Here is a 461,373-nt window from a genome sequence, read left to right as displayed (position 1 = left end):
TGAAAGCCATGAGGAGATTGAAAAGGTAGAGCTGACCAATTGTGAAACAGGAGAAGTTTCTTATCTGGATGTGGACGAAGTCATCATCAACCATGGCTATGAGCAGGATGCTTCATTATTGAAGAATAGCGGATTGAAGATTGATATTGCCCAGGATTTCTATATTTCCGGGAACAGTTGCAGTGAGTCATCCATTGAGGGTCTCTATGCAGCAGGGGATATCCTTCAGCATGAAGGCAAGCTCAACCTGATTGCAGGCGCGTTCCAGGATGCTGCCAATGCGGTGAACAAAGCAAAGCAATACATCCAGCCGGACGCCGGCAGGGCCGCGATGGTCTCGTCCCATAATGATGTATTTAAGCAGCGCAACCGCAAGATTGTCCAGCAGATGATTAAATAATAGACGTAAAGGCAGGTACCCTGATTTGGGCGCCTGCCTTTTTTTAGTATTCTTGATACTTGATTTCCGTTCCTCTTCCCACATACCATTCATAGAAGTCTGCCGCCATTTCTTTCGGCACATCATCAAGGCTGGAATGGAGGACCGGCTTGGCTCTGTTGACGGTTTCAATTGAAGCAAGTCCGAGCCACTTTTGAAAAAGATTGCTTGTTACGCTGACCTCGATCACCTTTTCCCGTTTAGAAATGAACAGTGAAGTGGATAGGCTTCCGGATTTCATCTGGATGAACTGGCTGTTCAGAGTGTATCTTGTATTCCAGTAATCCAGGATTCTTAACAGGGCTATGATGATTAGGAGGCCAGCAGAAACGAACAGCCAGGCTCTCTCTGTATCAAGGATTTCAGGCTTGAACCATGCCAGCCCTGCAGTGGCCAGAATCCACACCCAGCTTGGCTTTAACAGGCGGATCCAGAAAGACTTCCCTGGCAGCCGCTTCATTTCCCTGGTGACCTCGTATTGCGGCAGGATCTCAGAAATCATTTCATAGGCTCTTTTAACAGGGAGGAACGGATACAATGTGCTGATTTCAGGCGAATCCTCACCGAGGCTTACACCGCCGGCGCTTGTCAGCTTTACTTCTGCAAGTCCCAGCAGCCTTTTGATGGGCGGCTGTTTCACCTCAATAGCCTGCACCCTCTCTTTTAAAATGGAGAATCTGGATTCATCGAGCACTCCCTGGACGATATAGATCCGTTCCTGATCTGAGGAAATTTCATATTTCCCGTATTTAAGATAAGTCCTTGCCACTCCGATCCCGGTCGAAACGAGCAGCAGAAGGATTAGGATGCCAGCAAGAAGAAGACTTGAACCCATCAATGCGGCAAAAAGACCCTGGGCCTGCTCATCCAGGTCAAATACTTCATCGATTTTAAAATAAATGGACACAATGGCGGAAAAAAGGACAAGAAAGCTGAAGGAAGTGAATGATGCTTTAAGGATGTCCTTTTTTCCAGGGGTAAAATGGACGATCCTCCCGGCAGGAAGCACAGGCTGTGCAGTTTTCTCGTTTCCGGCTTCCTGGCCAGCCGGAGGAGCGCCCGCCGGATCCACAAGTGAAATGCCTTCCTCCTGCGGACGGGAAACATGTTCTTCCAGCTTTTCAGCTTCTTCCTTTCGGATGACCTTGAATTCAATCGCTGAATCTGCGCCTGTCATTCCTGTTTCAAACCGGATTGAAGTCAACCCGAATATCCGGTGAAAAAGGGAGGTGCGGTAATTCACATTCTGTACCTTTGAAAAAGGGATGGTCTGATTCGATTTGGTAAAAATCCCTTCTTTTAAATGAAAGGAACTGCCGTCAAGCTTATAGGTGCTTGTCAGCCATTTCAGGACAATTGAAACAGCGGAAACAGCCATGAAAAGGAAGAATACCAGCCTTCCGTATTTAACATACGCAGCATCAGAGCCAAATTTGATGACAAACAGAAAGAAAACGATGAATATGGAACCCTTCACCAGCTGGTAAAGATTCATCAGCATGATAAGCGGGTGATGGCGTTTTTCCTCGATCATTGTTCCACTTCCTTTATTTTGGCGAAACGGGCAATCGTATCCCGCAGCTGCATAGCCACTTCGTCAGGCAATGCAGGAATAGTGTGGGAAGAGCCCATCGTTTCAATCGAGATGGAATAGAGGCCATATCTCCTCATCAATGGTCCCTGGCTGGCAGATACAGATTGGATTTTTGTCATAGGGACCAGCTGGTGCTTCTCGGTAATCGCCCCGAACTTCAGCTTCAGGAATTCCTCGTCCACTCCATACCGCCAATTTTTATAAAGCAGCATCGGCCTGATGATCGACCAGGGAATAGAGAGAACTGTAATCACCACTAACCCGATCAGAATCCAGCCGATCCACTCTTTCCATGCAAAATAATGATCCAGATACAATAGTATGCCGAGAACGGCGAAGGCAATAATGTCGCCGATCATATCGGCCGTAATCCAAACTTTTACCGCGTTTTTTGATAATCTGTTTTGAGGCGGTGCGATCCGCGATTCCAAAAATACCACTCCTGAAAACAATTTAATAGAAAGATTAAGTCCTTATGTTACTTACGTCGAAGGTTCTCATAAAGATTCATTTAATTTTGCGGATAAGAGGGGGATTTTTAGTTTACAGCCTGTTTCACACGAAAAATGGAATGTATCTGTTTTCAAAAGATATTTCACTTGTAAAATACGAACATTATTATAAGTTGACTTTTTATCGTTCGTGTATTAAACTCTTTAATGGGTTGGGGCAATAAATGCCCGCCGAATAATAATAATAGTGACTCTGGATGCTTCCGAGGAAGCAGGACCTTGATTTTATACACATATAAGGAGTGTTTACTCATGGATAATGTATTTGATTACGAGGATATTCAATTAATTCCGGCAAAATCAATTGTGAACAGCAGGACTGAGTGTGATACAACGGTTGAGTTTGGAGGACGCACCTTTAAGCTGCCGGTTGTGCCTGCCAATATGCAGACCATTATTGATGAGCGCATTTCCATTCAATTAGCAGAAAAGAATTATTTTTATATCATGCACCGCTTCCAGCCTGAGAAGCGCCTTGCATTTGTAAGGGATATGAAATCACGCGGATTATATGCGTCAATCAGCGTCGGTGTTAAAGAGGAAGAATACACTTTCGTTCAGCAGCTGGCTGAGGAAAATCTGGTTCCTGAATATATTACAATCGACATCGCCCATGGCCATTCCAATGCAGTGATCAAAATGATTCAGCATATCAAGCAGCTCCTTCCGGGAAGCTTTGTCATCGCAGGGAATGTCGGCACGCCTGAAGCAGTCCGTGAGCTGGAGAATGCGGGTGCTGATGCAACGAAAGTTGGAATCGGGCCAGGGAAGGTCTGCATTACGAAAATCAAAACCGGCTTTGGAACCGGCGGCTGGCAGTTGGCTGCATTAAGATGGTGCGCCAAGGCAGCAAGCAAGCCGATCATTGCGGATGGGGGCATCCGCACACATGGCGATATCGCCAAATCAGTCCGTTTCGGCGCTTCCATGGTCATGATCGGTTCCCTTTTTGCGGGACATGAAGAATCCCCTGGAGAAACAGTCGAAGTTAACGGGAAGCTGTACAAAGAATACTTCGGATCTGCTTCCGAGTTCCAAAAAGGCGAAAAGAAGAATGTTGAAGGCAAGAAAATGCACGTAGAATACAAAGGTGCTTTAGAAGATACGCTGATCGAAATGGAGCAGGATCTTCAGTCCTCCATCTCCTATGCGGGAGGAAACAAGCTGTCCGCCATCAAGAACGTGGACTATGTGATTGTCAAGAACTCCATCTTTAATGGAGATAAAGTATACTAATCAGCAAGCCGCCTGTCCTGGATAGGCGGTTTTTTGCTGCATTCAGAGGATAAAAATAAAATAAGAGGGACTTTTTTGAAACCAAAAACGGTTTGGAATTGTCTAACTGCCAGGAAGAAGGGGGGAAGGAATTGGAGAAAAAAGAAAGAGACCAATTGCTGACAGAAGCCATGGATGAATATGGGCATTACCTGACCCGGCTCGCTTATGCTTTTGTAAAAGACGAAGCGAAAGCGGAGGATATCATCCAGGAGGTCTATATCCGCTATTATCTGAAACTGGAACAATTCGAAGGCCGGTCCAGTGTTAAAACCTATTTATACAGAATGACCGTGAATGAATGCAAAAACTACCTGAAAAGCTGGGGTTTCCGAAAAATAGATTTTTTTAATAGAAAAAGTGTGATGCCTTCATCCGATTTTACGCCTGAAGAGGAAGTGCTGAGGCGGGAAGAGGAAAGCAGGACTTTCCGGCTGATTGACAGGCTGCCGGTCAAATATAAGGAAGTTCTTTGGCTTCATTATTATGCAGAGCTTTCTGTAAAGGAGATCGGGGATATTTTGAAGTGCCCGGCCAATACGGTGAAAACCAGGCTGGCCAGGGGAAGGAAGATAGCTCGTCTGACAATGGGAGAGGAGGAGATTGATGATGCCAAAGAATATTAAACAGGAACTTGAGGACAGCATCCCGGATCATATCACCATGTCAGGCAGGCAGAAGCAGAAAATTTTAACAGAGGCAGCCAAACGCCTCGAACGCAGGCCCCGCCGCACCAGCAGACTCATTCTGCCCCTTGTCAGTGCTGGCGCTATCCTCGGGCTGTCGGGCATACTTGCCGCTCCCTATGTTCAGGAAGAGCTGAAAGAGAGTGAAGTGCGCCAGCAGCTTGACGACTCTTTAGAAAAAGTGACGGTTCCAGACGCAAGCTATCCTTCTTTAATCAACTCTCAATATATTGGGGACACCAAAGAGCTTGTCTACACAGACGGAAAAGGGTTCTATTCCTTTAATAAGGAAACAAAAACAACAGAGACGCTGGTCAAGCCGGAAGAGAAGGCGGGTTTGTATGAATTTGCGGTGAATGAAGATTGGCTTGTATGGGGCAGCAGGAGCAAGCTGTACGCCCTTGACCGTCATACTAAAGAAATTGAAGAGATTCCTGGTAGTGCTGCTGCAGGCGATTTTCAGATTGAAGAGGATAGACTAAGCTACCTTTCGGCTGATGGCCAATCATGGGGATATAAACTGCTGGATTTGTTTACATTTTCTGAATCTAATTTGCATGAGCTCACAGGAGAAGGCACAAACAGCCAGACATCCCGGGATGAAGGACATATTGTCATACCAGAAACCATTATGGAAAATGGTGAAAAGAATATTCATTTTACCCTCTATGACTTAAAAGGCAGGGAAGAGGAAGAGGAATTCACAGTTCCTTATGATCAGGCTGTCAATGTTACACTGACCGATGACAAAATCTATGCGGAGCTTTCAAATGAGGGGAGGTCTCCGGTTTTAGCATACATCAGCCTGGAAGACGGGAAGCTTTACAAAGTAAAGACTCCTCCCTTCGATGCCTATGCCGTATACGAAGATTACCTGGCTTTGAGTATACCTGAAAAAGAAGATTCGAATACGGTCAAGCTGTACAGGATCGTCGATGACGGTGCAAAGCCCCTGCCTGCCTTTGAGCATGTAGAAGAACGGCTGGTCAAACCGAGGTTTACAGCTGACGGGGTGCTTGTGGTGAACGGAGAAGGCGAGGACTTTTCTATGTATCTTCTGGATACAGGAAAAATTAATAATTGAAGGAGAGATTTACTTCAGCTTGGTGCTGAGCAGAGAAAATCTCTCCACCCATTTGTTGCTGGCGCTATAATAATTGTAAATGGGAGATAAAAGAGGAGAGGGGCGGTTTCAATCGATTTGTTTGAATTGTACTATAAAAAATACAATGAAACGGTGCAGGCGGAGGATTATATTGAGTGGGCCGGCGGCTGCCTGGAGCTTGATACACGCGAAATCCTGAAGCTCGCCGGGATGAGGGCACCCTTAAATTTATTTGAAGTGGAAAGCATGTTTGCGGATGCAATGAAAAGTGCTGGATATGAAGCTCCTCCTGAAGAAGAGTGCCTTGAATACCATCTAAAGCAGCTGCATGCAAAGTTATTGATGCCTGCAGAGAATGCCATTGAAAGGGTTAAAGAGATTTATGTCTGTACGGCGCGAAATGGCTTATCAGAAGAACAGATGGATTGGCAGGAGGTCAGCGATGCCATTGATGACTTTGAGTTCGGTGATAATATCCCTGGCTATAACATGGATAAGATCCATGAACTGATCATGACAAACGCCAGGAGGCTCTGGCATACTAAATTCAGCAAAATATCTTTCGGGGATTTCATTGGGCAAAAAATTACTAAAGTCGAGACAGAAGGTCAATTTATAATTGAATTTGAGAAGGGATATCTCAGTATCGAGTGCCCCTGGAGGATACGAAAGGCAGATGGAATTCTGCTGGGAGAAACTGATATACGCTCAAATTCAAGAGAATGGAAGTCTGTCATAGAGCTTTTGGCCGGCAAAAGAATTGAGGATGTCAGGCTGCTGGAGCAGTGTCCGTTTCTTATAGTACAGTGCGGTGACCTGTTCCTGGATTTATTCCATGCAAGTTCTTTTTTCGACGGATGGACCTTGGCTGACGAGGAAGATTTCTATCTGTTTTCCATGCATGGCGGGAGTATAGCTTAACTATAAGAAGGAACAAGAAAAACGGCACCCATCCAGGTGCCGTCTTCTATTATCCGGCTTTCTCAGCCAGCTCCATCCCGTTTTTCAGGCTCTTGAACCTCAGGTAAAAGGCGCATGTCATGACCAGGGACAAGGCCCCGAAGATGACGCTCATATACTGCAGGCCGACCGCATCAAGCAGGAACCCTGTCATAAGGAGGACGATCTGGAAGACCAGGCGGTCGAGCATGTTCCGGAAAGAGAAAAAGCGGCCATGGAAATCCTTTGGCACCCGTGTCTGGAAGATGGTGGCTGCAGTCGGGAAGAAGCAGCCGACCGCAAAACCGAAGATCAGGAATGCCAGGACAGACAGAACAGGTATATCAGCAAAATAAAGGATCAGCTGCGATATGCCGATGATAAAGGAAAAGAAAAACAGGATGCTGTATGGCGAGCTTTTGCCGCTGATTTTTTTTACCGCAAAGGCGCCGAGCATGAAGGCGACTCCCTCAGCAGTATAAATCCACCCTTTAATGGCCGAGCTGTCCTGAAGCTCGCTGATATTGATGACCATCAGGTTAAATCCGCCAAGAAATAACAGCGGGACAAGCGTCAGCACGAGTGTCATGAATACAATCGGAAGCCCCTTGATGACAGGGAAGACCTCTGAAAATCCTGCAGGCTTCTGTTTGGCATCTTCCTGCTTCTCCGGCTCCTTTTTCTCCTCAAAGCTCAGGAAGCATGTGAGAAGGAATAAGCCCAGATAGGCAGCGAGGGACAAGAGATACAGCATGGATAAAGACATGATGACCAGGAATACCCCGGCAACGGCAGTTCCAAGCACACGTGAAAGAGTGGATACATTCATGTACACGCCGTTCAGCTGCAAGAGATCTTTCTCGCCGACTACCATCGGGATGGCTGCCTGGAGGGCAGGGAAATAGAAGGCAGCCGAAATCTGCAGGCAGACGAGGAATACGACCATCCACCAGACTGAGCCGGTGTGGATGGCGATCAGCATAAATACAACGCTCACAGAGCGGGCGAAGCCGGAAACAAGCATGACGGTTTTCTTGCTTGCCTGATCTGTAATCCTGCCGGCTGCAGGACCGACTGCAAGGCCGGCAAGCAGACCTGCTGCAAGTATTAAAGATTTCAAGAAATCTGACGGCACTTTTTCCTGCATAAATTCAAGGTTTCCGATAATTCCGAGCCACAGGCCGAGCCCTGCAATGAACTCCCCTGTCAGTAAAATCCACACATTCTTATTTCTCCACATATCTGCAGCCTCACGTTTCTGAATTATTTCGTTTCTCTAAAGATACTACAGAATTGAAATTTAATGAATGGGTTTACAAAAACTTCTTGCTTTATACAAAAATAAAGAAAAAATTAGAAATGGAAGTCTTTTTGCGCTTGTGCCCTGTCTAACAGATAGAAATAAAAAAAGGGGGTATCTCCTTGGATACAGCAAAGTTCATTAAGAAAGCCAGGAAAGGGGATGATGAAGCTTTTTATGAGCTGATGCAAGCGCACAAAGTGCAGCTGCTCAAAATTGCCTATTCTTATTTAAGAAACGAGGAGGAGGCGCTTGAAGCCCTGCAGGAGGTCACATTCAGGGCATACCGGTCCATCCGCAGCCTGAAACAGGCAGATTATTTCTCCACCTGGCTGATCCGGATCATGCTTAACTACTGCCATGATCAAAGCAGAAAGAAAAAAAGAGCAGCACCTTTGGATCTTACAGAGTCATTGGCGGAAACATACAATTACAGCCAAGCGCTTGAAATTGAGGAAGCATTGGAAAAAATAGATTCAAAGTGCCGGGAAGTTATTATCCTGAAGTATTATCATGATATGAAAATAAAAGAAATCGCGAACCTGCTGGAAAGTCCGGAAAGTACCATTAAAACATGGCTGTATAAAGGGCTCAAGGCTCTTCGTGAGCAGCTGGGTGAAAGAGGTGAAGCCAATGTTCAGTAATGAAGAGAGAGAGCTGGACCGTTCAAGGAAAGAACTCGACCGTTTGATGGTTTCAAATGAGCTGGCAGACCAGGCTATCATGGCTGGAATCAGGCAGGCTAAAGCGGCAGGCAGGAAAAGGAAAAAGTATGCCTCTCTTTTTACTGCCGCGGCCGCGGCTCTCATTTTGCTGTTTTCTGTTAAAGGAGGCAGCACGATGGCTGAGTATTTCTCTAGTTTGCCAGGCCTTGAGAAAGTTATGGAGCTTGTCAGCGGCGACAGAGGTCTGATGGCAGCAGCTGAAAATGAATATATACAAAAAATCGGAGCGTCTGCTGAACATAATGGCATAAAGGCAACCCTGGACTCCGCGATTTACGATGAACAGGCATTGATTCTTTTTTACAGCTATGAGGCCGAAAATAAAACTGCAGATGTTTACACGACAGATATAACCCTGCTTGACCGGGAAGGAAATAAGCTGCCATACCAAGCGAATCATGGGACTTTTTGGACTGCGGACAGAGAAGATTTGCATGAAATCCGTTTTCAGCTGGATGATGCGGCAGATCTTCCTGATGAATTGAGCCTTTCAATGGGGTTCACAGTGAATGACAGCCGCCAGTCTGAATCGGTCGTTCTGCCGTTTGCACTGGATAAAGAGAAGCTGGCTGAGAAAAAGGTGTACAGCCTGAATAAAACAGTAACGGTTGAAGGGCAGAAGATGACTGTAAAGGATGTCAGCATCTATCCATCACAAACAGCGGTGAGAATTGCTTTTGATCCGGATAATACGAAAAAAATCTTTGGGTTTAACGATCTCCATATCGCTGATGAAAATGGGGGCAAGTGGAAGGCCAATCATGTAAAAGATGAAAAAGTGAATGACAACGAAACAGTCATATATTTAGAAAGCAGCTATTTTGCAGATCCGAAAGAATTGTATCTGCGCTTCAACAGCATCCGTGCCCTGGATAAGGATGAACTCATTGTCCGGGTGAACCCCTCAGATAATAAAATCATAAAGGCGCCGAAGGATGGAAAGCTGAAATCAGCAAGTGTTTTTAAAGACGAGCTCCAGCTTAAACTGGAAGCACCTTTCAGCTTTTTGGATACAATGATTTTCATGCATGCAGCGGATCTGGAAGGCCGGACTATTGGAGAGGGGCTGTCTTTTGGGGCAGGCGGTTCGCCAGTCGATAAGGAGATCACCTATTATGTTCCGTATCCAAAGGAAGAAGCCGGTGATCAAGATATCCTTCTCGAGCTTCTTGACTACCCTGCATCCATCAATGGGAATGCAGAAATAAAATTGAAATAAGAAAAGGGGTATCCTCACATCTGAAGGATACCCCTTTTCTAATTACACTGCATCAGCAGCTGACCGTAAAGCATGATCTTTCCTGCCATGCAGGAAATAATACAGCACAGCAGACAACAGGATCAGTGCAGCCATCATGATATACAGGCTGCTGTAGCCTGTTATGGGAATGACGAGTCCAAGCAGGTAAGGGCCGAATCCAAGGCCGGCATCAAGGAAAATAAAGAAAGTTGATGTGGCCAGCCCCAGCCTGTGCGGAGCCGTCAGCTTGACGGCGATCGCCTGTGTGCTTGACTGCATATTCCCGAATCCAAGGCCGATCAGGACACCTGATAGGAGCAGGACAAAGCTTGACCCTGCTGTGCTTAACAGAATCATACCGGCTGCGAACAGGATGAATGCCGGATACATGATATAGTTGGCGCCCTTCAGGTCCATCATGCGCCCTGTAAACGGACGGGACAGCAGGACGGCAACTGCATAGACAATAAAGAAAAAGCTTGCCGCGTCCACAAGATCAAGCTCCATCGCATAGAAATTGATGAAAGAAAGGACGCTGGAATAACAAAATGCGATTGCCAGGGTGATGACCGCAATCGGCAGCGCTTTTGGTTCCACAAAGTCCGAAACCCTGAAGCCTTTTGCTTCTGCGCTCTTCGGAGAGCCTGTGACAGGCGGGACAGTGACAAGAAAGGCAGTCACAAGACTGATAATTCCCAATGCCAGACAAAAGCTGAATATCATTTCAAAGCTTGTATGCTGGCTCATATAAATCCCGATAAATGGTCCGACGGCTGTCGCCAGTGTCGCGCTCATGCTATAGTAGCCGATCCCTTCGCCTTTCCGGGCTGCCGGAATGATCTGCGCAACGATTGTGCCTGTAGCGGTACTGGCCATGCCAAGCGTAATTCCGTGAACGAAACGGTTGGCAAGAAGAAAGGCAACCCCGGCGTGGACAAAATATAAAAGAGTAGTCAGCGTAAAGAAAATCAGTCCGATGAACAGCATTCTTTTGCGGCCGACCAGATCGATATAGCGCCCGATGAACAGCCTCCCGATGAGCGTCCCGATAATAAAGATCCCTGTTACAAGTCCGGCCTGGCTTGTCGATGCATCATATTCATTGACGGCATAGACAGAGATGGTGACCATCAGCAAGTAAAAGACAAGTGTTAAAAAAAAGTTGATGGAGGATACAACGATGAAGTCCTTCGTCCAAAGTTTTGCTTCTGAGCTGTTCAATGTGCTTCCCCCTGTTCCATTAAGTTGCTGCGGATGCCTTCCATGATGCGAATGGCTTCGAGCTGTTCTTCTTCTGTAAAACCTTTAAGGATTCTCTGCTCAAATTCATCAATGGTCAGCCGCACTTCACTGTAGACTTTATGGCCGAGCCCTGTGAGCTGCATCCTTTTTTCACGTCGGTCTTTGCTTGGCACCTGCTCTACAAAGCCGAGCTCCTCCAGTCTGGTGATCGTCCGTGTGACGGTCGGTTTTTCGACACCCTGATAGTGGGAGAGCTCCACAAGAGTGGCTGAACCGAAATTAGCGATATAATATAAAATCGTCCATTGCGCCCTCTGAAGCTGATGCTGTGCAAGAAGCTGGTTAAGCTTATTTTCAAACGGGCGGTAGAGCATCAATAGCTGATGAAAAAATTTCTGAAACGTTTTGATAGCAAACACCTCTATATAGTTATCAATAATAATAGTTACCGTGAGTAACTATAATAATATAACAGAAAATGTCTGCCTCTGTCCAGAGAACAGGCTTTTTTTTACAATTCTAAGGCGGGGCGGCAGGAAAGAGACATGGGGTTTTCCCTTTCTCTATGATAAAATTTTATTATCAAAAACGGACGAGGGGATATAGTTGAACATTCAATTGGACAGCAAAAAAATAAAAGAGGCGTGCGGGCTGGTTTCTTTTAGGAAAGGGGATTCTTTCTACCGTTCCAAAAAGGTAGTGTTCAGCCTGTATGAGCCGGAATATTGCGAGGCAGATGTGATGGCTGCCGAGGATTTCCATGTCATCATCCAGGGGGATGGGAAAGGCGGCTATCATGCGGACTGCAGCTGTCCGAGACTTGCTTCGGTTAAAACAGACTGCCAGCATATTGCCGCCGTCCTGCTGGCCATTCTTGACCATCAGAAAAAGGGCACAGTCCCGTTGGCGGATGTGGAGAGAGCGGGGCATGAGTCGCTGGCGGAAAGTCTGCTGACGATTTTTGAAAAAGAGCATTCCCGCTCAAGCGGGGAACAGCTTCACTTCGAAGACAGACAGCCGGCAGAAGCCTCCTTTTCCTGCATGCCGGTATCTCTTGCGGATGGAAGCACCATGCTGGGAATAGAAGCCAGCATAGACCTGCATCCGGTCAGGGACATCAGAAAATTCCTTATGGATGTAAAAGAAAGAAGCTCGAGTGCAGTTTCCCCCTTCTTTACATACGAACCTGCCGGGCATTATTTTCGGAAAGAGGATGATGCTGTGCTCCAGGAGCTGATGCGGATCATTGAGGATGAGCAGGCCCATAAAGAAGGACAGACTTTAGAAGCTGAATCGTCTATCCTGCTGATCCCGCCTACCTCCTGGAGGCGGCTCCTTTCCCTTCTCACAGCTGCCCCGATGGTTCAGCTCAAAAATAAAGGGCAGGTATACGAAGGCATCAGCTTGCCGGTGGAGCCGCTGCCACTGTCGTTCCGTTTTGAATTGAACGAAGATAAAGGCGGCCGGCTTGTGATGAAAGGCATGGACAAAATCTTAATTCTGCAGGCATATCAGTCTGTTTTGTACCGGGGGATGATCTATCAGCTGGAAAATGAGGACTGCAAGCGCCTGGCGGACCTGAAGGGAATGCTCTCGGCTTCAGGGACAGACCGGATTCCCATACAAAAAGAACAGGTCGGCTTTCTGCTGGAAAAGGTCGTACCAGGATTGAAAAAGCTGGGAGAAGTGCATCTTCCAGGCGGGATCAATACCCAGCTCATCCAGTCGCCGCTGACAGCCAAACTCTACTTGGACCGCCTGAAAAACAGGCTCCTTGCAAGCCTTGAATTTCAGTATGATAATGTCGTCTTTAATCCGCTTGAGGAGAAGGAATTCCATACAGATTTCCTTCTGATCAGAGATGAAGAGAAGGAAAGAAGCATCCTGGAAGTGATGGAGGAAAGCAGCTTTGCCAGAACCGACAGCGGCTACTATCTCCAGAATGAAGAGCTGGAATATGAATTCCTGTACCGGCAGCTTCCAAAGCTTCAGACGATGGTCAAGGTCTATGCGACAACTGCGATCAGGAACCGCATCTTCAGGGAAAGCATTCATCCGCGCATTTCCGTTAAAGTGAAAAAAGAACGGACCAATTGGCTGGAATTCAAATTTGCTATGGACGGGATCCCTGAGCATGAAGTTCGCGGCCTTTTGGCTTCGCTTGAGGAAAAAAGGAAATATTACCGGCTGCGGGACGGGGCGCTGCTCTCCCTTGAATCCAGAGAGTTTGATGAAATCAGACGGTTTTTGAATGAGGTTCCTGCCCAGGATGAGGATCTGGAAGAGGGGCTGAACGTCCCCATGGTCCCAGGGCTCCGCCTTATGGGATCACTGGAGGAAGGGGAGGTATTCAGCTTTGAAGATTCTTTCCGGAACTTTATTAAGGAGGTCCGGACCCCTGGCAGCCGCCAATTTGCCGTACCTGAAAGCCTTGAGCCTGTACTGCGCGACTATCAAAAACAAGGCTATCAATGGCTGAAAACATTGGCGGGCTATGGTTTCGGCGGCATCCTTGCAGATGATATGGGACTGGGAAAGACGCTCCAGGCTATCGCCTATATCCTGTCCGAGCTTCCGGCAATCCGGAGGCTGCAGCAGCCTGCCCTCATCGTATGCCCATCCTCCCTGACCTATAACTGGCAGAGTGAATTTGAGAGATTTGCACCGGAGATCAAGAGCATAGTGATGGACGGCAGCAAATCTGAAAGGGAGAAGATGCTCGCAGAAGCAGGAGACCTGGATGTCCTGATTGTGTCATACCCGCTGCTCCGCAAGGACATCAGCAGCTATGAGAAACAGCATTTCAGCACAGTCTTTTTTGACGAGGCACAGGCGTTTAAAAATCCTGTCACCCAAACGGCGAGGACGGTTAAGCGGCTCCAGGCTGGAAACCGGTTCGCGCTTACAGGGACACCGATTGAAAATTCACTGGAGGAACTATGGTCGATTTTCCATGTAATCTTCCCGGAGCTCTTCCAGGGGCTCCGCGAGTTCAGCTTTCTTGACAGGAAAACAATCAGCAGGAGGACCAGCCTGTTCCTGCTTAGAAGATTAAAATCGGATGTGCTTTCGGAGCTTCCGGAAAAAACGGAATATCTAGAGTCGGCCGAGCTGCTGCCAGATCAGAAAAAGCTGTATGCCGCCTATTTGGCCAAGCTCCGTCATGACACACTTAAGCATCTGGACAAAGATACGCTCCGAAAAAACAAGATCAGGATCCTTGCCGGACTCACCAGGCTGAGGCAGATCTGCTGCCATCCGGCCCTTTTCGTGGACGGGTACAAAGGAAGCTCGGCGAAATATGAGCAGCTGCTGCAGATCATTAAAGAATCACGTCTGTCAGGCAGGCGGGTGCTGATTTTTTCCCAATTCACAAAGATGCTCGATATGATTGGAAGAGAATTGGCCAGGCAGGGCATCGGCTTTTTCTACCTGGATGGACAGACTCCCTCTGAGGAGCGGGTCAATCTGTGCGGGCGCTTCAACAGCGGTGAGCATGACTTTTTCCTGATTTCTCTGAAGGCGGGGGGGACCGGCCTGAATCTGACCGGCGCCGATACGGTCATCCTTTATGATCTCTGGTGGAATCCTGCAGTCGAGAATCAGGCTGCCGACCGGGCCTATCGAATGGGCCAGAGGCATAATGTGCAGGTGATCAAGCTGCTGGCCCGCGGCACCATTGAGGAGAAAATGAACGAACTGCAGGATAAGAAACGGAATCTCATTGAAGAGGTCATCGAGCCTGGCGGAAAAAGCGCGGGTATGCTCACAGAGGATGATATCCGGGAGATATTGAACGTCTGACAATTTTAAAAATAAGGACACAGGAGAAAAGCTTATGGCTAAAACAATCGCTGAAAAATTGAATCTATTAAAGTACAAAAAGGCAGCCGTTCTCCATATGCCTGAAGGAAAGAACTATTTACCTGAACTGGAGGGTTATAGTACCAGGCTTGCAGAAGGTACTTCCTACGACCTGGTTTTTGCATTTGTACTCGATATGCCTTCCCTGCAGGAAACTGTTTCTGAAATCATAAATGACCGTTATCTGGAGCCTGGCGGCTATCTGTACTTAGCTTATCCGAAAAAGGGCAATAAGGTGTACGGCAGTTTCATCCATCGTGATGAACTGCTCTCGGGCCTGGGAGCTGATGAGGATGGCTATGTTAACGGTAGCAGCATCAAATTCTCCCGGATGGTAGGGCTTGATGAGGTGTTTACGGTAGTGGGGCTTAAAGAAGATCCGGACGGAAAAAATAAAGCCTCTGCCAAGGCAAGCCAATGTGTGGATGATTATATCGATCAGATTCCTGAGGTAGAGGAAGATCTAGAAGACCGGCCTGATCTGCTCTCATTCTACCAGTCCCTTACCCCGGGATACCGGAAGGACTGGGCCAGGTATGTCTACAGCGCCAAGCAGGAAGCAACAAGGGATAAAAGGCGGGAAGAGATGAAAATGATCATGGCGGAAGGATATAAAAGCAGGGATTTGTACAGGAGAGACCGTTCGTAAGAATCTCACGCTGTCTGTACTGCCTAAAAGCAGAAGGCGGACAATAATTGTGTTTTCCTGTAAGCCTCCGTACACGGCTGATGATTTGCAGAGCATGGACCATAACAGCAAGATTGAAGACGAAACCGGCAGCTTTATCCTGTAAAATGGCCATACAAAGCAGATGGACAGGAGGGAGTAGGTTGGAGAAGGTTTCTTTGTCTTTTGAAGAGATGTGGGAAAAAATCCTGGCATGTGACCGGACATATGACGGCCTCTTTTTTACAGCAGTGAAAACAACCAAAATCTATTGCAGGCCATCCTGCCGGTCAAGGAAGCCGAAAAAGATCAATGTTGAATTCTATTTTAGTAAAGCGGAGGCGGAGCGGAAAGGCTATCGGGCCTGTAAAAGGTGCCAGCCGGAAGTGGAGCATTCCCCTCAAGTCGGGCTGGTCCGGAAGGTCGTTGCTTTTCTGATCAATCATTATGGGGAAAAAGTGACGCTGCAGGATATTGCGGAGGATGCAGGGATGAGTGCATTCTATCTGGAACGGTTATTCAAAGAGGAAACATCGGAAACACCGCGCGAATACCTGGAAAAGGTCCGGGTGGATAAAGCTGCCCACCTGCTGGCTCACTCCGGGCTGACGAATTTGGAGATATGCTTTGAAGCAGGATTTCACAGCCCTTCAAGTTTTTATAAAAGCTTCCGGAAGTTGAATGGCTGCACGCCAAGTGAATACCGGAAACGAAAGCAGGTGCCTCAGGAATGAGGTGGAAAGACGATCAGTCTTCAATGGAGCTGGAGCTGCCTGCTCATTTTTCTTTCAGTGAAGCCCTCATCTTCCTGGGCAGGTCAAGCCAGGAGATCCTCCATTATGTTGAAGGTTCTGCAGTTTTTAAGGGGATTATCTTTGATGGGGAAGTGATCCTTCTGAAGCTAAGCTCTACAGAAACCCATCTTCAAGCGAGCTTTCTGCTTGGGCCTCCATCCCATAATGGAAGAAAGAAGGCAGCAGCCTTTATTGAAGAGTGGCTTGATTTAAAGCGTGATGCAAGTGGTTTTGTAAGGATGGCCGCCCGTGACCCGCTTCTGAAGAGTCTGGCCGAACGGTATGCCGGACTGAGGATCATAGGAATACCGGATTTATTTGAAGCGCTTGTCTGGGCGGTCATCGGCCAGCAGATCAATCTCACCTTCGCCTATAAGCTGAAAAAGGCATTCACCGAAAAGTATGGGTCATGCTTTCCTTATGAGGGCAGGTGCTTTTGGTTATTTCCTGAACCAGGGATGATTGCTGCCCTTGAACCGGAAGAGCTGAAGCAGCTGCAGTTTACAGGCCGGAAAGCAGAATACATTATTGGGATTGCAAAGCTGATGGCAGAAAAAAAGCTGAAAAAGGATGATCTGTTAGGCCAGCCGGGGGCAAGGGATGTGCTGATGTCTCTTAAAGGAGTCGGGGCATGGACCGCAGATTATGTAAGGATGAAATGCCTGCTTGACCCTGCCGCTTTTCCAATTGGGGACGCAGGGCTTCAGAACGCCTTAAAGCTGCAGATGGGCTTAGACAGAAAGCCGTCTATTGAAGGAATTGAAAAAGCCGCAAGCCGGTGGGCAGGCTGGCAGGCTTATGCAGTCTTTTATTTTTGGAGGTCTTTATATGAGTGAAGTATATCGGGCTGATTACGAATCGCCGATCGGCACCATTGAAATTGCCGGCAATGAGCAGGCTGTTGTCTCAATATTATTTACAGATCGTGAAAAAGCGGAATACCCTCTGGAAAAATGGTTTCCTGAAGCCATTAAAGAATGCTGGCAGCAGCTGGACGAATATTTCAAAGGGGAGCGCAGAGAATTTACTTTTCCATATATGCTGCAGGGGACTGATTTTCAGCAGCGTGTCTGGAATGCTTTAACTTCCATTCCTTATGCCAGCACAGGCACATACAAGGATATTGCCTCCCTGATTGAAAACGAAAAGGCGGTAAGGGCAGTAGGGACAGCAAACGGAAGAAATAAGCTGAGCATTGTGCTCCCCTGCCACCGGATCATTGGCACAAATGGGACGATGACCGGCTATGCCGGTGGGATATGGAGGAAAGAGTGGCTTTTGGAGCATGAGCGGAAGCATTTCAGCAAAAAGAGCTGAGAAAAAGCTGTCCGGAAGTCTTGCGCATTATGTTAATATTTTGAAAATAATGTTAATATAATAGGTAAACGCTATGATGGGAGGCCTTCCATGGACAGGAAATACAACGATTTAATTGGCGATATTCTTGAAAATGCAGGTGAAAAAGATAACTTCAGCGGTAAAGGAAAGCCGCTGCCTAAAGAGTATTTGGAGCAGGATACCTACCAGCGCTTCCAGAAAATTGCCAAGGATGCCGGCTATCTGCCCCCATGGCTCAAGCTCCAGAAAGAAATCTCCGAAATGGTCCATGCATGCCAATCAGAGCAGGACGCTGCTGCTATTAACGAAATGATCAGGAAATACAATATGGCATGCCCCCCGCCGATGCAGAAAAACATTATCCGTTTCCATGACCTGGAACAGGCAAAGAGGATCTGGCAGGTATAGGGGACTTTAACAGCTGCTTGCGGGCGGCTTTTTATTTTGTAAAAAGAGAAAAATTTGTGCACAGGCCATCACTCCTTCGACTTTGTTTTCCAGTAAATAACACGCATCCTTGCAGTGAAAAAGGGAAAACCCCAATGGGAGGGTGATTGCATTGCAGATTGAAAAAAAGGTGTATGATAATGATGAGGATGTGTATATTCAGGTAGGGAAGTATAAAATGATTGTGGAAAAAAGGTATAATCTGCTTTCCTGGCTGAATGATTTCTTTCTTGGTGTCTTATATTTTATCGGAAGCATCCTGTATTTAACTGATGTAGATCAAAGAATAGCTATATCATTTTTCCTCGCTGGCAGTGTCCTGATGATTGCCAGGGCGGTTTTAAATATATTGAAGGACTTGCATATCAGGAGTATTAAGCCGGGCAGCGGTAAAGGAAGATTGAAGGAACGGGAAAATGAATAACAGCTGTGGTCGGGAGAAGCTAACGCTGTCTCTCGATTTTTATTTACACATTGGCATATGATTTTCAATTTCCTTATACCAGGTTGTCGCTCACTGCAGAAGAATATACAATAAAAGAAGAGGAAGAAATTTGAAGGATTTTTAATCTCCTTGACTGCAGTAGTGTATTATAAGTAAAATATAAGTAAAATATTTTACTTAAGATGCTTGAACTGCTGTATGCGGAGATTTGGAATAGGAAAAGAAGCTGCAGTTTGCGTTTGAAGAGGAGGCGGAGGGTTAATGGCGACAATTAAAGGGATTGCAGAGGAAGCGGGGTTTTCGATTTCGACCGTCTCCCGCGTTTTGAATAATGATCAAAGCCTTTCAGTGCCGGATGAGACCCGGGAAAAAATTTATGAGGCGGCAGAAAAGCTTAATTATCGCAAGAAAACAATTAGGCCGCTCGTAAAGAATATTGCTTTTTTGTATTGGCTTACAGACATTGAAGAACTGGAAGATGTATACTTTAAGTCGATGAGGCTGGAAGTGGAAAAACTTGCGAAGCAGATGAATGTTGAATTGGAAACTTATAAAATATCAGAAGGTATCAATCGCATTCCCGAAGATATAGAAGGCTTTATCGCAGTAGGGACTTTTTCCGATAAAGAGCTTGAACATCTAAAGGGACTAACTAAGAATGGAGTATTTATAGACTCGACCCCTGAGCCGAATATTTATGATTCGGTCAGGCCGGATCTCGCTCAGATAACGAAAAGGACAGTTGATTTCTTTATGGATAAAGGGCACAGCGATATAGGCTTTGTTGGCGGCACTTTTCATAATCCTAACACCGGCGGAGAAGAAATGGATCTTCGTGAGAGAACCTTCAGGACTTATATGGAAGAGAAAGGATTGCTGAAGGAAGAATATATTTTCTGCCATAGAGGATTTTCCGTGGAGAATGGATACAAATTAATGAGTGAAGCCATCAGCAAGCTGGGGGGCAATCTTCCTTCTGCCTTCTTTATTGCAGCAGACCCCATTGCGGTCGGCTGCCTGCAGGCATTAAATGAGCATGGCTATGCCATTCCCAATAACGTAAGCGTTATCAGTGTGAATAATATCAGTGTGGCTAAATATGTATCTCCGCCGCTCACCACTTTCCATATTGATACAAAGGAGCTTTGCAAAAATGCTTTGGAAATGCTGCTGGAGCAGCTGGTGGAAAAGCGGAAATATGTAAAAACCTTATATTTAGGTTCGGAATTGATTGTCAGAAAAAGTGCGGATTAAGCTTTATGTAAGTAGGCGTCTCCATTAGGAGACGTTTTTTCTTTTTTTTGTAAACTTTTTTACTTATTTTTAGTAAATTAATATAGACATATTTTCCTTGTGATGCTATATTAATTTTAGTAAAACGCTTTCATAAGGATTTCAGAATAGTCAATTATAAAGAAGGGGTGTCAATGATGAAAAATGTTAAAAAGTATTTCGGCATCATGAGCGGTATTGCTTTAAGTTTATCGTTAGTGGCTTGCGGCCCTCAGGAAAGCAGCAGTGATTCGTCAGGAAAGAAAGAAACAGCGGGTAAGAACGGCTATGATTTACTGGTTTGGGAAGATATAGAGAAGTCTGACGGCATTAAAGATGCCATTGCTAAATTTGAAGAAGATAATGATGTAACAATTAAAGTGGTGGAGAAACCATACGCACAGCAAATTGAAAATCTGCGTTTAGACGGTCCTGCTGGCACAGGCCCGGATGTACTGACTATGCCTGGAGATCAAATCGGGACAGCAGTAACAGAAGGGTTGATCAAGGAACTTTCTGTGGGGGACGAAGTGAAATCTATCTATACGGATGCAGCGATGCAATCCCAAATTGTCAATGAAAAGGCATATGGCCTCCCTAAAGCAGTGGAGACAACAATGCTCTATTACAATAAAGACCTGGTTTCAGATGAGGAACTTCCTCAGACGCTGGAAGAATGGTATGACTTTTCAAAAGAAACTTCAGATGGCAAAACGTTTGGATTCCTTGCTCTGTTTGACCAGATTTATTATGCCCAAAGCGTCATGAGCGGTTACGGCGGATATATCTTTGGCCGTGATGACAGCGGTAATTATGATCCAGCTGACATTGGCCTTAATAATGAAGGAGCAGTCGAAGGCGCCAAAGTTATCCAGAAATTTTATAAAGAAGGTCTTTTCCCGGCTGGGATCATAGGGGAGCAGGGAATCAATGTTCTGGAATCCCTTTTCACGGAAGGCAAGGCGGCTGCCATCATTTCCGGTCCATGGAATATTGAGCCATTCGCCAAAGCAGGCGTCAACTATGGCGTAGCCAAACTTCCGGCACTTGAGAATGGTGAGAATATGAGCTCGTTTATAGGTGTAAAGAGTTATAATGTCAGCTCTTATTCCAAGAATGCCGAGCTTGCTGAGGATTTAGTCGAATTCCTGGCAAATGAGGAAAACTCAAAAGCGAGATATGAAATCACTAAAGAAGTGCCGGCTGTCCAGGCGTTGGCTGATGATCCGGTAGTAACAGAAAGCGAAGCTGCCCAGGCAGTTGCGGAACAGGCCCAGTATTCTGAACTGACGCCTAATATTCCGGAAATGAACGAAGTGTGGACTCCTGCCGATGCGGCACTGCAAACGATTGCTACAGGCAAAGCGGAGCCAAATGAGGCGTTAGATCAGGCTGCCGGCACAATCAAAGGCCAAATCGAAGCGAAGCACGGCAAAAAATAATTAAAAGAATAATGGTGCCAAACGGTTACATGGTTTGGCACCATTTATGTTAGTGACAAGAAAACCATCCATTTGGATATTGGTTAAAGAGGTGAAAAACAGTGTCACATAGTCGAAAAGCATTGCTGTTATCCATAATCCCCGGAGCGGGCCAGTTTTACAATAAGCAATGGGTGAAAGGCCTTCTGCTGCTTCTTCTGGGGGCATCCTTCTTCCTTGTTTTCGGTGACCTGCTGAATATGGGTTTCTGGGGAATCTTCACTCTGGGAACAGAAGTCCCCCGTGACAATTCGATCTTTTTGCTGGCTGAAGGAATCATAGCCATCATAGTTACTTGCTTTGGGCTCGGATTATATTATTTCAATTTGCGTGATGCTTTTGTGAATGGAAGATTGAGAGATGAAAACAGGAAGCTCAATTCTCTTAAAGATCAGTACCAAAACCTGATTTCACAGGGCTATCCATATGTAATCAGCGGTCCTTCTTTGTTCATCCTGATTTTTGCGGTCATCTTCCCAATCCTATTCAGTTTTGCGCTGGCATTTACCAACTATGATCTCTATCACTCACCTCCTGCCAATCTGGCAGACTGGGTGGGCCTTGAAACGTTTGCCCAGATCTTTACGGTTGATATCTGGCGCGCAACCTTCTTCGACGTACTTGCCTGGACGGTTGTCTGGACTCTGGCAGCTTCTTCGCTGCAGGTTTGCCTGGGCATCTTAATGGCGGTCATCGTGAACAACAAGGACATTAAGTTCAAGAAATTTTTCCGGACAGTCTTGGTGCTGCCGTGGGCAGTTCCTGGATTTGTTACGATCCTGATCTTTGCCGGGCTTTTCAATGACAGCTTTGGAGCGATCAATAACGATATCCTGGCGGCACTTGGAATAGACCCTGTGCCTTGGATGACGGATGCGAACTGGTCGAGGCTTGCTTTGATCCTTATGCAGGGCTGGCTCGGATTTCCGTATATTTTCCTTGTGACAACGGGAGTTCTGCAATCCATTCCGGATGATTTGTATGAGGCGGCAACCATTGACGGGGCCTCCGTTTTCGCGAAGTTCAGGTTTATTACGATGCCGATGATCCTGATTGCAATGGCACCGATCATCATCACGCAATTCACGTTCAATTTTAATAACTTCAATATTATCTATCTATTTAATGGCGGCGGCCCGGCAAGCGCCGGTTCAACAGCGGGCGGTACTGATATTCTGGTGTCATGGATCTATAAGCTGACGATGCAGTCCAGCCAATATTCGCTTGCTGCAGCCTTGACGATTCTGCTGTCTGTTTTTGTTATAGCGATTGCCCTATGGCAATTCAGGCGGACGAACTCATTTAAAGAGGGGGCTTGAAGATGGCGAATGTGAAAAAGAGAAAGTTCGTGCACCTCTTTATTTTATATTTCATTTTGATAGCCATGTCGGTGATCATTATTTATCCCCTCCTTTGGACAGTAGGGGCAAGCTTCAACCCGGGCAATAGTTTGATCAGTACATCCATCATTCCGGAGAATCCGACGCTGGATCATTACAGGGAACTGTTTGCCGGCAAAGACAGCCTCCAGTATGGCCAATGGTATCTTAACTCTTTGAAAATCAGTATTTTTACTATGATCGGGACCATTTTGAGCGTTTCCTTTACAGCGTATGCTTTTTCCAGATTCCGTTTTAAGGGTAGGAAGAATGCACTGACCTTATTCCTTCTCCTGCAGATGATCCCGCAATTTTCAGCATTGATTGCCTTGTTTGTTCTGGCTCAATTGCTGGGAATGATGAACAGCCACTGGCTGCTGATCCTGCTTTATATCGGGGGGCAGATCCCGATGAATACGTATCTGATGAAGGGATATATGGATTCCATCCCGCTTGATCTTGATGAAAGTGCCAAGATTGACGGCGCCAGCAATACAAGGATTTTCTTTCAGATTCTTATGCCGTTATCGAAACCGATGATAGCTGTCGTGGCGATGAACGGGTTCACGGGCCCGCTCGGGGATTTTGTATTGTCTTCTACCATCCTTAGAACACCTGAGTCCTATACACTTCCCATTGGATTGTACAATCTGGTGAATGAGGTAATGGGTGCGAGTTATACAACTTTTGCAGCGGGTGCCATCTTGATCAGTATTCCAATCGCCATCATTTTCATCGTGCTTCAGAAGCACTTTGTGTCTGGATTGACGGCTGGAGGAACGAAAGGCTGATAAGCTGCACCGGGAGGAGAGTTTAAATGTCAACACTAAAGAAAACACAAGTGACAAAAGCGGATTTTATGCTTCATGGAGGCGATTATAATCCTGATCAGTGGCTGGACCGCCCTGATATACTGGCCGATGACATCAAATTGATGAAGCTTGCGCATACAAATACCTTTTCAGTGGGGATCTTCGCCTGGAGCGCCCTTGAACCTGAGGAAGGGCATTTTACCTTCGAATGGCTTGATGAGATCATCAATAATATCGACGGAATCGGCGGCAAGGTAATCCTTGCTACTCCAAGCGGCGCCCGCCCTGCATGGATGTCGCAGAAGTATCCTGAGGTCCTCAGGGTAAACGGAGAGAGGGTCAAACAGCTTCATGGCGGCAGGCACAACCATTGCTTTACGTCTGAGGTCTACCGCGAGAAAACTCGGAAGATCAACAGGCTCCTTGCTGAAAGATATGCAGGCCACCCTGCGCTCCTGATGTGGCACATTTCCAATGAGTATGGCGGGGAATGCCACTGCAGCAGCTGCCAGGCAGCCTTCCGGAACTGGCTGAAAGACAAATACAATCATAGTCTCAAAGCATTGAATGACGCCTGGTGGGGTCCTTTCTGGAGCCATACTTTCAGCGATTGGGAACAGATTGAGTCCCCTTCGCCGATCGGGGAAAATGCCGTTCACGGCCTTAACCTGGATTGGCGCCGCTTTATAACAGACCAGACGATCTCTTTTTATAAAAACGAAATCGTACCTTTAAGGGAGATTACACCCGGTATTCCAATCACAACCAATTTTATGGCAGATACAATGGATCTTATCCCGTTCCAGGCCCTTGATTATTCCAAGTTTGCCAAGCATCTGGATGTCATCAGCTGGGATGCCTATCCTGCCTGGCATAATGACTGGGAGTCCACAGCGAATCTTGCCATGAAGACAGCTTTTATCGATGATTTATACCGCAGTCTGAAACAGCAGCCGTTTCTGCTGATGGAGTCTACGCCAAGCGCTGTAAACTGGCACCCTGTCAACAAAGCGAAGCGTCCCGGCATGCACCTTTTATCTTCCATGCAGATGATCGCCCACGGATCTGACAGCGTTATGTATTTTCAATGGCGCAAGTCAAGGGGGTCATCTGAGAAGTTCCATGGAGCGGTTGTAGACCATGATAATAGTGCCGATAACCGGGTCTTCAAGGAAGTCGCGGCAGTGGGTGAAACTCTTGAAAAGCTTTCTGCTGTCGTAGGAACCAGCCGCCCTGCTGAAGCTGCCATCCTGTATGACTGGGAAAGCAATTGGGCCCTGAACGATGCCCAGGGGTTCGGTCTGGAAACGAAACAATATCCGCAAACACTACAGGAACATTACCGCACCTTCTGGGAGAAAGATATTCCAGTCGATATCATCACGAAAGAGCAGGATTTCACGGCATACAAGCTGATTATCGCCCCGATGCTGTATCTGGCAAGCAAAGAAACGATTGCTAGGCTGAAATCCTTTGTGGCCGGCGGCGGTACGCTGGTCATGTCCTATATCAGCGGTGTAGTGGACGAAAATGACCTGGTTTATTTCGGCGGATGGCCGGTGGACCTCCAGGAAACCTTCGGGCTAAAGCCTGTCGAGACTGATACTTTATATCCTGGGGACAGCAACACGGTAACATATAAAAACAAACAATATGTGCTGAAAGATTATGCGACTGTGATAGAACTGGCCGGTGCCAAAGCCGACGGGATATACGAACAGGATTTTTATGCCGGTCTCCCGGCTGTCGCAAGCCACCAGTTTAAAGAAGGAAATGCGTATTATATCGGGGGTCGCCTGGATGCTCAGTTCCACCGTGATTTTTACAGCGGATTAATGGCTGAATTGGACTTAAAGGCCGCTTTCCCTGTTAAGCATGAGAGCGGGGTTTCTGTGCAGGTAAGGCAGGATGAGGAGAAGGATTATATATTTGTCATGAACTTTACTGAAGAGAAGCAAGCTGTGGTTTTTGAGCAGCAGGCAAAAGAGATTCAGACAAATGAAGAACTGTCCGGCGAAATCACTTTGAAACCGTACGAAGTTAGAATAGCAGAAAGAACCAGATAAAAAGAAAGGGGTGATCCTGATGCGGTCACTCCTTTCTTTAATAGATGAGGAATTGTTAAATTAAAACCTTGTAAACTTTTTAGTAAAAACATTGATTTATTTACTAAAAGTAATAAAATAAAAGTAAGCGATTTATTCATTTGTACGGAAGGAGGCTGAGTATGGCGACAATCAAGAAAATAGCAGAAAAAGCAGGGGTATCGATTGCCACTGTTTCCAGGGTGCTCAATTATGATGCTTCCCTGTCAGTGACAGATGATACCCGCAAAAAGATTTTTGAAGCCGCGGAAGAGCTTGATTATAAGAAAAAACCTGTCAAAAAGGATGCCGCATTAAAAATTGCAGTCGTTCACTGGTATACAGAGAAAGAAGAGCTGGAAGATCTGTATTATATGTCGATCCGCTATGGCATTGAGCAGCGCTGCCAGCAGCTCGGCATCCAGTATGCCAACTATTTTTATGATGACCTGGAAAAAGCCAGAAGTGAAAGCCTTCAGGGCATTATAGCTGTCGGAAAGTTCAGCAAGGCGCAGGCTGATGCTTTGGGGGAAATTACGGACGCTGTTATTTTTGCAGACTACAGTCCGGATGAAGACCGGTATGACTCTGTTGTCGTAGATTTTGAAAAAGCGGCAGTGAAAATACTGAATTATTTAACAGGTAAAGGCCATCAAACCATTGGCTATATCGGCGGACAAGAGGTTTTTAAAGACGAATCGGGCGGAATTGAAGATGCACGTGAAAGAGCCTACAGAAATTATATGGCAAGCCGCGGGCTTCTGGATGAAGGTAATATCTATATCGGAAGCTTTACGGTGGACAGCGGCTATACGCTGATGAACAAGATGATAGAGGATAAAGGGGAGAGTCTCCCGACCGCGGTATTTGCAGGCAATGATCTGATTGCCATCGGCTGCCTGAGGGCCCTCCACGAAGCCGGCATCCAGGTTCCGGAGCGTGTCAATGTGATCGGGATCAATGATATCAGTGTATCCAAATATATATTCCCGGCGCTGACCACCTTGAAGGTGCATACAGAGCCGATGGGCGAGGTGGCCGTCGACTTATTCTTGGAAAGAAATCAGGGCAGGAAGATCGCAAAGAAGGTGTTTCTTGCGACTGAACTGATTGCCCGGAGCAGCAGTTTCTAACTTTGTGAAGCAGGAGATGACGATATGGAACTTCAAACAATGATTAATGACTTTCAAACCATATATACTGACTCTATGGTAGGGGATGCCAGGCTTTTCTTTTCTCCAGGGAGGATCAATCTGATCGGGGAGCACACTGACTATAATGGCGGCCATGTATTCCCCTGTGCCATTACGCTTGGGACATATGGAGCGGTTAAGAAGCGGAACGACAGGATTGTCCGGGTATATTCAAAGAATTTCCCTGATGCAGGCATCGTCGAATTTTCGTTGGGTGAACTGGAGTATAAAAAAGAACATGGCTGGGCGAATTTTCCGAAAGGTATGATTGCTTATATAGAAGAAGCCGGCTGGAAGCTGCCAGTCGGGATCGATTTATACGTGTACGGGAATATCCCGAACGGCGCCGGGCTTTCTTCATCTGCTTCACTTGAAATGCTGATCGGAGTAACTGTTAATGAGCTATTTGGTTTTAATATCGGAAGGATTGAACTTGTAAAGCTTGGGAAAAAAGTCGAGAACGAATTCATTGGCGTCAACAGCGGCATCATGGATCAGTTTGCCATTGGCATGGGCCAGGCTGGAAGCGCCATCCTGCTTGACTGTAATACTTTGAAGTATGAATATGCCCCTATCAATCTGGAAGATTATCAGATCATGGTCATGAATACGAATAAGCGCAGGGAGCTGGCAGATTCAAAGTATAATGAACGGCGGAGCGAGTGTGAAGCAGCGCTTGCTAAGCTTCAGTCTAAGCTTTCCATTTCATCACTTGGTGAATTATCAGAGGATGAATTTGAACAGCATAAGCAGCTGATCGGGGATAAAGTCCTGGAAAAAAGGGCGAAGCATGCCGTCTGTGAAAACCAGCGGACGCTAAAAGCTTTCAAGGCTTTGCAGGAAGGGCGCCTTGAAGACTTCGGAAAGCTGATGAATGAGTCGCATCAGTCGCTGAAAAATGATTATGAAGTAACCGGAAAAGAGCTCGATGCTCTGGTGGAAGCCGCCTGGCAGCAGGAAGGCACGCTTGGGGCCCGTATGACCGGTGCGGGGTTTGGCGGATGTGCGATTGCCATTGTTGAGAAAGACAAAGCTGCTTCTTTCATTGAAGAGGTTGGCAATAAATATATGGAAAGAATCGGCTATGCTGCAGATTTCTATGCAGCGAGTGTCGGGGATGGAACCAAGGAAATCATTTTGGAGGTGCAGGGATGAGTATTTTAGTTCTTGGCGGTGCAGGATATATTGGTTCACATGCTGTTTATCAGCTGATCGACCAGAATTATGAAGCGGTAGTTGTCGACAGCCTGGAGACAGGCCACAGGGAAGCGGTTCACCCGGATGCGAAGTTTTATCAGGGGGACATACGCGACAGGGAGTTTCTGCGCAGTGTGTTTGAAAAGGAAAGCATTGACGGCGTCCTCCATTTTGCTGCCAACTCGCTTGTAGGCGAATCTATGGAGAATCCGCTGAAATACTTCAACAATAATGTCTACGGTACTCAGGTGCTGCTCGAAGTGATGAACGAGTTCGATGTGAAGAATATTGTGTTCTCTTCGACCGCTGCCACCTATGGAGAGCAGAAAACAATGCCGATTACGGAAGAGATGCCTGCCAATCCTACGAACGCCTATGGCGAAACCAAGCTGACGATGGAAAAAATCATGAAATGGTGTGAAGCGGCCCATGATTTGAAATACGTATCACTACGCTATTTCAATGTGGCGGGGGCAAGGCCGACAGGAGAGATCGGGGAAGACCATCAGCCTGAGACCCATCTGATCCCGATCATTCTCCAGGTCGCCCTTGGACAGAGGGAGCACATTTCAATATTTGGCGATGATTATGACACAGCGGATGGAACCTGCATCCGTGATTACATCCATGTCGAAGATCTAATCGATGCCCATCTGCTTGCCCTCCAGTATCTGCAGAAAGGCGGAAAAAGCGAGATCATCAACCTTGGAAGCGGGCAGGGCTTTTCTGTTAAGGAAATGATCGAGGCAGTCCGTGAGGTGACCGGACATGAGATTCCGGGTAAAGTCGTTCCCAGAAGAAGCGGGGACCCAAGCACCCTTATCGCTTCCTCACAGAAAGCAAAAACAGTTCTCGGATGGAACCCGCAAAGAACAAGCATCAAGCAGATCATTGAAGACGCGTGGAGCTGGCATCAGGCACATCCGCACGGCTATAACGAATAAGGAGGGCTTGGAATGGACGTTTATACGAGCATAGAGACGCTGGTGAACCGGGCAGCAGCCCTCGGAATGATTGAGCAGCGTGACATAATTTATGCGCGAAATCAAATCATGTCTTTGATTGGGCTTGTTGACTATCCGGAGCATGCCGAAGCAGGGGAAAAGAGTATTCCCGATCTTTTGGAAGACCTGGTTGAGCATGCGGTGGCTGAAGGCATTATAACCAGCCTTGAAAGCGATAAAGATATTATCTCAAGCAAAATTATGGATGTGGTTGTTCCAAAGCCTTCTTCTGTGAATAAAGAGTTCTATGAAAAATATGAGAAAAGCCCTGCAGAGGCTACCAGGTATTTTTACGACCTCAGCCGGAACAGCAACTATATTCAGACCAAAAGCATTGCAAAGAATATAAATTATAAAATCGCCACCGAATATGGCGAGCTGGACATCACGATCAATCTGTCCAAGCCTGAGAAGGATCCGGAGCAGATAGCACGCGAACGGGAGATGAAGATTGTTTCCTCCAATTATCCGAAATGCCTGCTATGTGCAGAAAATGAAGGATATGCAGGGCGTCCGGGGCATCCGGCGCGCTCTAACCACCGGATCATCGACCTGGAGCTGTCTGATGAACCGTGGTTTCTGCAATATTCGCCGTATGTATATTATAACGAGCACTGTATCGTCCTTTGCGGGGAGCACCGCAATATGAAAATCGACCGCAGCACTTTTGCGAGACTGCTGGAGTTTACAGGGAAATTTCCGCATTATTTCGTTGGCTCCAATGCGGATCTGCCGATTGTCGGCGGATCCATACTCAGCCATGATCACTATCAGGGAGGCAGCTATGAGTTTGCTATGGCTGGTGCAGATGAAATCGGCTCGTTCCAGCTAACCCGTTTCCCCGATATAAGCGCCAGCATGCTAAGATGGCCGTTATCTGTTATACGCCTGAGAGGCCAAAAACAGGAAGAGCTCGCTGATGCTGCTGAAATGATTCTTGAAGCATGGGTTCAATACAGTGATACAGAAGCTGAAATAGAGGCATTTACTGAAGAGACGAGGCATAACACCATTACACCAATTGCGAGAAAGCGGGATGGCCTCTATGAATTGGATCTTGTCCTCAGGAACAACCGCACGAGCACTGAGCATCCGCTCGGCATTTTTCATCCCCATGCCGATGTCCATCATATTAAAAAAGAGAACATCGGCCTGATTGAAGTGATGGGACTGGCCGTTCTGCCTGCGCGTCTGGAAAAGGAAATCAGTGAGATAGAGAAGTTTCTGCTGGACCAGCCTGCAGAGGTAAAGGACTATCATCTGCCATGGGCTGCTGAAATGAAAGTGAAGTATGCAGATGAGTTAACCGGCAAAACAGCGGGATCTATTATACGGAAAGAAATCGGGTATAAGTTTGTAAGGGTTCTTGAGGATGCAGGCGTGTTCAAGCAGACTGAATCCGGCCTGGCGGCATTCCGCAGGTTTGCTGATCTCCTGGCGGGACTTGATTGATTGGAGCAATGAATTACATTTTTTAAAAGAATGGGAGTCTTGCAAATGAAGGCAGTTAGAGAGAAGTTTGCAGAGCTGGATGGACGGACAGTTTCCATCTTTACACTGGTGAATAGGCAGGGAATGGAGGTTTCCTGCCTCGATTATGGGTGTATCATCACGAAAATCCTTGTGCCGGACCGGGATGGGCGGATGGAAAATGTGGTCCTGGGCTTTGATACTCTGGAAGAATACCAGCAGCATTCCCCTTACTTTGGAGCCGTTTGCGGGCGCCATGCCGGGAGGATTGCCGGAGGGGAATTCGAGCTGAACGGGAAAACCTATAAGCTTGCCAAAAATAATGGCGGAAATAATCTTCACGGCGGAGTGGAAGGTTTTGATAAAAAGCTGTGGGATGCAGAAGTCACAGAAGGCCCGGATTCAGCAAGCGTCATTTTCCGGTACGTCAGCAAGGATGGCGAAGAAGGCTATCCAGGAAACCTTGAGATGAAGGTTACTTACACATTGAATGACCGGAACGAACTGGAGATCAGCTATGAAGGAACCAGTGATGAAGATACGATCGTCAATGTAACGAATCATTCGTATTTTAATCTGAGCGGAGATCTGAAAAGAGATATCCTCGATCATGAACTGACGCTTAAAAGTGACCGGTTTGCGGAACTGAACGAATCACTCATTCCAACAGGGGAGCTCTTGCCTGTCGATGGAACCGTATTTGATTTCACAAAAGGCCGGAAACTTAAGGATGGAAATACCTCGGATAACCCGCAGAATATACGGGTCGGCAACGGGTATGACCATCCATTCCTGCTCGATGAAAACGAGAATGAAGAGATCAGCTTATATGATGCAGAAAGCGGCCGGCGCCTTGTTGTAGAAACAGACCAGCCTGCCGTTGTCCTTTATACAAGCAATACACTGGAGGGGTCATTCTCCATACGCGGTGTAACAGCCGCCAATCATTTGGGCGTTTGCCTGGAGACCCAGGGGCTGCCGGATGCGGTGCATCACCCGGAATTTCCATCATGTATTTTGAAAGCAGGGGAAAGCTGCCGGTCGGTTACTGCTTTTAAGTTTTCACAAGAATAGTAAGGAGCGCCATAGGCTAAGCCTGTACAGTATATCTGTGCAGGCTTTTTCTTTTAGTGCGGGGAATCCCAAGGTTTGATGAACCGGTGTACCTGAGTTTTCTTATGGAAGCTAAAGCAAAGCATTCTTATAGAAATCTGTTCTGCATTGAGGGGTAACGGGATAACTGGTTACCGAAAGAGTTTTCTGAAAATTTTGCTGGTTAGAACGCAACTTAATTGAATTTCATTCGTAATATAGAGACAGATATTCCGCTGGAAGGATTTTCTATAAAACATAGAAACTCCAAAGGCTCTTAAAGATTCTCTCTGATGCAATCCTTTTTTAAACCAATGTTTCCTATCTTGGAAGGGGGTTATGACCAATGAAAAAGATAAAGCTGTTTGCGGGTCTATTCTTAAGAGAACCGCTGTGGTTCAAGATTTTGATCACAGGATCTCTGTTTTTATCGATTCTATTCAGCAGTTCTGTTTTTGCAGAAGGTGGCGCATTTTTTCAAGGAACTTCGAAAATTGCGGCTGCGGTATTCTTCGGTGCTTGGGGGATAAAGCTTAAGGCAAGCCGGGGGGCTTCAGCTGCTTTATTCATAGCAGCAGCAGTTTGCCTTGGACTCGGTGCAGCGGCCTTTTATTATTAGATAGGGGTAATCAAAAAGATGAAAAACATAAAGATTAGAAGACCCGTTTATGAAGATACAGCTGAACTAAATGATTTTTTTAATATGGTCATAACCGATACGTTTATCAAGGAAGGCATCGGCGGACTTTTAGAGGATATGGAGAAAGAGATTGAAGTGAAAAAAGAGTACCTGCTGCAGGATCTATCAAGCCGGGGAGAGGCCCGGTATTTTTTGCTTGCGCAGGCAGGCGGGAAGATAATCGGGACTGTTGAATTTGGGCCGGCCAGCAGGCTGATTCTTGAGAACACCAATCAGGAGTACAGCCATTTATTTGAAGTTGGCACCGTCTTTGTTCATCCTGATGTTCAGGGAGAGGGTATCGGCAGCAAGTTGCTGAGCAGCCTTTACCCTGTTTTTTGCGAAAGGGGAATTGAAGAATTCTGTATGGACAGCGGGTACAAAAGGGCCCAGGAAATTTGGAAGATGAAGTTTTGACAGCCTGCGGTTGTAATAGAGAATTATTGGGGAAAGGGTTCCCATCATATGATTTGGCGGCCGCGGACGGATGAACTGCTGGGAAGCTTCAGTTAAGATAGCAATCAAGATTAGCGGAATGTTTTCGTATTTAATACAAAGGAGTGCTAAAAAGGGGAGGAATTCCGATGAAAAAAATAGCGGGGGAATGCCCAAAATGCGAAGGGAAGGAATTGGGCAAAGGCAGTCAGCACGGATATGGGACAATCATACCCGACAATAGGATGAGCTTTGGATCACCCGTTGAGCATATCATCTGCACGGGCTGCGGTTACATAATTGAGAGCTATGTTACAAAGCCGGAAAAATTTAAGGGGACCATTTTCTAGAAGAATGCTGCCAGTGCCAGGCACCGTCTGTGGACAAATAGCGGGTAGTTGTCTTTTTGCGGTGCCAGGCACGCTGAATGAGGAAAAGGCATGATCTCAGCCGATCATGCCTTTTCCTGCTGCTTCCACTTATAGTAGTTATAGCAGAACTGGCCAATGAACACGAAGAACAGCAGGGCGGAAAGTGACAGCATATAGATAGTTTCAAGATCCGTGAGATAAAACATCAGGATCAGGAAGAGAATGAGGAAAGGGAGCTCCCATAAGGAGCGAATCATTTTTCTTCTATGGCTCAATTGATAGTAAGACAAAACAAATCCCTTGTCCTTCTTTTCTCCATTCTTCTTAATATAGGACATAATAGCAGACAGAACTAAAACAATGCAAAGGTTAACAACAAGAAAGGTTGGCATAGGCGTTCACCTCTTTCATGATTACCAGCAGGGATGTAAGAGTTGTGATTACATAATCTTCCTTGTCATTATATACGAACGAGCAGCCATTTTGTTTCACCGTGTCTGGCACCCTTCGTGGACAAAAGGCCGGATACTGTCTTTTTGCGGTGCCTGGCACGGCGGGAGGAACGCTAGGTATTTCGTCGGGATATGCGGAAGCTGGCCCTTCAAGATTGAATCACCATTCATCAATATGGTAAAGTGCAATTATCATTTAAGAGGAGGATAACCATGCTACCGAATACTCAGCAGCAAATTCAGCTTGCTTCACGTCCGAAAGGGACACCTGTGAAGGATGATTTCCGTTTTGCCGATGTTAAGGTCGAGGAACCGAAGGAAGGAGAGGTTCTTCTTCAGACGGTCTACCTGTCTGTGGATCCTTATATGCGCGGGCGGATGTCTGACGCAAAATCGTATGTAGAGCCATTTAAGCTCGATGAGGCGCTTCACGGCGGAGGGGTGGCCAAGGTTGTAAAGTCCCAATCGGCTGCATTTAATGAAGGTGATTATATTGTCGGAATGCTGCCTTGGCAGGAATATTCCGTTGCCTCAGAAAAGGCTGTCCGCAAAATTGATCCTCAGGTTGCACCGGTCTCAACTCACCTTGGGATCCTGGGAATGCCAGGTTTGACTGCCTATTTTGGGCTTCTTGATATCGGGCAGCCGAAGGAAAATGAAACCGTCGTTGTTTCAGGTGCGGCAGGTGCAGTAGGATCCGCAGTCGGCCAGATTGCTAAGATCAAGGGTGCCCGGGTAGTCGGGATTGCAGGGTCCGATGAGAAGATTTCTTATCTGAAGGATGAGCTTGGATTCGATGAAGCCATCAATTACAAAACAGCAGGCGATATCCGCGAGGCATTGGAAAAGGCCTGTCCGGACGGCATTGATGTTTATTTTGAAAATGTCGGCGGAGAAATTGGCGATGCAGCCATCAGCCTTTTGAACAAATTTGGCAGGGTGCCGGTATGCGGAGCTATCTCAGCTTATAACAAGCAGGGTGAAGATACAGGTCCGCGCGTCCAGGGCCAGCTGATCAAAACGAGCGCGCTCATGAAAGGCTTCACAGTCGGGGATTACGCCAGCCGCTACAAAGAAGCAGCTGCCGACCTCGGCAAATGGGTCAGCGAAGGAAAGCTCAAATACGAAGAAACAGTAACGGAAGGATTTGATAATATCCTTGATGCCTTCCTTGGACTATTTGAAGGAAAGAATATGGGCAAGCAGCTGGTGAAGGTTGCAGAAGATAAATAAAATTGAATGAAGGGAAGCGCTGGTCCAGAGGGGCTGGCGTTTTCTTGTTTTTACCATAAAATGTATTATTTATTGAATCAAGTGATTTTTATGTAGAAAAAAGCAAAATTTATTAGAATCATTCAGTTTTTATGTAGAAATATTAAAAAATTTGGTAGAATCATATTCATTTAGATAATCTATCGCTATCTTACATCGGAATTTTCCTGTATTTAATTATGAAAACGTTTACGGCAGTGATTTATAATAAAGAAAAACACAAATTCCTGCATGGAGGGGTCAATTATGCCAAAGGAAGAGCTGTGCAGAGTGCTGATTGTAGATGATGAGGTTTTAATCAGGCAGGGAATTAAGCATTATATGGATTATGAGCAGGCTGGATTCAGGATTGCGGGTGAGGCATCGAATGGGCAGGAGGCACTGGACATGATTGAGGCGTTGAGGCCGCATATCATTCTGACAGACATTGTCATGCCAATCATGGATGGAGAAGAACTCACAAGGATTGTGACTGAACGTTATCCTGATATAAAGATTGTTGTATTGAGCAGCTATGGGGAGTTCGACTATGTCAGAGCAGCTTTCCAGAACGGGGCGGTTGACTATATATTAAAACCGAAGCTTGATGCGGAAGGGCTGCTGAAAGTACTCCAGGCAGCTGCCAGCAAGATTCCCTCCCTCCTGCAAACCGGGGGAAACAGCAGCCATTCAATAGAATCAGTGATAGAAAAGCTGGCTGCAGGCTATGAAGCGGTTATGGACCAGTCAGCTATAGAAGAAAGTTTTCCCTTTGGAACTTTTTATCTTCTTGGCATTGAGGCAAAACGTGCAGCAAGTACTGCCGCAGAGCTTGTCCATCAAGTTAAAGCAGGGATCAGTCAAAAGGCGCCTAAAGCCGCTGCAATTCCCTTTTTTACAGACGAAAGCATTGCAGGGATATTGATCAATATAGAAAAAGAAGAGGAAGCCCGGCTTTTCCTTGTGATTGAGGAAGCTGCTGCACGTGCAGATACGGCTGCAGTGGCGCTCAGCCGTAAATTTGAAGGCTTATCCGATCTCGGTGCTGTGTGGAAGGACAGCATACTGAATCTGCTTCCCTATTCCTTTTATTTTCCTGAAAAAGGGGTCTTAAAGGAAGAAGATCTGCCTGCAGCTTCTTCAGAGAGGAATGAGTTCAGCCTGGAACGGTTTACAGAGGAATTCAAGAACGGAAATGTTCATTCTGCACTGGCCTATCTGAGTGAGCATACCTCTTCCCTGGCGAAGGACAGTTCTATTGCGCCTTTTGAATTTAAAGCATTTTTAGGGAATGCGATTTTTAATATTACGGTCATTCTGGGAAATATGACTGTTGAAGCGGATGCGATCCAAAAGAAAAAATATGAATACTTTAAGGCTGTTGAAGATGCAGGGACTGCCTCAGAGGCACTTGATGTTCTGGCACGTTTTATAAAAGAGGTGGATGAATTACTGATTCCTGCTGACAACCAAAACGGGATTACCATAAAAAAAATTATTGAATACATGAAAGAACACTATGCCGAGCCTATTACCCTGACAGAAGCAGCCAGGCACTTTCATTTTAATCCGTCCTATTTATCCAGCTACTTTTCGGCCCATAACGAGGGAAGCTTTATTGAGCAGCTGAACAAAATCAGGATTGAGGAGGCCTCTAAGCTATTGCTGAAGGGGGAGGCCACGATATCGGAAATCAGCGGGCTGGTCGGATTTTCAGATCACAGCTATTTCTGCAGGGTGTTCAAGAAAAGGACGGGGCTGTCGCCAAGCCAGTATAAACGAAAATATTTTACAAGATAAGAGATGAGCGACTATGAGACTTAACGGATTATTTATGAAGCAGTTCCTTTTCACAGTGTTTATTATTATATCGGTTGCCGCTGTGCTGACTGTCACAATCGTCAGGATGTCAGAGCAGTTTTTTATCGACAGGTTCAGCATAACCAACTCAAAGGTAATGAATCAGGTGAAGGACAGCTTTGAATCCTTCCATTACTCTATCGTGACAGCTTCCAATAATGTTCTGCAAAATGGGACTGTCAAACGGATACTGACAGATGAAGAAACAGAATATGAGCAGATGGTTTCATATTTTAATATGTACCAGCAGATGAACAGGATCAAATCCTATCTTGACGCCTATGAAATTGGCATTGTCGTGACAGGCAAGAATGGAATAGACTATGCGACCGACCGTCCTTATTGGCCCATAACCGATGAGGAGCTTAGAAGGAGTGCCATCCGGAAAAACACCATCCGGAATCCCAAGAGGCTTTTGTATCAGTATGACTATAGGCCGGGGAAGGATATTGAGTCGGATGACAGGAATTTCATCGTCGCCACGAGAGCCATCAGGGAGCCGATTTCGGGGAGGGATTATGGTGAGATGTATTTTGCCATCCAGGAAAAAGAATTCAAAAAGTTTTATGCCAGTTATACCAGTCCTGGAAATCATGTCTTCATTACCAATAATTCGGGTGTGATACTTTCCAGCAGCCGGCCGGACCTGATTGGCCGGACGTCAACTGATCTGCGCCGCTATACGGAGGAATTGAAAGGACCTGAGCCTTATAAAGTGGGGAATTTCATGGGAAAGGATCACATCATCCTCATGGAATATCTGCCTTCCTTTGATTTGTATCTATTCAATGTCATAGATAAGGAAGTAGCGTTCGGAGATTTGATTGATAAAAGCGATATCGCGCAAATTGTCATTTTAATTGTAATTGCCGTCCTGTTTATCGTGTTTTTTGCTTCACGCCGGCTTACAAATTCTCTTTCCACTTTAGCACGGCAAATCTCAGGGGCTGCGAAGCATGACTTTGTCCAGTATGTGACTGTGGGAGGGACCTATGAAACAAAGAAAATCGCCTATGCATTCAACAGTATGCTGGACGAGCTGCATGATTATGTCGAGGAACTGATGCAGACACAGAAGGAAAAGCGCAATGCCGAGCTGGCAGCCCTTCAGCAGCAGATCAATCCGCACTTCTTATATAATACGCTCACATCAATCCGTTTTATGGTTCAGCAGGGCGGCAGGCAGGAGGCGGAAAACACCATCATGGCGCTGATATCACTGCTTCAAAACACAATCGGCTCTCCGAGTGAAACCGTGACGGTTAAGCAGGAGCTCGATAATCTTAAAAATTATGCTTTTATTAATCAAAAGCGTTATGGAGACCGGATTAAGACCAATTATTTTGTTTCACCGGACTGCCTGAATGAGCCTATTCCAAATCTGATCCTTCAGCCTTTTATGGAAAATGCCTTTTTCCATGCGTTCAATCGGAAGGATGGAGGCTATATCAATGTACTGATCTGGAAGGAGAACAGCAGGCTGATTTGCGAGGTAGTGGATAATGGTGACGGAATGGAGATTGAGGAAGATAAGCAAATGCCTGCTAAAAGCAAGCAGCAGCTTTTCACCGGCATTGGCGTGAGAAATGTGCATGATAGACTGCAGCTCATTTATGGAGACGATGCGGGTGTATCCATCTCCAGTAAGGCGGGAGACGGGACAACCATCCGGCTCACCATACCGCTCCCACAAGCTTAAAATCGTCCAAGTTTCTAAAGAAAGTCCAAAGAACAACCGGTGAAAACGCATTCATGAGACAAAGATATTACAAATGTAAAAAAAAATCCTCCTAATACTCCCTCCTTTTAAGATGCTACGATAAAGACAGAAAGATAACGCTTACAAAAATAGATGGAGGGGAATCAATGAAAAAGCTGCTGGCCTTTTTATTAATTGCGGTATTGATGCTGTCTGCCTGTTCTTCAGGGTCAGATACTGAAGATGCTTCAGGAGAATCAAAAGATACAAATGAAATAACAGTTTGGGCATGGGATCCAAACTTCAACATCAAAGCTCTCGAACTGGCAAAAGAAGCCTATCAGAAAGAGGATTCTGAGCTTGACGTAAAGATTGTTGAGAATGCACAGGCGGATATCATCCAAAAGCTAAACACAAGCCTGAGCTCAGGGACGGCAAAGGGTCTCCCGAACATCGTCCTGATCGAGGACTATCGGGCGCAAAGCTTCCTGCAGGCATATCCTGATATGTTCTACGAACTGACAGATTCATTCAATGCAGATGATTTCGCACAATACAAGATCGCGCCGACGAGCCTGGATGGCAAGAATTACGGGCTCCCGTTTGATACAGGTGTCACAGGGCTGTATTTCAGAACTGATTACCTTGAGCAGGCAGGCTATACGCCTGAAGATATCCAAAACATTGACTGGGACAAATATATAGAAATCGGTAAAAAGGTTAAAGAAGCTACAGGCAAACATATGCTGACTCAAGACCCGAAAGATCTTGGGCTGATCCGCACCATGATTCAGTCCAGCGGCTCCTGGTATCTGAAGGAAGATGGAAAAACACCTGATTTGGCAGACAATGAAGCATTGAAGGAAGCTTTCAAGACGTACAAGGCAATCCTGGATGCAGACCTTGTTAAACCGGTTTCAGACTGGAGCCAGTTCGTGGCAGGCTTCAACAGCGGAGATGTGGCAACTGTTCCTTCGGGCAACTGGATTACTGCATCCATCAAAGCAGAAGCTGACCAGTCCGGCAAATGGACAGTAGCAGCACAGCCGAAGCAGTCCGGCGTTTCCGGATCAGTAAATGCTTCCAATCTCGGCGGCAGCTCATGGTACGTGCTGAACATTCCTGGAAAAGAGAAAGCTGCAGAATTCCTGGCAAAAACCTTTGGTTCTGATTCAGAGTTTTATCAGACTCTGAATACCGAGATCGGGGCAATCGGCACTTATAAACCAGCTGCTGAAGGAGAGGCATATACATCAGGCGATGACTTCTTCGGCGGCCAAAAGGTTATCTCTGACTTCGCCCAATGGACAGAGCAGATCCCTCAAGTAAACTACGGATTGCACACCTATGCCATTGAAGATATCCTTGCAGTTGAAATGCAGAACTATCTGAAGGGCAAAGATTTGGATAAGGCACTTGAAGACGCACAGGCACAGGCAGAAGCGCAAATTCAATAAAATTAAATAAGAATTAAGCCTCGGGAATTCGCCGGCTACTCCTTTCGGTTTAATGGAGCTAACTGATTATCAGGCGGATGAACGGGGCTTTTTCCTACTAGAACAAGGTTGGGAGCTGATGAATATGATGCCGGCAAAAGCCAGCCAGACAGTGACAGCAGAAAAGCCAGGGCAGGGCCCAGGCACAGCAAGGCCAAATAGAAAATTAAAGATAAAGAATGGTGCAGTGGGATGGTCATTTATCGTCATTGCAGCAGGATTGATTTGCTTGTTTTATTTTTATCCGATGGTACAGGCATTACTTCTTTCGTTTCAGTCAGGGACAGGAGCAAATCTTCAATTCACCGGGATTGATAATTATACCCGGCTTTTGAAGGATCCTACTTTTCTGACGACTCTTAAGAATACTGTGATCTTCTTGATTGTCCAGGTGCCAGTGATGATTATTCTGGCTTTATTCCTTTCTGTATTGCTTAACAACAAAACACTTAAGTGGAAGGGATTATTCCGGACAGCCATCTTTTTACCGTGTGTGACCTCACTGGTAGCCTACTCGGTCATCTTTAAGTACCTTTTCAGCCAGGATGGAATCATTAATATTATGCTGATGAAGCTGGCGCTTATTTCTGAGCCGATTTCCTGGCTCACTGATCCGTTCTGGGCAAAAGTAACGATCATTGTGGCCATCACTTGGCGATGGACGGGTTATAATATGATTTTTTATTTATCGGCTCTTCAAAATGTGGATCAGTCAATCTATGAAGCAGCCAAAATGGACGGGGCCTCTTCTTTTCAGCAGTTCTTCAGAATAACGGTGCCCATGCTGAAGCCGATCATTCTATTTACATCTATTACATCAACAATCGGTACACTGCAGCTGTTTGACGAAGTCATGAATATCACAGCGGGCGGACCGGCAAATGCAACCATGACAATCTCTCAATATATTTATAATCTTTCCTTTAAGTACACACCTGATTTTGGCTATGCTGCAACGGTTTCATATGCCATTGTCATCTTGATTGTCATTTTCTCCATCATTCAGTTTAAAGTGGCAGGTGACAGAAATGAGTAAATCGAATCGTATAATAGGCTACACCGTTCTGATAGTGGCTTCTATCATTTCCATATTCCCATTTCTATGGATGATCGTCAGCTCGACAAACAGGTCAGCAGATGTAACAAAAGGCAGACTTCTTCCGGGCAGCCATTTTATGGATAATGTGACGAATCTCCTGAATACGGTTGATCTCGTTCCAGCCCTGATGAACTCAGCAAAAATCTCGATTTCTACGACTCTGCTGGCGCTTCTGATTGCTTCCCTTGCAGGCTATGGCTTTGAAATCTACCGAAGCCGGGCGAAGGATATTGTGTTCAATATCCTGCTCTTATCAATGATGATTCCGTTTGCTGCTTTAATGGTGCCTTTATTCCGCATGTTCGGAACCATATCGCAGACCATGCCGATGATCGGGATCGACACTCTCACGGCAGCCGTCCTGCCGACGATTACTACCGCTTTCCTGATTTTCTTCTTCAGGCAGAGCACAAAAATGTTTCCGCGCGACATACTCGAAGCCGGGCGGATCGATGGTCTTTCTGAGCTGGGCATCTTTTTCCGCATTTATGTGCCAACCATGAAAACGACTTATGCTGCAGCTGCAATCATCACCTTCATGGCAAGCTGGAACAGCTATCTATGGCCCCTGGTTGTCCTGCAGTCACCGGAAAACCAGACAATTCCGCTTTTGATATCCAACTTAGGTTCAAGCTATTCACCTGACTATGGTGTGATCATGACAGCTATTGTCATTGCGACCCTCCCGTCTGCACTGATTTTCTTCATTATGCAGAAGCACTTCGTGGCAGGGATGATGGGATCGGTTAAATAAACTTTTTATAAAAAGGAAGTGCAGGAAAAATGTCTTCAACTCCATCTTTAAATTGGCTATCGGATGTCAGTGTGTTTGCAGTGAACCGCCTCCCCGCACACTCAGACCATAAATACTATAAAACACTGGAAGAAGCCAGGGCGGGTGCTTCCATGAGCATGCGACACAGCCTGAATGGCAGCTGGAAATTTAATTATTCGGTGAACCCCGATATGAGGCCTGCCGAATTTTACAAGGAAAAATTTTCGTGTGATGGCTGGGATTTCATCAATGTCCCCGGACACATCCAGCTGCAGGGCTACGGCAAACCCCAATATGCGAATACGATGTATCCATGGGACGGCCTTGCTGATATCCGCCCGCCTGAGATTCCGCAGGACGTTAATCCTGTCGGAAGCTATGTAAAAGAATTTACGGTGCCTGAATCTATGGAAGGCAAGCCTCTTTATATTTCATTCCAGGGAGTGGAGTCCGCTTTTTATGTGTGGCTGAACGGAGAATTCGTCGGCTACAGCGAGGACAGCTTTACTCCTGCTGAGTTTGAGCTGACACCATACCTTAAGGATGGTGATAACAAGTTGGCTGTAGAAGTATACCAGCGCAGTACAGGAAGCTGGCTGGAGGATCAGGATTTCTGGCGCTTCTCCGGGATATTCCGGGATGTGTATCTGTATACGGTGCCCGGCACTCACATCAATGACCTTGATGTCAGGACAGAGCTTGATGATCATTTCACCAGCGGTACGCTGAAGGGAAGATTGGAACTGCTGAAGGGCAGTGATGTTCCGTCACGGATTGCAGCAGATTTATATGACGACCTTGGGAACCGGGTTTCCTCAGGAGAGGCAGTTGAAAGCGGCGGGAGCTGGGAATTCACTCTCGGGCTCGACTCTCCTGCATTATGGAGTGCGGAGCAGCCTAACCTGTATAAGCTTTATCTTACGGTATATGGAGAAAACGGAAGCATAGAAGAAGTTATACCGGAAAGGGTTGGGTTCAGAAGGTTTGTAATGAAAGATAAAATCATGACCCTGAACGGACAGCGGATTGTCTTTAAAGGAGTCAACCGGCATGAATTCAATTGCCGGACAGGAAGGGCCATCACCAGGGAGGATATGCTCTGGGATATTAAGATGCTTAAGCAGCATAACATCAATGCTGTGCGCACCTCGCATTATCCGAACCAGAGCCTGTGGTATGAGCTTTGTGATGAATACGGGATTTACGTGATTGATGAAATGAATCTTGAAACACATGGATCATGGCAGAAGATGGGCAAAGTCGAGCCTTCCTGGAATATACCGGGGAATCTGCCGGAATGGCAGGATATCGTCATGGACCGGGCAATTTCCATGTATGAGCGGGATAAGAACCATCCATCCATCCTGATCTGGTCCTGCGGCAATGAATCATATGCAGGCCACGTGATCCTGAACGTCTCAAAATACTTCAAGGAAAAAGACCCCGGCAGGCTCGTTCATTATGAAGGGGTATTCTATGACCGGAATTACAGCGAAACGAGTGACATGGAAAGCCGGATGTATGCCAAGCCGGCCGATATTGAAAAATACTTAACCGAAGATCCCGAAAAGCCATACATCAGCTGTGAATATATGCATGCGATGGGCAACTCGCTTGGAGGCATGTACAAATATACTGATCTGGAAAACAAATACCCGATGTACCAGGGCGGCTTTATTTGGGATTATATTGATCAGTCACTGGTGAAAAAAGACCGTTTCGGCAAAGAATTTCTTGCCTATGGCGGGGACTTTGATGACCGGCCGACCGATTATGGCTTCTGTACGAACGGCATCGTTTATGCCAACCGGGAGCTGTCCCCGAAAATGCAGGAAGTGAAATTCCTTTATCAGGACTTTAAGCTGGAAGTAGAATGGGCCGGTGCCAGGATTAAGAATGAAAGCTTGTTTACTAATCTGGAACAGTATGATCTGCAGTATACACTGCAGCATGAGGGAAATGAGATTTTTAAAGGATTTTCGTCCTTGTCTGTAAATCCAGGTGAAGAAGGATATGCAGCCTTCGAATGGCCTGAAGCTATCAGAGAGAAGGCTGGTGAGTACTGCATTACAGCTTCGCTTATCCTTAGAGAGCCGGAGCAATGGGCTGAGCAGGGGCATGAAGCTGCATTCGGCCAATATATTTTCGAGGTGGAAGGTGAGCAAAAAGCTGAAGCAGTGTCTGGGAAACTAAGGATTGTAGAAGGAGACGTAAATATCGGTGTCCATGGAAGCGATTTTTCCATCATATTCTCTAAGCAGGCTGGAACACTTGTCTCGCTCAAATATGCCGGAAAAGAAATGATTTCGTATCCAGTCTTCCCGCTGTTCTGGAGAGCAACTACAGACAATGACAGGGGATTCGCACAGGGATTCACATCAGGGGCATGGTATGCGGCGAGCCTGGCAAGGCAGTGTACAGCGGTGGAAGTAAAGGAAGAAGAAGCGGGCTCTGCCGAAATTGCGTTCAGCTATCAATTTTCCATCAGCGAAAAAATGAGCGTAAAGGTTCATTACACAGTACGAGAAAATGGTTCCCTGCATGTAAGATCCGTATACAATGGTGCAGATAACCTACCGCAAATGCCGATATTCGCCCTTTCCTTCAAAATGCCGGCTGAATATGAAAAGCTTGACTGGTATGCCCTTGGGCCGGAGGAGAATTATGATGACCGCAGCCGTGGGGCCAGGCTTGGAAGATTCCAGAACACAGTGAAAGATAATGTCTCCGGCTATGTGATGCCGCAGGAGTCCGGAAACCGTACCGGCGTCCGCTCAGTGGACATAACCAATCAGAATGGTTCAGGCATCAGGATCTCAGCAGAAGGGGAGCCGGTGGAGTGTACAGTCTCTCCATACACGGCATTCGAATTGGAGCATGCAAACCATCACTATGAACTGCCTGATATCCATTACACAGTGGTGACGGTTGCCGGCCGCCAGATGGGTGTGGGCGGCGATGACAGCTGGGGGGCTCCTGTCCACAGCGAACATACAATCCAGCCGGAGAAAGACATGGTATTCGAGTTTGTCATTGAACGGGTGTAAGAATTTTTTGAAGCAGGTGATCCTATGCTAATACATGCAAACAGTGAGACAAGACAGTTCCATCTGACAAATGGGCAGGTCAGCTATATTTTTCACGTCATGAAAAATGGCCAGCTTGGCCATCTTTATTACGGAAAGGCACTCCGCCACCGGGAGGATTTTTCCCATTTACAGATTTATGATGTACCGACCGCAGCAAGCTGCCACCCTTATGCAGATGATCCTGCCTTTTCCCTTGAGACATTGCGCCAGGAATATCCTGTCTATGGCAGCTCAGATTTCAGGGAACCTGCCATTTTGGTAAAACGAAATGGATTGAATCATATTCCTGACTTTCAGTTTGAACGTTTTAAGATAATGGAAGGGAAGCCCCTGCTAAAGGGGCTTCCGGCCACCTATACGGAAGAGAATGGGGAAGCGGCTACGCTCCAGATCTTTTTAAGGGATGAAAAACTTCAGGCAGAGCTTTTGCTGAATTACACCATTTTCAAGAATCATCCTGCGATCACAAGAAGCGTCCTCCTTAAAAATGAAGGAGAAGAGTCTCTTGAAATAGACCGTTTAATGAGTGCGTCCATTGATTTACCTGATAGTAACTTTCGCTTTCTTCATCTGGCAGGTACCTGGTCAAGGGAGCGGCATGTGAAGGAAAGAAAGCTCCAGGCAGGAATTCAATCCATTTCAAGCATAAGAGGTGCAAGCTCTCACCATCATAATCCGTTTGCCGCATTGGCGAGGCCTGATGCAACAGAGCATAACGGTGAGGTCTATGGCTTAAACTTTGTTTACAGCAGCAATTTCATCATTCAGGCTGAGGTGGACCATTATGAAGCGGTAAGGCTTACAGCTGGCATCCATCCTTTCGGGTTTCATTGGTCTCTGGGAAAAAAGGAGTCATTCCAGAGCCCGGAAGCAGTGATGATATACTCTGACAGCGGGCTGAACGGGATGAGCCAGGCTTTCCATAATCTTTACCGGAAACATTTGATTCCTGCGCAATGGCGCACAAAAGAACGGCCGATTCTGATTAATAACTGGGAAGCCACCTACTTTGATTTTAACGAAGAAAAACTGGTGAATATCGCAAAATCGGCTGCAGAGCTGGGAATCGAGCTGTTTGTCCTGGATGATGGCTGGTTTGGCAAGCGCAATGATGATACAACCTCGCTCGGCGACTGGGAAACTGACGAAAACAAGCTCCCGAATGGATTGGAGAAGCTCGCAGAAAAAGTAAAGGAAACCGGAATGAAATTCGGCCTTTGGTTCGAGCCGGAGATGATCAGTCCGAAAAGCAGGCTGTATGAAAAACATCCTGACTGGGCGGTCGGCCAAACCCTGGGGAGGAATCAGCTGGTGCTGGATTTCTCACGGGAAGAGATCGTCGAGTATTTATATGAGAAAATGTCAGGCATCATTAAAATGACAGGATTGTCCTACATTAAATGGGACATGAACCGGAATATCACGGAAGCCTTTTCAGCGAATCTTCCGGCTGGGCAGCAGGGTGAGTTCTTCCATCGTTATATTCTTGGAGTGTACCGCTTGTATGAAAAGCTGACAGCAGAATTTCCGGAGGTATTATTTGAATCGTGTGCAGGCGGGGGAGGCAGGTTCGATCCCGGTATGCTGTATTACGCTCCGCAGGCGTGGGCCAGCGATGATACAGATGCAGTCGAAAGATTGAAGATCCAATATGGGACCTCCTTTGCCTATCCTCTGTACAGCATCGGGTCACATGTGTCTGCCGTGCCGAACCACCAGACTTTAAGAGAGACTCCGCTGTCTACCCGGGCCAATACAGCCTATTTTGGAACATTCGGTTATGAATTGAATCCTCTTAGTCTATCAGATGAAGAGCGCAGCAGGATTTCAGAGCAGGTTTCTTTTTATAAACAGCACCGAAGCCTGATAAGGGACGGGCATTTCTGCAGATTATTGAGTCCTTTTGAAGGAAACGAAACAGCCTGGCTGACAGTGAATGAGGACAAAACCGAGGCGCTGGTTGGCTGGTATAAGGTACTGGCAATGGCGAATCCGCCGAAACAGCAAACGCTGAAGCTTTCAGGACTGGATCCTTCTATTATGTACCAGGTATCAGGAAGCAGCAGAAGCTATTACGGAGATGAGCTGATGCAGACCGGGCTGCAGCTTCCCGTTGAATTCAACGGTGTAAATGGAAAGACGGCCGAGCGCGGCGGGGATTTTCAGTCTTATGTGTTCCATTTGAGAGCAGTGGATTAAAAGGAAGGGCGGGAGAACCGCCCTTTTTCCTTTGAAGACTATTAAACTGCTGATCCTTCAATCTCCCTGCCTTTAACAACCTCTCGAATAGAAAGCGGACAAGACGCCCCATAAAGAGAAGCTGCAGGGGGAGCGCAAAGATAAAGTTCTTAAAAGCAATTGATCCGTAGCTTTGCACCCATGAGTCCAAGCTTCAGAACCAAAATGCATATGCCCCAAGTGCTGAAGCCTCTTTAATCAAACGTTTGATTAAGAAGAAATCTCCTTACTTTTCCTGTGATGACACCTCTTTTTGAAAAAGAAAAGGAACCACCACAGCATCAAATATAAATAACCTGCCAGCGAAAATAAGGTCCAGCCGATGCCCTGCTGCAGCTGGCCGATAAAGTATTCCATTTCATTTATTCCGGGTCCTCTTTCAGTGCTGGCAGCCATGCTGGCAATAGGTACACTCAGTACAAAGAAAATCAAAATGACAGATGGAATCTTCAGCTGTTCTTTCATAATACAATAGACAGCGGCAACCATCGAGCTAAACAGAATAGAATAATAAATGGCCCAAAACCAGCCGGGCATAGTCTCCCAATACATAATGATCCTCCTGATTTCAGCCTTATAAAAAGCTCACTGTACCTGCTGCCTATCTATCATTCCTAAAGAAAGCTCTCTCCTGATTAGGGAGATATGCTTTTCCATGGAGAGCCTTGCTTCTTGGACCTGGCCTGAAGCGATGGCCAGAAAGATTTCTTTATGCTCTTCAATGGTATCCTGCCTTCTCGATGGATCGAGGAGCCTTTCCTTCCTAGTAGCACGGATGGTGTCATTCATATGTCCGCTTACCGTTTCAAACAGTTTGGCAAAGATGGAATTGCGGGCGGCATTGACAATGGCGAAATGAAAGTCGACATCCGCCTTAATCCCCAGCTCTGCATCATCCGTGCTCTCCATCAGGAGAAGGGCCTGTCTGATCGGCTCCAAATCCAGAGAGCCTGCCCTCTGTGCTGCAAGCCCGGCACATTCTACTTCCAAGGCGCGCCTGAGCTCGAGCATCTCATAGACAAGCTTGGTTTTTTCATTTTCGATGGTAAAAGAGACGCTCTCCGGCCGGGAATTCGGACGGGCTTTCAGATAGCTCCCGCTGCCCTGCCTGATTTCGAGCACCCCCTGTGCTTCGAGCTGTCTTAAGGCTTCTCTGACAGATGTGCGGCTCGCCTTAAAGCGGGATGCCAGTTCCCTTTCAGTCGGAAGCCTGTCCCCGGGCTGGAAGGCACCGGAAAAAAGTATATTCTGGAGGTGATCTATTATAGTTTCATAGGCCTTTTTTTTCATATTTTTCACTCCCTAAAAATGACAGGTAAAGCGATTTCATCATACAGAAAATCCAGGGAAAGCTCAATACTTTGAAAGAAGTTATTGATTTTTTCAGACAATTTAGTAAAATGGACGAAAAGGTTGGACCAATCTGAATATATAACTAATTGGTATGAACCATTATTCAGCAGGGAGAGAGATGCATGAATACAGTCAGCGCGGAAGCGATAGGAGAACTGCAGAGTATGTTAAAAGAAGGGCAGGTTTCTGTCAATCAAACAGAAAGGGAGCAGCGAAGCCGGGATGAATCCTATCATAAAGAAAGCCTGCCGGATGTCGTCGTCTTTCCGGAATCGACGGAGGATGTCCAAAAAATCATCATGACTGCCAGGCGGCATAAAATGCCTGTTATCCCATTTGGGCGCGGAACCAGCCTGGAAGGACATGTGATCCCCTATAACGGCGGGATAACTGTCGATTTTTCAAAAATGGATAAAGTGCTGGAGGTCAGGGAAAAGGATTTTCTTGTGCGGGTGCAGCCGGGCGTTACCCGGTCCCAGCTTAACAAAGTCCTGAAGAAATATGGTTTGTTTTTCCCGGTTGATCCTGGGGCAGATGCCACTTTAGGCGGGATGGCTGCGACCAATGCAAGCGGGACAACCTCGGTCAGGTATGGAGTGATGCGGGATCAGGTTCGCGATCTTGAAGTGGTGACAGCTGACGGGACCATTATACATACAGGCAATCTGGCGGCCAAATCATCCTCCGGCTATCATTTGAATGGACTGTTTGTCGGATCTGAAGGGACGCTGGGATGCTTTACTGAATTGACCTTGAAGGTGTACGGCATACCGGAAGCCAATCTGGCGGCAAGGGCTTCATTTCCCACCATCACCTCTGCGGTCGAAGCAATCGTCGGCATCCTCCAGGCAGGAATTCCGATAGCCAGGGGAGAGCTAGTTGATGAGGCTTCAATGAAGCAGGTTAATTTATTCAGCGGTACCGGGTATGCTGAAAAGCCGACGCTGTTTCTGGAGTTTCATGGAAACGGGGCCGGGCTGAAGCAGGATGTTGAATTCATGAAGGCGATCGCTGAGGATTGCCAGGCAGAACAAATTGACTTTGAAACTGACAACGCTTCCAGGACGCAGCTCTGGGAGGCGCGCCATAATCTCGCTTATGCTTATATTCACGGGTATCCTGGAAAGAAGATGATGGTAACAGATGTATGCCTGCCTATATCAGAACTGGCCGGAGCTGTGGAACACAGCAAGGTCCACCTCGATGCACTGGGATTGGCCGGGGGCATAGTCGGGCATGTCGGGGACGGGAATTTTCATGTGCTGCTGATGATCAATATGGATGATCCGCTGGAGGTGCAGCAGGCAGAGGAGTTCAATGAACGGATTGTCATGTATGCTCTGGAGCGCGGCGGGACCTGTACAGGAGAGCATGGGGTCGGAATCGGCAAGCAGAAGTATCAGGAGAAGGAGCATGGCGCGGCCTATGAGGTGATGAAGAAAATCAAGCGGGCCATTGATCCAGAAGGCCTCCTGAATCCCAATAAACTTGTTTAAAAAGAAAGCGGGGGAAAATTGATGAAGGTTCTTGAAACAATCAGTACAATTGCCGGCAAATATTTTGCCATATGGGTCATCTGCATGGCGGTGATTGCTTACCTGCTGCCTGACCCATTCCTTGTGTTCGGCAGCTATATCACCATCCTGCTTGGCGTTGTTATGTTTGGAATGGGGCTGACCTTGAAAGGGACCGACTTTAATCTTATTTTTAAAAATCCGGTGCCTGTTATCATCGGTGTCTGTGCCCAGTTCATCATCATGCCGCTCGGAGCATTTGCAATTGCTTACCTTCTGGATCTGCCTGCAGAGCTTGCAGCCGGCCTGGTCCTGCTTGGGTCTGTACCAGGGGGAACGGCTTCCAATGTGATGGTTTACTTGGCAAAAGGGAATCTGCCTCTTTCCATCGCTATGACTTCGTTTTCAACGCTGCTTGCCCCGCTGGCAACCCCCTTTATCCTGCTGCTGCTGGCAGGCCAGTGGATGCCGGTGGATGCGAAAGCCATGATCCTATCGATTGTTCAGGTCATCATTGTACCGATCGTTCTAGGCCTGCTTATCCGCCGTTTTATGCCCCAGGCTGTAGAAAAAGGCATCACGATCATTCCGCTTATTTCCGTACTTGCCATCATTATTATTGTCGCAGCTGTGGTAGCAGGAAATGTAGCCAATATTGCATCGGCAGGGCTGCTGACCTTTGCAGCTGTAGCGCTTCACAATGGATTGGGGCTTTTATTGGGCTATTTGGCCGCATCAGCCTTAAGGCTGGATGAAAGCACAAGGAGAGCCATCAGCATTGAGGTCGGCATGCAGAACTCAGGTCTTGGTGTGGCGCTTGCCACGGCCCATTTTGGCCCTCTCGCAGCACTGCCGAGTGTAGCTGGTGCTGTATGGCATAATATATCCGGCCCGATTTTGGCTACCTATTGGTCGAAGAAGCCTGTTTCCGAAAGAGCGGAAGAAGATTACCCCATTAGTGAAGGAAATGCGAAAACAAATGTATAGCAGAATTTGAGATTTAGGAGAAGCACTGCAGCAGCAGTGCTTTTCGTTTTCAGGAAAGAAAGCAGAAGCAAAAAAATGCCGGCCCGCTAAATCCGCCGGGGGAAGGCGGCCTTTAACGGGCCAGCATTTGTGTTATTAGCTGTTCAAACGTCTGATTCTCTCATCCAGATCAGGGTGGGTTGAGAATAGGGAACGCTTGCCTTTGTTATTAATTTTCAAGGTTGATATCGCTGTCTGCTCTTCGCCTTTCATACGGGCAGAGTAGGCTTTCAGCATTTGGAGGGCATGGGTCATTTTATCCCTGCCGGCAAGATCTGCGCCTCCCCGGTCTGCGTGGTATTCGCGATGCCTTGAGTAGGCGAACACGACCAGGCTTCCAAGGATCGAGAATGCGATCTGGAAGATAATCACTGCGATGAAGTGGACAATCGGAGCCATCTCTTCCCTTACAAAACGTGATGCCACCCAGGCAGCAATACGGGCCAGGAAGACGACGAATGTGTTCACTACACCCTGCAGGAGAGTCATGGTCACCATATCGCCATTGGCAATATGGGCAACTTCATGGGCAATAACGCCTTCAATGGCATCATCATCCATTTCCTGAAGCAGGCCAGTCGATACTGCAACCAATGAACGCTTTTTGGAAGGTCCGGTCGCAAATGCGTTAACCTCAGGGGAATGATAGATTCCGACCTCCGGCATATGTGTGAGTCCTGCTGCCCTTGAGAGGCGGTGGACTTTTTCAACAATCTGCCTTTCAGAAGGAGATAAAGACCCTTCAGGCTTCAGCACCTGGACATTCATCATCCGCTTTGCCATCCAGCGCGACATTGCCAGGGAGATGAATGATCCGGAGAAACCAATGACAGCACTGAATATCAGCAGGGAAGCAAAATCAATCCCGCCCTGTGCATTCATGTAATTTCCGCCGCCGATCAGTGAAAAAATAATCGAGATGGTCAACAGAACCAGCACATTGGTCAATAAAAAGTAAAATATCCTTTTACCCAATTCTTCTCATCCTTTTTATATAAAATTTTAAGGTCATTTGAACTTGTAACTTGACCTTATTTTATATGATTATGCACAAATAAGCAAGTATAAAACATTCTCCTCAAACACTCCGTGCCTGACACCGGAAAAAGACAAATACGCCATTTTTGTCCACGGATGGTGCCAGGCACGCGGAAGCACCGTTGACGGTGTCAGGGGAAAGATTTAGGATAGGGTTACAAAGTATCGGTCGGGAGATGAATGAGTATGGAGTTGTTTCAGTTGTCGAGGGCCAGGATGGCGGAGCTTTTATTTGCCCTCAGGGGGGAAGGGGAGAAGAACCCGAAGGCTGTGCTGCAAGAAGCATGGAAATCGGGCCATCTGACCAATATATATGGAAAGAAGCTTGAGATATTTATAGAGACGGATATGCCTGCTGTATTTGAAAAAATTATGAGGCAGACTCCCCCGGTTCCGGGCTTCAGCGTCAATGAAATTGTCTCGCTCGGAAATCAGATCGAGTATACGAATCTTTCCTCCACAGCAGTCCAGAACTGGGTGAAAAGAGAAATGCGCGAGCTGGTTGGGACGCCGCAGGCCGGGAAGAAGTATACCATTGACCAGGCGGCCATTCTTTTTATTGTGGAGGATCTGAAGTCGGCTTTGGATTTTGGCTCTATCCGTAAGATACTGACACTTCTTTTTAATAATCCGGAAGATAGGACAGACGATGTGATTGATCCGATCATCTTCTACGCTGGATATGCCGGCATTTTTGAAAAGGTGCATCCGCAGAAGCTGGCTGAAGGCACCGCGCAATTTCAGGTAGAACAGGAGATCCGGAGAGAATCGGCTTCAATAGTGGAAGGATACACGAATTTGACCAGACCTCAAAAAGAGATTGTATCCAATGTGCTGACAACCGCCGCCCTCACTGTGCTGTCAGCCTACTATAAGACACTGACAAGGAAATATGTGAGTGCAACCCTGTTTCTTAACGGAGAATAGGGTACCGCAGTGTACTTCTGTAAGAGTTTGTCGAACGGGCGGCATTGATGTTTGGAAGGATAAAAATTAAAATTGAATAGATATCTTATCTATCCTATTTCAGTTTTAATGGAGGTTTAACGTGGCAGAACAAAAGAATGTAAATCTTGTAGTGGCAGGGCTTCTGCTGGGCATCCTGATGGCAGCGATGGACAACACGATTGTTGCCACAGCGATGGGGACCATTGTGGCAGACCTGGGCGGATTCGAACAGTTTGTCTGGGTTACTTCAGCCTATATGGTCACCGTCATGGCGGGCATGCCGATTTTTGGGAAGCTTTCCGATATGTACGGCCGCAAGCGCTTTTTTATTTTTGGACTGGCTGTATTCCTGATCGGCTCTGCCCTTTGCGGACTTGCCCAGTCGATGGTCCAGCTCAGCGTTTACCGGGCTATCCAGGGGGTTGGCGGAGGAGCCCTCATGCCGATAGCCTTTACGATTGTATTTGATATTTTTCCGCCTGAAAAACGGGGGAAAATGACCGGCCTTCTCGGGGCTGTGTTCGGGACAGCCAGTGTCCTGGGCCCGCTGCTCGGAGCATTCATTACCGACTGGATCAGCTGGCATTGGGTTTTCTACATAAATGTACCGATCGGGATCGTTTCCGTCTTCCTGATCATCAAGTATTATCATGAATCCAATGACTATCAGAGGCAGAAAATTGATTGGGCCGGTGCTTTCACACTGGTGGCTGCAGTTGTCAGCCTTATGTTCGGCCTTGAGCTCGGCGGAAAGGAATTCGCCTGGGACTCTTTCCAGATTATCGGACTGTTCGCGGGCTTTGTCTTCTTTTTCATTGCGTTCCTGTGGGTGGAAACGCGGGCGGATGAACCGATCATTTCTTTCTGGATGTTCAAGCGCCGCCTTTTTGCTACTTCCCAGATCCTTGCTTTCCTTTACGGCGGCACCTTTGTCGTCCTGGCTGTATACATCCCGATTTTTGTCCAGGCCGTCTACGGAGGATCAGCCAAAAATGCCGGTCTGATCCTGACGCCGATGATGCTTGGTTCTGTAGCAGGAAGCGCCATCGGGGGGATCTTCCAGACAAAAACCAGCTATCGGAATCTGATGGTCATCTCGGTCATTTCCTTTTTTGCCGGCATGCTTCTGCTGGGCAATATGACACCGGATACAGCCAGATGGGCTTTGACTCTGTTTATGATCCTTACCGGATTTGGAGTAGGGTTTTCATTTTCGCTGCTTCCGACAGCATCCATCCACAATCTGGATCCGAGATACCGCGGTTCAGCCAACTCAACGAACTCATTCTTGCGTTCGCTTGGCATGACGCTTGGCATTACCATCTTCGGAATCGTCCAGCAGAATGTGTTTGCTGACAAACTGCAAAATGCTTTTAAAGGCATGCAGGGCGGCGGGGCCATGCCGATGGGCGACCCGCAGCAGCTGTTCGAACCGGCAGAGCGGGCGAAAATTCCGGCTCCGGTTCTTGATAAAATCATTGCAGGAATGTCAGACAGTATCACCATCATATTTATGCTGGCCCTCATCCCGATCGGCATAGCGGCAGTGACCATTCTCTTTATGGGGAAAGAACGCGTAGAAATCAACAAAAAAATAGAGAAGCCGCAGGAGTAGCGGCAGGTGGCCGGCAGGGGGGAATCCTGCCGGTTGTTTTTTTGCAAAAAAAGAAATAAAGTTCAAAACTTATTGCCGCCTTGTTACGAATACATAGATATAAGCTTATGAATCAACAGAATTCTGAAAGGAATAGAGTGGTGGGAAATGCATCGGGACTTGAAGCTCATACAAAAGATAATTAAGAAGGGAAGCGAAGAGGCTGCAAATGAGCTTGTTTCCCGTTACTACCGCGAGATCTATCATTATGTCTACAAACAGACTCTTGATCAGGAGCAATCGAAGGATTTGACCCAGGAAATTTTCATTAATATGCTGCATGGACTTCATCAGTTTGAAGGAAAGAGGGCCCTTTTCCGCACGTGGCTGTATAAAATAGCAACCTATAAAATTGTCGATTATTACAGGTCAAAGCATTACAAAGCAAGCAGGAGGATGGCGGATATTGAAGATCTTGAAATTGGCAGCCATGAAGATTCTTCCGAGTCTATCCTGCAAAAAGAAGAGATAGAAGCAGTTTTGGCCGTGCTGGGTCGAATGGAAGCTTCGTATCAGCAGATATTCCGGATGAAGCTGTTTGGCGAGCAAACCTTTCAGGAAATTGCCTCTTCACTTCAGGTTCCAGAATCAACTGTAAAAACAAAGTATTATCGCAGCCTCAAATTTATCAGAGAGGAAGCTAAAAAGGAGGGATTTACGCATGCAGAAAGATAAAAAATGGCAAATTCACGAGCTAAAGATTTCAGAAGAGGAAATAACGTCGATTGTCCAAAAGGGCAATGTCAGGAAAGAGTCATTCATTACTTTGATAAAGGGAATGTACAGGAGAATCGGCTTCAGGTTTCTTATGAAGGATTGGCTTGAAATGCTCCTGGCCGCCGGCATGCTGGCAATGCTAATGATTGGAATCACAGCCACAGCCAGTGAAGGAGAGGCGGCTGGCGGGGGAACAAGCTTGTACAGCTTGATCATGATTGTTTCCCCGCTTCTCTATGCCTTCCTCGCCTTCCTGCCGTACTTAAAAAGCAGGGCCAGCGGGACGTACGAGCTGGAAATGGTCTGCAAATATAATCTTCACCAGCTGGCAGCTTTCCGGATGCTGATATTCAGCGTCTTCTGTTTTCTTCTTAATAGCATTTGGGTGCTGGCTCTTGCTGCACGGTTTGCTGCTGTGGAATTTGTACAGGGCTTATTGATATCAACGGCTTCCCTGCTGATTTTTTCTGTGCTGTTCTTATATGTATTAAGCTTCTTTAAAACGAATATGGCGCGGGCGGCAGCTCTGGTTATTTGGATAGCCGGCAATATTATTCTTGTCATACTGAATAATTCCATATATATGGGCTTGCTCATATCTGTTCCCAGGTACTTATATGGGGCAGTCATCGCTCTGTTTTTCTATTTATATATGAAAAAATTGAAGGAACTGCTTATTCGTAACAAAAGAAGAGGGGGTTACACACTATGCTGACAGTGAATAGCGTAAGCAAACATTTTGGCAGCCATGCAGTATTGGAAGATGTGCAGCTGGAATTCTCAAACGGGGTATATGGTTTGCTTGCCCCGAATGGTGCAGGGAAAACGACCCTTATCAAGATGCTGACTACTCTGCTGCATCCAGGAAAAGGTGAAATCCTGTACAGCGGGCAGAATATCTTGAGCATGGGCGAGACATACCGTGAGTTAATTGGCTATCTGCCCCAGGATTTTGGCTATTACAAAAATTATACTCCCTATCAGTATCTCCAATATCTTGCTGCTTTGAAGGGCATATCAAAGAAGGAGGCGGATGAAAAAATTCCGCATCTCATGAAGCTTGTCGCGCTTGAGGGTGCGGTTAAAAAGAAAATGGGGAAGTTTTCAGGAGGGATGATTCAGCGGGTGGGGATTGCCCAGGCGATGTTGAATGATCCGAAGATCCTGATTCTCGATGAACCGACAGCAGGCCTTGACCCAAAAGAACGGGTCAGATTCAGGAACCTCCTGTCTGATTTGGCAAGAGACCGGATTGTCATCCTATCCACTCATATCGTTTCAGATGTTGAGTCGATCGCCAATGAAATTATTATGATAAAGGATGCGAAGGTCCTTTATAAGGATTCAATCGCTAATATCTGCCGATGGCTGGACGGGAAAGTATTTGAAACAGAAATCGAATTCAGTGAAGCAGCCGATTTTAGAAGAAACTTTTTGTCTCTGTCTGAACGGCAGGAACAGGGCCGGATGAATATCCGTTTTATGGCAGAGGAAAGACAGTCAGCTCACTGGAAACAGGTTCAGCCTGTTCTGGAGGATATTTTTCTCTATGAGTATAGAGATGAAGCAGGCATTACGGCTCAATGAGAGTTCTGCGCTGGGAAATCCGCAAAGCCTTTTTATCGCCTTCGGTCCTTGGTCTTGTTTTTCTGTTCATGGCCTTTAATTTGTATCTTGTGCTCAACAATTCGGTCATAAAAGAAGATTTGAAAAAAACATCAGCATTCGCGGCGGCCTACGGGACAGATATTACTGGCGAGAGCCTGGATGCAATGAAGGATGATTATGACTCCCTGATGAAGCAAGTGAATCTTGCGATAGAAGAGAAAGAATCAAAGACCTACAAGGATATGAATTCTTTTTTCACGGATCATGCCTTCGATCCATTAGAAAACTATACAAAAGAAGAAAGGGAGCTATTTAATGACGCAGGGCTGCTGGAATACTATTATTCAAGCAGTTTATATGCTGATGAAGAATACCGGAAGATAGATCCGGTGGGCATTGCTGAGTACAATATTCAGAAGTATGGATTGACAGGTTCGGCAGCAGAGCTGGTAAGGAGCCAGTATGGAAAGTTTGAGGAGCGGTTCAAGGAAGTCCTGGAAAATGGAGAGCATATGCATCTGTTCCATTCACAGGAGGCCTTCGGTACACACTTGCTTCTGTTTAAAACCATGTTTAAAGCTTTCCTGCTCGAAGGAGTGATTCTTGCGGCCCTGATTACAGGCCATGTCATTAATTTTGAATTTGATCGCGGAACCCACCTGCTGGCATACAGCTCCAGAAGGGGAAGGAGGCTTTGGCAGGATAAATTTTGGGCAGCCCTGACGGCAAATCTAGTACTGTTCACAGTCATGCTGGCAGCCGGGCTCGCTGTCTATTTTGCAGTTTTTTCCTACAGCCAGTTTTGGCAAGTTCCAATGTCGGGCTATTTTAATAAAGGGGAGCATTGGTTCATGACGGTGAGGGAGATGACGTTTTCACAGTATCTTGCTGCAGTTATCGGCCTTTCCTATGTCATGATGATCATCTTCACCCTTATGGCTGCCGTAATTTCTAGATGGATACGAAACAGCTATCTTGTTTTTTTTGCCTTTCTCTTGTTATTCGGCATGCTTTTTGCTGTTCAGAAACTCTTTCCAACCAGTCATGCCAGTTACTTTATCGGCCTTTTCACACCGGTGAATCTGGTGCTGAATTCTTTTGTTTGGTTTATGCACCGCGCCATGCACGTCATTTCAGGATTTGAGCTGGCGGTTTCAGGTGTCTGGCTGATTTTCCTGGCAGCAGCTGTGATGCTGTCCTGCAAGAGCTTTAATAGATGCGACTTAACATGAAGGGGATGAACCGGGATTTGAGAATTATCTGGCAGGAAATGAAAAAGATCTTCCGACCAATCATGCTAATCATGCTTGTCTTAATTAATTTGCTGATGTACTACATTTTTATAGACTTCGATATTTCTTATTTTGCAAATGGCCGTCCAGCCAAAGATTATTATGAAATCAGCAGTGAGATGATAGAAGATTACGGAAGAAAGCTGGATGAAAAAGAGTATGATGATTTCAAGCAGGCATACCAGGAGGCATTGGACCGTGCAGACGCCTATATACAGAAGCTTGACGAAGCGCAGCAAACTGATGTTGTTTCGTACGCAGAATTAGTAGAATTAAATAATAAGAATGATTTAAGCAGCCCTGAAAGACAATTGTACGACAAGCTTTTCTCTGAGAAGGAGATAGGCTGGGAAATTCAGACGCGGGAAGGCATCATGGAAGATATGGATTCTGCCGGCACAGACTTTGGTTACGGCTATATTTCAGGTAAGCCGTCTGAAAGGCAGGAAGCAAGGATCAATGATCTGCTAGAGGATGAATCCTTCCGTTCCATTTTCCCGGCATATCCTGTAGGTGATAATTTTCACAGCATCAGCCAAAATATCTGCCTAACAATCCTGGTGAGCATTCTTTTTATGATTCTCCCTATTACGATCAGAGATTATAAGAACCGTATGATTGATCTGCAGTATACCTCCAGGGCTGGGAGAAAATTGTTTATAAAGAAGGCAGCGGCAGGCGTCCTGTCAGCATTCATCATTGCAACAGTCCTTCTTTGTGTCTATTACGGGTTATATTTTACCAATAATATTACAATCTTTTTGAACAGTGATATCAACAGCTTTCTTGGGTATCCATACTGGTACAACCTTACTTTCTGGCAGCTTATGCTGATTGTCATCGGGCTAACCTATATCCTGGCTTTGTCCACCGCTCTTTGTGCCATATTCATTTCAAGCATCAGCAAAAATTATATCAGTGTCATCGGCCTCCAGTTCCCGATTTTTGCATGTGTCTGCTTGCTGCTTACGCAAAGGATGCTCCTCGGAAACGCATTGGCAATTGATCATCCGCAGCCTCAATTCTTCTTTACTTATGGAGTGATCATCATATTGCCCGCAGTAGCTATTCTCTGGAAAAAGCAGCGGGAGCAGCAGCGAGATATCTTATAGTGGCCTGATATAGAAGATTTGAAGTAAATCTAAAGTCGGTTAAGCCCGGGCTGCCAGGCACATCTGTCTGTGCATCTGACCGTCAATCAGGATATGCTTAAAGAATTTTAGTTGAAGTCCATGATAATAGCCAGGCACCTTTCATCGGTGCCTGGCTATTATTTCACTCCACCTTAACACTCACCATATCAATCGCATGATACCCATACCCCTTCCTATTCCAAAATGGGGAAGCCGGCTGTACACGGCCATGTGTATCATACGCTCTGGACATAAGAGTGTATTCTCCTTTGGCAGCCTTCCAATCGTACACCCAAGGCTGCCACTCATACCCGCTGGCTGCCTGGCTTTCAAGCCTTGCCTCCTTCCAGTTTTCACCTCCGTCAGTGCTTATCTCCACTTTTTCGATTTTCCCTTTACCGGTCCATGCGATGCCTTTGACTGGATGGCTCCCGGTTTGAAGAATCTGTCCGTCCAATGGATGGCGGATGGAACTGTTGACATGGAGCCTCGTTACTGGTGCTGCTCCTTCATCCTTTTCTTTATGAGGATAATAGACATAATCGATAGTCTGGAAAGGTCCTGTAAACGGAGCATCTGCAACGGTTATGCTTTTGAGCCACTTAACGGAAGCCATCGCATACCACTGGGGAACGATAAGCCTTAATGGAAAGCCATGCTTGAAAGGGATCGGCTTTCCGTTGTATTCGTAGGCAACCAGTGTATCCGGATGCAGGGCTTTTTCCAGCGGAAGGCTTCTTGTAAACGAATATACCTCGTCAGAATCGGTTCTTTCTCCAAAGTCATAGCCCTCAAAGATGACTTCTGCCGCTCCATTTTGGATGCCTGCACCCTCGAGGAGGGAGGCAAGCGGAACGCCCTTCCAGCTTCCCTGGCTCACCGCGCCTTTTTCCCATTGCTCACCGAAGGTTTTGGGTTCAAAAAGGCTCCTCTTGTTCCCGGCGCATTCCAAAATGGCGGTCACGGTCCTCGATGGGAGATTCATCAATTCGGTCAGGGAATAGAGCCGGGGTGAAGAAACTGACCCATTGACAGGCAGCCAATAGGCAGATGCTGAAAGCGAAGGATAGGCAAAATGATTTCTCCGGTAAAAAAGCGAATTGCCGACTCTCCTGCCTGAAATGAACTCAATGGGCGATTCCTGATTCTCAGGCTGCAGGCTATGGGTGGTCAAATAGGGCCTTACAAAAGGTTTTTGCATAATACGGCCTCCTGAATCGGTAAATATCCATTTATATGATAGAAACAGGATGATCATGCCTTTCCTATATGTAAAAAATTCCGGCCCTTAATGGAGATAATTCCTGTCCTGTGCGGGTATATGACTAAAAGATATGATTCTTGCGAAAGAAAATGGCAGCAGGGAGGATAAACCATGAAATGGAAGGGAAGAAGAGCGAGCTCCAATGTTGAGGATAGAAGGGGAATGGGCGGCAAAACGCTCGTCGGGGGAGGCCTCGGAGGTATTGTCATTGTCCTGATTATTACACTATTGGGAGGCAATCCCGGCGAACTTCTTGGCGGTCTGGGGATGACCGGAGGGGAGCAGTCGCCTGCACCTTATGAAGAAACGGCCGAGGAAAGGGAACTGGCCGATTTTGTATCAGTAGTGCTGGCGGATACAGAGGAAGTCTGGAGTGAGATTTTCCAGGAGCGGGGGATGGAGTACAAGGAGCCTACCCTTGTTCTGTATACCGGCAGCGTCCAGTCTGCCTGCGGAGCAGCAGGAGCATCGGTCGGGCCATTTTATTGCCCTGGGGACCAAAAGCTTTATATTGATTTAAGCTTCTATAGGGAGCTTCGGGAAAAATTCCAGGCGCCTGGCGATTTTGCCATGGCCTATGTTGTTGCCCATGAAGTCGGCCATCATGTCCAGACGCTCCTTGGCACTACGGATGAAATTATGCCTCTCCGCCAAAAGCTCAGCCAGGAAGAATTCAATAAATATCAGGTCAGGTTTGAGCTTCAGGCTGATTATTATGCCGGCGTTTGGGCGCATCATGCACAGGGAATGGGTTATCTAGAGCAAGGTGATCTGGAGGAAGCGATCCAGGCAGCCCATGCAGTCGGGGATGATACAATCCAGAAAAAGGCACAGGGCTATGCAGTCCCGGAAAGCTTTACTCACGGCACCTCTGAACAGAGGAAGCGCTGGTTCAATAGAGGCTTCCAGAGTGGAACGATAGAGGGCGGCGATACGTTCAGCGCCCGCAATCTATAACTTACAAAGGAGTGGATGCACATGGCAACGCAGGTCAGATCATTTTTTCTGCAGGACAATGGTGATATCCCGAACAATCAGGAATTGCCTGTCATCATCTATGAAGGGATCTTCAGTGACAATGCCAATACGATAGAGGGAACATTTACCCGCCATAACTGGCTCGGCACATGGACAGGCGGTGTGTTCGACTACCATCACTATCACAGCAACTCTCACGAAGTCCTCGGTGTCCGTTCAGGCCGCGCTACTATTCTGTTAGGCGGGGACGGTGGAGAAAGAGTTGAAGTGAAAGCGGGGGATGTCATTGTGCTGCCTGCAGGGACAGGACATAAAAACGTCGACAGCTCAGAAGACTTTGAGGTTGTTGGGGCCTACCCGGATGGAATGAGTCATGATTTGAAAAAGAAAGATCCGGGAGGGCGCGCGCAGGCACTCTCAGATATCCGCAGTGTACCGGTGCCTGCAACAGACCCTGTCTATGGAGATACAGGCCCGCTGCTTGAAAAATGGGTGAAATAAACAAAAAAGCCTGGCACAAGATGAGTGCCAGGCTTTTGATTGCTTTAAAGAATTCCCCAAACGAACATATAATAAAATCCGAACACGGCGAAGATGAGCAGCAAAAGAGCTGAGAGGAGAACAATCATCCTTCTGGAAAACCTGAATGATTGGCTGTTGATTTCATGCCCTTTCCTGAAGTAGCCGATTGTCGTCATGATGATCGCCAATATACCCACAATAATGGAGGCAAGCCCGATGATCTGCGCCAGGGCGTCTCCTATCATCGAAGCAGCCGGCAGAGTGGAAAAGTGAAGATTTGTGATAAGGAAGCCGACTCCTATAATTGTGATGCTTGTCCTGACCCAGGCCAGATAGGTCCGCTCATTGGCCAAATGCTGCTGGATATACTTAGAATCCTTTGTAGGCTGCCCATTGTCCATCCTCAATCACCACACTATCAGTTTGTTGGATAAATGGTAGCATACACTGGGAAAATTGGCTAATCTGCAACCTGATGCAACTGGCTCCTTGCCCAAAGAGCAAGTAGAATAAGGGTAAACTCTCAATCTGGAAGGGGTACCACTAATATGCTGTCTGAAAAAGAAAAGATGCTTGCAGGTGAGCTATATGATGCGGCAGATCCAATCCTTGTAAAAGAAAGGGCCAATGCACGCAGACTGACACGGCTGTTCAATCTGACAGAAGAAACTGAAGAGAAGAAACGGGCAGCGCTTTTAAAAGAGCTGTTGGGATCGACTGGGAAGAAGCTTTATATTGAACCAAGCTTCCGCTGTGACTATGGCTATAACATCAAGGTTGGCGAAAACTTTTATGCGAATTTTGACTGTGTCATCCTGGACGTGTGTGAAGTGAATATCGGCGATCACTGCTTTATGGCTCCAGGTGTACATATCTATACAGCAGGGCATCCGCTGCATCCGGAAGAGCGGAATGCCGGTCCGGAATTCGGGAAGCCCGTCACCATCGGAAATAATGTCTGGGTCGGGGGCAGGGCGGTTATTAATCCGGGCGTTAAAATCGGGAATAATGCAGTCATCGCCTCAGGTGCAGTTGTAACAAAGGATGTGCCTGATAATGCTGTAGTAGGCGGAAACCCGGCGAGAGTGATTAAGTTTATAGACGTCTAATCTTCTTCATGATCAACTCTCAAAGATTCACTATAAAAAAAGCAGACTGGCCTATTGCCGGCTGGTCTGCTTCACATAACGCTCCCAATGATCCTCAATTTCCTTCTTATGCTTGTGGTCATGCTCAATCAATCCGGCAAAGTATTGGCCGATTGTCATGTCCCTCCCTGGGTACAGCTCCTGAAATCTTTCCGGCTCCAGTTTTTCCAAAAGTAAGAGAAGCTCTTTTCTTGCCTCAGCAAACTCACTGATCAGCATTTTTTTGCTGATGCCTGACCTCGCGTATTGTCCCGCTTCCATATTCATTGCATCTGCATCAATTTTTTCAGAAGGAATTTCCTCTTTGCTCAGCAGGGCAGGCATACGCCGGCTGATGACAAATCGATCCCAGGTAATAAAGTGGGAAACCACATCGGCTGTTCCCCAGGAGCCTTCCCGGAAAGGGAGGAACCATAGTTCTTCATCCATTTGTGCCAGTGAGTTCACCCAGTTAATGAAACTTGATTTTTCTTCAATAATTTCTTCTTTTCTCATAAGCTGCCCCCTTAATTAGTTATCACTCTCTCTTCTTTCTGAGCAGAGTGAATTCCTGCTTTTAAAAAGAAGAGGGACCTCCGTATGAAGGTCCCTGCACTATTAAAATTTGTGTCCGCCCATCAGGGGCTTCTCTACACCAAGCTCTTCCAGTTCTTCTTTGGCAGAATCCATAATGCTCTCGGCTTTAGCTTTCGTCTCTTCATCGAGATCCGCGAACGGATCTCCTTTGCCATGCCTCCCAGGAAGAGTGATGCCTAGTGCTTTTATTTGCTCATCAGCTTCTTCTTGAGTAAGTGAGCCATCTTTGACCTTATCTTGAATGGCCTGTACTTTAGCTTTCGTTTCTTCATCCAGATCCGCGAAAGGACCTCCTTTGCCATGATGGTCAGGAAGAGTGATGCCAAGAGCCTTCAATTGCTCATTAGCTTCATCACGAGTAAGGGAGCCATCTTTGACCTTATCTTGAATGGCCTGTACTTTAGCTTTCGTTTCTTCATCCAGATCCGCGAAAGGACCTCCTTTGCCATGATGGTCAGGAAGAGTGGTGCCGAGAGCCTTCAATTGCTCATTAGCTTCATCACGAGTAAGGGAGCCATCTTTGACCTGGTCTTGAATGGCCTGTACTTTAGCTTTCGTTTCTTCATCCAGATCCGCGAAAGGACCTCCTTTGCCATGATGGTCAGGAAGAGTGATGCCGAGAGCCTTTAACTGCTCATTAGCTTCTTCGCGGGCGAGGGAGCCAGCCATAACCTGATCCTGAATAGCCTGAGCTTTTGCTTTTGTCTCTTCATCAAGGTTAGCAAAAAGGTCCTCTTTTTCTCTTTTTGCAGGAAGTTCAACACCGATCGCAGCCAGTTCTTCTTTCATTTTGTCCATGATCGCCTGAACCTTTGCCTTGGTGCTGTCATCCAATACTTGTCCAGCCTTTTCTAAAAGAGAAGCAGGTACATTACCTGTCCCGCTTTCCTCTGCGGCCATTGCCTTGAATGCCGTTCCGCCAATGAGGCTTAGCGACAATGCTCCTGTAAGTGCATATCCAGCCCATTTTTTCTTCATCAATAAATACCTCCATTTTTTATTAGAATTTTGGATCGTCTTGCTGTGTACATGCTTTACTATAGGGAACCTTGGTGAAAAACAGGTGAAAATAAAATAGAATTAAAAATATGAAAGGATTTTTTTTTTTTATTTTTTTAAAAAATTTTTGGTAATATAAGGATATGGTTGTGTGTAACCCCATAACGGCAAGCTTGCAATATTCTTAATTGGGAGGTTTATATGCAAAAAGTGAATGTCTGGTCTTTCATTTTCTCTATATTTGTTTCCTGCTGTTTATGGAGGCTGCTTTTTCAGGACCGATCGATGATTCCCTCTTCGGCCTTGACCCGCTCGAAATATTGCTTTACCTTACTCTGGCGGCCTTTGTTGTAGCTGTTATGGGATTTGGCGGCATCCAGAACAGGATGGGACTGGTGAGGAGTGTTGCTTCACTTGCAATAACACTGGGACTTTCAGGATTCTTAGCTTATATCGTTTTTTTCGGAAAACTGTTAAGCTAGCAGCTCAAAACATAATAGTTGAAAGCAGAAAGACTCATAAGCAGAGTCTTTTTTCTTTTGGACAATGAGGCAGATGGAGAAGGCTGATTTTTTCACTCGTTTTTCACCTACGTATGGTATCTTAATCATAAAGAATTGCGGGAAGGTGGACATATTGAAAATACTGCTTGCAGAAGATGATGAATATCTTGGTGAATTGATCGTCCATTTGCTGAAGAAGAAAGGGTTTGGAAAAGCAGATTGGGTGATGGAAGGCGAGGATGCTTATGAATATGCAAAGGCTTCCTATTATGATGTGCTCATCCTGGATTGGATGATGCCGAACGGAGATGGCATTTCCGTCTGCCGCCGGCTGCGCCGGGAAGGATACAGCGGTGCCATTTTAATGCTGACTGCGAGGGATGCGGTCTCTGACAGGGTCGAAGGGCTTGAAGCAGGCGCTGACGACTATTTGATTAAGCCGTTTGAAATTGATGAGCTGGCAGCCCGGCTGAAGGCTTTATCGCGGAGGATGCTTGCTCCGCTTCAGGAGGATGTTATCCAATGGAAAAGTCTTGAGCTGAACCGGACGAGCCATACGCTGTTCCTGAACGGAGAAGAAATCTTCCTGACCCCGAGGGAGTACCAGCTTCTTGAAATGCTCCTGCGCAATAAAGGGCAGGTCCTGACAAGAGAGATGATTTTGGACCGGATATGGGGCATTGAATCAGATGTTTCAATGAAAACGATTGATGCGACCATCAAGCTGCTGCGAAAGAAAATAGATAAGCAAGGTACAAACAGCCTCATTGAAACCATCCGCGGAGTGGGGTATAAAATTGAAGCCTAGACCTTTCCTGGATAGATGGAAAAAGAAGCTGCCTCAGGAGGTGTTCGGCCAGACCAGCCTTCGCCTGACACTGTTCTACAGCGGCATCATCACTCTTTTTCTGATTATATTTGTTATCATTGTCCTCTTTATTTTATACGGTGTCATCTATGCCGACCAGGAACGGAAAATTACGGAGCTGGCTAACCGGGAAACAAATGAGTTTCAGGAGGATGGCTTCCGCCGGCACAGGCCTCAGCAAAGGGAAGGAGACAAGCAGGTGTTTCTCAGCGAGAATCAGCTGTTTTATTATGTTGCTGCCGGGGATGGCAGCCTGGTCAGTGCCAATGAAAGTTTTGGCCCGCTGCGGCCATTGTTTCTGGACCTTGTAAAAAACTGGACCCCCGGCCAGAGTGAAATCAGGCAGAAGACACTCCAGATTCCCGAAGATGATGCCGACTACAGCCAGTTCAGGGACTTTGACATCAGGGTCCTTATGCTTGCAAGGCCGGTCATTATAAATGGACAGGCAGCCGGGATGATGTATATCGGATTGGATATATCTAATTTAAATACCATTTTTAAATGGGTGGTCATCGTTTTAAGCAGCCTGGCCGCTGTTTTTATCGGCATTGGTGTCTGGCTCAGCCGGATGATGTCAAGGAGGGCGCTTATCCCGATTGAGAAGTCGTATAATCAGCAGCGTGAATTTGTGGCGAATGCCTCCCATGAACTCCGGACCCCGCTGAGTGTTATCTTTTCTTCGGTTGAAGCGATTGAAATGGAGCTGGAGGATCCGGATCCTTTTACAAGGAAAATGATGAATGGACTGAAGCATGAAGTAAAAAGGATGACTAAGCTGATCAATGACCTCCTGACCCTGGCCCGATCTGACTCTGCTGATGGTGCAGTGCTGGAACGGAAATGGGAGGATATGCGCCCATTGGGCGTGCAGGTCCTTGATTCTTTTGAAAGTTTTGCGGCTGAAAAACAGATCAGGCTCTCACTCCACGCTCCTGAACAGGTAATGGTCCATGCCGACAGCGGGATGCTTGTCCAGCTCTTATATATTCTGGTGGATAACGCTATCAAGTACAGCCCCTCTGGGGGAGAAGTCAGCGTGAATCTCGGTGTGAAGTGGGAGAAGCAGTCCGGCATTTTTGTTCTCTCGGTAAAAGATACGGGGATGGGCATGAGCAGGGAGGAGCAGGCCCAGGTGTTTGACCGCTTCTTCCGGGCAGATAAAGCCAGGAGCCGAAAGGAAGGCGGACACGGGCTCGGGCTTTCAATCGCCAAGTGGATTGCAGATGTTCATAGAGGGAGGATCACTGTGGAAAGCGAACCTGGTGAAGGAACAGAATTCCGTGTCGTGATACCATTTGAAAAAAACAATTAAGTATGATTGAAATGGTTCTTTAACTGCCATACTAAAAAGCGGGTACATGAGTACCTGCTTTTTTTAGTATTTCGATATAACTAGGGATCGGTGTTTTGTACTTTAAAATATAGATGTGACAAAAGGTAATAGTCTGAACGGGATACTTTGAGGTGGAGATATATACCATTTATTTAGGAGATGAATGTCTTATGAAGATTAAAGCAGCTGTCACCCATGGCCAGGGAGAAGACTTCAAGATTGAAGAAGTTGAACTGGCTGAACCAAAGGCAAATGAAGTCCTGATTAAAATCGTTGCTTCCGGCGTCTGCCATACAGATGCAGTGGCTCGTGATCTGGGCCTGACTCCTTATCCGGTTGTACTGGGCCATGAAGGCTCCGGGATTGTAGAAAAAGTAGGCGCCGGCGTAAAAACAATTGAGCCGGGAGACCATGTTGTGCTTTCTTTTGCCTCATGCGGCCATTGTGAAAACTGCCTGACAGGCCACCCGACAGTCTGCACCGAATTCAATGATCTTAACTTCGGCGGCAAAATGGAAGACGAAACCCATCGCCTGCATCAGCATGACCGCAACCTTTCTACGTTCTTTGGGCAATCTTCTTTTGGTACATATGCAGTTGCCAATGAACGAAATGTGGTTAAAGTCGACAAAGATGTTGATCTGGCACTGCTTGGACCTTTAGGATGCGGCATCCAAACCGGGAGCGGAACGGTATTGAACCGCCTGAAGCCAGAATTTGGAACATCTATTGCTGTGTATGGAACAGGGGCAGTGGGATTGAGCGGCATCATGGCTGCCAAAATAACCGGATGCAGACATATCATCGCTATTGATATACATGAAAGCCGCCTGGAAAAAGCAAAAGAGCTTGGTGCTACACACGTCATCAACAGCAAAAACGAAGATGTTGTTGAACGCATCAAAGAAATTACAAATGGTGGAGTGCATTACGGACTTGAAACCACCGGAGTTCCGGTTGTGGTGCGCCAGGGGCTTCGGGCTCTCCGTCCGCTTGGGACGCTGGCAATCGTCGGTGTGACACCGGAAATGGAAATCAATGTTCATGAAGAAATCATGGCAGAAGGGAAAACCATGGTCGGCGTCATCGAAGGAGATGCTGTGCCGCAATTATTCATCCCTCAATTGGTCGATTATTATAAAAATGGCCTGTTCCCATTTGATAAACTAGTGGAATTCTATGACTTCAGCGACATCAACCAGGCCTTTGAAGATTCTAAAAAAGGCCTTGCGATCAAGCCGATTGTCAAAATTGGATAACAGAGAATAAACCCTCGCCGCCTGCGGCGGGGGTTTATTTGTATACAGTGCAGCGGGGAGAGCTGGCGGGAATAATTTCATTGCTGACAACCAAACTAATAGCAGGATGGAATCACAATGAAAGGACATCACAGATGAAAAAACAACTAGCTGTTTTACTTAGCGTTCTTCTATCAGCCTCGGCATTGGCTGCCCCCGCCAGTGCAGCGAATAATCCCCGAAACATGTACGATGTAAAGCGGGGGGATACCTTGTGGAGAATATCGGAAATTTATAAGACAACAACCGAAGAATTAAAGAAAATCAACGGGCTGCAGACGTCCCTTCTTTTGCCGGGCCAGAAACTGCGGGTGCCCATCGTGTATGAGGTGAAATCCGGAGATACATTATGGAAGCTGTCACAAAGCTTCAGCTCTGATGCCGCGGCCATAAAGAAAGTGAACCGGCTTGCAACTGAACGGATTTATACGGGGCAGAAACTGAGAATACCGCCGAAGAAACTTCAAATGGAAGGGCAGTTTGTCCTGATGACAAGAGAAGAATTCCAGGACTGGATCTTCAATCAGAAATTCACAAGGAAGGTCGGCAAGGTCCAGCAGCATCATACATTTCAGCCTTCCTACGAGCAATTCAACGGGAGCAACCATTTTTCCATGCTGAAAGGCATGAAAGAGTATCATGTGACAGGAATGGGCTGGAGTGATATCAGCCAGCATCTGACCACTTTCCCGGATGGAAAAGTAGCTGTCGGGCGGTCCTTCAATACTGCACCTGAAGGGTCATTCGGACTGCAGAATAAAGCCGCCATGCACAGGATTGAAGCAGATAGCATAGCAATCGAAAATGTCGGCAATTTTGACAAAAACAAAATGACAAAAGAGCAAAAGGAGACCATCACTGCAGTTACAGCCCTGCTTATGCTCAAATACGGCCTTTCCCCATCAGTGGACACCATCACCTATCATCATTGGTGGGATATTAACACCGGTGAGAAAGTGCTGGACAAAAGCAGCGGACATGCAGTCAAGACATGTCCCGGAACAGAATTCTTCGGCGGGAATTCCACTGAGGACGCCAAGAAAGGCTTTTATCCGCTGGTGGTGAGGAAAATGAAAGAAATATCGGCTTCCATTCAGTAGCAGGAAAGGCCTGGACTTCTAAGAGTAATCATGCACTGGGGGAATGGGACATAGATATAACGACCTTTCCCCGTGCATGCCCTTCAGCAAAGTACCGGAATGCCTCCGGAACGTCTTCAAGACTATAGATGCGGTCAATGATTGGCCGCACCTTGCCTTCTTCAATAAGATCGGCCAAAAATATCAGGTCCTTCTGATTGTGCCTTTGAAGAAAACTGCCCACCTTTTGTCTTCCTGTTAAGGAAACCCACGGACCCATCATCAAAGCTTGAAACATCTGCTTGCCTGATCCGCCGACATGGACAAACTGCCCGTCTGGCCGCAATGAACGCCTGTACGTCCTTATTGAATTAGACCCGTTCACGCCAAGAATCAGGTCGTACTGATCATTGAGTACAGTAAAGTCTGTCTTCTTATAATCGATGCATCGGTCAGCGCCAAGCGACTGTAAAATATCTATATTCCCTGTACTGCACACCCCGGTTACCTCAGCTTCGAAGGATTTGGCAATCTGTACGGCAAATGTTCCGACACCTCCGGATGCTCCGTATATCATCACCTTTTGCCCCTTTTTAATCTTTCCCTTATCACGCAGGCTTTGCAGGGCAGTGGCAGCTGCCATCGGTACAGCGGCTGCTTCCGTGAAGGATATTCCTGCAGGCATCAGCGCTAATGAACCTTCCGGAACAGCAGCATATTCCGCAAAGCTGCCCCAGCCGCTCCCCGAAAGATCGCCGAACACTTTATCGCCAGGCCTGAACTGTTTAACCTTTTTACCTGCTGCTTCTACTACCCCGGCCATATCACCGCCGGGTATGAGGTAATTCGGCTTGAAAAGCCCAAAGGCAAAACGCGCAAGAAACGGCTCCCCTTTCAATAAAACCAAATTGCCAACGTTGATGGAAGCAGCATGTATCTTAACCAGGACCTGATCATCTCCAGGAACGGGCTTATCAATCTCTGCTAATTTTAGTACTTCGGGCGAGCCATATTTTTCGCTTATGATGGCTTTCATTTTGTGCCTCCTTCTCTTTCTTTTGGGAAAAAGATATTCCTGAAACTAATGAATAAGACTATTGCTTTAGGAAAAATATATCTTGTATTTATGCGTTTACGAGAAGAACAAGGACCAGATTGGTCTTTTTTATATCTCCTGAAAAAATCTGTTTTTTTCACCAGATTTTCTCCTAAGCACTTTAATATTCTCTTTGCAGCCATCAACTAACAAGGAGGTGAAGAAAATGAAAATGAAGATGCTTATCGGAGGCGCTATCGGTGCTGCCGGAGTATACGCCATTTATAAATCAGCAGAGGGTTGGTTCTATGGACAAGCTTCAAGGCCGATGGCAGCAGAGGGTCAGATCCACTTTGCTCCTCATCACCGGGGCCGCGGATTCCACCAGCATGTGATCGAGTTTACATCAGCCGCGCAGCCTCACTCCTGGATGCAGGCAGGAAGCTTTATGGCGGTTATCCTGCAGCTGCTTTTGATTGCAGCAGGCTTTCTTTTATGGAAAACGGCCCGGAATGGGGGGCTGAAGAAATGGGCTGGCATACTTCTCGCGGGTCTGGGATTATTCCTGCTCCTTCCTGAGATTGTGTTCATTCCAGTGGCACTCATTGGACTGTACACGATCTATAAAATCCGCAGAAATGAGGAGACAGCCGCTTTTTCATATGAATGGACAAGCACCGTCTTTCAGGGAAACAGAGACTTCCTGGATGAGTGGGAAAAGAAAACGAAAATGGAGGAATAGGAGAAATGGGCGTATTAAAAAGAATGAAACGCATCGTTACTGCTGACTTGCATGATGCAGTTGATAAAATGGAGAATCCAATAAGCCTTTTGAAGCAGTATATAAGGGAAGTGGAGGAACAGCTGGAAAAAGGAAAGCAGGCAATGGCCCAGCAGTATGCTGTTGAACAGAAATACTCGTTACTGATTGCATCGGAACAGGAAACAGCAGAGAAGCGCAACAGACAGGCGGAACTGGCCGTATCAAAGGGTGAGGAAGATATTGCAAAGCTTGCCTTGCAGGAGAAGATCGTCAGCGAGCGGAAACTTTCGGTCTACGTCCAGCAATATGAAATGATTCAGGAAAAAACAAATGAACTGGCAGGGCAGCTTGAATGGCTCCACCAGCAATATGAAGAGCTGAAGCTGAAGAAAAATGAGCTGGCAGCCCGCTATCAGGCTGCAGCAGCCATCAGGAACATACAGGAAAGCACAGTTTCCTTTAAGGCGGAACAGGCTCTTAGCGGGTTTGCCAGAATGGAAGAAAAGGTACTTGAACAGGAATCTTATATAAAGGCAGGGCGGCTGCTCTCTGCTAATGCTTTTAAACCGTCTGTCAGCCCGTATCTGGCAGATGAAGTGGAGCTTGAGCTGGAAAAGCTGAAAACAAAGGGATAAAGGTAAGGGACTCCGGTTCCTTGCTTTTTCAAATTTTGGGAATATATCCTTGGAGATTTCATCATACTAAGGCTTATCTATGATTATGGGAGGCTATGCTTTGATGAACAGGGAGCCAGTAAAGATTGATGCAATCATAAATGGAGAGAAAACACCGACTGGGAAAAACTTTCCCCGTGAAAATCCTGCCCATCCGGAGGAAATCGCAGGATATGCACCTGTCAACACAAAAGAGGAGGCCATCAGAGCGATAGATGCAGCTTATGATGCATTCAGCGGGTGGAAAGTCAGCAAGGTAGAAGACCGGGTCGAACGTATGGAGCGCGCTATCCGGAAAATCAAAGATGCCACCCCGGAAATTGCGGAGCTGTTGTCGCGGGAGCATGGCAAGGCACTGTGGGATTCGAAAGGGGAGATTGCCGTTTCCCTGATGTGGATGGAATTTGCCTGCCAGAATGTAAAAGAGGTAACAGAACCGCAGGTGAAGGAGCATGACAACGGAAGAACCCTTATTACCTATGATCCCATCGGCGTGGTGTCAGCCATCACGCCGTGGAATTATCCGATATCGCTATCAACGATTAAAATAGCCCCTGCACTGCTGACAGGAAATACGATGGTGCTGAAGCCAAGCCCATTTGCGCCCCTTGCTGTCAGCCGGGTGGTGGAGATCATTGCTTCCGAATTCCCGCCGGGGGTCCTTAATCTTGTTCATGGGGAGGCAGATGTCGGGGTTGAGCTTACATCCAATCCAAAGGTAGCAAAAATTGCGTTTACTGGCGGAACTAAAACAGCTAAGAGCATTATGAAGGCTGCCTCTGAGACGATCAAGAAAATGACACTTGAGCTGGGCGGGAATGATGCTGCCATCGTGCTGCCAAGCTTTGATGTTAATGATGGGAAGGCGATGCGCCGTATGGTCATCTCCAACTTCCTGACGTCAGGCCAGATCTGCATGATTGCCAAAAGAGTGTATGTGCATCAATCCATTTATAAAAGTTTCGTGGAGAAATACAGGGAAGCCGCAGATAAATGGATCCGGGTTGGTGATCCATTTAACCCGAAAGTAACCGTCGGGCCGGTCAATAACCCTGGACAGGTGAAGTATGTGAAAAGTCTGGTTGAGGATGCAAGGAGCAAGGGTGCAGAAGTTATCCAGCTCGGCAAAATCCTTGACCCGGATCTGATGGACAACGGCTACTTCCTTCAGCCCACACTGGTCCTCGGTGCAGATCCGCATGACCCGATCGTAGTGGAAGAGCAATTCGGGCCGACTGTCCCGATCATTCCCTATGATGACGAAGAGCAGGTGATCCAGCTTCATAATGAAAGCATTTATGGACTGACCAGCTCTGTCTGGGGAGATGAAGAAGAAGCGATCAAGGTTGCACGCAGGATTGAGGCCGGCACCACAATGATCAATACCGCTGCCGTACAGGGACTTGATGTCCGCTTTCCTTTCGGAGGCGTAAAGCAGTCCGGTGTGGGCCGCGAATACGGCAAAGAAGGGCTGAAATCCTATCTCGAAGTGCATGTCATCAATATCCCGAAGACATTGGAGCTGCCATATATCCCAGAATAATGAACGAAAAAAACGAAGGCTGCTAAAGAAGCAGTCTTCTTTTTTTTTGAGTTTACAGAGTTGGAACGCGAATGTATAATTATGGAAACTTGTATAAAGGAGTTGTGCTATGAAGAGGCTGATATGGCCATGGTTCCTTGCTGCGGCCGGCTTTATTTTTACAGCTATGGGAATAATCTTCGGAATCATTGGAGCAGACGTTCTAAACATACCATTTACAAGGATGGATTTAGTTCCAATCGCAGTCAGTTTCCTTGGGATCATGCTTTTGTTTGCAGGCATTATGTTCATTATGGATAAAAGATTTGAAACTTTGAAAGAAAAGGACAAAGGAAGTGAAAAAATCGTCCAAAAGGCAAAATCCAAAGCATTCAATTTAATGATTGGGCTATATTCCATTGGTACCATTACACTGGCACTGCTTGGTTACTTGAATGAAGTTTCTTTTTTCAGCCTGATTGGCCTGTACATCATTGGCCTGCTTTTCTATAGTTATCAGCTTGTGATGAATAGGCGTGCTGCTTGAATAAGGTGATAGGGGAGAACCTGTCTGCTGAGGGAAAGCAGACAACTCAGAGCGGTTTTTTATGTGAATATCATAGCTTGTGAAGGAGTGGAAATATGACATCAGCAAACAAAGTAAATCATGCTAAAATTTCTTCCAGATTAATAGAGCAAAAAGAAACGGCTGATAGCCTGGCGATTATTTTGCCGGGGGCAGGGTATACGGCACAGGCTCCGCTGCTTCATTTTTGTACAGGGTTATTTTACTCCAAGGGCTTCGATGTTCTTCATCTCAACTACACATTTAATCGTGAAGAGCAGATGGCCTTATCTGGAGAAGGCCTGGCTGAAGCGGTCCGGTCTGCGATTGAAGATGCACTGAAAAATAAAGGGTATGACCATTTTTATATCGCTGCTAAATCGATAGGAACCATGGCACTGCCTTATCTATTGAAGGATCAAAGCTTTCTGGATGCGAAAGCAGTATGGCTGACCCCTTTGCTTCAAAAAGAGTTTATATTGACTAGCATGGCGGCGGGCAGCCATAAAGGGCTCTGTATCATTGGGGATCAGGATCCTTTTTTCACTTGGGAACGGATTGAAAGGATTAAAGGGAATCCCAATCTTTCTATTAAAGTAGTGGAGGGAGGCGATCACAGCCTGGAACTTAGCGGTGATCCCATCCAATCTATCGATCTGTTAAAGAACATCATTTCTGATATTCGTCAATTCCAGTCTTTCTAAAGGAGTTCCTATGAATTATATTCAATCTTTACGGAAATATATCGGTACAGAGCCAATCATTGCTCCCGGTTCAGCGGTCATCGTTCTCAATGATAAGGGAGAGATTCTGCTTCAATTGAGGTCAGATACACTGGATTGGGGGATTCCTGGAGGCGGGATGGAATTGGGCGATTCTTTTGAAGAGACGGCCAGGAAAGAGCTTTTCGAGGAAACGGGCTTAACGGCCCAATCTTTGGAGCTGCTGTCGCTCGTCTCAGGGAAAGAGTTTTATTATCAATTTCCCCATGGAGATGAAATTTATAATGCAACGGCAGTCTATAAAGCGGTTGACATAGAGGGCATCTTAAAAAAAGACGGAGAAAGCCTGGAGCTGGCCTACTTCCCCCTGCACTCCCTTCCATCACTGAATAGTACAGCCCGGAAAATGCTTGAAAAGACAGGATATATCTAATGAGTATTCTTTCATGTGAAAAAGAGCCTCTGCGGTTCTTTTTTATTTTAGGGAAATGTAAAACATGTTTGACATGTAAAATCCTGTCATGTTATTCTGTAAATGTAAAACATGTTTGACAAAAATACGGCAGAGTGGTGTGAATGGAAAATCAAATCAAAGAAGTGAGAAAAAGCAGCGGCCTTTCCCAGGAAGAGCTGGCTAAAGCATGCGGCGTTTCACGCCAGACGATTAATGCAATCGAGAACAATAAATATGATCCCAGCCTTGCACTTGCCTTTCAGCTGGCAGAGTCCCTTGGCATGACAGTGGATCAGCTATTCCATTTTAGGAGCAGGGGGAATGAGAGATGAAAGGTAAAGAAATAGCAGCGCTCGTATTACTGATAGCGGCAACACTTTATTTTGGGGGAACCTTCATCAGTTATATTAAAATTGATGGAGCATCTATTGGGTCAGCAGAGCTGCTCGTGATCATCGCCTTGCTGATTGGATGGGTCCAGTTCATCACATGGGGAACGAGGAAGGAAGTTCAGAAAGATGAAATGGGCAGGCAAATCATTATGGACAGTGCCAGAGTCAGCTATTATGTTGTATTAGCGGCACTAATGCTGTTATGGATCATCGACTTCTTCCTTGTCAGCAAGGGAGAGAATTACACACTTTTTATCGCTTTGTGCATCGCCTATATTACGTATCCAATCATCCAATATGTACTTGTTAAAAGATTTGCGGATTAATATCATTCCAAAACCACAGTGCCTGCTGTGGTTTTTATTTTTGAGCAAAAACATTGATATTTCGTTATTGATTTTATAAAATTTAATTGTACACAACTAAAATATAGGAGTGATTCACATGACAAAACCATTATTCACAGCATCAGTAACAGCAGTTGGCGGACGAGAAGGCCGGGTTTCATCAGCAGAAGGGAATTTGGCTTTGGATGTAGCGATGCCCGGAACTCCAAGAAAAAAGGAAGTTCCTGAAGCTACAAATCCTGAGCAGCTGTTTGCGGCCGGCTATGCAGCCTGCTTTGACAGTGCGCTGCAGATGGTTGCAAGGAAAGAAAGAGTCTCTTTTCAATCTGAAGTGACTGCAAATGTCAGTCTTTTAAAAGATGAAAGCGATCAAGGCTTTAAGCTTGGGGTTGTTCTGCAGGTGAAGGGAACAGGAATAGAGGATAGCCTTTTGAATGAACTGGTGGATAAAGCCCACGGTGTCTGCCCATATTCAAAAGCTGTGAATGGGAATATTGAGGTTCAGCTTGAAATCGTACAGTAAAGTAAGAAAGGATGCCCGCTTGGCTGGGCATCCTTTTCTTATTGCTCATGTTTTTGATGAAGGACCTGCAATAGCTGAAGAAGGGAGGTTTTCAGCGAGTTGTATTCCTCTTCGTTTGCGCCGCTCATTTCGAAAATTTTTGCAGGGATGGATTCTGCCTGTCCTTGAAGAGATACTCCTTTTTCTGTCAGTGTCACAAATACAGAGCGCTGATCCTCAGCAGATCTCTCCCGGTTCAGGAGGCCCTGCTGCTCCATTCTCTTCAGCATGGGTGTAAGGGTGCCGGAATCGAGGTAGAGAAGCTCTCCCAGTTTTTTTACGGTCAGGCTTTTCTTTTCCCAAAGAAGGAGAAGGACAAGATATTGAGGATAGGTGACTTCAAGCTTATCTAAAAGTGGCTTATACTGCTTGGTCATTTCTCTTGAAGCAGCATAAAGAAGGAAGCAAAGCTGATTTTCGAGCTTTAAATGGCTGTACTCGTTTGTCATTTTTTCACCGCTTATCGTTATAGTCTGTATGTATACTATAACCTCCGCATTACATTTAATAAACTAAACTGCATACCTTTTTCCTTAATAGGGAGTCGGAACATCAAATATAAGATAGAGCGCTGTTATAAAAATCCCGCCAAGGAGCCACGCAGTCCATGGCTTGCGATAATGGGCAATCAGCAGTGTGAAGGTCACGATATTGAACAAAAAGGACCAGCGGAAGGACCAGCCATGATGATGGGTAATGCTGTCATTTATATAGGCGATGAGCTCCACACCAGTGAACAAGATTGACCAAAGAAGAATCCAGCCAGCCTGTGCCTTCAGCTTTTCCGGAAGCCGGCCGAGAAAAATGGCCAGGACGAAAGGGTAGATAATAAAAGCAATCGCCATCGAAATGGCATTATGTGTCGGCAATAATAAATGGTCAATCCAAACAGGATTGAATTCCCAGACCCGATAATTAGACAGGAGAAGCTCATAAGCAAGGTTGGCAATGATCCAGAACAAGAGCGTGCTGTAGTACTGTGCAAAGCTTTTCCAGGCTCCAAGGAAGAGTCCTGCAATAATGAAAAATATAACGAATGATGACTGCATTTTTTTACCCTCTTATCAATGATATAAGAATAGGTTTTCCAATAACCTGGAAAATAACCTGCTCCCAAAGGCCTGCTGAAAAAGGAAATACGCCAGCTGGCGGCGAATTAGAAGAAAGCAAAAGTTTATCCCAAGACAACAGAGGTGCAAAGAATGAAAACCAAACTAATACTCGTTGAGGGGCTTCCCGGCTTCGGTAAGTCAACAACTGCCAGATATACAAAAGAGATACTCGATGAGGCAGGGCTGGAGACCAGATTATTTCTGGAAGGCAATCTCGACCATCCTGCCGACTATGATGGAGTCGCTTATGCGGCGGAAGCAGAGATGGAGAAACTGCTGAAGGAAGCAGGCGGCCAAGGAGAACTTATTAAACAATATACAATCAAAAAGAATGGCTATTATCTAGTTCTATATGAAAAAATGAAACGGAAATATCCTGATGCATTTCCTGAAGGCCTGCTGGATCCTATTATCCGGACTGATATTTACGAACTGCCTATGAAGCTGCATATGGAGCTGATGGAGGCCAGCTGGCTCAGCTTTGCAGAAGAAGCAAATGGAGATGCGGTGTATATATTTGAATGCTGCTTCATTCAGAATCCTTTAACCATCGGGATGATCAAGTACAATGAGCCGGCAAATGAAATCATGGCTTATGTTAAGCGGCTTGGCGAAACGATTAAAGAACTTGATCCGCTTCTTATTTATCTGGAGCAGGACGATCCTGAGTCAGCCTTCAGAAAGGCTGTAAAAGAGAGGCCGGCAGAGTGGTTCGAGGGCTTCGCCGAATATTACACTGGCCAAGGGTACGGACTCAGCCGCGGATGGAAAGGCCTGGAGGGAACGCTGAAGGTACTGGAGGCAAGGAAGCAGCTGGAGCTGGACACAATGAAGCAGCTTGATCTGAAAAAGGCTGTGGTGAATAATTCCTGGTTCGATCCGGACAGCCATAAGGAAATGATCAGGCAGGTGCTGAAGGAACAAGGCGTAATTTAAGAAGAATTCCTATACCAAAACAGCCTGATGTGTTTGATAAAGCAGCTGTCCGGGAATATCCCCAAAAAACAGGCAAGGGGGATTAGAATTGAAGTTCAATAAAGATGACCTCACGAAAGTAATTAAAACGGCGGCAGATAAAGTAAGTGGAGACAATGCAGGCCAAACATCCAACAATGATGTTCAAACCCAGATAAACAGCATCAACAGACGGCTCTCATTGCTCGAGGAAGAGCTTAGGCAGATAAAGGAGAAGGTATAAGGGCCATTGAGGCCCTTTTTTGTTTAGGTCAGTCCTGGTCAGGAACTGGCTTCAAGCCACCTCAAAATTTCTTTTACTATTAAATCCTGCTGTCTTTGAGGCGGAATGCTAGCATGATTGTCTCCTTTTTGAGATCCATACATGCCGAATTGTGCATGGTTGCCGCCTTCTATTCCATATAAGTCTGCTCCATCAGAAAGCAAATGCCGTGTTTTCTCAATCTTCCCGGGTGTGGTCAGTCCATCTTTTTCCGCATAAATCGAAAGCATGGGCATCGTGGAATCTGAAAAGTCAGAGCCGCTGCTTGGATAGGAACCGAGCAGGATGACCCCATCAATCTGGTCCGCATGGTTAAACGCATAAGTAGCAGCGGAAACTCCTCCGAGGGAATGTCCTCCAATATACCATCTCTCAATCTCTGGATAATGCTCGATTAGTTCGTCTGCTTTATTTCCCTCGAGGATGGAGAAATTCAGGCGCATTTCCGGCACCAGCACCAGGTACCCATTCTCAGCAAGCCGCCCGCCCAAATAGCTGTATGCCTCTGGCTCCACCTTGGCTCCAGGGTAAATGATGATCCCTGCTTTCTTCACTGCACCCGGATCAAAGACAATCCAATCATTCTCATGCCGGATATTTTCTTCACCGATTAATTTAAAGAGTTCTTCAGACGGTTTATACGTTGCCTGGGCCCAAATGTAAAATCCCGCACCGCCTGCGATGATAACAGCTAAAACAATGATAAGGGCAACTTTAATGATCTTTTTCATAAAAAAGCCTCCTGCCCGCTGGATATATCTTTTATTGTATTTTAAAAAAGGAGAAGGTTCCAGATTTGCGTGTACAGCCTGAAACCTTCCCTGAGCTCAGCGCGTATATGAAGGAAAGCTATGGGAGGGTTTCAAATGAAAAGGTATAGAGTGATGGCTGCGGCTGCTATTCTAATCATCTTCTTCCTGCTTGCCGGAAACCATTTCATCATACATACAGGCCAAGCAGAAGCGGCGGCAGTTGAAGATAAAGGAAAAGAGGGCACGGAATATTATATTCTCCTTAATGGGCGGAAGCTGATGGTCGAGGACGAAAACGTCTGGAATCTGATTGAAGTGGGCGGAATCTACGACATTGCTTATGAATGGTATGGAAATAAAGATCCTGTCATAACAAGCATTACGTTTCCAGGGTATGAGGGCAGCCATTGATGGGAAGCGGGATTTAATGATGTTAACTCTCCGGGCTATTGAAGCCCTGCAGGTTTGCATAAAAGGCTATTATGGGGTGTTTTAATTGTTAATGATTTTAAGAGTGATTTTTGCAGTAATCAGTGCTATTATCGCAGGATATGGATTAATAACTGATAACTTTGAATACCAATCGTATATGTTACTATTTTTAAGTTTAATGATGTTTGTAATTGGAATTGAAGAATTGCGGAAAGAACGAAAAGTGACGGGGTGGTTTAGCATCATTGCTTTTTTATTTGGATTATTTGTAGCAATTCAAGGCTTCTTCATGAAATAACATGTCTTATATTTAAACTGCTGCCAACAGCATTTCTTATATGACTATGGACAGGTTAGTGAAGGAATGGTTATAAAAATGTCAGAAATTCTTATCCTGATTTGAGTGACCAGCAAGCCCAAAAATAAGCGGAGTTTTTCCGGTTAAGCTGGTGAATACGGCGCGGATGGATGTAAATTAGCGGAGAATTTCCGGTTAAGCGGAGCGCAGTAGCCCGTTTTCCTGTTTTTCTAATCGATAGCCGGAATTTCTCCGTCTATTAGAGCTATATTTTGAGCTTTTTTGAAAATAAGGAGAATTTATCCGCTTATTTTTCAGCCTGGCGATGATTCCCTCATTCAGGTCGGGTAAGGTCCGCTCTTTTTGGCTGGGCGGGGACCCCGCAATCAGAGCTTAAAATATGTAATGTGTGTTTCATTGAGCCTTTTTTTATAAAAATATTGAGGAATTAGCAGGAATATGAGCCTGCATAATCGAATATACGTTCTTTAACGAAAGGCTGGGTACCCTAAGGTAATTGCGGCATCGGGGCCTGAAAGATAGAAGGTGATCTTATATGGAAAAAACAGCACTGATAAAAACAGTCTCCCTTGAATTTTATAAAAACGAAGATGAATCGCGGCTTAAGGGCTATCAGCTCCCGGAAGAGCAGCTCGGCTTTACCTCAATGCCGGTTCCTGCAATTGAGGCCTGCCTGCAGGAGGATGACCGCCATCCTATTATCATTCAATATGGAGAGGATATAGCAGGCTTCTTCGTCCTTCATGGCAAGGGCGGGGCCATCAAGTACAGCCCGAATGAACAGGCGATGCTGCTTCGTGCCTACTCGATCAGCGCCAGCTATCAGGGGAAAGGGATTGCGGGTGAATCATTGAGGCTCCTGCCTGACTTTGTAAAAAAGCATTTTCCTGATAAAAATGAAATCGTCCTTGGGGTCAATCACAGCAATCATGCGGCCCAGCATGTCTATAAAAAGGCTGGTTTCATTGACCAGGGCCTTCGAATCACCGGAAAAAAGGGCGAGCAGTATGTGCTGCACATGCAGCTTTAGAAAGGGAATGAAATCATGATCAAATATCCGATTTTAAAGGAAGAGGCCGTCATTGGCGTAACAGCAACATCGTCAGGGGTGCCGGAAGAGCTCCACGGCATGATCCGCTCCGCCTGCAAGCGCATGGAGTCAAGGGGATTCCGCGTAAAGTGCGGGGACACTCTGTGGACACAGGAAAAAGCAAAGTCGGCCCCTGCTTCTGTCAGAGCGGATGAATTCAATGAAATGATGGCAGACAGCGGGATAGACTTAATCATTCCTCCGTGGGGAGGGGAGCTTTTAGTAGAAATTCTGGATAAAGTGGATTTCGCCGGAATGGAAGAAAAGTGGATATTAGGCTATTCGGATACGAGTTTGCTGTTGTTGGCCGTCACATTGATGACGGGGATGGCGACAGCCCATGGAACCAATCTTGCCGACCTGCGCGGTGAGCAAATGGATGAAACAACAGCCAGGTGGCTGGATGTTTTGAAAACAGAAGAGGGCGGATCGGTCCAACAGGAATCTTCCAGCAACTATCAGAAAGAATGGCAGCATGAGAACCCTTCACCATATGTATTTCATTTAACAGAGCCGACGAGCTGGAAAACCATATCCGGCAGTCCAGAGAAAATGGAAGGCCGGCTGCTCGGCGGATGCATTGATGTTATCAGGCATCTGATCGGCACCCCTTACGGCCGTGTCCGTGAATTTCAGCGGGAGCACCTTGGCGGGGATCCTATTGTCTGGTATTTTGAGAACTGTGAAATGACAACAACCGATCTGCGCAGGACTTTGGTTCATATGAAGATGGCCGGCTGGTTTGAAGACTGTGCGGGAATCATGTTTGGTCGCAGCAGCGCCAACACAGCAGTTGGCGGCTATACTGCAGAGGATGTATATAAAGAGCTTTCAGCTGAGCTTGAAGTGCCCGTTATTTATGACATCGACTGCGGCCATGTCCCTCCGCAGGTCACTTTGATCAACGGAGCATACGCGGAAATTGAGGTCCGGGACGGGAAAGGCAACATAGTTCAGCATTTTAAAGCATAAGAAGAGGCAGGCTGCGGAGTCTGCCTTTTTAATCGTGCCTTAATGAGGCATGGCATTTAAGTTTCACCATAATACTCAGCAAAATAAAGGAAGCCGAATTTCCTTACAAGATAGTTTCTTAAAAGGCCTTCAGTTGCTTTTTCAATTGGAGGATCTGTAAGTGTATAAGCCTTGCCATTAAGCCTGGAAAATTTTTTGGAATCTGCTTTGTTATGGTAGTCATCCTCGATAATGCCTGAAGTCAAAGCAGCACCAGGATAGCCGCTTATAAAAACATGGGTTCTGAGGGCAAGGTGAGGGGTTGAATGCAGCAGCAGGAAAATGATCACTATACCGGCTAGAACCAGTTTCTCTTTTTTATATTTCATGAAAGAAATTCTCCTCAACACTAACTTCTTATAAACTATTCCATAATATATATGGTATTCCTGCTGAAACCTAACAAAAAGGAGTGAGGCAAAATATGAAGCAAATAGTGCTGTTTCTCTTTCTGGCGTCTGCTGCCATTCTGGCTGGAGCCTGCGGGGCAACCGGGCAATCCTCCGGAAGTTATCAAGTTCTTATCATCGGGGGAGATGAGACATTGAGCGGAGCATTCAGCGATTTTGCCGGCAGCGGCGGACCGGTTGGCGAGCTCCGGTATATTGCTGATCCTGAAGAGGCCCGCAAAGAATTTCCGAAGTATTCCTTTGAAGAGTTCCCGGCCATATTCATTTTTGAGACCGGGGGAAGCGAAATGAAAAAGCTTATGCTGGAAACGAACGAGGTAGAAGAGGCACAGGCGTTTTTAGAGGGGAAGGACTAAAAAAGAGCAGTTGGTAAATTAACTGGTGAAGTTGGTAGAATAACGTATGAAGTCGGTAGATTATGCCCTGAATCGGTAGAATAACCGTCGAATTTGGCAGATTATCAGGCCCGATTAATAGTATGAACCCAAAAAGGGCCAGGCTGCCGGCTCTCCCAGCGCCATATTGTCTGAAAACCGGCTTGAAGAACGCTATCCAAGCCGGCAAAAACAGCTTTCTTCATCCAGCAGCAGTCTTTCTTGGCCTCTTGACAAGCTCGCCGCCGCAGTTCGGGCAAATATTCTCCATCTCTTCCGTGCAATCCCGGCAAAAAGTGCATTCATATACGCATATAAAAGCTGTATCGTCCAACCTCAAAGGAGCACTGCATCTTTCACATTCTTTTCTCATTTCCAAACCCATAGAAAGCCCTCCATCCGTCTATTTTCATAGCTAAGATTAGCAGAAATTCAGGCAATCATTCAGGGTCAGATCCCAACTATTTTCCGGGGTCAGCAGCGGCTGAAAACCTTATTGCGGAAGGAAGCCCTCTTTGCTGATCAGAACCTTTTCCGGAGGAAATACTTCTGTAAATCGCTTATATAGTTTCCTGTATGCGGTCCGGTTGTACCATTCTTTTAGATTCAGTTCTTCGTAAAGAGAAGGGATGCCGATCTTTTCCGTTCTTCGTCCTCCGCTTCCATCTCCCATAAAATAATCATCGATGCAGATCCGGTTTACAATGGGGAAAAGTAATTCCGGGAACTTCTCACTGCTGGGGAGCATAGGGGCAATGGCAGCCTGGACGGGTATTCCTGCTTCCTTCATCTCCCGCAGGGCCTTCAGCCTTGCGGGGATCGGCGGGGCGGAGGGCGTAAAATGCTTTCTTATTCTCTCGCTGTCCGTTTCCACTGTCATGCTGATCCGGACCTTTTCTCCAAGCTTTTGAAACAGATCCGCATCCCTTGCTGCAAGGGGGCTTCTTGTTTGGACAAACAAGAAATCCGGCTGGTTTTCTGTCATAGCTTCAAGCAGGGAGCGGGTAATTCTCTCTGTGTGCTCAGCCGGCTGATAGGGGTCTGTGCTGGAAGACATAAAAATGGTCACAGGGCCTTTCTGTTTTGCTTTTGTTATTTCTTTATCAAGCAGTTCTGCCGCACCCTGTTTTACGTCGACCCAGCTGCCCCAACCTTCGCTGCGGAAGATGGAGACTGGCATTTCTCTGACATAGCAGTAGGAGCAGCCAAACGCACAGCCTGTATAAGGGTTAAGTGAGTGGCTGTAGCCGGAAAGGAACCCGGTGCCTTTTGTCAAAATGGTCTTAGGTGTTTTATAAGCTATATTAGCTTTCATTGTTATCATCCTTATTTTGCATTGTGGAAGATGATTCCCAATCCATACCTGGTACCAGAGGAGAGTGTACTGACACCGTGGCGGACAGTGTTTTTGTAGTAGCCTCTTTTCCCCTGGACCGGCCTGCTGCTCGTTGGGAAAATCAGGGCCTCACCCTGTTCGAGCGTAATTACATGCCCGCGGCTTTGCGCTCTTGGGCGCTGTTCTACGAGAAGAGACTCACCGCCGGTGTAATCCTGTCCTCTTCTGCTCAAAGTGAATAATACCTGGAAAGGAAAAAACACATCTCCGTAAAGATCCTGGTGCAGGCAGTTGTAGCCTCCCTGCTCATATTTCAGGATAAGCGGGGTTGTCCGTTCCTGTCCGTGCTGCCTGCACTCTTCCAGAAATTCCTCCAGGGTGCCGGGATAGGCAGGCTCTTTGCCAAGCAAGGCAAGCCAGCGGTTGGCAGCTTTCGCAAGCTCAGGGTAAAAAGCTGAGCGGAGCTCCTGCAAAAGAGGGGGAAGGGGATCCGCGAAGTACTTGTATTCACCTTCCCCAAAACGGTAGCGCTCCATATTGATGGTGCTTCGATAAAGGCTTTCATCCTCATACATACCGATAAGAGAATCGCATTGCGCGGGGGATAGGAGGGTGCCTAATTTTACAAATCCATCCTCATCCAAGGATTGATGAAGCGCCTCCCAATCAAGTGTGCTTATCTTTTTGCCCATTTCGCTGTCCATGCTGCGGCCTCCTTTATTTCTAATGATATGTTCTATTATTAGCAAAGTCTTGTATTAAGAATGAGTTATATAGTGGTAAATAAAGGATATTTGAACTGATATTTAGGAAGGAGTAGTATGATGATTGTGCTTGCCGCTGTTACCGCACTATTCTCCATTGAGCTTAATCTGCGGAAGACAGTGAAACAAAATCTAAGGATATGAAGAAAGGAGAAGAGTAGATTGATATATCTAAAACAAAACAAAAGAAGCCGGCATTGGTCAGCCGGCTCCTATCTGAATCAAAGCGTATTGGCCATAATCTCCTTTAATACTTTCGCAGAGGTGCTGAACTGCTCTTTCTCTTTCTCATTGAGATCGATTTCAATTATTTCACGGATGCCTTCCCGGTTGATGATGGCGGGAACACCTATATAAAGGTCCTTTTCTCCATACTCACCGTCCAAATAAGCAGAAATGGTCAGAATGCAATTTTCGTTATGGAGGATTGCTTTCGTAATCCTGGCCAGTGACATTCCGATCCCATAATAGGTCGCACCTTTTCTTTGAATGATATCGTAGGCTGCATCACGTACATTGACGAATATTTTTTCGAGACAGTCCGGGTTCACGTCTTCTTTGCGTTTCATAAAGCTGCCAAGAGATTCAATTCCAATGCTGCTATGGCTCCAGACAGGGAATTCCGTATCTCCGTGTTCTCCGATGATGGCTGCGTGGACATTCCTTGTATCCACTTTGAAATACTCGCCCAGCTTAAAGCGCAGCCTGGCTGAATCAAGTACGGTGCCTGATCCGATGACTCTTTCCTTCGGGAGGCCGGATTCTTTCCACGTCACATATGTCAGGATGTCAACCGGATTTGTTGCGACCAGAAAAATGCCGTCAAAGCCGCTCGCCATAATCTGTTTGACAATGGTTTTGAAAATGCCGGTGTTCTTCGCTACAAGGTCAAGCCTTGTTTCACCGGGCTTTTGGGGCAAGCCTGCAGTGATGACGACAAGATCAGCTTCCCTGCAGTCATCATAGGTTCCGTTCCACAGTCTGACTGGGGAAGGGGCAAACGGCATTCCGTGATTAAGATCCATTGCTTCACCTTCGGCCTTAGCTTCGTTCACATCGATCAGGACAATTTCTTCTGCGGCGCCCTGGTTGACCATAGAGTATGCATAGCTGCAGCCCACAGCTCCAGTGCCAATTACAACAACCCTGTTCACTTTGTTTGTTTTCATCTCGAATTTCTCCCTTCAATTGTAAGAGTTATATGTCTGCTATTCCCGCGAGGCGGTTAACTAAGATACTTTTATTATATAGTAAAAATGTGAAATAATTCACAAACTCTATGGCTATTTTGTGAAATGTTTCACAAGTTCTCTGCGGAATAACGGTTATGATCCTGTCATAACCGTTAAAGCAGCTTCAGAGCCTTTTATTCAGCACTTTCCAGCCTTTTTCTGAAATCTGAGGGGGAGAGGAGGGTGTGATCTGTATTTTCCTTCAATCCTTCCAGGAAACCAAGGTCGGCTTCGTAAAGATCCTCTTCATCGTATTTATTGCTGTAGTAAAGCTGTTCAGAGCCAGTTTGGAGAAGGAGACTAAGCTCCAGACCCATCGCGGAGCCGCTGGGACTGTCTTCGTCCCCGAGAACAGCACCAGGACGAGAGGATTCCTCCTGGCTGATGTATAAACGGGAACCAGCCGCATTTTCCGCCCTCTTCACCAATTCGGGAAGCGTACCTATCTTTTTCAATGTCATTCTTCATCACCTCTGTTCTTTGTTTACCTAATTAGAGGGGGCCTCTAAACTTTCCGTTTGCAGGAATGTCCGGAGGGTAAAAGAATAATGAATATAAATTGGAAAGGAGAATGCTAAAATGGCAGACAAAAAACCACCATACAAAGGGTTCAACACAGAGCAGAACAACGGGCTCTCCGATACCCAGGAAGTGAACTACAGCAGTGATTTCAAGAAAGCCTATAAAGCTGAAAAGAAACAAGACTCCGATTCCAGCGAAAAAAGTGAATGATGGAAAGGAAGCCCTGCCGCAAGACGGCGGGGCTTTTTGCATCTTATAAAAAGGCCGTCTGCAGGAAGGAGAACAGCCCCTGCTGTAGAAATGTACACTAAGTAAAATAGAAACTTAAGGAGGGAAATGATGTACGAGCAGAAGACGAGGGAAAATGATAAAAGTGTAGAAGAATTCATTGAAAATGTAGACAGCCCGAAGAAACGGCAGGATGCATACAGACTGATTGAAATTTTTGAAGATACAAGCGGATACAAGGCGAAGATGTGGGGAGAGAGCATTATCGGATTTGGATCTTATCATTATAAATATAAGACCGGGCATGAAGGAGACGCACCGCTTGTCGGCTTTTCCCCGAGGAAGGCAAAGATCAGCCTCTATTTTGCCACAGGAGACACTCAAAGGGGAGAACTGCTTGAAAGATTCGGCAAGCATACAGCCGGCAAGGCCTGTGTGTACATCAATAAGCTGGCAGATGTGGAGGAAGAGGTATTAAGGGAGCTGATTCTCCAATCGATCCGATTTCTAAGGAATACATATCCGGAATCCTAGGGGGCGGGAGGGGCAAGAATGAAGATCAGGAGAGCGAAGGACCAGGATGCAGAAGGAATCGCCAAAGTCCATGTGGAAACATGGAGGACTGCTTATAGGGGCATTATTAATGATGAATATCTAGCAGCTCTTTCCGTGGAAAAAAGGACCGAACTGTGGCACAGGAATATCGCGATACCCGGAAATATTGTACTTGTGGCAGAGGAAAATGGCGGGATAGTTGGTTTTGCAGACGGAAGCCAAGAGGAAACAGGCGAGTATGGCGGTTTCAAGGGGAATGTCACCTGTCTATATGTGCTGGAAGAGCATCAGGGAACTGGCCTTGGAAAGGCACTCCTGCAAGAGCTTTTTCAAGCATTTCAAAAAGAGGGGATTCGTTCTGCTATCGTAAAGGTGCTGAAAGAAAATGATGCCTGCAGCTTTTATGAACACACGGGTGCAAGACTGCTGAAGGATGCTATCCCAATAAAAATCGGCAGCGGCCGGGAGCTCGAGCTCTGTGTGTATGGATGGAAGGATTTTAACGCTGCATTTTAGCAGCCAGAAAATCAAGAATAGGAGAGATGAAGCGATGAAACTGGCAGTAAAGGCATGTATCCTTTCAGCATCATGCCATCTAATATATGCGGCTTATTCTATGGTGAATGGCTATATACAAACCAAAAACTATGAACCTGATATGGACAGGGCCTGGCATGAAGCTGCCTCAGCACCGGCCTTGGTTTCATTTGGACCGGCACCGTCCCCCTGGATATTACCTCTGACTTTTATAGCAGGTGCGCTGGAGGATTCCTTTTTACTCTCATATTCACTTGAACTGGTTCTTTCTATACCTATATTTCCAAGCAGGTTTTCTATTGCTGTTAAGTGCTTTTTATCCGGCACAGCAATGAGGCCTGGCTGAAACAAACGATTCTTCACCTTGAGTTTTAATTGATAGCCATTGTCTGCGCGGGAGTCCAGCCCGTAAAGAGGATGCCAGCGGACAATTTTCTCTGTTTCAAAAGAGCGGATTTCGGTCTGGCTGTAAAACCTTCCGTGCAGAATCATGCCGTCCTTCATGATAAATAGATTCTGCGGCTGGCGGATGAAGCTTGCAATGGCAAAGAATATATAAGCCGCATTCAAGAAGGCGGGGTCAAACCAATCGGTTAAAAGCAGGAGCAGGAGGAAGCCGGCCATGAGGAAAAAAGCACATACGGTTCCCCATTTTATATACTGATAGGATCTAGTATTTTTCGTGATTGGCTGCATTTCCTTCCATTCGCCTGGCAGCAGGATGCCTGAATATTCTTCCTGTGTGCGTGGGAATAAAGCTTGTCCCGACAAATCGGCCGCTTTTTTTATACGGAGCCGGAGCTGCAGCAGGTAGTAGCATCCGATAAGGAACATCATAATAAAAAACAGGTCAAGCCACATCGTTTTCCGCCCTTTCATTGTCTAAAATTTTTGCCCCTTGCCCTCCTAATTAATACGGAGAAGATGGAAAAAGGTTCCCTATTTTTAAAAATCAGAAGGAGGCTAAGAAAAATGAAGATGACAGACCGCCTGAAAAGGATCATCCACTTGGCAGAAGGAGAACGGGTGGAGACTGGCTGCCGGTTTATCCAGCCGGAGCATCTGCTATCAGGGTGCCTGCTTGAAAGGACCGGGGCATTTGCGGAACTGGCGAATAAGTGCCGTTTAGACATAAGCAGCCTCCGCTCAGCCTCAGTCAAAAATTCTGAAGAAAGGGGGAGCTTGCTGCTTGGATTTCCGGCAGAGATATCTGAGGAAACAAAGGTCGTGATGGAGGCGGCGGCTGGATATATGAAGAAATACGGCCAGATGATCCTTAATGAAGGCCATCTCCTGAAGGCGCTGCTTTCCTGTGATTGTCTTGCTGATTTGGCAGGGAAGGAAGATAAACAGCAGATGCTAGCAGTCGGGGCAGCAGCCAGAGATTTAGCTTTACATCTGGCATCGTACTCACCGCCTGACAAGCTGCTCTCTGCGGTCAGGAGAGCAGGGAAAAAGGATAGAGAGATGCTTGCCGCATTTGCAGAAGCCCATTTTTCGGCTGAATGGACCCAAACGGCTGAAGCTGGGATGGAGCAGGAGGAACCGCCGGTCTACATAGCTTTCAGTGGAGACGGGGAACTGATTGGGTTTGCAGTATTTGATTCATACAAGGGAAAAAAGGGATATTTCGGGCCGATGGGAGTGGCTGGAGGCATTCGGGAAAAAGGAACAGGAAGCGCCCTTCTCCATGCCTGCCTGAAGAATATGAAAGAAATCGGCTATGAATATGCGGTCATCGGCGGGGCGGGGCCAATTGAATTCTATGAAAAGTCGTGCCAGGCTGTCGTCATTCCATATCCGGATTAAAATAACCACTGTTCAAAAAATTGAAACATTTAGTCTGCTTTCTCTGTTTAGCTCTCTCTTCTGCTGGGAATGGGTAAGGGACTTGTACATAGCTGCCAGTCAGCATGAGCCATTCTATATGAGGAGGAGACTGAATGAAAGATAACCGCAATGTAAATGAATCCAGCAAAAACGAACAGCTGGAGCAATTCAGGACAGACGACCGTGGAGAAAAGCTGACAACCAATCAGGGAGTCAAAGTATCAGAGGACGAGTTCTCGCTTAAAGCCGGTGTCCGGGGGCCTACCTTGCTGGAGGATTTTCATTTCCGGGAAAAAATGACTCATTTTGACCACGAACGGATCCCCGAGCGGGTCGTTCATGCACGCGGCTTTGCAGCGCATGGGGAATTCCAGGTATATGAATCTATGAAAAAGTATACAAAGGCAAAGTTCCTGCAGGACCCTGCTGTGAAAACCCCTGTATTTGTAAGATTCTCAACGGTCGTCGGCTTCCGGGGATCAGCCGAGACTGTCAGGGATGTGCGCGGGTTTGCGACAAAGTTTTATACAGAAGAAGGCAATTATGACCTGGTAGGCAATAATATGCCGGTATTTTTTATACAGGATGCCATTAAGTTCCCGGATCTTGTTCATGCAATCAAGCCTGAGCCGCATAATGAAATGCCGCAGGCTTCTGCTGCCCACGATACCTTCTGGGATTTTGTCGCCAACAATCAGGAATCCGCCCATATGATCATGTGGGCTTTGTCAGACCGCGCATTGCCAAGAAGCTTCCGCATGATGGAAGGGTTTGGCGTCCATACATTCCGCCTTGTGAATGAGGAGGGTATCTCGCATTTTGTGAAATTCCACTGGAAGCCTGTGCTTGGCGTCCATTCCCTCGTCTGGGACGAAGCACAGAAAATAGCCGGCAAGGATCCTGATTTTAACCGCAGGGATCTTTGGGAGTCTATTGAACAGGGCAACTATCCAGAATTCGAGCTGGGGATCCAGGTGATAAAAGAAGAAGACGAATTCTCCTTTGATTTCGATATACTTGATCCTACGAAACTCTGGCCGGAGGAGGACATACCCGTCCAAATCATTGGAAAAATGACGCTTAACCGGAATGTAGACAATGTTTTTGCGGAGACTGAGCAGGTCGCTTTCCACCCGGGCCATGTAGTGCCGGGGATTGATTTTACCAATGATCCGCTGCTGCAGGGGCGCTTGTTCTCCTATACTGATACACAGCTCCTTCGTCTGGGAGGGCCAAACTTCCATGAGATACCGATTAACCGCCCGGTTTGCCCTTTCCATAACAACCAGCGGGATGGTTTCCACCGGCAGACCATCAACAAGGGACCGGTGAGCTATCATAATAACTCAATCGCCAATAATACCCCTTCTCCTGCGTCAGAGGAAGAGGGCGGGTATGTTCATTACCAGGAGAAGGTCGAGGGTCGCAAGGTGAGGGCGAGGAGCGATAGCTTCAAGGACCACTTTTCACAGGCGAAGCTTTTCTGGAACAGTATGAGCGGACCGGAAAAGCAGCATATCATCGATGCGTTCAGCTTTGAACTCGGCAAAGTGAAGAGCAAGTCGATCCAGCAGCAGGTTGTGGACATGTTTGCCAATGTCGATCTTGAAATGACAAGAGAATTTGCAAAAAATATCGGGGCAGTCCCTCCTGAAGAGGGCGGTTCTGCTGTAACAAAATCCTCGCCTGCACTCAGCCAGGAAAAAACGAAGAAGCTCCCTGCAACACGCAAGGTGGGAGTCATTGCCGCTGATGGATTTAATGGAGAAATCATGAAGGTACTGGAAGCCTTGAAGGCAGAAGGCATTATGCCCGTCATAATCAGCAGCAGGCTCGGGAAGATTAAAGGCTCTGATGGAAGCGAGCTTGAAGTCCAAGATACATTCCTTACCACTGAATCTGTCTTGGTGGATGCCATATATGCCGCAGGAGGCAGTGGCGGGACAAAGAAATTTCAGCAGGATGCAGCCTATTTCATCCATGAGGCCTTCGCTCACTATAAGCCGATCGGAGCGACTCATGAAGGCAGGAACTGGCTTGAAAACATAGGTAAAAACAATGCTGCAGGAATTGTACTTGGAGATGGAGCGGAAAGCTTCGCAGAGGAGTTTATCCAGGCAATTGCCCAGCACCGCTTTTGGGAGCGGGAGCTGGTATAAAAGGAAAGCAGCGGAACATGATTCCGCTGCTTTCTTTGTAATGCTAAGACCCTATAGCTTCCAGGCTGACTAAACCGTTCTTGGCCGAAACACGGTTCCTGCCAAGATCTTTTGCCTGAAAAAGCAGCTGGTCTGCCAGGATATAGGCTTTTTCCATAGGAGTTTCTGTGTTCACCTTCCCATAATAAAGACCGAAAGAGGCTGTATATCCTATCTGAATCCTTTTTCCGTGGAAATCGGCTTCAGCCGGCTTTTCCAAAAGCCCCCGGTTAATATCTTCAATCAGCTTGCTGCATTGATTAAAGTTCCTGCCGCGGAGGAAAAGAGTGAATTCCTCTCCGCCGCTCCGGATAAGGACATCTTCCTCTGTGAGCACCCCTTTCAGGCAATCCGCAAAATGCCTGATAACGCAGTCGCCTACTGCGTGGTTATAAGAGTCATTGATCAGTTTAAATTTGTCTATATCGGCCACTATGATCCCAACCGTTTCCTGGGCCTTGTCCAATTCCTTCATTTTCTGATCCATGAAGGCGCGGTTATGGACACCTGTGAGAAAGTCGGTATATGCCATCTGCTCAAATTTATCGCGCTCATATTTATGCTGTGCACTCTGTGACTTGGAAAGGAAAGACCGGCTCACAAGATAATTCAGCAGGAACAGGCCAAGGAGCATATCCCATTTCCCTTGCTGGAGGAAAAGAAGGAGGAACCCGTTTGTAAAAGCGATCTTTCCCATATCAAGGACACTCCTGCTTTTTATAAAATCGATTGCCTCCCTGCGCGTATTGATTTCTCCAAGGAACGAGAAGAAAATGATCAAATAAAGGTCAGACAGGATGGCTGTCACGGTAATAAGCAGCAGCATCAGCAGCCAGAAGCCGAATGGGATGCCTTCCATCCGGGGATACAGAGATTGAAAGATGAAATAGGCAATGCTGTTATTCAGCGTAAAGGCACCGATATTGTAAAAGGTATGGACGAATTCATCAGGATCTGCTGTTTTGGTCTTCACTTTTGTAAAATAAACCGTAAAGCGATAGAGCGTCTCGAATATCAGCAGCCCTGCCGGCCCGGCGAAAAGTCCGAATGAAAGGCTGTAGGTAATGCCATAGTCAATGGTCGAGCTGCCCAGCTTGCTGTGTATCCTAAGATGGAAATAAGAAGCAGAAAAGATCCAATAAAAAGCAAGGGCCAGGAGATATACATTCATCTCCGGAACCGTCCATTCCGATTGGGAAGCAACAGCAAGTGAGGTGAAGAAAATAAAAAAGATAAATAATCGCGCCTTTAGCATAATTGGTATTTGGACCCCTTCCCCGCGATTGTTATAAAAAAATCGGTCTTAAAAAGTCAAACAGCTTAACTGCCACAAACCTATTTTCTAATTATATAGCAATTTAAAAATTCAGAACATAAAAAAAACAAATATTACATGATTTTCCCAAATAGAACAGAAGGGTGCCAGGCACGGCAGATGGACATTTGTCCAACTAGGGTGCCTGGCACATAAGAAAATTGTCGAGATTTATCGGATTGTTACCGTTTCCATTTTTTTAACGAATAAATTTGCTTATCCTTTGTTAATCTGTTATCATAAAGTGAAATTATTTTTGTTCGGTATATAAGGAAAGAACAGTTTTGATACTTTTCGCCTTGATAACTTTGAGCAAGAATAGTAATACAATGTGTGTTTACACGCAAGGAGGCAACAAACATGGCTACAGGTAAAGTTAAATGGTTTAATGCAGAAAAAGGATTCGGATTCATCGAAACTTCAGAAGGTCAAGATGTATTCGTTCACTTCTCAGCTATCCAAGGCGAAGGTTTCAAAACTCTTGACGAAGGTCAAGAAGTTTCTTTCGACATCGAAGAAGGTCAGCGCGGACCTCAAGCTTCTAACGTAGTTAAAGGCTAATACGCAAAGAACGGGCACTCAATTGAGTGCCTGTTTTTTTTTCGGCAAAAAGGAAAGGACACCCGCCCTATAAACGGCGGAGTCCTCTTTAACGGTCATTTCCTTTTAATATTGCTCATAATAAAGCCGCTCTCTGGAAATGTCGGCATCCTGGAAAGGCTGAAGCTCAAGTCCTGATTCTCCGGAACAGAATAGTCGATCTCGTTCACGAGGAAGTCAAGGCTTGCTTTCATAACCTCAATCGTTATGCCTTCTCCGGGACAGCGGTGGCCTTTCGAGGCATCGCCGCCGCCTTGAGGGATCAGGTCAAAAAGGCTGCCGTCCCAATTTCCGAAACGCTCCGGCCGGAATTCGTACGGTTCCTCCCAAAGCAGCGGGTCATGGTTGGTTCCGTAAATGTCGAGAAGGACAAGCATCCCCTCTTTGAATTCCGCCTCATTCCAGATGAAGTCTTTGCGTACAATCGCTCCAAGGAACGGACCGAAAGGATAAAAGCGCCGCACTTCCTGGACAAACATTTCAAGCTCGCTGCCGCTGCGGGTCTGCAGCATCTCCTTATAGCGGGGATGACCGTGAAGGGCAAGGGCAGAAAAGGCAATGAAAGTCGAAATGGCAACAATCGGGCGGAGAACATTGATGAGCTCGACAGCGGCCATTTGTGAATCAAGATGAGTCCCATCCAGATTTTTGTGGAAGGCCATTTCATACAGGGCAGTACCTTCTTCTGCAGCCAGCTTTCCATCTCTGACATCCTCGATAAGACCCCGTATCCAGTCTTCTGAGCTGCCCCTCGCATGCCTGCCTTTCCAATGGCGGGGACCAACCGCCCCGAAGGCGTCTACCATATCGGCAAACTCTTCAGCTCTCTCTTTTTCATCCTCCTGCTTCAGCGGGACACCCGCCCATGCACAGGCTGTGCGGCAGAGAATAACCTTTGCTTCTTCCATCAGCACAACTTCACGGCCGTCTTCCTGCCATTTGGCTGCCGTTGCCTTCCATTCATTCATGACCATCCCGGCAAGCCTTTTTTGGTGGGGAGGCGTCATCAGGGACATGAACAACAGTTTCCGGTGGATATGGGCGTCACCGTCCATCGTCTGGATGGCATTTTCACCAAACAATGTTTTTTGTATCCGTTTGGGAGCTGCCCCGTTTCTTTTGAAACGGTCTGTATCATAGAATAGCCGAGCCGCTTCTTGTCCGCTCATGCAAATCACCTTTTGCCCGAGCAGCCGGGCTTCAAAAAGCTCTGTTCCGTACCGTTCTTTTCTGTTAGGAATAAATTCGTAGCCTTCCTTCATTAAAGTAAGGCTGTTATCAAGACTTTTATCATGAGGAATCTGCCCGTTCATGGCCATCAGCATCTGCTCCTTTGTATACCTGCATTTGTCTTGTATTATTTTTCACTAATTGCAGGCGGTTAAACACCGGGCTTAAGTTTCTTTAATAGAAACTTCTGAAACCCGGCAATATTGTTTGCGGGAACAAAAAAACTCCCCATCAAGTAATGGGGAGAATGACAGATTATTTAATCATCCTTAAGTATTCATCCAGCTGGCTGAAGGTGCTGGAGTATTCCTGGTGCAAACCATCAAGTGCAGCTTCAAAGCTGCGCTGCTCATGTTCTTCAGGATTTAGAGGGGACGCGAACAGCTCTATCTCGGTTTGATCCTCCGAACTGAGGAAGCCTACATGATTGACCACTTCAAGAGGCCATCCGGAATTAAAAGGAGCGCGGACAGCACTCCCTTCTTCATCTGAAAATGAATTTATAAATACGAGCTTATCCGGAGGAGAAATTTCATCAAAGATGAACCGGCCCCATATTTCATATCCTTCGGGAGACTTTTGGCTATAGTGGAACATTCCTTTTGGATGGAGTTCCAGCATGGTGACCTTCATGGCATAACCTTTTGGGCCCCACCAGTTCTTGAGGTGCTCTGCTTCTGTCCATGCTTTGAATACAAGCTCGCGCGGCGCATCGAATTTCCTTGAAACCACTAGCCCGGTTCGGGTATCTTTTAGCATTGTCATGTCCTCCTCCTTTGAAATATTCAGCCGAGGGAGGTGGGAAATAGAAGCTGCGAAGTCTGGCCCGGCCATAATTATACTATTCTAAATATACGTTAAAAGAATGAAAGCTGTAAATTTATTTATCAAAAATGAAGTTATATTTTTCCTGGAAAAGACTAATTCCCTATGCAATCATATGTTCTATTATGCTAGTATAATAAGTAACTTATAAAAAAAGACAGGATGACAGCATGAACGGAACAGCGCATATGACAGTCGGGGCCGTCATTGGATTTATGGCAGCAAATGCCGTGCAATCAAGCCCTGCGGAAACTCTTGTACTAGTGGGGATCGGCACAGCTTCAGCCCTCTTGCCGGATGCCGATATCGACGGCAAGCTCAGCAATAAAATTACGATATCACATAAAGCAATCCGCTCGATTGCCCAGACGATAGGGCTTTTGATGTGTTTGTACAGCTTTCTTGAAGGAGGAGATCAGGAGCGCTGGCTCGGAATGGGGGCTGGTGCAGCCATTGTAATCCTGGCATCCTTCATCACGAAGAGGAGGATGCTGACGGTTACAGGAATCGGGATAGCGGCCGGCGGCTTGTCTCTTCAGGAAAGCTGGCTTTTGCTTTTGGGCATATACATCATTGCAGCATCATTTGTCTCCCATAGGACCTACACGCATTCAGCGGCTGGCCTGATTTTCTTTGGGGTGATTGCCTATCAGCTCGATAGCTCCCTTGGGATAGAAGGAGTCTTTAAGACCTGCATGGCTGCCTATGCGAGCCATCTTATCACCGATATGAAGTTTTTACCTTTTAACAGGCGCGGCATTAAATTATTGCTGCCATTTTCATCAAAAGAGATATGAAGAAGCAGTCCTGAAGGGGGCTGCTTCTTTTTATAAGCTGGAAAGTTATATCCTGAAAATGCCATCTTTCATTCCCTTCTTGAAAGTTTAGCTTTCCGGAAAAGAAGGAAAAATAATGTTCAAGCAGATAAATCATCTATGAATTGGAAGTGGACAACTTGAAAAAGGGTTTTGCAGGGATAGCGATTGCCGTTGTAGCCTTAGTCATCATTTTTATGATGCTGGGATCCAGCTATAATGGATTTGTAAATGCCGAGGAAGATGTGGACAAAGCGTATTCTCAGATCGAGAACCAGCTTCAGCGAAGGCTGGATCTGATCCCAAACCTCGTTAATACAGTCAAAGGATATGCAGCACATGAGAAGGAAGTCATCCAATCCATCTCTGATGCCAGGGCGAGGCTGGCAGGCGCAAGGACGCCGGAAGAAGAAGCGACGGCCAATACCGAGCTTTCAAATGCATTGAGCAGGCTGCTCGTTGTGGTCGAGAACTACCCGAATCTGAAGGCGGACAAGCAATTTACGCAGCTGATGGATGAACTTGCCGGAACAGAGAACCGGATATCGGTGGCACGCCAGGATTATAATGAGCAGGTAGGAAGCTACAACAAAAGAATTAAAAGGTTCCCCGGTGCGATTGTTGCCAATGTGACCGGCTTTGATGAGAAAGAATACTTCCGGGCCGATCCAGCTGCCGAAGAAGCGCCTGAAGTTGATTTTGGGGGCAATGAGTAATGATCCGGCATCGGGCATTCCCTTTTGTTCTGGCCCTTCTCCTGCTGTTCATCTCTGCAGGCGCAGCACACGCTGAAGAAAACGGAATTCCCGCCCCGTCCGGGGATATATATGTCCAGGATTTTGCAGATGTCCTAAGCCTGGAGCAGGAAAATGAAATACGGGCCCTCGGGCGCTCTCTTGAAGACCGGACCACTGCCCAGGTAGCAGTCCTGACAGTGGAAACAACCGGGGGAAGGCCAATTGAGGAATACGCGAACCAGGCATTCCGGCAATATGCAATCGGCAGTGCCGAAGAAAACAATGGCGTCCTGCTTGTTCTTGCCATGAAGGACAAAAAAGCCCGGATTGAAGTCGGCTATGGGCTGGAGGGCCGGATACCTGACGGCAAAGCCGGAAGGATACTTGATGAAATGACGATTCCGCTGCTCCAGGCCGGACAGCCGGGGCAGGCTGTCCTTGACACATATAAAGCACTTGCCGGCGAAGCCGCAGCGGAGTATGGCCAGGGCCAGGGTACAGCACAGCCTGCAGGAGAGCAGGGCACAGGCATTCCTTCCTGGCTATTATTTATTATTATCGTCGGGGTCATTGTGCTGGATTTCATGTTCTTTGGCGGTACACTGACCTATATTCTTCTTTCTGTCATTTCGCGGGGCGGAGGAAGAGGCGGCGGAGGCGGACCACGCGGCGGCGGGGGAGGCTCATCCGGCGGCGGAGGTGCCAGCAGGGGCTGGTGAGAGAGAAAAGAAGGGCTGCTTGCGTGTGATTTTGCCGATTCGGTAGAAAAAGTCAGGAAATAATCAAAAAAACACCGGCTTTAAGTGAATGAATCCTTCAATCGGTAAATTCAAGCACCGCTCTGATTCTAAACCACTCACATTCAACCGCTGCAAACACGTCTTAAGGCTAACCCCGAGCTTTAGACGAACAGATTAATAAAAAGCCGGAAACTATGAATGATTAGTTTTCGGCTTTTCACCATTTTAGGATAATATTTTTGAAATCTTCTTCATCGCTTCGTCCGGGCAGAAACCGGAGAAATGCTGCAATAGTTTTTCTCTGGCATCCTCTCTGCTGATAGCGAGGCGCTCAATCCCGTTTTTCTCCAGCCAGCTTTCCATCGTTTCATAGGAGGTGCTGTTCCATCCGTTCGTTTCCCCTGCTTCATTTTGTTTTTCCTTTATTCCGGAAATGACAATATCCATGCTTCCCTGCAGTTCCTGCAATCCTTGGTCGAAAGCCTTTTTGTGCTCTTTGCCAAGCATGTTCGCCTCTTTCCGCAAAAGGCGTGTATCAATTCCTTCCTGTGAGCGGATAAGGCTGTACAGAGTCAGCGCTTCTTTTGAAAGCTCCCCCTTATGGTATCTTTCTTCAGGCCCATCGTTTTTTCCCAGAACAGCGAGAAAAAGAGGTACCCAGTCTTTTGAAATGAAAACTGCCTTTTTACTGATGAACTTTCCGTAAGCGGCAATCCCTTCCCCCGCAAACCGGGTCCGCCATGTCCAAGGGTCTGAATCTCCCCCTGCATGCCAGCTTACAGGATCCGTAATGGTATTGAGCGCCGGGTATCCCGGAATGAGGGGAGCCAGCGGCAGCAGGCCTGTCTCCTTGATGATGACTGCTGCTTCATTAAATTCCACTGCTTTGTAATCTTTCATGATTCAGCTTCCTCCTTTGGATAATATCTTTCTATGTATCTGCCTTTTTTCAATATTTCATCAGGCGAAGCGGCTGTCCACTCTTCGACGGTGCTGCCTGTTTCTTCAATGTAGGCTTTCACGATTTTGTATCCTTCGCTGTAGCCGTAATGGAGGGGAAGGGGGCCACCGCCATTAAGCACTTCAAGTGATCGGCTAAAGTCAGCCTTATGGAGGTCGTCTCTCACCTTATTCCAGAAAACTGGAGCTGCCTTTGTATCGAGGGGGAGGCTGGTCATTCCCGGATATACTGTTTCTTCAAACATGACGGCTTTTCCCTCAAAAACAAGGTTGTCCAAAACTGTATTCTGATGAGAACTCTCAAAATGCTGCTCTGTCCATGTGCTGTGATGGTATTCATGGGATATTGAACTTTTGATCATGCGATCAGAAGAATTATAATCACTATAATAAAAAATAATCCTGCCTGCACCGGTGGCCACCATGGTTTTAACCATTGTGTTGTCTGTCGGAAAAATGCACACATTGATGTCTTTAGTGGATGGGAGAATTTCAGAAGATTTTTCGAGCGCTTCTTTAATCAGGGAGTCCAAACGCTCTTTGTTCATTGAATTTATTACTTTTTTAAGGGTGCCTGGAAATTTGTTCACCTGATAATCCTGGATTTCCTCTGCCATATGAGGGTAATCAAGGTCTGTAAAACATTCCTTTTCAATAGGCTTAAGAATTTTTTCTTCATAAAGTGCCTGCCGTTCCTGGCGTGGTGTCTGTTCAAGATTATCCAGATAATCTTCATAGAGGTACTGTGCATGGACAATGTTGAAATTCTGGTTTCCGCCATCATTTTTGAAGGATGAGACGACCGGCTTAGTTGCTTCATCGGCCTCTTTTTCACATCCGGCAAGAACTGCAGAAATGAGTATGAGAGTAACCAGCGTAAGGAGGGGCTGTTTCATCACTGGTACCTGCCTTTCTGTTAAATTAGGATATAAATATTATAGTTTAATTTGGAAAAAATTACATGGTGTATCCCGTATCTCCTTTCACCTTGAAAACGTTAAGCATATGTCCAGGAAAATGATTGGAGGCCGATTATGAAAAAACTGCTCATTTTAGGAGCCAGCGGGCTTATAGGAAAAGCTTTGGCGGAACAGGTAAGGGAGGATTTTAAGATTTATGCTACTTATCATTCTGCGGTGAATAGAACTGTGTCCGAGAGGGACATTCAGCTTGATGTCGGTGACCCTGGTGCTGCAGGGAGCCTGATTTCATCCATCAGGCCGGATATCACGGTTTCCTGCTTAAGGGGGGACTTTTCCGCTCAGCTGAAGTTCCATCAGGAGCTTGCGGAAGCAATGAAGGATGGAAACTCCATGCTTTATTATTTTTCAACAGCCAATGTTTTTGATGGGGATTTTTCAAAGCACCATAACGAGAATGATATGCCTCAATCACAGACCGATTATGGCCGTTTTAAGATCCGGTGTGAAAGCATGCTGCAGGGGGTTCTGGGGGAGAGGGCAGCGATCATCCGGATTCCTGCAATATGGGGGAAGAAATCTCAAAGGTTAAGCCATCTTAAAGATGCGCTTCAGAAGAAGGAAGGGATGGAGGCTTACACTCATCTGGCATGCAATCATTTAACGGATGTGCAGCTGGCGAGGGCGGTGAGTTATATGATGGAGAACAGGCTGAAGGGAATCTTCCATTTAGGAACAAAAGATATGCTTTCGCAGTTTGCATTTGCCGCCAGGCTGGCAGAGCGTCTGCCAGGAAATCAGGAGAGTATCCGGCCTGTCATTTTCAAGGACGAACATAACAGCTATCATTTTGGCCTTGAGTCCATCAGGCAGGATATTCCTCCGCATCTGGTATTCTCTCATGACGATATGATCGAAGAATTATTGAAGTAAACAAAAAAGGGCCGAGGCCCTTTTTGTAGTTTATGCCGCGCGGAAATCCTTGCTGTTCACCCGCAGCTGGCGGTATTTGAATATCTGGCTGATATACCAGGCGAGCACGGCGGCCGCCAGCGAGAAGCCAATGATCATGGACAGCCGGTAATCCATCCCCAATCCTTCCGGTGCGTAAAAAATATACGTGCAGACGACGCCTGTCATAAACAGGGCCGGCACCCCGCAGATCCAGTGAAAGCGGCTGTTCTTCAGAAGGTATACAGTGCCTGTCCACAGCATGACGGTAGCAACCACCTGATTGGTCCAGCCCACATATCTCCAGAGGAAAGTGTAGTCAATGGTTGCCAGGAACAGAGCCGGCACTGCAACCAGCACGGTTACCAGAAGAATCTTGATTTTGCTTTCCATATTAAAGAATTTGGCAAAGATTTCAGTCAGGATCATACGGGAAGAGCGAAGTGCCGTATCTCCCGTGGTGATAGGCAGAATGATAACGCCAAGAATGGCCAGGATTCCGCCAAGTGTCCCAAGAAGGGAGGTGGAGATTTCATTCACGACTCCGGATGGGCCTCCTGCTGCGAGTGCCTCTCCCAGGCCGGCTGTTCCATTGAAAAAGGTCATGCCGGCTGCTGCCCAGATAAGGGCGATGACGCCTTCAGTAACCATGGCGCCATAAAAGATTTTGCGGCCGTCTGATTCTTTTTTCATCGTACAGGCGACAATCGGGCTTTGCGTACAGTGGAATCCTGAAATGGCTCCGCATGAAATGGTGACCATCAATAGCGGCCAGATCGGCAGCTCCCCTGGATGAAGGTTCTCCAATGTCAGGTTGGGGATGCTTTTACCGGAAAAAAGTAATGAAATGCCGATTGCCAATGCCATGAAAAGCAGGATGCCGCCGAGCAGAGGGTAAATCTTCCCGATAACGCGGTTGATCGGCAGGATGGTTGCCAGCAGGAAATAGGCAAAAATAATCAGCAGCGAGACCGTAAAACTGAGAGGTGTCAGCTGGGCGATCAGCTGGGCGGGGCCGGCGGTGAACGCGGCTGCCACCAGCACCATCAATACAAGCGAAACGACGCTGATAATGGTTTTAACGGTTTGTCCGAGATAACGGCCGACAAGGGAAGGGTATTGTTCTCCCTGATGGCGGAGGGACATCATGCCTGAAAAATAGTCATGGACGCCTCCTGCAAAAATTGTTCCTGCCACTATCCAAATAAAGGCTGCAGGACCGTATAAGGCTCCGGCCACCGCTCCGTAGATCGGCCCGAGGCCAGCTATATTTAAGAGCTGAATCAGGTTTCCCTTCCACCAGCTCATCGGTACATAATCGAGATTGTCCCTTTTCGTATATGCAGGTGTCGGAGTGCTGTCATTAATGATGAATACGCGTTCCACAAATTTAGAATAAAAAACGTAGCCGAGTACAAGCAGGACTAGTGCTCCAAAAAAAGTAGCCATTATTGTTCTCCTCCTGTTGATTGCTTTTGGAATATGAAACATTTTAACACTTTTATGCATAAAAACAACAGATTTTTCAGAAAAAATATAAAATTTGGTTTATTGGCTCTGGACACCATTCTTGCACCAGAGCCTATTTAATCATAAAGAAAGCCCTTACTGCCCAGCGGACTTTTTTCCTGAATTCCAATAAGCTATGGGCTGTTGCTTCTAGAGGAAATGGGGAAGATGCATGTATGATATTCCGATAGTGCGGGACACTAACGGCTATTAAGACACATGACGGCAGGAGCATTAAATATGAGCCACACAGCTGCCCATTACGCCATTTTATGGACCGTTCTGATTGCTACCGGTGCAGGCAGTCTATATTTGATAAGGTATAACACTCTCCGCTATGGGATTATGTTCATATTGAGCAGCATCACTGCCGCACTATTCTGCGTAATGTTTTTCAGGATGGGCTTTTACCGCTATGCTCTGCCAATGAAAGAGGTTCTGCCGGCAGCAGCCGTCAGCTTCAGTTTCCTGGCAATATTATTGATTAGGTACAGACCTGAAAAAAACACTTTTCCTTTCTTTTTTATCAGTATCACAGCCGTGTTTTCCATTGAAGTCCTTTTAAAGGATTATGCGGGCTTTATAAGGTTTCACAATGGCTGGGATTATTGGGACTCTTATTCCCTTTATTGGCTTTTCCTCCGCCTGATGGGGTTTGTGGGCGAGTTTTTTATCCCAAGAGCCTACCGGACCCCAATCAGAACAAATACAAAGGGTTATTGGCTTCTTTTTATTGCCATGTTGATTTATGCCTGCTTTGGTGTGTATATACTAAATAAAGGATGGGCGGAAATATTGTAGTTGTGCAAAAGCTGCTGCCAGGCAGCTTTTTCCAATTAATTAAGGTAAATATATCCACTTTAGAGAAAAGGATGTAAAATGGGGGGGACGAAGTAATCGGGAGGAGCTGTAATGAAAGCTGTTTTCTTTGATCTGGATGGGACCCTGCTGGACCGTGATGCTTCTATAAAAGAATTCTCAATTCAGCAGTATCAGAGATATTACGATAAACTCAGCCACATCCCTCAAGCTGTGTTCACGAATAGATTCAAAGAACTGGATGCCCGGGGATATGTCTGGAAAGATAAAGTCTATCAGCAGATGGAAGCGGAATTCACTTTCCAAGGGATTGCGGCTGAAGATCTTTTAATGGATTATCTTAATCATTTCCACCAAAGCTGTGTTCCGTTTCCCCATCTAATTGAAACATTGTCTGATTTGAGAGACAGGCAGATAAAGATGGGGATTATCTCGAATGGCAGATGGGGTTTTCAAATGGCGAGTATCCAGGCTCTTCAGGTTGAGGAATATTTCGGAGTGATCCTGATTTCGGAGCAGGAGGGCATCAGCAAGCCGGATCCGCAAATCTTTCACAGAGCTATGGACAGGCTCTGCGTTTCTCCATATGAGAGTGTGTTTGTCGGAGACCATCCGGTTAACGATATAGAAGGCTCAAAGAGGTGCGGAATGGAAGCTGTATGGAAGAGGGATCCAAACTGGAATAATACGGCTGTGAAGTGGAAGATTGATGATTTAAAAGAACTTCCGTTGTTGATAGATAGAATGAGAAGGCTGGCGTCTATCTGCACGATTCGGACGGAGCGTGCGGATATCTCTGGCATCTCTTCAGCTGGAAGAAAGCGGAGTGTCTCGAAGGGGACAGTGCGGATGCGGCATTCAGCTGGGCAGAAAAAGCAGGCTGCTATCTTTTTTACCAACATTGCGACAAGGCTCTGATTCTCGATGATGCCTTTGCCCTTCAAACCTGCGATCTGCTGGGAGAGGAAGATGTGTATATAACAGACAGGCAGTTTCGCTGGACCTATGTCAGAACACATGAGACAGGTTTGTGCGGGCCGTATTTCCATCATCTTGGCAAATCTCCGGCTGCTATTAAATTCAAGTAGGCTCGGCCAGCATAAGAAAGTCCCGGGAAATGGCCCCGGGACTCTTTATTTTAATTAATATGCATCTGTTCTATGCTTTTCACCGAAAACATGGCTGTCCAGGTATTTATGGAAGAACCATTCTCCTGCTGCAATGACGATGGCGCTGATGATAGAAGCGATGATGATGTCACTGTCATTGGCAACAAGGTTATTGCCCATGAACCAGATAACCAGGAATGCGAGCACCGCATCTGAAATAGTCGCAATCAAATTTCTTTTTCCCTGGTCTGAACGGTCTCCTGTTGTACGGAAGATTAACAGGTCGCCGGCAATATAAGCCAGAATGGTCAGAACCACACTAATGAGCAGGGAATCGGTCAGACTTACATCAAAAAAGCCGGTTAAGATAATGCCCAATACAACAGCAATCATCACAAATTTAATGAGAAGTGCCTTAACATGTTCCATTGTTCATCCTCCTTCTGTGGTGTTGGTATATCCATTACTTAGCCTGGCCAGCCCGGGCATAAACCCAAATATTTTCCTGCAGGAAAGGGAATTAATACCAAAAATAATCATGCTTAAAAGGGTGGCAAGCGGGTAATGATTGGTAAAATCCTGAAAAAATTGCTTCATACTGATTCAATAAAATAGCAGTAATCCAGGGAAATATATGGCCAACATCCAACATGAAATGGAGCTGAGCAGCATGGACGGTAAAGGGACCGACCAGATCATCAAACTTCTGGAAGATGAGAAAAAGCTCTATGAAGATAAACAGATCAAGCTGGCTATCGAAAAGGGGAGCAAAGAGAAGGAAGCTTATGTAAAGGGAATTTCAGAAGGATTATCGATTGCTGCAGCCATCATTTCCGGTGCTGGTGAGAAGTAATCGACCCGGGGGAAGTAAAGGACAGCGGACATTGGTGAGGAAAGGCAAGGGCTGAAATGGACAATTCTTTCATTGGCATTATACTATCTGCAATGGCAACAGGATTGGGCGCTGTTCCAATCCTGTTTTTGGATAAAATTAACGGGAAAATGAAGTGCATCCTGCTGGGATTTGCTTCAGGGGTCATGATGGCAGCGACAGCTTTCAGCCTTATCCCTGAGGCACTTAAGGCCTCTAATTTACTGGTGCTCTCAATAGGGATGCTTGCCGGTACAATTATACTGAACTATGTGAATTCAAAGGTTTCGGAGCTGGATGCCGGCGACATACGCTTTAATCCAGGCATCGACAGAAAAACGCTTATCATCGTCATTGCAATCATGCTTCATAATTTGCCGGAAGGCCTTTCGGTGGGGGTGAGCTACGGATCGGGCGAAGATAATCTCGGAACGATCATTGCTTTGGCTATCGGTCTGCAGAATGCCCCCGAGGGGTTCCTGGTCGCCATTTATTTACACTCAGAAAATATCTCAAGAATTAAATCCCTCCTGATTGCCGCTCTTACGGGAGCGGTCGAAATTGTTACAGGGACGATCGGCTACTTTCTGGCATCAAAGGTGGATGGCCTTGTTCCATATGGCCTGAGCTTTGCGGCCGGGGCTATGCTTTTCGTGATCTTTAAAGAGCTGATCCCTGACAGCAATGAAAGGAAGGAAGAGAAAATTCCAACTTATGCTTTTGTGCTCGGGCTCCTTGCTATGCTGTTCCTTGTCCAGGAGTTTGGATAAGGAAAGGAAAAGGCAATGGCCGCAGGTTCGGAGAAGAATCCGGAACCTGCGGCCATTGTTCTGAGAAAAAGCCGGCAGCATTTACTCGACACTGTTCGCCAGCTGTTCATGCCATTTTAAAGTCTGTTCTTCGTTCTCCCCATTGATGAAGATATGCTTTCTTCCCATTTCAATATAAATATAGGGGGCTTCTTTGTGGATAAAGAGAAGGCTGCTTCCATAGCCTTCTACCGTAAACCGGCCTTTTGCAAGGGTTGACAGGCCAAAGCCGTTTTCCTTCCAGGTAACCTCCGGCATTTCCTCAAGCAGTTCTAGTTTCGTAATACTCTCAATTGGCCATTCATCCCCATACATGCCTGTTATTTCAAACGTATCTTCTGTGATTGCGAGATCCGGCTTTTGATAGCCGAGATAGGTAAGGCCGCTGATGAATCCAATCACGACGAAGGAGAGGATGCTGGTGAACCAAAACATTCTTTTTCTTTTGCGGGGAATTTCGAACTTGGACAAATAGATGCTGCCGCCGAGGAGGAAAAGAAGCATAAAGCCAATTTGGACTTCCATTGCATATGTGAAGCCCGTAAAGGCAAGTGGAAGAAGGATGAGCATCCCGATTGCCGTCGCCAGCAGGAGGCCGCCCGTTTTCTGGGGCATTTTATTCTGAATGAGTTCCTCCTGCTCTGCTGCGGGACGTCCGGCAAAACCAGAAATGAGCCAGTAGTTCTTTTTATAGCGGATGGCCCATCCGAGAATAGAAAAAAGCACAATAACAAATACCTGTATACCTGCGAGGAACCACATAAAAACCACTCCTTTTTTGTTCGCTGTCTACTCTACGGATGGAGAGGGGCTTTGGATTCAGCTTTATGCGGTTCCTGAGAATAATAACCCTGAAAGATTTATTTGCTGCTTTATGCCATCCCGTGCTTTTTGCCTCCAACAGATACAGGGGTTTTGTAGCCTTCTGCGTGCACATCTTCAATACTGGCATGTTCACTGTTATCAGCCAGACCGAACCTGCCGTTCTCTCCTTCTGCCCGTACCTCCGAAACGCTGACATGCCGGATGCCTTCGCCAATCTGGATTCCCTGCTTTGCAGACCCTTGGATGGAGGCTTTGCTGATCTCTACATGATCAGCCCGCTGAGCTCCGCCGAACACTTTAATATCCACTCCTGCTTGTTTAAAGCCCTGAATGGCCAGGCGGTTCAGAACGACATTCCTCGCTCGGTATTGGATGGCAATGATGGGATTGCCGGCATAGTCATATTCAGGGTCGCCTATCAGTGTGAATTGGTTGATCACAACATTTTTATAAGCTGATACGACCAATCCCCTGGGTGCAGAGCCCGCATAAAGGTCTGTATGCACCGGGTGGATGCTCACTATCTTTGTTGCCCTGATGTTGCGGGCGGTCTGCGATTCTGGATCGCCGGCTTTATGATGGCCGATGTGGCGGAAGTTAAAGGAGCGGTTATCATTAACGGAAAGGTGGCCGATGATCTGGACATCAGAGGCTGCTGAAGAATTATGATGTGCCTTGATTTCCACCCCGCCGAAGCAGCGTGCGGATGAGTTATTGACGAGCCAGACATTTCTTGAGCCATCATCCACTTCAATGCCGTTTGAATTGGAGAAGCCTTTTTTGTGGGTACGGCCGCTTGGATCGCACATATGGCAGTTGGAGATCAGTATATTGTCGCTGTGATGGGTGGTGATCCCGTCATCTCCAAATCCATAGCCGTTCAGCTTGTCCAGCCAGACATAGCGGCTGCCTCCGCGTGCGCGGTATCCATCTCCTGAGTAGTTATAGAGTGTGGACGAAATATCAAAACAGTGAAGGCCGGGATTGATGGCTTCCACATTTTTTACCCATCCATACATCACGTTTGCATACGTAAGGCAGCTGGAGTGGTTTCCCCAGGTGCTGGTTTTAGCTGCATTGCCGAGCCTTTCGACGTTCCAGTCCAGGCTCAGGTTCCGGACAAGGATATGATGGTTCCCTTTCCAGTGATTTGAATTGGTCACCAGCCTTGCCGCCTTAGGAGACTGGTCAAGAAGTTTTATGACTGTCAGGCCTTTTCCTTCCCCCTGCAAGAGAGTCCATGAAGGGAGCTGAATGCCAGACACCAGATAGGTGCCGGCCGGAATGCTGACTTTTGCCTTGCCTCTGCCGATGGCCCGCCTGAAGGCTTCTGTATCATCGGTTATCCCATCTCCAGCTGCTCCGCATTCTTTAACACAAACCTCTTTTTCTAAGGCATGGAATAGCCTGGTATATTCCTGGTCAAGCTTTTTTTTCCAGAGAGGGAAGGCAATGCCGGATTCATCAACTATTGTACTATCGGTCTCTTCATTATTCCGGTCTGCGGTCAGGATCAGGTTTTCTGCTGCTTTAATCAATTTCTTGAAAAACCCTTTGCCGTAATCAGGTGTTTTTCCGCTGTGGCCCGGGCCGGAAGGGGTTCTTCTCTCGTTAAACAGCCTGTCTGTCTCCTCGGCAAGCGTTTTTGTATCAAGCCCCGGGCTAAACTTATCTATCAGCTCTTTATTGCGGCACGGATCATGCTGCTTATCCAAAAATAGCATTTACGGATCACCTCTATTTCTTTGAGCCTGCTGGGCTATTGTATTATTCCCGTCCGGACAGGCTGCTAACCTTATTGCATCCAGAGGAGGGGAGAGAGCGGCAAATAGGAAATTAATAGACAGAAAATTGCAACTGGGTTAGTTTTATTATTAGAATACATGCGAAAAGGGGATGAGTGCAAAGAAGCTGTAAGGTTCTGTCTGAAAAAGGTTCACTTCAGAAGGATAATATCTGAATAAATTTAGATTATACACGAAGGGAAGAGACTGGATGAATCCGTTTGTATTTGCCTGCATCACTCCGCATGGTGGAGAAATCATACCTGAACTGCAAGGGGAAAAGCCGGAGCGCATGGAAAAGACGAGAAAGAGCATGGGGAGGCTTGGGGCCCTGATGGATAAAGCCCGACCTGACAGCCTGATTGTGCTCACTCCCCATGGAACGCGCATCAATGGACAATTCGCAGTGGCTGTTTCTGAAAGGCTTGAGGGGGAAGCGGCTGAAAATGGTTCCTCCTTTATGATGGAGAGAAAAACCGATCTGATGCTTGCTTCCTCTATTTTGGCGGAGGCTGAAGCGAAAGGGCTTCCTGCAGCCGGAATTAATTACGGAACAAGTGCCGGCCCGCTATCCTGCCTTCCCCTTGATTGGGGTGCAATAGTACCGCTTCGTTTTATGCCCGAGGTACCGGTTGTGGTCATTACGCCTTCGAGAGAAATAACTTATGAGCAGCATATCGCTTTTGGCAAGGCAATCAGAAAAGCAGCAGGGGAATCAGGGAGAAAAGTCGGCCTGATCGCCAGCTGCGACTGGTCTCATACGCATGACAGCGAAGGGCCTTATGGCTATCATCCGGCTGCGGAGGAATTGGACCGCCGGACAGCAGAATTGATAGAGTCAGGGAGGCTGGAAGACCTTGCTTTGTTCGATCCGGAGCTCGTGGAGAATGCAAAGCCGGACGGGATCTGGCAGACACTGATCCTGGCGGGGGCAGTCCCGGAGGAGGAACGGCACAGCAGGCTGCTCTCTTTCGAAGCGCCCACCTATTTTGGATTGATTTGCGCCGCTTATTATCAGAACCGGGAGGCAAGGGAAAATGATTGATTGGCAAAGGGAAGCAGAGGTACGGAAAAACGATCTGATGAAGGATCTGATTGGGATATTAGAAATTGCCAGCATCAAAGATTTATCCACGGCAACTGCAGAAAGGCCGATGGGGGATAAAATCGGCGAAGCGCTGGAGTATATGCTGAAGCTTTCCGAAGAAGCAGGCTTTACAGTGAAAAATGTGGATGGAATGGCCGGGCATGCCGAGCTGGAAGGCGGCGGGGAGGGAACAATCGGCATTCTTTGCCATGTGGATGTCGTTCCGGCCCCCGGCGAATGGACAACACCGCCCTTTGAACCTGAGGTAAGGGACGGCAGACTGTATGCACGTGGAAGCATAGATGACAAAGGTCCGACACTTGCCGCTTTTTATGGATTGAAAATGGTCAGGGAACTTGGACTTGAGCTAAGGAAAAATGTCCGGATCATCTTCGGGACAGATGAGGAAAGCGGGATGAGCTGCATGCGCCATTATGCAGAAGCAGAGCTTATGCCGGAGGAAGGCTTTGCTCCTGATGCGGTTTTTCCGATCATCAATGCTGAAAAAGGCCAGATGAATGTGAAATTGGCAATTGGGACGGGCAGGAAAGAACCGGGGCAGGAGAGGGTCTTGTCACTGCTGTCCTTCCAATCGGGCAGCCGCATTAATATGGTGCCTGAAAGTGCTTCTGCCAGTGTGGCCGGTCCTGATGCAGGACAGCTGGAAAAAGACTTTATCCTTTTCTGTGATGTAAACGGCGTCCGCGGAGATGTTGCTATAACTGATGATGTTGCTACTTTCAATCTGTATGGAACTGCAGCTCATGGGATGGAGCCTTTCAAAGGTGTGAATGCCGGGACCCTGCTTGCCGTTTTCCTGGCAGATTTGGAAGTACAGCACACCGGGGCGGAATTCCTTTCTTTCTTAAAGCTTCTCCATGGGGATTTTTACGGCCACAGGCTTGGCATTTCATACAAAGATGAAGTATCCGGTCCGCTGACAGTCAATCCGGGCATCATCTCCTTTGATCAGGCTGGTGAAAGCTTTGTGCAGCTGAATATCCGCTGTCCGGTTTCCTCTGTTTATGAAGATCTGAAAAACAGGCTGGAGGAAGCGGCTGAGTCTCAGGGGTTTAACCTTGAAGATTACAGAGAGTCGCAGCCCCATTACGTGGCCCCGGGGCACCCTGTGATTGAAGCCCTTCAAAAGGCATACCAGGAAGAGAAAGGAGAAGAGCCGGTCCTTTTGTCAACAGGCGGAGCCACATACGCCAGGTTCATGAAAAAAGGGGTCGCTTTTGGCGCCTGCTTCCCTGGGAAAGAAATGACTGCCCACCAGAAAGACGAATACATTGAAGTGGATGATCTGGTCAAGGCGGCAGCCATCTATGCAAGGGCTATTTATGAGCTTGCAAAATAAAAACAGGCTGTTTGATCAACTTTTATTCAGGTGGCGGCAGTGGTCTGGCATAGATGATCCCTCTCGATTTTAAAAGGTTAAACTAAATCGATTTAAGTAAAGAAGCTCAGCATGAAGCTGAGTTTTTTTGCTGTTCATCTTTATTTGTTATTGTAAATATTCAGCCAAAAGTGTAAAATTACACTAATTATAAAATAAAGGAAGTGTTGGAATGCCTGGTAAATGGATTCTGTATTTTGGGATTGCCCCGTTCCTTCTATCTATGCTGTCTTTCCTTTTCCTGGGGGCCTGGCCGGACTATGCCTTTCTCCTGCAGATTATTGTGCTGGCGGCAGGCGGACTGCTGATTGGTACATTTAAAAGCAGGAAGCTAAACGAGAACGATTGGCTTCTTGCCTGTGGACCGCTGGTATATACAGCAGTCATCTGGGCGGTTTTTATGATACTGACAGGAGGGTTTTCCGGCCACGAATCCTGGCTGTTTTATGGTATCCTCCATATTCCCTTTGCCCCGATCTTCATCTTCTCTTCCCTCATGGGCGAAGGGCGGACTTTCTTATGGGCTCCGATGGCATTTGAGCTGGCGTTCCTGGTGCCTTTTGCAGTTTCGGTGATTCTAAGGAAAAATGCCGTTCGGATGGTTCCCAAAAAGAAGGCTATTATTCTATCTTTAGTATTTGCGCTCTCGATAGGCAGCGGAGCCTTCATCCATTGGGAGCGGAGCAGAACCGTCCTCCCTTCTTATGGTTTCGACTATGCTGGCGGCTACTCGAGCACAGATCTGACACCTTATGATATAACCAATACGAACAACCGGCTTCCAAAACTTGAGGGAGGAGCTGATTTTTCAATTTCGGATGCAGATTCCATGCCTGTGCTGGATGGAGCAGAAGCAGCATACCCTGTATATTCAGCCTTTGCGAATGCCGTTTATAAAAATGTACGGGAAGTTTCCCTTGAAAAGGAAGTGGTCAGCTTCACCAATACCATCTACGCTTATGAACGCCTTCTGTCAGGAGAGGCGGATATTTACTTCGGTGCTGAGCCCTCCGCTGAGCAGCGGAAAATGGCCGAAGATGCAGGGAAGGAACTGGTGATGACCCCCATTGGAAAAGAGGCATTCGTATTCTTCGCCAACCCGGAAAACAGCATTAAAAGCCTTACTGTTGAACAGATAAAAGACATTTATTCAGGAAAAATAAAAAACTGGTCGGAGGTAGGCGGAAGCAGCGGCAAAATCATTGCGTTTCAGCGGCCAAAAAATTCAGGAAGCCAGACGCTCCTGGAAAAAATCATGGGTGATACACCAATCATGGAACCGTTGAAGGAAGAGGTCCCTGAGGGCATGGGCGGTATAATTGAGCAGGTTGCGGATTACCGGAACTATGACAATTCCCTCGGATTTTCCTTTCGCTTCTTCGCCACAGGAATGAACCGAAGCACGGACATCAGGCTTTTAGCGATAGATGGCGTGGACCCAAGCCCGGAGAACATTGCCTCTGGAACATATCCATTTACTGCTTCCCTGTACGCCATAACTCTCAAATCCAATCCCAACAAAAACATCCCTCCGTTCCTGGAATGGATGCAGGGTGAGCAAGGGCAGCAAATAGTGGAAGAAATCGGGTATATAAAGGAATTTGAAAGCTGAGCCGGGTTACTATAGAAGGGGAAAACCAGGGGACTAAACGGTCCCTTTTTCCAATGGCTGGAACCTTTTCATGCTCCAATCCGTAATACAGACAGACAGGAGGAGACACTATGAATCATTTATCGGATTTGAAAACTTCTATAACCCCTTTTGAATGTGCTATCAAACTGCTGGAATCGGAATCATTGAACACAGATAAAATCCACGAAGAGTACCATACGCCTGCCGAAGGAATTGAGTTCTGTGTCCTTGTGTTTGAGAGATTTTATTTCCGCACGGGTGGAAGAGCGTCGCTGACGGTCATCATGGAAAATGTAAGAGGAGACAACAAAGTGAGATGCATTTCTGCGGGAAGTGCGGAAAGTCTGATCAGCTTTGATTGGGGAGCAGGCAAAAGCTTTGTCAATAAGGTGAGGGAAATTCTGGTTCCTTATACATTGGGAAAATAATTTAAAAAGGAAAACTTATGATAGAAACTCACCTGATAACAAATTCCTTAATATGGTAAACTATTAAATAGAACAATAATAGATTAAGAGGTGTGTTTCGTGCTGAAAAAGAAAAAGCTGGTTATAGGGATAGGAATTCTTGCAGCCCTGGCCATTATGCTGCTGATGGACGCTGTTAAAATCTCAAATGAGAAGCGACCTTCAAATCCGGTGGTCATGGTTGACGGGGAGAAAGTAGATGCCGATCTGCGGGGCTATACCTGGCATGGTGAGACACAGGCAGTGAAAAGGGCGAATGCAGCTTCTGTAACAGAAGTAAAACCCCGTTCTGAAATAACGGTACAATTTGGGACAAAGGACGAGCCTGAATCCGTTGCACTGGACACGATTTATGGAAGTGACCGCAAGAAGCCGGTGTATACAGGCACATATACGTTATCCAACAAGCCCGGCCCCATCACGATAAGAATAAAGGCAAAATGGGAAGGCAAAGGCCAGGCAGAATATACAGTGAGCCTGGACGTTGAAGAGGAATCGTCATACCAGGAACTGCTGGCTGAAGAAGCTGGTGAATATACTGTCCTGGCTATAAGGGAAAATGACCAGTCAGACCTGGGCGTTACTGAGGATGTTTATCAAGCTGGCGCCAACCGTGTGGAATATAGAAATCTGGATACAGTTCAACGAATATATACTGACCTGGAAGTCCGGCAGGCCCCGTATTTTATTGTGTTTAGCTTTGAAAAGCCTGTCCTGGGAACGAGCGATCCAGGTGAAGCTGCTGAGTACATAAGAACTCATGCTGACTGAAAATCGTCTGGCTTAAAAAGGGTCAGGCTGCTGCCCCTTCATCAGAAGTCTCTTTTCAGCATAGTTTGAAGCGCATTAATATAAAGCCGGGGTTTGAGTTTCCTCATATTCATTTAACTCGAAATAGCTGCCCTGTTTCATGTATAATAGTGGATGAGACTTACTATTTTCTGCAGGCATGGAAAGGTTTTTCCATGCAGCCATAGATCAGATATAAGTGAAAGAGAGTGGAACAGATGGGCCGTAAATGGAATAATATCAAAGAAAAAAAGGCATCCAAGGATGCAAATACAAGCCGTGTGTACTCTAAATTCGCATTGGAAATATATGTAGCGGCAAAGCAGGGGGAGCCGGATCCGGAATCCAATCAGGCTCTTAAATTTGTGCTCGAGCGTGCCAAAACCTATAATGTGCCAAGAGTCATCATCGACCGTGCGATTGATAAAGCAAAGGGCGGCGGAGAAGAGAGCTATGACAACCTCCGCTATGAAGGCTTTGGGCCGAGCGGTTCCATGGTCATCGTGGATGCTCTCACCAATAATGTGAACAGGACCGCATCCAATGTCCGCGCGGCATTCGGAAAAAATGGCGGAAACATGGGCGTCAGCGGCTCTGTATCCTATATGTTTGATGCAACGGCTGTTTTCGGTCTTGAAGGCAAATCAGCTGATGAAGTGCTGGAAATCCTGATGGAAGCAGATGTTGATGCACGTGATATCCTTGAAGAAGAGGATACAGTCATCGTTTATGCCGAGCCAGATCAATTCCATGCCGTTCAGGAAGCTTTAAAGGCTGCCGGGGTTGATGAGTTTACAGTGGCAGAGCAAACGATGCTTGCCCAGAATGAGCTTTCCTTATCAGAGGAAGACCTTGCCCAGTTCGAAAAACTGGTCGACGCCCTTGAGGATCTGGAAGATGTCCAGCGTGTATACCACAACGTGGATTTAGGAGAATAATTAGAAAAGCAGGCTTTCCTTGTTGGGGAGCCTGCTTTTTTCTTATTTATCTGCTCACAAAGAAAGGCAGTTTCTCGATGCCTGCGAGGCGGGCGTATGTAAACAGCTGTCCTTTATGATGGATTTCATGGTCTTTGGCATTCTCAAGGAGTACGATCCCGGGCATGGTCATGCCATAGAAATCGATTGTTTTGCCCAGCTGGTCCTGGGTCAGCTCTTCAAGTGCTGATTTTGTTTTTGAAGTTTCCTCCTGGACAAGTGCTTTTAGCTGCTCCAATGTTTCAATGGCCGGATACTCAGGCGGCGGCGTAAATTCGCCTTTCTTCACTGTCTGCACGAACATCTCCATAGAGCCTGTTATATGTGCTGTCAGCTCAGAAACAGACATCCCCTGCTCCCATGCTTTGAAATCCTGCTGCCCTTCTTCAAATGTGCCGAGCAGTTCGATCAGTGCATTCCTGTGGCCGAGCCAGCCTTGGATGAATCCATTCCATTTATCCATTAAGATCTTCCTCTCTTCTTATGAAAAATTCAGGCTGTGCCTCCACATCCTGCTGCCATCAGTATAATTCACTTTCCCGGGGCATTCAAAGGTGGTGCCTGCATATAAGAGCGTTCACTCAAAGGGGGCCTTTGGTAGAATGGAATGTATAGATTCGAAAGGGGGGCAGGATTATGCCTGGACATATCCATCATATTGAAATTAACGTATCTGATTTGCAGAAAACCATTGAATTCTGGGGCTGGTTTTTAGAAGAGCTTGGCTATGAATCTTTTCAGGAATGGGAAAAGGGGCGGAGCTGGAGGCTGGATGAAGCCTACATCGTATTTGTGCAGACAGAGGAAAAATATATTCATTTCCCTTATCACCGCTCGGGAACGGGCCTTAATCATATTGCCTTTCATGCTGATTCCCGCATCCAGGTCGACCGGATGGCAGAACAGCTAAAAAAGAAGGGGGTCAGCCTCCTTTATGAGGACAGATATCCATATGCCGGCGGAGAGGGTCATTATGCTGTATTTTTCGAGGATCCGGACCGGATAAAGGTTGAGCTTGCCGCACCATAAAACAGGCCGGAAGAATAGACTCCGGCCTGTTTTGCTTTATTTTATACTAACAGCCATTTCCAGAGCTTCAAGCGGTACCTTCTTTGTTTGAAGCTCGTAGATTCTTTCTCCATCTTTCCAGTAAATATCATTTTCGACCTCATTGCCGCCCTGCCTGTAATGAACCTTGATGCGCCCATCATCGTGTGGTGCAGGGAGGTAATGGGATTCAAGATAATCAACCATCTGGCGTGCAATTGCCTGATCATCCATTTGATCTTCTGAGACTGAGCTGATCTGGAGAATCCAGTTGCCTTCTTTCCAGTTTAAATATTTATGGCCTGCAGCTCCTTCTCCCATACCCTTGATGCCATGACCGAGATCAATGGCCATTTCTGCCGGTATATCGTCGAGTGACATCGGCGGGAACAATTCCTGCTCATTGTATGCTGCCGTTTTGTTATGTGCCTTAAAGACAGCGACAACAGGGGCGCTTCCATCAGGTGTTAATGAAGGGTCGTTGACAGGCACCATTTCATTCGTCTGATAGAAGGTGACCTGATAGGAATCTGTCTTATCCTCCTCGATTGAGGCTGAAAGATGGGTGCCTTCCTTCAGAGGGAATGAAGCGGGCAGGATAGCATTCTCCATCTTCAGCTGCTCTTTCACACTCCCGATGACGTCATCGGTTGTCTGGGTGCTGCCAGACTGGCTGTTATCTTCCTCTGTGCTGTTTTCTTCTGTCCCATTTGCTTCGGCTTCATTTTCTTCTGTACCGGTTTCTGCATTCTGATCATCAGGTACAGTAGTCTGTTCCTGCTGGGAATCTTCCGGAGCAGGAGAACCCGCGTCATCCGTCCCCGAACAGCCTGCTGCAGATATGGCAAAGGCAAGTGAAACCGGAAGCATCAGTCTTTTTTTATACATTGAAAATCCTCCTATTAGAATTGATATTAGATGTTTTCCCTATCTTTGCTGGAGGAAACGGTAGGTCAGCGCTGGAAAATTGAGAGACTGAATACAAAGATATATAAATACTATGCAATAAATAATTACCGATGAATTTACCGACGTAGTAAATACTTTTGCTGGGTACTACGAGAATAGGATGGATTTTCGGATGGGGCTGCTAATTTCCGTTCCAGGCACTTCGCTTTCCGCGGGGCGAAGTTGAGCCTCCTCGCGCTGCACGCTGTGGGGTCTCAACATTTCCGCTGCAATCCCGCAGGAGTCTGCGTGCCTTGCACTCCAATTAGCAGGTTTTCCAAAAATTTTTGGGCAAGGAAACAGGCAAGGCATTGTATGTTTATCCATTTTCATGCCAACAGTGTTTAATGTATATCTACGTAAAAATTAAAGGAAGGACAGAAGGTTTCTTCTGTCCTCTTTATCTGTCAATCGTCACTGAAACAGCTGCCGTCCTTAATCCCTCTGCTTCTTAATCTTGGAAGGATTATTGATCTTATAGCGCACATCCTTATTCAGCTTCCGGTCGACGATTTTGGCTTCGAAGGTCAGCCTGTTCCCTTCAGTGAGCTCTGCCTTTTTCAGTGTTTTGCTGTAGCTGCACCAGGCTTCGCCAACTTCGAGAGGGCTTTCTCCTGTAATCTGCACCTGCTCAAAGACGATGATTTCTTCATCGGTCTCGTTAAAATGGTTATATTTTGTGGTGAATTCTTTAATGGCCGCCTCAAATGGAACCTTATCTGCCGGAAGGTCAAGGGCAGGAGCTTTTCTCTTTTTCTTCTCTGCCGGCTTTTTGTCATCGCCTGCCTTTGCCGGGGCCTTCACCGGCTCTCCTGCTTCCGGAAGCCCGGTATCCTGCGGGGAATCTCCCGTTTCAAGGGCACTGCCTTTGCCAAAGGAAGAGCTCTGCATTTCTTTTAAGTATGCAGGATGGACGCAGTGAAGGGCGTCATTGGAAAACGCCACTACAGCCGTTTCATGAGTGCCTGTCTGCAAAAATCCTTTTATGATGACAGTATAAGCGGAAGCACCGCGTTTATAAGAAAATTCCTGTTTAGCATTTTTGGCGGAGGCCGTAATCAATCCCCACTCCCTTAATTTAGCCGCATAGTCATTTTCATCGGCAAAGGTGAAAAATTCGCCGGGTGGTATCGTTTTAAACATAAGTGATCCTCCGATCTTTATTTTCTACTTGAACCAGCCTTTTTTCTTGAACCAGGCAAACATGGCAAGCCCGATAGTGAGCATGACCAGCAGGGTGGCAAAATAGCCGCTGTCCCATTCCAGCTCTGGCATGTGCTCAAAATTCATCCCGTATATCCCTGCGATGAAGGTGAGTGGCATGAATATGGTCGTAATGACCGTCAGCACCTTCATGACCCTGTTTGTCTGATGGGCATTCAATGATAAATAGCTGTCCCTGATATCGGTAGTCAGCTCCCTATTCTCTTCAATCATCTCGGCAAGCTTCAGGAGATGATCATGGATATCGGAAAAATATTTGATTTTTTCCTGAAAGCCAGCGAGCCGCTGGGAGTTCAGCATCCTGTAGATTAAATCCCTCATCGGGGCGACAGTGTGCCTCAGGGCCAGAAGATCGTGCCTGGCATCAAAGAGATCCTCAAGCAGAAGCTCCATCGGCCTGTCCTTTGAATTTTCGTCAATATCATTCAGCGTGTCCTCCAGCTGGTAGACGAGCGGAAAGTAGTTGTCCACAATTTTATCAAGAATATGGTATAGAACCAAGAGCGGCTCCCATTTATCAGGCGAGTTGGACAGCCTGAGCCTTTCCCTGACATCTTCTATTTCAGTGGAGGGATGGTGATGGAAAGTAATCACATAATTCTGCCCGAGGAAAAAGTTAACTTCTTCACGGTCAATCGTATCCGGATTGACACTATGCGTAACAAAAAATGCATAGTCTTCATAATAGTCGAGCTTTGGGCGCTGAAGCACATGGATACAGTCCTCGATGGCCAGAGGATGGAAATTCAGCGGTTTTCTCAGCAGTTCGATTTCTGCATCGGAAGGATTGCTGAAATCCGCCCAATACCAGAGAATATCCTCTTCGAGCAGCCGGGTGATATCCCAATTGCTCTTAATTTCATGATTCTTAGTAACCGCAATCGTTCTGATCATATTATCTCCTTTTAACAGTGCATCCTCTTTATAATAAACGAAATAATCGCTTTAATAAAATTTGAAAATAGGTTGATGATACAGGCTTTTTAAGTGAAATAAAGACATAAGACCGATTGACCCGTTATTTTTTAGGAAATTCGGGTAATAAATAAGTACTAACACAATTGAATGATAATATCTTATAAAAACAGGAGGCAGGAACGATATGAATTCCGAGTACAAACCGAACCAATTCAACCAGGATCAGTATTTATCATCCATCCATGACCTAGCGGATAAAGACAGCTGGAAGACAAGAAAGATTCTGTCTCAGGAAACAACAGAATATACAGATGCAGTGAACGAAGTCATTGGAAAAGTGCAGGGCGAGTGGCTTGAAGCCAAACGATATGATGAAATAGACAAAGCTTTGGATAATAAAGATGAAGAGCGTTTTCAGGCCCTTACATCAGAAAACTGGGAAGCGGTGTTATAAAACAGGATGAATAGAGGAAAGAATATATTTATATTTCCGAGATCGGGCCCATCTTTTCAATTTGGAAATGAGCCCGATTTTTTTTTTGTTTACCCGTTATTTATGGGATAATAGTGGAAATAACGGATATTTCCTTTTAAAAGCATATACATAGGAGCTTGCCATAAATGAGATTTTTCGCCAGGAATTATACCATACTGGTATGGATTATTATATTATGTTTCATATTTTTAGTGGATGAGGCTATTAAAACAGCTCTTGCCTATTATTTTCCTCCCCGGAACTTGTGGGTGTTCGAATTGATCCATACAGTGATCAGCGTAGGGCTCCTGATTGTATTGTTCCTCGTTTTTATCCAAAAAGGCATCCAGAAAACAACAGCCGAACTGAGAAAAAGCAATCAAAGGCTTAACAATATCTTTGATACCCTGGACGTCGCCATCTGGCATCATAATATGAAGAGCGGCAGGCTGATGATTACCTCAGGAATTGAAAAGCTATATGGCTTTCCTCGGGAATCGTTTTATAGGGATCCTGATTTGTGGAGAAAAGTGATCCATCCGAATGATGTGTCTGTCCTGAATGAACGGGAACAAAAAGTCAAACAGGGAGAACCGGTCGTAAGCATATACCGAATCATACGCCCTGAAGGGGGAATCCGGTGGATACAGGATAGAGGAATCCCCGTCCTTGACAAAAAAGGCAGGCTGATTGAATTTTCGAGCGTCCTGTTTGATATAACAGATAGACAAGAAAGTGAAGATCGGTACCGGGGCCTTGTTGAGCTGTCTCCTGACTTCATCGGTGTTATTTCCGGGAATGTCATTGTTTATATCAATGAAGCAGGGTGCAGGCTGATCGGCGCTTCCAGTAAAGAACAGCTTCTTGGGAAGCCTATTATTAACTTTGTGAATAAAGAGGCAACCTTTGAAATTTATAATACACTGCTGGCAGCAGACAGCGATACGGCTGGGAAGAGGCGCTTTGAGGTGCAGGCGAAAAGGCTTGATGGCGTCCTTGTTGATGTGGAAGTATCCTCCATGCCGATCCGGTACGGCGGCAGAGAAGCTGTACAGGTCATTGGCCGGGATATCACTGAACGGAAAAAGTCTGAAAGGACCATGGAGTATATGGCCTTTTATGACACATTGACAGGCCTGCCGAACCGGAATGAAATCATGAAGCGGCTGCAGGGCATTTTGAACAGCGGAAAAGAGAAAGCGGCGGTTTTATTCCTGGACTTGGACCGCTTTAAGATTATCAATGATACAAAAGGCCATTCTACCGGCGATCTGCTCCTTAAAAAGGCAGGGATCCGTTTGGAGGATACTGTAGGAAGCCTCGGGCTTGTAGCCAGGCAGGGCGGCGATGAATTCATCATCCTTTTTGAAGAAAAGGAAAAACAGCAGATAGAAGGGGCGGCGCGGGCAATCATCGAGCAGTTCAACAAGCCTTTCATCCTGGAAGGAGAAGAGTTTTATATTACACCAAGTATCGGCATCAGCCTGTATCCTGAGCATGGGACTGATCAGGAAACGCTGATCAAGCATGCGGATACTGCCATGTATCTGGCCAAGGAAAGAGGAAAGAATAATTTTCAATTTTATACCTCTTCCCTGGAGGGTCTGGCCTCCCGGAAAATGGCTTTGGAGAATGGACTGCGTAAAGCGCTTGACCGCGGAGAGCTTCTGCTTCATTACCAGCCGCAGATAGATCTGAAGACTGGGAAGCTGAAAGGGACGGAGGCGCTCGTGCGCTGGCAGCGTCCGGATGGTCATCTTGTTCCCCCTGGGGAATTCATTCCGCTGGCAGAAGAGACCGGCTTGATCGTGCCGATGGGAAAATGGATCCTGCGGACAGCATGCGAACAGCATAAGCGCTGGAAATGGGAGGGAGCCGGATCGGTGCCGATAGCAGTCAATATATCAGTCCGGCAGCTGGAGGATCCTGAATTCATTATGTATGTAAAAACTGTTCTGTCTTCCTGCGATATTGAGCCTGGCTGCCTTGAGCTGGAGATTACAGAAAGCATCATGCAGAACATCGAAAAGGCGACCATTGCCTTGAATGAATTAAAAAAGATTGGCATCAGGCTATCCATCGATGATTTCGGAAAAGGATATTCCTCATTAAGCTATTTGAAGCACCTGCCGATCGACACCATCAAGATTGATAAGTCGTTTGTAGACGATATACTGGATCCTGCCCAAAATGGATCGCTTGTGAAGGCCATAATCGATATGGGCTTAAATTTGAATTTCAGTGTAGTCGCTGAAGGCATCGAACATAAAGAACAGGCAGAGTTCCTGCTGAAAAACAATTGCCCGGTTGGCCAGGGATATTACTTCAGCAGGCCTGTAACAGGGGAAGTATTTAAGGAGTTCATTAAAAGTTTACAATAAGGAAAACCCAAGCCGCAGAAGGGCTTGGGTTTTCTCTTTATTTATTTTTGTCTGCATATACGGCCATCGCGTCACGCATGAAGATAGCGAGGCCTTCCCCGAATTGATCAATATTTTTGGTGAAGCGCTCATCATCGACATACAGCTGCCCAAGCCCCTTGAAGGCATCCAGTGAGTAGCTGCCCATTTTGTTCAGGAATTTAAACCAATCTCCTATTGCCTCTTGGGCTTCATCAGAGTCAGGGGCCATATGCCGCACTTCCGCGAGGCTCCGGTAAATCCCGTTCATGGAATCCCCCAGTTTTTGCTGCTCTTCTTTTGTCATATTGGAAATCTTTTTATTTGAGGCATCTACAGCTTCATCCCCCCAGCGTTCACGGGCCTCCTGCTCATAGGGGTTGGAGCTGAAGTCAAAGCCTTCAAATCTTTCTTTATTCGACATGTGTATCTCTCCTTTTACATGCCTGATCGTTTTATCCAGCGATGCAATCATCTTATCCAGGCGGCTGCGCTTTTCGAGCAGCATTTCCCGATGCAGCTCGAAGGCCTTCTGCTGGTCAAACGAAGGGCTGCTGATAATTTCCTTGATTTTCTTTAAAGGGAAGCCGAGCTCTTTGAAAAAGAGGATCTGCTGCAGGGTTTGCAGGTTGTCATCTGAGTACAGCCGGTAGCCTGCCTCTGAGAGCTCATCAGGGACGAGGAGCCCGATTTCATCATAATGATGCAGTGTGCGCACACTGATGCCGGCCAGATCGGCGGCTTCTTTCACTTTCATGGCCATTGTTCCGGCCTCCCTTCAACCATTACTTTAAAGTATTACGCAGCGTGAGAGTCAACATGTAAAATAGAAGAATTTATAAAAAGGCACAATAAAAAAGAAAGCCCGCGGAGGTGCAGGCCGGGAGGGGGGAAAGGTGTCATTACCTGCGTTCCTTATATGAGCAAGCGCCCTCCGCATTTCTATTTCAATTTATCGTTCAGTACACTTTCTTCCAGAACGGAAAATTTATCGCCATAGACTTTGGTGATATGGCGTTCGCCCCAGGCACAGAGTGCGTCAAGGATGCTTTCCAGAGATTTGCCGTAGTCGCTGAGCTCGTATTCGACTTTGGGAGGCACCTGATTGTATACAATCCTGTTGATGACACCGTCCTCCTCAAGCTCGCGAAGCTGCTGGGTGAGCATTTTCTGTGTGATATTCGGCATGAGCCGTTTCAGCTCGCTCGTCCGTTTCTTCCCGTGGGTCAGGTGGCAGAGGATCACTGTCTTCCATTTCCCGCCGATTACTTCAAGGGTGGCTTCCACCGATATATTGTATTTCTTTTTCTCCATCATGATCACTCCTGTTTCATAGGAACTAAAAGGTGCCTATAGAACTTTTCAGTGCCTATAGCACTATAAAGTACGTACTTTTCAAAAGAAACGCTATATCCCATAATAGCATTTGCCGGCAGGAAATTGCTATACTCATAAAATTTTCATAGATAGGAATAGGAGGAGAAAAATATGCCATCTGGCAAACAAACAAGTTTGCTTCCGCTGCTTGCGCTTGCAGTCAGTGCGTTTGCAATCGGAACAACTGAATTCATTTCAGTCGGGCTGCTGCCGATGATCGCGGAAGATTTGAATATTCCCGTCACCACAGCAGGACTGACTGTTTCTATATATGCACTGGGAGTCATGTTCGGAGCGCCTGTCCTTACCTCGCTCACAGCTAAAATGTCCCGCAAATCACTTTTGCTTTGGATCATGGTGGTATTCATTGCAGGGAATATCATTGCTGCATCATCAGGCAGCATAGGTATTCTCCTTGCAGCGCGGATTATTTCGGCCTTGAGCCACGGGGTGTTCATGTCCATCGGCTCTACCATTGCCGCCGATTTAGTGCCGAAGGATAAGAGGGCAAGCGCCATTTCCATCATGTTCACAGGCCTGACTGTTGCCACAGTAACAGGCGTTCCGTTTGGGACATTCCTCGGCCAGCAGTTTGGCTGGAGATTTGCTTTTGTGGCCATTGTCGTAATCGGCGTCATTGCCTTTATTGCCAACAGCATCCTTGTGCCAAAAAATCTTTCAAAAGGGTCGAAAGCTGCATTTGCCGATCAGATCAGACTAATTACGAACGGCAGGCTGCTGCTGGTTTTTATCATTACTGCGCTTGGCTACGGCGGCACATTCGTTGTATTTACGTATCTGTCACCGCTGCTGCAGGAAGTGACCGGCTTTAAAGCTGGTACAGTGGCTGCCATTTTGCTTTTATATGGAATTGCCATTGCGATAGGAAATATGGCCGGCGGCCGGCTGGCGAACAAAAATCCGATCAGGGCACTCTTTTATATGTTCATCATTCAGGCCGTGGTGCTGCTGCTGCTCACATTTGCAGCACCCTATAAGACGGCAGGCTTGATTGTCATCCTGCTGATGGGGCTGTTTGCATTCATGAACGTCCCAGGGCTGCAGGTATATGTGGTCATGCTGGCAGAACGGTTTGTCCCTGGAGCGGTGGATGTTGCTTCTGCTATTAATATTGCCGCCTTCAACGCCGGAATTGCGATTGGCTCTTACTTGGGCGGCCTCGTCACAGACTCTATCGGGCTGATCCATACACCATGGATCGGTGCCGCAATGGTGCTTGGCGCTGTCATTCTAACAGGCTGGAGCATGAAGCTGGAAAACCAGGATATGAAAACAACAAGCATCAATGGGGGAGCTGCGTAAAGCAGCTTCCGGAAAAATAAAGGAGGAACAGTGATGATAAAAAGCATTCAAGATAAAACAGTTTTAAATAATGGTGTGGAAATGCCATGGATGGGATTGGGCGTTTTCAAAGTAGAAGAAGGGCCGGAGCTTGTTAACGCCGTAAAATCAGCCATTAAGCTGGGTTACCGGAGCATAGACACGGCAGCTATCTATGGAAATGAAGAGGGTGTCGGACAGGGAATCAGGGAGGGAATTGCGGAAGCAGGCATATCCCGCGAGGACCTTTTTATTACATCAAAGGTGTGGAACAGCGATTTAGGCTTTGAATCAGCAATCCAGGCGTATGAAACAAGCCTGCAGAAGCTTGGGCTTGAATATCTGGATCTGTATCTTATCCATTGGCCGGTGGAAGGGAAGTATAAAGACGCATGGCGTGCGCTTGAAGCTCTTTATAAAGAAGAAAAAGTAAGAGCTATAGGCGTGAGCAACTTCCAAGTGCACCACCTGGAGGAATTGTTGAAGGATGCAGAGGTCAAGCCGGTGATCAATCAGGTAGAATACCATCCGCGTCTTACCCAGCAGGAATTAAAAGCATTCTGCAGGGAAAATGGAATCCAGCTTGAGGCATGGAGCCCGCTTATGCAGGGGCAGCTATTGGACAATGAAATCATTGCTGCCATTGCTGAAAAGCATGGCAAATCTGCAGCCCAGGTCATCCTGCGCTGGGATCTGCAGAATGGTGTCATTACAATCCCTAAATCAACGAAAGAGCACAGAATTGCTGCCAATGCTTCTATTTTTGATTTTGAACTGTCAAGCGATGAAATGGAGCAGATCAGTTCACTGAATCAAAACCTGCGTGTAGGGCCGGACCCGGATCATTTTGATTTTTAATAGGAAAACGAAAAAGCCCCGGCAATGTCCGGGGCTTTTTCACATTAGTTTTCGTCCTTTAATACCTCATACCATTTATCCTTCCAGGCTTCTACTTTACCGTTGATTTCATCTCTTGCCTTTTGTGCTTCTTCTTCTTTTTGTTCGTATAAGTCCTTGAAATGCGAGTCGCGGATTTCATGCCTGGTTTCCGCCAGTTCCTCCGCTTCTTCTGCCGCCTCAGGACTGATCAGCTCTTCGCTCTCCAGGAAAGACACTGCACTTTTAATCCTGTCTTTCTCTCTATCTGATATTAATCTGATCGGGTTCGATATATCAAGGAGCCTTTCTTTCTGGTCTACCGTCTCATGCAATGGTACTCCCAGCTGGGAAAATATCTGGCCCAGGCTCGGCTTCCATTTTTTCAGCACCTGGTCCTCCAGCTCATCTTTATCCCTTACAGTTGCATAAGTTCCGCCGCCCGCCTCCGCAACCTCCTTCAGCTGTTTTTGCCCTTCGTCATCAACATCGAAGCCAATGATATTGACCTTTGCCTCAATATTGCTGCCCTGAAGCTGCTGTGCTGCTTCTACAGGATCTCCGTCACAGGTCTCGACCCCATCGCTGACAATATAGATGGTGTTTTTATAATCCGTGCTGTTATAGGCGGACAAAAGCTCCCGTGCTTTGTCAATCGCTCCAGCCAGCGGGGTCCAGCCGCTTGCCTCAAATGAATCCATGGATTTGTTGAAGGCAGTTTTCTCATAGGCCCCCAAAGGAAATACCTCATCAATGCGGCTGCAGGATTCAGCTTTATCTTCATCGTTCCCTGTTCCTACATGGCCGTAAGCCATTAAGGAAACACTGGCATCATCCTCCAGAGAACTTGTAAATTCCTTGATGGTTTCTTTGGCAAGCATCATTTTATTGCCGCCGCTGACATCAGCTTTCATGCTTCCGCTTGCATCCATTAAAATGACTATATTAGATTTCTGGTTCTTTGCCTGCTGGATTTCATCTTCTCCATCAGGGAGTTCTGGCATCTCATGACCATGCTCAAAGGAAACAAGTTCCTCATAGTAGGACTGGTATAAACCTGAGCCCAGCTGATAGACCAGATAGTCGTATACCTGGCTGCCGGATAAATCCTTCTGCTCAGAGAAATATGCTTTCATTTCTTTCTCTGCTGCCGGCTGGAGTGTCTCTTCATTAAAACCGGTATATTTTTTGGCGTCCCATAGATCGGCAATCTCCACCTCAGGTTCCAGTTTGCCTTCAAGTATCTTTCCGGGCTTTTGTGCAACCATGCCCTCAATATCGTCCGCTGCTTCTGGTATCTTTTCATCGGAGAATGTTTCCTGTTCCCGGGCTTCCTCCTGGGGCGGATCATTTTTCTTTTCGCCTGAAGCCTTTTCATCTTCCCCGCTGCAGCCTGCCAGAACCAGGATGCATAGAAGTGCGAGTAATCTCGCAAGAATATGTATTTTTCTTTTCATTGTTCTGCCCTCCTCTTTAGAGATTTTACAATATTTACTAAGCCGCTGCCCTTTTTTACCCAAAATCAGGCATTTAGTAACCCGCTTAATTAAAAATATAGGAAAAAAGAGGTCCAGAGAGTTTAAACTTTCTAAACAAGGGAAATGTCTTTATAGTTATAAAGAACTATTACATAAAGACTATACAGATAGATGGGGGAATTACAATGAGTGTTTATCAATTTTCAGCTCCGGCCATGAACGGAAGACAAATCTCTCTGGAGGAATACAGGGGGAAGGTAATGCTGATTGTCAATACAGCAAGCCAGTGCGGCTTTACTTTTCAATATCAGGATTTGCAGAAGCTTTACGACCGCTACAAAGAAAAAGGGCTGGTGGTATTAGGTTTCCCGTGCAATCAATTTGATAATCAGGAGCCTGGGAGTGATGAGGAAGTCCAATCCTTCTGTGAGCTCCGCTATGGTGTATCATTCCCGATGTTTCAAAAAATGGATGTGCGCGACGGAAATGCCCATCCTTTATTCAATTACCTGACTGCACAGAAGCCATTCGAAGGATTCAATGAGAATCATCCGGTTGCAAGAGTCCTCATTCCTCTGTTGAAGGAAAAGCATCCTGAATACCTGTTCGGCGACTCAATCAAATGGAACTTCACAAAGTTTTTGATAGATGCAGAGGGAAATGTAATACGGAGGTTTGAGGCTACGACAGATCCGTTCGAGATGGAAGCGGACATAGAACAGCTGCTGGGCTGATAGCAAAAAGGAGCTCCATTGCCGGAGCTCCTTTTTGTCTGCAGTTATTCCGGGAACTCCCTGGTCACCTGGATGCCTTTTTCCTGGAGCTTCACATTAAAGATAGGATAAGCCTTCCGTACGGTTTCTGTAATGAGGAAGCTGTACTGTTCCCCGTCCTTAAACACAAATGTCAGATTCTTATCCTTCAGTCCATTTTTTTCTTCAACAGCAATCTGCTTCGCTTCCTCTACATCCGCCCACAGAAATTCCTTCTCGCCAAAGCCGAAGAAGGGATTGATATAAATGCCATTGCCGTTCATATAGTGATAATGGTCTACACTCAAGACGGACAGCAGGATGCTTGCAAAGATGCCCGCAGCAATCAATCCCTTGGCCAATTTATTTTTTGCCAAGCCGGAAATCATCAGGAGCAGGCTGAGACTCAATAAAATAAGGGAGCCGGTGAAAATAAAGTAGGCTGATCTCGGCGGTTCCAGAAACCAGTATCCGAATGGATGATACAGGGCCTGCTGAAGAGGGAGCAGCACCACCAGCGGTATAAAGAATGATCCCAGCAGAAGAACAAAGGAAATGCCGAGGATATATTGATTTTTGTCCCGTTTCTTTTTTTTAGTAATGGTATAACTGCTGGACATTGTTGAACCACCTCTGATTTGATAATACCAGACAGTCATCATAAAAATAAGAAAAATTTTAATAATTCTACCAAATGGAATGGATATAGTTTTGGGTTTACCATTTTGAATGTTATTGGAAGGTTTAGATTACACTATTAATGCTAGAAACTATTTAAGGTGGGGACAAAAGGTGGACAATTACTCAGTTGCCAAGGAGCTGAATAAGTTCCTGAAAGGGATTTACATGGGCATCCATGCATACGAGCATTTCATTGAAAAACTTGACGATGAAGGTGTCAGAGCCGAATTCCAGAGGATGCAGCAGGAGCACAAACATAATGCGGCCCTGATTGCGGAAAGAATCCAAAACCTTGGGGCTGTACCTGCTGACGATGAAGGCATAGCCGGTTCCATTCAAGGATATATCAGCAGTCTCTTCCTGCCGGACAGCCAGGATGCCATAGTCGATAAAACCCTTACCGGCGAAGACTATTATGCCATCCAAATGTCCGAAGAAAACGTAAGAGGCGACCTCGACCCAGAAAGCCGCCGACTGGTTGAAACTGTCCTCGACACAGACCGGAAGCATGTGGAATATTTGAATACATTGAAGGGGAGAGTCTGAAGCCTTGTCTAAGAGCAAGGGTACTAAAGGGATCAGCCAAACAAATTATTAAACCCTGCTGATTGGAGTGGAAGGCACGAAGACTCCTGCGGGAAATAGCGGCAAGGCTGAGACCCCGCAGACGCGCAGCGGTGAGGAGGCTCAGCGTCGCCCCGCGGAAAGCGAAGTGCCTGGAACGGAAATCAGCAGACTACATTTGAGGAAGTATCCAGGTAACTGATCAAAGAACTACATAAAATTAGAATCGGATTGCAAAAAAAGTATCAAACCCATTTATAAGCAAAACAAAGGCAGTGCACTCAAAATGCACTGCCTTTGCGATTATTTAATACCCTTCATCAATCTCTGAATAGAAGGTGACATGAAAATCAGGACGCCGCCTAAAACGACAGCCAAAAGTCCAAGCGTACCAAAATACATAATCTCATTATTAGGATCATACAGCTTAACAAGCTGAGCATTTACCGCCTGTGCCGCTGCATTGGATAAGAACCATAAGCTCATCGTCTGAGCCGAGAATGCCGCCGGCGCAAGCTTTGTTGTAGCTGACAGCCCTACAGGGGACAGGCACAGCTCACCGATAACGACAAGGAAGAAGCTCAGTACAAGCCATAATGGATTAACCAAAGATTCCCCGCCGCTCATATAAGCAGGGATAATCAGGACAAGGAAAGACAAGCCCGCGAAAATCAAGCCAAGTGAGAACTTCTTAGGCGTTGATGGCTGCCTGTTTCCTAACTTAACCCATAGCCACGCAAACAATGGTGCGAGTGCGATAATGAACAATGGATTAAGGGACTGGAACCATGAAGCCTGCAGGTGGATGCCTGCAAAATCCAGGTCAGTACGCTTGTCCGCATATTGAGCAAGGATGATGGAACCTTGTTCCTGGATCGCCCAGAACATAACCGATGCTATAAACAGCGGGATGTAGGCGATAATTCTTGACCGCTCATCTGAAGTTGTTTTCGGACTGCGGTACATCACAATAAAGTATGCGGTCGGAATGGCAATCCCGAGGATACTGATCAGTACCGTGAAGCGGTTAATCGTTAAGAATCCGGTTGAAATACTGATAAAAGCAATAATAGCAATAATAACTGCGGCAATGGCAATGCGGCCGAATACTTTTTTGCGCTCTTCAGGGAGCAGCGGGTTTGGTACATAGCTGCCTGCAAGCCCAAGGTTTTTCTTTCTTGTAGCAAGATAAGTGATCAATCCAATCAGCATACCGATTGCTGCAATGCCGAAGCCCCAATGGAAGTTATACTTTTCACCGATTGTTCCGACAATTAACGGCGCAATGAAAGCACCAGCGTTGATTCCCATATAGAAAATCGAGAAACCTGAATCACGGCGGACATCTTCCTTGCTGTAAAGGTCGCCGACAACGCTTGAAACGTTAGGCTTTAATAGACCTGTACCAATGACAATCAATGCCATGGAGATGAACAGGGCTGTAATGCCTCCAGGGAATGCAAGGGCAATATGGCCAAGCATAATCAAGACCCCGCCGTAGAATACGGTCCTGGCAGTTCCGAGTATACGGTCGGCAATCCAGCCTCCGATTACCCCGGACATATATACGAGTGAGCCGTACACGGCCATTACAGAAGCGGCTGTCGTCTCATCGATCCCAAGCCCGCCCTTAGAAACTTCGTAATACATATAGTATAGTAGGATAGCTTTCATCCCATAGTAGGAGAAGCGTTCCCAGAACTCTGTGAAGAAGAGCGTGAACAAGCCCTTAGGGTGGCCGAAAAAGCCTTTCTGCGGCACACTATTCACAATTTTCTGTTTATCAAAAGCTGTCATTTTTCTGCCTCCTTTAGTACAAAAACCATCATACTAAAATTGAATTGCGATTGTCAAAAAATTTTGGGGATATAATAAAAAAGTACCAGGTATCTATACCATATATCTACTCCTTTTTCTTTATCTGGAAACAATTGTGAGTTTACCCTATAATCCTTGCCTGAAACCAGGATAAATGAATCATTAATGGTATGGTATTTCAGGCGCTGGGTCTTGCCAGTCCTGCAGCTTTTCGGGCTTTCTGTTTATAAGATGCCCTTTTAGAGAATAAAACTAATCCCTATAGGTATAAATAACTCCCGCTCCTATCCTCACGATTCAAGCCGCAAAAAATACCCGGGCATCCTGGCCCGGGCAAGTTGATTAGAATCTGTTCCAGTTTAAAACATCATCCAAAGGCAGGCGGTTTTTCTCAAAGCCGGCCTTTTTGCCTTTTCCTAAGGAAATAAGCATTACTGGCTTGAAGTTTTCCGGCACATTAAAGGCTTCAATAAATTGCCCTTCGTCATAGCCGCCCATAGGAACCGTGTCATAGCCTTTTGCTTTAGCTGCCAGCATCAGCTGCATAGAGACAAGGCCGCCGTCGATCATAGCAGTCTTAAGTGCTCTCTCATCAGAGAAACCGCCATAGGTCTTCATAATGGATGCTACATAGGAATCTTTGATTTCTTCCGTCATGCGGCCCATCTTTACAAGGCCTCCGTAAATTTCACCTGCATTCTTATACGCGTCTACATCAGCAAGTACTGCAACTACGACAGAAGCATCTGTGATCTGCTGCTGGTTGTTTGCGATTGGCAGCAGTTCTTTTTTCGCTTCCTGGTCCTTGATGACTAGGAATCTCCATGGCTGGAGGTTAGAAGAAGACGGTGCCAGGATGGCTGCTTCAAGGATTTCACGGATTTCACTGTCTTCCATCATATAATCGGCATCATACTGGCGGACAGAGCGGCGCTCTTTTGCCACCGTGAAGAAATCTGTATCTTCCAGCTCCTTTGGCGCTTCAGTGGTTTGGTCAAGATCTTTTACTTTATTTAAATACTCTTCTTTGCTCATTGTATTATCACTCATCTATGCCATCTCCCTTTAACTGTGGTTATTACAAGAACAGTATATGGTGTTACTGTTCTTTTGTCAAACACAGTTTATTTTCCAATAAATAATAGGCATGAAAAGGGAGGACAGTCTATTTGCCGGTGAAAAGTCTTTTGTAAGGATAGAATTACCTTCCTGACTCAGAAAGCTGAAACCAATTGTATCCCGGCCCGTAGATGTTATAAAAGGAGGGATGGTTTTGCAGGTTGATTATAAGCCGGCTTCAGAGCAGGTGCTGAAAGCTAATAAAGGAATATCTGTTCAAAAACTGCTCAACATTGCCGGGAGCTTCATGCTGCTGGGCCTGCTGATCAGCATTTTTACTGTACCATTTTCATTAAATGAAGAGCTGCAGCTGTATTATGATAACAGGCTGGTCTTGAAGGGAGAAAAGCTGGAGGAATTTCTGTCTTTTGTTGTTGCAGCAGGCTTTGCCTACTTCATGCTGGTCCGGCTGTATTTTACACAGCGGAGACTTTTCTATATTTTTTTGTGGTTGATACTGATTGACTCCATCATCATGGTATTTCTATTATACGGATCTCATTAACATCCGCTGCGTGAATATAAAAAAGGAAACGAAACACAATGATGTCCCGTTTCCTTTATTTTTTACCCATCAGGTCTTTAAGGGTCTTTTCTTCTAATCCGTTCAGGATCCATTGCTCCATTTCATTCTTCAGGTCGGATAAGGCACTGCGGGTGCATGGTTCAAAGCACTCTTTGCTGCTGACATCCAGGAAACCTTTTGAGAATGGCTCTGCGCGCATTCCCGCATATACATCAGAGAGCCTGATATCCTCCGGCGGTTTTGCGAGAAAATATCCGCCGTCCCGGCCTTCCTTGGCCTGGACAAGGCCTTCCTTAACCAAATTCCGCAAAATCTTCCGCAGAAACCCTGATTCTGAACCGATTTTGTCCGCTAGCCTTGCGCTCGGGCACAGGCCTTCATTGTCTGCCATAATAAGCAAAGCCTGCAGGGCCAGGCTGAACCATCTTATGCTGGAGGCAGAGGATGTTTTCTCGTTCAATATACTCACCTCTGCTTTAACTGTATCGTATTTTCTGCTAAAAAGACAATCCCCTTGAAAAAATTGTTAGAAAAAAGAGAACGGCTCTGCGGCCGTTCTCCTCCTGAAATAGCACCCACTGGCTGGTGGCTTTACTTTTATAATTTAAATGAGCTCTTCAGCGAAACGATCCGGTTAAATACAATGTGATCTTCTGTTGTATGCTTTGGATCGACATTGAAATAGCCGTGGCGGAAGAACTGGAACTTATCTTGAGGCTTGACATCCTTCATGTTCGGCTCGATGAAGCCGTTGACGATTTCCAGAGAATTTTCATTCACATGGTCAAGGAAGGTCTTGCCTTCATTTTCTTCACTGTTCAATTCTTCGTCAAGGATCAGCGGCTCATACAGGCGGAATTCAGCCGGAACTGCCTGGGATGCCTCGACCCAGTGGATGGTCCCTTTTACCTTCCGTCCGGTAAAGCCTGTGCCGCTCTTGGTTTCCGGATCATATGTGCAATGGATTTCAACCACTTCACCGTTTTCATCCTTGATGACATCTTCACATTTAATGAAGTATGCATGCTTCAGACGCACTTCATTTCCAGGGAAGAGGCGGAAATATTTCTTTGGCGGATCTTCCATGAAATCATCCTGCTCGATATAAATTTCTCTTGAAAACGGAATCTGGCGGCTGCCCATTTCCGGGTTCTCCGGATTGATTTCCGCTTCGAGCATTTCTGTCTGTCCTTCAGGATAATTGGTAATCACAACCTTCAGCGGCTTCAGGATTCCCATTGTCCGAGGGGAAGACAGCTTAAGGTCTTCACGGACAAAATGCTCAAGCATCGCAGTATCAACGGCTCCGGATCCTTTTGAGACGCCTGTCGCTTCAACAAATTCACGGATGGCGCCAGGTGTAAAGCCTTTTCTTCTCAGCCCTGAAACGGTCGGCATGCGCGGATCATCCCAGCCATCCACATACTTTTCGTCGACCAGCTGCTTCAGCTTTCTTTTGCTCATGACTGTGTTGATCAGGTTCAGGCGCCCGAACTCAATCTGCTGAGGCTTGCTTTCCATCTCACAAGCTTCAATGACCCAGTTATACAGCGGTCTTTGATCCTCGAATTCTGTTGTGCAGAGAGAGTGGGTGACGCCCTCGATTGCATCCTCGATTGGATGGGCAAATGCATACATCGGATAAATGCACCATTTGTCGCCTGTGTTATGGTGATGGGCATGTGATACACGGTAAATGACCGGATCCCTCAGGTTAATATTAGGTGAGCTCATATCAATTTTTGCTCTGAGCACCTTTTCTCCATTCTGGAATTCTCCTGCACGCATACGCTTGAAGAGATCAAGATTTTCCTCGACAGAACGGCTGCGGTATGGGCTTTCCTTCCCGGGCTCTGTCAAAGTTCCGCGATATTCCCTGATTTCATCTGCATTCAGGTCATCAACATAAGCAAGGTCTTTTTTGATCAGCAGGACTGCACGCTCGTACATTTCCTCAAAATAATCGGAAGCAAAGCGAAGCTCCTCCCATTCAAACCCCAGCCATTTGACATCTTCTTTAATGGCATCCACATACTCCTGGTCTTCTTTCAGCGGATTGGTATCATCAAAGCGCAGATTGGTTTTGCCGTTAAAATCATCGGCGAGTCCAAAGTTGATGATGATTGACTTTGCGTGTCCAATATGAAGATAGCCGTTCGGCTCTGGAGGGAAGCGGGTAACGACTTCATTCCTTTTTCCGGATTCCAGGTCCTCCTTAATGATCGTGCGAATAAAATTGGATGAGTTTTGTTCCAAACCAGTATCAGCCTTTCTTTTATATACTTTAGGAAATTATAGAATTTTTTTGCCTGAAGCTCAATCGGCTCCAAACATTTTTTATTAAAATAGCCCTTTTTTAAAATGGCTGTGTTGAACATTGTCGGTGATTTTGGGCTCATGTGTGTGAAACCCTGTTTCACACGCATTTCGGCATAGCTGAATGAGCCCAAAATCAACATGCAGTTACAATAGTCTAAAAAACTGGGCTCGTTCACTTATAGTCTAATGGAATCTGAAAAGATATGCCATGAACTTAATACTACTCATTAAGGAGGATAAAAACAAGGAGCAGGTAAGCAAAATAAGGAAAGCGGAGGGGCTGGGCGGGAAAAAACTTTTGGGCAAAGCTGCCTGCCGGCCTGCGGCTGCATACAATAGCTTTATGTACCCATCTTCATTGCTCTTGAGCCAGGCTGCTGCTCCAATTGAAGCGAAAGAACTAGGGGAGAAATCTTCCTGGTATGATAAACTGTTAAGGTAATATAATGGATCATATGGTTTTTTTACCCACAGGCTAATATCGTTTCCGAATCTTTCAATCACACCATGAACCTCCAACATTGCTGAATGACGAACAGGCTAAAGGGGGATGAAAATGGAAAGGATGATGGTTAAAGATCTGCCTGTCATTGAAGATAAGGTAAGGAAATGGTCTGCGATCGTGTATTGGACGGGAGTAGGGATCATCATATTGCTTGCAGCTATCAGCTTATATCATGCTGCACAGCTGCCGGATGGCGCGGGCCAGCCGGATGCAGGCAGCCAGGCCGCTGCACAGGATACGGTCACAAGCCTGATTATCAAGCCGATTGCCGAGTCGCCGAAATTCCAGGTCATTTTTGAATATCTTTTCTACCTGCTTTTATGGCTGCTGCTCTGGCTTTTAGTGCCTTCCGCATCCAGGAGGATCATCCGCTTCAAGCTCGGAAATCTGGAGTTTGACCTAGACCAGAGCCAGAAGGAAGTCATATCCATCATTGATGACCAGATGAGAAAGTTTAAATTCCTGACGTATTTAATGAAGGAAGAAAACAAGAATGTCCTGAAAACGAGCTTTGATTCGGAGCATCCCAGATTCCATGATGCCCTCGATTTTGCACTTGCCAAAATGCAGGAATTCTATTTAAGTGAATGGGATGAACATCTTACCTTTGAAGTAATGACGCTTGCCGAGTTTCATCAGGCATCATTTCCTTCGGCTGTAAAGAGGTCGCTCGAGCTTGTGGACTTATACAAAACAGGGATCCCGATCAACAAGGAAAATCCGGAAGTTATCCATGATAAAAATTATCTGGTTTATACCACCTCAGAAGAGGAAAATATTTATACAAGCGGTACAGAAGTCGTCGACTATGTCATTTGTGTTTCAAGCTACAGATCTGAATTCAATGAAAATGACGGCTATCTGGTCGCAGGCATTACTTCCCTTGTTTCGGAGCTCCATAAACGGGCATGGGAGAACTTGGGGCTTACAAAGCTTCGGGAAAGATTGAATCTTTAGCCCTAATGAGGTAAACTTATAGTAAAGAGGTGGTTAAAAATGTCAGCCAAAAAGCATGTGTTAAAAGTCCAGAAGCCAAGTGGCGAGGAAGACATTTTTGATTTTGATCGGTTATTCAAAGATGCTGCCAATTATAATAAAAAAGCAGACCAGCAGGATATTCAATATCCTCGCGGAGCATCAATATCAAGGAAAAGCTCCATCGTGAAAGGACTTTTCGCTGCCAAGGCCTGATGAATCGGCAAGGCTGGTCCAAAGAGGACCGGCTGCAGGCATTTGGCAGGGCTGAAATAAAAAACGCCCGATTCACGGGCGGCAAGCAGTATCTTGGGATTCTGGAAAAGATCCGCTGATTCCGGCCTGATAGTTTTTTAGATGGACAAGCCATAAGGGCTCTTGTAACTTGCGTATGCAGGTTATTTTTTTATGCCCAGATATTTGGACAAGAACTGCTGCATATTGTGGCTGTTTCCAACGATTTGGGAAGACCGGTGCACCTTATTGATGGGGCTGCCTTTTGGGTATTGGATTTCCCGCTGTCCCTTTTTATGAAAAAAGCTTTCTGCATTGGCAAATAGCTTTGAGAAATTAAATTCATCCATTTCTGTTCTCCGCCTCCAACTTAAATGCTCTCCTTATTGTATTCTATGCAGGCAGTACTATACGGGAAATGAAATTTGTGTGTATAGAGAAAAACGGGCTTTTTTCCGGAGCTGGCAGGGTTTGCGGCATAGGGAGTCGAACTTTTTCAAAGTGAGAAAGAGGAGGGAAAGAAATGGCGGATAACTATCCAGTATTAAACGGAGCAGAACCCTTTTATTTTGAAGGCGGCAGGACAGGCATCCTGGTTTCGCACGGTTTTACAGGCTCGACACAAAGCATGCGGCCGCTCGGGGAGGCATATGCGAAAGCAGGGTATACGGTCTGCGGCCCAAGGCTTAAAGGTCATGGGACCCATTATGAGGAAATGGAGCAAACGCAGTACAGCGACTGGATTGCAAGCATTGAAGAAGGCTTTCAATGGCTGAAAGAACGGTGCGACGATATTTTCGTCACAGGCTTATCCATGGGAGGGACACTTACTCTTTATATGGCTGAGAAGCATTCCGAAATCAAGGCCATTATCCCAATTAATGCTGCCGTAGAGATTTCGGATATGGAAGGTGCTGCAGCCCTTCAGGACGTCCGCTTCCTCGATGCCATCGGCTCAGATATAAAGAAAGCTGATGTAAAAGAGCTGGCCTATGAGAAGACCCCGGTCAAATCCATCGGTGAAATCGTCCAGTTAATGGAGCTGGTAAAAGGAGGGCTGGCTGACATACAGTGCCCGGCATTGATTTTTGTTTCCAGCGAAGACCATGTTGTCCCGCCTGATAATTCCCGGCTCATCCTTGACCGCATCTCAAGCAAAGACAAAAAACTGATTACGATGGAAAACAGCTATCATGTTGCCACGCTCGATAATGATCAGCAGCTGATCATTGATGAGACCTTGGCGTTTATAAAAAAATATCAATAAGAACGGGGGGCTGCGGCCTCCCTTTTTTTGTGGGAGCAGGACAAAAATACAGCATTGCCATCAATTAAATAACTGTGTTAACATTTAGTGAATCGAAATATATTCTCTATAGAAGATCTGTTCGAGCCTTTTATATGCTCGTAAAAGTTAAATACTGCACAAGTTTTTATTTTTTTGAAAAGGGGGCTTTACCGCTTGAGTGAACAAAAAGAAAAGCTTTGGACGAAATCCTTCGTCATGCTGATGGCAGGGAATCTGTTTGTCTTTATGTCCTTTCAAATGCTGATCCCGACAATGCCGCCATACATAAAATCAATAGGCGCCTCCGGCTTGGAAATCGGCCTGGTCACAACTCTATTCTCTGCTGGCGCAATTCTGTGCAGGCCCTTTATCGGCTATATGCTTGAGTACAGGACAAGAAAGCCCCTCGTCCTGGCCGGTGCAGCCGCCCTGCTGCTGATTACTTTGGTTTACCCGCTTTCCAGCGTGGTTGTTATGTTTCTTCTCTTCAGGCTAGTGCACGGGCTTGCCTGGGGCTGGTCGACGACTGTCAACGGGACGGCAGCGGTAGATGTTGTTCCGAACTCCCGCCTCGGCGAGGGGATGGGCTATTATGGGCTGTCTGTGACTCTCGGGATGATCATAGCCCCCAGCCTGGGCATTTATTTATTCCAGGTTACGACCTTTGAAAATCTGGTTTATATATCGGCCGGTCTTGGCATTATCAGCATCATACTCCTGTCGCTGGTGAGCTACAGAACGCCCCAGTCGGTTAAGGAAGCGAAAAAAGAGGAATTAGCTTTCTCTTATTTAGGGTCACTGATTGAAAAAACGAGCTGGTACCCGGCACTTATCACGGTCATCGTTACCTTCGGCTATGGATCCATTGTCACGTTCATTGTCATTTTTGGGGAAGAGCGGGGAATAGAGCAGATTTTCCTTTTCTACCTGTTCAATGCCGTACTGGCATCGGCCTCGCGTCCTGCAGCTGGAAAATGGTTTGACAGAAATGGGCCGAGAGGGCTCGTCCTGTTCTGTACACTCATTACATTCGCCGGGATGTGGGTGCTGTCCTTTGCCCATTCTAATGTTTTGATTGCTGCAGCCGGAGTTCTTTTCGGGATCGGCTTCGGATCGCTGATTCCGACGCTTCAGTCGTGGACATTGTCCCTTACGCCGCCAAACCGCAGAGGTGTTGCCAATGGCATGTTCTTTTCAGCCATCGACCTTGGCATCGGATTGAGCGGACTGGTATTCGGCGTCATAGCCCAGTACGTGGAAACAGGCAGGCTGTTCCAAATCTCGAGTATCTTCCTGCTGATTGCCATCGCCATGATCATGGCCGAAGGGCGGAGGCGAAAAAACAGCATAAAAAAACAGGCTGCTGCCGTATAAGGCCGGGGATGCTTCCCTGGTCTTTTCTTTGCTGGGCTGGTGGCTGCGGGATTTTTGACACCCTTCTTCTTTAGAATTTTCTCAGCGATTGGCTTCTCCTGCGGCTGGAATGATAAGATAGAACCAAAAGATACAGCTGGCAAACAGGGCAGCTGATCTCAGGATATAGAAGGGTGATAATATGGCACAGGAAATAAAGCTGCGTCTGAAGGCGCGTTCTGATGAAGAGTATAGAAAAGGGCTGCCCCTTGTTTATAAAGATAGAATAGAGAATCTTGCGGATCTGAAGGAGGAGGGGGCAATCTTCCGCCTTGCAGACAGCAGGAACAAATTCATCGGCAAAGGCTATTATGGCCTGCAGAATAAAGGCTGCGGCTGGATCCTGACGCGTGATGAGCAAGAAGTGATCGACCAGGGATTTTTTGAGAAAAAACTTCAGAAGGCTCTTAAGCATCGGGAATCTTTCTTCAACAGCTCTGATACGACTGCTTTCCGCGTTTTCAATGGCGAAGGCGACGGGATCGGCGGGCTGACAATCGATTATTTTGCCGGCTATTATCTGCTGACTTGGTACAGTGAAGGCATATACCGATTTAAGGAAGAAATCCTGCAGTCTTTAAGGAATCTTGCTGATTTTAAAGGGATCTACGAAAAGAAACGCTTTGATGCGAAAGGCTCTTATATGGAGGATGATGACTTTGTTGAAGGAGAGCGCGGAGAGTTCCCGCTCATTGTCAAAGAAAATGGCGAAAACTTTGCCATCTACCTGAACGATGGAGCAATGACAGGCGTGTTCCTTGACCAGCGCGATGTCAGAAAAACAATCAGGGATGTATATGCAAAGGGCAGGACAGTCCTCAATACGTTTTCCTATACAGGGGCCTTCTCCATTTTTGCGGCAAAAGGCGGAGCAGTGAAAACGACAAGCGTGGACCTTGCGAACAGGAGCAAAAGCAAAACGATTGAACAGTTCAGCATCAATGGGATCGACTATGAGGCACAGGATATCATTGTAGAGGATGTTTTCCATTATTTTAAATATGCCGTAAGGAAAAAGCTTCTTTTTGATATGGTGATCCTCGATCCTCCAAGCTTTGCCCGCTCCAAGAAGCATACCTTCAGTGCAAGCAAGGATTATAAGAACCTGCTGAAGGAAGCGATTGCGATTACGGAAAAGGATGGCATCATCGTCGCCTCTACCAACTGCAGCACCTTTGGAATGAGCAAGTTCAAAGGATTTATTGAAGCCGCCTTTAAGGAAAGCGGCGGAAAGTACAAGCTGCTGGAGGAATTCTCCCTGCCAAAGGATTTTCGGACCATCAGTGAGTTCAAGGAAGGGAATTATTTAAAAGTGGCATTCATTCGTAAACTGTCTTGAGTATGCCTGCGTTTTGCCTGCAGCACTAAAGGGTAAACAGCCTATATATGATTTTCATATAGGAGGCATAGTGATGAAACGCGATATTATCGGTGTATACAGTTCAATAGATGAAACGATCGAGGCAATCAGGGAGCTGACGGCGAAAGGCTATGATTCAAAGGATCTGGCTGTCATTTCAAAGCGGCAGGATATTTACACCCTTGATTCGTACACAAATGCAGATGTGGAAAAGGCTGCCGGCTCAGCGCCGAAAGAGCATGATGATGAATCGTTCTGGGATAAACTGAAAGAAGCCTTCTCGCTGGACGGCGACTTTGGCGAATCCCATGAAAGGCTGACAAAGTATGGAATTGCTGAGGAAAATGTAGAGTCATATGCAGCAGATATGGATAATGACAAAATTCTCCTGGCTGTGAACGCAGATTCTGCTTTTGCCAACGCTGAAACCGGTGCTGATGAGTGGTATGGCGCAGGCCAAATCGAGAGCGGAGATGAAGGGGAAGGCACGTCAGGCAGCCCATCATTATCCGGGGAGCCAACCGTCTATACAACAGATGAACAAAACAACCTGAGAAGAGGCTCCCGCTAAGGGCTTCCATCCTTCGTCAGAGCGAACCCGCCTTCTCTAGAGGCGGGTTTTGCTTGATTAACGGTGTTTCAGGCAGTACAGAAAGAAGTTCCTGCGTAAAATTTACCATATCTGAAGGTTGCTGTTAGAATTATTACAGAAGGAAACATTTCTGTATCAAAAATGAAAGTAAAATGAAATTTGTTGCATTCCATTCTTTGCTAGAATACAAGGATAGAGAGCGCAGAATAATAGGAATCTCTTTAGCATATAGTAGGTCAATCTATTTACATAAGGGGATAACAATGACGATAGAACAACAATTAATCGATAAATCATATTACGAAATGTTTATGGAAGGCCATAGCGGGGAGCAGCCTGCACAGGTGCTCGGCGAGGCATATTTCCTGGAGCAGAAAAAAGAAATACCGGAGCTTTCGGTCATCAGGTTTGCACAGGGTGAAATCTATTTCCACCATAAAGACTATGAAGCAGCCATTTTCAAATGGGAAAACATACATAACGATTTGGGGGAGTGGGCCAAAAAAAATACCGCAGACGCCTATATGGAACTGGAGCTGCATGCAACAGCCGAAGAAATATACAAGGCCATCAGGACAGAGTCACTTGTGCTCCAGACTGAGGTCCTGCTCCAGCTGTTTTCCTTATATGTCCATCAGGGCAAGCTTGATAAGGCCGTGCAGACAATAAAGGAAGCTGTTCTCCTCAATCCGGATTATCCGGATGTAACAGAGCTGGCAAGAGCCTTTTTCGAAAAGCATCAGGATTGGGGCAATGCCATTGAACTCGCTGTCAACGAAGGAGTCCGCACAAGCTCGCTCAAATGGTTTGAGGTCCTGAATGGCTATATTGATCAAGGGGCGGCAAGGAAGCTTGAGCCTGTTTATTTCCTTGACGCGCTGAAAACGGTCTTTTATAAAGATGAATCAAGATTTGAAAAGCTGTCTGTCTCCCTTTGGCAGCATTATCAGAGTCAGAGCAGCAGCCATCAATGGCTTAAGGATTTCAACGGGATGATGCTGGAGCTTGAAGCGGACAGATCTTATGCATGGCATGAACTTTCCGCTATGTACAGGGAGACCTACCTGCAGCTTATCACAGGCAATTATTACGTGAAGGAATTGACTCCGCTCGTTCCTGAGCTGCTTGTGAACTGGGTTAGGATCACTGATTCCGCCAACGCGGTGCACGCTTCCGCTGCATTACTTGCCTGGAATAAGCTATTTGCCGGATTAGACTCTAACGCTGTAGCGGATGCAGAAAATCTGATAGAGCGCTCAAGCCTTTATAACGGAGGACTGGAAGACAGTTACAAATTGTTTATGGATATTAAGAAATGGGCACTCAAAAATGATCTCCCGCTTGGACAGAGGCTGGAATGGATCGTCGAAGAGCTCCTTGATCTTGATAACAGCCATGTCCTTGTTGCCGGCAGGCCTGGAAGCGGGAAGTCCGCATTCATTAATTATGTGCTGGGCAAGCCGGTTCTTGGAGAGGACACATCTTCCATCAGTATGTTCAAGGCTGGCGAAGACGCTGCTTTCAGTGAAGTTACCGACAGCAGGCTGATCATGATGAAAGATCTTCCGCAATATCAGGAAAATGAAGCTGCCGCCGGCCTTGAAGGAGAAAAGGTTGCTTTCAACTGCCGGGTACCGGTTCCCTTCCTGCAGGAAAACAGGATTGCGCTCATTGACACCCCGGGAGTCAAAGGGAGCGGCAGGGCAAGTGGAGAGCTGGCCCATTATCTCCCGCTTGCAGACAGCATTTTATATGTCATTAATGCAGCAGAAGGCCTTTTAGAGGAGGACCTCCTGGCGCTGGAAAGAATTCGTGAGTCTGCTCCTTTCAAAAAGGTGCACTTCCTCCTGAACAAGGTGGATGCGATTCATGATCAGCGTGAGGCAGAAAGGCTGGTCGACGAGATATCCGCACAAATCCGGTCTTATTTCCCGCAAGGAAAAGTATTTGCCTTTTCCTCCCATTATGGAAGCAGAGAGCAGCTGGCAGATTTGGCCGGATTTTTCGATGACAGCCTGAGCCGCGACTGGTATGAGCTCCGGACACAAAGTGTGCTTGTCTATATCCAGCGCGCCTTAAGCTATCTGCTTGATAAGCGGGTGGAGGTGGAGAACTCGCTGCAGGAGGATATCCGCTGGAATGAAGAGATGGTCACGAAGCTGAATGGCGCCATCAACCAGCTCAGCGATATTGAAGAAGAAAAGACAAGGACGATCACAAAATCCTATCAATCTATCAAAGACAGGATGAGGAAGAAGCTTGAGGAGGAAATTCCCGGGATCCTGCGGGGCACTTCCGAGCTGGTCACAGAAGACAGCGACTTCCGGAAAATCCATCTTGAGCTGAACGATGCAATGAACGAGCGCGTCCAGCAGTATCTGGAGGATTCTGTCCTCCCTGAATTCTACGGCTCCATCCAGAAGTGGATTGCCCTCACCACTGAAGAGTTCAATCACAGCCAGGCTTATTTATATGAAATGGGCGAAGGGTTCAATGAGTTATATGGAGAGGAAAAAATCCGGCTGGAGTGCGACTTCAAAGTCCTGGATGACTGGCGCAGGGATGCCGACAGGATGACAAGCGGAGTGAGGATGGAAAAAGTGAACATCCTACTGCGCTTCACTCCTTCGCAATTCCTGCTGAAAAGCGCCGGAAAGCTGTTTGGCGCAATCCCGCAGAATAAAGGAATGCTGTATAATAGATATAAACAATTCCTCGAAAATGAGGATTACAGCGAAAGCGTCGACGCCATTGTCAGCAAGTTCATGCAGCAGTTTGAACTGTTCGAAAAAGCACTGGAGAGGGATATTAAGATCTTTTTCCGCAATCCATTCAACGTGCTCAATATGACAGTTGAGGAAACCTTGAACACTATTGAAGCCAACGGGCAGGCCCTCAGCAAAATGAAGGAAAATCCGGAGGCTTACCGCGATCCGATCACTTTGTTTGAGCTTAGGAAGCTGCAGTATGAGCGGATGGTTCGCGTATAGAATGCAGGGGAATGTGCTTTCCCAAATAAAAGACTGGCCGGAATTAATTCTGGCCAGTCTTTTTGTATTTTTTCAGCAGGGTTACTGTCATGATCTGTTCCGAAGCAATGTTCTTTGCTGCTTCAATCTCTGTCTTTAGCCTGCTGGGTATCCCGGATGTTCTTCTGGACTGTAACAGCGGCAAAGACGCTGAGCACGAATGACATCGCATAAAATCCTTTTTCGCTCAGGATGATGCTTCCTGCATTGTACAAGCCGATAGCCATCAATAGTACGGCCACAATAAGTGCGAACCAGCTCAGTCCATAATAGATGCCGGTAACCGGTATTCCCTCTTCTTTGTCTCGTACCGCCTTTTGCAAAGAGACCGCAGAGTAGAGGCCGAAAATCAGGACAGCAAAATAATATCCTTTCTCGTTCAGCTGCATCGTGTCCGCATTGAACAGCCCAATCAGATAAGCCCCAGCCCCGACCATTAAAGCAGCCCAGGAAGCTCCTTTAAAAGCGGCAGTCGGTTCCCCTTCTTTCCGTTCTTCCTTCTTCTTCGGCGCTTTATTAGTGCCTTTATCTAACAAAACATCATCTTCATAAGCCATTCTCGAATCGCCTCCAGCCAGTCAAATAATTTTTTAGCACCGCAAAAGCCTGCAGCACTCTACTTCCAACATCTATTATATAGAAAATTTTTGAAATTAATAGAAAAAATTGCAATGGCTCCAGCGTGCCAGGCACCGTTCGTGGACAAATAGGGGGAAAGTGTCTTTTTAAGGTGCCAGGCACCACCCGTGGACAGAATGGGCAATAGTGTCTTTTTTGCGTACCAGGTACGGAAAATGACATTTGTCATATGAATTTGATGACATCAGGTACTAATGAGTATGGCTGGAAGGTTTTACAATGAAGTTAATTAATGGAGACGGAGCTGATGAGTATATGCAACAGGCAGTTGTTTTTGAAAATGTGGTGAAGGCTTTTGGGTCCTTCAGGGCGCTTGATGGATTAAATCTGAAGGTCAATGCGGGGGAGGTTACAGCACTCCTGGGTCCGAATGGAGCCGGCAAGACTTCCGCGGTGGGGCTGATGCTGAATATGCTCAAGCCTTCCTCTGGCAGGATTGAAATATTCGGGCGGGAGCCGAAGAGCAAGGAGCTCAGGGAAATGACGGGGGCCCTGCTCCAGGAAACAAAGCCTGCAGACGGCTTGCGTACAGGCGAAATCCTCCAGCTTTTTCGCAGCTATTATAAAAATCCCTTATCGTATGAAAGGCTGCTGGATCTTTCGGGACTGCATAAGGAAGAAAAAAGGAAGGCCACTGCGCTTTCAGGGGGCCAGCGGAGAAGGCTTGCATTCGCACAGGCACTTGCCGGAAATCCGAGCCTTATTATTCTGGATGAACCGACTGTCGGGATGGATGTGGAATCAAGATTCCGCTTTTGGGAAGTGATCAGCGCTCTTGCAAATGATGGGAAGACCATTCTTCTGACCACCCACTACCTGGAGGAGGCGGATGCTGTTTCTGACCAGATCTGTGTGATGGCAGAAGGAAGGCTCGTCGCTTCCGGGACTCCGCAGGCACTTAAGGCAAGGGTATCATCAAGAACAGTTTCGTTCCGTTCCTCCCAGGAGCTGGACCTGAATCTCCTGAATGGACTGCCGGGCGTCGAGAGGGCGGAGAAAAGCGGAAATGCTTATTCTCTATATGCGAGGGAAACGGATGAGCTATTGCGGAACATCATTACATCAGGCTGGGAAATCAGGGATGTCCAGGTATCCTCAGGCAGTCTCGAAGCCGCTTTCAGGCAGCTGACAGACATACAGGATCAGCATTCAGAAATAAGGAAGGTGCGTAAAATATGAATATGTTCATTTCCCAATGGAAGGCAGAGAGCCTCCGGATCATCAGAAGCCCATTTTTCCTGCTGTTTTCCCTTTTGATGCCATTTGTTTTTTACTTTCTGTTCGCCAGCTTGAATGGCGCGGATAAGGAAATAGCGGGCACTTCATGGGGGGCATACTCACTTATGTCCATGACCGCTTTTTCACTGATAGGGACGGCGACTTCCCAGTTTGGCATCCGCCTTGCTTTTGAAAGGAAGGAAGGGTGGATCCGCCAGCTTCAGCTTACACCTTTGTCCCACTTCACCTGGATCAGCGCCAAGGTTGCCTCGCAGATGCTTATCCATCTGCTGATCATCCTGCTGCTGTTCCCGCTGGCCGCTATTGTTTATGATCTCCATCTGACTCCCCTGCAGTGGGCAGCCTGCACGATCTGGCTGCTGTTCGGAAGCCTTCCGTTCCTGGCGCTGGGCGCCCTTGTCGGGACAATGAAGAATGCAGATGCCGCCATTGCGATTTCCAATGTCCTCTTGATGGGGCTGGCGATCGCCGGCGGGCTGTGGATGCCATTGGAGGCACTGCCAGTGTGGCTGCAGAGCATCGGCAAATGGCTGCCATCCTACCATTATGCAAATGGGGCATGGGAAGTGCTTTCAGGCAATCTCATCTCATTGGAAAATATTTTCTATCTTGGCGCCTGCACGGTTTTATTTATGATACTATCAAGCTATATTCTAAAGAAACGGGATGCGGTATAAGTGAATCCTTACTGGAAAAAGTTATTTCCTGCCTCGGAAAGCTGGCCTCCGTATATCTATCTGGCCAACTTTGCACTGCCTGTATACTTCATGCTCGGAGAAGCCCCGCTTAAGAGGGAAGCGGGCTTTTTCCTGCTGCTGGCCTACCTCTTTTTTTACAGGCATCTGTACTGGTCCAGAAAATATGAAACTCTCATCATTGCATTGATGGTCGGCATGACGCTGTTATTCAGCTTTTTCTATAATCCTCTGTATCTGTATCTCATCTTTCTGGTGCTCAATCATCTGGTCAGGCTGCCGCTGAAAACGATCTATATCCTGTGTGCTTGCTTTGGTGCAGCCAGTGCAGCTGTCCTGGTCCAGTCCGGCCTTTATCTTGAGCCCCTCATGCTCTCCGGCATCAGTCCGCCATTGTTCGGGGGGACGATCCTTCCTTTCGTTGTTAAAGCTTCTGCAAAATATAAGGATATGTCAGAGCAGCTGCAGGTGGCCAATATGCAGATCGAGCGCCTGGCACAGCAGGAGGAAAGGCAGAGAATTGCGAGGGAGCTTCATGATACACTAGGCCACACCCTTTCATTGATCGCACTGAAAAGCGAGCTGACAGCCCGGCTGGCATCCAAGGACCCGGTACGGACAGAAAAGGAAGCAATGGACATCCAGCTCACGGCGCGGATGGCCTTGAAGGAGATGCGTGACCTTGTTTCAGATATGAATCTTGTCAGGCTTGAAGAGGAAATCGAACATGCCCAGACGCTTTGTGCGGCTGCCGGCATAGAATTCATTTATGAAAAACCGCCTGTGCCAGCCGGCCTGACTCCGCTCCAGGAAAGGATCCTGGCTATGTGCTTGCGAGAGTCTATCACCAATATGGTCAAATACAGCAGAGCAGCCAGATGCGTTCTGTCAGCTGCCGAAACAGATGATAAAATTCATCTTTCTGTAAGGGACAATGGCATCGGGTTTGATTTATCAGTGATCGCCAAACATTCGGGAAATGGCCTTGCAGGGATGAAGGAGAGGCTCCAGCTTGTAGAAGGGAGCCTCCAAATCAGTTCAGCACCAGGAAAAGGAACGGATATTATGATGAGCATTCCACTGGTCATCAGGGAAGGATTTTAAAGGGGGAGATGGCAAATGATCAGGATTGTACTGGGTGAGGATCAGCGCCTTCTGCTTGGCGCACTCGCCTCTCTGCTTGAGCTGGAGGAAGATATTGAAGTAGCTGCGCAGGGGGAAAACGGCAGGCAAACCCTGGAGCTCGTCAAAAAGCACCAGCCTGATGTATTGATCGTCGATATTGAAATGCCTTTAATGACCGGGCTGGAGGTGGCAGAGGCGCTAAAGGAAGCCGGATCTTCCTGCAAAGTGATCATTCTGACCACTTTTGCAAGGCCAGGCTATTTTCAGCGGGCGATCGCGGCAGGAGTGGGCGGCTATCTGCTGAAGGATACCCCAAGCAGGGATCTGGCGGAAGCAGTCCGCCGGGTGCATGCCGGGAACAGAATGATTTCACCGGAGCTTTCCCTTGCCATGTGGGAGGAAAAAAGCCCGCTCACACCAAGGGAAACCGAGATACTTGAATCCGCTGCAGCAGGGCACACAATGGCCCAGATCGCCTCACAGCTGTACTTGTCACATGGCACAGTCCGAAACTACATGTCCGAAATCATCGGCAAGCTAGGTGCCGCCAACCGGTTTGAAGCCGTCAATCAGGCAAAGGCGAAAGGCTGGATTAAATAGCGAAGAGAGAATAAGTGGGAATCAGGCTCTGGCTTTTTGCCGGGGCTTTTTTGTTGGGCAGGCACCTGCTCGGGCGGCAAGTACATGACTGGCGGAGGGAAGGGCAAGTTATATATGGCGGGATTGGGGTTTGGAGTACATGAGTGGTGTGAAAAAGAGGAAGTCATGTATGCCGGGAGTGTTTTGGAGTACATGAGTGGTGTCGAGAAGAGGAAGTCATGTATCCCGGGATCGTCCTGAAGTACATGAGTGGTTTGAAAAAAAGGAAGTCATGTATGCCGGGATCGTTTTGGAGTACACGAGTGGTGTGAAAAAGAGGAAGTCATGTATCCCGGGATCGTCCTGAAGTACATGAGTGGTGTGAAAAAGAGGAAGTCATGTATGCCGGAATTGTTTTGGAGTACATGAGTGTTCGGAAAAGAGGGAGTCGTGTATCCCGGGATCGTCCTGAAGTACATGAGTGGTGTGAAAAAGAGGAAGTCATGTATGCCGGGAGAGTTTTGGAGTACATGAGTGCTTCGGAAAAGAGGGAGTCGTGTATCTCGGGATCGTTCTGAAGTACATGAGGGGTGTGAAAAAGAGGAAGTCATGTATGCCGGAATTGTTTTGGAGTACATGAGTGTTCGGAAAAGAGGGAGTCGTGTATCCCGGGATCGTCCTGAAGTACATGAGTGGTGTGAAAAAAAGGAAGTCATGTATCCCGCCATCGGAATCCGCGCAATACATAACTGCATTCACTTCAAACCCCAACACTAACCAGTCTTTTGTACACCTGTAAAAAACATTTGTGCTTTCTGGAAGGAAAAACTATTGATTTTTCTGCTTTAAAGCGTGATAATAAGAGTTAAATTTTAGCAGGGAAACTGCAGCTATGGGAGATGTGAAAATGAAGGTTGTAAAGTTTGGCGGTTCTTCTCTTGCTTCCGGCCGAGCAGTCGAAAAGGTCTTTGAGATTGCAGCAGCCGATGAGAGCCGTAAGATCATTGTTGTATCAGCTCCGGGCAAGCGATTCCCGGAGGACGAGAAAGTGACAGATATGCTGATTGACTGCGGGATATATGCCCTTGAGAAAGAGGGGATGCCTCCGAAGCTGGAAAAAATCGTTGAACGGTACAGCCGGATAGCAGCGGAGCTGGGCCTTGATAATAAGGCAGAAGAAGTCAGGGGCAGGCTCCTCGATACAATGGCCTCCGGCAAAGAGCGGCCGGAATATTTCCTTGAAAAAGTAAAGGCATGCGGCGAGGATTTGAATGCGAGATTGATAGCGGAATATTTCTCTTCCAGGGGAATTGAAGCATCATATGTAAATCCGGGGGAGGCTGGGCTTTATGTGACAGATGAACCCGGCAATGCAAGGGCGCTTCCTGAAGCCTACATCAATTTAAAGTCATTGCGGGAACGCAAAGGCATCATTATTTTTCCCGGCTTTTTCGGCTACAGCAAGCAGGGGGATGTGCTTACTTTTTCAAGGAGCGGTTCGGATATTACCGGATCCATATTGGCAAATGGCATTGAAGCGGAGCTTTATGAAAATTTCACCGATGTGGATGCTGTCTATTCGGTGAATCCCCACACGGTAAGTTCGCCGAAGGAAATCAGGGAACTCACATACAGGGAAATGCGGGAGCTGTCATACGCAGGATTTTCTGTATTCCATGATGAAGCGCTGATACCTGCCTACAAGGCCGGCATTACCGTGAATGTGAAAAATACGAATAATCCGGAGGCGCCAGGCACCAGGATTGTCGGTGAGAGGGACAATACAAATGGGCCGGTCATCGGAATTGCCAGTGATAAAGGATTCTGCAGCATCTATGTGAGCAAATATCTGATGAACCGGGAAATCGGGTTCGGCCGCAGGATCCTGCAGATTCTTGAGGATTTCGGATTGTCCTATGAACACACTCCTTCGGGGATCGATGACCTTTCCATTATTCTCAGGCAGCACCAATTTGATCAAGCTGCTGAGGACCAAATAGCGGCAAGGATCAAGGAAGAGCTGGAGGCAGACGAAGTGGTCATTGAGCATGATCTTGCCCTCATTATGGTTGTCGGCGAAGGGATGAGGCATAATGTAGGCACAATGGCCAGGGCTTCAAAGGCGCTGGCAGCAGCGAAGGTAAATATAGAGATGATCAACCAGGGCTCATCAGAAGTGAGCATGATGTTCGGTGTAAAAGAAAATGATGAAAGTAGGGCTGTCAAAGCGCTTTATGAAGAGTTTTTTGAACCGGCCCGGACAGCTGTAAGATAGTTTAGGAAACCTGATTGCATGGCAGTCAGGTATTTTCCTGTGTTATTATATCGTTATATACGATATAATCGTAAAAAACGATATAAAGTAGGAGGAATACGATGATTGATCAAATCAATGAATACTTTACCGATATTTATTTCCATCTACACCCTGAACAGCAAGAGCCCATTTCCCACCAAAGCGTACGCATCCTGCAAATGGTAGATAAAAGACAATCCGTCATGATCCGCGATATTGCTTCGCTGCTGTCTATTTCGCATAACACAGCTTCAGAGCATGTGAAAAAGCTGACAGCGGGCGGATGGCTTTATAAAGAGAGGGATGAAAAGGATCAGCGAAAGGTGTATTTGCACCTTACAGAATCAGGAATAACGGTTCTCAAAAAGAATACAGAACTGGACGGGGGAAAACTGAAGGCGGCACTCGAAAAATTGTCTGCGGAAGAAAGGCAGCAGATTTTCAACGCCTTTAAGCTGCTGAGCGAGGCATCCAAATAAATGTATATGCTCGTCAAAATATTTAGCTCTGCAGCAATCATTGGCATCATAACGGAATTGGCAAGGAGATTTCCGGTATATGGAGGCATGGTTGCAGCCTTGCCGCTGGTCAGTCTGCTGAGCATCATCTGGCTGTCTGTACAGGGGGAACCTGCACAGAATGTCACCCGTTTCACCCTGGGTGTTCTATCCGGACTCCCCGCCACGATCGTTATGCTGCTTGTCATTTACACCGCCTTCAAACATGCAATCCAGCTGCCTATGGCAATTATAATGGGAATCGCAGCATGGGGAATTTTCCTGCTCATTCAAAATTATTTCATGCAATCATTTATTAGATGAAAAAGTGTCCCGTCTATCATACAAATAACAGGCGTAACTCCAAAGGGCAGGGTCACGCTTCTTTTTGTGGAATAGTTTTATAGAAAAGTAACACATCCTTGAAAATGTTTCGCAGCATGACTATTACCTGGATACGAAAACGGGAATGAAGAAAAATGAAAAAAGAGATCCAGAGAAACACGCGGAATGAAAAACAATCCATCGCTGTAGCAATCAGGTATAAATGCGTTTCATTCCAGCTAAAATGTTAAAAAGTGAGGTTACTATTATGTTCACTCTTATGGTTGCAAAAATGCTGCGCCTCCTTCCTAATCAAGCAAAAAAGAACCCTTTGATTACCAGGCAGCCTGTAAAAATGAAAAAAGATGTGATAGTTGAAACTTCTGTTCAGCCTGCCGGCATTTCCTTATATTATCCGCTGGAATCAGAGCAGGAAAGCTTTCCTGTCTATATCAATTTCCATGGGGGAGCATTCATCATGAATGAAAAAGAGATGGATGATCCTTATTGCCGCTACCTGGCCAATCAGGCAAAATGTGTTGTTATAAATGTGGATTATGCAAAAGCACCGGAATACCCTTTTCCAAAACCGATTGAACAGGGCTATGAAGTAATTCAATGGTTAAAGAGAAACGCCGGTGAGTTAAATATCGATGAGGAGAAAATCATGGTTGGCGGACAAAGCTCAGGGGCAAATATAGCAGCAGCCCTCTGTCTCTATTTGGAGGAGAAAGGGGACAGTCAGCCGCTGCTCCAGGTGCTGTCCTGCCCGATGCTGGATTTTGCCACCCCGCATGCTGATAAGCCGGAACCGGACAAGTGGCGCGCCAGATATCCGCAAGCGGCCCATTTTTTAAATATGTGCTATGTACCTGGCAAAGAACAGGCGGAGCATCCCCACGCTTCCCCTGTCCGAGCAGAAGTGAGTGAGGGCTTAGCTTCCGCTCTTATCCTGATAGCGGAATACGATGCATTCAGGCCGGAAGCCGAATATTATGCTGAGAAATTAAAAGCAGCCGGGGTGAATGTTCAAGAGGAGCTGTTCAGGGACTGTAAGCATGCTTTCACCCATAATGGCCCAAAAGAAAGTGCCGAAGAGGCCTGGAGGATGGTTGCATCTGCAATCAAAGCTGCGGCTGAATCGTATGGGAATTGAGGCACCACTTGTATAATGTGTCTTTTCAGCACATCCAAGTTTTTGCAGGTGGAAACAAGGGTATAAAATATTTTTAAGGCTGCAGACCTCCGCGGCAGCAGATAAAAAGACAATTGATGGACTGTCATATTTCAATGATCTGTTAATAGATCCAAAGGAGATGAATATGGACACAGAGCAAAGGCAAGCGGACTTTGATTATTGTGAAAGAATCATAAAAAAACATTCCAAAAGCTTTTACTATGCTTTTTCACAGCTCCCGCGTGAAAAAGCAAATGCTGTTTATGCCATCTATGCTTTTTGCCGGACCGCAGATGAGTGTGCAGATGGGAAACATTCATTTAAGAAAAAGGTTCAGCTGCTGAGGCAGCTAAAAAAGGAACTTGATCTGTTTAATGATCATGCTGAATTGGATAAGCCGTTATGGCGCGCGCTCAGACAAGTGTTCAATACATACGAAATGGATATCAGCCCATTTTATGACCAGCTGGACGGGCAGTCCATGGATTTATCCTTTACCGCCCCGAACACAATGAATGAACTGGAAAGATACAGCTACTATGTAGCCGGGTCTGTTGGTTTAATGCTTTTGCCTGTCATCGCTTCAAAACCTTCGGCGGATCTGCATTCAACCGTGGTAAACCTTGGCGTAGCCATGCAGATTACCAATATCCTGCGTGATATTGGCGAAGATTACCATGAGAAAAACCGCATCTATTTGCCCGGAGAAGAATTAAGCCATTTTCAATATTCACAGGAAGATTTACATAAAGGCATCATCAATGAAAATTTCATCAGCTTATGGGAGAAGCTTGCTGCACGTGCTGAATCATTATATAACAACTTCTTGCTCAATATAGAGCTGCTGGATGAGGACAGCCGGATACCGGTCTATTTGTCTGCTCACGTTTACAGGGGCATACTTGACGCTGTACGGAACAATGGATATCAATGTCTGACCAAACGGAACTATGTCACAAAAGAGAAAATGGCCCAAATCAATGCTGCAGTGAAAAGAGTCTTTGATTTGCGGGAAGGAGATGCATTAACAGTTGAAAAATAAAACCGTACTAGTCATCGGAGGCGGGCTCGGAGGGCTGTCAGCTGCCATTTCACTTGCCCAGGCCGGATACGATGTCTCCTTATATGAGAAAAATGACCATATCGGAGGAAAGCTGAACCGGCTCGATCAGGATGGCTTTGGATTTGATCTTGGCCCATCCATCCTGACGATGCCGCAGATTTTTGAAAAATTGTTTGCTGCCAGCGGGAAATCCATGAAGGACTATGTCCCGATTGAAAAGCTGGACCATCAATGGCGCTCCTTTTTTCCTGATGGAAATGTCATAGATTTGTATGAAGATCTGAAGGAAATGCAAGAGAAGAACGCGTCCCTGAGTGAAAAGGACATGCAGGAATATCAAAATCTGCTCGATTATTCAAAACGGATTTATGATCTGACAGATAAAACCTACTTTCAGCATGGCGTTGATACAACGAGAGAAATCATGAAGCATACGGGTCTGTTCACTGCTTTGAGGAACTTTGATTTATTTTCTACTGTTCATGGAGCCATTGATAAGCGGATCAGCAATGAACAATTCCGCGATATGCTTTCCTATTTTATCAAGTACGTAGGTTCGTCCCCTTATGATGCACCGGCGGTTTTGAATATGATGATCTATATGCAGCATGACCAGGGGGTCTGGTATGTACCCGGCGGACTGCACAATCTGGCAGGCGGCCTGGTGAAGCTGGCTGAAGAAGTGGGTGTGAAGTTCCACCTCGGCAGGAAGATCGTCAAGCTTGAAAAAAAGAACGGCGAAATTACAGGAGCCGTTATGGAAGACGGAACCGTGCTGACAGCAGATTATTTTGTTTCCAATATGGAAGTCATACCGGTATATGAACGATTGCTGGAGGAAGACAGCTCTTATGTGAAAAAATTAAAAAAGAAATTCGAGCCCGCCAGTTCCGGCCTTGTAATGCATTTGGGCGTAAAAAAGAGCTATCCGCAGCTGCGCCATCATAATTTCTTTTTTGCAGAAAACATGAAGCAGCAAATGCAATCGATCTTTCATAAGCATGAACTGCCGGAAGACCCTGTCATTTATTTAGTCAACGTCAATAAAACAGATCCTTCGCAGGCACCTGACGGACATGAAAATATTAAAGTGCTGCCCCATATTCCCTATATCCGGGATCAGAAGCCTTTTACGCAGCAGGACTATGAACAATTCGCTGAGAAGGTCCTTATCAAACTGGAAAGAATGGGACTGCAAGGGCTGCGGGAAAATATTGTCACAAAGGATGTATGGACACCGGAGGATATCAGACGGATGTATGGCTCTGACCGTGGTGCCATCTATGGAACAGTCTCAGACCGCAAGAAAAATAAAGGATTCAAGCACCCGAAACAAAGTGAACGCTATAGTAATCTATATTTTGTCGGCGGAACCGTGAACCCGGGCGGGGGTATGCCTATGGTCACTTTAAGCGGCCAGCTTGTAGGCAAGAAAATTGTTCAGCGGGATTCTTCCCATGCCTGACAATGACAGCCATTCTCTGAAATCATTGCCGGAGAGGCAGAGGGAGGATCTGTTTTCGGCGGGGAGCCCCTCTCTTGAAGCGCGCAAAAAACAGCTTTCAAAGCTGAAAACCATGATTGTGGACCATGAAGAGGCATTTACCAGAGCCCTTCATGCAGATTTGGGGAAACCGGCATTCGAATCCTTTTCCTCTGAAATTGCCGTTTTATTAAATGAGATCGATCATATATGCAAGCATATAGCAAAATGGAACCGGCAATCCCGGTCCCGCTATCTTAAAATGGGATATATAGAATCGATTAAAAGGAAGCGGCATCCCTATGGGAGTGTACTCATTATCGGTTCGTGGAATTATCCGCTCCAGCTTTCCCTGATGCCTGCCATAGGCGCAATAGCCGCGGGGAACCGCTGCGTGATCAAGCCATCTGAACATGCACCGGCCACAGCTGAACTGCTGAAAAAGATCATCAATGATGCATTTCCTCCCGAACAGCTGCTTGTTGTGACGGGAGATGCACAGACCGCGAGCCAGTTGACTGCAGCCCCATTTGACCTGATTTTCTTTACAGGCAGCGGCCAGACAGGGAAGGCTGTGGCAGAGCAGGCAGCCAGGCAGCTCACTCCAGTGATACTCGAACTTGGCGGGAAAAATCCGTGCATCATCGATGAAACAGGGTTTTCAAAAGAGGCCGTCAAGGAAATCGTCTGGGGTAAGTTCCTGAATGCGGGACAAACCTGCATTGCGCCTGACACCCTTTTTGTCCATGAGTCCATTTATGAAAAAACGCTGAATGAAATTTCTGCAGCGGTTTCTGCTTTCTATGGCGAGCAGCCCAGGGAAAGCAGTGATTATGGACGGATCTGCACCGATGATCATTTTCAGAAAGTGATTAAGTTTATCGGACAGGGTGATGTCCGGCATGGAGGGTCCTATGATCGCTCCGACCGGTTCATTGCCCCGACCGTGCTGACGGATATAGAACCGGGAAGTCCGATCCTGCAGGAAGAAATATTCGGCCCTGTCCTTCCGGTCATTCCTTATAAAGACATGAGAACATTATTATCCAGCGGCAGGATTCAGCGTGATGCACTTACAGGATATATTTTCAGCAAGAACAAGGACAACATCCAGCTGTTCAAGGAACATATGCGGTCATCAACCATCAGCGTCAATCAAGTCATCCACCATGCCGCAAGTCCGCATATCGCATTTGGCGGAGTAGGGACAAGCGGATACGGAGCTTATCACGGCAAAGCGGGTTTTCTGGCTTTCAGTTATGAAAAAACAGAATACAGAACACATCATTACATCCATTTTCAAGGTAAATTCCCGCCATATTCTGATACAAATATGAAAGCTTTGAAAAAGTTAAGAAAATGGCTGCTCTAATAGAAGCCTCATCATAATAAGGAGTTTTATCATGATTGCTTCACTCCCGTTTCATTGGATCATGGTCATTGATGTACTTGCATGGGCTTTCTTTCATCTATCCATTTCGGCCATTTGCCTGAAGCTGCCTTTATCCTGGTTTCTAAAAGACACTTTCTGGTTCCGGATTTTCTCCTGGGAAAAGTCAGGTGAGTTGTGGCAGCGTTTATTCCGGGTGAAAAAATGGAAAGGCTATCTGATAGATGGCACGATTTTTCTCAAAAAAGGATACAGTAAAAAGGAGCTGCATGGCATCGGACCGAGGGACTTGACTATCTTTGCGGCGGAAACAAAGCGCGCGGAATTGACGCACTGGCTTTCCATCGTGCCTGCCCCGCTGTTCTTCTTGTGGAATCCGGCAGGGGCGGGCTGGGCAATGATTCTGTATGCACTTGGTTTCAATCTTCCCATTATCGTGGTTCAACGCTACAATCGGGGGCGCATGACTAGCATTGCTTCTAAAAGATGAAGCGGAATATTGTTTGGAAATGAGGGATTTAGATGAGTAAGAAAGTTATTGTCATTGGTGCGGGTGTAGCCGGGCTTGCCACTAGCATAAGGCTGCAGCATGCAGGATACCAGGTGGAGATATATGAAAAAGGAGAGACACCCGGCGGCAAAATGAACCGGATTGAACTGGATGGCTACAAATTTGATTTGGGGCCAAGCATCGTCATGATGCCGGAATTATATCAGGAAATATTCGAATTGTGCGGCCGCGATCCGGATGATTATATTCCAATGGAAAAGCTGGACCCGATTTACCGGGCTTATTTTAGTGATATTCCCGACAAGCCTTTTGATATCTCATCAGATCTTACCAAATTGACAAAGACAATTGAATCAATCAGCGAAGAAGACACGGCAGGCTTTTTTCAGTATCTGCAGGAAATTTACAAGCGCTTTGTCATCGCGAAGCATCACATTCTTCAAAGGCCGTTCCGCAAAAGGTCTGATTTTTATAACCTCCCAATGCTGAAGAAAGCCTTGAAACTGAAACCATATGACACGGCCGATACGTTCATAGGCAAATATATCAAAAATGAACGGCTGAAACAGCTGATCAGTTTTCAGACATTGTACATAGGCATTTCCCCTCTTAAAAGCCCTTCTTTTTATACCATGATCCCCATGATTCAATTTTTGTATGGAGTATGGTTTATTAAAGGCGGTATGTATACGATGGCCCTGGCCATGGAGAGGCTCTTCGGGGAACTGGGGGGAACCATTCACTATGGCAGCGATGTGCAGGAAATATCCATTCAAAATGGAGAGGCAGATGGAATCATCGTGGATGGCCAAAAGGTTTCCTCAGATTATGTTGTCTGCAATGCCGACTTCCCGCATGCGATGAAGCATCTGGTGAAAGACAAGGCAGCCAAAGGGAAATATACCGACAAAAAAATCGACAGCATGAAATACTCCTGCTCATGTTTTCTGTTATATCTCGGCATGGACCGCAAATATGAAGAAATCGACCATGTACATAATTTTATTTTCAACGAAAATCTTAATAAGAATCTGGAGGACATTTTTTCCGGAAAGAAATTGGACAATGCCTCCTTTTATGTATACATCGCTTCAAAAATGGATCCCTCCCTTGCACCCGAGGGGAAGGATGGATTGTATATCCTGATGCCCGTATCCGACAAATCTACAGCAGACTATGAATGGAACGAGGAAACCATTTCATATTACCGGGGCTATATCTTGAGTGAATTGAAGAAAATCCGCGGCTTTGAAAATATTGAAAATGAGATTGTCACCGAAACGTATACAACACCACAAGACTTTGAGTCGAAATTCAATGCCTATAATGGTGCCACGTTCGGCTTACAGCCTATTTTGAAGCAAAGCAACCACTATCGTCCGCAAAGCAAGGCCAGCACTTGTGAAAATCTGTACTTTACAGGAAGCAGCACACATCCCGGCGCCGGTGTCCCGATCGTGCTGCTTTCCGCCAGGATCACCGCACAGGAACTGATACAGGACGATACAGGCAATCTATATGATTACTCAGCAAAATAGAGGCAGGCCGGAGAAAATAAAAGCTGTGTGCCGGCACACAGGGAAAGGAGGCAGGCATGGCAGCTGCAGAAGCAATTAATCTTGCTATTGGATTTCTGGCATTTATCGTTGGCATGATTATGTTCTGGTCTTTGCCGGTCCCTGTTTTCTCCTCCAGGCTTAAGGAGGATATCCCGTTTCTGTCCATCATTATCCCAGCCAGGAATGAAGAAGCCAGGATATCACCGCTACTGCTGTCATTGCAGGAGCAGCGATTCAGGCACTTTGAAATTCTGGTCATTGATGACGATTCCTCTGACAATACCAGGGCTGTTGCGGAAAGCTATGGTGCCAGGGTTTTGAAGAATACAGGCTCGGGTAAATCATCAGCCTGCTGGCAGGGTGCGGAACAGGCCAAAGGAAATTGGCTATTATTTTTAGACGCAGATACAAAATTCACCAGCGTGGACGGGCTGAGAAATCTGCTCCATTTCTATCAGGGCAAGGGAGCCAGGGGCATTGTGGCATTACAGCCCTTTCATACCGTTGAGCGCTTGTATGAACACCTCTCCGTTGTATTTAACATCATTGTTGTGGCTGGGATGAATCTATTTACGATCTGGGGATCACGGTTTAAAACTGCCGGCTCTTTCGGTCCGTGCATTCTTTGCAATCGGGACGATTACTTTTTGAGCGGAGGTCATAAAAAAATCGAGGGAGCCATCATGGATGACCTGGCACTGGGTGAGGCATTTCTGGAGCATGATCTCCCGGTCCGCTGCCTCGGCGGCAAAGGGATTATTTCCTTGCGCATGTATCCGGAAGGATTGGGCAGCCTTATCGAAGGCTGGTGCAAAAGCTTTGCCGTCGGCAGCAAATCCACTCATCCCGCCGTCATGCTGATGGTCATCTTCTGGATCGCCGGCAGTTTCATCGCTGCCGGAGCATTGATCTCTTCGATAACTGAATGGAATCCTGCAGCCATGATATTCAGTGCAGCACTGTATATACTCTACAGTATTCAAACAGCATGGTTTGCCCGCAGAGTCGGCAACTTCAGATGGGCGATCTTCCCCTTTTACCCGGTATTGTTCGTGTTCTTCGCAGGAATCTATCTATACTCCTTCATCCGCGTCAACATATTCCACTCAGTGAAGTGGAAGGGGCGTAACATTAAGGTTTGAGCCAGGGGGACAGAGCCCATGGCTCTTTTTTTGGAACAGGGCCGAGTGCCTGTTCCTGTGGTCTTTTAAATTTGACGCAGTTTGCAAGTGGAATGTCGCCATTGGCTAGTCACAGGGCAGGTTAGGGATGATAATATAATATCTGTTCTGTTAAACAAGCTGAAACGGTAATTAAATTTGCAAGTGTGCAGATGGCCAAAGGAGGGACGATTATGACTTCTCTTACCCGGATTAAGATGCCAGCAGGATTTTGGACTGGGTTACAGCAATTAGGGATCTCGGCACAAGACGTGGTTCGAAAAGCACGAGTGCCCCTCACTATCTTGAATGAACCAGTTGTTACTGCTGCTCAGTATTTTGCAATCTGGCAGGCATATTCAGACCTGGTTGACGACATTGCGGAAGGAATCATTAAACTTACAACAGTTTTTGAAACGGCGCATTATCCACCGGCGGTTTTAGCGGCTTACCATGCGCGTGATTATCTCGATGCACTAAACCGGATGGTCAGATATAAACAGCTCTGTCCTCCCGAAAGCTTACTTGTCACTACGGAAGGCGAGTATTGCCATATTGATCTGGAATGGCAGCATACCGGTGAATCTGGTCCTCCATTGCTGGCAGGCATTACATTATCATTTCTTATAGAGTTAGGGAGAAGAGGCACAGGTAAACCTTTGATTGCGAGATTCGTTGAATTTTCGCACCCAATGGGCAATGTAAACGCGCTTGAAGCTTATTTCGGCTGCAGTATCCGAATTGGAGCAGATAGAAACCGTTTAACTCTGCACCAAAAAGACCTGGGCCTCCCTTTTATCTCGTATAACTTAGAATTGCTGGAAGCTTTGACCCCTGTATTGGATCAATCATTGAACGAACAGCAGCGCAGCCGCTCAAACACCGAAGTGGTTAAGTGGATCATTGAACGCAGCTTAGCAGATGGGCGCCCCAACATTCATACAGTCGCGGGCGAACTGGGAATGAGTGATCGCACCTTACAACGCCGGCTAACGGAAGAAGGTACAGGGTTCAATCATCTGCTCGCAGAAGTTCGGCATAGCCAGGCGCGAAAATATTTATCAAACCCTTCTATAGATATTAAAGAAGTGGCATTCCTGGTTGGCTACGAAGATCAAAATGCATTTTTCCGAGCCTTTCGCCTCTGGGAAGGAGATACTCCTTCAAATTGGCGTAATGAACATATGGAGGCAAACTCAATACATTAACCTTGTCTTTTTATTGCGATATTACGAGCAGGGGGAAAATTTTATGGACATGGGTCTAAAAAATAAAACAGCTTTAGTTACAGGTTCCACCCGAGGCATTGGGAGAGCAATTGCTATTGAACTTGCCAAAGAAGGTGTGAATGTACTGATTAATGGACGAAACGGCGAAGAGGTAGAGCGAATTGTGAATGAAATGAAGTTGGATTTCCCGAATACGGCTCCCGGGAATGCAACGGCAGACATAGTGGATCGCAATCAAAGAGAAGCCTTGTTTAGAAAGCACCCCAATATTGATATTTTAGTTAACAATATGGGTATTTACGAAATCATGGAATATGAAGACGTAGACGACGAGGTTTGGGAGAAGTACTTCCGGACAAATGTTCTTGCCGCAAATGGATTATCTAAATTTTATTTACCACAAATGCTGAATAATGGCTTTGGCCGTGTTATCTTTATTGCAAGCGAGGAGGCAGTTATGCCTTCAGGACAGATGCCGCAATATTGTATGACAAAATCAATGGTATTATCATTGTCTAAAAGCTTATCTAAATTAACAAAAGGTACGGAAGTCACAGTCAATACCATTATGCCAGGACCGACACTCTCTGAAAATGTGCATCAAATAATTGATGGGATTTACCCGGATGAGGATATGAGTTTCCCGGAAAAAGAGAAAAAATTTATGAATTTAAACTTACCTCAATCCGAGTTACAGCGATTTATCAGACCAATAGAAATAGGACGACTGGCTGCATTTGTTTGCAGTCCCTATGCAAATGCGTTTAAAGGGTCCCCTATCCGTATGGACGGAGGAATGGTGCCAACTATTTATTAGAAGAACCAAGGGGACAGACCCCGTGGCTCTTTTTTGAAATTGGGCCGGGGGGTCTGTCCCCTTGGCCTCTAGGAGGCAGATGCATGATAAAATTCGAGATCAATGAAATGACTCAAGCCTTTATCAAGAAATATAAACTCTTTGAAGAGGATACTGTACAGCAGATCCAGCTGCAGCACCGCTTGGATCTGGCGGCGGTCTTTGAGATCAAGGAAGGCATGCGTGTGCTTGAGGTAGGATGCGGGCAAGGAGATACAACGGCGGCTCTTGCAGATGCAGTAGGGAATGACGGATTTGTGGTGGCGATGGATGTAGCCAGTCCGGAATATGGGGCGCCGTTCACTTTGGGGGAAGCTGCAGAAAGAATTAAGAAATCCTCCTTAGGGAGCCGGGTATCTTTTCACTTTGAAGCCGATCTTGAAGACTTTACAGGGGAGGCTCCTTTTGATGTAGCAGTTCTGTCTCATTGCTCCTGGTACTTTAAGCATCCGGAGGACTTGCTCCGCACTTTTACAAGGCTGCGACAGCTGGCAAAAAGGATCTGTTTTGCAGAGTGGGACCTGGATTTTACAAGAATGGACCAGCGTGCCCATTTTTGTGCTGCTTCCATTCTCGCTTTATATTCTAATTTTGTAGACAACGAGGGGAACATCCAGAACTTGTTTCATAAATCTCGTATCCAGGAGCTGCTGAAGGAGGCAGGATTTACAGTTGAGGGACAATTGACTGTAGATGCGTCTTATCTGCAGGATGCCAAATGGGAAAAAGATTATGCGAACAGTATCCGGCCTGAATTCTCAAAAGCACCTGAAATGATCCAGACTTTAGTGAACAGCTATTATGAACTGATGAATCACAGCAATATTAATGAAAAGTCACTTGATAGTTTTATACTTTGTGCAAGATGAGCCAGGGGGACAGGTCCCTTGGCTCTTTTTGAGGCGGGGACGGCGGAGCTGTCCCTGCGGCCTCTGTAAGCAATTGCTAATTCTGATTGGGTGAAAAAATGTTTATTAAAGAAGCGCAGGAATGTTTCCCGGGTTTCTTTTTTGTATAGGGAAATTAGGTGAACTGCCTCTCTTTGTCCAGTCCACCTCTAAAATTCTGCATATGATAACAACAAGTATTTAGAAGCGGAAATCAGGAATAGGACGATACAGCAAAAGGGGTGGTTTGTACAGTGCGGATATTATCAACTGGCCCTATAGAAAATAATCTTGTGAACGGTATCCGGGCCACGCAGAAACTGACAATCCGATTTGTGAACAGGAATACTGTTAATCCAGCAACAGTAGAAGTCCAGGGATACAGATTAGATGGGGCCAGAAGTATATACGTTCTGGAATTGTTTTCTTTATCGCCAAACCAGGTGATTACTAAGGATTACTATGCCAACCTTAACGCATTTGAATTTATATTCACTGCAAACGGCCCAGGGGAAGAGGACACGGAAATCTCAGTTTGGGGGAAAAATAATGCCGGGGAATTAATTGACATTCACCGCCTTGTTTCTTCAGAGCTTTTGGGATCTGAAACAGGCCAGCAAGGTCCCCAAGGAGCATCGGGGCCGCAAGGAGCTCAAGGCACACAAGGAATTCAAGGACCGCAAGGAGCCCAAGGCACACAAGGAAATCAAGGACCGCAAGGAGATCAAGGTACACAAGGGGTTCAAGGACCGCAGGGAGATCAGGGCCAGCAAGGGGTTCAAGGACCACAAGGAGATGAGGGCCTACAAGGGGTTCAAGGACCGCAGGGAGATCAGGGCCAGCAAGGGGTTCAAGGACCACAAGGAGACCAAGGCACACAAGGGGTTCAAGGACCGCAAGGGGATCAAGGCGCACAAGGAGTTCAGGGACCGCAGGGAGATCAAGGTACACAAGGGGTTCAAGGACCGCAGGGAGACCAAGGCACACAAGGAGTTCAAGGACTACAAGGAAACCAAGGGCCACAGGGACCTGTAACTTTAATGGATATAAGAAGCCAAATTTTCCGTAATGCAAATATAACTTTACCTGGAGGAGAGCGGGAAATTATTACAATCCCCCTTTTGCCTGCTATAACTCTTACAAAAAATACAACTTTAGAACTTACAGGATCTTTTAGAATGGAGTTTATTTCTAACGCTACAGCAAATTATTATACGTATGAAGCTATTCTTGACTTAGGCGGGACTGGTATAGGAGGCATGGGAACAGAAGCCGTTTTTTCTAATGAGGTTTTTAAAAGGGATCTTACCTCAAAAAGTACAATAATAAGCCCTTCAGCCAGTTACTTGCTTCCAAACCTGTCTCCCGGAACATACACTTTTGTTATGGATATTAATACGGCTGGTGAACAGCTCCTCCAGCGAAAGCTTTATGAATTTGTTTTTTATGTCAAAGTATATTCTTGAACCAAGGGGACAGGTCCCGTGGCGTTTTTGAGCCAAGGGGTCTGTCCCCCTGGCCTTTTTCAATAGCGCGAAGCAGGAACACAGTTCCACCAGCTATACAAAGCCATTTTGAAAGAGTGGAGGATTTGATGATGGTGAGCAGATCTGCTTGAACTAATAAAAGTACAGATGCAAAAAAGCAAAGCAGCCCGATAAAAAGTGTGCCTGCCATTCTTGGCTGTAAAACTGGCAATTGACCATCATCCTTAGTTGGAAGCACCAAATTTACTCCCCACTTACTCCCAAATGCCCAAAAAACGTGTAATATACCCATACTGATTAATATAAGAGACGTTATACTTATTATTGCGTTTACCAAAAGACCACCTCTTCTGCATCATAATTATACTTATTTATTTCTCAATTCAGCACAAATTTTTCCAAGGAAGAACCAAGGGGACAGGTCCCTTGGCTCTTTTGGGCCGAGGGACCTGTCCCCTTGGCCTTTCCGGCCATAAATAGTTATGATTATGTATGAATAGTTTTGTTTAGTCGGAAAGGAAGAAATATATGAAAAAGCAATTTGTTATTTTGTTTTATGTCCTGCTGCTTTTTGGAGTGATGGCAGGGTGTTCGGGTAATGAAGCTGAGGATGGACAAGAGGGCGGCAGGGAGAAGAAAGAGGAATTGACAGTTTCTGCGGCGGCAAGCCTTCAAGATGCTCTAGATGATATTAAAGCCTCTTTTGAAAAAGAACATCCTAATGTGACAGTCAACTTTAACTTTGGGGGTTCAGGGGCACTCCAGCAGCAAATATCCCAAGGAGCACCGGTTGATCTTTTTTTCTCAGCGGCAGAAGATAAATTCGATAAACTGGTAGAGGATGGGGTAATTGATAGTGCCGACGGATTAGATCTGGTCGGAAATGACCTTGTGCTGGTCGTGCCAAAGAATTCTAATAAAAACATTCAATTATTTGAAGACCTCGCTAATGCTGATAAAATCTCAATTGGCACCCCGGAGGCTGTGCCAGCAGGACAATATGCCAAAGATACACTGGAATATTTAAATGTATGGAAATCTATCGAAGGCCAAGTTGTTTATGCGAAGGATGTCAGGCAGGTCCTTACATATGTAGAAACAAACAATGTTGATGCAGGCATAGTTTATAAAACAGATGCCATGGTTTCGCAAAAGGTAAAGATTGCAGCAACTGCGGAAGAGGATGCCCATGCTCCTATCATTTATCCTGTTGGTGTGATTAAGGATAGTGCCCATCCTGAAGAAGCCCATTTATTTTACGATTATCTGCAAAATGAAACGTCAATCAAGATTTTTGAAAAGCATGGGTTTAAGGGTTTGAGATGAATTGTGAATAGGTATTTTGTATTCAGCTGCCAGTTCAGGCGGCTTTTTTTATATGACAAACAGGACAATGCAGTTCAAAAATAATTCATAATTCTTATATTTATTTTATACCGTATGGGGGTATAATATATAACAACTGATATTGAGGAGTGAATTAGAATGAAGAAAAAACTAATTAGTGTTCTTAGCCTTGCTGCAGTTATTGGCCTAAGCGGCTGCGGAAATGATTCAAGCACAGAGAATCACAATAATGAAGCTGAAGAGGGGCAGACGGATCATTCAGAGCATTCGGAAATGAACCATTCTAGTTCCGGGGAAGTGCCTGAAGGGCTAAAAGAAGCAGATAATCCCACATATCCAGTCGGAAGCACAGTTATTTTAGAAACCAGCCATATGGATGGAATGGAAGGTGCTGAAGCAGAAGTTTCCGGTGCCTATGACACAACAGTATATGCCGTTTCTTATACGCCAACAACTGGTGGGGAGAAGGTGGAAAATCATAAGTGGATCATCCAAGAGGATATAAAAGATGCTGGAGATTCTCCATATAAAGCGGGAGATGAAGTCACTTTGGATGTGGAGCATATGGAAGGTATGAAGGGTGCTAAAGCTGTAATTGATTCAGCAGAAAGTACGACTGTTTATATGGTTGATTTCACGCCGACAACAGGTGGAGAAAAAGTGAAAAATCACCAGTGGGTCACAGGAGACGAGATTTCAGCGAAATAGAAGCCAAGGGGACAGACCCCTTGGCTTTTTTTGAGATTGGGCCAGGGGGCCAGACCCCTTGGCTCTTTTTTGAGACTGGGCCAAGGGGCCAGACCCCTTGGCTTTTTTTGAGATTGGGCCAGGGGACCAGACCCCTTGGCATTCTAAAAGTATTTAATACTTAAATTAAAATTAAATTAAATAAAGTATAAGTTTACTTTACTTTTATATATGAATAGTTTATATTTTATTCAAGAGGTGATGGTCATGAAGAAAGATTTTGGTGACTCCATATCAAATAAGGTTTATGAATACCGGGTACTTGCCAGGATGTCTCAGCAAGAATTGGCTGAGCAAGTCGGGGTCTCTAAACAAACCATCTTCGTAATGGAAAAAGGCAATTATGTTCCCACGCTGCTGCTGGCTTTTCGTATTGCTGAATTTTTTAAGGTTGATGTAAACGATATTTTCACTTATGAGAAAGGAAATGATTCTAATGGAAATTAAGTCTATATCAGATATCCCTAACGCTCTTTTTTACCCTTTGAAGACATGGGCAGAACAATCCTCCGGGAATTGGAATATCCTTGTGGGAATCGGTTTTTTACTGCTTATAGGCAGTGCTATGTTTGCTTACATTTTTTACAAGAAGATTGGGCAGGATGATGAACGGACAAATAAGATCTTTTTGAAAAGCAGTTACTTTATGCTGATGGCCATTATTATATGTGACACGATTTTTCCGAGGGACTATATGTGGAATATATTTTTCTTATTTAAATATGCTTTGGCAATTCTGGCTTGCGGCATTTATTTGGCAGCTCAATATAAAAAGGATTTCACGTAAGGAATCCAGCTTAGGATGGAGGGTTAAACGATGCTGATAAATAATCTGACTAAGCAATACGGAAGTTCTACAGTCTTACACGATCTTTCTTTAGAGTTGCATCCAGGAGAAATCGTTGGTCTGGTGGGGAGAAATGGCGCTGGAAAAAGTACGCTGATGAGGATTATTACGCAAACTGTTCAAACCTATAAGGGATCAGTTGCTGACAATCATCAGGTAGGATACTTAATAGAAGAACCAAAGCTATTCAGCAATAAAACGGGACTGTTTCACTTAACCTATTTTTCGGGGATTTACGGAAATACTTTTAAGCTATCTGATTATGAGGAGCTTTTGAGAAACCTGCACTTATTCGAGGTGCTGAATAAAAAGGTAAAAGAATACTCGCTTGGAATGCGGCAGAAGCTGGGAATCGTCATAAGCCTGCTTAATAATCCAAGCTATATTGTTTTAGATGAACCTACTAACGGCATGGATGTGGAAACTTCTTTTGAGGTTTTGCAGGAACTGAGAAAAATGGCTGATGAGCGGAATGTCGGTATTTTGATTTCCAGCCACAAGCTTGAGGATATTGAAGCGGTCTGTGACCGGGTTTTATTCATAGAGGATGGCGCAATTGCTGCTGAGCAGAACTTTTTACAGGAAGAGCAGCGTATGATCAGGCTAGTCTTTGATAACCCAGATGATTTAGCCGAATTCACTTCGGAACAGCATTTCGGCAGGGTAATCTATTCGGGCGACAAAGATATTCAGTTTGAAACAGCTGCGGAAAACGCTGAGATTTTTCACATGCTAAATCGCCTGGGCATCCGGCTGACTGATTTTACTGCGGAGAAGAAAACCCTGCGCAGTGTGTATATGAACAAATTCAGAGGTGAAAATCATGACCATCAGTATTAAAAGATATGTGGCTTATAACCTGAAAGAGCTGCTTAAAAATGGCTATCTGGCTGCTGGTTTGCTGGGGGCGTGTGTACCTGCATTGATTATGGGTTTCGTGATTCTTAAGGGGGGCACTCCGTTCAACATCAAACATGTTTCAAATTTTTACTGTATGCTTGGTATGCTCGCGGCAGTCTTAATGCCGCTTTACTTTATCAATAGAGACTACTCGGCCAGAACAATTTCTCTGATTAATAACTCAGTGAAGAATAGAAGAAACTATGTTTTCGCTAATGGTATTATCGCCATTTCGGTAAGTTTCCTTTATGCAGTGATAGGAATAGTGCTGTTTCAAGCGGCAAAAATGATGGGTGTGTCCGGTGACTTAGAACTCTCTTTCCTGGCTGGCTTCTCAGTGAATGTCTTTCTCCTCGTTGTGACCTATTTTTTAATTGGCTATCTGCTATTCTTATATAACTTTCGCAGTGGTGCGGTATATGGAATTTTAACAGCCATACTGTTGTTTTTCCCCAATGCCCTGGCCAGTATCCAAGGAATGACCCATAACGGGTTTCTTTCAAAAATCATTGAGAACTTTCCCGGGTACTTCTATCCTATCATGGTCGGATCAAATCCGCTCTCCCCTCTGCAATATTCAATTGGGTGCCTTACACTGGCCGTTTTGTTTATGGCTGTACTTAAAAAAAGTGAAAGAATCGAAATTTAGAGCCAAGGGGACAGGCCCCTTGGCTCTTTTTTATGAAATTGGGCCAGGGGACCTGTCCCCCTGGCTCCATAGAGTGTAGCTGCTAATCATTAATAATGTAGGTCACATGTATGACGTCTTCCTTGTCTTTACATCCTTCTAACTGATAAATCGTTTGTTTATTTTTGTCTAATTTCTTTATGCTTTCACACACATCTTCTTTTACTAATTGATCCCCAAATTCATCTTCTCTTGTATCCTTTATCGATGTTAATTGACCATTGGAATAGTTTAAGTCATGAATAATCGGATCGCCTTCGTCTGTGTAATTTACTACCCGGACTTCACTGTCCTTATTCAAAGAAACATCTGCTATGAATTTTTCAAGTAAACTAATATTCACAATGCTTCCATGTATATTAACTACATCATGCTTAGAAGGAGAATATTCGCCACAGCCTGAAAGAAAAAATAGCAATAAAAAGCTCATAAATAATTTCCTCATTTAATCACTCCCTAACAGTACGATATCTTCAATTATTGCGTATCAGAGGATTTGTTGTTGAAAAAGCGATCCGGCTTTTCTATATAATTTCTTGAAGGGCCAGCTGACAGAGCCATGCAGCTGGTCTTCTTTCATAAGTGACAGATTCATAAAAAAGGGAAAAATTTGAAACTCTTCACCGGGTGAACCGTATATTATATAAGGATATTATAAACGCATATTGAATATTCAGATAGGCGGTTTTGTTATGTACGTATATGGTGTTGAACCTGCTATTGGGGCGAGACTAGCCTTATTTTTAGCGATCAATCTATTATTGTTGTTTAGCTTCAATATATTAGTAAGAAAATGGTTTAAAGTGGAGAAGAAGAAATCCTTTTCTTATAACCATGTGAATGATAAACATATGAAGATTGATTGGACAATCAGGCTTACATCAATGGCCAGCATCTTGGTGGGATATGCGATAAACATCACAAGAGACCCATCAGACTGGTATTGGTTTTTACAGCCGTGGTTTTTCCTGCCAGTTTTTATCGTCATTTCTCAAGCAGTCACAGCAGTCATGGAAAAGAAGTATGCCCAGAATCCCAATGCCTATAAAGTAACACTCAGTGAGTTAATATTTATACTTATATTGTTTTTTACACTATACCAGACTGATTTTTGGGGATTAGGGTGAGCCAGGGGGACAGGTACCTTGGCTCTTTTTGGAACTGGGCCAGGGGACCTGTCCCCCTGGCTCCAAGAGGAGGGCGATTTTTATTAGGAAATCAGTTCAGTTCTTTATGCTTGTTTTTATTTTAGGTCTGTTTGGCTGCTCGAAAAATCACATAAATGACAATGATGTCTTAGAAATGCTGAAAATGTATAAAAAGGAACAGTATACAATTGAGGAGCCATCTGATCCACCCGCAAATGATGAAATAGTTCAACGCGTTAAGCCGTATTTAAGTACAGATACAATGGAGAAATTGAGTGCAAATCGTGTCTTTAGCATTGCACCGGAAATTGCGTCCAGCACAAACAAACCCATTAAGGTGAACAATGTTCAGATTAAAGAGTCGGAGAAGAATGAAGATGGTACGGTTGATTATGCTTATACTATAGAAATCCAGCTCGGCGAAGGTTCTAATGCAGAAGTCATTAAAAACAATGGACAATTAACCGTTTCATCTGAAGATGGCTTGAAAATTATTAGGGACTGGGAAGAAAAAGATCATTTTAAAAAATTTTATTAAAGTTTAGCTGCCAAACCAGGCGGCTTTTCTTATTCCGTAAAAAGGGCATTTTTATGAGAAGAAGATGTTAAGAGTGTCGTATTTCACACTAGATGTCTCTGACAGCATTTTTTATGAACATTTATGAACCGCAACCCCATAGTGCCTCGTCATTTATGTTGAAAGCCAAAGAAAGGGGGCTGAGCTGTGGAACCATTTAAAGATGGGGGAAGCGTTGAGTTCGATGAGATCGTTAAAGAATATGTAAATGATATCCGGAAAGTTGTTTACACATATGTTAGAAACCATCACACAATGGAAGATATTACTCAGGAAGTGTTTTGGTCTGCCTATCGGAATTTTGAGCAGTTTCGAGGAGAAAGCTCAGTAAAAACGTGGCTGATTAAAATAGCTGTTAATAAAGCAAAGGATTATTTAAAAAGCTGGCATTTCAGGACAATACAATTTACCAATCTAATAAAGGAGGATACCGCCAAACGAGATACAGAACAAATGGTGCTTGATCATGATAGGGACATGGAGCTCGCCAGGACCATTATGGATCTTCCAATCAAATATCGTGAAGTCATCCTCCTATACTATTATGAAGATTACGATACAGCCGAAATAAGTATCATCCTTGGCCTAAAGCAGAATACAGTAAAAACCAGATTAATCCGCGGAAGGGACTTGCTTAAAAGGAGGTTTGACTTTTAATGGATCAATACCAAAAGCAGATCAAACAGGCACTGGATAAACAATTCTTTGACCAGCTTACCTTATCAGAAACAGAAGCTGCCCATTTTGCCTCCAGTATTAAAAAGAAACCAGAGGAAAAGCCATCCAAGCGAATAGCATTTATTTTCCCTGCTCTAGCCGTAGGTTTTGTACTGTTGTTCTCCTTTCTCCTGGTTAAGCCTTTTGTAGAAGATATAAATAATGTATCAGCAAATATTCAAGAGCAGGCAACAGAAGAATTTGGTCATTCGGTGTTCATCCCGGAAATAGAAGGCTATTCCATTAACTTTGCAGCAATATCATATCCGCTTAATAAAGAGGCCGTGGATTTGACGATTGATTATGGTACAAACACAGGAAAATGGGATCAACCTTTCGCTAATGAAACGAACCGGGAAAGATGGGAAAAGGAGCAAAGTGCAGACCTTTTGTACGGACCCTATCAAGGAAAAAGGGCATTTAGCCTTCAATACCGCCCTAACCATTTATTCTTTGAAGGGGATAACGTAAAGGAAAGAGAACTCAATGGAATCTCCATGCAGTATGAACATATCCAAAGAGACAATGAACTTGTGATGGTAAGCTTTAAGTTGAATGAAGGAACCTATTTCATAGATTTTCTTATCAACGAGAACTTTACACTGGCCGATTCTGAAAAGGTTTTAGATGATATAACAAAACAAGTCAATAAAATTTCCAGGTGAAATTATTTGGGGATTGCCTGAAAAGCTGCCACCTCCTTTTTCTCGATACCATTTGCAGACCAATACGCTTTAGAACCAAGGGGTCTGTCCCCTTGGCAGAGGAGAGGATGAACAATTTTGCCAACGAATTTATACTTCGTACGTCATGCACATTCCACATATACACCTGACGAATTAGCAAGGCCTTTATCTAGCAGAGGCTTTGCTGATGCAGAAAGGATCAATGGCATTCTTGAGAAAGAAAACATCGATATTGTCATTTCCAGTCCATACAGGAGGTCTGTTCAAACGGTTGAGGGAGTCGCTAAAGTGATAGGTCAAGAGGTAATAATTGAAGATGGTTTTAAAGAACGGAACTTATCTGCAAAACCTGTTGAGGACTTTAATCTAGCTATTACAAAGGTATGGGAGGAACCTTCTTTTTCTTGGGAAGGCGGAGAATCTAATATCGATGCCCAGAAACGGGGGATTGAGGCAACACTAAAGGTATTAGAAACATATGAGGGTAAAAATATTGCAGTAGGAACACATGGCAATATAATGGTACTGATTATGAATTACTTTGATGAAAAATATGGTTTTAGTTTTTGGAAAGATCTTAATATGCCAGATGTCTACAAGTTAACTTTTGATAAAAGGGATCTGAAAGAGGTTAATAGAATTTGGAATCGGTAGAATGTTGCTCAACTACAGCTGCCAGTTTAGGTGGCTAATAAAAGGGTCAGATTTTAGACTAGGAAAAGCTTTTAAGAAGAGAGAAATATACATAAAATCTTTAGTGGGAGTTGGAAAGTTTGGAAAGCCATCAGTTACCTAAAGTAATACTTAGGGAGTTATCTCTTGATGATGTTGAGGACCGTTATAAATGGTGTCTGGATAGAGAGGTTATAAAGCATCTGAATATGCCAAGCAGATATCCGCCGTTTAGCAGGGAAGAGACAAAGACGTGGGTTGAAATGTGTATGAACCGAACGAATGGCTATGAACAAAGAGCGATTATGACGGAAGAAGGAAGGCATATTGGCTGGGTAGATTTGAAGAATATAGATCAATTGAATAAACATGCTGAACTGGGAATAGCCATCGGTGATAAAGATTACTGGCATAAGGGGTTTGGTTTAGCAGCTATGCAAGAAATGCTGAAGGTTGGCTTTAATGAATTAGGCTTAAATAAGATTTGGCTTAGGGTAGAAGTGGATAATGAAAAAGCAATTAAGTCATATAGTCGAGCAGGATATAAAGAAGAGGGTATCCTGAGGCAGGATAGATTGAGAAATGGAGAATTTGTTGACCGTCTGAGGATGAGCATTCTTAAAGATGAATTCTTCGGGTGACAGGCCATTGAGTAAAAAAAAAACAAGGGGACAGGTCCCTTGGCTCTTTTTAAGCTGGGCCAAGGGACCTGTCCCCTTGGCTTATTATGGGAGGATACCAAATGAACGTAACCTTATTACTTTGTCCTTATGAAGATAAAGCGGTACTTTCTAATCTGATTCAGTTATATCGTTATGACAGCAGTGAGTTTGATGGCCACGTTTTAAGTCAGCATGGTTTATATTCATATAAATACCTGGACCATCAATGGACAGAAGAGTACCGACGTCCGTTTATAGTTAAAGTTGATGGGGAAATAGCAGGGTTCGTATTAGTCATTCTTGATGTACCAAGAGAATTTACAAAACTGAGCAACGAGAAAAAAACAAACGTAATAAGCGATTTTTTCATCATGCGAAAGTTTAGAGGCAGAGGCATTGGCAGGCAAGTTGCTTTTTCTATATTCGAACAGTTTAAAGGTGTTTGGGAAGTGAGGCAAACCTCTGAAAATAAACCGGCATATGCTTTTTGGAAAAAGGTGATTGCTGAGTTTACTATAGACTCTTCATATCAAGAGGAAATATTGGAGAGTAATCTTTGGAAAGGTCCGGTTATGGTATTTCAGTCTAATTAAAGTGATGGATGTAATAAATCAGTTTGTTTCGATACACGGAGCATCTCAGGATTAAATTCCTGAGATTTTTTTATTTTTTCGAGAGTGAACGATTCGACGATCGTAATCGTATTAAAAGTAAAAAAACAATTGGGGTGGAGAAGAAAATGAATGAACTGTTAAATGCAATCCCATGGGAAGCGGTTGCGCCCATTCTTGTCTTACAGCTAATACTGATGACTGCCGCATTAGTTTCCTGCATTAGAGAAGAAAAAACGAACGGACCCAAATGGCTTTGGATTCTTATTATTCTCATGATCAACATTATAGGACCAGTGCTTTATTTTGTGGTTGGAAGGAGAAATGATTAATGGCGTTATTAAAGGCAGATGATCTAGTAAAAAGATTTGGAAATATGAATGCTGTTAAAGGAATCAATTTTTATATTGAAGAAGGCAGATGCGTTTCATTACTTGGACCAAATGGAGCAGGGAAAACAACGACGTTAAAAATGCTATCCGGATTGCTGGAGCCGACTTCTGGAAGCATTGATTTTAAAGGGAAAAAAGCAAAGGATTTAAGGCAGTTCATTGGGTATTTACCTCAATATCCTGCTTTCTTTAATTGGATGAGCGGAAAGGAGTTTCTTGTTTTCGCCGGCGAATTAGCAAAGCTGAGTCGGAAAGAAGCGGAGATAAGAAGTGAAAAATTACTTGAACGGGTGGGTCTGGCGGATGCGAAGAAAAGAAGAATAAGGGGGTATTCAGGCGGAATGAAGCAGCGGCTTGGATTGGCACAGGCACTCATTCACCGTCCAAGCCTGCTTATTTTAGATGAGCCTGTTTCAGCACTCGACCCGCTTGGGAGACGGGAAGTATTGGACATGATGAGGGAGATTAAAGAGGAAACCACCATTCTCTTCTCAACGCATGTCCTTCACGATGCAGAAGAAATAAGTGACGACATTCTTATCATGCATGCAGGGGAAATTGCGGTATCAGGCAGCCTGGGAAGTGTAATGGCAGAATATCAGCAGCCTATTATTCAAGTTGAATTCGAATCGCCGGCAGCCGATTGGCTTAAGAGCATAGCAGGTTACGGCTTTGTATCTGAAGTAAACATCCAGGGCAATAAGGCGAGCATTGTATTAAAAGATATGGTAGAAGGAAAGCAAAAATTGTTAAAAGATATCGTGGACCTCGAACTCCCGATCCGTAAGTTCGAGGTTTCCCAGACGACATTAGAGGATTTATTTATGAAAGTGGTGAAATCATGACACAATGGACTGTTCTTTATCGAAAAGAAATGCTGGAAATGGCGCGGAATTATAAAATCTTATGGATTCCCATTGTCTTTATTTTGCTGGGTGTGATGCAGCCGGTCAGTTCATACTATATGCCGGAAATTTTAGATACTTTTGGCGGTCTTCCAGAAGGTACAATCCTGGAAATGCCTGTTCCAACTGGCGGGGAAGTATTAATGGCGGTTCTATCCAATTATGGAATGCTGGGTGTACTTATTCTTGTATTGAGTGCAATGGGTGTCGTATCTGCAGAAAGACAGAGTGGGGCAGCGGGTATGGTGATGATTAAACCAGTTCCTTATTCCTCGTATATATTATCGAAATGGGCCGGGTTACTGACCATCACACTTCTTTCATTGTTTATCGGATATGCAGCTTCCTGGTATTATACGAAGATACTCATTGAAACAGTCGCTGTTGGGCAGGTATTTCAAAGTGCAGCGATCTACAGCATATGGTTAATTTTTATTGTTACACTAACGCTGTTTTTTAGCACGGTCATGAAAGGAAATGCCAGTGCCGCTTTTCTTACAATCCTTGTGGCCTTTGGTCTTTCGACGGTTACAAGCTTTCTGGAAAAGTATATGAAATGGAGTCCGGCTGCAATGACTGAACACACAGGACAGGTCTTATTATCAGGAAAACTGGATTCCAGTTTCTTGCCAGCCTTAATAACAACTATTGCTATTATCATCGTCATTCTTATCTCATCCATACAAATCTTTAAGCAAAAAGAGCTTTTGGAATGAGCCAAGGGGACAGGTCCCTTGGCTCGTTTTTAGGCTGTAGGCCATGGGGTCTGTCCCGGGGGCCTGTGGAACATGTCACTCAAACTATAAATAGCTTGTTTAAATCAGCTGCCAAACAGAAGTATTAATGTTGGTGTTAACTATACAAATTCCTTTTTATTATTTCAATTTTAAAAAAGCAATAAGCAGGAGGTGACTTCTAACTCCTTGCATTCAAGTAGAATGCCACAGATGAAGTTTTGAATATAGATATTTTCTACATTTAATTAAAATAAAGAGATCGGGAATTTGGTGGAGGAAATGGGGGCGGGGTAAAAAATGATTAGATTTATAATTAGATGGATTGGTGTGCTTATGACTACAAGTACAGTTCTTTTAATTGGATACGAAATAGTTAACGGATTTTTGGCTTTCATATATTTCACAATAGGTGGCATTCTCATGTTTTTATTTAGAAATAAAAGTAAAAAAAGCATTTGGGAATAACTTTATTCTTGGGGCGGCATAAAGGCTGAGCTTTATTAAGGTGAATATATCTAAATCGTAAAGTTCTTGCAGGTCAAACAGGTGTTCTTGTCGAAGCTAGACATATGAAATTCATTTAATTAGGGGTGGAAACGATGGCAGAGGTTTTGTTGTTACACCATGTTCTGGGCCGCACGAAAGGGATTGAAGCAATTGCCGATCAACTGAGAGATGCGGGGCATACTGTTCACGTGCCAGATTTATTTAAAGGCCGCGTATTTACCTCGCTGGAGGAAGGCTTGGCATTTGTGAAGGAAATTGGATTTGAAGAAGTGACGGCGCGCGGCGTTCGGGCAGCCACCGAGCTTTCACGCGATGTCGTCTATGCCGGTTTTTCACTCGGTGTCCCGGCAGCACAGCAGCTCGCTCAAACACGTGAGGGTGCGAGAGGGGCACTGTTTTTTCATGCATGCCTCCCGCCCTCAGTGTTCAAATCTGAGTGGCCGGCCGACTTGCCTGTGCAAATTCACGCCATGGACACAGATCCTTTCTTCGTTGAAGACGGTGACATCGACGCGGCCCGTGAGCTTGTGGCTTCGGCTGATCATGCTGAACTTTTTCTGTACGAAGGCAGGGAACATCTATTCACCGACAGCAGCTTACCGTCTTACGATGCTGTCGCGACGAAACTTGTGATCAAGAGGGTTCTCGACTTTCTCGCATAGTTGCTAACAAAAAAAAATCACCAGAGCTTGAGCTGGCTGTCAAACCAGGCAGCTTTTCTTATTTGACTATAGAGCTGTTTAGTTAGATCACAAATAGATGCAAGGAATTATATGAATTGATGTAGAACTACGTATTTTAAACTGAACTATTTAGTTAGTCTAAAAATCAAGGGACTATGAGGAGGGAATAGCTGATGGATTTGAAATATCCAATTGGCAATTTTCAATATGATGGTGAGATTACTAACAGCGTTACAAGGGATTGGATATATGAGATTGAAATTTTACCAAGATTGCTGCGGGATGCTGTAAAGGACTTAGATGATGAACAGCTTGATACACCTTATCGTTCAGGTGGGTGGACTGTTCGACAAGTAATACATCACCTTGCAGATAGTCATATGAATGCCTACGTTCGATTTAAATTGGCTCTTACAGAAAAAACACCTGTCATTAAACCATACGATGAAACGAATTGGGCGGAACTCTCTGATTATAAACTGCCAATTGATATCTCACTATCTTTGCTTGAAGCATTACACAAACGTTGGACTGGCCTTTTACGGAGTCTAATCCCAGCTGATATGGAAAAGACATTTATCCACCCGGATTCTGGTGAAGTTACAGTAGGCAAAAATATAGGAATCTACGCTTGGCACGGACGGCACCATCTTGCACATATTACGTCTTTGTGTAATCGTGAGGGCTGGTAATGGAAAAATAAGCATGGCAGGTACTGATACAGGGGTGTAAGCAGTCTTAATCGAATTGATAATTGCCAAAGGATGGTTGAAGAATGATAGTTTTTACGTTGGCAATCAAAAGGAGGATGAATGATGGTTGTATACCAAAGGCCAAGGAAAATAATATTAGATTTGGCAGTTACTTTAGATGGATTTATTGAAGGACCGAAAGGGGAAGTAGACTGGTGCATAATGGATCCTGATATGAACTTCAATAACTTCTTAAATGAAATCGATACTATTTTATATGGAAGAAAAAGTTATGATTTATGGGGTCAGTATATACCCGGTACTGAAGTGTCTGATACTGAAAAAGAAGCTTGGGAATTGATCCACAGTAAAAAGAAATACGTGTTTTCAAGAGCACAAAATAAGTCCGAAAATAACGTTTTATTTATAAATGAAGACATTAAGGAAGAAATAATCAAATTAAAGAACGAGCCTGGAAAAGATATTTGGCTCTATGGCGGGGCAAGTCTAATTACAACCTTTATAAACTTAAAGCTTGTAGATGAATTTAGATTGTCTGTTCATCCTGTTGTTCTAGGAGAAGGAAAACCCCTTTTTACTGACATTAAGCAACGGGTAAATCTAAAACTTGCTGAAACAAAAAAGTTTTCATCTGGAGTAGTTCAACTATGTTATCAGCTTGATGAGTAAGCCAAGGGGACAGGCCCCTTGGCTCTTTTTGAGGAAGTGGGTGTTATTAAGCAGAGAATTTCCTGTCAAGCAGAGCGAAGTTGTCCATTTCTCTTTGTTTTGAGTCAATAGTCAGAAATTCTCCGCTTATTTTTCAATCTGTCACTGATTCTTTCATTCAGGTCAGGGAAGGTCCGCTCTTTTAGGGCTGGTAGGGGAAGGGGGCTTTTTTTCAAAACCAGCTTCCCATTCCAGGAAGCTTTTCTTATGATTTAGAAAAGTTATTTTATTTTTTTCAAAAGACCGTCACAAACCTGTCTGTTTTTGTCGAAAGGTATACCGAAAAACAGATCAGGAGGAAACGGACTTGAAAAATAAGAAATCATTATTAAGCGGTGTCGCAGCATCAGCACTTCTTCTTTCTTCATTGGGGACAAGCGCTGTGTATGCGGATGAGAGTGCGGTTGAACAAAATGCAGATACGGAAGAAGTAGCGGAAGTTGATGTAAACGATGAAACGTCAGCCGCAGAAGAAAATTCAGCTGATACTGAAGCTGCAGCCGAGGAAGAAGTAACTGAAGAAGAAGCAGATGACAATGGGACAGCAGACAAGGATCAAGAGCTAGAAGAGGCACCGGCTTTAGTTCCTGGGGATTTCTTCTACTTTGTAAAGTCAATGATGGAAAAAGTAAGACTTGCTGTCACAATGGATGATTACAAGGAAGCGCGTCTTTTAGCTGACTTTGCAGCTGAGCGTATTGCCGAAGCAAATACACTGATTGCAGAGGGAAAAACGGATGAGGCTACAGCACTTTTAGAAGAGGCAATCGCTACTCAACAGGCAGCTGAGAGTTTAACAGATTCAGAAGATAGTGCCGGTGATGATACAGAAGCGACAGAAGAGACTGCTGAGGAAACTGAAGCAGCTGAGGGTCAGCCGGCTGAAGACACTGAAGGAACAACAGAAATAACGGAAGGCGAAGAACCTGGAGCAGAAGATGAAGGGACAGAAGATGAAGTTGAAGTAAAGCTTGCTCAAAACATCGATGCATTAGCTGCCGCATTGTCACATGTTAAAAACCCTACAGCTCAGAAGGCATTAATGAAGAATATTCAAAAGTCTTTCTCAAAATTAGACAAAAAACTTGCAATGCTTGAAGCAAAAGCAGAAAAATTTAAGGTTGAGACAACTGATGATGATAAAGCCGCTGAGGAAGAAGCCGCAGCAGATACTGAAACTGCAACAGAAGCAGCCTCAGAAGCAACAAAGGAAAAGACTGTTGAGGAAGCCGTAACAGAAGAAACAGTAATTGATGAACAAGCTGAGACTGAAGCTGCGGAAGAACCTAAAAAAACAGCTGCTGTTGCCCCTGAATTAACTAAGAAAGAGGAAGCAAAGGCTAAAGCAGCTGAAAAGCGTGCTGAAGGCCAGGCAACTGCTGCTGTTAAAAAGCAAGAAGCTCAAGAAAAGAAAACTGATAAGCAACAGCAAGTTCAAGAAAAGAAAGCAGATAAACAACTGCAGGTTCAAGAAAAGAAAGCAGATAAACAGCAGCAGGTTCAAGAAAAGAAAGTTGAAAGGCAGCAAGCAAACGAAAAGAAACAAAATGGCCAAAACACAGGCGCAGAAAATAATAAAGACCGCGGTAAAGGAAAAGAATAATACTTTTCATAAACCTGGTACTTCGAGTACTGGGTTTATTTTTTGCCTGTATGTCTTGGTTGCAGGTCTTAAGATTCATTTATAATTGAATGGCAGCGATTGATATAAGGTACTTACCTGAAATTTTCCCACCGGGTCTTTTAATTAAACAAGACAATGACAGCAACAAAACGCTCGGACGAAGAGCCCAAGCGTTTTTGTATGTTTTTAGGAAGTTATTTCTTTCGTTTCTTACACTTTTCCTCATTTTAACGGACTGCCTAAGCTAATTACCAGCATTTTATTATCTATGCCAACCCCTCCAGCCAGCCTTCTTTCTCCAGCCCCTCTCCCAAAGGAAATTCCAGCCTGAAAACAGTCCCCCTATGTTTGACAGAAGAGACATGAATGCTCCCGCCATGCAGCTCGGCGATGGCGCGGGCGATGCTCATGCCGAGGCCGGCGCCTTCTGTTTGTTCGTCTGTGCTTGTGCCGCGGAAGTAGCGGTCGAAGAGGTGCCTGACTGTTTCTTCGTCCATTCCTGTACCGTTGTCAGAGATGGAGACAATGGCGGTTCCCCCCTGTCTGCTGACTGAGGCGGTAATGCTAGTGCCCTTTGGGTTATGCTTGATGCAGTTATAGATAAGGTTATCGAGCATCCGCTCAAACCAGCGTATATCTGCTTGTATAAAAAGAGCTGTATTTGCACCTTCAAAGTTAAAGGGAACATCCTCAAGGGTGCGGTCGTTGACAAATTTCAGCATGATGCCTCGCACAAGTTCATTCAGATCGGCAGGCTTCAGCTGATGGGGGAGCGACTGATTTTTGAGCTGGAAGGCAAGGGAGAAGTCCTCAATGAGGGCGGTCATATAATCTCCTTTTTCCCGGATCATTTTGCCCATGTCCAGAAGCTCCTCTTCTGTCCAGCGGTACTGCCCGCTTTCAAGCAGATGGGCATAGCCCTGGATCGTTGAAAGGGGTGTCCGGAGATCGTGGGAAATGCCGGTCATCCACTCTTCACGCGTTTTGTCCAGCCGGTCCCTTTCCTTGTCTGAGGCAGAAAGCTTTTCAGCCATTTCGTAAAAGGCCCCGATCACTTCTTTATAAAGCTTGTATCTCAGGCGCACCTTTCCATTATTACGGAAGACCTTTTTGCGTTCTTTCTCTGTCAGCACTTCCTCGTAATTTCCGTAGCCCATCCTTTCCAGCCAGCCGGTGAAGAGAAGGAGAGGCTGGCCGTACCGGAAGCCATGCCAGAAGGAAATGCCTATGGTCAAGGCGAGCAGGACAGCTGCGAGGATGACGATGACCCTCATTACCTCGGAGAGAAACGCAAATCCTTCAGGCTCTGCCTCTTGCCTGGGTGTGTGCATAATCCAAGTGAAACCCGATTCCGGATCATTGAAGATCGTTGTATGGGTTTCGAATTTTCCCGGTGATTTTGTCCTGACAAGCACATCGAGCGGCTTGTAGTCTTCCTTCATTATTTCAGACCCGGCGGATTGGACAATTTTCCCTTCCTGGTTTACCACATGGATGGAGCCTTCCAATGGCTCTAATTCCCGTTCAAGCTTCTTCAGGTTTTCATCAGGGAGCCTGCCGCTGCTGGAATACTGTGAAAACCAGCGCTGGAGGCTCTCCAGCTCATTGTTTTCATAGCCGAGCATATAAAAATAAGGGTCTTTAAAAGTGGTGTCGACCTCGGAGTAAACATAGAAGCCTTCATATTGATTCGTTTTTTCAATCTGGAGGATCTCGCTGACAGAGTATGAGTCAGGCAGGAGTTCAGGCGTATTTTCAGACCCGATGACCTTTCCTTCCATATCTACAACCTGCACCCAGAGATTCCGTTCTTCGAGCTGATGCTTCCAGGCATCGCTGATGGTGGCCTTGTTATCTTCAATCAGCGTATCGATCGTAATGCCTTCCAGGGCACCCGCGGGCCAATTTTGCTTCATCTCTTCTCTGTTTAAATGCATCAGCAGCACAAATAGAAGCACCAGAGAAAAAATCGCGACAAACACGATAATGGAAATGAACTGAAGAGAGAAGTGAAGGGCGAGCCTGCGCCTGAGCGACTTCATCCTTATTTCCCCTTCACCAGCTTGTAGCCCAGCCCGCGCACGGTCACGAGCAGTTCCGGATGGCTCGGGTCTTTTTCGATTCTTTCCCTAATCCTCCGAATATGTACCGTAACGGTATTGTCATCCACAAAGCTGTCAAAGCCCCATACGGCTTCCAGCATCTGCGTTTTTGAGATGACGGTGTTCGGATGCTGGCACAAATACTGCAGAAGGAGAAATACCTGGGCAGGCGTCTGTACGGCCTTGCCCTCAACAATCAGGTCCCCTGCCTCTTCGTCCAGGATAAAACGCCCGAAATCATGCTTTCTGCCAGCCTCTTTTAAAGCAGGGGAAGGAGCCTGATTCCGCCGGAGCCTTGCCTTGATCCTCGCTGCGATTTCAAGCGGGTTGAAGGGCTTGGTAATATAATCGTCCCCGCCGATCGCAAATCCAGTCAGCACTTCAAGGTCAGAGACGCGCGCTGTTAAAAATAGAATATAAGCGTCTGAGATCTCCCTGATTTTCGGGCAGATATCAAAGCCGCTCTGTCCGGGAAGCATGACATCAAGCACCACGATATCAATGGGGTGCCGGGAAACACACTCAAGCGCCTCTTCTGCTGTATAAGCTGTATGTATAGAGCTGAATCCTTCTTTTCTCAGAACAGTCTCCATTAATTTAACAATTGATTTCTCATCATCTACTAATAAAATTTCTGCATTTTCCACTTTTGCCCACCTCGGTCACTATCGTAGCACAGAAACCTTACGAGCATATTAACAACTTTTTCAAAAGTTTATCAGAAAGTAAACTTCTGTTTCTTCAAGGGAAATAGAAGCGGACTATACTAAGTGATAGATTTTAAGCTTCCTAATTAGGAAAGCAGATAAAGGAGTATGAAAATGGACGGGGAAAATAGGCGGATTCACGTAATCGATGGAATGAGGGGCTTTAGCCTGCTGGGTATCCTGGCAGCTAATATGCTGATTTTTCAATACGGAATGTTTGGGAAAGATGAGATGGAGGCTTTTTCACCTTCAGGGCTGGATCACTTCCTGCATGAGTTTTTGAAGGTTTTTGTTGAGAGCAGCTTCATGCCGATCTTCACTTTTTTATTCGGCTATTCTTTGATCAAGCTGAAAGAGGGGCTTGAAGATAAAGGTTTGAAATATAGAAGGCATCTGGTGCGGAGGTTTTTCCTGCTCCTTGTGCTGGGCGGATTGCACGGCGGTCTTCTGTGGGAAGGCGATATTCTTTTTTCTTATGGAATCATGGGCTTCTTTCTGCTCTTCTTCCTGAACAGGAAAAAGAAAACCCTGCTAGTATGGGGCATAGTGCTGTTGATTCTTGCTTCCTTCATGGGATATGGCCTGCATACAGAGGTCCCAGCCGAAGAAGCAAAGAGGATGGAAGAGTATGTGGCCGATACAAATAAAATATTCGGCACAGGCACATACAGTGAGATTTCTCTTCATCGAAGCAATGCCGATCCTTTCGGCATGCCGGACTCTTTTTACCTGTTCATGATGCTGGCCATGCCATTCATCACAGCGCCATTATTCCTGTTTGGCATGTATGCTGCCAGGCGCCGCGCCTTCCATGAAATCGGCAGGAATAAAAGCAGATATCTGCTGTGGGGAGGTATCCTCGCCGGAGCGGGAATACTGCTGAAAGCTTCGCCGCTCATGGTGCAGGAAACAGGCTGGACGGGTGTTCTGTATATGTTTGGAGGAAATATCTTATCACTGGGCTACATCTTCCTTTTTGCCTGGCTGTACGCGGTGATAGGAAGATTCGTCCTATTCAGGACCTTTGAAAGTGTTGGACGGCTTTCGCTGAGTAATTATCTATTGCAGTCTGTTATCTGCACCACTGTGTTTTATGGCTATGGCCTGGGAATGTTCGGCAAACTTGGCGTACTGGCAGGCATCCTGCTGACGGTGGCGATCTACAGCATCCAGCTGGCCGGAAGCTATTTCTATCTGAAGTGGTTCCGTACCGGCCCGTTTGAAAAAATCATGCGGATGTGGACCTATTTCTCCTTATCAGGAAGACCTAAGGCGAAGAAAGCCAAGGAAGCAGGCGACCTTCTTGCAGAAGCACAATGACGGAAAGACCTGGAACTTATGCCTTCCGGGTCTTTTTGCCATGCAGGATTTTCCTGGTTATGGGAGAATAACTCTAAAGGACTGCAATTAACAACAAGCAGAGGAGAGATCATATGGAGCAGGAGCTTTTGAAAATATTCGATGATGAAGGAAATCAGATCGGAACGGCCACCAGGAAGGATGTGCACCGGCAGGGCTTTTGGCATGAAGCTTTCCACTGCTGGTTCATTCAGCGGGAAGAGGACAAGGTGTATATATATGTACAGCTGAGAAGCAAAGAGAAAAAGGATTATCCGGACCTTCTGGATATTACGGCGGCCGGGCATCTGCTGGCTGAAGAAACCGTTGAGGATGGCGTCAGGGAAATAAAAGAAGAAATCGGCATCGATGTTGATATCGAAGAGCTGTCACCGCTCGGAATCATTAGATATTGCATTGAGAAGGAGAACTTCATTGATAAAGAAATGGCAAATGTGTTTCTTTACGAATGCTCCCAGCCGTTCAGCGAGTATGAGCTGCAGCCGGAAGAAGTAGCCGGGATTTACCGGATTGAATGGGACAGCTTCAAGAAGCTTTGGGAAAGCGGGGACGGCAAGGTGCAAATGGAAGGCTTCGAGATCGGCAGTGCCGGCGAGAAAATTTACTTGGAGAAGGAAGCAGCCATCGGAGATTTCGTTCCGCATGACCGCTCTTACTACCAGGAAGTCATCAAAGGCATCTCACAGCGGCTTGATTTGATGTAGCAGACCCGTCAGCTCCACAAAACATAAATTCTCCCTGGGATAGCAGACTATAGATATCAAAATGCAGGAGGGGGATGGAGATTGAAGGTATTAACAATGAAACAGCCCTGGGCCAGTCTGTTTGCCCTGCGGGAGGCTGAGTATGAAACGCGGACTTGGAAAACCCCATACAGAGGGGCGCTGGCCATTCATACCAGCCAGAAAATTGACGTAAAAGCATGCAGGCAAAAGATGGTCTCGGAGCTTTTAGGCCGGCATGGGTACTCAGAGGAAAATCTTCCCGCCGGGCAGATCATAGCTGTCTGCCGCCTGGAGGATTGCTTTAGTGTCATAGATCACTCCGGGTCAGGGGCCGTGCTTGAAAACGGCAGGATTATATCGGGACAGGAGCTCTATCTGGGCGATTACCGGACTGGCTGCTATGCCTGGCAGGTCAGCGGCATGGAAATCCTGAAGGAGCCAATCCCGGCCAAAGGCCGGCTGGGTTTATGGGAATACCCGCTTTGAGGGCGGGCTTTTCTATTTTAAGCAGGTAAAGACTGTCAAGGCGGCAATCACAGTTATGGTACGATTTTTTTATAAAATACCCCATTTCTGAATAAAGAGGTGACATCCGAAATGAAAGCAAAGGTCAAGCAAACATTTAACAGTCTGGCGGGCATCTATGAGCATCAGGTGGATCATGGGAGTTTGTTTAACAGCGAGTTTGAAAGGCCGGCGATGCTTGAGCAGCTCCCGGACAGTCTTGAGGGAAAGGATATTCTGGATGCAGGATGTGCGGCCGGGTGGTATACGGCTGAATTGGCCAGGCGGGGTGCAAATGTAACGGGTGCGGATTTAAGCCCTGAAATGATCAGCTCTGCCAAGAGGCGCGTTGGCAATAAAGCGCAGCTTGTCTGCTGTGATCTGGAAGGGAAGCTGCCATTTGACGGCGGTTCTTTCGACTGGGTCATCAGCTCTCTTACTCTTCATTATCTGAAGGACTGGCATCAAACCTTTGCAGAATTCCACCGGATTTTAAGGCCGGGCGGAACGATTCTGTTTTCCGTCCATCACCCGTTCATGGATATGGAGCTGCTGGATGAACCGGATTACCTGGCTGCAGAATTGATTGTGGATCGATGGACAAAAGCAGGGCAAACCTTTGATGTCCCTTTTTACCGGAGGCCGCTCCAGAATATCATCAATATGACGATAGCCCGCTTTTCATTGCAGGAGCTGATTGAGCCCCGCCCGACGCAGGTCTTTAAAGAGCGGAAGCCTGACCAGTATGAAAAGCTGATGAAGGCGCCTCATTTTTTAATTATCCGTGCGGTAAAAGCTGAAAATCCTTTGTAACGTATAATGTGTGCTCTTCCCCGTGCATGAAAACCTCTCCCGGAAGGGATACTTGGGCTATAGCGGCATCCTTTTTCAATAGGTGGTTTTCTGCTTCCATATTGAGGTAAAGGTAATGGCAGGACTGCAGGCTAATGTCTGTGCCGGAAAGGGGAATTTTCAGTGCATCATTTTGATGAGGTCTTTATTCAAATCTTATTTTTGCTTGCTGTTTCGGTAACGGTTATCGGAATTGCTAAGCTGGCCAGGCAGCCTTATTCCATTGCGCTTGTACTGGTCGGTCTTATCCTGGGGCTCACCAATATACCGCTTCTTGAAGAGGCCGAGCAGTTTATTACACAATCACATATTTTTCAGGCTATCATTATTTCTCTATTTCTTCCCATTTTATTGGGGGATGCCTCCATTAAAATGCCTTTTTCTCAGGTGAAGCAGGAGAGGAGGCCGATTTTGGCGCTTGCCTTTGGGGGAACCTTTCTCTCATTCATTATTATCGGCCTGGGCTCATATTATCTGCTTGGGCTTCCGCTGGTCCTTTCCTTCACGTTTGCCTCCCTGATGAGTGCGACAGACCCGATTAGTGTGATATCCATATTCAAAACCCTGGGTGTGCCAAAAAAACTGGTGACTATTATAGAAGGAGAATCGCTCCTCAATGATGGGGTAGCTGTCGTATTGTTTCAGATTTCCTCCATCTATCTGCTTACTTACATAGAAATGGGCTGGGCCGGTGTTGCGAGCGGCGTTTGGCTGTTCATTAAATTCAGTATAGGCGGAGCCCTGCTTGGGGCCTTGCTGGGCTATATTTTTTCACAGATCATTCGCATTTATGATGATTATCCGCTCGAAATTGCGTTCTCGATCCTGCTGTTCTTCGGCAGCTATTTCATCGCTGAGCATCTGGAGGTATCAGGTGTCATCGCCGTAGTGGTCGGAGGGGTCATTTTCGGGAATTATGGCGCAAGAATCGGCATGTCCGAGACAACGAAGACCAATATCAGCTCTTTCTGGGATGTGATCACCCTGATCGCCAATTCTCTGATTTTCCTGATGATCGGCCTGGAAATCAAAAATATCAGCTTTATCAATAACTGGTGGACGATTATCCTGGCCATTGTCATTGTGCTGGCAGGCCGAACCATTGCCCTTTACAGCAGCCTTGCATTTGTCAAAGACTTTTCCGGCCAATACAAAATCCTGCTGAACTGGGGAGGCTTAAAGGGAAGTCTGTCAATTGCCCTGGCTTTGAGCCTTCCGCCTTCTTTTGCAGGCAGGGATACAGTCCTGCTCCTTGCTTTCAGCGTGGTTCTGTTCTCCCTGATCGTCCAGGGGCTCACAATCAAGCCGATTATTCAGAAGCTCGGGATAAAACCTGTCCCTGATGATGATAAAATATGAACTGAAATCCATTCAGCATGCTGGATGGATTTTTGGCTGGGGAAGTAGAGACCGGGTGATCTTTAAAAGGGCTTGAAGTTATGCGATTTATCTTTCTTTTATAAGGAAAGGAAATTAAAATTGCCTCTGCCATCCTTCATGCCTTACACTGTAAAAAGTGCATGGGGGAATATATATCCCAGCAGGGTAAAATTCCGGAAGAAAACAAAGGCGGAATCGCTCCTGCTTTGTTTGACCGGGACCTCAGCCAAGTGATTTGTGCATGGAGGGAGAGCCAGTGGAGGAATTCAAGAACGATACATATGAAATCATGGAGGTTTGCCTTCTTGCCGGAAAAATCATGCTCCAAAGCGGTGCTGAAACATACCGGGTTGAGGATACGATGATGCGGATCGCTGCTTCCTTCGGGGTTGACCAGTCACACAGCTATGTCACGCCGACTGGCATCATTTTTTCCATTGAAGGCCATGAACCGACCAAAACGAAGCTGATCAGGATTTCCGAACGGGGAACTGATCTTGATAAAGTCACCATCGTCAACAGCATTTCCCGCAATATCAGCAGCGGGGAGCTGACAGTGAAGGAGGCTCTGCAGTCATTGCGGGAAGTAGAGGCTGCACCAATGGCGTATTCGCTGCTTCTTCAGATACTGGCGGCTGCCATTTCCAGCGGCTGTTTCCTGATCATGTTCAAGGGGAGCTGGGAGGACTTTCTGCCCGCGGTAGTATGCGGCGGACTTGGTTTCATTTCTTTTATCTATTTTCATAAATGGGTGCCGATCAAGTTCTTTGCTGAATTTGTGGCGGCATTTGTCATTGGCCTTGCATCTTATGCGTTTGTTTTTTCAGGGGCCGGCAATGAGCTGGATAAAATCATCATCGGATCGGTGATGCCGCTTGTGCCCGGCCTATTGATTACAAATGCGGTCAGGGATTTGATCGCGGGGCATTTGGTATCAGGACTGTCAAAAGGCGCTGAAGCATTTCTGACTGCCTTTGCCATCGGATCAGGCATCGCGGTGGTACTATCTTTCATCTCATTTTAAGGAGGCATTGCATGGAAACGATTGAACAGCTTGCAACAAGCTTTGTAGCATCGGCAGCATTCGGGATTCTATTCAATGCTCCGAAAAAGTCTTTGATCAAGTGCGGCACGGTCGGAACAATCGGCTGGCTCGTCTACTTCTGGATGGAATCATCAGGTGTGGATGCGGTTGGTGCCACCATTAGCGCTGCTTTTTTCGTGGCATTCACAAGCCAGTTTTTTGCAAGGGCCTATAAGACGCCGATCATCATTTTCAGCGTAGCCGGGATCATTCCACTTGTACCGGGAGGGCTTGCGTATGATGCAATGAGGAATTTTGTTGAGAACGATTATAACACAGCCATCAGCCTTGCTGCCCGGGCCTTCATGATCTCCGGGGCAATCGCCATCGGGCTTGTATTCTCAGAGGTCATCAACCAGATTATCAAGAATGCGAGAAGGGTTCAGAGCTGAAGGATTTCCAGTAGATAAAACAAGGGAAGGCATGTATCTGCATGCCTTTTTGCATACAGTAAAAAGAATTAGCAGATAAATAATTTCAAAATTCCGTAAAAAGTCGTATGATAGTGTATATATTTAGTTAAACGAAAGATTAAGATTCTGAACTTTTTCCTCGAAAGGCGGGTAAAGGAAAAGCAATTCAGCAGGAATCAGACTTGGAGGACGATTTATGGGAAAGGTGTTTGGATTTTTAAAAATATACAGGGTTGCCGTCATTGTCGCTCTTTCATTGATGCTGACGGAGCTTGCGGTTGAGCTGCTTCAGCCGCTTTTGATGGCCAAAATCATTGATGAAGGAATCATGAAGAAGGATATGGATGAGGTCCTGATTTGGGGAGGGGTCATGGTTGGCATCTCGCTGATTGCCTTCGCGGCCGGCATCATCAATTCCTTTTATGCTGCGCATGTCAGCCAGAGCTTCGGCTTTGATATCAGGAAGAGTGTATTCAGGAAAGTGCAATCCTTCTCGTTCGCCAACTTTGCTATGTTTCCGGGCTCCTCTCTTATCACGAGGATGACCAATGATGTCACATTGCTCCAGAATATCGTCTTCATGAGCCTGCGCATCATGATGCGTGCCCCGCTCCTGGTTATTGGAGGCCTGATCATGGCGTTTGTTGTCAATGTGAAGCTCGCTTTGATTCTGAGTGCGGTTGTTCCATTTTTATTTATTTTCCTCATTTTTATTATGAATAAAGGCGGAGCCTTGTTTAAAAAAGTTCAGGAAAAACTGGATGACGTCAATAATGTCATGCAGGAAAATCTGGCTGGCATCAGGCTCATTAAAGCGTTTTTGCGCAGGAATCATGAAAGCGAAAGGTTCACAGAGGTAACAGGGGACCTGAAGGATCAGACTGTTTTTGCTCTGCGGCTGATGGAAGTGACGATGCCGATGCTTCTTTTGATCATGAATATAAGCATTATCGGTGTCCTCTGGTTTGGAAGCATCCAGGTGGATGACGGAAGCGCCAAAGTCGGGGAAGTGGTTGCTGTCATCAACTATGCCACAAGAATTACGGGTGCTCTTTCAATGCTTTCTTTTATCATCATGGCCTTTTCAAGGGCGAAAGCCTCGGCCGGCAGGATTGCCGATGTCCTGAATACAGAAGTGGATCTGAAGGATTCTGAGCAGGCCCTGGCTGGATTTGAAATTGAGGGAGGAGAAATCGAGTTTGATTCTGTGAGCTTCCGTTATCCAGGCACAGACACAGTGGTGCTTAACGGTGTATCCTTCAAAATAAAGGCCGGCGAGACGGCAGCCATCCTCGGTGCAACAGGTGCCGGCAAATCATCTCTGTTTCAGCTGATTCCCCGGCTGTATGACGTGACTGGCGGAACCGTCCGGATTGACGGCCAGGATATCGGCCGGGTCAAACTGGATGATTTGCGCAAGCAGATCGGCTTCGTCCCGCAGGAGGCGCTGCTCTTTACAGGAAGCGTCCAGGAAAATATCCGCTGGGGAAAAGAAGATGCGACCCCTGCAGAGGTGGAGGAAGCGGCAAAGAAGGCCCAGATTCATTCTTCCATTGAAAGGCTCTCCGCTAAATATGACACGAAGATCGGGCAAAAGGGCGTCAACCTTTCAGGAGGGCAGAAGCAGCGCCTTTCCATCGCCCGGGCCCTTGTCCGCAAGCCGAAGATACTTCTGCTGGATGACAGCACAAGTGCTTTGGATTTGAAAACAGAGGCAAAGCTGCTGCAGGCATTGCGGACGTATACCGCGACTACGCTGATCATTACGCAAAAAATCAGTACAGCGATAGAATCGGACCATATTCTGCTGCTTGAAGACGGCAGGCTGATTGCCGAGGGAGACCACGAAACACTTCTGAGGGAATCGGAGCTGTATCAAAAGATCTTCAGGTCACAGTTCGGGGAGGAGGCGCTGGAGCATGTTCAGGGAGCTGACTGATCCATTCCGCTACAAGAAGATTGCTGTCCTGGAGAAAGAGAATCTCAAAAAGACAGCCGATGATGCAAAGAAACCAAAAGTAAAATCGAAGAACTGGGCAGGGACTCTCCGCAGGATCTGGAACTATCTCGCCGAGGAAAAAGGGCTCCTCTTCCTCGTCCTGCTCATGGTCATTCTCAGCAGTGTACTGGGGCTGCTAGGTCCGTTCCTCCTTGGGAGAGGGATTGACCAGTATATCGTTGAAAGAAGCAACAGCGGCTTTGCTGCCCTGCTAGCCGGGCTTGCTGCTATATATATTGTCTATTCTGCGTCCCTTTGGTTCCAGAACTATTGGATGATCGGGATTGCCCAGAACACAGTCTTTAAAATGAGGACCCAGCTTTTCCGACACCTTCACAAACTGCCGATTCCGTTCTTTGATAAAAGGCAGCATGGAGAGCTGATGAGCCGGGTGACAAATGATATCGAAAATGTCAGCTCCACGCTGAACAGCTCGGTCATACAGGTTTTTTCCAGTGTGCTCACCCTTGTTGGGACCGTAGGGGTCATGCTGTGGCTGAGTCCGCTGCTTACCCTGATCACCATGATCATTGTTCCGGTCATGTTTTATGGGATGAAGTGGATAACCAACCGGACGGGCCGGCTTTTCAAGGAGCAGCAGCGCAACTTGGGAGAGCTGAATGGCTTTGTCCAGGAGACGATTTCCGGCCAGCGGATCGTCAAGACTTTTTCCCAGGAAGACAGAGTGATTGAAGAATTCATCGGCAAAGGCGAAAAGCTGCGGGCCGCAGGATTCTGGGCCCAGACGTATTCAGGCTTCATCCCCAAGCTGATGAACATGCTGAATAATATGAGCTTTGCCATCATTGCAGGAGTGGGCGGCATTTTTGTCCTAAAAGGGATGATATCGATCGGCGTCATCGTCATTTTTGCCGAGTATGCCCGCCAGTTCACCCGCCCCCTGAATGACCTGGCCAACCAGTTCAATACCCTCTTGTCGGCTATCGCCGGTGCTGAACGGGTGTTTGAAATCATGGACCAGAAAGAAGAATTCGAGGATGAAGCAGATGCAGAAGAAATCAGCTTTATCAAAGGGGAAGTCGAGTTCAGGGATGTCTCTTTTTCTTATGAAAAGGGTGAGAATACAGTAACGGGCATCAATTTCAGGGCAAACACCGGGCAGACTGTGGCCCTTGTCGGCCCGACCGGCGCCGGGAAGTCTACGATTATCAACCTGATCTCCCGGTTCTATAATTATGACAGCGGAAGCATCACGATCGATGGCCGTGAGCTGAAAAAAATTAAGCGAGAAAGCTTAAGGCAGCATATGGCATTCGTCCTCCAGGATTCACTCCTGTTCCAGGGGACCGTCAGGGAAAATATCCGCTACGGAAAGCTGGATGCGACAGATGACGAAGTGGAAAAAGCTGCAAAAATGGCGAATGCACACTCGTTCATCATGAAGCTGCCGCAGCAGTATGATACCCTCCTGAAGGGGGACGCCAGCGGAATCAGCCAGGGGCAGCGCCAGCTTTTATCCATTGCCAGAGCTTTCCTTGCCGATCCTTCGATATTGATTTTGGATGAAGCAACAAGCAGCATCGATACAATTACAGAAATGAAAATCCAGGAAGCCCTCCAGACCTTGATGGAAGGAAGAACAAGCTTTGTGGTGGCCCACAGGCTGAACACCATCCAGCAGGCCGACCAGATTCTTGTCCTTGATGAGGGCAGCATCATCGAGAAAGGCTCCCATGAAGAACTTCTTGAACAGGAAGGATTCTACCATGGGCTTTACCACAGCCAGCTGAAGGAAGAGGCCATATAGGAAAAAGGTGCACGGCCATTTGGGCTGTGCACCTTTTTTGTATTTCGGGGCGGGAGAGTTCTGTTCCTTCATTAATGTCTGTAGAAGGCAGAGCAAAAAAAGATTGTACTCCATTACCATTTCACATATAATTCTTAATAGGAAAAAGATTCAGAATAAAAGGGGGAATTTGTTTGGAAGGTTTTGTTAGCCAATTAAACGGCATTCTTTGGAGTACACCGGTCATTTATATCTGTCTTGCCGTCGGACTCCTGTTTTCCGTGTTAACCCGTTTTCTGCAGGTCAGGCACATTAAAGACATGGTGCTGCTCATGTTCAAAGGCAAAAGTTCCGATGCGGGCGTTTCTTCTTTCCAGGCCTTATCTATTGCTCTTTCCGGCCGCGTGGGAACTGGTAACATCGCTGGTACCGCTACAGCAATCGCTATGGGCGGACCTGGTGCCGTCTTTTGGATGTGGGCAATTGCATTCATCGGTGCAGGAAGCGCCTTTGTGGAATCGACTCTTGCACAAATCTACAAAGTAAAACAGGATGGCTTATACCGCGGGGGCCCTGCTTATTATATTGAAAAGGGCATCGGCATCAAATGGTTTGCAGTTTTATTTGCGGTGGCTGCCCTGCTGGCTATGTCAGTGCTAATGCCTGGCATCCAGTCAAATTCCATTGCTCTGGGCATAGAAAATGCATTTGGTGTTAATATATATATCACTGGAGGCATCATTGTCGTCCTTCTTGGCCTGATTATCTTTGGCGGGGTAAAAAGGATTGCAACGGTTGCTCAATATGCTGTTCCATTTATGGCGGTAGGGTATATCCTGGTGGCCTTAATTATCATTGCCATGAATATCGGCGAGCTTCCAGGCGTATTCTCCCTCATCTTCAGGAGTGCGTTTGCCGCAGATTCCATGTTTGGCGGAATTGTCGGCAGTGCGATCGCCTGGGGTGTGAAAAGGGGAATCTATTCGAACGAAGCCGGCCAGGGTACAGGTGCGCATGCTGCTGCGGCTGCAGAGGTATCACACCCGGCAAAGCAGGGGCTTGTCCAGGCCTTCTCTGTTTATATCGATACGCTTTTCGTATGTTCAGCAACAGCCTTTATGATTCTTTTCACCGGCATGTACAATACAGTCGGTGAGGACGGCACGACAATGATTGTAAACGGCCTTCCGGGAGTGGAAGCAGGCCCGGCATTCACCCAGGCTGCAGTTGACTCTGCACTTCCTGGCTTCGGTGCAGGATTTGTGGCAGTATCTCTATTCTTCTTTGCCTTTACAACAATCATGGCTTACTACTATATCGCCGAAACCAATATGGCGTATCTGATGCGCAATAAGGACGGCAGACTTTTGACTTTTCTTCTGAAGATTGTATTGCTGGGGGCGACTTTTTACGGGGCCGTCAATGCAGCAGATCTTGCCTGGGCGCTTGGGGATGTCGGGCTCGGCCTGATGGTATGGCTCAATCTCATTGCCATCCTGATCCTTGCCAAACCGGCACTCATTGCCCTCAAGGATTACGAAGCACAGAAGAAGCAGGGTCTTGATCCGGTCTTCAACTCGAAGAAGCTTGGCATCAAAAATGCTGAGTATTGGGAAGAGGAATATGTGCAGCAGGATGAAAGAGTTTCATAAATGGAAAAAGGATGCCCTGGATGGTGAGCAGTCCCATCTTGGTGGAGAAACATTTGAAATAGCACACTAATGAACAGGCCAAATCTCATATGATTTGGTCTGTTGTTTTTTTTTGTGTTTTTATGATTTTTAACGCATGAATGGACAAGCAAAATTACATCCAATGTGATAATGACTATTTTTAAAAAACAGGAAGCCTTATCCTTATTTAAGTAATCAGCAAGCATCAAAATAAGCGGAGATTTTCCGTTTAAGCTGCATGGCACGGTAGGTTGATATAGGCGATGTTTCGGGACAGCTGCCAACATAGGCAGCTGTTCTTATTCCATAAAAGAGGCAGAATACTTCAAAAAAATATATGGGATTTTATGGTATAGTTTGATAGGTAAGGGGGTTAGAAATGTATAGAAAAAAATACATATCATTAATGCTGATTTTCGCATTAACAGCTTGTACTCAAAGTCCTGATTTTGAGTTGTATGAAGGAAAACCTTTAAAAATAGCGGTGGTTGGAAAACGACCAGAAGTAAATGAAAAACAAGTGATGTTTACAGAGATCGCATTTGATGAAATGGCAAGTGAAGAACTGAAATATTTTGACGCAGTAGTTATCAGGGAAGATAACCTTTTAGAGGCTGCTGAAAGCCAATATGCAGATGTTTACCTAAATTCTACAATTCCATTCTTTTTTATATCAGCTAGTAATCATGTCCCTGTCTCCACAAAAGAAACAGAATATAATGAGTCTTGGCATTGGGAAGCTGGTCAAAGCTATGCTGTTGGGGTTCTTACATTAAAAGAAGATGAGTCGTTAAAAAGCTGGGAATTCGGTTTGTATAATGATAGAAAAACAGATGAACACATAAAAGAAATATATTCAAGAATATTCAAATCGATTGATGAACTTAATCAATAATATAAAAAAGATCTATGAATAAATTCACTTGAAGCAACGGGTGCTTATGTTCCAGATCAGTGACCAACCTGGCAGTCTTTTTATGTGACAAACGAAGCAGGATACTTAAACCAAAAATATAACTTGGGGGTATAGTTATGTGGTTAATATTAGGGGTTTTTGCAATAGTATTAACTGTTATAAATCTTTCTTTGTATGCAGCAGGAAAGGATTATAAGCTTGCTATGGCGATGGCATTATCATTTACAGCATTAACAATTTGCGCAGATTACAGTTATTTAACTCGGTGGGTAAATGCGGAAGATTGGGCGGCTTTATCGGATGTAATACCTGGTATGGCAAGGGCATTTTGGTTTCTGACAATTGTTTCTATCTTGCTAAATATAGCACCTATATTCTTAGAACGAAAACGTAAGAAATAATGACTTATTATGTAAGTCTTTATGTATGACTAACGCGTAAAAAAGAACGCTTGGAATATCCATAATCCAAGCGTTTTTCTATGCTCTTGCATTGTTATTTATAGTGCTGAACAAAGTGCATCTTAGTGTATATTTTACCTTTTCTAACAGTGGAGTAACTATTTACCTTTTTGTTCATCCCTTTTCTAGTCTATAGCTGTAATGGAAGCTTCCGGTTTGCCGCGAAGGCTTTTTCTTTGCCGCTGTGCCTGAAGGCGGGTAAACAGATAGCAGCCAAGGATGACGATCATGCCTCCGAGAAACTGGATTGCTTCAAGCTTTTCTCCGAGCAGCAGAAAAGCCAGGATCGCAGTGAAGACAGGGTTGAAATTCAGGAACACTCCTGCGGTGACAGCCCCGATTTTCTGGACCCCTTTATTCCAGAGCACCATGCATACAACGGTTGAAATGAGTCCGGTATAAAGCATGGATCCTGCAAAGGACAGATCAGGATTTTTGATTTGGAGATCAGAATAGCTGAATGGAAGCAGGAAGGCCAATCCGAAGATCCCTGAATAAAAGGTCGACAGGATTGGAGAAGTATATTTTCCGGCCCACTTGCCGAGGATCGAATAGATTCCCCAAATGCACACCGCTGCCAACATCCATAAATCCCCTTTATTAAACGTCAAAGACAGCAGCATTTCCAGATGGCCTTTGGTAAGGACAAGCAGGACGCCGAAGAGTGAAAACATCATGGTCAGAATCTGCGGCAGGTTAATTCTGTCTTTTAAAAAGATTGCTGAAAAAACAGCTATTGAAATAGCGTTAAGCGTTGAAATCAGTCCGACATTTGTGGCCGTTGTTTCTTCCAGCGCCCAAAATTGAAAGATATTGAACAGCACTACACCTGTGATGCCAATCAGAATCAGCGGGACAAGCGATTTTGCAGGAGGCAGAAGCTTTTTTTCCTTCCGCAGCACGATAGGCAACAGGAAGATAACAGCAATGATCCATCTAAATGCGGTCAAGGCCACAGGGGAAGCATGCTCCACAAGCGACTTGCCTACAACAAAATTCCCGCCCCACAGCAGGGAGGTGAGAAGCATCAGGCATACATATAAAGCTGGCATAGGAGCAGCTCCTTCGATAGTTATTGAATTAATTTTAACATTTTCTCTTTGTGTTTTAATGATCATTTCGTACAATAGAGTAAATATGAAATTTTATTAAGAGCAATTGTGTTTTTTGTGAATGAAATTAAATTAAGGATAGACTTAAACGGAGTTGGCGGAATAATCATAAGGAGGCTGTAAGATGGAATCGATTGTGAACAAGGTGCTGGATGACGTGGACTTAAAAATCCTTGATCTGCTCCAGAAGGATAGCCAAATAAGCAACGCTGAGCTTGCCAGGAGGGTCAGCCTGTCTGCCCCCGCCATTCATGGGAGGGTGAAGCGGCTCGAAAATGAAGGCTATATCGAGAAGCAGGTGGCAATTTTAAGCCAGGAAAAACTGGGCTTTGATCTGCTCTGCTTTATTTTCATCAGCACTAACATCCATCAGGCGGAAAAGCTGGAAGCACTGGAGGGCACGCTGGTGGATATGGCTGAGGTGCTGGAATGCCACTGCCTGACAGGAGAATATGATTATATCTTAAAAGTGGCCATCAAAGACCGGAAAGGGCTGGAACAATTCATCCGAAAGCTGAATCAGCTCGGGATCACGAAGATACAGACAAGCCTCTCCTTGAGGGAAGTCAAATATTCAACAGTACTGCCGATTCTGCCTGACGGAGAAAAAACAGTCTGATTCAGATTTCGGGTTCTCCCTGCTGATCGTGTATGCTAAAATAAAAGAGAACAATTGAATAATAGAATTATCACTAGGGGAGCCTGCAAGAGGCTGAGATCAAGCATTTGAGACCCTTTGAACCTGATCTAGTTCATACTAGCGTAGGGAAGTGTGCCGAACGGTTATAAAAAGTACATATTTTTTTAGCCATAGATCATTAATCAGCCACTTTCCTGCGCAATGGGGAGTGGTTTTTTTGCGTCGTTTACAAGGTTGGCCCAGCAGGGATAAACTGCAGCTCCACGCCATTTCTGCAGGACAGCCGGCGGAGGAATTTATCAGGATAGCTTCAAGCATCTCGCGGAATGTGGACTATATTCATATCAGGGAGCATCACCTGACAGCGGCTGACATCTACGAGATGGGGAGAATTCTGCTGGAAAAGGGAGTCCCGGGGGAGCAGATCATCATTAATAACAGAGTGGATGCAGCGGCCGCATTGGGAGTGAAGGGAGTCCAGCTCGGCTATCACAGTCTTCCGGTACGGGAAGTGCGGATAACATTCCCTGGCCTGCTCATCGGAAAATCCGTCCACTCAATTGAAGAAGCTGTTCAGGCAGAAGAGGATGGCGCAGATTATGTCATGTATGGCCACTGTTTTCCGACCAGTTCCAAGCCAGGTATGGAGCCAAGGGGCCTCTCCAGCCTTGAGGAAATGACAGGAAGGCTTTCTATTCCGGTGATAGCGCTCGGGGGAATTTCTCCTGACAATATGGAACAGGTGATAAGGGCCGGAGCTTCAGGTGCTGCTGTACTCTCGGGAATTTTTAAAGCCGTCAGTCCGGAGGAGGCAGCTGGCGCATATAGGGTTGCACTGAACCGGGGAGGAGGCAGATATGAAGAAAGTTTATGATGTGATCATTGCCGGGGGCGGCATTATAGGGTGCTCTATCGCCTATCAGCAGGCGAAGCTTGGCAAGCAGGTGCTCATTCTGGAAAAAAGGGAGCTGTGTTCTGAAGCTTCTTCTGCCGCAGCCGGAATGCTCGGTGCCCAGGCAGAAATAGATGAGAATCTATCAATGCTGAAGCTGGCCCTGAAAAGCAGGGCCATGTTCCCTGACATCATCCAGGAGCTTGAGGATCTGACAGGAATCAGCATCGGCCTTGTTAATGAAGGGATGATAAAAATTGCTTGGGATGATACAGAGGCAGAGGTCCTTAAAAAGCAGGTCAGATTCCATGAAGAGTGGGACGGACAGGTAAGGTGGATGGACCAGGCAGAAATCTGTGAAAGGGAGCCCCATCTCTCCCGGGGGCTCGCAGGGGGTATGCTGATTCCGAATGACGGCCAGCTGATCGCACCGAACCTGGCGCGGGCATTTGCGGTGGGGGCAATGGCCCGAGGTGCAGTCGTGCTGGAAGGGACGGAGATCAAAGACTTCATATTTGATAAAGAATCCGTCGAGGGTGTGATGACCAGCAAAGGAAGTTTTTATGGAGAAACCGTAATTGCTGCCGCAGGTGCATGGACGGGAGAGCTGCTGAAAAAGACAGATCTTGAGCTTCCTATTTTTCCTATAAAAGGGGAATGTCTGTCAGTCATACCTCAGCGGCCTTTGATCCGGTCGACCATCTTTTCCGATTCTGGCGGGTATATGGTGCCGAAGAAAGACGGTCGCCTGATCATAGGTGCAACAAGCTATGAAAATGATTTCAATCCTTCCGTTTCGTTTGGCGGAGTCAGGATGCTGGCCGAACGGGCCTATAAGCTGCTGCCCCAGCTCGCATCGGCACGGTGGGAAAAGGCTTGGGCAGGGATTCGGCCGCAGACAGGGGACGGCCTTCCCTATATCGGCTGGCACCCCGCCTATAAAGGCCTGTTCATCGCTGCCGGGCATTACCGGAACGGCATCCTGCTCAGCCCCATCACAGGAAAAATGGTTTCTGATTCTATTGAAGGAACCGCAGCCGCAGAAGATAAGGAGCTTTACAGAGATTTTGAGATTGAGAGAGGTTTGAAAAAAGTGCAGGAGGGGTGGATTCATTGAAGCTTCATGTGAATAGCAGTGATATCCTGGTGCCTGGCACCGTCAAGTCGGTAGGGGATTTACTGGAACATTTGAAACTGAATCAAAAGGCGGCGATTGTAGAACTGAACGCCGCTATTTTGGAAAAAAGCCAGCATGCTGAAACAGAGCTTGCAGAAGGTGATCGCATAGAAATCGTACATTTTGTAGGAGGCGGATGAAATGCTGAAAATCGGAACATATGAATTTAACTCAAGGCTATTGCTCGGAACAGGGAAGTATCCGGATTATGAAACGCAGAAAATGGCGGTCAAAGCATCACATACAGAGGTGCTGACTTTTTCAGTACGCCGCATGGATATTTTTGACCCGGAACAGCCGAATCTGCTGGAGGAGCTGGATGTGGAAAACTACAGGCTGCTCCCCAATACGGCGGGTGCAAAGACAGCAGAGGAAGCAGTCCGTACGGCAAAACTGGCCAGGGCTTCAGGCCTTTGCGACATGATCAAAGTCGAGGTGATCGGCGATATGAAAACACTGCTGCCGGATCCGATTGAAACCTTGAAGGCGTCCGAGGAGCTCTTAAAGGAAGGCTTCATTGTCCTTCCGTATATTTCGGATGATGTGATGCTGGCGAAAAGGCTGCAGGAAATGGGCGTGCATGCCATCATGCCGGGAGCATCGCCAATCGGCTCAGGCCAGGGAATCATCAATCCCCTCAATCTCAGCTTTATCATTGAACAAGCTGAAGTCCCTGTCATAGTCGATGCCGGGATCGGCTCCCCTGCAGACGCGGCCCTGGCGATGGAGCTTGGAGCGGACGGGGTCCTTCTGAACACAGCTGTCTCGGCTGCCAAGGATCCGGTCAAGATGGCCGAAGCAATGAAGCTTGCCGTGGAGGCGGGGAGGCTTGGCTATGAAGCCGGACGCATGCCAAAGAAAAAGTATGCTTCTGCAAGCAGTCCGATGGAAGGATTGAGCACTGTTTGAACGGCAGATACTCCAGGCAGGAGCTCTTTGCCCCGATCGGCGCCGAGGGGCAAGAGAACTTAAGCCGGAAGCATGTTCTGATCATCGGTGCCGGGGCACTCGGGAGCGGCAATGCCGAAGTGCTTGTGAGGGCTGGAGTTGGTAAAATTACCATCATTGACCGCGATTATGTAGAGTGGAGCAATCTGCAGAGGCAGCAGCTTTATACAGAGGAGGATGCGGCGGGGAGGATCCCGAAGGCAATAGCTGCAGGCCGCCGTCTTCAGTCGGTCAATTCATCGGTTCAGATTGAGAGTATCGTAGGTGATGCCGGGCCTGAAGAGCTTGAGGCTCTCGCTGGCAGCATCGATCTGATCATGGACAGCACCGATAATTTTGACACGAGGATGGTCATCAATGACATTGCGTCCAAGCACTCAGTCCCATGGATCTACGGAGCCTGTGTAGGAAGCTATGGCATCAGCACAGCCTTCCTGCCCGGAGAAACACCCTGCCTCAGCTGCCTGCTTGAACAGGTGCCGATCGGCGGGGCGACCTGTGATACAGCGGGGATCATTGCTCCCGCAGTCGGGATGACCGTCGCCTATCAGACGGCCGAAGCGCTGAAAATATTGGTTGGAGATTTTAAGTCGGTGAGGCGGAAGCTAGTTACCTTTGATTTGTGGGAAAACCAGTTCTCAGCGGTGTCTACAAGCACCTTGAAAAAAGAAGACTGCCCTTCCTGCGGGGTGAATGCTGTGTATCCATATCTTGCTTATGAAAATAGGATGAAGACAGCAGTTTTATGCGGGAGGAATACCGTACAAATCCGTCCGGGAGCTGGAGTGGTGATTAGCTTGGATGCTGCAGCTGAGCAGCTTCGGCTTGCAGGCGGGATAGTAGAAAGAAATCCATTCCTGCTTTCTTTTGAAAAAGACGGTCAGCGGCTTGTTCTTTTTAAAGACGGACGGGCGCTGGTTCACGGAACGAAGGATATCCAGGAGGCGAAGCGGGTTTATCATCGGTATTTGGGGTAGATGGGTGCTGAAACGCAGATTTGGCTGCTTTTTCTATGAGGATGGGGTTAGCTGGGGTAATTCAGGGGAGGATATTTGCGAGTTCTGGATTTTATTTGCGGGAATTTGGATATATTTGCGACTTCCCCAGGTTGCGGGTTTATGAGGCCAACCGGATATTAGCAACTTTTGGATTTTATGCAACTTCTCTGTTTTATTAGCAAGTTTTCAATTTTACTAGCAACTTTCCCCATATACTAGCAACTTCCCCATTTTATTAGCAACTCGCCCCTCCAACAGCCAATAAAAAGGAGCCCTGCCGTCGCAGAGCTCCTTTCTTTTCGTAAGTTAACCGGATTACTGCAGCCTGTCTCTCTGAAGTCGCGAGTTTCAGCAGATACAGTGCTGGAAAATGGAATCTTACATCAGGTTTTCGAGTTCAAGACCAAGGTCAAGATCTAAACCTAATGAAGAGAAGTCTTCCTCTTCATATTCGCTGGACATGCCTGCAAGGTGAAGGCCAAGCTTTGCCCATAAAATAGCTTCTTCTTCATCGCTTAAAGAGGCAAGTCCCAAATCAGTCATTGCATCCAGGCGGGAAGCAGAATAATCTTCGTCATCATTATTCATGGCAGAAGCTGAAAGTCCAAGCTTGCTCCAAAGACCTGAATAATCTTCATCGTCTTGTGAAAATAAACCAAGATCGTTCATCAGATCAAAACGGGCAGAAGACTCATCATTTTCGTCATTGTTCATTGTAGAAGCATTCAAGCCTGTTTTGTTCCAAAATGAAGATTTATCTTCGTCATCTTCAGAAACGAAACCTAAATCATTTAAAAAATTTAAGCTGGCAGAAGATTCTTCATCATCCTTGTTCATCGCAAAAGCGTTCAAACCAGTGTTATTCCAAAAAGAAGTCATTTCATCTTCGTCTTCAGAAACAAAGCCTAGCTTGTTCATTGCATCAAGATTGGCAGAAGATTCTTCATCATCCTTGTTCATCGCAAAAGCGTTCAAACCAGTGTTATTCCAAAAAGAAGTCATTTCATCTTCGTCTTCAGAAACAAAACCTAGCTTGTTCATTGCATCAAGATTAGCAGAAGACTCATCTTCGTCATCCTTGTTCATCGCAAAAGCATTCAAACCAGTGTTATTCCAAAAAGAAGTCATTTCATCTTCGTCTTCAGAAACAAAGCCTAGCTTGTTCATTGCATCAACATTAGCAGAAGATTCTTCATCATCCTTGTTCATCGCAAAAGCGTTCAACCCAGTGTTATTCCAAAAAGAAGTCATTTCATCTTCGTCTTCAGAAACAAAACCGAGCTTGTTCATTGCATCAAGATTGGCAGAAGATTCTTCATCATCTTTGTTCATCGCAAAAGCGTTCAAACCAGTGTTATTCCAAAAAGAAGTCATTTCGTCTTCGTCTTCAGAAACAAAACCAAGCTTGTTCATTGCATCAAGATTGGCAGAAGATTCTTCGTTATCTTCAGAAGTCACCGCACCAAGATCCAATCCAGTGTTCAGATCAGCAGAAGACTCTTCGTCCTCGTCTTTGTTCATAGCAGAAGCATCAACATCAGTATCCGCCCAAAGAGAAGATTCTTCATCTTCAGAAGTCACCGCACCAAGATCCAATCCAGTGTTCAAATCAGCAGAAGACTCTTCATCTTCATCTTTGTTCATAGCAGAAGCATCAACATCAGTATCCGCCCAAAGAGAAGATTCTTCATCTTCAGAAGTCACCGCACCAAGATCCAATCCAGTGTTCAGATCAGCAGAAGACTCTTCGTCCTTGTCTTTGTTCATAGCAGAAGCATCGACATCAGCACCTGCCATAAGAGAAGACTCATCATCAGAAGCAGTAGCTCCTAGATCTAATCCACTGTTCAAATTAGCAGAAGACTCTTCATCTTCATCTTTGTTCATAGCAGAAGCATCAACATCAGCACCTGCCATAAGAGAAGACTCATCATCAGAAGCAGTAGCTCCTAGATCTAATCCACTGTTCAAATTAGCAGAAGACTCTTCATCTTCATCTTCATCTTTGTTCATAGCAGAAGCATCAACATCAGCACCTGCCATAAGAGAAGACTCGTCCTCAGAAGTCATCGCACCAAGATCCAATCCAGTGTTCAAATCAGCAGAAGACTCTTCATCTTCATCTTTGTTCATAGCAGAAGCATCAACATCAGCACCTGCCATAAGAGAAGACTCGTCCTCAGAAGTCATCGCACCAAGATCTAATCCAGTGTTCAGATCCGCAGAAGACTCTTCGTCTTCGTCTTTGTTCATAGCAGAAGCATCAACATCAGCACCTGCCATAAGTGAAGACTCATCGTCAGAAGTCATCGCACCAAGATCCAATCCAGTGTTCAAATCAGCAGAAGACTCTTCATCTTCATCTTTGTTCATAGCAGAAGCATCGACATCAGCACCTGCCATAAGAGAAGACTCATCATCAGAAGTGGAAGCACCAAGATCAAGATTAGTTCCAAGATTGGCAGAAGATTGCTCTTCTCCGTTGTCTTCACTTGAGGACGATTGTACATCTGCGTTTGTGTTTGCATCTAAAGATGAACCTTCTTCAGAGCTTTCGAGTCCCAGACCCAGGCCGAGATTGGTATCCAGGCTGCTTGAGTCTTCGGATTGTTCATGTCCATCGGAATTCACACTTTCTTGTCCATTAGCTGTTTTGGCAGCTGTTTCACCGTTTTCAGATGAACTTTCTCCATTGTTTAAATCAGTTGATTTAGACTTAAGATTCACGTTGGCCTTTAAGTTTGAAGTGAGTGAGGAGCTGTCATTCTCCTCGCTTGAATTCAAGCTTGTCAGTAGATTGGTTGAAAGTCCAACTGAATTTTGGTTAGTGTCTTCAGATGCCAGAGTGTAGGAGCCTCCTGCAAAAAGACCTGCTGCAGCAAAACCTGTGATCGCTAATGTTTTCAATAAGTGTTTGTTTTTCAATTGAATTCTCTCCTTCTTCTTTTTAGTTTTTTATATAAAAACGTGTAAGAAGAAGGTTGTTTGCGGCGGCTGTGAAGGAGGAGCATTTAACCATTGATCATGGAAAAAAGCAACTGCGCTATATCTGGCCGCTTTTTCAGACATTGCATCAATCATAGGAACACCGGCAAAGTATATGGAAGGGAGTGCTGCTCCGCTTGATGCGGATTGTCCTCCGCTTGCCGTTGTGCTGGTGCCATTTGTTCCGCTGTTGGCAGGTACGTAGGCAATTGCCGCTTGTACCGGCTTTTCAGCTGGTGCCTTATCAGTGGCCTTGTTTTGGAACTTGTTTCCGCTTTCAGCAGAAGGCGCTGTTCCAGTCTCTGCTGAAGAACCGAAGAACTGTTCAGAAGCGTCTGCTGCCAAAGGTTCTGGCTGAGACAATCCATCAGTTAAAACTCCATCAGACTTGACAGGTGTTTTATCATTAACCGAATCTGGCTCTGTTTGATTGGCCGGTGTGTCTGCTGCCGTCATACCATCCGGGACGTTTGTATCAGCAGGTGTTGTAATGCTGATAGAATCGGTCCTGCCATTATCGGCAGACGGCGTATTCACCTTGGTGGAATCGCCCGCTCCAATATCAGCCGCCGGAGTTTTAACAGAAATAGAATCAGACACATCTACATCTGCGGCCGGAGTATTCACTTTGATGGAATCGCCCACCTCGGCATCGACAACCGGAGTTTTAACAGAAATAGAATCAGACACATCTACATCCGCGACCGGAGTCTTCACCTTGATGGAATCGCCCACCTCGGCATCGACAACCGGAGTTTTAACAGAAATAGAATCAGACACATCTACATCTGCGACCGGCGTGTTCACCTTGATGGAGTCACCCACTTCAGCATTGACAACCGGTGTTTTAACAGAAATAGAATCAGACACGTCCACATCTGCGACCGGAGTCTTCACCTTGATGGAGTCGCCCACTTCAGCATCGGCCACCGGAGTTTTGACGGAAATGGAATCGGAAACGCTGGCTTCGGTAATCTTTGCGTCCACTTTTATGGAAGGGTCCTCGGAAAGGTTAATATTCACCAGGGATTTTTCTTCCGCATTTTCGTCCTTTTCCACAGTGATGATTGGCTTTGTCACCGTCTTGACTGTTTCTTCTACTGCACCGGTCACTGTGCCAAGAAGAGAGGCATCTTTTGGTTTGGCTTTGTCATTATTCTGTTGTCCGCTTTGATCCTGGCTTTTCTCGCTTCGCTGCAGGGGGACCGTTTCTTTAACGGTGCTTGTGACTTTTTCTGTCGCAGAGCCCAGCAGCCCGTCCGCCAGTGCAGTCGAAGGGATGAAGCAGAAAGCCGCAAGAACAAAGGCTTGTACGAATCTGGCTGACACTCGAATCGCTCACCTCCTTTCAAAATTCCGCCTGAATTGGAACTTATTCCATCCTTTTGTACCCGGCGGAAATGCTTATAAACTTTTCGGTGTTCTGCTGAACTAACGAAAAAGAATTCGTTTTGGATTACTTTTTCATAAAAAAATTTGAAGTTTTTTAGAAAATCCTTTTAGGAGTAAGGGACTGGGGTGATGGGCATATTTGGAAAGCGAAAAGTAAAATAAAATATTCCTGCCAAAAAAATTTTGGAATACTTTTCTGAAAAAACATGTTCCCTTCCTCAGGTAATAGGGTATATCCAAATAGATTCTGGATAGGAGTGTGAGAGATGAAAGCCGTAACTTACCAAGGTTCCAAAGATATTCAAGTCAAGGAAGTTGAAGATCCAAGGATTGAGAAAAATGATGATGTTATTGTCAAAATAACTTCCACAGCGATTTGCGGGTCAGATCTGCATATCTACCAGGGAAATATGCCCCTGAGGGAAGGCTATATTATCGGACATGAACCGATGGGCATTGTTGAAGAGGTTGGCCCTGAGGTTACGAAGGTGAAAAAAGGGGACAGGGTTGTCATTCCTTTTAACGTTTCCTGCGGGCAGTGCTTCTTCTGCCAGCATGACATGGAAAGCCAATGCGATAATTCCAATCCTCACCAGGATACAGGAGCTTACTTTGGCTATACAGAAAGATACGGAAACTACCCTGGCGGCCAGGCAGAGTATCTGCGCGTCCCTTATGGAAATTTTGTACCGTTTGTTGTACCCGAATCCAATGAAATGGAAGACGAGGAGCTGCTGTTCCTTTCCGATGTTCTCCCGACTGCTTATTGGAGCGTTCTTCATTCCGGCGTCAAAAAGGGCGATACAGTTGTTGTTCTTGGCTGTGGACCGATCGGCTTGATGGCACAGAAATTCGCCTGGATGAAAGGTGCTTCCCGAGTGATTGCAGTCGACCATCTTGACTACCGCCTGCAGCATGCCAAGCTCGTCAATAAGGTTGAAACCTTCAACTTCAGTGAACATGATGATATGGGTGATTATCTAAAGGAAATCACAAGCGGCGGTGCCGAGGTTGTCATCGACTGCGTCGGCATGGACGGGAAGAAATCAGCGATTGAAAAAATCGAGCAAAAGCTGAAGCTTCAGGGAGGAACACTCGGGCCTATCCAGATGGCAACGAAGGCTGTCAAGAAATTCGGAACAGTCCAGCTGACCGGCGTTTACGGTGCAACCTACAATATGTTCCCGCTTGAAGCTTTCTTCTCCAGGAACGTAACGATTAAAACAGGACAGGCACCAGTTATCCATCTGATGCCGGAAATCTATAATATGATTGAAGAGAAAAAGATTGATCCGACCCACATTGTCAGCCACAAACTGCCCCTCGCAGATGCGGCACGCGGCTACCATCTGTTCAATGAACATGAAGACGATTGCACAAAGGTTGTATTGAAGCCATAAACAGCAGGCAGGTCCTTTCCGGGCCTGCCTTTCCTTTTGGCATTTTGCAGGATATCCACCTGATGTCAGAGAAATGTAAGTATACTATTTCTTTTAAAGCAGGTGGAAAAATGAACAAACTGTTTTTGGAAAATGATGCCCTTGCGCTGGCAGAGCTGGTCAAAAAGAAAGAAGCTGCGCCGATTGAGCTGGCAGAAGCCGCCATTGAGAATATTGAAGCATTGAATCCTGGGCTTAATGCAGTAATCAATAAAATGTATGACCAGGCAAAAAAGGCTGCTTTATCTGCTGATCTGGAGGGAAGTTTTGCAGGAGTGCCGATGCTGCTGAAAGATATCACGCAGGAAATCGCGGGAGAAAGAATCACTTCCGGCTCAAAGGCGCTGCAGAATTACCGTGCAAAGAGCGATTCTGAATTTGTGGCCAGGCTCCGGCGGACGGGTGCCATTTTTATAGGGCAGACGAATGTTCCCGAGCTTGCCTTGATGGGGATTACAGAGCCTGAATTTTACGGACCGGCCAGGAATCCATGGAATCCTGATTACACTCCGGGCGGCTCAAGCGGCGGTTCCGCTGCAGCAGTGGCGAGCGGGATGGTGCCGATTGCAGGCGCCAATGACGGCGGCGGCTCGATCCGCATCCCTGCCGCTTATTGCGGCCTGTTCGGCCTGAAGCCGGGCAGGGGAAGGACACCGGCCGGCCCTGGGATTGGCCGGCATTGGCAGGGGGCTTCATCCGACCATGTGCTCACCCGTTCGGTCAGGGACAGCGCTGCCATGCTAGATGAGCTGCATGGACCGGAAAAAGGCGGCGCCTTCTACGCTATTCCCCCATCAGAATCGTATCTGGGCTGTCTGGAAAAGCCGCTCCCAAAAACCATGAAAATTGCTTATACCACAGCTTCCCCGCTTGGCACCGATGTCCATCCCGACTGCAGGGAAGCTGTGCTCCGCACGGCTGCTATCCTCGAAGATCTGGGGTACCGGACCGAAGAAGCTGAACCGGATATAGACGGGAAGAAGCTTGCCCAAAGCTATATCACCATGTACTTTGGAGAGGTGGCTGCGGCGCTGGCTGGAATGGAGGCAACACTCGGGCGGAAGGTGTCCAGGACGGATGTGGAAGCATCTACATGGCTCCTCGGGATGCTTGGAAAAACAATCTCTGCCGGGGATTTTGTCCTGAGCATGAGGGAATGGGACAAAGCCGCCTATGTGATGGATTCTTTCCATGAGACCTATGACTTTTATTTGACTCCTGCCACTGCTTTTCCGCCTGCAAGGATCGGCGAGCTCAGCCTTAGAAATGCAGAAAAAACAGCTGTCCGGCTGATCAGCATGCTGAAGCTGGGAAAGCTTGCCCAAAAGGCCGGGCTTGCCGGCCAGCTCGCTGAAAACAGCCTGAAGCGGACGCCGTTCACCCAGCTCGCCAACCTGACAGGGCAGCCGGCGATGAGCGTGCCCCTGCACAGTACAGCAGAGGGCTTGCCATGCGGTGTTCAGTTTATGGCAGCCAAAGGGCGGGAGGATCTTTTGTTCCGGCTTGCATTTGAACTGGAACAGACGCCTCATTGGCTAAGGAAATATTGAGAGGCAGTTAGGGGGATTTTTTACTGTGGGACCCAGCTCAGCTGGCATGAAGGCTGGACATCTGGAACATCATAAGCTAGTATCAGAACGGTACACAACTTTTTGTAAAACTGGGCATGCTTTAAAAAAGCAGCTCTGGAATAGATGAGATTTTTTTGCAAAAGAAGGAGATAGTTATGACTGAAAATCAATCTGTAGTTACCGGCCTGAAGCCTTTTATCCAGGAAGTCTGGGAAAAATCCGGCTTTAATGAGCCAACCGCCGTTCAATCGAAGAGCATCCCCCTTATCCAGGAGGGCAGGGACGTGATCGCCGAATCGCCGACAGGGACAGGCAAGACGCTTGCTTACCTGCTGCCGCTTCTTGATAAAATCGATCCCGGCAAAAAAGCGGTTCAAGCCGTTATTGTGGCCCCTTCACAGGAGCTTGTTATGCAAATCTTCTCGGAGGTCCAAAAGTGGGCAGAAGGAAGCGGCATAAAAGGAGCCACCTTCATCGGCGGCGCCAATACGAAAAGACAGCTAGAAAAGCTGAAGAAGCACCCGCAGATCGCTTTGGGCACGCCTGGGCGGATGCTCGAGCTGATCAAACAGAAAAAACTGAAGATGCATGAAGTCAAAACGGTTGTGCTCGATGAGGGAGATCAGCTCCTTGTTCCTGAGCATCTTGAGACAGTAAAGACCATTTTAAAGTCAACCCTTGCTGACAGGCAGCTTGCTTTCTTTTCAGCAACACTTCCTGAAAGCACCGCGAAGGTTGCACAGGAGCTCTCCGCTGATGCCGAGCTCATCCGCGTAGGGAAGGAAGAGGCAATCCCTTCAGATGTGGACCATATTTATTTTGCCTGTGAGCAGCGGGATAAAATTAAACTCCTAGAAAAGATCTCCCGTGTGAAGGATATCAAGGGGCTTGCCTTTGTAAAGGATATCGGCAATCTGGCTGTCCTTTCCGAAAAGCTTGATTTTAAAGGCGTGAAGGCCGGAATCCTGCATAGCGACCTGGACAAAATGGACAGGCAGAAGCATTTGAAAAATTTCCGCGAAGGAAAAAGCAGCCTGCTGTTCGCAACAGATGTGGCAGCAAGGGGCCTTGACATCCAGGGTGTCACTCATGTTGTGCACTATGATTTTCCGAAAGACATCAAGCAATATGTCCACCGCTCAGGGCGCACGGGCCGTTTCGGCGCAAGCGGGACGGTCATCTCGCTCGTCACCGAAAGGGAAGAACGCGAACTGAAGAAGTTTTGCCAGGAGCTTGGCATCACGCCGGAGAAGAAAGTGTTTTATTCCGGTGATATCGTGGACGCTGATAGAAGAAGATAATAGGGAGCTGACAACCCGGGTTTGGGTTGTCAGCTTTTTTTGATGGGTTTTTGTGAAAAAATGTAAGGTGGAAAAAATATCGGCTGTTTTGGGTAGAATTATTGGTAAACTAGGGTGAATAATTGAAAAAGTAGGGTGAATACATGGAAAAGTAGGGTGAATAAACGGAAAAGTAGGATGAATAAACGGAAAAGTAGGGTGATTAACTTAAATTGACCGGGGATCCACCCTAAATGAATCAGGATCCACTCTAAATTGGTCTGATTCAACAAGATGGAACAGCAGAATTAAACCCAGCCTTAAAGAAAAGAATCATTTCCTAGAAAAACACCACAAATCCACCAGCGAATATTCGATGTCCTCTCTAACCAACCTTCATTATAGTAAAGGATTCAGAAAATATGCTAAAATATGAAAGTAAACTCAATGTGAAAGGAATCGATTCCTATATGAAAAATCCAAGGCTGAAAAAGCTCCAGGAAGAATGGCTCCTGGAGGCCACTATAGATGAGATGCAGGAGAAATTGGAGAAGGGCGAGGTTTCTTCGAAAGAGCTTGTGCTGATGTACCTGCACAGGATTGCGCAGAAGGATAAGAACGGCCCGGCCATCAACTCTGTACTTGAGGTCAATCCGGATGCTGCCCAGATTGCGGCGGCACTGGATGCCGAACGTAAGCTGAAGGGCAGCCGCGGGCCGCTGCATGGCATTCCTGTACTGATCAAGGATAATATTGATACTGCTGATAAAATGCACACCAGTGCCGGATCTCTTGCACTGAAGGAGTCGGTTGCAAAAGAGGATTCCTATGTGGCTGAAGCTTTAAGAAAGGCCGGAGCCGTTATTCTCGGAAAAACGAATATGACGGAATGGGCCAATTTTATGACAGAGGGCATGCCGAGCGGCTACAGCTCAAGGGGCGGGCAGGTGCTGAATCCTTATGGGCCGGGTAATTTTGATGTCGGCGGCTCCAGTTCGGGTTCAGGTGCAGCCATCGCTTCGAACTTTGCGGCAGTGGCTGTCGGAACGGAGACGTCAGGCTCGATTCTCAGCCCGGCAAGCCAAAACTCGCTTGTAGGCATTAAGCCGACGGTCGGCCTGATCAGCAGAAGGGGGATCATCCCGATTGCGCATTCCCAGGATACGGCAGGCCCGATGGCAAGAACCGTCAGGGATGCCGTTTACCTTCTCGATGTGCTTGCCGGCAATGATGACAGGGATCCTGCTGTGCTGAACAATCCAGAGTCAGACTATACCGAGTTTGCTGGTTTTCTTGATGAAAACGGGCTGAAGGGCAAAAGGATCGGCATTGCACGTGAAGTGTATTTTGATTATTTGAGCGGGGACAAGCTTGAAGTGATGAACCATGCGGTTGAACAGCTGAAAGCTCTTGGTGCCGAGGTGGTTGACCCTGTAGAAATCCCTTCTACAAAAAATAATTGGAAGTATGATGTACTTACATACGAATTCAAAGCAGATCTAAACGCCTACCTGCGCGGGGTTGCTCCTCATATAAAAGTGAAATCCCTTGCCGATGTGATTGCCTTTAACCTCGAAAACAGTGATGCAGCCCTTAAGTACGGACAGACCATCCTGGAGGAAGCCGAAAGAACAAGCGGGACTCTGACTGAAGAGGCTTATATCAGCTCGCTTGAGGAGGATGTCTACTTTTCGACTGAGCAGGGAATTGATCATGTCCTGAAAGAGCATCATCTTGATGCAATCGTGACGCCGAACAATTTTGGAGCGGGCATTCCGGCAAAGGCAGGCTATCCTTCCATCACAGTACCGGCAGGCTATTCCTTAGAGAATGAGCCTGTGGGCATTACGTTTACCGGCACTGCTTTTTCAGAAGCCGGTCTGATCAGCATGGCCTATGCTTTCGAGCAGGGGACAAAAGTGAGGAAATCCCCTCTCCTGTAAGGCCGCCAAAGCAGAATAACACATAGTGAAAAGGCCCATACTACCAGAGAAAACGCCAGTAAAGGAGCGAGGCAGCATGGGCAGGACAAAGCTTGGAAATGCAAATGCACAGCGCAACAATAATAAAAAAAGAGAAGGCTGGACAAGCGAAGAGCTGGTGGAATTCAACACCGGCACGAAAAGCAAGAAAGAAAATCAGCCTAAAGACTAAGAAGAAGGCCCCTGTCATCAGGGGGCCTTTTTGTGTAAAAAATATCTTTATTTTTCCTGAAAAGTGATTATAATCAAATTAACAACTTACTGATAAAGGCAAACCTGTCGAAAGGCAGGGACGCAAAGCTATGGGCCTTCCCGCGGATATGCGGCTGGCTGCCAGGCTGCCGGGCTCCTTTTTATGGATGTCATGGCATCATACAAAGGAGAGTATACAATGACTATCAAATTTTTTAAGACAGCTCTTTTGGCTGTACTGCTCGTGTTTGCAGCCTGCCCCGTGAAAGGAGAGGCTGCTGATATGAACCGCTCAACCTGGCTGTGGGATACAGCAGCCATAAAGGACAGGTCTGATGAAATCATTCAATTCCTGGCGGACAGGCAGGCAGATCAGCTGTATCTGCAGATTGACCAGAGCCTGCCGGCCGCTGTCTACCAATCTTTTATAGAAAAAGCAAATGCCGGCGGAATCAGTGTCCATGCATTGGATGGAGCACCTAAATGGGCCACGGCAAAAGGTGAAGCAGCCATGCGCAGCTTCTTCTTCTGGGTAGCTGCTTATCAGGAGCAGGCAAGCCCTGCCCAGCAGTTTTCAGGCATCCACCTGGATATCGAGCCCTATCTTCTGCCAGGCTGGGAAAGCAATTATAAAAGCACTGTGGTGAATTATCAGACCCGGATGCTTCAGGCTGCTTCCTTGTCCGCAGAGCTCAGTCTTCCGTTGGGGGCAGATATGCCTTTCTGGTTTGATGAAATGATGTTCAGCAATAAATTCGGCAAAGATTCCCTCGCAGGCTGGGTCATAAAGAATACTGACAGTGTGACGATCATGGCCTACAGAGATACAGCAGCAGGCCCTAATGGGATGATTGAGCTGTCCAGGAACGAGGTTGAGCTTGCGGCACAATATGGGAAAAAGATAGAAATTGCCGCAGAAACAGGGGCTTCTTCTGAAGCGGCGTATATCACTTTTTATGAGGAAGGCACACTAAGAATGGAAGAACAGCTTTCACTTGTCCGTGACGCTTATTCCTCAGATTCCCATGTGGGATTCGCTGTCCATCATCTTCAAAGCTGGATGGATTTGAGGCCATAATCATCTTTGGAAAATGCCTATTTTTAAAAAATAGGTATTTTTTTACGTTCAGTACCTTGTAATGTTCAATAGTGTATTGTATGATGGGTTTGTGAATGAATGGAAGGATTTACATGACTACTGAATAATGTTCACTACCGGTGGAGGTGCAAGGATTGAATGTTCAATTCAAGAAGGGTGTTCTTGAGCTGTGCGTGCTGCTGCTGATTTCTAAGAAAGATCAGTATGGCTACGAGCTCGCGCAAAACATCTCGGATAAAATCGAGGTGGCTGAAGGGACGCTCTATCCTTTGCTCAGAAGACTGACAAAAGAAGAGTATTTAACAACCTATCTGGCAGAATCAACGGAAGGGCCTCCCAGAAAATACTATTCACTGACAGAAAAGGGCAGGGATTATATGAATATGCTGATCGAGGAATGGCAGCAGTTTTCATTGGCGGTTAATCAATTTGTTGAGGAGGGAAAGTCCAGTGGCAGGGAATGAGTTTTTAGAAAGGCTGGAAAAGCTGCTTGGTAAGGTGCCGGAATATGACCGGCGGGAAATGCTGTACGATTATGAGGAGCATTTTGAAATCGGGCTTGCAAACGGCAGGACGGAAAGGGAAATCATGGAGGAGCTCGGTGACCCGCATGTCATTGCGCGCGACCTGCTTGCAGACTACAGGATTGTCAAAGCGGAGAAAACGCAGTCGGTCTCCAATATTTTTCAAGCTGCGACAGCGGCGGTCAGCCTCAGCTTTTTCAATCTGGTCTTTATACTTGGGCCGCTGATCGGCCTCGCAGGCGTCTATATTTCACTATGTGCGGTGGCGCTCGTTTTGACATTGTCGCCATTTGCCTTGCTGGGGTCTTCGTTTTTTACGGGCTTTGAGGATATGACCCTGAATTTCTTTGCTTCGCTGGCACTGTTCAGCCTGGGCCTGCTGCTTAGCATCGGAATGATTTATGTCGGCAAATTTTTCTACCGGGTACTTCTCGGCTATATCAAATTCAATGTCAGGCTAGTCAAAGGAAAAGGAGAGAAGGCGGCATGAAGAAACTGGTGGCGGGTTTGGTCGTTTTATTCCTGATCGGTGTCGGCGGTTCAGCCATTACACTCAGCGCTTCGGGAGGTCTGAATTTTAACACGGTTGAGATTAATCAAAGCGAGACGATAAAAGCAGATTCCATCCAGCATATCTCAGTAAATAGCGCTTCTACAGATGTGGTCATCAGGGAAGCTGGCAGCGAGAAAGATATAAAGGTGGCACTAACGGGGAAAGTCAGCAAAAAGCTCAAAGATGATTATAAACTGAAGGTCAGCGAAGATGACGGCACCCTGAATGTCGACCTTGATGTGAAGAATATGTTCCGCATGGGAGTGGTTATCATCCGTGATGTGAAAATCGAGGTGCTTCTCCCGAAAAAGGAATATGAGGAACTGGCAGTACAGGTATTATCCGGCGATATCAAAGCGGAAAACATTCAAAGCAAGGACAGCATTTTTGAGACAAAGAGCGGTGATGTTGCGCTGAAGGGAATGGAAGCCGGAGGCCAAATGGAAATCCAGGTGGCGAGCGGCGATGTAAGGGTAGAAGATTCAAAGGCGAAGGAATTGAAGTTTAAGGCAGCAAGCGGGGACATGCAAATCGATGGGTCAGCCGCAGAGTCAGCAGATTTATATACAGCTTCAGGGGATATAAAAATCAGCGAACTTTCCGGGGATATCGCTGCAAAAATTACTTCGGGCGACCTGAACATCAGCAATGATCAGCTGGCAGCCAGCATTACTGCCGAAACGGCAAGCGGGGATGTCAATATTTCATTCAAAGAGGAGCCAAGCGATATGATGGTTGATTTTAAGGCAACCTCCGGGGAGGGCAATGTCCAGCTTGATGGATTTCTTTTTGAAGAAAAAGAAGAAGACAGGATTCTCGGCAAAATTGGTTCAGGCGAGCATGTGGTAAAGGTTCATACTGCGTCCGGGGATTTTAATCTAAACTAACAATAGCGTGTCCAGGCGGAAAGCCCGGGCACGCTTTTATTTTTGGACAGGAATCTGTGTCCTAGTATTCAGCAACCACCATATCCCAGTAGGTTAATGACGGAATGCTGAATATAACATTCCCGTTTTCCTGCCTGAACGGAAGCTCTTCAGGCCTGCCGCCTTTAATATCAGGGGAGGCAAACCATAGGTTTTTGACCTTCCGATCTTCCTCTAAACTAAATGTAAGGTCCCGCCGTTCCTTTGGCTTAGCTTGATCGGCATTTGTATCGCGCCATTCCATATGGACCGCATCCAGGAAGTTGATGAAATGGAGGATTTTCCTGTTTCCGGATTCTTTCGGCAGCACCCAAATCTTTTGCTGTTCAGGATCTCCCATCGCTAATGGCAGCCCTTCATGGGATATGATCGCTGCCTCAGAGTCCCGTGTATGATCTCGCAGGATATTCTCATAAGCTGTTAAAAAATCATAATAACTGGCCATTTCTTGCTGAAGGCCTTCGGACACCTGAAGTTGATTGTGAGGGAAATATTCCTTGGAAAGCATATGCTCGCCCAATTCCAGATGTGCTCCGCCATTGGAAAAGATAACAGCATCTGTAAGCAGGACGCCGGCTTCATTAAACATTCCCTGCTCATCAGAATGACGGTAATTCATATAAGCGGCCAGAACAGAGGCCTGTCCGTTATTTGTAAGGTTCCTATTTTCATCCAGTATCTTCTTGAGATCCCCATAATGCTTATACGGATCCCATACTTCGGTATACAGAAACGCAGCACCTGCTCTGCTGATGGCCGGCTGGCCATACTGATTCACGGCATTCATCACAATCTCTTTTTCAGGCAGCTTCTGTTTGATTTTCTCCAGGAAAGGCTGGAAGCTTTCTGCAAGGTGGATGCTGTCTCCAAGCTCATTAAAAACTTCTCCCCTGTCACCAAGCTGATCGATATGCCAGCCATCAAAGCCCAGGTATTGGTATACCATTTTCTGCTGTTCTATCAGATGGTCCTGCCACCATGGATTGGTGGGATTCATGATCAGCAGATTGCTTTTCCAGCCGCCAGGGAGGGGATGGATGTCAGGCTCCGGGCTGCTCTGATCCTTAAAAAGCTGCCATTCACGGGGCAAGCCGTTATCTTCAAAAGATCCGTACAGTAGATTATATGCCATGGTTTTTATGTTCCTCTGTTTGGCTTCGCCGATATACTGCTGTACTTTCTGCAATGAGATGCGGCGGTTTGCGACATCCTCCCAATGGCCCGCCGGCAGCTTATCCTCCATCTTCAGGGGCTCCTGATGCTCAAAATGCCAGTCATAGAATTGAAGCCCATTAAGATGATAGCGGTTCAAGTCGGATATGATAGCGGCAGCTGTTTCGGGGGAAGAGTCAGCAAAGTCAGACAGAAACCCGTAGCGGGGAAACCGGCTCCAGCTGCTTGAAACGTCTACAGCAATTGTTTCGGTCTGTATGCTGCCGCCATTTTCCACAGATACGACGGCCAAGTAGCCTTTATAATCCTTTTCCGGAGGATTCCAGCTCCATCTGTGGGTGCCGGGAGCCTTCAGTTCTGCAGCCACTGTGTCCAATGGGCGGCCAAGATGATAATAGGTGACCTCCACCGTGCTCCCAGCCTCTGCTTTTATTGAAAATTGGACAGAGTCCCCGGGATTATAGCGGGCTTTATCGGTCTGCAGATTGAAAAATAAATCTTTTGACTCCTGCAGGGAGGGAGCATCATGAGTGGTTTTCTCTTCCTTTTCTTTCAGGCAGAAGCTGGCAAGCGCCGCCAGCAGCAGAAGTCCGAGGATGGCTGCTTTGCCTTTCAATATGATCACCTCTTTCAAAAAAGAAGGGCTAATCCCTGTCAGATTAGCCCCCTAGATCTTTTAGAATTTAATTTGAACCTTTTTGCCTTCTGCTGCAGGCACATTTACATACAATGTTTTTGAGTTTGTTTCATAAAAATAAGATTCTTTTGTTTGTGTCATTTCTTCCAGTGAGAAGACGGCGCGGTATTTCTTGCCGGCTGCCTGGATGCGCTTAGGCGCTTTCTCATTATTAAGCTTCAATGTCACCTGCTGGAGAGCTGAATCGTAGTTATCAGTCTCTTTCTTTTGGGTGAATTCGATCTTATTCGGTTTTTCATTCAGTGTAAAGTTTGTGATATCAAATTCACCGTCCTGATGGTCGAGTGATTTGCCGTCATCTTCATAGAAGCTGTAGCTTGCTTCTTTGTCCAAATAGGTGTCGAGCACCAGGTTTGTCAGTTCCTTTTCTCCTGTATACTGCTGGACTTCACGTGTTGGAATGATGCTGTCTTTTTTCACGAAAATCGGCAGATGCTCTAATGGGGCGCTGACATTGATTGTCTGTCCGCCTTTATATTCCTTCTTGGTCCAGAAGTCCACCCATGTGTCGCCTTTTGGCAGATATACATCGCGGCGTGTCTGTCCTTCTTTTACGACAGGGGCAAGCATCATAGAGTCGCCGAACATGAACTGGTCAGCAATGTCATATGTGTTGGCATCTTCCTGGTAGTGATAAACAAGCGGCTGCTGGACCGGCTTGCCTGTCTCGGAGGAATCCTTGAAGGCATTATAAAGATAAGGCATCAGCTGGTAGCGCATTTCAATATACTTCTTGGCGATTCCTTCAACCTCAGGCCCGAATGCCCATGGCTCCTGTCCCTGCTTTACTTCTGCTTTGGCGTCTGAATCATAATGGATACGGGAGAAAGGAAGGAAGGCTCCAACCTCGATCCAGCGTGTATAAAGTTCTTTATCTGGGCGGGAAGCAAATCCGCCAATATCATTACCGACGAAGGAAACACCGGATAAGCCTAGGTTCATATTCATCGGCAGGCTCATCTGAAGATGCTCCCAATTGCTTTCATTATCTCCTGTCCACAGTGCTGCATAGCGCTGGGAGCCGGCAAACATGTCACGCGTCAGGACAAACGGACGCTCATTAGGCTTATGCATGGCCCAGGCATTGTATGTTGCTTCTGCCTCGTCATGGCCATAAAGATTATGGTATTCCGTGTGCATGATTTTGTCATCTTCATATCCGAAATAAGTATCAAGCGGCATTGTATGATTATACTCTCCGCCATCCACAAAGACTGCAGGCTCATTCATATCATTCCAGATGCCGTCGATTCCTGCATCGAACAGGACGTTATGGTTTTTGGCCCACCAGTCCCGCACTTCCTCTTTGGAGAAATCAGGGAAAGCAGAGTCGCCAGGCCAAACTGGGCCAATGAAGTTTGTGCCATCCGGATTTTTGCCCCAGAAGTCTTTGGCAGTGCCTTCCTGATAGATTTTGTAATTTTCATCCTGCTTGACCGCAGGGTCGTTGATGGCAATAGCATGGAAGCCTTCCATTGATTTCAGCTTTGAAAGGGCATCTTTATATTTCTGATCCCAAGTGAAGACCCTGTAGCCCTGCATATAATCGATATCAAAATGCATGGTATCAAGCGGAATATTCTTATCTCGGTAAGTTTGGGCCACATCGGTAATTTCATCGGCGGTATAGCCCCATTTGCTCTGGTGCAGTCCCAATGTCCATTCGGCAGGCATGTCCATTTTGCCTGTCAGTTCAGTATACCGGTCAAGGACATCCGAAATTTCCGGTCCATACATAAAGTAATAGGTAAGCGGTCCGCCGTTGGCATAGAAGTAGTAATAGTCATCCGACTCGCTTGCCATTTCATAGTAAGAACGGTAGGAGTTATCAAAAAGGATCCCGTAGGCTTTTTTATCTTTCAGGCCCATAAAGAATGGGATGCTTGTATAAACATATTTTGTATCCTTTGTATAAGCATAAGCATCAGTATTCCACATCCCGATGCTTTCGCCGCGCTGGTTCATATTCAGGCCGGCCTGTTCGCCGAAGCCGTAGAAGTTCTCGCCCTTTTCGGTTTTCTTGAAAACATATGGCTTTCCATCTTCATAGCCGGATGAGGCACCGTTTTGAAGATAATCTTCATTGATTACTTGGCCCTCTTTATCAAGGAATTTCACCCCGAATGGCGACTTGCTTACTTTAATGGTCAGCTCGCCGGTTTTGATGGTATATTCTTTTTTGCCGTCTTCAGTGCTGAAGAGAGGAGTTTTCCAATCCTTCTTTGCAATGGCAGGAGTTTCTTCTTCTTTCTGGCCGTCCTTTAAGACAGAAACTTTGACAAGGTCTTCTGAATAAATACGTATAAATGCTTCATAATCGCCAAGGTCGAATTGGACCCCGTTTTTAAGCTTTTTCACACTCTTGGCTGAAAGAGTCTGAAGGTTCTCCTTTTTGAGCGGAGTGTCAGCCTCAGGCTGTGTGACTGCAAGCGCACCTGGTATGCTTGCAGATAGTGCGACACCGGCAGCGATTGCCGCGGCAGCCAGCATCCGGAGGGTTTTCCTGGACTTTGCCATATGTATCTCCCCAATTCTGTATAGTTTTTACAACCTGACTTTAGAGGAGAACGTGGAGGCGGTCAATACTTGTATATACAACTAAACAGATGAAGTCATTGGACCCAGAAGCCCCAGAAATGCTGCTGTGAAATCGTTTGCGTCACTTCGTGAAAGCGTTTTGCTGATTGATGCAAAATGAATCCTTTACACTAAGCCTTTACAGTCTGTCATATTAAAGGGGACTTATGGGTCAAATCCTGTAATATAGTAAAAAAAGGATTGAAACAGAGGAGAAGAGGGAAAGAGTAGAATTTGTTTGATGCGGGAGTTGGAAGTGGAAAAGAAGTGCCGGATTATCTTTTTGAAGCCCCAGCCAGTACCCGATGGCAGACAGAAAGCTCCCGCAGCAGCCAGCCGCAGGAGCTTCCCAAATCATTCACCCTGGATTTTTTTAAGCGGAGTTTCTGCCGGGCCTTCGACAACTTCTCCTGTGTAAGAAAAGCGCGAGCCGTGGCACGGGCAGTCCCAGGTCCGTTCGCCATTATTCCATTCACATTCGCAGCCCATATGTGTACAGGTGGTGTCGACGATATGAAGGGCTCCTTCTTTATCCCGGTAGGCCCCGGCCCTTTTGCCATTTACGATGACAGGTGCACCGTGGTCCGGTTCAATATCATCGAGCTCGGCAGGGATATATTCGAGCTTCCCTTTAATCAGCTGGCCTGCAACATCGGTATTGAATTTAATGAATTCCTTGATGCTTGGATCGGCTTTAAATCGGGAAGGGGTGAATACTTCCTTATAAGGACTATCCTTTTTGGCAATAAAATCATTCAGCAAATGGGCAGCCGCAATTCCGTTCGTCATCCCCCATTTACGGTAGCCGGTGGCAACATAAATGTTCGAGGCATTTTCAGTGATTGGGCCAACATACGGGATCTTATCCAATGTGATTAAATCCTGTGCAGACCATCTGTATGGATACTCCTCTATGCCCATAACCTCCTCTGCGAATTCCTCCAAAGCCTCATAATGCTTAAGAGTATCCGATTCGTGCCCGGTTTTGTGGCTGTCACCGCTGATAAGGACCAGCTTCTCGCCATTTACCGGTGTATAACGCAGGGAGCGTGTCGGCTGATCGGCACTGTAATACATCCCGCCCGGATATTCCTCACGGGTCTTCACAGCGACAATATAGGATCTTTCCGGCTCCATTCTCGCAAAATAAAAGCCCTTGCCATCATAGAATGGGAAGTGTGAGGCGACAATCACATGCTTGGCTGTAACGGTTTGGCCATTCCTTGTTTTAACTGAGGCAGGCTGTCCCTCCTCAATATCGACAGCTGTTGTATTTTCATACACTTTGCCGCCTGCTGCTGTAAATTCCTCAAGAAGCACCTTCAGGAATTTCAAAGGGTGAAATTGTGCCTGCCCCTTCATGACTGCTGCCCCTTTGATGTCTATGTTAAATGGGATGCTATCAGCAAAGCCGCTGTCGATTCCAAGCTTCTGGTAGGCTTCATACTCCTTTTGCACCTTGCCGGCAGCCTGGTCGGAAACCGCATAGATATAAGCGTCCTCCATGCTGAAGTCACAGTCGATCTTTTTTTCCTCGACAAGGTTTTTTACAAAAGTGATTGCTTCTGCATTCGCCTGATAATAAAGCTTCGTTTTGTCTTCCCCAAAGTGGCTGATCAGCTCATCATAGATGACTCCGTGCTGGGCGGTCAGTTTGGCAGTTGTATGCCCCGTTGTTCCGTTGAGGACGTTTCCTGCTTCAAGGATCGCTACCTTAAATCCCTCTTTTGCGAGAAGGTAGGCAGCGGTGATTCCTGTAATTCCTCCGCCGACGATTGCGACATCAGTCTCGATATTTTCATTAAGCGCCTCATAGGATGAGAGCGGGGTTTCCCTCCAGTACGGTTCCGGAAACTGCGGCATTTGTGAATGATTCATATCTTTCCTCCTCAGGTTTTTCTTCTAGTAGATAATCTTTCCTTTCCAAGGGGGGCATATTCGTTCTTCTGCATAGCTGCTGTAAATTTCATACCCTTTTGGGCCGGAAGATAATCGCAGGAAAAAGAGTTGCGGCAGGGACGGAATTATTGGATAAAATAAGCAGCAAACTTAAATACTAGAAATGCAACTTTAAAATGGATGGGAAGATATGATGGTCACTCTTTCGTTTATATTGGTTTCCACAGGCTTGTTTGTGCTGACTCTTCTCTTTGATTTATTTGTTTTTAAAAGTACAGTCACTGAAGCAATTCTGAATATTTTTTATGCCGAAATCGCTGCAGGAAGGGTCATTGCATTGTTTGTTTTTTTCCTCGGCATGGGTTCCAGCCTGTTTATCGACATAAGGCTTTATAAAAATAAAAAAGCTGAAAAAGCACAGTCGAAGGGAAGTGGGAGCTGATGTTAAAAGAAAGTATATCGCTCAGCCAGCTGATGACGCTGGTCATCAATTTCCTGCTCGGCAGTGCGATTATCATTGGTGTCGGCAAAGGCGCAGAGCAGGATGCCTGGATAGCCATGGTCATTTCTACAGGCTTTGGAATGGGAATTGTCTACTTTTACTGGTTCCTGATCAGCCGACTTCCCGGAAAAAACCTTTATGAAATCATGGAGCACTGCTTTAAGCGCTATCTTGTCATTCCAATGGCATTACTATATGTCATTTATTTTCTCTACATATCCAGCAGGGTGGTGAGGGATTTTGGCGAGCTGATCGCGTCTGCCATTCTTCCCAATACGCCAATTGAAATGATATCCCTTACCATCGCTTTGACGATGGGCTATATCCTTTACCTTGGCATTGAAGTGCTTGGGCGGACATCTGAAATTTTCTCTCCTTATGTGGTGCTGTTTGTGCTATTGCTGACGATTTTCCTGCTGGCAAGCGGAAACCTGGAATTCAGCCGGATCGAGCCGGTCCTTGGCGAGGGCATCATGCCTGTGGCCAAAGCTGTTTTTCCTTCGCTGTTTGTATTTCCATTCGGCGAGCTTATCGCCTTTACGGTCATCCTCGGAAAAGTCACCAGCTTCAAATATGTCAAAAGAGTCTCATTAATGGGAACAGCGATTGCCGGGCTGCTGCTGACCCATGCGACCATTCTGATGGTCATGACGCTCGGTTCGGATGCGATGGTCCGATCCAATTTTCCGATGCTCAGTGCGGCAAGGCAGGTTTCCATCGGCAATTTTATTGAGCGGATCGATGCCCTCGTCGTTTTCATTATGATGCTCGGCATCCTGATAAAAGGCTCGGTCTTTCTTTTTGGCGCGCTGAAAGGGCTGGAATACGTTTTCCGGCTGCCCTATCGATACTTTGCCCTTCCTATGTCAGCGGTCGTGTCCCTGTTTTCTGTACTGATTTCGGTCAATTTTGCCGACCATCTGGAGGAAGGGCTTGTTGTAGTCCCTTATTTTGTTCATTTGCCGATGCAATTCGGCATTCCATCTGTCCTCCTGGCTGTCTTGCTGTGGAAAAACCGAAGCCGGAAGAGTTCCGGGAAAAATGGGGTGAAATGTTGAAACGCATTAAAACACTCAGCCGCATAAAAAGAGTCGAAAAAGAGAGGGAGGAAAAGACTGAAAAGGAAACTGGCGATAAGAGCCTTGACAGCTATGAGCTAGAAGAACTTAAAGAGGAATTATCCTGCCGTTTCGGGGCTTCAGCCGATCTGAAAATTGAAGAACTCAAGGCCGGAGCGGCTGATGCCCTTCTTTTTTATTTGGAAACCATGATCGACAGCAATGTGCTTAAGGAAATCATTCATTCAATTGCCAAAGAGCCAGGACCTGATTCAAAGGTAAAAACCATTGATGATGTCAAGGGCTACGGCAAAGAGCATTTCGGAGGATCAGGCTATAAGCTTGCAGAGACAGTCTCGCAAATGACTGACTTTATGCTTTCGGGAAGCATTATCCTTGCTTTTAAAGGTGTACCCCGGGCCATTTCCATTCCTGTTCCCACCACGGAAAGCCGGTCGATAGCTGAACCAAGCACTCAGACCGTCGTCAGGGGGCCTAAGGATGGATTTGTAGAAACTTTATCGGTAAACGTCAGTCTGATCCGCAGGAGGATCAAGAATCCCAGGCTTCAATTTGAGGAATTTACTATCGGAAATGACACGCGCACAACGGTCTTTATCAGTTATATGAAGGATATTGCCGACAGCGGGATTGTCGAGGAGGTCCGCAAACGGCTGAAAAAGATTGATACGGGCGCGATTTTAGAAACAGGGAATATTGAAGAACTGATTGCAGATAAAACGGCCACTCTATTTCCGTTGGCCCTCAACACCGAGAGGCCAGATGCAGTAGCGGCCAATCTGCTGGAGGGAAAGGTGGCCATCCTTTGTGACGGAACGCCATTTGTGCTGCTCGTGCCTGCGGTGCTGGTCGACTTTTTTTCCGTCTCAGAAGACTATTACCAAAACTTCCTGATGGGCACATTCATCCGTTTTATCCGCTATATTTCGTTTATGATTGCACTTATCACGCCTTCCCTGTATGTCGGCATTCTTACCTTTCATCATGAACTGCTTCCGACCACGCTGCTTTTGAGTGTAATCGCGCAGCGGGAAGGGGTGCCGTTCCCGGCTGTGATTGAAGTTCTGCTGATGGAAATCACCTTTGAAATCCTGCGTGAGGCAGGCGTCAGAATGCCGCGCGCTGTCGGGCAGACGGTATCGATCGTCGGAGCGCTCGTCATCGGGCAGGCTGCAGCCGAGGCGGGGATCATATCCAATATTATGGTCATTATCGTTGCCATCACAGCCATTGCCAATTTTGTTTCACCCACATACAGCTTCGCCAATGCCTCGAGGCTGCTGAGATTCCTGCTGATCATCACAGCCGCTTTCCTTGGCCTGTATGGAGTCCTGATTGTGCTTGTTCTGATGGTGGCTCACTTAAGCGCTCTCCGTTCCTTTGGAGTTCCTTATCTGGCCCCAGTAGCCCCGTTTATCATTGAAAGCCAGAAGGATGTGTTCTTCCGCTTTCCTTTCTGGAGCATGAATAAAAGGCCAAGCTATTTGAAGCCGCAAAAAGAAGAGAAGCAGCCTAAGACCGGCTCCCCTTCTCCGCCTCCGATGAATGGGGGTAATGGGAATTGAAAAAGATCATAGCTGTTATGGCTTTGTGCTGCCTGCTGACTGGATGCTGGGACCAAAAGGAGCTGGCAGAGGTTACCGTAATTACCGGTATGGCTGTGGACAAGGGGAAAGATGAAAAATACTACCTGTCTGTAGAAGGCATTAATGCTGCGGAGCTGAATAACCGGACTGCCGGCGGTAATGCACCTTCGATTGTGTATGGGAAGGAAGGGAATTCCCTGTCCGAATTGACGAACCAAATGAGTGAGGGCATTTCGCGAAACCTGGTTTATTCGCATATGAGGACTTTGATCATCAGTGAAGAAGTGGCGGAGGACGGGATGCTGGAGTTTCTGGATTACCTGGAGCGCAATAGGGAGATGCGGGATGATTTTAATATCGTAATTTCAAGGGGAGTAAGGGCCGAAGAAGTGCTGAAGGTGACGTACCAGTTCCAAAAGTCCACTTCCCTTAAGCTCCATACACAGCTGGACACGATGGAAGAAACCTGGGGAGGCGACCCCGGCGTGAGGCTGAATGATGTGATCAGCGCCTGGACGTCCCCTGGCCGGCAGCCGGTCATGGCTGCTGTTGCCATTAAGGGGGATCCGGAAAAGGGATCGAGTGTAGAGAATATGAAGAAAGTAACACCGGATGCGCTGGTTGTGCTGGATTCGCTTGCAATTTTTGAAGGCGGCAGGCTGGATGGTTTTCTAAGTCTTGAGGATGCTCGGAATTACCTCTGGACACAGGACAAGATTAAGAGTACAAGCCTAACAATAAGCTGCGGGGAAAACCGCTACATCGACATCAGAATCTATAATACAACAACAAAGACAAAAGCAAGGATTGAGGACGGCAAGGCGAAAGTTAAGATCGACATAAGAGGGGAGAGTTATTTGGAGGGCACCCAATGCGCTGATTCAGTCGACTCTGTATCAACTTATGAAGATTATGAGGAGAAGACAGAGAACCACATTGAAAAAATCGTTGCAGATACTATCAGAAGAGTGCAAAAAGAAGACAAAGCAGATATCTTCGGATTCGGTGATGTGGTCAGAAGAAAAGATTATAAACACTTCCACGAGATAGAAGCCGATTGGGACCAATACTTTTCTGAGGCGGATGTCGAGGTGACCGCTCTCATTAAAATGAGAAGGACGGGGATCAGAACCAAATCATTCTTATCAGAGACCAACTAGCTGATGTTTACAGGATGCGCCTGCGGGTAAAATCACTCTATAGGCTCGCCTGAAAAGCTTGTCTATTTATCTTAGCTAATTAAGGAGGCAAAAGATAATGGCAGAAGAACAGAAGCATATAGTAGGCGTTTATGATACACAAAGTGAAGCCATTGAAGCTGTAGAGGAATTAAGGGCCCAAGGCTATGACACAAAGGATATTTCAGTGGTAGGGAAAAATGATGATGACGTGGAAGCAGTAACAGAGCAGACAGGGACGAAGGCGGAAGAAGGCCTTGCTGCCGGAGCTGCTGCCGGAGGTACGCTCGGCGGACTTGCAGGACTGCTGGCAGGAGCCGGAGCCCTTGCCATCCCGGGCATCGGTCCGGTGCTCGCCGCAGGACCCCTTGCAGGAGCGCTCACAGGGGCAGCTGCCGGAGCCGGACTTGGAGGGCTTACAGGAGCCCTCGTCGGTATGGGGATTCCGGAAGATGATGCCGAGCATTACAGCGGCCAAATCAAGGAAGGCAAAATACTGGTGTTTGTTGACGGCAGATCGGACAAGCTGCGTGAGCAGAAAATGAATCCTGGTGAAGCTGGCATGCCGGACAATGAACCAGTTATGCCGGTCGACAACGTCTATGTTCCCCCTCAAGGGACAAGGTCGCCTGTCTCAGATGACCCGGAAATTGTAAAAGACAGAATGAAGGTCGACAACAATAAAATGTATTAAAGAAAGGGCACCCGCTGCAAAGGGTGCCTTTTTCCTTATGTTGAAAAACGGAGCGGCCAGTAGTATAACTAAGAAAAAAGGGGGATCTATATGCAGAATCAGCTATGGAATGGAGAAGTGTCCATTGCTCCCCTTGAGGCGAGGGAACTCCTGTTGAGCCAGTTTCCCGAATTGGCGCCTGCTGAGGTGGAGCACTTTGGAGAAGGCTTTGATAACAGAGTGTTTTTAGTCAATGATGAATATGTATTCCGCTTTCCGCGGAAAGCGGCAGCAGAAGAGCTGTTGAAGACAGAAAGCCGGATACTGCCTGAGCTCCGAATTGCTGCCGGAGTCGATTATCCTGTGCCGGTATTTAGCGGAAAACCTGATAAAGGCTATCCGTGGTTTTTTTCCGGATACAGAAAAATCAGCGGATCAGCTCCAGCCGGGCCGGGCGGGACGAAGTCGGCCATCAGGCTGGCTGAATTCCTGAAACAGCACCACTCTTTTCCCGTTAAAAGAGCTAAGGAACTTGGCGTCCCGTTTGATACATACAACAGGCTTGATATGGAAACAAGGCTCGTGAAGATGGAAGAGTACGCAGAAAAAGGGAAAGCGGCTGGAATCCTTAAGGAGGAAGAAAGCCTTTTTTCTTATATCAAAAAAGCCATACCCATAAAAGTGGAATGTGATCCAGTTCTTGTGCACGGCGATCTGCATATAAGAAATATCCTGGCCGATCCTGAAGGGGAAATCAGCGGAATCATTGACTGGGGCGATGTTCATCTCGGCAATCCGAGCATTGACCTTTCCATTGCGTACAGCTATCTCCGGCCGGATGCCAGGGAAGAGTTTTTTGGGGCATATGGAGAACCTGGGCCCGAAGCAAGGGATCTCGCAAGATTCAAAGGCATCTATACAGCCTTGCTGCTTGCGGTATATGCCCATGACCGCGGGGATGCAGTTCTAGTTGGCGCTGCAAGTGACAGCCTGGCCCTGGCGCTGGCTGACTGAACCGGTACATGAAGATCCCCTTTTCATTTCATACTAGTTATATGAAAGGGGGCCATCTTATGCCCGAGCTTCCTGAAATGGAAACCTACCGCCAGCTGCTGGGCCGTCAGCTGACGGGGCTTATGATCACAGAGGCCGAAATCAACAGAGAAAAATCTATCAATGTTCCGCCGGCAGAATTTACCAGGCAGGTGCAGAACAGCACAATCACAAGCATCGATAGGCGCGCAAAGCATCTGATCTTCCGGCTCAGCTCCGGAAAAAATCTTCTCCTCCATCTGATGCTTGGAGGATGGATGTATCTTGGCAATGACGAAGATAATCCTGACAGGACAAAGCAGGTGATCCTGTCATTTGGCAGCCGGAAGCTGTACTTCATCGGCCTGCGGCTCGGCTACCTGCATCTGCTTTCTGCTGAGGAGCTCGAGAAAGATTTTGAAGAACTTGGACCCGAGCCTCTGGATCCTGGATTTACGGCAGCCTCATTTGCCCAGTTATTGGAGAAAAAGCGCGGAATGCTCAAGACATCGCTTGTGAATCAGCATTTCATTGCAGGAATCGGCAACTGCTATTCAGATGAAATCTGCCACCAGGCCGGGCTTTTGCCGATGAGGAAAATCGAGGAGCTCAGCGAAATGGAGAAGAGCAGACTGTATTCGGCAATAAAAACAGTGTTTGCAAACGCAATCCAGAGCGGAGGCTATATGGATGAGCCGCTTTTTAAAGGCGATCTGATAACCGGCGGTTATAATGAACGCTGCATGGTATATGACAGAAAAGGGGAAAGCTGCCTCCGCTGCGGCTCACAGATCGTAAAGGAAGAAATTTCATCACGGAAAACCTTTTATTGTCCAGGCTGCCAGTCGTGAATTCTTTTTTATATGCGTAAAAATAGCCCAGGGAGGAGGTCCTTGGGCTTTTTATGTTTTTACATGAATTGGCGGCCCGATTTTTAAGGCAGGCTGGCGTTTTCTAATTGATGAGCCGGTTAATTTACCAGCTTAAAGATTTTTTCGATCAATTCGCGGAATAATCTACCGAATTTCCTTCTTTTTTAATCAAATGAAAAGATAATCTACCAAGTCCAGCTTACAGCCTATTTCGCCGCCCTGAAGACCTGCATCATCCAGCTCGGCGCTGGACCATATGTCGAGCTGCCCCTTTATTTGATTTCCTCACTAGTTTCCTCCGGCGCCGGGTCGACCGTAACAGAATCATGGGTGTGCATGGCGGCACGCAGATAATGGATGAACATGCCGCCAACTAGCCCCAGGCAAAGGATAAAGCCGGCAGTAATGATCCATGAAAGAAGCATATGTCCTCCCCCTTTCTTATAGTTGTCCTCACTGAACTATATGCAGGGGCATGAAAGATATTGCCTATCGGCCATAAGCTGCTTCAGAATCTGACAGGCTTCTCCTGAATACATATTTATGAAGAATAGAAATAAGGGGGCGGGCTGCATGCAGCTGGTGAAAAGCGAAATTGAACGGTTAAAGCAGCAGCTTTTAAGTGAGCAGACACCGGACGGTTCCTGGAATCATCCTTTTGATACAGGGTGCATGACCGATATTTATATGATTGTCCTTTTGCGGATGCTTGAGGAAGAGGATGAGGAAGAGCTGATCAAAGAGCTGGCAAAGGGAATCCTGAGCCGGCAGGGAAAGGACGGGGCATGGCGGCTTTTCCATGACCATTATGAAGGGAGCCTTTCACTAACGATTGAGGCCTATTACGCGCTCCTCTACTCAGGGTATTATGAGAAAAATCATCCTGCTCTGGTGAAGGCAAGAAGGGTTATTACAAAAGGAGGGGGCCTGAAGAAGGCAGGAATGTATACGAAAATCATGCTTGCCTTGACAGGGCAGTATCCATGGCCCATTCTTTTTCCGGTCCCGATGGAAGTGATCCTCCTGCCGAGAAGCTTTCCGCTCAATATGTATGATATTTCGGTCTTTGGCCGCTCCAATCTGATTCCGGTCATTCTTCTGGGCAATAAAAAATTCAGCAGAAAGACGGCCTTGAGCCCGGATCTTGGCGATTTATCCGTCAGGGATGATGATGATCCATGGCCGGAGCTGAGGAGTGCAGAATGGAGGAGCTTAACTTCTTTTCTTGCCGCCGGGGTTAAGGCGCTTGTGGGCATTCCGCGTCAGATCCGGGCATGGTCGATAGAAAAAGCGAGGGAATATATGCAGTCGCATACAGAGCCGGACGGGACGCTTTATAATTATTTCAGCAGCACATTTTATATGATTTTTGCTCTGCTGGCATTGGGAGGCGGCCCGGAGGAACCCGCGATCAGAAATGCTGTTGCCGGCTTGAAGCGGATGACTGTAAAAGCCGACGGCCGTACGCATATTCAATATACAACGGCTGCTGTCTGGAATACAGCACTGATCAGCCATGCCCTTCAGGAAGCAGGCGTCCCTCCGAAAGAGAATGCCATCCAAAAAGCCAACCAGTATCTGGCGGGCCAGCAGCATCGCCGGTTTGGGGACTGGATTGTCCATAATACAAAGGCAGAGCCGGGCGGCTGGGGATTTTCGCGTTTCAATACAATCAATCCTGATGTGGATGACACAACCGCCGCCCTGAGAAGCCTTTACCAGCCTGCCCGGGAAAAGCCGCATTATGATGATATATGGAAAAAGGGTCTTCTTTGGACACTGTCTATGCAGAACAGGGACGGGGGCTGGCCTGCGTTTGAAAGGAATGTCGATAAGAAGCTGCTGCATCTCCTTCCCATCCAGGGAGCAGAGTTTATCCTGACCGATCCCTCAACTGCCGACCTGACGGGGAGGACTCTTGAATTCCTTGGCAAGGCCGGCTATTCGGATGCTTCTCTTCCGCCTATCAAAAAAGCGGTCAAGTGGCTCAAAAAGCATCAGGAACCGAATGGATCCTGGTATGGCCGCTGGGGAATCTGCTATATATACGGAACCTGGGCGGCAGTAACCGGAATGGCGGCTGTTGGTGTCACATTAGAGGATAAAAGCATGAAAAAAGGGATCGACTGGCTTTTGTCCATCCAGAATGAAGATGGCGGCTGGGGAGAATCCTGCCGGAGCGATATGGAGAAAAAGTATATCCCGCTGAAGGAAAGCACCCTCACCCAGACCGCATGGGCCGTTGATGCCCTTGCTGCTGCCGGCATGGCGGATAGCACGCCAGCAAGGAAAGGGGCTGCCTTCCTGGTGAGGGAAGGCAAGCGCAAGGATTGGACTGCCGATTATCCAATGGGTCAGGGGATGGCCAATTTCTTTTATATTCATTACCACAGCTACCGCTGTATATGGCCGCTCCTGGCCTTGAGCCATTATATAGAAAAAAGTGAAGCCCCGGACTGAAATCCGGGGCTTTATCTATTCAACCTTCCATTGGCAATCATCAGTAGAATCAACCTTCTTGTCTCTGATAATCCGGTAAAAGGCTTTGCCGTCACTTGGATTGCCGTCAGGGAAATCCATCGGGAATAGAGCGAAGAACACAAAATAAAAAGAGAAATAGATAAATTGGTACCAAAGCAAAGATGCTTCAAGTACGCCTGAGCCGATCAGGTAGTTGATAAGAAAGATACTGATCATGTTGAAGAGTGTGCCGCCAAGATATATAAAAGAGAGGCTGATTTTATTTTCGTACTTCAGGCTTTGGAACTCACAGCCGCTATACCAGAAGTAGAACCGCTTTATCTCAAAGTATTTAAAAGAAAATAAACTTTTACCGCAGCCGATAATGACTTTAAGGCCCTTCCCTCCAAAGATTCCGGCGAAAAAAACATGTCCGGCCACATGGATGAGTGTCACGATAGGAAAAACAATAAAAAATGCCTGCATAAACTTTACAAAATCATCGAAGCCAAACACATTGGTGTCCTCCTGATTGTCTCAATTGTAATTCCTCCTTTATCTACCCTTCCTGCCAGCACAATAACAGGTTTTCCCCTTCCAATATTTACGCCTTCCGCAAAGTCTGACCAGCTCCTAAGCCCCAGGTCCTATATGAAAATAAAGCTCAGGCTCGTTATAGGATTTTGGCTGGAAAGGTAAGATGGAAACATGAAAGGAGGAAACGTACATGAAAAAATTTGGCTTACTTTTAGCAGGGGGAATCGCAGGGCTGGTGCTTCTATCCAATTTGGGGCCGATGATCGGCCTGGCCATCTCATTGCTGATTCTATACTTCGTATTCAAGCAGTTCCTGAAGGCTGATTCAACAGGGGCAAAAATCGGCTGGGGCATTGTCGGGGTGTTCGCCCTCACGGCAGCTGCCTCCAATATTCCGGCTATCCTCGGAATTGCCGCTGCTTACATCCTTTATGTGATCTATAAAAAGTGGAATGACAAGAAAACATTTGTCAAAGAAGACCAGGATCCATTCACTAACTTTGAAAAAGAATGGTCAAAAATCAATCAATATTAATCTGAAAACGAAAGGGAGATTATTATGGCAAACTTATTTACCAGACTGAAAAATACCATCATGGCAGATCTGCACGAGGCAATGGACCAGAAAGAGCAGAAGAATCCGGTATCACTTCTTAACCAGTACCTGCGCCAATGCGAGCAGGAAACAGAGAAAGTCCGCAAGCTCCTTGAGCGCCAGTATTCTCTGAAAGAGGAATTTGCAAAAGAATATAAGGGAGCGGCTGAATTGGCTGAAAAGCGCAAGCGCCAGGCAGAAGTTGCTTCAGAGGCAGGGGAGACAGAATTATCCCAATTTGCAGTCCAGGAACAGCTTCAATATGAAGAGCGGGCTGTAAGGCTGAAGCAGGCCCTCGAGCAGGCTTCCCAGCAGCTGGTTGAGCTGGAAAGAAAATATGAAGATATGAAGCATAAGCTGAAGGATATGCATATCCGCCGCCTTGAGCTCATGGGAAGGGAAAATGTGACCAGGGCCAACCGCAAGATGGACCAGGTGATTGACAGCAGCTCCCAATCAGGCAAAGCTGAATCAAGGTTTGAAAATATCGAGTCATATCTTGACCGGCTTGAGCAGAAGGTGAACGATGCCTACTATCAGAGCACAATCGATTCAAAAATCGCCCAGCTTGAAAAAGATATGAAAAAGAAAGAAACTCATTCTATTTCATAAAACAAACTGGTATTCTAAAGAGGCGTAGAGTTCCTGCGCCTTTTTTCGCCATTATGCTGAAACAGCTTACAATAGAGAATCGCGTACATCATGCGCCAGTCATCATGAAGGGAGGAAATGATCAATGCTTAAAAAAATCAAAAGCGAATATATCAGCTGGATTCTATTGCTTGGTGCCCTTGTCCTTTTTCTGGAGGTATCTTTTTTTAATCACGGGCTGATTTTCTCCCTTCTGGTTTCGATTGGAATGGTGTATTTCGGAAGGAAACGCCTTCCCCACAGCTCCGGAAAAATCCTCTTCTGGGCAGGACTTGCCTTCTTTGTCATCAGTGTCTTCAATATGATGACCTTCAAATTTTTCCTGCTGGCCATCCTGATCCATTTTGTCATCCAATATGCGCAGTCCAAACGGGACGCCGACCGTATCAGGCCGGTCATCAAGGAAGCAGATCCTTTTGATTCAAAGCCGAGTGAAGAGATCATCAAAGGGCGCCCGCTTTTTGAAAACATTCTGTTCGGGCGGCAGAAAACGCCTGAGCATGTATATGAATGGAGCGACATCAATATCCAGGCCGGCATCGGCGATACGATCATCGATTTGAGCTATACGGTGCTCCCAAAAGGGGAGACGGTCATATTCATCCGCAATTTTATCGGTAATATACAGATCCTTGTTCCGTATGATCTCGAAGTGAATGTGTATCATTCTGTGATTGCCGGATCTGCCGGTATTTTTGATAAACGAGAGCCGCAGATGTTCAATCAGACACTGCAGTTCAAAACACCAGGCTATGAAGAAGCAGAGCAGAAGATTAAGATCTTTACTTCGCTCCTTGTTGGGGATATCGAGGTGAAGCGTGTATGAAGACAATCCAGCGGCAGATTGCGTTAGGACTGTCGGTTGCTCTCCTTGTGTCCATCTTTCTTGGCGTTTCCTATTTTACCGTCTTTCCGCTGGCCGATTGGAGCGGGCTTTGGGAACGGGAGATCATGGATATTCCCTTTCTCCTGTTTGCAGCAAGCATCTGTGCGGCAATCGGCATTCTCTCTGGGCTTGTATCCGGCATCTACAGGAAAAAACAGCTCCAGACGGTTGACGACTGGCTTTACCAGCTGGAGGAAGGCAGGGCCATCAGCCTTCATGATGATAACACCCCTTCAGAGCTTCAGCCCCTATGGATGAGGGTAGGCAAAATCCAGCGGCAGATTTCGGAGCAGGCAAAGATTTCGCAGAAGCTTGCGACAGAAAAGGCAGAGGATCTGGAAAGCCGGATCCAGGAAATCATTTCCCAGGAGCGCAACCGGCTGGCGCGCGAGCTTCATGACTCTGTGAGCCAGCAGCTGTTCGCGGCCTCCATGCTGATGTCTGCCATCAATGAAACACGGATCCAGGAAGACAGGGAAACCAAGCAGCTGAAGATGGTCGAAGCGATGATCCATCAATCCCAGCTTGAGATGCGCGCCCTGCTCCTCCACTTGCGTCCGGCCGCCCTGAAGGGAAAAACACTGCAGGAGGGCATAGAAGAGCTGCTGCTTGAGCTCTCCCAGAAAGTCACCATGAAAATCCAGTGGAAGGTTGAAGAGTTTTTGATGGATAAAGGAGTCGAGGACCATCTGTTCCGGATCCTCCAGGAATCTGTCTCCAATACGCTGCGCCATGCCAAGTCGACCCAGCTTGAAGTGCTGCTGATCCAGCGGGACGGGCTGATCATCATGCGGATTGCCGATGACGGGATCGGATTTGACGTCGAGGAAACAAAGGCAGGCTCATATGGCATGCAGAATATGTATGAGCGTGCAGTGGAGATCGGCGGCTCCCTGAAAATCATCAGCCTCAAGAATAAAGGAACGCGCCTTGAAGTGAAGGTGCCAATGATGAAGAGTGAGGGTGAAGAGAATGATTAAAGTATTATTTGTGGATGATCATGAAATGGTTAGGATCGGTGTATCTTCCTATCTTTCCGCCCAGCCGGATATCGAGGTGATCGGGGAAGCGGATAACGGCCGGACGGCGATTGATCTGGCCCTTGAGCTCCGGCCGGATATTATCCTGATGGACCTGGTGATGAAGGAAATGGACGGGATCGAGGCAACACGGGGAATCATTGAAGCATGGCCGGAAGCAAAGGTGATTATCGTGACAAGCTTCCTGGATGATGAAAAGGTCTATCCGGCACTTGAAGCAGGCGCATCCAGCTATATGCTGAAAACCTCGAAGGCAAGCGAGATTGCCGATGCGGTCCGAGCAACTTTCCATGGCCAATCCGTGCTCGAGCCTGAGGTCACAGGAAAAATGATGGTGAAAATGCGGCAGAAGCAGACTGTGCTTCCCCATGAAGAGCTCACGAGCAGGGAAATGGAAATCCTGCTGCTGATGACAGAAGGGAAGACGAACCAGGAAATTGCGGATGAGCTTTTTATTGCCTTAAAGACAGTGAAGACGCATGTCAGCAATATCCTCAGCAAGCTTCAGGTCCAGGACCGGACACAGGCTGTGATTTATGCGTTTAAGCATTCGCTGGCGAACTAATTGGAGGTTTGTTCTGCCTGGCTAGGTTTTAATGCTGAAAAAGGTAATGAAAGCCCGCTGATTGCAGTGGAAGGCACGCAGACTCCTGCGGGATTGCAGCGGCAGAGCTGAGACCCCGCAGGAGGTACGACGAGGAGGCTCAGCGCCGCCCCGCGGAAAGCGAAGTGCCTGGAACGGAAATCAGCGGCCCCATATGAAAGCCAAACAAAACTCCTGCCCACCACCGGGCAGGAGTTTTCATCAATCCCTCTTAAAAGGAATGACTGCAAAAACCAAGATAACCGCTGCCAATCCCAGCGCTATATAAGATACAGCAGCATGATCACCCCAGTTTCTGACGGCGATGCCGATGAAGGCCCAGACAAAGACGAGCGGGTATATGCGGTCGCTGTTTTTGATCCGGAATATGATGGCTAGGGCTGAAGCCACGCAGAGCATGATGATTGTCCAGGCGGCATCCGGCAGGCCGAAGCCGTTCCAGCCGATATACTCGAGATAATAGCTGATATTCGCAATCACTGCGACGCTGACCCAGCCGAGATAAACGGAGAAGGGCAGCCTGTCGAAGAAGGATGGGCTGGCAGCCTGCAGACGGACATAAAGAAAGATCAAAGCCAGCAGAAGTCCGATCAGCAGCAGGACTGATACAAGGAAGAATTCATAATGCCAGGCAAAAATCCACGCGCTGTTCAGCAGGCAGCTGAGGATAAAGAACAAGCTGGTATTCTCATAAAGCGGAAGGTTCCGCCGGTCCTTTGGAAATTCCCTCAGTACCCAGATCCCCAGCAGTATATAAATAAGTCCCCATATTGAAAATACATAGCCGGCAGGGGTGAACAGCACATCGAGCCGGTCCGAGATTTCCCCGGTGGTCTGCCCATTCAAGGGAAGCGCATTTGCCAGTATATTAACGCCCACAACAAGTAAAAAGAAAATAACATGCAGGATGGTACGAAGCATCAATATTTCTCCTCTCTCTATAGATTGAGCATGGTGGCAGGCACCAGCTGCCTATTTACCTTATTCCTCACAGAGGGAGAAGATAACCACTGGAGAGAGCGCTGATCTATGCAAAAGAAAGAAAAAGCCCTCAATATCATGCTCCAGCCGGGTGTGGCCGGTCAGCTACTGCTGCACAAGGGAATGTATACCCCTAATAATCAGGCTTGCAAAATGATTCTGACAACGGTAGAATATAGCTAACTATATCAAAGGGAGGTGGAGAAGAGATGAATAACGCTGTTTTGCTGCGCGGAGACTGGATGTCATACCTGTCGATCTGCCGTGCAATTTTTCATGAAGCTGCTGTTAACGGGACAAGTCTGTCCATTTTCAGCAGCTTCATATGGAAAACAAAACGGTGAGAAACATCTCTGATCCGCTTATTTATGAACGGGCAAAAGGGGAGCTTCTTATGGATGCTCCCCTTTTTTTTGGCTTTGTCCTGCTATCAGGACGGGTCTGTCATAAAAGCAGGGCCATGGGTGAATTTTTCCCATGGCTTTTTATTATGCAAAAAAATAACTGAAATTTGGAGGAAATGAAAAATGATCGCATGCAGCGGAAATGATATAGCAAGAATGTACGCAGGCACAACAATCTTTGAGGAAGTGGCTTTTGAAATTCATGAAGGGGACCGCGTCGGCCTTGTAGGAAGGAATGGCAGCGGCAAGACAACTTTATTCAAACTGCTGGCCGGCATCGAAACACCTGATAAAGGCCAGGTCCATTGGAAAAAAGGCACGAGGATTGGCTATCTCTCGCAGATCCCTGAATATCCTGAGCATTTTTCAGGCAGGGATGTACTCCTTCAGGCATTCAAGGAACTGACAATGGTTGAGAGGAAGATGAAAGAGTGCGAGCAGGCAATGGCCGAGGAAAAAGATGCTAGCAGGCTGGAGCGGTATATCGCAGAGTATGGCGTGCTTCAGGAGCAATTTGCCCACGGCGGCGGCTATGAAATGGAGGCAAGTCTGGCCAGGGTGGCATCAGGCCTGAAGATTGAGGATTTACTGAACAAAAGCTTTTCGTCCTTGAGCGGCGGGGAAAAAACAAAAGTCTCACTTGGCTTCACCCTGCTGCAAAATCCTGATTTCCTCCTGCTCGATGAGCCGACTAATCATCTGGATATCGATGCGGTAGAGTGGCTGGGGGTATTTTTAAAAGAATACGATGGAACGGTGATTGTTGTATCCCACGACCGCTATTTTCTGGATGAAATCGCCAACAGGATTTTTGACCTTGAAGATGGGGAGCTCACTTCTTATCAGACCGGCTACAGCGGATTTGTAAAAGAAAAAGAAGAAAGGCTTTTGAGGGAATTCCAGCAGTACGAAGAGCAGCAGAAGAAAATCAAGAAAATGAAGGAAGCCATCAAACGCCTGCGTGAATGGGCCAATCAGGCCAACCCGCCGAATGAAGGGCTACACAAAAGGGCGAGAAGCATGGAAAGAGCGCTTGAACGGATGGAAAAGCTCGACCGTCCCATCCTGAACCGGAAGAAAATGAATATGGAACTTGATTCTGCCCAGCGGAGCGGCAAGGATGTAGTGGTGGTGAAAGGGGCTTCCAAGCATTTTGGCAGTCAGACGCTTTTTGAAGATGCCCATCTCCATATCCAGTTTCAGGAAAGGACAGCGATTGTCGGCAGCAACGGCAGCGGCAAGTCGACACTCTTAAAAATGATCCTCGGCGAGGTGCCGGCAGATGCAGGGGAGGTGCGGATTGGGAGCAATGTGAAAATAGGCTATCTTTCGCAGCATATCCAGCCTGGCTCGGAAGATGAAACCGTCCTTGAAGCATTCCGGAATGAGGTTTCTGTGGCAGAAGGGGAGGCGCGTAATATCCTGGCAGGCTTCCTGTTCTACGGCCATGCGGTCTTCCGCAAGGTGTCCAAATTGAGCGGCGGTGAAAAAATGCGCCTGCGGCTCGCCCAGCTGATGTACCAGGATATCAACTTTCTGATTCTGGATGAACCGACAAACCATCTCGACATTGAATCCCGGGAGGTGCTGGAGGAGGCGCTGCAGGACTATAAAGGGACCATTCTCGCAGTCTCGCATGACCGCTATTTCCTGAATAAGCTGTTCACCAGGATCAGCTGGATTGAAAACCGGCAGCTGCTTACCTTTGCTGGCAGCTATGATTGGGCTAAGGGGAAGAAGGCAGAAAAAAAGCAGGCGTCCTTTACAAAAGAAAAGCTTGCGAAAAAGAAGCCGGCAGTGCATCGTGCAGTCCAAAAGGTGAGCAGTGAGAATCCTGAGCAGACCGAAAAAGACATTATGCTGATAGAAGCGGAAATCTCTGCACTGGACGGCAGACTGGAGGCTGAAAAGGATTTGTCTGCCCTGCAAAATATGTTCAGGGAGAAAGAAGAGCTGGAACAAAGAAGAGAAGAATTGTATAGGAAGCTGGAAGAATGCCTTTCATAACAGACAGAAGCCGGATGAGGATCCGGCTTCTTCATTTTGGATCTATTAGAATATCTTCTTTTTATCACGCTCATCCTTCAGGATCTCCACCGCTTCACGGAAGCGCATGCTGTGGACGATTTCCCTTTCCCTCAGGAAGCGGAGGCTGTCATTCAGATCAGGGTCGTCAGAAATGTCGATCAGCCATTGATAGGTTGCCCGCGCTTTTTCCTCTGCCGCGATATCCTCGTACAGGTCGGCAATCGGGTCCCCTTTCGCCTGTATGTAGGAGGCGGTCCATGGGACACCGGCGGCATTATGATAAAACAGTGCACTGTCGTGATTAACATAATGCTCGCCAAGACCCGCTTCCTTCAGCTGTTCAGGGGTGGCGTCCTTGGTCAGCTTGTAAATCATAGTAGCGATCATCTCAAGATGGGCGAATTCCTCTGTTCCGATGTCTGTGAGGAGTCCGATCACTTTTTCCGGGATGGTATAGCGCTGATTCAAGTAGCGGAGGGCAGCCGCCAGCTCGCCGTCTGCTCCGCCGTACTGCTCGATTAAGTACTTCGCCAATGTCGGATTGCATGTGCTTACTTTCACTGGATATTGCAGTTTTTTCTCATAAACCCACATGAAGGATCCTCCTTATACTTGCCAGGGCCAGGGTCCCTGGCTCCATTTCCAGGTGTCGCCGGGGTTGTTGCTGACCCCGAATTGCAGGAGCGGCCCGAATTCTTTTTCGTATCGCTTCTTCAGTTTTCGTGAATAGTCGGAGAACTGCTGGAACTGCTGCAGAGCCTGCCTGTCGCCGGGATGAGTATCGAGGTATAATGTCAGCTCCACAAGCACGAAATCGGCAGCCTGAATCTCATGCATCAGCTGGTAATAGTCACTGCCCATCTGTTTAGCCATGGCCATGGATTCCTTTCTTATAAGGATTATCATAATAATCATAGAGAGGCTTCCAGAGCGTTCCCCTCATCAGGGCTTCGTGGGGCGGGAATTGCTCAAGATTCGGCGGCTGAAAATGCATATATAATTGAGGCGGTGTACTGTAGTATTTGATTTTCAAAGGCGGGCAGGGATCATAAGGGCTGTGGTAGGGACTATAGGCTTTCATGGGGGTAAAATGCACTTCATTCTGATAGTTCAAGCCTTTAACCTCCTTCAGGATAAAACTCGTCATTTCATCTTATGCGGAAAATGGGAGGATATAACTGATGCGAACGGGAAGGCAGGCTCCTTCCTGTTAAAAAGCGGAATCACCAGCGTAATCCTGCATGAGGATAATAATTCATAGACTTGTCTCATATCTTTTAAAAGTATGGCTGCCGGCCAAAGATCGAGAGACAAGGAGAATCTGAACAATGAATTCGTTTTTAAAGGGAACACTCGTGTTGGTGATTGCCTCTTTTTTGGGGGAGTGCATAGAATTTCTGGTCAATATGGTGCTGGCACGGGAATTGGGCGAACAGGGGCTTGGGATGTATATGTCGATTCTTCCGACGATATTCCTTGTTATGCTGCTTGCCAGTTTTGAGCTGCCTATTTCCGTTTCTAAATTCGTCGCGGAAAAAGAAGAAAAATATCATCGGAGCATGCTGGGGCATGCCATCAGGCTGACCATCGTTTTTTCCTCGGTGCTATTTCTTGCCGCGATCGCCATTCTGCCTTTTGTCCCGGTTTTCCAGCACTTCTCTCCGCTGCTCAGATGGCTGGTCATCCTCCTGATCCCAATCATTTCTTTTTCATCGATTGCCCGCGGATTTTTTATGGGGAAGAACGAGATGGGTAAAATCGCCTACACCAGCCTGGTGCGGAAGCTGGTCCAGCTGCTGCTGCTTGTTTTTCTGTATCAGCTCTTTGACTTTAATACAGAAACAGCGATGCTGGTCGCCATCTGTACGTTCATCGGCAGTGAGATCGTCATTTTCCTGTATCTGCTTCATGTGTTTTTTATTCAGTATCATCAGCTGAAGGGACGTCCTTCGGAAAGCCTGAAGGGGGCGGCGGTGAGGAAGAATTTGATGGCTGTGTCCATACCGACAACTGCTTTGCGTGTATTCCATTCTTTTACACATGCCATACAGCCATTTTTGATAAAAGCTGCACTTGTGCAGGCCGGCCTCAGCCAGGAGATGGCACTCGGGCAATTTGGGATGCTGACGGGAATCGCCATGGCCATCGGCTTTTTTCCTGCTTTTATTGCCCATTCCTTTTTGATCATGCTGATTCCGGCAGTGTCCAAGGCCCAGGCACGCAGCGAAACGGGTGTGCTCATCGGGCTGCTGAAGCAGGTGATGCTGATTACGGCCATCTATGGCATTCCTGCAGCTGCTGCCATCTATTTCTTTGCGGAGCCGCTGACAGAAACATTTTTCCATTCCTCGGATGCCGCTGTATATCTGATGCTGCTGTGCCCTTATTTCCTGCTCCATTATTTTGTCATTCCCATGCAGGCTTATCTGATCGGACTCGGTCTGATGAAGGATGCTTTTATCCATACTGTCTGGTCCACGCTCGTTTCGTTTTCGATCATGTATTTCCTCGGCGGGAGGCTTGGGATGGACGGCATTATCATCGGCATGAATACAGGGATTATGCTGCTGACATTCATGCATTACCTGACCATATGCAAAAGAATCGGCATCACCTTCTGGACTCTTAAGGCTGACAGGCCGGGGATTCTCTAAAAGGATTTTCCAGCACAATGGAGAATTGATAGGTGGAAGGGAGAGAAGCTTATGGATCGAACGCTCAGAGGCCACCATTTATTATGTGTCCACGGTTTTCGCGGGATGGGCTACAGTCAGGGATTCGTTGAAAATATGGCAGAAATTGTGGAGGATATCCGCAATGACCGCAAGCAATTCCGGATAAAGGCAGTGGCTGATTTCGACCACGCCTGCCAGGCATGCCCGCATAAGGGAAAGGTGATTTGCGAGGCAAGCGAAGGGTCTAACACCCATGTGCTGTCCATGGATGCAAAGGTGATCGAGCATCTTGGCATAGAGGAAAACAGGGAATATGATAAGCATCTGCTGCTCAGCCTGACAGCTGCCAAGGTCCATCCGGATGACCTGGATTATTTATGTGAAGGCTGCTCATGGCTTCCCTATGGAGTATGCAAGGAGGGAATCTCCCGCTTGAGGGAAAAGTACAGGCATGAGTCAATGACATAATTTTTTTTTGAAAACTGTAGGGGAGGCATTCCTTTTATGCGTTTATTAAATGAAAACGCAAATGGGGAAAGGAGAAGAAAGCATGCTGCCCCAATATCATGAAAACACAAACGGCCACAGCCGTTTTGACCAGCTGATCAAGGAAAACGGACTATTTATCTATAAATATATTTATTCGCTGATTCGCCATAAAGAGCAGACAGAAGACCTTTATCAGGAGGTTCTGATATCTGCCTTCCTCGCTTTTCCGGCCTTCAAGGAAGAAGCTAAATTCAGGAGCTGGCTGTACAGGATTGCCATCAATAAGTGCAGAGACTTCTGGAGAAAAGAGAAAAAGGAAAAGAGATTCTGGGAAGAAGAAGCTTATAAATATCCCATGGAAGCAGAAAAAAGCCCGGAGCCCGAGGAGGAATTCCTCCATAAATCCGAACGTGAGGAAATGGTGGAAACGATAAGCTCACTGCCGGATATGTACCGGGATCCGCTTCTGCTATTCTACTATCATAACCGGACATTGATGGAAATCAGCGCTGAAGTGGATGCGCCGATGTCCACTGTCAAAACAAGAATGAAAAGAGGGAAAGAAAGGCTTAAAGCCAGGCTGGGCAGCGAGTAGATGTCAGCCCTCTTTTTTGACCTCTTTTCCTTCTGAATCGTCCCCGAAGGTTTTTTTGATGGTTTTTTCATCCCCGTAAACGACTATATCATCACCCTCCTGTATTTCAGTGGACAGGCATTCCTTCCGGATCGTAATTTCGCCTCTGCTGACATACAGGACAACCACATCATCCTTCTCGGGATCTATGATCTCACTCAGTTTTTTGCCGGCGAACGGAGAATCCTCCAGTACCGGATATTTTAAAATATAATCGTCTTCATTTGTCAAAAGGACATCTTTAATAGGCAGATCAGTAAAGTCGTAATGCTCTTCCACATCGTGTTTCAGCCAGTCAATGAATTTGTTTTTGACAGACGGCATTTTTAATATAAGGATAATCAAGAAAAGTGCGGCGGCAATATAACCGACTTCCTTTGTAAGGAAGTCGTCTGACAGAATGCTGCTTATGGTTGATATAATGACGGCAAGGGAGAACGCACCGAATAATATCAGGAAGGCGCAGATCTTCCTCCTCAATGGGTGCTCGAGGATCAGCTCAGATTCCCCGGTCGTGAACCCGGTCCCGGTCATCATGGATATAACCTGAAAGCGGGCGATCTGCTTATCAAGCCCTGTATAAATAAAGAGCAGGGCACTGATCTCAATGACCGCCAGAATGATTAAAATATAAATAAAAATAAACAGATAGGCCATAATATCCCCCTAATTTCCTCTGGACAAAAATAAGCCTGAAGGATAAAAATCGCTTCAGGCCTGCTCTTTCTCGTTGTAGTAATTTACAGCGTACATGGATCCTTCATCCACCATTTTATTATCCTGGACATCATATGGATCTGGATGCCCGCCTTTTTCAACAGGTACCACCCGGTGGTTCTTCGCTTTCGAAGGTAGTACTTTGTTTGTAACATTCACTGTAAATGTCTGGATTCTCTTTCTGCTCTTCAAAGCCAGCAAGAGGATACTGCTGATGCCGACTCCGGCAAGGATATACGAATTCAATGGACGAGTATTCATGGTTAAAAGCTCCTCCTTAAAAAATGATTTAAATTTGACTTGCTTTATATGTACCCTTTTGAACCCTGCTCAAACCCGGCCCGCAGCATCAGTATTTGGAGAAACTGGTAAAACCTTTATCCGCTTCCTTGCTAAATTGGTTTAAGGAAGCCTTTGAGCAGGGAAACAGGAAAAGAAAGGCGGGGGATAATATGAAGTATAAATTGAATGATAATAAATGGGCTTGGCATAATTTTGATACTATAGATGAATCACTGAGTTTGAATGAGGTACATTTTGAAAAATCAATCAAGGAGTGGAGGGACTCGTCGAGCGATAATGATACGAACTGCCTCCAAATGGATACACTGATCCCTGGCAGGGAGCATATCCGCGGCTCCCTGATCTACCAGCAGACGCTGGAGGACCAGAAGGATTACAATTTTTTTCATTTCTTTCTAACTCGTGATTTCTTAATTACCGTTAATTTTAAATTTGATGCGATTGAATCTGTCCGTGAGGATTTGCTCCTGAAGCAGATGGACGATGCGGATAACGCTATTGAAGGTTTTTTTGTCTTTTTGGGGCAGATACTTGACTCCAATTTAACGAAGATAGATGGTTATGAGAAAAAACTGAACGATCTTCTCTGGAAGGTCAAGCAAAGAAACAGCCTCAGCACCTTTGAGGAAATCTATGAATCCCGCCATGAGCTTCTTGTCTGGAAAAACCTGACGGTGCCTTTCCAGGAACTGAAAATTGCGGCAGAAGAGGCATTTGGCGATTTTGCAGCAGAAGGAAGGCAATATCAGCGGACCGCCAAGAGGACGGACCGGGCCCTGATGCTGATCAGGGAATACCAGCAGGAAATCGCGACACTAGTCAGTATCGAAGAAGTTGTTTCTGCCCACAGGGGAAATGAAATCATGAAGACACTCACCGTGCTTACAACCCTCTTTACACCAATAACCGCTCTCGGGGCAATCTGGGGAATGAACTTTAAGCTTATGCCGGAGCTGGAGTGGAAATGGGGTTATCTATTCGCCATCGTCCTCATGATTGTCTCCACCATCGGCATCTATATGATTCTGCGCAGCAAAGGCTGGATGGGCGATATTCTTAAAGGCAGGAAAAAGAATTCGTTTTTTAAATAAGATGCGCCTTTGGATGGAGGTGTGATCCCTTTCAGGAGACAGTAGGAAAATGTCTGCCTGGAGGGATTTTTTTTATGGACGTGATTTCTTTTGGGAAATGGAGGGTCTTTGATGAAGTCGTTGGGGGCTCTGAATGTCTTTCTGGAGGATAGGGGGTATTAGTTGGCCCGACTAATACCCTCTGAATCTCTTTTTTGAGGATAGAGGGTCATAGTTGGCTCGCCTAGAACCCTCTGAATCACATTTTGGAGGATAGAGGGTCTTAGTTCGCTGGACTAGAACCCTCTGAATCTCTTTTTTAAGAATAGAGGGTGTTAGTCCGCTCGACTAGAACCCTCTGAATCACATTTTGGAGGATAGAGGGTCTTAGTTCGGTTGACTAGAACCCTCTGAATCACATTTTCGAGAATAGGGGGTCTTAGTTCGTTCGACTAGAACCTTCTGAATCACATTTTGGAGGATAGAGGGTCTTAGTTCGGTTGACTAGAACCCTCTGAATCACATTTTCGAGAATAGGGGGTCTTAGTTCGTTCGACTAGAACCCTTTGAATCTCTTTTTTAAGGATAGAGGGTCTTAGTTCGGTTGACTAGAACCTTCTGAATCACATTTTCGAGAATAGGGGATCTTAGTTCGCTGGACTAGAACCCTCTGAAGCCACATTTTCTAAAGTAGAGAGCTTCAAATCCACACTGAACCCTCTAAATCTCATGATCTATCATCAGAAGTTCTCAGTTCACCCTGCAAAACCAAAAGTCTGCCAGCCAAGAGCAGCCATCTCATTATTATCGTGCAGCGGGCTGGGACTCGAGCTGCCGCAGTGCCGCGGTTATCCCCTCGCTATAAGGAGTCCTTGGAATAGGAGCAATCAGGCGTTCATATTTGGAGCCATCCAGAATAACAGGCGTTTCGTTCAGATACATCATTTCGGCGTATTCCCTCATGAAGGGATCAAAGAGGCCAATGGACTGGATCATCCAGCGTGAGATGGGCCACAGCTTGATTGGCCTTCCGAAGTACCTGGCCAGGACTGCTTCGATTTCCTTTCCGGTGATGGTGCCGGATCCGGGAATATTCCAGTCCTCCCCGTATGCCTCCTCATGCAGCGCAAGCTCTGCCAGTGCTTCCGCGGCATCTTTAATAAAAATGAATTCCCGTTCCAGATCAGTTTTGCCGAGAAAGCCTGCCTTGTTCTTGGCCATGGCCTGCCTAAACGTATAGTCAAGCAGGGTATTGCTTGTGTCAGGGCCATAGAAGTCAGGGAAATGGGCGATGATGTAGCGGGTGCCTGACTTCCGGATCTGTTCAAGCAGCTCCAGGCGGATTCTGCCTTTTTTCGTATGCGGATTCTTAACCGCACTTTCATTGACAGGGGATGCTTGCCTGCCGTAAGCATAGATATTATCTGTGTAGATGAAAGGCTTGTTCTGGATGCGGCATTCTTCGAGGATGTTGGTCATGATGATAGATAGGCTGCCCCATTCCTGATAAGGGATATTGATGCTGTGAAAAATAAGGTCTGCCTGGGAAACGGCCTTCTTTACCTGAGCCCTGTCCATGGCATCGCATGCGATGATATCAGGCAGCATCCCCGGAATCCTGCGCAGTTTTTCCAGATTTTCAAGCGATCTTGAAGCAGCAATGACATGAAAGCCCTTATTAAGCAGCGCTTCCGTGAGGGAATAGCCCATTCCGCCGGCAGCGCCTAATACTAATGCAGTTTTCAAAATAATTCTCTCCCTTTCATTTATTGACCAGTGTTCAATTGTTCGTTTTAAAAAAAGAAATGGATTCCATTTCTTTTTATGATTTAGCTGCAGCCTCTAATCCGCCAATGATAAAGCGCGCATGTGTGCGGGCAAGATTTTGTGTTTCCTCAAACTCAGACTCTGAGCGGCTGAAGTGGGTGACAAATCCGTGCAGGCTGATAAAAGCGGACCAGATTTGCTGGGCAGCAGGCGGCTTTGAAAGAAGGGCGGCAACCGCTTCGGCAAAGTGCCGGTAGCTTTCATAAGGAGCTTCCTGCATATAGCAGTCCAGTTCTTCGTCACGGATCAGAAACATCACTTCATAATGCTTTTGATGGGTCAATCCGAAACGGATATAGCCGAGAAGGATCTCAAACAGCTTTTCTTCATCGGACAACCCCGTGCGGCCCATGATTTCCTTCAGCAGGGCATTTAATTTTTCAAACCCCTGCTCCGCAATTCCGTAGAAAAGATCAGCTTTATTTTTAAAATGATAATAAAGGGCGCCATGGCTGCAGTTCAGGGCCTGGGCCACCTTCCTCATAGAGGCGGAGCTGTAGCCTTGGGATACAAATAGTTCTCTTGCGGCGTCCAGGATTGCTTCTTTTGTCAGCTCAGACTGGGCAGATTTTCTTGGAGACATGATGATCACCTTTGCTGAATATATTTTATTGAACAGTGGTTAATTAAATTATATGCATTCAAAAAGGAATTTTCAACCATATTAATAAAAAGCAGCCAGTTTTTATTAAAACTTCACACAAGAAAAGGATTCCCGGGCCGCTAAAGAGGGAATCTGATAAGATGGATACATAAGTTTATTTTTGCAAAGGGGTACTATCATGGAAAATAAAAAATTTTGCCGGGAGTCTTTTGTCGTTAAAACGAGCATTGTGCTCCCGCCGGATACAAATAATTATGGAACTTTATTTGGCGGCAGGCTGATGGCCTATATTGATGATGTTGCAGCCATCTCGGCTATGCGCCATGCCAGGATGAATGTCCTGACAGCTTCTACTGACTCTGTCGATTTCCTCCATCCGATCTATGAAAGCAATTCCGTCTGTCTGGAATCTTTCGTCACTTATACAGGAAGATCTTCAATGGAAATCTTCGTCAAGGTCATTGCCGAGGACCTGATTACAGGAGAGAGAAATGTCTGCGCCGTCTCATTCCTGACTTTTGTCGCAATAGATGATCAGGGCAAGCCGACTGCAGTGCCGCAGGTTGTCCCGGAAACAGAAGAAGAGAAAAGTCTTCATGAATCAGCCAAGGAGCGCCTCGAAATCCGCAAAAAACGCCGGAAAGACAGCGAAGCGCGGGCAAATAAATATGGTGCAGACCTTCCCTGGCAGCGGGACAGGGGATGACCGGCACACGAAGGAGCAGCTGGAAGAGCTGCTTCTTTTTTTTGCCAAGATTAGAGCAAAAGGAAGAAAGGAAATGGTAGAATATAGGAAAAGTCTATATTGAAGGAGAGAATAGAAGCTTGAATAAACGGGGAATTTTAGTTCTTGTTGTTCTTTTATTGGCAGCAGCGGGCGGCGGCTGGACGTATGCAAGGGGAAATATGCATGAATACGACTACACTCAGGAAACGAAGCAGCTAAAACGGGATAAGCTGCCGATGGCAATCAAGCTGCCGGAAAGAATGCCTTTCCCTGACATGAAAGTATGGGAAACCTATTCAGACGGTGTTGGTCAGGTGGAATTGACTTTTATGAATAAAAACAAAAACACCGTGGAGCTGGTCATTAAAAAAGAAGAATTTGAGTACCAGGAAGGGTTAAAGCAGGAAGAGGTCCGAATCGGAGACCTGGAAGGCTTATTTATTCCAGATGATGGCGATAAAAGGATTCTGTACTGGGAGGATGAAGGCATCCACTATCAAATTACATATATACCATTATTGACGCCTGGCGAAGTCAGTCGAACCCAGATGATCAAGATGGCAGAGTCTTTTAATTAAGATAAATTTAGGAAGCTGGTTAAGCGGAGGGGTTGAATTGGAAGTTATCATAAAGGCTTCAACTGAGCATATTGAGAGTATCTTAAATTTAAGGATTCTTCTCTTAAAAGAGCTGGGTGAGCTGGCATCGCCTAAAGAGGAAGACATACTTTCCGCGGCAACAAGGGATTATCTTCAAGTAGCTTTAGCTAACGGGGAATTTATCTCTTATCTCGCGGAGAGAGATGGAAAAATGGCAGCCTCCAGCGGGATTGCTATTTTCCGAAGGCCTCCTTATCCGGGGAACATTAAAGGAGTGGAAGCTTATATTCTGAACATGTATACACTGCCGGAATTCCGCGGACTTGGCATTGGGAAGAGGCTTTTGCAGGAATGTTTGGATGAATGCAGGGCCAGGGGAGTCAAGAGGGTTTGGCTCCATGCTTCCCAGGACGGCGAGCCGCTCTACAGAAAAGCTGGCTTCACTGGAAATAAAGGAGAATTGGAGCTGCTGCTCTAAAAATTCCGAGATGTTTTTGTAAAGATGATGTTAGGATAGAGACACTAACCTCACACAAGGCGGCTGCAAGGCTTTGTGTGTTTTCTGGAGCTCCCAGTATACTGGGCGGCTTTTTTTTTCTGCACGCAGTTAATTTTCCTCCAGCCAACTTACTTGCTTGCTTCTTAATTAGTTAAGGGGACACAATAAGATTGCTCTAGACCCACCCGATTCCTGCCTGCTATTATAGTCAAGTGCTAAAAAGGAGGTCCGGGATGGAAGAACAAAAGTATAAGGATCTGAAGCTTGGGGAGCGCGGGGCCATCATAAGCATCATCGCTTACATATGCCTTTCGGTCCTTAAGCTCGCAGTAGGATATATAAGTGACTCGGCTGCCCTGAAGGCAGACGGTTTAAATAATACAACGGATATTATCGCATCTATCGCCGTATTGATCGGACTGAAGATATCGCAGCGGCCGCCTGACCAGAATCATGGCTATGGCCATTGGAAGAGCGAGACGATCGCCTCCATGGTTGCTTCGTTCATCATGGCTGCTGTCGGACTGCAGGTGTTAATAGAAGGAGCAGCTTCCATTTTTGATGGAGGCAAAGAAACGCCGCCTGATATCATCGCGGCCTATACAGGCATCTTTTCAGCGCTAGCCATGTATTTTGTCTACCGGTATAATAAGCGGCTGGCTGATAAAATTAAAAGCAAAGCCGTCATGGCTGCGGCGAAGGATAATCTATCCGATGCCTGGGTGAGTATCGGTACGGCCATCGGGATCTTTGGTTCGCAATTGAAAATGCCCTGGCTTGATACCGTAACAGCCATCATTGTCGGGCTGCTGATCTGCAAGACTGCCTGGGATATATTCATACAGGCCTCACATGACCTTTCCGACGGATTTGATGAAAATTTGCTCCTCACATACAGCGACGAAATCCTGAAGGTGCCCGGCGTAAAGGGCATTAAAGCAATCAAGGGAAGGAATTACGGCAATAATGAAGTATTGGATGTAGTCATCCTGGTCAATTCAACCCTGGATATCAGGCAAGCGCATGATATCGCCACACATGTGGAAAAAGTGCTGATGAAGGATCACGGGGTTTACGATGTCCATGTTCATGTGGAGCCTAATTAAGGGGAGGAAGGGGCAGTTTAGACTGTCTCTTTTTTATCGTTAAGGGGGATCCTGGTTTGATGGGGCTGTTGATTTCCGTTCCAGGCACTTCGCTTTCCGCGGGGCGGAGTTGAGCCTCCTCGGAGCAAGCTCCTGTGGGGTCTCAACTCTTCCGCTATTTCCCGCAGGAGTCTACGTGCCTTGCACTCCAATCAACAGGCTCTTTGAACATTGTTGGGCAAAAGCCATAACTTCCAATAATTAATCCAAACAGACTTAAAAAAGGAGGTGCGGAAAATCTCTTCCGCACCTCCTTTTGTCTGCCAATGAACCAAAGAGGGTCCATTTTTCATTTTTACTAAACAGCCCCATCCAAAATATTATCCTAATCTATTAAGCAGTCCTAACAATTTCCTGGTCTATCAAGCAGCCCCATCCGCAAATTTCAAAAGCAGATGTGACAGTTTCTCTTTTTCTTCATCGTTTCCGGCTTTCCATAATTCCTTCAGCAGTTTTTCCTCACGGTTTTGCGGGTCGACATTTTGAGCAAGATATTCTGCGATCTTTTTTGCTGTAGCGGCAAGCTGTTCTTCATTTAAACCAATCTTCTTGCCAAGCTCGATCCGCTCCGCCAGGTAGCCTCGGAACTCGTCAAAGCTGCTTAAGATATCCGCTGCCTTGTCTTCTGAGATTCTGCTTACAGTATCCTCAATATTATTCTCGTTCAGTTCGCCATTCTCATTTACCATATGGTTTTGTTCTGACATTCCTGATCCCTCCGTGTGATGAAGTCTATGATTCTTCAATACCTCGCCCATTCGTCTTTTAAACTAGCAGGCTTTAAACCTCTGTTGCCTGCAGTGCTGCTTCCTGCCTGAGGATTTTGCGGAATGACAGCTTTGACAGCAGGATGCCGACTTCATATAATCCGATCAGCGGAATGAGGACGATCATCTGCGAAAACAGATCAGGCGGTGTGATCAAGGCAGAAACGACTGCAAGTACGAGATAGGCATACTTGCGCATCGAGCTTAACTGCTTTGGTGTGACGATATTGATGGTGGTCAGGAACATCAGCATCAGCGGCACCTCGAACAGGAAGCCGAATGGAATGGTGGACATCATCATGAATGAAAAATATTCCCTCGCTGTGATCATCATATCAAAATGATGATTGCCCAAATTGATCAGAAACCGGTAGACGGTAGGGAAGATGATGTAAAACCCGAATGCAATGCCTCCGGCAAAGCTTAAAAAGATGGCCGGAAGGTACATGACGGTGGTTTTGCTTTCTTTCTCAGTCAATGCCGGCTTCACAAAGATCCACAGCTGGTAAGCGATGAAAGGGAGGGAGAGGCCGAGGCTGATGCAGCCGGCAATCCCGGTGTACAGCCTCACCACATCCAGCGGCCCCAGCATGACCAGCTTATATTCCTGGGAAAGGAGGGGGAGCAGCTTGTTAATGAACACGAACGACAAAATAAAGCAGGATAGGAAAAAGATCAGTGACCGGATGATTGCTTTCCTGAGATCGGTTATATGTTCAACAAGTGTTTGCTCATCGGTTTTCATTGTAATCCCTCCCTGCTGTTAGATCTGCTGGTTCTTGTCCTTGGACAGATCTGCTTTTTTTGCTTTGTCTTCTTCATCGTCATCATTCATCAGGCTGTTGGCTGATTTCTTGAACTCGGATAAAGTCTTCCCGAAGGCTGAACCGATTTCAGGCAGTTTTTTCGGTCCAAAGATGATCAGGGTGATGACGAGAATGATGATTAAGCCGGGAATGCCGATATTAGTGAATCCCATTTCTTTTCACTCCTTTTCATTTATACAAGGGCTCCGCCTTGTTTGCTGTATTTGATGATGCCTTCTGCGGCACGGTAGGCAAATGCGCCGACAGTGCCGGTAGGGTTGTAGCCGCCATTATGGGCAAATGCGGATGCTCCGACTACAAAGAGGTTCTCTGCATCCCACATCTGCAAATAATTGTTCACTGCTGACGTTTCCGGTTCAGCCCCCATGATGACACCGCCCGTGTTATGTGTGGTCTGGTAAGGGACGATATCATAATGCTCAAGCGGGCTGCGGTCATTGACCAGGTTTGCGCCCATTTCCTTCATGATATTGTCGGTGATCTTGCCGATATAGTTATACAAATTCTTGTCCTGCTGGGTAAAGTCATACGTCAGCCTCAATAGCGGAAGCCCGAATGCATCTTTGTAGGATGGATCAAGATCAAGATAATTGTACTGTGTCGGCATAGATGCACCCTGGGTCCCGATATTCAGGTGGCGTGTATAATATTTAACAGACTGCTGCTTGAATTCTTTACCCCATCTTGGCGTATCCTGCGGCACCGGATTTGTCTGGATCGGGCGCTTTCCTGATTGGTTCAGTGAAATGGAGCCCCCATGGATAAAGTCGACTTCAGAATGGTCGAAATTGTCTCCGTTATAATCATCGACAGAGGCACCGAGTGCGCCTGCTCCCATGAATGTATTGAACTGCTCTTCATCAAAGAATCCGGTTGAGCCTGGCAGGATCTGATAGCAGTAATTTTTCCCGATAACGCCCTGTCCGGTTTCCGGATTATAAGGCCTGCCAAGGTTTGAAGACAGCAGCAGGCGTGCATTATTCATGACATAGCTTGTCAGAACGACGATGTCTGCTGGCTGGATGAATTCTTCCTTTGTCAGCACATCGACATATCTGACTCCGGTTGCCTTCGTTCCGTCATGAAGGACCTCGGTTACATTGGAATAGGTGCGGAGCTCGAAGTTTCCAGTATCCTTTGCATAAGGGATGACTGAAACTGTTGGATCCGCTTTTGCGCCATATTCACAGCCGAAGCGCTCGCAGAAAGCACAGTACTGGCAGGCTGCCATTTTGGCGCCATATTGGTTCTCATAAGCCTGGCTCATGTTGGCAGAAGGCATGTGGTAAGGCTTCATTCCCAGGTTCTTAGCCGCATCCTTGAAGCGCTTGGTGAGAGGCGTTTCCTTCATTGGCGGGTTTGGATAGGGATTGGACCTTTTGCCGCCGAACGGATTTTCCTCGCCGCCGATGCCGGCTGTTTTTTCAAAAGTATCGTAATATGGTTCAAGTTCATCATAGGTGATGCCCCAGTCCTGTACCTGGAGGCCCTTTATTTTGTTTTCGCCGTACTTTGCCACCGTTTGTGACTTGATTTCAAAATCATAAGGCAGGAAACGGAAGGTATGGCCATTCCAGTGCACACCTGAACCGCCAAGCCCCTCCCCAAGCAGGAACGATCCAAGCTGGCGCATCGGCAAAGCCCGTTCCTTTGCAGTGTTTCGGAAAGTGAGTGTTTCTTTTGATAAATCCTGCATCAATTCGTAGCGGATCGCGTAGCGCAGCTCATCGTGGACAACATAATAGTCCTTGACGCCCCTTTCCTTACCGCGTTCAAGCCCGACAACCTTCATGCCCTGTTTAGCGAGCTCGGCGGAAATGATGCCGCCTGCCCATCCTACTCCGACTACCACTACATCTGTCTTTGGTAAAGTTTTTGCCATGATATCCCCCGATTTCTATCTAGTTTGTATAAGAATGAAGTGCTTTTGGTTCGATTTCCATAAATTCGTCTGATTCGATTTTGTCTATGTAGCTCATCTGATGCCCCGGGAAGTCCTTCATCTTCCAGCCTTCCATGCCGATGTTTCCGCTGTAAGCCGGATCCGCATAGACTCCTTCTATCGTTGCGGCCCTGAGCTGATTGAAAAAGGTCTTGGAAGACACGCCGCGTATTTTAACTTTATCAGCCTCAAAATCTTTCAGAATCTCATCCTGCTGATCTCCTTCCAGATCGGCGAAGCCCTTCGTGAACTTCTCCTGGCTGTAGGATTCAATCCGGTCAATCCCGGTATCAAACATTTCATTCCTCTTAAGAGGCGATTGATAGCCCTGGAAATTGGAGCCTGGGAAAAATGGGCCCTGCATATACTCCCGTGCATTATTGCCCCACGCACCTGCCAGCTGATGGTCGATGAAAAAGGGCACCCCGAGTTCGATTGCGCCAGGACCGGTTTCGTCCTGTGGATAAATGCGCTCGACTGCCTGCTGCAGCACTTCGAATTTCTGCGGGTTTGTAAAATAAAGCGGTGCCTGCTGATGTGAATTGGACGAGCTGTGTCCTTCAGAGTTGGAGCTGGACGCCTGTTCAGAACCGTTCATCCTGGATCCGATCAGTCCCCCGAGCAGCCCGCCACCAACCAATCCACCTGCAACATAGCTGGAATTGCGTATGAATTTACGTCTCGACATTTTTGAACCAGTCGATTGGTCAGCCATAATTGTTCCTCCTTCTTGAAAAAAATATATTAAATAGGAAAGAAAATACTCTATCAAGCTTCCACTCTTGTTTTTCTACTAAACATAGAATGCAGGATTCTTTTTTGAATTGATACTTTAGTCCTAAATAACTGGGATAACAATTACATTTTTGGAGAAAGAAGTGCCGCGGGTTTTTAAGCCAAGGATGTCACCTTAAAAATTCAGGTTTAGCTTAAAAGTCAAAGTGGAACTGTTATATGTAATCAGCAGAAAGAAAGAGGGAGATAGAATGTTAAAAAGAGCGATGGTTGTTTCCGGTCTTGTACTCAGCTTGGCAGCCTGCGGCGGCGGGGAAGAAAGCAGCGGCGGCGAAAGCAATGGAGGCGGCGGTGAGGTAGATACGGCAGCTGCAGAGGAAACCTTCCAGCAGAGCTGCGCATCCTGCCATGGCGGTGATCTCAGCGGCGGAGCTGGTCCTGCCCTGGAGAATGTTGGAAGTGATTTAAGTGAAGAAGAAATCCGCACTAAGATTGAAGAAGGCGGCGGCGGAATGCCGGCTAACCTGATTGAAGGCGAGAAGGCTGACAATGTTGCAGCTTGGCTGGCAGAAAAAAAATAATAAAATATCATAAAAAAAGCTGGCATTCCGGGAGGGAGGCCAGCTTTTCTGGTTGTTTTTTTACAAAAATAAAAAAGGCAGGCCATCCAGCCTGCCTTTTTTCTCAGCACTTCAAAGTACATGGGGGAAATCGGTTCTAAGTATATCGGTTATATACTGTAGTGCCTTTTGTCCTCCTTGCAAAATCCGTGCCTTTTGCATCGCCAATGTCTAACGGTGAAGTCGCTGTTAACCTTTTCATCGTTTACCAGTCCCTTCTGTTTGTTATTGGCTTTGCATTATACATATACCCGGGTGTACAAGGTTAAAACATTTAAACCGCAGAAATATCTGGAAATAATTCTAGCTGCCGAAGCTGTTGATCATGACGAGCATGGTCACAAGGCCAAGGATGAAGGAATAGGTCGAGAACCGTTCGTTTCCATCCCCATGGCTTTCCGGTATTAATTCCTTGTAGATGATGAACAGCATCGCGCCGGCTGCAAAGCTCAGCCCATAAGGAACAAGTCCCTCAATATTGCGGGAAAGGAAGTATCCGATAATGGCTGTCACGATCTCTACCATCCCGGTCAGTGTGGCAACGGCCAAAGCCTTCCATCTGGAAATATTCTGATTGACGAGAAAAAGAGCGACCAGAAATCCTTCCGGCGCATTCTGCAGGCCGATGGCAAATGCGATCAGCGGACCAAGCTCACCGCCGTCAGATGCATAGCTGACACCGACCGACAGGCCCTCGGGCAGATTGTGGAGTGTAATGGCTGCGACAATCAGCACGGCCTTTTGCTCCAGTTTCATATTCAGCTTGGTATGCTCCAGATCGATATGCGGTGTATGCTTTTCCAGAAAGTTCAGCACAAACGTCCCCAGGAGGAGACCGATGGTCAGAACAATCATATTGGAGGATTCAAGCGCCTGCGGTATCAAACTGAAGGTGGACGCCGCCATCATGATGCCTGCCGTATAGGCCAATAGCACATCCCGCCACTTGTGTGTGACGCTTTTGAAAAAAAGGATCGGAATCGCTCCGGCCCCTGTTGCCATGGCAGAAAGAATGCTGCCGATAATTGCCTCTTGCATGATAAGCCCCCTGATCTTTGCCAGACTGAAAATATGCAGACGTTTAACACAGATAATTTGTGTTAAGTATACAGCCAACCATAAGGCAAATAAAGTATTTTAATTCGGGCATGCACAAATTTTGCTTTTGGGCAAAAAAAATAACGCCCTCCAAATGTGATAACGGGTTTAGTCCAGGAGTGCAAACATGATATAACACATAGGAAAACCCACATGAATTCACAATATCATTCACAGTGCGTTTTTATTGATATACCAATATATTTGCGAGTTTAAGTCATTCACTTTTTCCCAATTCACATATCAAATCATAGTATGTAATGATTATTGTGCGAAAATTTTAGTGAGTGCATTATGTTGCAATCACGAAGGTTGTTGGGAATATATGTTAAAGTAATATTAGAAATATATATCAGAGTTTATGAAAAGATTTACTTATGCTAATGGGGCAGGTTAGCTGAACAAGAAATTGAATAAATTACTTATAATATCAGTTATTGAAGAAGTGGAAAAATAAAAATCGGAATTTTCTTAAACTAAATGAGGGATTAGATGAATTACCAACTGTATTTTAGTTTACCTGTTTATGAAAAAGCTGATTACTGGGTACCTTTGATGAAGTATTTCTTAGTGCAATCAAATACTATTGAAATTCATTGTTGGAATGAGGAAAAGGGTATTGTGAAAGAAATGCAAACTATATTAAAAGGATCATTCGAAATATCGAAGGAGTACAACCTTACTTTATTCAAGGGAAATTTAACACCGGATGTTGTAGATTATTTATTAATTAATAATGTAAATGTAGAGGGGAAGATAAAGTGGTTCTCAATTTTTTTAATGAATAATGCCACTACCATTTTTCATTCCGAACATTGGGGGAATGAGTTTTTTGCACCCAACGTTAACAAAAAAGATATCGCATTCATCAAATCAGTAATGCCGAGTGGGACGAATTTCCATCAATATACTTAGCTATATACGATTCACTAGATCAATTAAAGGATTCTATTTGTCCAGGATAAATTGAGGCACCTTTTATTTTTCAATAAACGGGGCAGGATTATTTAATATATATAAATTCATTCTTCATTTCTGAAATGTCCTCATTGGACTTCTCCAGCAATGCTTCGTCAAGATTTGTTTTAAAACATATAAGTTAGAATCATTGAAACTATAACGGTTTATATTCGTAAGTCTTAAGAGGAATGAAAGAAAGGGGGATATGGATGGTTTTAATGCTTCTTATGGTTGCAGGGTTACCAGCTATTTTATTTTCTTTCGTCCTAATTCTCTTTTATAAAGCGTTTGTTAAGAAGAAAACTTTAACTCCTTTTTACACTCCACTTGATGAAATTACTGGACAATCTCAAGTTGAATTTCACGAAGAACAAAGAATTGTTGTAGTAGATGAAGATCAAGGAGACGATAAGAATAAGAATAAAATGAAAACAAATTCCTAAAGTGAACAATATTTAAACTAAACCTCAAACTGTTTTAGTTACTCTTCAACAAACAAGTGCTTATACTCCAGAACAGCTGCCGATTCAGGCGGCTTATCTTATATAACAAAAGGGGCAGGATTATTGAATACTAATAGTTCTATTATGAAAGATGTTAACGATAGGAAGTGATTATAAATGTCAGTCTTCATTCAAAATAGTCATATAAGCTTGATTAACTCGATTAAGTTTAATAAGAAAGATTTCACAGTGTTAAGTATTGGAGTTATGTTAAGAGATTTTGAAGGTTTTACTAACAATTTCATAAAAGCTACACTTAAATTTCCTTTATACTTGGTTTTACCAATGATGTTCATAGATGATGAGGAAATAGGACAAATGAAACTGCTTAATATTGAATGTCAAATAAATAAAAAAAGTGAATGGATGACTCTCAAAGTAGAAACAAATGCTCAATTAAAACTAATAACGGGATATTGTGAGTGGTCTGCTTGTAATGGGGTTGGCTCGTTTTTGTTTCAAGGTAATGGTATCCATTATGATGATTTATGGCCAAATGTGGAATGGATTCATCCAACAGAGTTCCCTAATCTTGATTGGAAAAAGGTAGCAACGTTCGTTGATATACATGAAGTTGGATTCACTGTAATAACTAATGATAATAGAATCAATAGTACAATAAAAATGTTAAATTACATTCCAAAAGAGTACGAAATTGACCTTGATAACTGTGATATTTGATTTCAGTGTTACTTAAAGTAAGGGGTGCTTATGTTCCAGATCAGCTGCTACACCAGGCAGCTTTTCTTATTTGATAAAAGGGGCAGGTTTGTTGATTAATGAATTCCTATGTTAGAGTTCAGAAAATTGAAACTTTAATGATGGCTATCCGTATATTTAGTCTAGAATATAATGTAGGTGATATGAAACAAAACAAAGGGGGCTTAAGAGATGTGGTGGTTTGTAATTTTAATTGTTGGGGTTTTATTATTCGCCTTATTTATAGACTGGAGACGCAAGAAGAACAACAATAATCCGTATATACCAACCAATCCAAACTCCAAACCTGGGGATAGTTCTAACTATATGATGGGAGACAACAGATATACAAATGGTGGTGAGTAATTAACTTTATTATCATTACAGAGACTTATGTTAAAGATTAGCTGCCGAAGTTAGGCGGCTTTTCTTAATCCATAAAAGGGACAGTTTAGAACAAAAAGGAATTTGTAAAACACCTATTATTCAATGAGTAACTACTTACTTAGGTGGAAGCTTTTCGATAGGTTGGATGAATTTAATTAACAATGTTGTTTAACAAAAAAGGGATGATAATTGTTTATTTTTATAAAAGAAAGATGGGAAAGGTGGCTGTACCTATATGGGATTTGCTATAGAATGCCCTAAATGTAGTAATGAAGTAATGGAAGGATATATTTATTCTGCTCGCCGAATATGTTGGTCGGAATCTAGTGATTCAGTTTTCTTTGATTTTAGAAATGAAGTATTAGTAGATAAAGCAGAAGTTAAAATCGGCAAAATCCCAGCATATAGGTGTGAAACGTGTAAGTTAGTTATTTTTTCATACGAATAATCGTTACTATAAAATGTAGTTTTAAAAGTTTATCTTATTAGACTTACGGTGCTTACGTTCCAGATCAGCTACCAAACCATGGCGCTTTGCTTATGTTATAAAAGGGGCAGGTTTGTTCAATAAGAATAGTCTTAATTTAATTGGGAAAAATACCCCTAAATATAATTTAGGGGTGCTGAAGAATGAAAAAAAGGTTTTCTCTTTTATTACTTATGTTCAGTATCATAATTTGCGGAACAAATAATGTAAATGTATTAGCCAATTCAAAAGGAGAAAGAAAGCCACCTAAAAGTGTATGTATAAAGGAATTTGAAAAGAAATGGATAAAATTTGATGACAGTGTACTAAAAGATATTGTTAAGAGCTACAACTTAGACTTATCTGGGTATCAAGAATTTAAGCACAGTGACTTAAACTTAAAAGTAGGGGATAAAATTAATGACCATTCTGATAAAATTTCATTACAGCATTTATTTGTAGGTCATAGTATTGGTTCAATGCGATTGTTCTTAGAGAATGGCTTAGAAGGGTCAAAAGGATATTTTCTTTATAAAAGAATCGAAGGAAACAATGTCAAAAAGGAATTGCATAAAATGGGTGAAGTTTGGGTTGTTATGTCAGTAGATGAAAAGAAAGCAGAAAAGCTGCAACTGATGCCTTTTAATTGGAACAAATGCACTGAAAATTGACAATTACTGATATAAACTCTTTCAACTAAAATGGGCAATTGTTCAATATCAGCTGCCGAACCAGGCGGCTTTTTTGTTGAACTAAAGGGGCAGCATTCCTGTAATGAAGGAAAATGGGGTTTGAACAAAAAAATAACCTCTTGGTAGAATGAGAGAGTCCTGTAGCCGGCAAGCAAAAAGGACTATAACTCAAATACCAGGAGGCACTAAAATGAATTATAACCAGAATAAGAAGATTGCTCAAATTACTTCTCAAACTCTTATTATAGGAGTCGATATTGCGAAGTTCAAGCATGTGGCACGTGCTCAGGACTTTAGGGGAATGGAGTTTGGATCTCCTTGTCAATTTGAAAATACAAAAGAGGGATTTGAGCAATTCTTGAATTGGATTTCTGGAATTAAAAAAGAACAGCGTATGGACAAAGTGATGGTTGGCATGGAGCCAACGGGCCACTATTGGTTTAACCTCGCTCATATTTTAAAAGAAAACGGAATTAAGTTTGTCGCAGTAAACCCCTTGCACGTCAAGAAAAGCAAGGAGTTGGATGATAACTCACCTACCAAGAATGATGTGAAAGATGCAAAGGTCATAGCTCAACTGGTCAAGGACGGAAGATACGCCGAACCAACCATACCGCAAGGTGTTTATGCAGAGCTCCGTGTGGCAAAGAAAATACGCGATCTTTTAACTGAAGACCTACAAACGGTCCAAGGACAGGTGCACAACTGGATTGACCGGTACTTTCCGGAATTCCTTCAGGTATTTAAGAAATGGGAAGGTAAGGCTGCTTTACAATTCTTAAAGCTCTATGCCCTGCCGCATGAAATAGCTGTATTCTCCGAAGAAGAACTACTTGTCCATTTGAGAAAATCCGTATCACGGAGCGTTGGATTAACCAAAATTCGGGAGTTAATGCAGGCAGCCTGTAAGTCCATCGGACTTCGACAAGGTGCTGAAATGGCCAGACTGGAGCTTAAAACCATTCTCGCTAAGTATGAATTAATTCAGCTACAATTCGAAGAATTGGATACAAAAATAGACGATCTGCTTGATGAAATACCAGGCGTACAACAAATGTTAGCGATAAAAGGTGTGGGCAGGGATACAATTGCCGGCTTTTTCGCGGAAGTAGGGGATTTAGGCGAATACAATCATCCTCGGCAAATTATCAAGCTGGCTGGCTTAAGCCTAAAAGAAAATACTTCCGGTAAACACAAAGGAAAAACGACCATCACAAAAAGAGGCCGAAAGAAACTCAGGGCCCTGTTATTCAGGGTCTGTATGATTCTCGTCGCCAAGAATACTGCATTTAAGTCGTTACATGCCTACTATACTCAACGTCCGGATAATCCGTTAAAGAAGATGCAGTCCCTGATTGCTTTGTGTAATAAATTGATTCGTATCTTCTTTGGCATTGGTAAAAAGCAGTTTGAATTTAGTGAAGAAAGAATGTTAAAGGACATCCCTCATTTGGCATTATTAAAGCAGGCAGAATTGGCCGCTTAATTCTAGTTTGGTTTAGATAATTAGTAGTTGTGGGTTTATATTCTTGGAGACATTTGAAGCACGGATTAGTCGGCAAAGCAACTAAATTACGGGCTTGGACCCTGTGGGGCAGCATGGCTGACATCCACCTCATGGAAAGGTTGGACGAAGGAATTTGAGAGCGAAGACTCTGTGAGACATGGGAGGGTTGACCTCCATGAGTAGATGTGGACATCCACCAGTGCGGTTATATTTTTACTCAGTCACCAATTTCTGTAAGAGGTTGATTAGTGGGTTATAGCTCTTTTTTTCTCATTGTGTCCAGAAATATCCTTTCAAGTATATATACTCCAGATATAAAGGCATTTACCGTTTGGTAAACAACTATGAAATTCTAAGAAAACATGAGTAAATCGGCGTTTTAGCTTCTTTTATTGAGGGAGGTTAGCTTAATAAGAAGTCATAAATAAAGAAACCTTGGTAAGGGCAGACTTACATCGAGGTGTTCATATGAACAGACAACTAGGAATATTACTCGTTTTTTGCTTTATGGTACTTGCTGCTGCCAATCATACTAAAGCCATTGAAGTACCACTAAAAGAAGAAATCAAATATAACCATAACAGTATGACTATTTCCGAAGTTAAAAAGCACGTTCCTTTTAATGTCATTGTACCTGAAAATGTACCAGACGATTGGACACTAGAAATCAAAACTTACCCTTGGGGAACAAAGACCGATTTCACCAGCTTTAGTCTGCATTATATGGATAGAAATGATGGAAAAATGTTGGTTAGCATTACTCAAAAGAAGAGTATAGCTAAACAAACAAAAGAGTATATCCCTAATGCCAAAACAATATCGATAAATGGACATTTAGGCAGATTAACTAAATGGGGTAATGACGGTGAAGTTGACCGTAAAGGAGAAATTATTACTGGAGGATTACTTCAATGGTCGCAAAAAGGAACTGATATTGAAATACATAGTTCAAGGATACCAAAGGCGAAGATGGTGGATATTGCACGTTCAATGAAAAAATCATTAAAAGCAAAATAAGCAAGAGCGTTAGTCTAAGCAGGACTGACGCTTTTTTTGTGGGATTCCATATTAGTCCAAAGGGGCAAGTATGTTTTAGTAAATTTTCATGTAAATAAATCTAACCTTTATTGCAGCTCAAACGGTAAAAAATGAAGACTTTCAATTATTTTATGTTGAAAAGGATGTAATCAGCAATCCTGGACATGATATCCCTAAATTGATTAAGGGGGATGCAAATGAGATCTCATTTACTTTGTATTTTAAGTTTCTTAACCCTTGGATTGAACACTGCTCCTACATATGCTGCCCAGGAAGACAAACCTCAACCTTTAGAAGAAATATACCCTCAGCTCGGGTATAAGCCGGTTGAGGAGGCAGTAAGGGAGTTTGAAGAGCACTTCAAGGAAGACTTAAAGCTGCCAACAAGATTGCCGCCTATACCTTTCACCCACATTTTCGGAAGGTTTTATGAGGACAAACGATACGGCATTAATGATGGCTTAGAAATAGAGTTTATAAATGAAGACCAGGGTCAAAATCACTTTAATATTGATATAAGACCATTAAAGAATAAGATTGACTTCAGGACTAAAGGTGATCAAAAAATATACAGACTTCAAAATGGAGAAGAAGCTGTTTACATTGTTGACAGGAACCATACATTGCTTGTCTTTGAAAAGGACCATTGGCAATACATGCTCGGTGTTTCAAAGAGGATTGCCAATAAAGTACCACCAGAAATGTTGGTTTCAATTGCTAATTCGATTTTTCCAGACTAATAAGACCTCATTGTTATAATCACCGAAAAGGAACGCTTCTTTTCTTGGTAATTAGCCATGTCAAAGTGATATTTAGTTTGTGTAACTACAAGTGCCTGTGTCTAATAGAAGCTGCCATTAACATTTGGCGGCTTTTTGTTATTCTATAAAAGGAGCAGGATTGTTGTAGACTGCTGTTTATACTTCCTTGAACAACTGGTTCAAAATATTGAGGAGTTATAACCAGTAGGCATACTAATCTTCATTTTTAAGTGTCTGGAGAATCATTCTTAATATCTAACGTGTTAAATATTGTAATATCCGCTAATATATAATGTATACCATCTGGAGAAAACATTTAGGGGGATTTATGATTTTAGGAACAAAGTTTAATAAAAATCTAATGGATTACATACTGAATAAACTAGCAGCCCTTGGTTTATTAGTAATTGTTATGTGTTTGTATATCATTATGGCAACTGGATTTGATTTGTATGAGTTTAGCGAAAATTTATTGAATATTAAGATCTGGGGTTTGATATGCGGATATGCACTAATGACGACATTGCTAATTGATTTAGTAACATTTAAATGGATAGAGATCAAATACCATACGAGAGTGCTGTTGCACTGTTTAGCAGGATTTCTTGTGTTTTTTCTAATTACGGGTGTTAATTTGTTTTCAGTAATTGCTGGAAGTGTTGGTGCATTATGTGCATTTATCTATATCTTTGGCTCCTCCCTATTAAAGAAAAGAAAACAATTAGTATGGATTTTTCTTTTAGTTTTCCCTCTAATGCTCTGTATAAGATTGTTTGATTTTACTATTAAAGAAGGTTGGACTGAAGAGAAAACTAATTCAAATTTTTCCGCAGAGTTTGAGCGTTTTAATGGGAAAAATGAGATTCCAATATTTTTAAATAAGGGAGAGGTAGTAACGTTTTATATATCATTTGAGCCACTAAATGGAGGTGGATATGGATATCATATCTTAGATGATAATGGTAAGTATGTAGGGGTGACAGAACTAGAAGATACGTCTGAGGAATATAGAGGTATTGATAGGAATACAATCCAGTTTAATGCAGAAAAAGCAGGTGAATATATGTTGATAGTCACAGGTGATAACTTGAAAGGGAAAATCGACATAAAGTGGGAAATAAATTAATGTTCATTTGTTAATCCACAAACGGGGCAGGTTTGTGCAAGAGAATACAACTTCCAGAGGCATTGGACACCAAAGATCACATAAAAAAGAGAGGATTATCTCCTCTCACATGGATTAATTATCAAAGATAAAACGATCCTGATATTTCCGTTCAGAATCTCCGTTTTGGTCTACGGTCCAAGTAACGATTACTTTTAATTTAGCTCCATTTAATAAAGGAAAATTGTTGTGATGAAAAGTGGGCGTTAAAAGTTTATCGCTTTCGATAGTAAATAATTCTATATCTGATTTAAGCTTTGGATCATCTCTAAAGGCTTCAATCCTAATTAACTTGATGTTTTTATTACCAATGTTCTTTAAATCCATGCTGTAACGATTATAGAGATTAGTATCTCTTGATTTGTTATTATTTGAAACAGGGCTATCTGGTTTTCCTATCTCCAAGCTCCATTGCTCGGACGTGACCTTTACCGGCAGCTTGTCAGGAGATACAGCAAATGCATTAATGGGAATCGATGTTAGAAGTAATGTTAAAATCAGAATTGAAGTATTGATTCTTCTCAAGATTTCACACCCTTTTTTCTTAGGGTGAATCTAACTTGAAAAAATATACAACCTAATTTAGAAATAGGCACCTTCCTAAATTAAAGCTGAATTTGTGAATAAGTGCACTTAAACAAACGGGTGCTTTAGTGGAATAAGTTACTACAAAAAAGGCTTAGAGTTGGAAATACTCTAAGCCTTTTTTGACTGCGAATATACTGTGATTTGTGTGTGGAATTTGTGTGATTTACTGTGTGATTAGTCTGCGATTTAACGTTTTGTACCTCATCAGAAAACCCGTTACAAATGTGGAGGCGCGTCATTTTACAGCTCTCAGCCCCGGCTGTCAATGACCGCCAAAACTTCATCAATGCTGGCATGGTTTTCCGGTGAAGGATCAATATGCTTCCACAGCAACTCACCCTGTGATGAATATAGCCAAGTTCCGCCCTGGATATAAACATCCTGCGTCTTCATCGATTTCATCACAAATTGCTTCTGTTTTTCTTCATCCGGGATAAAGCCTTTCACCTGTCCGGTGACAAATCCGAACCCGGCCTTTGCAAGAAGCTTCCACTTCGGCATCATCTGATGGCCCATTCCTTTATACGCTGCCCGGGACGGATTACCGTAAATCGGAAACGGAAACGGCCCGAAATGCTCCAGGAATTGTTCAATGAACGCCCCTTTGGAAGGCGCCACAATTTTCACGTGAAACCTTTTATCTTCAATTTCTGCTATGCGCTCACGCAACTGCGCGAGATATTCCCTGCAGACTGGTCAGCCAAGGTGGCGGACAAAAACGAGCATCGTATCCTGTCCGCTGATTGCTTCACCCAAAGTGATCGTATCCTGCGAACCGGGGATCTCTAATTTGTAATCCATACCCATCCCTCTTTCAGAACAAATTTAATAGAATTAGCTCTATCATAACGGAAGAGGGGGGAATGGGCAAAAAAAGGGGATCGGGTGATGTGCTTGAAGGAAAATGCCAAAGTTTCTGAATCTGCCGGACTTCGGGACTCTCTGCCGGAAAAAAGCGCCAGATTCATTTACAGAATCAAGGCGCATTATTTTCTTAGTCATCACTGGCCAGAATGCCGAAGATCCTAAGAATATTGATAAACAGATTGATAAAATCAAGATAAAGATTCAGCGCCATGAGCGGCACTTCCTCAGCGCTTACTCCGTACTGCTTCATGCGGTTAAAGTCGAACAGGACATAGCCGCTGAAGACTAGCACGCCGATAAAGGAAAAAGCGAGCAGTGCTGTGGAGCTTAACGGCCAGATCATATGGAAAATGGAGATGCAGATCAGAGCCAGCAGGGCTGCCATCAGCATGCCGCCGAGAAATGAGAGGTCACGCTTGGTTGTGGTTGCATAAAAAGCAAGTCCGCCAAATACAACAGCTGTTGTTCCGACGGCCATCAGGACGGTATTGGCACCTGATGTCGCAATATAATGCGCAATGATCGGGTAGGTTGTAATCCCCGAAATAAAGGTGAAGCTGTACAGAAAAGTGTAGGAAATTGCTTTTTTCTTTCTTAAGAAGAACGCTCCGATCAGCATGGCCAGCTCAAGGATGACGAGCGGCAGAAACAGCGCCGGAGGGATATAGACGCCAGCCATCGTCCCGAGAAAGGCAAATGCCAGTGACAGGGCAAAGGCTCTTAAAACAGATGGAAGATAGCCGGTGTTGGCAGTTTGTGCATACATATGTTTCACCTCATATGAATTGATTACCTTTTATACGCAGAAAATCGGGTAAGGTTTCAATTCATTTTTTCTTCTTTTAATAGATCACGGATTTCTTTCAGCAGTTCTTCCTTCGCATCGACGGTCGGTGCTTCTTCTACCTGCTTTTCCTGTTCATGCCTGCTCTTCAGCCTGTTGATGAACCTGACAAAGAGGAAGATGGAAAAGGCGATGATGACAAAATCAATGATAGATTGGATGAATGCACCATATTTGATGGTAGCGTCCTCGATTTTTACAGACCGCTCGGAAAAATCAACCCCTCCGGTGAGCAGTCCGAGAAATGGCATGACAATATCATTGACGAGCGAGGTGACGATTTTTCCAAAGGCTCCGCCGATGATCACACCGACTGCCAGATCGACCACATTGCCTTTGATGGCAAATTTCTTGAATTCCTTCAGCATATAGGTCATTCCTTTCTTTTTTGTCCAAGGTGTATAGCGATAAAAGTTATTATACTTATAAAAGAGCCGGTTGTTAAGGAGAGAAAAGCTTCCCGCGCATGGTATTGACAGAATCCGGCTTTTTCACTATAGTTACAGAGGACAAAAAAATATACGACATTCCTGCATCATGCAGGAGAGGTTCATAGCAACAAACCCTCTATAAAAAACTATGGTTCTGATAAAATTGATCAGCCATATCCGCGGGGATATGGTTTTTATTTTTCTCGGGCTGATTTTTATATATCGAGGAGCCTCTCTTGTATGCGCAGTACCATATGAGGAGGCTTTTTTCTATGTCTGGAAGAAAAGATGAAGAATTGAAGGATGTTACTTTGCTTGGCAATCAGGGGACACAGTATTTGTTTGAATACTCGCCGTCCATCCTGGAGGCTTTTGATAATAAGCACCCGAACCGTGACTATTTCGTAAAATTCAACTGCCCGGAGTTCACAAGCCTGTGCCCGAAAACGGGCCAGCCGGACTTTGCGACCATCTATATCAGCTATATTCCTGATCAGAGAATGGTTGAAAGCAAGTCACTGAAGCTGTATCTGTTCAGCTTCCGCAATCATGGCGACTTTCATGAAGACTGCATGAACATCATCATGAATGATCTGATTGAGCTGATGGATCCGCGCTATATCGAGGTATGGGGCAAATTCACTCCGCGCGGCGGCATTTCCATCGATCCGTATACCAATTACGGAAAGCCGGGCACAAAATATGAAAAGATGGCAGAGTACAGGATGATGAACCACGATCTTTACCCTGAAACCATCGACAACCGTTAAAAGGAGACAGACGTTTTGCTATTATATTTGAATGCCGCATTTGCCGGCCTGCTCATATTATCCAATATTCTTGCCGTCAAACTGTTCAGCCTGGGATCCTGGGCTGTTCTGCCGGCGGCTGTGATTGTTTATGTTTTTACGTATCCGATTACTGATATCATCGGTGAAGTTTATGGAAAAGAAGCTGCCAGGAAGACCGTGCTCGCCGGATTCGTAACACAGCTCCTGTCAGCCGTTTTCATTTTTGCGGCGATCCATCTGCCATCAGCGCCATTCTTTGGAGCGCAGGCTGAATTTGAAACAATTTTAAGCGGAAGCTTCCGCATCACCATTGCAAGCCTTATTTCTTATCTGGTCAGCCAAAACCTGGATGTGTATGTCTTCCATAAGCTGAAGGAAAAGCATGGCAGCAGGAAACTGTGGATCCGTAATAATCTGTCCACAGTCTCAAGCCAGCTGATCGATACCTCTGTGTTCATTCTGATCGCTTTTTACGGCACCATGCCTGCAGGGGCGCTCCTTGCGATGATCGGAACACAATATGCCTTTAAGTTCCTTGTCGCGCTGATTGATACACCCCTGGTTTACCTGCTGGTGGGCATGGCCAGAAAAGAAAAAAAGCAGCCTGGCGAGTTCGCAGGCTGACAGCAGAATCTGCGTCATGAAAACAGCCTCTAGCAGGGGGCTGTTTTTTGATGATGCTGTATGATGGTGCCAGGTACCATGAAAAGACAATGTGGCCAAAGTGTCCACCGATGGTGCCAGGTACCATGAAAAGACAAACATAGCCAAAGTGTCCACGGAGGGTACCTGGCACCGCAAAAAGACAAATGGGGCAAAAGTGTCCACCAGCGGTGCCTGGCACGGAAACCAAGTTTTTGTTTCTGGTTCGGTGTTTTTGGTTTACAATCAAGGTGGAAATAATTCTTAATTTTTTTGTGAAGGATAATGGGATAAGGAGGGAAGGACTTGGATAATAAAGCCGGGGGGAAGGATCCCCGTTTTAAGGTGGCGAAGAGGGAAGCCTGGATCGGTATCGGTCTTGTCCTTTTTAATTTTCTGTGGTGGTTTGGCTTTGCTTACGGGATGGGCTCAGGTCCTGTCGAAGAGTATACATATATCATGGGGCTGCCTGCCTGGTTTTTCTATAGCTGTGTGGCGGGATTTGCGGTTGTGTTTGTCCTTGTTTGGGCAGCCGTGAAGTTTCTGTTTAAAGAAGTCCCTTTCGATGACAGTGAAGAAGGGGGGAAGGCGGAATGAATATAGGTGTCATTATCCCGCTTCTTGTGTTCCTGGTGGCGATTTTCCTGGTAGGCTTTTGGGCGAGCAGGCATGTCCGCTCGACAGATTCTTTTCTGCAGGAATACTTCCTCGGCGGAAGGGAGCTGGGCGGATTCATCCTCGCCATGACGATGATTGCCACTTACGGCAGCGCCAGCAGCTTCATCGGCGGACCCGGTGTCGCCTACACCCAGGGGCTCGGCTGGGTGCTGCTTGCGATGTCACAGCTTGTGACAGGCTATTTTGTGCTGATGGTGCTCGGGAAAAAATTTGCGATTGTCGCCAGGCAGTATAATGCTGTCACACTGATCGACTTTTTGAAAGAAAGGTATCAGAGCAAGTGGGTGGTGCTGCTCTCAGCGCTGAGCATCATCATCTTCCTGTTCGCTTCCATGGCGGCCCAGTGGGTCGGCGGCGCCCGTCTGATCGAATCGCTGACAGGCCTTTCATATGGGGCTGCCCTGTTCATTTTTGCGGCATCAGTCCTTGTATATGTCATCATCGGCGGCTTCAGGGCCGTGGCTGTGACAGATGCGGTCCAGGGGGTCATCATGTTTGCGGGTACCTTGATCCTTCTGATTGCGGTCATTATTGCCGGCGGCGGGATTGGAAATATCATCACAGATCTAAGGACGGAAAATCCGGGGCTTGTTTCGCCGTATGGCTTTGATGGCGGACTGTCCCCGCTCTATGTTTCTTCCTTTTGGATTCTTGTCGGCGTGGGGGTGGTCGGCCTGCCGCAGGTGACTGTCAGGGCGATGAGCTACAAAAACTCCAAGGCCATGCACAGGGCGATCATCATCGGGACCTTTGTGGTCGGCTTCATCATGCTTGGCATGCATCTGATCGGCGTGTTCGCGCGTCCGATCCTGCCTGGTATTGAGGTGGGGGACAAGGTAATGCCGCTCATTGCGATGGAGGTCCTGCCACCGTGGCTGGCAGGGGTAGTATTGGCCGCCCCGATGGCAGCGATCATGTCGACTGTCGATTCTCTGCTCCTCCTCGTCAGCTCGGCTGTCGTGAAGGATGTGTATCTGAATTATATCAAGCCTGATGCAAGTGAAGGGACGGTTAAGAAGCTGAGCCTCGGCGTTACAGCGGTCCTCGGAATCCTGGTCTGCCTGATGGCGCTCAGTCCGCCGGATCTGATCATCTGGCTCAATCTGTTTTCCTTTGGAGGGCTTGAGGCTGCCTTCATATGGCCGGTCGTCCTTGGCCTGTACTGGAGCAGGGGAAATAAGCATGGAGCCATTGCCTCCATGATCACCGGGGTAGTCTCGTATATCCTTTTTTATACATACTATCCGAATGCCTTTGGCATGAACACAGTCATCATGCCGATCATCCTGTCATTTGCCGCTTACATGCTCATCAGCATGCTGACGGCCGGAACAGCACAGAAAGATATGGGGCAGACAGCCTGAAAAAAGACGGGACAGCTTTTGCTGGTCCCGTCTTTTTGTGTATGAACTAATATTTTATCTTAAAGGAAGAAGACAGCTCGCCCTGGCCATCCAGTTCATCCACTTGCATCTGATCGATCGCCGAGAAGGGGTTGCCTCTCTTCAAATCCCTCATAAAAGAATCCAGCTGTTTCTTGTCTCCGATTGCCCGGATCTCCACAGAACCGTCATCCAGGTTGCGCACCCAGCCATTGATGCCGTATTGAACAGCTTTTCTCTGTGCAAAAAAGCGGAATCCCACTCCCTGCACCTTTCCGGAAACTATAATGTTCAAATGGATCATCTTCTTCTCCTCCGGCACCATAATTACCTACATCGTCCCACAAAAGAGGGGCTAATGCAATATTCAAGAAGACAGAAAAAATAAAGGTCGGCCCCCATAAAATTTTCCGGCCTAACGAATGGTGTAGATAGTCTTTAAAAAGAAATAAGATGGAAATACCTGCCTGTAAAAGAAGGGGTTAAAAAAGTTTCCGGTTTTATGTTACAATTAGATTACAAACTGTTTAAAAACCAGTTAAAACAGATTTGTAGAATACAAATGTCTTTGTTAAACTTTAGAAATGTGACCGGCCATGACAGGGAAAAAGCGTCAGCCGGCATCAAAATCGAGCTAAAATGAGTGGGAGATAAGATGAATAAATATATATATGCAATGCTAATGGTGCTGTCAATGTTAACCGCCGCGTGCAGCAATCAGATCCACACATCACTTGCAGAGGAAATTTCGCACAAAACAGAGAAACAGAAAGACGATTCTGCTATCCTGACGATCCAGACAGAAGGCAAGGATAAAAAGGATACTTCATGGCTTAAGGAAAAGTCCCTTTACCGCATTGAAGCTGCCGATGAAGGCCTGGCTTATGAAGTCTATATTTATGCGGAAAATGAAACAACCGTCAAGCTTGAACAAGCAGGCGTTTTAGGAGATAAGCAGGACACGGTGCATGAAGGGAATTATTCAGTCTATATGGCCAAAAAAGGGGCAAAGTCTGCCTTTAAGCAGGATATTCTTTCATCCCTGCCGCTTGTTTTCAATGAAGAAGTAAAAGGGGCGTATCCGCTTAAGCTTGGTGATAAGACCCTGCTTGCCATCGTCCAGCCTGAGGGGGACAGCCGGTTCTCGGCAGAGCTGTACAGCATCCAGAATGGAGAGCTGAAAATCGTCCAGTCCGGTGAGGGAATCAGGTCCATACTCGGACCTGAAATCAAAGCAATCAAACAGGAATACATCCAGACAGTCAATTCTATTGATGACAATGAAGGATGGGTTTTTTCAACATGGGCATTCGACAAGGAAAAGCTGGAAATCAAACAGGTCAGCGAGACGGTCTACGATGATTCTGACATGAAGGACGGTCTGGGCGAAGGGGAAAAATGGTTTGAAATCTGGAGTGCAGCCGAAGAAAACTATCATCCGTTCTACAACATTCAGCTTGAAAAGGGCATTATCGATAAAGCCTCACAAGGCATACTGACCGGAAGCCAATATCCGATCGGCACGAATATCAATGATGTCAAAAAGGCGAGCCCCCCTTCTATCGAGGCAGGGAAAAAAGGCAAATATGCGTACCTGAAATATCCAGAAGTAACGTATTTTTATGATGAAGCCACACAAGAGGTAGCTGTCGTTTCAATTCCCGGAATCCGCCTGCAGTCAACGCTTGCAGATATCAAGAAAATGTTCGGCGAGCCGTTCAGGGAGAGCAGGAGAGGAACAGAGGTGCTGGCGATCTATGCTGCCGGAAAATACAATATTGATGTGTATGCAGACCAGTCAGGAAAAATAAAGTCTGTTCAGCTTAGGAAGCTTTAAGGGATGAACAGAACCAGTCAGGGTATACAAGAACGTGATTGTTGGGGTGGATCAGCTGGAGGGGCCTGTCAATCTGAACGTCGTTAACAGCAAAAAGCTGCAGGCCTAAATGGCCCGCAGCTTCCTTTTGTTATATCAATTAAAATGCCCAGTCGCCTTTGCGGAAAACGGGCTCTGACTGTCCGTCTTCCTTGATGCCGTCAATATCCATTTCGGCTGAGCCGATCATGAAGTCGACATGTGTAAGGCTTTCGTTCAGGCCATTTTCAGCAAGCTCTTCAGAGGACATTTTTTTGCCGCCCTCGATGCAGAATGCATAAGCGCTTCCGATTGCCAGGTGATTAGAGGCATTTTCGTCAAACAAAGTGTTGTAGAAAAGCAGGTTGGACTGTGAGATCGGCGAGTTGAACGGCACAAGGGCTACTTCTCCAAGGTAATGGGAGCCTTCATCTGTCTCAACAAGCTGCTTCAGGATCTCTTCGCCTTCTTCAGCCTTCACATCCACAATGCGCCCGTTTTCAAAGGTAATCGTGAAGTTATCAATGATATTGCCGCCATAGCTGAGTGGCTTTGTGCTGGAAACATGCCCATTGACACCGGTTTTAAGCGGAACGGTAAAGACTTCCTCAGTCGGCATATTAGCCATGAATTCATGGCCTTTTTCATTGACGCTGCCTGCCCCGACCCACAGATGCTTCTCAGGAAGCTCGATGGTCAAATCAGTGCCTGGCGCTGTATAATGCAGCTTTTTGAAGCCTTTGCTGTTCAGGTAATCGACTTTTTCATGCAGGGAAGCGTCATGATCCTTCCATGCCTGCACAGGATCTTCAAGGTCTGCGCGCGTTGCTTTAAAAATCGCATCCCAAAGTTTTTCCACGCGGCTTTCCTTAGGATCGTCTGCGAATACTTTGTCTGCCCAGCCTTCAGATGGGACAGCGATGACCGTCCAGCTTACCTTATCAGACTGTGCGTAGCGGCGGTATTTGCTCAGCGCTTTCCCGGCTGCTTTTTGGAAATTGGCGATCCGCTCGGATTTGACCCCTTTGAGCAGGTCAGGGCTTGCAGATACGATTGACATGAACGCAGCGCCCTTCTCTGCGAGGTCTTCCATTTCCTTGGCGCGGAACTCAGGATACTCTGTAAAAGATTCCTCAGGCGCTAGATCATACTTCAGGCGTGTCACTGTATCATCAGACCAGTTGACCACCACATTGGCTGCTCCTGTTTCATAGGCTTTTTTAACGGCAAGGCGTACAAACTCTGCTGCATCAAGTGCTGCGTTGATTACAAGCGTCTGGCCCTCCTGGACATTGACGCCGACCTTGACTGCCAGCTCGGCATATTTTTCGAGATTTTGCTGGAATTGGCTCATATTATGTATCTCCTTTTTCAGAATCTTCTTCTACATTTTATCGGTTTCTGCGTGAAAAAGAAACAGTTTGGCCTGATTCCTTTTTCACGGGAAAAATGCAAGGCCCCCTAATACGAACCTGCAATGGGAGCACCGGGATACCTCCCATCAGGCTATTTTAAAAATGAAAAAGCCGGCTTATCGCCGGCCTTAAATCGAGTTTTGTCTGGCAGGGTGTTTTTCCTGCTTTTCATATAAGGCAAACATGAGCCAATAAAGAAATGCGCTTATCACTGCAAGCACCGCGAGAATGGCAAAGGTCCAGTCATAGCCGATCCAGACGGTCAGTGGAATCGATATGGGAGCGATGGTCTTCCCGACGGTAAAACGAAGGCTGGCTGCTGCAAAATACTGGCCCCTCATATGCTCCGGGGCGATGCGCGACACAAAGCTCTGCTGAAGCCCGACCGCCATCAGCTCTCCTAAAGTAAAGATGGCCATGGCAATGATCAGGCCCCAGATCCACTGCGTCTGCCCGAACATAATAATGCTGGCAGCGTAGAAAAGGGAAGAGGTGACAAATACATTCCGCTCTTTAAATTTGGCTACATATCTAGTGACAGCGACTGTGAACAATGCCACCAGGAATCCATTTTCCGAGAGCAGGACGCCAAAAGCCTGCTCGCCGTGGACAGTGAACGACCAGCTTCCAATGCTGAAGAGGGACTGGTTGTCGACGGCCTCTTTCGTATAAACAGGGATCAGCAGGTCCAGCTGCATGAATGTCTGGGCGGCCAGGACGCCTGCGATGATAAAAAGCAGGAAGGTCCTGTCCCTGAAAATGATGCCGTAATCCTTCACCTGGGCCCCAAGGAAGCTGTACCATTTATCATTTTCCCCTGCGACAGCTGTATTCTCCGGAACCGTTTCGCGCGTCCATTTCGCCAGAACCAATGCGAGCAGGATGCAGACAATGCCCGCGATCAAGAGGAGCTGTGAGCGGTACTGCACATAAAAGAGCGCCCCAAGGATCGGCCCGACAACCACCGCAATATTGATGGAAGTATAAAAGATCGCAAACACATCGCTGCGGTGCTTTTCCTCGACCACGTCGGCCACCATCGCCTGGCTTGCCGGCCAGTAGAAGGCGCCGAACACTCCGACAAAGGTGAAGCAGATAAAGCCGAGCCAATAGGATTCGATGGCAGGGGAGCTGGCGACTGCAAACAGGATAAAGCAGATCCCCTGCCCGAAGGCCGACAGCACCATCATCGTTTTCCTGCCGAAACGGTCGGCGCAATAGCCGCCCATCAGGTTCGCCAATACAGAAAACACCTGCGATAAAATAAGCAGAAGGCCGGCCTTATCCTTGCCGAACGCCTCCGCAAAATAAATCGTCAAAAACGGAAAAAACATCCAAAACGTAATATTCATCAAAGATTCGCCGAACAGGCGCACCTTCAGATTAAAATCCCAATCTCTGATTCTCATGCTGAAATCCTCACTTCTCTGGTCAATATCGCTATCATACTACCTTTTTGAAAAAAATGACAGGTGCATGAGTGCTGAATTTTCTTTTGAAGAGAGGGTGAGATAACAAAGTTTTATCAGGCAACATATGGTGCGAAGAGTATGTCAGGCACGGCAAATGGATAAATAGAGGGAAAGTGTCTTTTGAAGGTGCCAGGCACTCTCTAGTGCTATGGCGCCTTCCGAAAGTTTCGCAGCCTCCCTCTGAACGAATGGCCTTTCGGGCAAAAGCCTTCCGAGGCATTCGGAACCTCTTTCGGAACCTGTCCGCTTATTTATAAATCTCTCGGAACCCCCCTCCGAAAGCTTCGGAGGGGCATGATAAATTCTTATGTGACGCCAAAACTGCCTGTTCCGGGAAGCAAGGGGAGTCGGGAACGTGCCTGCAGTCTCAGCCTTCAGCCCATAAAAAGACCCCAGCCGCTGCCGGCCGGGGTCCTGTTATCAATCTTCGTCCTTCATGGCCGCTTTCAGCAGATCGCCGAGGCTGGTTCCGAAGGATTCTTCGTTTTTGCTGTATTTCTGCACAAGCTTGCGTTCTTCCCGCTTGTTGACAGCTTTCTTTTTATCCTGCGCCTTCTCTACAACATTGCACGGGCGGCACTGGAAGTAGGTGCCGGCCTTGCCGTTGTGGATTTCCATTTTTTTATGGCACTGCGGGCAGCGGCGGTTGGAAAGCTTCGGATCCTTGCGCTTCCGGTAGCTGCATTCCATGTCAGAGCAGACGAGCACTTTGCCGTCTTTCGTATTGCGCTCTTTCAGGAAGGAGCCGCATTCCGGGCATTTTGAGCCGGTCAGATTATGGGCTCTGTACGATTTATCGCTTGTCTTGATTTCGGATACCAGCTGCTGGGTCTGCTGGCGGATCTTTTTCAGGAATTCCTTCGGGCTCGCTTTTCCGCGCGCGATCGCTTCAAGCTCCTGCTCCCATTTGGCTGTGAGCTCAGGTGATTTCAAGTCCTCGTTCACAAGGTCCATCAGCTGCTTGCCCTTCCCTGTAGGGTGGAGGCGTCCGCCGTTCTGGCGTTCAACTGCTTCGGTCGTAAGCAGGCGTTCAATGATCTCTGCCCTTGTTGCCGGTGTCCCGAGGCTGTATTTCTCCATTTGGGATAAAATATCGGCCTCGGTATAGCGACCAGGCGGCTCAGTCAGTTTTTGCTCGGAAGAAACTGATTTTACCGTCAGGGTCTGGCCTTTTGAGAGGGAAGAGAGATTCAGCTTCAATTCCTTTTCTTCTCCCTTGCCTGTCACCTGCCGGAAGCCTTCTTCAATGACGGCGGTTTCTCTTGTTGAAAAGATTTCGCCGTTCAGATCAAAGGAAGCTTGAATGGTTTCATATTTGTACGGCTCATGGAAAAGGGCCAGGAAGCGGCGGACAATGATGTCGTACAGCTTTTTCTCATCACTGTCCAGGTCGCTCAGATGAAGGCGCTCCTCGGTCGGGATGATGGCATGGTGATCGGTCACCTTTTCATTGTTGAACACGCGCTTGGCAAGGACCTTCCCTTTTTTCGCCAGTAGCGGCTTCACTTCATCCCTGTAGCCTGAGGCGATTCCATGGAGGCGGTCCAGCATCGTTGCTTCCATATCCTTTGTCAGGTAGCGGGAATCTGTCCTTGGATAGGTGACGAGCTTGTATTGCTCATACAATCTCTGCAGGACATTGGATGTTTTTTTCGCCGAAAAACCGAAGCGCTTATTGGCATCCCGCTGCAGCTCGGTCAGATCATAAGGAAGCGGCTGCTGCTCGCTTTTTTCCTTGCGGCTGATGGACTGGATCACGGCCTTTGCTGAATCGGTTTTTGCCACGATGGCTTCGGCTGTTTCTTTAGAAAAAGTCCTTTTCTCGCCGTTCTTTTCCCAGTCTGCCTTAAACGGCCCAACCTGGGCGGAAATCGTCCAGTATTCCTTCGGGGTGAAGGATTGGATCATTTTCTCCCTTTCCATGATCAGGGCAAGCGTCGGTGTCTGCACACGCCCGGCAGACAGCGGGTCATTATATTTCGTCGTCAAGGCACGTGTCACATTCAATCCGATCAGCCAGTCCGCTTCAGCGCGGCATACCGCTGAATCGTAAAGGGCGAGGAACTGGTCCCCGGGCTTCAGGCTTTGAAAGCCTTCTTTAATCGCACGGTCTGTGACAGAGGAGATCCACAGGCGCTTGACCTGCTTTTTCCAATAAATCTTCTCAAGAATCCAGCGGGCTACCAGCTCACCTTCACGTCCGGCATCAGTCGCGATGATGATTTCATTGATGTCCTTCCGCTTGGAAAGCGTGTCGATGGCCCGGAACTGGTGGCTCGTCTGCTTCATGACCTTAAGCCCCATCCGGTCAGGGATGATCGGCAGGTCTTCCAGGTTCCAATGCTTGAATTTTGTATCATAATTCTCAGGCATTTTCAGTTCAACCAGATGGCCGAGCGCCCAAGTGACAATGTATTTATTTCCTTCTATATAAGATTTATGTGTCTGCGTACAGCCGAGCACCCGGGCAATCTCCCGGGCTACACTCGGTTTTTCCGCAAGTACGAGTGATTTCATGTAAAGCTCCTTTCAAATCTGTGCTTCCTCTATAAGTATAACGGAAACGCAGGAAAAATTGTAATGGACAAAACGGAATGGGAACCCGATAAAAAGGATATACAGTAAATATCAGTGCCTGGCACCAAAGACCCTTATAAAAAAGGGGCAGCGATGTTAAAATAATGCAGGACAGGTTGTTTTTTTTCCTGATTTTTATACTTTATAAATTAGAACAGGCAAGCTTGTTCTCCTTTTTTTAACCCAAAAACAGAACATATGTTCTAAAGATGGAGGTGGCAAAATGGAAGGCAGGGAGCCAAGTTTGGTGGTTCGTGAATTTTTGAGGCAGGAAGAGCATCAAAAGCTGTATGAGACTTATCTGGATGATCCCCATGAGAAAAATAAAGCCCGGCTCGAAGCAGCCTTTAAAAGGTACTTCAGACATATCCGCTTCGTTTCTTATTTAAATAAGACTATTTATTATGAGTCAAGGAAGTTTGACATGAAGGCGCGGGAATTGCGCGCCAGGTATCAGCTCACCCTGGATCGGCCTGCAGCAGAAGCAGAGAGCGGCGCAGAACCGCTGACACAGCTCCTCGAAGATGAGACGGCGCTCCAGCCTTTCATGGAAATCCCCTCCGGAAGGCTGGAAGATTACACAGCCGATCCCCGGCTCGCCAGAATCATCAAAGAACTGACTCCAAGGCAGCAGGAAATTCTCTTTTACGCATTTGTCCGCAGCCTCCCTGATGCCGAAACAGCCAGATTGCTCGGCATCAGCCCGCAGGCAGTATCAAAGACCAAAAATAAAGCGATTGAAACCATAAGGAGGAAATACAATGCTTGAACAGCTGAATCTTTTGCAGATCATCGGCAATTTCGGATTCCCCATTGCCATTACCATGTATTTGCTGCACCGCTATGAAAACCGGTTCGAACAGCTGAAAATGAAAATGGAGGACATTTCCCGAAGCATCGCACAGATTGAAAAAGACAAAGGGTGAAAGCATGAATTTGTCACAGCAGGAAATAGAGGAAATCATGAAGGCCATCGAGCCTAAAATCAAAAAATCCTTATACCAGACAGGCAAGGAAAACCGGGAGGACCTCGAGCAGGAGCTGCGCGAAGCCGTCCTCCGCAAGCTCCGCGACAACAAACTTGAGGAAGTTCCCGGCTTTTTCGAGATGATGGAGGGAGGGGAGAGAAGGTAGAGAAGGCAGAGAAGGTGACAGGCACCTATACCAGTTATAGACCAGTTGCAAACGGCTTGAGGTTAGCCGTTCAGGACTGCGGGTAAAGGGAAAGACAAACTTTCTGCCCGGTTTTTTTCTTCCCTGCCGCATTGAAGTGGTATAATGGCTGTAACGGCTGCGGGTGCCAGGCATGAGACTAGTGCCTGGCACCGGCGTACATATTATGTTGCTGGAGTGTGATGGAAGCCTGTGCGATTACGATTTACGAAATCTATCCCCAATCTGGTCACTCAAGGAAACCTGTACTGCGGTTTCCTCTCTATAGGATTTGCAGCGAACGGCCAATTCAAAAATGCGGCGATCCTCATTCTGATCGGCATGATGCTCGACAGCATGGACGGCAGACTTGCCCGGATGCTGAAGGCTGACAGCGCGCTCGGAAAAGAGCTCGACTCGCTCGCAGACATCGTCACTTTTGGAGTGGCGCCGTCCTTTTTAGTGTATTATACATATTTCTATCAATTCGACCTTCTTGGCCTTGCCATCGCCGGCCTTTTCCCTCTCTTCGGAGCATTTAGGCTGGCCAGGTTCAATATCAGTTCCCCAAAATCGTCCATGAATTATTTCGTCGGCGTCCCGATCACAGCCGCAGGAGGCATCATGGCACTCCTCACGCTGTTCGGGGACAAAATCCCGAATATCGTCACGACTGTCATTTTTACCGCATTATGCTTTCTAATGGTCTCGAAAATCAGGATCCCAAGCCTGAAGGAAGTCCCGCTTCCGAAATACGGCACCATCGTCACCATCTTTCTCGGCTGCCTTCTGTATCTGATCTACAAAGGGACATACGGCCAATTTCCCTACCTGATCTATATTGCAGCACCCATGTATATCGCCTATCTGGCCTATATCTTTGTAAAAGGGAAAAATAAGAAGGATATCGACTGAAAAAACCGCTGAGAAGCGGTTTTTTTGATTGGGCGGAGATTTCGAGGCGGAGGATGATCCGGTAATGTGGTTAATGAGGTGTGCGGATGAAGGGAGAGAGCTCTGGGAGGCGGGGAATCTACCGAACTAGCGAATTAATCTACCGATTGAGAGCATTAATCTACCGAATTAGCGATTAATTTAACCAATTGAGCGGATAATCTACCAACTCAGCGAAATCGGCTGCAAATTCGTGGTTTTTAACCAGTTGGAGAGCGGGAGCTGCCAAGGCTCGCGGTATTTTTATGAGTGGGGTGCTTCCATTGCGGCTATTTTAATGGTATGAGAGCGGAATCTACCGAACTAGCTAACGATTCTACCGATTGAGAGTATTAATCTACCGAACTAGCGATTAATTTAATCAATTGAGCGGATAATCTACCAACTCAATCATTCATCCACCCGAAAAGCCACAAAACAGTCCGCTGCCAAAAAACTTCACCCCGCTACCATGCTAATCATCTGCCAATCTAACATGTTAAAATATGGTAAAAATCTGTTGACATCATAAAAATTCTATTCATACAATGAAGAATAGAATAAATAAATCATAATGGATGATGCGCAATGAAGAGAAAAAACACATCAACTTATAATTTTCGAAAGAGGCTGCATGTCAAACCCCTGGTTTGATGGCAGCCTCTTCTTTATTTCGCTAATATGCTGAGGGGGAAAGATCATGATTGAATTGACAGGCAGCACATTGACATTGGAACAGGTAAAGGTAATTGTTTTTGAAAAAGAACAGGCGGCAGCATCAGCAGGTAGTATGGAGAGGGTGAAGGAAAGCCATGAGGCGGTCCGGAAGATTGTTGAAGAAGAAAGGGTCATTTATGGCATCAACACCGGCTTTGGGAAGTTCAGCGATGTGCTCATTAACCAGAAGGATGTAAAGGCGCTTCAGCTGAATCTGATCCGTTCCCATGCATGCGGGGTGGGGGAGCCTTTTCCGGAGTCTGTTTCAAGGGCGATGCTGCTGCTGAGGGCTAATGCGCTTTTGAAAGGATTTTCAGGTGTAAGGCCGGAGCTGGTTGAAAGGCTGCTGGCTTTCTTAAATGAAGAAATCCATCCTGTCATTCCGCAGCAAGGGTCGCTTGGGGCGAGCGGGGATCTTGCACCATTGTCCCATCTTGCTCTTGCTCTGATCGGTGAGGGGGAGGTTTTTTATAAAGGAAAGAGGATGCCTTCATCAGAGGCCATCGAATCTGCCGGACTCCCTCCGTTCCATCTGGAGGCGAAGGAGGGGCTTGCCCTCATCAATGGCACCCAGGCGATGACGAGCATGGGGGCGGTCGCCTATCTGGAAGCCGAGCAGCTGGCTTTTCAAAGTGAGATGATCGCTGCAATGACGATGGAGGGCCTGAACGGCATCACAGACGCATTTGATGAAAGAATCCATCAGGCCCGCGGCTACCAGCAGCAGATAGATACAGCCGCTCGGATGAGGGATTATCTGGCCGGAAGCAGGCTGACGACCGTTCAAGGTGAGCTGCGTGTCCAGGATGCCTATTCTCTCCGGTGCATCCCCCAGGTTCATGGGGCAAGCTGGCAGGCGCTCGATTATGTAAAAGAAAAATTGGAGATTGAAATGAATGCGGCGACCGATAATCCGCTGATTTTTGATGAGGGGGAAAAGGTCATTTCCGGCGGGAATTTTCATGGGCAGCCGATTGCGTTTGCGATGGATTTCATGAAAATTGCTGTTGCGGAGCTGGCCAATATTTCGGAAAGGAGAATCGAGCGGCTCGTCAATCCGCAGCTCAGTGACCTGCCTGCTTTCTTAAGTCCGGAGCCTGGCCTGCAGTCAGGTGCGATGATCATGCAATACAGTGCGGCGTCTCTGGTTTCGGAAAATAAGACGCTGGCACATCCGGCGAGCGTTGATTCTATTCCGTCCTCCGCCAACCAGGAGGATCATGTAAGCATGGGGACGATTGGATCCCGCCATGCGTGGCAGATCATCCAGAATGCGACCCGGGTGCTGGCGATCGAGCTGATCTGCGCGATGCAGGCAGCCGAGTTCAGGGGTGTTGAAAAAATGGCCCCTAAAACAAGAAAAATCTACGAAAAAGCAAGGGAAATCGTCCCATCTATTACAAAAGACAGGGTATTCTCAAAGGATATTGAAAATTGTGCGGCCTGGCTGAAGGAAGGAATAATGAAATAAGGGGAGGACTGCCTCCCCTTATGTTTAATCTTCTTCTTCGATCCGGTTTTTGAAGGCTTCCTGGACGACGATGAATTCTTCATCCTCAATCGCGTCCTTAGAGTGCCTTTCCACTAGCGTCCCCTCAGGGAATTTTCCGGGATGCCCTTTTCGTTTATGGTCAAAATGCTCTCCGCGTGACATAAGCAGATCGTCTCCTTTCATAGGTGGAAATCGGTTCTTTCCGTAGCTTTCCCGCCCCGGCCGCCGGATATGTGCGCAAAACTTGTTCAGCTTTTGCAGGAAGTGCATATCTATATTGATATATAGCAAATTAGAAAGGAGCGGTGCATATGCGGGAAGCGTTCCAGGCGGAGGATCTGGCCAAACAGCCCATGCCTTTTACAGCTTCAAAAGGGGATCCAGCCCCGCTGTTTACAGCGGATGCTGTGATTGACCAGGGAATCCAGAAGGTCAGCCTGCAGGATTTCCAGGGCCAGTGGGTGCTGCTGTTTTTTTACCCCAGTGATTTCACCTTTGTCTGACCGACAGAATTGGCGGCGGTCGCCGCTATTTACCCTTATGTAAAGAACATGAATGTGGAAGTCCTTGCCATCAGCACGGACAGCGTCTATTCCCACAAAGTGTTCAAAGAAACATCGCCTTCCCTGAAGCATGTGACCTTCCCGCTCCTGAGCGACCGGACCCACAGCATCAGCAAGGCATACCGCGTGCTTGATGAAAATTCAGGCGCATCATTCCGGGCATCTGTGTTCTTGAACCCGGAGCAGATCATCCAGGCAAAACTGATTTATCCCGGCAATATCGGCCGCAATCTCCATGAGCATGTCCGCATCCTTCAGGCCCTCCAATATGCAAAACAGACTGGCAAAGGCACACCTGCCAACTGGATGCCCGGCCAGCAGGGGATGATGAGCGACCCGAATATGATTGGGAAAATATAAATTGGAGCTGCTGGTATAGGAATGCAGCAGGGAACAGTGGTATCCAAAAAAAGAAGACCCGCCTTCCTTAAAGCGGGTCTTTCAGCTTAATATATGAACTGCGGAACGCAGGCTTCCTAGTCTTTAACCGTACTCTGCTTGGCATTCACAATCAGCGGGTTCAAGCCTGAACCTGTTCTTTTGACCTGTGTGGCGCCTTCTGTGTTCTGGCCTTCCAGATAGGAAGCATATTTTCTGTTCCAGTATTTCATGGACAGATAGATGAAGATGCCGGCAATGATCAAGATGGCAACTGTGGCTGGCCAGAAGGCTGGGGAAACGACAGCAGCTTCATAAGCAAGGCCGATTTTTGAAAAGACGATATACGTAAAAGCGACAAGCGAGAGAAGAATGATGGAAACCGGAATGACGCCCTTCCAGGGAACCATATTCACCTGGGCATCTGCACGGAAATGATAGGCAGAGGCTCTCGGCTTTATTTTTCCGATAATGATCATCATCAGGATTTCGACAGCAAACAGGATGGCATAGATATGGATAAAGTGGATTGGCACCGTATAGCCAAACAGATGGTCAGTGCCCCATACGAGCATATAATAAGCTATCACATGGAAAATGATGACCACTTTCGGTGCCAGTGCCGGAATATATTTCGAGAAAATACCGACGAGTACGATGGCGATGATCGGTATGTTGAAAAATCCAGTGAATCTTCTGATCAGGTCCCAAAGGCCGTCAGATGCGTTCATCAGCATCGGAGAGATGAATAAAGAGACAATGGCGAGAATGGTTCCGAACCATTTGCTGATGCTGATCAGCTTTTCATCACTCACATTAGGATTGATCCTTGGCTTGTAGATATCCAGTGCAAAAAGGGTGGCGGCGCTGTTCAGCAATGAATTGAAGGAGCTGAACACGGCTCCCAGCAGGACCGCAAGGAAAAATCCGGACAGATAGCCGGGCATCACATCTGAAATCAGGGTTGGGTAGGCAAGGTCGACTGATTTCAGCGAATTGCCGTAAAGATGAAAGGCGATAACGCCGGGAATCATCATAAAAACAGGGACAAGCAGCTTATAGAAGCCTGAAATCATAACACCCTTTTGGCCTTCAGCCAGGTTTTTAGCGCCTAATGTACGCTGGATGACATATTGATTAGAAGCCCAGTAGAAGAGATTGGCAAAAATCATCCCGGTAAAAATGGTGCCGAATGGAACAGAATCTTCCTTTGTCCCAATGCTGTTCAATTTTTCAGGATGCTCAGTGGCAATGGTTTTCAGGCCGCTGAAGAAATTGCCGTCACCAAGGGCGAAAAAGCCAAGAACCGGGATCAGAATACCGATGATTAAAAGGCCGATCCCGTTTAATGTATCAGAAACAGCAACAGCCTTCAGTCCGCCGAAGATGGCGTAAATGGCTCCGATGATGCCGATGATCCAGATGACGAGCCAAACAGAAGATTGGTATGTAATGCCCAACAGGGACGGCACATCAAACAGCTGCAGCACAGCCAATGCCCCCGAATAAAGCATGGATGGAATAGTAACAAGGATATAGCCAAGCATGAACAGGATGACGGTGTAGCGCCTCACCCCTTCATCAAAGCGCTTGCTTAAAAATTCAGGCAGTGTCGTGAAGTTTCCGCCCAAATACTTTGGCAGCAGATAAACAGCCATGAAGATGATGGCAAAAGCAGCGGTAACTTCCCAGGCCATATTGCTCAAATTGGTCCGGTAGGCCTGTCCATTCAGGCCGATCAGCTGCTCAGCCGACAGGTTTGTCAATAATAGCGATCCGGCGATGAAGCCCCCTGTCAGTCCCCTCCCTGCCAGGAAATATCCTGTAGAATCGCTGACTGCCCCTTTCGTTTTTACATACGAAATCCAGGCAACGATCGCCATAAAAAAGGCGCAGGATATTAAAGTGAAAGCAATTCCCCCAGTAAACATAGGTGCACTTCCTTTTCTCTTTTTTGTTCGTTTAATAACCTGAAATGGCACATTTCAAACCTTTTGCTCTAGTGGGATATAATGCCATCAGCTTTCAAATAGAGAGAAAGGCATTTATAATAAAGGAAAGGATTGAAAGGAGGCCGCAGATGGACTTTTTTGGAATCATTTCAGAGGATCGGATCAAGAAAGGCTATAAAGAAGGCGAATTTGAAAACCTTCCCGGCTTTGGAAAACCGCTTCCGCATGATGAGCTCTCCCATGTTCCTGACGATTTGCGCATGGCTTACAGAATGATGAAAAATGCAGGCTATACAGAAGAAGACAATGCTGTGAAGCAGGAAATGGCCACCATCGAGGATCTTATAAAAAAATGCGAAGACCCTGCAGAAAAGAAAGATCTTCAGAAGCAGCTGAACCAGAAGCTGCTGAAATTCAACAGCATGATGTCTCAAAGGCGGGCAAGCACAAACTCCTCGATATTTAAAAACTATGAAGATAAAATTCATCATAAATTAGTTGATTGAAAGCTCCTGTGTCAGGGGCTTTTTTCTTTTAAAATCACCCTGCACGAATAGCATGAGGAAATTCTCCCCTTTTTGGTTAGAATGTTTTGCCGAAATTCAGAGTTGGGAATTGACTGGAATAGAATAAAAATGGGAGGGATGGTCCGTGTATTTATCTATTGCAATCAAGCTCCTGCTGGGACTGATATCCCTGCTGGTTATCATGCGGGTGCTGGGAAAAAAGGAGATGGCACAGGCAACTCCATTCGATTTTATTTATGCATTGGTCCTTGGAGGGATTCTTGAGGAAGGTTTGTACGACAGCAAAGTCTCTATTTTACATATTCTGTTCACCTTCGCCGTCTGGGCTGTCCTCATCTATGCGATTGAAATTCTCGTCCAGCGGAAGGATAATCTTCGGGCACCCATCAAAGGGCAGCCCGCCCTCCTTATTGAGAACGGCAATATTAATATTAAAGCGATGGATAAAAACCATATGGAACTGGAGCAGCTGCTCTCGATGCTCAGGGGCAAGGGGGTGTTTTCACTTCGTGATGTGAAGTATGCCATCCTGGAAACAGGAGGAACGCTCAGCGTCATGAAGAACGCTGAGATAGAGCCGCCGACAGCTAAAATGATGGATATAAAGCCGCCTTCCAAGGAGATTAGCATTCTGCTGATCGATGAAGGAGCCATAGAAAAGGAAAATCTTAATTTTGCAGGGAAAACCACTGATTGGCTTCTCTCGGAAATTGAAAAGCTGGGGTACGAAAGAGCAGAAGATATTTATTATGCAGAATGGAATAAAGAGGACGGTTTTTATATCAAAGGCTATGATGAAGAAAGAGAAACAGCCAAATAGCAGGTATATGGACCTGGTTATTGTGGCGATTTTATTTTAAAAGTAAAAGAATTGCAGATTAATATTAGGAATGTCCTAAATAAATGAGGGTCCCTGTCGAAATAAATAGAAATAGACATTTTATTAAGACAGGTGACGTATATGGATAAATCATCATTAATTGGGGTTATTCTGGCAATCATTGGCGTAGGGGTCGGTATGGTGTTGAAAGGGGTGCATCCTTCAGCATTGGTGAACCCGGCTGCCATCCTGATCATCATCGTTGGAACTATAGCCGCAGTTACCATCGCTTTTCCAATGAATGAGCTGAAAAAGGTGCCAAAGCTTTTCGGTATATTATTCAAAGAAAGAAAACAAATGGTGCCGGCAGAACTGATCAGAATGTTTTCAGAGTGGGCACAGCTGGCGAGGAAGGAAGGCCTTCTTGCACTGGAAGCCAAAACAAACGAGATTGAAGACCCTTTCCTGAAAAACGGCCTCTCGCTCGCAGTGGATGGTCAAAGTGCCGATTATATCAGGGATGTACTCTCTGAAGAGATCGAGTCAATGGAAGAAAGGCATCTTTCAGGAGCAGCCATTTTCACACAGGCCGGTACATATGCACCGACACTTGGTGTGCTTGGTGCGGTTGTCGGACTGATTGCCGCCCTGGGGGATATGACGAACACCGACGCGCTCGGACATGCCATCAGTGCAGCCTTTGTGGCAACACTGCTTGGGATTTTCACTGGATACGTGCTTTGGCATCCTTTTGCCAACAAACTGAAGCGCAAATCAAAGCAGGAGTCAAAGCTGAAATATATGATGATCGAGGGGGTCCTCTCCATCCTGGAAGGAGAGGCACCGCGCGTCATCGAGCAAAAGCTGGCATCTTATCTGCCTTCAGGGGAAAGGAAGCAATTCCTCGAGGAAAGCGAAGTGAAGGCAAATGAGTAAGCGGAAGAAAAAGGAGCATCATGAGGAGCATGTTGACGAGTCCTGGCTGATTCCCTATGCTGACATCCTGACGCTCCTGCTTGCCCTTTTCATCGTCCTGTTTGCGATGAGCTCAGTGGATGCCCGGAAATTCGAGGCCCTGTCAAAGGCCTTCAATGATGCATTCAATGGCGGGACCGGCTTCTTCGACTTCCCGAGCCCGATGCCGGATGGCGCCATGCAGTCAGCCGACAAGGCCGATACCGAAAACAAAGACGAAGTAGAAAAGGCTTCTGCTGCCGGCACTTTAGAAGAAGGCCAGAACGATATGGAAGCAGAAGGCAAAATCCAGAAACTCACAGACAAGCAGGAACTCAAGGAAGTCGAAGAAAAGGTGAAAACCTATATTCAAAACAATGGCCTCACAGACAAGCTTGAGACCTCTCTGACAGATGAAGGACTGCTTGTAACGATCCGGGACAACGTCTTTTTCGCTTCCGGAAGCGCTGAAGTAAGATCCGGCGAATTGACGATCGCCGACGAAATCGGTGAATTGCTCGTCATGGACCCGCCGCGCAATATCATCATCAGCGGACATACTGACAATATGCCGATCAAAAACTCCGAGTTTGAATCCAACTGGGAATTAAGCGTCATGAGAGCCGTAAACTTCATGAAAATCCTGCTGCATAACAAAGACCTGGACGCCCGGGCCTTCAGTGCGAAAGGATTCGGCGAATTCCAGCCGGCCGCCTCCAATGACACAAAAGAAGGCCGTGACAAAAACAGGCGGGTTGAAATTTTAATATTGCCGAGAACATAAGCCGAGCCGGAATGGTTCGGTTTTTTTATATAAATTTATATAGTGTATCTGCTCTTGCTTTGATAAAATTTAGAAATCACAAAATTTACTAAAAGAAGGCTATGAAAATGACCAGACTGAAGTTATATGCTAAGCAGTTCCATCCAGTGGTATGGGTCCTTCTGGGAGGGACGGTACTGGCAAGAGGCGCTTCCTTTATGACGCTGCCCTTCCTCGCCATTTACCTTTCCAGTACAATGGACCTCCACCCGCTTTTGATCGGCCTGACCATTGGGATCAGTCCGCTGACCGGGACCATTGGCGGCTTTGTAGGCGGCTATCTTTCGGACAGATTTGGCCGAAAGCCCGTCATGCTGAGTGCCCTGATGATGTGGTGCCTCGTTTTTTACGGGTTTGCCCTGGCTGATTCACCGGCCTTATTTGTCATATTGAATGCGTTAAACGGCTTGTGCAGCTCCTTTTTTGAGCCGACCTCTCAGGCGCTTATAGCGGACCTGACAGACAAGAAATACCGGATGAAGGCCTTTTCGCTCCGCTATACCGCCATCAATGTCGGTGCATCTGCCGGCCCGCTGCTTGGCGCCTATCTGGCTGCTGTTTCCGCAGACAGCACGTTTGTGATAACCGGGACGATCTATCTGCTGTATGGAATATTCCTGGCAGTATTTTTGGCCAGATATAAGATTAAAAAAACAGCAGATCCCGCCAAGAAGGGGGCGACCTTCAAGGAGTCGATCCGTGTGGTCAGACGGGACAAAGCACTGCTCTTCCTGATACTGGGAAGCATTCTGATCAATTTCGGCTATGCCCAGATTGACTCAACCCTCCCGCAATTTTTGGAAAACGAACTGGCCAATGGCATAGTTGTATACTCAAGCCTGCTTTCCATCAATGCTGTGATGGTGGTGATCCTGCAGCTGCCGATCAGCTCTTTTGCTGAAAAATTCCAGCCGCTGCAGGTAATGATGTGCGGCTCTGTCCTTCTATCGCTCGGACTGGTATGCTTCAGCTTTACAAACGGCTGGATCATTGGCATCCTGGCCATGCTCATCGTTACAATCGGAGAAATTCTGATCTTTCCTTCCAGCAGCATCATGATTGACCAGCTGGCAGATGATACGAACAGAGGAACCTACTTTGGGGCCAGCCAATTCCGGAAAATCGGCCATTTCGCAGGCCCGATCCTCGGCGGCTTCCTGCTCGGCCAGACCGGAGGGCAGATTGCCTTCTGGATGATCGCGGGGCTGTCATTGGGCAGTATCGTCTTTTACAGGATGGGGAATCTGGTGACAGTGAAGGCGGGAGTGCGGAGTGTGGAAGGGTAGGGTGTTTTGTAATGGGTGAGGTGCTGGGGGAGGAGCAGCTGGCAAAGCACGGAGTCGCAAATATATTGGGGAAACTCGCAAATAAAGTCGGAGAGTCGCAAATATAATGGAAAACTCGCAAATAAACCGGAAAACTCGCAAATAAGAGCCGCGGGCCGGTTTTTGCAGAGTTGCTAATAAAAGCTGGAAGTAGCTAATATACTGGAAAAGTTGCTAATAAAATGAAAAAGTTGCTAATAAAAGCTGGAAGTAGCTAATATACTGGAAAAGTTGCTAATAAAATGAAAAAGTTGCTAATAAAAGTGGGAACTTGCTAATAAAACGAAAAACTTGCTAATAACCGCAAAATGAGCTGCCCAATGAACGTTTAAAGCTGACCATTAGCCCAAAAACCGCAACTAAACGCCCAAATTCCATCCCCAAACACAAAAACAGGACCCTCCAGCCGGGGGTCCTGTTCAATATTACATAGAAATATTAACTTCTGACTGCATTTCTTCTTTGGCTGCTGCTGTTTTTTTCCCATGAAGGATGTAGTAGAGCCCAAGGCCGATCAGTGAGACCAAAACTAGCACCATGTATAGTTTGGCAAATCCTGTGTAGACGGCGACGATGCCGAGTACATAGGAGCCGAGGCCGATGCCGGAGTCGAACATCGTAAAGAATGTGGAGGTGGCCAGCCCTCTTTTGGCAGGGTCGGCATTTTTAATGGCAACGGTCTGCATGCTTGGCACAATGGTGCCGTAGCCCAGGCCGATCACAGCGCCGGCAAGCAGGAACAGGAAGCTGTTGTCTGCAAGGCTGAGCAGGAACAAACCGGCGGCAAATAAGACGATTGCCGGATAGATGACCCTGTTTTCACCGTACAGGTCAAACCAGCGGCCTGTGAACGGGCGTGAAATCAGGATGAAGGCTGCATAGACGACAAAGAAAAAGGACGCCGCCTGCATTAGTCCGAGCTCCTTGGCATACACCGAAATGAAGGATAATACACCTGAATAGGCAAACGCGAGCGTGCCGGCTGCAATGGAAACCGGAACGGCATTTTTTTCAAACAGGCTTGAAAAAGCGAATGAAGGCTGCTTTGTTTTTTCGCCAGTGTTTTCCGGGATGCTGATGATAGATGACAGCACCAGAGCCAGGACGGCAAGCACCATACATAGAACAAAAATCCAGCTGTATGCGGCATACTGAATGATGGTCAGCCCTGTGAAAGGCCCGATAACCATGGCAAGGTTCATGAACATGGCATAATAGCCAAGCCCTTCGCCGCGCCTTTCAGCCGGTACGATATCAGCGACAATGGCACCAGTGGCCGTTGTAGCCATTCCGAAGCCCGCGCCATGCAGGAAGCGGACTGCCAAAAGCATAGGCAGGCTGTCTGCCGTAAAGTAAAGTGCGGAAGCAATTGTAAAAATAACCATCGAAATCATCAGGATTTTCTTGCGGCCGATTTCATCAATCCATTTTCCTGTAAAAGGCCGGGAAATGACGGCGGCGATCAGGAATACCGAAATGATGAGGCCGACCTGTGATTCACTTCCTTTTAAATCATCGAGAATGTAAATGGGAAGAGTGGTGAGCAATATATAAAACCCGATAAATAAGAAAAAACTAGTAATAGAAACGCCTAAAAAGTCCTTTGTCCAAAGGGGTTGTTTCTTCATGATTGTCCTCCTTGATGTCATGTTTACTGAGAGTCTGTGAAGTAGTGAGAAGAAAAACGGAAGGCCTTGCGGGGCTGATCAACGTCCGGAATTTTGCTTCATTTTTTGCATGACTGATATGGCAGCCATTAATTCTTCTTCAGAAATATCCTCCAGCATTTTTTGTTCATATCCTTCTACGGCGGCCAGCCAATCTGGATATTGAGTGAGGGCTGCATCTGTGAGCAGAATCTTTTTTTCACGCTTGTCTTTCCCCGGCACCCTGCTGATCCAGCCTGATTTTTCAAGGCGAAGGAGGGCTCTTGTCATGGTCGGGGCCTCAACGCTGAGATAGGTGGAAAGCTCAACCTGTGTGCTGGAGCCTGTTGTTTTCAGCCTGTAGATGATCGGCCATTGTGCGGCATAAAGTCCCATAGGGGTAAGCACATCGTTCAGGCCCTTGGAGAACTGCCGGGTACATTGGTTGAAGCTGTGAAAAAAAGGATCCATTTTATTCATATACTATCACCCGTTTCAATTAGTTGCCTAGCTAACTATAAGGGAAAAAGACATATTTGTCCAGTCCGTTTTTAGGAAACAGGTTTGAAGAGCGGCTTGAAGGGAATGGGTTAAACAGCAGCAATGTGCAATTTATCTACTAGGGGGAAATTCAATTGGACTCATTTTTAGAGCTTGTGGGAAGTATATCGGCTTGGCTGTGGGGGCCGCCGATCATCATCATCCTGGCTGGAACAGGCATATATTTAACCTTTTTACTGGGATTCTTTCAATTCAGATACCCGGTTTATATTTTCAAGCAGACCTTCGGCAGTGTGTTTAAAAAGCCGAAAGGAGAAGGGACGGTCACTCCGCTTCAGGCACTGACATCTGCACTGTCCTCGACAATCGGAGCGGCTAATATCGTCGGTGTCCCGGCAGCCATCATGTTCGGCGGACCCGGCGCAGTCTTTTGGATGTGGGTGATCGCTTTGATCGGCATGGCCATCAAGTTTTCGGAAAGCGTTCTGGCGGTCAAGTACCGGGAAAAGAATGAAGACGGCGAATATGTCGGCGGGCCGATGTACTATATGACAAAAGGGCTCAATATGAAATGGCTGGGTGTCTGGTTTGCCTTTGCGCTTATGATCGAGCTGATCCCAAGCATCATGGTGCAGGGAAATGCGGTGTCATCGGCTGTTTCAGAAACATTTGAAATCAATGGATTGTGGACGGGAATTGCTGTTGCAGCAGTTGTATCATTAATTGTATTCGGCGGCATCAAGCGGATCGGACAGGTGACTGAAATCCTGGTTCCGTTTATGGCATTGATTTATGTAGGAACAGCACTTGTAATCCTTTTTATGAACATCAGCAAGGTTCCTGAGGTATTGGAATTAATCTTCACATACGCGTTCCAGCCGGCAGCGGCGATGGGCGGCTTTGCAGGTGCAGCCATCGGCGAGGTCATCCGCTGGGGCTTTGCGAGAGGATTATATTCCAATGAAGCAGGACTTGGAACTGCTCCGATTGCCCATGCGGCCGCACAGACGGACCATCCTGTACGGCAGGGCTTTTGGGCGATCGTCGGCATTGTCGTTGATACGCTGATTGTCTGCTCTGCGACAGCTTTTGTGGTGCTGTCTTCAGGCGTCTGGCAGAGGGAAGGAGCTATGGATGATCCGTCATCCCTGACAACAGCAGCTTTTTCCCAGTATTTCGGACAGACAGGCAGCCTCATTGTTACGATTTCACTTATATTCTTTGTTGTATCAACGATCATTGTAGTCATTTTCTACGGATCAAAGCAGGCGGAATTCCTGTTTGGCGATTTTGCCGGACAGGCTATCAAGTTTGTTTATATCGGAGCTATCGTGCTTGGGTCGGTCGGCGCTGCGCAGACGATCTGGCAGTTCCTTGACCTGGCGCTGGCAGCAATATTGGTTCCAAACATCATTGCCGTCCTTCTGCTGAGCAAGCAGGTGAAAGAGCTTAAAAATGAGTTTTTTACCTCGGAGAAATACTATTTGAAGGATATTAAAAAGAAAGATGATGCGGCATAAAGAGGCGGGGATTTCCCCGTCTTTTTTTGTGCAAACCCTTGTGTGGTCTGACTTCATACCTATAAGTCAGACCTATGTTTTTTCCCGAAACCCATTGTCCTTTCGTTAAACAAGTGTTTATAATTTAGACAAAAGTTTATAAAGGCGGTGAAACGCTGTGAATGAAAAAGAGCAATTCATTTTGAATCTGATAAAAGAGGATCCGTTCATTTCCCAAAGTGAGATTGCAGAGAAGACGGGGTTGTCACGCTCGGCTGCAGCAGGCTATATTTCCTCGCTTGCCAGGCAGGGTAAAATTCTTGGAAGGGCTTATATGCTGCCGAACAAGAAAGAAGTTCTCTGCATCGGCGGGGCTAATATTGACCGGAAAATTCAGGCTATTGGCAAAATTGAAAGCGGTACATCTAATCCGTCGGCCAGCTCGCAGTCATGCGGGGGCGTTGCCAGGAATATTGCCGAAAACCTTGGGCGCCTTGGCTGCGACGCAAGTCTTATGACGGCAGTGGGCGATGATGCTGAGGGCAGCTGGCTGCTGGGCTATACAAAGGATTTTGTCGACATTTCCCCTTCCCAGACATTGCCTAATACAGCAACAGGAACATATACAGCTGTTTTGGACCATGACGGCGAAATGACAGTCGCTTTTGCCGATATGGCCTTATACGATAGCATAGATTCAGATTTTATCGAAAAAAGATGGGGCTATATTGCCTCAGCAGAGGTTGTCCTGCTCGATACCAATTTTCCGGCAGAAGTATTGAAAAAGACGATTTCCCGCTGCTACGAAGAGTCTGTTCCGCTTTGCATCACGCCGGTCTCGTCCCCAAAGGTGAAGAAGCTGCCTGAAAATCTGATGGGTGTCACATGGCTGATCGCCAATCATGACGAAGCTGAGACACTGTCAGGAATGAAGATTAATAGTGATGGAGATTTCTTTAAAGCAGCCGAGAAGATCATGAAAAAAGGCGTGGAGAAGGTCGTCATCACAAGAGGAGACAAAGGGCTGATTTTCTACACGAAGGAAGGCGAGGCAGGGGTGCTGCTTCCGCCTAAGATCAAGGTACAGGATGTGACAGGGGCAGGCGACTCGCTGGTTGCCGGAATCCTTTACGCCCACCTGAAAGGGCTTAATACAGAAAATGCCTGCAAAATCGGCATTGCCTGCAGCATGCTGACACTGCAATCAGAAGAAACCGTCAGTCCGATTTTAAATAATGTCAGACTGCAGGAAACATTTCAGCAAAATTTCAGCTAAAAAAGGAGACTCATACTATGTTAGAAAACTATCTTGAATTCTCAGAAGAAGTATTGGAAGCAAGAAAAGCAAATAAACCGGTTGTCGCATTGGAATCAACAATCATTTCCCATGGCATGCCATACCCGCAGAATATCGTGACAGCCAAAGAAGTAGAAGAAATCATCCGCCAAAATGGTGCGGTGCCTGCAACCATCGCCATCATCAATGGAAAAATAAAAATCGGCATCTCTGAGGACGAGCTCGAATTCCTCGCTCAAAGCAAGGACATTGAAAAAGCCAGCCGCCGCGATCTTCCTTATCTGATCGCCCAGGGCAAAAATGGCGCAACCACTGTAGCAGCAACCATGATCTGCGCAGAGCTTGCCGGCATTGAAGTATTCGTCACAGGCGGCATCGGCGGTGTCCACCGTGAAGCGGAAACAACCATGGATATCTCTGCTGACCTGCAGGAGCTCGCCCAGACCAATGTAGCAGTCGTCTGTGCAGGCGCCAAATCCATACTGGATATCGGTCTGACCCTTGAATACCTGGAAACACACGGCGTCCCGGTCGTCGGCTATGAAACAGACAAGCTGCCGGCATTCTACACCCGGACAAGCCCATTTGACGTCAACCACCGCGTGGATGCGCCTGAAGATGCCGCCAGCCTGATCCGCACAAAATGGGAGCTTGGCCTGAACGGCGGAGTCGTCATCGCCAATCCGATACCGGAAGGGGATGCCCTGGAAGAAAGCTTCATCACCAACGTCATCGAAACAGCGCTTCAAGAAGCGAAAGACAATCAGATTGCCGGAAAGCTGGTCACACCTTTCCTCCTAAGCAAAGTAAAAGAACTGACAGAAGGAACAAGCCTCACAGCCAACATCGCGCTAGTTAAGCATAATGCCGAAGTTGGAGCGAAGATTGCGGTTGGGCTGCAGAAATAAAATGGTGGAGAGCCGGTCCCTGGGTGGGGGGCCGGTTTTTTACTGTCTTTTTTTCTGTTCACGATTATATTTAAGAAAATCAAGATAATAGCTGAAGTCCTCTTTTGAAATGCCCTGTTCTATTGCTTCGTGTACAATTTCAATCCACTCTGGATCTGCTGCAATCTCGGAATTTTGATCTTTGGCATGATCCTCGATCTCAATCAGTTCATCAAGCCGCACCTCCAATGCTCCTGACAGCTTGGATAAGATCTGGAGTGATGGATTCATCTGGACGTCTCTTTCAATATAGCTGAGATATGACTTAGAAATGCCAGCCTTTTTTGCCAATGCATTAAGTGAGTAGCCATTTTTTAATCTCAGAGATTTTAATTTTTTTCCGAGCATATAATCTACCCCTTACACGCATTTTATACATTATAACGAACGATTAAGTAATTTATAAAATACAAAATAGTGAGAAAACGAGAGGAAATACAAGATAAAGAACGAAAAACGTTCTATTTGACGAAAATATGAATAAATATGGAAATTTATTTCAGGAGAGGCATAAACTATACTATTTCTAACTTAGCAGAAGCATTTTTTGGAAGGAGACCCCCCATGTACCGAAAAAACTGCCCTAAATGCCACCGCCCATCCTACAGCAGCAGTGAAATAGGCGAATGGCTCTGCCCGGTGTGCGGCAATGATCTGTCGCTGTTTCCCTTTTTTGATGCTTTTACATTTGAGCAGCTTCCGGTGAAGGTTGTGCCTTTTAAGAGGAAGATGGAGATCTATAAGGGAAGGGCCATTAAATAGATAGAGGAAATAAGGCCTACCTAAAAGCTGTCGACTAAATGAGCAAAATTCTAACACGTTACCCTTAGATTCACCGGGCCATAAGTCTCATGAACTTTTGGGAAATTTCTAAAACTACCCAATTAACCTTCTTTTTGTCGAATAATAGCTTAAAAATATTTGAAGAATTTGACAAAAAGCAACACGAAAATGTTGGGAAAACTTTTATAGTAGTCTTAAGAGGATATGAAAAAAGCAGGAGTGAGCAGAAAAAGGCAAACCTGTTGAAAGATGGGGACGCAAAGTCACAGGTCTACCGCGCTTATCGATAGTAAAGTCGGATGAGGCGCCAGGACGGCTGGATTGCCTGGAATACGAAATGTATTTTAGGGGGAAGAGAAGGGTTATGAAAAATAATTTGCAGGAATTGGACTTGGAATGGGTGGCACTAATTGCGGAAGCAAAGAATATTGGCCTGAAAAAAGAAGATATACTTAACTTTCTTGCCGGCCAGCCGGCAGTGGATCTGATAGCGGATAACGGCTGAAAACTAACAACAGAATATAGAAAGCTAAGTGTTTCTCTGCAGGAGAAATGCTTTTTTATTTTGCGGGGACATTGGAGGTTACGGAGGCTGTCAAGCTTGATGACTGGTTGTCCTTTTTTGTATAACAGCCTCGGAGCAATTACTTTTTTTGATTGATCCTCCATTTATTGAATTCGAGGAATTCGCGGAACTGGTCCTTTGAGATGCCGGAATCCATTGCTTCTTTGACGATGTTCATCCATTCAGAATCCAATTCTTCTTTATTGGGCTGGTCCAGGATCAGTGTATCAACCGGAACATGAAGAACAGCAGAAATTTTTTCTAAAAATTGAATGGAAGGATTCGTCTGAAGATTTCTTTCCAGGGAGCTTAGGTAGGATTTTGCTACGCCTGCCTGTTCAGCGAGCTCTGATAATGACATCTTTCTCTCCTGACGCAGTCTTTTTACACGTTCGCCAATCATTGTTCCACACACCTTTTGTCCAGAAGTTATTTGATCGAAGAGTTATTTATTAAGAACGATTTGTTCAATCACTATATTTCATTTTAACACAATTGTAATATCTTTTCCTAAGAGTCCAGACGAAAAAATCAAATTTTTCTTAATAGAAACTGAATCCGCTGAAGACTTGAACTTTACGTTAACGTAAATGTTATATTGGTGTCAGAATAGTTAAAGAATTTAGGTGATAATGTGGAATACACCATTTCTGAGCTGGCAAAGGCTTTCGATGTCAGCACCAGGACCATCAGATATTATGAAGAGCTTGGCTTATTAAGCCCTAATAGAAATGAAAATGGAAGAAGAATTTTTGCCAAAAAGGATTATATCCGCCTGAAGCTGATTTTCCGGGGCAAGCGCTTCGGATTTAAGCTGGATGAAATAAAAGAAATGATCGTGCTCTTTGACCAGGACCGTTCAGGGCGGAAGCAGCTGGAGCGGACGGTCGAGTATGGCAGGGACAGAGTAAAGGAGGTGAACGCCCGCATCGAGGAGCTGCTTTTTTTAAAAGAAGAAATGGAAAAGATGCTGGACCAATTTGAAAAAAGGCTGAACGAAAAGGGGGATCATATATGAACGTATCTGAATTGCTGGCGAGGAACGGAAGGAAATATCCAAACAGGGAGGCTGTCATTTCCGGGGAGGAGAGGCTGTCTTATAAAGAGCTGAACAGCAGGGTCAATAAGCTGGCAGATGCATTGAGGACGAGGGGCTATGAGAAAGGAGATAGAATTCTGCTTTTCATGCCAAATGTTCCGGAATTTGTGGTTACGTATTTCGCGGCGATTAGGATTGGTGCGCTGATTGTGCCGGTGAACAGCCGGCTGACGGCCTCGGAATTGGGTTATATCCTCGAACATAGCGGAGCGAGAGCTTTGTTTGCCCATGAAATGCTGCTTGAACAGACGGGAACCCTGAATGAAAGGGCTGGTCTCGAGTGTGTGAAGACAGGTGCAGCAGCGGCTGGCTGGGCCAGTTTTGAAGAGCTGGTGACGGGCGGCCGGGATATGGATGCGGGAATTCCTTTGATGGAGGATGACGAGGCCGCGATCCTTTATACGTCAGGGACGACCGGAAGTCCGAAGGGGGTGCTGTTCACTCATCGCAATATTCTTTCATCAGCGATCATGATGGCGGTGGAAATGTCCATGCAGCCGGAAAGCCGCATGCTCCATTTGATGCCGCTGAGCCACTCGGCGCCGCTTCATCTGTTCCTGATTGCAGGCACTTATGTGGGGGCAGCCCATATCATGGCTCCCATTTTCACACCGGAAGTTTTGTTAAAGCTCGTTTCTTCGGAAAAAGCGACCCATTTCTTCGGTGCACCAGTTGCCTATCTTTTCACAGCCAAGCAGCCTGATATCGAAAAATATGATTTGTCTTCAATGGAGTATTGGGTATACGGCGGGGCTCCGCTTGGGGAAAAGGAAGTCAGGCTGGTGAAGGAGCGGCTGAAAACGGACAGCCTTTATTGTGTGTATGGACTGACAGAGGCCGGTCCGAGCGGGACCCTGCTGCTGGCTGGCGAGCATGGACAGAAGGCAGGCAGCATCGGGAAGAGAGCGGCGCTCGGAACGGAGATCATGATTGCCGATGAAAAAGGCAATCCAGTCGAGCCAGGCGAGGCTGGCGAAATCCTTCTGAAGGGCGAAGGCGTGATGAAGGGGTATTATAAGGATTCCGAAAAAACAGCGGAAACGATTAAGGACGGCTGGCTCTATTCCGGTGATATGGCCAGGTATGACAAGGATGGATATATCTGGGTTGTCGACCGTAAGAAGGATATGATCATTTCCGGCGGCGTCAATATTTTTCCGAAAGAGATTGAGGAACTGCTGGCTTCGCATCCTGCCATTGCCGAGACAGCAGTTGTCGGCGTGCCGCATCCGGAGTGGGGCGAGACAGTTAAGGCCTATGTTGTGCTGAAGCAGCCGGGCAGTCTGGATGAGAGTGAGTTAAAGGCATTTTTGTCAGGAAAAATAGCTGATTATAAGATACCTAAATTATATGAAGAAATAGAGGCGCTGCCGCGGAATGCGACAGGTAAGATTTTGAAGCAGTCATTGAGGCAGCAGAAGCAATCTGTTTGAGGAGGGGCAACCTATGAATTTTTATCAGGAAGATCCGAATTTGGCATTTGTGCTGAAGCAGTATATGGATGAGGAATTTTTTGCATGGGCTGAAAAGGAGCTTGAAACGTTCGGGGGGTTATGTGCCGGGGAAATTGACGAGCGGGCGGTCCATACCGACAGGGAAGGCCAGCCGCGGCTGATTAAGTATGACAAAATGGGCAATGATATTTCCCATGTCTGGCTGAATGAGGGATACAGGAAAACGGTGGAGCAGACTTATAATGCCGGCATTGTCGGCTATGTCCATAAGGAAATTCCCGAGCTTGGGCGCAAGGGGAATTATGTGTATTCGTATGCACAGGGATATCTGCTGTCGCAGACAGAGCCTGGCTTTTACTGCCCGGTTACTTTGACGATGGCGACCGCATATCTGATCGACCATTATGCGGATGAAGAGCTGAGGGAGAAGTATTTGCCTCATGTGATCAGCACTGGCGAGACCGAGCTGTTTGAAGGGGCGACCTTTTTGACCGAGCGGCAGGGCGGCTCTGATGTAGGTGCTAATGAGGTGAAGGCTGTTCGGGAGGATGGGGCTTACCGGATTTATGGGGAAAAATATTTTGCCTCCAACGCGGGTGCGTGCGGAGTGGCGATGGTTTTGGCAAGGAGAGAGGGGGCGGCTTCTGGATCGAAAGGCTTGAGCTTGTTCCTTGTTCCATGGAGGAAGGAGACCGGCGAGCTGAACGGACTTGAGATCAGGCGGCTGAAGGATAAGCTTGGCGTCCGCGCTGTGCCGTCAGGAGAAGTGGTCTTCCACGGGGCAGAGGCCCATCTGGTAGGCGATGCGGATAAAGGAATCCACTATATGATGGAGGCGCTTAATCTGTCGCGGATCTGCAATAGCGTGGCTAGCATCGGCATCATGCAGCGGGCTTTTTTGGAGGCGAAACAATACGCTTTTGTGCGGAACGCCTTTGGCAGCAGGCTTGCTGACTTTCCGATGGTAAAAGAGACACTTGCCAAGCTGGCTTCAAAGCAGGAGGTTGAGACGAGTGCCGTGTTCAGTCTGATTGCGCTGTATGACCGGGTTGCGGCAGGCGAAGCTTCGCGCGAAGAGGAAGCGATGAACCGGCTTTTGATCGCACTGCTGAAGAAAGAAACAGCTGAGCAGGCCATTCATTTTGCGCATGAATCGATTGAGATGCATGGCGGGAACGGCTATATTGAAGACTTTGTCACACCGCGGCTATTGCGGGATGCGCAGGTGCTGACGGTTTGGGAAGGTACAGCTAATATTCTCGGGCTTGAGATTTTGAGATTGATAGAGAAGTTTCGGGCAGATGAGCTGTTTGTTGGGAAAATGGAGGCGGAGCTTGAGGGGCTGGATGAGCGGCTGCAGGAGTTTGCGGCACCTGTTTATGAGGGGCTGTTGAGGTTGAAGGAATTGCTTGCGGCTGTTGGACGCGCAGATCGCGATATGCAGACGTACCACTGCAAGCGGGCAGCTGTGCTGATGGGGAAAATCTATGAAAGTGTGATTGCTTTGAAGGATGCAGCTGTCGGTGGTGAGCGGAAAGAGATTGTAGCGCGGGTGTTTTTGAATGATATTTGGGGGCTGACTGAGGTTTTGGATGAAGAAATGCTGCCGGTGAAGCATTTTGATGTGCTGATGCATGTGGGGGAAGCGGTGGAAGTGGAAATTTGAATGGAGTGGGGCGCTGAATCTGGGATTTGGCGCTTTTTTTGTGCTGTGGGGGTGGTTTGCTGGTGGTTCGGCGGGCGGTTATTTGCGAGTTTCGGAATTTATTTGCGAGTTTTGGGATATATTTGCGACTTTGCTGGGTTTATTTGCGAGTTTTCGATTATATTTGCGACTTGGGGCGGTGGGTGTGGCACAGTTGAGGGGGCGGCTGGCTGGAAGGGAGCTGCTGCCGGGCGGATATTAGCAACTTTTTCATTTTATTAGCAACTTTCTCCATATATTAGCAACTTTTAAATTATATTAGCAACTTTCAGGTTTTATTAGCAACTCCGCCGCCAGCCCGCCACACCGCATCCCGGTGCCAGGCACCCCGCCCCGAAAAACAGCGCCAATTCTGCTTTCACGCTGCCAAGGTGCCTGGCACCACCATTTGGATGAAGAAATGCTGCCGGTGAAGCATTTTGATGTGCTGATGCATGTGGGGGAAGCGGCGGAAGTGGAGGTTTGAGTGGAGTGGGGCGCTGAATCTGGGATTTGGCGCTTTTTTTGTTTGTGCGGTGGGTTGGCTGGCTGGGGGTTCGGCGGGCGATTATTTGCGGGATTTTTGATATATTTGCGAGTTTGCTGGGTTTATTTGCGAGTTTCCGATTATATTTGCGACTTGGGGCGGCGGGGGTGGCTCGGTTGAGCGTGCCGCTGGCTGGAAGGGAGCTGCTGCCGGGCGGATATTAGCAACTTTTTCGTTTTATTAGCAAGTTTTCCAGTATATTAGCAACTTTCGCCATATATTAGCAACTTTTCATTTATATTAGCAACTTTCAGGTTTTATTAGCAACTCCGCCGCCAAGCCGCCACACCTCCACCGCCCCGGTGCCAGGCGCACCACCCCTCACAAACTCCGCACCACAAACCCTCCCGCCAACCCAAACCGCTCCCCAAACCCCATCCCCCCAGCACACCCCCTGGTTTCAAAATCCCCATTCCAGGCTATAAGATGAGAAAAAGGTGGTGGACTGGATGGTTCTTAAGACAGAGGTGGCGATATTGGGCGGCGGAATCGGCGGGCTGACGCTGGGGCTGAAGCTGGCGCAGGCGGATGTGCATGTGACGGTGATTGAAAAGCTTGATGGTCCGTCGCCGGTGTATAAGGGAGAGCTGCTGCAGCCGAAGAGTCTGCAGATTTTTGAGCAGCTGGAGATCCTGAGTGAGATTGAGTATAACGGCCATAAGTTTTCGAGGATCAATTTTTCCGAGATTGATGAAGAGGAAGAAGAGCTGGCGATGGATTACCAGGTGCTTCCCGGGGAATTTGATTATGCGCTGATGATTGAGCATGAGACGCTGAAGGGCATTCTCCTGAAGCATGCGATGAGCTATTCCAATTTCGAATATATAAAAGGCGGGCTTGGCAAAGGGTATTGCGAAGACCGGCTGATTGTGGAGGTGCGGAAGCGGAAGGAGCAGTTTTCGCTGAAGGCGGATTTCTATGTCGGGGCAGAGGGCCGCAACTCCCTGACGAGAAAGAAGATTGAGAGCGAGACGAAGAAGATTGATTATAATCATCATTTCCTGACGGTGACTTTCCCGCGGCCGGACAGTTTGACAGAAGGGCAGATCATTACGGCGAAGGATAAGTTCCTCGGATTGTTCCCGCTTCCGGACAACAAGGTCCGTTCGGTGTATCTCATACCGGAGGGGACTTATAAGGAGTTTCAGGAGAAGGGGATCGAGCATTTCCATCAGAAGTACATCGAGCTGTACCCGGAGCTTGATGGTTATGTGACGAAGCTGAAGAGCTGGAAGGATATTCAGCTGATGATTCCGACCGCCTTTTATGCAGATAAATATGTGGACGGCAACCATGTCATCCTTGGCGATGCGGCGCATACGGTCCATCCGATGGCCGGTGAGGGCATGAATATGGCGATCCAGGATGCCGATGTGCTCGGCGAGCTGCTGGTGACGATGTATGAGACAGGGAATCTCAGCCCGAAATGGCTGAGCTGCTATGAAAAAGTCCGCAAGCACCGGGCGGAAAAAATGATCAAGTTCAGCCATTTATCAGCACTTGCCTATTCCTATCCTTATCAGCTTGTGACAGGGATCAGGCAGAAGGGGCTGAAGCAGATCGAAAGGGACAAGAAGCTGCAGTTCAAACAGATGCTGAATATTTCAGGACTCGGATTCTGGCAGGAAAGCCTGCTGGACCGCGCCATTCAGATCGGGATGCTGCCTGCCCGCGAGAAGAAGCTCTCGCCTGCAGAGAAGGAAAGTTATTTTTACAAAGAAAAGGATGACTATCCTTGGAAAACGAAATTGGCAGGAGGCGTGCTATGATCTCGGAATATATAAGACTATTAAAAGCAAGGAACTGGATGAAGAAAAACCAGCCTTTCCTGTACAGCTGGCATGCTTATGTGGGATTTGAGCTGGATTTGTTCTCCCAGTTCAAGGATCCGAAGACGGTCCGCGAGGTGGCGGCGGCGCATGATTACCAGGAGGAGCTCCTCACCAGATGGGTGGAGGTGGGACTGGCGGTCAAGCATCTGAAGAAGAAGCGCGATGGAAAAATCAAGACCGCCTCAAAATTCAGCCTCCCCTCATCGCCTAAGAATCCGCGTTCGACAGGTGTCATCCTGAAGGAAATGATGGAGCTCCATATCCCGACACTGCTGACCTATCCGGATATGCTGCGGAAAAATGAGCGGAACACATTTGACAATGACGAGCACGGACCGACCGTGGCACGGACTTCCTCCCTCTTGGAGCAGCTCGCACTGCCAAAGATGTCCAAGGTAATAAAGAATAATGATATAAAATCGATTCTGGATGTAGGATGCGGCGAAGGAGGGTATCTTAAACGGATCAGCCAGAAACATCCGGACATTACCATGACCGGTATTGAAATCAATGAAGATGTTGCAGAATCTGCAGCCGGCAATTGTGCTGACAATCCGAATATCAGCATCGTCCATGCGGATATGCAGGAATATGAACCGGAGAAAAAGGCAGATTTGATCATGATCAATAATCTCCTTCATTATATTGAGCCTGAGGAACGGGAAGGCTTGTTTGAGCGGATGAGCGGCTGGCTGTCGGATAAGGGGACGATCACTGTCATTACCCCGATTCTTCATTCCAAGAAGGGCGAGGAATTTTCAAGCGTCTTCAACAGCTTTTTCTCGGCATTTGAAAATCTGTATGCCACCCCGACGGAAGAAGATATGATGAAAATAGCCGGCAAGCTCGGGATGGAAATAAAGACCTTCAAGCCGATCATCACAGAAGGCGGATGGTATTTCGTTGAGCTGGGACGGGCATAGAAAAAAGACGGGGCAGGTGCTCCGTCTTTTCCTGTGCAGATGGCAATAAGGCACTCTAGCCGAAATAATCAACCGGGCATTCTGCCTCTACTTGCCGGGAGCCGGGAATCCTTGTGCCTTTTTCGGCAGGTCCCTGTATTTCATTCAGAAGCTGGGTGAGCTCTTCCCGGCGCTTGTCATCTATGCTGAACTCCAGCCCATATTGTGTGACAAGGTCCGATTTTTCTTCTTTCCAGACAATATGCCCATCAAGGCTGAGTGTTTCTCCAAGAATCTTTGTTTGGATCTGAAAGAGAATATCCTGTCTGATCGGCAGTTTGATGTTGGTATACAATCTGGCGCCGCCGGGTCCGATATTTTCGATCAGCACTTCATTTTTGCCCATCTCGACCTGTTTATCTTTCAGCTTGAGGATGGTCAGGTCAGCACTGAGAGGGAGGGGAAGATCGATCCGGAAATACTTCCTTTGTTTTTTCAGCTTGTCCAAGCCTTTACCGCCGTCCGGCAGAATATACCCTTCTTTTAGAAAGTCCCTGAACACTATGCCGGAAACAGGCCGGGAAAAGAGAAAGCCCTGGATTTCATCGCAGCCCTTCTTTTTGAGAAAATCCAGCTGTTCAAATTCCTCGACTCCCTCAGCGACTACCTTCATATTCAGACCATGGGCCATGTCGATCAGGCTGGAGGTAATGGTGGCGTCCTCCAGATTGGAGATGATATTTTTGGTAAAAGATTTGTCTATTTTTAGCGTATTGAACTTGAATTTCCTAAGGTGCGTTAGCGATGAAAAGCCTGTTCCAAAGTCATCGAGAGACAGTTTTATTTTTAGCTGCCCAAGCTTTTCAAGCTCCTGGAGGACCTGGTCCGAATAGTGGATCAGGCTGGATTCAGTCAGCTCCAATTCAAGCAGCGTGGGGGAAATTCCATGCTTTTGGCAAAGGTCCCCGATCATTTCGGCCAGATTATTTTTGTAAAAGCGCTGTCCTGACACATTGATGGAGATTGGCACAAGGGAGAGGCCGCCTTTCTGCCATTCCTCCATCTTGGCTATCACATTTTCGATCACCCAGTCTCCGATTTCAACGATCAGCCCTGACTCTTCCGCAACAGGGATGAATTCCATCGGGGATACGATGCCCCAGTCAGGATGGTTCCAGCGCAGCAGCGCTTCGGCGCCTGCCAGCTTATGGGTCCTTGGCTCGATCTTTGGCTGGAATTCCACGTAAAATTGGTCATCCTTCAGAGCATTCCGCATATCTCTTTCCAGGCAGTACTTTTTGAATGATTCAATATTCATGGATGCGTTGTACACCTGATGGCTGCTTTTGCCCATCTGCTTGGCATGGTACAGGGCGGCATCGGCATTGCGCGCCAGTTCCTCCGGCGTGCTGCCATTATTGGGATACAGGCTGATCCCGATGCTTGCCGTAATGAATAATTCGTAGCCTTCAATCTCGTAGGGCTTCTGGATGGTGCCTGTAATTTCCGCTGCCAGCCTGCTTGCATCCTCAATGCTCTCAACGTTCGGCGCGATAATGGCAAATTCATCGCCGCCCATCCTGGAAGCAAAATCATCCTTCCGAATTGAGGCCTTTATCCTCTCCGCCGCCTCTTTCAGTACCTGATCGCCAATCGGATGGCCCAGGGTGTCATTGATATGCTTAAATCGGTCAAGATCCAGATACATGATTGCGAATTTTTCCGGATTTTTGTCCTCGAACAGGCCATTCAGGGTCTGGTCGAACAGGCGCCTGTTCGGCAGGCCTGTCATATAATCATGATAGGCGAGGAATTCCATTTGTGCCTCGGCCTGCTTTTGGGCTGTGATATCAGCCACAATACCATCCAGGCGAATGAGCCGGCCATTTTCATCATAGATGGGGATCAGGTGGTCGCTTACCCATTTGAGCTTTCCATCCCTCGTGATGATTCTGTATTGCTGCTTGATAATATTTCCTTCTGATATTTTATTCTGATTGTTCATCACTTCCCGCATATCATCCGGATGAATAGATCTATTCCATATACGGGGATCTCTATACAGTTCTTTTTTGGTATACCCATAGATAGCAAGGATCGCATCAGAACAGATCAGAACCTTTTTGCCAGCGGGGTCGAGCGACCATACACCCACATCTGAATTATTATAAAAGCTCTTAAATTGCTCTGTGTTCTCAGCCAGTCTGTCCTCTATTTCCCGCTGTTCCGTCACATCGCGCGAAATGCCGACCGCCCGTTCAGGATTGCCGTCACCATCGAGGATCAAGGTGGACTGACGATGGAGCCGGCGTACTTGGCCGTCCTTCCGGATGATCCGGTATTCCAAATCTGCCGGGGTCTTTTCCTCCAGGGATGCATGGTAATTTTTCAGAAACGGTGCAAGGTCCTCCGGGTGGATAAAGTCTTTATAATAATCAAAAGAAGGAATGAATTCATCTTTTGATACTCCGAACATTTCATACATATGCTCAGACCAGTAGGCGTAGTCTTCCTTGAAATAGTAGTCCCAATATCCGAAGTCAGCCGTCTTCTGGGCGAGATTGAGCCTTTCCTCCGCTTTCTGCAGCTTGCGCTCCTTATCAGCCAGTTCGGTGATATCCTTGGCAATCCCGAATACGCCGGTTATCTGATTATCTGTAATGATAGGAATATTTGTGATATTTGCATCAAACTTTTCCCCGGATCTGTTGATGCCGGTCATATTGTAGTTTTGCGGTTTTCCTTTTGCGGCCAGTTTAAACATGCGCAGCACAAGACTCATAGATTCCGGGGCAACAAATTGCCTGAAAGATATTCCATGCATGTCGGGATCATAATCGAACAAACGGACGAGGGATTCGTTAAAGGCTGTCACATCTCCGTTTAGATCCAGTGAATATACGGCATCCGGATGGTTGTCAAAAAGAGATCTGTACATCTGTTCACTTATGCTGAGCTTTTGCTTTAAGTTTTCCTCGGCTGTAATATCCTTTGAGATCCCAATGATCCCGATGGTTTGGTTTTCCTGGATAATCGGGATGGCGACACTGTTTAACAGAATCAGCCCGCCGTCTCTGCGGTTGATCCGGAAAATATGTGTTTGGGTAGAACCCTGCAATACTGCCTGGAAGCTTGTCTCTGCCTCGGGGAGGTCTTCCTTGCAGACAAAGGGAAAAAATCCCCTCTTTTGAATTTCTTCTGCACTAAATCCTGTGGCCTTAACGGCCGCCTCATTTACTTTAAGGATTTGGCCTTCTTTATCCAGTATGTAAGCCAGGTCTGATGTGTTCAGGAATAAGCTTTCATAGATATGTATATTTTCAACCAGGGGGGCACCTGGTTCTTGAATAGTTGTTTTCAATTTGTGATTTTCTATTTTTTTCAATGATTTCTTCACCTTTCTATTAATCTGGCAAGGTGTCATGCTAAAAAAATAGCAAGCAGCCCGGCTGCCATAGCAAAAGCCTTAGGCCCGCAGCTTTGCGTCTTTTACTTTCATAAAATTTGCCACTTATATAGTAACATATCCCTAATGTGGAAATCCTGGCAATTATTTTGGTAATATATAACTGATAACATGATTAGGCATTCTCAAACCGCTTCTATAACGGTAAAATAACCTTAGGTGATTAATAATGAAGAATAAATATCTGCTCATATACGAAGAACTGGCATCAAAGATACAGGATGGATATTATCCTGCAAGAAGCATTCTGCCGTCTGAAAATGAATTGACGGAGATGTTTGAGACATCGAGGGAAACGATTCGGAAGGCGCTGAATCTGCTGGCGCAGAACGGGTTCATCCAGAAGATACGGGGGAAGGGCTCGATTGTGCTTGATCTCAAGAAGCTGCAGTTCCCGATTTCCGGCCTGGTCAGCTTTAAGGAGCTGGCAGGAAAGATGGGCCAGAAGGCGGAAACCGATGTCGCGGAGTTTGCACTTGCGTTCCCGGATGATGATTTGATGAGGCAGCTGCATATCAAGGAAGAGGAAAAGATATGGAAGGTATGCCGTGTGCGGAAAATCGAGGGTGAGCGGATCATCCTTGATAAAGATTTCCTGGTAGAAAAATTGGTTCCCGGCCTGACAGAAGAGATTTGCCGCAATTCAATATTTGAATATATCGAGAACACGCTGAACCAGAAAATCAGTTTTGCGAAAAAGGAATTCACTGTCGAGGAGCCGACAGACGAAGACCGGAGGATGCTGGACCTGGAAGGATACCATTCCGTCGTCGTCGTGAAAAATTATATCTATTTTGATGATGCATCCCTTTTCCAATATACTGAATCACGCCACCGGCCGGACAAGTTCCGATTTGTCGATTTTGCCAGGCGGATGGACATGCCTTCAGGCTGACAGGATGTGCTGGATCGGGCTTGAAAAAATAAGAAAATGGGTAAAAACTAACAGATTAAAGTCTGTTAGTTTTTTTTGTTGTGAAAAATCCTTGAGAAGGGGTAATAGCATGAATATATATAATCTGATTGGCATCGGCATTGGTCCCTATAATTTAAGCCTGGCGGTGATGCTAAAGAAGGTCCCTGGACTGACGGGGCTCTTTTTTGACAAAACACCGGAATTCTCCTGGCATCCCGGCATGCTGATTGAAGGCTCGGAGATGCAGGTGCCGTTTCTGGATGACCTGGTCACATTGGCTGATCCGACAAGCCCATACACGTATTTAAATTATCTGCACGAGCATGACCGGCTGACCCAGTTTTCCTATTTTCACCGGCTGGAGATCCCGAGGAAGGAATATAATCATTACTGCCAATGGGCAGCTTCAAATCTGGACAATTGCAGGTTCGGCATGGAAGTGGCGGATGTGCGGGACAGGGAGGAGAATGGAGAGCGCTTTTTTGAGGTGACAGTGCTGAATATGGAAAATGGGCAGGAAGAGACTTATTTTGCCTATAATCTGATTCTCGGCACAGGGAATGAACCATTGGTGCCGGGCCATATGAAGGAATTCCTGGGGGAGGATTGCATCCACTCCAGCTGCTATCTGCAGTACAAGGACAAGCTGGTTGAGGGCGGGTCCATCAGTGTCATCGGTTCAGGGCAGAGTGCTGCGGAAATCTTTTATGATCTTCTGCAATGCCAGAAAACGCATGATTTTCAGCTCAACTGGCTGGCCCGCTCTGCCGGATTCCTGCAGCTGGAAAGCACAAAGCTCGGCCAGGAGTTTTTTTCACCGGAGTATGTGAATTATTTTCACAGCCTTCCTTATGAGGAGCGGATCCAGTCACTGGATACATTGAACGGCCTCCGCAATGGCATTGAGCCGGGGCTGCTGGACCTTATCTACAAAGAGCTTTATCACCAGACAATCGGCGGCGAGTCCAGCCTAGCGAGGATTCAGCCGCACGCGGAGCTTCAGGGGATGGAGCGCACATCATCCGGCTTCGCGCTGCAGCTCCAGCAGAAACAGGCAGAAACACCTTTTAAACTGGATTCTGACAAAGTGGTCCTGGCGACGGGTTATCGGCCGCATCTGCCTGACTGGCTGCTCAGCCGCTATGGGGACGAAATCATCTGGGAGGGAGAGCGCGAATTCAAAGTGTCTCTCTCATATGAAATCCTTTTTAAAAAGAAGCGCACAAACAGGATCTTCACCCTGACCAATATTGAGCATTCCCACGGGGCCGCTGCCACCCATCTCGGCTTGTCAGTCGACAGGAACAGGCGGATCATCAACACCCTTGCTGAAAAAGAAATCTATAAAAGCAACAAGAAAAACGTCTTTCACCGCTTTGTCCCGAGGGAAGAAGAAGTTGTACAGTAAAACAAGGTTTTATCACTGCCCAGGGAGGGAAATCTCATTAATGTGATCAAATTTAAAGGAGATGACCAAATTGGCTAAAATCGCATGCTTAATTACCGAAATGTTTGAAGACGTAGAGTATACAGATCCTGCGAAAGCTTTCAAAGAAGCAGGACATGAAATTACGGCAATCGAGAAGGAAGCAGGCAAATCTGTCAAAGGCAAGCAGGGAGACGCAACCGTGCAGATTGATAAAGGGATCGATGATGTAAATCCTTCCGACTTTGATGCACTTTTCCTGCCAGGCGGATTTTCTCCTGACCAGCTTCGTGCCGATGACCGTTTTGTCCAGTTTGCAAAATCCTTCATGGACGACATGAAGCCTGTATTGGCAATCTGCCACGGACCGCAGCTGCTCATCACAGCAAAAACGCTTGATGGAAGAGATGCGACAGGCTTCAAATCCATCCGCGTCGACATGGAAAACGCCGGCGTCAACTTCAAGGACCAGGAAGTTGTCGTATGCCAGAACCAGCTGGTAACAAGCCGCAACCCGGATGACATCCCGGCGTTCATTAAAGAGTCATTGAATGTACTTTCAAAATAAAATGGAGCAGGAGCGGGGGCGCTTGGTTGAGCGTGGCCCGCTCTTTTTTTGCGCTTGGATTTGGGTATTTTTGTAAAGTGGAAAAATTATTGCTGTTTTTGGGGTGAATCCTGCTTAAAGTGGGGTGAAAAAACCGCAATCCGGGGAGAAAAAAACAGATTTTGGCATGAATAATTTAAAATGTAGAGACAATGGCTTTTTTCCCAGCTGGAAATGCCCATAAAACACACTCAAAATAGAAGGGGGCGGGGCGGTTACATGAGTGGTGACCGTTCTTTTTTTGATGGTAAATAGGTATTTTTGTAAAGAGGAAAAATTATTGCTGTTTTTGGGGTGAATCCTGCTTAAAGTGGGGTGAAAAAACCGCAATCCGGGGAGAAAAAATCAAATTCTAGGCAGAATAATCCTAAATCCAGGGAGAGTGGCCATTTCCTGTTTTGTGGCACACCCAGCCCTCCAAACATATAGTGGTAAAAGGCATTAGGCGCCATTCCTTTGAAATTCTTCCTTTGTCGCGATAAGATAGAGAAAGGGACTTTTTTGCTATCTGAACCATATACAGTTTTACATAAATGAGCGGGGAAGGCAGGTAAAATGATGATTGTATTGAAATCAGCGCGTGAGATTGAAGCGATGAAAAAAGCGGGCGAAATTCTCGCCTCGTGCCATAAAGAGATTGCGAAGAGAATCAAGCCGGGTGTGACCACTTGGGAAATCGATGAGTTTGTGGAGGGATTCCTTAAGGAACATGATGCGACTCCGGAGCAGAAAGGCTATAAAGGCTATAAATATGCGACCTGTGCCAGCATTAATGATGAAATCTGCCACGGTTTTCCGCGCAGGGAAGAATTGAAGGACGGCGATATTGTCACGATTGATATGGTTGTCAGATATAACGGGGCGCTCGCAGATTCTGCCTGGACCTATGCGGTCGGCAATCTGTCCGAGAAGCACCGCAAGCTGCTGGAGGTCACAAAGGAAGCCCTCTATAAAGGGATCGAGCAGGCTGTGCCTGGCAAGCGGATCGGGGATATCGGCCACGCCATCCAGACCTATGTCGAGGGTGAGGGCTTCTCTGTTGTCCGCAATTTCATCGGGCACGGAATCGGCAATGTGATTCATGAAAAGCCGGATGTGCCGCACTTTGGCCTTGCTGGAAAAGGGCCGCGCATCAAGGAAGGGATGGTTTTCACCATCGAGCCGATGGTCAATGTCGGCGTGTATGACACGAAAATGGACAATAACGGCTGGACAGCGAGGACGGCAGACGGCAAATTCTCTGCGCAGTATGAGCATACCATTGCGGTTACGAAGGAAGGCACATTGATTTTGACAGATCAGGAATAAATGGAAGGAAGGCTCTCAGGCCTTCTTTTTTTTTTGATAAATATATTACATGGGGCTATTATTTTTACATTTTGATTCGGTTCAATCCCCGCCTTTTGGGGCCAGCGAGTCGTGGCCGCTTCAGAAAAGGCAGCCTGTTCTCCCATAACTTCTGCCTGCCACTATAAATAGTTTGCAGACATAGGTTTTTGGATAAGCCATCTCTTAATTTTTGAATAGACTGAATGAGAAAACCGAGTTATATAGATGAAAAACATAAAGAAGCAGATTTAAATATACCTCGGTTTTCTTGATGATCACCATGAATGGATGGAGATTTATTGCAAGATTAATAGCTCCCAATGAATAAAAAATTTCTGAAAGGAGCTAAAAAAGGCGGGGATATATTGACATTTTTCTTAACGGGACCTATCGAAAATAATCCAGTTGGAGGTAGCCGTCCCACAAGGCAGGTAACAGTTAAGGTTGCAAATAGAAGTATTGCTCTTAGCGGCAATATTAAGATCGAAGGCTATAATCTGACTGGAAGCCGCAGTTTGTATGTATTGGAGCAATTTTCACTGGCTCCAAATTCAGTGGTCACAAAAAATTACTTTGCAGATTTAAACGCTTTTGAGTACACCTTTGAGACAGGCGGGTCTGCTGAAGAGGCAATAGAAGTGTCTGTATGGGGAAAAGATGCCAATGGACAGCTTGTAGCAGCCCACCGATTAGTTTCAGACGAGCTATTAGGTGAAGGTAATGGGGAGCAGGGCCCTCAGGGTCCTCAGGGAGCAACCGGAGCCCAGGGCCCGCAAGGAAATACAGGAGCAACCGGAGCCCAGGGCCCGCAAGGAAATACAGGAGCAACCGGAGCCCAGGGCCCGCAAGGATCAACGGGAGCAACCGGAGCCCAGGGCCCGCAAGGAAATACAGGAGCAACCGGAGCCCAGGGCCCGCAAGGATCAACGGGAGCGCAAGGGCCGCAAGGAAATACAGGAGCAACCGGAGCCCAAGGGCCGCAAGGAAATACAGGAGCAACCGGAGCCCAAGGGCCGCAAGGAAATACAGGAGCAACCGGAGCGCAAGGCCCGCAAGGAGACACAGGAGCAACCGGAGCCCAGGGCCCGCAGGGAGAAACAGGAGCAACCGGAGCGCAAGGGCCGCAAGGAAATACAGGAGCAACCGGAGCCCAAGGGCCGCAAGGAAATACAGGGGCAACCGGAGCGCAAGGCCCGCAAGGAGAAACCGGAGCAACCGGAGCGCAAGGCCCGCAAGGAGAAACCGGAGCAACCGGAGCCCAAGGGCCGCAAGGAGAAACCGGAGCCACAGGAGCCCAAGGGCCGCAGGGAGACACAGGAGCCACCGGAGCCCAAGGGCCGCAGGGAGAAACCGGAGCAACCGGAGCCCAAGGGCCACAGGGAGAAACCGGAGCAACCGGAGCGCAAGGGCCGCAGGGAGAAACCGGAGCAACCGGAGCCCAAGGGCCGCAGGGAGACACAGGAGCCACCGGAGCGCAAGGACCGCAGGGAGAAACCGGAGCAACCGGAGCGCAAGGGCCACAGGGAGAAACCGGAGCAACCGGAGCCCAAGGGCCACAGGGAGAAACCGGAGCCACCGGAGCGCAAGGGCCGCAGGGAGAAACCGGAGCCACCGGAGCCCAAGGGCCGCAGGGAGAAACCGGAGCCACCGGAGCCCAAGGGCCACAGGGAGAAACCGGAGCCACCGGAGCGCAAGGACCGCAGGGAGAAACCGGAGCCACCGGAGCGCAAGGGCCGCAAGGAGAGACCGGAGCCACCGGAGCCCAAGGGCCACAGGGAGAAACCGGAGCCACCGGAGCCCAAGGGCCGCAGGGAGAAACCGGAGCAACCGGAGCGCAAGGGCCACAGGGAGAAACTGGAGCCACCGGAGCCCAAGGGCCACAGGGAGAAACCGGAGCCACCGGAGCCCAAGGGCCACAGGGAGAAACCGGAGCCACCGGTGCCCAAGGGCCGCAGGGAGAAACCGGAGCCACCGGAGCGCAAGGCCCTCAAGGTCCTCAAGGTCCGCAGGGAGAAACAGGAGTCTTTGACCCGGCCGCAACCATTGTGAATGTCGGACCTAATGTAAATTCTCAATTTAATGAATTAAGGACTGCCGCAAGAACATCAATTGTAGAGCTTGTATCAGTATACGGCCTATCTGATTTAAGGGATGTCACTACTGTTACCGGGAGCGGTACGGTAGGAACTAATAATACAGAGTTTATATTAAGCACAACTGCTAATGGGACAGATTCTGCTGTGCTGGAAACGGCTGAAAGAGGCAGATATCAGCCTGGTTTTAGTGGGGAAAGCGGGATTGGTGTACGTCTTCCAAGCCCTCCGACTGGTTCCCAGGTTGTCAGATGGGGACTATTTGACGATGAAAACGGAGCATTTTTTGGACAGGATGCAACGGGTGTTTTTATTGGAATCAGGAGAGCAGGAACAGATATAGACATCATTCCTCAAGCTTCATGGAATGTGGATCCTCTCGACGGAACGGGTCCAAGCGGGGCTACACTTGATCTTTCTGAAGGTAATATATTCCAAATTGATTTTACCTGGTATGGGTATGGAGTGATCTCCTTTTCCGTAGTTATACCAAATCCACTCACCCTTGCCCAGGAAGTTATTACTGTTAATAGGTACTCGCCGACGGGCCAAACAAGCTTTACAGATCCTAATCTGCCAGTAAGAGCAGAGGTGGAAAATAACGGCACTGCAAGTCCACTCAGCTTATTTGTGGGAGGAAGGCAGTACTCAATTATCGGTGAATATGATCCTGTTTTCCGTATTACCTCGGAAAGAAGGCAGGTAACAGCTACCACAACTTTAACCCCTGTAATCTCATTCCAGAGAAAAGCGATATTCCCGGCTGGCTCAGGGAGGCCGAACTCTGTGAGTGTAAAATTGGAAGGGGTAGATCTGCTGCCAACCACAGATATCTACTTCCAAATTCTTCTGGACCCAGTTATAAACGGAACATTTGTTGACTTCCCTACAGCTACAACAAATATACCTTCCAATGAAACGGCACTGCTTGTAAACACAACATCAACAACATTGACAGGGGGCCAGGTCGTCTTTCAGGGATTAGCTGCATCAGGTGCACCGGGGAACAACCGGGTATTGGTTTCAGCTGAACTGTTAGACTTCGAACTTCCTGATGACAGCATCGTAACTCTAGCAATAGCGACGTTTACAGGCACAAGCTCAGTGATATCCGCCTTTAGGGTGACGGAAGAGTGGTAACAGTAGAAAATTCAGGGAGGGAATATTTTGTCAGATATCATAATTTCAAATATTGGCCCCAATGTTAATTCTCAGTTCAACGAGCTCCGGGTTGCGAGTAAATTTCCCGTTGTAGAATTAACTTCAGTTTACGGCCTGTCAGATTTGAGGGATGTGGTCACAACTGCCGGCGGCGGTACAGTTACAAATGATGGTACCGAATATCTCATCAGTACAGGAGTTGGAGGAACGGACACCGCAATTCTTGAAAGTGCACTGAGAGGACGGTATCAGCCAGGGTACGCAGGTGAAGCAGGAGTCGGTGTACGGCTGCCCGTGAACCCGACAGGCACTCAAGTGGCAAGATGGGGATTGTTTGACAGTGAAAATGGTGCTTTTTTCGGTACAACAAGCAGTACAATATTTGCTGCAATCCGCAGAGGCGGTGTTGATACAGTCATACCGCAGGCTTCATGGAATGTGGATCCGTTGGATGGCAGTGGACCCAGCGGTGCCACATTGAGTTTAAGTGAAGGTAACATCTATCAAATCGTTTTTACGTGGTATGGCTACGGTGTAGTCGAATTTAGAGTTGTTATTCCAAATCCATTAACACTTGCCCAGGAAGTCGTCACTGTCCATAGATATGTGCCAAGCGGACAAACAAGCTTCATTGACCCGAACCTTCCCTTGAGAGGTGAAGTAGATAATGCGGGTACAGCCAGCAGTCTCACCTTATTCATGGGTGGACGGCAGTATACAATTATAGGAAAGTTCAATCCAGTATTTCGGATTACCTCAGAGGTAAGGTCTGTATCAGGAGTCGGGGCAACACTTAGGCCTGTTATCTCTTTTAGAAGAAAAGCAGAGTTCCCGGCAGGTTCCGGAAGGCCAAACTCGGTAAATGTACTTCTTCAAGGAGTAAATATAGTATCCTCTCTTGATATTGCATTCCAGGTGCTGGTAGGGGGAACTGTCGATGGGACATTCGTTAATTTTCCGACAGCCACTACCAATATTCCTGATGATGAAACCAGTTTATTGGTAAATAATAACTCCACTACCTTTACTGGAGGGGAAGTAGTCTATCAGGGAGTGAGTTCAGGAGGAAGCAGTATCAGCCGGGTAACAGCTCAGGCAGAACTGCTTGACTTTCAACTGCCCGATGATGAAATTGTAACATTGGCTGTAGCTAACCTTGAAGGAGGTACTGCAACCGTTAATGCTACGTTCCTGGTTTTAGAAAGCTGGTAAAAGAGATTACAGACTGTTCCAATGCGATTGGGACAGTCTATACATAAGGACCTCTTGGGAAATTAGTGTCAAAAGAGATTTATCACGCAGCCGCATTAGCCCGTCTTTATTTACCTCGTTTATACGTCGATCTCTGCTTATTCTCAAGAAAAGCCCCGTGAATGCTCACAGGGCCTTTTTCCTTCCGATATACAGGGTATCGCCTGCCGACAATCCATACTTCCTTGCTTCCCCAAGGCCGTGATGCTCAGCAAAATCATACTGTTCCACTATAAAGCCTGCAGCTTCAAGTCTGCCCGTAAAATCTTCCTTGCTGTAGAGTCTGACATGGTCACTCTGGCCAAAATACCTCAGCTTATCAGCGGGAGAGGTGATCAAGGGATTCTCAAGGCTTTTCTTCAGATTCAGGCTGATGGGTACCTGCAGAATGCTCCAGCCGCCGGGCTTCAGCACCCGGTAAATCTCGTCCATGGCAGCTTGATCTTCAAGTATATGCTCCAGCACATGGCTGCACAGAATCACATCGAAGCTGCCCTCAGGATAAGGAATGGCCCGAATGTCCATCTGTATGGTTTCTGCATCCGCGGGCATCAGATCCCCCGCCAGATAGTCAACTGTTGAAACTTTGCTGATCCATCGCCGTAAATTCGTTTCAGGGGCGATATGCAGCAGCTTCTGCTTTTTTTCCAGCAGATTTGTTTCCCTTTCGATGTAAAGCCTGTAGAGCCGCTCACGGTCAAGGGAGTGGCAATGAGGGCAGATGGCGGTTTCTTTGTTCCACATTTCATAGATATGGCTGGGAAAGTCGTAAAAATCCGGCCACGGGAAAAATGAGTCAAAGCTTTGATTGCAAAAAGGGCAATGATATGGTGTTTGAGTGTCTGTCATTGTGCATCCTTTCCATTCTTAATGATCCATATTGGAACGCGCGCGCAGTGTAGTATATAAATATGGAAAAGTGAATGGAAGGTTACTATTATGAGGCTTATCCCCATAAAACAGTCAAACTATCCACAAAAGTATATATCTTTCTGAAAAATCACACTTATCCACAGGGTCATTTTTATTGGAAAATGTCTTATCCACAGAAAAAGCCAGGCATATGCCGGGCAATCAGTTTCCGAATTCTTTTTTCATCAGTTCAATATTGCCGTCATGGAAGTCTTTCATGATGCGGGGATACTTATATTCCTCAAACAGTACATAGCTTTCGGCTGCATTCCCTTCAGCCACATATTCCTTCAGTTTTGCAAGATAACCGGCAGAGGAGTGGATGCGGGATGAAATCTCCTCATTGCTGTAGGCCGGCAGTCCGTGCCCGGTCATCATGAGCCGGAAGCTGTGGTCTGCGAGGCTGTCCGCGAATTTTTCCAAAGTGAGCAGATAATCGGTGCTGGAAAAATAAACATAAGGGAACTCTGTATCACAGAGATAGTCTCCTGCGATCAGCAGGTCAAGCGAGGGGATGATGCAGGCAATCCCGCAGTCAGTATGGCCGGGCGTCAGGAAAAATTTAAGCTCTGTCCCGCCGACAGCCAGTGCCTGCCCGTCCTGTGAAATGACGATGTCAGCTCCCGGATAGGAAGGTGCATAGTCCCGGTCGATATAATAGGAATCATCAAATGAGAGGATCTGATCCAGGATTTTTGCCTTCTCCTGGCCGTCTTTTTCATTGAGTGCTTTGCTGCCGATGATGCTTGCATCAGGGAAAGCACCGTGGCCGATAATATGATCATAGTCGGAATGGGTGTACAGGACAAAAATCGGCAGGCTCCCGGCTGCGCGGTATGCATAGGAGCGGATTTCTTCAATCTCGTGGGGAAGCCAGCATGGGTCGATGACGAGTACCAGATCCTCTGTTTGAATGACGGCAGAATTGGTCTTAAACAGGCTGCTTTGGAAAATGGCTGTGTTTTGGTCTTTATGGATGAGCATGGGAATCCTCCTTTGATGGTAATAAAACAAAAGCAGACCCTATAGGCCTGCTGCTTTTCTTACATTTTTCTCAAGTTGCCGAGCTCTTCTACGAGCGCCTGCATTTCGTTGGGGCTGAAAGAATCTTTTTTCATGACAAGATCGTAGATTTCCTTCAGCTCTGTGTACATTTCCTCGTCAAAATGGGACGGCTTGATGGCACCGAGGTTCAGGACCTTCAGCTTTTCTTTGATCTGTTCAATCATATATTCTACATTTTCCGTAGATTTTTCCGATAGGTTCATGGGGGAGTCATCCTCTCATAACGATATCAACAGGCCTTGCCTGTCTTCTTTACTCTTCATCTTTCCATGATAAGAGCGGAATGTCAATCAAATTATAGAGTGGCCTTCCTGCTTATAGTTGCATGAAAGCAGTGAAATAGAAGAAAATGTAGCTAAGGGGGAATGTGATTGTGATTCGCGTTTTGTTTGTGTGCCTCGGCAATATCTGCCGCTCGCCGATGGCAGAAGCCCTGTTCAGGGACCAGGTCAAAAAGGAAGGGCTTGAGCATGCGATTGAGGCTGATTCTGCGGGGACAGGTGACTGGCATATCGGCAAGCCGCCCCATGAAGGAACCAGGAAAATCCTTGAGAAATACAAGGTGAATGCTGCGGGAATGGCCGCACGGCAGATTAAAGCAGCCGACCTGGATGAATTCCAGTGGATCGTGGCGATGGACAGCCAAAACCAGGCAGATATCCGGAGCCTTAAAAAAGGCAATCCTGATGCCAGGGTAGTCAGACTCCTCGACTACAGCGACCTTAGTGATAAAGACGTGCCGGATCCATATTATACCGGCAACTTCGAGGAAGTCTACAGCCTTCTGAAGGAGAGCTGCGAAAGGCTCCTGAAAGATATAAGCATAATTCATCATTTATAAAGTAAAAATGGAAAGAGGGATAAGCATGGGGAAAACGAAATTACTGCAGGGAATGCTGCTTGGTGCGATTGCAGGCGGTGCATTGTCACTATTTGATAAAGAAACACGCCGGGCCGTACTGGAGACAAGCCGCAAAACAGCGGGAAGTGCAGCCTATTACATAAAAAATCCTTCAAAAGCAGCCGAGTCGGTCAAACAGACGGCCAGCTCGATCCGCACGACCATTGAACAGGTAACGGAAGATGTTGCGTTTATCACGGAAAAAGTCGAGGAGCTGAGAGAAGCGACTCCCCAGGTGGTGGACATTGTCCAGGAAACCCGCTCTGCTTTTTCAAAAGAAAGCAAGAAGGCTGCTTTAGCCGAGGATGAGCCATTAAAGAAGACTTCAGCTATCAGTACAGAAGAAGAATGAGCAGAGGAGGGGCTGCAATGAGGCCGGGAATTCCGTATGTATGGAAAAAAATCCACGAAGACGATATCTTTGGCCTCGCAGCCCAGCTGGCCTATTTTTTTCTGCTCTCCCTATTTCCGCTCCTCATCTTCCTCGTCACCCTCATCACCTATCTGCCCGTCAGCCAGGTGGATATCCTCGGCTTCATCAGGGATTATGCGCCAGGCGATACGATGGCGCTGATTGAGTCGAACCTTAACCAGATCGCAGACCGGAGCGGGACGCTTCTGTCTGTCGGGATCATCGGGACCATCTGGTCAGCATCCAATGGAATTCATGCAATTGTTAAAGCCTTCAATCTGGCTTATGAGGTCAAAGAAAGCCGTCCGCTGATCGTGGCGCGCGGCATGGCGATTTTATTGACGTTCGCCATGATATTTGTATTTGTCGTGGCCCTTCTGCTGCCGGTATTCGGGAAGCAGATCGGCGTTTTCCTGTTTTCCGCTTTTGATTTGTCATCCGAATTCCTCTCAGCCTGGAACGCCCTGCGCTGGCTTGTCAGTATCGTCATCCTGTTCATTGTTTTTCTTGTGCTCTACTGGATTGCCCCCAATGTGAAAATGAAATGCATCAGCGCGCTGCCCGGTGCCATTTTTGCCACCGCCGGCTGGATACTTGCCTCACTCGCTTTCTCCTATTATGTTGGCAACTTTGCCAATTATACCGCGGCCTACGGAAGCATCGGCGCCATCATTGTCCTGATGGTCTGGTTCTACCTGACCGGCGTCATCATCATCCTTGGCGGCGAGGTCAACGCCTATGTCAGCAAGCGGAAGAATGGGGATTGCTAGGATACACCCCCTGATATTGCCTTCTTAGAAAAAGGGTGTGATGTTCACACTATAAAAGGGGAACACACCACCATCATCAGGAGGGGAAACACATGGGAAAAGGCAAAACCAAGCAAAAAGGCAAAGACAGCCCGAAGCATAAGACATCGGGATCAGCTAATAAATCGAATGGTTATCATTAATAGTGAGGACGCCCTTTGGGGGCGTTCTTTTTTGGGGTTTGGCGGGGGATTAGTGAAGCTGCCGAGGCGATGGTCGAGCGGGAGTTGCTAATAAAACGGGAAAGTTGCTAATAAAACGGGAAAGTTGCTAATAAAAATGAAAAGTTGCTAATAAAAGGAAAAAGTTGCTAATAAAAATGAAAAGTTGCTAATAAAAGGAAAAAGTTGCTAATAAACCAGAAAACTTGCTAATAAAACCCAAAAGTTGCTAATAACCCAAATATCCACACCCTCACACCGCACAAAATCCCCCCGCCACACCCCAACCCCCGGTTAATCTCCCCAAAAATAGCTAAAACTAAGTCCCGGAGGTGTTCTACATGCAGCAGGAAAGGCTGACTTCATCAGAAATATCAAATATATGGACTCATTATATCCGCGAAACGATGGCGGTCTGCATTACGAAATATATGCTGAAGGGCATAAAAGATAAGGAGATATACGATTTTCTTCAATACGCGCTCGATCTGTCATTTCAGCATATCGATTCGCTCACTGAGCTTTTCAAAAAAGAGAAGTTCCCAATCCCCAAGGGGTTTTCGAAGGAAGATGTGAATATGGATGCACCAGCACTGTTCACAGACGCCTACTGCCTCTTATACATGCACACAATGACGATGCACGGGATGCAGGCGTATGGCCTGGCTTCAAGCGTGTCCATCCGGAAGGACGTCCGCGATTTTTATGGCCGGTGCAATCAGGATACGCACGATCTCTACAACAAAGCGATCGACCTTCTGTCCGAGAAAAATCTGCTCGAAAAACCGCCGCTTTACGCAACGCCCGAAAAACCGGTGTTTGTCCCGGACTTTAAATATGTCACCGATGTGTTCGGGAAAAAGCGGAAAATCAATACCATCGAGGCGGGCAATATCTTTTTCAATCTGCAGAAAAGCTATATCGCGAAAAGCAGCTTTATTGCGTTCAAGCAGGTTTCCCGGGATAGTGATGTGCAAAGGTTCCTGGATAAATGCATCAATAATAAAAACAAGCATATCGCAAGCTTTGCTTCTATGCTTTTAAAAGAAGGACTCCATTCGCCAAGGCCATTCGAGTCGGAGATCACGAACTCGACGACTGCTCCTTTTTCGGAAAAGCTGATGCTGTTTCATTCCGGCTTTTTCTTTGCGGCGGCGATCTCGTATTACGGCGCAGCTGCGGTTGCCTGTATGAGGGCGGATATCGCCGTGCTTGCCGAGAAAGCGATATTGGATGATCTGCTTGTGTATGGAAGCTTCGGCAAGCTGATGATCGAGAAGAATTGGATCGAGCAGCCGCCTGATGCGGATGACCGGAAAGTGCTGGAGCAATAGAAAAAACGCCCGGGCACCATCCCCGAGCGTTTTTTCCTATGACTTCAACAATCTCAAGCTGTTCAGAATGACCAGAATGGTGCTGCCTTCATGCCCAATGACACCGAACGGCAAATCAAGGATCTGCAGGAAGTTCGACGCGATCAGAAGCATGATGACCGTGATGGAAAAAATCACATTCTGCTTGATGATTTTGTTCATCCGCTGAGAGAGGGTGATGGCTTCAGCAATCTTCGGAAGCTCATTTTTCATCAGGACTACATCTGCTGTTTCCAGCGCAACGTCTGTTCCTTCGCCCATGGCAATCCCGACATTGGCAGCGGCGAGGGCCGGGGCGTCATTGATGCCGTCGCCAACCATGGCCACATTTTCGTAGCGCTTCTTCAAATCCTTCAGGTGCTCAACTTTATTGGCCGGCAGGCACTCCGCGATATATTCATCAACCGTGCTTTCGGCGGCAATCGCCTGGGCGGTCTTTTCGCTGTCTCCTGTCAGCATCACCGTGTAGATGCCCTGAGAGTTCAGGGTGCTGATCGCTGCCTTCGTTTCCTCGCGGACAACATCCTTCAGTGCCAGCAGCCCGGCGATCTTGGAGCCATTTTTAATAAAAACAATTGTCTTTCCTTCTCCGGCCAGAGCCAACGCGGCTCCTTCTGCAAACCCTTCCGCTTCTTCACGGCCGATGAAATCAGCTTTGCCGATCTTCCATTCTTCATCCTGCAGCATCGCCTTGACGCCAAACCCGGAGATATCTTCAATGCTTTCCGGGCTCACAAGCGGCTGCTTCAGCTCATTCTTCGCATATTTGACGATGGCCCCTGCAAGCGGGTGATTGGAGTGACTTTCAATCGATGCTGCCGCCAAAAGGATTTCTTCTTCCTCCATATCCCCGCCGACCAGATAATCAGTCACTTCAGGACGGCCCTTCGTCAGGGTGCCGGTTTTATCAAAGGCAATCGCCTTCAGGTGGCCGAGATTCTCCAGATGGACCCCGCCTTTGAACAGGATCCCGCGGCGCGCGCCGTTTGAGATGGCCGATAATGTGGCCGGCATGATGCTTGCGACAAGGGCGCACGGACTGGCGACTACGAGCAGGATCATCGCCCGGTAAAAGGTTTCCGTCCAGCTCCAGCCCAGGAGGTAATGGGGCAGGATCATCATCGCGGCCACTGCAGCAAGCACCACTTTTACATAAGTGCCTTCAAATTTTTCAATAAAAAGCTGGGATGGCGACTTTTCGCTCTGTGCGGTCTGGACAAGCTGGATGATCTTTTGGAAGAGGGTGTCGCTGGCAGGCTTTGTGATTTCGACTGTGATCGAGCCGTTCAGATTGACCGTTCCTGCGAAAACTTCATCGGCATTCGATTTGCTGACGGGGATGGATTCCCCGGTGATGGCGGCTTCATCCAAAGTCGTCGTGCCCTTTAGGATCATCCCGTCTGACGGCACGCGCTCTCCCGGCTTTACGAGGATCTGGTCCCCAATGCTCAGCTCGGAGACATGCACACGCTGTTCTCCGCCATCTGTTAAAAGCAGGGCTTCCTCAGGCTGCAGCTCCATCAGCGATGAAATCTCTTTGTTGCTTTTGTTCATCGTGTACGTTTCCAGTGCGCCGCTGACGGCGAAAATGAAGATCAGGATGGCGCCTTCCGTCCAGTAGCCGATGATGGCCGAGCCGATGGCGGCGAAAATCATCAGCATTTCCACATTCAATTCTTTGTTTTCAATTGTTTCTTCGATGCCTTCCTTGGCTTTCGCAAAGCCGCCGATGACAAAGGCGAGCAGATAGGCGGTGATGGAGGCGGCCCCCATATCATTCCGCGCAAGCAGCCAGCCGGCAAGGATAAGGACCCCGCTCAGGATGGCGGCGATCAGCTCGGCGTGAGGGAGTATTTTTTGGAGCAGGCTTTCCTGTTCTTGCTTCAGTTCTAATAGTGCTTTGGCTTCTGTCGTCATTGGAATTCCCTCCTGGGTTATCGGTTTCTCATTGAGAAGAATAATCAACATCAATACCCCTATAAAACGACGAAAGCTGCCCCCGCCGGAGGATTCTACCTCTTTTGGGGACAGCATTTTCGCATAGGTTTCTAGATTAGTATCGTTATCATATCATAGTCATTTTTATTTAGAAAGGGGGTTAGGGGGAAAAAATAAAAATGGCCTATATTTCTTTTTTACCCAGCCCGCCGAAAGGCAAACCTCATTGGCTCAGCGAATGCTGTTCGTCCCTCTGCCCCGCTCCGCGGTTTGTCAGAACAGCCAGGAAAATCACGAGCAGCATGATGCTGATAATATTGAAGAACGAGATATTCTTGAAAAATTGAATGAAGATCCCGCCCAGATAAGGGCCAGCCAGGCTCCCCAGGCTGAAGGCGATGCCGCAGAGCAGATTGCCGGTCGGCAGCAGATCCTTTGGCATCAGGTCGGTCATATAGCTGATCCCGAGTGAAAAAGTCGAGCCAACCGCCATCCCGGCCAGAAACAGTGTGGCTGTGAGCGCCCAGACAGCTCCTTCCAGAAAGCTCGCCAGGAAAAAGAAGATAGAGCCTGACAGAAGGATGATGGTCAATATCCGCTGCCTGCCCAATTTATCGCTCAAGATCCCAAGCGGAAGCTGGAAGACGATGCCGCCGATTGCAAAGGCAGTCAATAGGACCGAAACGCTTTTCACTTCTAGCCCTATCCGCAGTCCGTAAACCGGGAAGCTGCCGTTCAGGGAAGACTCCAGGAATCCATAGCCGAGCGGCGGAAGGAAGGCGACCCACGCATACTTAAAAGCAGCGGAGAATCGCTTCAATGTATTTTTCATCGAATTGACCTCGATTGTCTGCTCCGGGTAGTCATTTTTTAAAAGGAACAGGAATACCCATGCCACGAGGCAGAGTACCGATGACAGGATGAACGGCAGGGTTTCGTGCACATTGACGAGCGGCGCCATCAGCGGCCCGACCGCAAAGCCGACACCGAAGAACAGTCCGTACAGGGAGATATTCCGGCCGCGCTTGTGTTCCGGCGAGAAGCTGGTGATCCAGGTCTGTGTCCCGAAGTGGAGGGCATGGTCGCCGATTCCGATCAGGAGCCTGAGCACGAACCAGAACCAGAATGATTTCCATAATGGAAACAGCACGAGCGAGACGATGACAAGCAGTCCGCCAAAAATGATGACCGGCTTGTAGCCATACTTCCGGAGAGGCTGCTCCATAAAAGGGGAAACGAGCAGGATGCCGACATAAAGGCCGGTCGCATTCAGGCCGTTCATGCTTGAAGACAGCCCGTCATTTTCAAATATAATCGCAATCAGGGGAAGCAGCATGCCCTGGCTGAACCCCGAGATTGCCACAATGCTGATTAAAATCCAGAAACGCATATTTTCTTTATTCATGTTGTTGGCCTCAGTTTCTAAAAAAAATTCTTTCCAAATTGATGGTAACGGCTCCCCATCGGCTTTGCAAGGAAAAAAGAGCGTATTGTTCATAGCTATGGCAGAAATAGTAGTATAATCACTGCATACAGCAGAAAAGAGGGAGTGGAAACGATGGAATTTACAATGAAGGATGTCGGCTTTTTCACGGAAACGAGCTATGGCAAGCTGGATGTAGCCGGTGATGAAGCGTACGGCTTCAGGCCTTATCAGCTGCTTGTATCCTCAGTGGCGGTCTGCAGCGGCGGCGTGCTCCGCAAAATTTTGGAGAAGCAGAGGATCGATGTGGAGGATATCAAAATCAATGCAGAGGCAGAGAGAGTGGAAGAGGAAGCCAATCGGGTATCGAAGATTTCGGTCCATTTTACGATCACTGGAACAAACCTGAAAGAGGAAAAGATCCAGAAGGCCATGGAGCTGACGCGCAAGAACTGCAGTATGGTTCAGTCTGTCAAGGACAGCATTGAAATCGAAGAAACATTCACATTGGTGGAAGCATAAGAAAAGCAGGGGGGCGGATCCATAGACGGGTCCGCCCCTTTCTTCTATAGTGACAATTCCTCAGGCTCCGCGCCCGCTTTTTCAAAATAGCGGATCAGCGATGGCTCCATTTTCAGGAGCAGATAATCCGGATCGTCAGGGCCGGAGAGCCAGTCCTTCAGCTTTTCGCTCCAGAATTTCTCCTTCAGCTCGCCGGAGTCCTCGAATGAGGCTTTCGCTTCAATTTCACAGTACGGCCCGTCATATCCGCCCTGCTCCACCCCCAGCAGAATATGGACATTTGGATTTTTCTCGATGTCTTCTACTTTATGGGCATCTTTGTCGGTAGCGGCAAAAAGAATCAAATCATCATGGAAAAACAGCATAAAGCGGCTGTACGGCCTGTCATTCCGGATGGATGCCAGTGTGCCGATGCTGTATTTCTCGAACATATCAAGCACCTTCTGCTTTGTGTCTGCCATTGTCATTTCACTCCTTACAATTTTCTTCCCTTTATAATCTGTCATTTTTCCTCTTGTATTATCCGAGCGAAAAAACATCAGGAATGCAATTTGTAAAAGCGGGTATATATGGTGAAGGGCCGCGCCGGGATATTTATCCCCGGTCAGGAAAAGCTGTACATAAGGAGTTTTTTACGCGGCTTCAAAAAATAGAAAGGTGGGGATCGGAAGAATGGTCAATAAGATTTTTATGGTGCTCACCTTTGCGGGTGTGCCATTGTCTGTCATCGGGACGCTTCTGGGCTGGCCGAGTGTTGCACTTTTTATTATCTATTGCTTAACCATCATTGCCCTTGCAAGCTATATGGGCAGGGCGACAGAAAGCCTGGCGATTGTGGCCGGGCCAAGGATCGGCGGACTATTGAACGCGACCTTCGGGAATGCGGTCGAGCTGATCATTTCGATTTTTGCGCTGAGAGAAGGGCTTGTTGAGGTCGTCCTGGCGTCACTCACGGGGTCAGTGCTTGGGAATCTTCTGCTGGTCGCGGGACTCAGCTTTTTTATCGGCGGGGTCAAATATAAGCGCCAGAAATTCAATGTGTATGATGCCAGGCATAATTCAGGCCTGCTGATGTTTGCTGTTGTCGTTGCGTTCGTCATTCCCGAAGTATTTTCCATGACAATGGGAGAAGGAGAGCGGATGACGTTCAGCATCGGGATTTCTGTTATTCTGATTGCTTTATACCTGGCTGCGCTTTTGTTCAAGCTTGTCACTCACCGAGGGGTCTACCAGCCGGCCGGTGAAGAAGGGGCAGCAGCTCAAGCTCATCATGAAGAAGAGCCGGAATGGAGCAAAGGCAAGGCGATCGCGATACTGGCCATTGCGACTGTAGCGGTTGCCTATGTATCGGAAAACCTTGTCCATACCTTTGAAGCGGTCGGCGAGACATTTGGCTGGTCAGAGCTCTTCATCGGGGTTGTCATCGTGGCGATTGTCGGGAATGCGGCCGAGCATGCTTCCGCCATCATCATGGCGTTCAAGAACAAGATGGACATTGCCGTTGAAATTGCCATCGGCTCAACCCTGCAGGTAGCGATGTTCGTCGCACCGGTGCTGGTGATTGCGTCACTGTTTTTCCCAACATCGATGCCGCTCGTCTTTACTTTGCCGGAGCTGATCACGATGGTCACCGCCGTGCTTCTCATGGTCGTCATCTCCAATGACGGGGAAACGAACTGGTTTGAAGGGGCGACGCTCCTCGCAGCCTATATTATTGTGGGCATCGGTTTTTATCTGTTATAAAGGCAGCAAGAGAAGGCTCTGCATTGTGCAGAGCCTTTTTTGTGCTTTCTATTGGCGGTGCTTTTTCTATCATAAGTATCCTTTTGGACGAATATGTTGTAAAAGACAGAAATCATCGCTTGACTCTACCTGCATCTATCACCCGCTTTCATGTCTTGTTGGACAAGCTCTTCATGAACAAATGGATAATAATGAGTGTTTAGCCTCCTTTTGCTGTGATAGAAGCGATTCCTTCAGCCCTCCTTTGCTGTTGTTAAGGTAAGTATAGATTATTTTTATAAAAATGTAAATATTCAGATTTTTACAATTGTGTAACAGTTGGGGGAGTGAATATGAAACTGCTAGTGAGGGTTATTTTTTATGTGGCGGGCCTGGTCATTCTGACATTGGGCATCTGCATTGCCATCCTATCTAATCTCGGGGCAGGTCCTTGGGATGCGCTGAATGCAGGCCTTGCCAGGACAGCCGGGCTTACGATCGGGAGCTGGGTCATCATTATCGGCATCATCCTAATGATGGTCAATGCCTGGCTTTTAAAAGCCAAGCCGGATTATCTGGCGCTATTGACCGTATGCCTGATCGGCTTTATGGTCGACTTTTGGATATTGCGGGTCTTTTCCGGTGTGTACATACTGACTATCTATTTTCAAATCGCCGCGCTGATCATGGGCCTGGCACTCATCGGATTGGGTGCAGCTCTTTACCTGCAGGCAGAGTTTCCCCTCAATCCGATCGACCATTTTATGATGGCCATCAAAGAGCGGTTCGGGGTGAGTCTGATGATGGCGAAAACGATCGGGGAAGCTGGAGCGCTGCTTTTGGCCATCGTTTTCCACGGGCCAGTAGGTGCAGGTACCATCGTTATCGCAGTCCTGATCGGGCCGTTCATCCAATTATTCTTTCCTTACTGCCAGCAGCTGCTAAAAAGATTTTCCGGCACTTAGGATAAATCAGGGGAACTCCGAAAAAACTAAGAGCAGATACAAGGATTTGAAAGGAGTTCCACATCATGAGAAAGTATGTATCTGTTCTAATTATAACTCTTCTTGCCATGCTTTCTTTTTTGCCCGATGCCGGAGCAGAGAAAAAGCAGGACAAGACCGAGCAAAAGCAGCAGCTGAGCATTCCGATTCCCAGTTCAGTCCTGAATATCACAAAGGAAAATACGTATCCCAATCCGGTGCAGGATCAGCCGACACTGCAGCCGAGCGAGCTGACACAGTCGCTGCTTGATACATCCAAGGTCAAGATTGAAAACCCGGACCTGATCAGGATGCTGAATGAGTCTTCTGTCAATAGCACGCCGTTTGCATTCGGCTACAGGGCCATCGTCTATCTTGGGCAGTGGCCGCTCAATTACGAAAGCACCGAAACGGCGCCAAACTGGGAATACCAGAAAATCAACACGAATTATTTTGATAACAGAGGCGGCAAAGCGCCTTATCAGATCCACTATGTCCAGGAAGCCCAGAAGGTCGTGAGGGGCGCACTGACAGCCAAAATTCCGAAAGCCCAGGATGTCCAGAATATGATGCTCCTGAAGGCAATGGAAAAATCGAAGCTGCCGCTCGCTTTTGAAACCGTGATCGGGGCCGGGACGAAAAAGGATCAGGTCTACAATATCCCGCCAAAACGGCTTGGCTATTTATACGGATATGCACCTGCCGTCAATGAGAAGGGAAAAGTCACTTACGGTGAGGTATACCTGATGCTGAAGGGAAGCAAAAGATTCCTCGTCATCAAGAATGTCACCTCCCAGGGAATCGGCGCCTGGATCCCTGTCCAGGACCATATTTCTTTCGGGTTCATGGCATCAGAACGACCGCGTTAATCTTGCGCCGGCTCATGCAGCCGGTGCTTTTTCTATAGGAAGAGACATTTCTTGCATACAGAGCGGGCAGTGTTTTATAATTAAATTATCTTGAATTCGAGATAATTTAAACCCTTTAGCGGGTATAGATAAAAAAGTCTTAATTACGGAGGTCCATCATCATGAACCATTTAAAAGGCATACACCATGTTACAGCGATCACAAGCAGCGCGGAAAAGAATTATGAGTTTTTCACTTTTGTCCTTGGGATGCGGCTGGTCAAGAAAACCGTCAACCAGGACGATATCCAGACCTACCATCTGTTTTTTGCTGATGACAAGGGCAGCCCGGGAACAGATATGACATTCTTTGATTTTCCCGGGATTCCTAAAGGAAGGCACGGCACAAACGAAATCTCCAAAACATCCTTCCGGGTGCCGAATGACGCGGCACTGAATTACTGGGTAGAGCGCTTTGACCGCCTTGATGTGAAGCACACAGGAATCAAAGAGCAATTTGGGAAAAAGACTTTGTCATTCGCAGACTTTGATGACCAGCAATATCAATTGATTTCTGATGAACATAATACCGGTGTCGCTTCCGGCACGCCTTGGCAGAAGGGGCCGATTCCATTGGAGCATGCAATCACCGGTCTCGGGCCGATTTTTGTCCGCATCGCAAACTTCGATTATTTCAAAGAGATGATGGAAAAAGTCCTTCTTTTCAAGGAAATCGGACAGGAGGGCGCCTTCCATCTGTTTGAGGTCGGAGAAGGCGGAAACGGCGCCCAGGTCGTGGTGGAGCATAATGCTGTCCTGCCGCAGGCCATGCAGGGCTTCGGTACCGTCCACCACGCTGCGTTCCGTGTGGAGGACCGGGCTGTACTGGATGAATGGACCGAGCGCCTGCCGCAATTCGGTTTCCAGACGTCCGGCTTTGTGGACCGCTTCTTCTTCCAGTCCCTTTATGCACGGGTGGCACCGCAGATTCTGTTCGAATTTGCCACAGACGGACCAGGCTTCATGGGCGACGAGCCATATGAAACACTGGGCGAAAAGCTGTCATTGCCGCCATTCCTTGAAAACAAGCGCGAGCAGATCGAAAAGCTTGTCCGTCCGATCGACACGGTCAGGAGCACGATCGATTTTACAAAAGAATGATAAGTGGAGCCTTCCTTGGCGGGGAGGCTCTTTTCTCTTTTCGTAAATATTTTTCTGGTATTCATCTTCATTTGATAGGCCGGCAAGCCATAAAATAAGCGGAGATTTTCCCGTTACACTGCAGAACATGGCCTGGTTCGGTGTAAATAAGCGGAAAATTTCCGGTTAAAAGGAGCGAAACTGCCCATTTTCCTGTTTTTTGAGTTGATAGCCGGAATTTCTCCCTCTATTTGAGCCACTTTTGAGAGTTTTTTCAAATTAGGGGGAATTCCTCCGCTTATTTTTCAGCCTGACAAGGATTCCCCTCATTCAGGTCCTGGAAAATCCGCTCTTTTATAGCTGGGCAGTGAAGAAACCGCTGTGTTGTCAGGCACACGATCACAAGTTTTTTTCCCAACTTTTTCTGTCGAAAAAACACTTTCCTGAAAAAGGAAAAGGGAAGGTCCCTAGCGAAGTAAGTAAGCAAATCAAAGGAGCTGGTGAAAATGGAAATCAGATTAGCGGGAACGGCAGATACTGAGGAAGTGTTCTTGGTTTTGAAAGGGGCGGCCCAATGGCTGCATGATCAACATTTTAGTCAATGGAGCTTTCTGCTCAGCGGCGGCGAGGATGGAGAAATCAAGCAGGCGATCCTCGACCGTGAAACCTATGTGCTGTGCGATAAAGGCAAGGTGAAGGCGACCTTCACCCTCTATGAGGGGCCATCAGGCTGGGACCGGCATATTTGGGACGGAGAAGCAGACGGAGCTATTTATCTTCACAGGCTTGCAGTTCATCCTGATAGCATGGGGAATGGACTTGGAAAAAAAGCAGTCGATTGGATCTGCAGGAAGTACAGCGGCACACCGCTGAGACTCGATTGTGTGGGTGACAATGAGAAGCTGAATGCTTATTATCAGGGGCTCGGGTTTGTGCTGAAAGGCGTGACAGACAGCCATTCGCGGTATGAGAAGGCAGGGGCTGAAAAGTGAAGATAGAAGCAGTATTCCTCGACCGGGATGGAACAATCGGCGGGGATGATACCGTGCATTATCCAGGAAAGTTTGAATTATTTCCTTATTCCCGCGAGCTGATTGAGAAATTGAAGGGCAGCGGGTTCAAAGTATTTTCCTTCACGAACCAGCCGGGGATTGCCAGGGGGGAAGCGGCAGCTGAGGAATTTTTTGACGAGCTGCAGGATTTCGGCTTTGATGATGTTTATATTTGCCCCCATGCCCATCATGACGGCTGCAGCTGCCGGAAGCCAGCAGCAGGCATGCTTCTCAGCGCGGCTGAGAAACATCATGTGAATCTGGAGAATTGCGTGGTCATCGGCGACAGATGGAGCGATATGGCGGCGGCATCCAAGACAAAAAGCATGAAGATTCTTGTGAAAACGGGAGCCGGGATAATCACACTGAACGAGCATAGTGACAAACTGAAAGAAATTGAAATTGAGTATATTGCTGAAGATCTGCGGGCTGCGGTTGAGTGGCTGTATCTACAGCAGGGGACTGCTATTCCTACATAGAAGAACCGGGACGGGAGATATTCCCGTCCTTTCGTGCTCAAGCTACAATTCTTTGACTGGAAGGCATACTTCGCACTGATGATTCAATAGCATGGCACCGATGTACCTTTCAAAAGCAGGCCTGTTATCGAGCTGGAATCCGAGGTTATGGAGGGATGGAAGGATTTCTGCCCAGAGTTTCTGAATCTCTTCTTCTTTATGCTGGACCTGGAATACAGCGTATTCTCCGCCAGGAAATTCACCTTCTTCAAGTGATGCGTCCATCCGAAAATCTTCTGGTATGACAATGCAGGCATCATACCGGCAGCATTCAGCTGGTGTTGTCTGCGGATGATCATGGGAAATACCGAGTATGATGGCGGATTCGTCCAGCAGGCTCTTTTCATTTGCCCACAGTTTCAATTCCTCCATCACATGCTGGTTGGCAGGTCCATAAGGGCCGGTCTGGCGTACATAGGCGATTCGATATTCAGGCACCATTTCAGTTTTGAAGTCCATCTTACATTCTCCTCTCTTTCCTGTACTGTCTTTGATGCTAGCATGATATAAAAAAATATTCACAGCTATTTTTTAAAAAATAGATCATTGATAGTGGGATAAAGCCCCGGGCGGAAGGACTATATCTGCGGGAAACTCCGTATATATTATGGACTAATGAATACGAGGTGGAGATATGAAGGCAATTGTATATAAAAAGTACGGTCCTCCAGAAGTCCTTCAGCTGAAAGAAATGGAAAAGCCAGTCCCAAAAGAACATGAGATCCTGATCAAGATCATGGCCACAACAGTCACCGCAGCAGATATCCGGGCGCGGAGCTTTACAGTGCCCCGCTCTGTGGTGCTGCCCGCGCGCCTTGCCCTTGGAATCCGGAAGCCGAAGAAAGCGATATTGGGTGCGGAGCTTGCCGGGGAAGTGGAGGCAGTCGGGAGGAATGTAAAGAAATTCAAGGCAGGCGATTTGGTTTTTGCTGCTTCACTGGAGAATTTCGGCACTTATGCTGAATATATTTGCCTCCAGGAGGACGGGCCTGTGTCAATCAAACCTGCCAGCATCACGTTTGAAGAAGCCGCCGCCATTCCGATCGGCGCGCGGACAGCTTTGTATTTTCTGCAAAGAGCCAATGTCCGGAAGGGCCAGAAGGTATTGGTGTACGGGGCTTCCGGCAGTGTCGGCAGCTATGCCGTACAGATTGCCAGACATTTGGGAGCAGAGGTTGATGCTGTCTGCAGCGGTCAAAATCTTGAATGGGTAAAATCTCTTGGGGCAGGCAGGGTCCTGGATTATCGTTCAGGGAACCTCCCAGTGGCGGACGGTGCCTATGATCTGATATTCGAAGCAGTGAACAAAAGTTCTTTTAAAGATTGCATGAAGTGGCTGAAAAAAGGCGGCACCTATATAAATGTCACAGAGCCGCTCCCCAGCGCGCAAATGCTGTGGGCTAAATGGAAGGGCGGCACGAAAATACTGCTGAGCCGCAATGCGCCGGAAACACCTGAAGCCTTAGACTATTTAGGAGAAATGGCGGCGGCGGGAAAGCTTAAGGTGAAAATTGACCGAAGCTATAGGTTAGATGAAATAGTTGATGCCCATCGGTATGTTGATGGCGGGCATAAGAAGGGGAATGTGGCGGTGGTAGTGAGCCGGGACGAAGAGAGGGCAGGGCCTGATGCGGCTAGCTTTGATTAAGGAAGAGTATGCTGGAAACAAGAAACCCCTCTCTAAAAAAGAAAGGGGTTTTTCACGCAGAACTCAATCATCATTATAAAATTTTTCCAATTATAAGTCTATATATTATTTCTCTCTTCATTAAAATAAAGCATATAGTGCCTATTAAAATAAATAGAGGGTGACGTTATGCTATTTGATCAATCTCCTTATCAGTGCCGGGTGGAATGGGGAAAGCGGGGCGCGCGTGAGGCTGCTGCCCGGGGCGATATTGTCATTATAGTCGATGTTCTTTCATTTTCATCGACTGTAGTTTCGGCAGCGGCTGTTGGTGCCGAGGTTTTTCCGTTTCCTCCGGATCAGGATGGGCGGAAATATGCGGAGAGAGTGGGTGCTGACTATATCTTTGGGAGGGCGGAGGCGGCGAAGCTGGGGAAGCCGACATTGTCTCCTGTTTCTTTCAGTGAAGAGCATGCCGGGAAAAAATATGTGCTGATTTCCCAGAATGGCGCCTATTGCACCTGGATCGGTGCTAAGGCGACGGCCGTCCTTGCAGGGTCACTGCTCAATGCATCAGCCGCTGCAGCTTCGGCTAATATACTGCAAAAGCAGCTTGGCGCCGGAATCACGATCATCCCGTGCGGAGAAAAATGGGCTGATGCCGGGGAGCATGAAGATGCTCTCAGGCCAGCAGTAGAGGATTATTTAGGAGCCGGTGCTATCCTCTCTTATTTGGACGGAGAAAAATCCCCAGAGGCAGCGGTATGCGAAGGAGCTTTTCAGGCGGCTCAGCCTAAGCTGGCAGAATACTTATGGGAATGCGGCAGCGGCAGGGAGCTGCGTGCGCGCGGGTTTGAACAGGATGTGATTTATTGCAGCAGACTGAATAGGATGGATGCAGTCCCGATTTTGAAAGAAAATCGTTTTGTGCCTTCAAGGTAAGCTATGTGATTCATAGCCCAGGGCCTTTATAAAGAAATGATAACTGACCAAGACAATTTCTTCGGGCAAAATAGACACAAAGAACGGCAGCAGCGGCTGCCAAAAGAACAAAAGAAGAGGGCTGAAAATCATGCTACCGGAAGTGATTGTTTTTGCTGTGCTCGCCATTATTCTTTTTTCACTGAGAAAATACTTTAAATTTGAAAAAACAGTTAAATGGGGCTTTACATTCAAAAAGTCGGGCCGTGCTGTGAGTGCAGCGTATAAAACGTTTACCGGCTCCGAGTTTTATATATTCACATTCAAAAAGGGAGCTGAGCTCACACTATCCTATGAGGTGACAGTCGAAGAGGGAGAACTGACGATTGAATGGAATGATGGAAGAAAAATCACCTGGAGCAAAACACTTAAAGAAAGCGGACGGGGAACTTTTACAGCAGTTGCTTCAAGCCGGCTTCATGGCATTAATTTAGTTGGTGCTGCTACTAAAGGCAGCTGCCGGGTGGATTTCAGTGAAAAGAGAAATTGAATCTAATATGGTAGAACAAAAATGCTCAGAACACAGCGCTCTGAGCTTTTTTCAATCCTTCTCATCTGTATAAATCCGTAATGCACCAATGACAAACACAACCGGAAGAATCACCACACCCAATCGGAAAGGGCCGATGTCCAGTGTCATGAGCAATATAAAAACGGGCAGTCCAATCATGATAAACAGTGACATGAATTTAGTGTAGCGGATTGCCGCCCGCGAAACTTCCGGTTCCTCGGTATACATCCATCTCTGCCCCTTAAGCACACTTTCTTCGGGGTTAAAATAAGTCCAAAGCAGAAAGCCATATACAGGAATCATCAATACAATGAAGAGATATGCTTCAACCATAAGAGGCCTCCCAAGTATGTCTTACTATTCATACGGGCGGCCTCCTGGAAAAGTTCCACATTATATCCGTGAAGTGTTTTTCTGAAAATCAATATCCTTATAATAGCTGTTCTTCACCAATACATTCGGGCCGAGGCATTTCACGGCTGGGCAGTGGCAGTTGAGCTCGCCAGCGAGCTTTGTTTCCTGCCAGCTGTTAAAGATGTCAGGGAGGGCATCCCTCTGGATATTGCCAAGCGCAGGGGTGTCGCCGAAGTCGGTTACGATGACATCGCCTGTGAAAATATTGACGTTGAGCCGGGATCGGCCGTCCGGGTCATTGCGGACGGTGACATTTTTGCTGCTGTACAAGCGCTTCAGGAGCTCCAGGTCCTCGTCGCTCGTGCTGCACGGATAAAACGGGAGGGTGCCGAACAGCATCCAGGTGTTTTCGTCCCTCACATCAAGGAGGTGGTGGATTGCCTTCCTGATTTCATCAAGATACAAAGTTTCCAGTGATGAAGCAAAATCTGATGGGTACATAGGGTGAATCTCATGCCTCTGGCACTTCATTTCCTCAGTAATCTGTTTATGTATGCTTTCCAGATAGGGGAGGGTACGCTTGTTGAGCATGGTTTCCGCAGACACCATGACACCGGCATCGACCAGGGCGCGGCTGTTTTCGATCATCCGGTGGAACAGCCTGACGCGCTGCTCTCTTGTCGGCTTCCGTTCCATCATCGCGAAGCCGCCTTCAATGAAGTCCTCTTCTGTTCCCCAGTTATGGGAAATATGCAGCACATCCAGGTAAGGGGCGATCAGCTCGTATCTGTCCATATCCAGTGTCAGATTGCTGTTGATCTGGGTGCGGACGCCGCGCTCGGATGCATATTTGAGAAGTGGCAGCACATAATTCTCCACTGATTTTTTTGAAAGCATCGGTTCTCCGCCTGTGATGCTGATTGAGCGGAGGGCAGGGATTTCCTCAAGCCGCTTCAGCAGCAGGGGGAGGGGCAGGGCATTCGGGTCCTTCGGCTGCAGTGTATAGCCGACGGCGCAATGCTCGCATCTCATGTTGCAGAGAACTGTAGTTGTAAATTCAATATTGGTTAATGTCAGCTTGTTATATTGTTCCATATCCATATAAGCTTCCCATGGATCATGGCTCGGTGTAATGCTTGTTTTTTCAATAATCATGCGGTATCTCCTTCTAAAAATGTCCTTAATCATTACTATGCCGTGAAGCCTATGTCAATGATTTTTTGCGTCCCTCTGAAAAATCATAGTTTATGAATCTCTCAAAATGGGAAATAACCTAGTAATGATAGCATAAATCAAGAGGAGGAATGCAAGATGGCACAGCAATTTGGCAGTACGAATACGAATTCTGAAAATACTGGAACGAGCGCGGGTGTATCTGTACCAGGAACTGGAACAAGCGCGGAATCAAGAACAGGTACAAGCTCAAACACAGGCATGTCAACAAGCGTGAACCCTGACACTTCGAGCACCAATTCAGGTACAGGCTCAAACTTTAGTTCAGGTACAAGCTCAAGCTCAAGTTCAAGCTTCAGCTCAGGCTCAAATTCAAGCAACCACTATGGTTCAACGAATGACAACAGCAAGCTCCTGAAAGGGATTGTGCTTGGCGGGATTGTCGGTGGAGCCCTTGCCCTGCTCGATACTTCAACACGCAACAAAGTGATGGGCACTGCGACTGACCTGAAAGATTCTTCTATGAAAATGTTCAATGAAGTAAAGGAAAACCCTGGTGAAGCCAAGGATAATATGATCAGCCAATTCAAGTCTGCATCTTCGACTTTGAAAGAAGCAATCAGTGATGCCCAGAAGCTGTACGAGCGCGTTAATAATGACGTATTCGGAAAAGTGAATGAGTTTAAGGGCATGTCAGGTGATGCGAAGTCTAACTTCCAAGACGCGAAAAGCGGTCTCATGGACGCAAAGGACGATTTGATGGATATCGGCAGTAAGGTAAAAGATGCCGGCTCTGAACTGGTTGAAAGCCCAGTGGGCGGTTCAGGCTCATCTGACAGCACAAGCTCGTCAAACAGCTCTGACAGCTCATCCTCAACTTCAAACAGCAGCAAGTCAAACACTTCAAGCACAACTGGCTCAAATGGAACAACTGCGTTCTCAAGTGATTCCAGCAAGAGCACAGCAACTGCAACTCCATCTACTCAAAAGAACAGCAAAAACCTTTAATAGATTATATCATCCAGGGGCGGCATCAATCAGATGCCGCCTTTTTGTGCGTGAATTACATTATCTGGCCACGCTGGAAACTTCTTAACTGCCGCTCTTCGTTTCTCTTTTGAAGAGAAGGGGTATTGATTGATACAAGAGTAAAGCCAATTGTACTGGAGGAATATAGATGATGTTTCGCAAAGGCAAGAACATGACAGCGGAGGATGAAAAAACTTCACATGAAAGGGAGAGTGCAGAAGGAACGAAAGCGATGGTGGCGGCGCCGCATCATGTGGCAGCCGATATCGGCGAGAAGATTTTAAAACAAGGCGGAAACGCGGTTGACGCGGTCATCGCCATTCAATTTGCCCTTAATGTCGTTGAGCCGATGATGACAGGCATCGGCGGCAGCGGCTTCATGATGGTCTATGACAACGAGAAGAAGGATACCAAAATCTACGACGGCCACACAAGAGCGCCTAAAGCGGCACATCCGAAAATGTTCCTCGATGAAAACGGCGAGGTCATCCCGTTCCGTGAACGGAGCACACATGCCACAGCAGTCGGGGTTCCCGGCATTCTGAAGGCGATGGATGAAGCCCTTAAAGCGCATGGAACCATGAAGCTGGCAGACCTCATCCAGCCGGCAATCGAAATTGCGGAAGAAGGAATTGAAGTCAACTGGGTGCTTGCTGAAGCGCTCGAGAATTTCCACTACCGCCTCGGCCAGCATGCGAAGGATTTCTTTATGCCCGAAGGAAAAGCCCTGAAGGAAGGCGACATTCTGGTAAAAAAGAAGCTGGCCAACACATTCAGGACCCTGCAGGAAAAAGGGGTTGAGGCTTTTTATGAAGGAGAAATTGCCGAAGCTATCATAGGGGCATTGGATGATCTCGACGGTTTTATGACAATGGACGATCTGAAAAATTACCGCGTGACGGTTGATGAGCCGATCTGGGGCGAATACCGCGGCTATAAGATCGCTTCTTCAGCGCCTCCAAGCGCCGGCGGACTGACAGTGATCCAGATTCTCAAGCTTCTTGAAAAATTTGACCTCAAGCAATATGGTCCGAAATCATGGGAAAAGTATTATCTGTTCACAGAGGCCATGAGGATTGCTTTTTCCGATAAAATCGCCTTCAACACGGATCCGGAGTTCGAGGATATGCCGATCAAGGGCCTTCTTCACGATGACTATATAAAAGAGCGCCAGAAGCTGATCAATTTTGAAAGAAGAAATGACGCGGTTGATTTCGGCAATCCGTGGAAATATGAAGACGGCGAGCCGAAAAAGGTAATCCGCCAGCCGGATGATCTGGAAAAGAGCGAAACGACGCACTTTACCGTCCGCGACCAGTGGGGCAATATTGCCGCTGTCACTTCGACGGTTGAGCATCCATTTGGTTCAGGGATCTTCGTGCCGAACCATGGCTTTATGCTGAATAATGAGCTGACAGACTTTGATGCCAATCCTGGCGGCATCAACGAGGTAGAACCTGAAAAGCGTCCGGTCAGCTGTAAAAGTCCTACGATTCTTTTCAAGGACGGTGAACCGGTCCTTACCCTCGGATCACCGGGCGGACCGACGATCATCGCATCTGTCTTCCAGACGATTGTCAATGTCATCGACTTTGGTATGGATCTGAAGGATGCTGTTGAAGAGCCGCGCATTTTCGCAGCCACCGGCCCGCTTGTTGAATGGGAGCCGGGAATCAGTATGGAAGCGAAGGGTGAATTGGAGTCCCGCGGCTATGAATTCGGGGACAACCCGAGCCGGATCGGGAACGTCCAGGCTATTAAAATTGATAAAGAAGCAGGCAAGCTTTACGGTGCGGCTGATTCAAGCCGAGAAGGAAAAGCAGTCGGGCTGGAATAATAAAAAACAGGCTGCCTTTCCCGGCAGCCTGTTTTTCTGTTATTTTTTGCTGATGTTCTGCAGGGTGGAGGATCCCTCTTTATCCGACTTCTTAATGACTGAAAAAGATCCGTCGGACTCGAGCACAACCGCTTCTGCTTGTTCAAGCGAGGAGAGGCCCTGGCTTCTTGCCGCCTGGAGGATTTCCACTTCAAGCACACGCTCCTTCTTCATTTCATCGTGAAGATAGCTGCCTTTATAGTACAATAGCGTCGGATTCGATTTAATCAGCTTGCTTACTGTCTTGCTATGGACAGAGGTCCAGGCCACCAGGTATTGAAGCCCGATGAGGACACAAAAGGCGACAAACCCTTCTGCCAATGCCACTTTTTTATTCAACAGAATTGTGGCGAGCGTTGAACCAAGTGCAACCGTCACAATCAGGTCGAAGGCATTCATCTTGGACAGGGTCCGCTTTCCTGAAATACGGAGCACCAGAATAAGCAGAAGATAGCTGCATATCCCGACAATCACCGTTCTGTATATATTATCCCAGCTGTTAAAAAACATCATATACCTCCCAGGAGTCTTTACTTAGCCTTTTTCCTCCCAGATTGCCGCTGAAACATCCAGGAGGTTTGGGATATACTAAAAACCGTCAGCATTTGCGAAAAATCGATATTTCCGTTAAAGTAAAAAGAGCATTTCGGGTGCCTGTGACAGGCGCCGGTATGAAAGGAGAGATTGCTTTGGGCAGTCCAATACAAGATAAAAACCAGCAGGTTACATTCCTGAAGCACCGCTTAAATATGTTCATGGATGTCCTCGATGCGATAGATCCAGAGGACACAGAGCTTGAAGACATAGACCGTCTGATCGAGATGATCGACGAACTGGAATCTAAGTGTAAAGAATTTAATAACCGCGAAGAGTAGGAGGGAGCCCTGGTTTGGGGGCTCTTTTTGTTTTAGGCTGTGCGGCTGTCAGGTGGCTGGTCGCAAAAAAAGGTTGAAGGCCGCGATATACTTGAAGTCGCAAATAAAAACCAAAACTCGCAAATATCCCTCAGCAACCACACCCCGCCGCCCACCAAAACCTCCCCTGTAAACGATTTCACCTCCCCCTTTAAATCACCAAAGGATAGGAGTATAATAAAATCGTGAAAATTCGTACAGAAACAGAAGATTTTTGAGGGGAACGAAAGGGAAGGGGATCTTGCTGTGAATTTCGAGACATTACAGGAAAGCATGTACCAGTTGATTGTGGAGACTTCTACGAACCTGCCGAAGGATGTGCGCCGCGCGATCAAGAGTGCGAAGGAGCGCGAGAGCGCCGGCACGCGTTCGGCGATGAGCCTTGGGACGATTACGAATAATATTAAGATGGCGGACGATAATGTATCGCCGATCTGCCAGGATACAGGTTTGCCGACTTTTAAAATCAAGACGCCGGTCGGTGTGAACCAGCTGGAAATCAAGGAAGCGATCAAGAACGCGATTGCCCTTGCGACGAAAAACGGGAAGCTGCGCCCGAACTCTGTTGATTCGCTGACAGGCGACAACAGCGGCGACAATCTTGGCGCCGGCACACCGGTCATCAAGTTTGAGCAATGGGAAAAGGATTATATCGACGCGCGCCTGATTTTAAAGGGCGGCGGCTGTGAAAATAAAAATATCCAGTACAGCCTTCCATGCGAGCTGGACGGACTGGGCCGCGCAGGCCGCGACTTGGACGGCATCCGCAAGTGCATCCTGCATTCTGTGTACCAGGCACAGGGGCAGGGCTGCAGCGCCGGCTTCATCGGCGTCGGCATCGGCGGTGACCGCTCTTCAGGCTATGATCTTGCCAAAGAGCAGCTGTTCCGTTCCGTGGATGATGTGAACCCGCATCCAGACCTGCAGAAGGTTGAAGAATATGTGCTTGAAAATGCCAATAAGCTCGGCATCGGCACCATGGGCTTCGGCGGCGAAACGACGCTGCTTGGCTGTAAAATTGGTGTCATGAACCGCATCCCGGCCAGCTTCTTTGTATCTGTAGCGTACAACTGCTGGGCATTCCGCCGTCTCGGCATCAGCATTTCTCCTGCGACAGGCGAAATCAATGAGTGGATGTACCAGGAAGGCGAGAAGATTGACTTCGCGCCAACAGAAGCCGAGCTTGAAACAGCGGCTGCTGTAGAAGAAACAGCTCAGAATGTGGTGACGCTGCAGGCGCCGATTACAGAAGAGCAGATCCGCGCTCTCAATGTCGGCGATGTGGTGCAGATCAATGGCATGATGTACACAGGCCGTGACGCGATCCATCACCATCTGATGGACCATGATGCACCGATCGACCTCAATGGCCAGGTGATCTACCACTGCGGTCCGGTTATGATGAAGGATGAGGCAGGCGAATGGCATGTCAAAGCGGCAGGCCCGACGACAAGCATCCGCGAGGAGCCTTACCAGGGCGACATCATGAAAAAATTCGGCATCCGCGCCGTGATCGGCAAAGGCGGAATGGGGCCAAAAACACTGGCAGCCCTCCAAGAGCATGGCGGTGTCTACCTGAACGCTATCGGCGGCGCAGCCCAGTATTATGCAGACTGCATCAAAAAAGTCGAAGGCGTCGACCTGATGGAATTCGGTATTCCGGAAGCGATGTGGCATCTGAAGGTTGAAGGCTTCACAGCCGTCGTAACGATGGACTCACACGGCAACAGCCTCCACCAGGATGTGGACAAATCTTCACTCGAAAAACTGTCCCAATTCAAAGAACGGGTTTACTAAAAGATACAAAAGCGGGGAGCCAGGTGCTTCCCGCTTTTTCTAATGTTTGACAGAATGCTCCCGCCCATTTTCACAAACACTAAAGCTAAAAGGTTTGAAGGAGGAAATGGGATGAGATATTGGAAGCAGCTTGCGATGGCCATTGTGCTTTTTTTTGCCGGAAGTGCTTCGGCCCATGCAGGGACCGCCAATTCACCGATCCACTGGGGCTTCCAGAAGGCAAAGGATGAAGTGCCGGCAGAGGCGGGCAAGCCGCTCGATGATCTGCTGGAGCGCTATGGGTCTTATTATAAAGGCGATACAACCAAGAAGGATATTTACCTGACATTCGATAACGGCTATGAAAATGGCTATACGGAGAAGGTTCTTGATGTTTTGAAAAAAGAACAGGTGCCGGCCGCCTTTTTCGTGACAGGCCATTATTTGAACAGCGCCCCGGACCTTGTCAAGCGGATGGCGAAGGAAGGCCATATTGTCGGCAACCACTCCTGGCACCACCCGGATATGACGAGGATCAGCGATGAGAAGCTGGCGAAGGAGTTGGAGATGGTCCGTGCGAAGACGGAGGAGCTGACAGGCATCAAGCAGATGGCGTATCTGAGGCCGCCGCGCGGGGTTTTCAGCGAGCGCACACTTGACCTTGCGAAAAAGCAGGGCTATACGCATGTATTCTGGTCGCTTGCCTTCGTCGACTGGCATAGGGACGCACAGAAGGGCTGGGAATATTCCTATAACAACATCATGAAGCAGATCCACCCCGGCTGCATCCTCCTGCTGCATACCGTCTCAAAGGACAATGCCGATGCACTGGAAAAAGCGATCCAGGATCTGAAGAAAAGGGGCTATACGTTTAAAAGCCTTGATCAATTGGAGATGAATAAAGCGTTCGAACATGATATGCTGTACTAGACACCTGCCCAAATCACCACGGATTTGGGCTTGTTTCTTGGGAGCAGCATGCTTCCCGGTGTTATAATAAGGTAAAAAACACAAGGGATGGATGCTAGTTGGCTATTTTTCAAATGAAAGGACCTTATAACTTTGATCTTGTACTGGACAGGCTATCGCTTGATCCGCTTCATCATGTCGACAAGGAAAAGCGGAGCGTGAAGGTTCCTTTGATGATTGAAAATGAACCGGTCGCTGCCGAGGTAATAGCGACGGGAACCACAGAGCATCCCGAATTCATCATAAACGGCATAGATGGAAAACATAAAGAAAAAGCGGAAGAGCGCCTGGCGCAGATCTTTCAGTGGCATATCCCGCTTGAGGATATTCATACCCATTTTCAGAATACAGAGCTGAAGGCGATTTTTGACGAGCATTACGGCACACCGGTCGTGCTCGATTTCGATCCGTACGGCTGCCTGCTGAAATGCATCATCCACCAGCAGCTCAACCTGTCATTTGCCTTCACGCTGACGAAGCGGTTTGTCGAGACATTCGGATTCGAAAAAGACGGCGTCTGGTTCTATCCGCGCCCTGAAACAGTGGCCGCCCTGACGGTGGAAGAGCTCCGCGAGCTCCAGTTCAGCGGCAGGAAGGCCGAGTACGCCATCGGCCTCTCAAAGGAAATCACCGAAGGAAGGCTGAATCTCGACGAGCTGGCCGAAGAGCCGGATGAAATGATCATGAAAAAGCTCATCAAAATCCGCGGCATCGGCCCATGGACGGTCCAGAACTTCCTGATGTTCGGACTCGGCCGCCCCAATCTTTTCCCGAAGGCAGATATCGGGCTGCAAAATGCCCTGAAGAAATTATATAAGCTTGAAGCAAAGCCGACCCACGAGCAGATGGACGAATATATGCTGGGCTGGGATCCTTATCTAACCTATGCTTCCCTGTATCTCTGGCGAAGCATTGAATAAATGGAGTGAATCAGCACGATGAAAAACGAACAAACCGTGAAAATACAAGAAAAGCAGACCTTCCCGCTCACAATCAAGCGGCTCGGCATCAATGGCGAGGGCGTCGGCTATTTTAAAAGGCAGGTCGTCTTCGTACCAGGTGCACTGCCTGGAGAAGAGGTCGTCGTCGAAGCCACAAAGGTGAGCCCGAAGTTCGCCGAAGCCAAAATCAAAACGATCCGCAAAGAATCCGAGTACCGCGTCCAGGCACCATGCCCGGTCTATGAGCTGTGCGGCGGCTGCCAGCTGCAGCATCTCCGCTATGACCGCCAGCTGCAGGAAAAGCGCGACATCGTCATCCAGGCCCTTGAACGCCATACCAAGCTTCCGGTTGCAGGGCTCGACATCCGCGATACGATCGGTATGGAGGACCCGTGGAACTACCGCAACAAAGCGGCCTTCCAGGTGGGCCAGGAGGATGGGAAAATCATCGCCGGCCTCTATGGGCTCAACTCCCATAACCTGATCAACATCCCGCAATGCGTCGTGCAGCATCCGCACACCAATAAAGCGATCGGTGTCGTCAAAAAGGTCATGAACAAGCTCGGCATCTCCGTCTACAACGAAAAGACGAAAAAAGGAACCGTCCGCACCATCATGGCCCGGACCGGCATCCAGAGCGGCGAGCTCCAGATCGTCATCATTACATCAACCAAAGACCTGCCGAAAAAAGAGCAGCTCATCACAGAAATCACTAAGAGGATGCCGCAGGTCAAATCAATCATGCAAAACATCAACGGCGAAAAAACATCCCTGATCTTCGGGAAAGAAACGCGCCATATGCACGGGGAAGAATACATCCAGGAAACACTCGGGGACCTGTCCTTCGAGCTGTCCGCCCGGACCTTCTTCCAGCTCAACCCCGAGCAGACCGTCAAGCTCTATAACGAAGTCAAAAAAGCCGCCAGCCTCACAGGCAAAGAAAAAGTCGCTGACGCCTACTGCGGCGTAGGCACCATCGGCCTCTGGCTCGCCGACCAGGCAGGCGAAGTCCGCGGAATGGACATCATCCCAGAATCCATCCAGGACGCCAAGAAAAACGCCGCCAGAAATAACATCAAGCACGCTAAATACGAAACTGGGAAAGCTGAAGTTCTTCTGCCGAAGTGGATGAAAGAAGGCTGGAGGCCGGATGTCATCGTGGTTGATCCGCCTAGGACCGGGCTTGATCAGGCACTGCTGAATACGATTTTGAAGGTGAAGCCTAAGAAGGTTGTTTATGTGTCCTGTAATCCGTCGACATTGGCGAAGGATATTGCGGTGCTGGATCCGGAGTATAAAGTGGAGTATATGCAGCCGGTGGATATGTTTCCGCAGACGGCGCATGTTGAGTGCGTGTCGCAGATAGTTTTGAGGGTGTAAAGCCAAAATAAACTCCTGGCATCTAAAATAAACCCTTGCCATATTCAAAACAAAGTTCTGATATGCCTGTGGAAAACGTGTGGACAGAGGCAGAAATTAAAAGCAGGAAAAAAAGGGTGGGACCAGGAATCCCATCCTTTTTACGTTGAAATAGGGTGAGAAAAAGAGCCTGTAAAGGCTTGATACAGCAAGGATTGAGTAAAAGTGTTTGGAGTTTTTACCTGAAAAAAGAGTGTGAAAAAGTAGGGGAAAAGGCAGGAAGATAAGTAGGAAATAGCAGAGCTTTATTATCATAAAAAATAAAGTTGTGGGAGAAAAAAGTAAGAAGAAAATCGAGAAAAAGCCCCTTTTGTGCAGAACTTTATTTTAAATGGTAGAATTTAGGTGGCGTAAGAATGCAGGTTGAGAAGGTGTGGAGTAGCAAGACATTAATATTACTGAACAGAGGAGTGGAGCAGGTTCCTGAGGAGGGGGCCTGTTTTTTTGTTTCCATCTATTCCTATTGACCGATGTAGATAATAGAAGAAGGAGACTGGATGTTATTGTGGTTGATTCGCCTGAGACGGGGCTTGATTAGGCGTAGTTGAAAACGAATTAAAGGTGAAACCTAAACAGGTTGTGATGCTTCTTGTATCCGTCTACATTGGCGGAAGGATATTACTGTCAGATACGCAGAATAAATGTGCAGCCAGTGAATAATGTTACCGTAAACGGTGCTGTTGAAGTGGTAAGTAGTTCCCCGTGGAATACCACCAGATGAGAGTGGTAGATCAGTTGGTCAATCACAGCTTCCTTCAAAGGCTTGGAACCGTATCCAAGCCTTTTGATTACCTCGATGTTAGAAGCCAACGTTCAACTTTAACTTATTTATTTTACTTTATTACTTTAAAAATCCCCATTATTCCAGATATAATACCATCTTTTGCTAAAATAGAATTCCTACATTCCAAGCATTTTTTCTGATCCATTACCTCAGTGTGACCTGAAGGATTGCGGTAATATTTCGTGATTATGTTTATTCTTTGATTAAATTTTCCGAGTAAATATGAATTTGTTATCATCAAGAATCGTTTGTATTCTGACTCAATCTTTGTAAGTTCTTTATTATTTAATATTTTTCTTAATATAAAAACATGTTCTCCCAACGTTAATTTCATTTTATCGTTGGAAATAACAAATGATAATTTAGATTCGAAATCTGAATTCTTTAATTTAATATTCTTTGATTTGTAAAAATGTTTGAATGGAAATAATAGCTTTTCGTTAAGCTCATTCTCTACAGATTTACAGTAATTTAAAGTGGGAGGTGAGTAATCTAAATTATCATTAAAAACTTGTAAAAATTCACGTAATACTTCAGCTGTAGTAATGAAAAGTTTACTTTTTTCCTCTAGTTTCTCCCAATGGGTTTTTCCTATTTCATTTTCAACATTTGCAGTAACTACTCCTGATAAAACATTAAAAGCATCTGTATTCGCTATTTTAGATAAGCTATTATCAATGTAACTATCAATCTGATAATATTCTTCGCGTTCTTTTTTAATCTCTTCTATGTTCTTCTCTACTTTTTCTATATTATTTCTTTTGAAAGCATATGCTCCAAAAATAGTTCCTATTAAAGAAGGTATGATAGAATAGCCGGGAGAAGCACCAACCATAAAACTTCCTTTGTGTGCAGCAACATGTTTAAGATTGATAGTTTCTGTGGGTGGTGTAAAAGTATATAAGTCTTTTGTAACTAGTTCAAGTTCTGAAATGTGCTTTGGTTCTAAAAGTTGAATTATACTCATTGACTATACTCACTTCCATTTTGGTAGAAAATATATGTAGTTTAAATATGAAGCTACAAAATCAAATTTGGATTTTTTTTACTGCTATACTATCTATAAAGGGAAAATAAGCAGATACCTAGTATGATAATTACTGCGACTCCAACACTAATAATCACTTTTTTATCTTTTTTCTTAGCTGGTGGATTGTCTAACGGCTTTTTTATATAAGATTTCTTGATACTCTCTACTTGATTGTATAAGAATTGAATATGGTCAGTTATTCTAGTATATGTGCCTTTAGATTGCTCTAATTCATCAAGAATATCATTTAATGCATATTGGTTCTGTGAATGCATAATAGCTAATGAAATTACTAGTTGAACAGTTATGTTTTGAGATTCTGAGATGTCACGCATTGCTGCCACTATTTCTTTCTGGTTACTTCCAGTCACTCCTCCAACCATTCTCTTAAAGAATCCTCTTTTTTCTATCTTTTCAATTCTTCCATTTACTTCATCAAGTTTGCACAGAGCATTCCTAACTGTGTCACGCACGTTATTTTGATTAACTAGCTCATGGTGTTGGTCTAAGACCTTTGCTGCTTCTGTTTTTGATTTAATTGCTACTACATTTCCCATTTCTCGTTCTCCAATCGTGCCTTGATATTATCTAATTTATCTAGTCGAGATTGAACCGATTCATTTTTAACAATGTCCTGTCCTGCTTGGAAACGTTCCTCATAATCTTGTAACCTTTTAAGAGTATTAATTCTTTCGGTGGTGAGATCTTGAACGGTAGTAACAGTTCTTGCGACTTGGTTACCATCTGCCTCCACCAATTCTGCAATATATATAGAACCTTTGTGGAGAAGTTTTACATTTGCTTGAACAGAATTTGTTAAATCTAGAATATCTGCAAAAATACCATCACCAAAGGCGTCATCTAAAGCCCTGCGTAAAACAGAACCAACTACAAAGCCAATCCCAATACCTATGATTCCACCTGGAACAAATAACGATAAACCGGCAAGTGCACCACCTGTAATCGCACCTTTGACTCCGTCTTTACCTATCCTAGAAACTAATTCTTGTTTACTTATTTCACCTTTTTTATAAGCAATAAAATTAAATAATGAACTAATCCCAATGGATATAGCTGCTCCTATTACAGCTCCGCCAGCTACTTTATCTACTACTGCTTTTGTGGAGAGTTCAGTTGTCATTTGTCCACTCTGAATTTTATCTTTTAATGCGTTAACTGAATCTGAATTCTCTTTAACGGTACCCATTACTTTTACTGGATTTGGCAGTCCTTGTTTCTGGGCTTCTTCGATTAATTCCTTAGGTCCAACTAAAGTAATGTTTTCATTATAATGACTATTACTAGTGAACTTTTCAAGCACCTTGTTAATACTCTCTTCTGATCGTAAGGTTTTAATTTGGTATTCATTGATGACTTTTCCGGTAAATCTATTTACCTCAACAGCATCTATTCCAGGGTAATTACTTGTAACATTTCCACTTGCATCTTTTGCAAAATCTGTCTTAGTAAAGAGACTTCTAAGACTACCTTGCATTTCCCGAACAAAATCAACTTCTCCAGCACCATCTCCCTGTAATCTACTTAATGCGTTAGCTTGTGAGTTAGTTGAGCCAGATAAACGATCGGTAAGCCATTCTTTAAAGCCTTCAGGTGAACTGTAAGGCATATTAGGGAATTTTTCTTGTAATAACTGAGCAGTTTCTATGTCTCTAATAAACTGGTGAGTTCCTTCATATACTCCAGGAATTCCTCTTGTTACCATTTCATGAGCACCAGCAACAGAAGCAATATCTAGAAACTCTTTCAGATCATTTCTATTTAAGTGCTTTTTTATATAAGATATATCTTCTTGGGATAATTCTTTTTCAATGTGGTTACTCATAATTAAGCTCCTCTAAGCTTTGTATAGCTGTGGTTCTAACTTCTATACTTTTATCATCTTTGCTAAATTTTTTTAGTATGTTTACTGGGGTGTTTTTATTTGATGCAACGGCTTCTCTAACTGAAACACTTGTGTCGTGAGACAAGTCAATCAGAATACCATCGTAATTTGCTATATGCTTTGCCAAATGTACACGGTCTTTTTCATCCAAAGTAAGTGCACTTTTTTCGTCGTCTGGTCCCCAATCTTCTAGTTGAAGTAATCTGGTTAATTCTTGACTTTCCATCTAATCACTTCCTTTAATTTGATGGGAATAATTTACTACTATTATGTAATATATTCGTATAATAATCTACGCTTCATGTAAAATATTCCTAATTTTTTGTTAGTAGATTCCTTCGGGTGATAGACAACTTACCAGTATATGGTTGAAATGATACAGGGAAGTTTTATAATTAAAATTAGGTGTTTTTAAATATTCATCCCTTTGACTACAATTCTAAGAGAAATGTAGAAGGTTTATTGGAAATTGGGAGAAAAGGAGAAAGAGCGTGCAAACTTCAAAAAGTATGTTGAGTAATAAAAAAGTAGATATTTTAAAAGAAGAATTTAAGGTTTATATACAGACAAAGTACAGCCACTTGAAAGATAAGAGTGTCATTTTAAGTGATGCTTTTTATCTGTATCGACATGATGTTGGAATAAGATTGTGGGAAGCTCTTGAAAATGAACATTCAATGAAACGATGCCAAGGTTTACTTGAAGCTTACTTTACGAGTGAACATAAGGTTAAAAATCCTACCAGCAACACAAACACCTACATGAGGTCTATCAAAATCCTAACAGAGTTCATAGATAACAAATATGGTGGAGTAAAAGCACTTATTGAAAATGATAAGCATAAAATTCATTACCCCAGAAGAACCTGTACATGATAATAAGAATGGAAAAAGTACAGGTGCCGACAATTCGGACGTTCCTCAACCATCCCAAAATGAACTCCAAAAATATCTACATGTATGGGACACCTTAGAAAATTACTCCTTACAGGAAAGTGCTCTTGAGAAATTATTTTTAAGAATTTACCCCAATAATACAGATATTGACGATGTACTGATAAAGGTATCAGCTTTGAATGACTTTTACAGTACGAATATATTCTCCCCATTCCAGGTTGCAAAGCATATTATCGGTTTAGACATTGATGATGGACTTAATAAAGGAGAGGTTAAACTGGTGAATGAGATTGCCAGAGTACAGATGGAAAATGGTTCAGTGAAGAATTTCTATTCCTTTGCGACCAAATCTTGTAGTCACCATAACCCTTTAGAATTCCCTATCTATGACAGTTATGTAGCTAAGGTCTTACGCTATTTTAGAGATGTGGACAGTTTCTATGATTTTAGAAATGACGACTTAAAGACATATACAAAGTTTAAGAATATACTTCTTCAATTCAGATTGTTCTATAAGCTTGAATCCTACACCTTGAAAGATATTGATAAATATTTGTGGTTATTAGGTAAAGAGAAGTTTCCTAATAAGTATTCCTAAGACACCAGTTTTTTCTTTGAGTCCTTTATTACTACTTGAGAATTGAGGTACGATATGTCAAATATAAAAATTTTCCAGGAAGAACATCCTTCTATAAAATCCTATTGGCGTTCGTTAAATGTAATAATTAAAAAGAATTAAAAATTATTAAGATAATGGCTTAATCATATTAACCTTTTGGTAGACGTAGAATTAAGGGCCTGACCCCAAAATAACTAATGCTTTAAAGCGTGTGGGGTCAGGCACCTTCTTCCTACAACATTTCATTTCGGAAAATTTCTTTACGGCGATTCTTTTCGCTAACCAGTCCTTATCTTAAATTTCAGGGCCAGTTCCACAAGTACTCCTGTTATAAAAATTTACAAAATTGAAAAAACATATTGCGTACATTTAATTTTGATGATAATATTCAGCACAGGTAATCAAAATTAATAGCAAGCTTTCAACTCTTATCGAGAGCAGGCGGAGGGATTTGGCCCGATGAAGCCCAGCAACCGACCGTAATTCCGTTGTGAAACGGGGCGCAGCAAGATTTGCGCCGGTATGTAAATACCTTTAAGGCACGGTGCTAATTCCAACAGAGGAGATTTTTCTTTTCTGGGAGATAAGAGGTGTGGAGATTCGATATATAATCTTCAGCCTCTTTCTCTACGTAGAAAGAGGCTTTTTTATGTCATAAAAGGAGTGATCTACAGGTCAGCATCAAAGGGTTCAAAGCAAAAGCATAAAAAAAAACAATAATGGAGAGAGAAAATGAAGAATAAAAAATGGAGCTTTCTATTAAGTATTTTTGTCGTTATCCTGCTTACAGCAGGGTGCCAGCCAAAGACAGGCGTCAGCACCGAGGGAGAGGCGGCGGCTGATAAAACCAATGGTGATAACCAGCTTGCCGATAAAAAGATCGCATTAATTATGCAGCAAAATCTTGGTACGTTTTCTGCTCAATATATTGACGGTGTGAAGGAGCAGGTTACGAAATTCGGCGGAACTACCACAGTTTTTACTTCTGATGGTGACCTGGCGAAAATGTCTTCAAACCTAGACGCAGCGATCAACCAGGGATTTGATGCTATTTTAATAGACCATGGCACGAAAGAAGCATTGGCGGCCGGAGTCCAAAAGGCGGTCGAGAAAGAAATCCCAGTCGTTGCCTTTGACGCCGAGGTTAGTGAACCGGGTGTGACCGTGCTTGAGCAGGGTGATCAGCAGATGGCAAAAAGCACTCTTGAGAGACTGGCTGAGGACTCAGATGGAAACGCAAATATCGTTAAAATATGGGTAGCCGGCTTTGCGCCGATGGAGCGAAGACAAGTCGCCTATAAGGAATTCCTTGAACAGAATCCGGGGATTAAAGAGGTCGCGGCATTTGGAGCAGCGACGCAGAATACAGCATTGGATACTCAGTCACAAATGGAAGCCATTTTAAAGCAGTATCCGGAGAAAGGGCAGATTACAGCGGTTTGGGCAGCATGGGATGAATTTGCCAAAGGAGCCGTTCGTGCTATTCAGCAGGCCGGCCGGACAGATATCAAAGTGTACGGAATCGATATGAGTGATGAAGACCTGCAAATGATTCAGGACAAGAATTCTCCTTGGGTGGCAACTGCAGCTGTTGATCCAAAGGATATTGGCAGAATACAGGTTCGCTATGCCTATCAAAAATTATCCGGAGAAGAGACTCCTGACAATGTTAAATTAACACCGGTGTTCGTATCAAAAGATGGACTCCCGGAAGAGCAAATCACCACCACGGAGCTGAATGAATACGTGGAAGGATGGGGCAACAGCGACCAGGGATATACCGAAACCCTGAAGGAATTGGAAGAAGGGAAATAACAGCGGGACATTAGGCAGCCTTAGGTTAAAGGCCGCCTGATGTTTTCCTTTTTAAAGGAGGCAGCATGATGGGTGCATCACTACTTGAAATGAGAAATATATTCAAGAGCTTTGGAGCAGCAAGGGCTTTGAAGGGAGCTGGACTGCATTTGGCCTCTGGAGAAGTACATGCTTTATTGGGGGCCAATGGTGCGGGTAAAAGTACGCTTATCAAAATTCTGGCGGGTGCTTACAGCCATGATGAAGGCGATATTTATCTTAACGGAAAGCCAGTCACGATCCATTCACCAAAAGAGGCGAAGGATCTGGGCATCCACTGTGTTTACCAGGAGGTGGATACGGCATTGGTGCCGCAGCTGACAGTGGCGGAGAATATTCTGCTTGATTCCTTTGCCGGAGGAAACCGTTTTTTCGTCTCAAAAAAGGAGCTGAAGCGAAAAGCAGAAGAAATTCTTGCTCTCCTGAATGAAGAGCAAATAGTTGTAGACCAATATGTCTCTGAGCTGACCCTCGCTCAAAAGCAAATGGTGCTGATCGCCAGAGGCCTGGTCAAAGAGGCGGGCATCATCATTTTGGATGAACCGACTGCCCCGCTGTCGATCGAGGAAACAAAGTATCTTTTTAACATTGTGAGAAAGCTGAAGGCGCAGGGGATGGGCATCATCTTCATTTCCCACCGGCTGCCGGAAGTATTTGAAATAAGTGACCGGATTACCGTCATGAGAGACGGTGAAACCATTCAGACCTTTAAAACAACACAAGCTACCCATCAGGAAATTGTCGAGGCGATGCTTGGCAAAGACATTCAAATCACAGAAAAACAAAAATCGGTACCTGGGAAGAAACTGTTAGAGGTCAATGGGATAAGTGATGGCGGGTTAGTGAAAAATGCCAGTCTTTCGGTTTCAAGTGGAGAGATAGTAGGAGTCGCAGGGCTGGTTGGAGCAGGAAAAACAGAGCTGTCGCGGATCTTGTTCGGCCTTACGAAAACAGAATTAGGTGAAATGACGATGAATGGGAAAGTAGGTCCCTTTAAAAGCCCGGCGGATGCGATACGTGCGGGTGTGGTTTTAATTCCGGAAGAAAGGAGGAAAGAGGGATTGTTTATCAATGAGTCGATTGAACATAATCTTTCTTTCCCTCATCTAAAATCGTTTTCCTCTTTTCTTTTCATGAATAAAAAATCGGAAAAAAGCCACGCGGAAAAAATTATTAAAAACCTGGGTGTTAAAACAGGCGGGACAACTGATCCGGTTCTCCATTTAAGCGGAGGAAACCAGCAGAAGGTGGCGATTGGAAAATGGACAGGAGCAGACAGTGACCTCTATATTTTCGATGAACCGACCAAAGGTGTGGACATTGGTGCAAAGAAGGAAATCTTCGACCTTATCCAAGGCCTTGCCGACCAGGGGAAGGGTATTCTCTATCTTACTAGTGAAATTTCAGAAATCCTGACTGTCTCGGACCGAATCTTAGTGATGTATGACGGGATGATTGTAAGAGAATTATCAAGGGAAGAGGCCTCACAGGAAAAAATTCTGCTGTATGCGAGCGGGGGAAAGGAGGAAAGTGATGAGCAGCCAAGTGTTTCAGTTTGTATATAAATATGGTGCCATCCTATTGATGGCTCTGATTTTGGTTTATTTCACCATCGTAAATCCGGCATTTTTTTCTTACAGTAATATATCCGATATTCTGCGTTCCATCTCCATTGTCACCCTGCTGGCTTTAGGAGTGACATTTACCCTGATTGTGGATGGATTTGATTTGTCGGTAGGATCCACGATGTCCCTTGCGACGGTCTTAACAGCTTCTTTGATGGTATGGTTTGAGCTCCCGCTTTGGGCAGTCCTGGTCCTCCCGATTTTGGCAGGCGCCGCGGTGGGGCTGTTTAACTCCCTTCTTATTGTAAAAATTAAAATACCTGATCTGCTGGCAACCTTAGGGGTCATGTATATCATTTCAGGCCTGCACCGCACATACACTGAGGGATATTCTATCTACAGCCACATGGAATTGACAGCTGGAGGAAAGGCGCCTGGAGAGTTCTATTCAAATTTCCTTTGGATTGGGCAGGGAAGACTATGGGGAATTCCTGTTCCAGTGATCATAATGCTGATACTGGTGGCTGCTGTTTACGTGGTATTGAATAAAACCCGGTGGGGAAGAATCCTGTATATGACCGGGGGGAATGCAGAGGCAGCCCGGTTGTCAGGAACCAATGTGAATAAGGTGAAAACCCTTGCTTACATAGTATCCGGGATTTTTGCATCGCTGGCAGGGATTCTCTTTTCGTCCAGGGTTGGATCTGGACAAATAGATTCCGGGGCTTCCTTGCTGATGGAGGCTGTAGCCGCTGTCTTCGTCGGATTCTCTGTTCTTGGGGCAGGAAAACCCAATGCGTTGGGCACGTTTTTTGGAGCAGCATTAATAGGAGTGCTCCTCAACGGGCTGACGATGCTGAATTTACCATATTACGCATTTGAAATTGTAAAAGGCACAGTCCTCGTCCTTGCACTCACGGTCACCTATTTCCGACTCAGTGCTAAAAAATCAGCGCGTTCAAAAATACAAATGAAGAGTGCCAGTTAGAGAAATAGGTGCCTGACTCCACACTAGTTAATACTTTAAAGTGTGTGGAGTCAGGCACTTTCTTTTGTTTCCGCAGACGGCGCATGTTGAAGTGGTAAGTGAATTGGTATTGAAGAGTGGAGCAGGTTCCTGAGGAGGGGGCCTGTTTTTTTGTTTATATGAGGATGGTTGACCTAAGCCTAAAAGGGCTTGAATTAGATGAGAAATATAAACTTTACCTATTAACGCGAAAATTTGTTAAAGGGGGAACTATTGCTTGTATAGAATAACTTATACATTAAAATATTTGAAAATTTCGATTAGGAGGTTCCCGATGGATAAAAAGCTATACAGAAGGCTCGACTTTCCGGATACAGGAATTAGTTTATATGAAAGCAAGCATCTAAAAGGCAAGTTTGTCTCTGAGCATTATCATGACTATTTTCAAATTCTATATGCTCTTGAAGGTGAAGGTGAAATTACACTGGATAGCAGGGCCTATAACTTTTCAAAAGACAAAGTGGTGCTGATTACGCCCAATTGTGTTCACTCCATAAAGGCGGCTACCAAAATGACTGTATTGGTTCTGGCATTTTCATTGCCTTCTATGGAAATCACCCTGCAGAAAGAACTGCTTTCTCTAATGCAAAAAGAATCGCGGCATTTTGAACTTGATTTATATACAGCAAGTGAAATCAGGCCATTAATTAGAAAAATGCTATATGAACAGAAAAATGGTGATCTTTTTGGAAAGCTGTCCATGCCCGTGTATCTTATAGAAATCATGATTCATCTGCTCCGGCAACAGAATTATACTTCTGTCCAGGATGCCAATGATATTCGCTCGATACAAATGAAGGAGTACATAGAAAGGCATTACTTCACTAATATTACAGCCGAAAGCCTTTCGGCAGTCTATGGGATTTCAACCAGATATATGAACGATATCTTTAAAAGAAAGTTTAATGATACGCCTCTGCAATATCTTCAAAAGGTAAGAATTAACCATGCTAAGGAATTACTTCTGGAATCTGATCTGGATATTGTGTCCATTTGTTTTGAAGTGGGATATGAAACACTTTCGACTTTTTACCGTACTTTCAGAAATTTAGTAGGAATATCACCAAACAAATTCCGATTATCTTCTCAGTCGGCTTCAGTTGTTTCAGATACAGTATCCTGATTCCCTATCTCCAAAATTAAGAATTTTTCTCCCAATCTCATAAGACTTTAATTTAAAGAAAATTCAAAATAGTAATCAAAGAGAAAATAAATTCTTAGGAGGTCAAAGGGACATGAAAAGAAGATGGGGATTATTTTCAATTTGTATTCTAATGTTTGCTGTATTTGCTGCCGGCTGCGGAAAAAATGGAGCAACAGAGCAGAGCGGGAACGCTGCGGAAAAAGAAGAATATGTTATTAAGTTTGCACATGTTGTAAGCGCTTCAACGGCAAAAGGGAAAGCTGCAGAAAAGTTCAAAGAGCTATTGGAGGAACGTACGGACGGAAAAATCAAAGTAGAAGTATTCCCTGATTCCCAATTAGGAGCAGACAGGGAAATCACTGAACAAATGCAGTCTGGAACGATTCAGATGAATGCTCCCTTTACTGGTGTCCTGCCGGCCTTTGTTAAACAATTTGAAGTGTTCGATCTCCCTTATTTATTTAAAGACCGTGACCATGTAAAAAGCGCTGTAAATGGAAAAGTGGGCGAAGTGTTCAACCAGTATCTGGAGAAACAAGGGCTTCGTGCATTGGGATATTGGGACGGAGGATTCAAACACCTGACAAACTCTAAACAAACAATTCAAAAGCCGGAGGATCTTGATGGCCTGAAGATGCGTGTCTCACAAAGTCCGCTGCTTATCTCCCAGTTCCAGGCAATGGGCGCCGGCGGGGTTTCCATTGACTTTGCGGAGTTATATACAGCCCTCCAGACGAAAACAGTTGATGGACAGGAGAATCCCTTAAGCAATATCGTCAGCAAGAAGTTTTATGAAGTCCAGGATTATTTGACTTTAAGCGGTCATGGATATATGGCCTACCCATTATTGATCAGCGAGCAGTACTATCAGAAGCTTCCAGCAGATCTTCAGAAGGCTGTTGATGAGGTAGCTGCTGAGGTAACGGATTGGCAATGGGAGCAATCAGCTGCTGATGAAGAAGCCTATATGAAAACATTAAAAGAATCAGGAATTGAAATTACTGAACTGACAGAATCGGATAAAGAAGCATTTATTGAAGCGACAAGCGGAGTTTATGAAGACTTTAAGAAAGTAGAAGGCGGTCAGGAACTCCTCGACGCCATAAAAGAGGCAGAATAATTTCTTGAAATTACAATTAAGGGCGGCTGATAGCCGTCCCTTTTTCTAAGGGAGGGAGTTACATTGCAGAAAATCAACCACTTTCTAAACTACTTGGAAGAATATGTGGGAGTGGCTTCACTAATCTTTACATCTTTGCTTGTTTTTGTCCAAGTGGTGCTCAGGTATGTATTTAATTATTCCTTATCCTGGTCAGAGGAGGTGGCCAGGTACTTAATTGTCTGGTTTGTATTTATAGGGAGCAGTATCGCAGTCAGGGAAAAAGCACATGCCACAATGGATGCTCTTGTCACCTACTTGCCGATAAAAGGGAAAAAGATTTTCTCTATTATTGCCAATCTGATTTCAATTGTTTTTTGTGTATTTTTAATTTGGTCAGGCAGTGGAATCGTGACAAGTGTGATTGAGTTCGGCAGCGTGACACCGTCCACCGGATTGCCGATGTTTATCCCATATCTGGCTATTCCTGTAGGTGCAAGCCTGATGGCAATCCGCTTTTTGCAGCTTTTAGTTCAGGATATCAAAAGCTTTCGTTCAGATTACACAATTATTCCCCCTTCTAAAGAGGAGGCTCCCAAACTATGATGCTCTTATTAATCTTTGCAGTTCTTCTATTACTGGGTGTTCCAATTGCCATATCCATCGCGTTAAGCACCATTATTGTCATCTTTCAAAGTGATGTTCCGATGGACACCTTGGCGAGGACGATGTTTTCAGGGGTCGACTCTTTTTCGCTTATGGCCATTCCTTTCTTTGTATTTGCAGGAGACCTGATGCTGGCAGGGGGGACATCCAAGAGGCTAATTGACTTTACAAAGAAATGGGTCGGCTGGACAACCGGTGGACTACCGATTGCGGGGGTGCTGTCATCAATGTTTTTTGCTGCCCTTTCAGGTTCAAGTCCGGCAACAGTGGCAGCAATCGGGGGCATCATGATTCCATCGTTAAAGGAGGCTCGTTTTTCTGAGAAGTTCTCAGTTGGACTTATGTGTGCATCCGGGTCTCTCGGAATCATCATTCCTCCCAGTATTACGTTTTTAGTCTATGGCTCTGTTGCCGAGGTTTCGATTGGCAAATTGTTTATAGCCGGAATCGTTCCGGGAATCTTTATAGGCCTGATTCTTATGACTGTCGGTTATATTATTGCAAAGAAACAAGGGCATAAGCCAGATCCGCGGCCAACCGGCAAGGAATTATGGAAATCCACGATTTCTGCCATCTGGGGAATTCTGATGCCGGTGATTGTTCTTGGCGGCATCTACTTTGGTGTATTCACTCCGACAGAGGCTGCAGCGGTCGCGATTGTTTACAGTATGATCGTCGGCTTTTTCATCTACAAGGAACTGACTTTTAAGGAACTATTCGCAGTGACAAAAAGATCCATTGTGACTTCTGCCATGATTATGCTTGTCATCTCTGCTTCAAAGGTATTCAGCTGGTATTTGACATACGAACAAATTCCATCAACCGTTGCAGGGACATTAATCGAATATGCCTCCAATCCTTTTGTTTTCTTAATTTTGGTGAACATTATTTTGCTGATTGTGGGTATGTTTATGGATTCAAGTGCAGCAGTGCTGATCCTCGTTCCGCTGTTTTTGCCAGTGGTTCTGGAAATGGGAATTGATCCTATCCATTTCGGTGTCATCATGATAATCAACCTGGCAATCGGAATGTTAACTCCGCCATTTGGATTGAATCTTTTTGTGGCATCAGGGGTCAGCAAAATGTCGCTCGCTGGTGTAACCCGGGGAACGATGCCTTTTATTTTCGTGCTGATTGCTGCATTAATGGTTATCACTTATGTGCCGCAGCTTTCTCTTTATTTATCAAACTTTGTTTACCAATAATCTATTATTTTCGCCTCTTCTGCAAAGAAGGGGCATTTTTTTTTATTTCCCAGATTAAATGGACCTTCTCCTCTAATCTCCGATATTGCAAAAAGCCTTCCGATTTGAATGAGAAAATCCTGTCAGAAATTTTTAGAATAAGATTAAGCTCAACAATAATTACTTGGCTATAAGGTCAAAAAGGAGGAAATAATTATGGCAGTTAAAAATATCGGGATTATTATGAACGGTGTGACAGGAAGGATGGGAACCAATCAGCATCTAGTCAGATCGATTGTGGCCATCCGGGAGCAAGGAGGGGTGGAGCTGGCGAATGGTGATATCATTATGCCGGACCCAATCCTGGTTGGAAGAAACAAAGATAAACTGCAAGCGCTTGCTGAAAAGCACAATATTCGCCGATGGAGCACGGACCTCGATGAGTGCCTGGCAGATCCTCATAATATTATTTATTTTGATTCCCAAACGACCGTCAGAAGAGCAGCTGCCATTCGAAAAGCAATCGATGAGGGCAAGCATATCTATTGTGAAAAACCTACTGCCACAAGCTTGGAGGAGTCAGTTGAACTTGCGAAGCTGGCCAATGAGGCCGGCGTGAAAAATGGTGTTGTGCAGGATAAATTATTCCTTCCTGGCTTATTAAAACTAAAAAGACTGATAGACTCAGGCTTTTTCGGCAAAATCCTTTCCGTGCAAATGGAATTCGGCTACTGGGTATTTGAAGGCGACTGGCAGGCTGGACAGCGTCCTTCGTGGAATTACCGGAAGGAAGACGGCGGCGGAATCATTGTTGATATGTTTGCTCATTGGCGATATGTCCTTGATAACTTATTTGGCAAGGTAGAATCTGTTTCCTGTCTGGGTAAAACGCATATTCCTAAAAGGGTCGATGAAAAGGGAGATACGTATGTGTGCACAGCTGATGATGCAGCATATGCGACCTTTGAACTCGAAGGCGGCATTGTCGCACAGGTGAATTCTTCGTGGACGGTTCGTGTAAATCGTGAGGATCTATTAACGATTCAAGTAGATGGCACACACGGAAGCGCTGTAGCCGGTTTAAGAGATTGCAAGATTCAGCATCGCATCAATACACCGAAGCCTGTTTGGAATCCTGACATTGAAAATTCGTTCAACTTTACAGAACAATGGCAGGAAGTACCCGATAACCAGAATTTTGATAATGGATTCAAGGTCCAATGGGAGCTGTTTTTAAAGCATATTGCAGCCGATGAGCCATTCCCTTGGGATTTGCTGGAGGGTGCTAAAGGGACACAGCTTGCGGAATTAGGGCTTAAATCCTGGGAGGAGCGTCGCTGGATTGATGTACCGGAATTAAGCCTGGAGGTGAGGAAGAATGATGAAGCGGTTAACTCTGCCAGATAAAAACGGAAACACATATCAATATCAGACAGAAAATCATAAAGCTTTCATCAAACCCGAAGGCCATTTCAAAAGCAGGATCGCCTTTTCAGCAGCGCATGTGGTTGCTGATCCTCTTGCAGATTCTGATCCCATTCTACACCCGCAGATTGACTGGGAAAACACACTAGCTTATAGAAGGCATCTATGGTCTCTTGGTCTCTCGGTGGCAGAGGCAATGGATACGGCACAGCGCGGAATGGGTCTTAATTGGAATAGTGCAAAGGAGCTTATTCGCAGATCTGCAGCAGAAGCAAAAGCAGTGGGCGGCAGAATCGCTTGCGGCGCCGGGACAGATCATCTGCTTCCTGCACCTTCAGTCACTCTGGCGGACGTCCAGGCGGCTTATGAAGAGCAATGCGAATGGGTGGAGCAGCATAACTCGCCAATCATCCTGATGGCAAGCAGGGCACTGGCAGATTGTGCTCAGGGGCCTGAGGATTATGAGAGAACCTATGCCAATATTCTGCGGCAGGTTTCCAAGCCGGTTATTCTCCACTGGCTTGGCGACATGTTCGATCCTTCCTTGAAAGGCTACTGGGGCTATAAAAATCTTGATGATGCCATGGAAGTCTGCCTGAATGTGATTTGGGATAACAAAGACAAAGTCGATGGAATTAAAATTTCTCTCCTTGATGCTTCACGTGAAATCGAGATGCGCAGACTTCTTCCACCGGAAGTGAAAATGTATACCGGCGATGACTTCAATTATCCTGAATTGATTAAAGGGGATGAACAAGGCTACAGCCACGCCCTGCTTGGAATTTTTGACGCCATCGCACCAGCTGCAGCAGCGGCTCTGCATGCATTAGACGAAGGGGATGAAGATTCCTATCATGCAATATTGGATAAGACAGTTCCCCTGTCACGCCATATCTTCCAAGCTCCAACTTATTCATATAAAACCGGTATCGTCTTTATGGCCTACTTGAATGGGCACCAATCTCATTTCCGGATGATCAACGGAGCTGAGAGTGCAAGGTCTATCGTGCATCTTTCGGAACTGTTCGTATTAGCAGATCAGGCCGGCCTGCTATCAGATCCGGAGCTTGCTGCGGAAAGAATGAAGCTGGTATTAAATGTAGCCGGGATCCGTCAGGAGGAATATTCTAGTGGAAAATTATGAACGGCTAAGCCTAAATCAAATTACAACAGAACAATGGGATCTAAAGGAAGCCATCGAGGGATGCGCCCGGGCAGAAGTTCCCTGGATAGCCCCATGGAGGCATAAGGTAGAGGAACTGGGCTTAAGTACAAGCAAGAAGCTGATCAAGGATGCAGGCTTAAAGGTTTCCAGTTTGTGCAGAGGCGGCATGTTCCCGGCCGGAACTGCTTCCGAACGAGGAAAAAGAATCGATGATAATAAAAGAGCCATTGAAGAAGCCGCCGAGCTTGGTACAGATGTACTCGTTCTGGTTTGCGGACCATCTCCTGACCGGGATATCGTATCTGCCCGGCAAATGGTTCAAGAAGGAATCGCCCAGCTGGTCCCTTTTGCTGAATCGTATGGGGTGAAATTAGGAATAGAACCGCTGCATCCTATGTATGCGGCGGAAAGGTCAGTAGTCGTTTCAATGGACTTGGCCAATACTTTAGCAGAAGAATATCGGCCTGAACAGGTAGGAGTTGTGGTTGATGTCTTTCATGTATGGTGGGATCCAGATTTATATAATCAGATCGACCGTGCCAAAGAACGGATCTTAGGATTCCATGTTTCCGATTGGCTGGTGCCTACTCCTGATATGCTAAAGGGGCGAGGCATGATGGGCGACGGTGTCATTGAAATCAGCCGGATTCGCAAGGCGGTGGAGAAGACAGGGTACAGTGGACCAATTGAAGTAGAGATATTTAATGATCAGATTTGGAGCCAGGCTGGTGATGATACATTGGTTCAGATGAAAGAAAGGTATTTGGAGCATGTGTAGGAATGAGAGTGGAGACATGTATAGGCTGGCAAGCATGTAATAAAAAACAAAATTAAAGAGGTAGCTGCTCCCACATTTTTTAAAGCCTTAAAGTTTGTGGGGGTAGTTACCTCTTTTTTCTAATTAGTCATCATCACATCAACCAAAGACCTGCCGAAAAAAGAGCAGCTTATCACAGAAATCACCAAAAGGCTGCCGCAGGTTAAATCAATCATGCAATACATCAACGGCGAAAAAACATCTTTGATTTTCGGAAAAGAAACGCGCCATATGCACGGGGAAGAATACATCCAGGAAACACTCGGGGACCTCTCCTTCGAGCTGTCCGCCCGAACCTTCTTCCAGCTCAACCCCGAGCAGACCGTCAAGCTCTATAACGAAGTCAAAAAAGCCGCAAGCCTCACAGGCAAAGAAAAAGTCGCAGACGCCTACTGCGGCGTAGGCACCATCGGCCTCTGGCTAGCAGACCAGGCAGGCGAAGTCCGCGGCATGGATATCATCCCGGAATCCATCCAGGACGCCAAGAAAAACGCCGCCCGCAACAACATCCAACACGCCAAATACGAAACAGGCAAAGCCGAAGTCCTGCTTCCGAAATGGATGAAAGAAGGGTGGAGACCGGACGTCATCGTGGTTGATCCGCCAAGGACCGGGCTTGACCAGGCACTGCTGAAAACGATTTTGAAGGTGAAGCCTAAGAAGGTTGTGTATGTGTCTTGTAACCCGTCTACATTGGCGAAGGATATTGCGGTGCTTGATCCGGAGTATAAAGTGGAGTATATGCAGCCGGTGGATATGTTTCCGCAGACTGCGCATGTTGAAGTGGTAAGTGAATTAGTATTGAGGAGTGGAGCAGGTTCCTGAGGAGGGGGCCTGTTTTTTGATAAAACAGAATAGTTAATTGAACTATATAAGGTAGCTGTTATATTAAAATAGTTTGTTTGATATAGATTTATATTTTAAAACTCAAAAAAAAGATAACAGTGTCTAACGAAGAAAAGATAATTGTGACTTTACTAGATTGTACAAAAGTTGAGTTCCACATCGAATAAAAAGGCTTGGAATAATATCCAAGCCTTTGAACTAATTAATATTATTCAATTTTTTTAAGATTACCATGGTAGATGTTCATCAAAATTGATGAATTCTGGTGGTGGTTCCAATAAAGTTGTTATTAGTTGGGGAGTTGCTTGTGTTGGTCGGCCATCTCCGCAACTTGGACATATAACGTACCATTTTCTACGACTTTCTACTTGTAGATGGTAGTTATTCATGTGCTTTACAAGTTTATGTCGATTAGAGCGGCAGTGTACCTTCACCCAGAATTCATTACATTTTTTGCATGTATAATAGTATTTTGGGTACCCACCTTGAGTTAGAAGTTGACGCTCATGTACTTCTTCAGCCTCTCCACAATTCCAACATACTTTATGCTCACTGAGATGATATTCCATAATTAATCGGAACCAATTTTTAAAAACATAGGTTTTAGAAGGTATCATATAAATAGAACCGTGCTTATGTGCCTTCTCGTTACTTAAATTAGTGTTAAAAAGCGATTCATTATACATGACATGGTATGGGTTATACTTATCTTCAGCGTTTTCGGAAATTGCTATATCAGAATGTATAATACCAGATGCCAAAATTGGAGCTTGCCACTTTGAATCAATCGGTTGCATGTTTCCGTATTTATTTATTGCAATATCAATAATATCCTCTACCCACTGTTCCGTTCCCTGTGAATTATAATTTCGATATTTTGCATCTAAAACAACAATCCCCAAAGATTTATTATCCTTTTTAAATTTCAGAACGAAGTCTGGTGTAAGGTATTGGCTAAAAGGTAAATCTATTTTTGGCTCATAATAGAGTTCAACTTGCCAATGCTGCCAATAGAGTGTAACAGAGAAATTTTGAAGCCCTTTTTGATTTCCAACGAGTAAGTAGTCATCTAAGCAGGCAGTCACATCTTTATAACCATCTAACCTCCAGCCTATTTCCTTAGTCAGTAGGTGTAAAATTTTATAAAGAGTCCAAACTTCGAAAATATGCTCTACTTTTCCTGTACTAATCTGTCGTTGATGCTGTTCTACATATAATGATGCGGAAAGCTCATTCTTAATCCGTTTGACTGCTTGCCATGCTACACGGTAGGTGGGATTATGCAAAAATAATTGAGTTGGTCTTATTGGGAGTCGTTCATTTAAATTAAGTGTTGAAAATAAAGGCAACATCAATAAACTCTGTGCAGTTTCTCGTAACTCATCAAACTCTGCAGCAGCACTATGAATTTCTTCTTTAAATTTGGTAAGTGCCTGGAGTTTCTCAAGTTGCTTTAAACGCATAAACGCTTCTTCACTTTGGTCTGCACCATGCATCATAACCGGTAATTCGTTATCTAAAAAGTCTAGGAGAGAAACTCTACCTTCCGGAACAAGTATTTCGTTACCGTTTACGTGAATGCTAGAAATATGCACAAAGTCAAATGTATAATCATAAAAATTATCAAGTCTTCGAGTGGCGACAGCATCAACACCATTAGGTTGGGGTCGCACAAATCCACGAATATTAATGGTTCTAGGTCGATGCTTTGATTGTATTTGTGCTTCTTCACAGAAAGCATTATAAAATCTGACTTGGGACTGTACATGATTACTAGCAAGTTGGATTGTACCAAAATGGCTATTCGGAACTTGTGGTATTCGGCCAAAAGGGGTCTCGATAGCATAGTTTCTGATCCTTAATTGCTGTTCACGTCTATCATATTTTAATTGTGCTCTCATTCCATGAACGGATTGATGATGATAATAGTGATTACTATTCGTAAATATGCCATTCATCTCAAGTGTTAGTTCAATATATTGGGTATCACGTACTGTATTTGGATTTGCTGTAAAGTTTGCTATAGCTTTGATATTATCGCGAATACTGCTTTCTTCATCTAAGTATCGTTGCATATCCTGTGTTAACTTACTATGTATCCTGTTGTATGTATTTATATCTTCTATCTTATCAACAGAACCAAGCAATCTTTGAATTTCTAAATCACTTTTATGGAAATGCATCTCACGCTCATTTATTACATTACGTAATAGAGACTTTGTTGTAATTTCAGTTGAACCCATTGCAGCAGCATATCGAATTAAATCTTCTAATAGTTGTTTTATTAGCTTATTCTCATACGTAGCGACCATAGGTTTGAGAGATCGACTTCGATAATTTGGTTTTCCAGGATTCACATATTGTTCAATTTCCATATGAAGGTCAAAGCGTCCGTGACTCTGCGGCTTTTTCTTCGTCGTATGCAATTCTAGTATTGTATGTGGGTTAGCATTAATCTGTTTAATTGCAGTTGTTAGTTTTTTTAATTGTTCCTGCAGTTCCATCACAACTTTATTTGAACTAATTGCAACTTTGGCAACATTTCGGTCATCTCGTACAAAATCCTCCCGGATTCTGTATAAATCGGCGATCATCTCTTCATAATCCTCAATTGGTAAGGAGGATGGAACAAAGTGGATGGCTGCAAAATTGTTAGGTTGACCATTTGCTGTACAGCTTAACTTCGCTGTTCCTGCATTTGTTAGTCCAGTTAAAATACTAGATTCATCATAAAGATAATAGCCCTTGCGCTTCTTATTTGAAAAAAGCGTTGGTTCAAACCAAATGTTCTTGTCGAAATGATAAACAAAATTATGACTAGATTTTTCGTCGGGTGAAATAACAGAAACTTTTTCAACATTATTTTCCTTATCAACGAATCGAACACCAATTTGTCGCATGAAATTTTCATTTTGGCTGCGATAATGGTTTGGAATAACCCACTCTTCTTTATTTTTTCTTGGAATTTTATCGCCAATATCTATAGATTTTATCGGCAGTAGTTTTTGGGTTGGTTTTACGCTATGGTCATACCTAACCTTGATCATGAATAACTCTACATACATGCCTTATCAACTCCAGTATGAGTATAAGCCAGTTTGTTCAAATCTTTGCTGCATTTTTTCGAGTTTTCTCTTACTTAATAATTCATCTTTTACATGACGCTCAACTACTTCTATTAATCTTGTAATTAGCTGTTCATCATCTACCATTTCATGAATCCTAGGTAAGAGTTTCATTATTGTAATATCATCCGCTAGTTGCTTAGTAGAAATTCCTAGGTTTTTCGCAGCTACGTAGTACAATAAAGTATGTCTTTCTACACGTTCATTATATTCGATATGCCAGTTCTTAAGTTCTTGTTGTATATCCTTTACTGCTTCACGTAATTGATTAGAGATTTTTGGTGTTTCTGTTGTATTGGTTGTAAAGTACTGGGCAGAAATATGGTACTGTCCGATTTTTGAAACTGATGCTACTTTTTCACTTTCCTGACGATAAAGTGGGATGACAAAGCTACGATCAATTACTTTTGGGCTTAGAGCTTGTACAGCACCATCCACATTCATTGTTCCTATAATACGAACATTTTGAGGAATATTAAGAACCGGCGCGTATCGTTTCAAATTTTCAAATCTAGTAACCATCTCATAATGTGCTAACGAATCCATTTGAATCTTTCTTAAGGCTTCCTCAATTTCTAGTGTTTCTTCTTGAGACATTCTTTGAATGAACCATCTTATTTCATTCATATTTTGTTCGTATTCAAAATCACTATATAAACGAAGATTTCCATCTTCTAATTCCCTTATACTAAGTACATCAGCTAAATAGTATTCAATCTGTGCAAGGTTCATTTCATCTAAACAAATAAAGTATAGCTTATCCTCATTTTGCTTCGCTTCAATAAGACAATCTAAAAATGCAGAAGGTGCATATAGTTTTCTAATAGGATTATAAAATCCAAGTAAATCTTGTTTATCAGTCCAGCTTGGCTGAACCGGAATTATTTCATATTTTGCATTAATAATCGACGCCAGCTGCTTCACAATTGTTGTCTTTCCAGTGCCTGAGGGACCAGATAAGATAATCATTTGCTCTGTCATTAGTGCTAGTAATAGCTGACGTAATGTTTTTTCTTCATAATGATAGCCACGAGCACTAAGTTGCCCTTGGATACCTTTAAGTAATTCAGAAGTTGATGTTGGTGTCTCTAGAAATGGTTCATTTAACTTTTCAGTTTGTACTTCAGATTGCTCATCTAATACAAAACCTAGTTTTATAAGTTTTTCTTGAAGTGAATTGAGATTTAGTTTTGTATTTTCTAAAAGGTCTTCTTGCCTCTTCATATTTGCTAATTTTTCATTGAGATTTTCTATATCATTTTTAATTTTAACTTTTATGACATCCGCTGCAACATCAACAAATCGGCTTTCTCCGTCTTTATACAGGGATGGCTTTGCTAAAGCAATAATACCTAAGTCCTCTTTGTTCATTCCGATTAAATCAAAGATTTCACCAGTTTCCTCAATTGGATAGACATCATTATAGCCGGTATTAAATATATTCCCTTTTTTTACCTCATTATCAAATTCAGTGAGTGTAACCTTTGCAGCAACTAATATACCATCTTCATAGTGTGTTGCCTTTCCCTTTGTTCGGCAAAAAATAGATAGTGGACGACTAAAATCACTAAAAATTTGAGACTCCAAAACTACTCCTGTGTATGGGTTGATCAATTGTTCTATAAAGAAAAATGGTTTTTCTTCAAAAGGATTTCTTACACGTCCAATAAGCCAGAAATCTTCTAACTGTGCTCTATTCAATATGTATGATTCTCTATTATTAGACGATAATTCTGCAAACGCTTCTATAGTAATAGCCTCAATCATTTATAAGCCCCCAATAAAATATATATAGTTTGATTTTATCATAAATACTCATACAAATTTCCTACATATACCAAAAAACTGTTAAAATAAAGGTGTTAGGATGGCTTACAATTTAAGAATATATTGTAAGGAGAAAAGAGAAGATAGATAAATTTAATATAGATGAGCGAAATAAGAACATTAGACTGTGTGTTAGTTACGTTTTTGTATTTAATAATTACTTAAATACACAGAGGCTGAAGAAAAGACCGCATTATAAAACGAGAAATTAACAAAATATCAACAGCAACCTGAAAGAATATGATCAGAAATTTGACTGATTAACAGGTATTATTATGAGTAAGTTAAGTAGATAAATTACATTTCTGGTACGATGGAGAGCTCTAATCATTCCACCATTTAGTAGGATATGATGTTTTAACTAACCCACACAGTAATATACTTGAAATGCCAGATAGGAATTGGGAATCGCACTTTATGTATTCCTAAGTCTTGCAATCAAGCCGTCAATACAAGTCTAGACGGAAAAGATTTATCCAAGTGGTCGAGTGATGTGTCATTTAGATAGATTACTTACATGCGATACTATTTCAGATGAATGAGACCTAACAAAGAAAAAATGGAATAAGTTGAAGTCTATAACGGGAGGTGTCGAAATGATTACACTTACTACAGATCAAATAAAACTTGCAGAACATCTATTAATTACTGTGAAAAAAAGAGAGCCTATTGTGGAATATAAGGAGTTGGGGGACAGAGTCTCACCACCAATTCACCATCGGCAGGTTCCAAGGAATATTGGAGTTATTTCGGAACTATGTTTTCAGCTGGGGTTACCTTTTTTATCAGCAAAGGTTGTAACTAAAGGAGTAAATGAGGCAGGTGCTGGTTTTTATAAACTATACACAGAGTATTTTCCCGAAGCAAAGAAGCTAACCCCTAAAGAGGTGTTTTCTGAAGAACTGAAAAAAATTAGAGAATGTACTGAATGGTATAAGCTTGCAGATTATTTACATATTGATATTAATTTGCCAAGGCCGACTTTTAAAAATGATTTGCCGACATCCATAAGGATTTTGCCCATGAATAGTAGAGAAGAATTTCCCGAAATGAGCATAGAGGATGTTCAAAAGAACTATTTCATAGGTAATCTTATTGATAATTGAGAGGGCTTGTATTACTTTAGGAAAACCGGAATGAATGTATCTGAGGGCTGTCTAGTACTCTTTCAATTTGATAATTTGATTATTGCATCGGCAAATCTCCAAACCATTGAAAAGTATGATAGTCCATTTGAGGGACAATATTATGGATCTTATAAATTTGATATAAACACGGTCAAAATCTTTCAACCTATTACGATAGCAGAACTAAATAAAATTGACAGTAGTATAACTAGATTTTCACAGTCGAAACAGGAAATTAATGTTTCATGTTGGCCTGAAATTGATGGTCTGATTAAAAGAAAGGAAATGACTTTTATGGCAGAAGAATTGCCGGCACAAGAATCCCCCAAGCTTATAGAAGGAGCAAAGAAACAGGTTCTGGTTAATGCGTATGAAAGAAATTACAAAGCAAGGCAACGATGTATAGAATATTATGGTTGTTTTTGCTCAGTTTGTGGCTTTGATTTTGTGAAGTCTTATGGGGACGAATTTGAAGGGAAAATTCATGTCCACCATCTTAAGGCACTTTCTGAAGTTAATGAAGAATATGAGGTGGATCCAATAAATGATCTACGTCCAGTATGTCCAAACTGCCATTTAGCTCTTCACTCCAAAGTTGGGGATAAGCCATATTCAATTGAAGAATTGAAAGAAAAAATCTACAGAATTAATTCTTCGAATTAGAGGAAGGATAAAAAATTTATTAACAACCTATATATTATGTGCCTCTTCCACTTACAGAAAAAGAGAAATAACGTGAACATGGTATCCATCCAATCACAGATCTAGAATTCACACAAATATTTGTTAGATGGCATCTAGCCCTACATTTAATTCATAGTCGGAAAGCTTGCCCCAAGGAGGGAAGTTTCACTTATTAGCATTTTTCATAAAATGTTCTTTGGTGTCAAAAATCTATTAAAAAGACCGAGGGGATAGTTGCAATGTCTGAAGATAAAATGTTAATTAACTCAAATGAAATCAATAAAATTGTTGTCTCTAATCCTATAGGCGATGAGCTTTCCTTGGAAAAAGTAACTGATGATAAATTGGGAGCAAAGAAAAGATACAGGGAGGTTTTTGTATCTGACGTGTCATTAATGACGGGCAACATTTCGCAGATGGCATTGCAAGTTGCTAATCAAGGAATGACTTTAGCTCAAATTGCAAAAAAAGCACCTAATGGCTTGTTTACTGCAACTGCAAATCCTGCCACTTTGTCTAAATTTGCAAATGGTACTACAACTACAATGGTGCGAGACGCGTCGAATCGTTTAGTCAAGCATGCTGGATTCGCTGACGTTGGTTTAAGTGTTTCTGTGAATCCAGCCATTCTTCTTTCAGCAGGAATGCAAGTGATGTCAGCCGTTTCAGGAACAATTTATTTACATAAAATTAATGCTCAAATGACAGACATGGATGCGAAATTGGAAAAACTAATAAATTTTCATCATGATATAAACATTGGGCGTTTGATTGCAGCCAGAAAGGGTCTGTCTGAAATCGCGAAAAGAGAATTTGTTGATACGGTAGATTTATCAGCAATTAGGAATTTCAAAAAAACTGCAAATGAAATTCATGAAGAATATGTGTATCGTTTGAAAAGAGAAAAAAGAGAATTGCACAAAGAAATTGGTTCCAAAGCCGAAAAAGAGTTGCTTTTGGAAATAAATTTCACAATGACAATTGCTTTTGAGGCTAGTAAATTATCTCTGTTTGCAGAACTAATTGAGATTGGAAGCAGAATGAAGATTTGTGATCAAATAGAAATGATTAATGGGCTAACCAAACAATTAAAACAAAATTATGCTGAAAGTTTTTATCATCATATTGATTCAGAAGTTAAGAATGTCTATTCAAATATTAAGCAGCGGAGCAGTAATGAATTGGTTAAGAAAAAGGCGAAATTTGAAGAATCTTTAGATGAATTAACTGACAACTATGGTTCCACTGGTTGGGGCATATTACCTGAAGTTTTAATTAGGATGACCGTTGCTGGCAAAGCTAAATTCGATGTTAATAAAGTCAACAAAAAAGTTGAATCAGAAAACGAAAACTTTAGCACCTTAATAACAGGTATGAAACAGAGCAAGGAGAGCGATGGAATTGATCATATTATTAATGAAATCGTTGAACTGCCATATATAGAAAAGGAAATTCTGTTTATACCCACCGAAAATAAGAAACAACAAATATATGTGGCATTTGAAGAAGAGTAAAATGTTTGAGTCCCCCCTGAAATTAGGTGGTACATCATTACGCAAGATGAATTTATGCGTTTTAGTATCATCATTCTATCAAAACATATGCTGAAGTGGTAAGTGAATTAGTATTGAGGAGTGGAGTACGTTAATGAGGAGGGGGACAGCATCGCATGTGGAGGTTGTTACAGAATTGGTTTTAAAAGTGGAACCTATTGTTTTCCCAGTTACGTCCTTTTTCTTGTGTTGGTGGAAGTCGATCTCCTCTATCAATTTCAATTATACAAGATTTAGGTACTCTACATCTCTTGGACCAACTTCTTTGTATTTTTTTGGTGGTTGATTGTCCGTAATATATAGGGGAAATAAAATTTAAAAAAGAGATTTATGGGGGTTATTATGGAATACAATTTAAAAGGTCTAATAGATTATTGGGAAAAGATTTTTTTAGCTGAAGATCCATTTGGGACTATATTAGATTTAGAGGACTCGGATAAATTAAGAACAATTATTAGGCAGAAATTTGATCTTAGATATTATCCTGAACCCTTTTATGGATATTTCAAAGAGGATATGACAACAGACATTTTATTTCTATTGCTTAATCCAGGACAAGAAAGAGTATCCGAATTAGAAAATCGCTTTCCAGCAGAAACATTAGCGGAAAGTCGTCGTCTTTGGAATGAAAGTACGAAATTAAGACACATCGATTGGACGAAAGCAGACTTCCATAAAGAAGAGAAAAACATCTATGCTTCCGAAAAGTGGCGTAATGATAGATTAGTAAAAGCACTAGAAATATTAGATGAATACAAAAATGAATATGTTCCACCTGAGAAATGTTTTTTACATACGGCTGAATTCTTCCCATTTAGATCGAAAAATTTTAATATATCAAATAATTGGATTTTTAATTTAAATGCAACTAAGCATATGTTAGGTGCACTCAAAGAAATCACCCTAAAGAACAAAGTGCGATATATCTTCGGTGTTTCGAAGAGTTGGTTTGATATTTTGGAACACAAGAACGGAATTTTTGAGCCTAAGCGGATAATTAGGGTAACATTAAAAAAGAAAAATTCCGATTCAAATAGTAAATCCTATTCTCACCGGATGGCTCTCTATCGTCTTACTGAGGAAGCTACCCCAATATTAGTCTATAAGGCATGGGGATCATCAAGAATGAATTTACCATCAAATGAGTTAGCTGTAAGGATTATTCGTTATATGTTAAATGTACCTGGAGGGGAACTTCCAACTAAAGATGATAAATTTCATATATTTGTTGATTAATGGGGCCTACTGATATTATTGTGGCATATTGAAAGGTACTGTCTATAACGAAGTCAAAAAAGCCGCCGCCCTCACAAGCAAAGAAAAAATCGCCGACGCCTACTGGACTAGTGTGCCTGCCACCACAATAGCTAATGCATTAAAGAGTTTGGGAGCCAGGCACCTTCTTTTAGCGCCGTCAAGGAGGCGCAGTCCACGGCATGGACATCATTCCAAAACCCATCCAGGACACCAAGAAAAATGTAGCTAGAAACAAAATCAAACACGCTAAATAAGAAACAGGCAAAGCTGAAATCCTGCTTTCAAAGTGGATGACAGAAGGATGGAGGCCGGATGTAACAGTGGTTGATCCGCCTAGAACGGGGTTAGATCAGGCACTGCTGAAAACTATCTTGAAGGTAAAGCCTAAAACGTTGTTTACGTGTCCTTTAATCCGTCTACATTGGCTAAGGATATTGCGGTGCTGGATCCGCAGTATAAATTGAGTATATGCAGCCGGTGGACATGTTTCCGCAGACGGTGCATTTTGAAGTTGTTTTAAAATTAATATGATTTAAAAAAGGCTCATTCAAACATTTGCTTGGATGAGCTTACCTTAAAAAAAGATTTTCTATGAAAAAAGTTGGTAAACAAAAAAGGAGGTACCCAAGTGAATTATTCGAAATTCACTAGGTACCCAAAATTAATTAAAACACCTTCGTAGTCCAATCCTCACAATTCCAAATATCGGTCGCAATTTCACGGTAGAATTCAGGTTCGTGGGATACCATCAATATACTTCCGCGGTAGGCTTTTAGAGCACGCTTTAATTCTTCTTTTGCGTCGACATCCAGGTGGTTGGTAGGCTCATCTAGGATGAGTAAGTTCGTTTCTGTGTTTAAAATTTTACACAGACGGACTTTGGCTTTTTCGCCGCCGGATAGGACTTCGACTTTACTTTCAATATGCTTGGTTGTTAATCCGCATTTTGCAAGAGCAGCGCGGACTTCAGCCTGATTCAGGCTTGGGAATTCGCTCCAAATTTCTTCAATGCAAGTGTTATAGTTGGTCTCTTTAACTTCTTGCTCGAAATAACCGAGGTGTTGATATTCGCCGCGTTCGACTTTACCCGAAATAGGATTAACCAGCCCAAGAATACTCTTTAAAAGGGTAGACTTACCAATACCGTTTGCACCCACAAAGGCAATTTTTTGTCCGCGTTCCATTTTTAAATTCAGCGGGCGGGACAGTGGTTCATCGTATCCAATAACAAGATCTTCTGCTGTGAAAATCCAGCGGCTGGCTGCACGGGCTTCTTTGAAATGAAATTCCGGCTTAGGCTTTTCTCTCCCCAATTCAATAACTTCCATTTTGTCGAGCTTCTTCTGGCGGGACATCGCCATATTACGAGTCGCGACATTTGCTTTGTTACGGGCGACAAAGTCCTTTAAACCGGCAATTTCCTGCTGCTGGCGCTTGTAAGCAGACTCGAGCTGCTGCTTCTTCATTTCATGTATATTTAAGAAGTTATCATAGTCACCAACATAGCGATTCAATTCCTGGTTCTCCATATGATAGATCAAGTTAACAACACTGTTCAAGAATGGAATATCATGTGAAATCAGGATAAAGGCATTTTCATATTCCTGTAAATAGCGCTTCAGCCATTCGATATGCTGTTCATCCAAATAGTTCGTAGGCTCGTCCAGCAAGAGGATTTCAGGCTTTTCCAACAGAAGCTTAGCCAGCAAAACCTTCGTACGCTGCCCGCCGCTGAGATCATCCACATCCCGATCCAGTCCAACGTCGTCTAATCCCAGACCGCGCGCAACTTCCTCAACCTTTGAGTTGATTTGATAGAAATCGTTACTATCCAACGTTTCCTGCAGCTCCCCAACTTCAGCAAGCAGTGCCTCGATATCAGCACCTTCATCACCCATTTTTCCATATAGTTCATTGATCTCTGCTTCAGCATCAAACAGATATTGAAAGGCAGTGCTCAAAGCCTCCCGCATCGTCGTCCCTTTTTGAAGTACCGAATTCTGATCTAAATAGCCAACGCGAACTTTTCGTGACCACTCCACCTTGCCCTCGTCGGGCTGCAGCTTGCCGGTTACAATATTCATGAAAGTAGACTTACCCTCACCATTTGCCCCAACAAGTCCAACGTGTTCACCTTTTAAAAGACGAAAAGACACATCATTAAAAATCGCACGATCACCGAAGCCATGACTTAAATTTTTTACATATAATACGCTCATTTTTTTACCCCCATGTAAAAATGTCTCTAGTGGATATCTTACTAGATTTAGACTGAATTTTGTAGTTGAAGTTATTTCAAGCAGTGCATCCTATACTTTCGAAGTGGCTGAGTGAGATTCAAAATATCCGCTTCGTTAATCGCTATAGCGATACACCACAGGGGATAGATCAGGATTCCAAAAGGAATATCAATAAAGAATTAATGTTTCTAAAGAAATAGGTGCCTACCCTCACATTTTTGCCCCCGTAGTAGCGTGTGGGGTCACGCACTTTCTTTAAGAAAGTATGAATTGCTAGAAATGATAGGCAGTATTTTCGCCTCCATCGCAAAGCTCAACAAAGGCGAAAATATTAGAACTGGTATTATTCTTCTTATCTGAGAGGAGCTTACGATTATTACCGACATCATGGAATTTGGTCAGAGAATAGAATACCCTGCTACTCAGTTGTGAGCGGCAGGGGTTTTGATTTATCCGTTGCACATAAGGTTGATGGAATTCAATAAATTATTTTTGTTCCGGATCATCTTCGGCAACCAGCGTATGATACTGGTGGTCATCAAAGAGGCTATCTTGAACATAATGACTAGCTTTAGCTTTCACTTCGTCCGAGATACTAAGTGACGTCCTTAATTCATCAAGAAAAGCTTCTTTTGTGCGCACATGATTATAAAATGGAAGGCCAACAATACGATAATGATCATCATCAACTAAAAGGCCATCTTCATCTTTTTCCTTAATTTGCTTCAGAAAATCTTGTTTCCAACCCTCTTTACCATTGTCGAATTGTCCATTGGAATCTAGAAATTGACTTCCTTTTGGCTCAATAAAGAATTGCCAAGATACGTTACCAGTTTCCGCATCATTTGCAAACATAACAAAGTCTGGCTCGAAAGCATTACCTTTATCAAAACTATAAATTCTTATTGCTTTCTCATTACGAAGCAAATAGATATCAGTTAGTTTTGTTTCAAGCTCAGCCATGTGCTGTTTGATGGTTCTAACTACTAATTTTTCCTCGCTTGTACCAAAGTTATCTGTATAAGCATACCAGTCAAGTTTATCGATATCCTCGAAGATTTTGGTTTCAGTTAAGTCTTTTTGAGAAATACCATTCTCCTTGTTGCTATTCGAATTAATAACATACTTGCGTTGAATTCTCTTCTCGAAAACATCTTTAATCTTGACTGCTTTGAATTCCAACGTTCCTTCGTACTGTTTCTCAACATTAATGTACTCATCTGCAATAGCCTGCAGAATTGCATTTGAAATAAACAGCTTGTGATCTTGAGAAAGAGTTTTTACATCCTCTTCATCACCAAATACAATAACAGACACCTTGTTTTGAATTTCTTTCAAGAAGCCTTCCAAAGTTGGTAGTCCGACATAAGATTTATGCAGTTTCTCAAAATTAAAATCTTTATTTTTTAGGTTTACTGCTGCTCTCAAAACATTGAGGGTGATTTCTTTTCCGACTTTGAACTTTCGGTTATCTTGTTTTTTCTTAACTTGAAAAACCTCTCTGTCTTCTCCTTCAAAAGCTGCAAAATCACCCATTCCAGAAGTTGGAAGATGCACTTCCAGTTCCTCTGGAAGAATGATTTCCCAATCATCCCGGAATAAGGATCCTTGCACTGATGTAAAGGAAGGCTTCTCAACTCGACTGTTTACCCAAACGACACCGTTCTTATAAGTGCCTGTTTTTCGGAAGGATCGTTTTAATTTGATTTGCCTTTCAACCATTGATTGGTCATCATAGATTCCGGATTCTCGAAGAACTTGCTTCAGCTCAGAAATATACTTCGGGTTGTCTTTCGAATGGTAATGAAGTTGTTCAATCACACGTAGTTCGGCCGCTTCATTATAGTCAAATTTCCGCTTGTATTTCATAGCAAAATCATTATTGATGACAAATGGATAGTAACGAGCTCCACGACCAATAAGTTGCTTCTCTGCATTAGTTGTCGCCCCGGGCTTAAATCCAGCCTTCGTCGTCTTCCCATCACGAGTATCGTAGAGGCGAACGATATCAAACAGATTTAGTACATCCCATCCTTCGTTCAGCATATCAACGGCAAAGATAGCCCGAATCTCATTTTTGGGATCTTCCAGAGTATTTAATTCAACCAACTTATCACTCGTCTTATTATCACTATCGATAAGCATTAATCGTTCTTCGCGGAAGTCTTCTTTTAATTCAGCAATAAGGTTCTCATGAGTAATGCCACTTTCATCAAAAAAGTCAAACGCCTGTGTCAAAATGCCATCAAGGCCTGTTGAGGATTGTTTTTGTTGTTCAATTTGATCAGCTGTTAATGCATCCAAAATTTCAAGAAAATCAGATAGATTTCCAGCGCTCTCTGTCTTCTTTTGTGACTTAAATAGAATTAGTGGCTTTAAGTTAATTCCATTTTTTAATGCGACTTTCTTTCTAAATTGACTTATGATTATTGCCTGAAGCATACGCACATCAACTTCATTATTTACCAGGTGGAACAAAACATCTTTACTATAACCATCTAATCGAAAATCTTTAAGGTCATATTTATACAGTAAGTGTTCCCTGTACTTCGCTGCAATGTCAGCATCTGACAAATCTATCGTTGCAGTGAACTCGAAAAGAGAAGATTTTTTAGCATTTCTTTGAATATTATTCACTGTCGCAGTCCAACTGGTATTATCCTTTTTCTCATCCGCATTGAGTCCGGCATTCAAGTGATGTGCTTCGTCAGCGAGCATTACAACGGAAATGTCCTCGAATTGTTCATAAGAGAGACGATTTTCACGAGGTGTATTCAAGTCGATATGCAGTTGCTGGATAGTTGTAAATAAGAGGTTAATTGCATTCTCGTTCGAATCTGAAAAATCAGTAACTTCCCGGATTTCTACCAACTCATCAGCAATCATTATGGAATCAGCAAACAAATATTTCCCTGAAGTTGAATCGAGAAAGTTAGCCCGCGTTTTTTCAATAATGTTAGAATTATTTACAAAGAACAGAAAGTTCCTTTCACCCTGCTTGTACTTTTCCAATATGATTGCAGCCATCATCATCGTTTTACCTGATCCAGTCGCCATATTAAAGAGCAATTGTTCGGGGGAGGTTCGATTTTGTTCATCTCTATGCGCATAGTTCAAATAGCGACCAATACCTTCTAATTGATATTCGCGCAACTCATGCCGAAGATTTTCAGTGATATAGTTAGGAACTTGATCCTTAAAGTAGTTGGCAAAAATACCTAGTCCCCCATCATATTTCTCGTATAAGAATTGTCCCATATCTACTCACCATCCCTATAGAATTGACGGTTTAAAACTTTGTCTTCAGCACTAATCCCGTAAGACTGATCCTCAATATCAGAAAAATTCACATACAAGTTGTTATTATCGATAATTTCGCGAAGTAATTGCTTTTGTTCTGCAAATGATAGTTTTTCAAATTCCGAAGACTTCATTTTCTTAGGGTCAACTCGATATGAAATAAAAGATGATTTCTTCGCTAATTCGAATAGCTCAAATAGCTCGCCATCATCACTTGCTTCCTCAATTCTATTGACAAATTTTTTTGCATCATTCTTAATCTCACAGTAAACAAATGAACCACCGCCAGTCCATCCCTGTATTTTAGAAATACCGCTTTGGTCTCCGTTTATAACTGATTCCAATCGAGGGATGGCAAGTTCATTAATATAGTCTAATTGCTCAATGCCAATGTATCTTCGACCAAGTTTATGGGCAACCGCACACGTTGTACCACTTCCTAAAAAGAAATCCATAACTATATCGTTCTCAGAGTCAGTACCCATTTCAATAATCCTCTTAAGAAGTTTCTCAGGTTTTTTTCCACCTTTTAGAACTACTCCTCCTTCAGATGCGATTCCTTCATATGGTGTGTCAGTCCACATGTTTGTTGCTTGGACACTAGGTACCATTTCACCATTTATATCTCTTATTTTTTTCTGATAAAACGCCATTTCTCGGCCTTTATTTACATACACATCATATTGGCCTTCTCTTCTCACTAAAAAGATTTCACCAGGGCTTAATTTAGATTCATTCCTTACTTTTTTTATCTGTGCTCCTGCTTTATCACCAATTGCGACTGATTGAAACACTTTATCTGGATTCTTTAAAGCATATTCTGCCATTAACCCCGAAATTATCTTGTCATCGTATTTTTTCTTGAAGTCTTGTAACGTCAAACCTAAGTCTTTGGCTATTACATCCTTAATATCAACAATGTTCCAATCCTTAAAATCATCGTGAATATTCGTTATAACCCATTTGTAGTTTGCATCGTAGTCGGCTTCAACATATTGGCGATTATACGTCCACTTGGATTTATTTTTTGCAAAGCCAATAATATATTCTGCAGTTTCAAAGACACCAGGATTCACACTCTGAAATCCGGAAGGTGATTTTGTTTTTACTGTAATCTTATTAATAAAGTTGTTGGTTGTTGGAGTGTTAAAAATCTCCTTCATCAACAAGTGTAGTTCAGCAACACCATCATCACTAATTTGAGCAAAAATTGCACCATCCTCTGCTAATAACTCTTTTGCGAGTTCTAGACGATTTTTCATAAAAACCAGCCAAGTTGATAATTTGAAATTTGAATTATATCGAAAAGTATCCTCAGACTTGTTGGCGTTGAAATAATATGGGGGATCGATATAAATTAATTTAATTTTCCCTGCGAATTTTTCTTTTAGACTGGACAGAGCTAAAAGGTTGTTCCCTTTTATTATTAGGTTTTCATCACCCGAAATGTTTTCTAATTTTGAAACACCTGTCGAATCATGGAGAACAAAATTTGAAAAAGCTTTTGGTTCCATCAACCTGGTCACCTCTGTTGGTGACAAAATTTCATTGAAAAATAATTCATCTCGCTTCGCATCTTCCTTATGTTGCCCACCTTCAAGAACACAATCCTTGTAAGGCCAGTTAAGGACAATTTCTTTATTTTGTGAAAGTAAATCTACCTCCCCCTTATTTGCTAGACCAATTTTTTGTTTATAAATTGTATAACTGTCAGGCAAAAATGCCTTGTTATTCAAGAACTGAAGAAAAACGTCAAGCTTAAAAATAAGTCCCCCATTAGTTGAAGAGAAAAAGTGAGCTTTAATCTTTTCGTTTGATTGGAGGGTATTCAAAAGCCCAGCATCGTAATTTCGTGCAAGCTGACCCACCAAGTTTTTGTTAAGTGTTCCCTCTACTACGTATTGTTCTTTTGAAAGCAGTAATTCTTGTAATTCTTTATTCACGAGCTAATTCCCCCTAGATTATTTTGGTTTGATTCTGTTGCAATAGAATCGCATATCACACTCGCGACAAACAGAGTAATTTGTCGATCGTTGATTAAATTCTTTCTTTTCAATCTTATGAACTACATCCGTGAATTCTTCAATTATCCTATCAATTTTTTGGCTGTCTTTTTCAAATTCAATAATCGGATTTTCTTGGTCACTTGGATAGTAGAGCTTTAATTTTGAAACAGTGACCTTTTCCTTATCCTCAACTAGTCTTGCATAAATCTGAAGTTGTTTCTCATAATTAATGAGCGACTCATCACCAGTTTCCGGCTTATCCCCAGTTTTAAAGTCCACAATTTCTACAGTATCGCCTTTTCCTTTGATCATATCAACTTGACCATTCAAGATAAAGTCTTCCATAGGATAGCTAAGCTGAACTTCAGCTTTCTTGATGTTTTTCCAAAGGTCCTCAGAATTCTTAAAGTAGTTTTTGACATGCTTAAGTGCTGCATTTCTTGAGTTTGGTGCCAGATAACTATGTTCACTGAGAACAAGCCCCTGGTAATTGTTATTAAACCACGTTTCAAGATTGTCTGGAATAGATGATACTTCATCTCGAAGAATTGCATCATGAATATCTTCAATTGTTTGATGAACTAGGGAGCCAAAAAGTGTAGAACCAACACGGATTTCAGAGAATCCTAGTTCACGGAACATCTTATACTCAACTGAGCATCTTTCATATTTAGAAATATCAGAAGTGAAAGCATATGTTTGCTTCAAATCTGATGCCTTAACTGGTTTAAAATCAAACTCTTCAAATGAATAGTGATGATCATAATAGTCTTCTAGGTCGTTGAAAGCTTCCTTAAACATTTTCCCCGGCATCGGCCAAGCACCACGTGTGCGAATTGGTGTAGTGAGAATAAGTAATTCCTCAGCCCGTGAGTACGCAACATAATAACGCCTCCAGAAGTCAAAAAACTTAATCCTATTAGTTGGTTCAAATGGTTCCCGGTGCGAATAGGCATCATATACCTGTTCAAGTACTCCTTGATTATCATCAGCAGGCCGATCGTATAAGGAATCAGTAATAACGATTGGGAACTCCATGCCCTTCGATTGATGAACCGTCATAAATGAAACGCAACCACTCGGAGCATATTCAGATTCATCTTGATATTCTTCAATGCCACCACCGCTATTATTGCTTCCAAAGAGGAATCTAAAATACGTTTCAAATAGTTTAGAAACATCCTGATTCTTCTTAACATCAGATATGACGTCAACATTTTCATTTGCTTCATACTTGGCAAGTACTTTTGTTAATATAGCGAGATTTCGGATTGCCCTTTGGTCAGCTACTCCGGATGATAGATCTGTATCGATAATTTTTCGGAAGTAGTCGAAGCTGAACATTTGATACAACAATTGTGTGAATGCGTAGTCTGTATTTCCAACAAGGTTGTCCAGCTCATCTTCTCGATAGCTAACCCAATCTTCTAAATCCTCATCGTCATCCATTAGTTGCTCCGCAATATCTAAGCAGCGATCATAATAATCAGTTAGCTTTTCAAGGTATTCCTCAGGTCTATCAACTAGCTCATCCGAATAGTCACCGAAAATTGCAAGTAATACACCAATAGCTGCCATTATCTCTTCACGTTCGAAGAACATTTTTGACCTTGGAGAATAAACTGGAATTCCTTTGCTTTCAAGGTAATTCGCTAGTTCCTGAGTTTCTTTCTTCGCCACTGAACGGAATAAGAAGGCAATCTGGTTGTAATCACTTATGTATCCATCATCTGACAGCATCTTGATGAATCTAAAAATTCTTTCATGCCATTGTTCAGTCGACTCTCCGGCTATTTTCATTACCGGAGGTGTCAACTCTTTATGACTTTTCTCAGGACTAGGTAAGATTGTTTTATCAATTCGAAACTGATTCCACTGAAAGTGAGTCTCTGAGTACTCTTTCATCCACCTATTGTAAAACTCAATTATCTCAGGAGCCGAGCGGTAGTTAGTGGAAAGGTGGATAACGCTGCACTCACCTCTCTTAAATTTACTTTCAAACTCCAGTATATTTCGAATCGTAGCACCACGGAATCGATACATTGACTGGTCATCATCACCAACCACACATATATTATTAGTTTTCGATAGTAAGAAGATCAATTGTTCCTGAATCGAATTGGTATCTTGATACTCATCAATCATCATATACTGAAATAGCTCTTGATATTTTCCAATAATTTCTTGATTTTCACTGAGTAGCTGATAGGCGGTCAACTGAATCGTCGCATAATCCAGTCTATTTTTTGCTTGCAATAGTTCATCGTATTTTTGTTTGATTTCACCCAAAGCAACTATTTGTGGATTTGGATCCGTAAGTAATCGCTCCGCATTTATTTTTTCTTCCGATAGTCCGTTAACTAGATCTGCTATTTTACTTACATTTCTCCATACACCTGAGGTTTCATTGATTAAATGATTAAAGTGTGGCAAAGGTCTAAAATCATAATAATACCTCTGGTAGATGAAGTACTTCTGGTCAAAATCATCCATTAAAGTGAAGTTTTTCTTCAAAGTCGGGATAAATGCTAAGTTATCCTTTACAATTCTTAGACAGATTGAATGGAAGGTTCCAATATAAACGTCATTCAAATCAAAATCTGGAATTACAGAAGAAATACGCGTGATAATTTCCTTTGCAGCCTTTTCCGTAAAAGTCGCCATTAGGATATTTTCAGGTTTGATGCGATGATTATTCACCATATTGGCATATCGGTTAACTAGCGTGGCCGTCTTCCCTGTACCGGGTCCGGCCGAAATCAATAATGGTCCATCTATCGTATCGATTGCCTTTTGTTGGTCAATATTAGGAGTTTTATTTGCTATAATAACATCCCCTCCAATTTTTTTAGTCTTTTATATACTCCGTCACGATGTCAATTTTCAGAGGAATACTAATTATTACAAGTGACTCAATGGACACAGACTCATTTTAGGTCTTAATAATTCTATCGGATACCATTAAAAACTTCTTTATCAAAGATATGGTTATTTTTAGGGTATTTAATTATTAAATTAGTATAAAAAGTTGAATAAACGCCTATTGTAACCATATCTTCATTATCTTATGAAAATATTTATTGCTAATTTCTATAGATTTTTAATAATAGTCGGAAATATTCTAGATAGAAAACAACATTAATGTTAATAGACAATAACCAATCTACACTTTTCTTAACAAATTTACTGTGATTTTTAATATTTGGATAACTGTTTTTTAGTTCTTTATTATACTCCGGTCCCCCAAACCATGATTCTTTCATTGAATCTATTATATCAATATAGTGAAAATGAAGTTATCAACATACGAATTGAAATTAAGTGTCTCTTATCATAAAACCACCCAATTAAAGTGGGTATTTTGAGTTTTGATACTAGCAAACTCTAAAATAAAAGTTGACTACTTTAGCGGTTTTCGTTAACAAAAAAGTTGACCACCCTTATAACCCATCCCTTATCATAAGTTTGTCGAGAACTGTGTGATTTGGGAAGAAGGGATGTTAAAGGTGGCTAATTTTGAGGTTATCAGAAAACTACATGTTAAAGAAGGGCGATCGATCCGGCAATTAGGAAAAGATCTTAATTTATCTAGGCAGACAATTAGAAAAGTACTGCAACAAGCGGAAATTCCACAGTATGAACGAAACCAGCCAGTGGTTAATCCTGTGATTGATCCGAACAAACCACTTATCCTCCGTTGGTTGGAGAGGATGGACATGCCCTTAGAGAACTGCGCCAAAGTGCTGAGCAAATCTACAGTTGCTTGGTGCTCTAAAGGTGGAGAATCCGTTATCTGCCGATTCATAAGTTGTAGAGGTTAAGGGTCATAATAAAATCGATAATCCTATTGTTAAGCGAAACAAAGAGCAGCTGGAGAGATAACATCAGTTAGTGACATGGTTTAGAAGGGGAGGGGACAGAAGCAGTTAGTTTGTAAAAACTAGCTGCTTTCTCTGGGGTAAAATTTTAAAAGTAGTTAAATTCACAGAGGAGCTTGTTCAACACCCGTCTGGAGAACAATAGAGAAGATGATCTTCCATAAGCGTCCAGGTATAACTCTTGAAGCGCCTTCCTTAGAGCACTGTTCTTATTGTTATCGTCCACACCAATTCCTATACAGTCTTTGTAGGGCGAAGAATCCTGGCAAATGGTTGCTGTTACTTTGTAATAAGCAGGGAATTGCAGAAGCTCAATTTCTACCTCATCCCCGTGCTCATTCTTTATCCTTACAACTCGTGAATCTTGATATTCAGTTATCAACGATTAGTCCCCTTTCAATGATTAAATTAATTGGCAGCTCGTTCTAGTGAATACTCTTAACTATATAGGACAGCATATCGCAATCATCAACCCAAATATAAGGGTCATAGTAATAGTACTCAACAGAAGTAATAGATATTAGGTTACAATTACTCCTCGATCACTCTACTTTGCAGCATTTGTTATTTCTCTTCCAGGTGAGTATTTTCCTCAGCTATCTTTACTAACTCCCAAGTCTTCAATCCCAATGCCTTGGCGATTGATGCTGTACCAGCGCCGAGGCTGGGGTCAATATGGTTTTGTTCCACCTTGCTTATGTACTCGCGTGAAAAGCCGGTTAATCCAGCTAGGTCCTCCTGGCTGATTTTCTGGTCGGCTCTTAGTCGTTTGATTGTGCTCCCGATATAAAGGATCTGCTCTTTGTCCAAAGGAAATTTCTCCTTTTTACAGTAATTACATAACTGAGCAGACAGAAACACTATGAACGATAGTTCACATAAAATGTGAAATTTTATTAAGCGGAGGTTTTATCACGAGAAGGTCTGTTTTAACTGGAGATATGATATAGTAGGCCTGACCTCACGTTTATGAAGGATTGGGATGCCAGTTTTGAATCAATTTTGTTAATAAGGCATAAGAGTAGAGGTCGGTCTTTTACCAGGATGGAGTTCAGGAAAGGCAAATAGTTTAAACTTCATTGTTGCCCTCAATAAAAAGGGTGCGATCTCCTTATTGAAGAAACGCACCTGTTAGTGGAGAATAATTATTTTTTCTTTCTTTCATTTATTTCGCCTCAAAGTTCCAGTGAATTACTCGCCAACCATACCGTCGCCATCACGATCGTCCATATATGGGTAAAGCCAATGATCACTCGTTATTGGCATACTAAAACCAGCTGCTTTTGCTTCTTTAATCGTCACCTGTCCATTACCGTTTGTATCAACACTAGCAATATCACCGCTTGTGTTTGTACTGGTTGTTTCAGATGGCTCACTGCTTGTTAAACCGAGTGATTCGTTTACTTCATCAGGGTTCACATTGTCAAATGTATCAACGATCTCATTACCCATTAAAGTGTAGGTATACTGATAACTTGAAGGAATCTGCGTTTCCGTATTCGGATATGTGATGATTGCTTCAAAATTAGCAGCTCCACCTGCCTTACGAATCGCATCTTCCATGTAAGCTTGATCGCCATGCCGGTTGAGCGTACTATCTTGCGGGGTAATATTATAAGCATTTGATACTCCGCCAAGAGAATCAGCAATGATATGCCCTTCATCCAAAACGTCACTTTCGACACCAGGAACCTTTGCCTCATCAGAATAATATCTGCCAGTCGATAATACAGGTTCGGTACTGTCATCCTGCAGAATAATTTCGTCAGCGATGACACGGACTAGCTGCCCGTATTCATTAGTAAATGCCCAATATTCCCGATCCCCATAACCAATGTCAATGACGACATTAGATTCACGATAACCAGATACATCACCGCCATCAACTTCAATAAGTTTGTATCCTGAGAAAAGTTCATTATTTGGTTGGGTTGATGTTTCCTCGGCAGCTGGGACACTTGCCGTTTTCTCTGCTTCTGGTTTCACAGTAACTGTAGTTTCTTCTTGTGGAACTGTATCTGCATTTGTATTGGATGCATCTTCTGGGGTGGTACAACCAGCAATACAGATGATTGTTAGTAGTAAAACTAAATAGTTTATTTTCTTTTTCATTTTAGGACTCTCCTATTATAGTTTTTATATCATTAATTCTAATCTCTCGATTCTACCACGAAAGTTCAATCCTTTCGCGAATGAAGTGGCAGGCATGGTAACCAAGATCGGCAAAGCCAGCAATAGGTTCTGGCTTCCTGCGTGTGAATCATGCCCACCAGATATTCTATGTCCAAAGGTGCCTGGTCCCATATCTATTATAGCCTTATAGTGTGCGATGTCAGGCACCTTTCTTGGAACTATGTTGAAGGCTCAACTTTTGGATGTATGATTTGAATATACTATTTCTGATAAACTATAAAAAATTTACATAATTTGATAAAATATATCAAGATAATCCAAAATAATTAATGTTAGGAGGTTCTTCAATGGAGTTAAGTATAACCTCGAATGATTTTTTAAAGGTGTTTAAACACCTTGACACTCATGATTTTCATAATACTGGTAGCAAGGTTAACTTGTTCCTATGCCCAATAAATGCAAATAGTTTTGATTATAATAGAATTATTGATGAGCTAGTTGAGCCTGTTGCAGACTTTGCTATTTCGAGAAAAGTTAAGGCTTCCTATGCTAATAAGCCTATGAAGCTTTCTAAAGTAGCACGAGAGAAGTTTGTAGAATACAAAAAAAATACTGGGGAACTTGGGGAATTCCTATTATATTGTTTTTTGGAAGGACACCTAAATGCACCTAAAATATTTTCTAAATTAGAAATGAAGACTTCGACCAGTATGTATGTTAATGGATCTGACGGTGTCCATTTTTTAAAAGTTACGGATGACAATTACCAATTAATTTTTGGTGAGTCTAAGACAATTAAGGGGTTACGAGATGCACTTAACGATGCTTATAAATCAATATATCAATTTATTAACGAGATAAATGATAAAGGCGACAGAAAGAGCGGAATTAACTATGAAAAGAGGCTTATCAGTGACAATCTTGATCGGGAGGGCTGGTCAGAAGAGGAAAAGGATTTTTTAACAAAATTAGTTTATCCAACCTTTGAAGATGATTTTTATGTAGATGATGCTTTTGGGATTTTCATAGGATTTCAAATAGAACCCAGTGATGAAGATAAAAAATTAAGCAACTCTGAGTATAGAAAAAAAATAGAAGCGATCGTTAAAGAGCAACTATTGAAAGAATTGAAGAATATAGAAAGCTTAATTAGAAAGTATGAACTCTACGGGTATTCTTTTTATATATATGCTTTGCCTTTTACCGAGCTAGACAAAGCACGAAAAGAGATTATGAAAGGAATAACAATATGAGTTTCATTAAAGAACTTGCTAAAAAAGCAATAAATGATCAATATTTAAAATCATTAATTTTCAAGTTGGAATACATGTATGGAGATTATTTTGCAAGTAATACTGTAAATAATCCTTTAAATGAAAAAGAGTACACAGACTTACTAAGATTTAGCGATATACTTTGTAGGTCAAATATAACAGAGGCTAAAAATCTCGCATATAAAATTATTAGCTTATTATATAATTTTTATTCCGAGGATAAATTTTTTAAGATGCAAGCAGCAACTGTATTGGTGAAGTTAGGTAACTTTCCTTCTCTAGAATTGACTGTTAATGATGAAGAATTTAATCTAGATGAAGTCAAAGCTGAGTCGATAGTAAAACAATTATATCAAGTTGCTCCTGAATCTCAATTTGTTTTTACTGATGCCCAGTACAAAGTGTTTGAAGAACTAAAAGATAGTAATCATTTTAGTTTTTCTGGTCCAACTTCCTTTGGTAAATCTTTTATTATCGAGTCGTTTATTAAGTACCTTATTAAAGAAAGAAATGCTTCTGACAATATAGTTATACTAGTTCCCACTCGAGCGCTGATAAATCAGGTAAAAAATAAACTTAAAAAAGAAATCTCAAATAGGAAATACAAAATTTTATCACATCCAACTGTACCAATGTTGTTTAAAAATAAAGGAAATAAATATATCTTTATATTTACACCTGAAAGACTAATTTCATATTTATCAAACGATAACCCAGCAATTAATTATGTATTTGTAGATGAAGCACAGAAGCTAATAACTGAAAATGATTCTAGAGCTCCTTTATTTTATCATGCATTAATGATGGCAAAAAGAAAGAGTGTTAATTTATATTTTGCATCACCAAATATAATAAACAGCGAAATATTTTTGCAACTATTCGGAAATAGTACAGAGGAAACCTTAAGTATTACAGAGAATTCTGTCTCACAAAATAGATTTTTTATTGACTGTCTTGAGAAAAAGGCAAAAATGTTCACTGAAAGCGGAAAAGAAATAAATATTCCGTATAACTCATTTTCTTTAGATGAATATGAAAACCTTAAGAGTGCAATAACCATTTTGGGGAGAGAAGTACAAAATATCATATACTGTAACACTGTTGATGACACTATTAAGTATGCATTAAACTTTTCAAGAAGTTCAGAAGTTAAGTCAAATCCTAACTTAGATTCTCTTATTGATTTGATTCAAACAACAATGCATGAAGAATATTATCTTGTAGATTGTTTAAGAAGAGGTATTGCATTTCACTTTGGTGGTTTACCGCAAAGGATAAGGGAGAAGATTGAAGCATTATTTCGTAATAAAGATATTGAACATATTTTTTGTACATCTACTCTACTCGAGGGGGTAAACTTGCCCGCTAAAAATATATTTATTTTAAGCAACGCTATTGGTCTTAAACGATTCTCAGATGTGGATTTCTGGAACTTAGCAGGTCGTGCAGGAAGATTAACTAAAGATCTAAGTGGTAACATTATTTGCTTAAGGTTACTAAATAAAAAAAATAGATGGGATAATCCAAAGAAAGATCTATCAATTGTTAAAGAAAAAAAGATAAGTAAAGTAGAATCAATTCTGATGACGAATAAGAGAAACTTTTATACCAATATTGGAAATTCAATTGAACAAAAGCCATTCACTCGAAAAAGTATTTCTGAGAATGAAAAAACTATGATTGAGTCGTACGGAAATATTTTAGCTTATCATGGCATGTCTAAAACAGATTCAATTCTAAGAAGTAAATTTATTGATATTAATAAACAAGGAACTCAAATACTTAATAAAATTGATAACGAAAATATAGTCCCAAAAGAAATATTGGCACAGAGCATGAATATCAAATTAAGCTATCAAAATAATATTCTGACATTAGGGAAAATGTTACCGGAAATTCCGGATGAAGTTAATTATAATACTTGTTTAGAATTGCTCATTACCCTCTATGATTACTATAATTGGGGAGAGGAAGAATCAGGAGGAACCAAACCGTTAGTTAAGAATAAAAATATCCTTACATATTATGCAGTATTAATGAATTCTTGGATAAATTCAAAGCCGTTACAACTTATAATTAAAGATATAATAAACTATTATGTAACAAATAATAAAGAGATATTTTTAACAAATAATTTATCTGAACCTTTTGATATAAATAACAGAGCTCATATTAATAAGTTGGTAAACAACACAGTGTCTGATATTGAAAATGTACTAAGATTTAAAGTGAAGAATTACGTTACTAATTATATTCTTCTTATTAATGAAGTCAATCAAAGTCAGAGGTTACCTAAAAGTATTGACTGGTCCGAGTTCTTAGAATATGGCACAACCGACAAAATAATAATCGAACTCCAAAATTTGGGTTTTCCAAGGCATTTAGCAACATTTCTTAAGAAGAATTATCTGAATTTCTTTGTAATTGAGGAGAATACTATTACCGACTTCCATGATTATGAATTGAAAAAATCTTTTGATAAAAATCAACACAAAGAAGAATACAATGAATTAGCTGAGATACTAGATTGGGAAGAAATTAAATTAGGGTAAGTTTCTTCATCATATAAAATGTGCAGCAAATCTTAAGGAATCTGGGGCCAGAGAAATAGTGTCCAATCTAAATTAGCTAAAGCTTAAAGTGTGTTAGGTTAGGCGCCTTTTTTTATTCGAGCCAAGGGGACAGGCCCCTTGGCTCTTTTTAAGACTTGGCCATGGAACCTGAACCCACGCCCTTGTTAAAATAAAATTTGTTGAACAATCTCTTTAACCGTTATACTAAATTTATAAAGTGGAAGTCTTTGTAAATTACATAACCAGGAGGTCGTACATATGCCAACCTACAACAAATTAGTCCGCGACAAAATCCCGCAAATTATCGAGCAAAGCGGAAAGAAGTTCTCTACAAAAATATTAAATGATCAAGATTACATCAAGTATCTGCAGCAGAAAAGCTATGAGGAACTCGATGAGTATTGCGCGGCAGAAACCAATGAAGATGCTGTTGAAGAACTAGCAGATCTATTGGAGATTATTCACTCTTTGGCTCATCATCATGGTTCATCCATTGAAGAGGTTGAGAAGGTGCGTGAAAAGAAAGCCGAGAAGCGCGGAGGGTTCGAAGAGAAAATTTTCTTGATTGAGGTTGAAGATTGATTTTATGAAACGCTATCAGTTAATTACTTCTCGTTTAGGAGAGCAGCTACAGGAAAAGATTATGGTTGGTAAGACAATCTATATCCTTACTTCTTTCTCAATGAAATCAGGTGTGCGATTGTTAGAACCATCATTGCGTTTTACCGCAGAGCAGGGAGCAGATATTAAAATCCTGACAGGTGATTACCTTTATATCACCCAGCCTGAGGCCTTGGCGAGTTTATTGGATATACACCCAGCTATAGAGGTAAGGCTCTGGAAAAGCAAAGGAATCAGCTTTCACCCTAAAGCTTATTTAATAGAAACAGGAGACAAGGACCATTTCTTTATCGGTTCTTCCAATCTCTCTGCTTCTGCCATGAATAAAGGAATCGAGTGGAACTTACTTGTGAACAATAATAAGGAGCTGTTTGAAGAAGGCTCTGAAGAATTTATTCAGCTGTTTTATCATGATCAGACTGTCCCGCTTAATAATGAAAGCTTGTTGAAGTATGAAGGGGACTACAAAGATTTTCATCAAAAGCATACAAATCTTGAAAAGGTATGGACCGAGCAGGAAGAAGTAAATCTCATGCTCCCGGAGGAGAAGGAGCCTGAGTCAGAGAGTGTTGTTTTAGAGCCTCCTGCTGCTTATGGAGAAATCGCTCCGCGTTTTGCCCAGTTAGAAGCTTTAGAGGAGCTCAGCAAGACGTACGAAGAAGGGTATAGAAAAGCGCTTGTGGTAATGGCTACAGGTCTGGGGAAAACCTATCTGGCCGCTTTCTTCGCCAAACAGTTCAAGGGAGTTCTCTTCATCGCTCACCGTGAAGAAATCCTCAAACAAGCGGAAAAATCCTTTAAGAATGTTATGCCTGATTTGGAAACAGGGCTCTATAATGGCGTCGAAAAGGATGGAGAAAAGGCTGCTGTATTTGCCTCCATTTATACGCTTAGCAGGCAGAAGCATATGAAACGTTTTAGTCCTAATGATTTCGATCTTATTATTATTGATGAGTTTCATCATGCAGCTGCCAATACCTATCAAAGGGTTTTGGAGTACTTTCAACCGCAATTCTTGCTTGGGATTACAGCCACACCAGATCGCAATGATAATCGAGATATCTATTCTATCTGTGAGGGGAATCTAGCTTATAAGATTGACTTCCTTCAGGCGATCGGACATGGCTGGTTATCTCCATTTAATTATTATGGAGTATATGATGAAACGGATTATTCCCAAATAACCTGGCTAGGGTCCCGCTATGATGAGGAACAGCTAATGGCAGTTCAGCTAAAGGAAAGTTATGCGGAACGAATTCTTAAAGCTTGGGAAAAGCATAAGCATAATAGATCTTTAGTATTTTGTTCTTCTATCCGCCAAGCAGAGTTTCTGTCAGACTTTTTCAATGGAAATGGTTATAACACACTCGCTCTGACATCAAATTCAACTAGCAGAGACAGGGCCGATTCTATTAAAATGCTGGATAATGGTGAACTGGACGCCATCTTTACAGTGGACTTATTCAATGAAGGAGTAGATATTCCTTCTGTGGACACCCTGCTGTTTGTTCGACCGACTGAATCATTAACCGTGTTCACCCAGCAAGTAGGGCGTGGCCTGCGCCTTCATGATAATAAAAGCCACTGTGTAATCATTGATCTGATTGGGAATTATCGGAATGCAGACGTAAAGGTATCTCTGTTTGAACAAGAACCAGGTAAAAAGGGAAACCGGTCAAAAGTTGTCCCAACAGTTCCGCAGGACTGCAGCTTAAACTTAGATACGAGCGTTGTGGATCTACTGGCAGAAATGGCCCGGAAAAAGCAGCCAAGAAAAGAAGCACTCAAAGAGGCTTATTACGAGCTGAAATATGAGCTGGGGAGAAGGCCCACCTATTTGGAGCTCCATTTGCAGGGGAGAATGGGAGCAAAAGCCTATTATGACGAATGGAAATCCTATCATCGCTTCCTTTATGAAATAGACGAGCTGAGTGAATTGGAGGAAGATGCTTATCTGTCTTATGAGCAATTGCTGAAGGAAGTAGAAAAGACCGGGATGACGAGAAGCTACAAGATGGTCTTGCTAAACGCAATGCTGCAAAAAGGATCCTCGGAATGGTACAAACCCATAACACCAGAGGAAGCAGCCCCGTATTTTCACTACTACTTAACAAGTGAAGAATTTCGGAGATCGACCGACTTTTCAGGCAAGTCTCATAAACAGATGTGGGAGTATGATGAGAAGAAGGTAGCGAGCTTAATTGGGAGTATGCCTATGACTAAATGGAGTGGGAGTTCTGGTGGGGTTATATCCTTTGAGGATGGGATCTTTGATATAGGGTTGGATATACCTGAGCAATTTGAGGCGCTTATTTTTAATTTTACAAGAGAGATTTGTGAATACCGGCTTCATGCTTACTTTCAGAGGAAAGCTAGCGGAGTATCTGGTGACTTGTTTTTGCTATAAATGAATCCTTCAGTAGGAGCCAATAATGAAAAAAGATATACATGTTGTAGGAGCAGTTATTTTTAAAGATAATAAAATTCTTTGTGCTCAAAGAGGCAAGGAAAAGTCTTTACCACTATTGTGGGAATTTCCAGGTGGCAAAATTGAAAAAGGAGAAAAACCTGAGCAAGCCTTAGTAAGAGAAATTCAAGAAGAGATGCATTGTACGATAGATATTGGAGAAAAAATAGAGCATACGGTCTATGAATATGACTTTGGTATTGTTCACTTAACAACCTACTATTGCAAGTTGGTTGAAGGAGAGCCGGTTTTAACTGAGCATGCTGCGGTCAAGTGGTTGGCTCCTAAAGAATTGCCCACTCTCGAATGGGCTCCAGCTGATATTCCTACTATTGAAAAAATCGCAAAAATAAACGCGTAAAAAGAGCTATCCAACTTTCCTGTTGGATAGCTTTTTTAAAAAATGGGCACTGCTTACAGAGAATATAGGTGCCTGACTCCAAATGTGTTACAGAATTAAAGTATGTGGGGGCATGGCACCATGTTATTCTAATTAACTACAAAATATTTTTATTAGCCCTCGGCACCAAATAAGAAGGCATCTCTTCTTCAAGCTCCCAAACAAAACTCATCGGTTTGTTCCCTGAATGCTTTATATAATTTGCAGTTCCAAGGAACACGAAGGGTGAAGGGAGACTGCCTTTTTCTTTTTTATATTCCCTGACGAACAGAGCGATTTTGTTCCCCGTGTTACGGTGGTGGATATATCGTTGGCCAGTCGGGCTCTCCTCGCTTACTTTACTCTGGGTTTGCCAATGAAATAATCTTTCGTTTATGGCATAGTCCTCGTATAGCGTTGAGGGTGAGAAATCTTTTTCTGATTTGTTTAAGGTGATAAAAAAGATGTCGAGCTTCTTGTCTTTAAAGTATTTCACGCCTTCTCGGAAAGCTGGACTTTGTTCTTCGTTATTATAGTCCAGTCCAGCCAGTACTTGGGCAGTTGAATAGCGGCTGTGTACTTGAAGCGGACAAGGGAAGTCAAGGTTAGGCGGTAGTTCTACCGTTTCAAGTGAATCGTATAATACCCCAATAATCTGTTTGATTTCCTCCTTGAAGACAGGATGCTTCAATACATTTTCAATGCCTTCCCTTATCGAAGAAAGTCCTTCTTTTTCAGGATGGGATTGATAAAAAGAGTAATAGAACATGTTCAACATTAGTTCTTCTTCTTTGCTACTGACTTCTCCTGTTTCTATATAAGCTTTTAAAAACTCCAGCAACTTTCTTGAATTAAGATGAAATAGGCTTGGCAATCGTTTTGTCAGCCAATCCTCGTCCTCATACTTAAAATCATCAGCCTGGCCAGCCTCAACTAAAAGCCGGGAAAAGCTTCGGTCTTTATTTCCTCCATAAAAATCATAGAGGTCCAGATGATAGTGCTCCAGGAAATTTGTCAAAGATAGAGGTTTCCCGGTATCGTGCTCAAAGGTTCTTAACTTGGCTACTAGGTTTCCTTTTGTATTGGCACCTGCTTTGATGTTTCGAAGGATATATTCTTTCGCTTGTTTTTCCAATTGGATGAAGCAGCCTTTTGGCAGGTTGAAGAATCCGTTCTCCACATAGTATTGGACAGAGTGTTTTGATTTTCCGATTAGAGCTCTTAGCTTTTCCTCATATGAATAGTTGCGGTGAGCTTGTCCGACGAAATCCAAGACGGTCAGGCAATCTTTGTCTTCTGATAAACGAAGGCCGCGCCCTAATTGTTGCAGGAAGACTGTCATACTCTCTGTTGGGCGCAAGAACAGGACAGTATTAATTTCTGGGATGTCGATTCCTTCATTGTATAAATCAACGACAAAGATGAACTTAATTTCTCCTGAAACAAGCAGCTGCTGTGCTTCCAAACGGGCTTTTCTGTCCGTTCCTCCAAACAAGGCGATAGAAGGGATACCGGACTTGTTAAAAAAGTCTGCCATGTACTGAGCGTGGGCAATTGACACGCAAAACCCTAAACCTTTTACATCGCTAATATCCGTGACATACTTCTGTACGCTCTGAACAATTTGAGAGCTTCGAAGGTCGTTGGACGTATAGACATTTTCTAATTGCTTGGTATCGTATCCACCTCTCGACCATTTTAATTTTGAAAGGTCGACGGTATCGGTGACACAGAAGTATTGAAAAGGGCTTAACAGCTTTTGGTTAATCGCTTCTGTTAACCGCATTTCAGCTGCTATATGATCATCAAAATAAGAGAGGATGCTTTTACCATCCATCCTTTCAGGAGTAGCGGTCAATCCTAAAAGAATTTGCGGCTGATAATGCTTGAGCAGCTTTTGATAAGAGTCTGCTGCGGCATGGTGGAACTCATCCACAATAATAAAATCGTAATAACCACTTTCGGTATGCTTATCGAGTTCCTTGCTGTTAAAGCTTTGGATACTGACAAATAAGTGGTCCAGAGCGGATGGTTGTTGTGCTCCGACAAGCATGTCCCCAAAGTTTGGTTCCCGTAGAATAGCACGGAAGGTGTCCATACTTTGCTTCAGGATTTCTTCACGGTGAGCAACGAATAGTAGCTTTGCTTTGCCGCCATTTGCTTTCCTGAAGCGTTTGTAATCGAAGGCAGAGATCACGGTTTTCCCCACACCAGTTGCAGCAACTAACAAATTTTTATAGCGATGATGCACTTCCCGTTCTGCCTGCAGCTTTTCAAGGATCTCTTTTTGGTAAAAGTAAGGTTGAATATCAAAGAGATATTGAACCGACTCCTCAGCCACTTTGCTTTTCTCCAGGGCCAGCTTAAGAGTCTGGTTGTCCACCTCGTTCTCTCCATTAAACTCTTTGAACTCCCTATCATTCCAATAGCTTTCAAAGGTGGCTTCACACTTCTTAAGAACATCAAAGGAATCCTTCTCCGTTACCTTTACATTCCACTCAAGACCAGACGTTAGGGCTGGATTGGAAAGGTTAGAGGAGCCAATATAAGCCGTACTGAACCCGGTATCTCTTTTAAAAAGATAAGCCTTGGCATGAAGTCTTGTCCGCTGCACATCATAAGAAATACGAATCTCAGTATTGGAAAGCTTACTCAGCTCCTGAATCGCCTTGTAATCAGTGGCTTCCATATAAGAAGTCGTAATCACCCGAAGTCTGCCACCACGCTCAGTGAAAGTCTTCAGTTCCTCTAGAATAATTCGCAAGCCGCTCCACTTGATAAATGAGACAAGCATATCAATAGAGTCAGAAGAGACGATTTCCTTCTTCAACTCACCCAGCATATTCGGCTCATAGCTGGAACCAGTAAATAGCGAACTCTCAGAAATGGGCGTTATGGGACGGATGACTTCCTGTTTACCGATGCTTCGGATGGAGTTCATCTTAGCGTAGATATGTGTCAATACTTCGCCTTCCTCGGCAATTTTCAGCTGTTCAAATTCCTGGTGATCTAATCGCTGGCTTAGAGTGCTGATGATTTCATTGCAGGTCTCAATTTGTTTTAAAAGCGCCAGTTGATCATTTTTTTCCTCATCGCGAACAGCTTTTAGAGCCTTTCTGGTAACTGAGCTGATGTAGGAAGATAGGATTTTTCTAGCTTCCTCAACGTCCAAAGGCGACCTTCCAATATCAAAATCCAAGTTGGAGTCTGTGAGCTCTTCTTGGAGCTTTTTTGTAATGATTTCTTCGTAGATTCCTTGTTTTAGCATGGGTGAGATCCTTTCATGGTATATGGGTTTATTTGGTATAATTATAATAACACAGATATAGCCGGAATCGTGGTTGCGTATAGAGGAGGACTCCATGCTTAATAAATCCTTAGAACTTTCAAAGCTTGAAACAACAATTAGTCGAAGGCAGAAAGAACTGTTGGAGTTGGAACAGAAGATAGAGGAAAAGAAAATGTTGCTCAAGCAGTTGAATCGGAAAGTCCGTAAGTATGAAGAATACATTGGTTCCGAAAATGAGGTAGTAGTAGCGGGAGCAGTAGAACCTGTTCTTGGTTTTGAAAGGAAGATAGGAGTTATCGCCCAAACCGACTTGAAAAAGCTTTTGGAAAGTGGTCGTGTTCCACTATCGGTGATAGAGAATTTGAAGGACAAAAGGTATTCCAAAAACACTTTTGACCTGAATTTTCCTTTGCTGAGAGAGGTAACGGACATGGGTAAAATTGATGAACTTAAGATGGATCATACTGGGCGTAGCCGTTATTATGCTAAGCCTATTAGCATTCTGGGGAAGAAGTATTTGTTGTGTTCGCAGTGGTATGAGTATAGTAGGTCTAAGTTGGTTGGGTGGATTGGTAAGTATAATAACTAGTTTCAGTTCGAGCGTTTTCATATACTTAGGATCGTCACGGTGAAAAGAAAGTGTAAAACATAACTGTAAACAAGAATTTAAGTGAAGTACCAGGCCATGTCAACACTTATGTGGTTAGGCCATTTAGTGTTTATCCAGGTAAAGCACAGCGTTTAAACAGAGTAGCGGATATTCCTTTTTTTGATTTAATTCTGTAGTTAATACTCTATTTATAAATAAAGTGCAAGATTTAACTAAACTTATTATAGCCCACTTAATAAGTTAAGAGATATATCGCAAAATTTTACAATAATATACATCAAGTGAAGAGTACCCCAATCCTATGTGGTATAATAATTTACAGAATTTACTGAAAGGGTAGTGGAAATGGTATCTCGCGCACTTGTAGATCAACCTAATATTAGTAAAAATTCAATAATCGGGCATGCAATTCTCGCAGTAAATATAAATTCAAATAATAGTACTTTTATCGATTATTTCTTACCAATGGTCTCCGAAACAATAAGGGTCTCACCTAATGAGTATATAACCATTGAAGATATAAATAACGATTTGATTAAGAGTTTTGGAATTCGTATACCTTTAAATGTAATAAGAACGATACTAAATAAATTGAAAAGAAAAAAATATATTAATTACAATGCACCTTCAAAGTCGTATACACCTAATAGAAGGTTGTTAGAAAAATCGAACTTCAAAGAAAAACAGATTGAAATTTTGGGTTATCATCAACAATTAATTTTAGAATTAAAGGATTTTCTTTTAAGCAATTCAGTTGAGGTTAATTTAGATGAAGCTGAAAAATATTTTGAAGAATTTTTGGAGGAAACAGGTTATTCCTTGTCTTATGAAGAGCCCTTTGATTTTTCAGAATCAGATGTTATTAGAAAAAGACGATTATTTTTAGTATCTAAGTTTATAAAGAAAATTGAAGAGGATTATTCCCCGACCTTTAATTACTATGAGTCAATAGTTATGGGCAACATGCTAGCAAACGCTATGTATTATACTGAGCCGGATAAATTTCAACAAAAATTCACTCACACCATTGTGTACCTTGATGCGCCTTTAATTATTTTTGCCCTCGGGTATGCAGGTAAACTGAGGGAAGAACCCTGTAACGAATTGATAAAAATGCTTAGGCAAAATCATGCTGTAATTAAATGTTTCCAGCATTCAGTGGATGAAATTAGGGATATTCTTTATGGTTGTATATCTAAACTTGAAAATGGACAAAGTGATAATTTTGGAACTATTGAATATTTCCTAAGTCAGCAATATGATAAAGCAAATATATTAAGTTTAATTAATAGTTTGGAAAGAGAGATTAAAGAAAGACTTCGAATTGGAATAGTTGAAAAGCCGGAGTTTAAAGAAGCTCAGTATGACTTTAATATTGATGAGAAAAATTTCACTGATTATTTAAGGGAAAACATGCGATATAAATTTATGGGCTCCTTGGATAGAGATGTTGACTCCGTCCATGCTGTTATTAGAATTCGTAAAGGTCATAAATCAATTTCTGTTGAAAATTCTAAAGCTATCTTTATTACCAATAATGCACGTTTAAGTGCTAAAACCAGAAGATATTTTAAAGGGGTTTACAATGGGACCTACATTCCCCCTATTTTAACTGATTATGATTTAACTACTTTGCTTTGGGTGAAAAACCCTAATGTGGATCCCAGCCTTCCGCGAAAACGCATAATCGCTGACTGTTTTGCTTCAATGCAACCGCCAGAACAATTGGTGAATAAATACTTAGAAGAAATAAAAAAATTAAAGGAAACTGGGAAATTAAGTGAAGGTGATTATTCACTTTTAAAAGTAAGCCAAGAATCAAGACAAATATTAATGGATGAAACACAGGGCGATGAGGAAGTATTAACAAATGCTAAGGTTTTTGAAATTGTTGAATTAACAAAACGGAAAATGCTGAAAGATAAGGACTTAGAAATTGAATCAAGAGACTATGAATTAGCGGAGAAAGAAAAGGAAATTAAAAAATATAAAGATGAAAGAGAGCAAAAGTTATTCGAAGAAAAGGGAAAAGAACAACGTCAGTGGATGAAAGTCAGGAGAATCTCTAGTCTAATTCACATGGGGCTTGCAGTTATCGTGAGCATTCTATTTTGCTTAGGACAACTTTTTATAATTAAAAGTAACGATATAAATGTTCCATTATCGGTTCAATATCTTATGTATTCATTATTTGTATTTCTTTTTCCAGCAATGAGCTTTTGGGGGGTTGGTTTCATATCCCCATTAAAAAAATCAAAAGAAGCCTTAGCGGGCCGTTTGAAAAAAAAATTTTATGATGTGTAAATTTTTAATGTAAAGAGCCAAGGGGACAGACCCCTTGGCTTTTTACTATTGATAATTAACAAAACCCGGAGCCGGATCCAATTCCAAAACATCCTTAGGTGTCGGCTCATCCTTTTTATAAAAGACTTTGAACCCGCCGTATTGAATAGGCTGCTTTTGTACAATTTCATTGTATCCGGCTCTTTTGATAGCATCCAATCCATGTCCTCGAAGTTGATGACGACTACTGTGTTGTCTGTGGGTTGGGTGGAGTCCTTATTGATGAGGACTTTATCCGCGAATTGATGGACGATGACCATTTTTTCAGGCAGTTCATTTTCGGCTGATAGGTTTGATACATATTCAATTGCTTCTTGAACTTCCTTCCCATCGACAGTGCCTAAGTCCAGTTCGTGAATTTGTCCTTCTTTTACATGGAATTCGGTATCGATGGCTAAGTGGGACCAGACCCCATGGCCCAAAAAATAGCCAAGGGACCAGCCCCCATGGAACAACCTCAAAAAAAAGTTCCGCATACCATGTCCATTTCCCATTCACATCTATATATAAGAGATGAACAAACAAAAAGGAGTGATTGGGGAATGCAGATGCAGATGAATGGGTGGACGCAGTTTGAGAGGCAGGTTCGGTGGAGTGAGGTATTTCATCATGTGGAGGATTTGCGGTTGTATTTGCTGCTGAAGAGTGATGCGATGGTGAAGGATGAGGTGCCGTGCGGTGAGTTAGTGCTGAATGCGGGGCAGTATGTTCGTTCGATCACTCTGCTGCGGGAGGATCTGTGGTTTTATAATGTGAAGAAGAAGGATTTTTACAGTCATTCGCGGATTCAGCGTTCGATTAAGCGGCTGGAGAAGCTCGGTCTGATTACGGCGGAGCGGTTTCCGCATGGGTTTTTGTTTACGGTGCTTGGAGTGGAGGAACCTGCGGATGGCCGAGAAATGGCTGAAATGGGTGTGGAGGAACCAGCAGATGGCCGTGAACTGGCTGAAGTGGAAGCGAAAAATACGGCAGAAGTACAGGCTGAAAACGGACAGGAACCTTTTTTGCCGCCTGCACGTGAATCGGACGTGGAGGACTCGCGAATCGAACCTGAAGACACAATAGAGAAAAGAAATAAAAGAGAGAAAAGAAAGAATAAAAACAACAACAACAGCATCTCCGAAGATGTCCGGAGAGCAAAAATCGCTGCTGTTGCTGAACATTTCATGGTGAGGAGAGGCAAAGGCTTTTTCCTGACAGCAATGGATTTGACCGCGATTGAAAGAATTTGTGAGTCTCCGCTATCGACTGAGCAGCTGACGGCGTTTATGGACGAGCAGTTTGACAAGGTGGAGCAGGGCGATGTGCATGATACGATCAACAGCCCAAAATATTTGGAGAAGATCCTGGAATCGTATGAGCCGCCGGAGGTGCTGGAGCAAAGGCTGGAAGAGGCGCTTGCCGCCTTGGGTGAGAGAGTGGAGAATGCATGACACTGGAGGAGTTCAACAGGGTGATTAAGGAAATCCATCTTGCTTTTCCCGGAAAGCGGATGGACCTTGATACCCTTGAGATCTGGCATCGGCATTTATCGGAATGCAGGTATCCGGCCGTGAAGCAACGGCTGGATGCTTATATCAGGCAAAATTCTTACCGGCCGGCACTGGCTCATCTTTATGTGAGGGATGAGACGGAGACAACGGTGCTGGACATGATGAAAGAATAGGAACGGGAAGGGGAGAAGAAGATTGGGGACAGAAGGTATAGGGATAAACTACGACCGCCTTGGGAGGAGTGATCAGCCGAGGGAGAAGCTGTTGGAGGCAGAAAGCATGATTCTTGGGGCAGTCCTGCTCGAGCCTCAGGTGATTGAGCAGCTGACTTTGGGACCGGAGCATTTCACTCAGGGGGAGAACCGGCAGATTTTTTCCGCGATGAGGGCTTTGGAGAGCAAGAAACTGAAGATTGATATGGTCATGCTGGTGGAAGAGCTGGGCGACCAGATTGAGAATGCCGGGGGTGTGAGTTATCTGGTGGAAGTCGCCAACAGCTGTCCGACGGCAGCCAATCTTGATCAGTATGAACAGATTGTCCTTAAGTATTACCAGCTGGGCCTGATCCGCAAATCCGCCCACTATTTCCTTGGCGATTTTACCCCTGAAGCAGCGGCAGAGCTTTATAAGACGCTCATCCAATATCACACCATTCATAACAAAGATAAAATGACGAAAGATGAACTTTTGCTGCAGCTGTATGAATCGCTATATGAACAGAAGACAGGACTCCCGGGCGTGGACACTGGATTTGAAACACTGAATGGGCTGACAGGAGGCTGGAAGGAAGGGGAACTCATCATCCTCGCAGCAAGGCCCTCGATGGGGAAGACAGCGCTTGCCATCCAGCTTGCCTGGGAGTGTGCGAGCAGGAACGGAATATCGCTTGTCTTCTCACTGGAAATGAGCGCAAAGCAAATCTTCCAGCGGCTGCTCTGCAGTCTGTCCGGCATCAACATGATGAAATGGCATAACCCTCATAAATACCTCTCGATGGAAGAGATGGGGAGGATGCAGGAGGCCATGAACAACGTCTACAAAGCCAAACTGACCGTGGAGGAAAACGGTCTCGTCACCCTCATGGAAATCCGCCAGCATATCATGAACCTGAAGCGCGAGCATCCCACCGAGTCTTTCCTTGTCGTCATTGACTACCTGCAGCTCATCACCGTCAAGGAGCGCTTTGACCGCCACGACCTTACCATCGGGTACATCACCAAGCAGCTGAAGAGCATGGCAAAGGAATTCAAGATTCCGATCATCCTCCTGTCGCAGCTTTCCAGGGGAGTTGAGTCAAGGGCGGATAAACGTCCTCGGCTTTCGGATCTGCGTGATTCTGGCAATATTGAGCAGGATGCTGATTTGGTGCTGTTTTTGTATAGGGATGCTTATTATGACAGCAAGAGTGAGGTGGGGAATGAAGTGGAGGTGAATATCGCGAAGAATCGGAATGGGCCGGTTGGGATGGTGAGGTTGGGGTTTGAGAAGGAGGTTGGGCGGTTTTGGGGGTGAGCAGGGGGGCGGGTCCCTTGGCTTTTTTTGAGTTTAGGCTAGGAAACTGTCATGTATTAACAGCGCCAGGAATCGTCAGCATAGTAACAAAGCTTAATTATTTCAGACTCATAAACCACGGGAAACCTTATCACAAGCTAAGCAAGTTTGTTATTTATATCTTCACAAATTTTATAGAGTTCTTGTTAGGGTTTTTCAAGACATTATTTGCTCGTGGACTCTCTCTCCTTTTTGTAAAGGCGCCGAGGAATAGTCATCAGTAGGGATATAAAAGCCATAAGTGGTAAAAAACGGGTAATTATTTATTGTGTTTTAAATTTTTTTACTTGTAGAATTAATTAGTTTGGGATAATTGACAAGCCTTCGACAAATAATGACATTAATTTCATATTTTAAATAGTAATATATTAATATGTAAAAAGTATTAAAAATTTGATAAAGGCAAACTTATCGAAAGGTAAGGACGCAAAACTACGAGTCTAAAGACCTGTTCGGTTATGACAGTCGGGTTGCTAAGTGAGGTATACTTACCTATATAAGGCTATTCCGGTTGAATCCGGGATAGCTTTTCTTTTTGAATAATAGCTAATGTTTATCCCAAAAGCCAATCACTAGTCTACCTTTAGACTATCTATGGAGAGATTTAGCAAAAAGTGAATTGTTATAATTTTATGGGAAGTGATAGGATGCTTGAAGATTTAGTTATAGAGAAATCCAATATTCTTAATGGAACTAAAGTATCTAACTATTTAGTATTAGGTACTATGAGTTCTGGAAAGTCAACTTTTCTAAATAGCCTAATCGGACTTGACATTTTTCCATCTAAGAATGAAGCATGCACGGCAAAAGTAATTTCATATCTTGCTAACCCTGCTATGAACTGTTTTCTATATCTGAAAAATAATGCTAAAAAACCAGTACATAGAAAAAAGTTGGATGCTTCTCATCTTAATAAATGGAATGAAGATAGAACGATAAAAGAAATTATAATAGAAGGCCCTGCAATTTCATTTAAAGGAAAACACTTCTGTGTGGTAGATACTCCTGGACCAAATAATTCAATGGATAAAACTCATGAAGAAGCAATGGAAAGAGCAATACATAAGGGTAATTATAAAAAAGTATTTTACCTTTTAAATGCTAGTCAACTTGGGACAGAAGATGATCAACGTTTGTTACATTTTATAAAAGAAACTTGCGTGGAAAACAATCTGTTGTTTGTTGTTAATAAGGCAGATGTAATTGATGATACGGAAGAGGAAAACCTTACCCTTATATCCAAAAATGTTGAGAATTATTTAACTCAAAATGGTTTTAAGGTACCGAAGATTTATTTTGTCTCCTCATTAGCTGCGTTGCTGGCAATGAAGGTAACAAACAATTTAGAAATTACTAGGAAAGAATCTAGAGACTACCAAAGATTATCGTTGCTCTTAGATAAAAAACTATCGGAATATAACATAAATGTTACTAAAAGAATTTCTCCCAAAACTAATGTAATAAACTCTGTAGATCCATTATGGATACAATCAGGAGTCCCTGAAATAATGAATATACTTTGAGGTGAAAAAGTGAATATTTCAATGAGATACAATCCTTATAAAGTTGAAACACAGCTTTGGATTAATAGTGAGAACTTAATGGATACAACTAAGTTTGGTGCTTTCAAGCATGATCGACTACAGGTATGGGTAGAGAGATTATTCCCTATGCTAGTGGAAGAGTTAAATGAAGATGCATTTTTCCTAGAGTTTATTGGTACACTGGTAGATTTTGAGGATATACAGCAAGTTAAAAACCTGTATCCAAATATTGAATTAGTTCATATACCGGTTGAAGAAAATAATGACAAATTTAAACAATTAGAAGAACTTGTTCAAATGATGAAAGAAGGTCCGTTTGAACAATTGAAAGATGAAAAGATTGAAGTGAATTTCCAAAGAGCATTACAAAGTGAGTTTGAAATTGCTGTTATTGCTACGATGAGTTCAGGTAAGTCAACATTAATAAATGCCATTTTAGGTCAAGATCTAATGCCATCTAAAAATGAGGCGTGTACGGCAAAGGTTTCACGTATAAAAAACAATCCAAACATTGAAAACTATTCAGCAGTTGCATATAGCGAAAATGGTCAAATACTAAAAATTATTAATAATGCTAGAGTTGAGGATTTCAATTTATTTAATAATGACCCTGAAATTCACTTAATCGAAATTGAAGGGAATATTCCTTACATAAAATCCGGAAAAATGAATTTAGTATTAGTCGATACACCGGGACCAAATAACGCAATGGATGGATCACATCGACAACATACATTATCAGTTATCAAAAGTGATGATAAACCAATGGTGCTATATGTATTAAATGCCACATCGTTACGTACGGATGATGATTTAGCATTACTGCGAACTGTAGCAGATTCCATGGCGGTCGGTGGAAAGCAGTCTAAGGACAGATTTATTTTTGCAATGAATAAATCGGATGAGTTTGATCCAGAAAAAGGTGAAAGCATTAGTGGTGCTTTAATAGGGGTGAAAGAATACTTAGAACAACAAGGTATTGAAAATCCAAATATTTATCCAGTCTCAGCTCAAATTGCGAAGGTGATTCGTAAGAAAAAGAATGGATATAATTTAACTCGTTCTGAGAATGCAGATTACTTCGCGAAAGACTTATTCCTTGAAGAGCCAACGATGCATTTAAATCAATATGCACCATTAAGCCCGTCGTTGAGAAATAGTATTGAGAATCAAATTTTGAAATCAAGTGATGAAGATCAAAGGGTTGTGCACTATTCTGGAATTACAAGTATAGAGGCAACTATTAATGAATATTTGGAGAAGTATGCAATTACATCTAAGATCACGAATGCCGTTAATACATTCCAACGTATTGTTGAACAAGAAGATATGAATAACAAGCTTAAACAGGCTATTCTAGAAGACTCCGAACAACGAGAAGAAATTGCGCGGATTATAAAAAAAATAAAAAAAGAATTAAATAGTGGCAATAAGGCACAAGAATTTAAAACAAGAATTCAAAATATGGAGTTAATCATTGATGATTTTTTTGTAACTACAAATAAAAAGGTGTTTAAACTATTGTCCGCTATTAGTAAAAAGCTTCGTAGTAATGAAAAAATAAAGAAATATGAAGCAGAACTCCTTTTGGCTAAAGCACAAAAAGATGTCTTAATGATGCAAGATGATTTAGTAACTGACTTAGAAGTAACAATTAGTAATGTTCTACATTCTACTGCTGAACAATACGTCAATGAGTATCGGACTTATATTCAAGGAGTTACAAATTTTATATCAAATAGTATTAAATTAAACAGGTGGGATAAGGCTTTAACGGGTGACAGTGTGGATGTGGATGACTTAATGGGACGCTTCAGTTACGAGGAACAAGAAGTTGTTGGTACTAAAACTGTGATTAATCCAGATAGGACGTGGTATACATTTTGGAGACCAAAATATATAGAGCGCAATGTTTATGGAAATGTAGAATATGTAAGTATGAAAAACTTATCTGAAGAATTCTTATTACCAATTGAAGAACAAGTAACAATTAATATCGAAGATGCAATTAAATTTACTCAAGCAGAGTTAAAACGATTGCAAGAATTCTTCATTTCTGAAATTGACCGATTAGAGGAAATTTTAAAAGACCGTGTTAATGAGATTGATAGACTAGCAAACCAACATGAACAATTAGAAGAACAATTAGTAGAAAATCGAGAGAAACAAAAATGGTTAGATCAATTTATCGAAAAACTAGATGCTATTTTAGAGCTAAAAGAAAAGGCAGGAGTAAATATATGAGTAAATTAAATCAAGCAATTGCAGAAGAAAATATTATTGAAATAAGAAATTTATTAAAAGCATATTTAACAGGAGATCCATCTGATTCGGACTCGACAATTCAGCAAAGCTTAAACAAAATTCAAGCAAGCGGAATTGATATTTGGCAGCCCCATGACGGTAAAACGTTAAATACAACATCTCAGGCTGCATGGGACGAAGATTACTTTGTAGACTCACAAGTTGATTTACGGATGAATTTTTCACAAGCACGTTTTATACATATGCTTGAAGTAGGAAAAAAAGTGTATGGACCATTTATACCGCATTCAAATTCTCAACAAAATCAACCTTCACGTCCAATAAGTACTAATCCAATAAATACTAAACCTAATACGCAACCAGTGAATGTTAGAAAAAAGAATTCAACCCTCAAGTGGGGAGCAGTGGTACTTGGGGCAGTTATTCTAATGACTGTAATAATCAAAATAGTCAATTCGAACAACAATTAAAAAACACTGCGAATATAATTTTTGAATATCTTGATGAACTTAGAGCGAGAGGTAAGCAACCATCACAGAAATTGGTTGGTTTTATATGTAAATTGGCTGATGGTGAATTTGTTCGTAATGAGGATCTCGAAAAAGTAGAATCTGATCGAAAATTATTGAATCATTACATTTCAGAGTTAGAGCATGAACGTTCACAGAAAGAAGCACTTCAAAAAGAGATAGAGCTTTTAAAAGAGTATTCAGAACAAGTTACAACTAATCGTCAATCATTTACTGAGTCATTCGAAAATGTTAAAAATAAATTTGATAAAAGTAAAAATGGAACTAAAAATGACATTGGTGGAATAGTAGAGTTCGATTGATTTGGAGGCAAAACGCAATGAACGATCTAATGACACTTCAGCAGCAAGTAGAGCCTGCTTTAAATAATGCAACAAAGTTCATGGAAAAATCCTATTTACATGAATTAGGCAACTATAAAGTAGTTAGTGTAGCACAAGATATGATTTATAATGAGTCGAATGTGGGGCGCCATATTCGACTCTTCCGAATAGAAAAAATTGTTTATGACAAAAATGAAGATATTACTGAGAAATTAGTGAATGTATACAATGCTCTAGGAAACTTAAATAATTCATTAATTGTTATTATTGATAGTAATGGTAGCGAAGTTAACTTTTATTTAGGTACACGTTCAAATCAGGTGTCTATTGCACAAGAGAGCATGCAGAAAAGTATGAAAGGAAACTTTCCGGGTACAAAATTAATTAAATTTAAAAATAGTGATTATACAAGTTTAATTAACAATGTTATTACAGGTGAAAAAGAACGATTAAGAAGAACGGTTGCAAGTGTTTCGGGGATACCCGCCATGAAGGATACAGAAAAAGAATCGTATGTGCAGGGCTTTGAAAAACTTATTAATGCAATGCATGGTGAAAAGTTTTCAGCAATATTAATTGGTGATGCTGTTTCGGTTGATCAAGTATCTGAAATAAAGCTAGGATATGAAAATATGTATTCAGCTTTATCAAAATTTCAAAAAATAGGGTATACTGCCGGTAAAAATGAAAGTCAAGCATTAGCTGAGGGAATTAGTGAAGGAGTTACGGATTCAGTAAATGACAGCATTGGTTTAACACAAAGTTATACGAAGTCCCAGACTGATGGTACTAATAACTCAAGCACAAAAGGTTCCAATAAAGGTATTTCAATTACTCCGTTGGGTATTGGCGGTAATACTGGAGCTAATAAAAGTGATACGTTTGGAGTAAATCATTCTAAAACCTTTTCAGATACAAATGGTGCAACTAAGACTACTGGTTCATCAAAAGCAACGACTCAAAATGTTACAAATAGTTCTACAACGACAGAAGGATCTAGCCAAACCTTGCAAATTCATATGGAGGATAAGAGAATTACTGAATTATTAGAAAGGATCGATTTACATTTAAATCGCTTAAATAGTGCCTCTGATGTAGGTTTATGGCATTATGCTGCGTACTTCCTAGCAGATGATGAACAAACTGCTACTGTAGCAGCCACAAATTATCAAGCAATTATAAGAGGAAAAGAATCATCAATTGAGGGTTCTGCAATAAACGTGTGGAATTCAGAGCATAGAAATAACTTACCTGTTCGTGAATCCTTAAAACAATTACAGCATCCAAAGTTTCAAGTTAATCATGCTGGTTTAGACTTGGTAACAGGTAGCACACTTGTTAACACGCGTGAACTAACTATTGCTTGTGGTTTACCAAGAAAATCAATAAAAGGCTTACCCGTTGTAGAAATGGCTGAGTTTGGTCGCAATGTTTCATTCTTATCAGAGCAGAAACAGATGCACGCAATTGAACTTGGAGACGTCTATCATATGGGAGAAACTGAACAATCACCTGTTCAACTTGATATTAATAGTCTGGCTATGCATACCTTTGTAACCGGATCAACAGGTTCGGGTAAATCCAATACAATTTATAGAATGTTAGATGAATTAATGAAAGAAAATATTAAATTCCTTGTACTTGAACCGGCAAAAGGCGAATACAAGAATGTTTTTGGTGGTTATCAAAATGTAAATGTATTTGGTACAAACATAAGACAAACAAAACTTTTAAAAATTAATCCGTTCTACTTTCCTGAAAATATCCATGTGCTAGAGCATATTGAAAGATTAATTGAGATCTTTAATGCTTGTTGGCCGATGTATGCTGCAATGCCAGCCGTTTTAAAAGAAGCAGTTGAAGAAGTGTATCGTCGCTGTGGATGGCAACTTGAAACCTCGATGAACTTTAATAGAGATGCACATTATCCTACGATGAAGCAGTTGGTTGAAGTTTTGCCGAAGGTGATTGAAAAATCAGGTTACTCTGAGGAAGTTAAGAGTAATTACATAGGCGCGTTAGTTACACGTATAAAATCTTTGACTACGGGCTTATTAAGCAGTGTGTTTGTAGAAGATGAAATAGATAATAGCCTTCTATTTGATGAGAATTGTATAATTGATTTAAGTTTAATTGGCTCTGCTGAAACCAAATCACTTGTGATGGGTATTATTTTTATGCGATTACAAGAGCATCGAATGGCTCTCGCTAAAGTAATGAACATACCATTGAAGCATGTCACAGTCTTAGAAGAGGCACATCATCTATTACGAAGGACATCGGATATACAATCAAGTGAAAGTGTTAACTTACAAGGTAAATCAGTAGAAATGATTACGAATAGTATTGCAGAAATGCGTACATATGGAGAAGGGTTTATTATTGTAGATCAATCTCCAAATCTCTTAGACCCGTCAGCTATTCGTAACACAAATACCAAGATAATACTACGTCTCCCGGATTCTGCTGATCGTCTTTTAGTGGGTGGAGCTGCGGGCTTGAATGAACAACAGTTAACTGAAATTGCAAAACTACAAACGGGTGTTTCAGTAGTATACCAAAATAATTGGTTAGATCCAGTTTTATGTAAGGTTCATGAATTTAAATCCCCCAAACCTTATAGTTACTCATTTGATATCAAAGCTCAATTAAAAGAGCGTAGAGAAGTAGCTTCATTTGTATTAACATCGCTATTATCTAATAAATATGATTCAAAACTTTTAGTAGAGACAATAAAAGAAAACTCAAAGCTAAATACAATGTTGAAAATCCAGTTATTAAAAGAAGTAAAAGATAATTGTAAGGATTTAAGTGTATTAAAAAGGGGCAATGAAGCAATTTTAGGAGAGGTCATTAATAGTTACATCCCTGCAGAAGAAATTATTGCATTCGCAAGTACTGGTTTCACACTTGAAGATTTTAATTTTAAGTTTCAGAAAGCACTGGCAACTTTTATTGGACACCATGAGTTCAAAGAAATTATCCAGGAATGTTTAATGATTTATTACTGCAAAATAAATCCTTCTTTTCAAGAGTATTACTTACAATGGTTTGAGCATAAGCAGAAAGGAGTGATTATTTAATGTCGTTAATTGGCAGTGCTTTATCAGAAGTTAGCAAGGCTAGTACTGAGGTCACCAAAGAAGTGCCCAATATAGAATCCCCAAATGATTTACCTACTTCAAATACAGAAGAAGTTGAAGCACCATCGGATTCAGGTGAATCAAGATATATTATTTGTAGAAATGAATCTTTAGAGGGAGACCGACATCCCATAACAGGAATTGAATTTGAAAAAAAAGAAATTGAATTACCTGATGGAACACGTATTGAAGGAGTCTTTCCTAAGTTCGACTCATTATTTGATGCAAAATTAGATGAATCACAATATGAAGAATCTGATGCAAAACAATTTAAAGAGGCAAATAATCAGCTGAAAAATGCGATAGAAAATGACCCTAAAGTTAGGGAGCAATTTTCAGACCAGCAAATTGAGCAAATTGAAGCAGGTGATACCCCTGAAGGTTATGTATGGCATCACTCTGAGGAAACGGGAACCCTCCAACTAGTTGATTCAACTATACATGCTCAAACAGGTCATACTGGTGGTCGGAGTATTTGGGGCGGCGGTAATGAAAGTCGATAAACAAGGGGGTTCTCAGAATGAAGTGGGTATTAACCAAGCCGTTAGAAAACAGGCATTCATTGAAAGAATTTGAAGAGAAAAACGGAATTCAATTTCCGAAGAGTTTTACTGAAGTTGCATTAAATAACAACTATGGCCGTCCAAGGCCAAATGTTTTTGATACAATTAAAACAAAAGAACGTATTGCAAAAGCTCTTTTATCTTTTGATAAAAAGCACTCAGAAAATATTTGGGAAACATATAATGCAGTAGTAAAACAACTACCCGCTGATGTTTATCCATTTATGATTGATCAATTTGGAAATTATGTATGCTTTTACTATGATCCATTAGTAGATGCTCCTTCTATAATATTTTTTGACCTTGAGAGCCAAAAAGTAGAAAAGATAGCTGAAACTTTTGAACAATTTATTACACTGTTTTATGAGATATAATAATTTATCTATCCAAAAAATGTCCCAAAAGTAGTTTGACCAACATTAAGCTCCTTCTAAACAGAGCATATACAGCGCCTCGTGATATGAGCAAAGAGCAATTGATGTTTTCGTACCACTTGGACTGCAGTCTTATAAATATTTTATTTGTATAATTTAAATTGATTTGAATGGAGAAGTTAACATGAAGAATTTTTTTCAGAAAGCCGGAGGAATATTAAAAGACAAGAATATTTCTATTCCTATAACTTCTGGAATGTTTAGTTGGATGCTCGAGAGTCAAACTGAGAAAATTGAGTCTGAAGGTTTATATAATATTGAAGTAGTGTTTAGAGACAATCATATACGGATTACTGGTACAGCAAAAAAGTTGCTATTAAAGATTCCATTCTCAATTGTGCTGACTCCTTCCAGTGCTGAAAAAAGAATTATTAAATTTGATACTGGCTCTATGACACCTCTTAATCATGATTGGATAAAAAAGAAAATATTTAACAATCCACCTTATGTCAATTTTGAAAATGACTTACTACATATTAATTTAAATGGATTTGAAAAAGTAAGGGCTATACCTGTTGGACAAATTCTAGATTTTAAAATTGAAGACGATAAGATGTGGGTAAGGCTAGGACTGTAACCATAAAGGGGATTATAGACCGGCGTTTCAGAAACTTCATAATAGTACTACATTCTCGGTACAGTTAAAGATGTCTGTTTGTGAAAGAGCAAGAGGAACAGACCCCTGTTTGTTTTCATCCATTCCTTTAAGGGGAAAATCGGAGTAGAAAGCGAAGAAGGAGTTGGAACGGATTTTATCATTAATTTTCCAGTGTTGAACGATGAGCCAAGGGGACAGACCCCTTGGCTCTTTACTATTGATAATTAACAAAACCCGGAGCAGGATCCAACTCCAAAACATCCTTAGGTTTCATCAGCGGCTCATCCTTTTTATAAAACACTTTGAACCCGCCGTACTGAATAGGCTCCTTTTGCACAAATTCATTGTACCCGGATCTTTTGATGGCATCCAATCCATGGCCGTCGAAATTGATGACGACTTCTGTGTTGTCTGTGGGTTGGATGGAGTCCTTGTTGATGAGGACATTTCCTGCGAATTGATGGACGATGACCATTTTGTCGGGCAGTCCATTTTCGGCTGTCAGGTTTGATACATAGTCAATTGCCTCTTGTATTTCCTTCCCATCGACTGTGCCCAGATCCACTCCGGGAATTTGTCCTTCTTTGACATGGAATTCGGTATCGATGGCTAAGTGGACGAAAGGCAGTTTCAGGTATTTTTCCACCGATTTCACCTGGTTCATGACGGTATCACGGGCAAGCTGGATATCCAGGATCAGCAGGGCGTTGTTTTCTTCGGCCAATTTCGCATATGTTTCAATATCTTCGCTGGCTGTCGGGTGTATGTAATCACCATCATCTCCCGGGCTCCGCTGGGCGACGGTCGAAATCAATTCAATTGCTGGGATGGCTGGCCGTTCAGGGTCCAGTTCGGAATATTCCTTGGTTTGAGCCAGCAATTTTTCCATGAACACTTCAGGACTGTATTCTCCCAGGATTCCCATGTTTTTCGAATTGGGATGCCCATAGTAGGAGACAATTCTATGTTCCTTAAGCGGTCCGTCTGTTTGATCTTCAGCACCAGCTGTCAGGGTCTGACCTAAAGGAACACTTCTTTTCGTGCTGCCCCCATGTGCCTGCGTCTTTGGCATTTCCTCAAGCTGCTGACTTGTGTAATTGGTTTTCAGCGGCTGTGCCCCTTGAGAAGGTTCGATTGCTTTATATGATGCTTCACGTGCAAATCTGGGTGACTTTGCAGCTTCTTCAAGCGTATACTGCATCTCACTAAGAGTCAGCTTCGACTCTTCATGCATCTTTGATCCTTCCTCTGACGACGTTGCCGATTGCGAGCAGCCTGCTAACATCAAATAGGGGATGGCTGCCAGACAAGCCCCTGTTCTCAATCTCTTATTCACGTAATCCCACCTAATAAAAATTTAAGGGGACAGGTCCCTTGGCTCCATTTGTGGTTGGGCTGGGGACCTGTCTCTGTTAACCTCTTTACCCTCTGGGAGGGGAATCTATTACTCAATGATAACATCCGTTGAAATGTATCGCCTTTTAGAACACTTTTTCCAACTAATCACAAAAGGTGTCTCGCAGAATGGCAGGCTATTTTCCAATTACCGACTGCATAACGTAGTAAACTTTTACTGCGCTATAAATAACATTTGGTTTAGTCGGGTTCATAAAATATGTATCCAAAAAAGAGTTCGATTGAATGGATTTAGTTTAGTTCATTTGTTTACATTTTCTCCTCCATCATTCGGAATGCTTTTTTACTTTGTATGGGGAATAGTTGTGGAAAACTAGAAATTAATGGATAATAATCATTGTGGAAAAAGGGTTAAAGGAGAGGTAGGTATGTCTGAAATAGAAAATCAAAATAGTGTCCCAGATACAATTTTTATTAGCCATGCTAGTAAAGATCGAGAATATGTGAAAGAACTAGTAAATTTGTTAACCCCCTTAAAAGTTCCAAATATAGTTTGTAGCTCATTGAATGGATACCATATACCAAATGATAAGGATATATATAAATATTTAGCTCAAAATCTCAATAGGAACGGACGGGTTATATTTGTATTATCTAAAAACTATTATGATAGTGCAGCTTGCTTAAATGAAATGGGAGCTTGTTGGATACTTAATAAGAGTTATACAACTATTTTAACTCCTAACTTTGAGTATGAAGAAATAGCCGGTGCTGTCAATCCAAATCAAATGTCATTTAAACTCAATGATGAAGATAGACTTTGTGAATTTATTGAGAGCATAAAAAGTGAGTTTAATACAACCGGTTTACCGACAATGCAATTAGCTGAATTAGTTAAACTAACTATTCAAAATGTAAATATTATTGCTTACGATGAAAAAGTTAAAATGGAGAAAGCGACTTCTAATATAGAAAGCATTAGAAACAGGGATGGTAAGTTAGAAGTTGCTTTAAGAGTAATTAATCCTACTCTAGATAGAATTAAAATAGACTCTATTATTTTTGATTTTAAGGACGATCAGCAATACACATTAAAAGTGGAGCAAAGGGATTTAGATTTGCTACTTTATAAAAATGAAAATAGGATTTTTCATTTTGAATTAAATTATGAGGACAGTAATTTTAATTTTTACCGTTCAGTAAGTCAAGATGTTGAACTACGTACATATATTGATGCATGGTAGGAGGTAATTGAAATGAAAGTATATTTAAATCCAGAGCAAGAAAAAATGAGAGATAAAATACAAGATTTATATAACGAGGCAATGGATTATTTTAAAGGTAAATCATTCAATATTCCCTCGAATCGTATGGAAGAAATAATAAATGAAATGGGAGTTCTGTGTCATAGTCTACATATGCAATTAAATCCTAAACCTAAACATCACAAATATTTAATTGAAAATAGTGGTATGCAACCGGAAGATCCAAATTTCTATTACCATATTCATACGATAGAAGACTTGCTGAAATATTTGGAAGACCCACATGCAAATGATGATCCAGAAGATATTACTTTAAATCAAAAATTTGAATTTAAAGTCTATACTAGAAGATGGGGACATTACGATTTGTATTATGTCACACGTAATAAAGATGGGTGGTATATATCTCATTTATCTCATAATGGGCAGGGCGGAAAGAATGCAGAACCTGTATTAAGTTATATATTAAGGCATGATAGTGTTTCCTATCCCCAAAACCTTCCGAGCATAATGGAAGATATCTGGATGAGAGCTGAAGATGAGGGGCTAACAAAGGAACAAGTTCAAGAAATGTTGAATCAAGTAGCAGAATGGGTAAGTATTGTTGAAAGAAATTTTCCGGATAATATCGCTAGATAAGTGAATAAACTTCCTAGATTTTATCTCGATGTCCAAGTGTAGGTATTCTTTATGTTTAAAAGGGAGCTTTATTAAAATAGGGGACTTCCACTATCGGGTGCTTATTCTTTGGAAGAACAACTAGCACGCAAAACATAGCATTTTGCTTCTAAGTACAAAACACTGTGAGCAGAGCATAATTATTAAAGGCGGTCACTGCGAAGTGATCGTTTTTTCGTATTTGACTCTTACTGTACAGCGTAGGTCTTTAGATTTTATATAAGGTTATCAGGTAAACCTTTATACAAAGCCTTCTACTTGTTGGGGCAATAGGAGCAAGTAGCATAGATAGGTGAGCATATATCAACAGACGAAATTAGTTTTAGCACAACAAGATTACTCCCAAGTATATCCTCTTAGAAGAAGTCATTTTGAACTTGCCATCCAAGACTAAAGTATCTACTTAAACCAAAACCATCAAATATTTATCCAAACTCTAGAAGGTAAAAAAACTGTGTATATGACTGAAAAAAGATAGTGACCTAATAAAAACCAGATGCTTAAATCTAAATTGATTTTAAGAATAATTGTTTTGAAATAAAAATATTTTAGAAAATTACTAGTAGAGGAGTCCAGATTTATGAAGTATACAGCTGACAAGATGGGGGATTTATTGAAAGGATTAGAGGATACATGGTTGCCGAATGAACTAGCACAACTTTATTGTAATTCGAGAACAGAAATGAATATTAGGGACAAGTTCACTAATCATTTTGCTAATCAACTTAAAGGCAATCCTTATTTTTTTATACAACGTGAATGGAAACGAACCGATTTAACTTTGATTGAATACGTAAATCCGTATACTCAACCTGCAGCAACTTTTGAGTTTAAAGCTCGTCACACTTATCATATAGCCCAAACAGAACGTGGAGTGAGAGGTGGTAAAAGTGGGTATGAAACGACATTTTATGGTGATGGAACAGATAAAAGGAAGAATGGTCTTAAACAGGACATAGATAAGTTGGCAAGCTATGCGGATAATTATCCTTGCTATCATATATTAGTAGGGGTTCACCCATTAGAAACAATTCCAGAAAAGTACCTTGTTTTTAAAAATGATTGCAAAGAATTATTACTGATAAACAATTCACTTAACAATTATGGTAGTGCTGCTGAGGTCGAAATACGTTGTGATCAGAATGTAAAACAGTTTTGCAAGAAAGTTAATCATGACTTCATTAAGTTAGATTATTCCATAGGGGAGGCTCTAGATATTGAATGGAAAATGTTCATTTGGGTAATGTACAAAAAGAATAGATTACATATACAATAATGAGCCATAACTATCAAAACCAACACTAAAGTCACAACTCTCCAATTACTTACATGAATTTTCCATATGGAGTATAATAGGCTCAGAAGTAAGGGGAATTGATGAAATGAAAGCTTCAGAAGAATTTATTAAGCAGTTAGTAGAACTTTATCAATTATACTTACAAAATGTAAATGAAAAAGTAAAAAGAAAACTACATTAGTTACTTATCTTCGACATTCAGGCACATTCGTAAGTTGGATAAAAGGTGACTTTGAGTTTGGGATAAATATCAAGAAGAATAAGTAATAGATAGGGGTAGCGTAGATGGTATTTAGATTTGTTTTCCAAGTACCTACAGATTTAGATATTTCTCGTCTCGAAGCTTATTATTACTCCCTTGGATTGAGGGGAGATGTAATAGTTTGGGAGATGGAGGATAATGGAGAAGAAAATTTATTAGGATTTGTTAACATGGCAACACCAACAAAGGTAATTGAAATTAAGTCAACAGATGTTGCTTCCAGGCTAGAAGGAAGAATCGCACATGAGATAACTCATATTTCATTAACTAATAATAGATTTAATAATATATGTTATCATGATGAACCGATTTGTCTTGAAAACAAGTATCTTGAATTCACCAATCAATTCTCTAATTTTCTTCATCATCAAGTATTATATCCGAAATATATTTATAATGGTTTTACTTTAGAGGATGACATCGATATTGTTCAAAGGTTTTATATGGATGCTAATAACATAGAACAAATGGTTCTAGCTTTTCAATCAGAGGATCGATTCGCCAAAGCTTGGGTAATTATTAGTATTATGAACGACCTGCTTCGTCTAGCGGATAGAAGAGATATTCTCATTGATATTATTGGAATACACCTACGAGAAGCGATTGATATTGCAGAAGAGGTGTTGAATGAAATTGGAATAGTTAATAGTCTCGAAGAATATCTAAATTCAAAGTCGATAATTGAACAAAGATTTAATCTTCCTATTTTCGAACTTGATGAAGAAAAAAATTAAGCCAAGGGGATAAGCCAAGGGGACTGACCCCTTGGCTCTTTTTGTGGCTGGTCCGGGAACCTTGTCTCCGTTAATCTCTTAGCCTGAGGGCAAAAAGCGTACCACAAAATAAGCCGCTGAGCTTCCGGAATTTCTGGATAAAGCTCTTCTTCCTTACAGCCTTCGCCCAACTTGACATTCCCCGCCATTCAATAAATGATAAGGTTAATAAATATGAGGATGATTACAATGAATGATACGGTAAATATTTTAATTATCGAAGACGATGAGGACATTAATCGCCTGCTGTGCAATATTGTGAGCAAAAGCGGCTATTCGCCAAAGCCGGCTTATTCGGGGACGGAAGCATTGATTTACCTGGATTCCGGGAAGTGGGATATGATCCTGATTGATCTGATGCTCCCTGGATTATCCGGTGAAGAGCTCCTGAAAAAGGTGACGAGTGAGAGCAAGATCCCCGTGATCATCATTTCGGCGAAGCTTGAGACTCAATCAAAGATTCATGCGTTAAGAGCCGGGGCTGATGACTACATAACCAAGCCTTTTGATATTGAAGAGGTATCTGCCAGGATTGATTCATGCCTGAGAAGATATCGCAGCCTGTCGGGTGCGCCGGTAACGAATCAATTGACCCATAAGGATATTCTTTTGGATGTGGACGCTAAGACTGTGAGCGTGAACGGGATTCAGCTTAAATTGACAGCCAGGGAATACGATATATTGCTTCTGATGGTGTCGTCCCCTCATAAGGTTTTTTCCAAGGCGAACCTTTTCGAGAGCGTGTGGAATGAAAAATACCACGGAGATGAAAATACGATCAATGTCCATTTGAGCAATATCAGGAGCAAGCTGGTGAAAGCAAATAGTGATGAAGAGTATATTGAAACGGTCTGGGGAATGGGCTATAAGCTCAAATCTTAAGGTTTTCTTAAGGATTTCCTTAAGGGTTTCTTATGTTTTCCTTCTTATAGTATAAGAGTGTTCAAAGCTGAATAATGACGTAAGGAGGAAACTCTTCATGAATGACGATGTATTGACGACCAGCCAGTTGTCAAAAAAATATCAAAAGAATATGGCGCTTGATAAAGTGAGTGTAAAGATAAAAAAAGGCTCCATTTATGGTTTCATCGGACAGAATGGTGCCGGGAAATCCACGCTGATCCGGGTGATAACAGGACTTGCCTATCCAACCACAGGGACGTTTGAGTTATTTGGAAAAAGCAATGAACGGGATATCATCGAGGCCAGAAAGAGAATCGGCACCATTATTGAAGGGCCAGCCTTATATCCTCAGATGACGGCCAAGGAAAACCTGGAAGCACACCGCCTTTTGAAAGGCATACCAGGCAAAGAGTGCATCGGCAAAACACTGAAGCTTGTTGGTTTGCAGGATACAGGAAAAAAGAAAGCGAAGAATTTTTCTTTAGGAATGAAGCAGCGCCTCGGACTGGCGATTGCCTTACTGGGAGATCCTGAGTTTTTGATTTTGGATGAACCTATTAATGGGCTGGATCCTATGGGGGTTGTGGAAATCCGGGAACTGCTGAAAAAACTGAACAGGGAATATGGCATCACGATTTTGATTTCAAGCCATATTTTAAGCGAGCTGCATCTATTGGCGACCCATTATGGCATCATCCATAAAGGAGAGCTGCTGGAACAGTTATCTGCGAAGGAGCTTCAAGAAAAATGCCAGCAGTACCTGCATATCAAAGTGGATGATCCAAGCAAGGCGGCAACCATCATAGAAAGCCGGTTATCTGCTCCTGATTTTGAAGTGATGCCGGATGGAACAATCAAACTGTTTGCCTCTGTTGATGCACCGCGAAAAGTCTCCAAAATGTTAACCGATGAAGGCTTGATCATCGAAGAGTTCATGCCGATGGGAGAAGATTTGGAGACATATTTCACCAATCGCATCGGGGGTGTCCAGCATGGGTAACTTAGTGAGAACAGAGTGGTATAAATTAAAGAAAGATCGCTCATTCCGATTCCTGAGCTGGATGCTGCTTGCTGCAGCAGTGCTGTTTCCTCTTCTAGAATTCGACAATGGCGCTACAGGCCTGCCGGCAGTAAGTGATTTCTACCGGGAAAGCATTCTTGGGCCGCATGCCAATATAGTGAAGCTGATCCCCAGTATTCTCGCCGGTTTCTTTATTACGAGTGAATACTCCATGGGGACGATGAAAAGCATCGTATCTTCAGGGAAAAGCAGGCTGAGTATCTACTCTGCGAAGTTAATCGTGTTTTCCATTGGAGCCGTCATCATATCATTGATATTACCTATCGTGATGACAGGGGCGAGTGCTGTCTATTTCGGATTTGACAGTATGCCTGAACTCTCCTATTATCTTCAAACCATAGTGCTGATTATTTTATACGGAGCTGCCTTTGCCTCCATCATGGCGATTTTTTCAATCCTGTTCACGGACAGCGGAAAAACGATAGGGTTTTTATTGCTATTCTTTATTTTTGCTGACTGGCCGCTGCAAATGCTGGCAGCCAAAGTGCCGTTTTTTGAACCGATACTCAATCATTCTGTTTTTAAGCTGATCTATGACATCAGCATCGTGAACAGCTTGAACAGCAGTGACTTGTTTTTCATAATAGTGATTCCCATTCTGACGTTCCTGCTGTTTTGGGGAATAGGCGTCTATATGTTTAAACGAAAAGAAATCAAGTAACCAGAAAGCGGGTGAGGTCCAATGCTCTATCTGTTCATCATCGTCCTGATTGCATTCGCCATTGTCCTCACTCGTTTCTATCTGCTGAAAAAAGAAATCAAACGGACAGCCTGGCAGCTTTATCAAATCAATCAGAATCAAACAAGCAAGAAGGTGGATATCAGCTATCATGACCGCCATTTTGAGGAGCTGGCAAAGGAAATCAATAACCAGATTGACCTGACGAAACAAGCAGAGGCAGTCAAGCGCTCAACGGAAAATGAGCTGAAACAGGCCATCTCCCATATCTCACATGATATCCGCACACCTATGACCTCGATTCTGGGGTATATTCAGTTTTTGGAGTCCGATGAACTAAGCCCCGAGTTGAAAAAAGAATACATCGTAACGATTAAAAATAGTGCAGGAAGATTAAAAATCCTCCTTGAAGATTTTTTCGAGCTGTCAGTTATCGAACAAACCGATTACCCGATGAAGCTGGAGAAGGTCCGGTTCAACGATTTGATTGCAGACGCGCTATTAGGATTTTATGAAGAATTCAAAAAGAGAAACATAGAGCCGGACATCCATATTCCTGATCATGAAATCATGATCGATGCCGATGCATCTGCTGTTAAAAGAGTCGTGGAAAACCTAGTGGTCAACGCGATTCGGTACTCAACAGGGAACGTGTCCATCAGGCTGGAAGAAAGGGATGAAGCGGTTGTATTGAGAATTTCCAACACCGTCGACAAACTGAGTGAACAGGACGTATACCACATGTTCGACCGGTTCTATAAAGCCGACCAGACCCGGACAGGTAAAGGAACCGGCCTCGGGCTGCCCATTGCCAAAAGCCTGATGGGAAAAATGAACGGCAAAATCTCCGCTGAACTAAAGGGGAATCAATTGGCTATGGTTTGTGAATGGAAATAAGCCAAGGGGACAGACCCCCTGGCTCTTTTTTTGTTTGGATCGGAGACCTGTCTCTGTTTGTCTCTTTAGCCTCAGGGAGGGAATCGATTATTTCGGGATAACAACCATTGCATTACGTGTAGACTCATTGCGCAGTTTATAAGTCAATTACAGAATTTTGTGTTAAAATATCCCAAATGGGTTTAGGGGGGAATTATTTTGAAGAGGCTCTTTGCTTTTCTTTTTATAACAATAATCCTTCTTACTGCTTGTCAATCTAAGACATTGTATTTTGAGGGCGCAAGTCAAAACTGGTATGGAAAAATCAGAGTGATACAGACAGAAGACACACAGGAACAAAACTTCACATTAAAGTATGAAGGGAGTAATCTAAAAAGTATTACAGGTAAAGAAATTAAATATCGTATTGAAGCAGAGTTTGGCATTACCGAGGGAATGGGAACTTTATCTAATGGCGGGGTTCTGCAAAGTCAGGATTTTGGAGATATGTGCAGTGGGTGTGCCTTTATCTAACAAAATACTGTGATTACAATGACTGTTGAATGGGATGAAGAAACCGAAAGTATTGAATTAAAGAAGGAATAACGCCTTGTATTTGTTTAATCCCTCTGTTCAATCAGCTGCCGCAGCGAGGCGGCTTTTTTTATAAAAAGCCGTGTGAGTCCACCACGAAAAACCTTGCAAATAGATTATAATTAGAAGAAGCGACAGTGGGTATTGCCCTGCTCATTTATTGAAGAAAAGGTGAGAATAGCTTGCAAGGAAAATATGTCAAAAACCGTTCAATGTCACTTCCCAGATTAGCAAAATATTATAGTTCCGGAATGTTAATTACATTCATAGGCTTTTTATTGAACGAATCTGGAGTAGTGGCTCATTTGACCTTCTCATTAAACACCTTCATCATTTATTTCTTCTTTTACCCTGTTTCTATACTTACATTATGGTTTTCAGTGATTTCAATGAAGCCGCCTCCCGCGTAAAATTGATCCTTGGTGTAGTGACAATGATCGGAGTAGTAATGGGCCTGTTTGTCTGTGGTTTTCTTTTTGGAGTGGAAGCTGAATGGTTCAGATAAGATGATTAATCATGTAAAGGTATTGGGGAATAGTTTACTTTTGAGCTGATCGATGAAATTTTGAGGAATATATAGCTAATTATAATCAAAGCAGAAATAATAAACCAACTGGTCAGCACTCTTAAAAATTGGGGGAGAGAAATATGCTTATTGTGGCAGGATGGTATGTTGGCTGGTTTTTGATGCCCATATTGTGCATTGTGTTTTGTTTGAATTTAGTCTCTATATTGAAAAAGGTGAAGAGCGGCGAAAAAACAGCAATCAATACAGTATTGCTGACAATATCTTTTACACTTATCATGTGGACCATTGCCGTACTGGCTTCAGCAAGTATGTATTAAGATTATTACTTGCAGATCATGCGGTCCGGGAAGATAAGCTCAATAGCGATTGGAGGATTAATGGAAAACTTAATAGATTTACAACAAAGTTATAAACAAAACCAATTTTCTATTGAAATAAGGGATTATATTAGTGCTGCTGAACACAGTTTTGTTGTACATTGTGAATCTTTATTAAATGAGTTTAAGCCTTATTTTGAAAAGAAAAACCAAAGAATTCTCATTGAGGTATTGAAAGATGGTGTAGATAAATTTCTGCCTGGTTATATCTCTTATGTTTTTATAGAAATTGAATCCCACTTAGGAAGACATAAGATTCAATTAAGAATTCCTATATGGAGTTGCCAAAGAACAATTTTAGGAATTCCAATTGCCAAAAAGGTTCCTGGCAGTAAAGTAACAGGAACTTTAAATACATTAAAAAATGCCGAAAGTGTCCTTCGGGAATTTATTCAAGACAACCTGGAAAAGGGGAGTTAAATTCCTTTATTAAGCTGCGAAATCAAGCAGCTTTTTTTCTTTTTATAAAAGGGGAAGGATAGTGAAAATAGTTATGAAACTTATTTTATCGAAAAACGTCTATTCTATAAGGTTATAACAAAGTAGCATGATTAATGGAGGTATATATGAGGGGCTTATTTATTAGCTTTGCAATCATCTTGTTAGTTTCTTGTGATAACCAATCCTTAGCAACAGTTGTTGATGATTATGATGTTAGTAAATTAAGCATTGATTTTGGTAATGAAAAGGCATACGAAATAGGAGCTAATGCTGAAGGAATGCCGATTTTTAAAGATTCTAAAAAAGCATTAGAACAGGCAAAGCTGGACTACAAAGAAGCCTTTGCAGCAGTAGCTAAGGAGTTTGATCTAGAACCCGTTAGTGATAGTAACTATAAAGAATACAAACAATATGGGTGGCAAGTATCTGGGATGGATAAAAATATTCAAGAACAAGGCGTGGAATTATCGAAGTTTTTTGATATATATGAAAATAGTTTTGAATAAAAGTTAATATTAGGCTGTCATAAGGCTGAGTTTTTGGAGCCAGGGGGTCAGGTCCCATGGCTCTTTTAGAAATTGGGCCAAGGGGTCTGTCCCCATGGCCCGGTATTCATTATAAGGAGAACTCTAAATCACGAAATGGATTTGGATTGTATAGACACAGCTTCTATTCGATCTTTAGGTTTTAAATTGCCTGCGACAATGCCAATTAATATGATGACCACTCCCAGCCATTGTGAAAAGCTTACAAATTCAGCTAATATAAGTGCCGATAATGTTACAGCTACTGGAAGCTCCGAAGCAGTCAAAATTGTGCCAAGTCCTGGTCCTATATGGGGCATGCCAATTGAAAATAAAAGTGGTGGTAAGGCAACACCAAACAAGCCGAGTAATAAACCATAGGGGGCGACCCCCATTAAGACAGGTAAATCAACTAGAAACATTGGTGGATATACTAAAAGTACGACAATTAAACCACCAGTAGATAAGAAAGCACTTTTCAGGACAGGCGGAGTATCTTTTCCGACTGAACTGCTGAGAAATATAAAAGTTGTAAACGTTAAAGCCGAAAGCAGCCCCCAGGCAGACCCGTGCAATGATAGAGCAGCTTCATTTTTTGCAAGTAAGCCCGCAGCTAGAATTGAGCCTATAATAAGAATGCCAATTGAGATGATTTTCCCTTTTGTTGGTTTTTTCTTATGAAAGACCCACTCGAAAAGCGCACCAATCCATACAAATTGAAATAAAAAAATGATGGCTAGTGAAGCATTTAGTGTCTGCAGCGCCTGATAATAAAACACACCTGTCAAACCAAACGGAATTCCAGATAACAGTAATTTGAGGATTTGATTTAAAGAAATTTTTTGCTTTTTATTAAACATAACCAGCACCCAGGTAAGTAAGACCCCAAATAAATATTGGGCACCCGTTACCTCTGTTACCGAATAATTTGCTGCATAAGCAAGCTTCACAAATGTAGACAACACCCCATAGCAGCATCCACCTAGAAAAACGAATAGTGCATAATGCCAAGTTTTCATTTACTCTGCCCCTTTCTTTACATAAAAAAGCCACACAACCGTCAACTGACAATTGTGTGGCGAAAATAGAGCTAGCTCTAGAAAAATCCACGTCCTAAATTGGTTTTATTATTCAATTCTTCAAAAAGTATAAGAGTAAAGGTGCCTATTGTCAACGGGTTGGGTGAGACTCTTTGGGAATACTGAAGGTTATTTGTACTAAAAGGTGCTTTAACTGTCAATAAGGCAGCTGAATCTTATTTAACTAATGGGAGATTAGTTCAATAGGATTTCGCTCCCCACCTTGCTAAAAAACTGTATAATTTAGTAAAAGGGGGAGGGAGTTTATGAGAGACATACTAGGTTATTTCCTTATAGCTCAAGCCATTCTTACAGGCGTTATTGTTTATTCAATAAATAGTTTATCTGATACTATCAAGGCATCTGCTGCTTACGTTGCAACAACAAATAGAGATAAGCAATTAAGCTGGGGCTCTGATTTAGGGATGCCTTCAATTGCGTTATTTTTGCTAATAGCAGTTGCAGGCTTGGGTATTTTTTTGGTTGTAAATAAAAAGGGAAACTGAAATAGAAGAGTGTATTATTCACTAAGGAAAGTGCACTTTTTCTACGTTCCTTATTAAACTAATGGGTGATTGATCTAAGAAGGATTATCGCCTTTTTTGCTGAAAATTACTTAATGGCTAAAACATCTATTTGCTCACGCTGTACCAGGAGATATGATTTTAAAAGGGAGATTAAAGAGTGGAAGGAGAAAAACAAAAGAAAGTCCAAAACTTATATAGAAGGATAAAACACCAGAATAGAGCAGATATAAAAGGCAATGAAATAGGAAGATTTGGAATCCAAGTTATTCTGCTATGGCTCTTACTTCTTGTATTGAATGCACTTTTTGATATATAAAATAAGATTGGAATTTGGAGCTCACAAGAATGTAAACGTGGGTTATTAAGTAATGATGGATCCAGTTGCCATTAGAAGTTGTTCTTTGCGAGGAAGGGACAGCTTAGTTGAAGAACGCATACGATAATATATCGTGATTTAAACTAACAAAGGGTGATGAGATGAAAAAGGTGCGGTATATACTTGGCATATTAATAATAACTATTGTTGTGTTCATTTTTGCAGGTAAATTACACTACCCCTCTCTTCCAGTTGATGATGTATCAGCAAATGAAGCTATTGATAAACTAAAAGAATCGGATAGTAAGATAACTGAAATTTCAGTAGATGGGGACTTTCTTTGGTATATCACACGTAGTGAGGATAAAGGTATTTCAATCGCTGATGAATATACTAAACAAATGGTTGCCTCATATGGATGGGAGTTTAAAGAAAAAGATGGTGCCGGCCTGTTCTTTGAAAAAGAAGGAAAGAGGCTAATTGCCACCACTCAAATGTGGACTGAAAATTATGTACTCGTAAAAATTCCTAGTGATTTTAAATGAACTTGAGGAGCCAGGGGGTCAGGTCCCATGGCTCTTTTGGAAATTGGCCAAGGGGTCTGTCCCCCTGGCTCTTTTTGAAATTGGGCCAGGGGGTCTGTCCCCATGGCTTTTTTTTGAAATTGGGCCAAGGGGTCTGTCCCCCTGGCTTTCTTTTTTGAAATTGGGCCAGGGGGTCTGTCCCCATGGCTTTTTAAGAATTATTTAAGAACTACATAAGGATTCATTTAGAATTGCTCCTTATAATGAGTGCATATTAGCCGATAAGGCTATAAAAACTTATGATTAGAAGGAGTTTTTTGCATGGCAAAGAAAGTAGGGTATTATACGGTTTTATCCCACCTTTGGATTCAGTGGATCATTTTGGGGAGCATTTTACTTAATACGTTTATGGTGTATCCAAATATTTTTCATAACGTACCATTTTCATTGGAGCAGTCCATGGACTGGATGGCAGTTGCTAGTCCACATACTTATTTTCCGCCTTTGGGCTTTGTAAGTATACTGACCGGCGTTTTGGCAGGAATTTTTGTGTGGAAAGTGAAATCTGCAAGAAAGTGGGTGCTCCTCAGCCTGCTGGCAATCATATTAGAAGGGGCAGCTTCCATTCTTTTTGAATGGCCACGGAATGAAATCATGTTTATTGAAGGTGCTGACCTCCATTCTATAGAATTCCTTAAGCAAACGGTGAAGGAATTTAAAATTGTCCATTGGTTTAGGGTTATATGTAATATTCTTGGATCACTGTTCATCTTCACAGGGTTTATTAAGCTTGATCGATTCTTGACAGCAGATAAAGGCTATCAAGGGGAAGTTAGTAATTAAGAATATCGAGATGTTGTTTCTGTCTATTGTAATTTTAAACTATAGGTGCGATGTCCAAAAACAGCTGCCAATTCTAGGCGGCTTTTTTTTCGTGATTAAAATTAATAAAGGGTGATGAGATGGGATATTCCCAGACCCCAAAAGAATAAGCTTCAGAAAAAAGGCGACGAAGAAGTACAAAAAGTATTATGAATGAACAACCTGAAAAGGAACATATTAAAATTAAGTAAAGTTTTAAAAAAAATCAAAACCTGTTGCATATATAAGTGAATTATTATATATTGATATCGTAAAGCGGGAGGTGAATAGACGTTGAAAGTGTCCACAGTTGAAGTTGAAAAAGCAGCCAGCATCTTAAAATTATTGGGTGATAAAACGCGGTTAACTATGCTGAAGATTCTGGATAATAATGATTGCTGCGTTTGTGAATTTGTTGAGATTTTTAAAATGAGCCAGCCTGCCATCAGCCAGCATATCCGAAAGCTAAAGGATGCAGATGTGGTAAGGGAGGCCAGGAGAGGCCAGTGGATCATTTATTCTCTGAACAAAGCGAGCGACTACTACCCGCTGGTGAAGGATGTACTGGATCACCTTCCGAGTCAGGATTATAAATTGAAAGAACTTGAAGAACAGGGATTAAGAATTTCTTGTGAGTAAGAGGGGGGTAGCATGTTTTGACTCAAATAATTTTGGCATCATTGATATTTTTGGCAACCCTCATATTGGTAATATGGCAGCCGAAAGGATTATCGATTGGCTGGTCTGCATGTGGGGGCGCTATTCTTGCCTTGATTGTAGGAGTAGTTGACTTCAATGATGTGATTGATGTGACATCCATTGTCTGGAATGCAACGCTTGCTTTCATTGCGATCATTATTATTTCGCTGATTCTGGACGAAATTGGATTTTTTGAATGGGCAGCTCTGCATATGGCAAGAGCAGCAAAAGGAAGCGGAGTAAGAATGTTTGTTTATGTTTCCATTTTGGGTGCTTTGGTTGCAGCATTTTTCGCTAATGACGGAGCCGCATTGATTCTGACACCCATTGTTCTTGCAATGGTCAGAAACTTGAAGTTTGATGAAAAAATGGTTTTTCCTTTCATCATTGCGAGCGGATTTATTGCCGATACAACATCATTGCCGCTGGTAGTCAGCAACCTTGTTAATATCGTTTCGGCTGACTTTTTTGGAATCGGGTTTGTGGAGTTTGCATCCAGAATGATTATTCCAAACTTCTTTTCACTCGCAGCAAGCATCATTGTCCTGTACTTATACTTTAGAAAAAGCATACCGAAGAACTATGATTTATCCCATCTGAAGGAACCTTCCGCAGCGGTTAAGGACAGCAAGATGTTCCGGCTGTCATGGCTTGTACTGGGAATCTTGTTAATTGGCTACTTTGCAAGTGAATTTATTGGATTGCCTGTTTCAATCATTGCCGGTGTCGTTGCCATCTTCTTCTTATTAATGGCACGCAGGAGTCCAGCCGTGAATACCCGCACAGTCATTAAAGGGGCACCTTGGGCAATTGTGTTTTTCTCCATTGGAATGTATGTAGTGGTATACGGACTGAGAAACGTGGGCCTTACCAATGTGCTGGCCGATGTGATTCAAATGACAGCTGACCAGGGGCTGTTTGCGGCAACCATCGGGATGGGCTTCATTGCAGCCATTCTTTCATCTGTGATGAATAATATGCCAACCGTTATGATTGACGCACTGGCCATTGCTGACACGGATACCAGTGGAGTGATCCGGGAAGCATTGATTTATGCCAATGTCATTGGATCTGATCTGGGGCCGAAGATTACACCTATCGGATCTCTGGCAACCCTGCTGTGGCTGCATGTATTGTCTCTAAAAGGAGTAAAAATCTCCTGGGGAACCTATTTCAAGACTGGAATTGTTCTAACCATTCCAACATTGTTCATCACATTAGTTGGGTTATATATTTGGTTGCTGATCATCTAAAAAACTTACCTAAAAGGAGAATCTCAACATGACTAAAAAAACAATCTACTTTCTATGCACAGGAAACTCTTGCCGCAGCCAAATGGCAGAAGGATGGGCTAAGCAGCATTTGAGTGATGAGTGGAATGTATACAGTGCAGGAATTGAAGCACATGGTTTAAATCCTAATGCTGTAAAGGCCATGAAGGAAGCCGGCATCGACATCTCCAATCAGACTTCTGATATCATTGACACTGAAATTTTAAACAATGCGGACCTGGTTGTAACACTTTGCGGTGATGCAGCTGACAAGTGCCCGATGACTCCTCCTCATGTAAAACGCGAACACTGGGGATTTGACGATCCAGCCAAAGCGGAAGGAACAGAAGAAGAAAAATGGGCCTTCTTCCAGCGTGTACGCGACGAAATCGGCGACCGCATCAAAACGTTTGCCGAAACTGGCAAGTAAAAGAAAATAGCCAAGAGAAATTACTCTCTTGGCTAGCTTTTTACACTAAGTATAAGTATATGCTTATATTATTTTAAAGGGGATAATCACATGACAAAAGTGGAAATTTTTGATCCGGCCCTATGCTGCCCTACAGGGGTGTGCGGACCGAGTGTGGATCCGGAACTGACCAGAATGGCTTCCGCCGTATTTTTGCTGGAAAAAAAGGGGTTTGACATTAAACGATATAATTTGGCAAATGAACCTGCTGTGTTTGCGGACAATAAAGAAATCTGCAAGGTTCTTCATGAAAAGGGGCCAGACGCCCTGCCGGTCACGCTGGTGGACGGATCAGTTGCCAAGGCGGGCAGATACCCCTCTAACGAAGAATTGTCTCAATGGTTCGGAGTGGATGCTGACTCACTGGCTGAGAAAAAGGCCAGCGTTAAATTCAAGATCGACCTGAAATAGGAAGGAGGAATAAGCATGTTTCAACCATTTGATGCAAGAGCTGTTGCAAACACTAAATTCCTTTTCTTTACAGGTAAAGGCGGGGTGGGCAAAACCTCAGCTGCTTGCGCTTCTGCTGTCAAGCTGGCTGATGAAGGAGAAAAGGTCCTGCTCGTCAGTACAGATCCTGCATCGAATTTGCAGGATGTGTTAGAGGTTGCTTTAACAAATACACCCATGCCCATTCCCGGAGTTTCCAATCTTTCAGCATGTAATCTTGACCCGGAGGAGGCTGCACGTGCCTATCGCGAAAAAACAATCGGGCCTTATCGCGGCAAGCTTCCGGATTCAGTCGTAAATACAATGGAAGAACAGATGTCAGGTGCCTGTACAGTCGAGATTGCCGCGTTTGATGAATTCACCAGCTTGCTTTCGGATGCTTCAGTTGTAGAAGCTTACGACCACATCATTTTTGATACAGCACCAACAGGGCATACCCTTCGCCTGCTTCAGCTGCCAACAGCCTGGAGCGGCTTTTTGGAGGAAAGTACACATGGTGCCTCATGTCTGGGTCCTTTATCTGGACTCGCGGAGAAGAAGCAGGTTTACTCCGTAACCATGGAAGCACTGGCCAATCCCGGCCTCACCACACTGATTCTGGTGGCAAGACCGGATGAATCATCTTTGCTGGAAGCGAGCCGTGCTTCCAAGGAATTAAAAGAGATTGGGATCAAGAACCAAAGGCTGATTATCAATGGGTTCATGCAGTCGCATATTCCTGATGATGAGGTTTCAGCATCATTTTTCCAGCGTCAGCGGAGTGCATTAAAAAGGATGCCGGATGAATTGAAGCAAGTGGCTGCTTATTCTATTCCGTTTGTATCATATTCCCTTACAGGGCTTAACAATCTGCGCTACCTATTTAAGCAGTTTACTCTTCCGCAGACAGAATTGGCTATTTATCAAAAGTTCTTCAATTTGCCTGGATTAAGTGAGGTCATTAAAGACTTTTCTACAAGGGGCACCCGGGTCATTTTCACCATGGGCAAGGGCGGAGTTGGCAAAACCACAATGGCATCTGCCATTGCAGTTGGGTTAGTGGAAAAAGGTCATCATGTGCATTTGACCACCACTGATCCTGCTGCGCATCTTGAATTTGTTTTTCAAAACAGCCAGTTGAATCAAAAATTGACTATCAGCCGGATTGATCCGAAAAAAGAAGTTGAGGTCTATAAATCCCAGGTACTGTGCAATGTAAGGGATGAATTGGATGATGAGTCTCTTGCGTTTATAGAAGAGGACTTAAATTCCCCATGTACTGAAGAAATTGCCGTATTCAGAGCATTCGCAGAAGTTGTAGCAAAATCGGAGAATGAAGTAGTGGTCATTGATACTGCTCCATCAGGACATACCCTGCTGCTGTTGGACGCAGCACAGTCGTTTCATAAAGAACTTGCACGCTCTGCGGGTGATATACCTGAAAGTGTCCAAATGCTTCTTCCAAGGTTAAGAAACCCAAAGGAGACGGGTGTCGTCATTGTGACCTTGGCTGAGGCCACTCCTGTGCTGGAAGCTGGCAGACTGCAGGAAGACTTGAAGCGTGCGGATATCACACCTGAGTGGTGGGTGATTAACCAAAGTCTGTATGCGACAGAAACAAAGGATCCTGTTCTAAACGGAAGGTCAGGTGCCGAATTCAGCTGGATTGAAAAGGTGGCAGATGAGCTGAGCGAGAAATGCGCCATTGTCCCGGTTCAGGGAGAAGCAGGCACTGGATATCAGGAATTAAAGAAGTTCATCAACCACTAATGGAGGGATTAGGATGGAAAAAGTCGTTATTTTAGGGACCGGTCCAGCTGGATTGACAGCAGCTATCTATTTAGCTCGTGCAAATATGGAGCCGCTGGTAATTGAAGGCACACAGCCAGGAGGCCAATTGACATTAACAACCGAAGTGGAAAATTTTCCGGGGTTTGCAGGTGGAGTAATGGGCCCGGAATTAATGGACAATATGAGAAAACAGGCAGAAAGATTTGGAGCCAGGTTTAAAAGGGGATGGGTTACTGAAACCGACCTCTCGCAAAAGCCATTTATACTAAATGTGAGCGGTTTGGGAGAAATAAAGACAGAAGCGCTGATTCTTTCCACCGGTGCATCTGCCAAGCTTCTGGGTATTCCTGGTGAATTAGAAAATATCGGACGGGGAGTCAGCACATGTGCTACTTGTGACGGATTCTTCTATCGCGGCAAGAAAGTAATAATTGTTGGAGGCGGAGATTCGGCTATGGAAGAAGCAAGCTTCCTAACGAAATTTGCTTCCGAAGTGACCATTGTTCACCGGCGTGACGAACTCAGGGCCTCAAAAATTATGCAGGACCGCGCGAAAGAGAATCCAAAAATATCCTGGGCGCTTAACAACACACCGATTGAAGTGGTATCAGATGGAATGAAGGTAACAGGCTTAAAAGTCCGGAACAATGAGACGGGTAAAGAAGAAGTAATTGAAACAGACGGAATCTTCGTGGCAATTGGACATACACCAAACACAGCATTTCTCAACGGGCAAATCGAAACAGACGAAACAGGCTATATTAATGTTATCCCTGGTACGGCAGAAACCAATATCCCTGGCATTTTTGCCTGCGGGGATGTACAGGACAAGAGATATCGCCAGGCAATTACAGCTGCAGGGACAGGATGCATGGCAGCACTTGATGCCGAACGATATCTGGAAGGAACGGCAACACATGATTGGAGCAAATCATTATAAAAGGCGGGAACAGCATGACAAAAAATTATCATGAACTAATAAAAGATCGCATTTACATTGGCGGAGCAGATGATGTAGAAGAAATGATGAAAAATGAAAAAGCAGATGTGATTTTCGATCTTCGGGCAGAGGCTCCAGAAGCGGACTATGAGCGGATTCACAGCCCGATTGTAGATGATGCTGAGCAGCAGGATGAATCAATTAAACAGTCTGTGGAGCATGTGGTAAATGCCTATAATAGAGGGGAAAAAGTATACTTCCACTGTGCAGGCGGAAGCAATCGTACAGGAACCGTTGCGATCGGTACATTACTCTCTTTGGGGAAAGCAAAGACGATCGGGGAAGCAGAAGAAATGGCGAAGGCCGCCCGGCCAAAAATCAATGTAAAGCCAGAGATGAAAGCATCCCTTCAGCGCCTTTTCCCTAATGCTTAATGAAGCCAGGGGGTCTGTCCCCTTGGCTCTTTTTGAAGCCAGGGGGACAGGTCCCATGGCTCTTTTTTATAACGGGCCAAGGGGTCTGACCCTGTGGCTTAATTGCCTCTTTAACCGATTGGATTTTAATAACTGGTATCCGATATGTTTTCCTAAACTTAGAGACAGGCTAGTGAGTAAGAAAATACATTAGCTCCTAGAGGATATGGATATTAGCATATAGTATCGGAAAGGATAAGTGTAGATTTAGGGTAGGGGTTGAAAAGGCATGAAACCATCATATGAAGATGTTAAAGAAGCTAGAGAATTATTGAAAGAAGTGGCTTTTAAACATTGGATCCAAGATGATTTATTCACTTGGAAATGGTGGGTATTACTCGCAGCCACAATTATCCCATGGATATTATGGCTTAGCTTTCGCGATAAAAAGAGAACATTTGAAATTTTAAGCTATGGACTCATCTGGGCAGCTGCGGCTTCGCTTTTTGATGTCATTGGCGGAGAATTGATCCTATGGGGATACCCAGACAAATTGTTGCCGATGGTCCCTCCTTTGTTTCCGGCAGATATTACAGTCATTCCTGTTTTATTTATGTTTATTTACCAGCTTTCTAAAAGGTATTATAGTTATTTTATTCTGTCTGTGCTGGGGTCGGCATTGTTTGCTTATGTTTTTGAGCCCCTATTTGTTAAAGGAGGAATGTTCATTTTACATAACTGGACACATACAAAGTCCTTCTCAGGATTTTTTCTACTATCTCAGATTGTGTATGTGATAATAGCCAGACTGAAATCGAGTATACAGCCTTGAATTGTTTCCAAGTCATTAAACTAAATATGTCTCCGAATTCCGATTTAGGAGCCAATGTTGCAGGTCAGCTGACAAAATAGGCAGATGTTCTATTTGAAAAGAGACGGTATTTCTGTAATTAGTTTTATCTGTGGAAGATTGTATGGAACAAATGGGTGCTATAGCAAGATTTATCCACTACAGGAACATTAGAAATTAATCCATATAGTTAGTAGGACTTTGAATAAACTCTGCCTAATTCCTCGGTAAAAGATAAGGAGGATTAGGCTTCTTTGCAGCAAACCCTTCAGAAGTTAAAGGGTCAGCCCCTTTTTCTTAGCATCCTCATCCAGCCCTGTGCCAATTGCTATACCAATACACATTCCCAGCGGCAGGCCCAGTACCAGATTATCAAATACAACAAGGCCAATTGCTGTACCAATACTTATGCCAATGGACATATATAATGCCAGATAATACCCTTGCGTTACCAGTTTGTGCTGTTTCTGCAGATGGGAGCTAATGGTGCCAATTAGTTTTTTATGATGTTTAATCTCACCTTCTGTAAGATGTTCTGCTTTGCTTTTAAGACGGATCAGGTGATTTTCTAATTCTAAAAAAAGCTGATCACATTTTTCACAATCTGATGAAAAGGAACTTAGCCTTTGTATGATTCTTTTGCATTTATCCAATTCAAGCTTCGCAGCCGTTTTTGCATCAGCTTTTTGTCCGATTTCTTCAAGGAAACTGTTAAGTTCATCAACCCGCTGATTATCCATATTCACCCTCCGGAGAATGTTATTATCTTTATTTACGTTTTACTGAGGGTATAGTTTCAATTTTCTGATGAGCCAAGGGGACAGACCCCTTGGCTCTTTTTGAGGCTGAGCCAGGGGGTCTGTCCCCCTGGCTCGAAAAAAAAGACAATAATACCCAAAATGTGTGAGTTCTTGTTAAAATATAAGTACATTGAACAGAAGGCGAATGGTGCCCAGATGAGTATAGTGAAAGATTTCCTGCTGCAGTTGACACTCATGGTTATTCCGATCTTCAGTTATTTTACGTTTATTCTGGAGAAGGTAAAAGAGGACCGGTCCATTAAGATATTGATGACACTTTTGTGGGGAGTGTCAATCTTATTGTGCATGTCCTTTCCTGTGGAATACGCCGAAGCGGCGCGGCTCGATATCCGGTTTATCCCTCTCCTATTCGGAACGTTGTACCTCGGAGTATGGTCCGGTGTGTTTCTGACAGCCCTGATCATTCTATACCGCCTGTCTTTCGGAATCAGCATGGGTTTTTTGACGACTGTCATGGTGTCAATCATTACGCTCCCCGTCATTTTGTCGGTTCAGCGATTATTTTTACGTCTGAATAAAGATCGAAGGATTATCATTTCGACAGGATTATCGTTCTTTTACTGTCTCTGCGGCATGGCGGTGTCCGGGATCATGAATGGCTTCTCTACCAACGTGTTGAAAGTTCAGGGTATTCATCTGCTTTTTACCGTTGCCGTGACGTGGTTCTGTACCGTATTAGTTGAGAAAATCCGTGAGAACCACCAGCTCAGGCTGAAGGTCCAGGACTCTGAAAAATTCAGGGTGATCAGTGAACTCACCGGTGTGTTTGCCCATGAAATCCGCAATCCTATGCAGGTGACCAGGGGATTCCTGCAGCTCCTTGATGACCCGGAGCTCCCTTATCCCAAAAGAGAATACATCAAGCTTTCAATTGAGGAATTAGACCGGGCCAATGAAATCATCAACGATTTTCTCACTTTCGGAAAACCTTCCGGCAGTACAGATAGAGCCGTCAATGTCAGTGAACATTTAAAACGTACAGCAGCGCTGATTCAAACTTTCAGCGTGAATCAGCAGGTTGAATTTCAAACCGACATTCAGGATGACTGCTGGATAAAAGCAGATCCCCAGAAGCTGAATCAGTCCCTGCTCAATATCTTGAAAAATGCAGTGGAGTCCATGCCGAATGGCGGGACCGTGTCGCTTTCATGTCATCATACCGCCAGTGGACACATCAGGCTCACCGTCAAGGACCAGGGAATCGGCATGAACCCGAAACAGGTCCAGCGCCTTGGATCGCCTTATTATTCTCTTAAGGAAAAAGGGACAGGACTCGGGATGATGGTCAGCTACCAGATCATCCATTCCTTTAAAGGGAGAATCAGAGTAGAAAGCGAAGAAGGGGTGGGCACGGAATTCATTATTGATTTTCCGGGTGTTGAACCATAGGGAGCCAGGGGGACAGACCCCTTGGCTCTTTTTGTGAAAATTGTTGTTATATTTAGATCTAGTGAAAATTTACATTTTGTGGTATTGTTCAAAGGGAAGGCTTATTCAGCTAACAGTCAGTTTACTAGAAGATTATGAAAAGGGGTGATGTTTTGCCCAAGTATATAGTTCTAATCTTTACTTTTATTATAATTGTCACGGGTTGTCGTGAAACAGAAATACAACTAAGTGAAAATGCCAAAATCGCAAAAGACTACCTAGAACAGAATGAGTATGAAGTTATTTCATATCAGGGTGAGAGTGATCTAGAAATTACTAAAACAGAATTACGCACTATGCCTACCCAACAACTTTGGTCTGTTCAACGTATAGAACCTGATGAATATCTGAATAAGAAAATAGATGCAATTCTTTTTACAATTAAAAATCATCCATTAGATGATGTATTTAATAGGGGAGAAACTTCTGTAACAGTTTGGTTATTAGATGGAGAAGTTATTGGAGGTTTGTCATCTCCGATTTCTAAAAGCAACGATATAGTTGGAGCTCCATATTCTTTGAATGGTAAAACCAGTGAGGAAATAAAAGGAGATTATTCAACGTGGTTAAAAAAGTGGACAGACAAGTACGGAGATTAAAACCTTATTAAGTTAAGGAGAGAGCCAGGGGGACAGACCCCGTGGCTCTTTTTGTGAGTGAGCCAGGGGACCTGACCCCGTGGCTCACTCTACGACAATATTTCCAACATATTGGGCATCGCCTTTGTCTGTGTCGAGGTCAAACACTATCACATATTCACCAGTTTCTTCAGGTAAGTAGAAAGATTGCCCTTTTTCTAATTTCAATTTTGTCTCACTGTCGTTTTTCCAAACCGAAACACTGACTCCATCAGAATCAAAATGGCCAGCTTCGAGGATGTATTGAACTTTTTGTCCTGAATTAAAGTGCATCACTTCTTGTTTTTTAGCTAATGCTTGAACATCATCCGTTTTCTTGTTGTATTGTTCGTCGAAGTCCCACTCAACATTCGCTTCTTCAAGTGCTGTTTCTTGGGTAATATCATCAGGATTAAATAGGGAAACTGTTGGCGGGGAAAAATCATAGTCTTCTCCAAAACATCCGGCTAAAACAGAAACACATAGCAAACATGAAATGAAGCTTAAAAACCTCATATTAATCACTCCACATTTTTTGTAAAAACCATGGGGACAGACCCCTTGGCTCTTTTTGAGATTGGGCCAAGGGGTCTGTCCCCATGGCTCGGATCTGCCCCCATGGCTCACGGCAGCTAAAGCGTCTCATCCAATCTCTCAATCTTTGACCGGGAAATCAAATAGACAGTACCTAAAATATCGATTTTTTCTCCCTTAACTCGCACAGCGCAGTCTTTGTTTGAAGCATAGATAATCATTTCCTCGGATAAGGGGGAGGGTTCATTTTGAACGAGTGCAAGGTTATGTTCGAGGTCAAAATGAGAAAGGACGGAAAAATCGCCAAGGCCTATTCCGTCGTACAGAGTGCTTACTTCGACGTTATAGCCAAGGTTTTTTGAACATAACCATTTAGCAGACATATTAATCGCACCAGCGCTGGCTCCCATAACAGTGGCACGGCTTTTTGTAATAGGATCCGACAGCTCATATTCTGCAAGGAACCTATTTTGTTCAACGGTATTTCCGCCTAACAAGAAAATGACTGAAGCATTTTTAATTAACGAATGGGCATCTTCCTTGGCGATACTATAATTAATCAAATGATATTCTTCAAACATAATACCTGCCTGGTCCAGCCACGAGCGTTCAGCAGCGCCCATTTCTTCATAAATAGATGGATTTGAGCTGATCATAACAAGCGATTTTCTATCGGTTATATCCTCCTGCAGCACCTTGCTCAGCTTCTCTGGAAAATGATTGTTAAACCAGCCTAAATAGTAGTGAGTTTTCATGTTTACCTCCGTAGCAGAAAAGAGCCAAGGGGTCTGACCCCGTGGCTCTTTTTGTGAATGGGCCGAGGGGTCTGTCCCCGTGGCTCAAACTGGGCCGAGGGGTCTGTCCCCGTGGCTCAGTGAATATCCTGAATAACCTTCTCCAAAAACTCACCCATCCTTTTAACGGCGGATTCGGAAAAGTCGAAGCTGACGCCGGTTTCTTTATAGATATCGGCGATGGATTGATTGTAGTCGGCACTTGCGCCTTTTTTAAATAATTCCACGGCTTGCTCTGGGTTGTTGTGATAGTTCTCAAGGATTTGCAGAGATCCAAGCATGGAGATGGAGTATTCGATGTTATAGAAAGGCACTTGGAAGTAGTGCAGGGTGTCTGCCCATAAAATGCCCATTACGTCTTCGAGACCGGATGTGTCGACAGGGCTTAGGCCATATCGTTTTGCGATTTCGAAGTATTTTTCATCGCGCTCTTTGGCGGTGTGATTTGGATTAGTGTACATCCAATGCTGGAAGAGGTCGCCTGATAATGGGCCGTATAGCATGGTGAATGCCCGTCTCAGTTCTTCACGCTGGGCGCTCTTGAAGTCTTCTTCTTCTGGATAGAAGTGGTCGAGCTTGTCGAGTAAGAGCAGTTCCATCCCATGGGAATAGAGTTCAGCGACTTCCATGCGGTGCTGGTGTTCTTCCAGCGGACCGTGCTCAGCAAACTCGAGGTATCCATTCACTGCATGGCCCATTTCGTGGATAAGGGCGATCAGCGAGAAGAAGGATGGACTGAAGTTTGCAAATACAAAGGTATCTCCTGAAACAGACAAGGTGGTGCAGAAACCGCCTGGGCTTTTGCCTTTCCGGTCTCCTAGATCCAGCAGCCCATTTTCTCTCATATAATCGAAACGGTCTGCAAAATACGGATCCGTCTTGCCCAGCATTTCAGAAACGCCATCCATCAGATCTGACACTTCGGTATATGGCGGGTTTTTCATCAATTTAGCGGTGTTATCCCAAGGGCGATAGGCATCAACGCCAAGCTTGGATTTGAAAACCTCTGCGAGGCGGTTCCAGGCAGGGATGATATGCTTCTCAACATTTTCATGGAAGTCATAGCAATCCTGGATCGTGTACTCGCGGTTTTTTACCACAAACATATAATCGCGGTAATTCTCAAAGCCTGCATTTAAAGCGATCTGGTGGCGCAGCTGAACGAGTTCGTCCATGATGCTGTCCATATCTGGCTTGATTTGTCGGTGGGCTTCCAGCATGGCATAATAAGCTTTTTCCCTCACGCTTCTGTCCAGATTATCGAGCTGGGACTGGATAAATGGATAAGGCTTTTCCTCGCCATCCCATTCAACGGTCAGCCCTGCTATGATTTCGCTGTACTTTGTAGAAAGCTCCTGCTCTTTTACCATCAATGGAATGTTTTCTTCCCTAAAAAGTTTAACCTTGGACTCACGGACACGGCGCATTAAACCGTAGCGCTTGTCATCCAATTGAGCAGCATAAGGTGACTCACAGAATTTCTCATTCATTTTGGCTTCATATTTCATTAGCAGCGGCTGAATGACCTGCTGATCGTGAAGATAAGTCGACTTGATGTCCGCATCCTCGGTATTTCGGTAAAAATCAACCTGGTGGCCTGTCATGGCTTCATCAATTTTAATTCCTAATTCCTTTTCATCCTTCAGCCAATTTTCAAGGTCAGAAACGGAATCGATCGGCACCTCAAGTAAAGCTTGAAGCTGCGCTTCAACTCCTTCCGCATCCTGGAGATCGATTAATTCTTTATAATAATTGCTTTTTACTTCCTGTGTCATGAAATAGCTCCCCTTACCCCTTTGAATTATTTTAATTGTCTCAATAATCATATTATAGAATTCCGGCTATTATTTCTAGCTTTTCAGACCAATGCTTTAAAAGATTGTGTGTAGGGTAATATATATTTATAAACTTTGAGAAGATGGAGGACTGTTAAATATGCTAAAACAAGAAGAAATGGAAACGCTGAGAGAGTTAATCAAAGACGTGGATACGGCCATGCTGACAACGGTCTCTGAGGAAGGGCTCGTTTCACGCCCGATGAAAACACAGGAGGTCGAGTTTGATGGGGACCTATGGTTTTTTACTAAAAAAGAGACAGATAAATATGAAGAGATTTTACATGACAAAGATGTCAATGTTGCCTATGCAGGCAAATCCTATGTTTCTGTCCGCGGCCGAGCGGAAATCGTTGAGGATATAGGGAAGAAGAAGGAATTGTGGAGCAAAATGTATGAGAAGATTATGCAAACTTCTTATGACGATCCGAGCGTCGTGCTGATCAAGGTAAAGGCAGAAGCAGCCGAATATTGGGAAAGCGGCAGCTTCACGAAGAAAGCCGTCTTCATGCTGAAGCGGATTACAGGGCAGGATGCAGAAGAAGCAGGAGTTAATGAGACGGTGGAGATGGAAAAGTGAGCCAAGGGGTCAGGTCCCTTGGCTTTTTTTGTGGTTTGAGCCGGGGGGACAGGTCCCTTGGCTCTTTTTGAGTTTGGGCCGGAGTGGGCCATGGGGTCTGTCCCCTTGGCTCGGCCGGGGAACCCAACTCTGCGGCTTAAATATTTTGAATTTTCAGCTTGTCATAGTAATATATTTTTAGTCGAAAAATGTGAAAAGGGGGCGAAGTTTTGGAGGATACTTTGATTAAAGCCGATGATTATGTAACGCTGTGGGGGATTATTGTGGTGTGGGCTTCGGCGAGTATTATTCTAGAGCAGCGCTACAGCTGGGCGGCAAAGATTTCTGGTGCAATCATTGCGCTGATTGGGGCTATTATTCTATCTAATACCGGTATTATTCCGACAGCGTCGCCAGTGTATGATGCGATCTGGACTTTTATCATTCCGCTCGCCATTCCACTGCTGCTGTTTCATGTGAATTTTAAGAGAATCTGGAAGGAAAGCGGGCGGCTGCTGATTATTTTTCTGATCAGTTCAATTGGTACGGTTGCAGGAGTGATTATCAGTTTCTTTTTATTGAAGGATCATATACCGGTCCTGGATAAGCTCGGCGCCATGCTTAGTGCCTCCTATATTGGCGGCGGGGTGAACTTTGCAGCCATGGCAGCTAAATTCGAGGCACCTGGAGAAATGGTTTCTTCGGCAGTGGTCGCAGACAACCTGATGATGGCGATTTACTTTATCGTTTTGATGATGATACCGGCCATGGGCTTTTTTAGACGGCGCTTTAGGGCACCGCACGTGGAGAAAGTGGAAAGCGGAGGAGTCAGAGAAGAAGGGAAGACACTTGCGGAAAGCTTTTGGGAGCGAAAGGATATATCTTTGAAGGATATTGCGTTGTCTGTAGGGACTGCGTTCCTTCTTGTGGTGGTTTCTTTTAAAATCGCCGCATTCATGGATGGGTTGATACCTTCCGGGGAGGATACTTCTTTCTTTTTAAATCTGCTGAATGGATTGTTCGGTGACAATTACTTGATGCTGACAACGTTAACTTTCTTGGCACTTGCCTTGTTTCCGAGATATTTTGAGTCGATTAACGGAAGCCAGGAAATTGGTACTTTCCTCATTTACTTATTTTTTGTGGTGATTGGCATTCCGGCATCCATTCCGCTGATTGTTCAAAATGCGCCGCTGCTGCTGGTGTTTGTATTCATTATTGTGGTAGTGAACTTGGCCGTGTCATTGACTGCTGGCAAGTTGTTAAAGTATAACCTTGAAGAAATCCTGCTCGCCAGCAATGCCAATGTCGGCGGGCCAACAACTGCAGCAGCCATGGCTATTGCAAAAGGATGGAAGGATCTGATTGGGCCGATTCTTGTGGTTGGGACGTTAGGGTATATTATAGGGAATTATGTAGGGACTACGTTGGGGTTGTGGTTTTCTGTATTTATGTGATGAGCCGGGGGGACAGGTCCCTTGGCTCTTTTTTGAGTTTGGGCCGAGGGGTCTGTCCCCCTGGCTTGCTTAGGACTTTTTGGGCCGGGGGGTCTGTCCCCCTGGCTTGTTTTTAATTTATCCAATAAATGTTATAATAGGTTTACAAATGTTTTAATCGTATCCGGGATTTCGCTGTATTGTTTTGCAGATTGAATTTCGGATACTTTTTTTATTTCCTTTTCAAACTGAAGGAAACTTAAACAATTGTGCAGCCTTTTAGGAAAGATAGTCGGATGAAAAACAGCATCTGGGTTTTTCTACAATATAAGGAGGATTAGAATAATGAATCTAATCAATAAGAAGGTTACGCACAAGCTGTTTGGTATGGGGAGTATAGTTGAACATAATGATACTAGTATAGTGATACATTTCGCATCGGAAAAGAAGAAGTTTGTTTTCCCTGATGTATTTGGAGAGCACTTGAAACTGCATGATGAAATGATTTCTAAATCACTCGATGCGATTATACAAAATAAGGAAAATGAGCGTAGGGAAGAAGACAGGAAGAAGGAAGAAGAAAAGAATCGATATCGGAAAAGTCAGGAACTCCGCTTGGGATATGAAAAACTGATGAAAAATCATAAGCTTCATCCGGAATCACAAATGGTTTTTTGGTGTGATGCAGAAGAACAGGATCGTTCTTTTTCAGAGTGGAAGGTTTTTTCTGGTGTTATTAAAAGCGGCAATAACAAGGGGAAGCCAAACAAACCCAGCCGCCTGCACCAAAATAGTGCTGTTCTGCTGACAGCAGTAGATCCCAGTAAGCCTGAAAAAGACAGACGCATCTTAGGTGTCTACATGGTGAAGGAGAAGTTTATTGGCAAGCTTTGTAAAGATGGAAATATTCCGGCTCATTCAACATACAGGCTCCAGCTTACAGAAGAGGAATCGGAACAGATGCCCTTCTGGGATTATTATGTGAATGAAAAATCTCCTCAAAAAATGACATGGAATACAGGGAAATACCGCTATTTTGAAAATTCATGGATGGCTCAAACTTTGCGTGATATAGTCGCGCTGAAAAGTGACCCAAAAGAACGGGAGCATGCACAGCAATTTTTTGAGCATTTTTGTAAGATGAATCAAATAATCGAGCAGGATTTGCCCAAGCCTAACGGTGCATTAATGCGTAGCTAGAGATGAGGGAGCCAAGGGGACAGGTCCCTTGGCTTTTTTGTTTTTTGAGCCAGGGGGTCTGTCCCGGTGGCTGGGAGAGCCAAGGGCAGAGAGCCAAGGGGACAGACCCCCTGGCTCTTTTTGAGTTTGGGCCAGAGGACCCGCCCCCCTGGCCCGGGCAGGTTCCTTGCTTATAAAAAATATCTGTACTATAGTATGTCGAGTCAACAATAAATGAATTAATTTAATGGGCAAGGCCATATGTGAATAGGAGAAATCATTCCCATAGGCTTTGGTTCCAAGCTATAAAATCACTAGAGTATACAATACAAAGGAGTGTTCATGATGGAAAACTACCAAGAGCTTTTGAATAAACAACGCGCCTATTTCCGTTCAGGAGAAACGAAAAGCGTTTCATTCCGACTCCGCACATTAAATACATTAAAATCCCTTGTGCTAAAGCACGAACAGGATATTCTTGATGCTGTTAAGCAGGACTTGAATAAGTCCGAGCTTGAAGCGAAGCGAGCTGAAGTTGGACTAGTTATCAGCGAGATTGACTATATGGTGGAAAATCTAGAAGAATGGGCAGCAACGAAGGAAGTGCCGACACCAGCTTCTCACGAGGGTGCCAGAAGCTTTGTTCAGCCTGAGCCATATGGTTCCGCACTGGTGATTGCACCTTGGAACTATCCGTTCCAGCTAGCCGTGACACCACTTGTAGGCGCGATTGCCGCTGGGAACACAGCTGTGTTAAAGCCATCTGAACTTACGCCGAAAACATCTGCCCTGCTGTCTGCAATGATTAATGACAACTTCCCTGAAGAATATCTTCGGGTGGTGGAAGGGGAAGTGGAAACAAGCACAGCTCTTCTGAAAGAAGACTTTGACTATATTTTCTTCACAGGCAGCACAGGCGTTGGGAAGATCGTAGCGGAAGCGGCGGCCAAACATCTCACGCCAACGACGCTTGAGCTTGGCGGAAAAAGCCCGACGATCGTTCATAAAGATGCTGACCTGGATGAAGCTGCACAGCGTATTGCGCGCGGTAAATTCGCGAATGCCGGCCAAACATGCGTGGCACCGGATTATCTTCTTGTCCACAGCAGCGTGAAGGATGAACTCTTGAACAAGTTCAAAGAAGTCATCACAGCGGCCTTCGGTGAAAATATCGTGAAGAACCCGAACTTCGGACACGTTGTCAGCGAGCGGCATTTCGATCGCCTTGTCGGCTTCCTCGATAACGGCAGCATTGTGACAGGCGGTCAGCATAACCGCGACGAGCTCATCATTGAGCCGACTATTCTGGATAACATTTCATGGGAAGATCCCGTCATGCAAGATGAAATCTTCGGACCGATCCTGCCTGTTATGACCTATGATAACCTGGACGAGATCATTGAGCCGATCATGAACCGCCCTAAACCGCTTGCTCTCTATCTTTTCTCAAATGACGAATCGGTACAGGACCAGATTCTGGGTTCAATCTCCTTCGGTGGGGGATCCATCAACGATACCATCAACCACATGACGTCCCATTACCTGCCATTCGGAGGCGTAGGCGCGAGCGGCATGGGAGCCTATCACGGGAAAGCAAGCTTTGATACGTTTACTCACTTTAAGAGTGTGTTGAAACGATGAGCCAAGGGGACAGACCCCTTGGCTTTTTTTGTTTGGGCCAGGGGGTCTGTCCCCCCGGCTTTCTTGTAGCGAAGAGCCAAGGGGACAGACCCCCTGGCTCTTTTTTTGTTTGGGCCAGGGGACCTGACCCCCTGGCCCATGTTATGCTATTGGCAATGATAGGAATGGTGATTATAAATTACGAGGGTGGATTAGATGGCTAAAATGGATCAGATGATGCAGATTCTCTGGATGCTGAGTTCGGGGAGGAAGGCTACTGCGAAGCAAATGGCTGAAAAGCTGGAGGTTAATATTAGAACGGTTTACCGGTATATTGATGCTCTTTGTGCCAGCGGTGTCCCGATTATCGCAGAGGCGGGCCATCATGGCGGATATACGCTTTTACACCAATTCGTTGAGAGTCCTCTCCTGTTTAGTACGGAGGAACAAACTGCCTTGCTTCAGGCAGCTGCTTTGGCGAAAGAGGCTGGGTATTTTTCAGGGGAGCTATTGGATAGAGCAGCATCAAAGCTGTCCATGTACTCAACGCCAGAGCAGGAAAGTATGGTCCGGCGGCGTGTGGAGGGGCTTGATGTGATCGGTTCTGCCGCTGGTCTGCCTGAGGGTGCCATTTTGAGGGAGCTCGAGCATGGGGTCATCAACCAGGTTTCTATGGAAATTGACTATTATACGGTTCGTGAAGACCAGCCTAAGCGTAGGAAGATTGATCCTTATGGAATCATTTATTGGAACGGCCGCTGGTATGTGGCGGCATTCTGCCATCTGAGGAACGAAACCCGCAGTTTCAGGGTCGATAGGATTGCCGGTATGGCTGAAACCGGAACCAGCTTTAACCGTCCAGCAGATTTTTCAGCCAGCGTTTTTTTTATGAAGAACCTGCTTCCGGAGAAAGAACAAACGCAGGAATTTGTGCCTTTTGTTGTCAGCGGCAGAACCGGCGCACTGGATGATTTATGCCGGCATTGGTTTTTAGGTCATCATCTGGCAGAGCGCACTTCAGAAAGGGCTGTGTTTCTTTTGGAAAAAGAAGCCTTGCATACCTATGTGGCGCATCTGCTCTTGCCTTATGGGAAGTCGGTTCAAATTCTGGAACCGGCCAGTATGAAGAAGAAAATGCTGCAGGTTTTATATGAATTGGCTGATTACTATCAGAAATGAAACTTTACTGGCGCGGGCTGTCAGTGAAGTTTTTTTATAATGGGCCTTTAATGACTGGTAGAGGAGATCTGATGATGCACAAAAGAAAAGCTTATCTTTATGTTTTGGATACGATGTCAGACTGGGAAGCGGGGTATTTGATTGCCGAACTGAATTCGGGCAGGTATTTCAGGAAAGGGGTGGCGCCAATAGAGGTGATGACCGTAGGTGCGGACAAAAAACCTGTAAAAACAATGGGAGGGGTGGCCATACAGCCTGATTTATCTATGGAAGAGTTCAGTTTGGGGAGCCAAGATATCCTGATTCTTCCGGGCGGGGATACCTGGCTTGAGCCCATTCACGAGTCCATCCTGGAAGAAGCCTCTAACGGGCTGCAGAGGGGAACTATTGTTGCCGCCATCTGCGGCGCAACCATGGGCCTGGCAAATAAGGGGCTGCTGGACACAAGGAGGCACACAAGCAATGATCCAGGCTATTTGAAAGCCGTCTGCCCGCTTTATGCCGGGGAACAGCTGTATCAATTCGAGCCCGCAGTGGCAGATGGGAGTCTGGTTACCGCTTCAGGCATAGCTCCCTTGGAATTTGCTGCAGAGGTCTTGAAGGAGCTCGATGTTTGCAGGCCGGAAACATTGCAGGCATGGTTCAAGCTTAATAAGACGCATGAGCCGGGGTACTTCTATGAGCTGATGAATACTCTACAATGAAGGAATGGGGTTTCAGGCCGGCTGAGGCTGGCCCCTTTGCAGGTGTGGGCCGAGGGGACAGACCCCCTGGCTCTTTTAGATTTTGAGCCAAGGGGACAGACCCCCTGGCTCTTTTAGATTTTGAGCCAAGGGACCTGTCCCTATGGCCTAATCTTATCCAAAATAAACGCATAACAAGCCGCGGTTTCTTTCAAGTGGTTGAAACGGCCTGAGGCACCGAAGTGGCCGGCACCCATGTTGGTTTTGAGGACTAGGGTGTTGTTATCCGTTTTCAAGGCTCTTAGGCGTGCAGCCCACTTGGCGGGTTCCCAGTAGGCAACCCGAGGATCGTTCAAACCGGTTGTAATATACATGTGCGGGTAGTTCTTGGCTTCAACATTGTCATAAGGGCTGTAAGATTTCATATAGAAATAGTCTTCTTTATTTTCAGGATTGCCCCATTCATCCCACTCCAGGGTGGTGAGGGGAATGGTTGCATCAAGCATGGTTGTGACGACGTCGACGAATGGAACTGACGGCACGGCCACCTGGAACAGATCACCGGCCATATTGGCCACTGCGCCGACGAGCAAGCCGCCCGCACTGCCGCCATAGGCTGCCATTTGGCTTGAGGATGTGTAGCCCTTTTCAATAAGAAATTTCCCCGCAGCAATGAAGTCGGTGAAGGTGTTCCGCTTGTTCTGCATCTTTCCGTCTTCATACCAATTCCGTCCCATTTCGGAGCCGCCGCGCACTTGTGCCGTGACATAGATGACCCCTTTTTCCAGCAGCGGCAAACGATACGGATCAAAACGAGGATCGCTGTTTGCTCCATAAGATCCATATGCATACAGAATCAACGGTGCAGGTCCATTATCCAGCGCACCTTCCTGATAGACGACGTTTAGAGGGACTTGGACTCCATCCTCGGCAGACGCCCACAGCTGTTCCTGCTGGAAGAGGGACGGATCATATTCACCGCTGACAGGCGCAACTTGCAAACAATTCCTCTCGCCCGTAAGAAGATTCAGCCCGTAAGTTGTTTTTGGCGTAACCAAGGACTCAAATTGGAGAAGTGCCTCTGCTGTTTCGTAGCTTTGACCGGGCAAAACGGATACGGTAAAGAGGGGCTCATCCCATTCTATTCGAGCCATCTCACCATCGTGCAGTACCCAAATTTGCGTCAGTCCGTTCTCCCGGCCAAAAAGAAGCAGCGTATCCTGATATGGGTATATAGCTTGAAGATAACGATCCTCGCTATGCCCGACAACCTTCATCCGTGCAGAAAGGTCATCAGCCGGGCAGCGGAGCAGCTGGAAGTTCAGCGCATCCTCATTTGTCAGTATGAGCAGGTCATCCTCCCAATGCTCGACACTATACTCTATCCCTTCCCGGCGCTCATCTACTAGCTGTAAAGGAGTCAACGGAGAAGCTGCATCCAACAGGCGAACCTCGCTCGTCGTTTTTGACCTGGAATGTGCAAAAATATATTTCCCGCTCTGCGATTTTGACACATACAAAGAGAATGTTATGTCTTTTTCTTCATATAACAGTTCATCACTGCTGTTTTCACTTCCAAGGCGATGCCTCCAAAGCTGGTATGGCCGCTGACTTTCATCAACCGTTATGTAGAAAATATACTCTCCGCACTCACTCAGTTCCATGCTGCCATGTATAAATACATTCGGTACTTTGTCCGGAAGAAGCTCACCTGTCTCCAGATCCTTTACATAAATGGTATACCGGTCAGTGCCATCACGATTCTCCAAATAAGCCAGGCGGTTATGATCTGTGCTTATACGCTGCAGCGTTACACTTAAATAATCACCCTCAGCGGTTAATTTGTTCAGGTCCAGTATGATTTCCTCTGCCGCTTCCGGCAGCTGCTCGCGGTTTGCTGCCTTCTTGCGTGCATAAATCGGATACTGCTTGTCCTTGTCCAAAAAAGAATAGTAGAAGTACGGTCCATGCTGCACCGGCACCTTCACTTCTGAATCAGGAACACGGTCAACCATGCTTTGATAAAGCTGTTCAGTCTGTTCCTCCAACGGACTCATGATCTCGTCGTAATATCGATTTTCTTCCTCGAGATAAGTAATGACCTCCGGATTGTTGCGGTCCCTCAGCCAATAATAATCATCTTCTCGCACATCCCCATGCAGGTTGTGCGGGTGGGGGATTCGTTTTGCAATAGGTGGTTTCATTGGGATTCTCCTTTCGTTGTTGGTAATAGTTTCGAGGTATTGGGGAGGAAATCCTCTTTTTGAGCGGAGGGCGGTTTTGGGCCGAGGGGGCGGGTACCTTGGCTCTTTTTTGAGGCTGGGCTACAAAAGCAAGGAACAAAACACTATTACTTTCTTCTGCTTTCTTGTTAGCACAAGAATACACTTGAATAATTTTCCAATAAGGCACAGTTAATTATCATATTTTATGTTAAAATAGAAGGACAATTAAAAGAAAGTGGATTTAGCTATGCTATTAGATGCAGCTACAAACAAGCCAGTTGTTTTTTATTTTCGAGAAGTGGGAAAAGAAGAAATAAAGGGTAACCGGTACCTTTCTGATTATGGCTGGGAATTTAATTGGCTCCACCCAATATCGCATGGTTTTAGGGTATTCGGGTTAGTTACCAACAAAAATCCCGACTTTGTAGAAGGTCTTATTGCTTTAAAAGAAAATCCTGATGAAGACTTTCTTTGTGTAGATGTAGATATAATTGAATCTGCTCCGCAAAACAAAAAGTTTATAAAGGGTGTACTAAACAAAGAGCGCTCAAATATTAATGTGGGAAGAATTCTCATAGCATTTGCCTGTTGGTACAGCATAGATAAAGGGTATGATGGGTATGTAGGACTTACATCCAAGAGCAGCAAATATCCTTTTTATATGAGTATGGGAGCCAGACAGACGTTTGGGCAATATATTATGTTTGATGACATTGCAGCTAGTAGGCTGGTCAAGCAATATTTTCCGGGAGGTGTATTATGGTGGCAGGACTCAAATTCAAATTGAGACAGATTAAAAGAACGCCAGATGTGCATACTATTGCCAGGAGTGATATTATGCGCAGAGATATCGACAAGTTTGATAATGCTTTCCCAGATGGTGTATTTGCATTCCCGGCATCCACCGAATCCCCAAAAGTGAAAATAAGAGCGTTAGATAAATACTGTAAAGAACATGGAGTAGAGCCAAAAGATTTAACAGAAGACGAAATGAAGCCGTTTCTTGTATATTAAAAGTCCCTGCAGGTTGGGGGGCTTTTTATTTTTGGGCCGAGGGGACAGACCCCATGGCTCTTTTTAAGACTGAACCACTTGACCTGTCCCTATGGCTCCGCTTTATTGGGTATAATAAAGAAAACACTGTTTGTTTCGGCTACTCATAATTTCAGAATGAGCCACGGGACCTGTCCCCCTGGCTCACCACCCAATAGATGGAGGCGAATTTAACTTGAAATCATATATTCTAAGAATAGAATTAGAAGGGTCAAATCCATTAATATGGAGAAAAGTCATCATGCCAGCGGGAGCGACGTATAAGAGGCTTCATGATGTCATCCAGAATGTGACCAATTTTCAAAGTGGTTATCCCCATGACGGTTATCATCTTTTTGAGTTTGACCTGATTGAGGACCAGAGGATTGTTACAGATAATGAAGAAGCTTATCTTGAGCATCAGCATTTTAAGAAAAACAAGGCCATGTATGCAGAGCGGCTTAAATCAATGCCGGTAGAAATGTTAGATTTTGAGAAGAATTATCAGGAAAGATTGAAGATTGAAGTGCGCAAGCCTAGCGGTTTAAAAATCGATGATTATCTGGAAAAATATAAGGAAATCAAATATTCCTATGATTTTGGTGACGGCTGGCGTTTCAACGTGAAGCTTGAGCAGACTGTCGATGACTACTACTTTGGTTTTCCAACCCTGCTTGATGGAGCAGAAACAGCACCACCTGAAGATGTGGGCGGGCTGCCTGGATTCTATGAATTTCTAGAAGTTTATCGGGATGAGAAGCATCCTGAACATGAGGACATGAAAGTTTGGGCAGAAACGATGTATTTTCGGGAATATGATCCTGATTCCCTTAATAGTAGACTAAAAGGGCTTCATTATAAGAAAACTGAGTGGGATAAGATTAACCACGAAAGATATGAAGTTATTGAGGATAAGTATCGGAAGTGAGCCAGGGGGACAGACCCCTTGGCTCTTTTTGGGTTCATGGGAAGACTGGGCCACGGGACCTGTCCCGGTGGCTCACCCCCTGGCTCATGATATTCTAAATATATATGACCTTTTCAAAAGAACTTAGAATTTCAAATACTTTTTTCGGGCTTTAGAATAGATACTGTATAGCTTTAGTCCTAATGAATTGTAAGCGTAAACAAAAGGTGCTATCAGGTAAGGAGGAATTAAGGCGAATGTGCAGCAGCCGAACAAGCTCTATACTATTACCGTCCGTTGAGCCTTCGAAAAGTTACAAACAAACACACTAAATTGATAGGAGGATTGATGATGGCCAGCAAAAATTACTACGATGTAACAGAGTGGCCTGTCGGTAATCCGTATGAGGATATTGGCGGGGTAATCAATAGTATTATTGCAGATGTTAAAAGCCGGCAAACGGATAATGATGTGAATAAAGGCGGAAAGCCGGGTGCGGTTATTTATATTCCGCCGGGGGATTATCGTCTTGCCAGCCAGGTGGTTATAGATATCAGTTTTCTTAAAATTATGGGTTCTGGTCACGGGTTTACGTCTTCGAGTATTCGTTTTAATACTCCTGAGAATGAATGGGCGGATTTGCATGAATTATGGCCGGGAGGAAGCCGGATACTTGTAGATATTCCCGTGGGTGCGAACGAAGAGGAGTTTAAAGGAGCTGCATTTTATGTTGAAAGAAGTGGTAATCCCCGTATAAGTTCGGTGGAGTTTGCTGACTTTTGTATTGATGGTTTGCATTTTATTGATGATGGTTCAGGTGAAGCAAATCCGGAAAACACGTATACTAACGGAAAGACGGGGATCTATGTTGCGAGTGCTTGTGACTCTTTTCGGATTACAGGCATGGGATTGGTGTATTTAGAGCATGGACTTACTATTTATCATGCAGATGCTCTGACCATACATGATAATTTCATAGCTGAATGCGGCAGCTGCATAGAATTGCGAGGCTGGGGCCAGGCTTCAAAAATAACCGACAACCTGATCGGAGCCGGTTTTAAAGGGTATTCCATTTACGCCCAAAATTTTGGCGGGCTTTTGGTAACAGCGAATAATGTTTTTCCGAGAGGTGCGAGCAGCATCTATTTTGATGGTGTGACACGTTCAAGCATCACAAATAATAGACTTCATTCCTTTTATCCGGGAATGGTGGTATTCAAGGAAAATTGCTCGGAAAATCTGATTTCTTCCAATCACTTTTTACGTGACCATGAACCCTGGACCCCTTTTGTAGGAAAAGACAATGGTTTAGATGATCTGTATGGCCTCCTCTGTATCAATGGCAATCATAATTCTGTCATGGCCAATCACTTTTCTGAAGTCATCAATACCCAGCACATCAAGCCGGCAGGTGCCACACCAGTCATCATACGGATTGTATCGGGCAGTGGAAATTATATCTCCAATAATCATGTAGTTGCCACAGGGGTAGATGCCAAGTCAAGTGATTCCTGTTTCTCTGCACAAGTAGAAGCCCTGCTGACAACCGAAGCATCAGAGCGGCTTACTGTAACAACAGTATTGGTAGAAAAAGAGTCGTCTCAAAATACTATCCTTGATTCGGGAAGAGAAGGGCAGGTTGTTCTCGATAAGACTGTCAATGTGTTTAGAGCGACACCATGAGCCAGGGGGACAGACCCCTTGGCTTTTTTTGAAACTGGGCCAGGGGGACAGACCCCTCGGCTCTTTTTAAGAATGGGCCAGTGGACCTGACCCCCTGGCTCAAAAATGCAGGAGTTTTCATCTCCTGGTCGAATAGGTATTATGAAAGCCAGGGACTGCATGGCTGGATGGCTGGTCCCTGCGGCTAAAGAATGGAGGTGCCAAATGCCTAGACAGGCAAGGAAGAAGAGTATGACCGGAATATATCACGTCATGTTAAGGGGGATCAATAAGCAGACGATTTTTGAAGATGATGAAGACAGGAGGCGATTTATTTATACGGTATTGAAGTATAAGAAGAAATATGATTTCGATCTTTTTGCTTACTGCCTTATGGATAACCACGTTCACCTGCTGCTGAAAGAAAAAGAAATAACTTTATCAGATATAATCAAAAACCTCAGCTCAAGCTATGTTTATTGGTATAACACTAAATATGATCGCAGCGGCCATCTATTTCAAGGCCGGTTCCGAAGTGAAAATGTTGAAACCACACCTTATTTCCTCAAAGTAATCCGCTATATTCACCAAAATCCTCTGAAAGCTGGTCTGGCCAGGAATGCATTCTCCAGTAAGTGGACAAGTATCCATGAATATACTTCTCCATCAAGCCCATTAAACACCGCGGCTGCCCTTAAATTATTCTCCCAAAACAAAGACGAATCCATAACCTTATTCAAAGAATATATGAATGCACTAAACCAAGATGAATGCCTGGAGGATAACCCGCGTTCACGCAAAACAGATGAACAACTGATCAGCTATATACGAGAAATCGGAATTCATCATACCAGTATGCTGCAGCAAATGAATAAACCTCAGCGAAATACGATCTTAAGAGAATTAAGAAAACTAGAAGGAGTCTCGGACCGGCAATTATCGAGAGTTACGGGGGTATCGAGAAGCATTATTCAGAGATTAGGCTGAGCCGCAGGGACAGGTCCCGTGGCTCATTTGGAAAAGTGGGCCAAGGGACCTGACCCCTTGGCTCAGCCCAAAACGAGCCAGAGGGCCTGACCCCCTGGCCCAACATCCCCCGCCAAATTCCCCTTTGATTTTTCCCAATCCTTGTCATATAATAAAAACTAACTAAGGATGATAATCATTATCAACTGAAATGACTGTTTATAGAGACAGAGAATTAAGAGGATTAGCTATGAAACTATGGGTTTTGGCAATTGCAGCTTTTGTGTTGTCTGGTGTGTCGCTTTTTATTGGGGCGATTGATATTGGGATAGGTGATTTGCTTGATTGGGAGTCGGATGAGGCGCAGATTTTCCTGATCAGCCGGGTGCCGCGTTTGATGGCGATTATTCTGGCTGGGGCGGGGATGAGTATTGCGGGTTTGATTATGCAGTCTTTGAGCCGGAATAAGTTTGTGTCGCCGACGACGGCTGGTACGCTGGATGCAGCGAAGCTGGGGATTTTGATTTCGATGCTGTTTTTTACGAATGTGACGTATACGCAGCAGGTGCTGTTCAGCTTTGCGTTTGCTTTGGCGGGGACATTTGTTTTCATGCAGATTCTCGATCGGGTGAAGTTCAAGGATGTTATTTTTGTGCCGCTGATCGGGATTATGTATGGGAATATTTTATCCTCGATCACGACGTTTTTTGCTTATGAGGCAGATCTTCTCCAGAATATTTCTTCCTGGCTGATGGGGAGCTTCACGTTAGTGATTTCCGGCCGGTATGAGCTTTTATACATAAGTGTTCCAGCGGTGATCCTGGCGTATATTTACGCAAATAAATTCACGGTGGCAGGAATGGGCGAGGATTTTGCGAAGAATCTGGGCTTGAGCTATAAGGTTGTGCTGAACCTGGGGCTGATCCTGGTTGCCATCATTTCCACTACTGTCGTGCTGACAGTCGGTGTTATTCCGTTCCTTGGGCTGATTGTGCCGAATATCGTTTCGCTTTATCTGGGCGATAATTTGCGCAAATCCATTCCGCATACCGCTTTATTGGGGATTGTGTTCCTGCTCATTTGCGATATCATCGGGCGGATTGTGATCCATCCATACGAGATTCCGGTCAATGTAACAGTGGCAGTCATCGGCAGTGCGATCTTCTTAATTATGCTGTTTAGGGGGAGAGCATATGCGAAAAAATAGTACGAAACTGATATTCCTTGCCGTGCTGGCCATTGTTAGTATATTATTCTATGCTTTTTACGATATTAAAGGCGGCTTCGACTACGCCTTCCCAAGGCGGATGATGAAAATAGCTGCCATGGTGATAACCGGAACCGCGATTGCTTATTCGACCGTCGTGTTCCAGACGATCACCCATAACCGCATCCTGACGCCTTCGATGATGGGGATTGGCTCCATGTATGAAGTGGTGCAGACCCTGATCTACTTTTTCGGCGGATCGATGTCTGTCTGGGTGCTGAATAAATATTTGAATTTCGGGACAGCGATTTTTGCGATGGTCCTGTTTGCGCTCCTGCTTTACCGCTTCTTATTCAGGGCTGATAAGTATCCTATTTATCTGCTATTGCTGATCGGGATGATCATCGGGACGCTGCTCGGCAGCCTTGTGACCTTCTTGCAGGTTATCATCGATCCGGTCGAATATTTGAGTCTTCAAAGCCGCTTGTTTGCGACTTTTACCAATGTGAAATCTGATTTATTAATGATTGCGGCCGGCATCCTGTTTGTGGCGTTCATTTACGGGTTCCGCATCATGGGGCAGCTGGATGTGATGTCGCTTGGACGCGACAATGCGATGAATCTTGGGATCAACTATGACCGTATGGTAATGAATATCCTGATCCTGTCGTCCGTGCTGATTGCCACTTCGACCGCATTGGTGGGGCCGATTACGTTCTTTGGCCTGATTGTGGCAAATCTATCTTATCAATACCTGGTTACCTATAAGCACTCTGTTTTGATATTGGGAGCCAGCCTGATCAGTATTATTGCCCTGGTCGGCGGGCAGTTCCTTGTGGAACATATTTTTGAACTGCGCACCACATTAAGTGTGATTATCAATTTTGTCGGCGGTATTTACTTCATTTACTTATTATTAAAAGAAAGTAGGTCAGCAGGATGATAGAAATCAAAGGACTTTCAAAGCATTTTGGCAAAAAGCCTGTTGTGGAGGATGTGTCAGTCACGATCGAGCCGGGGACAATTACATCGTTCATCGGTCCGAACGGTGCTGGTAAATCGACGCTTCTTTCGATGGTAAGCCGTCTATTGGATTCAGATACAGGTGAAGTTCTGCTGGATAAAAATAATATTAAAAAATGGAAGTCAAATGGATTCGCCAAACGCGTTTCCATTTTGAAGCAGTCCAATTTTATCAATGTCCGTTTGACCGTGCGCGAGCTGGTTTCGTTTGGCCGCTACCCGTATTCAAAAGGCCGCTTGACAGCAGAGGATGAAAAGCTTGTGGAGCAGGCGCTGGAATATATGAATCTGATGGAGATGCAGGATCAGTTTCTGGATGAACTGTCAGGCGGGCAGAAGCAGCGTGCGTTCATTGCCATGGTCATTGCGCAGGATACGGATTATATTTTGCTTGATGAGCCGCTCAATAACCTTGATATGAAGCACTCTGTCCAGATTATGAAAATTTTGCGCAGGCTGGTCGATGAGCTTGGAAAAACGGTTGTCATTGTGCTGCATGATATTAATTTTGCGTCTGTGTATTCGGACCGCATTGTCGCTTTGAAGAATGGGAAGCTTGTGAAAAACGGGAAGACCCATGAGATTATTAACTCTGACGCTTTGCGGGAAATTTACGATATGGACATTCCTATTCAGGAGCAGAATGGATGCCGTATCTGTGTTTATTTTAATTCACATGCTTGAAAAATTTCTGGGCAGTCTCTGCAAAATAGTCTACTAGAAGGCTGTTTTGCGGCGATTGTCTTTTTTTTACAAAAAATCAAAATTATTTATAAATCTAGTTGACTTTGAGATTTGCCGGCTCTATAATGAGAATTGTTATCAGTGATAATGATTATCATCATCAAATACCAAATACATAGCAAGGGGAGAACGACAGATGAAAAAATGGAAAATCGCGAGTGCACTACTAGCAGCTTCACTTATGCTTGCAGCATGTGGATCCGATGAGGAAGCCTCAGGGGAAAAAGAAGTTAAGCCTGCAGCTGAGCAAACTTCCGGGGCAGCAGCTGAGCAGAATGGTGCTTACCCGATGATGGTATCTCCGACGGTGGCTTCTGTCGAAGGGGAAGAGGGCGCTGAACCGTATAGCTTTGAAGATATAACATTTGAAAAAATGCCGGAAAACATCGTTGTCTTTGATTACGGTTTCCTGGATACATTGGATGCACTCGGCGTTGAAGGAATCACAGGGGTTGCAAAAGACTCTTCCTTGCCGGATCAGCTTGAAAAATATACTTCTGACGAATATACAAGCGTGGGCAGTTTAAAAGAGCCGCTACTTGAAGATGTTGCCGAGCTTGACCCGGACGTCATTTTCATCTCAGGACGCCAGTCACCATTCTATGAAGAGCTTAGCGAAATTGCACCGGTCGTATTTGTTGGAACTTCACAGGAAGACTATTGGGGCACATTCCAGTCATCTGTTGACCTGGCAGCGAAAATGTTTGGAAAAGAAACTGAAGCAGAAGAATATATGGCGAAGATCGATACAGCTTTAGAGGAAGTCAAAACGCTGTCTGGAAACTATGAAACATCATTAGTGACCATGTATAACGAAGGGAAATTGTCCGGCTTTGCTACAAACTCCCGTTACGGCTACATCTATGATCAATATGGCTTCAAGCCGGTAACAGAAGATATCGAAGCTTCATCCCACGGATCAAACTTCGGTTTCGAAGCACTACTGGAATTTGATCCGCAGGTTTTATTCGTAATCGACCGCACAGCAGCCGTTGGCGGCGACTCCAACATCAAAGCCGATATGGAAAATGCCATCATCAAGAAAACAGAAGCCTACAAAAACAAGAAAATCGTATACCTCGACGGCCCGCTTTGGTACCTGAGCGGCGGCGGACTCCAGTCCGAACTTTCAAAGATCGAGGAAGTATTGGCTGAGTTGAAATAAAAGTGAGCCAAGGGGTCGGTTCCCTTGGCTCTTTTTTGAGACAGGGCCAGGGTGGCGGGTTCGTTGGCTCTTTTTTGAAGCTGGGCCAGGGGGTAGGGTCTGTTGGCACTTTTTGAAGCTGGGCCAGGGGGTCGGGTTCGTTGGCACTTTTTGAAGCTGGGCCAGGGGGTCGGGTTCGTTGGCTCTTTTTGAGACTGGGCCAGGGGGACGGTTCTGTTGGCTCTTTTTGAGAATGTGCCGCGGGACCTGTCCCTATGGCACATAGGGGAGTGATTTCATGAAGAAGATAAATGATTATATTGATTCGGTGTTCTATAAGGAGGATGCACTGCTGGAGGAAGTTCTTTCATCCATCGTGGAAAATGGGATGCGGTCTATCTCTGTTTCGCCATCCACAGGAAAGCTGCTGACGATGCTGGTCTCGATTTCAGGTGCTAAAAATGTACTGGAGATCGGAGCGCTTGGAGGGTACAGCGGAATCTGCCTTGCCAGGGGATCTGGCAGCGAAGGAAGATTGACTTCACTTGAACTGGTGGAAAGCTATGCAGAATTGGCACATAGGAATCTGGCAAAAGCAGGTTTTGGCGGTCAGGTGTCGTATTTGACTGGACCAGCTTTGGAGAGCCTGGAACGGCTTGTGGGAGAAAATAAGAAATTCGATTTTTTCTTTATTGATGCAGATAAAGAGAATTACGAAAACTATCTGGAGCATTGCATCCTGCTGGCAGAAAAGGGAGCATTGATTGTTTGTGACAATGTACTAGCAAAAGGTACGGTGGCTGATGAGGATAGAGAACCAACACGGCATACTGAATTTATGAAAAAGTTCAATCAAGCTGTTGCAGACCACCCGAGATTGGAATCTGTACTGGTGCCGATTGGGGACGGTCTGACGGTATCTAGGGTGAAGTGAGCCGAGGGGACAGGTACCGTGGCTCATTTTGAAACCGGGCCAAGGGGTCTGTCCCTATGGCTTACTAATTGGAGGGATATAAATGTTTGTACAAATACGCAAATGGACATTGACAGAAGGAAATGCTGATAAGATTCTTGATCGTTTTCAAAAGAAGCCTGGTGAAGGGCCATCTCTGATTGAGCAGCGAGAAGGATTCATTGGCCGTGAGCTAATGGTGAAGAATGCCCGCCGCGGAGAAGAAGAGGTAGTAATGATCATCCGCTGGGAGTCAGAAGAAGCATGGAAAGCATGGGAGAAGAGTCCGGAGCATATTGCGGGGCATAGGAACAAGATTAAAGAGAATGGCGGGAAGCCACCGAAGCCTGAGTATGTAATAGATATGGAGATTGGTAATTATACGGTGGTTGAGTGAATTTGAGCCAAGGGGACAGACCCCTTGGCTCT

455 protein-coding genes, 5 pseudogenes and 6 riboswitches (1 of these 466 only partly in view) are annotated in these 461,373 nt (G+C 45.0%); of the genes and pseudogenes, 338 read left to right on the top strand and 122 right to left on the bottom strand.

Annotated features, from left to right (window positions below; genetic code table 11):
- Positions 1–400, top strand: the end of a protein-coding gene (locus Q9R36_RS11230) for an NAD(P)/FAD-dependent oxidoreductase (RefSeq protein WP_129613857.1). 650 nt of this gene lie to the left of the window's left edge; only the last 400 of its 1,050 coding nucleotides appear in the window; the start codon falls outside the window, past its left edge; its stop codon occupies positions 398–400.
- A 43-nt stretch (positions 401–443) separates the two neighbouring features.
- Here Q9R36_RS11230 and Q9R36_RS11225 read toward each other — a convergent pair whose 3' ends face one another.
- Both Q9R36_RS11225 and Q9R36_RS11220 read right to left on the bottom strand, forming a co-directional pair.
- Positions 444–1,973 carry a PH domain-containing protein gene (locus Q9R36_RS11225; RefSeq protein ID WP_129613858.1) on the bottom strand — a complete coding sequence of 510 codons (1,530 nt, stop codon included), beginning with the start codon at positions 1,971–1,973 and terminating at the stop codon, positions 444–446.
- The gene (locus Q9R36_RS11220) at positions 1,970–2,464 is read right to left on the bottom strand and encodes a PH domain-containing protein (RefSeq protein WP_022543275.1); all 495 of its coding nucleotides are present in this window, start codon (positions 2,462–2,464) and stop codon (positions 1,970–1,972) included. The genes Q9R36_RS11225 and Q9R36_RS11220 overlap by 4 nt, the downstream gene beginning before the upstream one ends.
- Before the next feature lie 333 nt (positions 2,465–2,797).
- Between Q9R36_RS11220 and guaC the strand changes: the two genes are divergently transcribed.
- The 4 genes from guaC (at position 2,798) to Q9R36_RS11200 (ending at position 6,532) form a co-directional block, all read left to right on the top strand.
- Complete coding sequence (guaC, locus tag Q9R36_RS11215) at positions 2,798–3,781, top strand: GMP reductase (RefSeq protein WP_094767991.1); 984 nt, start codon at positions 2,798–2,800, stop codon at positions 3,779–3,781.
- 131 nt (positions 3,782–3,912) lie between these two features.
- A complete protein-coding gene (locus Q9R36_RS11210) occupies positions 3,913–4,446 on the top strand; it encodes a sigma-70 family RNA polymerase sigma factor (protein WP_165352691.1) in 534 nt (177 codons plus the stop codon).
- The gene (locus tag Q9R36_RS11205; RefSeq protein WP_311225122.1) at positions 4,427–5,590 is read left to right on the top strand and encodes a hypothetical protein; all 1,164 of its coding nucleotides are present in this window, start codon (positions 4,427–4,429) and stop codon (positions 5,588–5,590) included. Before Q9R36_RS11210 ends, Q9R36_RS11205 begins: the two co-directional genes overlap by 20 nt.
- 117 nt (positions 5,591–5,707) lie before the next feature.
- Complete coding sequence (locus tag Q9R36_RS11200) at positions 5,708–6,532, top strand: hypothetical protein (protein WP_129613861.1); 825 nt, start codon at positions 5,708–5,710, stop codon at positions 6,530–6,532.
- Between the two features lie 49 nt (positions 6,533–6,581).
- Here the strand turns inward: Q9R36_RS11200 and Q9R36_RS11195 are convergent, their stop codons facing one another.
- Positions 6,582–7,790, bottom strand: a complete 1,209-nt coding sequence (locus tag Q9R36_RS11195; protein WP_129613862.1) for an MFS transporter — start codon at positions 7,788–7,790, stop codon at positions 6,582–6,584.
- Between the two features lie 182 nt (positions 7,791–7,972).
- Here Q9R36_RS11195 and Q9R36_RS11190 point away from each other — a divergent pair, with 182 nt between their 5' ends.
- Positions 7,973–8,494, top strand: coding sequence for a sigma-70 family RNA polymerase sigma factor (locus Q9R36_RS11190; RefSeq protein ID WP_129613863.1), 522 nt, complete (start codon positions 7,973–7,975; stop codon positions 8,492–8,494).
- Positions 8,484–9,794 carry a DUF4179 domain-containing protein gene (locus tag Q9R36_RS11185; protein ID WP_101552075.1) on the top strand — a complete coding sequence of 437 codons (1,311 nt, stop codon included), beginning with the start codon at positions 8,484–8,486 and terminating at the stop codon, positions 9,792–9,794. Before Q9R36_RS11190 ends, Q9R36_RS11185 begins: the two co-directional genes overlap by 11 nt.
- A 42-nt stretch (positions 9,795–9,836) precedes the next feature.
- On the opposite strand, the gene Q9R36_RS11180 is transcribed toward Q9R36_RS11185, so the two are convergent.
- Together Q9R36_RS11180 and Q9R36_RS11175 are read right to left on the bottom strand one after the other, a co-directional pair.
- Positions 9,837–11,036: an MFS transporter gene (locus Q9R36_RS11180; protein WP_311225121.1), complete on the bottom strand. Its 1,200-nt coding sequence runs from the start codon at positions 11,034–11,036 to the stop codon at positions 9,837–9,839.
- Positions 11,033–11,431, bottom strand: a complete 399-nt coding sequence (locus tag Q9R36_RS11175) for a MarR family winged helix-turn-helix transcriptional regulator (protein ID WP_170939467.1) — start codon at positions 11,429–11,431, stop codon at positions 11,033–11,035. The genes Q9R36_RS11180 and Q9R36_RS11175 overlap by 4 nt, the downstream gene beginning before the upstream one ends.
- Before the next feature lie 232 nt (positions 11,432–11,663).
- Between Q9R36_RS11175 and Q9R36_RS11170 the strand changes: the two genes are divergently transcribed.
- The 20 genes and pseudogenes from Q9R36_RS11170 to Q9R36_RS11075 all read left to right on the top strand — a co-directional run bounded on the left by Q9R36_RS11170 (position 11,664) and on the right by Q9R36_RS11075 (position 33,060).
- The gene (locus Q9R36_RS11170) at positions 11,664–14,861 is read left to right on the top strand and encodes a DEAD/DEAH box helicase (RefSeq protein ID WP_311225120.1); all 3,198 of its coding nucleotides are present in this window, start codon (positions 11,664–11,666) and stop codon (positions 14,859–14,861) included.
- Between the two features lie 34 nt (positions 14,862–14,895).
- The gene (locus Q9R36_RS11165; protein ID WP_101552069.1) at positions 14,896–15,570 is read left to right on the top strand and encodes a YdeI/OmpD-associated family protein; all 675 of its coding nucleotides are present in this window, start codon (positions 14,896–14,898) and stop codon (positions 15,568–15,570) included.
- Positions 15,571–15,782: 212 nt separating this feature from the next.
- Positions 15,783–16,322, top strand: a complete 540-nt coding sequence (locus tag Q9R36_RS11160; RefSeq protein WP_180827428.1) for a bifunctional transcriptional activator/DNA repair enzyme AdaA — start codon at positions 15,783–15,785, stop codon at positions 16,320–16,322.
- Positions 16,319–17,218, top strand: a complete 900-nt coding sequence (locus Q9R36_RS11155) for a DNA-3-methyladenine glycosylase family protein (protein ID WP_101552066.1) — start codon at positions 16,319–16,321, stop codon at positions 17,216–17,218. Before Q9R36_RS11160 ends, Q9R36_RS11155 begins: the two co-directional genes overlap by 4 nt.
- The gene (locus Q9R36_RS11150; RefSeq protein ID WP_101552064.1) at positions 17,211–17,699 is read left to right on the top strand and encodes a methylated-DNA--[protein]-cysteine S-methyltransferase; all 489 of its coding nucleotides are present in this window, start codon (positions 17,211–17,213) and stop codon (positions 17,697–17,699) included. The genes Q9R36_RS11155 and Q9R36_RS11150 overlap by 8 nt, the downstream gene beginning before the upstream one ends.
- Positions 17,700–17,789: 90 nt before the next feature.
- Positions 17,790–18,128, top strand: coding sequence for a DnaJ family domain-containing protein (locus Q9R36_RS11145; protein ID WP_129613865.1), 339 nt, complete (start codon positions 17,790–17,792; stop codon positions 18,126–18,128).
- Positions 18,129–18,270: 142 nt separating this feature from the next.
- Positions 18,271–18,591 (top strand): YrhK family protein, encoded by a 321-nt coding sequence (locus tag Q9R36_RS11140; RefSeq protein ID WP_257964289.1) that lies wholly within the window; start codon positions 18,271–18,273, stop codon positions 18,589–18,591.
- Positions 18,592–18,873: 282 nt separating this feature from the next.
- On the top strand, positions 18,874–19,866 hold the full coding sequence (locus Q9R36_RS11135; protein WP_101552062.1) for a galactan degradation operon transcriptional regulator GanR: 993 nt from the start codon (positions 18,874–18,876) through the stop codon (positions 19,864–19,866).
- A gap of 176 nt (positions 19,867–20,042) precedes the next feature.
- Positions 20,043–21,326, top strand: a complete 1,284-nt coding sequence (gene ganS / locus Q9R36_RS11130) for an arabinogalactan oligomer ABC transporter substrate-binding protein GanS (protein WP_101552154.1) — start codon at positions 20,043–20,045, stop codon at positions 21,324–21,326.
- Between the two features lie 101 nt (positions 21,327–21,427).
- A complete protein-coding gene (gene ganP, locus Q9R36_RS11125; protein WP_101552060.1) occupies positions 21,428–22,684 on the top strand; it encodes a galactooligosaccharide ABC transporter permease GanP in 1,257 nt (418 codons plus the stop codon).
- A 2-nt stretch (positions 22,685–22,686) separates the two neighbouring features.
- The gene (gene ganQ / locus Q9R36_RS11120) at positions 22,687–23,535 is read left to right on the top strand and encodes a galactooligosaccharide ABC transporter permease GanQ (RefSeq protein WP_101552059.1); all 849 of its coding nucleotides are present in this window, start codon (positions 22,687–22,689) and stop codon (positions 23,533–23,535) included.
- A 26-nt stretch (positions 23,536–23,561) separates the two neighbouring features.
- Positions 23,562–25,622 carry a beta-galactosidase GanA gene (locus Q9R36_RS11115; protein ID WP_101552057.1) on the top strand — a complete coding sequence of 687 codons (2,061 nt, stop codon included), beginning with the start codon at positions 23,562–23,564 and terminating at the stop codon, positions 25,620–25,622.
- Between the two features lie 161 nt (positions 25,623–25,783).
- Complete coding sequence (locus Q9R36_RS11110) at positions 25,784–26,773, top strand: LacI family DNA-binding transcriptional regulator (protein WP_129613866.1); 990 nt, start codon at positions 25,784–25,786, stop codon at positions 26,771–26,773.
- Positions 26,774–26,812: 39 nt separating this feature from the next.
- The gene (locus Q9R36_RS11105) at positions 26,813–27,988 is read left to right on the top strand and encodes a galactokinase (RefSeq protein WP_311225150.1); all 1,176 of its coding nucleotides are present in this window, start codon (positions 26,813–26,815) and stop codon (positions 27,986–27,988) included.
- Positions 27,985–28,974: a UDP-glucose 4-epimerase GalE gene (galE, locus tag Q9R36_RS11100; RefSeq protein WP_311225119.1), complete on the top strand. Its 990-nt coding sequence runs from the start codon at positions 27,985–27,987 to the stop codon at positions 28,972–28,974. Before Q9R36_RS11105 ends, galE begins: the two co-directional genes overlap by 4 nt.
- A 12-nt stretch (positions 28,975–28,986) precedes the next feature.
- Positions 28,987–30,486, top strand: a complete 1,500-nt coding sequence (galT, locus tag Q9R36_RS11095; RefSeq protein WP_311225118.1) for a UDP-glucose--hexose-1-phosphate uridylyltransferase — start codon at positions 28,987–28,989, stop codon at positions 30,484–30,486.
- Between the two features lie 45 nt (positions 30,487–30,531).
- Entirely contained in the window at positions 30,532–31,578 is a 1,047-nt protein-coding gene (locus tag Q9R36_RS11090; protein ID WP_311225117.1) for an aldose epimerase family protein, read from the top strand.
- 364 nt (positions 31,579–31,942) lie between these two features.
- Positions 31,943–32,215, top strand: a complete 273-nt coding sequence (locus Q9R36_RS11085; protein ID WP_311225116.1) for a hypothetical protein — start codon at positions 31,943–31,945, stop codon at positions 32,213–32,215.
- 18 nt (positions 32,216–32,233) lie between these two features.
- Positions 32,234–32,788 (top strand): annotated as a pseudogene (locus Q9R36_RS11080) (N-acetyltransferase family protein).
- Between the two features lie 71 nt (positions 32,789–32,859).
- Entirely contained in the window at positions 32,860–33,060 is a 201-nt protein-coding gene (locus Q9R36_RS11075; protein ID WP_009792469.1) for a hypothetical protein, read from the top strand.
- Between the two features lie 104 nt (positions 33,061–33,164).
- Here the strand turns inward: Q9R36_RS11075 and Q9R36_RS11070 are convergent, their stop codons facing one another.
- Positions 33,165–33,473, bottom strand: a complete 309-nt coding sequence (locus Q9R36_RS11070) for a hypothetical protein (protein WP_311225115.1) — start codon at positions 33,471–33,473, stop codon at positions 33,165–33,167.
- 273 nt (positions 33,474–33,746) lie between these two features.
- On the opposite strand from Q9R36_RS11070, the gene Q9R36_RS11065 reads away from it, so the two are divergent.
- The 8 genes from Q9R36_RS11065 to Q9R36_RS11030 all read left to right on the top strand — a co-directional run bounded on the left by Q9R36_RS11065 (position 33,747) and on the right by Q9R36_RS11030 (position 47,001).
- Positions 33,747–34,766 carry an NADP-dependent oxidoreductase gene (locus Q9R36_RS11065; RefSeq protein WP_311225114.1) on the top strand — a complete coding sequence of 340 codons (1,020 nt, stop codon included), beginning with the start codon at positions 33,747–33,749 and terminating at the stop codon, positions 34,764–34,766.
- Between the two features lie 285 nt (positions 34,767–35,051).
- Positions 35,052–36,584, top strand: a complete 1,533-nt coding sequence (locus Q9R36_RS11060) for a response regulator transcription factor (protein ID WP_311225113.1) — start codon at positions 35,052–35,054, stop codon at positions 36,582–36,584.
- A gap of 13 nt (positions 36,585–36,597) precedes the next feature.
- Complete coding sequence (locus tag Q9R36_RS11055; RefSeq protein ID WP_311225112.1) at positions 36,598–38,343, top strand: cache domain-containing sensor histidine kinase; 1,746 nt, start codon at positions 36,598–36,600, stop codon at positions 38,341–38,343.
- Positions 38,344–38,510: 167 nt separating this feature from the next.
- Positions 38,511–39,800: an ABC transporter substrate-binding protein gene (locus Q9R36_RS11050; protein ID WP_311225111.1), complete on the top strand. Its 1,290-nt coding sequence runs from the start codon at positions 38,511–38,513 to the stop codon at positions 39,798–39,800.
- 124 nt (positions 39,801–39,924) lie between these two features.
- Positions 39,925–40,875 carry a carbohydrate ABC transporter permease gene (locus Q9R36_RS11045; RefSeq protein WP_374703166.1) on the top strand — a complete coding sequence of 317 codons (951 nt, stop codon included), beginning with the start codon at positions 39,925–39,927 and terminating at the stop codon, positions 40,873–40,875.
- Positions 40,868–41,692, top strand: a complete 825-nt coding sequence (locus Q9R36_RS11040; protein ID WP_022543283.1) for a carbohydrate ABC transporter permease — start codon at positions 40,868–40,870, stop codon at positions 41,690–41,692. Before Q9R36_RS11045 ends, Q9R36_RS11040 begins: the two co-directional genes overlap by 8 nt.
- A 29-nt stretch (positions 41,693–41,721) precedes the next feature.
- Complete coding sequence (lacZ, locus tag Q9R36_RS11035; RefSeq protein ID WP_129613874.1) at positions 41,722–44,760, top strand: beta-galactosidase, LacZ type; 3,039 nt, start codon at positions 41,722–41,724, stop codon at positions 44,758–44,760.
- A gap of 24 nt (positions 44,761–44,784) precedes the next feature.
- A complete protein-coding gene (locus Q9R36_RS11030; protein WP_311225110.1) occupies positions 44,785–47,001 on the top strand; it encodes an alpha-galactosidase in 2,217 nt (738 codons plus the stop codon).
- Positions 47,002–47,250: 249 nt separating this feature from the next.
- Here Q9R36_RS11030 and Q9R36_RS11020 read toward each other — a convergent pair whose 3' ends face one another.
- On the bottom strand, positions 47,251–47,592 hold the full coding sequence (locus Q9R36_RS11020) for a hypothetical protein (protein WP_022543285.1): 342 nt from the start codon (positions 47,590–47,592) through the stop codon (positions 47,251–47,253).
- Positions 47,593–47,625: 33 nt separating this feature from the next.
- On the bottom strand, positions 47,626–48,330 hold the full coding sequence (locus tag Q9R36_RS11015) for a FadR/GntR family transcriptional regulator (protein WP_165352694.1): 705 nt from the start codon (positions 48,328–48,330) through the stop codon (positions 47,626–47,628).
- Positions 48,331–48,515: 185 nt separating this feature from the next.
- On the opposite strand from Q9R36_RS11015, the gene Q9R36_RS11010 reads away from it, so the two are divergent.
- Both Q9R36_RS11010 and Q9R36_RS11005 read left to right on the top strand, forming a co-directional pair.
- The gene (locus tag Q9R36_RS11010) at positions 48,516–49,889 is read left to right on the top strand and encodes an FAD-binding oxidoreductase (RefSeq protein WP_311225109.1); all 1,374 of its coding nucleotides are present in this window, start codon (positions 48,516–48,518) and stop codon (positions 49,887–49,889) included.
- 21 nt (positions 49,890–49,910) lie between these two features.
- The gene (locus Q9R36_RS11005; RefSeq protein ID WP_311225108.1) at positions 49,911–50,894 is read left to right on the top strand and encodes a bile acid:sodium symporter family protein; all 984 of its coding nucleotides are present in this window, start codon (positions 49,911–49,913) and stop codon (positions 50,892–50,894) included.
- Positions 50,895–51,029: 135 nt separating this feature from the next.
- Here the strand turns inward: Q9R36_RS11005 and htpX are convergent, their stop codons facing one another.
- Positions 51,030–51,908 carry a protease HtpX gene (gene htpX, locus Q9R36_RS11000; RefSeq protein WP_101552025.1) on the bottom strand — a complete coding sequence of 293 codons (879 nt, stop codon included), beginning with the start codon at positions 51,906–51,908 and terminating at the stop codon, positions 51,030–51,032.
- 249 nt (positions 51,909–52,157) lie between these two features.
- Between htpX and Q9R36_RS10995 the strand changes: the two genes are divergently transcribed.
- The 7 genes from Q9R36_RS10995 (at position 52,158) to Q9R36_RS10965 (ending at position 59,302) form a co-directional block, all read left to right on the top strand.
- Positions 52,158–52,898 (top strand): DUF1836 domain-containing protein, encoded by a 741-nt coding sequence (locus Q9R36_RS10995; protein ID WP_094768019.1) that lies wholly within the window; start codon positions 52,158–52,160, stop codon positions 52,896–52,898.
- A 121-nt stretch (positions 52,899–53,019) separates the two neighbouring features.
- Complete coding sequence (locus tag Q9R36_RS10990; RefSeq protein ID WP_009792452.1) at positions 53,020–54,534, top strand: MDR family MFS transporter; 1,515 nt, start codon at positions 53,020–53,022, stop codon at positions 54,532–54,534.
- Positions 54,535–54,681: 147 nt separating this feature from the next.
- A complete protein-coding gene (locus tag Q9R36_RS10985) occupies positions 54,682–55,248 on the top strand; it encodes an RNA polymerase sigma factor (protein WP_148950626.1) in 567 nt (188 codons plus the stop codon).
- On the top strand, positions 55,235–56,005 hold the full coding sequence (locus Q9R36_RS10980) for a hypothetical protein (protein ID WP_311225107.1): 771 nt from the start codon (positions 55,235–55,237) through the stop codon (positions 56,003–56,005). Before Q9R36_RS10985 ends, Q9R36_RS10980 begins: the two co-directional genes overlap by 14 nt.
- Positions 55,999–56,877, top strand: coding sequence for an ABC transporter ATP-binding protein (locus Q9R36_RS10975; protein ID WP_129613881.1), 879 nt, complete (start codon positions 55,999–56,001; stop codon positions 56,875–56,877). The genes Q9R36_RS10980 and Q9R36_RS10975 overlap by 7 nt, the downstream gene beginning before the upstream one ends.
- Positions 56,874–58,130 (top strand): hypothetical protein, encoded by a 1,257-nt coding sequence (locus tag Q9R36_RS10970; RefSeq protein WP_311225106.1) that lies wholly within the window; start codon positions 56,874–56,876, stop codon positions 58,128–58,130. The genes Q9R36_RS10975 and Q9R36_RS10970 overlap by 4 nt, the downstream gene beginning before the upstream one ends.
- Entirely contained in the window at positions 58,115–59,302 is a 1,188-nt protein-coding gene (locus Q9R36_RS10965; RefSeq protein ID WP_311225105.1) for a hypothetical protein, read from the top strand. The genes Q9R36_RS10970 and Q9R36_RS10965 overlap by 16 nt, the downstream gene beginning before the upstream one ends.
- A 163-nt stretch (positions 59,303–59,465) precedes the next feature.
- Here the strand turns inward: Q9R36_RS10965 and Q9R36_RS10960 are convergent, their stop codons facing one another.
- On the bottom strand, positions 59,466–60,524 hold the full coding sequence (locus Q9R36_RS10960) for a sulfite oxidase (RefSeq protein WP_311225104.1): 1,059 nt from the start codon (positions 60,522–60,524) through the stop codon (positions 59,466–59,468).
- Between the two features lie 174 nt (positions 60,525–60,698).
- On the opposite strand from Q9R36_RS10960, the gene ypfJ reads away from it, so the two are divergent.
- Together ypfJ and Q9R36_RS10950 are read left to right on the top strand one after the other, a co-directional pair.
- Positions 60,699–61,544: a KPN_02809 family neutral zinc metallopeptidase gene (ypfJ, locus tag Q9R36_RS10955; RefSeq protein WP_094768025.1), complete on the top strand. Its 846-nt coding sequence runs from the start codon at positions 60,699–60,701 to the stop codon at positions 61,542–61,544.
- A 21-nt stretch (positions 61,545–61,565) separates the two neighbouring features.
- Positions 61,566–62,066: a cupin domain-containing protein gene (locus Q9R36_RS10950; RefSeq protein ID WP_022543290.1), complete on the top strand. Its 501-nt coding sequence runs from the start codon at positions 61,566–61,568 to the stop codon at positions 62,064–62,066.
- Positions 62,067–62,110: 44 nt separating this feature from the next.
- Here Q9R36_RS10950 and Q9R36_RS10945 read toward each other — a convergent pair whose 3' ends face one another.
- Positions 62,111–62,488: a YidH family protein gene (locus Q9R36_RS10945; RefSeq protein WP_148950621.1), complete on the bottom strand. Its 378-nt coding sequence runs from the start codon at positions 62,486–62,488 to the stop codon at positions 62,111–62,113.
- Between the two features lie 147 nt (positions 62,489–62,635).
- Here Q9R36_RS10945 and Q9R36_RS10940 point away from each other — a divergent pair, with 147 nt between their 5' ends.
- Positions 62,636–63,196, top strand: a complete 561-nt coding sequence (locus Q9R36_RS10940; RefSeq protein WP_311225103.1) for a sugar O-acetyltransferase — start codon at positions 62,636–62,638, stop codon at positions 63,194–63,196.
- Between the two features lie 51 nt (positions 63,197–63,247).
- Here Q9R36_RS10940 and Q9R36_RS10935 read toward each other — a convergent pair whose 3' ends face one another.
- Complete coding sequence (locus Q9R36_RS10935) at positions 63,248–63,730, bottom strand: DinB family protein (RefSeq protein WP_311225102.1); 483 nt, start codon at positions 63,728–63,730, stop codon at positions 63,248–63,250.
- Positions 63,731–63,832: 102 nt separating this feature from the next.
- A complete protein-coding gene (locus tag Q9R36_RS10930) occupies positions 63,833–64,789 on the bottom strand; it encodes a hypothetical protein (RefSeq protein WP_311225101.1) in 957 nt (318 codons plus the stop codon).
- 209 nt (positions 64,790–64,998) lie between these two features.
- On the opposite strand from Q9R36_RS10930, the gene Q9R36_RS10925 reads away from it, so the two are divergent.
- The 5 genes from Q9R36_RS10925 to Q9R36_RS10905 all read left to right on the top strand — a co-directional run bounded on the left by Q9R36_RS10925 (position 64,999) and on the right by Q9R36_RS10905 (position 69,915).
- A complete protein-coding gene (locus Q9R36_RS10925; RefSeq protein WP_311225100.1) occupies positions 64,999–65,292 on the top strand; it encodes a hypothetical protein in 294 nt (97 codons plus the stop codon).
- A 154-nt stretch (positions 65,293–65,446) separates the two neighbouring features.
- The gene (locus Q9R36_RS10920; protein ID WP_311225099.1) at positions 65,447–66,121 is read left to right on the top strand and encodes a response regulator transcription factor; all 675 of its coding nucleotides are present in this window, start codon (positions 65,447–65,449) and stop codon (positions 66,119–66,121) included.
- Positions 66,111–67,496, top strand: coding sequence for a sensor histidine kinase (locus Q9R36_RS10915; protein WP_253616164.1), 1,386 nt, complete (start codon positions 66,111–66,113; stop codon positions 67,494–67,496). The genes Q9R36_RS10920 and Q9R36_RS10915 overlap by 11 nt, the downstream gene beginning before the upstream one ends.
- Positions 67,497–67,687: 191 nt before the next feature.
- Positions 67,688–68,776 (top strand): NAD(P)-dependent alcohol dehydrogenase, encoded by a 1,089-nt coding sequence (locus tag Q9R36_RS10910; protein WP_253616166.1) that lies wholly within the window; start codon positions 67,688–67,690, stop codon positions 68,774–68,776.
- 224 nt (positions 68,777–69,000) lie between these two features.
- A complete protein-coding gene (locus Q9R36_RS10905) occupies positions 69,001–69,915 on the top strand; it encodes a peptidoglycan recognition protein family protein (RefSeq protein ID WP_253619023.1) in 915 nt (304 codons plus the stop codon).
- A 28-nt stretch (positions 69,916–69,943) separates the two neighbouring features.
- Here Q9R36_RS10905 and Q9R36_RS10900 read toward each other — a convergent pair whose 3' ends face one another.
- Together Q9R36_RS10900 and Q9R36_RS10895 are read right to left on the bottom strand one after the other, a co-directional pair.
- The gene (locus Q9R36_RS10900; RefSeq protein ID WP_253616168.1) at positions 69,944–70,930 is read right to left on the bottom strand and encodes an NAD(P)-dependent alcohol dehydrogenase; all 987 of its coding nucleotides are present in this window, start codon (positions 70,928–70,930) and stop codon (positions 69,944–69,946) included.
- A complete protein-coding gene (locus Q9R36_RS10895) occupies positions 70,927–71,091 on the bottom strand; it encodes a hypothetical protein (RefSeq protein ID WP_022543293.1) in 165 nt (54 codons plus the stop codon). Before Q9R36_RS10895 ends, Q9R36_RS10900 begins: the two co-directional genes overlap by 4 nt.
- Positions 71,092–71,156: 65 nt before the next feature.
- On the opposite strand from Q9R36_RS10895, the gene Q9R36_RS10890 reads away from it, so the two are divergent.
- The 9 genes from Q9R36_RS10890 to Q9R36_RS10850 all read left to right on the top strand — a co-directional run bounded on the left by Q9R36_RS10890 (position 71,157) and on the right by Q9R36_RS10850 (position 76,892).
- The gene (locus tag Q9R36_RS10890) at positions 71,157–71,672 is read left to right on the top strand and encodes a hypothetical protein (protein WP_009792430.1); all 516 of its coding nucleotides are present in this window, start codon (positions 71,157–71,159) and stop codon (positions 71,670–71,672) included.
- Between the two features lie 5 nt (positions 71,673–71,677).
- A complete protein-coding gene (locus Q9R36_RS10885; RefSeq protein WP_148950616.1) occupies positions 71,678–72,328 on the top strand; it encodes a PspA/IM30 family protein in 651 nt (216 codons plus the stop codon).
- Positions 72,329–72,431: 103 nt separating this feature from the next.
- Positions 72,432–73,910, top strand: a complete 1,479-nt coding sequence (locus tag Q9R36_RS10880; RefSeq protein ID WP_148950615.1) for an aldehyde dehydrogenase family protein — start codon at positions 72,432–72,434, stop codon at positions 73,908–73,910.
- Positions 73,911–74,019: 109 nt separating this feature from the next.
- Positions 74,020–74,436, top strand: a complete 417-nt coding sequence (locus Q9R36_RS10875) for a hypothetical protein (RefSeq protein ID WP_094768038.1) — start codon at positions 74,020–74,022, stop codon at positions 74,434–74,436.
- 95 nt (positions 74,437–74,531) lie between these two features.
- Positions 74,532–75,158, top strand: a complete 627-nt coding sequence (locus tag Q9R36_RS10870; protein WP_253616169.1) for an alpha/beta family hydrolase — start codon at positions 74,532–74,534, stop codon at positions 75,156–75,158.
- Positions 75,159–75,168: 10 nt separating this feature from the next.
- Positions 75,169–75,609, top strand: a complete 441-nt coding sequence (locus tag Q9R36_RS10865) for an NUDIX hydrolase (RefSeq protein ID WP_253616171.1) — start codon at positions 75,169–75,171, stop codon at positions 75,607–75,609.
- A 143-nt stretch (positions 75,610–75,752) separates the two neighbouring features.
- Positions 75,753–75,962, top strand: a complete 210-nt coding sequence (locus Q9R36_RS10860; RefSeq protein ID WP_009792421.1) for a helix-turn-helix transcriptional regulator — start codon at positions 75,753–75,755, stop codon at positions 75,960–75,962.
- A complete protein-coding gene (locus Q9R36_RS10855; RefSeq protein ID WP_224952134.1) occupies positions 75,959–76,348 on the top strand; it encodes a hypothetical protein in 390 nt (129 codons plus the stop codon). Before Q9R36_RS10860 ends, Q9R36_RS10855 begins: the two co-directional genes overlap by 4 nt.
- A 118-nt stretch (positions 76,349–76,466) precedes the next feature.
- On the top strand, positions 76,467–76,892 hold the full coding sequence (locus tag Q9R36_RS10850; protein WP_253616174.1) for an organic hydroperoxide resistance protein: 426 nt from the start codon (positions 76,467–76,469) through the stop codon (positions 76,890–76,892).
- 38 nt (positions 76,893–76,930) lie between these two features.
- Here Q9R36_RS10850 and Q9R36_RS10845 read toward each other — a convergent pair whose 3' ends face one another.
- Positions 76,931–77,380, bottom strand: a complete 450-nt coding sequence (locus Q9R36_RS10845; protein ID WP_253616176.1) for a MarR family winged helix-turn-helix transcriptional regulator — start codon at positions 77,378–77,380, stop codon at positions 76,931–76,933.
- Positions 77,381–77,464: 84 nt separating this feature from the next.
- Positions 77,465–77,980 (bottom strand): CBO0543 family protein, encoded by a 516-nt coding sequence (locus Q9R36_RS10840; RefSeq protein ID WP_311225098.1) that lies wholly within the window; start codon positions 77,978–77,980, stop codon positions 77,465–77,467.
- Positions 77,981–78,133: 153 nt separating this feature from the next.
- Here Q9R36_RS10840 and Q9R36_RS10835 point away from each other — a divergent pair, with 153 nt between their 5' ends.
- Positions 78,134–78,979 (top strand): P-loop NTPase family protein, encoded by an 846-nt coding sequence (locus Q9R36_RS10835; RefSeq protein WP_311225097.1) that lies wholly within the window; start codon positions 78,134–78,136, stop codon positions 78,977–78,979.
- 88 nt (positions 78,980–79,067) lie between these two features.
- Positions 79,068–79,241 (top strand): hypothetical protein, encoded by a 174-nt coding sequence (locus Q9R36_RS10830; RefSeq protein ID WP_009792415.1) that lies wholly within the window; start codon positions 79,068–79,070, stop codon positions 79,239–79,241.
- Between the two features lie 38 nt (positions 79,242–79,279).
- Here the strand turns inward: Q9R36_RS10830 and Q9R36_RS10825 are convergent, their stop codons facing one another.
- Positions 79,280–80,011, bottom strand: a complete 732-nt coding sequence (locus tag Q9R36_RS10825; protein WP_311225096.1) for an alpha/beta hydrolase — start codon at positions 80,009–80,011, stop codon at positions 79,280–79,282.
- Between the two features lie 135 nt (positions 80,012–80,146).
- Here Q9R36_RS10825 and Q9R36_RS10820 point away from each other — a divergent pair, with 135 nt between their 5' ends.
- From Q9R36_RS10820 to Q9R36_RS10805, 4 genes are all read left to right on the top strand, one after another.
- Positions 80,147–80,443: a hypothetical protein gene (locus tag Q9R36_RS10820; RefSeq protein WP_311225095.1), complete on the top strand. Its 297-nt coding sequence runs from the start codon at positions 80,147–80,149 to the stop codon at positions 80,441–80,443.
- Positions 80,444–80,534: 91 nt separating this feature from the next.
- Complete coding sequence (locus Q9R36_RS10815) at positions 80,535–80,762, top strand: YczI family protein (protein WP_311225148.1); 228 nt, start codon at positions 80,535–80,537, stop codon at positions 80,760–80,762.
- A 556-nt stretch (positions 80,763–81,318) separates the two neighbouring features.
- Entirely contained in the window at positions 81,319–81,813 is a 495-nt protein-coding gene (locus Q9R36_RS10810) for a GNAT family N-acetyltransferase (RefSeq protein ID WP_311225094.1), read from the top strand.
- A gap of 15 nt (positions 81,814–81,828) precedes the next feature.
- Positions 81,829–82,845: a S66 family peptidase gene (locus Q9R36_RS10805; RefSeq protein ID WP_311225093.1), complete on the top strand. Its 1,017-nt coding sequence runs from the start codon at positions 81,829–81,831 to the stop codon at positions 82,843–82,845.
- Positions 82,846–82,901: 56 nt separating this feature from the next.
- On the opposite strand, the gene Q9R36_RS10800 is transcribed toward Q9R36_RS10805, so the two are convergent.
- A complete protein-coding gene (locus tag Q9R36_RS10800; protein ID WP_311225092.1) occupies positions 82,902–83,213 on the bottom strand; it encodes a hypothetical protein in 312 nt (103 codons plus the stop codon).
- Positions 83,214–83,308: 95 nt separating this feature from the next.
- Here Q9R36_RS10800 and Q9R36_RS10795 point away from each other — a divergent pair, with 95 nt between their 5' ends.
- The gene (locus Q9R36_RS10795) at positions 83,309–83,650 is read left to right on the top strand and encodes a hypothetical protein (RefSeq protein ID WP_311225091.1); all 342 of its coding nucleotides are present in this window, start codon (positions 83,309–83,311) and stop codon (positions 83,648–83,650) included.
- 220 nt (positions 83,651–83,870) lie between these two features.
- On the opposite strand, the gene Q9R36_RS10790 is transcribed toward Q9R36_RS10795, so the two are convergent.
- From Q9R36_RS10790 to Q9R36_RS10770, 5 genes are all read right to left on the bottom strand, one after another.
- Positions 83,871–84,053 (bottom strand): DUF1272 domain-containing protein, encoded by a 183-nt coding sequence (locus Q9R36_RS10790; RefSeq protein WP_009792406.1) that lies wholly within the window; start codon positions 84,051–84,053, stop codon positions 83,871–83,873.
- A 108-nt stretch (positions 84,054–84,161) separates the two neighbouring features.
- Positions 84,162–84,983, bottom strand: a complete 822-nt coding sequence (locus tag Q9R36_RS10785) for an SPL family radical SAM protein (protein ID WP_311225090.1) — start codon at positions 84,981–84,983, stop codon at positions 84,162–84,164.
- A gap of 11 nt (positions 84,984–84,994) precedes the next feature.
- Positions 84,995–85,708 carry a 2OG-Fe(II) oxygenase gene (locus Q9R36_RS10780; RefSeq protein WP_311225089.1) on the bottom strand — a complete coding sequence of 238 codons (714 nt, stop codon included), beginning with the start codon at positions 85,706–85,708 and terminating at the stop codon, positions 84,995–84,997.
- A gap of 281 nt (positions 85,709–85,989) precedes the next feature.
- On the bottom strand, positions 85,990–86,937 hold the full coding sequence (locus Q9R36_RS10775) for an L-lactate dehydrogenase (RefSeq protein WP_311225088.1): 948 nt from the start codon (positions 86,935–86,937) through the stop codon (positions 85,990–85,992).
- A gap of 197 nt (positions 86,938–87,134) precedes the next feature.
- Positions 87,135–87,461 (bottom strand): hypothetical protein, encoded by a 327-nt coding sequence (locus Q9R36_RS10770; RefSeq protein ID WP_009792402.1) that lies wholly within the window; start codon positions 87,459–87,461, stop codon positions 87,135–87,137.
- 118 nt (positions 87,462–87,579) lie between these two features.
- On the opposite strand from Q9R36_RS10770, the gene Q9R36_RS10765 reads away from it, so the two are divergent.
- The 3 genes from Q9R36_RS10765 (at position 87,580) to Q9R36_RS10755 (ending at position 88,821) form a co-directional block, all read left to right on the top strand.
- Positions 87,580–87,732: a YfhE family protein gene (locus tag Q9R36_RS10765; protein ID WP_009792401.1), complete on the top strand. Its 153-nt coding sequence runs from the start codon at positions 87,580–87,582 to the stop codon at positions 87,730–87,732.
- 129 nt (positions 87,733–87,861) lie between these two features.
- Entirely contained in the window at positions 87,862–88,284 is a 423-nt protein-coding gene (locus tag Q9R36_RS10760; RefSeq protein WP_311225147.1) for a DUF1801 domain-containing protein, read from the top strand.
- An 18-nt stretch (positions 88,285–88,302) separates the two neighbouring features.
- Positions 88,303–88,821, top strand: a complete 519-nt coding sequence (locus tag Q9R36_RS10755) for a GNAT family N-acetyltransferase (RefSeq protein WP_009792398.1) — start codon at positions 88,303–88,305, stop codon at positions 88,819–88,821.
- Between the two features lie 129 nt (positions 88,822–88,950).
- Here Q9R36_RS10755 and Q9R36_RS10750 read toward each other — a convergent pair whose 3' ends face one another.
- The gene (locus Q9R36_RS10750; RefSeq protein ID WP_311225087.1) at positions 88,951–89,721 is read right to left on the bottom strand and encodes a hypothetical protein; all 771 of its coding nucleotides are present in this window, start codon (positions 89,719–89,721) and stop codon (positions 88,951–88,953) included.
- A gap of 93 nt (positions 89,722–89,814) precedes the next feature.
- On the opposite strand from Q9R36_RS10750, the gene Q9R36_RS10745 reads away from it, so the two are divergent.
- Together Q9R36_RS10745 and Q9R36_RS10740 are read left to right on the top strand one after the other, a co-directional pair.
- Complete coding sequence (locus Q9R36_RS10745; RefSeq protein ID WP_311225086.1) at positions 89,815–90,651, top strand: GNAT family N-acetyltransferase; 837 nt, start codon at positions 89,815–89,817, stop codon at positions 90,649–90,651.
- A gap of 134 nt (positions 90,652–90,785) precedes the next feature.
- Positions 90,786–92,831, top strand: coding sequence for a catalase (locus Q9R36_RS10740; protein ID WP_311225085.1), 2,046 nt, complete (start codon positions 90,786–90,788; stop codon positions 92,829–92,831).
- A 43-nt stretch (positions 92,832–92,874) separates the two neighbouring features.
- Here the strand turns inward: Q9R36_RS10740 and Q9R36_RS10735 are convergent, their stop codons facing one another.
- Positions 92,875–94,125: a GGDEF domain-containing protein gene (locus Q9R36_RS10735; protein ID WP_311225084.1), complete on the bottom strand. Its 1,251-nt coding sequence runs from the start codon at positions 94,123–94,125 to the stop codon at positions 92,875–92,877.
- Between the two features lie 420 nt (positions 94,126–94,545).
- On the opposite strand from Q9R36_RS10735, the gene Q9R36_RS10730 reads away from it, so the two are divergent.
- Positions 94,546–94,746, top strand: a complete 201-nt coding sequence (locus Q9R36_RS10730) for a cold-shock protein (protein ID WP_009792392.1) — start codon at positions 94,546–94,548, stop codon at positions 94,744–94,746.
- Between the two features lie 95 nt (positions 94,747–94,841).
- Here Q9R36_RS10730 and cypC read toward each other — a convergent pair whose 3' ends face one another.
- A complete protein-coding gene (gene cypC / locus Q9R36_RS10725) occupies positions 94,842–96,098 on the bottom strand; it encodes a CYP152 family fatty-acid peroxygenase CypC (protein WP_311225146.1) in 1,257 nt (418 codons plus the stop codon).
- 172 nt (positions 96,099–96,270) lie between these two features.
- A complete protein-coding gene (locus Q9R36_RS10720; protein WP_101551975.1) occupies positions 96,271–96,780 on the bottom strand; it encodes an SRPBCC family protein in 510 nt (169 codons plus the stop codon).
- Positions 96,781–97,010: 230 nt separating this feature from the next.
- On the opposite strand from Q9R36_RS10720, the gene Q9R36_RS10715 reads away from it, so the two are divergent.
- From Q9R36_RS10715 to Q9R36_RS10705, 3 genes are all read left to right on the top strand, one after another.
- Positions 97,011–97,637: a metal-dependent hydrolase gene (locus tag Q9R36_RS10715; protein WP_009792389.1), complete on the top strand. Its 627-nt coding sequence runs from the start codon at positions 97,011–97,013 to the stop codon at positions 97,635–97,637.
- Between the two features lie 158 nt (positions 97,638–97,795).
- Positions 97,796–98,371, top strand: coding sequence for a LemA family protein (locus Q9R36_RS10710; protein ID WP_094768056.1), 576 nt, complete (start codon positions 97,796–97,798; stop codon positions 98,369–98,371).
- Positions 98,371–99,111, top strand: a complete 741-nt coding sequence (locus Q9R36_RS10705) for a TPM domain-containing protein (RefSeq protein WP_101551973.1) — start codon at positions 98,371–98,373, stop codon at positions 99,109–99,111. The genes Q9R36_RS10710 and Q9R36_RS10705 overlap by 1 nt, the downstream gene beginning before the upstream one ends.
- Positions 99,112–99,357: 246 nt before the next feature.
- Here Q9R36_RS10705 and Q9R36_RS10700 read toward each other — a convergent pair whose 3' ends face one another.
- Positions 99,358–100,032 (bottom strand): AlkZ-related protein, encoded by a 675-nt coding sequence (locus Q9R36_RS10700; protein WP_101551971.1) that lies wholly within the window; start codon positions 100,030–100,032, stop codon positions 99,358–99,360.
- On the bottom strand, positions 100,029–100,988 hold the full coding sequence (locus tag Q9R36_RS10695; protein WP_101551969.1) for a DUF2268 domain-containing putative Zn-dependent protease: 960 nt from the start codon (positions 100,986–100,988) through the stop codon (positions 100,029–100,031). Before Q9R36_RS10695 ends, Q9R36_RS10700 begins: the two co-directional genes overlap by 4 nt.
- A gap of 138 nt (positions 100,989–101,126) precedes the next feature.
- On the opposite strand from Q9R36_RS10695, the gene Q9R36_RS10690 reads away from it, so the two are divergent.
- The gene (locus tag Q9R36_RS10690; RefSeq protein ID WP_101551967.1) at positions 101,127–101,945 is read left to right on the top strand and encodes a sugar nucleotide-binding protein; all 819 of its coding nucleotides are present in this window, start codon (positions 101,127–101,129) and stop codon (positions 101,943–101,945) included.
- Positions 101,946–101,975: 30 nt separating this feature from the next.
- Here Q9R36_RS10690 and Q9R36_RS10685 read toward each other — a convergent pair whose 3' ends face one another.
- Positions 101,976–103,412 carry a carbon starvation CstA family protein gene (locus Q9R36_RS10685; RefSeq protein ID WP_022543309.1) on the bottom strand — a complete coding sequence of 479 codons (1,437 nt, stop codon included), beginning with the start codon at positions 103,410–103,412 and terminating at the stop codon, positions 101,976–101,978.
- Between the two features lie 300 nt (positions 103,413–103,712).
- On the opposite strand from Q9R36_RS10685, the gene Q9R36_RS10680 reads away from it, so the two are divergent.
- The 3 genes and pseudogenes from Q9R36_RS10680 to Q9R36_RS26145 all read left to right on the top strand — a co-directional run bounded on the left by Q9R36_RS10680 (position 103,713) and on the right by Q9R36_RS26145 (position 105,379).
- Positions 103,713–104,273, top strand: coding sequence for a CBO0543 family protein (locus Q9R36_RS10680; protein WP_022543310.1), 561 nt, complete (start codon positions 103,713–103,715; stop codon positions 104,271–104,273).
- Between the two features lie 111 nt (positions 104,274–104,384).
- Positions 104,385–104,942: pseudogene (locus tag Q9R36_RS10675) on the top strand (HAD family hydrolase); the annotation flags it as partial.
- Positions 104,943–105,055: 113 nt separating this feature from the next.
- A complete protein-coding gene (locus Q9R36_RS26145) occupies positions 105,056–105,379 on the top strand; it encodes a DUF4275 family protein (RefSeq protein ID WP_396137112.1) in 324 nt (107 codons plus the stop codon).
- A 54-nt stretch (positions 105,380–105,433) separates the two neighbouring features.
- Here the strand turns inward: Q9R36_RS26145 and Q9R36_RS10670 are convergent, their stop codons facing one another.
- Positions 105,434–105,829, bottom strand: a complete 396-nt coding sequence (locus Q9R36_RS10670) for a DUF2512 family protein (protein WP_009792377.1) — start codon at positions 105,827–105,829, stop codon at positions 105,434–105,436.
- A gap of 205 nt (positions 105,830–106,034) precedes the next feature.
- On the opposite strand from Q9R36_RS10670, the gene Q9R36_RS10665 reads away from it, so the two are divergent.
- Together Q9R36_RS10665 and Q9R36_RS10660 are read left to right on the top strand one after the other, a co-directional pair.
- Positions 106,035–106,253, top strand: a complete 219-nt coding sequence (locus tag Q9R36_RS10665) for a hypothetical protein (RefSeq protein WP_009792375.1) — start codon at positions 106,035–106,037, stop codon at positions 106,251–106,253.
- A gap of 56 nt (positions 106,254–106,309) precedes the next feature.
- Positions 106,310–107,041, top strand: coding sequence for a ZIP family metal transporter (locus Q9R36_RS10660; RefSeq protein WP_311225083.1), 732 nt, complete (start codon positions 106,310–106,312; stop codon positions 107,039–107,041).
- 81 nt (positions 107,042–107,122) lie between these two features.
- On the opposite strand, the gene Q9R36_RS10655 is transcribed toward Q9R36_RS10660, so the two are convergent.
- Both Q9R36_RS10655 and Q9R36_RS10650 read right to left on the bottom strand, forming a co-directional pair.
- Entirely contained in the window at positions 107,123–107,842 is a 720-nt protein-coding gene (locus Q9R36_RS10655; protein WP_224952161.1) for a DUF3784 domain-containing protein, read from the bottom strand.
- Between the two features lie 110 nt (positions 107,843–107,952).
- A complete protein-coding gene (locus Q9R36_RS10650) occupies positions 107,953–109,629 on the bottom strand; it encodes a glycosyl hydrolase family 28-related protein (RefSeq protein ID WP_009792372.1) in 1,677 nt (558 codons plus the stop codon).
- A 271-nt stretch (positions 109,630–109,900) separates the two neighbouring features.
- Between Q9R36_RS10650 and Q9R36_RS10645 the strand changes: the two genes are divergently transcribed.
- From Q9R36_RS10645 to Q9R36_RS10620, 6 genes are all read left to right on the top strand, one after another.
- Positions 109,901–110,734 carry a DODA-type extradiol aromatic ring-opening family dioxygenase gene (locus Q9R36_RS10645; RefSeq protein WP_311225082.1) on the top strand — a complete coding sequence of 278 codons (834 nt, stop codon included), beginning with the start codon at positions 109,901–109,903 and terminating at the stop codon, positions 110,732–110,734.
- Positions 110,727–112,136 (top strand): dipeptidase PepV, encoded by a 1,410-nt coding sequence (gene pepV, locus Q9R36_RS10640; RefSeq protein WP_311225081.1) that lies wholly within the window; start codon positions 110,727–110,729, stop codon positions 112,134–112,136. Before Q9R36_RS10645 ends, pepV begins: the two co-directional genes overlap by 8 nt.
- 211 nt (positions 112,137–112,347) lie before the next feature.
- The gene (locus Q9R36_RS10635; protein WP_311225080.1) at positions 112,348–113,787 is read left to right on the top strand and encodes a PstS family phosphate ABC transporter substrate-binding protein; all 1,440 of its coding nucleotides are present in this window, start codon (positions 112,348–112,350) and stop codon (positions 113,785–113,787) included.
- Between the two features lie 110 nt (positions 113,788–113,897).
- Positions 113,898–114,236 carry a DUF6054 family protein gene (locus Q9R36_RS10630; RefSeq protein WP_009792368.1) on the top strand — a complete coding sequence of 113 codons (339 nt, stop codon included), beginning with the start codon at positions 113,898–113,900 and terminating at the stop codon, positions 114,234–114,236.
- Between the two features lie 99 nt (positions 114,237–114,335).
- Positions 114,336–115,046 carry a hypothetical protein gene (locus Q9R36_RS10625; RefSeq protein WP_101551948.1) on the top strand — a complete coding sequence of 237 codons (711 nt, stop codon included), beginning with the start codon at positions 114,336–114,338 and terminating at the stop codon, positions 115,044–115,046.
- Positions 115,047–115,282: 236 nt separating this feature from the next.
- A complete protein-coding gene (locus tag Q9R36_RS10620) occupies positions 115,283–116,002 on the top strand; it encodes a YebC/PmpR family DNA-binding transcriptional regulator (protein WP_009792366.1) in 720 nt (239 codons plus the stop codon).
- A gap of 46 nt (positions 116,003–116,048) precedes the next feature.
- Here Q9R36_RS10620 and Q9R36_RS10615 read toward each other — a convergent pair whose 3' ends face one another.
- Positions 116,049–116,504, bottom strand: coding sequence for a DinB family protein (locus tag Q9R36_RS10615; protein WP_009792365.1), 456 nt, complete (start codon positions 116,502–116,504; stop codon positions 116,049–116,051).
- 170 nt (positions 116,505–116,674) lie between these two features.
- On the opposite strand from Q9R36_RS10615, the gene Q9R36_RS10610 reads away from it, so the two are divergent.
- Positions 116,675–117,070: a VOC family protein gene (locus Q9R36_RS10610; protein ID WP_094768069.1), complete on the top strand. Its 396-nt coding sequence runs from the start codon at positions 116,675–116,677 to the stop codon at positions 117,068–117,070.
- Between the two features lie 36 nt (positions 117,071–117,106).
- On the opposite strand, the gene Q9R36_RS10605 is transcribed toward Q9R36_RS10610, so the two are convergent.
- From Q9R36_RS10605 to corA, 3 genes are all read right to left on the bottom strand, one after another.
- Positions 117,107–117,976 carry a hypothetical protein gene (locus Q9R36_RS10605; protein ID WP_253616200.1) on the bottom strand — a complete coding sequence of 290 codons (870 nt, stop codon included), beginning with the start codon at positions 117,974–117,976 and terminating at the stop codon, positions 117,107–117,109.
- 495 nt (positions 117,977–118,471) lie between these two features.
- Positions 118,472–119,179, bottom strand: coding sequence for a hypothetical protein (locus Q9R36_RS10600; RefSeq protein WP_311225079.1), 708 nt, complete (start codon positions 119,177–119,179; stop codon positions 118,472–118,474).
- 24 nt (positions 119,180–119,203) lie between these two features.
- Positions 119,204–120,154: a magnesium/cobalt transporter CorA gene (corA, locus tag Q9R36_RS10595; RefSeq protein WP_009792360.1), complete on the bottom strand. Its 951-nt coding sequence runs from the start codon at positions 120,152–120,154 to the stop codon at positions 119,204–119,206.
- A 208-nt stretch (positions 120,155–120,362) separates the two neighbouring features.
- Here corA and Q9R36_RS10590 point away from each other — a divergent pair, with 208 nt between their 5' ends.
- Positions 120,363–120,632 (top strand): IDEAL domain-containing protein, encoded by a 270-nt coding sequence (locus tag Q9R36_RS10590; protein WP_009792359.1) that lies wholly within the window; start codon positions 120,363–120,365, stop codon positions 120,630–120,632.
- A gap of 167 nt (positions 120,633–120,799) precedes the next feature.
- Complete coding sequence (locus Q9R36_RS10585) at positions 120,800–123,034, top strand: bifunctional diguanylate cyclase/phosphodiesterase (protein WP_311225078.1); 2,235 nt, start codon at positions 120,800–120,802, stop codon at positions 123,032–123,034.
- Positions 123,035–123,071: 37 nt separating this feature from the next.
- On the opposite strand, the gene Q9R36_RS10580 is transcribed toward Q9R36_RS10585, so the two are convergent.
- Entirely contained in the window at positions 123,072–123,815 is a 744-nt protein-coding gene (locus Q9R36_RS10580) for a MerR family transcriptional regulator (RefSeq protein ID WP_311225077.1), read from the bottom strand.
- Between the two features lie 179 nt (positions 123,816–123,994).
- On the bottom strand, positions 123,995–124,366 hold the full coding sequence (locus tag Q9R36_RS10575; RefSeq protein ID WP_022543312.1) for a winged helix-turn-helix transcriptional regulator: 372 nt from the start codon (positions 124,364–124,366) through the stop codon (positions 123,995–123,997).
- 174 nt (positions 124,367–124,540) lie between these two features.
- On the opposite strand from Q9R36_RS10575, the gene Q9R36_RS10570 reads away from it, so the two are divergent.
- Together Q9R36_RS10570 and Q9R36_RS10565 are read left to right on the top strand one after the other, a co-directional pair.
- On the top strand, positions 124,541–125,752 hold the full coding sequence (locus Q9R36_RS10570) for an MFS transporter (RefSeq protein WP_009792355.1): 1,212 nt from the start codon (positions 124,541–124,543) through the stop codon (positions 125,750–125,752).
- 33 nt (positions 125,753–125,785) lie between these two features.
- A complete protein-coding gene (locus Q9R36_RS10565; RefSeq protein WP_165352678.1) occupies positions 125,786–126,628 on the top strand; it encodes an aldo/keto reductase in 843 nt (280 codons plus the stop codon).
- A 44-nt stretch (positions 126,629–126,672) separates the two neighbouring features.
- On the opposite strand, the gene Q9R36_RS10560 is transcribed toward Q9R36_RS10565, so the two are convergent.
- Positions 126,673–128,103 (bottom strand): vWA domain-containing protein, encoded by a 1,431-nt coding sequence (locus Q9R36_RS10560; RefSeq protein ID WP_253616203.1) that lies wholly within the window; start codon positions 128,101–128,103, stop codon positions 126,673–126,675.
- A gap of 206 nt (positions 128,104–128,309) precedes the next feature.
- Between Q9R36_RS10560 and Q9R36_RS10555 the strand changes: the two genes are divergently transcribed.
- A complete protein-coding gene (locus Q9R36_RS10555; RefSeq protein WP_009792352.1) occupies positions 128,310–128,858 on the top strand; it encodes a glutathione peroxidase in 549 nt (182 codons plus the stop codon).
- Between the two features lie 44 nt (positions 128,859–128,902).
- On the opposite strand, the gene Q9R36_RS10550 is transcribed toward Q9R36_RS10555, so the two are convergent.
- Complete coding sequence (locus Q9R36_RS10550) at positions 128,903–129,496, bottom strand: hypothetical protein (RefSeq protein ID WP_148950588.1); 594 nt, start codon at positions 129,494–129,496, stop codon at positions 128,903–128,905.
- A 172-nt stretch (positions 129,497–129,668) separates the two neighbouring features.
- Between Q9R36_RS10550 and Q9R36_RS10545 the strand changes: the two genes are divergently transcribed.
- Positions 129,669–130,103, top strand: a complete 435-nt coding sequence (locus Q9R36_RS10545) for a DUF2383 domain-containing protein (protein WP_311225076.1) — start codon at positions 129,669–129,671, stop codon at positions 130,101–130,103.
- 321 nt (positions 130,104–130,424) lie between these two features.
- Here Q9R36_RS10545 and Q9R36_RS10540 read toward each other — a convergent pair whose 3' ends face one another.
- Together Q9R36_RS10540 and Q9R36_RS10535 are read right to left on the bottom strand one after the other, a co-directional pair.
- On the bottom strand, positions 130,425–131,918 hold the full coding sequence (locus tag Q9R36_RS10540) for a peptide MFS transporter (RefSeq protein ID WP_009792349.1): 1,494 nt from the start codon (positions 131,916–131,918) through the stop codon (positions 130,425–130,427).
- A gap of 363 nt (positions 131,919–132,281) precedes the next feature.
- Positions 132,282–132,989, bottom strand: a complete 708-nt coding sequence (locus tag Q9R36_RS10535; protein ID WP_009792347.1) for a nitroreductase family protein — start codon at positions 132,987–132,989, stop codon at positions 132,282–132,284.
- Positions 132,990–133,212: 223 nt separating this feature from the next.
- Here Q9R36_RS10535 and Q9R36_RS10530 point away from each other — a divergent pair, with 223 nt between their 5' ends.
- Positions 133,213–133,563 (top strand): hypothetical protein, encoded by a 351-nt coding sequence (locus Q9R36_RS10530; RefSeq protein ID WP_094768079.1) that lies wholly within the window; start codon positions 133,213–133,215, stop codon positions 133,561–133,563.
- 55 nt (positions 133,564–133,618) lie between these two features.
- On the opposite strand, the gene Q9R36_RS10525 is transcribed toward Q9R36_RS10530, so the two are convergent.
- The 3 genes from Q9R36_RS10525 to Q9R36_RS10515 all read right to left on the bottom strand — a co-directional run bounded on the left by Q9R36_RS10525 (position 133,619) and on the right by Q9R36_RS10515 (position 136,407).
- Positions 133,619–134,053: an RrF2 family transcriptional regulator gene (locus tag Q9R36_RS10525; protein WP_311225075.1), complete on the bottom strand. Its 435-nt coding sequence runs from the start codon at positions 134,051–134,053 to the stop codon at positions 133,619–133,621.
- Between the two features lie 128 nt (positions 134,054–134,181).
- On the bottom strand, positions 134,182–135,840 hold the full coding sequence (locus Q9R36_RS10520; protein ID WP_253616205.1) for a glutamine--tRNA ligase/YqeY domain fusion protein: 1,659 nt from the start codon (positions 135,838–135,840) through the stop codon (positions 134,182–134,184).
- Between the two features lie 246 nt (positions 135,841–136,086).
- Entirely contained in the window at positions 136,087–136,407 is a 321-nt protein-coding gene (locus Q9R36_RS10515) for a hypothetical protein (RefSeq protein ID WP_141195024.1), read from the bottom strand.
- Between the two features lie 52 nt (positions 136,408–136,459).
- On the opposite strand from Q9R36_RS10515, the gene Q9R36_RS10510 reads away from it, so the two are divergent.
- Positions 136,460–137,365: a hypothetical protein gene (locus Q9R36_RS10510; protein ID WP_224950859.1), complete on the top strand. Its 906-nt coding sequence runs from the start codon at positions 136,460–136,462 to the stop codon at positions 137,363–137,365.
- Between the two features lie 39 nt (positions 137,366–137,404).
- Entirely contained in the window at positions 137,405–137,599 is a 195-nt protein-coding gene (locus Q9R36_RS10505) for a hypothetical protein (protein ID WP_009792341.1), read from the top strand.
- Between the two features lie 182 nt (positions 137,600–137,781).
- Here Q9R36_RS10505 and Q9R36_RS10500 read toward each other — a convergent pair whose 3' ends face one another.
- Complete coding sequence (locus tag Q9R36_RS10500) at positions 137,782–137,967, bottom strand: hypothetical protein (protein ID WP_009792339.1); 186 nt, start codon at positions 137,965–137,967, stop codon at positions 137,782–137,784.
- 173 nt (positions 137,968–138,140) lie between these two features.
- Here Q9R36_RS10500 and Q9R36_RS10495 point away from each other — a divergent pair, with 173 nt between their 5' ends.
- From Q9R36_RS10495 to Q9R36_RS10475, 5 genes are all read left to right on the top strand, one after another.
- Positions 138,141–138,884: an alpha/beta hydrolase gene (locus Q9R36_RS10495; protein ID WP_101551928.1), complete on the top strand. Its 744-nt coding sequence runs from the start codon at positions 138,141–138,143 to the stop codon at positions 138,882–138,884.
- A gap of 237 nt (positions 138,885–139,121) precedes the next feature.
- A complete protein-coding gene (locus tag Q9R36_RS10490) occupies positions 139,122–140,279 on the top strand; it encodes an MFS transporter (protein WP_050767264.1) in 1,158 nt (385 codons plus the stop codon).
- 181 nt (positions 140,280–140,460) lie between these two features.
- On the top strand, positions 140,461–141,657 hold the full coding sequence (locus tag Q9R36_RS10485; RefSeq protein WP_311225074.1) for a class I SAM-dependent rRNA methyltransferase: 1,197 nt from the start codon (positions 140,461–140,463) through the stop codon (positions 141,655–141,657).
- Positions 141,658–141,730: 73 nt separating this feature from the next.
- Positions 141,731–142,249: a YflT domain-containing protein gene (locus Q9R36_RS10480; RefSeq protein ID WP_022543317.1), complete on the top strand. Its 519-nt coding sequence runs from the start codon at positions 141,731–141,733 to the stop codon at positions 142,247–142,249.
- 284 nt (positions 142,250–142,533) lie between these two features.
- Complete coding sequence (locus Q9R36_RS10475; protein WP_094768084.1) at positions 142,534–145,260, top strand: dynamin family protein; 2,727 nt, start codon at positions 142,534–142,536, stop codon at positions 145,258–145,260.
- A 122-nt stretch (positions 145,261–145,382) separates the two neighbouring features.
- Here the strand turns inward: Q9R36_RS10475 and yiaA are convergent, their stop codons facing one another.
- On the bottom strand, positions 145,383–145,856 hold the full coding sequence (gene yiaA, locus Q9R36_RS10470; protein ID WP_009792332.1) for an inner membrane protein YiaA: 474 nt from the start codon (positions 145,854–145,856) through the stop codon (positions 145,383–145,385).
- A 301-nt stretch (positions 145,857–146,157) separates the two neighbouring features.
- Here yiaA and Q9R36_RS10465 point away from each other — a divergent pair, with 301 nt between their 5' ends.
- The 19 genes from Q9R36_RS10465 to Q9R36_RS10375 all read left to right on the top strand — a co-directional run bounded on the left by Q9R36_RS10465 (position 146,158) and on the right by Q9R36_RS10375 (position 165,474).
- Positions 146,158–147,117 carry an ABC transporter ATP-binding protein gene (locus Q9R36_RS10465; protein WP_311225073.1) on the top strand — a complete coding sequence of 320 codons (960 nt, stop codon included), beginning with the start codon at positions 146,158–146,160 and terminating at the stop codon, positions 147,115–147,117.
- The gene (locus Q9R36_RS10460; protein WP_009792330.1) at positions 147,114–147,854 is read left to right on the top strand and encodes an ABC transporter permease; all 741 of its coding nucleotides are present in this window, start codon (positions 147,114–147,116) and stop codon (positions 147,852–147,854) included. The genes Q9R36_RS10465 and Q9R36_RS10460 overlap by 4 nt, the downstream gene beginning before the upstream one ends.
- Entirely contained in the window at positions 147,855–148,976 is a 1,122-nt protein-coding gene (locus Q9R36_RS10455; protein WP_224950865.1) for a sensor histidine kinase, read from the top strand.
- A gap of 15 nt (positions 148,977–148,991) precedes the next feature.
- Positions 148,992–149,597: a response regulator transcription factor gene (locus tag Q9R36_RS10450; RefSeq protein ID WP_224950867.1), complete on the top strand. Its 606-nt coding sequence runs from the start codon at positions 148,992–148,994 to the stop codon at positions 149,595–149,597.
- 886 nt (positions 149,598–150,483) lie between these two features.
- A complete protein-coding gene (locus tag Q9R36_RS10445; protein WP_311225072.1) occupies positions 150,484–151,851 on the top strand; it encodes an aspartate kinase in 1,368 nt (455 codons plus the stop codon).
- A 101-nt stretch (positions 151,852–151,952) separates the two neighbouring features.
- A complete protein-coding gene (locus Q9R36_RS10440) occupies positions 151,953–152,351 on the top strand; it encodes a MarR family winged helix-turn-helix transcriptional regulator (protein WP_101551918.1) in 399 nt (132 codons plus the stop codon).
- Entirely contained in the window at positions 152,352–152,693 is a 342-nt protein-coding gene (locus Q9R36_RS10435; RefSeq protein ID WP_311225071.1) for a DUF3147 family protein, read from the top strand.
- 268 nt (positions 152,694–152,961) lie between these two features.
- Positions 152,962–153,849, top strand: coding sequence for an alpha/beta hydrolase (locus Q9R36_RS10430; protein WP_022543320.1), 888 nt, complete (start codon positions 152,962–152,964; stop codon positions 153,847–153,849).
- A 166-nt stretch (positions 153,850–154,015) separates the two neighbouring features.
- Complete coding sequence (locus tag Q9R36_RS10425) at positions 154,016–154,912, top strand: phytoene/squalene synthase family protein (RefSeq protein ID WP_311225070.1); 897 nt, start codon at positions 154,016–154,018, stop codon at positions 154,910–154,912.
- Positions 154,902–156,398, top strand: a complete 1,497-nt coding sequence (locus Q9R36_RS10420; RefSeq protein ID WP_009792321.1) for a phytoene desaturase family protein — start codon at positions 154,902–154,904, stop codon at positions 156,396–156,398. Before Q9R36_RS10425 ends, Q9R36_RS10420 begins: the two co-directional genes overlap by 11 nt.
- The gene (locus Q9R36_RS10415; RefSeq protein ID WP_311225069.1) at positions 156,391–157,788 is read left to right on the top strand and encodes an aldehyde dehydrogenase family protein; all 1,398 of its coding nucleotides are present in this window, start codon (positions 156,391–156,393) and stop codon (positions 157,786–157,788) included. Before Q9R36_RS10420 ends, Q9R36_RS10415 begins: the two co-directional genes overlap by 8 nt.
- 31 nt (positions 157,789–157,819) lie before the next feature.
- Positions 157,820–158,296 (top strand): glycosyl-4,4'-diaponeurosporenoate acyltransferase CrtO family protein, encoded by a 477-nt coding sequence (locus tag Q9R36_RS10410; protein WP_129613619.1) that lies wholly within the window; start codon positions 157,820–157,822, stop codon positions 158,294–158,296.
- Between the two features lie 32 nt (positions 158,297–158,328).
- Entirely contained in the window at positions 158,329–159,855 is a 1,527-nt protein-coding gene (locus Q9R36_RS10405) for a phytoene desaturase family protein (protein ID WP_148950578.1), read from the top strand.
- 56 nt (positions 159,856–159,911) lie between these two features.
- Positions 159,912–161,018, top strand: a complete 1,107-nt coding sequence (locus tag Q9R36_RS10400) for a glycosyltransferase family 2 protein (RefSeq protein WP_311225068.1) — start codon at positions 159,912–159,914, stop codon at positions 161,016–161,018.
- A gap of 212 nt (positions 161,019–161,230) precedes the next feature.
- Positions 161,231–162,244 (top strand): helix-turn-helix transcriptional regulator, encoded by a 1,014-nt coding sequence (locus tag Q9R36_RS10395; protein WP_311225067.1) that lies wholly within the window; start codon positions 161,231–161,233, stop codon positions 162,242–162,244.
- A gap of 43 nt (positions 162,245–162,287) precedes the next feature.
- Complete coding sequence (locus tag Q9R36_RS10390; protein ID WP_253616215.1) at positions 162,288–163,082, top strand: SDR family NAD(P)-dependent oxidoreductase; 795 nt, start codon at positions 162,288–162,290, stop codon at positions 163,080–163,082.
- An 83-nt stretch (positions 163,083–163,165) separates the two neighbouring features.
- On the top strand, positions 163,166–163,990 hold the full coding sequence (locus Q9R36_RS10385; RefSeq protein WP_311225066.1) for a class I SAM-dependent methyltransferase: 825 nt from the start codon (positions 163,166–163,168) through the stop codon (positions 163,988–163,990).
- Between the two features lie 582 nt (positions 163,991–164,572).
- Positions 164,573–165,043 (top strand): hypothetical protein, encoded by a 471-nt coding sequence (locus tag Q9R36_RS10380; protein WP_224950884.1) that lies wholly within the window; start codon positions 164,573–164,575, stop codon positions 165,041–165,043.
- A gap of 5 nt (positions 165,044–165,048) precedes the next feature.
- Positions 165,049–165,474 (top strand): hypothetical protein, encoded by a 426-nt coding sequence (locus Q9R36_RS10375; RefSeq protein ID WP_224950886.1) that lies wholly within the window; start codon positions 165,049–165,051, stop codon positions 165,472–165,474.
- Here the strand turns inward: Q9R36_RS10375 and Q9R36_RS10370 are convergent.
- Complete coding sequence (locus Q9R36_RS10370) at positions 165,458–165,832, bottom strand: DUF3995 domain-containing protein (protein WP_311225065.1); 375 nt, start codon at positions 165,830–165,832, stop codon at positions 165,458–165,460. The two genes, Q9R36_RS10375 and Q9R36_RS10370, sit on opposite strands and share 17 nt — an antisense overlap.
- Positions 165,833–166,023: 191 nt before the next feature.
- Here Q9R36_RS10370 and modA point away from each other — a divergent pair, with 191 nt between their 5' ends.
- The 6 genes from modA (at position 166,024) to Q9R36_RS10340 (ending at position 169,985) form a co-directional block, all read left to right on the top strand.
- Entirely contained in the window at positions 166,024–166,821 is a 798-nt protein-coding gene (gene modA, locus Q9R36_RS10365) for a molybdate ABC transporter substrate-binding protein (protein WP_311225064.1), read from the top strand.
- Positions 166,822–166,980: 159 nt separating this feature from the next.
- The gene (locus Q9R36_RS10360; protein ID WP_311225063.1) at positions 166,981–167,550 is read left to right on the top strand and encodes a YdhK family protein; all 570 of its coding nucleotides are present in this window, start codon (positions 166,981–166,983) and stop codon (positions 167,548–167,550) included.
- 246 nt (positions 167,551–167,796) lie between these two features.
- The gene (locus Q9R36_RS10355; protein WP_022543327.1) at positions 167,797–168,036 is read left to right on the top strand and encodes a helix-turn-helix transcriptional regulator; all 240 of its coding nucleotides are present in this window, start codon (positions 167,797–167,799) and stop codon (positions 168,034–168,036) included.
- Positions 168,026–168,376, top strand: coding sequence for a hypothetical protein (locus tag Q9R36_RS10350; protein ID WP_009792307.1), 351 nt, complete (start codon positions 168,026–168,028; stop codon positions 168,374–168,376). Before Q9R36_RS10355 ends, Q9R36_RS10350 begins: the two co-directional genes overlap by 11 nt.
- 30 nt (positions 168,377–168,406) lie before the next feature.
- Positions 168,407–169,276 carry an ABC transporter ATP-binding protein gene (locus tag Q9R36_RS10345; RefSeq protein ID WP_311225062.1) on the top strand — a complete coding sequence of 290 codons (870 nt, stop codon included), beginning with the start codon at positions 168,407–168,409 and terminating at the stop codon, positions 169,274–169,276.
- Positions 169,260–169,985, top strand: coding sequence for an ABC transporter permease (locus tag Q9R36_RS10340; RefSeq protein ID WP_009792305.1), 726 nt, complete (start codon positions 169,260–169,262; stop codon positions 169,983–169,985). Before Q9R36_RS10345 ends, Q9R36_RS10340 begins: the two co-directional genes overlap by 17 nt.
- A gap of 82 nt (positions 169,986–170,067) precedes the next feature.
- On the opposite strand, the gene Q9R36_RS10335 is transcribed toward Q9R36_RS10340, so the two are convergent.
- A complete protein-coding gene (locus Q9R36_RS10335; RefSeq protein WP_311225061.1) occupies positions 170,068–170,469 on the bottom strand; it encodes a DUF4362 domain-containing protein in 402 nt (133 codons plus the stop codon).
- Positions 170,470–170,716: 247 nt separating this feature from the next.
- On the opposite strand from Q9R36_RS10335, the gene Q9R36_RS10330 reads away from it, so the two are divergent.
- The 14 genes from Q9R36_RS10330 (at position 170,717) to Q9R36_RS10265 (ending at position 181,345) form a co-directional block, all read left to right on the top strand.
- Positions 170,717–171,151, top strand: coding sequence for a DUF4181 domain-containing protein (locus tag Q9R36_RS10330; RefSeq protein WP_311225060.1), 435 nt, complete (start codon positions 170,717–170,719; stop codon positions 171,149–171,151).
- 175 nt (positions 171,152–171,326) lie between these two features.
- Positions 171,327–171,710, top strand: a complete 384-nt coding sequence (locus Q9R36_RS10325; protein ID WP_157638544.1) for a hypothetical protein — start codon at positions 171,327–171,329, stop codon at positions 171,708–171,710.
- Positions 171,711–171,896: 186 nt separating this feature from the next.
- A complete protein-coding gene (locus Q9R36_RS10320; protein ID WP_311225059.1) occupies positions 171,897–172,406 on the top strand; it encodes a sigma-70 family RNA polymerase sigma factor in 510 nt (169 codons plus the stop codon).
- A complete protein-coding gene (locus tag Q9R36_RS10315; protein WP_009792299.1) occupies positions 172,406–173,131 on the top strand; it encodes a hypothetical protein in 726 nt (241 codons plus the stop codon). Before Q9R36_RS10320 ends, Q9R36_RS10315 begins: the two co-directional genes overlap by 1 nt.
- Positions 173,132–173,248: 117 nt before the next feature.
- Complete coding sequence (locus Q9R36_RS10310) at positions 173,249–173,806, top strand: histidine phosphatase family protein (protein WP_009792298.1); 558 nt, start codon at positions 173,249–173,251, stop codon at positions 173,804–173,806.
- Between the two features lie 110 nt (positions 173,807–173,916).
- On the top strand, positions 173,917–174,465 hold the full coding sequence (locus Q9R36_RS10305) for a GNAT family N-acetyltransferase (RefSeq protein ID WP_094768109.1): 549 nt from the start codon (positions 173,917–173,919) through the stop codon (positions 174,463–174,465).
- A 101-nt stretch (positions 174,466–174,566) separates the two neighbouring features.
- Positions 174,567–175,079, top strand: coding sequence for a GNAT family N-acetyltransferase (locus Q9R36_RS10300; RefSeq protein WP_311225058.1), 513 nt, complete (start codon positions 174,567–174,569; stop codon positions 175,077–175,079).
- Positions 175,080–175,225: 146 nt separating this feature from the next.
- Positions 175,226–175,429, top strand: coding sequence for a PLDc N-terminal domain-containing protein (locus Q9R36_RS10295; RefSeq protein WP_094768177.1), 204 nt, complete (start codon positions 175,226–175,228; stop codon positions 175,427–175,429).
- Entirely contained in the window at positions 175,429–176,334 is a 906-nt protein-coding gene (locus Q9R36_RS10290; protein WP_311225057.1) for an ABC transporter ATP-binding protein, read from the top strand. Before Q9R36_RS10295 ends, Q9R36_RS10290 begins: the two co-directional genes overlap by 1 nt.
- Positions 176,331–177,110, top strand: a complete 780-nt coding sequence (locus Q9R36_RS10285; RefSeq protein WP_311225056.1) for an ABC transporter permease — start codon at positions 176,331–176,333, stop codon at positions 177,108–177,110. Before Q9R36_RS10290 ends, Q9R36_RS10285 begins: the two co-directional genes overlap by 4 nt.
- A 620-nt stretch (positions 177,111–177,730) precedes the next feature.
- Positions 177,731–178,300 (top strand): dienelactone hydrolase family protein, encoded by a 570-nt coding sequence (locus Q9R36_RS10280; protein WP_009792291.1) that lies wholly within the window; start codon positions 177,731–177,733, stop codon positions 178,298–178,300.
- A 191-nt stretch (positions 178,301–178,491) separates the two neighbouring features.
- Entirely contained in the window at positions 178,492–179,013 is a 522-nt protein-coding gene (locus Q9R36_RS10275; RefSeq protein ID WP_170939481.1) for a YfiT family bacillithiol transferase, read from the top strand.
- Positions 179,014–179,136: 123 nt separating this feature from the next.
- Entirely contained in the window at positions 179,137–179,703 is a 567-nt protein-coding gene (locus tag Q9R36_RS10270) for a dihydrofolate reductase family protein (protein WP_311225145.1), read from the top strand.
- Positions 179,704–180,124: 421 nt separating this feature from the next.
- Entirely contained in the window at positions 180,125–181,345 is a 1,221-nt protein-coding gene (locus tag Q9R36_RS10265) for a DUF5667 domain-containing protein (RefSeq protein WP_311225144.1), read from the top strand.
- Between the two features lie 287 nt (positions 181,346–181,632).
- On the opposite strand, the gene Q9R36_RS10260 is transcribed toward Q9R36_RS10265, so the two are convergent.
- Both Q9R36_RS10260 and Q9R36_RS10255 read right to left on the bottom strand, forming a co-directional pair.
- Entirely contained in the window at positions 181,633–183,408 is a 1,776-nt protein-coding gene (locus tag Q9R36_RS10260) for a sensor histidine kinase (protein WP_311225055.1), read from the bottom strand.
- Between the two features lie 2 nt (positions 183,409–183,410).
- The gene (locus Q9R36_RS10255) at positions 183,411–184,115 is read right to left on the bottom strand and encodes a response regulator transcription factor (protein WP_311225054.1); all 705 of its coding nucleotides are present in this window, start codon (positions 184,113–184,115) and stop codon (positions 183,411–183,413) included.
- 174 nt (positions 184,116–184,289) lie between these two features.
- Here Q9R36_RS10255 and Q9R36_RS10250 point away from each other — a divergent pair, with 174 nt between their 5' ends.
- From Q9R36_RS10250 to Q9R36_RS10195, 12 genes are all read left to right on the top strand, one after another.
- A complete protein-coding gene (locus Q9R36_RS10250; protein WP_311225053.1) occupies positions 184,290–185,495 on the top strand; it encodes a DUF418 domain-containing protein in 1,206 nt (401 codons plus the stop codon).
- Between the two features lie 113 nt (positions 185,496–185,608).
- Positions 185,609–186,238: an NUDIX hydrolase gene (locus Q9R36_RS10245; RefSeq protein WP_311225052.1), complete on the top strand. Its 630-nt coding sequence runs from the start codon at positions 185,609–185,611 to the stop codon at positions 186,236–186,238.
- Between the two features lie 81 nt (positions 186,239–186,319).
- On the top strand, positions 186,320–186,745 hold the full coding sequence (locus tag Q9R36_RS10240; protein WP_101551845.1) for an ASCH domain-containing protein: 426 nt from the start codon (positions 186,320–186,322) through the stop codon (positions 186,743–186,745).
- 111 nt (positions 186,746–186,856) lie between these two features.
- Entirely contained in the window at positions 186,857–187,576 is a 720-nt protein-coding gene (locus tag Q9R36_RS10235; RefSeq protein ID WP_311225051.1) for a class I SAM-dependent methyltransferase, read from the top strand.
- 162 nt (positions 187,577–187,738) lie between these two features.
- Positions 187,739–188,974, top strand: coding sequence for a cation:proton antiporter (locus Q9R36_RS10230; protein WP_311225050.1), 1,236 nt, complete (start codon positions 187,739–187,741; stop codon positions 188,972–188,974).
- Positions 188,975–189,236: 262 nt separating this feature from the next.
- Positions 189,237–190,019 (top strand): threonine/serine exporter family protein, encoded by a 783-nt coding sequence (locus tag Q9R36_RS10225; protein ID WP_094768122.1) that lies wholly within the window; start codon positions 189,237–189,239, stop codon positions 190,017–190,019.
- 11 nt (positions 190,020–190,030) lie between these two features.
- Positions 190,031–190,471 carry a threonine/serine exporter family protein gene (locus Q9R36_RS10220; RefSeq protein ID WP_009792276.1) on the top strand — a complete coding sequence of 147 codons (441 nt, stop codon included), beginning with the start codon at positions 190,031–190,033 and terminating at the stop codon, positions 190,469–190,471.
- Positions 190,472–190,688: 217 nt separating this feature from the next.
- Positions 190,689–192,431: an ABC transporter ATP-binding protein gene (locus Q9R36_RS10215; RefSeq protein WP_311225049.1), complete on the top strand. Its 1,743-nt coding sequence runs from the start codon at positions 190,689–190,691 to the stop codon at positions 192,429–192,431.
- A complete protein-coding gene (locus Q9R36_RS10210) occupies positions 192,412–194,259 on the top strand; it encodes an ABC transporter ATP-binding protein (RefSeq protein ID WP_148950556.1) in 1,848 nt (615 codons plus the stop codon). The genes Q9R36_RS10215 and Q9R36_RS10210 overlap by 20 nt, the downstream gene beginning before the upstream one ends.
- A 173-nt stretch (positions 194,260–194,432) precedes the next feature.
- Positions 194,433–195,890: an alanine/glycine:cation symporter family protein gene (locus Q9R36_RS10205; RefSeq protein ID WP_311225048.1), complete on the top strand. Its 1,458-nt coding sequence runs from the start codon at positions 194,433–194,435 to the stop codon at positions 195,888–195,890.
- Between the two features lie 400 nt (positions 195,891–196,290).
- Positions 196,291–196,806, top strand: coding sequence for a hypothetical protein (locus tag Q9R36_RS10200; RefSeq protein ID WP_257964284.1), 516 nt, complete (start codon positions 196,291–196,293; stop codon positions 196,804–196,806).
- Positions 196,807–196,943: 137 nt separating this feature from the next.
- Positions 196,944–197,228, top strand: coding sequence for a hypothetical protein (locus Q9R36_RS10195; protein WP_094768126.1), 285 nt, complete (start codon positions 196,944–196,946; stop codon positions 197,226–197,228).
- 185 nt (positions 197,229–197,413) lie between these two features.
- Here Q9R36_RS10195 and Q9R36_RS10190 read toward each other — a convergent pair whose 3' ends face one another.
- Complete coding sequence (locus Q9R36_RS10190) at positions 197,414–198,340, bottom strand: DMT family transporter (RefSeq protein ID WP_142385291.1); 927 nt, start codon at positions 198,338–198,340, stop codon at positions 197,414–197,416.
- 184 nt (positions 198,341–198,524) lie between these two features.
- Between Q9R36_RS10190 and Q9R36_RS10185 the strand changes: the two genes are divergently transcribed.
- The 6 genes from Q9R36_RS10185 to Q9R36_RS10160 all read left to right on the top strand — a co-directional run bounded on the left by Q9R36_RS10185 (position 198,525) and on the right by Q9R36_RS10160 (position 203,034).
- A complete protein-coding gene (locus Q9R36_RS10185) occupies positions 198,525–199,019 on the top strand; it encodes an Lrp/AsnC family transcriptional regulator (RefSeq protein ID WP_094768127.1) in 495 nt (164 codons plus the stop codon).
- Between the two features lie 65 nt (positions 199,020–199,084).
- Positions 199,085–199,186, top strand: a riboswitch (TPP riboswitch).
- 62 nt (positions 199,187–199,248) lie between these two features.
- The gene (locus Q9R36_RS10180; RefSeq protein ID WP_101551826.1) at positions 199,249–199,914 is read left to right on the top strand and encodes a thiamine phosphate synthase; all 666 of its coding nucleotides are present in this window, start codon (positions 199,249–199,251) and stop codon (positions 199,912–199,914) included.
- Complete coding sequence (gene thiO, locus Q9R36_RS10175; protein ID WP_311225047.1) at positions 199,898–201,049, top strand: glycine oxidase ThiO; 1,152 nt, start codon at positions 199,898–199,900, stop codon at positions 201,047–201,049. Before Q9R36_RS10180 ends, thiO begins: the two co-directional genes overlap by 17 nt.
- Positions 201,046–201,249, top strand: a complete 204-nt coding sequence (thiS, locus tag Q9R36_RS10170) for a sulfur carrier protein ThiS (RefSeq protein WP_009792264.1) — start codon at positions 201,046–201,048, stop codon at positions 201,247–201,249. The genes thiO and thiS overlap by 4 nt, the downstream gene beginning before the upstream one ends.
- A gap of 1 nt (position 201,250) precedes the next feature.
- Positions 201,251–202,018, top strand: coding sequence for a thiazole synthase (locus Q9R36_RS10165; protein WP_009792263.1), 768 nt, complete (start codon positions 201,251–201,253; stop codon positions 202,016–202,018).
- Complete coding sequence (locus tag Q9R36_RS10160) at positions 202,015–203,034, top strand: thiazole biosynthesis adenylyltransferase ThiF (protein WP_311225046.1); 1,020 nt, start codon at positions 202,015–202,017, stop codon at positions 203,032–203,034. Before Q9R36_RS10165 ends, Q9R36_RS10160 begins: the two co-directional genes overlap by 4 nt.
- Before the next feature lie 399 nt (positions 203,035–203,433).
- Here Q9R36_RS10160 and Q9R36_RS10155 read toward each other — a convergent pair whose 3' ends face one another.
- Both Q9R36_RS10155 and Q9R36_RS10150 read right to left on the bottom strand, forming a co-directional pair.
- Positions 203,434–205,980 carry a hypothetical protein gene (locus Q9R36_RS10155; protein ID WP_311225045.1) on the bottom strand — a complete coding sequence of 849 codons (2,547 nt, stop codon included), beginning with the start codon at positions 205,978–205,980 and terminating at the stop codon, positions 203,434–203,436.
- A gap of 30 nt (positions 205,981–206,010) precedes the next feature.
- The gene (locus Q9R36_RS10150) at positions 206,011–207,369 is read right to left on the bottom strand and encodes a hypothetical protein (RefSeq protein WP_101551811.1); all 1,359 of its coding nucleotides are present in this window, start codon (positions 207,367–207,369) and stop codon (positions 206,011–206,013) included.
- Positions 207,370–207,698: 329 nt separating this feature from the next.
- Here Q9R36_RS10150 and Q9R36_RS10145 point away from each other — a divergent pair, with 329 nt between their 5' ends.
- The 9 genes from Q9R36_RS10145 (at position 207,699) to Q9R36_RS10105 (ending at position 216,959) form a co-directional block, all read left to right on the top strand.
- Positions 207,699–208,832: a zinc-dependent alcohol dehydrogenase gene (locus Q9R36_RS10145; RefSeq protein WP_009792256.1), complete on the top strand. Its 1,134-nt coding sequence runs from the start codon at positions 207,699–207,701 to the stop codon at positions 208,830–208,832.
- 110 nt (positions 208,833–208,942) lie between these two features.
- Positions 208,943–210,421, top strand: a complete 1,479-nt coding sequence (locus Q9R36_RS10140; RefSeq protein ID WP_101552130.1) for an amidase — start codon at positions 208,943–208,945, stop codon at positions 210,419–210,421.
- Positions 210,422–210,597: 176 nt separating this feature from the next.
- Complete coding sequence (locus Q9R36_RS10135) at positions 210,598–211,743, top strand: DEAD/DEAH box helicase (protein WP_094768136.1); 1,146 nt, start codon at positions 210,598–210,600, stop codon at positions 211,741–211,743.
- Between the two features lie 449 nt (positions 211,744–212,192).
- Positions 212,193–213,665, top strand: coding sequence for an amidase (locus tag Q9R36_RS10130; protein WP_101552128.1), 1,473 nt, complete (start codon positions 212,193–212,195; stop codon positions 213,663–213,665).
- Positions 213,666–213,741: 76 nt separating this feature from the next.
- Positions 213,742–213,876 carry a hypothetical protein gene (locus Q9R36_RS10125; RefSeq protein WP_009792252.1) on the top strand — a complete coding sequence of 45 codons (135 nt, stop codon included), beginning with the start codon at positions 213,742–213,744 and terminating at the stop codon, positions 213,874–213,876.
- An 87-nt stretch (positions 213,877–213,963) separates the two neighbouring features.
- Positions 213,964–214,050: riboswitch (cyclic di-GMP riboswitch) on the top strand.
- A gap of 45 nt (positions 214,051–214,095) precedes the next feature.
- Complete coding sequence (locus tag Q9R36_RS10120) at positions 214,096–214,974, top strand: amidase (RefSeq protein ID WP_148973394.1); 879 nt, start codon at positions 214,096–214,098, stop codon at positions 214,972–214,974.
- Between the two features lie 155 nt (positions 214,975–215,129).
- Entirely contained in the window at positions 215,130–215,459 is a 330-nt protein-coding gene (locus Q9R36_RS10115; RefSeq protein ID WP_022543345.1) for a PadR family transcriptional regulator, read from the top strand.
- Positions 215,446–216,009 (top strand): DUF1700 domain-containing protein, encoded by a 564-nt coding sequence (locus tag Q9R36_RS10110; RefSeq protein WP_009792249.1) that lies wholly within the window; start codon positions 215,446–215,448, stop codon positions 216,007–216,009. Before Q9R36_RS10115 ends, Q9R36_RS10110 begins: the two co-directional genes overlap by 14 nt.
- On the top strand, positions 216,006–216,959 hold the full coding sequence (locus Q9R36_RS10105; RefSeq protein WP_148950545.1) for a DUF4097 domain-containing protein: 954 nt from the start codon (positions 216,006–216,008) through the stop codon (positions 216,957–216,959). The genes Q9R36_RS10110 and Q9R36_RS10105 overlap by 4 nt, the downstream gene beginning before the upstream one ends.
- Before the next feature lie 61 nt (positions 216,960–217,020).
- Here the strand turns inward: Q9R36_RS10105 and Q9R36_RS10100 are convergent, their stop codons facing one another.
- The 3 genes from Q9R36_RS10100 to Q9R36_RS10090 all read right to left on the bottom strand — a co-directional run bounded on the left by Q9R36_RS10100 (position 217,021) and on the right by Q9R36_RS10090 (position 223,323).
- Positions 217,021–218,787 (bottom strand): glycoside hydrolase family 66 protein, encoded by a 1,767-nt coding sequence (locus Q9R36_RS10100; RefSeq protein ID WP_170939477.1) that lies wholly within the window; start codon positions 218,785–218,787, stop codon positions 217,021–217,023.
- A 60-nt stretch (positions 218,788–218,847) separates the two neighbouring features.
- On the bottom strand, positions 218,848–221,385 hold the full coding sequence (locus tag Q9R36_RS10095) for a glycoside hydrolase family 31 protein (RefSeq protein ID WP_129613975.1): 2,538 nt from the start codon (positions 221,383–221,385) through the stop codon (positions 218,848–218,850).
- Between the two features lie 414 nt (positions 221,386–221,799).
- Complete coding sequence (locus tag Q9R36_RS10090) at positions 221,800–223,323, bottom strand: FAD-dependent oxidoreductase (protein ID WP_248138726.1); 1,524 nt, start codon at positions 223,321–223,323, stop codon at positions 221,800–221,802.
- A gap of 211 nt (positions 223,324–223,534) precedes the next feature.
- Between Q9R36_RS10090 and Q9R36_RS10085 the strand changes: the two genes are divergently transcribed.
- From Q9R36_RS10085 to Q9R36_RS10055, 7 genes are all read left to right on the top strand, one after another.
- A complete protein-coding gene (locus Q9R36_RS10085; RefSeq protein WP_009792243.1) occupies positions 223,535–223,786 on the top strand; it encodes a hypothetical protein in 252 nt (83 codons plus the stop codon).
- Positions 223,786–224,904 (top strand): GerAB/ArcD/ProY family transporter, encoded by a 1,119-nt coding sequence (locus Q9R36_RS10080; protein ID WP_306009506.1) that lies wholly within the window; start codon positions 223,786–223,788, stop codon positions 224,902–224,904. Before Q9R36_RS10085 ends, Q9R36_RS10080 begins: the two co-directional genes overlap by 1 nt.
- A complete protein-coding gene (locus Q9R36_RS10075; RefSeq protein WP_311225044.1) occupies positions 224,898–226,490 on the top strand; it encodes a spore germination protein in 1,593 nt (530 codons plus the stop codon). Before Q9R36_RS10080 ends, Q9R36_RS10075 begins: the two co-directional genes overlap by 7 nt.
- Complete coding sequence (locus Q9R36_RS10070; RefSeq protein WP_009792240.1) at positions 226,487–227,671, top strand: Ger(x)C family spore germination protein; 1,185 nt, start codon at positions 226,487–226,489, stop codon at positions 227,669–227,671. Before Q9R36_RS10075 ends, Q9R36_RS10070 begins: the two co-directional genes overlap by 4 nt.
- A gap of 97 nt (positions 227,672–227,768) precedes the next feature.
- Positions 227,769–228,383: a YflT domain-containing protein gene (locus Q9R36_RS10065; RefSeq protein ID WP_009792239.1), complete on the top strand. Its 615-nt coding sequence runs from the start codon at positions 227,769–227,771 to the stop codon at positions 228,381–228,383.
- A gap of 90 nt (positions 228,384–228,473) precedes the next feature.
- Positions 228,474–229,376 carry a phosphotransferase gene (locus tag Q9R36_RS10060; RefSeq protein ID WP_306009508.1) on the top strand — a complete coding sequence of 301 codons (903 nt, stop codon included), beginning with the start codon at positions 228,474–228,476 and terminating at the stop codon, positions 229,374–229,376.
- Positions 229,377–229,435: 59 nt separating this feature from the next.
- The gene (locus tag Q9R36_RS10055) at positions 229,436–230,245 is read left to right on the top strand and encodes an Fpg/Nei family DNA glycosylase (protein WP_306009509.1); all 810 of its coding nucleotides are present in this window, start codon (positions 229,436–229,438) and stop codon (positions 230,243–230,245) included.
- Positions 230,246–230,538: 293 nt separating this feature from the next.
- Here Q9R36_RS10055 and Q9R36_RS10050 read toward each other — a convergent pair whose 3' ends face one another.
- Positions 230,539–230,691 carry a hypothetical protein gene (locus tag Q9R36_RS10050; protein WP_009792235.1) on the bottom strand — a complete coding sequence of 51 codons (153 nt, stop codon included), beginning with the start codon at positions 230,689–230,691 and terminating at the stop codon, positions 230,539–230,541.
- A gap of 148 nt (positions 230,692–230,839) precedes the next feature.
- Between Q9R36_RS10050 and shc the strand changes: the two genes are divergently transcribed.
- Positions 230,840–232,726: a squalene--hopene cyclase gene (shc, locus tag Q9R36_RS10045; RefSeq protein WP_306009510.1), complete on the top strand. Its 1,887-nt coding sequence runs from the start codon at positions 230,840–230,842 to the stop codon at positions 232,724–232,726.
- Positions 232,727–232,741: 15 nt separating this feature from the next.
- Here shc and Q9R36_RS10040 read toward each other — a convergent pair whose 3' ends face one another.
- The gene (locus tag Q9R36_RS10040) at positions 232,742–233,242 is read right to left on the bottom strand and encodes a hypothetical protein (RefSeq protein ID WP_253616246.1); all 501 of its coding nucleotides are present in this window, start codon (positions 233,240–233,242) and stop codon (positions 232,742–232,744) included.
- Between the two features lie 211 nt (positions 233,243–233,453).
- Between Q9R36_RS10040 and Q9R36_RS10035 the strand changes: the two genes are divergently transcribed.
- From Q9R36_RS10035 to Q9R36_RS10015, 5 genes are all read left to right on the top strand, one after another.
- Positions 233,454–233,798, top strand: coding sequence for a lmo0954 family membrane protein (locus tag Q9R36_RS10035; RefSeq protein WP_009792231.1), 345 nt, complete (start codon positions 233,454–233,456; stop codon positions 233,796–233,798).
- A 24-nt stretch (positions 233,799–233,822) separates the two neighbouring features.
- Complete coding sequence (locus Q9R36_RS10030; RefSeq protein ID WP_148973405.1) at positions 233,823–234,470, top strand: PspA/IM30 family protein; 648 nt, start codon at positions 233,823–233,825, stop codon at positions 234,468–234,470.
- A 124-nt stretch (positions 234,471–234,594) separates the two neighbouring features.
- On the top strand, positions 234,595–235,335 hold the full coding sequence (gene liaF, locus Q9R36_RS10025) for a cell wall-active antibiotics response protein LiaF (RefSeq protein ID WP_009792229.1): 741 nt from the start codon (positions 234,595–234,597) through the stop codon (positions 235,333–235,335).
- Positions 235,332–236,375: a sensor histidine kinase gene (locus Q9R36_RS10020; protein ID WP_101551791.1), complete on the top strand. Its 1,044-nt coding sequence runs from the start codon at positions 235,332–235,334 to the stop codon at positions 236,373–236,375. Before liaF ends, Q9R36_RS10020 begins: the two co-directional genes overlap by 4 nt.
- Positions 236,368–237,000 carry a response regulator transcription factor gene (locus tag Q9R36_RS10015; RefSeq protein WP_009792227.1) on the top strand — a complete coding sequence of 211 codons (633 nt, stop codon included), beginning with the start codon at positions 236,368–236,370 and terminating at the stop codon, positions 236,998–237,000. The genes Q9R36_RS10020 and Q9R36_RS10015 overlap by 8 nt, the downstream gene beginning before the upstream one ends.
- Positions 237,001–237,240: 240 nt before the next feature.
- On the opposite strand, the gene Q9R36_RS10010 is transcribed toward Q9R36_RS10015, so the two are convergent.
- Entirely contained in the window at positions 237,241–237,960 is a 720-nt protein-coding gene (locus tag Q9R36_RS10010) for a tryptophan-rich sensory protein (protein WP_311225043.1), read from the bottom strand.
- A 108-nt stretch (positions 237,961–238,068) separates the two neighbouring features.
- Here Q9R36_RS10010 and Q9R36_RS10005 point away from each other — a divergent pair, with 108 nt between their 5' ends.
- The 3 genes from Q9R36_RS10005 (at position 238,069) to abc-f (ending at position 240,431) form a co-directional block, all read left to right on the top strand.
- Complete coding sequence (locus Q9R36_RS10005; protein WP_262383060.1) at positions 238,069–238,203, top strand: hypothetical protein; 135 nt, start codon at positions 238,069–238,071, stop codon at positions 238,201–238,203.
- Between the two features lie 26 nt (positions 238,204–238,229).
- A complete protein-coding gene (locus tag Q9R36_RS10000) occupies positions 238,230–238,364 on the top strand; it encodes an RAxF-45 family protein (RefSeq protein ID WP_009792223.1) in 135 nt (44 codons plus the stop codon).
- Positions 238,365–238,547: 183 nt separating this feature from the next.
- Entirely contained in the window at positions 238,548–240,431 is a 1,884-nt protein-coding gene (gene abc-f, locus Q9R36_RS09995) for a ribosomal protection-like ABC-F family protein (protein ID WP_253616248.1), read from the top strand.
- 45 nt (positions 240,432–240,476) lie between these two features.
- Here abc-f and cotJC read toward each other — a convergent pair whose 3' ends face one another.
- From cotJC to Q9R36_RS09980, 3 genes are read right to left on the bottom strand one after another with little or no spacing between them, the layout of a single operon-like run.
- A complete protein-coding gene (gene cotJC, locus Q9R36_RS09990) occupies positions 240,477–241,046 on the bottom strand; it encodes a spore coat protein CotJC (RefSeq protein ID WP_009792220.1) in 570 nt (189 codons plus the stop codon).
- 12 nt (positions 241,047–241,058) lie between these two features.
- Entirely contained in the window at positions 241,059–241,325 is a 267-nt protein-coding gene (locus Q9R36_RS09985; RefSeq protein ID WP_022543351.1) for a spore coat protein CotJB, read from the bottom strand.
- Positions 241,318–241,533, bottom strand: coding sequence for a spore coat associated protein CotJA (locus tag Q9R36_RS09980; protein WP_035401830.1), 216 nt, complete (start codon positions 241,531–241,533; stop codon positions 241,318–241,320). The genes Q9R36_RS09985 and Q9R36_RS09980 overlap by 8 nt, the downstream gene beginning before the upstream one ends.
- A 247-nt stretch (positions 241,534–241,780) precedes the next feature.
- Here Q9R36_RS09980 and Q9R36_RS09975 point away from each other — a divergent pair, with 247 nt between their 5' ends.
- From Q9R36_RS09975 to Q9R36_RS09965, 3 genes are all read left to right on the top strand, one after another.
- A complete protein-coding gene (locus Q9R36_RS09975) occupies positions 241,781–243,106 on the top strand; it encodes a polysaccharide biosynthesis protein (RefSeq protein ID WP_253616249.1) in 1,326 nt (441 codons plus the stop codon).
- Positions 243,107–243,157: 51 nt separating this feature from the next.
- Positions 243,158–243,595 (top strand): DUF1284 domain-containing protein, encoded by a 438-nt coding sequence (locus Q9R36_RS09970; RefSeq protein ID WP_094768151.1) that lies wholly within the window; start codon positions 243,158–243,160, stop codon positions 243,593–243,595.
- A gap of 82 nt (positions 243,596–243,677) precedes the next feature.
- Complete coding sequence (locus Q9R36_RS09965) at positions 243,678–244,211, top strand: RNA polymerase sigma factor (protein ID WP_224950953.1); 534 nt, start codon at positions 243,678–243,680, stop codon at positions 244,209–244,211.
- Between the two features lie 3 nt (positions 244,212–244,214).
- Here Q9R36_RS09965 and Q9R36_RS09960 read toward each other — a convergent pair whose 3' ends face one another.
- On the bottom strand, positions 244,215–244,907 hold the full coding sequence (locus Q9R36_RS09960; protein ID WP_253616250.1) for a TrkA C-terminal domain-containing protein: 693 nt from the start codon (positions 244,905–244,907) through the stop codon (positions 244,215–244,217).
- A gap of 54 nt (positions 244,908–244,961) precedes the next feature.
- The gene (locus Q9R36_RS09955; protein ID WP_022543355.1) at positions 244,962–245,228 is read right to left on the bottom strand and encodes a hypothetical protein; all 267 of its coding nucleotides are present in this window, start codon (positions 245,226–245,228) and stop codon (positions 244,962–244,964) included.
- 191 nt (positions 245,229–245,419) lie between these two features.
- Here Q9R36_RS09955 and Q9R36_RS09950 point away from each other — a divergent pair, with 191 nt between their 5' ends.
- The gene (locus Q9R36_RS09950) at positions 245,420–246,361 is read left to right on the top strand and encodes a magnesium transporter CorA family protein (RefSeq protein ID WP_240684363.1); all 942 of its coding nucleotides are present in this window, start codon (positions 245,420–245,422) and stop codon (positions 246,359–246,361) included.
- Between the two features lie 783 nt (positions 246,362–247,144).
- Here the strand turns inward: Q9R36_RS09950 and Q9R36_RS09945 are convergent.
- Both Q9R36_RS09945 and Q9R36_RS09940 read right to left on the bottom strand, forming a co-directional pair.
- Positions 247,145–248,086 (bottom strand): SDR family NAD(P)-dependent oxidoreductase, encoded by a 942-nt coding sequence (locus tag Q9R36_RS09945; protein ID WP_253616251.1) that lies wholly within the window; start codon positions 248,084–248,086, stop codon positions 247,145–247,147.
- Positions 248,087–248,162: 76 nt separating this feature from the next.
- Positions 248,163–248,750: a TetR/AcrR family transcriptional regulator gene (locus Q9R36_RS09940; protein WP_253616252.1), complete on the bottom strand. Its 588-nt coding sequence runs from the start codon at positions 248,748–248,750 to the stop codon at positions 248,163–248,165.
- Positions 248,751–248,949: 199 nt separating this feature from the next.
- Here Q9R36_RS09940 and Q9R36_RS09935 point away from each other — a divergent pair, with 199 nt between their 5' ends.
- From Q9R36_RS09935 to Q9R36_RS09920, 4 genes are all read left to right on the top strand, one after another.
- Positions 248,950–249,477: an acyl-CoA thioesterase gene (locus Q9R36_RS09935; protein ID WP_009792208.1), complete on the top strand. Its 528-nt coding sequence runs from the start codon at positions 248,950–248,952 to the stop codon at positions 249,475–249,477.
- Positions 249,478–249,596: 119 nt separating this feature from the next.
- Entirely contained in the window at positions 249,597–250,076 is a 480-nt protein-coding gene (locus Q9R36_RS09930; RefSeq protein ID WP_253616253.1) for a DUF4367 domain-containing protein, read from the top strand.
- A 37-nt stretch (positions 250,077–250,113) separates the two neighbouring features.
- Positions 250,114–250,575, top strand: a complete 462-nt coding sequence (locus Q9R36_RS09925) for a GNAT family N-acetyltransferase (protein WP_009792205.1) — start codon at positions 250,114–250,116, stop codon at positions 250,573–250,575.
- Between the two features lie 254 nt (positions 250,576–250,829).
- Entirely contained in the window at positions 250,830–251,702 is an 873-nt protein-coding gene (locus tag Q9R36_RS09920) for a cation diffusion facilitator family transporter (RefSeq protein WP_148950526.1), read from the top strand.
- A 401-nt stretch (positions 251,703–252,103) separates the two neighbouring features.
- Here Q9R36_RS09920 and Q9R36_RS09915 read toward each other — a convergent pair whose 3' ends face one another.
- From Q9R36_RS09915 to Q9R36_RS09895, 5 genes are all read right to left on the bottom strand, one after another.
- On the bottom strand, positions 252,104–252,448 hold the full coding sequence (locus Q9R36_RS09915; RefSeq protein WP_009792203.1) for a DUF3243 domain-containing protein: 345 nt from the start codon (positions 252,446–252,448) through the stop codon (positions 252,104–252,106).
- A 73-nt stretch (positions 252,449–252,521) separates the two neighbouring features.
- Positions 252,522–253,253 (bottom strand): twin-arginine translocase subunit TatC, encoded by a 732-nt coding sequence (gene tatC, locus Q9R36_RS09910; RefSeq protein ID WP_148973425.1) that lies wholly within the window; start codon positions 253,251–253,253, stop codon positions 252,522–252,524.
- Positions 253,254–253,271: 18 nt separating this feature from the next.
- A complete protein-coding gene (tatA, locus tag Q9R36_RS09905; protein ID WP_101551768.1) occupies positions 253,272–253,487 on the bottom strand; it encodes a twin-arginine translocase TatA/TatE family subunit in 216 nt (71 codons plus the stop codon).
- 20 nt (positions 253,488–253,507) lie between these two features.
- On the bottom strand, positions 253,508–255,217 hold the full coding sequence (locus Q9R36_RS09900) for a GMC family oxidoreductase (RefSeq protein WP_253616254.1): 1,710 nt from the start codon (positions 255,215–255,217) through the stop codon (positions 253,508–253,510).
- Between the two features lie 19 nt (positions 255,218–255,236).
- Positions 255,237–255,992 (bottom strand): gluconate 2-dehydrogenase subunit 3 family protein, encoded by a 756-nt coding sequence (locus tag Q9R36_RS09895; protein ID WP_101551766.1) that lies wholly within the window; start codon positions 255,990–255,992, stop codon positions 255,237–255,239.
- A 271-nt stretch (positions 255,993–256,263) separates the two neighbouring features.
- Between Q9R36_RS09895 and cccB the strand changes: the two genes are divergently transcribed.
- Complete coding sequence (cccB, locus tag Q9R36_RS09890; protein ID WP_022543358.1) at positions 256,264–256,593, top strand: cytochrome c551; 330 nt, start codon at positions 256,264–256,266, stop codon at positions 256,591–256,593.
- Positions 256,594–256,935: 342 nt separating this feature from the next.
- Here the strand turns inward: cccB and Q9R36_RS09885 are convergent, their stop codons facing one another.
- Complete coding sequence (locus tag Q9R36_RS09885) at positions 256,936–257,670, bottom strand: ZIP family metal transporter (protein WP_094768163.1); 735 nt, start codon at positions 257,668–257,670, stop codon at positions 256,936–256,938.
- A 552-nt stretch (positions 257,671–258,222) separates the two neighbouring features.
- Here Q9R36_RS09885 and Q9R36_RS09880 point away from each other — a divergent pair.
- The 10 genes from Q9R36_RS09880 to Q9R36_RS09835 all read left to right on the top strand — a co-directional run bounded on the left by Q9R36_RS09880 (position 258,223) and on the right by Q9R36_RS09835 (position 265,869).
- Positions 258,223–258,645: a hypothetical protein gene (locus Q9R36_RS09880; protein WP_101553029.1), complete on the top strand. Its 423-nt coding sequence runs from the start codon at positions 258,223–258,225 to the stop codon at positions 258,643–258,645.
- A 254-nt stretch (positions 258,646–258,899) separates the two neighbouring features.
- A complete protein-coding gene (locus Q9R36_RS09875; RefSeq protein WP_101553031.1) occupies positions 258,900–259,133 on the top strand; it encodes a DUF3951 domain-containing protein in 234 nt (77 codons plus the stop codon).
- A gap of 177 nt (positions 259,134–259,310) precedes the next feature.
- Positions 259,311–259,874 (top strand): hypothetical protein, encoded by a 564-nt coding sequence (locus Q9R36_RS09870; protein ID WP_101553033.1) that lies wholly within the window; start codon positions 259,311–259,313, stop codon positions 259,872–259,874.
- Positions 259,875–260,084: 210 nt separating this feature from the next.
- Positions 260,085–260,258, top strand: a complete 174-nt coding sequence (locus Q9R36_RS09865; protein WP_165352707.1) for a hypothetical protein — start codon at positions 260,085–260,087, stop codon at positions 260,256–260,258.
- A gap of 256 nt (positions 260,259–260,514) precedes the next feature.
- On the top strand, positions 260,515–260,727 hold the full coding sequence (locus Q9R36_RS09860) for a PF20097 family protein (RefSeq protein WP_101553035.1): 213 nt from the start codon (positions 260,515–260,517) through the stop codon (positions 260,725–260,727).
- A gap of 182 nt (positions 260,728–260,909) precedes the next feature.
- Positions 260,910–261,416, top strand: coding sequence for a hypothetical protein (locus tag Q9R36_RS09855; RefSeq protein ID WP_101553037.1), 507 nt, complete (start codon positions 260,910–260,912; stop codon positions 261,414–261,416).
- A 211-nt stretch (positions 261,417–261,627) separates the two neighbouring features.
- A complete protein-coding gene (locus Q9R36_RS09850) occupies positions 261,628–262,923 on the top strand; it encodes an IS110 family RNA-guided transposase (protein ID WP_094770069.1) in 1,296 nt (431 codons plus the stop codon).
- Positions 262,924–263,412: 489 nt separating this feature from the next.
- Positions 263,413–263,961 carry a DUF4367 domain-containing protein gene (locus tag Q9R36_RS09845; RefSeq protein ID WP_240684365.1) on the top strand — a complete coding sequence of 183 codons (549 nt, stop codon included), beginning with the start codon at positions 263,413–263,415 and terminating at the stop codon, positions 263,959–263,961.
- Between the two features lie 218 nt (positions 263,962–264,179).
- Positions 264,180–264,722, top strand: coding sequence for a hypothetical protein (locus Q9R36_RS09840; protein ID WP_240684366.1), 543 nt, complete (start codon positions 264,180–264,182; stop codon positions 264,720–264,722).
- A 349-nt stretch (positions 264,723–265,071) separates the two neighbouring features.
- Positions 265,072–265,869 carry a hypothetical protein gene (locus tag Q9R36_RS09835; RefSeq protein WP_129613988.1) on the top strand — a complete coding sequence of 266 codons (798 nt, stop codon included), beginning with the start codon at positions 265,072–265,074 and terminating at the stop codon, positions 265,867–265,869.
- Between the two features lie 114 nt (positions 265,870–265,983).
- Here Q9R36_RS09835 and Q9R36_RS09830 read toward each other — a convergent pair whose 3' ends face one another.
- The 4 genes from Q9R36_RS09830 to mscL form a co-directional block, all read right to left on the bottom strand.
- Entirely contained in the window at positions 265,984–266,433 is a 450-nt protein-coding gene (locus tag Q9R36_RS09830) for a hypothetical protein (protein WP_101551168.1), read from the bottom strand.
- Between the two features lie 312 nt (positions 266,434–266,745).
- Positions 266,746–267,165, bottom strand: coding sequence for an AhpC/TSA family protein (locus tag Q9R36_RS09825; RefSeq protein WP_101551170.1), 420 nt, complete (start codon positions 267,163–267,165; stop codon positions 266,746–266,748).
- A gap of 325 nt (positions 267,166–267,490) precedes the next feature.
- The gene (locus Q9R36_RS09820; RefSeq protein ID WP_009792188.1) at positions 267,491–268,129 is read right to left on the bottom strand and encodes a Bax inhibitor-1/YccA family protein; all 639 of its coding nucleotides are present in this window, start codon (positions 268,127–268,129) and stop codon (positions 267,491–267,493) included.
- A 56-nt stretch (positions 268,130–268,185) separates the two neighbouring features.
- On the bottom strand, positions 268,186–268,575 hold the full coding sequence (mscL, locus tag Q9R36_RS09815; protein WP_009792187.1) for a large conductance mechanosensitive channel protein MscL: 390 nt from the start codon (positions 268,573–268,575) through the stop codon (positions 268,186–268,188).
- 335 nt (positions 268,576–268,910) lie between these two features.
- On the opposite strand from mscL, the gene queF reads away from it, so the two are divergent.
- The 4 genes from queF (at position 268,911) to panF (ending at position 272,113) form a co-directional block, all read left to right on the top strand.
- Positions 268,911–269,408, top strand: a complete 498-nt coding sequence (gene queF, locus Q9R36_RS09810) for a preQ(1) synthase (RefSeq protein ID WP_009792185.1) — start codon at positions 268,911–268,913, stop codon at positions 269,406–269,408.
- A gap of 15 nt (positions 269,409–269,423) precedes the next feature.
- Complete coding sequence (locus Q9R36_RS09805) at positions 269,424–270,053, top strand: queuosine precursor transporter (protein WP_094769789.1); 630 nt, start codon at positions 269,424–269,426, stop codon at positions 270,051–270,053.
- A gap of 324 nt (positions 270,054–270,377) precedes the next feature.
- Positions 270,378–270,668, top strand: coding sequence for a YhdT family protein (locus tag Q9R36_RS09800; RefSeq protein WP_094769790.1), 291 nt, complete (start codon positions 270,378–270,380; stop codon positions 270,666–270,668).
- Positions 270,665–272,113 carry a sodium/pantothenate symporter gene (gene panF, locus Q9R36_RS09795; protein WP_101551172.1) on the top strand — a complete coding sequence of 483 codons (1,449 nt, stop codon included), beginning with the start codon at positions 270,665–270,667 and terminating at the stop codon, positions 272,111–272,113. Before Q9R36_RS09800 ends, panF begins: the two co-directional genes overlap by 4 nt.
- Positions 272,114–272,159: 46 nt before the next feature.
- Here the strand turns inward: panF and Q9R36_RS09790 are convergent, their stop codons facing one another.
- The gene (locus tag Q9R36_RS09790) at positions 272,160–272,435 is read right to left on the bottom strand and encodes an acylphosphatase (RefSeq protein WP_035401821.1); all 276 of its coding nucleotides are present in this window, start codon (positions 272,433–272,435) and stop codon (positions 272,160–272,162) included.
- A 351-nt stretch (positions 272,436–272,786) separates the two neighbouring features.
- Here Q9R36_RS09790 and Q9R36_RS09785 point away from each other — a divergent pair, with 351 nt between their 5' ends.
- The gene (locus tag Q9R36_RS09785; protein WP_094769793.1) at positions 272,787–273,968 is read left to right on the top strand and encodes a DUF4309 domain-containing protein; all 1,182 of its coding nucleotides are present in this window, start codon (positions 272,787–272,789) and stop codon (positions 273,966–273,968) included.
- 139 nt (positions 273,969–274,107) lie between these two features.
- Here Q9R36_RS09785 and Q9R36_RS09780 read toward each other — a convergent pair whose 3' ends face one another.
- The 3 genes from Q9R36_RS09780 to Q9R36_RS09770 all read right to left on the bottom strand — a co-directional run bounded on the left by Q9R36_RS09780 (position 274,108) and on the right by Q9R36_RS09770 (position 279,390).
- Positions 274,108–275,340, bottom strand: a complete 1,233-nt coding sequence (locus tag Q9R36_RS09780; protein ID WP_101551174.1) for an aminopeptidase — start codon at positions 275,338–275,340, stop codon at positions 274,108–274,110.
- A 189-nt stretch (positions 275,341–275,529) separates the two neighbouring features.
- On the bottom strand, positions 275,530–276,810 hold the full coding sequence (locus tag Q9R36_RS09775; RefSeq protein WP_101551176.1) for an MDR family MFS transporter: 1,281 nt from the start codon (positions 276,808–276,810) through the stop codon (positions 275,530–275,532).
- Between the two features lie 483 nt (positions 276,811–277,293).
- Positions 277,294–279,390 carry a DNA topoisomerase III gene (locus Q9R36_RS09770; protein WP_022543364.1) on the bottom strand — a complete coding sequence of 699 codons (2,097 nt, stop codon included), beginning with the start codon at positions 279,388–279,390 and terminating at the stop codon, positions 277,294–277,296.
- 283 nt (positions 279,391–279,673) lie between these two features.
- On the opposite strand from Q9R36_RS09770, the gene Q9R36_RS09765 reads away from it, so the two are divergent.
- From Q9R36_RS09765 to hutH, 5 genes are all read left to right on the top strand, one after another.
- A complete protein-coding gene (locus Q9R36_RS09765) occupies positions 279,674–280,219 on the top strand; it encodes a sigma factor-like helix-turn-helix DNA-binding protein (RefSeq protein WP_101551177.1) in 546 nt (181 codons plus the stop codon).
- Entirely contained in the window at positions 280,212–280,376 is a 165-nt protein-coding gene (locus tag Q9R36_RS09760; RefSeq protein ID WP_101551179.1) for a YvrJ family protein, read from the top strand. The genes Q9R36_RS09765 and Q9R36_RS09760 overlap by 8 nt, the downstream gene beginning before the upstream one ends.
- Positions 280,377–280,380: 4 nt before the next feature.
- Positions 280,381–280,584 carry a hypothetical protein gene (locus Q9R36_RS09755; protein WP_035401818.1) on the top strand — a complete coding sequence of 68 codons (204 nt, stop codon included), beginning with the start codon at positions 280,381–280,383 and terminating at the stop codon, positions 280,582–280,584.
- Between the two features lie 231 nt (positions 280,585–280,815).
- Positions 280,816–281,517, top strand: coding sequence for a CDP-diacylglycerol--serine O-phosphatidyltransferase (gene pssA, locus Q9R36_RS09750; protein ID WP_022543365.1), 702 nt, complete (start codon positions 280,816–280,818; stop codon positions 281,515–281,517).
- A gap of 718 nt (positions 281,518–282,235) precedes the next feature.
- Positions 282,236–283,723, top strand: coding sequence for a histidine ammonia-lyase (gene hutH / locus Q9R36_RS09745; RefSeq protein ID WP_253616256.1), 1,488 nt, complete (start codon positions 282,236–282,238; stop codon positions 283,721–283,723).
- A gap of 24 nt (positions 283,724–283,747) precedes the next feature.
- Here the strand turns inward: hutH and Q9R36_RS09740 are convergent, their stop codons facing one another.
- Positions 283,748–283,906 carry a hypothetical protein gene (locus Q9R36_RS09740; protein ID WP_022543366.1) on the bottom strand — a complete coding sequence of 53 codons (159 nt, stop codon included), beginning with the start codon at positions 283,904–283,906 and terminating at the stop codon, positions 283,748–283,750.
- Between the two features lie 191 nt (positions 283,907–284,097).
- Here Q9R36_RS09740 and Q9R36_RS09735 point away from each other — a divergent pair, with 191 nt between their 5' ends.
- The gene (locus Q9R36_RS09735) at positions 284,098–284,667 is read left to right on the top strand and encodes a peroxiredoxin (RefSeq protein ID WP_224951416.1); all 570 of its coding nucleotides are present in this window, start codon (positions 284,098–284,100) and stop codon (positions 284,665–284,667) included.
- Between the two features lie 116 nt (positions 284,668–284,783).
- On the opposite strand, the gene Q9R36_RS09730 is transcribed toward Q9R36_RS09735, so the two are convergent.
- Positions 284,784–286,616 (bottom strand): solute:sodium symporter family transporter, encoded by a 1,833-nt coding sequence (locus Q9R36_RS09730; protein ID WP_009792163.1) that lies wholly within the window; start codon positions 286,614–286,616, stop codon positions 284,784–284,786.
- A gap of 149 nt (positions 286,617–286,765) precedes the next feature.
- On the opposite strand from Q9R36_RS09730, the gene Q9R36_RS09725 reads away from it, so the two are divergent.
- The 5 genes from Q9R36_RS09725 (at position 286,766) to Q9R36_RS09705 (ending at position 291,047) form a co-directional block, all read left to right on the top strand.
- Positions 286,766–287,143, top strand: a complete 378-nt coding sequence (locus Q9R36_RS09725; RefSeq protein WP_311225042.1) for a DnaJ family domain-containing protein — start codon at positions 286,766–286,768, stop codon at positions 287,141–287,143.
- Positions 287,144–287,288: 145 nt separating this feature from the next.
- Positions 287,289–287,984 (top strand): DUF421 domain-containing protein, encoded by a 696-nt coding sequence (locus Q9R36_RS09720; RefSeq protein ID WP_311225041.1) that lies wholly within the window; start codon positions 287,289–287,291, stop codon positions 287,982–287,984.
- 141 nt (positions 287,985–288,125) lie between these two features.
- Positions 288,126–288,920: a flagellar motor stator protein MotA gene (gene motA / locus Q9R36_RS09715; RefSeq protein WP_009792160.1), complete on the top strand. Its 795-nt coding sequence runs from the start codon at positions 288,126–288,128 to the stop codon at positions 288,918–288,920.
- Positions 288,913–289,722, top strand: coding sequence for a flagellar motor protein MotB (gene motB / locus Q9R36_RS09710; RefSeq protein WP_009792159.1), 810 nt, complete (start codon positions 288,913–288,915; stop codon positions 289,720–289,722). The genes motA and motB overlap by 8 nt, the downstream gene beginning before the upstream one ends.
- 107 nt (positions 289,723–289,829) lie before the next feature.
- Positions 289,830–291,047, top strand: a complete 1,218-nt coding sequence (locus Q9R36_RS09705) for an MDR family MFS transporter (RefSeq protein ID WP_311225040.1) — start codon at positions 289,830–289,832, stop codon at positions 291,045–291,047.
- 464 nt (positions 291,048–291,511) lie between these two features.
- On the opposite strand, the gene Q9R36_RS09700 is transcribed toward Q9R36_RS09705, so the two are convergent.
- Together Q9R36_RS09700 and Q9R36_RS09695 are read right to left on the bottom strand one after the other, a co-directional pair.
- Positions 291,512–292,714, bottom strand: coding sequence for an MFS transporter (locus Q9R36_RS09700; RefSeq protein ID WP_311225039.1), 1,203 nt, complete (start codon positions 292,712–292,714; stop codon positions 291,512–291,514).
- Positions 292,715–292,792: 78 nt separating this feature from the next.
- Positions 292,793–293,212, bottom strand: coding sequence for a MarR family winged helix-turn-helix transcriptional regulator (locus Q9R36_RS09695; protein WP_311225038.1), 420 nt, complete (start codon positions 293,210–293,212; stop codon positions 292,793–292,795).
- A 155-nt stretch (positions 293,213–293,367) separates the two neighbouring features.
- On the opposite strand from Q9R36_RS09695, the gene Q9R36_RS09690 reads away from it, so the two are divergent.
- The 3 genes from Q9R36_RS09690 to Q9R36_RS09680 all read left to right on the top strand — a co-directional run bounded on the left by Q9R36_RS09690 (position 293,368) and on the right by Q9R36_RS09680 (position 296,937).
- Positions 293,368–294,753, top strand: a complete 1,386-nt coding sequence (locus Q9R36_RS09690) for an alanine/glycine:cation symporter family protein (RefSeq protein ID WP_311225037.1) — start codon at positions 293,368–293,370, stop codon at positions 294,751–294,753.
- Positions 294,754–294,910: 157 nt separating this feature from the next.
- On the top strand, positions 294,911–296,008 hold the full coding sequence (locus Q9R36_RS09685) for a carbohydrate kinase (RefSeq protein ID WP_311225036.1): 1,098 nt from the start codon (positions 294,911–294,913) through the stop codon (positions 296,006–296,008).
- Positions 296,009–296,025: 17 nt separating this feature from the next.
- Positions 296,026–296,937 carry a pseudouridine-5'-phosphate glycosidase gene (locus Q9R36_RS09680; RefSeq protein WP_101551192.1) on the top strand — a complete coding sequence of 304 codons (912 nt, stop codon included), beginning with the start codon at positions 296,026–296,028 and terminating at the stop codon, positions 296,935–296,937.
- Between the two features lie 39 nt (positions 296,938–296,976).
- Here the strand turns inward: Q9R36_RS09680 and Q9R36_RS09675 are convergent, their stop codons facing one another.
- On the bottom strand, positions 296,977–297,324 hold the full coding sequence (locus Q9R36_RS09675; protein WP_101551194.1) for a helix-turn-helix domain-containing protein: 348 nt from the start codon (positions 297,322–297,324) through the stop codon (positions 296,977–296,979).
- Positions 297,325–297,540: 216 nt separating this feature from the next.
- Here Q9R36_RS09675 and Q9R36_RS09670 point away from each other — a divergent pair, with 216 nt between their 5' ends.
- Positions 297,541–297,738 (top strand): hypothetical protein, encoded by a 198-nt coding sequence (locus Q9R36_RS09670; protein WP_311225035.1) that lies wholly within the window; start codon positions 297,541–297,543, stop codon positions 297,736–297,738.
- A gap of 243 nt (positions 297,739–297,981) precedes the next feature.
- Positions 297,982–298,088, top strand: a riboswitch (cyclic di-GMP riboswitch).
- Between the two features lie 35 nt (positions 298,089–298,123).
- On the top strand, positions 298,124–298,264 hold the full coding sequence (locus Q9R36_RS09665) for an anti-repressor SinI family protein (protein WP_101551199.1): 141 nt from the start codon (positions 298,124–298,126) through the stop codon (positions 298,262–298,264).
- Between the two features lie 139 nt (positions 298,265–298,403).
- Here the strand turns inward: Q9R36_RS09665 and Q9R36_RS09660 are convergent, their stop codons facing one another.
- The gene (locus Q9R36_RS09660) at positions 298,404–298,727 is read right to left on the bottom strand and encodes a helix-turn-helix domain-containing protein (protein ID WP_009792142.1); all 324 of its coding nucleotides are present in this window, start codon (positions 298,725–298,727) and stop codon (positions 298,404–298,406) included.
- A gap of 231 nt (positions 298,728–298,958) precedes the next feature.
- Here Q9R36_RS09660 and Q9R36_RS09655 point away from each other — a divergent pair, with 231 nt between their 5' ends.
- From Q9R36_RS09655 to Q9R36_RS09635, 5 genes are all read left to right on the top strand, one after another.
- Positions 298,959–299,342, top strand: a complete 384-nt coding sequence (locus Q9R36_RS09655; RefSeq protein ID WP_094769821.1) for a MerR family transcriptional regulator — start codon at positions 298,959–298,961, stop codon at positions 299,340–299,342.
- Positions 299,339–300,856, top strand: coding sequence for a class I adenylate-forming enzyme family protein (locus Q9R36_RS09650; protein WP_311225034.1), 1,518 nt, complete (start codon positions 299,339–299,341; stop codon positions 300,854–300,856). Before Q9R36_RS09655 ends, Q9R36_RS09650 begins: the two co-directional genes overlap by 4 nt.
- Positions 300,857–300,869: 13 nt before the next feature.
- A complete protein-coding gene (locus Q9R36_RS09645) occupies positions 300,870–302,543 on the top strand; it encodes an acyl-CoA dehydrogenase family protein (protein ID WP_311225033.1) in 1,674 nt (557 codons plus the stop codon).
- 1,014 nt (positions 302,544–303,557) lie between these two features.
- A complete protein-coding gene (locus tag Q9R36_RS09640) occupies positions 303,558–304,877 on the top strand; it encodes an FAD-dependent oxidoreductase (protein WP_009792136.1) in 1,320 nt (439 codons plus the stop codon).
- Entirely contained in the window at positions 304,874–305,863 is a 990-nt protein-coding gene (locus tag Q9R36_RS09635; protein WP_101551213.1) for a class I SAM-dependent methyltransferase, read from the top strand. The genes Q9R36_RS09640 and Q9R36_RS09635 overlap by 4 nt, the downstream gene beginning before the upstream one ends.
- A gap of 55 nt (positions 305,864–305,918) precedes the next feature.
- Here the strand turns inward: Q9R36_RS09635 and Q9R36_RS09630 are convergent, their stop codons facing one another.
- Positions 305,919–309,227 carry an EAL domain-containing protein gene (locus tag Q9R36_RS09630; protein WP_311225032.1) on the bottom strand — a complete coding sequence of 1,103 codons (3,309 nt, stop codon included), beginning with the start codon at positions 309,225–309,227 and terminating at the stop codon, positions 305,919–305,921.
- A gap of 51 nt (positions 309,228–309,278) precedes the next feature.
- A riboswitch (cyclic di-GMP riboswitch) is annotated at positions 309,279–309,361 on the bottom strand.
- 116 nt (positions 309,362–309,477) lie between these two features.
- Here Q9R36_RS09630 and treR point away from each other — a divergent pair.
- The 7 genes and pseudogenes from treR (at position 309,478) to Q9R36_RS09600 (ending at position 318,052) form a co-directional block, all read left to right on the top strand.
- Entirely contained in the window at positions 309,478–310,203 is a 726-nt protein-coding gene (gene treR / locus Q9R36_RS09625; RefSeq protein WP_101551215.1) for a trehalose operon repressor, read from the top strand.
- Positions 310,204–310,312: 109 nt separating this feature from the next.
- Entirely contained in the window at positions 310,313–311,632 is a 1,320-nt protein-coding gene (locus Q9R36_RS09620; protein WP_311225031.1) for a lysine N(6)-hydroxylase/L-ornithine N(5)-oxygenase family protein, read from the top strand.
- A gap of 61 nt (positions 311,633–311,693) precedes the next feature.
- On the top strand, positions 311,694–312,218 hold the full coding sequence (locus Q9R36_RS09615) for a type 1 glutamine amidotransferase domain-containing protein (protein WP_253616268.1): 525 nt from the start codon (positions 311,694–311,696) through the stop codon (positions 312,216–312,218).
- Positions 312,219–312,815: 597 nt separating this feature from the next.
- Positions 312,816–313,565, top strand: coding sequence for a type I methionyl aminopeptidase (map, locus tag Q9R36_RS09610; protein ID WP_009792130.1), 750 nt, complete (start codon positions 312,816–312,818; stop codon positions 313,563–313,565).
- 743 nt (positions 313,566–314,308) lie between these two features.
- Positions 314,309–315,325, top strand: a pseudogene (locus Q9R36_RS26140) (collagen-like protein); the annotation flags it as partial.
- 306 nt (positions 315,326–315,631) lie between these two features.
- Positions 315,632–316,819, top strand: coding sequence for a hypothetical protein (locus Q9R36_RS26135; protein WP_396137113.1), 1,188 nt, complete (start codon positions 315,632–315,634; stop codon positions 316,817–316,819).
- Positions 316,820–316,846: 27 nt separating this feature from the next.
- Positions 316,847–318,052: a hypothetical protein gene (locus Q9R36_RS09600; protein ID WP_129613714.1), complete on the top strand. Its 1,206-nt coding sequence runs from the start codon at positions 316,847–316,849 to the stop codon at positions 318,050–318,052.
- Positions 318,053–318,217: 165 nt separating this feature from the next.
- Here Q9R36_RS09600 and Q9R36_RS09595 read toward each other — a convergent pair whose 3' ends face one another.
- The 3 genes from Q9R36_RS09595 to Q9R36_RS09585 form a co-directional block, all read right to left on the bottom strand.
- Positions 318,218–318,940, bottom strand: coding sequence for a class I SAM-dependent methyltransferase (locus Q9R36_RS09595; RefSeq protein ID WP_311225030.1), 723 nt, complete (start codon positions 318,938–318,940; stop codon positions 318,218–318,220).
- Between the two features lie 225 nt (positions 318,941–319,165).
- A complete protein-coding gene (locus tag Q9R36_RS09590) occupies positions 319,166–319,987 on the bottom strand; it encodes an MBL fold metallo-hydrolase (RefSeq protein WP_311225029.1) in 822 nt (273 codons plus the stop codon).
- Positions 319,988–320,046: 59 nt separating this feature from the next.
- Entirely contained in the window at positions 320,047–320,271 is a 225-nt protein-coding gene (locus Q9R36_RS09585; RefSeq protein ID WP_094769334.1) for a DUF1128 domain-containing protein, read from the bottom strand.
- Between the two features lie 170 nt (positions 320,272–320,441).
- On the opposite strand from Q9R36_RS09585, the gene Q9R36_RS09580 reads away from it, so the two are divergent.
- From Q9R36_RS09580 to Q9R36_RS09565, 4 genes are all read left to right on the top strand, one after another.
- The gene (locus Q9R36_RS09580) at positions 320,442–320,909 is read left to right on the top strand and encodes a low molecular weight protein-tyrosine-phosphatase (protein WP_311225028.1); all 468 of its coding nucleotides are present in this window, start codon (positions 320,442–320,444) and stop codon (positions 320,907–320,909) included.
- 25 nt (positions 320,910–320,934) lie between these two features.
- On the top strand, positions 320,935–321,321 hold the full coding sequence (locus Q9R36_RS09575) for a YtxH domain-containing protein (protein ID WP_311225027.1): 387 nt from the start codon (positions 320,935–320,937) through the stop codon (positions 321,319–321,321).
- Positions 321,322–321,338: 17 nt separating this feature from the next.
- Entirely contained in the window at positions 321,339–322,151 is an 813-nt protein-coding gene (locus Q9R36_RS09570) for a YihY/virulence factor BrkB family protein (RefSeq protein ID WP_022543383.1), read from the top strand.
- Between the two features lie 541 nt (positions 322,152–322,692).
- Positions 322,693–323,685 (top strand): DUF3231 family protein, encoded by a 993-nt coding sequence (locus Q9R36_RS09565; RefSeq protein WP_101551226.1) that lies wholly within the window; start codon positions 322,693–322,695, stop codon positions 323,683–323,685.
- Positions 323,686–323,721: 36 nt separating this feature from the next.
- On the opposite strand, the gene Q9R36_RS09560 is transcribed toward Q9R36_RS09565, so the two are convergent.
- Entirely contained in the window at positions 323,722–325,641 is a 1,920-nt protein-coding gene (locus tag Q9R36_RS09560; RefSeq protein WP_311225026.1) for a heavy metal translocating P-type ATPase, read from the bottom strand.
- Positions 325,642–325,885: 244 nt separating this feature from the next.
- Positions 325,886–327,067 carry an MFS transporter gene (locus tag Q9R36_RS09555; protein ID WP_311225025.1) on the bottom strand — a complete coding sequence of 394 codons (1,182 nt, stop codon included), beginning with the start codon at positions 327,065–327,067 and terminating at the stop codon, positions 325,886–325,888.
- Between the two features lie 153 nt (positions 327,068–327,220).
- On the opposite strand from Q9R36_RS09555, the gene Q9R36_RS09550 reads away from it, so the two are divergent.
- Complete coding sequence (locus Q9R36_RS09550; protein ID WP_148950496.1) at positions 327,221–327,607, top strand: OsmC family protein; 387 nt, start codon at positions 327,221–327,223, stop codon at positions 327,605–327,607.
- A gap of 44 nt (positions 327,608–327,651) precedes the next feature.
- Here Q9R36_RS09550 and Q9R36_RS09545 read toward each other — a convergent pair whose 3' ends face one another.
- Entirely contained in the window at positions 327,652–328,113 is a 462-nt protein-coding gene (locus Q9R36_RS09545) for a pyridoxamine 5'-phosphate oxidase family protein (protein ID WP_022543386.1), read from the bottom strand.
- Positions 328,114–328,279: 166 nt separating this feature from the next.
- Here Q9R36_RS09545 and cax point away from each other — a divergent pair, with 166 nt between their 5' ends.
- The 6 genes from cax to Q9R36_RS09515 all read left to right on the top strand — a co-directional run bounded on the left by cax (position 328,280) and on the right by Q9R36_RS09515 (position 333,830).
- Complete coding sequence (gene cax, locus Q9R36_RS09540; protein WP_022543387.1) at positions 328,280–329,350, top strand: calcium/proton exchanger; 1,071 nt, start codon at positions 328,280–328,282, stop codon at positions 329,348–329,350.
- 332 nt (positions 329,351–329,682) lie between these two features.
- A complete protein-coding gene (locus tag Q9R36_RS09535) occupies positions 329,683–330,294 on the top strand; it encodes a YczE/YyaS/YitT family protein (RefSeq protein WP_009792115.1) in 612 nt (203 codons plus the stop codon).
- Positions 330,295–330,359: 65 nt separating this feature from the next.
- Entirely contained in the window at positions 330,360–331,181 is an 822-nt protein-coding gene (locus Q9R36_RS09530) for a YfkD famly protein (RefSeq protein ID WP_022543388.1), read from the top strand.
- Positions 331,182–331,342: 161 nt separating this feature from the next.
- Positions 331,343–332,320, top strand: coding sequence for a ring-cleaving dioxygenase (locus Q9R36_RS09525; protein ID WP_129613725.1), 978 nt, complete (start codon positions 331,343–331,345; stop codon positions 332,318–332,320).
- 485 nt (positions 332,321–332,805) lie between these two features.
- A complete protein-coding gene (locus Q9R36_RS09520) occupies positions 332,806–333,291 on the top strand; it encodes a GNAT family N-acetyltransferase (protein ID WP_311225024.1) in 486 nt (161 codons plus the stop codon).
- Positions 333,288–333,830 carry an HAD-IIIA family hydrolase gene (locus tag Q9R36_RS09515; RefSeq protein ID WP_009792108.1) on the top strand — a complete coding sequence of 181 codons (543 nt, stop codon included), beginning with the start codon at positions 333,288–333,290 and terminating at the stop codon, positions 333,828–333,830. The genes Q9R36_RS09520 and Q9R36_RS09515 overlap by 4 nt, the downstream gene beginning before the upstream one ends.
- A 42-nt stretch (positions 333,831–333,872) precedes the next feature.
- Here the strand turns inward: Q9R36_RS09515 and Q9R36_RS09510 are convergent, their stop codons facing one another.
- Complete coding sequence (locus tag Q9R36_RS09510) at positions 333,873–334,328, bottom strand: AraC family transcriptional regulator (protein WP_311225023.1); 456 nt, start codon at positions 334,326–334,328, stop codon at positions 333,873–333,875.
- Positions 334,329–334,503: 175 nt separating this feature from the next.
- On the opposite strand from Q9R36_RS09510, the gene Q9R36_RS09505 reads away from it, so the two are divergent.
- From Q9R36_RS09505 to Q9R36_RS09495, 3 genes are all read left to right on the top strand, one after another.
- On the top strand, positions 334,504–335,517 hold the full coding sequence (locus Q9R36_RS09505; RefSeq protein WP_311225022.1) for an NAD(P)-dependent alcohol dehydrogenase: 1,014 nt from the start codon (positions 334,504–334,506) through the stop codon (positions 335,515–335,517).
- A gap of 168 nt (positions 335,518–335,685) precedes the next feature.
- Positions 335,686–336,438 carry a 2-phosphosulfolactate phosphatase gene (locus tag Q9R36_RS09500; RefSeq protein ID WP_311225021.1) on the top strand — a complete coding sequence of 251 codons (753 nt, stop codon included), beginning with the start codon at positions 335,686–335,688 and terminating at the stop codon, positions 336,436–336,438.
- Between the two features lie 130 nt (positions 336,439–336,568).
- Positions 336,569–336,967 carry a hypothetical protein gene (locus Q9R36_RS09495; protein WP_311225020.1) on the top strand — a complete coding sequence of 133 codons (399 nt, stop codon included), beginning with the start codon at positions 336,569–336,571 and terminating at the stop codon, positions 336,965–336,967.
- Between the two features lie 51 nt (positions 336,968–337,018).
- Here Q9R36_RS09495 and Q9R36_RS09490 read toward each other — a convergent pair whose 3' ends face one another.
- Both Q9R36_RS09490 and yfkAB read right to left on the bottom strand, forming a co-directional pair.
- Positions 337,019–337,321, bottom strand: coding sequence for a hypothetical protein (locus Q9R36_RS09490; protein ID WP_311225019.1), 303 nt, complete (start codon positions 337,319–337,321; stop codon positions 337,019–337,021).
- Positions 337,322–337,381: 60 nt separating this feature from the next.
- Positions 337,382–338,497, bottom strand: a complete 1,116-nt coding sequence (gene yfkAB / locus Q9R36_RS09485) for a radical SAM/CxCxxxxC motif protein YfkAB (protein ID WP_311225018.1) — start codon at positions 338,495–338,497, stop codon at positions 337,382–337,384.
- Between the two features lie 156 nt (positions 338,498–338,653).
- Between yfkAB and Q9R36_RS09480 the strand changes: the two genes are divergently transcribed.
- Positions 338,654–339,523 carry a hypothetical protein gene (locus Q9R36_RS09480; RefSeq protein WP_148950491.1) on the top strand — a complete coding sequence of 290 codons (870 nt, stop codon included), beginning with the start codon at positions 338,654–338,656 and terminating at the stop codon, positions 339,521–339,523.
- A 169-nt stretch (positions 339,524–339,692) separates the two neighbouring features.
- The gene (gene ggt, locus Q9R36_RS09475) at positions 339,693–341,381 is read left to right on the top strand and encodes a gamma-glutamyltransferase (RefSeq protein WP_311225017.1); all 1,689 of its coding nucleotides are present in this window, start codon (positions 339,693–339,695) and stop codon (positions 341,379–341,381) included.
- 39 nt (positions 341,382–341,420) lie between these two features.
- Here the strand turns inward: ggt and Q9R36_RS09470 are convergent, their stop codons facing one another.
- Complete coding sequence (locus Q9R36_RS09470) at positions 341,421–341,930, bottom strand: DUF421 domain-containing protein (RefSeq protein ID WP_483861648.1); 510 nt, start codon at positions 341,928–341,930, stop codon at positions 341,421–341,423.
- A 179-nt stretch (positions 341,931–342,109) separates the two neighbouring features.
- Between Q9R36_RS09470 and Q9R36_RS09465 the strand changes: the two genes are divergently transcribed.
- The 5 genes from Q9R36_RS09465 (at position 342,110) to rlmD (Q9R36_RS09445) (ending at position 347,400) form a co-directional block, all read left to right on the top strand.
- Positions 342,110–342,295, top strand: a complete 186-nt coding sequence (locus Q9R36_RS09465; protein WP_009792096.1) for an SE1561 family protein — start codon at positions 342,110–342,112, stop codon at positions 342,293–342,295.
- A gap of 312 nt (positions 342,296–342,607) precedes the next feature.
- Complete coding sequence (locus tag Q9R36_RS09460) at positions 342,608–344,131, top strand: fumarate hydratase (protein ID WP_148950668.1); 1,524 nt, start codon at positions 342,608–342,610, stop codon at positions 344,129–344,131.
- A gap of 111 nt (positions 344,132–344,242) precedes the next feature.
- The gene (pdaA, locus tag Q9R36_RS09455) at positions 344,243–345,040 is read left to right on the top strand and encodes a delta-lactam-biosynthetic de-N-acetylase (protein ID WP_311225015.1); all 798 of its coding nucleotides are present in this window, start codon (positions 344,243–344,245) and stop codon (positions 345,038–345,040) included.
- Positions 345,041–345,153: 113 nt separating this feature from the next.
- Positions 345,154–345,999: a DNA-3-methyladenine glycosylase family protein gene (locus Q9R36_RS09450; protein ID WP_311225142.1), complete on the top strand. Its 846-nt coding sequence runs from the start codon at positions 345,154–345,156 to the stop codon at positions 345,997–345,999.
- An 18-nt stretch (positions 346,000–346,017) separates the two neighbouring features.
- The gene (gene rlmD, locus Q9R36_RS09445) at positions 346,018–347,400 is read left to right on the top strand and encodes a 23S rRNA (uracil(1939)-C(5))-methyltransferase RlmD (RefSeq protein WP_311225014.1); all 1,383 of its coding nucleotides are present in this window, start codon (positions 346,018–346,020) and stop codon (positions 347,398–347,400) included.
- Between the two features lie 872 nt (positions 347,401–348,272).
- On the opposite strand, the gene Q9R36_RS09440 is transcribed toward rlmD (Q9R36_RS09445), so the two are convergent.
- The 4 genes from Q9R36_RS09440 to Q9R36_RS09425 form a co-directional block, all read right to left on the bottom strand.
- Entirely contained in the window at positions 348,273–349,190 is a 918-nt protein-coding gene (locus tag Q9R36_RS09440) for a hypothetical protein (protein ID WP_311225013.1), read from the bottom strand.
- An 89-nt stretch (positions 349,191–349,279) separates the two neighbouring features.
- Positions 349,280–349,810 carry a hypothetical protein gene (locus Q9R36_RS09435; protein WP_311225012.1) on the bottom strand — a complete coding sequence of 177 codons (531 nt, stop codon included), beginning with the start codon at positions 349,808–349,810 and terminating at the stop codon, positions 349,280–349,282.
- The gene (locus Q9R36_RS09430; protein ID WP_311225011.1) at positions 349,798–351,096 is read right to left on the bottom strand and encodes a hypothetical protein; all 1,299 of its coding nucleotides are present in this window, start codon (positions 351,094–351,096) and stop codon (positions 349,798–349,800) included. The genes Q9R36_RS09435 and Q9R36_RS09430 overlap by 13 nt, the downstream gene beginning before the upstream one ends.
- On the bottom strand, positions 351,089–351,382 hold the full coding sequence (locus tag Q9R36_RS09425; RefSeq protein ID WP_311225010.1) for a hypothetical protein: 294 nt from the start codon (positions 351,380–351,382) through the stop codon (positions 351,089–351,091). Before Q9R36_RS09425 ends, Q9R36_RS09430 begins: the two co-directional genes overlap by 8 nt.
- A 265-nt stretch (positions 351,383–351,647) precedes the next feature.
- Here Q9R36_RS09425 and Q9R36_RS09420 point away from each other — a divergent pair, with 265 nt between their 5' ends.
- From Q9R36_RS09420 to rlmD (Q9R36_RS09360), 13 genes and pseudogenes are all read left to right on the top strand, one after another.
- Positions 351,648–352,031 (top strand): hypothetical protein, encoded by a 384-nt coding sequence (locus Q9R36_RS09420; protein ID WP_311225009.1) that lies wholly within the window; start codon positions 351,648–351,650, stop codon positions 352,029–352,031.
- Positions 351,988–352,650 (top strand): hypothetical protein, encoded by a 663-nt coding sequence (locus tag Q9R36_RS09415; protein ID WP_311225141.1) that lies wholly within the window; start codon positions 351,988–351,990, stop codon positions 352,648–352,650. The genes Q9R36_RS09420 and Q9R36_RS09415 overlap by 44 nt, the downstream gene beginning before the upstream one ends.
- Before the next feature lie 446 nt (positions 352,651–353,096).
- Positions 353,097–353,261, top strand: a riboswitch (SAM riboswitch).
- 142 nt (positions 353,262–353,403) lie between these two features.
- Positions 353,404–354,486 (top strand): sugar ABC transporter substrate-binding protein, encoded by a 1,083-nt coding sequence (locus Q9R36_RS09410; protein WP_311225008.1) that lies wholly within the window; start codon positions 353,404–353,406, stop codon positions 354,484–354,486.
- Between the two features lie 65 nt (positions 354,487–354,551).
- On the top strand, positions 354,552–356,090 hold the full coding sequence (locus Q9R36_RS09405) for a sugar ABC transporter ATP-binding protein (RefSeq protein WP_396137111.1): 1,539 nt from the start codon (positions 354,552–354,554) through the stop codon (positions 356,088–356,090).
- Complete coding sequence (locus Q9R36_RS09400) at positions 356,059–357,078, top strand: ABC transporter permease (RefSeq protein ID WP_311225007.1); 1,020 nt, start codon at positions 356,059–356,061, stop codon at positions 357,076–357,078. Before Q9R36_RS09405 ends, Q9R36_RS09400 begins: the two co-directional genes overlap by 32 nt.
- 313 nt (positions 357,079–357,391) lie before the next feature.
- Positions 357,392–358,240, top strand: coding sequence for a helix-turn-helix domain-containing protein (locus tag Q9R36_RS09395; RefSeq protein ID WP_311225006.1), 849 nt, complete (start codon positions 357,392–357,394; stop codon positions 358,238–358,240).
- 112 nt (positions 358,241–358,352) lie between these two features.
- Positions 358,353–359,381, top strand: a complete 1,029-nt coding sequence (locus Q9R36_RS09390; RefSeq protein WP_311225005.1) for a TRAP transporter substrate-binding protein — start codon at positions 358,353–358,355, stop codon at positions 359,379–359,381.
- 63 nt (positions 359,382–359,444) lie between these two features.
- The gene (locus tag Q9R36_RS09385; protein ID WP_311225004.1) at positions 359,445–359,966 is read left to right on the top strand and encodes a TRAP transporter small permease; all 522 of its coding nucleotides are present in this window, start codon (positions 359,445–359,447) and stop codon (positions 359,964–359,966) included.
- Complete coding sequence (locus Q9R36_RS09380) at positions 359,963–361,231, top strand: TRAP transporter large permease (protein ID WP_311225003.1); 1,269 nt, start codon at positions 359,963–359,965, stop codon at positions 361,229–361,231. Before Q9R36_RS09385 ends, Q9R36_RS09380 begins: the two co-directional genes overlap by 4 nt.
- 195 nt (positions 361,232–361,426) lie before the next feature.
- Positions 361,427–362,617, top strand: coding sequence for a Gfo/Idh/MocA family protein (locus Q9R36_RS09375; protein ID WP_311225002.1), 1,191 nt, complete (start codon positions 361,427–361,429; stop codon positions 362,615–362,617).
- Positions 362,589–363,779, top strand: coding sequence for a dihydrodipicolinate synthase family protein (locus Q9R36_RS09370; protein ID WP_311225001.1), 1,191 nt, complete (start codon positions 362,589–362,591; stop codon positions 363,777–363,779). The genes Q9R36_RS09375 and Q9R36_RS09370 overlap by 29 nt, the downstream gene beginning before the upstream one ends.
- A complete protein-coding gene (locus Q9R36_RS09365; protein ID WP_311225000.1) occupies positions 363,766–364,578 on the top strand; it encodes a sugar phosphate isomerase/epimerase family protein in 813 nt (270 codons plus the stop codon). The genes Q9R36_RS09370 and Q9R36_RS09365 overlap by 14 nt, the downstream gene beginning before the upstream one ends.
- Positions 364,579–364,701: 123 nt before the next feature.
- A pseudogene (rlmD, locus tag Q9R36_RS09360) lies at positions 364,702–365,442 on the top strand (23S rRNA (uracil(1939)-C(5))-methyltransferase RlmD); the annotation flags it as partial.
- Between the two features lie 248 nt (positions 365,443–365,690).
- Here the strand turns inward: rlmD (Q9R36_RS09360) and Q9R36_RS09355 are convergent.
- Positions 365,691–368,528, bottom strand: coding sequence for a nuclease domain-containing protein (locus Q9R36_RS09355; RefSeq protein ID WP_311224999.1), 2,838 nt, complete (start codon positions 368,526–368,528; stop codon positions 365,691–365,693).
- 6 nt (positions 368,529–368,534) lie between these two features.
- Complete coding sequence (locus Q9R36_RS09350; protein WP_311224998.1) at positions 368,535–370,355, bottom strand: AAA family ATPase; 1,821 nt, start codon at positions 370,353–370,355, stop codon at positions 368,535–368,537.
- 656 nt (positions 370,356–371,011) lie between these two features.
- Between Q9R36_RS09350 and Q9R36_RS09345 the strand changes: the two genes are divergently transcribed.
- The 5 genes and pseudogenes from Q9R36_RS09345 to Q9R36_RS09325 form a co-directional block, all read left to right on the top strand.
- Positions 371,012–371,521 (top strand): hypothetical protein, encoded by a 510-nt coding sequence (locus Q9R36_RS09345; protein ID WP_311224997.1) that lies wholly within the window; start codon positions 371,012–371,014, stop codon positions 371,519–371,521.
- 30 nt (positions 371,522–371,551) lie between these two features.
- Entirely contained in the window at positions 371,552–372,205 is a 654-nt protein-coding gene (locus Q9R36_RS09340) for an HNH endonuclease (RefSeq protein WP_311224996.1), read from the top strand.
- A 260-nt stretch (positions 372,206–372,465) separates the two neighbouring features.
- The gene (locus tag Q9R36_RS09335) at positions 372,466–373,740 is read left to right on the top strand and encodes a hypothetical protein (protein ID WP_311224995.1); all 1,275 of its coding nucleotides are present in this window, start codon (positions 372,466–372,468) and stop codon (positions 373,738–373,740) included.
- A gap of 381 nt (positions 373,741–374,121) precedes the next feature.
- On the top strand, positions 374,122–375,015 hold the full coding sequence (locus Q9R36_RS09330; RefSeq protein ID WP_311224994.1) for a hypothetical protein: 894 nt from the start codon (positions 374,122–374,124) through the stop codon (positions 375,013–375,015).
- A gap of 40 nt (positions 375,016–375,055) precedes the next feature.
- Positions 375,056–375,567: pseudogene (locus Q9R36_RS09325) on the top strand (class I SAM-dependent RNA methyltransferase); the annotation flags it as partial.
- Positions 375,568–375,701: 134 nt separating this feature from the next.
- Here Q9R36_RS09325 and Q9R36_RS09320 read toward each other — a convergent pair.
- From Q9R36_RS09320 to Q9R36_RS09290, 7 genes are all read right to left on the bottom strand, one after another.
- Positions 375,702–377,255, bottom strand: coding sequence for an ABC-F family ATP-binding cassette domain-containing protein (locus Q9R36_RS09320; protein WP_311224993.1), 1,554 nt, complete (start codon positions 377,253–377,255; stop codon positions 375,702–375,704).
- 507 nt (positions 377,256–377,762) lie between these two features.
- Positions 377,763–380,534 (bottom strand): DEAD/DEAH box helicase family protein, encoded by a 2,772-nt coding sequence (locus Q9R36_RS09315; protein ID WP_311224992.1) that lies wholly within the window; start codon positions 380,532–380,534, stop codon positions 377,763–377,765.
- A 2-nt stretch (positions 380,535–380,536) separates the two neighbouring features.
- Positions 380,537–382,519, bottom strand: coding sequence for a site-specific DNA-methyltransferase (locus tag Q9R36_RS09310; protein ID WP_311224991.1), 1,983 nt, complete (start codon positions 382,517–382,519; stop codon positions 380,537–380,539).
- Between the two features lie 18 nt (positions 382,520–382,537).
- Positions 382,538–385,387, bottom strand: coding sequence for an ATP-dependent helicase (locus Q9R36_RS09305; protein ID WP_311225139.1), 2,850 nt, complete (start codon positions 385,385–385,387; stop codon positions 382,538–382,540).
- A gap of 1,161 nt (positions 385,388–386,548) precedes the next feature.
- Positions 386,549–386,842, bottom strand: a complete 294-nt coding sequence (locus Q9R36_RS09300; RefSeq protein ID WP_311224990.1) for a hypothetical protein — start codon at positions 386,840–386,842, stop codon at positions 386,549–386,551.
- A 182-nt stretch (positions 386,843–387,024) separates the two neighbouring features.
- Positions 387,025–387,270, bottom strand: a complete 246-nt coding sequence (locus Q9R36_RS09295; RefSeq protein WP_311224989.1) for a helix-turn-helix domain-containing protein — start codon at positions 387,268–387,270, stop codon at positions 387,025–387,027.
- Between the two features lie 381 nt (positions 387,271–387,651).
- Positions 387,652–388,572, bottom strand: a complete 921-nt coding sequence (locus Q9R36_RS09290; RefSeq protein ID WP_311224988.1) for a DNA/RNA non-specific endonuclease — start codon at positions 388,570–388,572, stop codon at positions 387,652–387,654.
- Between the two features lie 368 nt (positions 388,573–388,940).
- Between Q9R36_RS09290 and Q9R36_RS09285 the strand changes: the two genes are divergently transcribed.
- The 5 genes from Q9R36_RS09285 to Q9R36_RS09265 all read left to right on the top strand — a co-directional run bounded on the left by Q9R36_RS09285 (position 388,941) and on the right by Q9R36_RS09265 (position 395,889).
- Positions 388,941–389,846 carry a HamA C-terminal domain-containing protein gene (locus tag Q9R36_RS09285; protein ID WP_311224987.1) on the top strand — a complete coding sequence of 302 codons (906 nt, stop codon included), beginning with the start codon at positions 388,941–388,943 and terminating at the stop codon, positions 389,844–389,846.
- Positions 389,843–392,419, top strand: a complete 2,577-nt coding sequence (locus Q9R36_RS09280) for a DEAD/DEAH box helicase (protein WP_311224986.1) — start codon at positions 389,843–389,845, stop codon at positions 392,417–392,419. Before Q9R36_RS09285 ends, Q9R36_RS09280 begins: the two co-directional genes overlap by 4 nt.
- Before the next feature lie 279 nt (positions 392,420–392,698).
- Positions 392,699–393,022 (top strand): pyrophosphohydrolase domain-containing protein, encoded by a 324-nt coding sequence (locus Q9R36_RS09275; protein ID WP_311224985.1) that lies wholly within the window; start codon positions 392,699–392,701, stop codon positions 393,020–393,022.
- 4 nt (positions 393,023–393,026) lie between these two features.
- The gene (locus tag Q9R36_RS09270) at positions 393,027–395,468 is read left to right on the top strand and encodes a DEAD/DEAH box helicase family protein (protein ID WP_311224984.1); all 2,442 of its coding nucleotides are present in this window, start codon (positions 393,027–393,029) and stop codon (positions 395,466–395,468) included.
- A 25-nt stretch (positions 395,469–395,493) separates the two neighbouring features.
- Positions 395,494–395,889 carry a (deoxy)nucleoside triphosphate pyrophosphohydrolase gene (locus Q9R36_RS09265; protein ID WP_311224983.1) on the top strand — a complete coding sequence of 132 codons (396 nt, stop codon included), beginning with the start codon at positions 395,494–395,496 and terminating at the stop codon, positions 395,887–395,889.
- Between the two features lie 136 nt (positions 395,890–396,025).
- On the opposite strand, the gene Q9R36_RS09260 is transcribed toward Q9R36_RS09265, so the two are convergent.
- Positions 396,026–399,175, bottom strand: a complete 3,150-nt coding sequence (locus tag Q9R36_RS09260) for a DEAD/DEAH box helicase (protein ID WP_311224982.1) — start codon at positions 399,173–399,175, stop codon at positions 396,026–396,028.
- Between the two features lie 94 nt (positions 399,176–399,269).
- Between Q9R36_RS09260 and Q9R36_RS09255 the strand changes: the two genes are divergently transcribed.
- Complete coding sequence (locus Q9R36_RS09255) at positions 399,270–399,785, top strand: hypothetical protein (protein WP_311224981.1); 516 nt, start codon at positions 399,270–399,272, stop codon at positions 399,783–399,785.
- 366 nt (positions 399,786–400,151) lie between these two features.
- Entirely contained in the window at positions 400,152–402,110 is a 1,959-nt protein-coding gene (locus Q9R36_RS09250) for a hypothetical protein (protein ID WP_311224980.1), read from the top strand.
- Here Q9R36_RS09250 and Q9R36_RS09245 read toward each other — a convergent pair.
- Complete coding sequence (locus tag Q9R36_RS09245; protein ID WP_311224979.1) at positions 402,098–402,610, bottom strand: hypothetical protein; 513 nt, start codon at positions 402,608–402,610, stop codon at positions 402,098–402,100. The genes Q9R36_RS09250 and Q9R36_RS09245 overlap by 13 nt on opposite strands.
- Here Q9R36_RS09245 and Q9R36_RS09240 point away from each other — a divergent pair.
- The 11 genes from Q9R36_RS09240 to Q9R36_RS09190 all read left to right on the top strand — a co-directional run bounded on the left by Q9R36_RS09240 (position 402,596) and on the right by Q9R36_RS09190 (position 414,572).
- Positions 402,596–403,582 carry a hypothetical protein gene (locus tag Q9R36_RS09240; RefSeq protein WP_311224978.1) on the top strand — a complete coding sequence of 329 codons (987 nt, stop codon included), beginning with the start codon at positions 402,596–402,598 and terminating at the stop codon, positions 403,580–403,582. The two genes, Q9R36_RS09245 and Q9R36_RS09240, sit on opposite strands and share 15 nt — an antisense overlap.
- Positions 403,583–403,602: 20 nt before the next feature.
- Positions 403,603–403,815 carry a hypothetical protein gene (locus Q9R36_RS09235; protein WP_311224977.1) on the top strand — a complete coding sequence of 71 codons (213 nt, stop codon included), beginning with the start codon at positions 403,603–403,605 and terminating at the stop codon, positions 403,813–403,815.
- A 22-nt stretch (positions 403,816–403,837) separates the two neighbouring features.
- Positions 403,838–405,154 (top strand): replicative DNA helicase, encoded by a 1,317-nt coding sequence (locus tag Q9R36_RS09230; protein ID WP_311224976.1) that lies wholly within the window; start codon positions 403,838–403,840, stop codon positions 405,152–405,154.
- 430 nt (positions 405,155–405,584) lie between these two features.
- A riboswitch (cyclic di-GMP riboswitch) is annotated at positions 405,585–405,671 on the top strand.
- 169 nt (positions 405,672–405,840) lie between these two features.
- Positions 405,841–406,716: a dynamin family protein gene (locus Q9R36_RS09225; RefSeq protein ID WP_311224975.1), complete on the top strand. Its 876-nt coding sequence runs from the start codon at positions 405,841–405,843 to the stop codon at positions 406,714–406,716.
- A 9-nt stretch (positions 406,717–406,725) separates the two neighbouring features.
- Positions 406,726–408,981: a dynamin family protein gene (locus Q9R36_RS09220; protein WP_311224974.1), complete on the top strand. Its 2,256-nt coding sequence runs from the start codon at positions 406,726–406,728 to the stop codon at positions 408,979–408,981.
- Positions 408,978–409,472, top strand: coding sequence for a hypothetical protein (locus Q9R36_RS09215; protein WP_311224973.1), 495 nt, complete (start codon positions 408,978–408,980; stop codon positions 409,470–409,472). Before Q9R36_RS09220 ends, Q9R36_RS09215 begins: the two co-directional genes overlap by 4 nt.
- A gap of 92 nt (positions 409,473–409,564) precedes the next feature.
- Entirely contained in the window at positions 409,565–409,834 is a 270-nt protein-coding gene (locus Q9R36_RS09210) for a hypothetical protein (RefSeq protein ID WP_311224972.1), read from the top strand.
- A gap of 17 nt (positions 409,835–409,851) precedes the next feature.
- Positions 409,852–412,938, top strand: a complete 3,087-nt coding sequence (locus tag Q9R36_RS09205) for an ATP-binding protein (RefSeq protein ID WP_311224971.1) — start codon at positions 409,852–409,854, stop codon at positions 412,936–412,938.
- Positions 412,938–413,501, top strand: coding sequence for an HNH endonuclease (locus tag Q9R36_RS09200; protein WP_311224970.1), 564 nt, complete (start codon positions 412,938–412,940; stop codon positions 413,499–413,501). Before Q9R36_RS09205 ends, Q9R36_RS09200 begins: the two co-directional genes overlap by 1 nt.
- A 17-nt stretch (positions 413,502–413,518) precedes the next feature.
- Entirely contained in the window at positions 413,519–413,935 is a 417-nt protein-coding gene (locus tag Q9R36_RS09195) for an SMI1/KNR4 family protein (RefSeq protein ID WP_311224969.1), read from the top strand.
- Positions 413,936–414,119: 184 nt separating this feature from the next.
- A complete protein-coding gene (locus Q9R36_RS09190) occupies positions 414,120–414,572 on the top strand; it encodes a hypothetical protein (RefSeq protein WP_311224968.1) in 453 nt (150 codons plus the stop codon).
- 235 nt (positions 414,573–414,807) lie between these two features.
- Here the strand turns inward: Q9R36_RS09190 and Q9R36_RS09185 are convergent, their stop codons facing one another.
- Positions 414,808–415,929: a hypothetical protein gene (locus tag Q9R36_RS09185; RefSeq protein WP_311224967.1), complete on the bottom strand. Its 1,122-nt coding sequence runs from the start codon at positions 415,927–415,929 to the stop codon at positions 414,808–414,810.
- Positions 415,930–416,377: 448 nt separating this feature from the next.
- On the opposite strand from Q9R36_RS09185, the gene Q9R36_RS09180 reads away from it, so the two are divergent.
- The 12 genes from Q9R36_RS09180 to Q9R36_RS09125 all read left to right on the top strand — a co-directional run bounded on the left by Q9R36_RS09180 (position 416,378) and on the right by Q9R36_RS09125 (position 426,210).
- A complete protein-coding gene (locus tag Q9R36_RS09180; RefSeq protein WP_311224966.1) occupies positions 416,378–417,193 on the top strand; it encodes a toll/interleukin-1 receptor domain-containing protein in 816 nt (271 codons plus the stop codon).
- 12 nt (positions 417,194–417,205) lie between these two features.
- Positions 417,206–417,853 carry a hypothetical protein gene (locus tag Q9R36_RS09175; RefSeq protein ID WP_311224965.1) on the top strand — a complete coding sequence of 216 codons (648 nt, stop codon included), beginning with the start codon at positions 417,206–417,208 and terminating at the stop codon, positions 417,851–417,853.
- A 619-nt stretch (positions 417,854–418,472) separates the two neighbouring features.
- Complete coding sequence (locus Q9R36_RS09170; RefSeq protein WP_311224964.1) at positions 418,473–419,168, top strand: hypothetical protein; 696 nt, start codon at positions 418,473–418,475, stop codon at positions 419,166–419,168.
- Positions 419,169–419,474: 306 nt separating this feature from the next.
- Entirely contained in the window at positions 419,475–420,185 is a 711-nt protein-coding gene (locus tag Q9R36_RS09165) for a hypothetical protein (RefSeq protein ID WP_311224963.1), read from the top strand.
- A gap of 228 nt (positions 420,186–420,413) precedes the next feature.
- Positions 420,414–421,106 (top strand): response regulator transcription factor, encoded by a 693-nt coding sequence (locus Q9R36_RS09160; protein ID WP_311224962.1) that lies wholly within the window; start codon positions 420,414–420,416, stop codon positions 421,104–421,106.
- 97 nt (positions 421,107–421,203) lie between these two features.
- Positions 421,204–422,127: an ABC transporter ATP-binding protein gene (locus tag Q9R36_RS09155; protein WP_311224961.1), complete on the top strand. Its 924-nt coding sequence runs from the start codon at positions 421,204–421,206 to the stop codon at positions 422,125–422,127.
- On the top strand, positions 422,120–422,869 hold the full coding sequence (locus Q9R36_RS09150; protein WP_311224960.1) for an ABC transporter permease: 750 nt from the start codon (positions 422,120–422,122) through the stop codon (positions 422,867–422,869). The genes Q9R36_RS09155 and Q9R36_RS09150 overlap by 8 nt, the downstream gene beginning before the upstream one ends.
- Positions 422,870–422,890: 21 nt before the next feature.
- Positions 422,891–423,784: a sensor histidine kinase gene (locus Q9R36_RS09145; protein WP_311224959.1), complete on the top strand. Its 894-nt coding sequence runs from the start codon at positions 422,891–422,893 to the stop codon at positions 423,782–423,784.
- 198 nt (positions 423,785–423,982) lie between these two features.
- A complete protein-coding gene (locus Q9R36_RS09140; protein ID WP_311224958.1) occupies positions 423,983–424,297 on the top strand; it encodes a hypothetical protein in 315 nt (104 codons plus the stop codon).
- A 708-nt stretch (positions 424,298–425,005) separates the two neighbouring features.
- Positions 425,006–425,203, top strand: coding sequence for a hypothetical protein (locus Q9R36_RS09135; RefSeq protein ID WP_009792042.1), 198 nt, complete (start codon positions 425,006–425,008; stop codon positions 425,201–425,203).
- A gap of 60 nt (positions 425,204–425,263) precedes the next feature.
- Positions 425,264–425,683, top strand: a complete 420-nt coding sequence (locus Q9R36_RS09130) for a hypothetical protein (protein ID WP_022543409.1) — start codon at positions 425,264–425,266, stop codon at positions 425,681–425,683.
- A gap of 146 nt (positions 425,684–425,829) precedes the next feature.
- On the top strand, positions 425,830–426,210 hold the full coding sequence (locus Q9R36_RS09125; RefSeq protein WP_094769970.1) for a hypothetical protein: 381 nt from the start codon (positions 425,830–425,832) through the stop codon (positions 426,208–426,210).
- A 128-nt stretch (positions 426,211–426,338) separates the two neighbouring features.
- Here Q9R36_RS09125 and Q9R36_RS09120 read toward each other — a convergent pair whose 3' ends face one another.
- A complete protein-coding gene (locus Q9R36_RS09120) occupies positions 426,339–427,247 on the bottom strand; it encodes an EamA family transporter (protein ID WP_311224957.1) in 909 nt (302 codons plus the stop codon).
- Between the two features lie 326 nt (positions 427,248–427,573).
- Between Q9R36_RS09120 and Q9R36_RS09115 the strand changes: the two genes are divergently transcribed.
- From Q9R36_RS09115 to Q9R36_RS09060, 12 genes are all read left to right on the top strand, one after another.
- Positions 427,574–427,813 carry a hypothetical protein gene (locus tag Q9R36_RS09115; protein WP_311224956.1) on the top strand — a complete coding sequence of 80 codons (240 nt, stop codon included), beginning with the start codon at positions 427,574–427,576 and terminating at the stop codon, positions 427,811–427,813.
- A gap of 178 nt (positions 427,814–427,991) precedes the next feature.
- Positions 427,992–428,150 (top strand): hypothetical protein, encoded by a 159-nt coding sequence (locus Q9R36_RS09110; RefSeq protein WP_165352682.1) that lies wholly within the window; start codon positions 427,992–427,994, stop codon positions 428,148–428,150.
- Between the two features lie 161 nt (positions 428,151–428,311).
- Complete coding sequence (locus tag Q9R36_RS09105) at positions 428,312–428,695, top strand: hypothetical protein (RefSeq protein ID WP_129613788.1); 384 nt, start codon at positions 428,312–428,314, stop codon at positions 428,693–428,695.
- A 300-nt stretch (positions 428,696–428,995) separates the two neighbouring features.
- The gene (locus tag Q9R36_RS09100; RefSeq protein WP_101551353.1) at positions 428,996–429,517 is read left to right on the top strand and encodes a hypothetical protein; all 522 of its coding nucleotides are present in this window, start codon (positions 428,996–428,998) and stop codon (positions 429,515–429,517) included.
- 312 nt (positions 429,518–429,829) lie between these two features.
- On the top strand, positions 429,830–430,174 hold the full coding sequence (locus Q9R36_RS09095) for an ArsR/SmtB family transcription factor (RefSeq protein ID WP_009792033.1): 345 nt from the start codon (positions 429,830–429,832) through the stop codon (positions 430,172–430,174).
- A gap of 17 nt (positions 430,175–430,191) precedes the next feature.
- Entirely contained in the window at positions 430,192–431,487 is a 1,296-nt protein-coding gene (locus tag Q9R36_RS09090; RefSeq protein ID WP_248139143.1) for an arsenic transporter, read from the top strand.
- Positions 431,488–431,515: 28 nt separating this feature from the next.
- Positions 431,516–431,935, top strand: coding sequence for an arsenate reductase (thioredoxin) (gene arsC / locus Q9R36_RS09085; protein ID WP_009792031.1), 420 nt, complete (start codon positions 431,516–431,518; stop codon positions 431,933–431,935).
- Positions 431,936–432,025: 90 nt separating this feature from the next.
- Positions 432,026–432,385, top strand: a complete 360-nt coding sequence (arsD, locus tag Q9R36_RS09080; protein WP_224951136.1) for an arsenite efflux transporter metallochaperone ArsD — start codon at positions 432,026–432,028, stop codon at positions 432,383–432,385.
- A gap of 15 nt (positions 432,386–432,400) precedes the next feature.
- Positions 432,401–434,173, top strand: a complete 1,773-nt coding sequence (arsA, locus tag Q9R36_RS09075; protein ID WP_311224955.1) for an arsenical pump-driving ATPase — start codon at positions 432,401–432,403, stop codon at positions 434,171–434,173.
- A 13-nt stretch (positions 434,174–434,186) separates the two neighbouring features.
- Positions 434,187–435,134, top strand: a complete 948-nt coding sequence (trxB, locus tag Q9R36_RS09070) for a thioredoxin-disulfide reductase (protein WP_253616356.1) — start codon at positions 434,187–434,189, stop codon at positions 435,132–435,134.
- A gap of 14 nt (positions 435,135–435,148) precedes the next feature.
- Positions 435,149–435,568, top strand: a complete 420-nt coding sequence (locus Q9R36_RS09065) for a protein-tyrosine phosphatase family protein (RefSeq protein ID WP_094769965.1) — start codon at positions 435,149–435,151, stop codon at positions 435,566–435,568.
- A gap of 268 nt (positions 435,569–435,836) precedes the next feature.
- On the top strand, positions 435,837–436,379 hold the full coding sequence (locus Q9R36_RS09060; protein WP_009792028.1) for a CBO0543 family protein: 543 nt from the start codon (positions 435,837–435,839) through the stop codon (positions 436,377–436,379).
- Between the two features lie 293 nt (positions 436,380–436,672).
- On the opposite strand, the gene Q9R36_RS09055 is transcribed toward Q9R36_RS09060, so the two are convergent.
- Positions 436,673–437,137, bottom strand: coding sequence for a glycine zipper domain-containing protein (locus Q9R36_RS09055; protein ID WP_311224954.1), 465 nt, complete (start codon positions 437,135–437,137; stop codon positions 436,673–436,675).
- A 216-nt stretch (positions 437,138–437,353) separates the two neighbouring features.
- Here Q9R36_RS09055 and Q9R36_RS09050 point away from each other — a divergent pair, with 216 nt between their 5' ends.
- A complete protein-coding gene (locus Q9R36_RS09050) occupies positions 437,354–438,607 on the top strand; it encodes an ATP-binding protein (RefSeq protein WP_311224953.1) in 1,254 nt (417 codons plus the stop codon).
- A gap of 152 nt (positions 438,608–438,759) precedes the next feature.
- On the top strand, positions 438,760–439,245 hold the full coding sequence (locus Q9R36_RS09045; protein WP_180827393.1) for a hypothetical protein: 486 nt from the start codon (positions 438,760–438,762) through the stop codon (positions 439,243–439,245).
- 84 nt (positions 439,246–439,329) lie between these two features.
- On the opposite strand, the gene Q9R36_RS09040 is transcribed toward Q9R36_RS09045, so the two are convergent.
- The 3 genes from Q9R36_RS09040 to Q9R36_RS09030 all read right to left on the bottom strand — a co-directional run bounded on the left by Q9R36_RS09040 (position 439,330) and on the right by Q9R36_RS09030 (position 442,366).
- Positions 439,330–439,779 carry a hypothetical protein gene (locus Q9R36_RS09040; RefSeq protein WP_148950428.1) on the bottom strand — a complete coding sequence of 150 codons (450 nt, stop codon included), beginning with the start codon at positions 439,777–439,779 and terminating at the stop codon, positions 439,330–439,332.
- A gap of 116 nt (positions 439,780–439,895) precedes the next feature.
- Positions 439,896–440,552 carry a Type 1 glutamine amidotransferase-like domain-containing protein gene (locus Q9R36_RS09035; RefSeq protein ID WP_311224952.1) on the bottom strand — a complete coding sequence of 219 codons (657 nt, stop codon included), beginning with the start codon at positions 440,550–440,552 and terminating at the stop codon, positions 439,896–439,898.
- Between the two features lie 116 nt (positions 440,553–440,668).
- Positions 440,669–442,366 (bottom strand): M3 family oligoendopeptidase, encoded by a 1,698-nt coding sequence (locus Q9R36_RS09030; protein ID WP_311224951.1) that lies wholly within the window; start codon positions 442,364–442,366, stop codon positions 440,669–440,671.
- Between the two features lie 151 nt (positions 442,367–442,517).
- On the opposite strand from Q9R36_RS09030, the gene Q9R36_RS09025 reads away from it, so the two are divergent.
- The 6 genes from Q9R36_RS09025 (at position 442,518) to Q9R36_RS09000 (ending at position 449,103) form a co-directional block, all read left to right on the top strand.
- Positions 442,518–443,006, top strand: a complete 489-nt coding sequence (locus Q9R36_RS09025) for a pyridoxamine 5'-phosphate oxidase family protein (protein ID WP_306009742.1) — start codon at positions 442,518–442,520, stop codon at positions 443,004–443,006.
- Between the two features lie 209 nt (positions 443,007–443,215).
- Positions 443,216–444,442 carry a DUF819 family protein gene (locus Q9R36_RS09020; RefSeq protein WP_311224950.1) on the top strand — a complete coding sequence of 409 codons (1,227 nt, stop codon included), beginning with the start codon at positions 443,216–443,218 and terminating at the stop codon, positions 444,440–444,442.
- A gap of 324 nt (positions 444,443–444,766) precedes the next feature.
- Positions 444,767–445,621 carry a malate synthase gene (locus Q9R36_RS09015; protein ID WP_311224949.1) on the top strand — a complete coding sequence of 285 codons (855 nt, stop codon included), beginning with the start codon at positions 444,767–444,769 and terminating at the stop codon, positions 445,619–445,621.
- A 324-nt stretch (positions 445,622–445,945) separates the two neighbouring features.
- The gene (locus tag Q9R36_RS09010) at positions 445,946–447,241 is read left to right on the top strand and encodes an aldehyde dehydrogenase (RefSeq protein ID WP_311225138.1); all 1,296 of its coding nucleotides are present in this window, start codon (positions 445,946–445,948) and stop codon (positions 447,239–447,241) included.
- Between the two features lie 195 nt (positions 447,242–447,436).
- Complete coding sequence (locus Q9R36_RS09005; protein WP_311224948.1) at positions 447,437–448,399, top strand: helix-turn-helix transcriptional regulator; 963 nt, start codon at positions 447,437–447,439, stop codon at positions 448,397–448,399.
- Positions 448,400–448,473: 74 nt separating this feature from the next.
- Positions 448,474–449,103 carry a type 1 glutamine amidotransferase family protein gene (locus Q9R36_RS09000; RefSeq protein WP_148950420.1) on the top strand — a complete coding sequence of 210 codons (630 nt, stop codon included), beginning with the start codon at positions 448,474–448,476 and terminating at the stop codon, positions 449,101–449,103.
- A gap of 140 nt (positions 449,104–449,243) precedes the next feature.
- Here the strand turns inward: Q9R36_RS09000 and Q9R36_RS08995 are convergent, their stop codons facing one another.
- Positions 449,244–451,286, bottom strand: a complete 2,043-nt coding sequence (locus Q9R36_RS08995; protein WP_311224947.1) for a S9 family peptidase — start codon at positions 451,284–451,286, stop codon at positions 449,244–449,246.
- A gap of 268 nt (positions 451,287–451,554) precedes the next feature.
- Here Q9R36_RS08995 and Q9R36_RS08990 point away from each other — a divergent pair, with 268 nt between their 5' ends.
- The 11 genes from Q9R36_RS08990 to Q9R36_RS08940 all read left to right on the top strand — a co-directional run bounded on the left by Q9R36_RS08990 (position 451,555) and on the right by Q9R36_RS08940 (position 461,341).
- Positions 451,555–452,094 carry a hypothetical protein gene (locus tag Q9R36_RS08990; protein ID WP_129613813.1) on the top strand — a complete coding sequence of 180 codons (540 nt, stop codon included), beginning with the start codon at positions 451,555–451,557 and terminating at the stop codon, positions 452,092–452,094.
- A complete protein-coding gene (locus tag Q9R36_RS08985) occupies positions 452,067–452,321 on the top strand; it encodes a hypothetical protein (RefSeq protein ID WP_094770002.1) in 255 nt (84 codons plus the stop codon). Before Q9R36_RS08990 ends, Q9R36_RS08985 begins: the two co-directional genes overlap by 28 nt.
- A 214-nt stretch (positions 452,322–452,535) precedes the next feature.
- Positions 452,536–453,267, top strand: a complete 732-nt coding sequence (locus tag Q9R36_RS08980) for a plasmid pRiA4b ORF-3 family protein (RefSeq protein WP_311224946.1) — start codon at positions 452,536–452,538, stop codon at positions 453,265–453,267.
- Between the two features lie 330 nt (positions 453,268–453,597).
- Positions 453,598–454,929 (top strand): NosD domain-containing protein, encoded by a 1,332-nt coding sequence (locus Q9R36_RS08975; protein WP_311225137.1) that lies wholly within the window; start codon positions 453,598–453,600, stop codon positions 454,927–454,929.
- 204 nt (positions 454,930–455,133) lie between these two features.
- Positions 455,134–455,895 carry a transposase gene (locus Q9R36_RS08970; RefSeq protein ID WP_311224945.1) on the top strand — a complete coding sequence of 254 codons (762 nt, stop codon included), beginning with the start codon at positions 455,134–455,136 and terminating at the stop codon, positions 455,893–455,895.
- Positions 455,896–456,124: 229 nt separating this feature from the next.
- A complete protein-coding gene (locus Q9R36_RS08965) occupies positions 456,125–457,081 on the top strand; it encodes an ABC transporter permease (RefSeq protein ID WP_009792008.1) in 957 nt (318 codons plus the stop codon).
- Positions 457,068–458,024, top strand: a complete 957-nt coding sequence (locus tag Q9R36_RS08960) for an iron chelate uptake ABC transporter family permease subunit (RefSeq protein WP_311224944.1) — start codon at positions 457,068–457,070, stop codon at positions 458,022–458,024. Before Q9R36_RS08965 ends, Q9R36_RS08960 begins: the two co-directional genes overlap by 14 nt.
- Positions 458,021–458,788 (top strand): iron ABC transporter ATP-binding protein, encoded by a 768-nt coding sequence (locus Q9R36_RS08955; RefSeq protein ID WP_311224943.1) that lies wholly within the window; start codon positions 458,021–458,023, stop codon positions 458,786–458,788. The genes Q9R36_RS08960 and Q9R36_RS08955 overlap by 4 nt, the downstream gene beginning before the upstream one ends.
- A 196-nt stretch (positions 458,789–458,984) precedes the next feature.
- The gene (locus tag Q9R36_RS08950) at positions 458,985–460,013 is read left to right on the top strand and encodes a siderophore ABC transporter substrate-binding protein (protein WP_311224942.1); all 1,029 of its coding nucleotides are present in this window, start codon (positions 458,985–458,987) and stop codon (positions 460,011–460,013) included.
- Positions 460,014–460,290: 277 nt separating this feature from the next.
- Positions 460,291–460,926 (top strand): O-methyltransferase, encoded by a 636-nt coding sequence (locus Q9R36_RS08945; RefSeq protein ID WP_311224941.1) that lies wholly within the window; start codon positions 460,291–460,293, stop codon positions 460,924–460,926.
- An 82-nt stretch (positions 460,927–461,008) separates the two neighbouring features.
- Positions 461,009–461,341 carry an antibiotic biosynthesis monooxygenase family protein gene (locus Q9R36_RS08940; protein ID WP_311224940.1) on the top strand — a complete coding sequence of 111 codons (333 nt, stop codon included), beginning with the start codon at positions 461,009–461,011 and terminating at the stop codon, positions 461,339–461,341.
- Positions 461,342–461,373: the final 32 nt, after the last annotated feature.

The sequence above is a fragment of the Bacillus sp. AG4(2022) genome, from assembly GCF_031844465.1.
Taxonomy (GTDB): domain Bacteria; phylum Bacillota; class Bacilli; order Bacillales; family Cytobacillaceae; genus Bacillus_AB; species Bacillus_AB infantis.
This window is presented reverse-complemented; position numbering and strand designations above follow the sequence as displayed.

Excerpts from the sequence above, each read along its gene's own strand:
- Q9R36_RS10190 (WP_142385291.1), bottom strand. The coding sequence starts at position 198,340 with ATGCCAGCTTTATATGTATGCCTGATGCTTCTCACCTCCCTGCTGTGG.
- Q9R36_RS11205 (WP_311225122.1), top strand. The coding sequence starts at position 4,427 with ATGATGCCAAAGAATATTAAACAGGAACTTGAGGACAGCATCCCGGAT.
- Q9R36_RS09845 (WP_240684365.1), top strand. The coding sequence starts at position 263,413 with ATGAACAGACAACTAGGAATATTACTCGTTTTTTGCTTTATGGTACTT.
- Q9R36_RS09875 (WP_101553031.1), top strand. The coding sequence starts at position 258,900 with ATGGTTTTAATGCTTCTTATGGTTGCAGGGTTACCAGCTATTTTATTT.
- Q9R36_RS11195 (WP_129613862.1), bottom strand. The coding sequence starts at position 7,790 with ATGTGGAGAAATAAGAATGTGTGGATTTTACTGACAGGGGAGTTCATT.
- Q9R36_RS10035 (WP_009792231.1), top strand. The coding sequence starts at position 233,454 with ATGAAAAAATTTGGCTTACTTTTAGCAGGGGGAATCGCAGGGCTGGTG.
- Q9R36_RS10875 (WP_094768038.1), top strand. The coding sequence starts at position 74,020 with ATGAAGAGGCTGATATGGCCATGGTTCCTTGCTGCGGCCGGCTTTATT.
- Q9R36_RS10165 (WP_009792263.1), top strand. The coding sequence starts at position 201,251 with ATGCTGAAAATCGGAACATATGAATTTAACTCAAGGCTATTGCTCGGA.
- Q9R36_RS10950 (WP_022543290.1), top strand. The coding sequence starts at position 61,566 with ATGGCAACGCAGGTCAGATCATTTTTTCTGCAGGACAATGGTGATATC.
- Q9R36_RS09410 (WP_311225008.1), top strand. The coding sequence starts at position 353,404 with ATGAAGAATAAAAAATGGAGCTTTCTATTAAGTATTTTTGTCGTTATC.
- arsA (WP_311224955.1), top strand. The coding sequence starts at position 432,401 with ATGTTTCAACCATTTGATGCAAGAGCTGTTGCAAACACTAAATTCCTT.
- Q9R36_RS10245 (WP_311225052.1), top strand. The coding sequence starts at position 185,609 with ATGGAGCAGGAGCTTTTGAAAATATTCGATGATGAAGGAAATCAGATC.
- Q9R36_RS09835 (WP_129613988.1), top strand. The coding sequence starts at position 265,072 with ATGATTTTAGGAACAAAGTTTAATAAAAATCTAATGGATTACATACTG.
- Q9R36_RS10685 (WP_022543309.1), bottom strand. The coding sequence starts at position 103,412 with ATGGCTACTTTTTTTGGAGCACTAGTCCTGCTTGTACTCGGCTACGTT.
- Q9R36_RS11060 (WP_311225113.1), top strand. The coding sequence starts at position 35,052 with ATGCCAAAGGAAGAGCTGTGCAGAGTGCTGATTGTAGATGATGAGGTT.
- Q9R36_RS09705 (WP_311225040.1), top strand. The coding sequence starts at position 289,830 with ATGACCAGACTGAAGTTATATGCTAAGCAGTTCCATCCAGTGGTATGG.
- Q9R36_RS10465 (WP_311225073.1), top strand. The coding sequence starts at position 146,158 with ATGAAGTTAATTAATGGAGACGGAGCTGATGAGTATATGCAACAGGCA.
- Q9R36_RS09135 (WP_009792042.1), top strand. The coding sequence starts at position 425,006 with ATGCTTATTGTGGCAGGATGGTATGTTGGCTGGTTTTTGATGCCCATA.
- Q9R36_RS09530 (WP_022543388.1), top strand. The coding sequence starts at position 330,360 with ATGAGAAAGTATGTATCTGTTCTAATTATAACTCTTCTTGCCATGCTT.
- Q9R36_RS10615 (WP_009792365.1), bottom strand. The coding sequence starts at position 116,504 with ATGGATAAATGGAATGGATTCATCCAAGGCTGGCTCGGCCACAGGAAT.
- Q9R36_RS09870 (WP_101553033.1), top strand. The coding sequence starts at position 259,311 with ATGTCAGTCTTCATTCAAAATAGTCATATAAGCTTGATTAACTCGATT.
- Q9R36_RS09155 (WP_311224961.1), top strand. The coding sequence starts at position 421,204 with ATGAATGACGATGTATTGACGACCAGCCAGTTGTCAAAAAAATATCAA.
- Q9R36_RS09545 (WP_022543386.1), bottom strand. The coding sequence starts at position 328,113 with ATGACAGATTATAAAGGGAAGAAAATTGTAAGGAGTGAAATGACAATG.
- Q9R36_RS11020 (WP_022543285.1), bottom strand. The coding sequence starts at position 47,592 with ATGTATTGGGAGACTATGCCCGGCTGGTTTTGGGCCATTTATTATTCT.
- Q9R36_RS10335 (WP_311225061.1), bottom strand. The coding sequence starts at position 170,469 with ATGAGGAAATTATTTATGAGCTTTTTATTGCTATTTTTTCTTTCAGGC.
- Q9R36_RS09535 (WP_009792115.1), top strand. The coding sequence starts at position 329,683 with ATGAAACTGCTAGTGAGGGTTATTTTTTATGTGGCGGGCCTGGTCATT.
- Q9R36_RS10450 (WP_224950867.1), top strand. The coding sequence starts at position 148,992 with ATGATCAGGATTGTACTGGGTGAGGATCAGCGCCTTCTGCTTGGCGCA.
- Q9R36_RS10020 (WP_101551791.1), top strand. The coding sequence starts at position 235,332 with ATGAAGACAATCCAGCGGCAGATTGCGTTAGGACTGTCGGTTGCTCTC.
- rlmD (WP_311225014.1), top strand. The coding sequence starts at position 346,018 with ATGAAAAACGAACAAACCGTGAAAATACAAGAAAAGCAGACCTTCCCG.
- lacZ (WP_129613874.1), top strand. The coding sequence starts at position 41,722 with ATGTCTTCAACTCCATCTTTAAATTGGCTATCGGATGTCAGTGTGTTT.
- Q9R36_RS09740 (WP_022543366.1), bottom strand. The coding sequence starts at position 283,906 with ATGTCACGCGGAGAGCATTTTGACCATAAACGAAAAGGGCATCCCGGA.
- Q9R36_RS11225 (WP_129613858.1), bottom strand. The coding sequence starts at position 1,973 with ATGATCGAGGAAAAACGCCATCACCCGCTTATCATGCTGATGAATCTT.
- Q9R36_RS11160 (WP_180827428.1), top strand. The coding sequence starts at position 15,783 with ATGTGGGAAAAAATCCTGGCATGTGACCGGACATATGACGGCCTCTTT.
- Q9R36_RS10865 (WP_253616171.1), top strand. The coding sequence starts at position 75,169 with ATGAATTATATTCAATCTTTACGGAAATATATCGGTACAGAGCCAATC.
- Q9R36_RS09340 (WP_311224996.1), top strand. The coding sequence starts at position 371,552 with ATGAATGTATCTGAGGGCTGTCTAGTACTCTTTCAATTTGATAATTTG.
- Q9R36_RS09375 (WP_311225002.1), top strand. The coding sequence starts at position 361,427 with ATGGCAGTTAAAAATATCGGGATTATTATGAACGGTGTGACAGGAAGG.
- Q9R36_RS10835 (WP_311225097.1), top strand. The coding sequence starts at position 78,134 with ATGAAAACCAAACTAATACTCGTTGAGGGGCTTCCCGGCTTCGGTAAG.
- Q9R36_RS11050 (WP_311225111.1), top strand. The coding sequence starts at position 38,511 with ATGAAAAAGCTGCTGGCCTTTTTATTAATTGCGGTATTGATGCTGTCT.
- Q9R36_RS09755 (WP_035401818.1), top strand. The coding sequence starts at position 280,381 with ATGAATTTGTCACAGCAGGAAATAGAGGAAATCATGAAGGCCATCGAG.
- Q9R36_RS10095 (WP_129613975.1), bottom strand. The coding sequence starts at position 221,385 with ATGGCAAAGTCCAGGAAAACCCTCCGGATGCTGGCTGCCGCGGCAATC.
- Q9R36_RS09725 (WP_311225042.1), top strand. The coding sequence starts at position 286,766 with ATGGACTTTTTTGGAATCATTTCAGAGGATCGGATCAAGAAAGGCTAT.
- Q9R36_RS10200 (WP_257964284.1), top strand. The coding sequence starts at position 196,291 with ATGTATAGAAAAAAATACATATCATTAATGCTGATTTTCGCATTAACA.
- Q9R36_RS09470 (WP_483861648.1), bottom strand. The coding sequence starts at position 341,930 with ATGTTTTTTAACAGCTGGGATAATATATACAGAACGGTGATTGTCGGG.
- Q9R36_RS09665 (WP_101551199.1), top strand. The coding sequence starts at position 298,124 with ATGAAAAATAATTTGCAGGAATTGGACTTGGAATGGGTGGCACTAATT.
- Q9R36_RS10970 (WP_311225106.1), top strand. The coding sequence starts at position 56,874 with ATGAGAGTTCTGCGCTGGGAAATCCGCAAAGCCTTTTTATCGCCTTCG.
- Q9R36_RS10140 (WP_101552130.1), top strand. The coding sequence starts at position 208,943 with ATGAACAAACTGTTTTTGGAAAATGATGCCCTTGCGCTGGCAGAGCTG.
- Q9R36_RS08995 (WP_311224947.1), bottom strand. The coding sequence starts at position 451,286 with ATGAAACCACCTATTGCAAAACGAATCCCCCACCCGCACAACCTGCAT.
- Q9R36_RS10585 (WP_311225078.1), top strand. The coding sequence starts at position 120,800 with ATGAGATTTTTCGCCAGGAATTATACCATACTGGTATGGATTATTATA.
- Q9R36_RS11090 (WP_311225117.1), top strand. The coding sequence starts at position 30,532 with ATGAAGGCAGTTAGAGAGAAGTTTGCAGAGCTGGATGGACGGACAGTT.
- Q9R36_RS10090 (WP_248138726.1), bottom strand. The coding sequence starts at position 223,323 with ATGAATCATTCACAAATGCCGCAGTTTCCGGAACCGTACTGGAGGGAA.
- Q9R36_RS10270 (WP_311225145.1), top strand. The coding sequence starts at position 179,137 with ATGGTTGTATACCAAAGGCCAAGGAAAATAATATTAGATTTGGCAGTT.
- Q9R36_RS10055 (WP_306009509.1), top strand. The coding sequence starts at position 229,436 with ATGCCCGAGCTTCCTGAAATGGAAACCTACCGCCAGCTGCTGGGCCGT.
- guaC (WP_094767991.1), top strand. The coding sequence starts at position 2,798 with ATGGATAATGTATTTGATTACGAGGATATTCAATTAATTCCGGCAAAA.
- Q9R36_RS10080 (WP_306009506.1), top strand. The coding sequence starts at position 223,786 with ATGTTAAAAGAAAGTATATCGCTCAGCCAGCTGATGACGCTGGTCATC.
- Q9R36_RS11165 (WP_101552069.1), top strand. The coding sequence starts at position 14,896 with ATGGCTAAAACAATCGCTGAAAAATTGAATCTATTAAAGTACAAAAAG.
- Q9R36_RS10540 (WP_009792349.1), bottom strand. The coding sequence starts at position 131,918 with ATGACAGCTTTTGATAAACAGAAAATTGTGAATAGTGTGCCGCAGAAA.
- Q9R36_RS09275 (WP_311224985.1), top strand. The coding sequence starts at position 392,699 with ATGCCAACCTACAACAAATTAGTCCGCGACAAAATCCCGCAAATTATC.
- Q9R36_RS09495 (WP_311225020.1), top strand. The coding sequence starts at position 336,569 with ATGCTACCGGAAGTGATTGTTTTTGCTGTGCTCGCCATTATTCTTTTT.
- Q9R36_RS10395 (WP_311225067.1), top strand. The coding sequence starts at position 161,231 with ATGACTTCTCTTACCCGGATTAAGATGCCAGCAGGATTTTGGACTGGG.
- Q9R36_RS09640 (WP_009792136.1), top strand. The coding sequence starts at position 303,558 with ATGGTTCTTAAGACAGAGGTGGCGATATTGGGCGGCGGAATCGGCGGG.
- Q9R36_RS10810 (WP_311225094.1), top strand. The coding sequence starts at position 81,319 with ATGGAAAAAACAGCACTGATAAAAACAGTCTCCCTTGAATTTTATAAA.
- Q9R36_RS10965 (WP_311225105.1), top strand. The coding sequence starts at position 58,115 with ATGCGACTTAACATGAAGGGGATGAACCGGGATTTGAGAATTATCTGG.
- Q9R36_RS10560 (WP_253616203.1), bottom strand. The coding sequence starts at position 128,103 with ATGAAAAGAAAAATACATATTCTTGCGAGATTACTCGCACTTCTATGC.
- Q9R36_RS09215 (WP_311224973.1), top strand. The coding sequence starts at position 408,978 with ATGAGTAAATTAAATCAAGCAATTGCAGAAGAAAATATTATTGAAATA.
- Q9R36_RS10550 (WP_148950588.1), bottom strand. The coding sequence starts at position 129,496 with ATGTCCAGCAGTTATACCATTACTAAAAAAAAGAAACGGGACAAAAAT.
- yiaA (WP_009792332.1), bottom strand. The coding sequence starts at position 145,856 with ATGGCTTATGAAGATGATGTTTTGTTAGATAAAGGCACTAATAAAGCG.
- treR (WP_101551215.1), top strand. The coding sequence starts at position 309,478 with ATGAAGAATAAATATCTGCTCATATACGAAGAACTGGCATCAAAGATA.
- Q9R36_RS09225 (WP_311224975.1), top strand. The coding sequence starts at position 405,841 with ATGCTTGAAGATTTAGTTATAGAGAAATCCAATATTCTTAATGGAACT.
- Q9R36_RS10135 (WP_094768136.1), top strand. The coding sequence starts at position 210,598 with ATGACTGAAAATCAATCTGTAGTTACCGGCCTGAAGCCTTTTATCCAG.
- Q9R36_RS10050 (WP_009792235.1), bottom strand. The coding sequence starts at position 230,691 with ATGCTTCTTTCATGGATCATTACTGCCGGCTTTATCCTTTGCCTGGGG.
- Q9R36_RS10945 (WP_148950621.1), bottom strand. The coding sequence starts at position 62,488 with ATGGACAATGGGCAGCCTACAAAGGATTCTAAGTATATCCAGCAGCAT.
- Q9R36_RS09480 (WP_148950491.1), top strand. The coding sequence starts at position 338,654 with ATGGCACAGCAATTTGGCAGTACGAATACGAATTCTGAAAATACTGGA.
- Q9R36_RS09240 (WP_311224978.1), top strand. The coding sequence starts at position 402,596 with ATGGAACAACCTCAAAAAAAAGTTCCGCATACCATGTCCATTTCCCAT.
- cccB (WP_022543358.1), top strand. The coding sequence starts at position 256,264 with ATGTTAAAAAGAGCGATGGTTGTTTCCGGTCTTGTACTCAGCTTGGCA.
- Q9R36_RS09430 (WP_311225011.1), bottom strand. The coding sequence starts at position 351,096 with ATGAGTAACCACATTGAAAAAGAATTATCCCAAGAAGATATATCTTAT.
- Q9R36_RS10060 (WP_306009508.1), top strand. The coding sequence starts at position 228,474 with ATGCAGAATCAGCTATGGAATGGAGAAGTGTCCATTGCTCCCCTTGAG.
- Q9R36_RS10500 (WP_009792339.1), bottom strand. The coding sequence starts at position 137,967 with ATGGATGAATTTAATTTCTCAAAGCTATTTGCCAATGCAGAAAGCTTT.
- Q9R36_RS10425 (WP_311225070.1), top strand. The coding sequence starts at position 154,016 with ATGGACACAGAGCAAAGGCAAGCGGACTTTGATTATTGTGAAAGAATC.
- Q9R36_RS10325 (WP_157638544.1), top strand. The coding sequence starts at position 171,327 with ATGCTGAAAATGTATAAAAAGGAACAGTATACAATTGAGGAGCCATCT.
- Q9R36_RS09060 (WP_009792028.1), top strand. The coding sequence starts at position 435,837 with ATGAAACCATCATATGAAGATGTTAAAGAAGCTAGAGAATTATTGAAA.
- Q9R36_RS10820 (WP_311225095.1), top strand. The coding sequence starts at position 80,147 with ATGAAAAGGTATAGAGTGATGGCTGCGGCTGCTATTCTAATCATCTTC.
- Q9R36_RS09435 (WP_311225012.1), bottom strand. The coding sequence starts at position 349,810 with ATGGGAAATGTAGTAGCAATTAAATCAAAAACAGAAGCAGCAAAGGTC.
- Q9R36_RS09595 (WP_311225030.1), bottom strand. The coding sequence starts at position 318,940 with ATGACAGACACTCAAACACCATATCATTGCCCTTTTTGCAATCAAAGC.
- Q9R36_RS10015 (WP_009792227.1), top strand. The coding sequence starts at position 236,368 with ATGATTAAAGTATTATTTGTGGATGATCATGAAATGGTTAGGATCGGT.
- Q9R36_RS10350 (WP_009792307.1), top strand. The coding sequence starts at position 168,026 with ATGGAAATTAAGTCTATATCAGATATCCCTAACGCTCTTTTTTACCCT.
- Q9R36_RS09765 (WP_101551177.1), top strand. The coding sequence starts at position 279,674 with ATGGAAGGCAGGGAGCCAAGTTTGGTGGTTCGTGAATTTTTGAGGCAG.
- Q9R36_RS09775 (WP_101551176.1), bottom strand. The coding sequence starts at position 276,810 with ATGAGAATCAGAGATTGGGATTTTAATCTGAAGGTGCGCCTGTTCGGC.
- Q9R36_RS10435 (WP_311225071.1), top strand. The coding sequence starts at position 152,352 with ATGTATATGCTCGTCAAAATATTTAGCTCTGCAGCAATCATTGGCATC.
- Q9R36_RS09320 (WP_311224993.1), bottom strand. The coding sequence starts at position 377,255 with ATGAGCGTATTATATGTAAAAAATTTAAGTCATGGCTTCGGTGATCGT.
- Q9R36_RS09855 (WP_101553037.1), top strand. The coding sequence starts at position 260,910 with ATGAAAAAAAGGTTTTCTCTTTTATTACTTATGTTCAGTATCATAATT.
- Q9R36_RS09280 (WP_311224986.1), top strand. The coding sequence starts at position 389,843 with ATGAGTTTCATTAAAGAACTTGCTAAAAAAGCAATAAATGATCAATAT.
- Q9R36_RS10495 (WP_101551928.1), top strand. The coding sequence starts at position 138,141 with ATGGCGGATAACTATCCAGTATTAAACGGAGCAGAACCCTTTTATTTT.
- Q9R36_RS09120 (WP_311224957.1), bottom strand. The coding sequence starts at position 427,247 with ATGAAAACTTGGCATTATGCACTATTCGTTTTTCTAGGTGGATGCTGC.
- Q9R36_RS10655 (WP_224952161.1), bottom strand. The coding sequence starts at position 107,842 with ATGTGGTTCCTCGCAGGTATACAGGTATTTGTTATTGTGCTTTTTTCT.
- Q9R36_RS09590 (WP_311225029.1), bottom strand. The coding sequence starts at position 319,987 with ATGCTCATCCATAAAGACCAAAACACAGCCATTTTCCAAAGCAGCCTG.
- Q9R36_RS10565 (WP_165352678.1), top strand. The coding sequence starts at position 125,786 with ATGATAAAAAGCATTCAAGATAAAACAGTTTTAAATAATGGTGTGGAA.
- Q9R36_RS10845 (WP_253616176.1), bottom strand. The coding sequence starts at position 77,380 with ATGACAAACGAGTACAGCCATTTAAAGCTCGAAAATCAGCTTTGCTTC.
- Q9R36_RS09940 (WP_253616252.1), bottom strand. The coding sequence starts at position 248,750 with ATGTCTCCAAGAAAATCTGCCCAGTCTGAGCTGACAAAAGAAGCAATC.
- Q9R36_RS09065 (WP_094769965.1), top strand. The coding sequence starts at position 435,149 with ATGACAAAAAATTATCATGAACTAATAAAAGATCGCATTTACATTGGC.
- Q9R36_RS10665 (WP_009792375.1), top strand. The coding sequence starts at position 106,035 with ATGGCCAACATCCAACATGAAATGGAGCTGAGCAGCATGGACGGTAAA.
- Q9R36_RS09615 (WP_253616268.1), top strand. The coding sequence starts at position 311,694 with ATGACCAAATTGGCTAAAATCGCATGCTTAATTACCGAAATGTTTGAA.
- Q9R36_RS10825 (WP_311225096.1), bottom strand. The coding sequence starts at position 80,011 with ATGAAAAAGATCATTAAAGTTGCCCTTATCATTGTTTTAGCTGTTATC.
- Q9R36_RS10750 (WP_311225087.1), bottom strand. The coding sequence starts at position 89,721 with ATGAAAGGGCGGAAAACGATGTGGCTTGACCTGTTTTTTATTATGATG.
- Q9R36_RS10185 (WP_094768127.1), top strand. The coding sequence starts at position 198,525 with ATGGAATCGATTGTGAACAAGGTGCTGGATGACGTGGACTTAAAAATC.
- Q9R36_RS09975 (WP_253616249.1), top strand. The coding sequence starts at position 241,781 with ATGAATTCGTTTTTAAAGGGAACACTCGTGTTGGTGATTGCCTCTTTT.
- Q9R36_RS09885 (WP_094768163.1), bottom strand. The coding sequence starts at position 257,670 with ATGCAAGAGGCAATTATCGGCAGCATTCTTTCTGCCATGGCAACAGGG.
- Q9R36_RS09950 (WP_240684363.1), top strand. The coding sequence starts at position 245,420 with ATGAAGTATAAATTGAATGATAATAAATGGGCTTGGCATAATTTTGAT.
- Q9R36_RS11110 (WP_129613866.1), top strand. The coding sequence starts at position 25,784 with ATGGCGACAATCAAGAAAATAGCAGAAAAAGCAGGGGTATCGATTGCC.
- Q9R36_RS10680 (WP_022543310.1), top strand. The coding sequence starts at position 103,713 with ATGAGCCACACAGCTGCCCATTACGCCATTTTATGGACCGTTCTGATT.
- Q9R36_RS10105 (WP_148950545.1), top strand. The coding sequence starts at position 216,006 with ATGAAGAAACTGGTGGCGGGTTTGGTCGTTTTATTCCTGATCGGTGTC.
- Q9R36_RS10235 (WP_311225051.1), top strand. The coding sequence starts at position 186,857 with ATGAAAGCAAAGGTCAAGCAAACATTTAACAGTCTGGCGGGCATCTAT.
- Q9R36_RS09865 (WP_165352707.1), top strand. The coding sequence starts at position 260,085 with ATGTGGTGGTTTGTAATTTTAATTGTTGGGGTTTTATTATTCGCCTTA.
- Q9R36_RS09100 (WP_101551353.1), top strand. The coding sequence starts at position 428,996 with ATGGCAAAGAAAGTAGGGTATTATACGGTTTTATCCCACCTTTGGATT.
- Q9R36_RS09490 (WP_311225019.1), bottom strand. The coding sequence starts at position 337,321 with ATGGTTGAAGCATATCTCTTCATTGTATTGATGATTCCTGTATATGGC.
- Q9R36_RS08945 (WP_311224941.1), top strand. The coding sequence starts at position 460,291 with ATGAAGAAGATAAATGATTATATTGATTCGGTGTTCTATAAGGAGGAT.
- Q9R36_RS11155 (WP_101552066.1), top strand. The coding sequence starts at position 16,319 with ATGAGGTGGAAAGACGATCAGTCTTCAATGGAGCTGGAGCTGCCTGCT.
- Q9R36_RS10280 (WP_009792291.1), top strand. The coding sequence starts at position 177,731 with ATGGCAGAGGTTTTGTTGTTACACCATGTTCTGGGCCGCACGAAAGGG.
- Q9R36_RS10065 (WP_009792239.1), top strand. The coding sequence starts at position 227,769 with ATGGCAGAAGAACAGAAGCATATAGTAGGCGTTTATGATACACAAAGT.
- Q9R36_RS09415 (WP_311225141.1), top strand. The coding sequence starts at position 351,988 with ATGATAAGCATAAAATTCATTACCCCAGAAGAACCTGTACATGATAAT.
- Q9R36_RS10770 (WP_009792402.1), bottom strand. The coding sequence starts at position 87,461 with ATGACATTGAAAAAGATAGGTACGCTTCCCGAATTGGTGAAGAGGGCG.
- hutH (WP_253616256.1), top strand. The coding sequence starts at position 282,236 with ATGATTGAATTGACAGGCAGCACATTGACATTGGAACAGGTAAAGGTA.
- Q9R36_RS09675 (WP_101551194.1), bottom strand. The coding sequence starts at position 297,324 with ATGCTCGGAAAAAAATTAAAATCTCTGAGATTAAAAAATGGCTACTCA.
- Q9R36_RS10930 (WP_311225101.1), bottom strand. The coding sequence starts at position 64,789 with ATGAAGAAAAAATGGGCTGGATATGCACTTACAGGAGCATTGTCGCTA.
- galE (WP_311225119.1), top strand. The coding sequence starts at position 27,985 with ATGAGTATTTTAGTTCTTGGCGGTGCAGGATATATTGGTTCACATGCT.
- Q9R36_RS09400 (WP_311225007.1), top strand. The coding sequence starts at position 356,059 with ATGAGCAGCCAAGTGTTTCAGTTTGTATATAAATATGGTGCCATCCTA.
- Q9R36_RS09670 (WP_311225035.1), top strand. The coding sequence starts at position 297,541 with ATGTACCGAAAAAACTGCCCTAAATGCCACCGCCCATCCTACAGCAGC.
- Q9R36_RS09145 (WP_311224959.1), top strand. The coding sequence starts at position 422,891 with ATGCTCTATCTGTTCATCATCGTCCTGATTGCATTCGCCATTGTCCTC.
- Q9R36_RS11070 (WP_311225115.1), bottom strand. The coding sequence starts at position 33,473 with ATGCCAACCTTTCTTGTTGTTAACCTTTGCATTGTTTTAGTTCTGTCT.
- Q9R36_RS09840 (WP_240684366.1), top strand. The coding sequence starts at position 264,180 with ATGAGATCTCATTTACTTTGTATTTTAAGTTTCTTAACCCTTGGATTG.
- Q9R36_RS10505 (WP_009792341.1), top strand. The coding sequence starts at position 137,405 with ATGTCAGCCAAAAAGCATGTGTTAAAAGTCCAGAAGCCAAGTGGCGAG.
- Q9R36_RS08970 (WP_311224945.1), top strand. The coding sequence starts at position 455,134 with ATGCCTAGACAGGCAAGGAAGAAGAGTATGACCGGAATATATCACGTC.
- Q9R36_RS09345 (WP_311224997.1), top strand. The coding sequence starts at position 371,012 with ATGATTACACTTACTACAGATCAAATAAAACTTGCAGAACATCTATTA.
- Q9R36_RS10405 (WP_148950578.1), top strand. The coding sequence starts at position 158,329 with ATGAGTAAGAAAGTTATTGTCATTGGTGCGGGTGTAGCCGGGCTTGCC.
- Q9R36_RS11085 (WP_311225116.1), top strand. The coding sequence starts at position 31,943 with ATGAAAAAGATAAAGCTGTTTGCGGGTCTATTCTTAAGAGAACCGCTG.
- Q9R36_RS09460 (WP_148950668.1), top strand. The coding sequence starts at position 342,608 with ATGTACCAGTTGATTGTGGAGACTTCTACGAACCTGCCGAAGGATGTG.
- Q9R36_RS10390 (WP_253616215.1), top strand. The coding sequence starts at position 162,288 with ATGGACATGGGTCTAAAAAATAAAACAGCTTTAGTTACAGGTTCCACC.
- Q9R36_RS09115 (WP_311224956.1), top strand. The coding sequence starts at position 427,574 with ATGAGAGACATACTAGGTTATTTCCTTATAGCTCAAGCCATTCTTACA.
- Q9R36_RS10850 (WP_253616174.1), top strand. The coding sequence starts at position 76,467 with ATGACAAAACCATTATTCACAGCATCAGTAACAGCAGTTGGCGGACGA.
- Q9R36_RS10195 (WP_094768126.1), top strand. The coding sequence starts at position 196,944 with ATGTGGTTAATATTAGGGGTTTTTGCAATAGTATTAACTGTTATAAAT.
- Q9R36_RS09285 (WP_311224987.1), top strand. The coding sequence starts at position 388,941 with ATGGAGTTAAGTATAACCTCGAATGATTTTTTAAAGGTGTTTAAACAC.
- Q9R36_RS10760 (WP_311225147.1), top strand. The coding sequence starts at position 87,862 with ATGTACGAGCAGAAGACGAGGGAAAATGATAAAAGTGTAGAAGAATTC.
- Q9R36_RS09645 (WP_311225033.1), top strand. The coding sequence starts at position 300,870 with ATGAATTTTTATCAGGAAGATCCGAATTTGGCATTTGTGCTGAAGCAG.
- Q9R36_RS10000 (WP_009792223.1), top strand. The coding sequence starts at position 238,230 with ATGAATAACGCTGTTTTGCTGCGCGGAGACTGGATGTCATACCTGTCG.
- Q9R36_RS08990 (WP_129613813.1), top strand. The coding sequence starts at position 451,555 with ATGCTATTAGATGCAGCTACAAACAAGCCAGTTGTTTTTTATTTTCGA.
- Q9R36_RS09730 (WP_009792163.1), bottom strand. The coding sequence starts at position 286,616 with ATGTTTACTGGGGGAATTGCTTTCACTTTAATATCCTGCGCCTTTTTT.
- Q9R36_RS09635 (WP_101551213.1), top strand. The coding sequence starts at position 304,874 with ATGATCTCGGAATATATAAGACTATTAAAAGCAAGGAACTGGATGAAG.
- Q9R36_RS09860 (WP_101553035.1), top strand. The coding sequence starts at position 260,515 with ATGGGATTTGCTATAGAATGCCCTAAATGTAGTAATGAAGTAATGGAA.
- Q9R36_RS10620 (WP_009792366.1), top strand. The coding sequence starts at position 115,283 with ATGGGCCGTAAATGGAATAATATCAAAGAAAAAAAGGCATCCAAGGAT.
- Q9R36_RS09505 (WP_311225022.1), top strand. The coding sequence starts at position 334,504 with ATGAAGGCAATTGTATATAAAAAGTACGGTCCTCCAGAAGTCCTTCAG.
- Q9R36_RS10910 (WP_253616166.1), top strand. The coding sequence starts at position 67,688 with ATGAAGATTAAAGCAGCTGTCACCCATGGCCAGGGAGAAGACTTCAAG.
- Q9R36_RS09850 (WP_094770069.1), top strand. The coding sequence starts at position 261,628 with ATGAATTATAACCAGAATAAGAAGATTGCTCAAATTACTTCTCAAACT.
- Q9R36_RS09895 (WP_101551766.1), bottom strand. The coding sequence starts at position 255,992 with ATGGCTGACCAATCGACTGGTTCAAAAATGTCGAGACGTAAATTCATA.
- Q9R36_RS10590 (WP_009792359.1), top strand. The coding sequence starts at position 120,363 with ATGAATTCCGAGTACAAACCGAACCAATTCAACCAGGATCAGTATTTA.
- Q9R36_RS09915 (WP_009792203.1), bottom strand. The coding sequence starts at position 252,448 with ATGTCAGAACAAAACCATATGGTAAATGAGAATGGCGAACTGAACGAG.
- Q9R36_RS09170 (WP_311224964.1), top strand. The coding sequence starts at position 418,473 with ATGAAGTATACAGCTGACAAGATGGGGGATTTATTGAAAGGATTAGAG.
- Q9R36_RS09680 (WP_101551192.1), top strand. The coding sequence starts at position 296,026 with ATGTTAGAAAACTATCTTGAATTCTCAGAAGAAGTATTGGAAGCAAGA.
- pdaA (WP_311225015.1), top strand. The coding sequence starts at position 344,243 with ATGAGATATTGGAAGCAGCTTGCGATGGCCATTGTGCTTTTTTTTGCC.
- map (WP_009792130.1), top strand. The coding sequence starts at position 312,816 with ATGATTGTATTGAAATCAGCGCGTGAGATTGAAGCGATGAAAAAAGCG.
- Q9R36_RS09520 (WP_311225024.1), top strand. The coding sequence starts at position 332,806 with ATGGAAATCAGATTAGCGGGAACGGCAGATACTGAGGAAGTGTTCTTG.
- Q9R36_RS08965 (WP_009792008.1), top strand. The coding sequence starts at position 456,125 with ATGAAACTATGGGTTTTGGCAATTGCAGCTTTTGTGTTGTCTGGTGTG.
- Q9R36_RS10870 (WP_253616169.1), top strand. The coding sequence starts at position 74,532 with ATGACATCAGCAAACAAAGTAAATCATGCTAAAATTTCTTCCAGATTA.
- Q9R36_RS10985 (WP_148950626.1), top strand. The coding sequence starts at position 54,682 with ATGCATCGGGACTTGAAGCTCATACAAAAGATAATTAAGAAGGGAAGC.
- Q9R36_RS09105 (WP_129613788.1), top strand. The coding sequence starts at position 428,312 with ATGAAAAAGGTGCGGTATATACTTGGCATATTAATAATAACTATTGTT.
- Q9R36_RS10940 (WP_311225103.1), top strand. The coding sequence starts at position 62,636 with ATGCTGTCTGAAAAAGAAAAGATGCTTGCAGGTGAGCTATATGATGCG.
- Q9R36_RS10210 (WP_148950556.1), top strand. The coding sequence starts at position 192,412 with ATGTTCAGGGAGCTGACTGATCCATTCCGCTACAAGAAGATTGCTGTC.
- Q9R36_RS09575 (WP_311225027.1), top strand. The coding sequence starts at position 320,935 with ATGGGGAAAACGAAATTACTGCAGGGAATGCTGCTTGGTGCGATTGCA.
- Q9R36_RS10650 (WP_009792372.1), bottom strand. The coding sequence starts at position 109,629 with ATGCTATTTTTGGATAAGCAGCATGATCCGTGCCGCAATAAAGAGCTG.
- Q9R36_RS10285 (WP_311225056.1), top strand. The coding sequence starts at position 176,331 with ATGACACAATGGACTGTTCTTTATCGAAAAGAAATGCTGGAAATGGCG.
- Q9R36_RS08940 (WP_311224940.1), top strand. The coding sequence starts at position 461,009 with ATGTTTGTACAAATACGCAAATGGACATTGACAGAAGGAAATGCTGAT.
- Q9R36_RS10660 (WP_311225083.1), top strand. The coding sequence starts at position 106,310 with ATGGACAATTCTTTCATTGGCATTATACTATCTGCAATGGCAACAGGA.
- Q9R36_RS09350 (WP_311224998.1), bottom strand. The coding sequence starts at position 370,355 with ATGATTGAGGCTATTACTATAGAAGCGTTTGCAGAATTATCGTCTAAT.
- Q9R36_RS09695 (WP_311225038.1), bottom strand. The coding sequence starts at position 293,212 with ATGAATAAAATGGATCCTTTTTTTCACAGCTTCAACCAATGTACCCGG.
- Q9R36_RS10535 (WP_009792347.1), bottom strand. The coding sequence starts at position 132,989 with ATGAGTGATAATACAATGAGCAAAGAAGAGTATTTAAATAAAGTAAAA.
- Q9R36_RS10250 (WP_311225053.1), top strand. The coding sequence starts at position 184,290 with ATGGACGGGGAAAATAGGCGGATTCACGTAATCGATGGAATGAGGGGC.
- Q9R36_RS09200 (WP_311224970.1), top strand. The coding sequence starts at position 412,938 with ATGTCGTTAATTGGCAGTGCTTTATCAGAAGTTAGCAAGGCTAGTACT.
- Q9R36_RS10440 (WP_101551918.1), top strand. The coding sequence starts at position 151,953 with ATGATTGATCAAATCAATGAATACTTTACCGATATTTATTTCCATCTA.
- Q9R36_RS09760 (WP_101551179.1), top strand. The coding sequence starts at position 280,212 with ATGCTTGAACAGCTGAATCTTTTGCAGATCATCGGCAATTTCGGATTC.
- Q9R36_RS11015 (WP_165352694.1), bottom strand. The coding sequence starts at position 48,330 with ATGAAAAAAAAGGCCTATGAAACTATAATAGATCACCTCCAGAATATA.
- Q9R36_RS10290 (WP_311225057.1), top strand. The coding sequence starts at position 175,429 with ATGGCGTTATTAAAGGCAGATGATCTAGTAAAAAGATTTGGAAATATG.
- Q9R36_RS10885 (WP_148950616.1), top strand. The coding sequence starts at position 71,678 with ATGGGCGTATTAAAAAGAATGAAACGCATCGTTACTGCTGACTTGCAT.
- Q9R36_RS09565 (WP_101551226.1), top strand. The coding sequence starts at position 322,693 with ATGCAGCAGGAAAGGCTGACTTCATCAGAAATATCAAATATATGGACT.
- Q9R36_RS10575 (WP_022543312.1), bottom strand. The coding sequence starts at position 124,366 with ATGGAGAAAAAGAAATACAATATATCGGTGGAAGCCACCCTTGAAGTA.
- cypC (WP_311225146.1), bottom strand. The coding sequence starts at position 96,098 with ATGAACGGGCAGATTCCTCATGATAAAAGTCTTGATAACAGCCTTACT.
- Q9R36_RS09010 (WP_311225138.1), top strand. The coding sequence starts at position 445,946 with ATGGAAAACTACCAAGAGCTTTTGAATAAACAACGCGCCTATTTCCGT.
- thiO (WP_311225047.1), top strand. The coding sequence starts at position 199,898 with ATGAAGAAAGTTTATGATGTGATCATTGCCGGGGGCGGCATTATAGGG.
- Q9R36_RS10445 (WP_311225072.1), top strand. The coding sequence starts at position 150,484 with ATGAAGGTTGTAAAGTTTGGCGGTTCTTCTCTTGCTTCCGGCCGAGCA.
- Q9R36_RS10570 (WP_009792355.1), top strand. The coding sequence starts at position 124,541 with ATGCCATCTGGCAAACAAACAAGTTTGCTTCCGCTGCTTGCGCTTGCA.
- Q9R36_RS10120 (WP_148973394.1), top strand. The coding sequence starts at position 214,096 with ATGACTATCAAATTTTTTAAGACAGCTCTTTTGGCTGTACTGCTCGTG.
- tatC (WP_148973425.1), bottom strand. The coding sequence starts at position 253,253 with ATGAAAACCGATGAGCAAACACTTGTTGAACATATAACCGATCTCAGG.
- Q9R36_RS09880 (WP_101553029.1), top strand. The coding sequence starts at position 258,223 with ATGAATTACCAACTGTATTTTAGTTTACCTGTTTATGAAAAAGCTGAT.
- ypfJ (WP_094768025.1), top strand. The coding sequence starts at position 60,699 with ATGAAATGGAAGGGAAGAAGAGCGAGCTCCAATGTTGAGGATAGAAGG.
- Q9R36_RS10880 (WP_148950615.1), top strand. The coding sequence starts at position 72,432 with ATGAACAGGGAGCCAGTAAAGATTGATGCAATCATAAATGGAGAGAAA.
- Q9R36_RS09440 (WP_311225013.1), bottom strand. The coding sequence starts at position 349,190 with ATGAGTATAATTCAACTTTTAGAACCAAAGCACATTTCAGAACTTGAA.
- abc-f (WP_253616248.1), top strand. The coding sequence starts at position 238,548 with ATGATCGCATGCAGCGGAAATGATATAGCAAGAATGTACGCAGGCACA.
- Q9R36_RS10860 (WP_009792421.1), top strand. The coding sequence starts at position 75,753 with ATGGAAAATCAAATCAAAGAAGTGAGAAAAAGCAGCGGCCTTTCCCAG.
- Q9R36_RS10980 (WP_311225107.1), top strand. The coding sequence starts at position 55,235 with ATGCAGAAAGATAAAAAATGGCAAATTCACGAGCTAAAGATTTCAGAA.
- ganQ (WP_101552059.1), top strand. The coding sequence starts at position 22,687 with ATGGCGAATGTGAAAAAGAGAAAGTTCGTGCACCTCTTTATTTTATAT.
- ganS (WP_101552154.1), top strand. The coding sequence starts at position 20,043 with ATGAAAAATGTTAAAAAGTATTTCGGCATCATGAGCGGTATTGCTTTA.
- Q9R36_RS09550 (WP_148950496.1), top strand. The coding sequence starts at position 327,221 with ATGGAATTTACAATGAAGGATGTCGGCTTTTTCACGGAAACGAGCTAT.
- queF (WP_009792185.1), top strand. The coding sequence starts at position 268,911 with ATGTCTGGAAGAAAAGATGAAGAATTGAAGGATGTTACTTTGCTTGGC.
- pepV (WP_311225081.1), top strand. The coding sequence starts at position 110,727 with ATGATTGATTGGCAAAGGGAAGCAGAGGTACGGAAAAACGATCTGATG.
- Q9R36_RS09290 (WP_311224988.1), bottom strand. The coding sequence starts at position 388,572 with ATGAAAAAGAAAATAAACTATTTAGTTTTACTACTAACAATCATCTGT.
- Q9R36_RS10775 (WP_311225088.1), bottom strand. The coding sequence starts at position 86,937 with ATGAAAACAAACAAAGTGAACAGGGTTGTTGTAATTGGCACTGGAGCT.
- Q9R36_RS09395 (WP_311225006.1), top strand. The coding sequence starts at position 357,392 with ATGGATAAAAAGCTATACAGAAGGCTCGACTTTCCGGATACAGGAATT.
- Q9R36_RS10765 (WP_009792401.1), top strand. The coding sequence starts at position 87,580 with ATGGCAGACAAAAAACCACCATACAAAGGGTTCAACACAGAGCAGAAC.
- Q9R36_RS10005 (WP_262383060.1), top strand. The coding sequence starts at position 238,069 with ATGCAAAAGAAAGAAAAAGCCCTCAATATCATGCTCCAGCCGGGTGTG.
- Q9R36_RS11175 (WP_170939467.1), bottom strand. The coding sequence starts at position 11,431 with ATGCTCTACCGCCCGTTTGAAAATAAGCTTAACCAGCTTCTTGCACAG.
- Q9R36_RS08955 (WP_311224943.1), top strand. The coding sequence starts at position 458,021 with ATGATAGAAATCAAAGGACTTTCAAAGCATTTTGGCAAAAAGCCTGTT.
- Q9R36_RS09405 (WP_396137111.1), top strand. The coding sequence starts at position 354,552 with ATGATGGGTGCATCACTACTTGAAATGAGAAATATATTCAAGAGCTTT.
- Q9R36_RS11105 (WP_311225150.1), top strand. The coding sequence starts at position 26,813 with ATGATTAATGACTTTCAAACCATATATACTGACTCTATGGTAGGGGAT.
- Q9R36_RS09965 (WP_224950953.1), top strand. The coding sequence starts at position 243,678 with ATGCTGCCCCAATATCATGAAAACACAAACGGCCACAGCCGTTTTGAC.
- Q9R36_RS10330 (WP_311225060.1), top strand. The coding sequence starts at position 170,717 with ATGTACGTATATGGTGTTGAACCTGCTATTGGGGCGAGACTAGCCTTA.
- Q9R36_RS10220 (WP_009792276.1), top strand. The coding sequence starts at position 190,031 with ATGGAAACGATTGAACAGCTTGCAACAAGCTTTGTAGCATCGGCAGCA.
- Q9R36_RS10790 (WP_009792406.1), bottom strand. The coding sequence starts at position 84,053 with ATGGGTTTGGAAATGAGAAAAGAATGTGAAAGATGCAGTGCTCCTTTG.
- Q9R36_RS10605 (WP_253616200.1), bottom strand. The coding sequence starts at position 117,976 with ATGTATAAAAAAAGACTGATGCTTCCGGTTTCACTTGCCTTTGCCATA.
- Q9R36_RS10900 (WP_253616168.1), bottom strand. The coding sequence starts at position 70,930 with ATGAAAGCCATCATAAGCGAAAAATATGGCTCGCCCGAAGTACTAAAA.
- Q9R36_RS10730 (WP_009792392.1), top strand. The coding sequence starts at position 94,546 with ATGGCTACAGGTAAAGTTAAATGGTTTAATGCAGAAAAAGGATTCGGA.
- Q9R36_RS10485 (WP_311225074.1), top strand. The coding sequence starts at position 140,461 with ATGGCACAGGAAATAAAGCTGCGTCTGAAGGCGCGTTCTGATGAAGAG.
- Q9R36_RS10800 (WP_311225092.1), bottom strand. The coding sequence starts at position 83,213 with ATGAAATATAAAAAAGAGAAACTGGTTCTAGCCGGTATAGTGATCATT.
- Q9R36_RS10975 (WP_129613881.1), top strand. The coding sequence starts at position 55,999 with ATGCTGACAGTGAATAGCGTAAGCAAACATTTTGGCAGCCATGCAGTA.
- Q9R36_RS10855 (WP_224952134.1), top strand. The coding sequence starts at position 75,959 with ATGAAAGGTAAAGAAATAGCAGCGCTCGTATTACTGATAGCGGCAACA.
- Q9R36_RS10375 (WP_224950886.1), top strand. The coding sequence starts at position 165,049 with ATGGATATAAGAAGCCAAATTTTCCGTAATGCAAATATAACTTTACCT.
- Q9R36_RS10600 (WP_311225079.1), bottom strand. The coding sequence starts at position 119,179 with ATGTTTAAAACGATACCACCCGGCGAATTTTTCACCTTTGCCGATGAA.
- Q9R36_RS10780 (WP_311225089.1), bottom strand. The coding sequence starts at position 85,708 with ATGGACAGCGAAATGGGCAAAAAGATAAGCACACTTGATTGGGAGGCG.
- Q9R36_RS09935 (WP_009792208.1), top strand. The coding sequence starts at position 248,950 with ATGGAAAATAAAAAATTTTGCCGGGAGTCTTTTGTCGTTAAAACGAGC.
- Q9R36_RS09030 (WP_311224951.1), bottom strand. The coding sequence starts at position 442,366 with ATGACACAGGAAGTAAAAAGCAATTATTATAAAGAATTAATCGATCTC.
- Q9R36_RS09450 (WP_311225142.1), top strand. The coding sequence starts at position 345,154 with ATGAAAGGACCTTATAACTTTGATCTTGTACTGGACAGGCTATCGCTT.
- Q9R36_RS09985 (WP_022543351.1), bottom strand. The coding sequence starts at position 241,325 with ATGGCTAAACAGATGGGCAGTGACTATTACCAGCTGATGCATGAGATT.
- Q9R36_RS10805 (WP_311225093.1), top strand. The coding sequence starts at position 81,829 with ATGATCAAATATCCGATTTTAAAGGAAGAGGCCGTCATTGGCGTAACA.
- Q9R36_RS10715 (WP_009792389.1), top strand. The coding sequence starts at position 97,011 with ATGAACGGAACAGCGCATATGACAGTCGGGGCCGTCATTGGATTTATG.
- Q9R36_RS08960 (WP_311224944.1), top strand. The coding sequence starts at position 457,068 with ATGCGAAAAAATAGTACGAAACTGATATTCCTTGCCGTGCTGGCCATT.
- Q9R36_RS10755 (WP_009792398.1), top strand. The coding sequence starts at position 88,303 with ATGAAGATCAGGAGAGCGAAGGACCAGGATGCAGAAGGAATCGCCAAA.
- Q9R36_RS09190 (WP_311224968.1), top strand. The coding sequence starts at position 414,120 with ATGAAGAATTTTTTTCAGAAAGCCGGAGGAATATTAAAAGACAAGAAT.
- Q9R36_RS09510 (WP_311225023.1), bottom strand. The coding sequence starts at position 334,328 with ATGGACTTCAAAACTGAAATGGTGCCTGAATATCGAATCGCCTATGTA.
- Q9R36_RS09785 (WP_094769793.1), top strand. The coding sequence starts at position 272,787 with ATGAATAAATATATATATGCAATGCTAATGGTGCTGTCAATGTTAACC.
- Q9R36_RS10480 (WP_022543317.1), top strand. The coding sequence starts at position 141,731 with ATGAAACGCGATATTATCGGTGTATACAGTTCAATAGATGAAACGATC.
- Q9R36_RS10215 (WP_311225049.1), top strand. The coding sequence starts at position 190,689 with ATGGGAAAGGTGTTTGGATTTTTAAAAATATACAGGGTTGCCGTCATT.
- Q9R36_RS10735 (WP_311225084.1), bottom strand. The coding sequence starts at position 94,125 with ATGCTAAAGGCGCGATTATTTATCTTTTTTATTTTCTTCACCTCACTT.
- Q9R36_RS09015 (WP_311224949.1), top strand. The coding sequence starts at position 444,767 with ATGAATCTAATCAATAAGAAGGTTACGCACAAGCTGTTTGGTATGGGG.
- Q9R36_RS09920 (WP_148950526.1), top strand. The coding sequence starts at position 250,830 with ATGGAAGAACAAAAGTATAAGGATCTGAAGCTTGGGGAGCGCGGGGCC.
- Q9R36_RS10905 (WP_253619023.1), top strand. The coding sequence starts at position 69,001 with ATGTACGATGTAAAGCGGGGGGATACCTTGTGGAGAATATCGGAAATT.
- Q9R36_RS09260 (WP_311224982.1), bottom strand. The coding sequence starts at position 399,175 with ATGCTAAAACAAGGAATCTACGAAGAAATCATTACAAAAAAGCTCCAA.
- motA (WP_009792160.1), top strand. The coding sequence starts at position 288,126 with ATGGATAAATCATCATTAATTGGGGTTATTCTGGCAATCATTGGCGTA.
- Q9R36_RS09255 (WP_311224981.1), top strand. The coding sequence starts at position 399,270 with ATGCTTAATAAATCCTTAGAACTTTCAAAGCTTGAAACAACAATTAGT.
- trxB (WP_253616356.1), top strand. The coding sequence starts at position 434,187 with ATGGAAAAAGTCGTTATTTTAGGGACCGGTCCAGCTGGATTGACAGCA.
- arsC (WP_009792031.1), top strand. The coding sequence starts at position 431,516 with ATGACTAAAAAAACAATCTACTTTCTATGCACAGGAAACTCTTGCCGC.
- Q9R36_RS11185 (WP_101552075.1), top strand. The coding sequence starts at position 8,484 with ATGTTCAGTAATGAAGAGAGAGAGCTGGACCGTTCAAGGAAAGAACTC.
- Q9R36_RS09195 (WP_311224969.1), top strand. The coding sequence starts at position 413,519 with ATGAAGTGGGTATTAACCAAGCCGTTAGAAAACAGGCATTCATTGAAA.
- yfkAB (WP_311225018.1), bottom strand. The coding sequence starts at position 338,497 with ATGATTATTGAAAAAACAAGCATTACACCGAGCCATGATCCATGGGAA.
- Q9R36_RS10315 (WP_009792299.1), top strand. The coding sequence starts at position 172,406 with ATGGATCAATACCAAAAGCAGATCAAACAGGCACTGGATAAACAATTC.
- Q9R36_RS09270 (WP_311224984.1), top strand. The coding sequence starts at position 393,027 with ATGAAACGCTATCAGTTAATTACTTCTCGTTTAGGAGAGCAGCTACAG.
- Q9R36_RS09650 (WP_311225034.1), top strand. The coding sequence starts at position 299,339 with ATGAACGTATCTGAATTGCTGGCGAGGAACGGAAGGAAATATCCAAAC.
- Q9R36_RS09380 (WP_311225003.1), top strand. The coding sequence starts at position 359,963 with ATGATGCTCTTATTAATCTTTGCAGTTCTTCTATTACTGGGTGTTCCA.
- tatA (WP_101551768.1), bottom strand. The coding sequence starts at position 253,487 with ATGGGATTCACTAATATCGGCATTCCCGGCTTAATCATCATTCTCGTC.
- panF (WP_101551172.1), top strand. The coding sequence starts at position 270,665 with ATGAATATAGGTGTCATTATCCCGCTTCTTGTGTTCCTGGTGGCGATT.
- shc (WP_306009510.1), top strand. The coding sequence starts at position 230,840 with ATGCAGCTGGTGAAAAGCGAAATTGAACGGTTAAAGCAGCAGCTTTTA.
- Q9R36_RS09960 (WP_253616250.1), bottom strand. The coding sequence starts at position 244,907 with ATGGCCTATCTGTTTATTTTTATTTATATTTTAATCATTCTGGCGGTC.
- Q9R36_RS10645 (WP_311225082.1), top strand. The coding sequence starts at position 109,901 with ATGAATCCGTTTGTATTTGCCTGCATCACTCCGCATGGTGGAGAAATC.
- Q9R36_RS10580 (WP_311225077.1), bottom strand. The coding sequence starts at position 123,815 with ATGGCCATGAAAGTGAAAGAAGCCGCCGATCTGGCCGGCATCAGTGTG.
- Q9R36_RS09035 (WP_311224952.1), bottom strand. The coding sequence starts at position 440,552 with ATGAAAACTCACTACTATTTAGGCTGGTTTAACAATCATTTTCCAGAG.
- Q9R36_RS08975 (WP_311225137.1), top strand. The coding sequence starts at position 453,598 with ATGGCCAGCAAAAATTACTACGATGTAACAGAGTGGCCTGTCGGTAAT.
- Q9R36_RS10555 (WP_009792352.1), top strand. The coding sequence starts at position 128,310 with ATGAGTGTTTATCAATTTTCAGCTCCGGCCATGAACGGAAGACAAATC.
- Q9R36_RS11010 (WP_311225109.1), top strand. The coding sequence starts at position 48,516 with ATGAATACAGTCAGCGCGGAAGCGATAGGAGAACTGCAGAGTATGTTA.
- Q9R36_RS08985 (WP_094770002.1), top strand. The coding sequence starts at position 452,067 with ATGGTGGCAGGACTCAAATTCAAATTGAGACAGATTAAAAGAACGCCA.
- Q9R36_RS10695 (WP_101551969.1), bottom strand. The coding sequence starts at position 100,988 with ATGAAACAGCCCCTCCTTACGCTGGTTACTCTCATACTCATTTCTGCA.
- Q9R36_RS09700 (WP_311225039.1), bottom strand. The coding sequence starts at position 292,714 with ATGAAGAAACAACCCCTTTGGACAAAGGACTTTTTAGGCGTTTCTATT.
- Q9R36_RS10400 (WP_311225068.1), top strand. The coding sequence starts at position 159,912 with ATGGCAGCTGCAGAAGCAATTAATCTTGCTATTGGATTTCTGGCATTT.
- Q9R36_RS11055 (WP_311225112.1), top strand. The coding sequence starts at position 36,598 with ATGAGACTTAACGGATTATTTATGAAGCAGTTCCTTTTCACAGTGTTT.
- Q9R36_RS09125 (WP_094769970.1), top strand. The coding sequence starts at position 425,830 with ATGAGGGGCTTATTTATTAGCTTTGCAATCATCTTGTTAGTTTCTTGT.
- Q9R36_RS11135 (WP_101552062.1), top strand. The coding sequence starts at position 18,874 with ATGGCGACAATTAAAGGGATTGCAGAGGAAGCGGGGTTTTCGATTTCG.
- Q9R36_RS09980 (WP_035401830.1), bottom strand. The coding sequence starts at position 241,533 with ATGAAAGCCTATAGTCCCTACCACAGCCCTTATGATCCCTGCCCGCCT.
- Q9R36_RS09370 (WP_311225001.1), top strand. The coding sequence starts at position 362,589 with ATGATGAAGCGGTTAACTCTGCCAGATAAAAACGGAAACACATATCAA.
- Q9R36_RS08950 (WP_311224942.1), top strand. The coding sequence starts at position 458,985 with ATGAAAAAATGGAAAATCGCGAGTGCACTACTAGCAGCTTCACTTATG.
- Q9R36_RS09040 (WP_148950428.1), bottom strand. The coding sequence starts at position 439,779 with ATGAGGTTTTTAAGCTTCATTTCATGTTTGCTATGTGTTTCTGTTTTA.
- Q9R36_RS09205 (WP_311224971.1), top strand. The coding sequence starts at position 409,852 with ATGAACGATCTAATGACACTTCAGCAGCAAGTAGAGCCTGCTTTAAAT.
- Q9R36_RS09770 (WP_022543364.1), bottom strand. The coding sequence starts at position 279,390 with ATGAAATCACTCGTACTTGCGGAAAAACCGAGTGTAGCCCGGGAGATT.
- Q9R36_RS10690 (WP_101551967.1), top strand. The coding sequence starts at position 101,127 with ATGAAAAAACTGCTCATTTTAGGAGCCAGCGGGCTTATAGGAAAAGCT.
- Q9R36_RS10010 (WP_311225043.1), bottom strand. The coding sequence starts at position 237,960 with ATGCTTCGTACCATCCTGCATGTTATTTTCTTTTTACTTGTTGTGGGC.
- Q9R36_RS11045 (WP_374703166.1), top strand. The coding sequence starts at position 39,925 with ATGATGCCGGCAAAAGCCAGCCAGACAGTGACAGCAGAAAAGCCAGGG.
- motB (WP_009792159.1), top strand. The coding sequence starts at position 288,913 with ATGAGTAAGCGGAAGAAAAAGGAGCATCATGAGGAGCATGTTGACGAG.
- Q9R36_RS10145 (WP_009792256.1), top strand. The coding sequence starts at position 207,699 with ATGAAAGCCGTAACTTACCAAGGTTCCAAAGATATTCAAGTCAAGGAA.
- Q9R36_RS09250 (WP_311224980.1), top strand. The coding sequence starts at position 400,152 with ATGGTATCTCGCGCACTTGTAGATCAACCTAATATTAGTAAAAATTCA.
- Q9R36_RS09500 (WP_311225021.1), top strand. The coding sequence starts at position 335,686 with ATGCTATTTGATCAATCTCCTTATCAGTGCCGGGTGGAATGGGGAAAG.
- Q9R36_RS09130 (WP_022543409.1), top strand. The coding sequence starts at position 425,264 with ATGGAAAACTTAATAGATTTACAACAAAGTTATAAACAAAACCAATTT.
- Q9R36_RS09165 (WP_311224963.1), top strand. The coding sequence starts at position 419,475 with ATGGTATTTAGATTTGTTTTCCAAGTACCTACAGATTTAGATATTTCT.
- Q9R36_RS09390 (WP_311225005.1), top strand. The coding sequence starts at position 358,353 with ATGAAAAGAAGATGGGGATTATTTTCAATTTGTATTCTAATGTTTGCT.
- Q9R36_RS11065 (WP_311225114.1), top strand. The coding sequence starts at position 33,747 with ATGCTACCGAATACTCAGCAGCAAATTCAGCTTGCTTCACGTCCGAAA.
- Q9R36_RS10260 (WP_311225055.1), bottom strand. The coding sequence starts at position 183,408 with ATGAAGTCGCTCAGGCGCAGGCTCGCCCTTCACTTCTCTCTTCAGTTC.
- Q9R36_RS09425 (WP_311225010.1), bottom strand. The coding sequence starts at position 351,382 with ATGGAAAGTCAAGAATTAACCAGATTACTTCAACTAGAAGATTGGGGA.
- Q9R36_RS09005 (WP_311224948.1), top strand. The coding sequence starts at position 447,437 with ATGGCTAAAATGGATCAGATGATGCAGATTCTCTGGATGCTGAGTTCG.
- Q9R36_RS10360 (WP_311225063.1), top strand. The coding sequence starts at position 166,981 with ATGAAGAAAAAACTAATTAGTGTTCTTAGCCTTGCTGCAGTTATTGGC.
- Q9R36_RS09560 (WP_311225026.1), bottom strand. The coding sequence starts at position 325,641 with ATGACGACAGAAGCCAAAGCACTATTAGAACTGAAGCAAGAACAGGAA.
- cotJC (WP_009792220.1), bottom strand. The coding sequence starts at position 241,046 with ATGTGGGTTTATGAGAAAAAACTGCAATATCCAGTGAAAGTAAGCACA.
- Q9R36_RS11075 (WP_009792469.1), top strand. The coding sequence starts at position 32,860 with ATGAAAAAAATAGCGGGGGAATGCCCAAAATGCGAAGGGAAGGAATTG.
- Q9R36_RS10785 (WP_311225090.1), bottom strand. The coding sequence starts at position 84,983 with ATGAAAGCTAATATAGCTTATAAAACACCTAAGACCATTTTGACAAAA.
- Q9R36_RS09820 (WP_009792188.1), bottom strand. The coding sequence starts at position 268,129 with ATGTATGCACAAACTGCCAACACCGGCTATCTTCCATCTGTTTTAAGA.
- ggt (WP_311225017.1), top strand. The coding sequence starts at position 339,693 with ATGATGTTTCGCAAAGGCAAGAACATGACAGCGGAGGATGAAAAAACT.
- Q9R36_RS10740 (WP_311225085.1), top strand. The coding sequence starts at position 90,786 with ATGAAAGATAACCGCAATGTAAATGAATCCAGCAAAAACGAACAGCTG.
- Q9R36_RS10490 (WP_050767264.1), top strand. The coding sequence starts at position 139,122 with ATGCTGATGGCAGGGAATCTGTTTGTCTTTATGTCCTTTCAAATGCTG.
- Q9R36_RS10415 (WP_311225069.1), top strand. The coding sequence starts at position 156,391 with ATGCCTGACAATGACAGCCATTCTCTGAAATCATTGCCGGAGAGGCAG.
- Q9R36_RS09585 (WP_094769334.1), bottom strand. The coding sequence starts at position 320,271 with ATGAACCTATCGGAAAAATCTACGGAAAATGTAGAATATATGATTGAA.
- Q9R36_RS09330 (WP_311224994.1), top strand. The coding sequence starts at position 374,122 with ATGGAATACAATTTAAAAGGTCTAATAGATTATTGGGAAAAGATTTTT.
- Q9R36_RS09790 (WP_035401821.1), bottom strand. The coding sequence starts at position 272,435 with ATGATCCATTTGAACATTATAGTTTCCGGAAAGGTGCAGGGAGTGGGA.
- Q9R36_RS10700 (WP_101551971.1), bottom strand. The coding sequence starts at position 100,032 with ATGAAAGATTACAAAGCAGTGGAATTTAATGAAGCAGCAGTCATCATC.
- Q9R36_RS10510 (WP_224950859.1), top strand. The coding sequence starts at position 136,460 with ATGGAAAGGATGATGGTTAAAGATCTGCCTGTCATTGAAGATAAGGTA.
- Q9R36_RS10075 (WP_311225044.1), top strand. The coding sequence starts at position 224,898 with ATGTTGAAACGCATTAAAACACTCAGCCGCATAAAAAGAGTCGAAAAA.
- Q9R36_RS10935 (WP_311225102.1), bottom strand. The coding sequence starts at position 63,730 with ATGAGAAAAGAAGAAATTATTGAAGAAAAATCAAGTTTCATTAACTGG.
- Q9R36_RS11150 (WP_101552064.1), top strand. The coding sequence starts at position 17,211 with ATGAGTGAAGTATATCGGGCTGATTACGAATCGCCGATCGGCACCATT.
- Q9R36_RS10355 (WP_022543327.1), top strand. The coding sequence starts at position 167,797 with ATGAAGAAAGATTTTGGTGACTCCATATCAAATAAGGTTTATGAATAC.
- Q9R36_RS10960 (WP_311225104.1), bottom strand. The coding sequence starts at position 60,524 with ATGCAAAAACCTTTTGTAAGGCCCTATTTGACCACCCATAGCCTGCAG.
- Q9R36_RS09970 (WP_094768151.1), top strand. The coding sequence starts at position 243,158 with ATGGATCGAACGCTCAGAGGCCACCATTTATTATGTGTCCACGGTTTT.
- Q9R36_RS10705 (WP_101551973.1), top strand. The coding sequence starts at position 98,371 with ATGATCCGGCATCGGGCATTCCCTTTTGTTCTGGCCCTTCTCCTGCTG.
- Q9R36_RS10130 (WP_101552128.1), top strand. The coding sequence starts at position 212,193 with ATGAAAAATCCAAGGCTGAAAAAGCTCCAGGAAGAATGGCTCCTGGAG.
- Q9R36_RS09180 (WP_311224966.1), top strand. The coding sequence starts at position 416,378 with ATGTCTGAAATAGAAAATCAAAATAGTGTCCCAGATACAATTTTTATT.
- Q9R36_RS09570 (WP_022543383.1), top strand. The coding sequence starts at position 321,339 with ATGAGGCCGGGAATTCCGTATGTATGGAAAAAAATCCACGAAGACGAT.
- Q9R36_RS11030 (WP_311225110.1), top strand. The coding sequence starts at position 44,785 with ATGCTAATACATGCAAACAGTGAGACAAGACAGTTCCATCTGACAAAT.
- cax (WP_022543387.1), top strand. The coding sequence starts at position 328,280 with ATGGTCAATAAGATTTTTATGGTGCTCACCTTTGCGGGTGTGCCATTG.
- Q9R36_RS10340 (WP_009792305.1), top strand. The coding sequence starts at position 169,260 with ATGACCATCAGTATTAAAAGATATGTGGCTTATAACCTGAAAGAGCTG.
- Q9R36_RS10030 (WP_148973405.1), top strand. The coding sequence starts at position 233,823 with ATGGCAAACTTATTTACCAGACTGAAAAATACCATCATGGCAGATCTG.
- Q9R36_RS10745 (WP_311225086.1), top strand. The coding sequence starts at position 89,815 with ATGAAGATGACAGACCGCCTGAAAAGGATCATCCACTTGGCAGAAGGA.
- corA (WP_009792360.1), bottom strand. The coding sequence starts at position 120,154 with ATGATCAGAACGATTGCGGTTACTAAGAATCATGAAATTAAGAGCAAT.
- Q9R36_RS11005 (WP_311225108.1), top strand. The coding sequence starts at position 49,911 with ATGAAGGTTCTTGAAACAATCAGTACAATTGCCGGCAAATATTTTGCC.
- Q9R36_RS10995 (WP_094768019.1), top strand. The coding sequence starts at position 52,158 with ATGGAGTTGTTTCAGTTGTCGAGGGCCAGGATGGCGGAGCTTTTATTT.
- Q9R36_RS10295 (WP_094768177.1), top strand. The coding sequence starts at position 175,226 with ATGAATGAACTGTTAAATGCAATCCCATGGGAAGCGGTTGCGCCCATT.
- Q9R36_RS09150 (WP_311224960.1), top strand. The coding sequence starts at position 422,120 with ATGGGTAACTTAGTGAGAACAGAGTGGTATAAATTAAAGAAAGATCGC.
- Q9R36_RS10670 (WP_009792377.1), bottom strand. The coding sequence starts at position 105,829 with ATGGAACATGTTAAGGCACTTCTCATTAAATTTGTGATGATTGCTGTT.
- Q9R36_RS09660 (WP_009792142.1), bottom strand. The coding sequence starts at position 298,727 with ATGATTGGCGAACGTGTAAAAAGACTGCGTCAGGAGAGAAAGATGTCA.
- Q9R36_RS09955 (WP_022543355.1), bottom strand. The coding sequence starts at position 245,228 with ATGAATACTCGTCCATTGAATTCGTATATCCTTGCCGGAGTCGGCATC.
- Q9R36_RS10460 (WP_009792330.1), top strand. The coding sequence starts at position 147,114 with ATGAATATGTTCATTTCCCAATGGAAGGCAGAGAGCCTCCGGATCATC.
- Q9R36_RS10085 (WP_009792243.1), top strand. The coding sequence starts at position 223,535 with ATGATGGTCACTCTTTCGTTTATATTGGTTTCCACAGGCTTGTTTGTG.
- Q9R36_RS09620 (WP_311225031.1), top strand. The coding sequence starts at position 310,313 with ATGAATATATATAATCTGATTGGCATCGGCATTGGTCCCTATAATTTA.
- arsD (WP_224951136.1), top strand. The coding sequence starts at position 432,026 with ATGACAAAAGTGGAAATTTTTGATCCGGCCCTATGCTGCCCTACAGGG.
- Q9R36_RS09555 (WP_311225025.1), bottom strand. The coding sequence starts at position 327,067 with ATGAATAAAGAAAATATGCGTTTCTGGATTTTAATCAGCATTGTGGCA.
- Q9R36_RS10475 (WP_094768084.1), top strand. The coding sequence starts at position 142,534 with ATGACGATAGAACAACAATTAATCGATAAATCATATTACGAAATGTTT.
- Q9R36_RS10410 (WP_129613619.1), top strand. The coding sequence starts at position 157,820 with ATGATTGCTTCACTCCCGTTTCATTGGATCATGGTCATTGATGTACTT.
- Q9R36_RS10795 (WP_311225091.1), top strand. The coding sequence starts at position 83,309 with ATGAAGCAAATAGTGCTGTTTCTCTTTCTGGCGTCTGCTGCCATTCTG.
- Q9R36_RS09355 (WP_311224999.1), bottom strand. The coding sequence starts at position 368,528 with ATGTATGTAGAGTTATTCATGATCAAGGTTAGGTATGACCATAGCGTA.
- Q9R36_RS10300 (WP_311225058.1), top strand. The coding sequence starts at position 174,567 with ATGAACGTAACCTTATTACTTTGTCCTTATGAAGATAAAGCGGTACTT.
- galT (WP_311225118.1), top strand. The coding sequence starts at position 28,987 with ATGGACGTTTATACGAGCATAGAGACGCTGGTGAACCGGGCAGCAGCC.
- modA (WP_311225064.1), top strand. The coding sequence starts at position 166,024 with ATGAAAAAGCAATTTGTTATTTTGTTTTATGTCCTGCTGCTTTTTGGA.
- Q9R36_RS09160 (WP_311224962.1), top strand. The coding sequence starts at position 420,414 with ATGAATGATACGGTAAATATTTTAATTATCGAAGACGATGAGGACATT.
- Q9R36_RS09780 (WP_101551174.1), bottom strand. The coding sequence starts at position 275,340 with ATGAGCCAATTCCAGCAAAATCTCGAAAAATATGCCGAGCTGGCAGTC.
- Q9R36_RS09000 (WP_148950420.1), top strand. The coding sequence starts at position 448,474 with ATGCACAAAAGAAAAGCTTATCTTTATGTTTTGGATACGATGTCAGAC.
- Q9R36_RS11115 (WP_101552057.1), top strand. The coding sequence starts at position 23,562 with ATGTCAACACTAAAGAAAACACAAGTGACAAAAGCGGATTTTATGCTT.
- Q9R36_RS10890 (WP_009792430.1), top strand. The coding sequence starts at position 71,157 with ATGAAAATGAAGATGCTTATCGGAGGCGCTATCGGTGCTGCCGGAGTA.
- Q9R36_RS10430 (WP_022543320.1), top strand. The coding sequence starts at position 152,962 with ATGTTCACTCTTATGGTTGCAAAAATGCTGCGCCTCCTTCCTAATCAA.
- Q9R36_RS09055 (WP_311224954.1), bottom strand. The coding sequence starts at position 437,137 with ATGGATAATCAGCGGGTTGATGAACTTAACAGTTTCCTTGAAGAAATC.
- Q9R36_RS11145 (WP_129613865.1), top strand. The coding sequence starts at position 17,790 with ATGGACAGGAAATACAACGATTTAATTGGCGATATTCTTGAAAATGCA.
- Q9R36_RS10630 (WP_009792368.1), top strand. The coding sequence starts at position 113,898 with ATGAATCATTTATCGGATTTGAAAACTTCTATAACCCCTTTTGAATGT.
- Q9R36_RS09175 (WP_311224965.1), top strand. The coding sequence starts at position 417,206 with ATGAAAGTATATTTAAATCCAGAGCAAGAAAAAATGAGAGATAAAATA.
- Q9R36_RS09050 (WP_311224953.1), top strand. The coding sequence starts at position 437,354 with ATGAGTATAGTGAAAGATTTCCTGCTGCAGTTGACACTCATGGTTATT.
- Q9R36_RS09900 (WP_253616254.1), bottom strand. The coding sequence starts at position 255,217 with ATGGCAAAAACTTTACCAAAGACAGATGTAGTGGTAGTCGGAGTAGGA.
- Q9R36_RS10840 (WP_311225098.1), bottom strand. The coding sequence starts at position 77,980 with ATGCAGTCATCATTCGTTATATTTTTCATTATTGCAGGACTCTTCCTT.
- Q9R36_RS10385 (WP_311225066.1), top strand. The coding sequence starts at position 163,166 with ATGATAAAATTCGAGATCAATGAAATGACTCAAGCCTTTATCAAGAAA.
- Q9R36_RS09335 (WP_311224995.1), top strand. The coding sequence starts at position 372,466 with ATGTCTGAAGATAAAATGTTAATTAACTCAAATGAAATCAATAAAATT.
- mscL (WP_009792187.1), bottom strand. The coding sequence starts at position 268,575 with ATGCTGAAGGAATTCAAGAAATTTGCCATCAAAGGCAATGTGGTCGAT.
- Q9R36_RS09315 (WP_311224992.1), bottom strand. The coding sequence starts at position 380,534 with ATGGGACAATTCTTATACGAGAAATATGATGGGGGACTAGGTATTTTT.
- Q9R36_RS10720 (WP_101551975.1), bottom strand. The coding sequence starts at position 96,780 with ATGACAATGCTAAAAGATACCCGAACCGGGCTAGTGGTTTCAAGGAAA.
- Q9R36_RS11040 (WP_022543283.1), top strand. The coding sequence starts at position 40,868 with ATGAGTAAATCGAATCGTATAATAGGCTACACCGTTCTGATAGTGGCT.
- liaF (WP_009792229.1), top strand. The coding sequence starts at position 234,595 with ATGCTTAAAAAAATCAAAAGCGAATATATCAGCTGGATTCTATTGCTT.
- Q9R36_RS10635 (WP_311225080.1), top strand. The coding sequence starts at position 112,348 with ATGCCTGGTAAATGGATTCTGTATTTTGGGATTGCCCCGTTCCTTCTA.
- Q9R36_RS10125 (WP_009792252.1), top strand. The coding sequence starts at position 213,742 with ATGGGCAGGACAAAGCTTGGAAATGCAAATGCACAGCGCAACAATAAT.
- Q9R36_RS09265 (WP_311224983.1), top strand. The coding sequence starts at position 395,494 with ATGAAAAAAGATATACATGTTGTAGGAGCAGTTATTTTTAAAGATAAT.
- Q9R36_RS10815 (WP_311225148.1), top strand. The coding sequence starts at position 80,535 with ATGATTTTAAGAGTGATTTTTGCAGTAATCAGTGCTATTATCGCAGGA.
- Q9R36_RS09525 (WP_129613725.1), top strand. The coding sequence starts at position 331,343 with ATGAACCATTTAAAAGGCATACACCATGTTACAGCGATCACAAGCAGC.
- Q9R36_RS10225 (WP_094768122.1), top strand. The coding sequence starts at position 189,237 with ATGGAGGGAGAGCCAGTGGAGGAATTCAAGAACGATACATATGAAATC.
- Q9R36_RS10345 (WP_311225062.1), top strand. The coding sequence starts at position 168,407 with ATGCTGATAAATAATCTGACTAAGCAATACGGAAGTTCTACAGTCTTA.